Below are 448,158 nucleotides of genomic sequence, written 5' to 3' on the forward strand. Positions count from 1 at the left end.
CTGCGTGCGGCCGGCCCGGCCGGTCAGCAGACGGTCGCCGTCGCCCCCGGCGCCAACCGTCCGGTCTCCCCTTCCGCCCCGGTCGACCCCCGTACCGCGAGTGTGCGCCGTTACGAAGGCGGACAGCTGGTCTGGCGGGTGCAGTGCGGCGATCTCATCAGCCGTGAACGCGCCGTCACCGTGTTCGTCGAAGACAACCAGGTGGTTCTCGTCTCGCCGCCAGGAGAGACCGCGCGCCTGACGTCCGGCCAGCTCGGCCAGCTCAGGGCAGCGCTCAACGAAGCCGCCAAGATGGCGGAAAGGTAACGGTGAGTTCTCCGTGGATCAGGTCCTAGGGCAAGTTCTCCGCAACGCGGTTTGGGAACGCCTCGACATGCTCTCCGATCTCGCGACCCGGGCCGACGCGCAGTCGCTCGTCTCGGTCGCCCGCTCGGAGCTCCCCCGCCTGACCGAAGGCTGGCGCGCGATGCTCCTGGCGCACGAGCCCGACGAGCGCGGGGACTGCCCCACCTGCTCGACCCGCTGGCACAGGTGCAAGGCCCCCTGCTCGGTATGGCAGGTCGCGCACGAGCACCTGGTCGCCGGCGGTCTCGCCCCCCAGCAGACCGCGGCCTCCCAGGACCGCCGGCGCCGCGTTCCCGGGCAGAGCCGCGTGAGCCCTGCCGAAACCACCGGCAGGCACGCGCTGATCAACCCGCGTCGTCCCATCACAGCTTGAAAGACCGGCGAGTGAACGGCGGTCCGAGCGCCCCCTCGGCAACCACGCCACGATCTCGCCTTCGCCGGCGGCGGTTCGCGCGTACCCCCGAACGCGACGAGCCGCTCTCGGTAATCACTCCGGTCCCCACCGCGATTAATCGAAAATTATCGGCAGAACACCTAGCGAAGGTACTAATCGGTCGCTAGGTTGATGATCACAAACGCAGCGCGATACCTGCCCCGGGGCGCGCTGCCATCCCCGAACCCCGCGGGCCGGTGCCGTTGCACTCCCCTCCCCCGACCGGCACCGGTCCGCGGTCTCCAATTTTCCTGTCAGCTGACCGTTTTCACCCACGTGACCAGCACCGCGGCGATGACGGTGGACAGCGCCGAAGCCGCGAAGAGGCTCGAGTATCCGCCCAGGTAGGCCAGGATCGGCGCGGTCAGCATCGGCGCCACCACCTGCGGCAGCGAGTTCGCGATGTTGATGACCCCGAGGTCCTTCGCCCGGTCCTGCGCGGCGGGCAGCACCTGCGTGAGCATCGCGAGCGCGACGGCCATGTACGCGCCGAAACCGATGCCCAGCAACGGTGACGCCGCGAGGGCGGCCGTCCAGTTCTGCCAGACGACCAGCAGCAGCGCGGCCACGGCCATCACCGCGGACGCGGCGAAGACGTAAGGCTTGCGCCGCCCCGATTTGTCGGAGAAGTGCCCGGCGATGAGCGCGCCGACGATGAGCGCGGCACCGTAGAGGCCCATCATGATCAGCAGTCCGGTGTCCGGATCTTCGTAGTGCACCGCGTCCTTCAAGAAGAACAAGAGGTACAGCGTCCCGAACGCGTTGCCGAGGTTGATCATGAAATGACATCCCCACGCCCAGGCGAAGTCCGGATGCCTGCGTGGCGAGATCCACAGGTTCGCCAGCACGTCACGGGTCCGGGCGGACGGGCGGAACGCGACCGGGAGCCGCGCGTCCGGTGTGCGCAGGACGAACGCCGCCGCGCCCGCCAGCACGATGGCCGCGCACACCGCGTATCCCAGCGGGAGACCGGCGAGGTCGAGCATCACCACGACCACCACCGCGCCGAGCACGGTCCCGAGCATCTGGGCGATGCCGACGAGCCCGCCGACCTGCGCGCGCTGCGGTACGGGCACGCGGTCCGCGATGGCCGAGACCAGCATCGCGAGCATCCCGTTCAATCCTGCCTGGACCAGGCACCAGCCGAGCACCATGATCGCGACGTTCGGCGCGAACGCGAGAACGAGCAGCCCGGCCGCGGCGACCGCCGCACCGGCGGCCGTCCACGGATGACGGCGGCCGCGGGCGGAGCAGGTGCGGTCCGAGAGCAGGCCGATGGCCGGGTTGGCGATCAGCGCGACGACCGCGCCGATCCCGGTGACCAGGCTGAACACCGCTTCCTTGTTGGCCGCGTCCAGCAACTCGGCCTGCTTCGGCAGGAGGACCTGGATGGGCGCGTACACGCCGAGCCAGAGGGCGATGTTCGCGAAGAACAGCAGGCTCATCCAGCCCGCGCGGACCCTGGCGACCGGTTCCGCGAGCGCCTCGGGCAGCTCCCGGACCTCACTCATGGCGGATCAGGTCCCGGTACCAGCCGAAGGAGTCCTTCGGCGTGCGCTTCTGCGTCTCGTAGTCGATGTGCACCAGGCCGAAGCGCGGCTGGTAGCCCTTCGACCATTCGAAGTTGTCCATCAGCGACCAGACGAAGTACCCGCGGATGTCGACACCGGCGTCCATCGCCTCCCGCACCGCGACGAGGTGGCTGTCGAGGAAGTCGATGCGCTCCTGATCGTGGACTTGCCCGTCTTCGGTGACGACGTCGTCGAAACTGCACCCGTTTTCGGTGAGGTAGACCGGCGGAAGGTGCTCGCGGTAGCGCTCGTGGAAACCGACGAGCAGGTCGCGCAGCCCGTGCGGCACGATCGGGGAATCGTTGGTGGTCATGGGATATCCCTCGATCGCGCGAAGCTCGAAGGGCAGCGGGTTGCCTTCACCGGGCGCGGCGACGCCCTGCGGCTCGTAGTAATTCACCCCGTAGAAGTCGAGCGGCTGCGCGATGGTCGGGAGATCATCGGCGAAGCCCTCGGGCAGATGCTCGACGACTTGTTCGGGATATCGGCCGAGCAGCACCGGATCCGCGTAGGTGCGGTTGATGAGGGCGTCGATCCATTCGCCCGCGGCCTTGTCTTCCGGTGAATCGGAGGCGGGCCAGATCGGCGAATGATTGTTGGCCGTGCCGACGCTGCTCGCCCCGGCCGCGCGCAGCGCTTGGACCGCGAGACCGTGCGCGAGATTCTGGTAGTGCGCGGTGGGCAGGGCGTCGAGCAGGAGTGTCTTGCCGGGCGCGTACTCGCCGATCGCGTAGCCGAAGATCGACATGACCATGGGCTCGTTGAGCGGGATCCACATTTTCACCCGATCGGAGAACCGTTCGCCCACGATGGCGGCGTACTCCCCGAAGCGTTCGGCGGTATCACGGAAGAGCCAGCCGCCCTTGTCCTCGAGCGCTTGCGGGAGGTCCCAGTGGAACAGCGTCCCGGTCGGCGCGATGCCGGCGGCGCAGACTTCATCGAGCAATTTGTCATAGAAGGCAAGGCCTTCGGGGTTGGGTTTGCCGCTGCCGTCGGGCTGGATCCTTGGCCAGGCGAAGGACATGCGGTAGGCGCCGACGCCGAGTTCGGCCATCAGCGCGATGTCCTCGGAGTAGCGGTGGAAGTGATCGGCGGCTACCTTGGCGTGCTCAGCCCGCGCGATCTTTCCCTCCGTTTCGGTGAAAGTGTCCCAAATGGACTGTCCTCGGCCGCCCTCCCCGGTCGCCCCCTCGATCTGGAAGGCGGAGGTCGAAACACCCCACAGGAATTCGGACGGGAAGGTCGGATTCTCCACCGGCGGCACACCTTTCCTCTTCAGACTCGGCCGAACATGAAAAGTTCTCAGATACTATGCCTTCACTCGACCGGGGGGAACCCTGTCGGCACGATAAAGTCGCAGATCAGCGAAGGAGGAGCCCGAGTGTCCGACATCCAGGCCGCGAAACCGCAAGCGGAGACCACTCCGCTCCGGCGGCAACCCGTCCAGCAGCGCAGCGCCAAGCGGGTGGAGCAAATGCTCGACGCCAGCGCCCAGCTGATCGACGAGCTCGGTTACGACGCGTTGACGACCACGCTGATCGCGAAGCGCGCCGGCGTGGCCGTCGGTTCGCTGTACCAGTTCTTCCCCGACAAGCGGGCCGTAGTCCAGGCGCTGACGCAGCGGAACCTCGAACGGTTCGTCGCCGCGGTGTCGGAAACACTGAACGAGCTCGCGCCCGAACACTGGTGGGACGTCGTGGACTCGATCCTCGACATCTACCTCGCGATGCACCGCGAGGTTCCCGGTTTCTCGAAGGTCCACTTCGGTGACGTCGTCGACCGGCAGCTCCTGGACGAGACCCGCGACAACAACGCCGTCATCGTCGACGCGCTCACCGACGTGCTTTCGGCGCGGATCCAGTCGCCGCTCGACGACATCCGGTTCGCGCTGACGATCGCCAACGAGACCGCGGACGCTCTGCTGAAGCTGGCCTTCCGGCGGGACCCGCGAGGGGACGAGCGGATCGTGGCGGAGGCGAAGTCCGTGGTGAAGGGGTATCTGGCGAGCAAGTTCGGCGAGGCCTGAGAGTTTTTTCGGTCGCCCCGCCTTGGTGCTGAAGGACGCCTTCAGCCCACGTCAGTCCACTGTGGACGACCCTCATGACGTGAAGGTCCCCTTCCCTCAGCTCAGCCGAGGCAAGGGGGCCTTCACGCGCCCCACTGTGGTCGTTGGTGCTAGCTGTGACTCAGGAGGTCTTCGGGCCGGGACTCTGGATCCCTCAAGGAGGTCTTCACAGCCCTGCGAACCTGACCCCGCGCGGTTCACCCTTGATCCCGACGCCCGAGGATCCCACGTTCGTCCACTATGGACTTCCGGACGTCACGAAGACCCCCTTTGAGACGCTCGACGCCCCCAGGGGGCCTTCGCGTCACCGGTGGATCCCTCTTTGCTCCATTCGTGTCCACCGATGCCCGATTCCCCAGTCCCACCAGTCACACAACCCCCAGGAACCTCGCCGACACAGCCTCTGAACTGCCCTTATCAGTTATCCACATAACCTGTCCACACCCACCCACAGTTGTGGACAACCTCGCCCCTCACCCCTCGGAACCGCCATCCCCGACACCCCCTCCCGATACGCTGGTGCGGGGCGCGCCCCCCAGGGATGGGTGGGGGATGGGGTCGCGCGGATCAGCCGAAGTTCTGGGATTCGCCTCGGTAGGTGGGGACGGTCCGGTCGACGCGGTCGCCGACGACGACGTGGTAGTGCGTGAAGCGTTCGGCGAGTTCGCCCGCCTTCGCGTGGCGCAGCCAGACGCGGTCGCCCAGCCGTAGGTGACGGGCGGCTTCGCCGGAGACGGGGGTTTGGACTTCGCCGGCGCCTTCGAACCCGAGCAGCGAGAGTCCTTCGGGCAGGTAAGGCTTCGGGAGCCGCGAAGCCTCGGCGGGGCCCGAAGCGATGTAGCCGCCGGAGAAGAGCGTCGCGACTTTCGGTGCCGGGCGCCGGACGACGGGCAGCGCGAACATCGCGGCCGGGCGCGGCGAGAAGTGCGCGTAGCCGTCGAAGAGCGTCGGCCCGATGAGGCCCGAGCCCGCCGCGATTTCGGTGACGGCCGCTTCGGCGCCGGTCGATTCGACGCTGCCGCTGCCACCGCCGTTGACGAACTCCAGCTCGGCCAGGGCCCGCACCGCGCGGACCGCGGCCGCGCGGCGTTTCGCGATTTCCACCATGGACTTCCGCTGCATCCAGCCGACGAGCGAGTTCTTGACACCGCTGCCGGCCGCATCGCCGAGCCCGGCGATCTGACCTTCGTACGCCATCATCCCGACGAGCCGGAAACCCTTGCGGGACAGAATGGTCCGCGCCAGATCCGCGGCCTGCCTCGGGCTGAACACCGGCGACCGGCGGGTGCCGACGTGCACCCCTGGCAACGGTCGCCACGAAGCGTCGAGCTCCAGACAGACACGGATCTCGGGATGCCCCTGCCCCAGCGCCGCGTCGACAAGATCGAGATGTTCGGGCGAGTCGACCATGATCGAGATCGCCGCCCGCGCCCGGTCGTCCGCCGCCAGCCGGCGCAGCGCGCCGTGGTCGGCGGTCGGGTACGCCACCACGATGTCCTCGGACGTTCCCTGCTCGACATGCCAGACGGCTTCGGCGAGCGAGTAGCACATGAGGCCTTCGAAACCGGGCCGCGCGAGGACCCGTTCGAGCAGATAACGGCAGCGCACGGACTTGCTGACCACGCGGATCGGTTTGCCGTTAGCCCGCCGCAGCAGGTCGGCGCCGTTCGCGTCGAACGCATCCAAGTCGACAACCGCGAACGGAGGATCCAGGTCCTTCGTCGCCAAGTCGTACACCGTCGCACTGGTCACCCGAACTAAGGTACGACAGAAGGGCTTGAAACGCGAATACTATTCACTTACTGTTTCGGCACTCAAGCACCTCAAGGGCAGCAGCCTCTCGGAATAGGTGGGCGCATGACACGGTGGAGCAACTGGGCCGGCACCGCGACGGCATCGCCCCTGCGCGTGCATCGGCCGCGGGACACGGCCGCGATCGCCGACGCGATCAGCCGGTCCGCCGCGGACGGAAGGCGCCTGCGCCCCCTGGGCAGCGGCCACTCCTTCACGGCGATCGCCGCCGCGAACTCGGACGCCATGGACCTGACCGGTTGGACCGGGATCGCGTCGGCCGACGTCGCGAAAGGCCTGGTCACGGTCCGATCCGGCACCACGCTCAAGCAGCTCAACGCCGAACTCGACGCGCTGGGCCTGGCGATGACCAACCTCGGCGACATCGACGCGCAGACCGTCGCGGGCGCGATCTCCACCGGCACCCACGGCACCGGCGCCCGCCTCGGCGGCATCGCCACCCAGATCGCCGCGCTCGAACTCGTGCTCGCCGACGGCACCGTGGTCACCTGTTCGGCGGACGAGCGCCCCGATCTCTTCGCGGCTGCGAGGGTCGGGCTCGGCGCGCTCGGTGTCATCAGCACGGTCACCCTGCAGTGTGAACCTTCGTTCCTGCTCTCCGCCCAGGAGCGGCCCGAACCCCTCGAGCAGGTCCTCGAAGGGTTCGACCAGTTCGCGGACGAGAACGACCACTTCGAGTTCTACTGGTTCCCCTACGGCAAGAACGCCCTGGTCAAGCGCAACAACCGGCTTCCGGCGGGCAGCGAGCGCCGTCCGCTGACCAAGCTGAAGGAATTCGTCGACTACGAGGTGACGGAGAACGTCGCGTTCGGCGGCCTGTGCCGTCTAGGCCGCGCGGTGCCGAAACTCGTCCAGCCGCTCGGGCGGTTCGCCTCGAACATCCTCTCCGCCCGCGAGTACAGCGACACGTCGCATCGCGTTTTCGTGACCCACCGCGGCGTGCGGTTCGTCGAGTCGGAATTCGCGATCCCCCGCGAAGCGCTGCACGACGTCTTCTCCGAACTCCGCGCTTTCGTCCCGAGGCTGGAGAACCCGGTCGCGTTCCCGGTCGAGGTGCGGGTCGCCGCCGCGGACGACATCTGGCTTTCGACCGCGAACGGCCGCGACTCCGCCTACATCGCGATCCACCAGTTCGTCGGCATGCCCTACCGCGAGTACTTCGCCGGATTCGCGTCGATCGTCGGCGAGGTCGGCGGCCGCCCGCACTGGGGCAAGATGCACGACCTCGACGCCGCGACGCTGCGCTCGCGGTACCCGCGCTTCGACGACTTCCTGCGGGTCCGCAAGGAGGTGGACCCGGCCGGGATCTTCACGAACACCTATCTCGACCGGGTCCTCGGCACCGCTTAAGCCGTTTCGAACAAGGCGCTGACCGACTCGCCGTTGTGGATCCTCCGCATCGCCTCCGCCAGCGCGGGCGCGATCGACAGGACTCGCAGCTTCGGGCTCTGCTCCTCCGGCGGGATCGGCACCGTGTTCGTACAGACGACCTCCAGCACGTCGGGCTGGCTGCCGATCCGTTCGAGCGCGCCGCTGGAGAAGAGGCCGTGCGTGCAGGCGACGCGGATCGAACGCGGTTTCAGCTCACGCAGTTTGGTGAGCAGCTCGATCACCGTGCTGCCCTTGGCGATCTCGTCGTCGAGGACGATCACGTCGCGGCCGGTGATCTCGCCGATCACCGAGCTGATCTCGACCCTGTCGTCGGCGAAGCGCTGCTTCGCGCCGGCGGCGACCTGAACGCCGAGCAGCCGGGCGAAATGCGCGGCTTCCTTGGCGTTGCCGAGATCCGGCGAAACCACGGTGGTCGCGGAGAGGTCGTACTGGCGGAAGTGCTTCGCCAGTTCCTTCAACGCGTGCAGGTGATCGACCGGAACGCTGAAGAAGCCGTGCACCTGCGGCGAATGCAGCGTCATCGCGAGGACTCGATCGGCACCGGCGGTCGCCATCAGGTCGGCGACGAGACGGCCGCCGATCGAGATCCGCGGCGCGTCCTTCTTGTCCGAGCGGGCGTACGAGTAGTGCGGCATGACGACGGTGATCCGCTTGGCCGACGCGCCCCGTGCGGCGTCCAGCATCAGCAGCAGCTCGACGAGATGTTCCTGCACCGGCCGCACCAGCGGCTGGATCAGGAAGACGTCGCGCTCACGGCAGTTCGCTTCGAGCTGGACTTCGAGACAGTCGTTGGCGAACCGCTGCACCTTCACGGGATGCAGGGGAACGCCGAGATGGGCGCAGATCTCTTCGGCGAGCTCGGGATGTGCGCTGCCGCTGAAGACCGCGATGTCCTCGCGCAAGGACCTACTCCGTTCATTCAAAAGACGGATTACGTCCACACACTACGGTTTCACAGAGCGGAAAAGGCCTGAGAGATAGCAGTATCACCCGAGATCGCCTCAAGGACGCGGCCCGCTGTCGACGGGGTGTCGAGCAGGGCGATGAGGATCGCGGCGACGTCCTGCCGGGGAATGGGCCCGCGTCCGGTGGATTCGGCGATCCGGATCTCGCCGGTGCCCTCGTCGTCGGTGAGCTGTCCCGGCCGGAGGATCGTCCAGTCGAGATCGCGGGCGCGCAGATCGTCTTCGGCCGCTTTCTTGGCCTTGAGATAGATCCGGAAATCGTCCGGGACGTCCGCGGTCTCCCATTTGTCCGCGCCCATGGAGCCGACCTGGACATGCCGCCGGACGCCCGCCCGCTCGGAGGCGGCCGCGAAGAGTTCCGCGGCCGCTCTGTCCACAGTGTCCTTGCGAGCGGTGCCACTGCCCGGCCCGGCGCCCGCCGCGAAGATGGCGGCGTCGGCACCGTCGAGCACCTTGGCCACGGCGTCCACATCGGACTTTTCCAGATCGAGGACGACGGCTTCGGCACCGGCCGCTTCGAGGTCGGCGACATGATCGGGGTTGCGCACGATCCCGACCGCCTGATCACCGCGTGCGGAGAGAAGTTTCTCCAGTTTCAGCGCGATCTGTCCGTGTCCACCCGCAATGACTACTCGCATGGACCCGACCGTAGCGCGTTCAGTCCACTTCGGCAGGGAGCTCGGTTTCGCGCAGCAGCTGGTCGTAGACGATCTCGTTGACCAGGCGCGAAACCGGGTCCTCGTCGAGGATCATGCGCTCGCCGTGACCTTCGAGATCGAGGTCGGTGACCGCGTTGGGGTCGGCGCTGACGATCGCGAGCCCGTACGCGCGGGCACGCGGCAGGCAGTTGCCGACGTAGTCTTCCGTCAGTACGGCAGGCGATGGGAGAACCATCGCGGCCTCGCCGTAACGTGCGAACGGAACCGCGGAGGCCATCGCGGTGCGCCAGTGCCGGGCGACCGCGAGGACACCGATGATCTCGGCGGCCGGCGCGGGTGCGGTCGCGGCCAGCTCTGGCCATGTCCAGGTGTCGACGGTGGCGCGATCGACGACGGGACCCATGCCCATCGCGATGCGCTCGGCGTGCACGTCGGTACGGAGCCGGGCGACCACGCAGATCTTGCGGCCGAGCACGGTGGTCTCCGGCAACACGATGCCGTTCCAGCCGAGCAGGGCCGCCGCCTTGCGCGAAAGCTCCCCGACGCTCGCGGGCAGTTCGATCGGCGGCACCACCCGGCTCGTCAGTGACCGGCTGCGCTTCGCGCCACCGGCGACCGTCGAGCTCTCCATGTTCGGTGTAGCCGCCACGTTCCGCCTCCTTCGAACCTGGTTTCCCTAGGGCTCTTCATCCCGTGCCACCTCGGTGGAAGCGGCACATGAACTGTCTAACAGGGCGGAGAGGCGACGGCGCCGGACAACGGGAGTGGCTGCGATCGGCGGCGCCTTGTCATCGGTGACCGGTCGGTAGGCGGTCATCGGACTTCAGTCCGACGTGCCGCCAACCGAGTGAGGACGAGGTAAATGGTGTTACCCGGCGTCTCCGAACGGTCACGGACGACGAAGTGGGACGTTAGGCCATTCAGCCCAACGAATACTCGTTCCACTTTGGACTTTCGCAGGTCAGGTCACGAGACCGTCGCGGTGCGGAGGAGTTCTTCGACGCCGGGTGTCCGCCATTCGTCCATCACCACGATTTGCTTGTCCGCAACGAACCAGATCCGCTGGGTCACCTGCGCCTCGCCGCTTCCACCCGTCTGTCCACGAGGAACACACTGGATCGTCCACTCCTCGTAGGTCGCCGAGGTCCCGCCCACCGGTGCGGTGGCGGAAACCGTCCGCACCGCGTCACCCTCTTGGCGGAGGTCCTTTCGCCCGGCGGCATTGCAGGCCCGGCCGCCCGCGCTGCGCCGATAGAACTCGCCTGGCCGGTACGGCGGCTGCTCGGCGGACTGCAGGCTGTTGTCCGTGAGGAGAACGTACTGGCAGTTGAAGTACTTCTTGGGATCCGGGCAGCCGGGGGCGACGAGTACCTTCTCCAGCCCCTGCGAAACCACGGACCAGTCCTGCGGAAGATGCAGGGTGAGCGCGCCGGCCGAGACGTCGGTGACGCCTGGCTCGAACGGGGCGGACGACGTGCCTTTGACCACCTTCCCACCGGTCACGCCGTCGACGAGGGCAGGGTTCAGGAGACCGGCCAGCTTGTCGTAGGGCAGCGTGTAGTCCTGCACTCCGCAAGCGGTGGCGAAGCCGAGAAGGTTGAGGTCAACGGTGACCTCGACGGCCGCCGGGGTGAACGCGAGCCACACCTTCGGCTCTTCGGCGAGGTCTGCCGTCTTGAGGGGCTGATACGGGAAGGTGCTGCTGAGCGCACCGCACTGCTGTTTGTCCGGCCAGAGCAGTTCGGCGAGGGTCCGCAGTCCGTCGTCGGTGAACTTTCCGGGGGCGAACAGTTCGGCGGGCGTGAGCGCCTTGCCCTCCTTCAGGTCGATGGTCACCGCGGCACGACCGTTTCCCCAGGTCGAATGCGGTTTGTTCTCGAGGTCGTGCGTGTAGCGCACCGAGAGGTACCGCTCGTTCTGCGAGCGCACTTCGGCCTTCGTGAGGAGCTTGTACGGGCCGCGTTCCGGCTCCAGCTTGGCCGCGCCCGGACCGGTCTTGCGGTTCCACTCGTCGATCGGCGCCGCCAGGGCGTCGTTGACGCGCTTCAGCCAGGCTTGATCGGGCGACCCGGTCACCTCGGGGTGGTCCCCGCTGTAGGGGAGGGTCGTCCCGGGCACGGTCCCGGATCGGGTCTTCATGGCGACCTTGAGCGCGACGGCCTGCTGCGTGGTCGGCGGTGACGGCGGCGGTGTGCTCGCGTCGGAGAAGACGACCACCGAGCCGACCACGGCGGCCGTCGCCGCGACGACGCCGATGGCGATCTTCAATCCGGCCGCGATTCCGCCGGTCGACGCGGCCACCGCGCCCGTCCCGGCGGCGGCGACCCCGGGCGCGGCCGCCGTACCGGCACCGAGCAGGACCAACGGGGTCGCCGCGGCGAGTACGCCCGCCGCCTTCGCCAGCCGTGACCAGCCTTTGCGCTCCCATTCGTCGCCGTAACCCGCGCGGGCGACGCGTTCCAGTTCGCTGACGAACATGAGCGCGTCGACCGGTCGTTTCGAAGGGTCCTTCGCCATCCCCAGCGCGACGATCTCGTGCACCGGCTGGGGGACTTCGCCGAACGGGATGGGCGCGTGTTCGTGCAGCGTGCGGAGCACTTCGGTGTCGTCGGCCTGATACGGCCGGTGCCCGGCGACGCACTGGAAGAACACGCAGGTCGCGGCGTAGACGTCGGTCGCGGGCGTGGCCTGTCCACCCGACCACTGCTCGGGTGCCATGTACGCGGGTGTGCCGACGGACGGGCCCCGTTCCCCCGCCAGGACAGCCGTGCCGAAGTCGACGAGCTTGCTTTCACCGGTGTCGGCGACGAGCACGTTGGCCGGTTTGTAGTCCCGGTGGACGACGTGGGCGGAATGCGCCGCGGCCAGCCCGAGCAGCGAACCCTTCAGCACCGCGAGCGCGGCCTCGGGTTCGAGAGCGCCTTCGGCCTGGAGCACCGAGCGCAGGGAGACACCGTTGATCGCCTCCATGACGATCGCCGCGCCCTGCGGCGTCTCGAAGAACTCGTGCAGTTTCACGACGTGCGGGCTCGACACCCGGTGCAGCGCCAGTGCTTCCTGCCGGAACGCGGCGAGATGCGCGGGGTCCGCGGCGAAGCGGGAGAAGAGGTACTTGATCGCGATGACGTGGCCGGTGTTGTCCTGGCGTGCGAGCACCACGCGGCCGAAGGTGCCCGTGCCCAGCTGCTCCAGCTCGGTGAAGCCGGGCAGTCTCCACTCGTCACTTAGTTCCACTGTGCCTCTTCCAAAATCTTGTCGAGGCCTGGAGTGTTCCACTCGTCGACGATCACGAGCTGTGTTTTCGGCAGGAACCAGACCCGCTGGGTGACCGAACCGCCGCCGGAACACGTGATCCGCCACTCTTCGTAGGCGGCCCGCTTCGTACCGACCGGGCGAAGTTCCTTCCTCTGGAGGGTAGGCGCCCCCTGGGTCTCACCGGGTGCGCCGATGGAATGACACGGACGCGGACCGGTCGAGCGGTTGTACGGCTTGCCCGGTTCATACGCCCGCGTGGCCGGGTCGGTCCGCGAGTTGTCGCTGAAGACGACGCCCGCGCAGTGGAACGGCTGTGTCCCGCCGCCCGCGCACTGGTCGGCGGTCACCAGGTAGCGCTCGATGGGAGCTCCGGAGAGCAGCGACCACTTCTCCGGCGTGGTGATGGTGAAGGCGCCGACGTTGTCCACTTTGGTGCGTTGCCCCTGTGCGCCGCCGAGCAGGTTCATGACCGCCGGGCTCATCAGATGGCGGAGGTGGCGGTATTCGACCGTGACCTGGGTCGGGTCGCAGACACGGGGATAGCCGAGCACGGATCCGTAGACGTAGAACGTCATCCCGTTCGCGGTCGGTGCCGCCTGCAGCACGGTGTCGCCGGTGACCGACCACGGATCCGACATCGCGCCGACCGGCAGGTGCTCGCGTTCGCTCGGCGCGTCGGCGAGGCAGTCACCCGGCCTGGCGGCGTCGAAGAGCATGTCTTCGAGCATGCGCATCCGGTCGGCGGTGCCGTCGACGTTGTCGAACAGGTGCGCGTTGGGGATCTGTTCGCCCTTCGTCAGATCGATGACGATCGGGCGGATGCTGAAGCCGCCGTGGTTGCCGAACTGGACGGAGTCGATCGAGCGTTTGTAGACGACGGAGAGCAGCTTGTCATCCTGGCGCAGGATCTCGGCCTCGGACTTCATATGCGGGATGTCGCCGTCGGGCTCGCGCTGCGGCGGGTAGCCGTCGGGCCAGAAGCCCGCGAGCCAGCCGTCGATCGGCGCCATCAGCGCCTTGTTGACCCGCTCTTCGGCGGCCTTGTCCTTCAAACCGCTGATGCGGACGTACTTGCCGTCGTAGTCGAAGCCGTCGAGTTTCTCGGTGCGGGTGACGAGGTCGACCTTCATCGCGGCGACGGTCGTCGTCTGGGGTGGCGCTTCGTCGCTGTCGGCGTTGACCACGACGACCGTGCCGACGGCGGCCGTCCCGGCGCCGAGCAGGGCCAACGGCGACAGGGCGACCAGGACACCGGCGCCTTTAGCGAGCCAGTGCCAGCCATTGCGCTCCCAGTCCTCGCCGTACGCCTTCCTGGCGGACGCCTCCAGTTCGGTGACGAATTCGGCCGCACCCGACGGCCGCTGGGCGACGTCCTTCGCCATGCCGCGCGCGATGAGGTCGCGGACCGGTTCAGGCACCTCGCCGAACGGGATCGGGGCGTATTCGTGCAGCGTGCGGAGCACTTCGGCCTGCTCGGCCTCGTACGGCCGATGCCCGGCGACGCACTGGAAGAACACGCAGGTCGCGGCGTAGACGTCGGTTGCGGGGGTGGCGACGCCGCCCGCCCACTGCTCGGGCGCCATGTACGCGGGCGTGCCCGCTGCGACCCCGGTCTGCCCGGCGAGCACGGCGATGCCGAAGTCGACGAGCTTGCTCTGCCCCTCGCGGGTGACCAGGACGTTGGCCGGTTTGTAGTCGCGGTGGACGGTGCCCGCGGCGTGCGCGCCGGCGAGACCGAGCAGCGAGCCTTTGAGGATGGCCAGCGCGGCTTCGGGTTCGAGCTTCTCCTGGCGGCCGAGGATCTCTTTCAGGGAAATTCCGTGGACGGCTTCCATGATGATCGCGGCCCCTTGCGGGGTCTCGGCGAACTGGTGCAGACGGGCGATGTGCGGCCCCGAAACGCGGCTCAGGATCTGCGCCTCGTGGCGGAATTCCGCCAGCCGCCGCGGGTCTGCCGCGAACCGCGCGTACAGGTACTTGATGGCCACGACCTGCGCGGATTCGTCGTGGCGAGCCAGCACGACCCGGCCGAATCCCCCTTCGCCCAGCGACCCCATCTCGGTGAAACCCGGCAAGGCCCAGTCGTCCACAGAATCCTCCGCGATTCCCGATCGTGTCCCCTTGGAGGTGAGCTGCGCCGCAGCGGTTCCCCGCCTTCCGGGTTTAGGGTTACCCGTCGGTCACTTAGCCCGTTGCGATGGAGGAACGATGCGTTCGCCGAAGGATTTCTTCGCCCCGCTCGCGGTGGGAGCGCCGGAACCGCTCCGCCAGATCCCCGTACCTCCTTCGCGGATGATCCACTTCTTCGATCCCGGCAACGAGAAGATGGCCGCCAAGGTCCCGGACCTCGCCAAGAAGGTCGACGTCCTGCTTGGGAACCTTGAAGACGCCGTGCGCGCCGACCGCAAGGAGGCCGCGCGGAACGGGCTCGTCTCCATCGCGAAGTCGACCGACTTCGGCAAGACGCAGCTGTGGACCCGCGTCAACAGTCTCGACTCGCCGTGGGTGCTCGACGACCTCATCACGCTGGTCACCGAGATCGGCGACAAACTCGACGTGATCATGGTGCCGAAGGTCGAAGGCGCGCAGGACATCCACTACGTCGACAGGCTGCTCGCGCAGCTCGAAGCGCGGGCCGGGCTCACGAAACCGCTGCTGGTGCACGCGATCCTGGAGACCGCCAGCGGCGTCGCGAACGTCGAAGAGATCGCGGGCGCGAGCCCCCGCATGCAGGGCATCTCGCTCGGCCCGGCCGACCTCGCCGCGAGCCGCCGGATGAAGACCACCCGGGTGGGTGGCGGGCACCCGGGTTACCTGGTGCGCACGGATCCGACCGGCGAAGACCTGAACGAGGGGCGCACGACGTACCAGCAGGATCTGTGGCACTACACCGTCGCGCGAATGGTCGACGCCTGCGCGGCGAACGGGATCCTGCCGTACTACGGGCCGTTCGGCGACATCCGCGACGTCGTGGCCTGTGAGGACCAGTTCCGCAACGCGTTCCTGCTCGGCTGCGTGGGCGCTTGGAGCCTGCACCCGGTGCAGATCGACATCGCCAAGAAGGTGTTCTCGCCCTCGCCCGAGGACGTCGCGTGGGCGCGGCGCGTGATCGCCGAGATGGGTGACGGCACCGGTGCGGTGATGATCGACGGGAAGATGCAGGACGACGCCTCGGTGAAGCAGTGCCGGGTGGTCGCCGAACTCGCGGACGTTCTCGCCGCCGACGATCCTGAGCTCGCTGCCGCGTACGACGCGGCCATGAAGGAGGCTTCCGAATGAACCCCCGGCGTTCCGTCCTCTACATGCCCGGCGCGAACGAAAGAGCGCTGGAAAAGGCCAAGACGCTGGACGCGGACGGGCTGATCCTCGACCTCGAAGACGCCGTCGCGCCCGACGCGAAGGAAGCCGCACGTGAACGCGTTTGCGCGGCCGCGTCGTCGAAGGAGTACGGCAAGCGCGAGGTGACCATCCGCGTCAACGGCCTCGACACCGAATGGCACGACGCCGACCTCCGCGCCGCCGCGCAGGCGGGCCCGGCCGCGATCGTGGTGCCGAAGGTGAACTCCGCCGCCGAAGTGCACAACATCGAGCGCGCCCTGGAACTCGGCGGCGCGCCGGACCACACGAAGATTTGGGCGATGGTGGAGACACCGGTCGCGATGCTGCACGCCGAGGAGATCGCCTCGGCGTCCGAACGGCTGACCGTGCTGGTCATGGGCACGAACGACCTGGCGAAGGAACTGCACGCCGAGTTCGTCCCCGGCCGCGCGCCGCTGCTGGGCGGGCTTTCGCTCGCGCTGCTGGCCGCGCGGGCGACCGGCAAGGCGATCCTCGACGGCGTCTACAACGACGTGAAGGACCTCGAAGGCTTCGAAGCGGAATGCGTTCAGGGCCGTCAGTTCGGCTTTGACGGCAAGACGCTGATCCACCCGTCGCAGCTGGAGCCGTGCAACCGGATCTTCGCGCCGTCCGAGGAGGAGATCACGCGCTCGCGCAAGATCATCGCGGCGTTCGAGGAGGCGCAGGCGGCCGGGCAGGGCGTCGTGACCGTGGACGGGCGGATGATCGAGAACCTGCACGTGGACAACGCGCGGCGGATCCTGGCGCTGGCCGAGGCGATCGGCAACTAGAGCAACCACCTATCGATACCAATTGTCGAAACGGCCTAGAGTAGGCGCGTGGCTGATCAACGACCGTTGACGTCGATCGAGATCGAGGGCTTCACCTCGATCCGCTCGGCGCGCGTCGAGCTGGGCGCGATGAACGTGCTGATCGGCGCGAACGGCGCTGGCAAGAGCAACTTCGTCCAGTCCTTCGAGCTGCTGGGAAGGATCAGCGAAGACCTGCTGAACCTGTTCGTCGGCCGCAATGGCGGGGCGTCGGCGCTGATCAACGACACCGCCGACACGAGGCAGATCAGCTTCAAGCTGAGTGCGCCTCCGGACAGCTACCACGCCCAGCTCAGTGCGGCTCCTGGTGAAGAGCTGATCTTCGAATACGAATCTGTCTCTACCTACGACGAGAAAGAGCAGGATCTGCGGAGACTGTCGGCAGGCCGTGGTCATCGAGAGAGCAAACTGGGTAACTTCGCGGCCAGACCCGAAGCGGCTCAGGTGGCGGCGAGGATTATCGAGCTTCTTCAAGGTTGCCGCGTCTACCACTTCCACGACACCAGCGTCGACGCGCCGGTGAAGCGCCTTTCCCCGACCGCCGACGACCTGGCCCTGCGCGCGGACGCTGGGAACATCGCCGCGGTTCTCCTTCGGCTACGCGACAGCTCAGACCGGGCGGACAAGGTCGCGTATCGCCGGATCGTCGGTGCGATCCGGCTCGTTGCCCCTTTCTTCCGCGACTTCGTCCTCCAACCGGACAGCACCGACCGCATCCTCCTTCGCTGGCAGCGGCAGAATTCCGAGACCGTTTTCTCGGCGAATCAGATGTCCGACGGGACACTGCGTTTCGTTTGCCTCGTCACCCTGTTGCTGCAACCTGAGCTTCCGGCACTGGTCGTGCTCGACGAACCCGAACTCGGCCTGCACCCGATGGCCATCGTCCAGCTGGCGGACATGCTGCGCTCCGCCTCGACCCGCAGTCAGGTCCTGATAGCGACTCAGTCGGTGACGTTGATGAACCAGTTCTCCGCCGAAGATCTGATCGTCGTCCAGCAGCGGAACGGCGATTCGGCCTTCACCCGGCCCAACAAGGCCGCGCTGGCAGCCTGGCTCGACGAGTACTCGCTCGGCGAACTCTGGGAGAAGAACATCATCGGCGGGCAGCCGGGCTCGATGGGCAGCGTTCTCGATGCCTGACCCGAAACGTCTGCACTTGCTGGTGGAAGGCCAGACGGAGGCGAACGTTGTCCGGGATGTGCTGTCCGGGCACTTTCAACGGCGAGGCTGGTTCGTCACCTATTCGACGGTCCGCACGCATACATCCTCCGTGACCTATCGCGGTGGCGTCACGTCTTGGCCGAAGCTGCACAGGGAGATCAAGGAACTGCTCGCCAGCCCACGTCTCACCGTGCTGACGACCCTGTTCGACTATTACGGCTTCCCTGCTGACGCGCCGGGAATGGCTTCCCGTCCGACGGGAGCAGCCACCGCGAAAGTCGGGCACGTCGAGGAGGCGCTGCGAGCAGCCATCGACGATCACCGGTTCGTTCCTCATCTCGTGCAGCATGAACTGGAGTCGTGGGTCCTCGCCGCCGGCGACCAACTGGCGGATCTGCGCGACGATCCGGCGATAGCCGAGCGAATCAAGCAAGACTGCGCCGAAGCCGGTGGCCCGGAACTCGTCAACGATGATCCGAAGAACGCACCGTCCAAACGGCTTGCCAGATACTGCCCTGGTTACGTGAAAACACTCGAAGGCCCGCTGGCGATCGCGGACCTGGGCATCGAAGGTCTGAAGGCGCAATGTCCGCACTTCGCCGCGTGGCTTGCCGAACTCGGCTCCAGGGCCTGACGCGTTTCGTCCTCTAGTTGCGTCGGTGGTCAGGGCCAGGGGCGCGGAGTGGGGCGAAGGGTTTCGTAGGCGGCAGCGGCGCGAAGGACGTCGAGGTCGGCGAAGCGGCGGCCGCTGATCTGGAGGCCGATGGGCTGGTCGTCGCTCGTGTAGCCGCAGTTGATCGAGACCGCGGGCTGGCCGGACATGTTGTACGGCACGGTGAACGCGATGTGCTCGAACGGGCGGCGCGGGTCGTTGGTCGGCGAGGGCCACTCGGCGGGCGGGGCCGAGACCGGGCAGGTCGGTGACAGGACGACGTCGAAGCGTTCGGTCGCGCGCAGGGTCGCGACGGCGATGGTGTCGATCTGCGCGAAACCGCGGTAGGCGTCGACACCGCTGACGTCGGCGCCGCCGGCGGCCCAGTCGGCGATGTACGGCAGCACCTTCGCGCGGCGGTCTTCGGGGAGCGCGGACATGTCCGACCAGGCGCGAACGCGCCAGAAGGTGTCGAGCCCGTCGAGCATTTCTCGGCGCAGGAACGGCGAAACCGGCTCGACGACGGCGCCCGCGGCCTCGAAGACACGTGCGGCTTCGGTGACGGCGGCGATCGTCTCCGGCAACACCGGAAGCCCAACGCCAGGGTCGAGGTGGAGTCCGATCCGCAGGTCCTTGACCCCGACCGAAAGCGAAGACCAGTCGACAGCCGAGGGCGGCAGCGAGAGATGGTCGCGACCGTCCACACCGGACAGAACGCGCATCAGCAGCGCGGTATCGGCCACGGTCCGCGTCATCGGTCCGGCGACGCGGCCGAGGAATGGCGGATCCACCGGCACCCGCCCGAAACTCGGCTTCAGCCCGACCAGGCCGCACCAGCCGGCGGGCAGCCGGATCGAGCCGCCGATGTCGGTGCCGACATGCAGCGGGCCGTAACCGGCGGCGGCCGCCGAACCGGCACCGGCGCTGGAGCCGCCGGGCGTGCGCGTGGTGTCCCACGGATTCCGCGACGCGGTGTGGAAACTCGACAGCCCGGACGTCAGCATCCCGTAGTCCGGCATGGTCGTCTTGCCCAGCAGGAGCCCGCCGGACTCGCGCACGCGAGCGCCCGCCGGGGCGTCTTCGGGCGCGGGCGCCAACGAGGACGCGGCCGTGCCGAGCGGCACCGGTGTGCCGCGGGTCGCGATGTTCTCCTTGAGGGTCAAGGGAACGCCGTCGATCGGGCCGAGCGGTTCCCCGGCGTGCCAACGACTCTCGGACGCCTTCGCGTCTTCGCGCGCGCCGCTCGGGTCGTACGCGTAGAGCGCGTGCAGTTCGGGTTCGCGCGCCTCGATGCGAGCGAGGACGGCTTCGGTGACCTCCACCGGCGACAGCGTCCCGGCGCGGTACTGCGCGACCAGTTCGACAGCGGTCAGATCAGGCAATTCCGGCACGGCGGGCCTCCTCAAGTCGCGGGCGGTTCGAAGCGGCCGTCGACCGCGGTCCAGCCGCCGTCCACCGCCAGCACGGAGCCGGTGACGAACGACGAAGCGTCCGAGGCCAGGTAGACGACGACGCCCGCGAGCTCATCTGGCCGCGCCCATCGGCCGAGCGCGCCCTTGGTCGCGTACGCGTCGTACCAGGCCGGATTCGCTTTGATCTGCGCCGTCAGCGGAGTCTCGACGACACCCGGCGCGATCGCGTTGACCCGGACCCCGGCCGGGCCGAACTCCGCCGCGGCCGTGCGGAACAGTTGCACCAGCCCGGCTTTCGTCGCAGCGTACGGCCCTTGGCCCGGCTCGACGGTGGTGCCGCGGATCGACGAAAACCCGATGATGCTCCCCCGCTCCCGCTCGACCATCCCGGCGCCGAACGCGCGGACGACCTCGAAGGTCGCGCCGAGATTCAGCGCGATCACCCGGTCGAATTCCTCGCGTGTGTACTCCAGCAGCCGTTTGCGTACGTTGGTCGCGGCGGTCAGCACCACGATGTCGATCTCGCCGAGTTCCGCCGCCGCCCGCGCGGCCGCACCGTCCGCGAGCAGGTCTATCTCGTACGCCTCGCCCACGCCGGTTTCCTTGGCGGCGGCGACATCGCGGTCCGCGACGATCACCTCGGCGCCGTGCGCGGCCAGTGCCTTCGCGCCTTCGCGGCCGATCCCGCTGCCGCCACCGAGGACAACGGCTCGCTTTCCGTCCAGCCGGAACAGGTTCTCATAGCTCACGGGCGCAGCACCGCCATCCTCGTCACGGTCAGTTCTTCGACCGCGAACCGCGGCCCTTCCCGCCCGATCCCGGAGTCCTTCACGCCGCCGTACGGCATGGTGTCGGACCGGAAGCCGGGCACCTCGTTGACCACCACGCCGCCGACTTCGAGTTCGTCGAGCGCGCGGAACGCCGTCTTCAGGGACGTGCTGAACACCGAGGCGTGCAGCCCGTAGCGCGACGCGTTGACCTCGTCGAACGCTTCATCCACAGAGGACACGGTGCGGACGCAGACCACGGGGCCGAAGATCTCCTCGTCCCAGCATTCGAGGCCGTCGGGCACGTCGAGCAGCACGGTCGGCCGGATCACCGTGCCGTCGACACCGCCCCCGACCAGCCGCGCACCAGCGGAAGTCGCTTTGTCGACCCACTCCTGAACGCGCCTCGTCGACCCCGGGTCGATCAGTGCCGAGACCCGCGTCTTCTCGTCTCGCGGATCACCGGCGACGACCTCGCCAAGCCGCGCGAGCACCCGTTCGGTGAACTCCTCAGCGACGGCTTCGACGACCAGCACGCGTTGCACCGAAATGCACGCCTGCCCGGACGCGTAGAACCCGCCGCGCAGCACGGCGTCCGCGGCCGCGTCGAGATCAGCGTCCTCCGCGACCACCAGAGCGGCGTTGGAACCCAGCTCCAGCAACGTCTTCGTGGGCGCGGCGTCGCGGGCGATCCGGTGCCCGACCAGCGCGGAGCCGGTGAACGACACCGCCCCGACCCGCCGGTCCGTGACCAGCGCAGAGCCGACGGCCGCGTCGCCGGTCACCAGCTGGACCATCGCGGGCAGGTCGGTCAGCGAGCGCACCAGATGCACGAGCCACAACGTCGCGAGCGGTGTTTGCGGCGCGGGTTTCACCACCACCGGACAGCCCGCGGCGATGGCGGGCGCGATCTTGTGCGACGCCAGCAGCAGCGGATAGTTGAACCCGGCGATGCCGACGACGACACCGATCGGCTTGCGTTTCCAAAACCCGACCAGCCCATCGCCGGACGGCAGCAGGTCGAGCGGGACCGTCTCGCCGTGCAACCGCGAGACCTCCTCCGCGGCGGCCTGCCAGGTGACGATCGTGCGCGCGACCTCGACGCGGCAATCGACGAGCGGCTTGCCGGTCTCCAGGACCAGCAGCCGCTCGAAGTCCTCGCGGCGGGCTTCCAGAGCCACGGCGACGTCGTTCAAGAGCGTGCGCCGAGTACGCGACGGCAAGGCCGCGACCTGCTTGAACACCGCGACGGCCTCGTCGATCGCCCGTTTGGCCAGCTCCGGCGTCCCGACCGGCGTCCGGCCGATCTCGCTCCCGTTGTACGGGAACACGACGGGCGTGGTGTCCACAGTGGACAGCCAGCCGTCGCCGATCGGCAGTCCCTCCGGGTACTCAAGCATCATCGCCTCCCCGCAGCCTCGCCAGCTCGGCCCGCAGATTCGGCGCGGCCGCCAGCAGTTCCCTGGTGTACTCGTGTTCCGGCGCGTCGTAGACCTGGTCGACGTCGCCGATCTCGACGATCTCGCCGCGCCGCATCACCGCGACCCGGTCGCAGACGTGCCGCACCACGCCGAGGTCGTGCGAGACGAAGATCAGTGTCAGCGAGTACAGCTCGACCAGCGACGCGAGCAGGTCGAGGATCTGCTTCCGCACCGAGACGTCGAGCGCGCTCACCGGTTCGTCCGCGATGAGGACGCTCGGATTCGGCGCGAGCGCCCGCGCGATCGAGATGCGCTGCCGTTGCCCGCCGGAGAACTGGTGCGGATAGCGGCCGGCGGCGTCCTCGGGGAGGCCGACCGCCTTCAGCAACTCCGACACCCGAGCGGGGTTCCGGCGGCCCAACGGCTCGGAGATGATGTCACGCACCCGCATCCGCGGGTCGAGCGAACCCATCGGATCCTGGAAGACGATCTGCAACTCCGACCGCAAGAAGCCGAGCTTGCGCTCCGGCAGCGTGTCGACGCGCTTGCCCTGGAACGAGACGCTGCCCGCCGTCGGCTTGTCGAGCGCGGCCAGCAATCTGACCAAAGTGGACTTTCCCGAACCGGACTCGCCGACGATTCCGAAGCGCTGACCTGCTTCGACGTCGAACGAGACTCCGCGCAAGGCATGCACATCGCGACGCGTGTAGCGGCGCTCCAGGTCCCGTACAGAGATAATCATCGGCTCGCCTCCAGATCCGAAGCGGCCAAAAGCTTCTTCGTGTAGTCATGCTGTGGCGCGGTGAGCACCTCGCGGGTGGTGCCGGCTTCGACGATCTCGCCGTCCAGCATCACCAGCACCCGCTCGCACACCGACGCCACGACGGCGAGATCGTGCGTGATGAACAGCAGCGCGCTCTCCCGCTCCCGGACGCCGTCGAGGATCAGGTCCAGGATCTGCGCCTGCACGGTGACGTCGAGCGCCGTCGTCGGCTCGTCGCAGATCAGCAGCTTCGGATCGTTGGCCAGCGCGATCGCGAGGACGACGCGTTGCCGCTGCCCGCCGGACAGTTGGTGTGGATACGCGCGAGCGACGCCGGGCAATCCCACGGAAGCCAGCAAAGCCTCGGGATCCTTCCTGACGTTTCGGTGGATCCGCATCGGCTCGGCCACCTGCGCGCCGACGCGCATCGCCGGGTTCAGCGCGGTCATCGGTTCCTGGAACACCATCGACATCTCGTTGCCGCGCAGCCGCGACAGTTCCTTCTCCGGCGCGCCCAGCAGCTCACGGCCGTCGAGCTTCACCGATCCGGACGCGGCGAGTTCTTCGGGCAGCAGCCCCATGATCGACAGCGCCGTCAACGACTTCCCGGAGCCCGACTCACCGATCAGCCCGACGCGCTCGCCGCGCGCGATGCCGAACGAGACGTCGCGGACCAGGTCGCTGATCCCGAGACCGTCCACTTCGAGAGTCATAGCCGCGCCGCCAATCGAGGATCGAGACGATCGCGGAGGCCGTCACCGAGCAGGTTGAAGCCGAGGACGGCGATGGCGATCGCGACGCCGGGCACGAGCGCGAGCCGGGGGTGCAGGGTCAGGAACATCTGCGATTCCTGGAGCATCCGGCCCCACGACGGCGTCGGCGGCCGCGTCCCGAAGCCGAGGAACGACAGCGCCGCTTCCGCGAGCACGGCGATCGCGAACGACACCGACGCCTGCACGATCAGCAGCCCGGAGATGTTCGGCAGCACGTGCCGCGCCGCGATGTTCAGCCGCGAACGCCCGGCCGACCGCGCGGCCAGCACGAACTCGCTGCTCATCACCTGCAGCGTCCCCGACCGCGCGATCCGCGCGAACGACGGGATGGTCGCGATACCGATCGCCACCATGGCGGTCAGCGTGTCCGCCCCGAACACCGCGCCGAACATGATCGCCAGCAGCAGCGCGGGGAACGCGAGCACGAGATCGTTGGCGCGCATGACGAACTCGCCGAGCCAGCGCGACGACATCCCGGCGAGGATGCCCAGCGGCGTCCCGATCAGCGCGGCGATGCCGACCGCGACCACGCCGACGTACAGCGTCGTCCGCGCGCCGACCATGAGCTGGCTGAGCAGGTCACGGCCGAAGCTGTCCGTGCCCAGCAGGTTCGCGCCACTGAAGTCGTGCAGCCGGTTGGCCGCGTCCACCTTCACCGGGTCGAACGGCGTCCACACGAACGAAAGCAGCGCGGCGAGCACGATCAACGCGACGAGCACACCGCCGATCACCAGACTGCGGCTACGCATCAGGAACCCCGCAATCTCGGGTCGAGCACCGTGTAGAGGACGTCGACCACGAAGTTCACCAGCAGCACGCCGACCACCAGGACCAGCACGATCCCCTGTACGGACAACAGATCCCGCGACGCCACCGAGTCGAGCAGCATGCTGCCCAGCCCCGGCAGGACGAACACGCGCTCGACGACGACCGCGCCGATCAGCAGGGTCGAAAGTTGCAGGCCGAGCACCGTCACCACCGGCACGGCGGCGTTGCGCAGACCGTGGCGGAACAGCGCTTGGAACGGCCGCAGTCCTTTGGACCGCGCCGTGCGCAGATAGTCCTGGCCCAGCGTGTCGAGCACCGCGGACCGGACGTAGCGCGTGAGCACCGCGCCCTGCACGAGCCCCAGCGACAAGGCAGGCAGAACGAGACCGCGGAGGAATTCGCCCGGGTCCTGCACGGGCGGTGTCCAGCCGCCGGAGGGCAGCCAGCGCAACTGCACCGCGAAGATCTGCACCAGGATGATGCCGGCGAGGAACGCGGGGATCGCCACGCCGAGCTGCGACAGCCCGGAAACCGCGGTGCCGTCGGCGTTCCGATGCCGCACCGCGGCGAACGTCCCGGCCGGGACGGCGATCAGCAGCGCCACCAGCATCCCAGCCCCGACCAGCCACAACGTCACGCCGAGGCGGTCGGTCAGCGCCGGCCCGATCTCCTCGCGCGTGACGTATGAGCGGCCGAAGTCACCTTGCAGGACACCACCGATCCAGTCGAAGTACTGCGTCACCAACGGCCTGTCGATGCCGAACTCGGCGCGCGTCTTCGCGACCAGTTCCGGTGTCGCGTTGACGCCGAGCGCGACCTGCGCCGGATCACCCGGCAGGACGGCCATGAACAGGAAGACCACGATGGACGCCACCAGCACACTGGCTACGAGGATCCCCAGGCGGCGGAGCACCTTGACCGTCATCGCGGCGCCAATCCCGTGAGATCGAAGGACTCGCTGACCTGGTTGCGGACGAACCCGGTCACCTTGTTCTTCGCCACGATCACGTTGGGGAAGAGGAAGAGCCAGTCTGCGGCGGCGTATTCGGACAGCCGCCGGGCGACCTGGCGCATCGCGTCGACCTGTTCCTGAGGCGTGCCGGCATCGGCCTTCGCCAGGTTCTGCTGAACGGGCTTGCTGTCGTAACCCCAGTAGTACTTCGGCCTGCCGAAGGTGACGATGTCGCGCGCCTCGACGTGCTGGATGATCGACAGGTCGTAGTCGCGGTCGGTGAAGACCTGCTTGAGCCACACCGCCGGGAAGTCCAGCGGCTCGATCGTCACCGCCACCCCGACGTCCGCCAGCTGCGACGCCACCACCTGCGCTGCCGAGACGGCGTACGGCAGGTTGGGAATCCTCAGCCGCAGCGAGGGATTCGGTTGTCCTGCTTCGGCGAGCAGCGTTTTCGCCTTCGCGGGATCGAACGGGTACGCCTTCGAAAGGTCCTCGTACCAGGGATCCGTCGGCGGGACCATACTGCCGATAAGCGTGCCACGGCCGGCCCAAGCCGTGTCCAGCAAAGCCTTCCGGTCGATGGCGTACGACAACGCTCGCCGCACGCGGACATCGTTCAGCGGTGGGCGCGAGTTGTTGAACGCGAGCGTGACCTCGCTGTTGGTCGTGCCTTCGACGACGGTGAACCGGTCGTCGCTCTGGAACTGCGGGATCGAATCCGGCACGGTGATCGCGGAGATGACGTCGATCCCGTTGCTGAGCAAGGCGTTGTTGAGCGCCGTCGGATCCTTGATGTACTTGAGGACCACCGTCGAGTACGCCGGTTTCCGGCCCCAGTACGCGGGATTCTCCTTGAGCACGATGGAGTCGCCGCGCCGGCGTGAGGACACCGTGTACGGCCCGGTGCCGATCGGTTTGTTCGCCAGATCCGCGACACCGGTGCGGCTGAACATCGCGCCGAGACGGCTGGTGAGGCTGAACAACCAGCCGTTGCTGGGTTTCGTGAGCACGACCCGCGCGTGGTCCGGCGCCACGACGTCGACCCGGTCGACGACGTCCATTGTGGACTTGATCGACACGGTCCAGTCCGTCTTCACGCGCATCAGCGAGAACTTGACGTCCTCGGCGGTGAACGGCGCCCCGTCGCTGAACTTCGCGTTCTTCCGGAGCTTGAAGTCGTAGGTCCTGCGGTCCTCCGAGATCGTCCACGATTCGGCCAGCAGCGGCACGATCTTCGCGTCCGCGTCGAGTTTCACCAGACCCTCGTAGACGTTGTAGAGCAAGGCCTGCGGGATGGCGGCGCCATCCGTGCGGGTGAAGTCGAAGTTCGCGGGTTCCGCGGTGTAACCGATGGCGAGGGTGCCGGGATCCTTGGCCACCGTGGCGCTCGAACCGGCGGAACAGCCGGACGCCACCAGCAGCAACACCCACACTGCCGCGTGAATCCGGGCTTTCATCCTGCCCCCTGGCCGGTAGACTGGTCTGACCAGTAAACCAGACGAGACGGCAGGGTCAAGATGGAATTCGAGCCGGTCGCCCCTGTCCGCGCGTACCAGCGTGTCGTCGAACAGATCGAGGAAGCCGTGTTCAGCGGCCGGATCAAACCGGGCGACCGGCTGCCGAGCGAACGCGAACTCATGGTGCAGTTCGACGTCGGTCGCTCGACCGTGCGCGAGGCGCTGCGTGTGCTGCAGGCGGCAGAAATGATCCGCTCGCGCCCGGGCGACCCACGCGGGCCCGAGGTCCTGGCCGCCTCTCCCGCCGCGTTGCACCGGTCGATGCACCGGCTCGCGCGCGCCGACCACATCGGCCTTTCCGAGCTGTTGCAGTTCCGCATGGTCCTCGACGGTTCCGCACATCTGCTCGCCGCGCAGCTCAGAACCGAAGACCATCTCACCGAACTCGACGCGGCACTGGAGGCGATGCGCGAAGGCGTCTCGAAGGGATTCGCGGAGTTCTCCCACGCGGACGTCGCGTTCCACGAGGCCATCGCCCGCGCGACCCGGAATCCGCTGCTGGTGATCAGCGGCGAGGTCGTCCGCGGTGTCGTGCTGGAGCTCATCGAGGACAAGCTGGAACACGCCGACGACCGGACGGCGTTGATGCGTAACTGGCTGGCGCATCACGAAGAAGTGCTGGGCGCGATCCGGGACTCGGACGGCGAGTGCGCGTCAAGGCTGGCGAAGCAGGCCCTGTACGACAACTACGCCGAGTACGTCCCCGAAGAACAACGTCGCCTCTTGCGGCCACTGCTTGCCTGACCGCCTCTACACTCGCTCAGGTGGGGGATATCAAGAAGCCTTCGACAGCACGCCAAGGTGTCGGTCTCGCCCTGTCCGGCGGCGGCTACCGCGCGATGTTGTTCCACACCGGGGCGCTGTGGCGGCTCAACGAACTCGGCTGGCTGTCGAAGATCTCGACGTTTTCGAGCGTCTCCGGCGGCTCGATAGCCGCGGGCGTGCTCGCGCACACGTGGTCGGACCTGAAGTTCGAAGCCGGTGTCGCGGACAACTTCTACGACGAGGTCGTGGCGCCGATCCGGAACCTGGCCCGCACCCGGCTCGACATCCCGGTGACCTTGCTGGCCATGGCGATTCCCTGGCGGAGCGCCGGTGAGGAACTCGCGCGGGTGTACGCGAAACACCTGTTCGGCGACTGCTGCCTCAAGGACATCGACCCCGGCGGCCCGCAGTTCGTCTTCACCGCGACGAACCTCCAGGACGGCGCGCTGTGGTGGTTCTTCCGGCAGGACGGGCCGCACGGGAACATCCCGCTCGCGACCGCGGTGGCCGCGTCGTCGGCGTTCCCGCCGATGCTTTCGCCCGTCGTGATCCAGGACCCGCATTCGGCCGACCGGAAACGCAAGATCGTGCTCAGCGACGCCGGCGTCTACGACAACCTCGGCCTGGACCCGGTCGAAGGGCACGCGACGGTGCTGGTCAGCGACGCGGGGAAACGGATGAAGGTCAGGCAGAAGGTCAACCGCGACTGGGGACGGCAGCTGCTGCGCGTCCTCGACGTGATCGACAACCAGGTGCGCGAGCTGCGGCGGGGCGCGCTGCTGAAGTCCTATGTGGAGAAGGAGTTCAGTGGCGCCTACTGGGGTACCTACGTCGATCTCGAAAACTTCGAACTCAGGGATTCGCTGAAGGCGCCCGTGGATCTCACGCACAAGCTGGCGGAGACGCCGACGCGCCTCACGAAACTGCCGGAAGTGCTGCAGGAGCGGTTGATCAACTGGGGTTACGCCACCTGTGACGCGGGAATGCGGAAGTGGGTCGACACCGAGGCGGTGGCTCCCGACGGGTTCCCGTTCCCGGACGCGGGCCTGGGTTGAGCGCGTCCCCGGATGCAAGGAAAGGTCCTTTCCTCGCAAATTTCGCAAGGAAAGGACCTTTCATGGCGCTCGTCAGGCGACGAGGTTCGCGTAGACGATGACGTTGTCCTTGTAGCTGTGCTCTTCCTGGTCGAAGACACCGCCACAGGTGATCAGCCGCAGCTGCGGCTTGTCCGTGTTGCCGTAGACCGCTTCCTCGGGGAACTGGTCCTTGGGCACCTGGTCCTTCTTCTCGACCACGAACTTCAGGCTCTTGCCGTCGCTGCGGTCGACGAACACCTCGTCACCCGGGTTGACGTCCTTGAGCTTGTAGAAAATGCCCGGCTGTTTGTTGCCGTCGACGTGACCGAGCAGGATCGACGGGCCGACCTCGCCGGGCACCGGGGAAAGGCGGTACCAGGCGGCCTGCATCGGGTTCTTCGCCGACGGGACGGACATCTTGCCGTCCTTGCCGACCGCGACCGTGACCAGGCTCGATTCCGCGCCGATCTTGGGGATCTTCACGTTCGTCGGACGAGCCCCGTTGAACGGTTTGACGACCGGCGGGGTCGATTCCGCCGCCGGCTGCGCGGCGGGCGGGGCGGGTTCGTCGGTGCCGCATCCCGTCAGCGCGAGGGAGAGCACAAGGGCGGCCGCGACCAGGCGGCCGCCCTGCGTCAGGAGCTTCATCGATCAGGCCGCGGTGGCGCCGAAACCGGTCTCGATGCCGCCCTTGGGCTTCAGCTTGACCTGCTTCTTCGGCTTGGTCGGCTTTTCGGCGCCCGGTGCGGTCGCGCCGCCACCGATCTCCTCGAACTCGATGTCACCCTTGCCCGGCTTGCCATCGCAGGTCCAGGTGAAGGTGCTCGAGTTGCCCTTGAAGCCGGGCTTCGCCTCGATGATGTAGATCCACAGGTAGGCGTCGGCACCGTCCTGGAACGATTCGACGATGGTGAAGTCCGGCGCGGTCACGTCGGCGGGCTCCGAACCGCAGAGGATGGCCAGCGCACCCTCGTTGCCCTCGACGTACCCGGCACCGACGTTCAGCTCCGGCAAGGGCGGGGTGGTGGTGGTCGGCTTCTCCGAGGTGGAGGTCGGCGTCGGCTTGGCGGAAGTCGGCTTCTCCGAGGTGGAGGTCGGCGTCGGCTCCTGAGTGGACGACGAGGTCGGAGCGCTCGTCTCCGTCGTCACCTTGCCACCCGTGTTGACCGGCGGGGCCGGAGTCGAGGTCTCGCTCGACGGAGCCGGCGGCGTGGTGGTCGTTTCGGTCTGCGCCATCGCGACCGGCGTCACGGCCAGCGAGATGACGGCGCCGGCCAGCATCGCGCTCGCGAGGCGGCCCAACGTCTTCTTCAAAGTGATCTCCCAGTGGAAACATCGCAACACAGGGTGACCCCCACCCTGCCACCACCCGAAAGGATCCCACGTTCGGGTGACAGCGTGATCCTGCCGGAAAAGTACGGGCGGGCCGTAGCGGAAAAGTCGTGACAAGAACCACTGGGAAAACCGGTAACGCCGGAAAGTTCCTGCCCGATACAAGAGCCCGAAAGTCGCCCAGCAGAGGGAAAATCTCGCGGCGACGAAGGAATGTTAACACCCGGAGGGCCGAAACGGTTGCGGTGCGGAAGTATTTTTTCCCCGCCCGCCGGGCGGCCTGGAATCGCCGGTTTTCCAGGCCGGATCTCCGTTTTTCGAAGACTCTCCGCATTCGTACTACCGACGAGTTCACACGTTCGGACCATCTTTTGGTGAAGTCTTGACCATTCAAGGCCGGATACCGGTGCCCGGCTACCCGAAGGTCACGATCAGAACACCAGGAACAAAGACACGGCGAGGGAGGCCACGCCGAGGAGGCCCGCGCCGAACAGCCAGGGCTTCGGCGACGTCCGGTTCCGCACCGCCCGGCCGCCGCCCACCACCGCGATCAGGAGCCCGACGCCGAACCCGATCGCGGGCAGGAAGGTGGCGAAGGTCCGGTTTTCGGCGGTACAGGCCCAGATCGTGTCGCTCGGGCAGGGCGACGCCGCGACTTCGGCCAGCAGACCCGCCGCGAGGATCGCGAGGAAGCCGAGCACCAGGAGCCAGAACAGGCCCCACAGCAATCGACCGAGCCGCCGAGGCGGTTTCGTCTCTTCCACGTGCTCAAGCTAGCCGAGCGCCGAGGCCAGATCCGTCCAGAGATCTTCCGGATCTTCGAGCCCGACGCTGAACCGGACGAGTCCGGCGGGCACGTGGGCGTCGCCCGCCAGCGAGGCCCGGCGCTCGACCAGGCTCTCCACGCCGCCGAGGCTGGTGGCGGCGCGGATCAGCCGCAGCGAACCGATGACCTTGTCCGCGGTCTGGGCGTCCGGGAGTTCGAACGCGATCATCGTGCCGGAGCCGGGATAACGCACCCGGGTGACGGCGGGGTGGTCGACCAGGCGCGCCGCCAGCAACGCGGCTGTGCGCGTCTGCTCGGCGAGGCGGACCGGGAGCGTCCGCAGCCCGCGCAGGGCCAGCCACGCTTCGAGCGCGCCTGGTGTGGCCCCCAGCCTGGTGCGCGCGTCGCGCAGGTCCTTCGCGACGCCTTCGTCGGCAGCGATGGTCAGGCCGAGAAGCAGATCGCTGTGGCCGCCGATGAGTTTCGTCGCGCTGTGCACGACGATGTCGGCACCGAGGTCCAGCGGCCGCTGCCCGAGCGGGGTGGCGAACGTGTTGTCCACGGCGACCAGCCCGTTCGCGGCGGCGGCGATCGTCTCGATGTCGATGAGGTCGAGCGTCGGGTTGGTCGGCGATTCGAGCCAGAGCAGATCGGCGTCCGCGGCCGCGACCCAGGCGGCCGTGTCGTCCGGCGCGATCTCCGTCACCACCAGGCGTCCGGTGCGCTGCGCGTGCGCGAGCAAGCCGCGTGATCCCGCGTAGGAGAACGTCGGGACACAGACCTTCGCGCCGACCGGCAGGGTGTCGACGACGGCGCTGAGCGTCGCGATCCCCGAGGCGAACGCGGTCGCGTGCCCGCCTTCGAGCGCGCCGATCGCGGTTTCCAGGGCCTCCCAGGTCGGGGTGCCGTCCTCCCGCGAATACGCGCGGTCGGCGCCGGCGTCGAAGGTGCTCGCCGCGACGATCGGCACGTTCAGCGGTTCGCCGGGGCCCTCCGGGCGTCCGGCGGCGACGGCGAGGGTGCGGGGTGACCAGTCGTTCGTGTCCACCCCGCCACCGTAAACCGTGCCCGCTAGTGGGCATACACCTCGAACTCGTAGAGGGAGTAGCCGTACTTCGTGCCGCGCTGGACTCCGGCCATCCGGACATGACGGGCGTCCACGGCCTCGAAGGCGACGTTGTCCCGCCCGCCGTCTCCGTCCACTATGGACGCGACTTCCCGCCAGTTCGTCCCGTCCGACGAGACCTGCACCTGGTACGCCTTGCCGTACGCGGACTCCCAGTGCAGGACGACCCGGGAAACACGCTGCACCGAGCCCAGGTCCACGGTGATCGACTGGTCATCGCTCCAGTCGCTCGCCCAGCGCGTCGACAGGTCGGCGTCGATGGCCTTGGACGGCGGCGAGTTGTACCAGCCCGTCTCATGGCTGGTCGCGCTCACCGAGCGACCGGTGGCGAGGTTCGCGATGTTGTCGCCGCGTTTCGCCGGGAACTCCACGACCTGCTGGAAGGTCGGCCGGTTCTGCGTGCTCATCTTGTCCTGCGTGATGCCGCCGAGCGCGCGGTGGATGATCGTGTCGGCGCACCACTGATCGCCCGCGGCGCAGTCGCCGTCACCGGGGTACACGGTGTTGGCGGGCTGTGCGGCCGCCTGCGTCAGCGAGTCGAGCAGCACCTGACGGCAGGCGTTGACGTCGCCGCCACCGCAGTACTTGACGGCGAGCGGACCGGCGACGGGCTGGCCGAGCACCGACCGGATGTCCTTGTGGACGTAGCCCCACCAGCCGGATTGGTACGACGAACCGGCGTGTCCCTGCCCGACGTGCTTGCCGGGGACCTCGTTCTGCCAGCCCGACGGCGACTCGTTGATCTTCAGCACCCCGACCATGGCGCCGTAGGCATCGCCCATGCCCGGTTTGAACTGCGCGTTCACCAGCAGCGGCCACCAGGCGTCCATGATGCGGATCGCGTCGGCGTTGGCGTAGGCCTTGCTGCCCGGCGAGGTCTCCGAGCGCAGCCCGCCCGCGGCGAGCCAGGTCTTCAGCTTCGCCACCGCGTCCGCGGCCGGGCCGGTCACCGGCGCCTTGTCGATCACCTTGAACAGCTCCGGCAGCACCTTCTCCGCGCGGAGGTCGGCGAGCGCGGCCTCCTCCATGGCCTGCGTGAGGTTCACCCGCGTGACCTTGGTGCCGCTGGAGATCAGCTTCTTGACCCGCGTGCCGATCAGGTCGCCGCGGTGCACGGAACTCTTGTCCGCGCCGCTGGCCGCGTAGCCTCCTGCCTGCGCGTTGTTCCAGCTGATGTAGTAGTCCTGGTTGACCGACTGCGGATGCTGCGACGACGGCGTGTAGTTCGCGAGGTTGCCGTCGGGGTTCCAGCCCTGCCAGTCGAAGCCGGCGTCGCCCTTCACCGGCATGGCCGGGTCGACGTTCGGATTACGGACCGGGTTCGAGCCCGAGTTGAAGTACGCGACGTCACGCGAGTCGGCGTAGAACCAGTTGTAGGTCTGGTTGACGTCGGCCGCCGCGGCCTGGAAGTCCTGCGCGGACTTGATCGAGTCCGGGTCGTTGAACTTCTGGAAGCCGATGATCGTGTCGATCTCGTGCTGGAACGTCGACCGCAGCGACGCGTACGCGACCGGCTTGCCACCGACCAGCGCCCGGCTCGTCACCGGCCCGTACTTGGTGCGGAAGCTGCGCAGCGTGTACGAACCTGCCGCCGTGCCGTCGGCGACGGTGGGCTTCCAGGCGTTCTTGCGTTCGACGATCTCGAACGGCAGGCACTGGCCGCGGAACCGGTAGAAGCCGGAGTTCTTCGTCGGCGCGGAGCCGTTCTGCTCGCACAGTTCGACGGCGTAGGTGTCGACGATGTCCTGCGACGCCGAGGTCGCGCTCCACGAGTAGTCCTTGCCGCGGCCGAGCAGCACGTACATGCTGATCCCCGCGAACGAGGCACCGCGGGCGCTGATGCCGGGGCCCTGGATTTCTTGCAGCATCAGCAATTGCGGCGCGAAGTAGCCGGCCTGCGGGCCGAAGACGGCGACCGGGTGACCGCTCGCGGTCTTGGCGCCGGAGACCACCAGCGCGTTGGACATACCGTGCTTCTCCGACAGCATGTTGCCCGGCAGGACGCCGTCGTCGAAGATGCCGCGGACGGCCTTCTGGTCCTCGGGCGCGGGCACGTCCACCTTGGCGGGCGTCGCCGTCCCGGCGGAACCGGTCGGATCGAAGACCAGCTGCTGCCCGGTGACCGAACCCTTGTCCGGCATCGCGGCGCCCTGCGGATTCGACGGCGCCTTGCCGTAGTCGAAGGTCTGTCCATTGTGGAGAGTCTTGACGGTCTCGGGGTCGTCCTCGGACCGGAGGCTCTTCCAGACCTTGTCGCCCTGTTCGAGACCGTACTTCTCCTGCATCGCCAGCTTCGCGATGGCGTTCTGCACCTCACCGCCACCACCGGCGCCGAACTGCGCTCCGACGACGGCGGCGAGGACGACGAGGTCGGTGAGCTTGAACGGCTCGATCGTCCCGGCATTCGTGATCGCGTCGACGTGCCCGGTGAGCACGTATTCGCCGGGGAAGTAGCGGCCGCCGTGTGCGTCGGAGATGTACTTGTTGACGCCCTGGACGTACGCCTCCGCGTCGGCCTTGCCCTGCGCGCCGCGCGGGCCACTGGCCGCGGCGTTGTCGACCTGCTTCTGCAGTTCCTGTTCGGTGTACGGCGCCGACGAGAAGAAGCTCTGTTCGAGTTCGCGGTTGCCCTGGGCACCCCCGGCGAACGAGGTCAGCTGGCCGCGGCCGACGCGGCGCATGATGTCCATCAGCCACAGGCGGTCCTGCGCGGCCGCGTATCCGGCGCCGTACATCGTGCCCGGCCGGGTCGTGCCGACGATCCGGGGAACGCCGGTCGCCTTGTCACGGGTGATCGTCACGTCGGAACGCGGTTTGATGGTGCTCTCGACCTGCCCGGACGGAACCCCGAACGAGGCGTCGTTGAAGAACTGGTTGATCTTGTCGGTGGTCAGCGTCTTGTAGCCGTCGGCGAGCGAGGCGTACTTGCCGAGCTGATCGGCCGAATGCGCGGGCCGGGTGCCGAACGCCTTGTGCGCCAGGATCTCCGCGAGGGTGGCGTTCCCCTTGGTGCCGGGCGGGAGGATGTCACCGCACTGGCCGCCGCAGTAGTCGTCGAGCGCGGCCGCCACCACCGAGTCGGGTGGTGCTTCCGCGGCGTTCGCCTGAAGTGCCGGGACGGTGCCCGCCACCAGCGTCAGCCCCGCCAGCGTCGTCAAGACCCGTATGCCTCGTCGCATGAAAGACCTCCGTCGTCGGAGAGTGACGAGGCGCACACTACCCACGGGTATCCAAATTTGTGAAGACTATTCGTGTTCTTGTCACCGTTCGGCGGAACACTCGACCTGCGAACCCGGGACCAGCACAGGTATCTTCCAGGCATGTCTTCGCAGAAGCCCCAGATCGACCGCCCCGAGGGGCCCGCACCTTCCGAGCTGGAGACGACCGACATCTCCGTCGGCGACGGCCAGGAGGCCAAGACCGGCGACACCGTCACGGTGCACTACGTCGGCGTCTCGCACTCGACCGGCGAACAGTTCGACGCGTCGTGGGACCGCGGCGAGCCGCTTCGCTTCGGCCTCGGTGCCGGCCAGGTCATCCCCGGCTGGGACCAGGGCGTGGCCGGCATGAAGGTCGGCGGCCGCCGCAAGCTGACCATCCCGCCCCACCTCGCCTACGGTGAACGCGGCGCCGGCGGCGTCATCAAGCCGAACGAGACCCTGATCTTCGTCGTCGACCTCGTCGGCGTGAACTGACCACATCCAGACCCGGCCCCGGCGGGCCCGCCCCGCCGGGGATCCGGGGTGACCTACACGGCACCGCGAACTTCTGAACTCGACGTTCGCCGATGGGTAGCATCGCCCTTCGTGCCCACTGTCCCCCTCGCTCCACAGTGGAGGACGGTCGCCACCGAGCGGACGGTCCTCGCTGTCGTGCACAACGTCACTGCCGCCACCCGGCTGTTCGACGTTCTCGAACTCTTCGCGGGCGACCCCCGCGTCCAGATCGTCTTCACCTGCCCGGGCTCCAGCGCCTTCACCGACGGCACCGCCGAGTACCTCGCGGCGCGCGGCGTGACGAACTTGCCATGGAACCGCGCGGTCCGGACCCGTTTCGACTCGGCGATTTCGGCGAGCTACGGCGGCGACCTGCACGAAATCGACGCACCGCTCATCGTCATTCCCCATGGAATGGGTTACAATAAATTCTTGGAAACCGGAAACCGGAAACCGGAAACCGGAAACCGGAAACCGGAAACCGGAAACCGGAAACCGGAAACCGGAAACGTATTCGGACTTTCCGCCCCCTGGCTGATGCACGACGGCCAAGTCGTCGCCACCCATATCGTTCTGTCCCATGAGGAACAGCTGGAACGGCTGCGCGCGGCCTGCCCTGAGGCCGCCGAGCGCGCTGTCGTCGCCGGTGACCCCTGCCTCGACAGAATGCAGGCGAGCACACCACTTCGCGAGACGTACCGGCAGGCGTTCGGACTCGGGAAAGACCAACGACTCGTGGTCATTTCTTCGACCTGGGGTACTTCGTCGCTGCTCGGCGCGAACACGTCACTGGTCCTGGAGCTCGCTCACCGGCTTCCGCTGGATTCGTTTCGGATCGCCGTGGCCCTGCATCCCAATATCGTTCGCGGCCATTCTTCCTGGCAGACGAAAATGTGGCTCGACGAATGCACGCGGGCGGGTGTCCTCTTCCTCGAAGACGAGGACCTCTGGCGTCCTGCTCTCGTTGCCGCGGATCTCACGATCGGCGACCACGGTTCCGTCACGTTCTATTCAGCCTGTCTCGGCACCCCGATCATTCTGGGCGCCGCTCCGGAAGAGACCGTCCACCCGGATTCCCCGATCGCCCGACTCCTGCGAACGGCGCCCAGGCTGGAGCCACGGACACGACTCGGCGACGTCATCGACGCATATCGACCGGGCGAGTACGCGGAGATCACCGAACTCGCGACCTCCGTACCGGGCAAGGCCGCGGAACTGCTTCGGGACCTCTGGTACTCCACGATCGATCTGGCCCCGCCGGCCATCCCACCAGCGCTGAAGGCCCTTCCGGTCCCGGAGGTCACTGCTCCGAATCCGAGGGCGTGGACCGCCGAAGTGTCGTTCGCCGCCGACGGGACGGCCACGTTGTCGCGTTTCCCGGTCGACGGGCGGTCGAAGCGAACACTCGACAGGGCGGGCGCGCATCTGGTCGTCGGCACGGACGAGCCGGATATCGCGTTGCTGCGACTGGCGGAAATCGTGATGCGGCCCGACATCGCCCACGACCCGGATACCTGGACCGCCGCGACGCTGCGAGCGCTACCCGGCTGCCAAGCTGCGGCCATCCGAACGAGTGAAGACGAATGGCGGGTCGAAACCCACGACGGTCTCCGGTTCGGTATCGACACCACCGATCCCGCGTTCGTCTCCGTCCTTTATGCCTTGCTCGGTGCGGCCGTACCGCGAGAGCTCTGGCTGCGGCGGGGCCCGACGACCTACTCGGCGAAGGTCACTGTGCGAGCTTCGCGCTGACCCGGTCGCGATCCGGGGTGAAGCCGTAGAAGTAGTAAATCTCCTTCGCGGACTCCCAGAACGCACGCGCGTCCACAGGCCTGTCCGTCGCGAACGCCGAATCACCCAATGCTTCGCTGGCTTCGGCCCGTTCGCGGTTGAAAGACCGCTCGGTCGCCAGCTCGAGCGTCTCGATCAGAACGGCGGCCGCGTCCGCATGATTGCCGGCTTCAAGCAGCTTTTTGCCTCGCCACAAGGCGATCTTGACCTGGTTGAGGTGCTCGGCACCCAAGACCGTCTCGGCGGCGTCGAGCAGTTCGAGCGCCTCCGATGGCGGACGGACCTTCGCCAGATGAAAGCGGACGAGCGCGATCCGGCGTTCCTCTCCCAGCCGCATCGCCAAATCGAGCGCCCGCCGGAACAGGGCCTCTGCCTCCGCATGTTCTGTGAGGTCGAGTTTCGCCAGCCCCAATGACTCGATGGCCGTCGCCAGCGCGGTGGAAGAACCGGCCTTGCTCGCGAAGTCGATCGACTCCTGGAACCGGATCGCCGCGAAGCCCGCCTGAAAGGCCTGCCGGTAGGCGAAACCCAGCTGGAACATCATCACGGCGGCGGCGAGGTCATTGGCCCAGGCACGGGCGGCTTCGATCCCGCGATCGTTCACGCGGACCATCTCACCGGAGTGCTCACCCTTGAGGTGCACAGGCCACAGCACCAGGCAGAACTGACAGACCCACTGGTGCTTTCCCAGCCGATAGGCCAGCTCGGCCACGGCTTCCAGGTTCTCGCGCTCGACGTCGAGCCATTCTCTGGCGGCCTTGCCGTCCGACGGCTCGACCGCGAGCTGTGGCCAGATCTCCGCCATCCAGCCACGGTTGGGCAACGCGGCCTCGGCGGCGAGTCCCGCACCGCGATAAGCGGAGACGATCCTCAGGGCCAGTTCGTCACCGGCCTTCGTGGCGGCGTGATCCCGGACGACGCTGCCCGCGATCAGGTACCGGTCTTCCGCGACCTCGTGCGCGAGGTGTCGTTTCGTCAACTCGTGGAGCGCGTCGGAGACCTCGAACTCGTCCTTGCCGAGAACGGCCGCGACGGTGCGCGCGGCGACCGCCCCGTCTCCGGGATGGACCCCGAGCACCTGATAGCAGTCTCGGCACAGCGGAGAAAGCAGGTCATACGCGGCATCGAAGATCGGGGTGATCTCGAGTGCGTCGAGCACGCCGCCCTTGTGCTCGATCCGGCTGAGCGTCCGTGTGGCGGATTCCTCTTCGAGCATGCCGCCGAGCACGGTGAGCGCACCGGCCAGTCCGGCGCAGCGGCCGATCAGCTCGTCGATGGGCGTGGCTTCGGCGTCGAGCCGGTCCGTTCCGATCATCCGGCCCAGCAGCAGCCTGGCGGCTTCGTCGGTCAGCGGGTCGATCCGCACACTCTTGCCCGGGTGCTCGGTCCGGAGCCTGCGGGATTCACCGCTGGCGACCACGAGGACCGCGGCCGGCCCCACTCCGGGAATCAGCGGTGCGACCTCGGCCGGCAGCAGGGCGTTGTCGATGATGAGCGCGATCTTCTTGCCGTAACTCCAGCTGCGCCACATCGCCGACCGTGCTTCCAGACCGGACGGGATTTCGTCCGGCCGGTACCCGACCGCGTGCAACAGGTCTTCGAGAGCGTCCGGCGCGCGCTCGGCGGACAGCGCGAGCGCGACGTAGAAGGTGCCATCGGGGAAGGTGCCCTCACCCTGGCCGTTCACCCACTTACGGCAAAGCGTGCTACGGCCGCTGCCGGGCGGCCCGGTCACGTAGGCGATGACCGGCCCCTCGGCTCGATTCTCCGGGCGGAAGGCCTCGTCGAGCCGGCGGAGCTGATCCTCGTAGTTGGTGTAGTGCGGGGTCACCGCCGTGACCTGGTGTGGGACATCCCTCGAGCTGAAGGCTTGCCCACCGAAACGCGGCTCGTGCACGCCCACCCCTCCCCACGGTGAGCTGCCGACCTTACCGGAAGTGACCGCCCCGCCACCCGAACCCAGCTCGCCCGCCGACCGCCCCGCCAACCGCCACCGACCGCACCGTGGGGGTCCGGGGGGCTCGGCCCCCCGGGAACTGACGAGCGACGACCAAACGAAAGAGGCCCCCGTCGCGGAGCAAAGGGGGCCTCGAACAAGTGTGGGCGAGGAGGGAGTTGAACCCTCACGTCCTTTCGGACACACGGACCTGAACCGTGCGCGTCTGCCATTCCGCCACTCGCCCGAGTGTTTCGTTCTCTGACAGCTCGCAAAGCGTAGCAGGCTGATTTCGCGGGTTTCACCGGGGGCCGTGTCGGACTGGCCGTACCCGGATAGGATCGACGGGGAAGCACACGTGTGAGGAGGTTGCCCGGTGGGCCGCGTCGAACGCTTTGACAGACGGCTCGAGAACCTCGTGGGCAATACCTTCGCACGGATGTTCGGTGGCAACGTCGTCACGCAGGAAGTGGCGGTGGCGCTTGAGCGCGAGAGCGAGGAGAACGTTCGTGAGCTGGCCGGCGGTCGACAGCTCGCCCCCAATCACTACATCGTGTCGCTGGGGCAGGCTGATCACGAGCGCATGGCCGGAGACGAGCGTCGGGTCACCACGGTGCTGGCGGAGGCGGTCAAGGAACACCTCGCCGAGCACGGATGGGACACCTATGGTGACGTCGTAGTTTCGCTCGAGCGCAACGAGGCGCTGCATACTGGACAGTTCAAGACCCGTTCGTCCGTCGATCCCGACGTCAAGCCCAACGGCGCCGAAGGTTCGCCACGGTCGGCACGACCCAGCAACGCAGGAGACCCAGCAATGAGCCAGCCCCCCGGCTACGGCCAATACGACCAGGGTGACCCGTACGGCCAGCAGGGCCAGTACGGCTACGGACAGCAGGCTGGCCAGCAGCAGCCCGGGTACGACCAGGGTTATGGCGGCCAGCAGCAGGGCGGCTACGACCAGGGTTACGGCGGTGGAGCGCAGCAGCCCGGCTACGACCAATACGGCGGTGCCCAGCAGCAGCCCGGCTACGACCAGGGCTACGGCGGCGCACAGCAGCCCGGCTACGACCAGTACGGCGGCCAGCAGCAGCCCGGGTACGACCAGGGCTATGGCGGCGCACAGCAGCCGGGTTACGACCAGTACGGCGGCGCCCAGCAGCAGCCCGGGTATGACCAGGGTTACGGCGGCGCACAGCAGCCCGGCTACGACCAGTACGGCGGTCAGCCGCAGCAGGGCGGGTACGACCAGTACGGCGGTGGCCAGCAGCAGTACGGCCAGCCCGCCGCGGACCCGTACGCGCAGGGCGGCGGTTACGGCGGTCAGCCGGCGGCCGGTCGTCAGCTCGCCGCGAGCCTCCAGCTGGACGACGGCTCGAACCGTTCGTACTCGCTGAAGCAGGGCGGGAACGTCGTCGGCCGCGGCCAGGACGCCGACTTCCGGCTCCCGGACACCGGCGTCTCGCGCCGTCACCTGGAGATCACCTGGGACGGCCAGAGCGCGACGCTCGCGGACATCGGTTCGACCAACGGCACGACAGTCAACGGCACCCCGGTGCAGACCTGGCAGCTGGCCGACGGCGACGTGATCCGCGTGGGCCACTCGTCTCTCGTGTTCCGTACGCAGGGCTGACCGGCGGCGTCCGGAGGGGGTATCGCAGAATTGCGGTGCGGGGCCTGTGGTGGATCGGCACCTCGGGTCGTACGCGGAGGGCAGCGCTGTCCGGAGCCGACCATCCCGGACGGCACGGGCTCTCCGCGGGCGTACAGGAGAAACGGGAGCGGACACAACAAGTGCCAGAGCTGGTCGTTCAACTCACCAGGGTGGGCTTTCTCGTGCTGCTCTGGCTCTTCGTGTTCGCCGCGTTGCGTGTGGTCCGTTCGGACCTGTACGCGGCCTCCGGGCTGCGAGTCGCCGTGCCGACGTTCGGCCGCAAGAAGAAGGAACCCAAGAAGCCGCGCGGCGGGAAATCGCCGCAGCAGCTGCTCGTGACCCATGGTGCGCTGGCAGGAACCAGGATCGCCTTGGACGGCAGGCCGATCCTGATCGGCCGCGCCGACGACTCGACCCTGGTGCTGGACGACGACTACGCGTCGACCCGCCACGCCCGGATCGCCCTGCGCGGGGAGGATTGGTACGTGGAAGATCTGGGCTCGACGAACGGGACGTACCTCGACCGGGCTAAGGTCACGGCACCCCTCCGGGTCCCGCTCGGAGTCCCCATCCGGATCGGCAAAACGGTGATCGAGCTTCGCCCATGACTCTCGTCCTCCGCTACGCGGCTCGCAGCGACCGGGGCCTGGTGCGTTCCAGCAACCAGGACTCCGTGTACGCCGGTCCCCGCCTGCTCGCCCTCGCCGACGGCATGGGCGGTCACGCCGCGGGTGAGGTGGCCAGCAAGGTCGTCATCGCCTCCCTCGCCCCCCTCGACGACGACGATCCGAGCGACGATCTTCTCGCTCAGCTGCGTGAGGCCGTCCAGAACGGCAACGCGGCCATCGCCGAACTGGTCCAGCAGGACCCGGACCTCGACGGGATGGGCACCACCCTGACCGCCGTGCTGTTCGCCGGTTCGCGGATGGGTGTCGTGCACGTCGGCGACTCGCGGGCGTATCTGCTGCGCGGCGGTCAGTTCGCGCAGATCACGCGGGACGACAGCTTCGTCAACGAACTTCTCGAACAGGGCCGGATCACGCCGGAAGAGGCCGCGGTGCACCCGCAGCGGTCGCTGCTGCTGAAGGCGCTCACCGGGCACGAGGTCGAGCCGAGCCTGACCGTGCGCGAGGCCCGTGCCGGTGACCGGTACCTGATCTGTTCGGACGGCCTGTCGGGCATGGTCAGCGACGAGACGCTGGCCGAGGCGATCCAGATCCCGGATCCGCAGGCCTGCGCCGACCGGATGATCGAGCTGGCGCTCAAGGGCGGCGGCACGGACAACGTCACGGTGATCATCGCCGACGTCGTCGACGTCGACTTCGGTGAGGACGCGCCCATCGTGGGCGGCGCCGCCGGGGACGGCAGTGACGAGTTCCACCAGGGCGACTCCCCCGCCGCCCGTGCCCGCGCGCTGACCCAGCCCGCGCCGCAGCCGCGGCCCGAGGTCCAGCCCCAACAGGAGGACCCGAAGGTCAAGCGCCGGAGGCGATTTCGCTGGCTGGCGGGAGCGGTGGTCGTCCTGATCGTGCTGGCCGCGGCGGCGATCGCCACGCGGTATTTCGTGCTGAGCCAGTACTACGTCGGAGAGGGCGCCGGCGAGGAGGTCGTGATCTACCGCGGCGTCCCCGGCAGCGTCCTCGGCATCGACCTGCACGCCTTCGAGCAGGGCTCGTGCCCGCCGGGCGGTCTGTGCACCGACAAGCTCCTGGTGCCCGCCCTGCAGGAGGACGCGCGGATCGCGGTGAAGAACGGCGTCAAGAAGGACAATCTCGACGACGCCCGCAAGTACATCGACGACTTCCTGCGGCCGCACAAGCAGCTGGCCGACTGCAAACCGAACTCCAGCTCGACTTCCACGCCGCCCAGCGAACCGGCACCGCCGGCTTCGTCGTCGGCAGCCGCCCCTTCTACCCCCGCCTCGCCGAGTTCGGCGAATCAGCCAGCGGGGAGGGACTGCTCGACGCCGACCACGGCAGCACCAGGGGGCGGTAACTGATGAGCACGCCGCTCGCCGATCCGGCTTCGGCCCAGTTCGCCACGAACCCTCCGCGGGAGCTGCCCAAGCGGCGCGGCACCGAACTCGTCCTCCTCGCGTTCGCGACCTTCATCGTCACCGTCGCGCTCGTGCTGGTGGAGGCGAACCAGGAGCAGGAACTCACCAGCTCGATCATCTGGCTGGGGCTGTCGTACCTCGCTGTGCTGACGGCGGCGCATCTGGCTGTCCGTCGCTGGGCGCCGTACGCGGACCCGGTGATCCTGCCGTGCGTCGCGCTGCTGAACGGGCTCGGCCTGGTGATGATCCACCGGATCGACCTGGCGCTCGCGGAACGCGCGCTCCAGCAGGGCAAGGAGTACACGCCGGACGTCACCAAGCAGGTGCTGTTCACGGCGATCTCGCTGGTGCTGTTCGTGGTGGTGCTGGTCGTGATCAGCGATCACCGCACGCTGACCCGCTACGGCTACACGTGTGGCCTGGTCGGGATCGTGGCGCTCGCGCTGCCCGCGGTGCTGCCGTCGAGCCTGTCCGAGGTCAACGGCGCGAAGGTCTGGATCAAGCTGCCGTTCTTCTCGATCCAGCCGGGCGAGTTCGCGAAGATCCTGCTGATGATCTTCTTCGCCTCGTTCCTGGTGACGAAACGCGACCTGTTCATGGTCGCGGGCAAGCGGATCGTCGGCGTCGAGCTGCCACGTGCCCGTGACCTCGGCCCGATCCTCATCGCGGCGGCCGCCTGCCTCGGCGTGCTAATGTTCGAGAAGGACCTCGGCACATCGCTGCTGTTCTTCGGTGTCACGCTGGTGATGTTGTACGTCGCCACCGAACGGGTCATCTGGGTCGTGCTGGGGGTCGGCTTCTTCGCCGCCGGCGCGATCATCGCCTACAACCTGTTCACGCACGTCCAGCAGCGTGTCCGGAACTGGATCGACCCGCTGGCCACCTACGACGACCCCGGCGGCGGCTACCAGGTCGCGCAGGGGCTGTTCGGGCTCGGCACCGGCGGGGTCGGCGGCACCGGCCTCGGCGCCGGGCGGCCGGATATGGTCCCCGAGGCCAAGACGGACTTCATCACCACCGCGATCGGCGAGGAACTCGGCCTGATCGGGCTCACGGCGATGCTGATGCTGTACCTGATCCTGGCGATGCGCGGGATGCGCAGCGCCCTCGCCGTGCGCGACACCTTCGGCAAACTCCTCGGCGGCGGTCTGTCGTTCGCCCTGGTCATGCAGATCTTCGTCGTCGTCGGCGGCGTCACGAACCTGATCCCGAACACCGGGATCACCGCCCCGTTCCTCTCCCGCGGTGGTTCTTCACTGCTCGCGAACTACATCCTGGTGGCCCTCCTGCTTCGCATCTCCGACGCCGCCCGCAGACCCGCCGTGCGGCCGAAGCCGCAGCAGCCGCAAGCGCCGCTCGCCGAAGCGCACACGGTGATGGTCCAGCGGCCGCCCGCGACCGGTGAGGGGAGTGCCTCGTGAACACCCCGCTCCGCAAGGTGGGTGTCGCCATGCTCGTCATGGTGGTGCTGCTGATGGCGAACGCCACCTACATCCAGGTGGTCAAGGCCGACGACTACCGCACCGATTCGCGCAACGTGCGCGTGCTCTACGACGAGTACTCCCGCCAGCGAGGCCTGATCGTGACGCCCGACGGCGCCGCGCTCGCGAAGGTCGAACCGTCGAACGACAAGTACAAGTTCATCCGGACCTACGCCGACGGTCCGATGTACGCGCCGGTCACCGGCTACTACTCGATCAACTACGGCTCCGGCGGTCTGGAGCGCTCCGAGGACGACGTCCTCAACGGTTCCGACCCGCGCCTGTTCGTGCGGCGCCTTTCGGACATGGTCACCGGCCGCGACCCGCGCGGCGGGAACGTGCGCCTGACGATCAACCCGGCCGTGCAGAAGGCCGCGTACGACCTGATGACCCAGAAGGGTTACACCGGCGCGGTGGTCGCGCTGGAGCCCAAGACCGGACGCATCCTCGCGATGGTGTCGACGCCGTCGTTCGATCCGAACAAGCTGGCCTCGCACACCACCAAGGAGCAGGTCGCGGCCTGGTCACAGTGGCGCGACGATCCGAAGAAGCCGATGCTGAACCGCGCGATCTCGGAGACGTACCCGCCGGGTTCGACGGCCAAGCTGCTGGTGACCGCGGCCGCGCTCGAGGACGGCAAGACCGCGGACATGCCGGTCAACACCGCGCCCAACGTGAAGCTCCCCGGTACGCAGACGACGCTGGAGAACTACGGCGGCGCGGCCTGCAAGGGCAGCACGCTGAAGGAAGCGCTGCGGTACTCGTGCAACGTGCCCTTCGCCGAGATCGCGGGCGAGCTCGGCAAGGACAAGCTGAACGCGACGGCCAAGAACTTCGGTGTCGGCGAGGACCTGACCGTGCCGATGCGGGTCGCCGGGTCCTCCCTCGGCCCGCTGGAATCGAAGGCGGCCCTGTACCAGAGCGCCATCGGGCAGCGCGACGTGCGGCTGACCCCGATTCAGGACGCCCTCCTTTCGGCGACCATCGCGAACAACGGCATGGCGATGAAACCGCAGCTCGTGCAGTCGCTGCTGGCGCCGAACCTGTCGACCATCGAGGACTACAAACCGACCGAACTGACCGGTGACGCCGCGATGTCCAGCGCGAACGCCGCGATCCTGCGCGACATGATGCTGGCGTCGGAAGAGAACACGAAGGGCGCCGGCAAACGCGGCGACATCCAGATCGCCTCCAAGACCGGCACCGCCGAGCACGGCAACGACCCGAAGAACACCCCGCCGCACGCCTGGTACACCGGGTTCGCGCCGGCGATGGACCCGAAGATCGCCGTCGCGGTGATCGTCGAATCCGGGGGTAACCGCGGGCTCGAAGCGACCGGTGGCACCGTGGCCGCGGAGATCGGCCGCGCCGCCGTCAACGCCATGCTCGGGGGTGGATAGCGAATGCTGTCCTCGGGTCAGCTGCTGGCCGACCGGTACAAGCTGACGAACCGGATCGCCGTCGGCGGGATGGGCGAGGTCTGGCAGGCCAGTGACACGCGGCTGGACCGGACGGTCGCGGTCAAGATCCTCAAGGCCGAGCTGTCCGGCGACGCGGAGTTCCTGCACCGGTTCCGGACCGAGGCGCGGATGACGGCGTCGCTGAACCACCCCGGCATCGCCGCGGTGCACGACTACGGCGAGACGGTCGCGGACGAGCTGTCGATCGCGTATCTGGTGATGGAGCTGGTCGAAGGCGATCCGCTGGCCGCGATCATCACCCGCGAAGGTCGGCTGAACGCCGAGCGCACCCTGGACATCCTCGAACAGGCCGGCAACGCGCTGCAGGCCGCGCACGAAACGGGTCTCGTGCACCGGGACGTCAAACCGGGCAACATCATGGTGACCCCGGCCGGACAGGTGAAGATCACGGATTTCGGTGTCGCGAAGGCCGCCGACGCCGCCCCCGTGACCAGGTCCGGCATGGTGATGGGCACCGCCCACTACATCGCTCCCGAACAGGCGCTCGGGCACAACGCCGAACCGGCGAGCGACGTCTATTCGCTGGCCGTGTGCGGCTACGAATGCCTCACCGGGCACCGGCCGTTCCTTTCGGAGAACGCGGTGACCGTCGCGATGATGCACATCCGCGACCTCCCGCCGCCGCTGCCGCCGGACGTGCCACCGGGCGCCCGCGCGGTCATCGAAGCGACCCTGATCAAGGATCCGCGACAGCGGTACAACAGCGGTGGCGAGTTCGCCGCCGCGGTCGCCGCGGTCCGCGCCGGGCTTCCGCTGCCGACACCGTCGGGGCTGGTCAACGTGGCCTATTCGGCGGGTCAGCCGGTGCTGCCGCAGCAGGTCCCGCCCGGACCGCATTCGCCGCCGAACCCGATGGTGGCCATCGGGTCGGCGTCGCATCCGGCGATGCACCCGGTCAGCGGCCCGCCACCGATGGCGGTCCGCCGTCTGCCGGGCAGACGGCCACAATGGGGCTGGTGGGTGCTGCTCGCGGTGATCCTGATCGCAGTACTGGTGGCAGGAGCCTTCCTCATCGTGAGACTGGTCGGTTCGGGCAACGGACCGCAGTCGGGCGGCGTGGAAACTAGTGAACACGTGCCGGCTCCGGGTAAAGAGTCTGAAGGTCCTTCGCCGACATCCGCATACCCAGCGGTGCCGACGGAGGGCGGCACCGAGGAGCCGGCCGGACAGGCGAATCCGGGAATGATGAGCAGCAAACCTTGGACGGAATGGAACGGCACGCAGAGATGAGCACACCAAGACTGCTCAGCAACCGCTACGAGCTGGGCGAAACGCTCGGCTACGGAGGCATGTCGGAGGTCCACCACGGCCACGACGTGCGCCTGGGCCGGGAGGTGGCGATCAAGATCCTGCGTGCCGACCTGGCGCGGGATCCCCAGTTCCAAGAACGTTTCCGTCGCGAGGCACAGAACGCGGCGGCACTGAACCACCCGGCGATCGTCGCCGTGTACGACACCGGCGAGACGAACACCGAGTTCGGCCCGCTGCCCTACATCGTCATGGAGTACGTCGAAGGACGGACTCTGCGGGACATCGTGAAGACCGAAGGGCCGATGTCGCAGAAGCGGGCGATGGAGGTCATGGCCGACGTCTGCGCGGCACTGGACTTCTCGCACCGGCACGGCATCGTGCACCGCGACGTCAAACCGGCGAACGTGATGATCACGAAGAACGGCGCCGTCAAGGTGATGGACTTCGGTATCGCGCGCGCCATGCACGACGGGCAGTCCGCGATGACGCAGACCGCCGCGGTGATCGGCACGGCGCAGTACCTCTCGCCGGAGCAGGCGCGCGGTGAGTCCGTCGACGCGCGTTCCGACGTCTACGCCGCCGGTTGTGTGCTGTACGAACTCGTCACCGGCGAGCCGCCCTTCACCGGCGACTCGCCCGTGGCGGTGGCGTACCAGCACGTCCGGGAAGACCCGAACCCGCCTTCGTCGGTGAACCCCGCCGTGGCGCCCGAGCTCGACGCCGTCGTGCTCAAGGCGCTCGCGAAGGGCCCGGCGAACCGCTATCAGTCGTCGGCGGAGATGCGTTCGGACCTGGTCCGCACGCTGTCCGGCCAGCGTCCGGCCGCGCCGATGGTGATGTCGGAGGACGAGCGCACCCAGGTCATGGACTCCGACCGCCGGGTGCCGCAGCGCTACGACCAGTACGAGGACGAAGACGAGGACCCGGCCGCGAAGAAGAAGCGGCGTGCCTGGCTCATCGCCGGTCTCGTGGCCTCGCTGGCCGCCGTGGTGCTGCTGATCGTGTGGTTGTCGGGTGCCTTCAAGGACTCCGGCGCGGAGAGCAAGACGATTCCGAACGTCCTCAACCAGAGTGAGGCGTTCGCGACGGACACCCTGCGCAGCGCCGGTTTCAACTCGTTGGAAACCAAGAAGGTCCCCTGCACCGGGGAAGCCGTCAACGGCCTGCCCGCCTGCGGCGAGAACGACATCGGCAAGGTCATCGCGATCAACCCGAACGAAGGTCAGGTCACGCTGACCTCGAACAAGGTCACACTGACCGTCGGCGCGAAGCCGGAGAAGGTCAAAACCCCGGATCTGAAGGGCAAGACCGTGGCCGAAGCCACGACGGCGCTGACCGAAGCCGGTCTGAAACTCGGCGCGACCTCCGAGGAAGAGACCGAAAACACGAACGAGGCAGGCAAGGTCATCTCGCAGAACCCGGCTTCGCAGGCCGAGGTCGACCAGGGTTCGAAGGTCGACATCACGGTCGGCAAGTCCAAGGACCTGAAGACGGTCCCGAACTACAAGGGCAAGACGCAGGCCGAGGCCGAAGCCGGGTTGAAGGCGGCCGGTTTCACCCCGCAGGTCAACAACGTGGACTCCGACCAGCCCAAGGGCACGGTGATCGACCAGACCCCGAACGGCGGCAAGGTCGCCGTCGGCAGTGTGGTCAAGCTGTCCGTGTCGAACGGCAGCCAGGAGACCTTCGACATGCCGAATCTGAAGGGCATGACCGAGGAGCAGGCGACGCGGCAGCTGCAGCAGCTGGGCTGGTCCGGCAACCTGGACACGCAGGCCGACAAGAACGGCGACCGGGACCAGGCGGGCAAGGTCAGCAAGACCAACCCGCAGGCCGGTGCGAAGATCGCGAAGAACGCGCCGATCACGCTGTTCATCGTCGAAGGCGATGAGACGCCGACGTCGTCGAGTTCGCGAAACCTGCCGGGTTTCCCGGGCGGATAGTCAGACTGGGAATGGGCCCGCACGGGTTTTCGTGCGGGCCCATTCTTGTACCGGGACAAACAGGTCGCTACGAAGCGCTACACTAGGGGCATGGTCCGGCAGATCACTCAACGCGAGCTGCGCAACGACACACCGAACATCATGCGTGCCGTCGAAGAAGGCGACAGTTTTGTTCTCACGCGTAACGGGACGCCTGTCGCGGACATCGTGCCGCACAGCCAGAAGCCGACGTTCGTTCCGTTCGGCGAGCTGATCGAGCTCCTCGGCGATCTTCCGCCGGAAGATCCTGAGCGTTTCTTCGCAGATGTCGATCGCGCGGCGGACCCTGATCCTCACCGTGGCCCTGGAGAGCCGGAGCAGTGACCGAAAGGGTTCTGCTCGATACTTCGGCGGTCATCGCCCTTCCTCGTCCCGAGGAACTCGCGCTCGACGCACCCGCGGCCATCAGCTCGATCACCCTCGCCGAACTGGCAGCCGGGGTGCACGGCGCTGCCCGCCCCCGCGACAGAGCCTCCCGGCTGGTGCGCCTCCAACGTGTCGAGGCTCGGATCGTCTGTCTCCCGTTCACCCCGGAGGCGGCCCGCATGTACGGCCAGCTGTACGCCATGGTCCTCGACGGCGGCAGGCAGCCACGAGGACGGCGAATGGATCTCCTCATAGCGGCGGTCGCGGCGATCCATCGGATTCCTTTGGTCACCCGCAATGGCCCGGATTTCACCGATCTCACACCGCTTGTCAAAGTGATCGCTCTACCGGCTTTGTCGACTACCGATTAGGGCGCCAAGCTTTCGAGAAGTCCTTGGTAGGCCTGCTGAATAAGCCCCGCGCTGGTATGCACCACGACCACCTTCGGTCGCGTCGCAATGAGTGCCGAGCCTGTCGTACATGGCCGCGAGCCGTTCGGGGCCGCCCAGCATCTCGTGCGCCTTGACGTGTCTGGTGTCGAGGACGACGATCTCGTGGAACTCCGCGGCCTCCCCTGCGAGCGTTTCCAGTCGTTCGAGGAAACCTGCACGGCCGAGGAACTGCGGGATGATCACGTCGTCGACGTCGAGGTTCAAGGTCAACGGGTGCTCTTCGGCGTACCGCCGGGCGAGCGTCGACTTCCCGCAGGCGGGTGGTCCGTTGAGCACGCTGAGACGCGGCATCAGGCGTTGCGTCGCAGCAGATTTCCGACGGCCGTCGCGCTCAGCAGCAGGGCGGCGACCGCCGCCACCGCGGCCACCGTGAACGGGACGGCCAGTGGTTGTTGCGAGGTCAAGGCGCGCAGCAGCGGGTTGGCCAGCGGAAGCCACTTGACCAGGAGCACGGCCGCGAGCGCGAAGATCGCCGCCAATACCGACCAGCCGACGCGCGGGACCAGCAGCCGCGAACAGGGCAGCCCGATCGCGATCCCGAACAGCGCGCACAGCGCGTGCGCCGCGGCCCCGAGGGCGAGGGTGCCGATCGGGAAACCGCCGGAGCGGAGGCCCGACCAGGCCAGCGTCACGATGATCAGCACCGCGGCGCAGGCGAAGACGGCCAGCGTGGCGCCGCCGAGGACCGATCGCCAGCGCCGTGCGTGGCTGAAGGTCACCAGCCGCTGGACCGGGTCTTCGACGTCGAGCATCGCGATCGTCAGCCAGCACGAGACCACCAGCAGTGAACCCGCGCTGATCCCGTACTGCGGCAGCAGCGGCGACTTCGGGTCCGTGTAGAGCACGGTGTTCACCGCGAGATAGGCGAGGGTCGCGGGAAGGTAGCGCTGGGAATGGCCGAGCAGCGCGAGGTAGTAGCGGGTCATGGCGAGCACGGCGCCACCTCCCGGACCGAGAAGCCGCGGTTGAGCGCACGTAGCAGGACCGCGTCCGTGTGCCCGGCTTCGACCGTCAGGACGACTCTCCCGCCTTCGACCACGACTTGGCTGACGCCGGGTTCCGAGGACCAGTCGCTGGCGGGCCCGTGAAGGACGATCCTTGTCGCGCCTGGTTCGACACGGGTCAGCAGGCCGCCGTCCATCCGGTAGACGTCGTCGGCGTGGGCGTGCACGGCGGCCGCGCGGTGATCGGTGAAGACCACACTCGCGCCCCGGTCCCTGGTCTCGGCGACGAGTTCGCCGAGCACCGTGTGGGCTTCGACGTCGAGCCCGGACCAAGGCTCGTCGAGGATCAGCAGTTCCGGCTCGGCGAGCACGGCCTGCGCGAGGCCGACCTTCTGGGCGTTGCCCTTCGACAGGGTCCGCAAGGGCGCGTCCGGACCGCCGACCAGCGCCAGCCGGTCCAGCAGCGGATCGATTGCCGACAGGTCGACATGGCCGCCGATGCGGGCCATATGCCGCAGGTACGCCCGCGCGCTCATCCGCTGGCCTGCCGGGAACCGGTCCGGCAGGTAGCCGACACGCGGGCTGCCGATGACGCTTCCCGACGTTACCCGGGAGAGTGCCGCGAGGATCTTGAGCAGCGTCGACTTCCCCGAACCGTTCGAGCCGAGGACGCCGATCACACGACCGGCCGGGACGTCGAGGTCGACGTCGGCGAGCACGGGTTCACCGCGGCCGTAGCGCTTACCGACTCCTTCGAGCCGGATCAGCGAGGTCACGCAGCAGCGGCCTTCTGCAGCGCGCGGGTCTCCTGTTCGAGTTCGTTGACCCTGGCGTCGGGGACGGGGTGCCCGGCGGAAGCCATCCAGTTCGCCAACATCCGGTGCCCGCCCTGGGTGAGCACGGATTCGGGATGGAACTGGACACCTTCGAGCGGCAGCTCGCGGTGCCGCATGCCCATCACGACACCGGAGTCGGTGCGGCCTGTGATCTCGAACACGGCGTCGTCGATGGTTTCGGGCAGAACGGTCAGCGAGTGGTACCGCGTGGCGGTGAATTCCGCGGGCAGCCCGGCGAGCACTCCGTCGCCCGAATGGTGGACCTGACTGGTCTTGCCGTGCAGCAGTTCGGGGGCGCGGTCGACGGTCGCCCCGAAGACGACGCCGAGGGCCTGGTGGCCGAGGCAGACGCCGAGCATCGGGATGCGCTTCTCGGCGCATTCGCGGATGACGTCCATGCTCTGACCAGCGCGTTCCGGGGTTCCGGGGCCGGGAGAGACGAGCACCGCGTCGAACTCGCCGAGCTTGCCGACATCCACCACGTCGTTACGCCAGACGGTGCAGTCGGCGCCGAGCTGGGCCAGGTACTGGACCAGGTTGTAGACAAAACTGTCGTAGTTGTCGACGACGAGCACGCGCATGAAGCCAGCTTAGCGGCTCCCACCAGGTGGACCGTACGCCAGATCACAATGATTGTTAGGGCTGCCTAACTTACCGTGGTAGGAGTGAGCCGTTCTCTTCGTGTAGCCATCGTGGGTGCCGGTCCGGCCGGCATCTACGCCGCCGACATCCTCGACAAGTCCGACGCTGACGTGACGATCGACCTGTTCGAGCGCATGCCGGCGCCGTTCGGGCTGATCCGGTACGGCGTCGCGCCCGACCACCCCCGGATCAAGGGCATCGTCACCGCCCTGCACAAGGTCCTCGACAAGCCGAACATCCGGCTGCTGGGCAACGTCGACTACGGGACCGACCTGAAGCTCGACGACCTGCGCCAGTTCTACGACGCCGTGATCTTCTCGACCGGCGCCATGGCCGACCGCGCGCTCGACATCCCCGGGATCGACCTCGACGGCAGCTACGGCGCCGCCGACTTCGTCTCCTGGTACGACGGACACCCGGACGTGCCGCGCACCTGGCCGCTGAACGCGACCTCGGTCGCGGTCCTCGGGGTCGGGAACGTGGCACTCGACGTGGCGCGGATCCTCGCGAAGACCGCGGACGAGCTGCTCAGCACCGACATCCCGGACAACGTCTACCAGGGCCTGAAGGCCAGCCCGGTCACCGACGTGCACGTGTTCGGCCGCCGCGGCCCGGCTCAGGCGAAGTTCACGCCGCTGGAGCTGCGGGAGCTGGACCACTCGCCGAACGTCGAGGTCATCGTCTACCCCGAGGACATCGAGTTCGACGAGGGCAGCATCGCCGCGCTGCGGGCGTCGAAGCAGATCGACATGGTCGTGAAGACGCTGCAGGAGTGGGCGATCCGCGACCAGGGCGACCGGCCGAAGCGGCTGCACCTGCACTTCCTGCACTCGCCCTGCGAGGTCGTCGGCGAGGACGGCCGGGTCGTCGGCCTCCGGACCGAGCGCACCGAACTGACCGGTGACGGCAACGTGCGCGGCACCGGCGAGTTCCACGACTGGGACGTCCAGGCCGTCTACCGGGCGGTGGGCTACCTGTCGTCGCATCTGCCGGAGATCCCGTTCGACCACACCACCGGGACCGTGCCGAACCAGGCGGGCCGGGTGCTGGACATCGACGAGGAGCAGGTGCCGGGCGTCTACGTGACCGGCTGGATCAAACGCGGTCCGGTCGGCCTCATCGGCCACACCAAGGGTGACGCGGCCGAAACCATCGCGAGCCTGCTGGCCGACGCCGACGCCCTGGCGGCCCCGGCCGTGGACGACCCCGACGCGATCCTCGGTTTCCTGACCGAACGCGGCGTTCCCTTCACCACTTGGGAGGGCTGGGGCAAGCTCGACGCCCACGAGAAGTCCCTCGGCGTCCCGCACGGCCGGGACCGCGTCAAGGTCGTCGAGCGTGACGAGATGACTCGTATCTCCCGCTTCTGAAAACTGCGCGTGAAGGCCCCCTTCCCTCGGCTGAGTCGAGGGAAGGGGGCCTTCACGGTGTGCCCAAGTAAGCCAGAACCGCGAGGACCCGGCGGTTCGTGTCGTCCGAGGCGACGATGCCGAGTTTCGCGAAGATGTTCGCGGTGTGCTTCCCCACCGCGCCTTCGCTGAAGTGCAGCCGTCCGGCGATGGCGGCGTTGGAACAGCCCTCCGCCATCAAGCCGAGCACTTCGCGTTCGCGTGGGGTCAGCGCCGCGAGCGGGTCGGATGCGTTGCCCGCTACCAGTTTCGCGATCACCTCGGGGTCCATCGCGGTCCCGCCACCCGCTACCCGCCGTACCGCGTCGATGAACTGGTCGGCGTTGAAGACGCGGTCCTTCAGCAGGTAGCCGATCGCGCCCGCGCCGTCGGCGAGCAGCTCACGTGCGTAGAGCTGCTCGACGTGTTGTGACAGAACGAGAATCGGCAAGCCGGGGAGGTCACGCCGTACCGCCAGCGAGACCTGAAGCCCTTCGTCGGTGAGCGTCGGCGGCATGCGGACGTCGACGACCGAAACGTCGGGCCGGTGTGTGCGCAGCGCCCGGTCCAGTTCCGGCCCGGTGCCCACCGCCTCGACGACGTCGAAACCGTGCGCGGTCAGCAAATGCGTCAAGCCGTCTCGGAGGAGGTACTGGTCCTCGGCGACGACACATCGGGGTCGAGCTGGCACGGGAGCTCCATGATCGCCTTCGTCGGCCCGCCGGGCGGGCTGGTCAGCGCAAAAGTACCGTCGAACGTGCCCAGCCTGCGTTCGATCCCGCGAATCCCGCTACCCCTGGCCGCGTTCGCGCCGCCCTTGCCGTCGTCGGTCACCTCGATCCGCAACAGGCCGTCGTCGTAGCCCAGGTCGATCGACACTCGCCGCGCCTCGCCGTGCTTCGCCGCGTTGCCCAGCAGCTCGCTGACCGCGAAGTACGCGCACGCCTCCGCGAGCTGCTCTAGCCGAGGCAGGACGCCGTTCACCGAAGCCCGCAGCGGACTGTCGAGCGCCATCGCCCGCACGGCGTCACCGAGCCCGCGCTCGGACAACACCGGCGGGTGAATCCCGCGCACCAGCAGCCGCAACTCGGTCAGCGTTTCGGACGACGTCTGCCGGAGCTCGGCGGCCAGCCGTTTCGCCGCGGCCGGGTCGCTGTCGATCAGCGCTTCGACCGCACCCAGCTTCATACCCATCGCGACCAGCCGCGACTGGACACCGTCGTGCAGGTCCCGTTCGATGCGCCGCAGCTCGGCGGCCTGCGCGACCGACGCGTCCGTCCGTGTCTCCTTCAGCCGTTCGACACGCTGTGCCAGCCGCGAAGCCTCTGTCGGCCCCAGCAGCAGCTTCGCGAAGCGCGCTCCTTGGCGGGCGAGCCACGGCGTCGCGGCCAGTCCGGCGACGAAGGCCGCCACGGCGACCGGAGTCAGCGCGAGCGCTTGCCCGAACGGCCGCAAGACCCACAGCGCCACCGCGCCGCAGATACCGCCGAACACCAGCGCCGCCGTCGGCACCACCATCAGCAGCAGGACCACGGAGTTGACCACCGCGGCCGCCATGTCCCGCCAGGTCGCGCGGTCGAACATCGCCCAGCGGAAGCGCGCGAGCCGCGCCGGCCACCACGGCGTGTCGTACAGCTGCCGTCCGTGCTGGTACATCCCGTCCGCCCGGGGAACGGGGAACGGCGGCTCCGGCAGGTACGGGCGGTCGATCCGCACGCCGGTCCAGTTCTTGGCCTCGCGGCGCAGGGTGTCGGTCACCGAGCGACCGGCGACGACCATCGTCGGGAACAGCGACGACGGCCAGATCAGGCTGAGCAGCGTCGGGATCACCATCCCGAGCTGCGCGACCGAAAGCGCCAACAGCCCCATTTGGAAGCCCAGCGCCTTCATCCTCTTCTTGGCCCAGCCGTCTCCGTCGCGGGCCGGACGGGGTCCGAGCCACCAGCGCGTCCACTTCCCGTACAGCCGGAGCGCGCGCGGCCCGGTCAGCACAACCGCGGGTACCAGCAGCAGGCCCGCGAGTGGATTCCACAGCTGCCAGCCGAGATCGCGGCCGGTCGCCGGATCGTCGGCGATCCACTCGAACCGTTTGGTCCACTTGATCAACCATGGCCGCTTGAACAGGCTGTTCCCTTCGCGGTACCAGCCGTCGCGCTCGCGTTCCGGCTCCGGCGGCGCCGGCCGGTAGGGCGGTTCGACGTCGACACCGCACCAACGTCCGGACAGCCGCCGGGTGAGCGCGGCGCGCGGACGCGTCCCTTCGAGCGCCAGCGTGTAGGCGAAGACCAGGCCGACACAGAGCAGGCAGAAACCCACCAGTTCGAGCAGCAGGTCCAGCCAGCTCACCAGCGCCAAGGCCGCGAGCACGAAGCCCCGGCGCACTGAGGTGAGGTGGGTGCGGATCATACGGCGAAGTCTTCCCCACCGCCTCGGCCCGGCACAGTGACCACAGGCCCACGATCAGGGTGGGTCCAGCCCCACCCCAAGTGTGGGTTCAGCGCCATTCTGGCCAACTCCCTTGCGCCATAACGTTTTTCGCATGCCACTCATCGAAGTCAGCAACCTCCGCAAGACATACGGGGAGCACGTCGCGGTCGACGACGTTTCGTTCCACGTGGAACAGGGCGAGATCTTCGGGATCCTCGGGACCAACGGCGCCGGCAAGACCACCACCGTCGAATGCCTCCAGGGCCTGCGGACGCCGGACTCCGGCACCATGTCGGTCCTCGGCCTCGACCCCGGCAAGGACCACACCGCGCTGCGGCAGCGCCTCGGCTCGCAACTCCAGGAGAGCCGCCTGCCGGACAAGATCAAGGTCCACGAGGCGCTCGACCTCTACGCGTCCTTCTACGCGAACCCCGCCGACACCGGCGACCTGCTCGCGAAACTGGGACTCACCGAGCAGCGGGACAAGTACTTCGGCAAGCTTTCCGGCGGCCAGAAACAGCGCGTCTCGATCGCGCTCGCACTGGTCGGCCGCCCCGAGGTCGCCGTCCTCGACGAGCTGACCACCGGACTGGACCCGCACGCCCGCCGCGACACCTGGAAGCTCGTCGAGACCGTGCGCGACACCGGCGTCACCGTCCTCCTCGTCACGCACTTCATGGACGAGGCCGAACGCCTCTGCGACCGCCTGGCGATCTTCGACGCCGGCCGCGTGGTCGCCACCGGAACTCCGGCCGAACTTCGTGACCGCGCCGGAAAATCCACTTTGGACGAAGCCTTCGTGTCCCTGACCGGCCGCGACTGAGAGCAGGAGACGAAAATGAACACGCTGGCCAAGATCACCGTCACCGAAACGAAAATCGCCCTCCGCACGCCGGGCTTCGTCCTCGGCGGGCTTCTCCTGCCGACGGCCATCACGGCCGTGCTCGGGATGATCCCCGGCATCCGCGCGGAAAGCGGCACCGCGACGGGAATGCGCTTCCTCGACGCCTGGGTGCCGTCGATGATCGTGCTCACCATGGCCATGATGGGCCTGCAGGCGATTCCCGGGATCATCGCCTCCTACCGCGAGCAGGGCATCCTCCGCCGCTTCGCCACCACTCCGGTACACCCGGCCCAGCTGCTGGTGGCGCAGCTGATCATCAACGTCACCGTGACGATCGGCGGGGTCGGCATCCTCCTCGTGACGGCGGGCGTCGTCTTCGACGTCCCCAGCCCGCGTCACCCGCTCGGCTTCCTGCTGACGTTCGTCCTCGGGACGACCGCGATCTTCGGCCTCGGCCTGATCGCCGCGGCGGTCGCCAAGACCAGCCGCGCCGCGGGCGGGATCGCGATGATCGCCTACGTCCCGGTCATGTTCCTCGGTGGCGTCTGGCTGCCGCGTCCGCTGCTTCCGGAGGCCATCCGGGACATCGGCGCGTACATCCCGCCGGGTGTCAAAGCCCTCGAAGACGCCTGGACCGGCGCCGGCGCCCAGCCGCTGCAACTCGCCGTTCTGGCGGCTTTCGCGGTGGGCAGTTGTGTCGTGGCGGCCAAGCTCTTTCGCTGGGAGTGACGACGGCTTCCGCCAAAGTGGTGATGATCATCGTTTTCTCTTGTGGCTCGGGCCGAGGGTGAGTAGTCAGGTAGATGGCCCACGTTCACCGTGTCTCTCTCGGAGGTTCGATGTCTCTGGATGTATCGCCCGCGCTGCTGGAGAAGGCCGAGCGCGGGGAGGTCTCCGACGCCGAATTCGTCGCCTGTGTCCGGGAGTCCCTGCCCTACGCCTGGACCGTGATCACCGGTGTCATCGCGGAGGCCGAGGGCGCGGCCGACGGGTTCGCCGACAACGAGACGCCGCCGCCGAGCGAGGCCGAACGCGGCCAGCTGCTGCGGGCGCTCGCCTCCGACTCCATCCGCGGCGGGCTGGAACGGCACTTCGGCGTGAAGCTGGCGTTCCAGAACTGCCACCGCGTCGCCGCGTTCAAACCGTCCCAAGTGGACAGTGACCGGTACCGCGCGTTCGTCTCGGTGCGCGGCCAGCTGCTGAACCAGAGCCCGGAACTCCGCGACTGCTAACCCCGTCGCAGCGCGGGAAGGACCTCTTCCCCGATCCGCGCGATGTTCTCGAGCGTTCCCTCCGGCGTACCGGACGCTTCCACCATCATGATCACGTGGGAGACCCCGGTACGCCGGATGCTCGTTCCCAGCCGGTCGACGCAGTACTCCACGCCGCCGATCGGGTGCATCTCGCACAGCCGGTCGGTGTAGGAGACCGGGTCCTTGTCGAGCCCCCGCTTGCCGTCGAGGTACACGTGCCCGGCGAATCCCTCCTTGAGGGAGCCAGGCAACGCGGACCGCACGATGTCCAGCGCATCGTCCCCGACCTGGCACATCACCGTCGAGACGTGTCCGGCGGCGGAATCCCCGTACGCGGCAAGGGTTTCGATCTTGCCGTCGTCGTCGGTGTGCAGCCCGAGCAGCATCGGCAGCCCGCGATCGGCGGCGAGCCGGACCGCGCGGGAGCCGGCGTCCCCGCAGGCCACGACCATGCGCGGAGCCCGCTCCGGCCGCGGCACCATCGGCACCTCGCGAAAGGCGAAGTGCTCCCCTTCGGCGGAGACGGTCTTCGACGTCATCGCGGCCAGTAGCAGGTCGAGGCTCTCCTCGAACCCGCTTTCGTAGCGGGACGCGCCGGTGCCGAAGACCTCCAGGTCCTGCCACGGCCCACCCCGGCCGACGCCGATCCGCAGCCGTCCGCCGGAAACCGCGTCGAGCAGCGACCACTGTTCGGCGAGCGCCACCGGATGCGCGACCGACAGCACGCTCACCGCGGTGCCGACGGCGATCCGCTCGGTGCGGCCCAGCACGTGCGCGGCGAGGGTGATCGCGGACGGGCAGACGCCGTACGGCATGAAATGGTGCTCGGCGAACCACACGTCGTCGAACCCGGCCCGTTCCGCGGCGATGGCGGCGTCGACCGACCGGCGCAGGACCTCGGCGTCCTCCTGCCCGGGAAACCGGCCGGAAACGAGAAAGACTCCGAATCGCACGCCTACTGGACGCTCACTTCGTTGAACCAGAGCCGGGGTTCAAGCCACGGGAAGACGACCAGCATCAGCAGCGCCACGATGCCGAGCGCCAGCACGACCGCCGTCGCCAGCTTCACCGCGAAGGGGCCTGGCAGCTTGCGCCAGATCCAGCCGTACATCAGCGCGCCTCCGAGATCTTGGGCAGGAGTTCGGCGTAGGAGCCGACCTGGTTCTTCGGCACCTGCTGAGCCAGCACCGCGTGGATGATGAGCCGTTCCTTGGCCGAGAACTTCGGGTGACAGGTCGTCAGCGTCAGCAGCGAGACCTGCTCGGCCTTCGGCAGGATCTCCGGGTCCTTGTACGGCACCGGGTTCACGGTCTCGCCCTTGGTCGGGAACACGATGCGGCGGCCGTTGGTCTCGCCGTAGGCACCGCCGTCGACGGCGTTCGGGTCGCGCAGTGTCCCGACGTTCTTGCACTTCGGCTGCGCGCCCTTGCCCGCGGCCCAGCCTTCGACCTCGTCCTTGTACGGCAACACCTTGTAGACGTAGAAGTCGGTCTGCGTCTCGATGATGATCTGGTCGCACGAGCCGAGGTTGTCCAGGTCGTTGAACGGCGCGCCCTTGCCGACCCGGTGGCCGGCGATGGCGAAGTTGCCCGGCTCGCCCGGCAGCGCCGTGCCCTTGTAGTGGCCGGGGCCGACTTCGAGGGCGGCCTCGGTGGTGCCTTCCTGGATGGTGAAGTTGAAGTCGGCGCCGAACACCGGGATGTGGATCCTGGCGAACGCCTTCCCGTCGACCAGGTCGGGATGCAGCTGCCGGTCCTTGCCCCACTCGCCGTCCAGTTCCGAACTCGCCTCGGACTGCTTGCCCGCGGAGAAGAGGTCGGTCACGTAGACCTCGTAGACCATGAACAGCAGCACGACGAGGCCCGCGGTGATGAGCAGCTCGCCGACGGTCCGGATGGCGGCGCCGCCCTTGCCCAGTTCGCGCGGTGGCGGCCGTTCCTCGGTCGCGGTACCACCGCCGACCGGTTCGAAGATGACGGTCTCCTCGGTCGACCCCGGCGGCGGCGCGGGACGGCGGCGCGGCGGCGCGTCCGTCCGGCGGCGCGGCGGAGGCCCGTCGTACGCCCTGCCGTCCTGCGGCCTCCGTCGAGGCGTCGGCGCCTCGCCCGGGGCCCGACGCGGCGGAACCGCGTCCTCAGGCCTACGCCGGGGGGCCGGACGGCCTCCTCCGGGTGGTCGTTCGGAGTACCGCCGTCGGTCTCCGCCCGGCTCTTCCCGCTCAGCCACCACCCAAGCTCCTCAGTCTCGAACCAAGCCGCAGTGTCGAACCGGCACAGTGTGTCGAACCGTGTGTGACACCATTGTCACAGTGCGGGAAATCGACCGGTCCCGGACGGTGCCCAGCGGCGCTCGTTTACGTTAACGTGTGCACGTGGCGCTGGTTGCGCACCCGAAAGCGGGTCATCGCCACCAGGGAAGCCGAACAGTACGCGAGGAACACGATGCCGAAGTCCAAGGTCCGTAAGAAGACGGCGTACACCCCGCCGACCGACCGCCGCACGCCGGTGAAGGTCAAGGCCGCGGGCCCGTCGAACCTGTTCTACAAGATCGTGATGTTCGGCCTCATGCTGGTCGGCCTGATGTGGTTGGTCGTCAACTACATCGCGGGCGACAAGATCCCCTTTATGGCGGAGCTGGGCAACTTGAACTTCCTCATCGGTTTCGCGCTGATGATCGCCGGGTTGCTCATGACGATGCGGTGGCGGTGAGCATTACCCCGGATGGCGGCTTGACGCCTAATTACACCGGTGTGACTCATCCCCAGTGTGGATAACCCCTGTGGATAACTACCCCACCTCTTGGGCACCGCAGCAGAACGTTGTGGTAGTGGCCTGGCTGGTCACCCTGTTGTTGCTGGCAGGCGTGCTGTGGCTGGCCATCGGCGGTGACGTCGGCGGCACGCTGTTGACCGGGTTCGCGACGCTCTCGGTGGGCGCGCTCGCGCTGCACGGCACCCTGCTCCGTCCCCGGCTTGCCGCCGGTCCCGACGGAATCCTGGCCAGGACCGTCGGCGGCGCGCGCCACTACTCCTGGTCCGAAGCCCGGCTGCGGGTCCGCACGACGCGACGGCTCGGCCGGGACAGCCTGACCCTCGAGGTCGAATCCGGCGACCACCTGCTGGTGTTCGGCCGGATCGACCTCGGTGAGGACCCCAGGGACGTCCTGGACGTCCTCACCGCCCTCAAGGGTCAGGCGTTGTCGTAGTAGTGGACGTCGCCGTTGGGGCCGTGTGACCAGCCCGGAACGGCCGGTCCCACCGCGGGCGGCGCGTATTCCCCGAAGATCTCGTACGGCGAGGCCGGCGAGCAGATCGGGTTGATCTTCACGACGCAGGTCCGCAGCGATCCGCTGAACTTCGCTTTGACGTGCCGGGGCCGCTGATCCTCCACCACGGCCGGGCCCGCGGTGATCTCCCAGCCGGTGGCCGCACCCGGGCCGGTGGTGCCGACGGTCTGCGTCGCCACCGCCGAAGTGACGCCGGGATCGCCGAAGCAGATTTTCAACGCCGCGTCGACGTAGGCGACACGCAGTGTGATCGCGCTGCCGGAGCCGAGGAAATAGCGTTTGGTGTAGGTCTGGCAGGTCTCGGCGGCTTGCCCGGCCTGCGCGACCGACGGTGCCAAGGCCGACGCCATCAGGGCGACGGCGGTGAGAGCTGCTGCTTTCCGGATCTTCATCTCAACCCCCAAGTTGATGATGTCAATGATCAACTCGAAGATACCCGGACTTGTTGCTTCCCCACCGGGTAATCGCATAACCCACTCGGGGGAAGCGTGCTCACTACCCGTAGCAGGCGTAGATCACCTGACCTTGGAACCGCACGAACTCGCAGTACGCCGCCGTCACGGTCTGGGTGTCCTTCCAAACGATGAGCCCGATGATCGCCACGACGACGATCACGATCCCGCCGATCTGCCACTTGAGCCGGTCTTTCTCCGGCGCGTACAGCAGCGCGAAGGTCACCAGGAGACCGGCGGCGAATCCGCCGGCGTGCCCGAGGACGGAGATACCCGGCACCTGGAAGGTGATGAAGACGTTCAACCCCAGCATGACGAGCAGCCAGGTGGGATTGAGCTTGAGCTTGATGACGATGACCGCGTAGGCGCCCATGAGTCCGAAGATGGCACCGGACGCGCCGACCACCGGGCGCGCTCCGAGGTCCGAGAACACCAGGCAGGCGGCCGAGCCACCGAGCATCGACACGAAGTAGAGCGCCGTGAACGGGACGCGGCCGAGCGCGACCTCCAGCGGGCGGCCCACGAACCACAGCGAGAAGGCGTTGCTCGCGACGTGCAGCAGGCCGAAGTGCAGGAACCCCGAGGTGAAGATCCGCCACCATTCGTTGCCCGCGAGCGTCGGCGCGTTGGCCAGGTTGCCGAGCTGGAAGAACTCCGAGATGTTGTTGCTCGCGAGGCTGCCGGCCAGTGCGACGGTGAGGAAGAAGACGGCGACGTTGATCGCCAGGAGGACCGGCGTCACGACGGCCGTCCGAGGTTGCCGGGCGCCGGCGATGGTGGTGGCGCCGTAGCCCGCGTCGCGGTACTGCTTCTGCTGGACGCGATCCTGCTGGCGCCCCGCCTGGACGCAGTCCGTGCACTGGAAGCCCACGGCCGCTTCGCGCAGGCAATCCGGGCAGGCCGGACGCTCGCAGCGTGAACAGCTCAGCCCGGTCGGCCGGTTCGGGTGCCACCAGCAGCCGGGCATGGCGGCCTGCTGGTACTGGGGATTCGGTGGTTGGCTCACGATGCCACCAACCTACCGAAATCCCCCGTAACCGGCTCTACGGTCAGCCCTCGCGGCTGATGCTGACCTTCTCGATGACGATGTCCTGGAGCGGACGGTCGGCCGGACCGGTCGCCGTGCGGCCGATCGCGTCGACGACGTCGCGGGAAGCCTGGTCCGCGACCTCACCGAAGATGGTGTGCTTGAAGTTCAGGTGCGTCGTCGGCGCGACGGTGATGAAGAACTGCGAGCCGTTGGTGCCGGGTCCGGCGTTGGCCATGGCCAGCAGGTACGGCTTGGAGAACTGGAGCTCCGGGTGGAACTCGTCGCCGAACTTGTAGCCGGGGCCGCCGCGGCCGGTGCCGGTCGGGTCGCCGCCCTGCAGCATGAAACCGTCGATGACGCGGTGGAAGATCGACCCGTCGTAGAACGGGCCCGAGTTCGCGCCCTGCGCGTTGGGCTGGGTGTACTCCTTGCTGCCCTCGGCGAGCCCGACGAAGTTCGCGACCGTTTTCGGCGCGTGGTCGGGGAACAGGTTCAGGTTGATGTCACCCTGGTTGGTGTGCAGAGTGGCCTTCAGTGCGCCACCAATGAGGGATCCCTTGCTTTCAGTCACGAGCTTCATCGTGCCATCTGCGGCAAGATCTGGGGAAAAGGGGCACGATAGGTTACAAGCAACGAAGCAGAATCAAAACGATTGATGAGGTGAAGGCCATGACCCGGGCCGCAGATTCGGTGAGCGAGTCGGCGAAGGCCGGCGCGCTCGGCCTGCGCAAACGTGCCGTCGAGGCGGGTAAGGAAGCCACCGCCCACGCCGTAGAGGTAGCCGAGCAGAAGCTCTCCGAGAGCGCCGGTGAGATCGCTAAGACCAGCCGTCGCGCGCGCAAGAAGCTCGCGAAGAAGACGGAACTGACCCGGAAGGAGCTCAAGCGCAGCTCGAAGGCGGCTCGTAAGGAGGCGCTGGCCAGGATTTCCGAGATGCGGAAGCCGGGCCGCAAGGCGCGCAAGGCCGCCATCCTGGCCGCGAAGTCCGCAGGCGAGTCCAAGCGCCGGGGCAAGAAGGACTTCAAGGCGGCGAAGAAGGACTTCAGGGCCGCGATCGTCGAGGCGAAGTCTGCGGCCAAGGGGACGCGCAAGCGTCGTCGCTGGCCGTGGGTGATCGGTATCGCCGTCGTCGGTGCCGGTGCCGCCTACGCGTTGCGTTCCAAGCAGGAGCCGCCGGTGGCGCCCGCGCCGCCGAAGGCTCCGCCCGCTCCTCCGGCCAAGCCCGCGGCTCCGGCCGCGGCCGCGCCGAAACCCGCACCGGCGAAGCCTGCCGCGCCCGCGAAGCCCGCAGCTTCCGGTCCGGCTGGGGGTTCGGGTGCGGCTGGAGGTTCGGGTGCGGTGAAGCCCGCGGCTCCGAAGAACGGGCACCAGGCTTCGAACGCCAGTTCCGCCGACAAGAAGAACTGACGCCTCACCCTTTTCTGCTTGTCGCGAAGGGTCGCCCAGGATCCTCATCGGGTCTTGGGCGGCCCTTTCACGCTCCGGGGACGAATTCGTAGCCCGCTTCTTCGACAGCGGCGCGGATGACAGCGATGTCAAGGACCTCTTCGCTGGTGACGGTCACCGTCCCGGCCTCGACGTCCACGGCCACGCCGGTGACCCCCGCGATGGTCTCGATCTCCTCGGTGACGAAGCCCGCGCAGTACCCGCAGGCCATCCCGCGCACGACGTAGGTGCGCGCGCTCATGTCGCCGGCACGGTGCGGGTGAGCGTGTGTCCCCGGCGCATCCGGCCGTCGGCGGTGAACTCCCCGAAGAAGTAGACCTCCATCGTGAGGCCCTTGCCGCGATTCGTCACGTGCAGGGTGCTCCGCGCGGCGATCCGGTCCCCGTCCGCCACGGCTTCGTGTACTTCCATCCGCCCGGTCGGCCGGTTCTTGCGGACCGGGCGGGTGTGCGCGATGAGCTTGTCCCGGTCCATCCGGTGCCCGTCGGCGATCTGCACGATGTCCGGCGTGTGATAGCGGTCGACGATCACGTCCGCGTCTTCGTCGCTGTTCACCAGTTCGTCGTGGAAGGACTCGTGGAAGTCCGCGATGAACTTCTTCGGATCGGTGCCGTGAAAGGGCGTCATCGTGCTCCCCAAGCCGCCTCAGTTAACTCTTACACGATGTAAGATATCTGTGGAGCAGGAGCTCTGACAAGGGAATCACGAAGGGGCGCCGCCGCTCCCGACGTGATGTCGAGAGCGGACGGCGCCCCTTCGGTGTTTCGGCTCAGCGCAGGGCTGAACGGATCACGCGTTGGCGGCGTGCTTGTCGATCAGCTGGCCGAGGCGGGGAAGGGCCTCCTCGACGTTCTTCTTGCCGTTCGGGCGCAGCTTCGAGTAGACCTTCTTGATGCTGTCGCGGCTGCTCTTCTCGGCGCGCGAGTCGGTGACCGACAGGAGCGCGTCCGAAGCCTCGTCGCTGCGTCCGACCAGGTACGCGCCGAAGTCGTTGCCGCCCTTGGCCTTGTAGTCGCCGTAGAACGGCTCGAGCGCACCGGTGAAGTCGTCGAGCAGGGTGTCGACGGCGGCGGGGATGATGCCCGGCTTGATCTTCTTGACGGCGGCGAAGCCGGTCTTCACGACGGCACCCGAAACGCCGCCCTTGTCCGAGACCTCGGCGTCGACGAGACCTTCGAAGTCGCTCACGACCGCCGGGCGACGGCTGGAGTCGAGCAAGATTTCCTTGAGGGTGTCAGCCACGAAACCTGTCCTTTTGTCTTATGGGGAGAAATGATCTTTTGTGCCGCCGAGCCACACCGCAAGGCGGCCTCCGCCGGATCTGGCGCCCGCGCTGGTCCCGCGAAACCTCGCGCGTGCGGCACAGGGTAGTACAAGATCAACTTCACTCTGACGTGTGGATACCACTACCTAGAGCTTCAGCTCACCGATAGCCTCCTTCGCCACCGTACGTGCTTTGATGCTCTGCTTCTGGTTGGTGGTCACGACAACCGCGTTCCCACCCTTCGCGACGGCGTAAACGGCGCCTTCCCCGGAGGGCTGGTAGCCGCCCTTCCAGCCCGCCGGTTCGTCGGCCGGGTTCGAGGTGTCGATGGGCGCGGCCTGGTCCACCAGCGCCTTGGCCACGGCGGGCTCCCCGACGTACACGCGCACGGTGAGCTGCAGTTTCCCGCTCAGCGCGTAGAAGAAACACGTCGGATGCGGCTGGTCGGCCGAGGTCTTGACCTTGGAGACCTTCTGCCCGTTGGCGTCCGAGACGAAGTCGGTGCCGAGGTACGGGCACGGGCCTTTGCCGGTGGGTTCCGGGGCGGGCGGGATGCTGGGCGCCGCGGCACTCGACGGCGTGGGCGAACTCGCCGCGGGCGGCGGCTGTTCCGTCGGCCCGCAGGCCGCCAGCAGCGGCACGACGAGCGGCAAGATCAGAAGACGTCGCATAGTGGCGTCCAGTGAAGCAGATCGCCGTTTTCGTGCGACGATGGCGCTGCGCGAGGAGTCTTCGGGAGGGTCAGTGCTCAGCAAGGAGCAGTACCTGGGTGCGGTCGCAGAGCGCATCCAGCGCAGCGGGGGCAGGCTGAACACCGTCCAGATCGGCCCGAGTACGGCGGTCGTCGGGCTGTTCACCGAGTCCGTGATGATGTCGACGATGAACTACTGCGTGGTCGCCGCGGCGATCCCGGAGATCACCGCGCCCGCGTTGTACGACTTCACCGGGCTGGCGACGCAGCACGCGCGCGCGAACGTGATGGGCACCGTCGGCTGGACGGCCGCTTCGGTGGTCATCGCCGGGCTGATCGGCGACCGCGTGTACCCGGACGCCGCGCAGGCCGCGTCGGCGAAGTCCGGCAACCAGTTCGGCGGCGAGACCCGCATGGTGGCCGTCGACGTTTCCGCGGCGCAGATGTACGCGTTCGTCGGCGGGAAGCTGTGGGGCGCGGCGGTACAGGGTTCGGTCAACGCGAAGCTGACGTTCTGTTTCCCGCAGCCCGCCGAGGTCTATCAGCAGGTGCAGTGGGCGCAGTCGCAGGGCCAGCAGCCACCCATGCCGCCGGGGCCGCCGCCCGGTCCGCCGCCTGGCCAGCAGCCGCCTCCCGGCTGGCAGCCGCAGCAGCCACCGCCACCGCAGTACCCGGTCGGGCCGCCGCCCGCGCAGGGTCCGCCGCCGGGGCAGCATCCGCCGCACTATCCGCCGCCCGCGCCCGGTTATCCGCCGCAGCGCCCGCCGGGGTACTGATGAACTGCACGTTGCGCGGCCGCCCGTCGTTCCCCGAAGAACTTCCGGAGTTCGACACCGAGGCCGCACCGGCGATCCCGCGCGAGCTGTTCCTGGAATGGCTCGACGAAGCGGGCGAACACGTCCTGGCGCCGCACGCCGTCACCTTGTCCACAGTGGACTCCGATGGGGTGCCGGACGCGCGGGTCGTGATCCTCAAGGACGTCGACGGCGACACCTGGGCGGTCGCGACGAGTTCCGAAAGCCCGAAAGGTGTGCAGCTGGCGAAGAATCCGTTCGCCGCGCTGACCTTCTTCTGGCCGGGACGAGGCCGTCAGGTGCGCCTGCGGGGCCCGGTCTCGGTCGCCGATCCCGAGGTGTCCGCCGCCGATTTCACCGCCCGGCCGCCGGCGTCCCGGGTGGAGGCGTTCATCGGCAGGCAGTCCCAGGTGCTCGAAGATCCGGCCGATCTCGACCGCGCGGCCGCGGAAGCCGAGCGCTGGGTCCAGGAGAATCCCGGCGTGGCACCGGAAACCTGGACCCGCTACCTGGTGACGCCGTCCGAAGTGGAGTTCTGGCAGGCGAGCCACGACCGGCGGCACAGGCGGCTCCGCTACCGGCGCGAGAACGGAAGCTGGCACAAAGAACGCCTCTGGCCGTAACCGGTAACTGGGAACGACGATCGTCGGTTGTCGTGGATGATCCACTTCGGTGACGGTGAACGACACCTTGTCCCCAGATCGTTCGGAGGCGAAATGTCCACACGCCGTCGCATCGGGGGCGCCTTGGCCGCCACAGGGCTCGCCCTGCTGGCCGTCACGACGCCCGTCGCGAGCGCCCAGACCGGCGACCCGGCGAGAGGGCTGTACTCGGTGGAGGGCGCGTCCACGCCGGAAAAACGCACCGAGGTCACTCGTACCGGCGTCGACGTCGCGGGTTCGCGCGGCGGCGCGCTGACCGTCGTCGCCACGCCGGGGCAGGCCGCGGCCCTGCGCGCCAACGGCTTCGGTCTGAAGCCGCTCGGCGACTTCGACAGCATGCTCAAGCAGCGGAGCGAACGCGCGGGCACCGCGGCGGTCGCGGGCGACTTCCCGCCGGGCGACGAGGCGTACCACACCTACGCCGAAACGACCGCTGAGCTGCAGAAGGCCGCGAAGGACCACGGTGACATCGCGGCGCTGTCCAGCGTAGGCAAGTCCCACGAGGGCCGTGAGCTGAACCTGCTGAAGATCAGCGACAACGCGGGCACGGACGAGAACGAGCCCGAGGTCCTGTTCACCTGCAACCAGCACGCGCGCGAACACCTCACCACCGAGATGTGCCTGCGGATCGTGCAGCGGTTCACCAGCGGCTACGCGACCGACGCCGCCATCAAGAAGATGGTCGATGAGCACGAGATCCACGTGATCCCGAACGTCAACCCGGACGGCTCCGAGTACGACATCACCGGCGGCGAGTACCAGGGCTGGCGCAAGACGCGGAAGCCCGTGCCGGGCAGCAGCGCGATCGGCACCGACCCGAACCGCAACTGGGACTACAAGTGGAACTGCTGCGGCGGGTCGAGCAACAGCCCGTCCGCCGAGGACTACCACGGTCCCTCGGCCTTCTCCGAGCCGGAGACCAAGGCGGTCGCGGACTTCGTGGACTCCCGCGTGGTCGGCGGCGCGCAGCAGATCAAGACGCACATCGACTTCCACACCTTCTCGGAGCTGGTGCTCTGGCCGTACGGCTACACGAAGGCCGACACCGACACGGGCTTGAGCGAAGAGGACGCGAAACGCTTCGCGGACGTCGGCAAGCAGATGGCCGCCACCAACGGCTACACGCCGGAGCAGTCCAGCGACCTGTACGTCACCGACGGCGACGTCAACGACTGGGCGTGGGGCAAGCACAAGATCCTCAGCTACACCTTCGAGATGTACCCGAAGGACGGCGGGATCGACGGCTTCTATCCGCCCGCTTCGGTGATCCCGGAGCAGACCGCCCGCAACGACAAGGCGGTCGACATCCTGATCAACGAGGCGAAAGCCTGAGATCGGCCACTCGCGACGCCCGGCTCTTCGGCGTATCCAGGCTGAAGCTCCGGGCGTCGCCCAGTTGGTCACGGACGAATTCCCCGGTCCGCGTGATCGTCTCGCGCAGCGCGGCGTCCTCGTCGCCGAAGAACCGGTGGACGATCTCGCCCGTCTCGGTGTCGAACTCCCACAAGCCGGCGATGCGGCCCCTGTCGACGATGACGTGGCTCGGCGGATCGGCCTGCCCGCCCAGCGTCTCCCCCGCGCGCCCTCCGGGCACCGGGCGTTCGACGTCGGCGTCGGCGAGCAGCCGCGGCATCTCGCGGTGCAGGAGGTGGATGCCGTCGATCCCGGCGAGCAGCGCGTACGACGGCTCGGACGGCACGGTGAACGCGGCGAACTCGTCGACGATCTCCTTGGGCATCAAGAGATCGGTACCGTCGAGCGGCACGAGTTCCAGCTGTTCCGCGATCTTCTTCGCACTGGCCGCGGTGAAACCGGAGAACCAGCGGAAATGCTTCAGCGACGCCGGGGCCGCCCACGAGAAGTACCGCCGGGCGAGTTCGGTCCGTGCGGTGTCCATATCGGACAGTCCGCCGCGCGGGGACGGCGTCCAGCGGACGTAGCCGTAGCGCTGCTGGTCCAGCCGTCCGTTGACCGGGACCCGGCGGATGTCGCCGCGGGCCTGGAGCAGGCCGAGCGCGAGCGGCAACGTCGTGGTGGTGCCCCGTTTGCGGCCCGCTTCCCCGAGATTGCGCACCGCCGATCCGGCGGCGTCCTTGATCGCGGCCGGGGCGAGCGGTTCGGCGGCGCCGTCGAGCAGATCGACGACGGTGACGCACAACTGCTCGATCTCGGCCTGCGTGACGCCGAGGTATTTCTCCGCGGCCGCGAGTTCACCGGCGGGCGCCGCGGCGCCGACGGTCAGACCGAGTTCGAAATCCGCCGACGGCAGGACGTAGGTGCAGCCGCGCGCCGAAGGCAGTTCGTGGATGGCGAGCCGCGCGACGTCCGCGTCGACCGTCTCGCGATCGAGGCCGGCTCTGGCGAACAGCCCGAGGTAGGGCGCCGATCCGCCGACCGAGCGCATCCAGCCGGTCCGCTCCAGCACGTCCGCCGCCGAGGATCCGCGCAGCGTTCCGTCGAGCCCCTGCCGATGTGCCCACCACGCGCGCAGTTTGTCGGTCGCCATGACTCCACGGTATGGGTATCGGGCGGCACCCCGCAGCCTGGCACGATTACGCCATGCTGGTCGAACTGGCCATCGGCGACGCGTACGGAGGCTCCTTCGAGCACGCGTACCCGAGCTTCGTGGCCGAGCACAACAAGCTGACGGGTTACGTTCCGCATCCCGGCCAGCTCGGGGTCCCGGCAGGCCGCTACACCGACGACACGCAGATGACGATCGCGATCGCCGAAGTGCTCGTGTCGGGACGCCGATGGACGCCACTGCTGCTCGCCGAGCAGTTCGTGCGGGCGTATCACCGCGATCCTCACGACGGCTACGCGCCGCGGTTCCATCAGCTGCTCAGCGAGGTCCGGGACGGTGAAGAACTCCTACGGCGGCTTCAGCCGCAAAGCGACAAGAGCGGCGCGGCCATGCGCGCCGGGCCGATCGGGCTCCTGCCGACCGTCGACGACGTCCTCTACCACGCGAAACTGCAGGCCAGGATCACCCACGACACCCCGGCCGGGATCGCCGCGGCGCAGGCCGCCGCGCTGGCCGTGCACTACTGCCACCATCGGGTGGGCCCGCTTTCCGAGGTCGCGAGGTGGATCGACGGGATCCTTCCGGAAGACGTCGGGCACGGCGGGTGGGCGCGGCCGTGGTCGGGCAAGGTCGGGCCGCAGGGGTGGATGAGCGTGCGCGCCGCGCTGACCGCCCTCGCGACCGGCCGGAGCCTGAGCGGAATGCTCCACTCCGCCGTCGCGCTCACCGGCGACGTCGACACCGTCGCGACGATCGCGCTGGCCGCCGCGTCACGCTCGCCCGAAGTGGCACAGGATCTGCCGCCGGTGCTGTGGCGCGACCTGGAGAACGGCGAGTTCGGCCGCGACTATCTGGCGGCGCTCGACGAGCGGCTGCTGCACATCTGACGTAGGCGGGCTCCACGGAACGCGGACGCGCTCGACTGCCGGTTTCGGCAGACTGGGCGGGTGAAGTGGCTGATCAGGGGCGGAGCCATCGCCGGTTGGCTCGCGGTGAGCGCGCTGCTCGTCGTCGGCACGGCGAATCTCGAGCCCGGGCAGGGGGAACCCCCGGTCGACGCGTTCGGCTTCGCCGTCGTCGCGCTCGCTTGCCTCACGCTCGCCGTCGCGTGGCGGTTCCCGGTGGCCGCGGCCGGGACGGAAGCGTTTGCGCTGCTGCTCTACCTGGGGTTCGGCTATCCCGACGGTCCGGTGTTGTTCGCCGGTCTCGTGCCACTGTTCGTGCTCGGAACGCTGCGACCGAGGAGGCTCGCTTACGCCGTCGCGGGCGGTATGGCAGCGATAGTCGTCGGCGCGAACCTGGCCACCGGAGGGGCGGGCGTCAGCCTCCAGTCCGGCGGCGGATGATCTCCGCCGCCGGGCCAGCGTGCACGCTGAAGCACGCTTGAGGGCAAGCCGTCTACCAGGAGGGCCGGTAGCGCAGACCTTGCTCGTAGTACTGATCGTCGGATTCCGCCGGTTCGGGCAGTTCGTCCTCGGCGGGCCCGGACGGTTCTTCCGAACGGTCCTTGAGCACCACGTTCTCGGTACTCGCGGGCGGTCGGCGCGAGACCGGCGCGACAGTCTCCCCGGACTGTTGGAACGAAGGGGTGAACCCGAGCCGCCAGCGGAGCCGGTCGGTGAGGTAACCGGCGTTGCCGATCGGCGCCATCAGTTCCGCACTGCGTTTCGCGGATCCCTGCTGTGCTTCCTGGTACGTCCGCATGACGGTGTCCGCGATCTCGGCGGGCGACATCCGCGACGCGGCTTCCCCCACTCTGAGCCGCGTCATCACGCCGTCGGTGTTGACCGAAACGGAAACGGCACCGTCCGGCGAGGACGCGTCCACCGAGAGGGAGGCCAGCGCCTCGAGCATCGCTTTCCGGTCGTGACCCGGTTTCTTGGGTGCCGGTTTGTCGGCCACGCTCACTCCTTGAGGGGTGACAGCTCCCGCGGCGGTTCCTGGAACTTGCCGTCGTTCGAGATGTCGACGTTCTTGTCCCGGACCCGCTTTTCCGTTCCCTTGTCGGTGTTCTCCGTTTCGAAGTTGCCGGGATCGAAGGTCTCACCGGGGCTGACGTCCGGCGGCTCGGGAATGATCGGCAGGTTGTTGATCTCGGTGTTGATCTTCGAGACCAGCGACTCCGCCGCGCGGAACATGCTTTCCCTGATGTTGACCACACCGTCGTGGAAGCTGTTGTAGATCATTTCGGGGCTGTCCCCGACGATTTCGGCCTGCACGGTGGCCGCCGTGGCGAGCCCGGCCCCGGCCGCGGCGCCGGCGACCTGCACCCCGTTCGCGGTGGTGAAGAACGCCGCCGCGGTGAGACCACCCGCCGGTGGCACGGCCGCCACGAGCAGCGCGGTGACAGCGGCGGCGAAGGTCGCGGCCAGTGCCTTCTGCAAGGCGGATTCGTCCTGCCGTTCCTGGTCGTCCTGGTACTTCTCCGCGGCGGTCAGGAAGGAAGCGGCGAGCGTGCTCAGGTCGGCCCGTGCGGTCGCGATGGCGTCCCGCGCGGCCACGATGTCGGCTTCCAGCACGGTGAGTTTGGTGCCGACCCGAGCGTAGGTGTTCACGAGACCCTGGATGTAGCTCTTGGCGGTCTCGGCGCCTTCACCACGCCACTTGAGCAGCAGGACCAAAGACCGGTCGAGCGGCGCTTTCGTGTCCTGGAAAGCGTTCCAAAGGCCTTCGTAGGCCTCGATCATGGTCTGCAGGCTGTTCTCGCCGACGAGCTCCGCCTCGGAGAATTCGAGGAAGAAGTCGCGGACCTGTTCCTTGCGACCGCCGCTCAAGTCCACGTCACTGCCGATGAGCCAGTCCGTGAAAAGGAGATCCACCGCCGCGAAGGCCTTTTCGGCACCCGCGGTGAGATCGTGGGAGATCCCCTCGAGGAGTTCGCTGTTGCGGTCGCCTTCGGCGGTGGTCTCCGCGTCCAGTGCGTTGAAGTACCCGTCCACGCCGCTACCCCTGGTTCCCGTATGCCGCGCGGTTCATTCGCTGCTTGTTGTCCTCGTCCACGGATTCGTACAGTTCGGCGACCCGCTCCAAAGCGCGGGAGGCGTCCTGCGTGCTGCCGTGCAGCCTCGCGAGCATCTTCTCAACGGCCTGGCGGTGTTCCTCGTAGGCCGCCGAAACCCCGCGCATGCCCAGGCTTTTCCCGAACGCGGTGTCCGGCGCGAAAAGACCGGGGAGAAGGCCTCCCGTGACCGGGTCGGGCGCGGGCACGTCTTGCCCTCGCACACCGGTGTGGGCGGTACTGACTATGTCCGCCGCCTTCTGCAGTTCCTTACTCGACAACCTGAGATCGTCGAGGTCGGTTTCGAAACTGACCATGTTCACCTCGCTGTCCGGATTTCACCCCCATGTAAGCAGCGTTGACTTGGCTGGACGCGAGACTTTGTCATCCGCGTACGGTGACGAACATCACCAACGGCAACCAGAACGCAGAAGACCCACGCGACCGAACGCGAGAGGGGGTCCCGGGGGCGAAGCCCGCCGGGCGGGGTTCGGGGGTTGCAACCCCCGATGTGATCGCGGAACGTAAAAGGCCCGCGCCCTCCGCGGGCACGGGCCATCCATACGTGGAGCTGAGGGGAATCGAACCCCTGACCCCCGCCTTGCAAAGGCGGTGCTCTACCAATTGAGCTACAGCCCCGGATCGCAGGCGATCATAACCGCCTGCGCCGAAATCAGTTGTTGCGGGACGCGTCCGCGGCCTTGGCCGGAGCGCTTCCGTTCGTGGAGGCGGAGCCCAGCGGACGCTCGGTGGGAGCGGTGGCCTCACGCCAGAGGTCGGCCTCGGCCTTGGCGGCCTTGTTGCGCTTGACCACGAACAGCACGCCGCCCGCGATGACCGCGAGTGCCAACAGCTTCTTCATCAGAAGCCCCCTCTTTCCGCCGAGTTGCTCCGCTTACCCACCGATGCTACTGCACGCCGATCTCCGGACGCCTGGTGCCCGACGTTCCACGTGGAACCGAGGAGTACGGCCCGGGCAACAGAAAAGCCGACCCGCGAGAATCGCGAACCGGCTTTCGGAGTGGGCCCACCAGGACTTGAACCTGGGACCTCTTCGTTATCAGCGAAGCGCTCTAACCGCCTGAGCTATGGGCCCGAACGAGGAGAAGATTACAGGACGCCTTTCGGCGTCCTGCAACCGGGTCACTCTCGTTCGGAAAGGGTCACTTCCAGGCCTCCGGCGAGGTCGGCGGAGACGTTGTAGATGAAGGCGCTGACGGTCGCCAGCGCCGAGATCAGCACGATGTTGATGGCGCCGAGGATGGCCGCGATCCCGAAGACACGGCCGGCACTGATCAACGGGTCGGCCGGCGCGTCGGCCCCTTCGCCGCCGACGAGCGACGAGTAGGTCCCGTTGAGTTTGTCCCACACGCCCATGCCGTCGAGGACGGTGTACAGGACGCCGACGGCGACGAGCCACACGAAGAACAGCGCGACGCCGAGGACGAGGGACAGTTTCAGCACCGACCAGGGGTCGAAGCGTTTGATCTGCAGGCTGGCGCGACGCGGTCCGCGGCCGGGGCGGCGGAGAGCGGTGGGCGCGGCACGGGTGCGGGAGGCCGACGGGATGGCGGAGGAGGCGGGGTCGCCCTCTCCGCTGTCGCCGAAAAGCCTCTTCGCGGCCGTGCCGCTGACACCGTGATAGTCGGTCACGGTCGTCGCGTCCCGCTTCGGGTCCGAGTTGGCCACGTCTTCGGTGGCGACCGAAGACACCGAGACCGTCTGCTCGCTCGAGCCTTCGGGCTCCCCGGCGCCGCTGTCGCGCTGCCAGGGCGGGCTCGACGAACCCGCCTGCGCGCCGCCTGCTTCGGGCTTCTCGGATGGTGTCACGAGGTGTCAGTCCTTACCCAGTACGTGGGGCGTCGTCTACTCCTGCTCCGACGCCGGGGTTTCTTCTCCTTCAGTACTACCTGCAATGGCGACGTCTGAGGGCTCGTCCGCGTTGCGTGCGACCGCGAGAAGAGTGGTTCCTTCGTCGAGATTCATCAGCCGCACTCCCTTCGTCTGCCTGCCTGCCTTGCGCACCTGCCCGGCCGAAGTCCGGATCACCCCGCCGCTGGAGGTGATCGCGTAGAGCTCGTCTTCGGCGTCGACGATGACCGCGCCCACCAGCCTGCCACGTTTCTGGTCGTACTGAATGGTGAGCACGCCCTTGCCGCCGCGGCCCTGCACCGGATAGTCCTCGGTCGGGGTGCGCTTGGCGTAACCGCCGGCGGTGGCGACGAGGAGGAACCGGTCCGGCTGGACGACGTTGATGCCGAGCAGTTCGTCGCCGTCGTTGAACCGCATGCCCAGCACACCGGACGTCGCGCGGCCCATCGGACGCAGGGCTTCGTCGGTGGCGTGGAAACGGATCGACTGACCTTCCGCGGACACGAGGAGCAGGTCGTCCTCGGCGGCCGCGAGGACCGCGCCGACCAGTTCGTCGCCTTCGCGCAGGTTGACGGCGATCAGGCCGCCGGCGCGGTTGGAGTCGAAGTCGGTGAGCTTGGTCTTCTTCACCAGGCCGCGGCGGGTCGCGAGCACGAGGTACGGGGCGACCTCGTAGTTCGGGATCTCGATGACCTGGGCGATCTTCTCGTCGGGCTGGAAGGCGAGCAGGTTCGCGACGTGCTGGCCGCGCGCGTTGCGGTTGGCCTCGGGCAGGTCGTAGGCCTTGGCCCGATACACGCGGCCCTTGTTCGTGAAGAACAGGATCCAGTCGTGCGTCGAGCAGACGAAGAAGTGCTGGACGATGTCGTCCTGTTTGAGGGTCGCGCCCTGGACGCCCTTGCCGCCGCGTTTCTGCGAGCGGTACAAATCGGTTTTCGTCCGCTTGGCGTAACCCGTGCGGGTGATGGTGACGACGACGTCCTCGACCGCGATGAGGTCTTCGACCGAGACCTCGCCGTCGAACGGGATGATCTTGGTGCGCCGGTCGTCGCCGTACTTGTCGACGATCTCCTGCAGTTCCTCGGCGATGATCGAGCGCTGCCGCTCGGGCTTCTCGAGGATGTCCTTGAGGTCGGCGATCTCTAGCTCGATCTCGGCCAGGGTGTCGACGATCCGCTGCCGCTCCAGTGCCGCGAGGCGGCGGAGCTGCATGTCGAGGATCGCGGTCGCCTGGATCTCGTCGACGTCGAGCAGGCTCATCAGGGCGGGCCGGGCCTCTTCGGCCGAGGGCGAGCGCCGGATGAGGGCGATGACCTCGTCGAGCATGTCCAGCGCCTTGACCAGACCACGCAGGATGTGGGCGCGTTCCTCGGCCTTGCGCAACCGGTACCGGGTCCGGCGGACGATGACGTCGATCTGGTGCTTCACGTAGTGCCGGATCATCTGGTCCAGCCGCAGCGTGCGGGGCACGCCGTCGACCAGCGCCAGCATGTTGACACCGAAGTTCTGCTGCAGCTGGGTGTGCTTGAACAGGTTGTTCAACACGACCTTCGCGACCGCGTCACGTTTGATCGTGACGACGATCCGCATCCCGCTGCGGCTGTTGGACTCGTCGGCGATGTCGGAGATGCCGGTGAGCTTGCCGTCGCGGACGAGGTTCGCGATGTTCTCCACCAGGTTGTCCGGGTTGACCTGGTACGGCAGTTCGGAAACCACCAGGATCGTGCGGCCCTTGGCGTCCTCTTCGACCTCGACGACCGCGCGCATGCGCACGGAGCCGCGGCCGGTGCGGTACGCGTCCTCGATGCCGGAGTTGCCGAGGATCATCGCCCTGGTCGGGAAGTCCGGGCCCTTGATCCGGACCAGCAGCGCGGCGAGCAGCTCGTCGTCGCCGGCCTCGAAGTTCTCCAGCGCCCATTTGACGCCGTCGGCGACCTCGCGCAGGTTGTGCGGCGGGATGTTGGTCGCCATCCCGACCGCGATCCCGGAACCGCCGTTGACCAGCAGGTTCGGGAACCGCGACGGCAGAACGTCGGGCTCCTGGGTGCGGCCGTCGTAGTTGTCGGAGAAGTCGACGGTGTCTTCTTCGATGTCCTGCAGCATGTGCATCGCGAGATGCGCCAGCCGGGACTCGGTGTTGTGACTGACGAAGCCGTCGGCGATGAAGGCGTGGTCATCCGTGTCGACCCGGATGCTGTACACCGGCTGCACGCCGGCGTCGGTGATCGACTTGACCTCGGCGTAGTAGAACCGTCCGTCCACCAAGGGCTCGACGACCGTGAGTACCTCGGAATTGGTGATGTGCTCACTGATCTCGTCGCGGTGGGCCTCCCAGCGCGCGATCCTGTCGACGTTGTGACGCCGCAGCCAGTCCTTTTCGGTCCAGCGATCCGCGCCGTTCGCCCGGATGTAGTCGCCGACGAACGGAACGTGGTCCGAGGACATCGCCCGCGAATCCACGGGGATACCGTCCAAGATGGCTTCGAGCTTCTGCTGCTTGGCGCTGTGGAAACCGATCCGGGTGGCGAACAGCCGCGCGTCGCGCCGGTTGCCGAGGTAAACCTTGAACTCGCCGTTCTCGTAGCCGGTCAGCCGCGAAACGATGCCGAACTCGAGCAACAACTGCTGCACTTCGGCCGCGAGCTGCTTGCTGTAGGTGGAATACGAGATCTGCACCGTGTCGCGGGGCAGTACCGAGCAGGACCCGTCGCCGGTGAACAGGCCGACCAGGAAGGCCTGCTTGACGGTGCGGCCTGCCGCCCAGACGAACTCCGGCACGCGCTTGTCCGCACTCCGAAGGCCGACCATCTCACCGAGAACGCTGTCGCGCAGCTCGGCCAGATTCTGGACATCGAGTTCGTGCAGCACAGAACCCGACGCGATACGGCGATGCGAGACATGACGACGCCCGCCGACGACATGGTCATACGCGTCGCGGACGTAATTGAAGAACGCTTCGTCGACGTTGTTGAAGCCTGCGCGGTCTTCCGACACGAAGCCTTCGGCGACGAACGCACCGGCCAGCAGGCCTTCGACCCACTTGCGGACGTCGGTGACGCCGTCCGCGGGCGCGTCGGTGCGCTGCATGACCACTCGATCGCCCGGCTGGATCTCCTCGAGGAGCTTCCACATCAGCGTCGGCACGCCGAGCACGTTCATCAGGCAGAGCACCGGGTGGTTGTGCGTGCCGGTCAGCTCGTAACCCTCGCGGGTCGCGAGCTTCAACGTCGGGTGCTCGCCGGAATGGAACAGCATCTCGGCCCGCACTGGATCGCCATTGCGGTCCAGCACCTTGAGATCGATCGGGTTGTCGCTGTTCGGCTCGGCGTCCGGCACGATTTCGCCGATCCGGACCGTCGAGCCATCAGCGAGCTTGACCCGCGAGTCACCGACCAAGCAGTACCGCATGGCGGCGGCGGGGTCGTTGCCCGGGGAACCGAAGTTGCCCTGTCCGTCGATCAGCGGATACCGCAGCGCCCACGGCTGGGCGAGCCGCACCAGCGCGTCGTAGATCGCGGAGTCACCGTGCGGGTGGTAGTTGCCCATCACGTCGCCGACGACGCGGGAGCACTTGTTGTACCCGCGGTCGGGGCGGAAGCCCGAGTCGAACATCGAGTACAGCACGCGGCGGTGCACCGGCTTGAGGCCGTCCCGCACGTCCGGCAGCGCCCGCGACACGATGACGCTCATCGCGTAGTCGATGTAGGAGCGCTGCATCTCCTGCTGGATGTCGACCGGTTCGATCCGGTCGTGGTCCGGAGCCGGCGGCAAGGTTTCCGTCATGAGGTCCTTCTCGTGGGAGCAGTCCTAGGGGACAAAAGAGCGGGGGCGTCGCTAGACGTCGAGGAACCGCACGTCCTTGGCGTTACGCGTGATGAAGGAGCGGCGCGCTTCGACGTCCTCGCCCATCAGGACGGAGAACAGGTCGTCGGCCTGCGCGGCGTCGTCCAGGGTGACCTGGCCGAGCAGCCGGTTCGCCGGGTCCATCGTGGTCTCCCACAGCTCTTCGGCGTTCATCTCGCCGAGACCCTTGTAGCGCTGGATCGCGTCGTCCTTGGGCAGCTTCCGGCCGGCTTCGACACCCGCCTGGATGACGGCGTCGCGTTCCCTGTCGGAGTACGCGTATTCCGGCTCCTGCCGCGGCCACTTGATCTTGTACAGCGGCGGGCGCGAGAGGAACACGTGCCCGTGCTCGATCAGCGGGGGCATGAACCGGAACAGGAAGGTGAGCAGCAGCGTGGTGATGTGCTGGCCGTCCACGTCGGCGTCGGCCATCAGCACGATCTTGTGGTAGCGCAGCTTCTCGATGTCGAACTCTTCGTGGATCCCGGTGCCGAGCGCGGTGATCAGCGACTGGACCTCGTTGTTCTTGAGGACGCGGTCGATACGGGCCTTCTCGACGTTGATGATCTTGCCTCGGATCGGCAGGATCGCCTGGTACATCGAGTCGCGGCCTTCCTTGGCCGAACCGCCGGCCGAGTCACCCTCGACGATGTAGAGCTCGCATTCCGACGGGTTGGTCGAGCGGCAGTCCTTCAGCTTGCCGGGCAGCCCGCCGATCTCCAGCGCGCCCTTGCGGCGGACCAGGTCGCGTGCCTTGCGGGCGGCCATCCGCGCCTGCGCCGAGGAGATCGACTTGTTGATGATCGTCTTCGCCTCGGTGGGGTTGCGCTCGAACCAGTCGGCCAGCCATTCGTTCGACGTCTGCTGCACGAACGTCTTGGCCTCGCTGTTGCCCAGCTTGGTCTTGGTCTGGCCTTCGAACTGCGGCTCGGACAGCTTGATCGAGACGATCGCGGCGAGCCCCTCGCGCACGTCGTCACCGGAGAGGTTGGCGTCCTTCTCCTTGAGCAGCTTCTTCTCGCGCGCGTACGCGTTGACGACGCGGGTGAGCGCGGCGCGGAAGCCCTCTTCGTGCGTGCCGCCCTCGTGCGTGTTGATCGTGTTGGCGAAGGTGTACACCGACGGCGTGAAGCCGTTGTTCCACTGCATGGCGACCTCGACCTCGAGGCCGGTGCCCTTGGCCTCGAAGGAGATCACGGAGGAGTGGATCGGATCCTTGCTGCCGTTGATGTGCTTGACGAAGTCTTCGAGACCGCCGGGGTAGCAGTAGGTCTTTTCCTTGACCCGCGCCGCCTGGCCGGATGCGTCCTCTTCGGTCTCTTCGTCGGCGACGCGCTCGTCGCGCAGCGAAAGGGTCAGGCCCTTGTTGAGGAACGCCATCTCCTGAAGACGCCGGGAGATCGTTTCGAAGTTGTACGTCGTGGTCTCGAAGATGTCGCCGTCGGCCCAGAAGGTGATCGTCGTTCCGGTCTCGTCGGCCGGACCGAGGTCCTGCAGCTCACCGGGAAGCTGGTCCGTGTACTCCTGGCGCCAGCTGCGGCCGCCGTACTTGACCTCGGCGAGCAGCTTCTTCGACAGCGCGTTCACCACGGAGACGCCGACGCCGTGCAGACCACCGGAGACCGCGTAGGAGTCGCTGTCGAACTTGCCGCCCGCGTGGAGCACGGTGAGCACGACCTCGAGGGTCGGCTTCATCTCCTTGGGGTGCATGTCGACCGGGATACCGCGGCCGTCGTCGACGACCCGCACCCCGCCGTCGGCGAGCAGGGTGACCTCGACCTTGGTCGCGTGGCCGGCCATCGCCTCGTCGACGGAGTTGTCGACCACCTCTTGGACGAGGTGGTGGAGGCCGCGTTCACCGGTGGAACCGATGTACATACCGGGACGCTTGCGGACGGCTTCGAGGCCTTCGAGCACCGTGATCGACGACGCGTTGTACTCGCTCTTGTTCTCGGTCACAGGTGTTGATTCTCCTCGTCTCGCCCGAGCGGACGCTCGCTCGTCTCCAGTGTACTTGGCCGCGTCCGCTGACATGCGGCAAGGACACCCCTGATTTGCTCACAGGCGCGCTAATTCGTTCGAAGAAGAGTCTTGACGTTCGCGAAGCGCTCTGGGCGCGTTCTCGGGGCGCTGGTGGCACAGTCCCGGCGAAGCGCAACTCGGATCAGCCGTACGTGTCACGCGGGCCGCGTCCCGGCACGTGCCGTGGCCCTTTCCGCCAGCTCGGCGCCGTCGGCCCCTGGATCCGCATCTTCTTCACCACGCCGTGCCCGACGCCCTTCGCGATCTTCGCCAGCAGCTGCCCCTGAAGCAGGCGAAGCTGCGTCGCCCACGCCGTCGAGCTCGCGCGGACGGTCAGCTCGCCGTCCTTCAGGGCCACCGGCTGCGCGTGTTCGGCGACCTCTTCACCCACCAGCCGTGCCCAGTGGCCGAAGACCTGACCGTTGGCCAGCCGCGTGTTCCAGCCTCGGTCGACCGCGATCCGGGAGGCGAGCCTGCCGAGCGGTTGCGGGTCGCGGGCGTCGGCGCCCGGCCCTGACCAGCGACGACGTCGCGAGCTTTGCCCTCCCGAACCGGCTCCTCCTCCGGTGATACGGCCGCGACGCACGCCCGGTTCAACGCCGCGGGCCTTGGCCTTGGCCTTCGCGGCGTCCAGAGCGGCACGAGCGAGGTCACGACCCGTAGCCGGTTCCTTGCTTTCGGTATCGGTTGGGCCGTTCGGTACCGGGGTTCGCTCACGGTGCGTGTCGAACAAGGTTCCCTCACCCGGGTTACCGCCCGGACGGGGGGTGTCAAGCCGCTTATCAGGCCCTTTGGTCACGCGGGGCGATAACGCGTTCCCGGTGTTATCCACACTGTCCACAGGTTTGTCCCCAGATCGGTGGGCAACTGCTGTGGCGCCGATCACCCGGGGTGTCCGTCTCGGCGGTCACCCTCGGTTGATCTCACCATCCGCCACGAGGAACCGGTGCCCGGCCAGTTCGGCGGGCACGTCCTCGTCCACGGCGGCGGTCACCAGCACCTGCTCGGCGCCTGCCGCCACCTCCGCCAGCCGGGCCCGGCGACGCCGGTCCAGCTCGGCGAACACATCATCCAGCAGAAGCACCGGTTCCCCGGCCTCGCCACGCAGGAGCTCGTAGCTTCCCAGACGCAACGAGAGGGCGAACGACCAGGACTCCCCATGGCTCGCGTAGCCCTTCGCCGGTGCTTCGCCGAGGATGAGATCGAGCTCGTCCCGGTGCGGGCCGACCATGCTCACCCCGCGTTCCAGCTCCAGGTTCCGCGCCCGTTTCAGCGCCTCGACCAGCACTTCCTTGAGTACCGCCTCGTCCGCGCGAGGCCCGTCCGGATCCCCGTACCCCTCCGGCATCGCTTCGCCCAGGCTCGACTTGTACGCGATCTTCGCGGGCCTCGAGTCGGGCGCGACCCCCATGTACGCGGCGGCCGCGTGCGGCGCGAGGTCCGCGATCAGGTTCAGCCGGGCGGCCAGCAACGCGGCACCCGCCACCGACAGGTGGTCGTCCCAGACGTCGAGCGTCGACAACGCGTACGGGTCTTCGCGTCCCGTACGCCGCTTGCCCGCCGTCTTGAGCAGGGCGTTCCGCTGCTTCAGCACCTTCTCGTAGTCGGCGCGGACCCCGGCGTACCGGGGCGCGCGCAGCACGAGGAGCTCGTCCATGAAGCGGCGGCGCTCCCCGGGATCCCCGCGCACGAGCGCCAGGTCCTCCGGGGAGAACAGCACCGTGCGCAGGATCCCGAGCACGTCGCGGGGCTTGCCGACCGCGCCGCGGTTGACCCGCGCGCGGTTCGCCTTGCCGGGCGTGATCTCCAGCTCGACCGTCAGCTCGCGGTCCTCGTTGACCACCGCGACCCTGATCAGCGCGCGTTCGCACCCGTGCCGCACCAACGGCGCGTCGGTCGCGACGCGGTGCGAGCCCAGGGTCGCGATGTAGCCGATCGCCTCGAGGAGGTTCGTCTTGCCGCGGCCGTTCTGTCCGACGAGGACGGTCGGGCCGGGTTCGAGCGCGAGATCGGCTTGTGGCCAGGACCGGAAGTCGGTGACCTGGAGATGTCTGAGGTACACCCCCGCTACCTAGCCACCGATCTTCTTCACGGCGTGCCCGCCGAACTGGTTGCGCAGCGCGGCGACGGCCCGCATGGCGGCGGAGTCCTCCTGGCGCGAAGCGAACCGCGCGAACAGCGCGGCCGAGATGACCGGCGCCGGAACCGCGTTGTTGATCGCTTCTTCCAGCGTCCACCGGCCTTCGCCGGAATCCTCGACGTAGCCCTCGAGGTCGTCCAGCTCCGGGTCCTCGTCGAGCGCGCGGACGAGCAGGTCGAGCAGCCACGAGCGGACGACGGTCCCCCGCTGCCAGCCCTTGATCACCGCGGGCACGTTCTCGACGACCTTCGCGGCTTCGAGCAGCTCGAAGCCTTCGGCGAAGGCCTGCATCATGCCGTACTCGATGCCGTTGTGGATCATCTTCGCGTAGTGACCGGAGCCGACGGCGCCGGCGTGCGAGAAGCCCTCGTCTCGCGGGCCTTCGGGGCGAAGCGCGTCGAAGATCGGCATGGCCTTCTCGACGTCCGATGCCGCGCCGCCGACCATCAGGCCGTAGCCGTTGTCCTTGCCCCAGACGCCACCGGAAACCCCGCAGTCGAGGTAGCCGATCTTCTTCGTCGCGAGCAGGTCCGCGTTGATCCGGTCGTCGGTGTACTTCGAGTTGCCGCCGTCGATGACCAGGTCGCCCTCGGACAGCAGGTTGCCGAGCTCGGCGACGGTCTGCCGGGTGGGTTCACCGGCGGGCACCATGATCCAGACGATCCGGGGACCGTCCAGTTTGGACACCATGTCCTCGAGTGAGGTGGAGTCGGTGACGTCGGGGTTGCGGTCGTAGCCGACCACCTCGTGACCGGCCGCGCGCAACCGCTCACGCATGTTGAACCCCATTTTGCCGAGGCCGATGAGTCCCAGCTGAGCCATGAAGATCCCCTTTGGTGCGAACAGATGTGAAGGCCGGTCAGCCCGGGAGGCGAACCGGCATCAGGAGGTACAGGTAGCCGGGGACGACGTTGCCCTCCTCGTCGGCGGGCTTGATCAGCGCCGGCCGGTTCGGGGTGGTGAACGTCAGTTCCGCCCGGTTCGCGTTCAACGCGCCGAGCCCGTCGACGAGGTAACCGGGGTTGAACGCGATGGTCACCGGCTCACCCTCGTAGTCGACCTGGAGCTCTTCCTCGGCCGAGCCCTCGTCGTCGCCACCGGCGGAGAGCCGCAGCGAACCCTCGTTGAACTCCAGCCGCACCTGGGTGCCACGCTCGGCGACGAGCGAAACACGTTTGATGGACTCGGCGAGCGCGGAGACCTCGATGATCGCGCGCGACGTGTGCTGCGCCGGCAGCAGCTGCCGGTACGGCGGGAACTCCGCGTCGAGGAGGCGGGTTGTGGTGTAGCGGCCGGAGCCGGAGAGACCGAGGAGTCCTTCGCCGCTGGCGAGCGCGAGCCGGATCTTGGCCCCACTGGCGCCGAGCGTCTTCGCGGCCTCGGCGAGCGTGCGCGCCGGGACGAGCACCGCGGCGTCGGACAGCCCTTCGGCCGGCTCCCAGGTGAACTCGCGCATCGCGAGGCGGAAGCGGTCCGTGGCGACCATGGTCAGTGAGGAGCCGGAGATCTCCAGCCGCATGCCGGTCAGCATCGGGAGGGTGTCGTCCTTGCCCGCGGCGACGACGACCTGGGTGACGGCCTGGCCGAACGCGTCACCGGTGAGTTCACCGGCGAAGGCGGGCTGGGACGGGAGCTGCGGATAGTCCTCGACCGGCATGGTCGGCAGGGAGAAACGCGCGGAGCCGCAGGTGATGGTGGCGCGGGCGCCGTCGACGGAGATCTCGACCGGCTGCGCGGGCAGCGACTTGGTGATGTCGGCCAGCAGGCGGCCGGAGACCAGGAGACGGCCGCCGTCGGCGATGGTGGCCGGGACGCCGACCGTGGCGGAGACCTCGTAGTCGAATCCGGAGACGGTGAGGGCGTCACTCGTCCCGTCGGATCCCGCATCGAGCAGGACACCGCCCAGCACCGGGACCGGAGGCCGCGACGGGAGGCTTCTCGCCACCCACGCGACGGCGTCGGCCAGCCCGTCACGCTCGACGCGGATCTTCATGCGCGCTTCCTTTCGACAGCCGAGCCCCTGACGGCTCGAAGGCTCAACGGGTCACCTCGGCCGGAGAGCGCGATGGCCAGGTGCCTCGCAGGTGTTGTCCGGTCCGAGCGAGGACGCGAACGCACGTCGACACGCAGACCAGGTGCAGGGACCCACGTTAGGCCGTCCCCGGGGTCCGCGTCACCTCGGCCTCCCCTTGCTTTTGTCGACAAGACGACACGGCTCACCGGCTGTCCCCAGATTCGTCCTTCGCCTGTTTTTGTTTTGTTCTCTTCTAGAGAAGAAGAAAAGACAGCAGTAGTAATAGGCGTTGTGGATTGTGTGGACAAGCCTCGTTCTCGCAGGTCCGGGCACGTCTGAGGCTGTGGACTCCGGGTGTGTACGGACGGTGGACAATCGGGTGCGTCGGTGGATGGTTTCGGGCGGCCCCCGATCTGTCCACAGTCATCCACAGTTGTCCCCACGGTTATCCCCAGTTGTGCGCCGGTTTGTACCCAGGGTTGTGGGCGGCGTTCGTGACCGGAATCGCTCGGGAGAGTGATCCGAGCGGGCCGTTTCACCCTTGTGCACAAGATGTGGGTAACCTGGGGACAAGGTGTGGATCTTGGTGTGGAAATGCTGTGGATCGCCTGTGAGTGCGATGTGGACGGAAATCCGATCGCCGCAGGTCTTCCGCCTGCCGGAGTTGTGCACAAGCTACCCACAGCATGTGGATTCCCTTTGTACACAAGGAAAATCGCGAAGGGAACTTAGGCGCGCTTCGCGTCCTTCGCGTTCTTCGCTGCTTCTCCTCATGTACCCACCCTTCGCGTCTCTACACGCCCTTCTGACCTATGTGGACGGCGTCCCCGCCCGGACGAGGGCATGTAGAAGGGGCTCTCACCTGGACGGTGAGAGCCCCTGAAAGCCTTGTGTGCTAAGGGTTACTGCCTCGCGCGCTGCTTGATCCTCGAAGTCAGTTCCTGCACCTGGTCGTAGATGCGCCGTCGTTCGGCCATCTCCTTGCGGATCTTCTTGTCCGCGTGCATGACGGTGGTGTGGTCGCGGCCGCCGAAGGTCTGCCCGATCTTCGGCAGGGACATGTCGGTGAGTTCGCGGCAGAGGTACATCGCGATCTGGCGTGCGGTCGCGAGCGCCTTCGTCTTGCCGGGGCCGCAGAGGTCGTCGAGGGTCACGTCGAAGAACTCGGACGTGACGCCCATGATGGTCGGCGCGGTGATCTCCGGCGCGTGCGAATCCGGGATGAGGTCCCGGAGCACGATTTCGGCGAGTGCGACGTCGACGGGTTGCTGGTTCAGCGACGCGAAGGCGGTGACGCGGATGAGCGCGCCTTCGAGTTCCCGGATGTTCGCTTCGACGCGCGAAGCGATGAACTCCAGGACCTCGCCGGGAACCGCGAGCCGGTCCTGGGCGGCCTTCTTGCGAAGGATCGCGATCCGGGTTTCGAGTTCCGGCGGCTGGATGTCGGTGATGAGGCCCCACTCGAACCGCGTGCGCAGCCGGTCTTCCAGCGTTTCGAGGCGCTTCGGCGGGCGATCGGAGGAGACGACGATCTGCTTGTTCGCGTTGTGGAGGGTGTTGAAGGTGTGGAAGAACTCTTCCTGCGTACCTTCTTTTCCTTCCAGGAACTGGATGTCGTCGACGAGCAGGATGTCGATGTCGCGGTAGCGGCGCTGGAAGGCGACCTTGCGGTCGTCGCGCAGCGAGTTGATGAAGTCGTTGGTGAACTCTTCGGTCGACACGTACCGCACGCGCATGCCGGGGAACAGCCGCTGGGCGTAGTGCCCGACCGCGTGCAGGAGGTGGGTCTTCCCGAGTCCGGACTCTCCCCAGATGAACAACGGGTTGTACGCGCGCGCCGGCGCTTCGGCGACGGCGACCGCGGCCGCGTGCGCGAAGCGGTTCGACGCACCGATGACGAAGGTGTCGAACGTGTATTTCTCGTTGAGCTTCGTCTTCGACGTCTGCGGCTGCGCCGGCGCGGTGTAGGGCTGCCCCGCGATCGGCTGGCCGGAGAAGGTCGGCCAGATCTCGGTCACGGCGGCGAGGGCCTCGCCCTCTTCGTCGACTTCTTCATCGCTGTCATCGCCATCGTTGAGGCTGTTGTCCACCGGCTGCTGCCTCGGCGGCCTCGGTTTCGGAGGCTCGGGCCGGGGCCTGGTCGGGGACAGCATGCCGTCGCCTTCGGGCAGCGGAGGAGGCCCCGGCACCGGACCGGAACCGTTTTCCACCCGGCTGGGTGACGTCGGTTCGTAGCGGGGGCCGGGTGAGGGCGGCGGCGGGGGCATCGAGGGCTCGGTGCTGTCGACCTTCACCGCGAGCGAGACCGCGCGGCCGAGCCGGCGCGAAAGGGCTTCGGTGATGGCGCCGCGGAGGGCGCGCTCGATTGCTTCCTTCGCGAAATCGCTGGGGGCGGCGAGGAGCGCGGTGCCGTCGAGCAGGCCGATCGGCCGGGTCACCCGCATCCAGGCGCGCTGCTGCGGGGAGAGGGTGCCGTCCGACAGCTCGCGCACGACCTGTTCCCAGATGACGCCAAGATTGTGCTGGTGATCGGACACCTGCCTGACTCCCCTCCCCTCATCGGTGCGCTGCGGCGAGATCACTCAGCGGCCCGAAACGCCGGGTCGAGCGTCATCCTGGCCCGATCGACTCATGCGCACAGCAAATATCCACATAGTTGTCCACAGCTGTGCACTAATGTACGGCGGCCCGCGGTGACGTCACCTGCGGGCTCGACGTATGCCGACGGGACGCCTCCACATCCGGTGAGGACACCCGGGCGCCTGCACCGTTCCACCTCGGCGTAAACCCGGGAGGGGCACGCTAACAAGCCCCGCTCGTTGCCACAAGGCGTCCTCGCGGGCAAGCATTTCACGGGGTACGGCGCGTTGCCATTCGATGCCCTCGCGTCGTCGGTGAGCACTCTTCCCGTGCCGTCGCGGTGCGTGGTCGAGGGGGTGCCTGCCGGGCTCGGGCGGTGGGTGCGTACCCTCGTAAGGTCTCCCGTATACAGCGGGGGCGTTTCGCGTGCCCACGTTGTCGTCGCTCGACGTGACGAGGCCACACGTTGGTAGGAGACACCAGAGACTGCCGTGCGTCAGCACGACACGCCAGGAACGGGTCGAACCGTTCCCGGCGGCCGAGAAACAGGAGAAGTTAGTCGTGAGCAAGGGTAAGCGCACCTTCCAGCCGAACAACCGCCGCCGCGCCCGGGTCCACGGATTCCGGCTGCGCATGCGGACCCGCGCCGGCCGGGCCATCCTGGCGGCTCGTCGTCGCAAGGGCCGCGGCGCGCTGTCCGCCTGATCCGGCCGTCGTCGAGGGACGTCGTGCTGCCGGCCGCCGCGAGGTTGCGGCGCAGTGAGGATTTCCGTGCCGTGATGCGGCGTGGGGCCAAGGCAGGCAGGCGCCGCCTCGTCGTCCATGCGTTGACCACGGACCCGCCCGATGCCGCCGAAGCGGCGCGGGCGGGTTTTGTGGTGAGCAAGGCCGTGGGGAACTCGGTGGTCCGCCACCGCGTCACCCGCCGGTTGAGACATCTCGTTTCCGCCAGGCTCGGAACACTGCCGCCGGGTAGCTCGTTGGTGATACGGGCACTACCCCCGGCCGCGGACGCGTCCAGCGCGGAACTCGGTTCGGACCTCGACGCGTCGTTGCGGCGCCTCGGGCTGTCCGGGAAGTCCCGCCAGACGCGACCACCCGACAACGGATCAGCGGTGTAACGGCATGCGAGCCACCGAGAACGAGACCACCGAAGACGCCCGGCCCGGCCCGGTGGCATGGGTGCTGCTCCTGCCCATCAAGCTGTACCGCAAGGCGATCTCCCCCTTCTTTCCTCCGGCGTGCCGGTTCTACCCGAGCTGTAGCGCGTACGCCGTCGAGGCACTGACCCGGCACGGCGCCGGCCGCGGTAGCTATCTCGCGGTCCGGCGTCTGCTGCGCTGTGGCCCGTGGACCATGCCCGGGCGCGACCCGGTACCCGAGACGTTCTCGTGGCGCCACCGCCGACCTGAAACACCGATCGAGGAGTAGCTCAGTGCTCGACTTCATCTACTACCCCGTGTCCTTCATCTTGTGGTGTTGGCACAAGGTCTTCGGGCTCGTGTTCGGTGAGGCGAACGCGATCTCCTGGGTCCTCGCGATCATCTTCCTGACGGTGACCGTCCGCGGCATCATGTTCAAGCCGTTCGTGAACCAGGTCCGGTCGATGAAGAAGATGCAGGACTTCGCGCCGGAAATGAAGAAGATCCAGAAGAAGTACTCCAACGACCGGCAGCGCCAGGCGATGGAGATGCAGAAGCTCCAGAAGGAGCACGGCGTCAACCCGCTGGGCAGCTGCCTGCCGATGCTGCTTCAGATCCCGGTCTTCATCGGTCTGAACCACGTCCTGCGGATGTTCACCATCAACCCGTACGGCGGGCCGAAGACCGAGAACTACTTCTTCGATCAGGCCGGCGTCGAGTCCTACGTCCACGCGAAGCTGTTCGGCGTCAACCTCGGCGACGCGATCTACACCGGTGTCGACATGGTCAGCGGCGGGAACACGGCCGCCGGCTTCCACTGGGGCGTCGCGCCGGTCGCGATCCCGCTGATGATCATCGCGAGTATCGCGACGCACCTCACCGCGCGCCACTCGGTCCAGCGCCAGAACCCCGAGTCGGCCACTCCGCAGACCGCGATGATGAACAAGCTGACGATGTACGTCTTCCCGATCGGTGTGCTCGTCTTCGGTGCGCTGTTCCCGATCGGCCTGCTCATCTACTGGCTCGCCAACAACGGCTGGACCCTGATGCAGCAGCGCCTCGTCTACACGAAGATCGACAAGGAAGAAGAGGCCCGCAAGGAAGCCGAGAAGGAGAAGCGCGCGAACCTCGGCCCGAAGCCCGGCCAGAAGCCGACCGCCCCGCGACCCGGTCAGAAGCCGGTCCAGCAGAAGCGGAACAAGCAGTCCTCCGGCGGTCAGGTCAAGAAGGCGGGCTCGCCGCACGGCTTCGCCCAGACCGACTCCGCCGCCGCGGAGAAGAAGGACGCCACGAACGCATCAGCCGAGCCGTCGACCAACGGCTCGAAGGAGAACGGCGCGGAAGCGACCGGGCTCATCTCGGACTCGACTAAGAAATCGGGCCGGAAGCGTCGCTGACGCCGATCCGGGCCGGAGAGGAGACCAGTAATGGCGGAGACGATCGACACGATCGACGCCGAGGAGAACAGCGCGGCCGAGGTTGAGGGCGACGCTGAAGAGACCGCTCGCAAGGGAGGTGTCGACGACGACGTCCTCGTGAAGGAGGGCGACATCGCGGGCGACTACCTCGAGCGGCTGCTCGACCTTTTGGACTACGACGGCGACATCGATCTCGATGTCGAAGCGGGCCGCGCGATCGTCAGCATCGACGGCGGCGAAGACCTGGAGAAGCTCGTCGGCCCCCGTGGCACGATCCTCGAGGCTCTGCAGGAGCTGACGCGGCTGGCGGTGCAGCAGGAGACCGGTTCGCGGAGCCGTCTGATGCTGGACATCGCGGGCTGGCGCGCGGACCGTCGCGAGGAGCTCCGCGAGCTCGGTCGCTCGACCGCCGAGACGGTGGTCTCCTCCGGCGAGCGTGTCCGGTTGCAGCCGATGAGCCCGTTCGAGCGGAAGGTCGTGCACGACGCGGTCGCCGCCGTCGACGGAGTCAAGAGCGAGAGCGAAGGAGAGGACCCGAAGCGCCGGGTCGTCATCTTCCCCGCCTGAGGGTTTTCTCGAACGAAGCGGCCTGCCGGTCATCCGGCGGGCCGCTTCTTCGTTGTCCGGGTGAATTACACGCGTGGCGTTTCACGTGAAACCGGTGAGAGCGAGTGGAGTTGTCCACAACTTCGGACTGTCTCCCCGCTTTGCGGTCGGCGTGATGGACAATCAGTGGAGCGCGTTTCACGTGAAACGGCGTCGAGGGTTGAGGAGCGAGAGTGGGCTTGGACGGGGTCGCCGCATCGGTACGAAATACGGCGTCGGAAGTATTCGGAGACCGCGTCGAGCAAGCCGTCGGCTACGTCGAACTCCTGGAGCGGCACGGCGTCGAGCGCGGGCTCATCGGGCCCCGGGAGGTCGACCGGCTGTGGGAGCGCCACGTCCTCAACTCCGCCGTGATCGGCGAGCGGATCCCCGACGGCGCCCGCGTGGTCGACGTCGGCTCGGGTGCCGGGCTTCCGGGTGTACCGCTCGCGATCAGCCGACCGGACCTCGATATCGTTCTGCTCGAACCGATGGCCCGCCGGATCGACTGGCTGGCCGAGGTTGCCGAGAAGCTGGAACTCCCCATCACCGTTGTCCGCGGGCGCGCGGAGGAGCGGCAGGTACGTGAGGAGCTCGGTGGCGCGGATGTCGTCACCGCCCGGGCGGTCGCTCCGTTGGCCCGGCTCGCGAACTGGTGCCTCCCGCTCGTGCGTTCCGAAGGTGCGCTGGTCGCCCTCAAAGGAGCGAGCGCTGGAGAGGAAATCGAACGCGATCGCGCCGCCGTCCGGAAGGCCGGCGGCGGCGAACCGGAAGTCTTCGAGTGCGGCACCAAGGTGCTCGAGGTTCCGAGCACGGTCGTCGTGATCCATCGTCTGCCCCCGAAACCGTCTCGATCGCGCAGGCGTAGCTAGACCGGTTCCACGTGAAACAACGCAGAACGACTCCCACGTCCAATACAGAGGAGGCTCGAGACCGGTGACTCCCCCGCCGTCCGACCCTGCGAGCGTCGGCCAGGAACTCGGCTGGACGCCCATCGCCGAAGAAGCCGTCCGCGCCGCCAGCGTGCTGCACCCCAAGGAGGGTGCGCTCCCCCGGCCGAGCCGTCGGCGGGTGCTGACGGTCGCCAACCAGAAGGGCGGCGTCGGCAAGACGACGAGCACGGTGAACCTCGCCGCCGCCCTGGCCGTGCACGGGCTCAAGACGCTCGTGATCGACCTCGACCCTCAAGGCAACGCGAGCACCGCGCTCGACATCGACCACCGATCCGGTACGCCGTCGATCTACGAGGTACTGATCGGCGAGGTGTCGCTCGTCGAGGCGGCGGCTCAGAGCGAGCAGTCGCCCAACCTCTACTGCGTGCCCGCCACCATCGACCTCGCCGGTGCCGAGATCGAGCTCGTCTCGATGGCGTCTCGCGAGATGCGGCTCAAGGAGGCGTTGTCGGCCGAGATCCTCGACGAGATCGGCGTCGACTACGTCTTCATCGACTGCCCGCCGTCGCTCGGTCTGCTGACCGTCAACGCGATGGTCGCCGCGCAGGAGGTGCTGATCCCGATCCAGTGCGAGTACTACGCGCTCGAAGGTCTGGGTCAGCTGCTGAGCAACATCGAGCTCGTCCAGGCGCACCTGAACCGCGAACTCAGCGTCTCCACGATCCTGCTCACCATGTACGACGGCCGGACGAAGTTGGCCGATCAGGTGACGAACGAGGTCCGGAACCACTTCGGGGACACTGTGCTCAAGACGGTGATCCCGCGCAGCGTGAAGGTCTCCGAGGCCCCCGGATACGGGCAGACGGTCCTCGCATACGACCCGGGTTCCCGGGGTGCGATGAGCTACGTGGACGCGGCGAAGGAGATCGCCCAGCGCGGAGCGGAGATGAAGGAAAGGAGCGGTACGGCATGAGCGAGCGCAGAGGGGGGCTCGGGCGCGGGCTCGCCGCCCTGATCCCCACCGGCCCGCCGCCGGGTTCGGCGCCCCCGGCTGAGAACGGCTCACCTGTCCCGTCCGCGCCCGCGAGCAAGCCCACCGGGCCGGATGACAAGGGCTGGTTCGCGGCCAACGGCGCGGCCGATTCGCACGGCGGAACGGTCGCCGGCGCGGTCTACCGTGAGGTGCCGATCGGCCAGATCAAGCCGAACCCGAAGCAGCCGCGGCAGGTCTTCGACGAGGACGCGCTCAACGAGCTGGAGCACTCGATCCGCGAGTTCGGGCTCATGCAGCCCATCGTGGTCCGGGAACTCGGCACCGACGAGTACGAACTCGTCATGGGCGAACGGCGCCTGCGTGCCTCCCAGCTGGCGGAGCTGGAGGCGATCCCGGCGATCGTCCGCCAGACCGCCGACGAGGCGATGCTGCGCGACGCGTTGCTCGAGAACATCCACCGCGTTCAGCTCAACCCGCTCGAAGAGGCGGCCGCGTATCAGCAGCTGCTCGACGAGTTCGCGGTCACGCACGAGGAGCTGGCGGGGCGGATCGGGCGCAGCCGGCCGGTCATCACCAACACGATCCGCTTGCTCAAACTTCCCCTCGCGGTCCAGCGACGGGTCGCGGCCGGGGTGCTTTCAGCGGGCCACGCGCGGGCGCTGCTGTCGCTTGAGGATGCCGACAGTCAGGAAGAGTTGGCCGCGCGGATCGTCGCGGAAGGCATGTCGGTTCGTGCGACCGAAGAAGCCGTCACGCTCAAGAAGAGCGAAAAGCCGGCCAAGCCGAAGCCCGCTCCCCGCAAGCCGATCCAGGCACCCGGACTCCAGGAACTGGCGAACCGGCTTTCTGACCGGTTCGACACTCGCGTGAAGGTCGACTTGGGTCGCCGGAAGGGGCGGATCACGCTCGAATTCGGATCCGTTGACGATCTTGAACGCATCGTGGCGCTGATGGATCAAAATCAGGCAAATCGGACACGCGAAATCGATTAGGGATCACCCCAGGTCGTTTTGTCACGGTGACGATAGCTGAATGCTGATGATTCACTCACGCTGAGTGCTTGAACTGGGGGCGAGTACGAAGGGGCCCGTCAGTGGTCGAAATCCCCGCGCGGTCTGCCCTTCGGCCCGGAGGAGAAGGCATCGGTGATCGGCAGGACGCTCCCGGCCGCAGCCGAGATCGCGCACGAGTCGCCGACGTTGGTGATCGAAACGTTCGCGGCGGGCTTTCGGAGATGTTTCCCGTGAAACTGGCCGCCGATCTCGTGATCGGCTTGCTGTGCGACGAAGAGCGGCCGGCCTCGGCAGTGACCGGTCTCCCCTTCGTCCGCTTTCAGAGCCCGGCCCGCGATGTGCGTGGAAACTTCACCGGCGTCTTCGGCCTCGAACGGGCTCGCCCGAGCCGGACGCCTGACCGTCGAGCAGGAAGCCTTCCGCCGGGCGAACAACGACTGGTACGACGCGAATTTCATCAACCCGGCGCACGTCGATCCGAACGTCTACGACGCGGAGATCAATCCCGGGGCCGCTGCGTGGTTCAAGGCGACCGCTCGTGTCTTCATCGAGCGGGTCGACGGCTACCTGGCGATTCTGGAGATGCACGAGATCCCGTGCGTGACCGTCCGGTCGGCGAATCCGGGACGGATCGTCTACGAAGACGAATACCAGGTAGTCGTCGTCCAGAACTGAAGGTTTCAGCTCTTGCGGGAAATCGCCCGTCCGACGAGGCCGGCGAACACCGAGCCGAGGGTGGCGCCGGACGCCTCGATCGCCACCGGGACGATCGACGTCTCGGTCAGGCCCGGTGACAGGTTCACCGCGAGGAAGTAAACCGTGCCGTCTTCGGCGACCACGGCGTCGGTGCGCGAGATGTCACGAAGCCCGAGTTGCCGGTGCACGGCGACGGCCAGCTCGCCGACCGCCTTGGCTGCGTCGTCGGGGATCCGCGCGGGAGTGAAGAAGTCGGTCAGCCCGGCGGTGTAACGGGCGGTGTAGTCGTACACGCCGCTCTCCGGCACGATCTCCACCGCGGGCAGGGCCTCGGGGCCTTCCTCGCCTTCGATGACCGTCACGGCCACCTCGACGCCGGATACGAACTTCTCCGCGAGAACGGTGTCGCCGTAAGCGAAGCAACCGACCATCGCGCCGGGCATCTCGGTGGCGTCCTTGACGACCTGGGCGCCCAGCGCCGAACCGCCCTGGTCCGGCTTGAGGATCATGGGCAGGCCCAGCGTTTCGACCATCGAGTCGAGCACGGCCTGCGCGCCGAGTTCACGGAAGGTGCTGTGCGGCAGCACGACCCAGTCCGGCGTGGTGAAACCCGCGTCGGCGACGAGCGCCTTGGCCGTCGGCTTGTCCCATGCGCGGCGGCAGCCCCGCGAACTGGTGCCTACGTAAGGCACGTCGAGCATCTCCAGCACCGTCTGCACCGCGCCGTTCTCCCCCTCACCACCGTGAAGGGCGACAATGGCCGCGTCGGGCCGCTGGGTGCGAAGACGTTCGAGCAGACTCGCGTCGGTGTCCCACTCCTCGACGATGAGACCTTCCGCCCGCAACGCGACCGAGAGCCGGCGTCCGGAGCGGAGAGAGACATCGCGTTCGTGAGAAAGTCCGCCTGCGAGTACGGCAACGGTGCGGTCGACCACCGAGACTCCTTCGTGCTTGGGGACGTCCGGCCGATCAGACCGTGTCCGGAGAGGGGTTCTGCGGCCCCGAGATCGAGCGTGGGCTCGCGTTACCGAAGGTACGCGCAAGGTCCATTTCGGACTCGAGTACCGCGGCGAGCCGCCGTACGCCTTCACGGATCCGCTCGGGCGTCGGGTAGCAGTAGGAAAGTCGAAGCTGTCTGCTGCCGAAACCGTCGGCGTAGAAACCTGTTCCGGAGGCGTACGCGACGCGTGCCGTGACGGCTCGCGGCAGCATCGCCTTCGTATCCACGCCTTCGGGGACGGTCATCCAGACGTAGAAACCGCCATCGGGTTTGGTCCAGCTGCAGCCGGCGGGCATATGCTGATCGAGCGCGGTCAGGATCGCGTCCCGGCGCTCCCGGTAGTTCTCGCGGAACGTCTTGATCTGCCCCATCCAGTCGTGCGTCGCGAGGTATCGCGACACGATCAACTGGTTAAGCGTCGGCGGGCAAAGCGTCGCGGATTCGGCCGCGAGCACGAGTTTCTCCCGGACGGCATGCGGCGCGAGCACCCAGCCGACTCGCAGGCCGGAAGCGAACGTCTTCGAGAAAGAGCCCAGGTAAACGACGTTGTCGGGGTCGATCGAGCGGAGCGCGGGGTACGTCTGACCGCTGAAGCCGAGCAGCCCGTACGGGTTGTCCTCGACGATCAGGATGTCGTTCTCCCGGCAGATCTCCACGATCTCCGCGCGCCGCTCGACGGCCAGCGTGACGCCGCCGGGGTTGTGGAAGTTGGGGATCGTGTAGAGGAACTTGACCCGGCGGCCCGCTTTCCGCGTCTCCGCGAGCGCGGCCCGCAGACCCTCGGGGACGAGACCGTGATCGTCCATCGCGACGTGGACGACGTCCGCCTGGTACGCGGCGAATGAGCCGAGCGCGCCGACGTACGACGGGCCCTCGGCGATGATGACGTCACCCGGATCGCAGAACAGCCGGGTGACCATGTCGAGCCCCATCTGGGAGCCGACCGTCACCACGACGTCGTCCGGGTGGGCCTTGATGCCTTCGAGGGCCATGATTTCGCAGATCTGCTCACGCAGCGACGGAATCCCGTGCGCGGAGCCGTACTGGAGCGCGACCAAGCCTTCCTGGGCGATGAGCTCGCCGACCTGCGCGGACAGCGTGTCCAACGGCAGCGCGGCGAGGTTCGGCATCCCGCCGGCGAGCGACACCACTTCCGGGCGACTGGCCACCGCGAACAAGGCCCTGATCTCGGAAGCAGTCATCCCGGCCGTACGCGCGGCGTAGCGGTCGAGATGAGGGTCGAGGTTGTGTCGGCCGGGCTCCGGCCGGACAGGGCGGTTCTCGGTCATCAGGCGCTTCACCCGTGCTTCGAAGTGGACATAGTCGCTACCGTCTGGTAGTTCCATCGAGTGTAACCACCCTCCCTTGAGGGGCCCTGGCCTTCCGGTGTTCATCACATCGGCCTATCCTCGGTCTGGACCCCTTCGGTGAGCCCTGCTCGGGACAAGGCCGCGTCGGGTGTTCCTCATTCAGGGAGGTTTGTCGGTGTCGCGTCGCGTCGTGGGCGTAACCCTGGACAACCTCGAGCACCTGCCCAAGAGCTGCCGCCGCTGCGTGTACTGGGAGCTGGCGCCGCATATGAAGGCGCAGGCCGAGGAATACGGCGCGACCGAGGTCGAAAAGGAAGCCTGGGTCTCCAATGTGCTGCTGGAGTGGGGGTCCTGCGGCCGAATCGTCTACAGCGACACCCTGCCCGTCGGTTTCGTGCTCTACGCGCCGCCGAACGCCGTGCCGCGCTCCCTGGCCTTCCCGACTTCGCCTCCCGGCCCTGACGCGGTCCTGCTGACCGCCTTCCAGGTGCTTCCCGAATTCCAGGGCGGCGGGCTCGGCCGGATGCTGGTGCAGGCCGTCGCCAAGGACCTCACCAAACGCGGTGTCCGCGCGATCGAAGCCTTCGGGGACGCCAAGCCCGACGAGACCGATCCGGACGGCGGGCACAGTTGTGTACTGCCCGCCGCGTTCCTGCAGGGCGTCGGGTTCAAGACCGTGCGGCCGCACCCGCGGTGGCCGCGGCTGCGACTGGAACTGCGGTCGGCGATCTCGTGGAAGGAAGACGTGGAGGCAGCCCTCGAACGGCTGCTCGGCCAGGTCTCCATCACGACGGCCGAGCCGAGCATGGGCCGCGCCTGACCTTTCTTCGCCCGCTTTAGCAGAGTTTTCGAGCGCGCGCAGCGACCATCCCCCGGCCTGGGGACAGCTGTGGGTAACCCGCCGAGTTATCCACAGATCGCTGATAGGAGCGGTGGAAAATCTGTGGATGGGTAGGCTGGACCTGGGGACGCCCCCCGGGAAGGGCGGGGGCTGCGCGCGGGGTGGAGCTAGGGATGGCGTGCCCGGGCGAGGGGGCACACAACCGGTTGTGCCGAGGGCGTCGGCAGGCGGATGTGCGCCCGCGTGCGGGTGTGGAGGACTGGCTACTCCGCTTTGGCGAGTTCGTGGGCCAGGACGTCCGCGAAGGTGAACGTGCCGGTCGGCTGGTCCCCTTCACCGAGCAAGTACAGGCGCTTCACGGCGACAAGGATGCCTTCGGCGACGACGTCGCGGAAAGCGGGATCCGCCAGCTTGCGGCTGTCTTCCGGGTTGGTCAGGTAACCGATCTCGATCCGGACCGCCGGGCAGCGGGTGCGGGTGAAGATCTCCCAGGTCTTGTAGTGCGTGCGGCAGTCGCGCATGCCGGTGCGGGCGGCCAGCTCGCGCTGGATGAAACCCGCCAGCAGCTCACCGACGGTCGACGTGGTGCCGTTGCCGGTGCCGAAGTGGAAGCTCGCGACCCCCTGCGCCTTGGGCGAGGGGTTCTTGTCGTTGTGCAGCGAAAGGAACAGGTCGGCGCCCGCCTCGTTCGCGAACTTCGCCCGCTCACCCTCGCTCGGGCTCTGGTTCGGGCCGCGCGAGATCAGCGCCTCCATACCGGTGGCCTGCATCCGGCCTTCGAGCCGCCGAGCCAGATCCCAGGCGATGTCCGCTTCACGCAGACCGCTGGCGACGACACCGAGGTCCTCGCCGCCGTGGCCAGGGTCGATCACGATGCGCTTGCCCCGCAGCCGGGGGCCCGCCTGACGCACCTGCTCCTGCTCGCGCAGGAAAACGGGGCGGCCGCCGCGGGCGCGCGGCGAAGAGAGCCGGTGCAGTTCACGGATGGTGGCCGGGCCGCACATACCGTCGGCGACCAGGCGCATATCGCGCTGGAAGGTCTTGAGCGCGCGTTCGGTCTGGGGACCGAAGTGCCCGTCCGGGCGGCCGGCGTCGAAACCGAGCTCGGTCAGCCGCTCCTGGAGCGCGAAGACGTCGTCACCCTGCATGGGTGCGGAGAACATGTAGGTCAGCGGGCGGCTGCCGAGATGGAAGCCAGCGCCGCGAAGCGCCTGATAGGTGGCCGGACCCACCAGACCGTCGGTGATGAGCCCACGGCGCTGCTGGAACGCCCGCACGGCATGTTCCATCGCCGTGTCGTAGACCTCGTACTCCCCGGATTCGGTCACCGGCGGGAGCAGCTCCATCGCCGCCAGCGTGGACCTGATCTCGGCGACGTCCGGTCCGGCGTCACCGCGGCGGAGTACCCGCATGCACTCCTCGCTCTTCCCTTTGGGCACCGATCGAGCTCGATGCACGACTTTGAAAAACCTGCGGGGCGAACCCCGGTGCTCTATTGTGCCCTGTGAACTCTCGGTGAGCGCGGAGGCCCGGTCGGTGCGTCAAGCGCCCGTTCGTGAAACTCGTCCAGGCGTTCCCGTAACGGGAAGATTTACCCATTCCTCGTGACGACGAAACCCGGGGCCTGGGCAGGCCCCGGGTTTCGGCAGGTGAAACGCGAGTTCAGAGGACGTCGGCGAGGTCCGACAGCAGCGCGGCCTTCGGCTTGGCACCGACGATCTGCTTCACCGGCTTGCCGCCCTGGAACAGGATCAGCGTCGGGATCGACATCACCTGGTAGTCACGCGCAGTGTTCGGGTTGGCGTCGATGTCGAGCTTCGCGACGGTCAGCTTCTCGCCGTTCTCCGCCGCGATCTCCTCGAGCACCGGGGCGACCATCTTGCACGGACCGCACCAGGTCGCCCAGAAGTCGACCAGGACGGGCTTCTCGCTCGTCAGCACGTCGTCGACGAAGCTCTTGTCGGTCACCGTCACGGTGTTGGCCATGATGTCTCCTTCTGGGTGGTGGAACTCCGGTGTGGGAAAGGTCAGTTGGTGGTGGGGCCGTAACCGCCACCGACCAGCTCAGGGGTCTCCTGGGCGGCCTCGACACCGGCGTGCTCCGCCAGCCATCGTTCCGCGTCGATCGCCGCGGCGCAGCCCGAACCCGCGGCGGTGATCGCCTGCCGGTACGTGCGGTCGACCAGGTCGCCCGCGGCGAAAACGCCGGGAAGGTTCGTGTACGAGGTGCGGCCCTTGGTGAGCACGTAACCGTCCTCGTCGAGGTCCACCTGGCCGCGGACCAGCTCGCTGCGCGGGTCGTGACCGATCGCGACGAAGAACCCGGTCACGTCCAGCTTGGACTCCTCGCCGGTCACCGTGTCCTTGAGCTTCAGGCCCTCGACCTTGCCTTCACCCTCGACCTCGGTGATCTGCTTGTTGAGCGCCCACTTGATCTTCTCGTTCTCACGGGCGCGCTCCAGCATGATCTTGGAGGCGCGGAACTCCTCGCGGCGGTGGACGATCGTGACGGACTTGGCGAACTTCGTCAGGAAGGTCGCCTCCTCCATCGCCGAGTCGCCGCCGCCCGCGACCACGATGTCGTGGTCGCGGAAGAAGAAACCGTCGCAGGTGGCACAGGCGGAAACACCGCGGCCGAGCAGCTCCTGCTCGCCGGGCACGTTCAGATAGCGGGCCGCGGCGCCCATCGAGAGCACGACCGCGCGGGCCGCGTACCGCTTGCCGTTCGCGACGACGTACTTGACGTCACCGGTCAGCTCGACGGACTCGACGTCTTCCTGGCGCAGGTCGGCGCCGAAACGCTTGGCCTGCTCGCGCATCTCTTCCATGAGGTCGGGGCCCTGGATGCCCTCGCGGAAGCCGGGGAAGTTCTCGACCTCCGTCGTCGTCATCAGCGCACCGCCGAACTGAGTGCCCTCGAACACCAGCGGTTCGAGCTGCGCCCGTGCCGCGTAGACAGCGGCGGTGTATCCCGCAGGACCAGATCCAATGACGATCAGGTTCCTGATCTCCTCGGCAGCCACCCGTGACCTCCGCTCGTAGTGACCTGTTCACCAGGCTCAACACGATCGTAGGGGCCGGTGTTCCCGTGGTGACCGGCGCTACTTTCTCCCGTCGTGCGCCGAGACGGAGATCCGACCTCTAGCGCAGCTAGGAAAGCTAGCGCGGTAGCAAAGGTCCCTCGCTCCCCCCGGAATGGGGCTGGTGGGGAGCGAGGGACCAGTGAGGTTTCGGTCGGCTACTTCTGTCCGATGATTTTGTCGAACAGGACGGCCGGGTTGCCGGGGCCGCAGTCGGCACCGAAGGCGACGATGCGGAACTGGGCGAGTTTGCCTGTGGTGTAGATCACCATCACGCCGTCCTTGCCCGCGACGTTCACCGGCCGGATGCCCTCCGGCCGCACGTCGGCGTCCAATCCGGCAGCGGCGACGCAGGCGTCGAGGCGCTCTTCGGTCTTCAGCGAGCCGAAGTCGCGGACGCCGATCGCCTTACCGACGAGGGCATCGGCGCCACCGCCGTCTCCGCCGACCGAAGGTCCGGAAGGCGCCGACGGCGCGGGTTGGGCGATATTGCCCGAATCCGGCTCCCGGCTGGTCGGGACGACGATCGCCACGGCGGCGATCGCGGCCGCGGCCACGGTCGCTATCCCGGCGCCCCAGCCGATCCGCTTGTTCCGCCGCCGCCGTGCGGCCGCGAGGTCCACCACCGGGGCGACCTGCTCCTGCTGCCCTTCAGATGCGCCTTGAAACGCAGGCGTCGCGCGCATTTCGGCGGCCAGCGCGGCGTCGATCCGTGCCGCGTACTCCGCCGGCATCGGTGCGACCGGCTCGTTCGCGAGTTCCGCGAGATCGGCCGTGGTCGCTTCGAGTGCTTCGATGATCGCCAGTGCTTCGGGGTCGGCGTTCACCAGCGGCCACAGGTCGGCCGCTTCTCGCTCGTCCAGCACACCTGCGTGCAGGTCGGCGAGCACATCGACAGACCACGGCGGACCGACGGTCCCACCGATCCCCCTGCTCTCGTCTGTCATCGTCCCTCCCCGTCACCCGGCGTGCCCTGAGGACGCCTGGCACCCCGTTGCGGGGTAGCGCGCTCTCGTTTGCTTTCGTGAGTTGGGACGTTCGCAATCGCATCGGGGTTCCGTAGATGTCCGAGAACCTTCGCGAGCTTTCCGCGACCCCGGGCACACCGGCTCTTGACCGTGCCCTCGGCGATGCCGAGCATTTTCGCCGTCTCGGCGACGGAGTATCCCTCGACGTCGACCAACACGATCGGGGCACGCTGCTCTTCGGGGAGCTGGTCGAGGGCTTCCTTGACGACCAGGCTCGTCTCGCGTTCCGACATCGAGTCACGCGGTGAAGCGGGCTCGTTGAACTGCCCGGTCTCGGGCAGCGGAACGGTGGGTCTGGCCTTGCCCCGCCGGATGCGGTCGAGGCACGCGTTCACGACGATACGGTGCAGCCACGTCGTGACCTGCGATTCCGCTCTGAAGTTGCCCGCTGCTCGGAACGCGGAGATGAAGGCGTCCTGCAGGGCGTCCGCGGCTTCTTCCGGATCCCGCAAGGTGCGCAGGGCCACCGCCCACATGCGGTCTCGATGTCGCTGGACCAGTTCACTGAACGCGTGCGGGTCTCCGGCGGCATGCGCCGCTATGAGATCCGCGTCCGTGGGAGCTGCAGCTGTCACCCGGGAGAGCCTACTGACTCGGTGTCCGCCGTCACCCCGCAGGCAGGAAGGTCAGCTCTTTGAGTTCGGTGACGAACTTTCCACCCTCGTCTTCACCCAGCTGAGTGATCCAGATGATGAAGTACTGACCCTGCTGAGGCTGCTGCAACGCGATGGTCGACTCGCCCGCCGCGAGGTCTCCGGTCCCGACGACCTTCGTCTCGTCGAGCTTCGGGTTCTTCTTGTCGGCGGAGCGGATCTCGACCTTCGAGCCGGGGCTCGCCGCGTCGAGCTTGACCTGGGTGAGGTTGATCGGGTCCTGGAAGGTCACGACCAGCCCGACGCCGTCCTTGAGCACCGGGAACTGCTTGTCGTACTGGTCGGTCTTCCACGAGGTGACCGTGTCGCCGTCGGTGGCGTTCTTGGCCTTGCCGGGGCTGTCGCCCTTGCTGCCCGGGTTGAAGACGGCCACGGCCGACGGCTTCACCGCGGCACCCACGGCCGGGGACGGCTTCTGCTGGGCAGGCGGCGGTTGCTCGCCCGAGGGCGGCGGCGCGACCTGTGAAGAGGACGCGGCGACGTTGATCTTCGGGCCGCTGGACTTCGACTCGCCCTGGAACAGGTTGATCAGCATCATCCCGCCCCAGGCGAGGATGACCACGGTCGCGACGACCAGCACGGTCACGCCGAACGCCAGCTTCTTGCGCCGCGCGACGTCCTTGACCGGTTTCTTCGTCGTCCAGACGGTGCCGTCCGATTCGGCCGCGGGCTCTTCCTCGCCGACGGCCTTGATCAGCTGGGTGCGCTCTTCGGCCTCGGCGACTTGGCCCAGCACGCGCAGGATGGCCGCGCTGGTGCGGATGCCGCCGTGGCCGCCGTCCTCGATGGTGCGGACGGCGAGCGAGGACAGCTCGACCGGCACCGTCGGGACCAGCGAACGCGGCGGGATCACGCGGCCGGTCGGCGCGTGCGGCGCCGCCGGGATCGCGGCGGGACCGCCGGGGAGGGCCCAACGGCCGGCCAGCAGCAGGTACAGGACGGCGCCGAGTGCCTTGACGTCGTCACGAAGGGTCGCTTCGGGCAACGGGCCAGGAAAGGCGAGCTTCAGTGCGCCGTCCGGCGTGAGCCGGAGACGCTGCGGGTGGTCGAGGCCGAGGACGAGACCGTTCTGATGGGCGTGGTCGACGGCTTCCGCCAGCGCCTGCACCATCCGGGCCGCCGCGGCGGGCGCCACCGGGCGCTGCGCCACCAGGTCGACCAGGTCGCTGCCCTTGGTCCACTCCGCGACGACGACACCGAGCAGGCCTTCGCTCGAGGTGACGCCGCTGCCGAGACTAAGTACGTCGAGGACGCGCGCGACCCCGCCGTGGCCGAACTTCGAGGCGTGCGCGGCGCGTTCCAGCGTCCGGCGCGCGAGCCGGGCGGCTTCCGCGTCCGCGGGGTCGCCGACCAGCAGCGTCAGCGCCACGTCCCGCTTCAGCTGCCCGTCGCGGGCACGCCAAAGATGCGCGGCGGCCCGCTCGTCCACCCCGAACTGTGCGAGCAGGCGATACCGGCCGTCACCGACGACCCGGCCAGGGGCCAACGACCCGCCTTGGGCCCTGATGCCCATCTGGCCGGCCTCCCCTGCCTGTTCGCTCCGTCTCGTATCCACCGCACTCTCCCGCGTAGCTCCCGCCTCGAGAGTACCCAGAATACGACCCGTGAACGCGCGCCATCCGTAGGTGAATCGTTATCCGCGCTTGATCAACCGGGTGATCCTCGTCGTGGCGGGCCGCAATTCCTCGACCTTCAAGGCCATGAGCACGCCGAACGAGACCACGATCCCGACCACCGTCTGCAGCAGAAGTTTCACCCAGGCATGGAAAGTAGGCCCGAACGAGTCAGGGACGATCTGCCCGGCCAGCCAGGCCGCGCCGACCCCGAGCACACTCGCGACGACCGTGAAGAGGATCACCCCGAGAACCCGCTTGCTCCGGAGATTTCCGAGGGTCACCCACAGCCACACCTGACCGAGGATCGCGCCGACGACGAACGTGAGGCCGTTGACCATCATCACGCCGAGCACGATGTTGTCCGGTGACAGGAGCACCGGGCACAGGTACAGCAGCGGCACCTTCACCACGGTCATCACGATCATGATCAGCACCGGCGTCCGCGCGTCCTTCATCGCGTAGAACACCCGCATCTGCAGCATGACCAGCGCGTACGGCAGCAGCGCGAACGCGGAGATGGCCAGCGCCTCGCCCATCCGCGACGCGTTCTCGACCGTGCCCTTGCCCAGGGTGAACAGCGCGATGCCGACCGAACCGCCCACCACGGTCATCACCGCGGAGATCGGCAGGAGCGTCACCGTCGAGATGCGCGACGCATAGGACAGGTCGCCGATGAGCTTCTTGTGGTCGCCGTCCGCGGCCGCGCGGCTCATCCTCGGCATGATCGCGGTCAGCAGCGACACCCCGATGACGCCGTACGGGAGCTGGAAGAGCAGCCACGCGTTGCTGTACGCGGTCACACCGCCTTGTGAACCGCTGGTCAGCACGCGGGTCGTGATCGTGTAGCCGACCTGGCTGACCGCGACGTAGCCGACGGTCCAGAGCGCGAGCCCGCCGAACTCCTTCATGCGCTTGTCGATGCCCCAGCGCCACTTGAACTTGAATCCGGACCGCAGCAGCGGCGGGATCAACAGCACCGACTGCGCCACGATGCCGAAGGTCACGCCGAGACCCAGCGTCAGCAGTTTCGGGTCGGTGATCGACACCGGATCGGTCGAGATGTTCCCCGGCATGATCCACACCACGAGGATGGTGAAGATGACGACCAGGTTGTTGATCACCGGTGCCCACGCTGTCGGGCCGAAGATGTGCTTCGCGTTCAGCACCGCCGAGAGCAGCGCGAACACGCCGTAGAAGAAGATCTGCGGCAGCAGCAGGTACGCGAACGCGGTGACCAGCGCGGGATTGGCGTCACCGTTGTCGTCGACGTAGAGCTTGGTGATCAACGGCGCCGCCAAGACGGCGATCGTCGTCCCGATCACGAGCAGCGTGCCCGCCACCGTGACCAGCCGCTGCGTGTACGCCTCGCCGCCGTCCTTGTCGTCCTGCGAACGCACGAGCAGCGGGACCACGAGGCTGGACAGGACACCGCCCATCAGCAGCTCGAAGATGATGTTCGGCATCGTGTTGGCGACGTTGAACGAGTCGTTCTCCACCTGGGCGCCGATGGCCGCGACCAGCAGCAGCTTCCACGCGAAACCGGTGATGCGGCTGATCAGCGAGGCGATCGCCATCCGGCCGCTGGACTTCGCGATCGACGGCGCCTTCGCCGGGGCGGCGACGTCCTGCTCGCCCGTCTCCCCCGGCCGCGGTTTGACCAGCGGCGCGTCCTTGATCGCCGGCATGACCTGCGTGGCGAGCTGGTCGTACGGGCGGAGGACGTCGGGGTCGGCGACCGGCCACCGCGAGCCCATCGGGACGCCGGGGGTGCGCGGGATGAACCGCGTCGCGTCGGGTTCATCGCGCCGGTCGACCTGCCACGGGCGGACCGGTGGCGGCTGGCGGCGCCCGCGATGCGGCGGCGGCGGTGTCTGGTGGAGCGCCTGAGGTGGCGGCGTGGGTGCTGTGGGTGCGGCGGGACGCCGCGGTGGCGGGTTTGGGGACGGCTGCGGCAGCGGCGGGCCCTGCGGCGGCGGAACCGGCTGACGGTGACTCGGCGGGGGCGTCCCCTGGGCAGGGGGCACCTTCCGCGGCGGTGCCTGGTTCGGCGGCGGGGTCTGCGGTGGCCTCAGCCGCCGTGTCTCGTCGTCGGGGCGGCCTGCCACCCGCTGGCGGCGTCCGTCCACCGGCGGCGGAGGAGGCGGCACGGCCCTCCGCGGGCGCTCACCGCGTTCGGGCGGGGGCTGCTGCGGGGGCGGCTGACGACGCTCCGGACGGCGTGGGGGTCCATCGGTGCGGCGGGGCGGTGGCGGAGTGCCTTCGCGCCGGGGACGGCCTGCACGCTCGGGCGGTACACCCGGCTCTCTTTCCAACGCGTGCCCAATCCTCGGTGCTCGGCTACGTGATGCCCGGCGGCATCGTTCGACCCAGGGTAATCGGCAACGCCCGGAAACACTTAAACCTGTGCGTCCTCGGTCACACGCGGGGCGGTTTCGTTCGCCCGATCGGCTCGGGAGTCCTTGATCCTCCGGTAGATCCGCCGGGACGACAGGAGCAGCAGCGCACCCGCCGCGGTGATGGTGATGATGATGGTGATCGCGCCGTACTCCGTGGAGGTCAGCTCGAACCGCGCGGCCGAACCGAGCGGGGTCCCGTCGGGCGTGGTCAGCGAGACGTCGACGCTGAACCGGCCCGCCCGCAGCGCCTCGACCGGGAGCAGGCGGTTACGGGCGCTGTTGGCCGGGACCATCTGAGCCTGCAACTGGGTGTCGTCGGTCGGCCGCAGGCCCACGTTGTTCTTCAAGGCGACCTGGACGGCGACGCCGACCGGCAGGTTGTTCGTGATGAACACCGGCAGCGGCGCCGCGCCGGAAGCCAGCGCGATCGTCTGCTTCGGCCGCTCGACGGTGACCTGGCTGCGGATCGCCTCCAGATCACCGCGGGCGTTGCCGGTGACGATCGCCGCGTCCGCGCCGCGCCACGACGTCGACGCGGCCCGGATGAGGGCGAGCCGGACCGGGGCGATCACGTCGGCCGGGTTCACTCGTTTGGTGGCGTCCATCGTCATCGCGGACGAAAGGCCCAAGGTCTCGTTGTCGAGCTGGGACATCTTCGCGGTGACGTCGCCGCTGGTCGCGGCCGTCAGGTCCTGCGGGTCGTAGTTGACCGACGCCGTCCCGGCCGGGCTTTCGCCGAGCAGTTCGGGCAGCGGCGCCGACTTGAGAAGACCGGCGGTGTAGAAGTCGCCCATCCGCTCCAGGAACGTGGTGAGCTCGGTGCCGGTCGCGGCCCAGTGCCGCGGCGGCGCGATCAGCAGGCGCGAGCGCACCGGCCCCTCGTTCTGCCCGCCGAGCCCGGCGCGGAAGGCGATGGCGCCGAGCCCGTTCTGGGTCGACCCCGAACCGTTCAGCGCGGACGAGACCAGCGCGTCGATCGGCTGCGCGCGCAGGTCCGTCCCCTCGATCGACACCCCGCTCGAAAGCGGCGTCCGGGACTGGAGCTTGCCCGAATCGGTCAGCACGGTCTTGACGCCCGCCTTGCCGATCGCTTCGACGGTCTGCGAGTCGAGGGCGCCGCCGGGCCAGAGCACGCCGTCCTGCGGCTGGATGCCGAGCAGGTTCTTGATCGTTCCCGCGCCGCCGAGCGCGGTGGTCATGAGCGCGGTGTCGGTGGCGTCGCCGGCGCGGACCTTCGTCAGCGCGGTGAGGTCGGCGTCGGCGAACGGGAGGGTGACCACGCATCGGCCCGCGACCAGCGCCTTAAGCCTGCCGAGCCAGTTCTTCGCGGTCTCGACGCCCTTGCCGGGAGCGCCGCCCGCGACCTGATAGCCGCGGGTCATCGCGTCGACGGTCGCGACCAGATCGGGGTCGATGGCCAGGCACAACGACGACGAGACCTTCGTGTCGGCCTCGGCCGCGCGCGCCGCCTCGACCAGCGAGTCCAGCCGCCCACCGGCGGCCAGCTCGTCCGCCAGCCGTTCGTTCGCCAGCGTCAGCGGGCCGCCGAGCGGGGCGGACACGACGTGCACGGCGCTGTTGGCGATCGGCCACAACAGGCTCGTGGACGGTACCGATGGCACTGTCGGCGGGCGCGAGGCGGGCTTGCCGGGGACACCGAGCACCGGCATCAGCAGGGTGACCGCGGCCAGCCGTTCCGGACCGCCGAAATCCGGGGTGCCGTTGACGTTGACCAGCAGCGGGTACACGCCGGCCTTCGGGAACTGGAACTTGGCGGACAGGCCGAGCGGGACGACCAGGTTCAGCGCGGCGCTCTGGCCGGGCTCCAGCTCGTCCGGTTGAAGATCGACGAACTCCGTCGCCGCGAGATCCTTGAACTTGTCGCCGGCGAGGACGTCACCGATCTGCTGCTCGCTCTGCAGCCGCGTGCCCAGTTGCAGCCGGACACCCAGCTTGCTGATCCGCCGGTCGCCGATGTTGGTGACGCGGCCGGTCACGGTGAGCGAAGCCGTGGTCGACGCGATCACGCGGGGGTTCGGCTGGTCGAGATCCACACGCAGCCGGGGCTGCTCCTGAGCCTGCGCGCCCGCGACGGGCAACACGGTGAAGACCAGGAACAGGATCGACAGGACAGTGGCGGCGAGCCGCTTCACTCAGGTGCTCCCTCGGCGGTGTGCTGTTGCTGCGCGAAGAGTTCTTTGGCCTTCCGGACCAGCTTGCGCTCGTCGGAGTAGGCGAGTTTGGTCTCCAGGTCGGCGAGCGGTACCCAGGCGACCTCGGTCACTTCCACATCCTCGTCCGAAAGTTCGCCGCCGGTGGATTCCAGGATGAAATGGTGCACCGTCTTGTGCACCCGCCGTCGCTCGGCCACGAACCAGTAGTCGATGGTGCCGAGGGGCCGCAGGACCCGCGCGGAGATGCCGGTCTCCTCCTTCACCTCGCGCACAGCTGTCTGCTCATGCGTTTCACCGTCCTCGATGTGGCCCTTCGGCAGCGACCACAGCAGTCTGCCGTGCCGGTCGAGCCGCCCGATCAGCGCGGCGTTCGCCCGTTCGGCGTCGACGACGAGTCCGCCGGCCGAGGTTTCGTCGACCGTGGTCAGCCGCCTTCCCCGCCTGCGCCTCCGCCGGCGGCCCGGCTTCGAAGCGCCGGAGCGCCCGGCTGATCCAGACATGCTGCGATGCTAGAGCAAACGGCGGTACGGGTACGCTGGCTCTCCGTGCCCGTGTTGGGCCGAGCAAAAGTAAGTACATCCAAATCGTGGTGGGATTGTCGTGAACAAGGTGGTCGCCGGGCAGGCGATTGCGGGGAAGAGCACTGCGATGCAGAACGCCGTGACCGAGCTGATGCGCATCTCCCCGCTGGCGGACGAGCTCGCGAAGCTCTTCGCGAAGGCGGGGTACAGCCTGTACCTGGTCGGCGGCAGCGTCCGCGACATGATGCTCCGAAGGCTGTCGAGCGACCTCGACTTCACCACCGACGCCCGCCCGGACCAGGTGCTCAAGATCGTCAGCGCCTGGGGTGACGCGGTCTGGGACGTCGGGATCGCGTTCGGCACCGTCGGCGTGACCAAACAGGGTATGACCCTGGAGATCACCACGTTCCGCGCCGACAGCTACGACCGCGTCGGCCGCAACCCCGAGGTCACCTTCGGCGACAGCATCGAGGGAGATCTGCTCCGCCGCGACTTCACCGTCAACGCGATGGCGATCGACCTCGCGAACAAGACCTTCGTCGACCCGCACGACGGGCTCCAGGCACTGCACGACAAGGTGCTCGACACGCCCGCGACCCCGCAGGAGTCCTTCGCCGACGACCCGCTGCGCATGCTGCGGGCCGCGCGGTTCTCCGCGCAGCTCGGGTTCACCGCGGCGCCTCGGGTGGTCGACGCGATGTCGTCGATGGCCGAGGAGATCGACCGGATCACCGCCGAGCGCGTGCAGGCCGAGCTGTCGAAGCTGCTGCTGGCGGACGACCCCCGGCCCGGTATCGAGCTGCTGGTCGACACCCGCCTCGCCGACCGCGTGCTGCCCGAGGTGCCGGGGATGCGGCTGGCGATCGACGAGCACCACCAGCACAAGGACGTCTACCAGCACTCGCTGACCGTGCTCGCGCAGGCGATCGACCTGGAGAAGTCGCACGAACCGACGTCGGAACCGGATCTGATCCTGCGGCTCGCGGCGCTCCTGCACGACGTCGGCAAGCCCGCGACGCGCGAGTTCCAGCCCGGTGGCGGCGTGAGCTTCCACCACCACGAGGTCGTCGGCGCGAAAATGGCACGCAAGCGTTTGCGCGCGCTGAAGTTCTCGAAGGAGATCGTCCAGGACGTCAGTCAGCTCGTGTTCCTGCACCTGCGGTTCCACGGCTACGGCAAGGGCGAGTGGACGGATTCCGCGGTGCGGCGCTACGTCACCGACGCCGGTGACCTGCTGCCCCGGCTGCACAAGCTGGTGCGGGCCGACTGCACCACGCGCAACCGCAAGAAGGCGGCCGCGCTGCAGGCGACCTACGACGACCTCGAGCGGAGGATCGAAGCCATCCAGGCGCAGGAGGACCTCGACAAGGTCCGGCCGGACCTCAACGGCGAGGAGATCATGCGGATCCTCGGCCTCAAGCCCGGGCCGGACGTCGGCAAGGCGTGGAAGCACCTGAAGGAACTGCGGCTCGACCGCGGTCCGCTGGAGCACGACGAGGCGGTGGCCGAACTGCGGAAATGGGCCGCCGAGAACGGCATAGGCTGAGATAAACCCCGTTGGTCTCTGGATCCACGTGGCGTAACCCGAGATACTCCTGCTGCCGGTGCTCCGGGCAGGGGGAAGATCCATGGCGAAGCGGCCGCCCAGTTTTCTGGTGACGTTGCTGCGTCGTGGCGCGCCCGCGCTGGCGACGGCGACGAGCGAGCTGTCGGACGAGGTCGGCGACCCGACCCCGATGCGCGCGCTCCGGCGGATCCAGCACATGTCGGGTCCCATCGACACGGCCCATCGCGACAACCTGCTGCTCAGAGCCGCCCGCTACGTCGCTCTCGTCCCGCTGGTCTACCGGCTCTTCGCGGTGCCCGGCGTGTTCGGCGTCTACGTCTCCACGCACGGCATGATCGGGATCGGGCCGGTCGGGCTGGTGGCCCTCGGCTCGGTCGGGCTCTCGCTGTACGGCATCCGGTGGATGCTGCGCTCGGCGCCGTTCCGCCCGCAGCACGCGGTCCGGCTGCTGGCGGTCGACCTCGTGTTCACGCTGCTCGCGCCGCTCGCGGTCGGGGCGCTGGTGCCGGCTTCGGTCTTCACCGAGGCGATGGCGATCCCCGGCAAGCACCTGCTCGGCGAGGTCGCCCTGCTGGCGCTCGCGCTGGGCATGCCCGCGGCGGCGGCGCTCGCCGTCGGCAGCTTCCCGGTGCGGATGGTCGCGTCCCTGCTCGGCACCGGCCGGGCCGCGCCCGGCGACGCCATGGCCACCTTCCCGTCGATCCTCGGCGTCCTCTTCACCGCGAGCGGCGCCCTCGTCCTGATCGGGCTCGGCACGCGGCTCGCCCTCGCGTACGGCATCCGCAACGGCCGCATCGCCGAACGCGCCCGCCAGCACCGGATCCTGCACGACTCCGTACTGCAGACCCTCGAAGCGATCGCGCTGGCCAACAAGGGCGACCCGGTCGCGCGGCTCGCCGAGGTGCAACGGCTGGCGCGGGCGCAGTCGATGGAACTGCGCCGGACGATCGAGAGCGAGGCTTCGGAACGGTCGGAGGCCGGTTCACGGCCGCTGGGCGAGAAGCTCGCGTCGCTGGCGGCGGAGATGGCGCGAGACGGGCTGCGCGCCCAGCTGGTGATCGCCGAACTCGACGACGACACGCTTTCGGAGGTCCGGCAGATCGCCATCCGCGACGCCGTCCGCGAGTCCCTGCGCAACACCCTCAAACACGCCGGGACGGACAAGGTCGTCGTCCGGGTCGAGGAGCAGGACGGCGGCGTCGCGGTGATCACCCGCGATCACGGTGCCGGGTTCAGTCTCGATTCGAGGCCGGCCGGTTTCGGGATCAGCGAGTCCATCACCGCCCGGCTGAACGAGGTCGGCGGGACCGCCAGGGTGGAGTCGGCTCCGGGCAATGGCACCAGAGTCACCCTTTGGGTGCCGTTCTGACGGTAAACAGGAGAACATGAAGAAAACGGACCTCCTGGCCGAAGCGCTCACCGCGTACCGCGACGGTGACCGGGCCACGGCAGCGGACCTCGCCGAGCGTGCCGGATCCACGCTCGGCCGCGAACTGCACCGGTACCTGACCGAAGGCGGCGGCGGAGCTGTGTACGACCAGCCCGCCGCGTTCACGGCGTTCATCCGCGGCGGCGGGAACGTCAAGCTCTACCGGCAGCTCAGCGCCATGCTCGCCCGGCGCTACGGCAGCGTCGGTTCGCTGCTCGACCTCGGCTGTGGTGACGGGCTCGCCGTCGTCCCCGCCCTCGAACAGGCGGACCGGCAGCCCGGCAGGATCGACCTGGTCGAGCCGTCGAGCGCGCTGCTCGCGGAGACGCGGAAGCAGCTCGACGGCACCCACGGCCTGCACACCTGGGACGCGACCGCGCAGGAGTTCCTCGCCCGCGACGACGACCGGCAGTGGCAGCTGACGCAGTCGACCTTCGCGCTCCAGTCGATCCCGACCGGTGAGCGCACCGAGGTCCTGCGGGCGCTCCGGCCTCGCACGGCGTGCCTGGTGCTCGCGGAGTTCGACGTGCCCGAGCACGACGAAGACTCCCCCGAGTACCTGCTTTCCCTGGTCACCCGCTACGAACGCGGGATCTCGGAATACGGCAAGGAGGCGTCGCTGGTGGCGCAGGGGTTCCTGCTGCCGGTCCTGCTCGGCCTGGTCAAACCCGGCGCGGACCGCACGAACTGGGAGCAGCCCGCCACCGATTGGGCTTCGCAGCTGAAGGAAGCGGGCTTCACCGGCGTCCGGATCGAGCCGCTCGCGGACTACTGGTGGTCGCCCGCGGTGCTGATCACCGCTTCCTGAGCCGGATCTCGCGAGTTACGCCCTCAATCACGCGAGTTACGCCTCCAGACACGTGAGTTCCGGCTTCGACCACGGACGGCTCGCCGTGGAACCCCACCACCACACGTGATTGAAGGCGTAACTCGGGTGTCCGGGTGCGTTCGGCGAGGCGGGCTACTGGACGCGCGACAGCGCGCCTGCTTCGAGGTGCTGGGCGATCGGCCGGGGCAGCACGTAGGCCACGGCCCCGCCCGGGGTCCCGTTCCACGGCGCGGTGATGCCGGTGACCACGCGCAGCGGCCGCACGACGCGGTACAGCCGGCGCTCCCGTTCGCGGTCCGCGGCCAGCGACGTCTCGATGAACCGCGCCGATTCGGCGTGCACGAGGTTGCCGGTCTCGTTGCCGAACCGCTGCACCGTGGTGCCCGAGGGCAGGACGACGATCCGCTTGCGGCGGAAGAAGTTCAGCGGCGGTTCGCCCCGCAGCGGCAGGATCGGCCAGTCGGCCGGGTTGTCGGACTCCTCGTTCGCGCCCACCGCGGCTCGTGCCGGGTACAGCAGCAGGGTGCCGAGGAAGAAGCGCGCCGCCTCTTCGAGCTTGGCGAACGCCACCGGTTCGTCCGTCGGCGGACGCGACACCTCCCAGCCGCTCTCGGTGCGGCGCAGGGTCCAGAGCCCCGGCTCCGGCACCGCGTTCGCGCCGATCCGGTACGACGTCGGCGCCACTCCGTGCTCGGCCAGCCGCTGGTACAGGACGTCCAGCACCTCGACGGCCCGGATGTCGCGGGCGGGTTCGCCGTCGCGTTCGACGAGGGTGCGGGCGCTTTGGTCCGGCAGGTCCGCGGCGGTCTGCGGCGGCCGGGGCTTGCCGACGATCTCCGCCTCGGCGGTCGCCCGCACCAGCTCGCCGACCAGCGGCGGCCGGAAGCCGGCGGCCCGGATGTGCTCGATCAGCTCCGGCTCCGGCGGCACCCCGTACTTGCGCAGGTAGTGCGGGACCGCCGCGGGCCAGATCCACACGCCGTCGGTGTGGAAGGCGTTCGGCACGTCCGGCGGGCCGTTCGGGGTGAAGATGTCGGGCTGCGGACCGGGCCGGGTCAGCGCCACCGGCGAGCGGAAGAGGTAGTCCAGGACACCGCGCATCAGATCCGGCGGCACCGGCGGGCGGTTGACGACCTTCGCGTGCCGGAACACGATGTCCAGCGGCAGTCCCGCCTTGGCCGAAAGCCAGGCCGGGACGTGCTTGGTGTCGCGCGGGAAGACCGCGAGCTCGGTCGCGTACGCGCGCGGCGACGGCTTCCCGCCCTCGTTCGGCGCCAGCCGCCAGGTCGGTTCCTGCTCGGCGTCGAAGTCGAAGTCGAAATGCGATTCCGCGTCGAGGGTGAAAGTGCCCTGGAACCAGGTGCCGGTCTCGGGCTGGTGCATCGCCGCGCGCAGTCGCGCGAACAGCGAACCGAGCTCCGGCGGGCCCGCGATCGACACCGACACCGGGCCGTTGCCCTCGTCACCGACCGAGCGGACCTCGAGTTCGGAGTAGTCGCCGACCTGCCGGAACTGGGCGCCGACCCGCTGCCAGCCTGGCGGCAGCACCCGCAGCAGGGTCCGGCCGATGGCCCGCAGCAGCGCGCTTTGGTCGCCCGAACCGATCTCCGGCCGGGCTTCCGGCGTCTCGACGAAATCATGCCTGGTCTGCCACAACGCCGTCAGCCGCGACGGCGAGGCGGTGGTCGAGAAGTCCGTCAGGCCCAGTTCGGCCGCGCGGGCCGCGTCCTCGCCCGCCCAGCGCAAGGTCAGGTCGCCGCCGCCGATGTTCGGCGCGATCTGGAAGTGCTCGTCGTCGAACCGGCCGTACGACTGGAGGCTGAAGGTCGCGCCGACCTCGCCGTTCAGCACGACCCGGGCCGGGCGGCCGTTCCAGTCGCGATCGAAACCCTCGGGCGCCGCTTCCCCCGGCGGCGCGATGAGCAGCAGCGTGCCGTCTTCGGTCGACCGCTGGGCCGCGAAGACGGTGTCCCCCCAGACGGCGTACAGGCCATCCGGCCGCTCCGCCGCTTGAACCCGGTAACGCACTATGTGTCCCCTCCCCAAGTTCCCCAAACCGGGGGTAAATCTAGTGGGCCGGATAGCGGGCGTACCACCGGTCGTCACCCGGGGCGTTCCCGCCGAACTCCGCGAGCGCGTCGTCCGCCAGCTGTCCGATCACTTCGCTCAGTTCCAGCTCCACGAGCCAGCTCGTCTCGAGCTCTTCCTCGCCGTACATGGCGCCGACGAGGTTCCCGCAGACCGAACCCGTCGAGTCGCTGTCGCCGCTGTGGTTCACCGACGCGAGCAGCGCGACGTTCGGGTCCGTGGTGGTCAAGGCGACGTAAACCGACATGGAGAGCGCGGTTTCGCCGATGTTCCCCTGTCCGAGCGTTTCGAGCTTCTCCGGCGTCGGCGGCCCTTCCTCGGCCAGGGCGAGAGCCTGGTCCAGTGCGACGCTCTGCTCCTCGTGTCCCGGGTACTTCTCCAGTTCGGCACGGGCGGTCGTGACGGCGTCGAGCAACGGTTTCCCGCGCAGCAGTTCGTGCACGATCACCGCGAATGCGCCCGACGAGAGATACCCGCTCGGGTGACCGTGCGTCAGCGCCGCGCTCTCCGCGCCGAGCCGGAACACCTCGGCCAGGTCGTCGGACCACAACGCGACCGGCGCGGCGCGCATGATCCCGCCGCAGCCCTTCGAGTTGTTGACCGGCTTGTCCATGCCGGCGCGTACGCCGGTCTTGCCGTACGCCTCCAGCTCGCTGAAGCAGGTGAGGCCGGGCGCGCGACGGCTGAACAGCTCACGGTTCGTGATCAGCCAGCCGTCCGGTTCCGTGCTCGTGTTCTCCGGGCCACGCGCCCGCTCCCACGAAACGCCCTGGGTGTGCAGCCAGCGCTGGTAGGCCAGCTGCAAGGACTGCTCGACCTGCGGAGCGGTAGCAGCGGTAGCAAAGGTCCCCTGCTGCCTCCGGCCGGTAGCAAAGGTCCCCTGCTGCCTCCGGCCGGTAGTAAAGGTCCCTTGCTCCCGCCGGCCGCTGAAATGGGCTCTGATCAGGCCTTCCAGGGTGAACAGCGTCATCTGGGTGTCGTCGGTGATCCGCCCGAGCCCGCCGTACGCCGGGATCAGGCCGGTGATCCCGGCCGGTCCGGCGATCTCGCGGATGCGGTCGATCGAGTCGAACTCGGTCTTCGCGCCGAGCGCGTCGCCGAGCGCCCCGGCGTACAGGCTGCCGCGCAGCCGCGACCTGGTCGCCGGATCCTGAAGCCACTCGCGCATTTCTCTACTGATCTCCTCGTGGGTACCGGGTCGCTTCCCAGCGTCGCCGCTCTTCGGGCTCGCGGGGCAGGCCGAAGCGGTTGAAGTAGTAATACGCGTCGCCCGCCATGGCGTCGACGACGCCGAGGTCGGCGTACGCGGCGAGCCACGACTCCGGCAGACCGGGCACGGTGAGCCTGGCGCCCACCATCGCCCCGGTCAGCGCCGCCGTCACCGGGCCGCCGCGAACGGCCAGCGCCAGCGCCGCTTCGGCGTCGTAACCGCGTTTCGCGGCGGCGAACAGCGCCCGGCCGAGCACCGAAAGCGGCGTCCGGCCGTCTCCGATGCTGTCGAACTGTTCGACGTCTTTCGCGCCGATGTCGTTCCGGAGGTCGAGCACGGTCTTGACCAGCTCACCGACCTCGCCGCTGTACTCGTCGAAGCCTTCGAGGAAGTTCGCGACCGCCGGTTCGCCGTTCCGGGCGGCGAGCTGTGCGCGGAACACGTTCACCAGCAGTTCGGCGCCGTGGACGACCTCGTGCCCCGCCGCGGATCCGACCAGTTCGCGGACGACCTTCATCGCGTAGAAGGTGCTGTCGGCGGGGCCTTGCACCCCGCCGGTCACCGTCGCGGCGAGTGCGGTCGCCAGCATGGCCGAGAACTCCGCTGGGGGCGGGCCCGCGCCTTCGGTGGCTTTGGCGACCCAGCCGTCCGGGCGTCCGCCGGCGGGCAGCGACGCTGGGATCTCGGGTTTGTCCGGGGTCGGGTCCAGGCCGCGGATCACCGATTCGGTGTGGAACAGCAGTTGCCGGGTCAGCCCGCCGAGTGACAAACCGGCGGCGGGATCGGCGCCCGAGCCCAGTGCGTCTCCGAGCGCGAAGCCGACGTACGCGCCGAGTAGCCGCGGGTACGCGAAGCTGCCGACGGGGAGCGTCGGGTCGTAGAACTTCCCGAACGTCCAGGCACTCGGGCGCGGTTCGCCGTTGTCGTAGAAGTGCGTCACGAGGCCGTTCGCGAACAGGTCTTCGGGCAGTTCCGGCAGCGGACGGCCGTCGTACTTCGCCCGGGAACGCTCGAACGACAGCGTCGCGGCGCGGACGTAGCGGCTGAGCTCGTCGCTGCTCAGGGGGTAGCCGTTGTCCCTGGCCTGGTCGACGAGGCTCCGCAGGTTCGCGACGGCGGCGCCTTCGTACTCCCCGCTGAAGTACGCGGGGCGCCCGACGGACTCGGGGCGTTCGGTGCCTGCCGGGAGTTCGAGGTCGGCGACCTGCCGCAGTGTTTCCGGGTGGACGTTGAAGGTCTCCGGCCGTCCCGGGTTGACCAGCAGGCCGACTCCGGGGTTGTCCTTGGCCCGCCGCAGCAGCACGCGGGGCTGGACTCGCTGCCACATCGTGTACTCCGACGGCACCTGCGCCTCGGAGGTGTAGACGACGAAACGCGCGCCCGCGTCACCGAAGTCGCGGACCTGGAGGTGGCCGTCCTTGGCCGGGGCGAGGACGTCGAGGTCCAGCATCCAGTGGACGAACTCCTCCGGCGTGATCCACTCGACGCGGAGGTAGCCGAGCAGCGTCTCGACCGGGCTTTCCGGCGCCGGGCGGCCGGAGAACCGCGGCCCTGGCCGGTGCTCCGGGTTCACGCGGACCGCGCCGGTCGGCTCGCCGAAGAGCGTGTGCTGCTCCCAGCGCAGGATCGCCGCCTTCGGCACGGGCAGGCCGGGGACCGCGTCCGGGTCGAATTCGGGATCGACGACCTCGGCCCATCGGGTGAAGGCGTCACTGTCGCCACCGGCCGCCGAAACGGCCATCAGCTCCAGGTCGAGGCGGATTTCGCCGCCGTCGTCCGGCACGAAGGCGACCGGGCTGGGGAACAGACCGGCGCCGGGGTCGGTCCCGTCGAGCCAGCCGACGGTGTTGTAGGTGACGTTCCAGCCGTCGGTCGCGCGCACGACGTAGTCGCGGCGGATCCGCAACGCGCCGGTGCCCTCCCCGCCTCGGCCCGTCAGCCACTCCTCGACGCGGCTGACGGCTTCCTCTTCGTTCATCGTCCCCATTCCGATTGCCTGTCGGTGAACCCGCGCCTACGGCCGGAGTGGGTTCACGCCTTCGGTCGCTTTTCCAGGCTTCATCTCAGCTCCGCCCCCATTCCAGGATCTGTCACCAGCGCGGATACCGCTGGGCCCAGCCGTCGACCTCGTGCAGCGCCGAGTGGCGGTCGAAATGCCAGAACGCGTCCGTGGCGATGTTCTCCACCAGGTAGCGCAGTTCCAGCTGCTCGACCCACTTCTGCGGCAGACCGGGGATGCCGGTGCGGGCGCCGAGCAGGGCGCCGGCGATGGCGCCGGTGATCGCGCTGCGGCCCGAGTGGTTGACCGCCCGCAGCAGCGCCTGCTCCGGGTAGTTCTCGAAACCGGACAGTGCCGCGAACGCGCGGCCCAGCACCGAAAGCGTGCCCTTGCCGTCGCCGATCAGCTCCGGAACCCGCAGGTCGGGCAGGCCGTGCTTGCCGAAGAACGGCACCGATTCCGCGACCATCGCCTTGAGATCCGCCCAGACCGGCCCCCGCTGGTGCGGGTTCTGGTCGCTGAAGATCTCCCGGGAGGTGTTCCAGACCGGGTAGCTGAACGCCTCCGAGGTCAGCGCGGGTTCGAACAGCCAGGTCAGATAGGTGGCCGCTTCGACGTCGACCTCCCCCGGATGGGTCACCGCGACGAGGTCGCGCACCGCCTGGCGGACGCCGCCGCTCATCGCGGTCCCCGGACCGGCCGCGGTCATCGCCGCCGGCAATGCGGTGACCAGCGCGTCCGGGCCGCTCATCGGCATCGCGGTCGGCGAGATGGTCGCCAGCGCGTGGTAGGCGTTCAGTTCGGCGTCGTCGGGGGTGCGGCGGACGCGGAGTTCCGGCACCTTGACGAGCCAGCCGTCGGCGTTTTCCAGCGGCGCGCCCTGGGTGTGCAGCCAGCGCATCAGCGAGTTGCGCGCGACCGTCCCGAGCGTCTTTTCGGCGTCGCGGTTCTCCGGCTGCTCGCGATGCGGGCTGCGGATCACGGCCTCGGTGTAGAACAGCAGCCGCTGGGTGAGCGGCCCGATCCGGCCGGGCAGATCGAACGCGACCGGCAGATCGGTGACCCCGTCGGGGCCGTAGGTGTTGTGGATCTCGTCGAGCCGCATCCGGTCGACGGCCGCGCCGAGCGCCTCACCGAGCGCGAAGCCGACGTACGCGCCCGTGACGCGCTGCCAGCCGTAACGCGAGCTGGAGCGGTCTCGCTCGAAGTACTTGCCGAAGGTGTCCAGACGCGGCTGGATCTGCCCCTCGTTGTCGTAGGCGGGCGCCAGCCCGTTGGCCCGCAGGTCGTTCGGGCGGCCGCGAGGCGGTTCCGGCTGCCGGAGCCGCGCCAGCCACGACTGCCCGAGGACGGTCTTCTGGCATTCCTCGACGCTCAGCTCGAACCCACGACGGCGGGCCCGTTCGGCGGCGGCCAGCGGCGGCTTCACCGGTTCGGACAGGCCCATCTTCGCGGCGGTGTCGGCGGCGAGCGCCTCCAGCTCCGGGTCCGCCTCCGGACAGCGCTCGTTGACGTCGACGCCGGGGCCGCGGCGCGGGAACCGGAGCGCGGTCTCGGCGAGTTCGGCGCCGCCGACGTCCTCGAACGTCGCGGGACCGCCGTTGATCACCAGGTTCGGCGGGCTCTCGTAACTCGCGAGGGTGGCGATGTCGACCTTCCAGTACCCGTGCTCACGGGTCGGGAGGTTCCTGGAGGAGCTGAACACCCGCAGCTCGGCGCGTTCCTCGTTGAAGTAGAACCGTTCCGTCTTGCCCGACGCCAGGTCGAGCGGGACGTAGACCTCGCAGCGCAGCAGGCCGACGAGCAGCTGCTCCCTGGTCAGCCAGCCGACGCTGGCGAACGAGAGCAGCGTTTCGAGCTTGTTCTCCGGCTTCGGGTAGCCACGACGGACGGGGCCGGCCTTGTACTCGGGGTTCTCCCGTTCCTCCCCGGTCTGCACGCCTTCCGCGTTGACCTTGACCCAGCCCGCGACGACCGGCGGCGGGACACCGAGGTCACCGAGCCCGGCCTTGGCGTACTCGGGGTCGACGACCTCGCGCCAGGCCTCCTGGCCAGGGAACGCGACCGGGACGCTGAGCCCGCCGGGCTGCGGATGCGCCTGGCGCAGCTCGCCGTCCGGTTCGCGGACGATCACCGACGGCGGCGGGAAGATCTCCTTCTCGGCGTGACCCTCGTCGAGGAAGGCGATCGTGTTGTAGGGGACCGACCAGCCCTCGGGGATGCGCAGGACCTTCTCGTGGTTGACGCGCAGGCCGGCGCCGCCCGGTTCGGACACGTCCGGACCGTGGACCGCGCGCAGCCACTCTTCGACCTTGGCTACCGCTTCCGCCGATTCCACCTACTCGATCCTCTCCAGGCTGCCGTCGGACACGTGCTCGGCGATGGTCCTCGGGAGCACGTAGGCCACCGCCCCGCCGGGCATGTTCGCCCACGGGACGGTGACACCGATGATCACGTGGAGCGGACGGCGCAGCCGGTAGGTCCCACCGACGCGCTCCCGTTCCAGCGGCAGGGACGTCGTGGCGAACCGTACCCCTCCATGGTGAACCAGATTGCCGGTTTCCTCGCCGAACCGCAGTACGACCGTACCGGCGACCATCCGGCTCAGGCGCTTGTTGCGGAGCAAGGTGAGGGGAGGCTCACCCGGCGCCGCCTGCACCGGCCAGTCGGCGAGTTCCTTCGCCGTCTCCAGTGGCGTCTCGTGCCCGGCGGTCATCCTCGCCGGATGCAGGAGAAGCGCGCCGAGGAGCTGATGCGACGCGTCTTCGAGTTTGTCGAAGTACTTCGGTGACACGGGGACGCCGCCCGAGTAGGCCGCGACCTCCCAGCCCTTCTCGGTGAAGTTGAGGCACCAGGCGCCGTCCGCGCGGTCGCCGATGCGGTAGGCCTCCGGCCAGACGGCGTGCTCGCCGAGCCTGCTGACCAGCACGACCAGGAGTTCTTCGTCGGTCAGCGCCGGGTTCGGCGACGTCTCCAGTTCCGCGGCGATGTCGCCTTCGGTCTTCTTGACGTCGGAGCGGCCCGGCTTCGGCCGCGGTTTGCCGAGGAGATCCGCTTCCGCGGTCCGCCGCACGAGGTGCTCGACGTACGGCGGCTGGAACCGCTGGCTCCGGATGTGCCCGACCAGGTCCGGCTCCGGCGGGATCCCGTATTTCCGCAGGTAGTGCGGTACGGACGCGTGCCAGATCCAGGTGCCGTCGGTGTGGTAGCTCTCGGGGACGTCGCCGTCGGCTTCCGGATCGAAGATGTCCTTGCCGAGCCCGCTGCCGGAGAGGATCGCCGGTTCACGCTCGAGATACTGCGCGACCAGCGGAGCTTCGGACTCGTCGAGCTCCGGTCTCTCGACCACGGGTGGCTCGCCCTCGGTGTACGCGTCGACGATCCGGGCGTGCCGGAACTCGACGCGCAACGGCAGCTGCGCGCGCAGCCGCCACCAGTCCGGGACGTGCTCGTCCTCGCGCGGGAACGCGGCCAGCTCGTCCGGATACGCCGAAGTGCCCGGCGGCTCGGTCCACGACGGTTCGTCGTCGAGGGTGAAGTCGAAGTCGAAGGTGCCGTCGGGCTTGAGCGTGAACCGCGACTGCAACCAGGTTCCCCGGCCGGTCGCGTACATGCCGGTGCGAAGCCTGCCGAAGAGATCGTTCAGCTCGGGCGCGGGCGTGCAGTTGTGGCCCTCGAGTTCGATGTGCTCCCCGGCCTGCCGGAAATCGGCGACGGCCGGATGGGCCGCGTCGGCGGCACCCGAGCGGATGAGCTTGCCGATTTCGACCAGCAGCCCGCGTTGTTGTTCGGGAGTCAGTTGTTCCACGTGAATCATCGCGCCCGGTTCGGGAAACGTGGTTCCGCCCGGAAGGTCGGCGGCTCCCCGGCGGCGCGGCGGGCCAGCTCGTCCTCCCACATCTTGAAGGTGCGTTCGCGCAGCGACTGGATCAGCGCCGATTCCTGCGGTTCCAAGCGGCGGTTCTCCCGCTTCGCCTGCGCGTACAAGCCGTCGATGGTCTCGTAGAGCGCGAAGATCGGTCCGCCGCCCTTAAGTTCGTACGCACGGGCGCGCTCGGTCTCCTGGACGAATTTCTCTTCGGACACCTTGCTGATGTCCGAACTCGCCATCGCCCACATGACCTCACGCACGTGCTCCGGCTTTTCGTCGAACTCGCCGGTGCTCAGGTCGAGGAGGAAACCGGTCAGGCCCCCGTCGGGCGTCGGCTCGACGCGGTAGGTCTTCCCGAAGTACGTGTAGAAGGACGGCGTCTGGCTCACGTGTTCTCCTCAGGAGGCAGGCCCTTGCGGAGACCGGCCATGAACTTCTCCCGGACCCGGTCCATCAACGCGGCTTCCAGCAGGGCCTGTTCCGGGGACAACCTCTTCTTGTTGTTCTCGTCCAGTGTCCGGTTGTACGTCGGGAAGTCGCGGCGGACCTCGTACAAGGCGTGCTCGTAGGCCGACACGGTGTCGATGTGCTTCAGGTGCAGCCGCAGTTCGGCGACGTGCCCGTTCGGCAGCCGGACGTTCATCTGCAGATCGCGGTACCCGCTGTCCTGCGGAATCGCGAACCGGTCGTCGAAGCTGACGATCTCCAGGTCCGGATCGTCCATCACCGCGTTCAGCGCGTTGTAGACGTCGGCCAGCGTGTCGAACTGGATCTTCACGCCCACCAGGTCGGTCAGTTTCGACGCGTCACCGTCGTAGCCCGCGATCTTCGCCTTGGCGCGGTCGTCGTCCTTCGGACCGGGCCTGCCCGACGCGTCGCCGTTGTTCTCCTCCGCGATCCGTTCGGCGATCCGGTTGAGGTCGCCCTGGTTCTGCGGCCACGCCGCGCGCTCGGCGTCCAGGAACTCCTGGATCTTCGCGGCATCGCCCTTGTCCGCGCGATCGAAGCCGGCGTGGTACTGATCGCCGGGCGCCACGTCGGCGGCGATGTCCGCCGCCGCGTTCGCGAGGTCCCGCTGCTCCTGCGTCAGCGGGGTGTCGCCGGGGCCGTCCTCACGGACGTCGTCGATCATCTGGTAGCCGCGTTCCTCGACGTCGCGCAGGGCGTCTTCGAGGATCGGGATGGCTTCCGGGTGCAGCAGCAGGCTGCCGATGGTCATCGGGTTGTTCAGCAGCGAAGCGCGCAGGTACGCGTTGTCCGGGTGCTCCATCAGCCGGACGAGTTCCGGATGCGCGGGCAGCTGTTCGCGGATGAAGTCCCGCATCGGCCCGACGTCGTGCTTGACCCCGTTTTCGTCCTCGTGGACGGCCCGTTTCTTGTCCGGGTCCAGCCCGTCCACCGCGGCCGCGACCTCGGGATCGTTCAGGAACCGCTCGCCGTCGGCCCGGTTGTGCTGGGCCGGCTCGTCGTGGGCCATGCCGTAGCCCGCGTCCACGATCGGACGGCCGTCCGGTCCGATCCGCGACGGTGGCACGTCGGGGGTGTCGTCCCTGGCGAACGCGATCCGCGGGTCGGCGTGCTGCGCGGACGGGCCTTCCGGGACGCCGACGTGCATCAGTTTCACGCCCAGCGGCGGATGCGGCAGGTTCATCAGCGCACCCGACTGCGGGTCGAGGAACGCGACGCCGTCCCGCGTGTTCGCCACCATGGCGACGTGGCCGCGTTCGACGCCGTTCTCGTCGAGGTACTTCACCGCCACGATGGCGTGGTGATCGGTCGGCATCCCCCGCATCTCGCGGATGACGGTGTCGTAGTCGGCGCGGTCGGAGAACTCCCCACCGAACCGCTCTTCGACGTGCTCCAGCGTGCCGCGGCTGTTCATCTCGTGCACGAGCAGCGGGTCGGCGGTCGAGTCGATGCCGTTCAACCGGTCCATGTACGCGCCCGGCGTACGGGTGCAGTTGGAGCGGTAACCGTTCGCGAGTGCGTCGGGGTCGTTGAAATGCGGGTTGACCTCGCCGAGCCGCGGGTGCCGGTCGGCGACGTACGCGGCCTGCTGCGCGGGGCTCGCCGAACCGGCGTGGATCGCCGGTTCGCTCGGCGGATTCGTCGCGACCGCGAGCGACGAGTAGTCCCGCTCGGGCGTGGGCAGCTCGATCGTGTCGTCGGTGACGGGCTGCTCGCCGTACTCGGGTCCCTTGTCGGCGTCCGCGACGCTGTGCTGCGCCGGGTTCTCCGTGGTGACGTGCGGGGTCTGCGGCTCGTCGAAGCCGCCGAGGCGCGCCATCGACTGCGCCTGGGCGAGCCGTGCGAGTTCCGGTGCCTCCGCGGCGTGCCGGGCGCGCCGCTCGTCCATCTTCTGCTTGGCGGTTTCGGCGTCGAGGTAACGCGGGTCGGGAGGAACGACTTCTTCGGCGTGGATGACCCACTTCGGCCGGTCGACCAGCGGCGGAGTCTTGAACTCCTTGCTGTGCACGTAAAGCTGCGTGGCCGGCTTGTTGATGGCCTCGTTCTCGCGCGGGTTCTCGGCGAGCGACGAGACGTCCTTGCCCGTCTTCGAGACGATGTGGATTTCGACGTCTTCGCCGAACTTCGACTTCGTGTCCGGCGACGTCTTGATGGTCGAGCTGGTCATCGTCGGCTCGGGCACGGTCTGGCCGGGTTCGTAGTGCGCCGCCATGATCGCGGCGGCTCGCAGGTCGCCCTTGGTGTCGATGCCGCGGATGGCCTCGCCGTGGAAGTCCGGCAGTTCGTTGAGCGCGCCGACGATCGCCCGGGTGCTGCGCTGGGCGTTCTCGAAGTCGGGGTGCGCTTCGCCCCGGCGGTTCGCGTCGTTGATCGCGTACGCGTGTTCGCGCGAGTACGAGTAGATCGCTTCGGCGGCCTCGGGCGAGACGCGGTCCTTCAGCGGGCTGGCTTCGAGCCGCTTGAGCGCCTTCTCGCGGGCCTGCTCGGCGAGTTCGGTGCTGTCGTAGCGGTCCCGGAGGCTCTTGTGATCCTCCGGCGTGCCACGGAATCCGTCGTCGGAGAGGTAGCTCTCGTCGACTCGCGTGGGGGTTTCTTCCGGACCCTTGAGGCGTTCGGCGATGTCGAGTTCGGCCTTCGGCGGCTGCTCCTGGACCGGGGTTTCGGTTTCGGGGGCCCTGTCGACGTGTGGAGCGTCGCCGCCGCCCATCGGCATCGCCTTGATCGACGTCGGATCGTCGGGCAGCGTCGCGAGCCGCCCGGTCATCGGGTCGGCGAAGACCACGCCGTGCGGGGTGTTCACCGCGGCGACGATCCGGGTCTCGACCCGGTCCTTGGACCGCGGCGAGCCTTCCGGCGCGTTCGGATCGGCGGCGGCGTGATGCTCGAACGCCACCGCGGTCCGCGCGCCGACCGGGCGTTCGCCCAGCTCACGGGCGACGTCGGCGAAACCGTTCCGATCGGACCACTGCCCGCCGAGCCGGTCGCTGACGTGCTGCAGCGGTGAACCGCCCGCCGACGGCGTGGCGACCGAGTCGCCGCCGTTCATCCGGTCCTCGAACGCGACCAGCGCCTCGGCCGAGTTCGTCTGGTAGCCGTCCTTCCACGACTCGGGCGCGTAGTAGTTGCGCGTGTTGGCCTCGCCGATCGCGGGGATCTCGTCCATGACCAGCCGGACCTGCTGGTGCGGTGTCTCGGTCGAACCGGCGTGGATGACCGGCGTCCCGCCCTCTTCGAGCGGCTTCGCCAGCTCGGACCAGCCACCGTCGGGAACGTGTTCCCTCGGCGGCTTGGGAAGTTCCCGGGCCGGGGCGTCGGTGACGTCGGTCCAGCCGCCCTTGCCGTCGGCCAGCTTGGTTTCGAGCCCCGCGAGGCCCTGGCCCTGGAACAGCTCCGGGTGATCGCGGCGCAGCTGGGCTTCCTGGTCGGCGGCTTCCTGCGCCAGCCGCTCCTGCACGGCGTTGTTGTAGTCGCGCCGCTCGGCGACCTTCTGGTGGACCTCGTCCGGGCTCAGGTGGCCATCGTCACCGGCGACGACCTCTTCGCATTCGACGATCCACTTCGGCAGATCGTTGGGCGATCCGTCGTCGAGGCGCTTCTTGTAATCCGGGTGCTCGGGATGTCCCGGGCCCATCTTGACGTCGGTGACGCGCAGCTGCGTCGCCGACTTCATCAGGACCTCGCGTTCTTCCTTCTTCGAGGCGAGGTCTTCGATGTGGCGTCCGGTCTTCGACTGGATGCGCATCTCGACTTCGCCGGGGAAGGTGCTGCGCGGATGGTCGGCGGTGATCCGCGACGTGCTCAGCATCTGCGGGTCGACGATGACCTGACCCCTGGCGTGCGCCTCGAGGAAGGCCCGGATCGCGCTCTCGTTGCCGTTGAAGTTCACCCGCCGCGAGACGAGGCCCTCGTAGGCGGGCATCTCGTTGAGGCCGGAGGTGATCGCCTCGATATGCGGACGGAGCGCTTCCAGCTCCGCGCCACCGTGCCGCTGGGCGTGCGTGATCCGCTCGGCCATGTCGGTGCGCGTGTAGCTGTGCACCGCGTAGGCGCCCTGATCCGACATCTCCTTGACGCGCGGATCTTCGTGGGCGTCGCGTTTGGCGAGACCCTCGCGGCGGACCTGTTCGCTTCGCGCTTCCCCGGTGTCCTTGTCGAAACCGCGCTTGTCGATCTGCGTCTCGGCGAGGGCGCGGTAGGCGGCGGGATCGTCGGTGTGGAAGTCCGGGTCCGTCAGGTACGGCTCGTCGACGGTGGTCTTGTCGTCGGGCGTGACGTCCTGGGGCGCCTCGGCGTCCTTGGGGGTCTCGGTGTCTTTCGGAACCTCGGTGTCTTTCGGAGTGTCGGTGTCCTTGGGAGCTTCGACGTCCTTCGGAGCCGCGACGTCCTTGGGAGTCTCGGTGTCCTTCGGAGCGGCGGTGTCCTTCGGGACCTCGGCGTCCTTGGGCAGGTTGCTCTGGCCGCGGTCCTGAGGTGCCTGCTGCGGGGCGTGCTCCACCGGCCGCACCGGCGGCTGTTGCTGCGGCGGACGCTGCTGGGGGCCCGCGTTCGGGTCGTGGCCAGGACGCGGTGCCGGGACCTGCGGCGGACGCTGCGGACCACCGAACCGCGGCGGCTCAGCACCGGGCGGCATCGGCCTGCCGGGCTGCCCCGGACGCCCCGGCTGACCGGGGTGGTGACCGGGTGGCGGCGGCATGGGGCCGCGGTTGCCGGGGAACGGACCGTTGCCGGGCTGCTGGGGCCGCGGCGGATACCCGGCCGGACCGCGATTACCCGGAGGCGGACCGGGCGGAGGTGTCTGCGGACGCGGCGGGACCCCGCCGTTCGGGCCAGGTCCAGGCCTGCCCTGATAGCCCTGGGGCGGCCTCGGCGGACCCTGCGGACCAGGGGGCTGCGGCGGTTGCTGAGGACGCTGACGCGGCCCGCGGTCCTGCGGATACCCACCCTGACCGGGGTGCTGCTGCGGCGGGCGAGGGCCCATCGGACCGGGCTGACCCTGCGGTCCTCGGGGTGGCATGGGACCACCACCACCGGGAGGCGGCGGAGGCGGCGGCGCGAAACCACCCGGAGGCGGCGGCTGCATCGGCTGCTGGCCCTGGAAGGGCATCGGGGCCGGCGGCTGGTCGAACCGCGGCTGCTGGGGCCCGCCGTTGCCCGCGAAACCCGCGGCCTGGACGCCGTCGTTCGGCCGGACCGGCCGGGACGGATCGTGCCCGGGAGGCGGGAACCCACCGCCGGGAGTGGGCCCGTTGCCGCCGGGCGCCATGCCGTAGCCACCCGACGGAGCGGGCGAGCCCGAACCCGGGTTCGACGCCATGCCGTACCCGCCCGAACTCGACGGCGCGCCCGTGGAAGCGGCGGGCGGCATCGCGCTGGACTGCGAAGGATTCGGTGAAGGACTGTGCGACGGGCCCGGCGAAGGGCTGGACGCCGGGCTCGGTGCCGGCCCCTGGGACGGGCCCGGCGCGGGGCTCGAAGCGGGCGTCGGTGCGGAACTCGCCGCAGGAGTCTGCGCCGGACCGCCCGCCGATGTCTGGGCAGGGCTGGCCGCCGGTGTCTGCGCAGGACTCGCCGCAGGTGTCTGGGCCGGTGCCTGCGACTGCGCGCCGGGTGCCTGCTGCTGATTACCCGCCGCGGCCTGCTGCTGACCGGAACCGTTGTCGGCGGCGGCCGCCGGAGCGTTCTGGTGGGTCTGCGTCGCACGCTGACCGTCCCCGGCGTTCGCCGGGGCATCGGCCGGACGGTCCGGAGCCTGCGTCGACGACTGGTCGACCCGGTCGCTGTCCGCCGTCCGTTGCGGGCCGCTCTCGGAACGCGGCTGCGGATCGGCGGATCCGGACGAACTCCGCGGCGACGAATCACCGTCCGAAGTGGACCGAGGCGCCGGATCCGCCGAAGAGTCCGACCGCGAAGAGGAACCGGAATCCGAAGAAGAGCCCGGGTCCGAAGAAGAGCCGGAATCCGAAGACCCCGGAGTACGCGAAGGCGTCCCCGCATCCCCGGTATCCACATCCGGCGTGGACGGACCGTCGCCAGCCGAGGCGCCGGGCGTGTTCGCGGCCTTGATGTCGCCGATCTGGCTCTTCGCCCCGTCGACACCGCCGCCGACGGCCCCGCCGGACGCGCCCATCAGGACGTCCTTGGCCGAAAGCTTGTCCAGGTCACCGGTGACGGCGGCCTGCCCGACCGTGCTGGCGACCCCTTCGGCCGCGCCGCGCACGGCTCCCCGCGCCGCGCTGTCGACGATCTGGCCGCCGACGCTGTCGGAAAGTCCCTTGGTGGCGCCCTTGCCGATACTGCTGCTGCCCGCGCCGACCACGCCGTCGACGGCGCCGCTGATCGCGGAATCCTTGGTCTTGCTGAAGTCCCAGCTCTCGCGGTCGCCCTTGGCCATCTGGAGACCCTGGATGCCCGCGTCCATGGCGAGGTTCATCGCCGTGTTCTGCAGGACCTCCTTGCCGATCTTCTTCAGGCCCTCCTTGAGAAGTTTCTCCAGGAGTTCCTTCGCGACCTTCTTGAAGCCTTCCTGCGCGAGCTTCTGCATCAGCTGCCGGAAGATCATCTGGACGGTCATGCGGGTGGCGATCTGGGCGGGCGCGATGCCCGCCGTCGACCCGCCGAACGTCACCGCCGCGGCCGCGATCATCGCGACGATCTGCGCGGCCAGGATCACCAGCGAGATGATGATCATGTACTTCGTGTACTCGACGTCCAGCGCGGTCGCGTTGCACGAGTCGCCGAGCGCCTTCGAGGAATCGGCAAGCGACTTGAAGTACGCCTCGTCGCCCTCGACGAACTTCTTCCAGGCCTCGGCGAACTTCTCCGCGCCCTGGCCGCTCCAGCCGCCGAGGACCTCGGTGGCGCCCTTGGTCGCGGTGTCGGCGATCGGCTGAATCGCCTTCGAAGCGTTGTGCCAGGCGTCGCGCAGTTCGCGGAGCTTGTCCTCGTCGCCTTCGGGCCAGCTTTCTCCGACGACGATCGGCAAGAGCCATTTGACCGCGTCGGGCATCTCCATACCCACGGCGCTAGACCTTCTTGTCCAGCGTCGACTTGATCTCTTCCTCGGCGTTCGTGAACGCGGTCATCGACCGTTCGACGTTGTGCTGCATACCCCGCAGCGCCTCGACGACGTTCGCGAACCCTTCGGACGAGCCCTGCGCGCCGGGCTCGTAGTCCTTCGCGAACTCCTTGCCCGCGTCGTCGTTGCCCCAGCACTGGCCGAGCGAGTTCATCGCGGCCAGCAGTTCCTTGCCCGCCTCGTCCAACTGGTCCGCCGCGATCCCCAGTTTGGCCGCGGCCGTCTTCACCGCTTCCGGATCCGCGGTGAATCCGGCGCCACCCCCACCGTTCGGCATCAAACCCCCCTGGTCAGCCAGCTCGAGGGCGGCTCTTCCTCATCGTCGTCCTGCGGACGCACCCGTTTCGGAACCGGTTTCGGCGTCGGCGGCACGGGAGGGGCAGGCGGCGGAGGCGGCGTGGTGTCGTCCTTGATCATCAGCGGGGCGTCGAAGTCTTCGTCGGACTTCGCGGGCGCGGCCGTCTCCTCCTCTTCCGCGAGGAAGTCGGGGATCGCCGGCATCAGCCCCTGGAGTGAAGGCGCGCCTTCGATGAGGTCCGACAGGTCCGGCAGACCTTCGGTGATCGGGGCCATCAGCTCGGCGACCTGCTGCTTGACCTGCAGCGATCCCTGCCGGACCAGGGTCAGCACGGTGTTGGCCAGCTGCGCGGGATTGGTGCGCTCGAAGGCGTTCGGCTGGATCTCGAGCTTGGCGAGCGTGCCGGTCGCGTCGATGGTGGCGCGGACGAGGCCGTCCTGCGAGACCACCGTCGCCGACGTCTGCGAAGCGGCTTCCTGCGCGTCCCGGAGCTGGGCCGTCTGGCGCTCGAACTGTTCGAGCAGCGTGTCGACCTGGTCCTTCATGGCGGCATTGCGCGCTTCGAGGCGCGCGCTGTCGTCGCCGGCCGTCGTCACTTGAGCCCCCGCGAGTGCTTGATCCCGGGCATACGCCACCCGGTGTCGGTAGGCGTCACCCTAATGCCAACGCCCGCGCCATATCACCGGATCTGGTGTTTTCGCACGGTGAGCAGATGCCCGGCGGCTCCCGCCAGGTAGAGGACGGTCGCCGTGACGAGCAGCCCCGGCGAGCGGCCGTCGGCCGGGATCACCGTCGCGGCCAGCGAGACCGCGACGACCTGGGTGATGTTGAAAAGCGTGTCGTAGAGCGCGAAGACCCGCCCTCGCGTTTCGTCGGCGACGTCGAGCTGCGCCGAGGAATCGACGCAGAGTTTCAGCACCTGCCCGGCCCCGGTCACCAGGAACGCCGCGAGCAACGCGGTGGGAATCGCCATCGGCAGCCCGAGCGCGGACTGCGCGACCGCCGCCAGCACCAGCGCTCCCACCACGACGCGGACCCTGCCGAACAGCTTGATCAGCCGGGCGGTCAGCAGCCCGGCGACGAGGATCCCGGCTCCGGCGAACGCCGCCATCTGGCCCAGCCCCGTCATCCCGGCGGCGAAGTGGTTGCGCATCAGCAGCACGGTGACCAGCAGCGAGATGCCGTACGACGCGCGATGGGCGAACAGCGCGACGAACCCGGCCGTCACGCTGGGCGTCCGCCAGGCCGCCTTCGCCCCGTCCACCAGGCCTCGGGCGACGGCGAGCGCCGGGTTCGAGGGCTCGTCGACCGTCGACGGCCCGAGCAGCCCGCGCGCGAACCCCGAGGCCAGCACGGCGGCGCCGATCCCGCCCAGCGCGGCGACGGCGGTGACCCACGCGGAACCGGCGTCGTCGGCGCCGGTCAGCGCCCGGAGGCCGATCGCGCAGCCGCCACCGACGACGGCGAGCACCGAACCCCACGTCGCGGCGAAGGCGTTCGCGGCGACCACGGATTTCTCTTCGACGACGTGCGGCAGCGACGCGGACAGCCCCGAGCCGATGAACCGCGAGATGCCTTCGGACGCCAGAGCCAGGGAGAACAGTCCGATCCCGGCCGCTCCCGTGCCCACGGCGACGGCCGTCGCGAGGATGGTGAAGGACCGCAGAAGGCTCGCGAAGATCAGGACCTTCCGGCGGTCCCAGCGGTCGAGCAGCGCGCCCGCGAACGGTCCGACGAGGGAATACGGCAGCAGCAACGCCGCGAACCCGCCCGCCATGGCGAGCGCGTCGGCGGCGCGTTCGGGATTGAAGAGGACGGCTCCGGCCAGCCCGGCCTGGTACATACCGTTGCCCCAGTGCGCGGAGAACCGCGTGAACAGCAGACGGCGGAAGTCACGGTCGCGAACGAACGCCCTGGTGGGCGCCGTGGCGGTGGTCGTCACGGCACCAGCCTATAAAGGTGGCCGATGCGCTTTGAGGTCGCCTCTCGGCGGCTATGCGCAGTGTGGCTCCAGCCGGACGGTATTCCACAAAGGCGGTTCTTCAGTGAGCCCGGGGGACACGGAAAGCGCACCGACCGTTGTGTCCAACGGTGCTCGTGATGCTGTTGTTCCCGGAGCCGGACGATTTGTCCCCGCTCGAAGTGGGATCATGGCGGACGTGCCAGCGGACGCCGAGGTCGAACCGGGAACGCTCCTGGTCGCCGCCCCCACGATGTTCGATCCCAACTTCCGGCGGACCGTCGTGTTCGTCATCGATCACCGGGACGAGGGAACGCTCGGCGTCGTGCTCAACCGGCCGAGTGACGTTCCGGTGTACGACGTGCTCCCCAACTGGGGCGGGCACGTCGCCGAACCGCAGTCGGTGTTCGTCGGCGGTCCGGTGGAGAAGAAGACGGCGTTGTGCCTTGCCGCGCTGCGGACCGGTGAGACGGCGTCGAGCGTGCCCGGCGTGATCGCCGTCCGCGGTCCGGTCGCGCTGGTCGACCTCGACACCGATCCCGAGATCCTGGTGCCGAAGGTCCGCGGTGTGCGGGTCTTCGCGGGATACGCGGGCTGGGACTCCGGCCAGCTGGCGAACGAGATCGAACGCGAAGACTGGGTGATCGTCCCGGCGCTGCCCAGCGACGTCCTCGCTTCGCCGCACCACGACCTGTGGGGTCAGGTGCTGAGGCGTCAGGGCATTCCGCTGGCGCTGCTGGCCACCCATCCGGGAGACCTCCAGCGCAATTAGGCGGTGGCGGTGTCGGCCTTCTTGAAGACGCCGCAGGTGCCGCAGGCGCAGCCACTGCATCCGGCGGGCCGCTCCGGCTCGGGCTCCGGCACCGTCGTGGCCGCGCGGTTGCCGAGCACTCCCCCGGCCGCGACCAGCGCGATCATCCCGGCCACGCCCACGAACGAGGCGAGCAGCAGCCCGAACGTCGTCGGCATGACCAGCGCGGCGATCCCGGCGAGCACGGCGATCACGCCGCCCGCCAGTGTCGGGACCCCGGCGACCTTGTTACCGATCCGGAAGGCGTCCTCACTGCGCATCGTGGCGGCGGTGCGCACGCCGGCGCCGCGGTCACGCGGCAGCTTCTCGCGCAGGCCGAGGAACCCACCCCAGCCGACGAGGACACCCAGCACGATCGGGACCAGCGCTATGACGAACACTCCACGAGGATAAGCGTGACGTTCCGGCAACCTGCCGGATACCCTGATCGACTGTGCTACAGGCCATGTCACGCCGAGTTTTAGCCACTGCCCTGATCGGGGCCGTTCCCCTCACCCTGATGGCCGCACCGGCCGCCGAAGCGGGTCACCGTCCGCTTCGCCTGATCGGGGAACAGATCGTCCCGAACGCCCTGCCCTACGAGGGCACCGTCGTCGGCGGCCTGTCCAGCATCGATTTCGACCCCCGCACCGGCGAGTACGCGCTGATCTGCGACGACCGCTCCGCCCTCAACCCGGCGCGGTTCTACACGGCGAAGTTCTCCCTCGACGCCAAGGGACTCGGCCCGGTCACCTTCACCGGCACCAAGCCGCTCCTGCGTCCCGACGGCACGACGTACCCGCCGCTCGCGAAGAACGACCCCGCGCAGCCGCCGAACATGCAGACCATCGACCCCGAAGAGCTGCGTGTCGACCCCTGGACGGGCCGGTACGTCTGGTCCCAGGAGGGCGAGCGGTCGGCGGCGGCGCGGATCGACCCGTCGATCCGCGAGGCGAAGCGCGACGGCGCCTACGTCCGTGACCTGCCGATTCCCGCCAACGAGAAGATGTCCGAGACGACGGGGCCGCGGCAGAACCTCGCCCTCGAAGGCCTCACGTACGCGGGCTTCGGGTCGCTGGTCGCCAGCTCGGCCGAGGGGCCGCTGCTGCAGGACGGCCCGGAGGCGAACACCACGTCGGGTGCCCTTTCGCGCATCACCCTTCAGTCGAGGTTCGGGCCGGTCCTCGCGCAGTACGCGTACCCGCAGGAGAAGGTCTTCGCGGCGCCGAACCCGCCCGGCGCCTTCGCGACCACGGGTGTCTCGTCGCTGCTGGCCGTCGACCAGGCCGATCCGACGCGCTACCTGGTGATGGAGCGTTCGTTCGTCACCGGCGTCGGCAACAAGGTGCGCGTCTACGAGATCGACACCAAGGGCGCCACGAACATCCTGAACACGCCCTCGCTGGCCGACGCGAAGAAGGTCAAGCCGGTCAAGAAGCGCCTGCTCGCGGACCTGGCGGACTTCAAGCTGTCCACTGTGGACAACGTCGAGGGGATGACCTGGGGGCCGCGGCTCCCGAACGGCGAGCGCAGCCTGGTGCTGGTCAGCGACAACAACTTCTCCGCGACCCAGGTCACCCAGTTCATCGCTCTGGCGGTCCCCTCGGAACGGCTTTGACCAGCGCGTTAAACTGAACCCATGAACACGGCTCGGCTGCTCCTTAGCCTGCCGCGCTGAGCTCGGCCGAACGGCCGGGACCAGCGCGGCGACCCCTCATGCCCTCCGGGCTGAGGGGTCGAGTTGTTTCTGGAGTGGCTTGACGTGGATGAGCACGGAGGAATTCGGCGATGAACCAGGCGAGCGAAGGCGCCGACGCGGCACCTCAGCACCGTTACACCGCGGAGCTGGCGGGCCAGATCGAGCAGCGCTGGCAGGACTACTGGTCCGACCACGGCACCTACCACGCACCGAACCCGGTGGGCCCGCTCGCGGACGAGAGCGGAGAAGTCCCGTCGGACAAGCTGTTCGTCCAGGACATGTTCCCGTACCCGTCGGGCGCCGGCCTGCACGTCGGGCACCCGCTGGGCTTCATCGCGACCGACGTCTTCGCGCGGTATCACCGCATGATCGGCCGGAACGTGCTGCACACGATGGGCTTCGACGCCTTCGGTCTGCCCGCCGAGCAGTACGCGGTGCAGACGGGGCAGCACCCGCGCAAGACGACCGAAGAGAACATGGAGACCTACCTGCGCCAGATCCGGCGCCTGGGCCTGGGGCACGACGAGCGTCGCCGGATCTCGACGATCGACCCGGACTACTACAGGTGGACCCAGTGGATCTTCCTGCAGATCTACAACTCCTGGTACGACGAGAAGGCGGGCAAGGCCCGGCCGATCGTCGAGCTGGAGACCGAATACGCGCAGGACAAACGTCGTACGCCCGATGGTCGCAACTGGTGCGAGCTGACCCGCGCCGAGCAGCTGAAGATCATCGACTCGCATCGCCTGGTCTACCTGTCCGAGGCGCCGGTGAACTGGTGCCCCGGCCTGGGCACGGTGCTGTCGAACGAAGAGGTCACCTCCGACGGCCGCAGTGAGCGCGGCAACTTCCCGGTCTTCCGCCGCAACCTGCGCCAGTGGATGATGCGGATCACCGCGTACGCCGACCGGCTGGTCGACGACCTGGACCTGCTGGACTGGCCCGAGAAGGTCAAGTCCATGCAGCGCAACTGGATCGGCCGCTCGCACGGTGCGCGCGTGTCGTTCGAGGCGGGCGCGCGGAAGATCGAGGTCTTCACCACCCGCCCCGACACCCTGTTCGGTGCCACGTACCTGGTGGTCGCGCCCGAGCACGCGCTGGTCGACGAGCTGACCGCCGCCACCTGGCCGGAAGGCGTCGACGCCCGCTGGACCGGTGACGCGGCGACGCCCGCCGAGGCGATCGCCGCCTACCGTGCGGCGGCGGCGCGGAAGTCCGAATTGGACCGTCAGGAGAACAAGGAGAAGACCGGCGTCTTCACCGGCTCCTACGCGGTGAATCCGGCCGACGGCAAGGAGATCCCGGTCTTCGTCGCCGACTACGTCCTGATGGGCTACGGCACCGGCGCGATCATGGCGGTCCCCGGCCAGGACACCCGTGACTGGGAGTTCGCCGAGAAGTTCGGCCTGGAGATCATCCGCACGGTTCAGCCGACGGAAGGCTTCGACGGCAAGGCGTTCACCGGCGACGGGCCCGCGATCAATTCGGGGTTCCTGGACGGCATGGGTGTCGATGAGGCCAAGAAGACGATGATCGGCTGGCTGGAGGAGCACGGCCACGGCCGCGGCACCGTCCAGTACAAGCTGCGCGACTGGCTGTTCTCGCGCCAGCGCTACTGGGGCGAGCCGTTCCCGGTCGTCTACGACGAGGACGGCCAGGTCTACCCGCTGCCGGACAGCATGCTGCCGGTCGAACTGCCCGAGGTCGCCGACTACTCGCCGGTGACCTTCGACCCGGAGGACCGGGACAGCACGCCGTCCTCGCCGCTGGCGCGCGCCACCGACTGGGTCGAGGTCGAACTGGACCTGGGCGACGGCAAGAAGACCTACCGCCGCGACATCAACACCATGCCGAACTGGGCGGGTTCCTGCTGGTACCAGCTGCGGTATCTGGACCCGACCAATCCGGACGTGTTCGTCGCGCCGGAGAACGAGTCCTACTGGGTCGGTCCGCGTCCCGCCGAACACGGCGTCGACGACCCCGGCGGCACGGATCTGTACGTCGGCGGTGTCGAGCACGCGGTGCTGCACTTGCTGTACTCGCGGTTCTGGCACAAGGTGCTGTTCGACCTGGGCCACGTGTCGTCCAAGGAGCCGTACCGGAAGCTGTTCAACCAGGGCTACGTCCAGGCTTACGCCTACACGGACGCACGCGGCGTCTACGTCCAGGCCGACCAGGTCGAGGAGCGGGACGGCAAGTTCTTCTTCGGCGACGAAGAGGTCAAGCAGGAATACGGCAAGATGGGCAAGAGCCTGAAGAATGTCGTGACGCCTGACCAGATGTCCACCGACTACGGCGCCGACACCTTCCGCTTCTACGAGATGTCGATGGGCCCGCTGGACGTCTCGCGGCCTTGGGCCACCAAGGACGTCGTCGGCGCGCAGCGGTTCCTGCAGCGGCTGTGGCGCCTGGTCGTCGACGAGGAGACCGGCGAACTGCGCGTGTCCAATGTGGACGCCACGGATGAGGATCGCAAGCAGCTGCACAAGGCGATCGCCGGGGTTCGCGAGGACTACGCGGAACTGCGGTTCAACACGGCCGGCGCGAAGCTGATCGAGCTGAACAACTACGTCACCAAGACCTACGGCGGCACCGAGGCGACACCGCGCGAACTGGTGGAGCCGCTGGTGCTGATGCTGGCGCCGCTGGCCCCGCACCTGGCCGAGGAGCTGTGGAAGCGGCTGGGCCACGCGGATTCCCTGGTGCACGGGCCGTTCCCGGTGGTCGACGAGAAGTACCTGGTCGAGGACTCCGTGGAGTACCCGATCCAGGTCAACGGCAAGGTGCGCTCGCGGGTCACCGTGCCCGCCGACGCGGGCAAGGACGCCGTGCAGGCGGCCGCGCTGGCCGACGAGAAGGTCGCCGCGCTGGTCGGCGACGGCACGCCGCGCAAGGTGATCGTCGTGCCCGGACGGTTGGTCAACATCGTGCTGTAGTGCCGTGACCGATTGCCGCCAGCGTCGAGGGTCATGAGGCGATTCGATGGAGTTGTTCAAGGACAACGAAATCGAACGGAGAACACCCCATGACCCTCGACGGCAAGGTGGCTTTGGTGACCGGCGGCAGCCGCGGGATCGGTGCCGCCACGGCGATCCGGCTCGCCGAGGACGGCGCCGACGTCGCACTCACCTATCAGAACAACGCCGCGCTCGCGGCCGGTGTCGTGGACGAGGTCAAGGCGCTCGGTCGTCGTGCGCTGGCGATCCAGGCCGACAGCGCCGACGCCGCCGCTCTGGTCTCCGCGGTCGACACGGCGGTCGCCGAGTTCGGCAGGCTCGACGTGCTGGTCAACAACGCGGGCGTGGGCTTCGTCGGCCCGCTCGACCAGACGAGCCTGGACGACATCGACCGTGTGCTGTCGGTCAACGTCCGCGGCGTCTATGTGGCCACGCAGGCCGCGGCCCGGCACCTCGGCGACGGCGGGCGCGTGATCACCATCGGCAGCTGTGTCTCGGACCGCGTGCCCGGCCCCGGGATGTCGCTGTACGCGGTGAGCAAGACCGCGATGCTGGGCCTGACCAAGGGACTGGCCAGGGAACTGGGGCCGCGCGGTATCACCGTGAACATCGTCCACCCCGGCCCGACCGACACCGACATGAACCCGGCCGACGGCCCGTACGCGGCCGACCAGCGTGGCCTGACGGTGTTCGACCGCTACGGTTCGCCGTCGGAGGTCGCCGCGACCGTGTCGTTCCTGGCGCGGCCGGAAAGCAAGTACGTGACCGCGGCGACCGTTTCGGTCGACGGCGGGCACGCGGCCTAGCTCACTCGGTGGTGAGGCCGATCTCGCGCGCGAGATCGGCCAGCATCGCCTCGAAGAGAACGTCCGGTTTCGAGAACGGGATCGGATAGTTGCCGAAGACCTCGAGCGTGACGTGCCCGTAGAGCCGGGCCCAGAACTGGATCATCAGGTACGTCACGCCGAGGTCGAGCTTTTCGAGCGGGAACGTCGCCCCGGACTCTTTCAGCACGGTGAGCAGTTCCTCTTGGAAGGACGTGAGATCGTCGCGCAGCTCGACGGGGACCACGTCGTTCGACGGCGTCACCAGATCGTGCGTCGCGAGCACCTGCCCCGCCGCCGCGAGGAAGATCCGCCCGAACGGCTCGTCCAGCCTGCTCAACGTGTCGTCGCCCGCCGGCGACGCGAAGACCAGCGTGAACTCCTTCGTATGCGCGAGCGCCCAGCGCCGGAACCCCTTGCAGATGGCGAAAAGCCGCAGCGCGCCCTCGTCCGGCAGCTGCGCGATGTCCTCGGCGAGCCCGGCCGCCAGATCCGCGACGACGTCCGCGCGAAGATGCTCGACCAGATCGTCACGGGAACCGTAGTAGCGGTACAACGCCGGCGCCGTGATGCCGAGTTCGCGCGCGATCGCCCGCAGGGTGACGGCCTCCGGACCCTGCTCGACCAAGAGCGCCCGCGCCGTCCGGCGGATGTCCTGATCGGTCGCCGCCCGCTCGCGGCCCCTGCGGCTGGGGTTGGTCATCCGGGCATTCTAGGTGGTCAGTACGGGGATGACCCCAGAAGGCGAGCCTGAAGCCTCGTGAGTGGCCGGAGCGCGAGGAAGATCGGAACGGCCATCCCCGCGGCGATGAGGAAGTGCACGATCCACGCGCCCACCAGCGTCGGCCCACCCCACGTGCCCTCGGGGTCGCTCCCGGCCCAGAAGAGCCCGTAGGTCGCGATGCGCACGACGAGATAGAAGAGCAGCAACGCGAGCAGGAACGCGACCGCACTCGGACCGAAGGCCGCCACGAACCGCGGCCGAGCCCCGCCCTCCTGCCCGACCCAGCGCCGCGCGAGCCCGCGCTGGACCTTCGCGCCACCGAGGTACCCCGGCAGCACGAGAAGCGCGTAGACCGCGCGTTTCCAGTCCGAAATCGTCATATCCGACACGCTAGGGTGCCCTGACCTGCGGAAACATGGGGTAAGCCGTCGGATCGGGTAGGGAAAACCGGAGGTCGCTGTGGTGATCCACACGACCGGGCTGCGGATGTGCGCCAAACGTTCCCCGATGTCAGACGGGTATGCCACACTCGGTCGCCGAACGGCTACGACGTGAACAGGGGAGGTTCGCGTGTCGAACCCTGAGCAGCTCTTCGCTGATTTCGAGGCCAAACTGGCCGACGCCCAGCGGAAGGCGAATCAGATGCGCACCGAGATCGAAAGCGTCTCGGTGTCCGAACGCAGCAAGGACGGCCAGATCTCGGTCAAGGTCAACCACGCGGGGAACCTCGTCGGCCTGGAGATCGGCCCGTCCGTGCGGGACAACCCCGCGCTCGCGCAGGAGATCCTCCGCGTTGTCCAGAGCGCGCAGAGCAAACTCGCGGGCGCGATGCAGACCGGCGTGCCGTCCATCGCGGGCACCGAGACCATGAACGAACTGGTCAACCAGCTGCACAACGAATACCCGGAACCCGAACCGACCGGCTTTGTCGAGGGCGGCCACCAGGAGACGGACGAGGACGACCGCTTCGTCGCCGAAGACGAACTCGACGCTCCTCCGCCCCCTCCCGCTCCGAAGCCGCCCGCCCCTCCGGCTCCACCCGCGCCAGCGCGTGCCGCGCGCAGGCAGCAGACGGACCACGAGGACGACTACTTCACCGGCGGCGACTTCCTGCGCTGAGCGGGTTCTTGAGGGAGGGAAATCATGGGGCAGCCACAAGGTAAGCAGGGCTTCAATGTCGATCCGGTCCGGATCGACGAGCACGCCAAGCAGGTCGAGAAAACTCTGGAGCTGCTTCAGACCGCATTGAGCGCTGACCAGACGAGCCGGATCAAGTCCGAGGACTTCGGCCTGATCGGCGACCTCGTCCAGCTCGACGCATGGTGCAACACCGCCGCGGACAAGGCAGTCGAAGCTCTCAAGGCCGCTGTCGCTGCCGGAAATCACCACGTGGACACGGTCCGAGCATGGGCTCAGGCGCGCCGGGTCAACGATGAATCCGCCCAGGATCTGGTCAACCGTGCGGGACAGGTGAAGCATGGCTGAGCCGGGTTCGAACCAGATCATCCAGGACGCGACGAAGGAAACGGACTCGGAGAAGTACGTCGTCGACAGCGCCCTGGAAGGTGCGGGCGCGATTCAGGACACCATCGGCGGCATCGAGAAGCTCGTCCACGGTGACTGGACGGAAGGCCTGCTCAGTCTGGGTAGTGCGGGCGTCGACATCGGCATGATCGCCGCCGGCGGCAACCCGTTCGAGTCTCTTCTGAGCTGGGGATTCGGGTGGGTCATCGAACATGTCGACTTTCTGAAGGAACCGCTCGACTACGTCACCGGTGATCAGGACGCGCTGGATCTCGAAGCGCAGAAGTGGACCACCATCAGCAAAGACGTCCAGAAGATGGCGGAGGAACTCACGGACGAGGTCCGCAAGAACACCATGGACTGGACCGGGCAGGTGGCAGACCGGTACCGCGAGTACGTCCAGGAGCAGCTGGACACCTATCGTGCGCTTTCCGACGCCGCGAGCAACGCGGGCGCCGTCGTGGAGATCTGCAAGACGATCCTCGACGTCGTCCGCACACTCATCCGGGACCTCATCACCGATACCCTCGCCAAGATCATTTTCATTCTGCTCAGGTACCCGCCGCCCGGTTATCCCGGAGCACTTGCCGGTGAAGGCGTTCCGTTCGCCGTGAAGCAGGCACGGAAGGCGATGGGGCAGGTTCAGCGCCTGATGAAGGCCTTCTCGAATGCCAAGAGCATTCTCAGACTCCTGGGCGAGGCGCTGGAATCCATCGCGAAGGGGTTCGGCAAGTACGCGAAGGGCGTTGGTCAGGGGCTCAGCCACATGGCCAAGGAGGTCGTCCCGGATCTCGGTGGCGCGGCGATCAAGGAAGCCGTGAAAGGCGTTCTCGACGTCGGTGTCGGCAGTGACAACAACCAGAGCGACCTGGATAAACAGCGCGACAAGACGAACACCACCATCGAGCCCAAGGACAGTGGAGTGGTCGGCAGCGGTGGCGGAAGGACGGCTGCTTCGCCGGTTCGCAAGGACGGCGTCGAGCCGGTATTCGACCAGCCTGGTGAGCAGCGCATCTCCGGTTCGTTGTAATGAGGAAGGGAAGCCGGACAGAGGCGATCGGCGCGGGTGCGCTCGCCGCGGCGGTGGCGACCGCACTGGTAATCGGGCCTTTGCTCTTCTTCGTCTGCCTGACGATGTTCCGCTTGGCGGGTACGCCGGAGAACAACACCGGACCGACGGTGGTCGACAACGCTTCGGCAGTGATCAAGATCTGCGATCGCCGAGGTCCCGTTTCCTCTGAAGGCTTCGGCTACTTCTGGGAGTGTGATGCCGAGGTCACGGTGAACGGCCACTCGATCGGCGTCGTCAAGTTCGACCCCGACGAACTGACACCGGCCGATGGGACGAATGTGGTCGGCGTTCAGCGAAATGGTGACCACTGGCACCGCGACGTCGCACATCCCTATCGCCTGCTGCATGTGGCCGGACTGGTGATCCTGGTGGTCGACTTCCTCGCGGTACTGGCTGCCTTGATTCCACTGCTCGTCTCCGTCTTGTGGGTGTTCGCCCGGCTCCTGCGTCGAAAAGCACCCGAAACCGTTGCCTCGCGGGAGGAGGAGCAGCAGGTCAGCATCCGACTCAAGGCTCCTCCGAAGCCGAAGCGCCGCTCTCCCACCGGAGCCACCGTGCTGGGCTTCAGCGGCCTTTTCTCACTGTTGATCGGCGTGTGGATGTTCTACGTCCACGGCCGCCTGAGCGGCGATCTTTGGGGATTCGCCGCGGGCCTGTCGATCGTGCTGCTCGGAATCGGCTTTACCGCCGCTGCGGCTTGGTGGGCTTTCGCGCCGGACAAACCCGGCGATGTACAGACGATCGAACTCGCGGAAGCGGGGATCAGGCAGCAGGACGATTCGTCGGAAGCATTGGTGTTGCCGTGGGAGGACCTGCGTTCTGTCGTGTTCGACGAACGCGCACGTCCAGGACGGATCAGCGTCCACCTGGCCTTGGCCGACGAGGCGTCGAGGGAGAAGCTTCTCGACGAGTACAGACGGCCCTCGAAACATGGTGTCCTCCTGACTCCTGAAATCGCGAGGGAAGAGGCGGAGTCGGCGTCGGAAGCGATCGAAGGTTTCCGCCCTGGCTTGGTGCATTGGCGCTCGCGCGAACTTTCGCGCAGTGGTTTCGGGCCCGGCAGAAGTTCCGGGTCGCGTCTGGTGCGATGGAAGGACGGGGTATCCGCCACACAGAGGGTGGATACCGAAACCTTGCGAGCGGACGAGCCGGTCAGGATCCGGTCAGGCCGGATGCCAGGAGCGAGAATTCTTGGTTTCGCCGGGCTCTACGCGCTGATCGTCTTGCTGTTCGTCCTTCGGCAATCCGCTGATGCCGTGCCCCTCTGGGTGTCGCCTGTAGTCGTTCTCGCGACGGTGGCCTGGGGGGTCGTTCTCCACAAGACTCGATTCCGGGGAACGCCCGGTTTTCTCGAGGTGGACGAAGATTCTCTGACTTGGTTCGAGCGCGACACGCCTCCAAGACATGTCGTACCGCGTGAGATTCCACCGGTCGATGTGCTGCTTTCGAACCTCCAGCACATCCGGTTCGAGCGCGTTCCATCGGAGCGCTGCCGGAGGTACGTCAGGGTTTCGGTAAGGACCGATGGTGTCCGGTCGGTTCTCGCGGAGAAGATCACGACAGCCGCCGCAGCGCGGCTGAATGAGACGCTGAAAGCAAGATCCGCCTTCGCGGGCGATGTGTTGCTCGATTAACCAGGGCGAACGCCGGTCTGAAGCCGGGGCGCCGCCGGCGCCGATCACTCGGGGGGCTACGTGATCGACGCCGGCGACCCGATGCCCTCTTCCCGGCACCGGCCGGGATCGGGGCAACGTCACCGCTTGGAAGCGGCAACGCATCTCAAGAGCGGGCGTGATCGCCGAAGTGACGCCCGGGGGAAGGTTATCCCCCGAAAGAGTGACGGCGTTCCGCTGCTCGCCTGATTGTCGCACTACGCGCCGAGAAAGTTACAAAGTTCTTCACATCTTCGCCGGGAGAAGGGTCATGACCGGACAACTGCTGGTCATGGCATCGTTTCCTCCATGACTTCTCAGGTGCTGGTCATCGGGTCCGCCAATGCCGATCTCGTCGTCCCGGTCGACCGCCGGCCAGGTGGTGGCGAAACCGTACTGGGTGGCGACACGGTCTTGTCGCCGGGTGGCAAGGGCGCCAACACCGCGGTCGCCGCGGCCAGGCTCGGCGCCGACGTCGCGTTGCTCGGGGCGGTCGGCGACGATCCGTACGGCGAGCTGCTCAAGCGGTCGCTGGCCGAGTCCGGGGTGAACACGGACTCGCTGCGCACGAGCGAGCGTCCGACGGGGATCGCGTACATCACGGTCACGCCCGACGGCGAGAACTCGATCCTCGTTTCACCCGGCGCCAACTCTGCCCTGCGGCCCGAGGATGTCGACCTCGACGGTGCCGAGGTCGTGGTGTTGTCGCTGGAGATCCCGCTCGAAACCGTCGAGCACGCCGTCGCGAAAGCCGTCGAAAGCGGCGTGAAAACGCTGCTGAACCTGTCGCCGGCGGCCGAGCTTTCGGCGAAGACCCTGAAGGGCCTCGACGTGCTGTTGGTCAACGAGCACGAGGCGGCCTTCCTGCTCGGTGGCGAGGCGGACTTCCCCAAGCTGCTCGAACTCGGTCCGAAGGCCGCGGTCGTGACGCTCGGCGCGAAGGGCGCGGCGGTGGTGACCGCGGAAGGGGTGACGGAGGTGCCGTCGCCGAAGGTCGAGGCCGTCGACACGACGGGTGCCGGTGACGCTTTCGCCGGGGCGCTCGCCACCTCGCTCGCGAAAGGCGACGGGCTGGCCGACGCTGCGCGCAAGGCGGTGAAGGTGGCGGCGATCACCGTGACCCGCCAGGGTGCTCAGCCCTCGTATCCGACGGCGTCCGAACTGGAATGATGTCCTCTTCTGTGTTCTGCTGGTGGCTATGAGCCAGGTCACGACGCCTATGAGATATGGTCTAGACCATGCCGTCTGAGTCACTGTCCGGGGTCGCCGTCAGTCCCGGCCGCGCGAGCGGTCCTGTCGTCCGGGTCGCCGAGCCGCTCGGTGAACCGGCGAGCACGCCGGCACCGGCCGATCCCGCCGCCGAGGCCGGCCGGATCGCCCCGGCCGCGCAGATCGTGGCGGGCAGGCTCGAAAAGCTCGCCGAGACGGCGACTGGTGAGGCCGCGACGATCCTCATCACCACCGCGGCGATGGCGGCCGACCCGGCGCTCGTCTCCTCCGCGGAGCAACTGGTCAAGGACAAGGCTCTGCCCGCGCCGCGTGCGGTGCACCAGGCCGCGGGCAAGTTCGCCGACGCGCTCGCGGCCGCGGGCGGCTACATGGCCGAGCGGGCCCGCGACGTCCTCGACGTGCGCGACCGGCTCATCGCCGAACTGCTCGGCATCGCCCCTCCCGGCGTTCCCGACCTGGACTCGCCCAGCGTGCTCGTCGCCCGCGACCTCGCGCCCGCCGACACCGCGGGCCTCGACCCGGACAAGGTGCTCGCGCTCGTCACCGAAGAGGGCGGCCCCACCAGCCACACCGCGATCCTCGCCCGCGCGCTCGGCATTCCCGCCGTCGTCGCGGTCCGAGGCGTCCTCGCGCTCGACGCGCAAGCGCTTGCGGTGGACGGCGACACCGGCGTCGTCGAGGTCGCGGACCCGACCGCCGAGGTCGTCACGGCCGCCAAGACCGGCGCGATCGAGTGGGACGGCACCGGCGCGACCGCCGACGGTCACCGCGTGAAGGTGCTCGGCAACGTCGGTTCCGCCACCGACGCCCAGGCCACGGCCGAAGCGGGTGCGGAAGGTGTCGGCCTCTTCCGCACCGAGTTCTGCTATCTCGACGCGTCCGCCGAGCCGAGCGTCGAAGAGCAGCGCAAGGCCTACACCGCCGTGCTCACGCCGTTCCGCGGCAAGCCGGTCATTGTCCGCACGCTCGACGCGGGCGCCGACAAGCCTCTCGCGTTCCTGGATCCCGAAGACGAGCCGAACCCGGCGCTCGGCGTACGCGGGCTTCGCGTCGCTTTCGACCGCCCCGAGATCCTCGACCGCCAGCTCGAAGCCATCGCGGGTGCCGCGCAGGACTCCGGCGCCGAGGTTTCGGTGATGGCTCCGATGGTCGCCACCGCCGCCGAGGCCGCCTGGTTCGCCGAGCGCGCCCGCGCCGCCGGAATCGCCCGCGTGGGGGTGATGATCGAGATCCCGGCCGCCGCGCTGACCGCCCGCGAGATCCTCGACGCGGTCGACTTCGTCTCCGTCGGCACCAACGACCTCGCGCAGTACACCTTCGCCGCGGATCGCCAGCTCGGCGCGGTCGCCAAGCTCAACGACCCGTGGCAGCCCGGGCTGCTGCGGCTGCTGAAGGTCATCGGCCAGGCCGCGAAGGACTCCGGCAAGCCCGCCGGTGTCTGCGGTGAGGCAGCCGCCGACCCGAGGCTCGCGCTGGTGCTGGCCGGGCTGGGCTTGACCAGCCTTTCGATGAACGCGCCCGCCGTGCGCGCCGTCGGTGCGAGCTTGGCGGCGACGACGCTGGCCGAATGCGAGGCACTGGCCGACGCGGTCTTGGCCACGTCGGACCCGGTGTCCGCGAGGCAGGCCGCCGCCGAGCGGTAGCAAAGGTCCCCCGCTCCCCGAAAAGGATCAGGGGGCATGTCGAAATCCGGTCCACCGCTTCGACGCCTAGGTGAAAGACACCGAAGCGACGAAAGGACCGGACCATGACGACCACCATGACCCCCACGCGGGCGGGACGCCGGGAATGGGTCGGGCTGGCCGTGCTGGCCCTCCCCACCTTCCTGGTCTCCCTCGACGTCTTCGTGCTGATCCTCGCGCTGCCGAAGCTCAGCCTGAGCCTCGGCGCCGACAGCACTCAGCAGCTGTGGATCATGGACGTCTACGGCTTCATGATCGCCGGGTTCATGGTCACCATGGGCACCCTCGGCGGCCGCATCGGTCGCCGGAAACTGCTGCTCATCGGCGCTACAGCGTTCGGGCTGGCTTCCGTGCTGGCCGCGTTCTCGACCACGGCGCTGATGCTCATCGCCGCCCGCGCGCTGCTCGGGATCGCCGGTGCGACGCTCGCACCGTCGACGCTCGCCCTGATCAGCAACCTGTTCACCGACAGCCGCCAGCGGTCGCTCGCGATCGGCATCTGGGCGGGTTGCTTCACCGTCGGCGCGATCGTCGGACCGATGGTCGGTGGCGTGATGCTGGAGCACTTCTGGTGGGGTTCGGTGTTCCTGCTCGGCGTCCCGGCGATGGTCCTGCTGCTCGTCGTCGGCCCGAAGCTGCTGCCCGAGTACCGCAACGAGAACGCCGGCCGCGTCGACCTGCCGAGTGTCGCGCTTTCGCTGGTCACGATCCTTCCCGTGGTCTACGGCATCAAGGAACTCGCTCGTGACGGCGTCCACGTGATCCCGGTGGCCGCGCTCCTGATCGGTCTCGGCTTCGGCGTGGTGTTCGTGCGGCGCCAGCGAACCCTCCAGGACCCGCTGATCGACCTGACGCTGTTCCGCGCCCGCGCGTTCACGACGGCGATCGGCGGGATGTGCGCGTTCACCATGCTGGGTGGCACGACCATGCTCTTCGTCGCGCAGTTCTTCCAGATCGTGCTGGAGCTTTCGCCGGTCGGCGCCGCGCTGGCGTTGCTGCCGGGCATGCTCGCCTCGACCGTCAGCTTCCTCGGCGCGCCGATCCTGGCCCGCCGCGTCCGCCCCGCGACGCTGATCGCCACCGGCCTGGCGGGCGCGATCGCCGGATTCCTGCTGCTGACGCAGGTCGAGGCGGGCGCCGGTCCGGTGGTGCCGTCGATCGCCTTCGCCATCACCTGCCTGTGCGGCGGTCCGCTGATCACCCTCGGCACGGATCTGGTCGTCGGCTCCGTGCCGCCGGAGAAGGCCGGTTCGGCGGCCTCGCTTTCGCAGACCGGCAACGAGTTCGGCTACGCGCTGGGCATCGCGACCGTCGGGACGTTGGGCAACGCGGTCACCCGGTCACGGCTCGCCGACGCGGTCCCCGCGCACGACGCGTTCGCCAGCGGGATGCACGCGGTGTCCGGGCTGGCGGCGCTGGTGCTGGCCGCGGTGGCGTACTTCGTGCTCCGGCACCTGCGCCACATCTAGCCGAAGAAACCCCGCCGCGGGTACTTGATGATCAGCGACCCCCCGTGCACGCGCCCGGTGATGACGAACCGGGGCGTGCCGGGGCGGCCGTTCGACCGGGTCCGGTCGTCGAGGTTGCCGAACTTGATGTCGGTGATCGAGTTGGTGTCGACGGCGCCGTCCTCGGGAATGGTGATTTCCACCGGACCCCATTTGGCCTGCAGTTCGATGTGCACCACCGGGTACCGGATCTCGGCCTGGGAGAAGTCCAGTTTCGTGGCGCCGTACTTGTTCCGGATCACCATCGACTCGGGGACCAGCCAGTTGCCGTTGCGCTGCAACGCCGAGTACTTGCCGTTGAGCTCCATCACCTGTCCGGAAGACTGCGCGTACGCGTGCTGCCTGGGCGGCGCCCACGGGTTCTGCTGCTGACGCGGCACCATCCCCGCCTCGGGGTGCACCAGGCCGGGCAGATCGGTGAGCACCGCGTTCAGCTCACCGCGGGTCTTCGAGGCGAGGGCGCGGTCGGTCCGCTCGGTGAACTCGTCGAGGTTCAGCATCCCGAGGCCGATCGCCTTCTGGAGCACCTCGACGACGTGTTCGCGCTCCGCGTCGGAGACCCGGATGTCCCGTCCGGTCAACGGCTTGGTCTCGGTCGTCGACTGCTCTTCCTCGCCCATGCCAGGAATGGTAGAACCGATTCTCACGCGCGAGATCGGGGAAATACCCTGAACAGACCCGCATTTCTTCCCGGTGCCGCCCTGGTGGCGGCCGTCCTCCTGCTGGCCGGTTGCAGTTTCGGCGGCGAGGCGAAGCCGCCGACGGGCAATCCGGAGCCGACCACCACGCCACCGTCGAAAATCAACGGCGAGCCGGTGGACTACGCGGGGTTCCGCCTGATCATGACGACGTCGCCGCCGTCGATGCTCGATCCCGCCACCGGTGCCACGACCCCGCTTCCGGGCGCTCCGGCCGGAGACCGGGTCAACGACGTCCTCCGCGTCGGCAAGTTCCCGGTCGTGCTGTCGGCCGCCCGCTGCGGGCCGTCGTGCCTGGAGCCGTCCGAAGTGCTGGTCTACGGCGATCCCAAGAACCAGCCGTGGAAGCTGGGCAAGGCCCGCAGCGTCGCCCCGTCGGCCGACGAGAGCGGTGTCTGGTTGATCCGCGACGAAGGCAACGATCTGTGCCGCCTCCAATTCGTGTCCCTGCTCGGCATGGAGCGCGATCGCGGTCGTCCGGCGAGTTGCACGACAGCCGTGCGCCAAGAGGTACCGAAGGGGCTGTTGATCACGGTGAACAGCGGGACCGCCGGCGCCGAGGACGTGCTGATCGATCCCGCCACCGGTCGCGCCGTGCACCAGTTCCCCCGGGTGCTGGCGATCACCAAGGAGCGGATGCTGCTCGCCGAACTGACCGAGTTCTCCGTGCTCGATCTGCGCAACGACCAACGGACCCGGGTCCAGCGGCCGGTGGCCGACGGCGCGCCCGGCATGGTGGTGCCGAGCCGTGACGGTTACCAGGTCGCCGTGCTGTTCGGCGACCCGGCCTGGGCCGGGACCGCGACACAGACCGCGGACGTCTGGGTGCTCGCCCTCGACACGCTGACCTGGACGCGCGCGCCCGCGATGCCGATCGCGACCGAGCTCAAGCGGGTCGCGATCGAGTGGACCGAGACCGGCGACCTGGTGATCGCGACCGACGTCGTCGCGAACTGGCGCCTCGACCGGCCGAGCTGGACGGTCGTCAAGACGCCCTTGCCCGCCGAGCGGAACCAGCGGGTGGTGGCCGTCGCCCAGGGCTGACCAGTCGGTGCTATTCCACGTCCAGCCCGTGCTCGATGGCGTACCTGGCCAGTTCGACACGGTTGTGCAGCTGGAGTTTCCGCAGTGTCGACTGGACGTGGTTCTCCACGGTCCGGTGTGACAGCACGAGCTTCTCGGCGATCTGCCGCGCCGTCATCCCCTTCGCGACCAGGCGCAGGACGTCGGTCTCGCGTTCGGTCAGCCGCGGCGGCGCGGGCCCGTCGTCCGGCGCGTCGGCCATGCGGCGGTACTCGCCGAGGACGAGCCCGGCGAGTCCGGCGGTGAACACCGGGTCGCCCGCCGCGGTCCGCTTGACCGCGTCCACCAGTTCGCTCGCCGAAGCCGATTTCACCAGATAGCCGGACGCCCCGGCCTTGACCGCCTCGAGGACGTCGCTGTGCTCGCCGCTCGCCGAGAGCACCAGGACCTTGGTCGACGGCAGTTCCGAGGTGATCTCCCGGGTGGCGTCGACGCCGGAGGTCTCGCCGAGGTTGAGGTCCATCAGCACGACGTCGGGCCGGACCGTACGCGCGATCCGCACCGCGGCGGGCGCGTCCGGCGCGGTGGCCCGCACGTCGAAACCGTGCTCGGCCAGGTCGCGTGCGACCCCGTCCCGCCACATCGGATGATCGTCGACCACCATCACCGAGACCTGAGCCTCACCGGTCATCGCTTTCCCCTCGCCGCGACTGGAACCTTGACTTCCCATTCCGTGCCCTGGCCGGGCGCGGTGTCCAGGGCGGCACTTCCGCCCAGATCCCGCACGCGTCCCTTGATGGACTCCGCGATACCTAGATGTCCCTCGGCCGCCGCGCGTTCCAAAACGCCTGGAGCGATTCCCGGACCGTCGTCGCGAACACTGACGACGACCTCGGTGCCGAGGTCTTCCAGCAGCACCCAGGCGTGCGCGTCTTCGCCCGCGTGCTTCTCGACGTTCGACAGTGCCTCGCGCGCCACGGCCACCAGCTCCGCGGTCACGTGCTCGGGCAGCTGGACCTCGCCCGCGGGCGTCGAGACCTGCACCGACGGCGTCGCGAGCAGCTGCAGCGCGGCACGGAGATCGGTGGTCCCGTTCTCGCTCGGATGCGTCGGCTCGGTGGTGACCAGCGCGCGCAGCGCGATCTCCTGCTCACCGGCCAGTTTCGCCAGCTCGGCGGCCTCCCCGCCGAATTCGGCGCCGCGTTTGCGCACCCGCGCGAGCACCTGGAGGACGCTGTCGTGGATCGAGCGGGCGAGCCGCTCGCGTTCGGCCGTCGCGGCTTCCATGCGCAACGCCCTGGTCAGCGCGTCGGCCGACCGGCGGGCCATGGTCGCGGCGAGACCGATCACGAACCCGCTCGCGGTCAGCAGGAAGCCGTCCCGCGCGACGTCGACGTCGAACCGCCAGCGCACCAGCCCGGTGACCACCGAGACCACCAGCCCGGCGAGTACCCCGCCGACCGCGCCGAACCGCGTGCCGGCGGCCGCCGGCGGGACCGCCGCCCACACCGTCGTGATGAGCGGGATGTTGGCGTCGAACTGCGCTGTGGTCAGGATCCACGCCGACGTGAACATGAGGGCGACCGTGAGCGCCAGATCGACGCCCACCAGCCACGGCCAGCGGCTCGACGGCCGCGCGTAGAACACGCTGCTGACGACCGTCCACACCGTCATCAGGCCGAACGACGTCCACGCGAGCCACTTATTCGTGTAGCCGTCGTAATGGACGATGAACGAGCCGAGCGCGAAGAGCAGCGTCGTCACGCGGAGCACGATCACCCCGCGCCACAGCGGAGTGGCCGGGTCCCGCGAGCCGAGCGCCGAGACGGCGCGCCAGAGCGGGGTCTCGGTCATGACTTGGCTTCGGACTCTTCCCCGGAATCGCTCGGTTGTGCCGCCTGATCCCGCAGGACGTCGATTCCGTCCGGATCGGGATCGTGTTCGTGCAGCAGCGACCGGATCCCCGCGTTGAGCACCGCGAGCAGCGGCACCGAAAGCAACGCGCCGGCGATCCCGGCGGTGACCAGACCGGCGGTGATCGCGAGCACCACGGCGAGCGGGTGCAGTTTCACCGCGCGGCCGAGCAGGATCGGCTGCAGCACATGGCTCTCCAGCTGCATGACCCCGATGACGATGGCCAGCACGATCAGCGCGCCGACGATGCCCTTCGTCACCAGCGCGATCAGCACCGCGACCGCGCCCGCGATCACGGCGCCGATGATCGGGATGAAGGCGCCGAGGAACACCAGCGTCGCCAGCGGGATCACCAGCGGCACGCCGACGATCGCCAGCCCGATGCCGATACCGACCGCGTCGACCACGGCCACCGCCGCCGTCGCGCGCACGTAGCTGACCAGCGAGGCGAAGCCGCGCCGCCCGGCGGCGTCGACCCGGTTCCGCACGCGGCCCGGCACCCCGCGGACCAGGAACTTCCAGATCTGGTCGCCGCCGGAGAGGAAGAAGATGAGGATGAACAGCGTCAGGATGAAGCCGGTGACGATCTCGCCGACCGTGCCCGCGGTGGTGAGCGCGGTCGTGGTGATCGACGCCTGGTTGTTCTGCAGGAAGCTGATCGCCTGGTTGATGAACTCCTGGATCTGCTCCTGGCGCAGGTGCAGCGGCCCGTCGATGAGCCAGATCTTGATCTGGTTGAGGCTCTCCGTCAGCTGCTTCTGCAGTTCGGGCAGGCCCGAGGAGAACTGCGCGACGACGAACGTCAGCAGCCCGCCGAGGACGGCGAGGCCGGCGATCAGCACTATCCCGGCCGCGAGCCCGCGAGGGAATCTCAGCGTCATCAGCTTGGAGACCGCCGGCGCGAGCAGCGCCGCGAGCAGCAACGCGATCGACAACGGGATCACGACGACCGACAGATAGCCGATCAGGAACACGATGACGTAGAGCGCGGCGATCACCACGATGAAGCGCCACGACAACGCCGCACCGATCCGCAGGCCGCGGGGCACCAGGTTGGTGACGTCTTCGGTGGATTCGGAGAGGAACGGATTCGCCGGGTCGAATTCCGGCTGTTTGCGCTGTGGCTCGCTCACGCGCTCACCGTATCGGTCCGGGGCGACGTTTCCCGACCATTCCGGTGACGCGCACGGTCGAATTCGCCCGATGCGACGCTTGACACACCGCCTGCGGATCAACTCCGGAATAACCGGGTTCCGCCAGCCCTGATCACTGGTCGTGATTTCGGGCTACACCGTGTGTTCTTCACACGATCGTGCCATCAAGGTGGTTCGAAGTCGCGCAAGCGCTCCGTACTTTGCTTACCTCGGTCCCGCAGGCACCAACCGACGCGACAGGAGACCGAGTGACGAACGCGGCGAAGAACGAGGGGCGGGGCGCGGCGCGCTTCGGCCGTCTCGCTTCGCGTGCGCTGTTCGTGCTCGGCGGCGCCGTCGCCGGTTCCGCCGCCGCGTGGGCCGTTTCCGGCGCTTCCGCTTCGGCCGACGTCGCCCCGGTGGTCTCCGCTCCCGAAACCAGCGTCACCCCGGTCACCGACGCCACCGCGGCGGGCTTGACCGACGCCTCCCACGGCGCGTCGAAGTTCGCCGGCGATGTCGCCGGAGCGATGTGCGGCGACAGCCAGCAGGACGCCACCACGTGGTCGATGCCGGGCGACAAGGGGTCCGTTTCCGCGAAGCGCCACTGCGGCGACATCCGCGCCGATCGGCACGAGGTCTCGACGCGCGTCAGCGCCGCGGTCACCGACTTCACGGACGACTCGGTCGTCACCCCGGTCAAGCGGACCCTCGGCGCGGCCGAGCACATCGTGCGCAAGCCGCAGGACACCCGCCAGGTGCTGGACGAGACGTTCACCCCGTCGCCCGAGGCGCGGGACTTCGGCCGCAAGGTCTGGCAACTGCTCGACTCGCGCGGCCACGGCGACCTCGTTCCCGGCCTCCCGGTCGGCGGAACGCCGGTGAACCCCGATTCCTCGCTGGACACCATCGGCGCCGGTGACCAGGTCACCGACTTCGCGCAGCTGGCGACGACCCAGTTCCCCGCTGCCGTCGAAACCGTCCTCCCGATGCCGGCCCTCGTGCAGCAGCACGGTGCCTTCGATCAGGTCGAGGACACCCCGGCGCGTGACGGTCACCGCGGTGACTTCCCGCGTCCGATCACCCCGGCGCCGCTTCCCGTCGCGCCTTCCATCCCGACTGTCCCCGGCGGCTCCGCCCCCGGTGGTCACCTCGACGGCCTGACCCACGGCGTTCCCGCCTGGGTCGTCGCCGCCGTCGAGCGTTCCCTGACCGGCTACTCGCTGGCAGGCACGCGGTACATGCCGCTCACCCCGGGCTCGCAGCCCGGCGTCACTCCCGACTGAACACCTCCCTCCGCGGGGTAGCCGACGCGCCTCACGCCACCCGATTCCGGGTTCGGCTTCGCGTCCGCTTCTGATCCCCCCGCGAAACGGCGGTGCGCATTCTCGCGCCCGCGATCGCTCCACCCCTCTGGTGCCGCGTTGCGAAGGCACCTCCCTGAACCCGAAAGGGAACCCGAAATGAAGGAGAAAAACCCCATGCAATCCTGGGCAAAGCGCGGACTCCAGACCGCGTTGGTCACGGGTGGGTTGTTGATGCTGGGTACCGGCATCGCCTCGGCTGACGAACAGGTCAACCCCGACACCCCGGCCTCCCCGCTGGACGCGAACCTCACCGTTCCCGTCCAGATCGACAACAACGCCATTGGCACGCCCGCCGGCCAGGCCGATCTCCCCGGCTACGAGGGTGAGGTCTCCACCAAGGCCGTCACCGAGCCCGCCTCGAACGCGCTGGACTCGGCTTCCTCGCCCGGCGGCAGCACCGACGGCATCGGCGGGGGGCTCCCCAGCCTTTCCGGCAAGCACGCCGTCCCGGCGCCGCTGGCGGCCAAGAACTCGAGCCGTCAGATCAGCGGCGGGATGACCGGCGGTGGGTTCACCACCACGGACGACATCCTCAAGGGCAACAAGGTCGTCGGTGACGTCGTCGTCCCGATCCAGATCGTCGACAACGCCATCGGCGTGATCGGCGACGCCGAGGTCGAGGGCGGCTCGCACGACCAGACCTGGGTGCACAACCAGGACGTCGAGACCACCGGTGAGGACTCCAGCCTCGCCGGGAACGTCGTCGCCCTCGACTGGGCGCTGCCCGTGCAGATCGCCGGCAACGCCGGTGGGCTCGCCGGCGGCACCGGCCGCGTGGTCGGCGGTTCCGCCGAGCAGAGCACCACCGAGACCGGCAACATCACCACCGACGGCGAGGGCTCCGCCCTGTCCGGCAACGTGCTGGCCGGCCAGTTCGCCACCCCGGTCCAGGTCACCGGCAACGCCGCGTCCTGGATCATCGGCAACGCCAACAGCTCCGGCTACGAGGCCGAGACCGACGCCACCTCCGGCGGCTGGGTCGAGACCGACGGTGACGAGTCCGCCCTCGGCGGCAACGTCGGCGCGGTGCCGATCGCCCTGCCGGTGAAGTTCAACGACAACGCGGGCGCCGTGCACGGTTCGCTCGCGAACTCGAACAGCAGCTCGTCGGCGGACGCCACCGCCGGTGACACCACCCCGGGCTGGAGCAACGTCCCCAGCTACGTGCAGACCGAGGGCGAGGACTCGTTCCTCGCGGGTAACGCGGTCGTGCCGCAGACCGCGGACGTCGCGAACGTCGGCGGCGTGGCCGGCAGCTGGGTCGGCCTCGCGAACACGGGCACGGACGGCGGCACCAGCCAGTCGAGCGTCGTCGACGCCGGTGGCTTCGTCAGCTCCGAAGGCGAAGGCTCCGCCGGTGGCGGCAACATCGTCGACCCGGCGGTGGCCGCTCCCGCCGAGGTGACCTGCATCGCGGGCACCTACATCGGCAACGCCAACGTCGCCTCGTGCGAGAACACCGTCGACGCGAACGCCGGCAACGGCAGCCACACCACGGGTGACGACTCCACCCTCGCGGGCAACATCGTCAACACCCAGGCCGCGCTGGCTCCCGAGGTGTTCGGCGTCGCCGGCTCGCACATCGGACAGGCGACCGCCGAGGCGTCCGAGACGAAGACCGTGACCGCGGGTGCCTACGACGGCACCACCGGCAACGACTCGTCCGGCTCGGGCAACATCGTCCAGGTCCCGGCCGCCGTTCCGGCCGAGGTCTTCGGTGTCGGTGGCTCGTTCATCGGTCAGAGCACCGCCTCGGCCGAGGAGACCAAGGTCGTTTCCGGTGGCGGCGGCGGGAACACCGCCGACGACAACGGCTTCCTCAGCTCCAACCTGGGCACCGTGCCGGTTTCGCTGCCGGTGCAGGCGTTCGGGATCGGTGGCGCGTTCATCGGCCAGGGCCACGGTGGCGCCGACGGTGACACCACCTCCAACGCGGGTGGCGACGTCCACGCGACCGGTGACGGTGGCGCGGGTTCGGGCAACCTGGTCTACGGCCCGGTTTCGCTGCCGGTCCAGGCGCACAACTTCGCCGGGGTGCTCGGCGGAATCGCCTCGGGCGAGGGCACGAACCTCACCGACTCCAACGCGGGCGGCGACGCCACCGCGAACGGTGAAGAAGGCGCGCTGGCGGGCAACATCGTCCAGACGCCGATCGGCGGAGCCGTCCCGTTCACCGGGCACGGTGTCGCCGCCGCGGGCATCGCCGAGGGCGACAGCGTCAGCGACGTCCTGTCGGAGGCCGGCGGCGACGCCACCACCACGGGTGACGAAGGCGCGGTTTCGGGCAACATCATCGGCGTGCAGGCGCTGCCGATCGTGCCGATCACGCACGACGCGGTCGCGGCCGCCGGTCTCGCCGACGCTGAAGGCGCCAACACCGTCGACGCCCTTTCGGGTGGCGACGTGGAGACCTCGGGTCTCGACGGATCGCTCTCCGGCAACATCCTCGACATCCCGGCCGCGGTCGACCCCGAGGTGTTCGGCAACGCCATCGCGGCGGCGGGTGCGGTGTCCGAGACCGACGCGGACAGCATGATCACCGGCCAGGCCGGTGGCGACAGCATCACCGAAGGCAGCGGAGAGGCCCTCTCGGGCTTCAACTTCCACCACCCGCTGATGTTCGTGATCCCGCTGAACGAGTTCGAGATCCCGGTGCTGGCCATCGCGGACGAGGACTCGACCGACTCCACCGTGATCAACGAGCAGGACTTCACCCGCATCTTCACCGACCCGGTCGGTTCGGAGATGCCGATCGACGCGCTGCCCGCGCTGCCGTTCGGTGCCCTGCCGACCACCCCGGCGATCAGTGGCGCCCGCGCCAACGGTCCCCAGATGGCGACCCTCCCGGTGCAGATGGCCGGCCTGACCGCGCTGAAGCAGCTGCAGAGCATCCCGGCGCAGCTGCCGAAGTCGGACCTGCCCGAGCTGCCCGGCACCCCGGCCCTGCCCGGTGTCCCGGCCCTGCCGAAGACCCCGGGTCTGCCCGGTGACGCCGCTCGTGCGAACGCCCCCAAGCCGGCGCAGCTGCCGACCCTCCCGGCGCTGAACGAGCTGCCCACCGCGGGCACCCTGCCGGTCGCGGGCGAGCTGCCGACCACGGGCGGGCTGCCCACCCTGGGCGAGCTGCCGGTGCAGCTGCCGACTGCGGGCGGGCTGCCCACCCTGGGCGAGCTGCCGGTGCAGCTGCCGACTGCGGGCGGGCTGCCCACCCTGGGCGAGCTGCCGGTGCAGCTCCCGACCACGGGCGGGCTGCCCACCCTGGGCGAGCTGCCGGTGCAGCTCCCGACCACGGGCGGGCTGCCCACCCTGGGCGAGCTGCCGGTGCAGCTGCCCACCGCGGGCGGGCTGCCCACCCTGCGCAAGCTGCCGGTGCAGCTCCCGACCACGGGTGCGCTGCCCACCGCCGGCACCCTGCCGGCCGCGGGCGAACTGCCGGTGCAGCTGCCCACCACGGGCACCCTGCCCGTCGTGAACAGCACCCCGGCGCTGCCGACCGCGCAGGTCCCGGCTCTGGCGGGCGTCGACTCGGCACCGCTGAGCATGTTCCAGCGCTTCATCGGCACCCTGACCGGCAAGAAGTTCCACACCATGTGAACCTGCCGGTCGGCTAGCGCCACTGAATGAACCGAAGCGGGCCCGGAGTCACTGACTCCGGGCCCGCTTTGTGTGCTGTTCAACCCCCAGGGGTGAAGAGCGCGTCTTGAGCGGCGCCCATCGCGGTCAGCACCGCGCCTTCCAGCACCGCGCCTCCGCCGACCGTCCCCGCCCGGACCTCGGTCGGCAGCGGTGAGATCTCCGAGAGCCGACGGCTCACCCTGGCCGCCAGCGCGTCACCGCCCGCCCGGCCGACCTCCCCGCCCAGCACGAGACAACCCGGATCCAGGACCGCGGTGACCGCGGCGGCACCGATCGCGAACCGCTCCGCGACGATCTCCAGAAACTCCTCGGCGTTCGCGTCGATCGCGTATCCGACGGCCGCTTCGGCCGCCGCGGCGTCGTCGGCAGACGAAGCCGGGATGCCGTGCGCGCGGGCGAGTTCGCAGATCGCGGCGCTGCCCGCGAGGGTGTGGAAGCCGCCGTCGCAGTCGGTCGCCGTCGGCAGCCGTCCGGGGCCCAGCAACGGCAGAAACCCGATCTCCCCCGCGCCGCCCGACGCGCCCCGCCGCAGGGAACCGTCGAGGACGACGGCCGCGCCGACGCCGAAACCCAGCCACAGCAACACGAACGTGTCCCGGTCGCGAGCGGCGCCGAGCCGCTGTTCGGCGGCGGCCGCGAGGTTGACCTCGTTCTCCAGCAGCACCGGGACACCGAGCCGTCGCCGGAGTTCGTCGACGAGTTTTCCGTGCCACGCGGGCAATCCACCGGCGTGCCGCAGGCCACCGGTCGCCGGGTCGACCAGACCGGGAGCCCCGACGGCGATCGTGTGCAGCGCGGTCGCGCCCGCCTCGGCGGTGGTGGTCTTCAGCAGCGCGATCGCCCGCTCGACGGCAACGTCGGTATCGACGTCCAGGTCGAACGGCAGCGAGGCCGCCGCACGAGTCCGGCCCAGCAGGTCCGCGACCGAAACGGCCACGCCGTGGGTGCGGACGTCGAGGCCGGCGAGGTACGCGCGTTCGGCGACGATGCCGTACAGCTTCGCGTTCGGGCCGCGGCGTTCCGCGCCCGCCTCGCCGACGATCTCGATCAGCCCGGCGTCCTGGAGGCGTTCGACGAGGTCCGCGACCGTCGGCCGGGAAAGCCCGGTCAACGTCTTGAGCTGGGCGGCCGTCAGTGAGCCTTCGCGGTGAAGCAGGTCGAGAGCGAGGCGGTCGTTGATGGCACGCGCCGTGCTCGGGGAGGCGGACGGCATCCGGATGACACTCACCGGCAGATCCTCCCAGAATTAATTATCAGGTTCCCTTCCTGATAGTTTACGCTAACGCCCGTCGAGTCGTTTCATGGACCTTTGGGGGCCCAGTGACCAACACAGTGGAAACCGTCGGCGGGCCGACGCGGCGGGTGCGGCAGGCGCGGATCGCCACGGCCGCCGTCTTCGCCGTGCACGGCGCGGTGACCGGCAGTTTCGCCACCCGGATCCCGTGGATCCAGGAACACGCGGGGATCAGCGCGGGCCAACTCGGCCTCGCGCTCGCCTTCCCCGCGATCGGTGCCTCGCTCACCATGCCGCTCGCCGCGCGGATCGGGCACCGGCTCGGCAGCAGGCTCGGGCTCCGGCTGCTGCTCGCGTACTGGACGCTGGCGTTGATCCTCCCCGCCCTGGCGGGGAACCTCGTCACCCTGTGTCTCGCGTTGTTCGTCATGGGCACCGCGGCGGGTACCTCCGACGTGCTGATGAACGCCCTCGGCGTCGACGTCGAGGAGAGGATGGGCAAGTCGGTCATGTCGGGGCTGCACGGCTTGTGGACCACGGGTGCGCTCGTCGGCTCCGCCGCGGGCACGCTCGCCGCGCACGCCGGGCTGGACGCCCGGATCCACTTCGCGATCGCGTCGGCCGTGCTCACCGTCGCCGGCGCGCTCATCTGCCAGGGCGTCTTCGACGTCCGCAGCGCACCGGACGAGAATCCGCCCCCGAGGTTCGCGCTGCCGCCGAAGTCGGCCGTGATCATCGGCGCGGTCGCGTTCTGCGCCGTCTTCGCCGAAGGGGCGAGCCTCGACTGGTCCGCCGTCTACCTGCGTGACGTCCTCGGTACGTCGCCGGGGATCGCGGCGGCGTCGACCACCGCGTTCACCTGCACGATGGCGGTCGCCCGCCTCTCGGGCGACGCGCTGGTGCGGCGCTTCGGCTCGGTCAACACCGTCCGCGCGGGTGGCGCCTTCGCGACCATGGGCGGGTTGCTGGTCGTCTTCGCCGTCCATCCGGTGATGGCGATGGCCGGTTTCGCGCTGATCGGGCTCGGCGTCTCCGTCGTCGTGCCGCTCGCCTTCGCGGCGGCCGGACGCAGCGGGCCGACGCCGAGCCAGTCGATCGCGGGCGTCGCGACCATCACCTATTCGTCGGGTCTAGTGGCGCCGTCGCTGATCGGCGGGATCGCCGACCTGACGTCGCTGACGGTGTCGTTCGCGGTGGTCACGCTGCTGGCGCTCGGCCTGGTGGCGGGCGCCGGCGTCCTTCGAACCCGTTAGTCGAATTGGAGGGAACGCTTGGCGAGGCCGTACCAGTAGCCGTCGATGACAGTCCGAGGTACGTATTCCCGCCGAGGACTCATCGGCGCAGCCTCGCCATTTCTCGAAGAGCTCGCACCGAGCGAGACGAACAGGGGCGCGAAGTGTTCGATCCTGGGGTGCGCGATGGCCGCGGCGGGTGCTTTGTGCTGGAAGTCCAGCAACGCGTCGAGGTCACCTTCGCGCAGGGTTTCCGTACCCCAGTGGTCGAATTCGCTCGACCAGGACGGCGGTGCCCCGTCGGTGCCGTCGGTCTGGCCCAGTGCGCTCAGGTTGTGGGTGAAGAAGCCGCTGCCGATGATCAGCACGCCTTCGTCGCGCAGCGGCACGAGCTTCCGGCCGAGGTCGAACAGCTCCCGCGGGTCCAGCGACGGCATGGACACCTGCAGCACCGGGATGTCGGCGTCCGGGTACATCTCCACGAGCGGGACGTACGCGCCGTGGTCGAGGCCGCGATCGGGCGCGTCGTGCACCGGGGTCTGGGACGAGCGCAGGAGTTTGCGCACCTTGTCCGCCAGGTCGGGAGCGCCGGGTGCGGCGTATTTCACCTGGTAGTAGCGATCCGGGAAACCCCAGAAGTCGTAGACCAGCGGCACCGCGGTGGTGGCGCCGAGGGTCAGCGGCGCCTCCTCCCAGTGCGCCGAGACGACGAGGATTGCCTTCGGCTTCTCGAGGTCCGCCGACCAGCCGGCGAGCTGGCGGGTCCAGGTGGCGTCGTCGGCGAGCGGCGGCGCGCCGTGGCTGAGGTAGAGCACCGGCGTCATGTCAGCTCCAGGTGTTTGAACTTTCAACTACCAGGATAGACGACGCCGTCCGGTTCCGCGTTATTCCGCGGCGGGGATACTCGACTTGTGAACAGCGATGCCGTGGCCGACGTGGAACGCGCGATGATCGCCATCCGGCGGAGCCAGGCGAGGCGATCACTGTCGAAACTCGCCCGCGACCGCGCCGAAACGATGCCGGACCAGGCGATTCAGGGGCTACTCGACGCCGTCGAGGCGGCCGGGGAGAGCAGCGAACCGGGGACCGTCACCAGTCTCGCGGCGGCGCTGACCATCGACCAGCCGCGGGCGAGCCGTCTCGTCGCCCGCGCGGTCGAGGACGGTTTCCTCCGGCGCGAAGCCGATCAGCGCGACGGCCGCCGCGCCGTCCTCGTGCTCACCGAAGCCGGCCGCGCCGAAGTGACGCGTATGCACGAATTCCGCCGCTCGGTGTTCGCCGAGGCGATGGCGGACTGGACGGACGACGACCGCCGCGAGTTCGCGCGGCTCCTGACCGCGTTCGTCCGGAACTACGGGGCACTCGGCGTGAAGTAGTCGACCAGGAGCTCGCCGGGGTCGCGGACCAGCGGTTCGTCATCGAGCGGCCGGCCGAGCGGGCGCGCTGACCAGGTCTCGCTCACTTGCCGCAGAACACCGTCCGGACGAGCTTGGCCAGCGCCGCCGGGAACGACGGCAGCGGGTCCTTCTCGGAAGCGCCCGCGGTGACCGACGCGGTCAGCGTCTTGCTGCCGTCGGGCGAGCTGTACATCATCGCCCCGTAACCGTTGAGGCCGCCGTTGTGGTTGAGAACGGTGCCGCAGCCCGGGCCCAAGTCCTGGGTGAACTGCCCGAGACCGTAGAAACCGTAAAGGCTTTCGCTGCCGGGGTGCGTCTCGCGCATCTCGGCCATCAGCCGGGCCGGGAGGAGCTTTCCGCTCTGCAGCGCGGAAAAGTACGTCTGGAGATCCTTGGTCGTCGAGATCATGTCGCCGGCGCTGGAGATCCACGTCGGGTTCTGGTGGGTGATGTCGATCGTCTTCCACTGCCCGGCGTCCTCATAGCGGTAGTAGGCGTGGGCGTACGGCTTCGGCATCCCCGGCCACGCGCCCGGCGACAAGGTGTCCCGCAGTTTGAGCGGCCGCAGGATCCGCCGGTCCAGCTCGTCGGCGAAGGGACGGCCGGAGAGCTTTTCGACCAGCAGCCTGGCCACCACGTAGTTGGTGTTGGAGTAGCTCCAGCCACCGCCCGGCTCGAAGACCGGGGGTTTGGACACCGCCAGCCGGACCAGTTCCGCCGGCCGGTAGGTGTGGAACCGCTTGTCCACCCATTCCTTGCCCGCCCACGGGATTCCCGGCGTGACCGTCCCGTCCGGGTGGTACTGGCCGGTGTGGTTGAACAGCCCGCTGGTGTGCTGCAACAACATCCGCACGGTGATCCGCGAGTCCAGCCCGAGCTCGGGAAGGAAACCGGCGACCGGGGTGTCGAGCCCGATCCTGCCCTCGGCCACGAGCTGCAGCACCAGGGTCGCGGTGAAGTTCTTCGACGTGCTGCCGACGCGGAAGTGGCCGTTGGTCGGCGGTTTCGCGGTCCCGCCCAGCTCGCGCACCCCGGCGCTGCCGGTCCATTCGCCTCGCGCGTCGCGGACGCGAAGCTGCATCCCGCCGAACCCGGCGTCGACGAATTCCTGGGCGATCTGTCGCAGTTCCGGGCGGTCCTGGCCGGCGGAGGCCGTCGGCACGGCGACCCCGGTCAGCAGTGCGGCGGCCAGCGCGGTGAGGCCGATGTGGCGGAAGGTCTTCGGTGTCTTGTTCATGGCGACCACGTTCGCGGACCGCGCTGACACGGGACGGTCACGGCGCTGACACGCGGGCTCCGATGCCGTCGAGAAGGAAGTCGAGGCCGACCCGGAAGGTCTCGTCGGCGTCCAGGTGGACCGCGTCGCGCACCACCGTGGCCAGCGCGGGGAGGTTGCCGGAGGCGAAGGTCCGGGTGAGGTAGGGCCCGAGCGTGGCCTGCCAGCGCTTCTCGTCCATCCCGGTGGCCCGTTCCGCCCGGCGCTCGGCGATTTCCCGGCGGACCGCGCCGATCGTGTACGCGTTGACCGCCGAGACCACCGGCATCGCGGAGTCGATGCCGACGTCGCCCAGTGCCGCCAGCACAGCCTCCGAGGTGGCCAGCGCGTGCGGGCCGAGCTGGGGCCTGCCGCCGAGCAGGTCGGCGAGCCATTCGTGCCGGTGAACCGCCTGCCGCATGGCGTCGGCGAAGGACCGGAGCACCTCCCGCCAGCCTTCCCCGGTGGGCCGGATCTCGGCGTGGACGGCGTCGACCATCAGGTCGAGCAGCTCTTCTTTGCTCTCGATGTAGCCGTACAGCCGCATCGGGCCGACGTCCAGCGCTGTGGCGACCTTGCGCAGTGACACCGCGTCCAGGCCGTCCGCGTCAGCGAGCCGGATCGCCGCCCGCACGATCAGCTCCCGGCTCAGCGGGGCCAGCGCCGGACGACTCGGCGGCTCCGGCCGCTCCCACACCACCATGCGGTGACAATACATCGCATCGTTCGATACAGTGTATTGATCAATACGGTGTATCGAAGGAGTGGGATCATGACCATCGCCATCGTCGGAGCGGGTCTCGGCGGCCTGGCCCTCGCCCGTGTTCTGCACGTCAACGGCATCGACGCCGTCGTCTATGAGCGTGAAACGTCACGCGACGCCCGTGGGCAAGGCGGCATGCTCGACATCCACGCCGACACCGGTCAGCGGGCGCTGCGCGAAGCCGGGCTGTTCGACCGGTTCTCCGCAATCGCCCGCAACGAGGGCCAAGACATGCGGCTTCTGGAGCCGGACGGCACCCTGTTGCTGCAGGAGGACACGCCCGACGACGCGCCGTTCGAGCGCCCCGAGGTCGACCGCGCCGACCTGCGTGATCTGCTGCTGGACTCCCTCCCCGAAGACACCGTGCGCTGGGGGCATGCCTTCGAATCGGCCGAAGACGGCGTCCTGCATTTTTTCGATGGGCACAGTGCAGGTGGGCGCACCGCGACGTACGACCTGCTGGTCGGCGCCGACGGCGCGCATTCCCGGGTCCGCCCGCTGCTCACCGACGCCCGGCCGGCGCATCTCGGTCACAACTTCGTCGAGCTGCGCATTCCCGACGTCGACCGCACCCACCCCGACCTCGCCGCGAGGGTCGGGCGCGGCACCTACTGGGCGCTCGGCGACGGCAAGTCGCTGGCGGCCCAGCGCAACGGTGACGGCACCGTGCGCGTCGGCCTCAGCTTCTACGGCACCGGCGAGGACTGGTTCGCCACCGGCGGGATGCCGCTCGACGATCCGGCCGCCGCCCGTACGTGGCTGATCGAGGAGCTCAACGGCTGGGACGCGCGGTTCACCGAGCTGATCGCGGCCTGCGACGACGCGGTGGTGCCACGGTCGATCGCGGCTCTCCCGGTCGGCCTGACGTGGCCGTCGGCACCGGACGTCACCCTGGTCGGTGACGCCGCGCACCTGATGCCGCCGGTGGGGGAAGGTGCCAACATGGCCCTGCTCGACGGCGTCCTGCTCGGTCTCGCGCTGGCCGCGCGTCCGGGTGACTTCCCCGCCGCCGTCGAAGACTACGAACGCGAGATGTTCGACCGCGCCGAAACCGCGGCCCGGATGTCGGCGCGGGTCCACGAACTCCTGACCGCGCCGGACGCCGCCCGGAAAATGCTCGCGTTCTTCCAACCGACTGAGGCTAAGGTGCTGTGAACGAAAAACCTTTTCGTTCACAGCCGAACAGGAGCAGGAGTGCCGACTCCGTTCAGCGCCGAGGACCGCGCCCGGATCACCGAACGGCTCCTGGCCGCAGGGTGCGAACACTTCGCCGTACAGGGCCTGCGCAAGACCTCCTTGGACGACCTCGTCGGCCCCGCCGGGATCGCCAAAAGCAGCTTCTACGCCTTCTTCGACTCCAAGGAGGCGTTGTACCTGGAACTGATGCTGCGGCAGGCCCCGATACTGCACGAACGGCTGGCCGCGGTGGTGGACGAGGCCGACAGCGCCCGCGCCGCCGTCGGCGGTTTCCTGCGCGCCACCGTGCGGATCCTCGAGGAGAACCCGCTCTACCACCGGTTGATCACCCATCCCGAGGAGATGCGGGCGGTGGCCCGGCGGATGGGTCCCGGCGAGATGGCCAGGGCGGAGCAGGTGCTGCCGCTGTCCGGATTCCTGGAGGCGGCCAGGGGAAAGGGACGGCTCGTCGACACCGACGACGACGAGCTGATCGGCGTGCTCCGGGCCGTGCTGATCCTGCCCATGCATCGGCAGGACATCGGCGAGCGGCGCTATCCCGCCGTGCTCGACCGGCTGATCGACAGCATCGCGGCGGGACTGACCAAGGAGTGACCATGCGCGAAGGTGTACTGGCAGGTGGCGCCCCGTACCTCGAGTTCGGAACAGGAAGCCCGTTGGTGGTCTTCCGGACGGCGCTGCCGGACTCGACCAACCCGACCGGGTTCGCCCGCTGGGCGGAGGTACGGTCGCTCAAACCGCTGGCCGAACGGTTCACCGTGCTGACGGTCGGCAGGCGGCCGGGGCTCCGGCCCGGCGTCACCATGGCCGACCTCGCCGCGCACCACGCGGAGGGGTTGCGGCAGCGGTTCGACCGCCCGGTGGACGTGCTCGGCGTGTCCACGGCCGGCTGCCTCGCGCTGCAGTTCGCCGTCGACCATCCCGGCCTGGTGCGACGGCTCGTGGTCGGCGCCGCGGGCACCCGGCTCGGCACGGAAGGCCGTCACGTCCAGCGCCGGTACGCGGATCTGCTGGCCGCCGGACGGCACCGGGCCGCGGCCATGGCGCTGGCGCCCATCGTCGCGGACTCCTTGCCTGGCCGGGCTTTGCTGGCCGGCCTGCTGGGCCTGGCCTCCGGCCATCCGGCGGACCCGGACGGCATGGTCGCCATGGTGCGGGCCGAAAACGCGTTCGACATCGAGGACCGGCTCGGCGAGATCACCGCGCCCACGTTGGTGATCGCCGGTTCGGAGGACGCCCTCTACCCGCTCAAGCTCGCCGCGCGAGTGGCCGACAAGACCCGCCGCGGCGATCTCAAGGTCTATCGGGGACGGCGGCACCACACCGTGATGAGCGATCGCCGCTTCACCAAGGACGTCTTCGAGTTCCTTCTCTGACTCGCGGTGCTTCCTCGCTAGTCGTGAGACAGGTCGACGAAGCGGCTGTAGTGCAGCTGGTGCGCCACGGTGATCGTCGCCGTCGGCCCGGCACGGTGCTTCGCGATGATCAGGTCCGCCTCGCCGGCACGCGGATCGTCCCGCTCCCAGGCGTCGGGGCGGTTGACCAGGATGACGAGGTCCGCGTCCTGCTCCAGCGAGCCGGACTCACGAAGGTCGGACAGCATCGGGCGTTTGTCCGTCCGCTGCTCGGGACCACGGTTCAGCTGGCTGATCGCGATCACCGGGACCTCGATCTCCTTGGCCAGCAGCTTCATCTGCCGCGAGAACTCCGAGACCTCCTGCTGCCGCGACTCGACGCGTTTGCCCGAGGTCATCAGCTGGAGATAGTCGAGGACGACGAGTTTGAGGTCGTTGCGCTGCTTGAGCCGCCGGGCCTTCGCGCGGATCTCCATCATCGTCATGTTCGGCGAGTCGTCGACGAAGAGCGGCGCTTCGGAGACCTCGCTCATCCGGCGCGCGAGCCGCGTCCAATCGTCGTCGGACATCTTGCCACCGCGCATATCCGCCAGGCGGATCCGCGCCTCGGCCGAGAGCATGCGCATGACGATCTCGGTCCTGCTCATTTCCAGCGAGAAGATGACGCTGGTCAGACCGTGTTTGATGGACGCCGAACGCGCGAAATCGAGTCCCAGGGTCGATTTCCCGACACCGGGCCGCGCCGCGACGATGATCATCTGGCCGGGGTGCAGGCCGTTCGTCAGATCGTCGAAGTCGGCGAATCCGGTCGGGATGCCCTGCGACTGCCCGCCGCGCGACGCGATCGCGTCGATCTCGTCCATCGTCGGCTGGAGCAGTTCTTCCAGCGCGACGTAGTCCTCGCTGGTGCGCCGCTCCGTGACGTCGTAGATCGCGGCCTGCGCGCGGTCGACGACCTCGTCGATGTTCGCGCCGTCGGCCGCGGCCGCGCCGTAGCCGTACTGCACGATCCGCGTGCCCGCCTCGACCAGGCGCCGCAGCACCGCCTTCTCGGAGACGATCTCGGCGTAGTACCCGGCGTTGGCCGCCGTCGGCACCGTCGCGATCAGGGTGTGCAGATACGGGGCGCCGCCGACGCGCCCCAGCTCGCCGCGGCGTTCCAGTTCGGCGGAGACGGTGATCGGGTCGGCGGGTTCGCCGCGACCGTAGAGGTCGAGGACGACGTCGTAGATCGCCTGGTGCGCGGGGCGGTAGAAGTCGTCGGGACCGAGGGCTTCGATGACGTCGGCGACGGCGTCCTTCGACAGCAGCATGCCGCCGAGCACGGACTGCTCGGCCGCGATGTCCTGCGGGGGCTGGCGGTCGTACTCGCCGCCACGCGGACCGGGGTCGCCGGGACCCGGGTCGGACTCCGCGTACATCGGATTGCGGTCGTCGGTCAGCGCCACCGCTGCTGCCACCTCCTCAAGACATCGAACACGCGTTCGATTATGCCAGAATTTCCCCGGTCGGTCCGCCCGTGCCCGCCTGCCCCTCCCACGGCTTCCGGCGCTCCCCTGTGTTCCTCTTCCCGGCCGGACGACCACCACGGTGCGTACCGGCCCGGCGGGCACGGTAGGCCCCCCGAAAGGACGAGCGCAATTTCGCCTGGGGACCGCCCTGTGGATAACCTGGGGATGACCGGGGGCATCCCTTCACAGGTGGCCCGAAGCCTGTGTACAACTTGTGGGCAACGGTGGGATGGTCTGACAAAAGTGCTGGTCAGGACCTGTGGAGACACTGTGGAGAACTTTATTCAACTCGCGACGGCGTGTCGGGCAAAACTCGTCGTTCGGCGTGTCGCACGCGGGCGCACAGGAGTGCCCTGTGGATGAATGACACGGAGAGTAGAGGGGCCATCCACCCGGCTGACGGGGGCCGGATTCAGGACGCGAACAACCTGCCCTGTGCGCTCCGTAGTCGTTCTCCGAGAATCTGCTGGTCGGCGGGCGTGAAGGCGATCCTCGGTTCGCCACTCCCCGGTACCTCTTCGGTCAGCCACCGGCCCTCGGACGTATCGATGTAGTTCACCGGGCGTTCGATCCGCTGCCGTGCGCCGCTCCGGCCGCGAGCCGCGACGTAGAGGCTTCCGCTCCCCAAACGGCGCAACGCGAGGATGCGGCGAAGCTCGTCGGCCTCTTGGCTGCCGGCGCTCTGCCGTCCGCTGCGAAGCACCTCGAAGCCCTCTTCCTGCGCCGTCGACGACGAGCGCGACGCCTCGACCTGGCTCTTGGGGACGGCGATCGGCCGCCCGCGGCCCGGTGCGAGCTTCGGGATCTGGTCGAGGAACTCGGTGAGCAGCTCTTCCGGCCGCACCGACGCGAGCGCGACGCCGTCGTGCTCGCTGTGCCGGGCGAGGACGAAACCCTCTCCGCCGGCGCTCCCCGCGAGCAGGGTGAAACTCAGCGCCTTGCCCTCGAATCCGCCGTCGATCCAGCCGTAGTACTCCAGCGACGGCCTGGCGATCGCTTCGAGCGTCGCCTTGAACCCGGGATGCAGCCCCCGCGCGCCGAAGAGGCCCTGGCTCGCCAGCTCCTCGTTGGTCCGCTCGTCCTCGGCTCGCTGCGCGTCCTCGTCGTACCAGGTCGGCGTTTCCGACAGGATCGTGTGCGGGTCGCCGCCGCGGCGGCGGATCAGCGTGATGAGGGTGCCGGTCGTGATCGTGACCTGCTTGTCCAGCACCGGAACTGCCCCCTAGTCGTTCTTGTTCGTCCAGCCCGGAACAAGACAAGCCGGGCGCGCCCCAATCTTGGCACGCGCCCGGCCCGCTCGTGCCGACTACTCGCCGATCACCGGCGGTGCGGTGAGTTCGTCGGTTCCGAAGATCTCGTTGGGATCGTCGCCGACGAGGAATTTGGAGCTGCGCTCCTCGTCCTCGGCGCCCTTGCCCCTGGCGCCACCGGCTCCCATCCCGCCCATGCCGCCCATCATTCCGCCGGCGCCACGGCCCGCTCCGGCACCGGCACCGGCCGCGCCGCCGCCCATGCCCGCGCCGCCCATCGCGCCGGCGTTGCCGGGCAGGGCCGCGCCGCTCCCGCCACCGGGACCGAACCCGGGGCCGAAGCCACCGTCCGGGCCGAAGCCGCCCGCACCGGGGATGTCGGTGCCGCCGAAGCCGCCGCCGGCGCCCCCGCCGCCACCACCCGGGCCGAAGCCGCCGGCACCGGGGATCTTCGGCGGGGTGTAGCCGGACGCGTTCGTCCCGTCGTCCCAGGACGGCGGCTTGTAGTTGCTGCCGGGGATGTTCGGGTTGTACTGCCCACCGGGCAGGTTCGAGCCCGGCAGGTTCGACCCGGGAAGATTCGAGCCCGGCAGGTTGCTGCCCGGCAGGTTCGACCCTGGCAGGTTCGAGCCCGGCAGGTTCGAGCCCGGTGTGCCGATACCCGGCATGTTCGAACCGGGGACGCTCGGCATCCCGCCGGGCGGCATCGAACCGGGCGGCGTCGAGATGCCCGGCATGCCGTTGTGCCCGTTCCGGTCGCCCTGACCGTTCCCGTTGCCGTCCTTGTCCTTGCCATCGCCGCCGCCGCCGTTGACGTCGACGTTCGTGTTCTGGCCCTCCATCTTGGAGTAGGTGGGCAGCTTCTTGCCGTTCTCGGAACTGGCCTTGAAGTACTCGTTGAACGCGTCGACGTTCGCTTGACCCTTGTCGTTGTAGTCCCGGATCGCGCGGTCGGTGTCGGTGGTCCACGGGGTGATGGAGTTGAGCAGGTTGTTCTTCGGCGGGTCCTTCGGGACCTGCTGCACCTTCGCCTTCACCGTGGTGAAAGCGGTGTTCTGCTCACCGAGGTACTTGTCGGAGTCCACCAGCTTCTTGCCGGAGTCCTCCATCCACGCCCGCAGCGGATGCGCACCGGACTGTTGCGCGGCTTCGGCGCTCTTACCGGTCCAGGCGGCGTCCATCTCCTTCGACAGGTTGTCGATGGTGGTCAGCCTGTCCTGGTAACCGGCCTTGAGCCGGGTCGCCGCGCCTTGGCCCTCCTGGATCGACCCGGTGCCCGGACCGGTGACGATCTTCTCCCAGATGTTGTAGCAGTCGATCTTGCGATCGCCGCCCGACGCTTCGAAGTCGCCGGATTTCGTGGTCGCCAGGTTGTAGGCCGAGTACCCGGCGATGATCGGCAGCAGGAACACGCGTCAGCCCTCCTTCAACGTCTCGATCATCGCTTCCCCCACTTTGAGCGCGACGGGGCACGGAGCACTCGCGCCCGGCCCGTTGTCGTACTGCACCAGGATGTTCACGGCCAGCTGGTCGGTCACGCCGACGAAGAGGCCGCATTTGCCCTTGTCACGGGCGTCGAGCGACGCGGCGTACACCGCCGGGTAGCCGCCGACCTCGGTCGGCTCGAAGTAGTCGTTGTTGGCCTTCGTGTCGTAGACGTCGCTCAGGCCGTTCTTGTTCGCGAGCACCGGGCTGATGTCGATCTGGTTCAGCTTGTCGTCGGCGGCGAACAGCGTGCAGCCTTGGCCCACGCTGGTAGTCCCACGCTCACCTTCGCCGAGCCCGAGCTCGGATCGTTTCGCCGCGGAAAGCGCGGAGCAGGCGTCGCTCTCGATCGACGAGGTCCGCAGGGGACTCGACACCTTGGGCGCGGAGCCGGACGAGCCGTTCAGGGCACTCGTGGTGCTGGGGGAACCGGCCCCGGTCGTGAAGGGCGACTCGGACGAGGCCGTGCCGTTCTTGGTGCCCGAACAGCCGGCGACCAGCGCGCCCGCAGCCAGGAGGAGAACGAGGGAACGTCGCATCACACGGCCTTGTGCTTGTTGAGCGAAGCCTGCGTTTCGGCCTCGTTGGTGGCGATCTTCTGCTTCGCGGCGGTCAGCTGGTCGATGTAGTTCTTGACGTAGTCCTGCATCTTCTGGTTCTGCTCCAGGAACGCCTTGCCCGACGGGTTCGCCAGCTTCTCCCAGTCACCGCTCGCGAACTCCTTGCCGGGCGCCTTGACGTTCGCCATCAGGGTCGCGTCGCGGTAGTCCTTCTTGAGCTCGGCCTGCAGGTCCGTCCACTTCTTGATGATGCCGTCGATCTTGTCCTTGTCGAAGGTGAACCCACCCCCGCCCGACGCCGACGGTTTGTCGGGATTGGCCGGCGCGGACACCGTGACCCTCTGCTGCCGGTTCTCCTCGGCGTTGCTGTCGTAACCCATTGGTTCCAGATCCCCTTTTGAGTCCCCGTGCCTCGACGTCGAGTCAATCCTAAGACGTGATCCGGCCGAGTGGGGTTCCGCGTAAAGCAAAGGGCGGGACGTCTCCGTGCCGGAGACGTCCCGCCCTTTGCCGAAGCGGTGTTACTTGGCCTTGACCTCGAGCCGCACGTCGACGCGGACGTCGGGGTGCAGACGGGCGCCGACCGAGTGCTTGCCCACGGTCTTGATGTGGTCCTTCAGCTCGATGACGCGCTTGTCGAGCAGCGGGCCACCCGCGGCCTTGATCGCGTCCACGATCTCGGCGGTGGTGATCGAACCGAAGAGCTTCTTCGAGCCCTCGGCCGCCTTGCCGCTCAGCTGGACGGCGCCGAGGCCCTCCAGGGTCGCCTTGATCTCCTTGGCGTGGTCGAGGTCGCGGATGCGACGGCTCTCCTGCGCCCGCTTGATCGTGCGCACGTTCTTCTCCGCGCCCTTGGTGGCCACGATGGCGTAGCCGCGGGGGAGCAGGTAGTTGCGTGCGTAGCCGTCCTTGACCTCGACGATGTCGCCGGGCCCACCGAGGTTGGCGACGTCGGTGGTGAGAATGATCTTCGCCATTGACGTGCCTCCTTAGCGTGCGGTCGAGGTGTAGGGCAGCAGCGCCATTTCGCGGGAGTTCTTGACCGCGATGGCGATGTCACGCTGGTGCTGGCTGCAGTTGCCGGTCACACGACGGGCACGGATCTTCCCGCGGTCGGAGATGTACTTCCGAAGCAGGTTGGTGTCCTTGTAGTCGATGTTCTCCGGGCGGCCCTTCTTCTCGGCCTTGCAGAACACGCAGACCTTCTTCTTGGGCTTGCGGATGGGTGGCTTGGCCACGGTATTTCTCCTGGATTTCTACGTAGTGGTTGTCTCGAGACGTCTCGCGGAGCTTTCGCCCGCGGCGGAGCGCCTGATCAGAAGGGCGGCTCGTCGGAGAAGCCGCCGCCACCGCCGCCACCGGCGGGCGGGGCGGAACCCCACGGGTCGTCGGCGGGCGGGCCGGACTGGCCGCCACCGCCGCCGCCACCGAAGCCGCCGCCTCCACCGCCACCGGTGCCACGGCTGACCTTGTTCACCTTGGCGGTGGCGTAGCGCAGCGACGGGCCGATCTCATCGACCTCGAGCTCGACGACCGTGCGCTTCTCGCCTTCCTTGGTCTCGAAAGACCGCTGCTTGAGGCGCCCCTGCACGACGACACGCGCGCCACGCGTCAGCGACTCGGCGACGTTCTCGGCCGCCTGACGCCAGATGTTGCAACGCAGGAACAGGGCCTCGCCGTCCTTCCACTCACCGGACTGTTTGTCCAGCGTGCGCGGGGTGGACGCGACCGTGAAGTTCGCGACCGCCGCACCGGAAGGGGTGAAGCGAAGCTCCGGGTCGGACGTGAGATTGCCGATCACCGTGATGACGGTGTCTCCAGCCATCGGAAAAGTCCTTCGGCTCAGGCCTTGGCGGCGACGGGCTTGGCCGGCTTGATCTCGCGGCGCATGACCTTGGTGCGGAGCACGGTCTCCTGCAGCGAGAGCTGACGGTCCAGCTCCTTGACCGCTTCCGAAGTCGAGTTCAGGTCGAGGAGCGCGTAGATGCCCTCGGCGTGCTTCTTGATCTCGTAGGACAGCCGGCGACGGCCCCAGACGTCGACCTTCTCGACGCTTCCGCCCGAAGTGCGGATCACGTTGAGGAAGTTGTCCAGGGTCGGGGCCACCGTACGCTCGTCGAGCGTGGGGTCCAGGATGACCATTACCTCGTAATGGCGTGACACAACCACTCACCTCCTATGGGCTCGCGGCCACGGACTGTCCGTGGCAGGAGGGTTTGTCCAGGTAAGCGTACCTGGCGGTCAGGCGACGCGGCGCAGGACCCAGGTACGGACCAGCGCGGCGGTCACGCCGGCGAGCACGAGCACCGCGAGCAGCATCGGCAGCTGGACATCGCCGCCGGGCAGGCCGTCGGTCGCGAGCGCTTCGGCGTTGCCCGCGTTGCGGACGTCGGGGCCGCCTTGTCCGGTCTGGCCGTCGGTGCCGTACTGCGGAGCGCCTTCGCCGGGGAGCGGGCTGTTGGCCGGGTAGCGCACGCCCGGCGCCACCGCGACACCCGGCTGGGCGACCGGCAGGTTGCCGTAGTCGCGCGGCGGCGCGTGGCCGGTGCCGTTGCTGCCACCGGGGAGCAGGTTCGAGTTCGACGGAGCGCCGTTGGTGCCGCCGCCGGTACCGCCGGTGCCGCCCTGCTGCGGAGCCGTGGTGCCGGGGTTCGGCAGGGCCGGGGCGACGTAGTTCGTCGCGACCGTCGTCAGGCCGCAACTGCCGGCGACCTTGTGCTCGATGGAGTTCAGCGTCTTTTCGGGGTTGAGCCCGAGGCCCCAGGACTTGGTGTTCTTGACCGCCTGCTTGACGGCCGCGCCGATCACCTTGCCGTCGATCGAACCGCCCGCGGCGTTCGGGACCGCGCCGAGGTCGATCCTGTTGACGTTGGCGATGTCGTTCGCGGCGACGTCGTAGAGGGCCAGCGTGCCCGCTTCACGCGCGCCCGCCCGCACCAGTTCCTTGACCGACGTGCCGGTGATCGCGACGGTGTCGCCCATCCCGCCGTTCACGGTGCCGCTGCACGCGTTCGCCAGCGTGGTGCCCGCGGCCGAAGCGGTGCCCGCCGTCAGGAGCGCGCCACCGGTGACCATGGTCGCGAGTGCGGTGACGGTGAGCGCCTTGCGGGTGGTCTGCCAGATGGTGTTCTTCCGCACGGGGGCGATCCTCCGGGTCGGTGGGGGCGTGTGGCAGTGCGTCAGGAATCACTGCAACGGGGATAACGAGGGAGTGACCCGAAAGATACTAGGCGGTAGGCCTAACTTGTAGCGGCCATTCGGCGGAGGACCCAGGTGCGGACGAGGCCCGCGCTGACTCCGGAGAGTGCCAAAACGGCGATCAGCAGCGGAAGTTTCCCGTCCTGAGTGAATCCGTCGCTCACACTCGGTAGCGCTTCGGCCTGTCCCGCGGTCTGGACGTCCGGGTCGCCGCTCTGGTTTTCGGTCGTGACGCCGAACTGCGGCGCGTAACCCGGGATCTGCCCGCCGTACCGGAGGCCGGGCGACGGGCTGAAGAGACCGGCCGTCGCCATCGGGATGGAGCTGTAGTCGCGCATCGGCGCGTAGCCGGTGCTGATCCCCCACGGCAGGTTGCCGAAGTTCGGGGTGAAGGTGCCGGGCAGCAGCGGGCTGTTCGCCGCCGGGATGCCGCCCGCCGGACCGCCGCCCTGCGCGGGAGCGCCCGGTCCGCCCGTCTGCGGGCCGCCGCTGCCGGGCGTGCCGGGAGCGGGTTTCCCTGGCTGGGGCTGGGTTCCGGGAGCGGGCTTGCCGCCGCCGCCGGTCAGGGCTTCGTGGGTGCCGGAGACGGCGCCGTTCAGCGCCTCCGCGGCCGGTGCGCCGACGACCGGGACCGGCGCGACGACGGTGTTCACCACGGTCACCGTGACCCTGCAGACCGTGCCGAGCAGCGCGTTGATCGTGCCCGTCAGCACCCCGGAGACCGGACCGGCCTGGCCGAGGTTGAGCGGAAGGCCGAGCAACGGGGTCTTGCCGAGGATCGTGTCGCCGGGTTTCGCGGTCACCGATCCCCCGCAGGTCGCGGTCTTGGTCTCGGCGGCGGCGGCCGTGCCGGGCATGGCGAGGGCGGCCGAGCCCGCGAGAATGAAGGCCGACGCACCCAGGGCGGTCGCCCTCCGTGTCCGTTCGCGCATGCCTTCGACTCCTCCGTCGTCGGGGTCACCTACCTGCACAACGACGCTAACGGAGACGAGTGACGCCCGCCTACTCGAAGAAGTCAGGCATTCGAGTGGAAGCGGGCGTCACCATCGGTGAAATCAGGCGGGTTTACCCCGCAGCCAAGCACGGACCAGAGCCGCGGCGACGACGGCCAGCGCCAGCACCGCGAGCAGCAGCGGCAGCTTCGCCGGGGCGACCGGCGCCTGGATGGCCTGCGCGTTGCCGGTGTCCTTCTCGTCGACGGTCGGCGGCGGCACCTCGCCGGGGACGATCTCGGTGATCACCGGCGCCTGCACGAAGCTGCCGGGGAGCAGCGCCGCGTTGCTGATCACGCCGGCGATCGAGTCGCCGCCGATGCCGATGCCGATACCGGTGGCGGAACCCGGGCCGGTCTGGATCGGGAGTTCGCTGCCCGGACCACCGGGCTGACCCGGCCCCGGGGCGGGGCCCGGGCCCGGCGTCGGGGGCTTGGGTGGCTGGGGGTCTTCCGGCGGCCGCGGAGACGGCGGGGCCACGACCGGCGGCACGTCCTTCGTGACTTCTTGAGTCAAGGCGCCGAGCGCGTTCACCGTGCCCTGGGCGGGCTTGCAGACACCCTGCGCGGCGAGGTCGCCCACCGCGTTGTCGGTGAGGCCGGTGGTCTTGACCAGATCGCCGACCGGCAGCGAAAGCAGCGGCCTTCGTCCTTCGGCGGTCTTGGCCTTCGAGTCCAGGCCGACCGTCAGTACCTCGGGCGAATTCAGCGGAGCACCCGCGTCGAGAACGAGTCCGTCGGCGGACTTCCCGTTCTGCAACGTGGCGGCGCACTCGCCGGAAAGGGTCGGATTCGGTTCCCCGGCGGCCGTCGCGGTCATCGGGAACGCTAGTCCGGCCGTGACCGAAAGCGCGAATCCCCAAGCCGTGATCCGCCCGGCAGTCTTCCCCATCGAGTTCGTCCTCCGCCCCTCAGGACCCACGCGGTTTAACGGAACGCGCTCACGCTACCCCACGAGCGTGACGACCTGGCCCGCGCCGGGGAGAATTGCCCAAGGGTGGTTCCGCCCTCCTCCCCGCCACCGCCCTCAACGGAGGAGCTTCGCTCCGCGTAGATTCCTCCAACATGAAAATCGGTGCCCATGTCCGCGACGACGACCCGCTGACCGCGGTCGCCGGGCGCGAAGCCGAAGTCCTCCAATTCTTCCTTTCCGACCCGCAGGGCTGGAAGGCTCCCAAACCCCATCCGCACGGTGAGGCGATCAAGGAATCCCCGGTCGAGGTGTTCATCCACTCGCCGTACCTGATCAATGTGGCGTCGACGAACAACCGCATCCGCATCCCGTCGCGGAAGAACGTCACGCAGCACGCGAACGGCGCCGCCGCGATCGGCGCGAAAGGGCTCGTCGTGCACGGCGGCCACGTCGGTGCGGGCGAGGACGTCGAAGAAGGTCTCGTCAACTGGCGCAAGCTTTTCGAGCGTGAGCAGGAAAAGGGCGGCTTCGCCGTGCCGATCCTGATCGAGAACACCGCGGGCGGTGACAACGCGATGACCCGCGACCTCGACACGATCGCCCGGCTCTGGGACAAGGTCGGCGAATTCGGCGCGGGTTTCTGTTTCGACACCTGCCACGCGTACGCGGCGGGCTGGGACCTGACCGAGGCGGTCAAGAAGGTCAAGGCCATCACCGGCCGGATCGACCTGGTGCACCTCAACAACTCGCGCGACGAGTTCGGCTCCACCCGGGACCGGCACGCCAACGTCGTCGGCGGTGACGGCACGATCGATCCCGAGGTGCTGGTCGCGGTCGCGGCCGAGGCTGGCGCTCCGGTGGTCGTCGAGACCCCGGCCGACGGGCAGGCCGCGGACATCGCCTACCTCCGGGAGCGCGTCGCCTGACATCCCGCTCTCGAACCTGGGAGGGAGAGCGTTCCCTCTCCGGCGGGAGGGCCGGGCACGTCGATCGCGACAGGCTCGACCTCGACCGGGAAACACCCGGTGCCGGAGGGGAAGCCATGAACATCAAGTCGAAGATCGCCGCGGTCGCCGTGCTGGCCGTCGCGGCGGCAACACTGGGGGCGACGCAGGCGACGGCGGCTCCGTCGTCCGGCTCGGTCGTGATCGGATCGGCGGGCGGACCGCTGACGTTCCCCGCTTACGAAGGAGAGCCGGTCCGATTCGACTTCGCCGCGTTCGGGGAACCTGGGAAGTCGTCGGGCCGGTTCCACGTGAATCACCTGGCGAAGGACGGCAAGCTCGTCGCCGATTTCGAGGGCAAGGTCGACTGCGTCTCGCGTGATGGCGACCTCGCCGTCCTGACCGGCGTGATCGAACGCGCCGACATCCCCGGGTTTCCGGTGAACCTGGTCGGCCGCCGCGTCGGCTTCTCGGTGCGGGACGTGCCGCGCGGCCACGACCGGATCGGCTGGAGCTGGGGGTACGGCGGTTTCGAACAGGACGTTCTGCCCTGCACCGGGCCGGTGCCGTTCTTCGAGACGAGCACGGGCGGCTACCTCGTGCGCTGAATCGGCTTGACCCTCACGCCACGGGAGGGTCGAACCTGTGCCGCATGAAGAATCGGACCGTGTACCGGGCGGAGGACGGCGAGCACGTCGGCTACGTCGTCCCCGCGCCGGAAACCCGTTGGCAGGCACTGACCGTTTTCGGCTACCCGCTGGGCGGGCCCGCCGCCTTCGACGACTCCGTCGCGTTGCTGGAGGCCGAGGGGCTGGCCATCCTCGCCGAGCGCTGGTCGGTCAAGCAGGGCGACGACTGGGTCGGCTGCCGTCTGGTCGAAACCTCGCCCGAAGCCGTCGTGGTGCAGATCGACGACTTCGGGGCCGAGGACTTCGGCAAGCACCTCAGGCTGGAACGTCCTGGGCCCGAGGTGTTGAAGCGCGCTTAGCGTCCGGCGCGCCGTCGAGGAAACCGCCGATCGGATCGTCGTCCCCGGCGGCGCGGACAAGGTCTCTGCGCGGCTGGTGGATCTCCCGGATCACCAGCGCGCAGAGGCCGACCACCGCGAGGTCGCGGACGACGACGGTGCCGAGGAACCAGTCCGCGGGCAGGCCCTTGTTGTCGACGCCGAGGTAGTACATCATCCGCGGGGCCCAGACCAGCGCGTCGAGGATCATCCAGCCGAGCAGCAGCCGCCAGCGCGGGATCGCGAGCACCGCCAGCGGCACCAGCCACAGCGAATACTGCGGGCTCCACACTTTGTTGGTCAGCAGGAACGCGGCCACCACGAGGAAGGCCAGCTGGCCGAGCCGCGGGCGGCGCGGCGCCTTCATCGCGACGTACCCGATACCGGCGCAGGCGGCGAGGAACAGCACCGCGACGACGGTGTTGAGCACGACCGGTGTCTGACCCGTGGCGAGTTTCCCGTCGAAACCGGCCCAGCCGGAAAGGTGGGAGATCACGTTGTAGAGCGAGTCGGGATCCATCGGGCGCGCCGTGTTGAGCCGGAAGAACTCCCACCAGCCGGTCGGCGCGGCGAGCGCGAACGGGACGTTGACCACCACGAACGTCGCCGCGGCGAGCCCGGCGGTGAGCGCCCAGTGTTTGACCTTGCCCGCGCGCAGGCACAGGAAGAACAACGGGATGAGCAGCAGCAGCGGATACAGCTTCGCCGCCGCGCCCAGCCCGAGCAGGAAACCCGCGATCTCGGGACGCCGCCGGGCCCACGCGAGCAGCGCGGTCGCGGTGAACGCGGTCGCGATGGCGTCGAAGTTGGTGAACACGTGCACCAGCACCAACGGCGAGATCGCGACCAGCACGGCGTCCCACGGACGGCGTTTCAGCGATCGGCCGGTCGCCCACACCGTGACGAGCCAGGCCAGCGCGAGCCAGAGCGCCGAGAGGTTGAAGTACACGGCCACCGGGAGCGCGCCGGGCAGCCAGCCCGATTCCGCGACCGAAAGCCACGCTTCGGTGAGTTTCGCGTTGATCCACTGGAACAACCCGGTGGCGACCGGATACTCCATGTACCGCGTGGTCTCCTTCGCCGTTCCCGCGTCTTCGGTCCACGAAGTCACGTACGGGAAGGTGTCCGGATCGTTCAGGCGCTCGGAACTGTAGAGCGGGATGATGTCCGAGTAGCACATCGCGACGAACGGGCGGCCCGCCCGCCAGTCGAGCTGATGGGTTCCGGAGTCGTCGGTGTACTGCTGGATGCACGACGCCTTGCCGAACCACGAAAGCACCAGCGCGAGGCAGGCCAGCAGCAGCCCGACCCGCTGCGGCGACCAGAACCAGTGCCGCCCCACGGCCGCGTGCTCGCCGAGCGGGCCGCCGATCGGTCTCGTGGCCGCGGCCACGAGCGGTTCGTTCCAGCTCGGGATGACCCGCTCGCCGGGGGTGAGGGAGAGCGGAGCCTCGGGCTGGGTCGTCTGGTCGGACACGTGGCGGATGTTAGCGCCTGCCGCGTGTCGTCCGTCTGGACACGCGTGTCGTCCCTCTGATCACGCGTGTCGTCCACCTGATCACGCGTGTTGTCCCTCTGATCACGCTAGAACGATGTCGCCGCTGTCGTAGAACCCGGCCAGCACCTCCGCCGCCGCGCCGAACGCGACGACGTCGTCGCCCATCTCGTCGAGATCGACCTGGATCCGTTGCCAGTGTGGCAACGGCAGTAGTTCCCGCAGCCGCGCCGCGACGGTGTCGCGGTAGACCTCGGGTTCCGCGCGGACCGACCGCCCGGTCAGCACGACCCGTTCGAGGTCGAGGACCTGGACGAGGTCGGCGAGACCGATTCCCAGCAGGCCCGCCGCCTCTTCCGTGGTCGCCGCCGCGTTGTGCAGTACCTCGACGCAGCCGCGGCGGCCGCACGCACAACGCGGTCCATCGAACGCGAGCGTGGTGTGCCCGAATTCGCCCGCGTTGGTTCGCGGCCCCCGATACAGCCTGCCGTCGATCAGCAGGCCGACGCCGATTCCGGTGCCGACGAGCACCACGGCGGTCGCGGTCTGGTCGCCCTCCGGCCAGTGCTGGGCGAAGGCGGCGGCGTTGGTGTTCTTGTCTAGCCGCACGGGCAGTCCGGTGCGTTTCGCGAGCAGGTCGCGCAGGGGGACGTGGTGCCAGCCCGGCATGTTCGTGGCGTCCCGGACGACTCCTTCGCGGTGGTCGAGAGGGCCGACGCTGCCGACGCCGAGGCCGAGGACCTGTTCGCGTTCGACGCCGTCCAGTAGCGCTTCGGTCGCTTCCCCGAGGGCGGAAACGGCCTGGTCGGGGGTGAATCCGGGAGCCAACGGCCCGCCGCGTGACGCGATGATCTTCCCGGTCAGGTCGGTCCTGAGCACCCGGAACGAGTCCCGGTCGAGCTGGGCGCCGAGCGCGTGCCGGGCGTCGGCGCGCACGCGCAGCAGGGTGCGCGGCTTGCCGACGCCGGCCGCGGGTTGGCGTTCCTCGTCCAGCAGGCCGGCTTCGAGGAGTTCGGGGACGATCTTCGAGACGGCCTGCTGGGTGAGCCGGGTGCGGTCGGCGAGTTCGACGCGGCTGAGGCCGCCCGCGCGCAGGATGTGCGTGAGCAGCAGTGTCCGATTGTGCTGGCGCAGGCCGCGCAGATTGACCCCGGTCTCCGGCATAGCGCGCATCCTGCCATGACTGGCCGATTACGCAACACTGTTGTTTAATAGGTTCATGGCTGACTTGCGAGTGGGGATCTTCGGATACGGCACCGGCGGGCGCGTCTTCCACGCGCCGCTGGTCGACGCGACGCCGGGGCTGACCCCGGCCGCCATCGTCACCTCGAATCCGGACCGGGTCGGGCAGGCGAGGGCCGACTATCCGGCCGCCGACGTGCTGCCGGATGCGGACGCGTTGTTCGCGAAGGCCGGAGAGCTGGACTTGGTCGTCGTCAGCACGCCGAACCGCACCCACGTTCCGCTCGCGCTCCGGGCGATCGAGGCGGGCTTGCCCGTCGTCGTCAACAAGCCCTTCGCGCCCACAGCGGCCGAAGCGGCGAAGGTCGCCGAAGCGGCGAAGGCGAAGGGCGTCGGGCTGACGGTGTTCCAGAACCGCCGGTTCGACTCGGACTTCCTCACCGTTCGCAAGGTCCTCGAGACCGGCCGTCTCGGCGACGTCTTCCGCTTCGAATCCCGCTACGACCGCTGGGTGCCGAAACCGCGGGACAACTGGCGCGAGTTCGGCGACCCCGCCGAGGCGGGCGGCCTTCTCTACGACCTCGGCGCGCATATCGTCGACCAGGCGCTGCAGCTGTTTGGCCCGGTCGCCGAGGTCTACGCGGAGGTCGACCGGCGCCGCGCCGGGGTGTCCGTCGACGACGACGCCTTCGTCGCCCTCCACCACACGAACGGCGTGCGCTCGCACCTGTGGGCGTCCGCGCTCGCGGGCACCCGGAATCCGCGATTCCGGGTCCTCGGCGACAAGGCGACCTTCACGAAGTACGGCCTCGACGTCCAGGAGCCGCAGATCAAGGACGGGCTGCGGCCCGGCGAGCCCGGCTGGGCCGTCGAACCGCCGTCGGACGCGGGCGTGCTCGGCGTGAACGACGACGTCGAAACGGTGCCCACCGAGGTCGGCCGGTACGAGGAGTTCTACGCGCAGGTGCGCGACGCGCTGCTCGGCAAGGGCGACTTCCCGGTCGATCCCGCCTCCGCCGTCGAGGCACTCCGGGTCATCGAAGCCGCCCACCTTTCGGGTGCCGAGCGGCGCGTCGTCACCCTCTAGTTATCCGTTGTCGCCTCTGCCGCCCCGGCCGGGCCCGTTGCCGCCTTCTTCTTCGCCGCCGTTGTTCTCACTCGACGAAGGCGGGTTCCGCGAGCTGGACGTCTCTTCTTGGTTCCGCGAAGACGAGGATCCGGTGGACGGCCCGGTCGACGGCGTGCCGGTCTCGGTCGAACCTTCGTCCTCGCCCGGCGGGGTCTGCGTCGACGGGACGGTGTTGCTGTCGTCCCCGCCGATGATCTTGACCTTCTCGAACTGCTCCCCCGGCTTCCCGTTCAGGTACAGGGAAAGGAACTTCTGCCAGATCGGCCCGGCGATCGTCGAACCGAAGATCGACTTGCCGTTCTTGCCCTTCAGCGCCTTGTCACCGTCGCCACCGACCCACACCGCGGCCGAGATCGACGGCGTGTAGCCGACCATCCAGGTCTGCGAGTTGGCGTCCTTCGCCGACGCGGGCTCGCCCGGACGGTAGGTGTGCTGCTGGGTTCCGGTCTTGCCCGCGCATTCGTGATTGTTGGGGCACTTGAGCTTCGAGAACGGGATGACACCCTTGAGCGACTCGGTGACGTTCCCGGCGATCTGCTTGCTCTTGCCGGCGTCGTCGGCGAACGCCGGTTTCGCCTCCTCGGGAGCCGAGTACGCGGCCTCGTCCTGCGAGTTGGTCACCTTGACGACGAAGTGCTTGTCGCGCCGCTGGCCCCCGCCCGCGAAGGTCGCGTACGCGGCTGCCATGTCCTCCGGGCTGACGGCCGTCTTGCCACCGCCGAGCGCGATGTTGTTGTCGGCGAACAGTTCCGAGACGCCCTCGGGCGCGGGTTTGATCCCGGCGTCCTTGGCGGCCTGTGCCACCGGCCCGGGCTTGGTCACGTTCACGACCATGTCGTAGAACACCGTGTTCGCGGACCGCTGCATCGCTTCGGACACCGTGCACTGCGCCGAACACGAGCTGCCGGGACCGGCGTTCCGGATCGTCTGCTTCCCGAACTGCCGGTTGTTGGAGCCGTCGAACGTCGAGTTGATGCCGCCCTTGCCGAGCTGCATGTACGCGGTGAGGTCGAACGGCTTCATCGAGGACCCGGGGTTCTGCGGCGTGTTCGCCCAGTCCCGGCCCTTCTGGTCCTGGCCGTTGGGCCCCTTCACGATGGAAGGACCGCCGTAGTACGCCTTCACGCCGCCGGTCTTCGGGTCGATCGCGACGAGCGCGTTGAGCAGGTTCTCGTCGGTCTGGCCCTTCATCCCGTCGGCCACCGCCTGCTCGGCCGCGGCCTGCGCCTTCGGGTCGATGGTCGTGTAGACCTTGTAGCCGCCCCGGTAGTAGACGTCGTCGGTGATGCCGTTCGCGGCGAGCTCTTCCTTGACCTTGTCGCGGATGAACGGGTTGACCACCCCGGCCTGTTCCTTGTCGGTCTGCGGGATCGGCGTCGGGAACTGCAGGTTCGCGCGGTCGGCGGCGGAGAGGAAACCGTTCTGCACCATGCGGTTCAGCGCGACGGTCCAGCGTTCGTTCGCGACCTTCGGGTTCTCCGAGCGGCCCGGCTGCTGGATGAGGCCCGCGAGCAGCGCCGCCTCGGACGCGTTGAGCTCGCCGGCGGGCTTTCCGAAGAACGCCTGTGCGGCCGACTCGATCCCGTACGCGCCGCGCCCGAAGTAGATGATGTTCAGGTACGCCGAGATGATGTCCTTCTTCTCGTACGTCTGGTTCATCTTGAAGGATTTGGCGAGCTCGGTCCATTTACGGGCGAGCGACGATTCGTCGTCCCCGCTGGCGACCTTGATGTACTGCTGGGAGATGGTCGAACCACCGCCCTTGCCCGCGGTCACCTGGTTGTAGACCGCGCGCAGGATGCCGCCGATGTCGAACCCGGAGTTGGTCTCGAAGGAGGCGTCCTCGGTGGCGATGACGGCCTTCTTGACGATGTCCGGGATCTGCTCCGGCGTCAGGATCTGCCGGTTGCCGCCCTTGGGGACGTCCTTGCCCATCTCGGTGTTGTCGGCGTAGTAGTACGTCACCGCCTGGCCCTGCGTGGCCGCGACGGCCTGCGGTGACGGCACGTCCACCGCGAAGTAGGTGATCACGAACGCGATCGCCGGGATGACGACGAAGAGGCAGAACAGCGCGAGCAGGACCCGCCGGATCCGTCTCCACCTGCGCTTCTTGCGTTGCGCGGGGGTGAGGATCGGCTTCCCGTCCTCGTCGGTCTCCGGGCCGTACTGCTGCTCGTCCTCGTACGGCTCGTCGTAACCACGATCGACGGTGCCGTTGTGCTCGTGATGGGTGATGAGGTCCGGCTCGTGCTGCGGCGCGACCGGTGGCCGCTGCGAGCGCCGCGGTGGCGGCTGCTGAGGCGTGCCCTGCCGTTGCCACGGTGCCTGTCCCGGGCCCTGCTGGCCGGGACCCTGCCGCTGCCCGTACCCGGGGGGCGGTCCGGCGGGGCGGCGGGGCGGTCCGGCCGGGCGTTGCGGACGACGTGCGGGGTCAGGGTCCTGACCTGGCCATCCGCCGTGGGGATCGTCGTTCACTGGGACGTCCTCCGAACCTTCCGTGGTGAGCGCGGTCCTGCGGTCGCAGGTCTCCTTCCAGTAAAGACGTATCGGATCGGTTCAGGTTCACCGGTGCGAAGAAAAAGGTGTGCCGGGCGTTCGCCCGGCACACCTCTCGGCATCTGTTCAGCCCGATCGTCACGGATCTTCGGCGTTCGGGAACAATGGATCCGTGGTCCCCGGCCCCGGCCTTGTCGGCCTGGTGGGTTTGGTCGGCTTCGTCGGCCCGGTGGGCGTCGTCTCCGTCGGCGTGGTGGGCGTCGTCGGTGTCGGGGTGGTCGTCGGCGTCTCGGGCGGCGTGGTCGTCGTCGGCGGTTTCTGCGCCGTCGTCGTCGGCACGTACCGCGCGTCCTTGCCGATCGGCTTGACGTTGTCGAATTTCTCCGACGGCTTGCCGGTCATGTACCGGGACATGAAGTCTTCCCAGATCGGACCGGCGATCGTCCGGCCGTAGATCGGCTTGTTGTTCTTGTCGTGCAGCGGCTTGTTGCCGTCGCCGCCGACCCACACCGACGTCGAGATGCTCGGCGTGTAGCCCACCATCCAGGTCTGCGCGTTGCGGTCGCGGTAACTCGCCGGGTCGCTGTCCTTGAAGTCGTACTGCTGCGTCCCGGTCTTGCCCGCGCACTCGTGACCCTTCGGGCACTTGAGCTTCGAGTACGGGATGACCTCTTCGAGCGCGTCGGTGACGTTGCCCGCGATCTGCTTGCTCTTGTCGGCGTCGTCGTTGAAGGCGGGGGCGCCCTTGGGCGTCGTCTCGTCGAACTCGACCTCGTCCTGGGAGTTGGTCAGCTTCGCGACGAAGTGCTGCTTCTGCCGGACGCCTTCACCGGCGAACGTGGCGAAACCGGCCGCCATGTCCTCCGCGGTGGTGACCGTGCCGCCACCGCCGAGCGCGATGTTGATGTCGGGGCTCAGCTTCGCCTTGCCGCCGTCGGCCTCCACCATCACGCCGGCTTCCTTCGCGGCCTTCGCCACCGGGTCGACCTTCGTCTCGTTGCGGACCATGTCGTAGAACACGGTGTTCGCGGAGACCTTCATCGCCTCGGCGACCGTGCACTGCGTGCCGCAGTTGGAGCTTTCGCCCGCGTTCCGGATCGTGCGGCCGTCGAACTTCCGGTTGTTGGAGCCGTCGAAGGTCTCGCCGAGTCCCTTGCCCATCTTGAGGAACGCGGTCAGGTCGAAGGCCTTGAACGCCGAACCGGGGTTGTGCGGCACGTTCGCCCAGTCGATGGCCTGGACGTCCTGGCCCTTGTCGTTCTTCGTCCAGTCCGGACCGCCCCAGTAGGCGACCACGCCGCCCGTCTTGGGGTCGACCGCGACCAGCGCGTTCAGGATGTTCTCGTCCGTCTGGCCCTTCATCCCCTCGGCGACGGACTCCTCGGCCATCTTCTGGGCCTTGGGGTCGATCGTCGTGGTGATCTTGAAACCGCCCTGGTGCAGCCGGTCCTGGTCGTAGCCGCGGGCTTCGAGTTCGTCGATCACCCGGTTGCGGATGTGCAGGCTCAGCGTTCCGGCGTCGTCGGCCTTCGCCTGCGCCTTGGGGATCGGCTTCGGGAACTCCGAGGTGGCGCGCTGACCCGGGTCGAGCCACTTGTTCGCCACCATCTGGTCCATCACGAAGTTCCAGCGTCGCTGCGCGTACGCGTCGTTCTCGGACCGGCTCGGTCCCTGGATCAACCCGGCGAGCAGGGCCGCCTCGGACGCGCCGAGCTCCTTGGCAGGCTTTTTGAAGTAGGCCTGCGCGGCCGCTTCGATACCGTTCGCGCCGCGGCCGAAGTAGATGGTGTTGAGGTAGGCGGTGATGATCTCCTCTTTGGACATCTGGTTGTTCATCTTGAAGGATTTGGCCAGCTCGGTCCATTTACGGGTGAGCGTCGGCGCCTCGTTGGCCGTGGCCTTCTTGATGTACTGCTGGGAGATCGTCGAACCGCCGCCCTGGCCGCCGGTGACGTTGTTGTAGACCGCGCGCAGGATGCCGCCGACGTCGAAACCGGAGTTGGTCTCGAACGACGAGTCTTCGGCCGCGTACACGGCCTTCTTGACCACTTCCGGGACCTCCCCGGGCTGCAGCAGGTACCGGCTTCCGCCGCTGGCGGGCGCGATCTTGCCCATCGGGCTGCCGTCGGCGTACATCAGCGAGATCGGCTGGCTCTGCAGGCTCGCGACGCTTTCCTGCGACGGGACGTCCACCAGGAAGTAGGTGATGACGAACGCGATCGCGGGTACCACGACGAACAGGCCGAACATGGCGTAGAGCACCCGGCGGACGATCCGCCACCGGCGCTTCTTGCGCTGCTTCGGCGTGAGGAACTTCTTCTTGTCGTCCTCGTCGTCTTCGGCGGGCTCGTCGTACGCGTCTTCGCCCTCGGCGCCGAAGGCGGCGCTTTCGTGACGATCGTCATACGGGTCGTGGCCGTACGGGTCTTCGGTGCCGTTGTGCGCGTGGTGCGTGATGAGTTCCGGCTCGCGCTCGTACGGTTCCGGCTCGACCGGCCGGACCATCGCGGTCGCCTGATCGGCAGGGGCGGGAGGGCGTCGGTCGCCGGGCGGAGGCGGCGGCGGCGGGCGGTGGCCGGCGGCACCGTTGCGGGCACTCTGGTCACCGGCGGCGCGGCCACCGGGTGGCGGGGGCCCCTGCCTGCGCGGGGGCATGCCGTTGGGGCGGCGCGGGGCGACGGGACGGCGGGGTTCGTTGTCGGAGGGCCACTCGGGGCCGCCAACGTCGCCGCCCGGCCACTGCGGGTTGGCGGCGCGGGGCTGGGGAGGACGCGGGTTCGCCGAGCGGGGGACGCCGTTCGGGGGAGTCCGGCGCTGGGGGCGGCGCGGCGGTTCGTCGCTCGGCCAGCCGGGATCGTCGGATTCACCCGGCCATTGGGCACGGCGAGGTGCATCAGGCTCCTGGCCAGGCCAGGAGCGATTGCGGTCGTCGTTCACGAATGGGCCTCCCAGACCGGCGCTTCGGGGGACGCCGCTCTGTGGTCAACTGCGTTTTCGATACCTGTCACCGACCCGCTGTCCTCTGCGACCGGGTCCGTGGCCGGGTGGTTCCCGGATCTCCTGTTCCGAGGACGTAGGACCGCACCAGGTGGTTCCAGTGACAGCTCCCGCAGACCTCGACCTCGTAGACGGTGAACTCCGCGAAGAGCCCGTCCATCCGTGCCAGTTCGTCGGGCGTCTTGGCCGATCCGGCGGCGTGCTTGAGCTCGTCGCCGTACACCCACGACACCAGGGTCAGTTCCTCCCGATGGCAGACCGGGCAGTCCTGATCGCCTGGTCGGCCGTGGAATTTCGCGGCCCGGAGGAGGTACGGGCCCGCGTCGCAGACGTCGTATGTGCCGACCCGTCCGGAGTGGACGCCCTTGAGCAGCGCGCGCCGCTGTAAGGCGTAGTCCACGACCTGCCGCTGGTTTCGCACGCCAACAGAGTACGGGCTCTTGCTGTGTGGTCCACGCCCCGTTGGCGGCGGGACGGTCCGTATTCGGTCGGACACGCCGACGATTCGATAACTCTCCGATGAATTTCGCCGGGATTCCGGGCACTCGATCGGGGTTAGCTACACCACTTCGATGTATCGGCGCGATATAGTGGGCCGGTAGGTTGACCGAGCCGGTCACGGTGGCCAACGCGACCGGCCGCGGTTTGTTCCCGGAAGGGGGTGCGGTGTGCTCGAGCTCGCGATCTTGGGGCTGCTGCACGAGACCCCCATGCACGGTTACGTGCTGCGCAAACGTTTGCACGAGACGCTCGGGATGTTTCGGACGTTCTCGTACGGCTCGCTGTACCCGACCCTGCGTCGGCTGCTTCGCGCCGGTTACCTCGTCGAGGAGCTCGAAGAGGTGGAAGACCGGGCGTGGGCACGCCGGGGCAAGCGGGTGTACAAGCTCACCGCCGAAGGCAAGGAACGGTTCGCTGAACTGCTCGGCGACGCCGGGCCGCAGACGTGGGACGACGAAGGCTTCGGCGTCCACCTGGCGTTCTTTTCGAGGACACCGGCCGACGTCAGGATGCGAATCCTGGAAGGCCGCCGTCGTCGGGTCGAGGAACGCCGTGAAGGACTTCGGACGGCGATGGCGCGGGCCGAGGAGAAGATCGACCGCTACACCCGTGAGCTGCACCGGCTCGGGCTGGAGTCCAGTGAGCGGGAGGTGCGCTGGCTCAACGAGCTGATCGCGCACGAACAGGCCGAGCAGCGCGGGCCGGAGACCTGAGGCGCTCTCCGAGCGCGCTGCGCATTACCTGCAACTGTTGGACTAATGAAGGAGAAACCGGCATGGGCGAGAACCGCCGCGTTCGGGTGGCCATCGTGGGCGTCGGCAACTGTGCGGCCTCGCTGGTCCAGGGCGTTCAGTACTACCGTGACGCAGATGCCGGCACTCGCGTGCCCGGTTTGATGCACGTCGTGTTCGGCGAGTACCACGTCCGCGACATCGAGTTCGTCGCCGCGTTCGACGTGGACGCCAAGAAGGTCAGCCGTGACCTGTCCGAGGCGATCTTCGCCTCGGAGAACAACACGATCAAGATCGCCGACGTGCCGCCGCTGGGTGTCACCGTCCAGCGCGGGCACACCTACGACGGGCTCGGCCGCTTCTACCGCGAGACCATCGAGGAGTCCGACGAGACCCCGGTCGACGTCGTCGCCGCCCTGCGCGAGGCCGAGGTCGACGTGCTCGTCTCCTACCTGCCGGTGGGCTCCGAAGAGGCCGACAAGTTCTACGCGCAGGCCTGCATCGACGCCGGTGTGGCGTTCGTCAACGCGCTGCCGGTGTTCATCGCCTCCGACCCCGAGTGGGCGGAGAAGTTCCGCGCGGCCGGCGTCCCGATCGTCGGTGACGACATCAAGTCCCAGGTCGGCGCCACCATCACGCACCGCGTGCTGGCGAAGCTGTTCGAAGACCGCGGCGTCCAGCTCGACCGGACGATGCAGCTCAACGTGGGCGGGAACATGGACTTCCTGAACATGAAGGAGCTGGAGCGGCTCGAGTCGAAGAAGATCTCGAAGACCCAGTCGGTCACTTCGCAGGTCGACCGCGAGCTCGGCAAGGGCAACGTCCACATCGGGCCGTCCGACTACGTGCAGTGGCTCGACGACCGCAAGTGGGCCTACGTCCGGCTCGAGGGCCGTGCCTTCGGCGACGTGCCGCTGAACCTGGAGTACAAGCTCGAGGTGTGGGACTCGCCGAACTCGGCGGGCATCATCATCGACGCCGTGCGCGCCGCGAAGATCGCGAAGGACCGCGGCATCGGCGGCCCGATCCTGTCGGCTTCCTCGTACTTCATGAAGTCGCCGCCGGAGCAGTACGACGACGCCACCGCGCGCGACGAGGTCGAGAAGTTCATCGCCGGCGAGGCGTGACCCTCCCGTAACGCGCTATGAAAGGTCCTTTCCTTGCAAAATTTGCAAGGAAAGGACCTTTCATTGCATTCGGGGCATCCGCGTGAGGCTTCTGGTCCGGTCCCGACGGGAGCGTTGCGAAAGCCACTTTCGCAACGCTCCCCCGGCCCGGCTTCAGCCCGCCTGAAGCGCCGACGGCAGGTCCGTGATCTTCCCGACCACCGTCGTCTCCGCCAGCACCGCCGGATCCGGCGGGAAATGCGGGTTCGGCACCGCGTACACCGTCATCCCCGCGGCCAGCGCCGCGCGCAACCCGTTGGTCGTGTCCTCCACGGCCGCGCAGTTCTTCGGCTCCGCGCCCAGCAGCTCGGCCGCCTTCAGATACACGTCGGGTGCCGGTTTCCCGGCGCCGACCTGCTCCGACGAAACCGCCGTCGGCACCGGTAGCCGCGTGATATCGAGGAACGCTTTGATCAGCAACGGCGGCGACGAGCTCGCGATCGCCACCGGCCAGTGCTTCGCGACCTCGCGCACGACCCCCGGCGCGCCCGGGATGATCGGCGGTTTCTCCGCGTATCGCCGCGCCATCCGGTCGATCACCACCTGCGCGACGTCCGCGGGCCTCAGCTGGACGCCGAGGTCGTGCGCCAGGTAGGCCGCCCATTCCGGGGTGCTCATCCCCTGCATCGCCCTGGTCGATTCCTCCCGCCAGGTGCCGTGGAACTCGTGGACGACCGCCCGGCGGACCTCGTCCCACATCGTTTCCGAATCCACCAGGACACCGTCGAGATCGAAGATCACCGCTTCCACACCCTCAACCCTAGGCGCTGTCCGGCGAGTTCGTTCGCGGTCTCCGCGCCCAGGTGCTCCCGGGAAACCTGTGCGGCAGATTACTTAGCCATGCTCAGTAATTTTAGTTAGCATGGCTAAGTGACCACGAAAGTCGCCGACCTCGCCCACCGGCTGCGCCCGCTGGTGTTCCGGCTGTACTACCTCGTCCGCCGGGAGACTCCGCAGGTGCGGCTCACCCTCACACAGGGTTCGGTGCTGTCGGAGCTGCTCAACGGCGGTCCGCGCCGGATGAGCACGCTCGCCGACCTGGAACGGGTCCGGATGCCGACGATGACCGACGTCGTCCGCCGTCTCGAACGGCTGGGCCTGGTCAGCCGCCGCCGCGATCCCGCCGACGGCCGGGCGGTGCTCGTCGAGGTCACCGAGGTCGGGCAGCGCTTCCATCGCCAGTTGATCGTCGCGCGGGAGGAGTTCCTCCGCGAGCGGCTCTTCGAACTCGCCGAGACCGACCGCGCCGCGATCGAAGCCGCGCTCCCCGCTCTTACCAGGTTGCTGCACGAAAACACGAAGGAGGAACTGATCCGCGATGAGCGCTGAGCACCACTCGAGCCTGTTGGACGCTATCAAGGGACAGCCCAAACAGGTATGGATCACCGCGTTCGCCGCGGTCATCGCGTTCATGGGCATCGGGCTCGTCGACCCGATCCTGCTGTCCATCGCCGAAGGCTTGCAGGCGACGCCGTCCGAAGTGACCCTGCTGTTCTCCAGCTACCTCGGCGTCCAGGCGGTCGCCATGCTGGTGACCGGCGCGATGAGTGCCCGGTTCGGGGCCAAGCGGACCGTGGTCGTCGGGCTGACGCTGGTCGTCGTCGCCACCGCGCTGTGCGCCGCGTCCGGGTCGATCGAGCAGCTCATCGGGCTGCGCGCGGTTTGGGGACTCGGCAACGCCTTCTTCATCGCGACCGCGCTTTCGGTCATCGTCGGCGCCGCGACCGGCGGCCAGGCGGGCGCGATCCTGCTGTACGAGGCCGCGCTCGGCGTCGGTCTCGCGGTCGGCCCGCTGCTGGGCGCCCTGCTCGGCAGCATCTCGTGGCGCGGCCCGTTCCTCGGCACTTCGCTGCTCATGCTGTGCGGCCTCGTGCTGTGTTCGATCTTCCTGACCGCCGACGCGAAGGAGCAGCGGCCCAAGATCCGGCTGCTCGACCCGTTCCGCGCGCTCAAGCACGGTGGGCTGCTGCGCACGTCGATCGGGTCCGCGCTCTACACCGCCGCGTTCTTCGTGGTGCTGGCGTGGTCGCCGTTCGTGCTGGAGTGGAGCGCCGTCGCCGTCGGCCTGATCTTCTGCGGCTGGGGCCTTTCGGTCGCCGTCGCGGGTGTGGTGCTGGCGCCGAAGCTCGCCGCGAAGCTCGGTGAGCGGCACGCGACCGTGGTCGCCGTCTTCGGCTACGCGGTCCTGCTGCTGGTCATGGCGATCCCGAGCAAGCCGGTGCTGGTCGTCGGCATCGTCCTGTCCGGTCTGGTGTCGGGCCTGCTCAACACGCTCTTCACCGGTACGGCGATGTCGATCAGCGGCGCTCCGCGTCCGGTCGCGAGCGCCGGGTACAACTTCTGCCGCTGGCTCGGCGGCGCGGTCGCCGCGACCGTCGTCGGTCACTTGGCCGAGTGGTTCGGCGCCAAGCAGGCGCCGTTCGTGATCGCCGCGATCCTGTGCGTGCTGGCCGGTGCCCTGCTGACGGTCCGCGAGAAGACCGCCGACCCGCACACGATTCCGGCCGAGGCGGCCCTCGTGGGCGAAGAGATGTAAATCCGAACAGAGGGTGAACACCGGACCAACGAGGGGTTTCCTCTCGTCGGTCCGGTGCCTTAGCGTCGACCTCCCGAACTGCAGATGCGGAGGTCCGCGTGAAATTCCTTCCGTTGCTGACCGGTCACTCACCAAGCCGGGCGTCAGTGACCTGTACCTACCGCTGTGGCGACGCGTGCTTCCACGACGCGCCGAACACCTCGGACAACCCCACCTTCGCCGACGTGCTCGGCGCGGTGAGCCGCCGCGGCGCGTTGAAGGCGACCGCCGTCGTCGCGCTGGCCGCCGGTACGCCGCTCGCACTGGCCGCGCCTGCCTCCGCCACTCCCGAGGGCCGTCCGAAACCGCCACCCGGCACGAACTACCAGCGGGTCCGGCCGAACACGCTCGACGCCGTCGTGGTGCCCGAGGGCTACGAGCAGGGCATCGTGATCCGCTGGGGTGACGCGGTGCTGCCCGGCGCGCCGGAGTTCGACTTCGACCATCAGACCGCCGAGGCGCAGGCGAAGCAGTTCGGCTACAACTGCGACTTCGCCGCGCTGCTGCCGCTGGACCGCTGGGGCCACTCCTCGCTCCTGGTCACGAACCACGAGTACACCTCGGAAGAGTTCATGTTCCGCGGTTACGACCGGGACAACCCGACCGAGGAACAGGTCAAGATCGCCTGGGCGGCCCACGGGCTGACCGTCGTCCAGGTGACGCGCGGCCGCGACACCGGGCACCTGCGGCCGAAGATGTCCCGCTACAACCGGCGGATCACGCTGCACACGCCGTTCAAGGTGACGGGCCCCGCCGCGGGCAGCGATCTGCTCAAGACCGCCGCCGATCCCACCGGCTCGGTGGTGCTGGGGACGATGAACAACTGCGCGGGCGGCGTCACGCCGTGGGGCACGATCCTGTCCGGCGAGGAGAACATCAACCAGTACTTCGGCAACGCGGACACGGTGGCCGATCCGGTGCAGCGCAAGCGTTACGCGCGGTACGGCATCAGGGGCACCGCGACCACCCGCAAGTGGGAGCGGTTCGACGCGCGCTGGGACATCGCCAGGGAACCGAACGAGGCCCACCGCTTCGGCTGGGTGATCGAGCTGGACCCGAACGATCCGGACAGCACCCCGGTCAAGCACACGCATCTGGGCCGGTTCAAGCACGAGACGGCGAACATCCGCGTCGCCAGGGACGGCCGCGTGGTCGCCTACTCCGGTGACGACGAGCGTTTCGAGTACATCTACAAGTTCATCTCGAAGGGCCGCATGAAGCCCGGCGATAGCGCGCATGCCCGGCGGCACAACATGACCCTGCTCGACGACGGCACGCTCTACGTCGGCCGGTTCACCGGTGACAGCCCGCCCGCCGAGATCGACGGAACCGGGAAACTGCCCAGCGACGGCGAATTCGACGGCAGCGGCGAGTGGATCCCGCTGGCGTCGGGCACCAAGTCCTTTGTGGACGGAATGACCGCCGAAGAGGTGTACGTCTTCACCCGCGAGGCGGCCGACAAGGTGGGCGCCACCAAGATGGACCGCCCTGAGGACATCCAGGCACACCCGCGTACCGGCCGGATCTACTGCGCGCTCAGCAACAACGTCGAGCGCGGCAACCCCGGCAAGGAAGGCGCCACCGAGCCCAACCCGCGGCTGAACAACAAGCACGGTCAGGTGCTGGAGTTCGAGGAACGTCGCGGGGACGCGCTCGCGCTGACCTTCAGCTGGCGGCTGTTCCTCGTCTGCGGTGATCCGGCGTCGCCGGACACCTACTTCGCCGGTTTCCCCAAGGACCAGGTTTCCCCGATCTCCAGCCCGGACAACGTGGCCTTCGACGATCACGGCAACCTGTGGATCTCCACCGACTCGGCGGGTGCCCTCGGCATCAACGACGGCCTCTACTCGGTACCGCTGGAAGGCCGCAACCGCGGGGAGCTCAAGCTGTTCCTCACCGTGCCGCGCGGCGCGGAGACCTGCGGCCCGATCGTCGAGCGGAAGATCGTCACGGTCTGTGTCCAGCATCCGGGTGAAGTGGACGGCGCGAACGCCGAGAAACCGGCCTCCCATTGGCCGGACGGCGGGGAAACCCAGCCACGCCCGTCGGTGGTGGCGGTGTGGAAACCCGGCAGGCATGGCCTGGCGGACATCGGTTCTTAGTCGAAAAGCAACGATCTAGCAGTACTTTTGGTCGATGGCGCGCTGTCCGGCTCGGCAGCGCGCCATCGCTCGTTCGCGCGCTGTTCACCTTCTGGCCAGAGCTGGATCGTTTTGGTCGCTTAACGTCACGGCGTTCCCCCGACTGGACTACGTGTACCCACCGCGACCATGGAGGCCCTGTGTCCTTCGAGCCTCAGCGGCTGCTGCCGTTGATCACCTCCCACCCCGGTGGCCGCTCCGCGGTCACCTGCGAGTACCGCTGCGGCAACGCGTGCGCCCACCCCGAGCCGAACACGTCGGACAACGAATACTTCGGCGACGTCGTCAAGAACATGCTGTCCCGCCGTGGCGCGCTGAAGGCCGGCGCCGTGATGGCCGCGGCCGCCGGCGGTTTCGCCGCGCTGTCCGGCACGGCCGCCGCCGAAACCCCGGCTGAGGTATCCAGCGCCGCCGCCGCGGGCCACGGCAAGCCGGGCCGCCCCGGACGTCCGGTGCCCGGCACCGACTTCGAAGCGGTGCCGCCGAACACGCTCGACGCGATCACCATCCCCGAGGGTTACGAGCAGCGCGTCGTCATCCGCTGGGGCGACGCCGTCGAGTGGGGCGCGCCGAAGTTCGACTTCCGCAAGCAGACCGCGGCCGCGCAGGCGAAGCAGTTCGGCTACAACTGCGACTTCGTCGGCCTGATCCCGCAGGATCCGCTGGGCATCCGCAACCTGCTGGTGGTGAACCACGAGTACACCACCGAGGTCCACATGTTCCCGGCCGACCAGTACGACCCGAAGAACCCGACCGAGGAGCAGGTCAAGATCGCGTGGGCCGCGCACGGCCTTTCGGTCGTCCAGGCCTTCCGTGACCCGATCGGTGGCGCCCTGCGCGTGACGCCGAGCCCGTTCAACCGCCGTATCACGCTGAACACCGCCTTCGAGGTGCGCGGCCCGGCCGCCGGCTCGAAGTACCTCAAGACCTCCGCGGACCCGACCGGTCGCAAGGTCTTCGGCACGCAGAACAACTGCGCCGGCGGCGTGACCCCTTGGGGCACCGTGCTTTCCGGTGAGGAGAACGTCAACCAGTACTTCGCCAACGCGGCCAAGGTCACCGACCCGGTGGCGGCGGCACGCCTGAAGCGGTACGGCTTCTCCGGCACCGAAAGCACCCGCAAGTGGGAGCGGTTCGACAAGCGCTGGGACCTCGCGCAGGAGCCCAACGAGGCCAACCGCTTCGGCTGGGTCGTCGAAATCGACCCGAACGACCCGAACTCGACGCCGATCAAGCACACCGCGCTCGGCCGGTTCAAGCACGAGGCCGCGAACATCAAGATCACCAAGGACGGCCGCGTCGCCGTCTACTCGGGTGACGACGAGCGCTTCGAGTACATCTACAAGTTCGTCTCCAAGGGCAAGTACAAGCCGGGCAAGAGCGCGCACGCGCGTCGCCACAACTCGGCGCTGCTCGACGACGGCACGCTGTACGTCGGCCGCTTCACCGGCGACAGCCCGGCCGCCGAGATCGACGGCACCGGGAAGCTCCCGGCGGACGGCGAATTCGACGGCGTCGGTGAGTGGATCCCGCTGGCCGCGGGGAACAAGTCCTTTGTGGACGGTTTCACCGCCGAAGAGGTCTACGTCTTCACCCGCGACGCGGCCGACAAGGTCCAGCCGACCAAGATGGACCGGCCCGAGGACATCGAGCCGAACCCGGTCAACGGCCGGATCTACGCGGCGCTGACCAACAACAGCCAGCGCGGCCCCGCCGGCAAGGCGAACGTCGACGAGGCGAACCCGCGGCCGAACAACCGCAACGGGCACATCCTCGAATGGGAAGAGGACCGAGGCGACGCCGCGTCGACGAAGTTCTCCTGGCGGCTCCTGCTGGTCTGCGGTGACCCGAAGACGGCGGACACCTACTTCGGCGGCTTCCCGAAGGAGCAGGTCAGCCCGATCTCCTGCCCGGACAACGTCGCGTTCGACCGGCACGGCAACCTGTGGATCTCCACCGACGGCAACGCCCTCGGCGCCCACGACGGCCTGTTCTCGGTGCCGGTCGACGGCCCGGAACGCGGGCACGTCAAGCAGTTCCTGTCGGTCCCGGTCGGCGCGGAATGCTGCGGCCCGGTGGTGACCGACCACCTGGTGCTCGTCGCCGTGCAGCACCCGGGTGAGGACGCGGACAGCTCCGCGAACCCGACGTCGCACTGGCCGGACGGCGGCACTTCGCAGCCGCGGCCGTCGATCGTGTCGGTGTGGAAGAAGGGCCGCTGGGGCCAGGTCGGCCGCATCGGCGTCAAGTAGTGGCTCCGGCGCCCCGATCACTCTCGGCGAGACTGTTCTGCCTGATCGGGGCGCCGGACGACACCGTTCGGTGATGACGGAACCCCGCCGCGCTCATTAGCTTCAGCCCTGTGAAACGGGCAATGGTGGTGATGGTGGCGGGCGCGCTCGTCTCCGGCTTCGTCCCTTCGTACGCGCAGGCGGCGACCGTCCCGTCCGGCTGCACCGGCGGTGCCGTGCCGAACCCGAGCGTCGAGCAGGGCAGCCCGCCCACCGGCTACACGTTCAACCCGGCCGCGCCGGTGCCTCCCGGAACGCCGCGGAGCAAGCGGCCCCGGCTTTCGACGGCCGACGGTTATCAGTCCGACGGTGGCAAATACGCCCTGATCTCGACCCCGGACAAGATGGTCAGCACCGCCTACGCGGCGATGAAGTTCGTACCCGGCGCCGTCTACACCCTGACCGACTGGACCGGCACGAACGAGGGCAACCTCCGGCGCGCGGACGCCGTCCAGGAGACGGGGCTGCGGTTCTACAACGGGTCCGGCAAGGTCGTCCTCGAGAACAAGCTCAAGGTCGTGCACGCCGTCGAGGCCGACGGCGCACTGGCCCGGCAGGATTTCCCGCCGTCGATCGCCCCGCCGTCGGCCGCTTCGGTGAGGTTCTTCGCCGCCACCGACCGCAACTGGGTCATGTGGGACTGCGTCCACCTGCGGGTCGACTCGTTCTCGGCGAAGGCGGAGGTGCGGGATCCGGCGAGCGGCGCCTGGGGGTCCACGGCCACCATCGAGGCGGGCACCACCGCGAACTACCGGTTCACGGTCACCAACGACGGCACCACGACGCTGACCGCCATCAAGGTCGAAGACCCGTACTGCGACGTCAACCCGGCCCCGATCGCGACCCTCGAAGCCGGCAAGGCCGCGACCGTCACCTGCGTCCACAAGAACGTCACCGAAGCGGACAACGGCCACGTCAGCACCGTGACCGTCGCCAGCGGAAAACTGCCGAAGAAGACCGCGACCACGACCATCAAGGTCACCCCGCCGCCCGCGATCGACGAGATCGGCGAATTCGTCTGGAACGACGTCGACCGGAACGGCCTCCAGGACTCCGGGGAGCCGGGCGTTCAGGGCGTGAAGGTGACGTTGAAGGACGCGTCGGGCACGGCGCTCGGGACGCTCACCACCGGCGCCGACGGCAAGTACCGCTTCGGCAAGCTGAAAGACGGCATCTACCAGGTCTGTTTCGACATCGGCGGGCTTCCCTTCACGTACACGGCGAAGGACGCGGGCGACGACGCGAAGGATTCGGACGCCGACCCGGCGACCGGCTGCACCGCGACCACCACCGTCGGCCCTCGCAAACGGCAGGACCTGACGCTCGCGGCGGGGTTGACCGCGCCGACGAGCAGGGTGGGCGACTTCGTGTGGCTGGACAAGGACAGGGACGGTCTCCAGAGCCGCGACGAACTCGGCGTCCCGGACGTGAAGGTGACGTTGAAGGACGCTTCCGGCAAGGAGACGGCCGCGACCGTGACCGGGCCGGACGGGCGGTACGCCTTCGAACGGGTGGCGCCGGGCTCGTACCAGGTGTGCTTCGACGTCGGCTCGCGTCAGCTGACCAGGTCCGGCGCGGCGCACCACGACGGCACCGACTCGGTGGCCGACCCCGCGACCGGCTGCACGCCGGTGGTCTCGCCCGGCTCCCCGGAAGACCTGACCAGGGACGCCGGCCTGCTCGCCCCGTGATCGCCTCCCGATCACGCGAGTCGCGCCTTGACCACAAATTGTCGGTGGGTGCCGCTAACGTCGCCCACCGTGACTTCCCACCTCGACGCCACCCGCGAGTCCTACGACACCGTCGCCGAGGATTACGCGGCCCGGATCGGACCGCTCTTCGACCAGGAGCCGATCAGCCGCGCGATGCTCGCCGCGTTCGCCGAGCAGGTGCGCGGCCCGGTCGCCGACGTCGGCTGCGGTCCCGGCCACGTCACCGCGCACCTGGCGTCGCTCGGCCTCGACGTCACCGGTGTCGACCTGTCGCCGAAAATGGTCGAGATAGCTCGTCGCCAGTACCCTGACCAGGGGTTTTCGGTCGGCTCGATGGCCGGGCTGGATTTCCCGGACGGCGAGCTGGGCGGTCTCGTCGCCTGGTGGTCGATCTTCCACCTGCCGCCGGAGGAGCTCCCGGCGGTGTTCGCGGAGTTCCGCCGCACGCTTGCGCCGGGCGGGCGCCTGCTGCTCGGGTTCCACGTCGGCGACGAGCGCCTGAGCCCGGAGACGGCGTACGGCCACCCGGTCACTTACGACGCCTACCTGCTGAATCCCGGCCGGGTCGCCGATCTGCTGGTCCAGGCGGGCTTCGAGGTCACCGCGCGGTTGGCCATGGAAGGGAGGAAATGGCCACAGTCCTGCCTGTCCGGCCGTGCGGTTTGACTCGTGGGCCGCGGGCCTGATCTGCTGCGCACGCAACCGAGCCGGGCGGGGCCATGACGCAGACGAACACGACCACGGGTGAGCACACGCCCGCCTGGCCTTCGCGCGCCTGGTACCTGAGGCCGTCGGCCTGGACTTGGTTCGGGTTCGGCCTGGTGCTGATGGTCTACGCCCACCTGGCCTGGCGGCGCCGCTGGATGAGCGACGACGGGCTGATCGTGCTGCGGACGGTCCGGCAGATCCTCGCGGGCAACGGGCCGGTGTTCAACGTGGGTGAGCGGGTCGAGACCAACACCAGTCCTTTGTGGACAGTAATCCTGAGTGTGTTCGGGTTGATCCCCGGGGCACCGCTGGAATGGGTGTCCGTGATCACCGGGCTGGTCTTCTCGGTCGCCGGGTTGTTCTTCGGCCTGGACGGCGCTCGGCGGCTTTACCAGCCACTGGCGTTCCACGGGCTCGCGCCCGCCGGGGCGCTGGTGGTCTGCGCGCTGCCGCCGTTCCGTGACTTCGCGACGTCCGGGCTCGAGACCGGGCTGATCACCTTGTGGCTGGGTGGTACCTGGTGGCTGCTCGTCCGCCGTACGTCCACAATGGACGAACTGCGCACCTGGCCGGTCGCGCTGGTCGCCGGGCTGGGGCCGTTGGTGCGGCCCGACCTCGCGCTCTTTAGCGGCGTCGCCTTGGTGGCGTTGCTCGTCCTCGCGCGGCCGGGACGTCGCCGGGTGATGGGCCTGATGGCCTTGGCGGTCGCGCTCCCGCTGGCGTATCAGGTGTTCCGGATGGGCTACTACGGTCTGCTGACGCCCAACACCGCACTGGTCAAGGAGGCGTCGGAGGCGAACTGGGCCCGCGGCTGGGCGTACCTGGCCGACCTCGTCCAGCCGTACTGGCTGTGGCTCCCGCTGCTGCTGCTCGCTGCCGCGGTCATCACGATATCGTCCACTGTGGACAGAACCTTCGTGGTGCTCAGCGCGGTTCCGGTGGCCGGATCGGTGCTGCTCGCGTTGTACGTGATCCGGGTCGGCGGGGACTTCATGCACGGGCGCATGCTGCTCCCGGCGCTGTTCTGCCTGCTCCTGCCGGTGCTGGCCCTGCCGGTGACGAGGGTGACCGTGTCGATCCTGGTCGCCGTCGGGATCTGGGCGTTCGTGTCCGCCGCGTCGCTCCGTCCGGCGTACTCGGCTTCTCCGCGCGCGGTGGGTGTCACGGACGAGCGATCGTTCTGGTCGCGGTCGACCGGGCACGAACATCCGATCCTGGCGGAGGACTACGGCGGCCACCCGCTAATGCCGTCGACGCTGGCGGCCGTCCGTGACGTGGAAGGTCCGGCGGTGCTGATCCAGGACTACACGACCAGGCGCTGGTACGCGTACCCGTCGGACCGGCCGTACGTGACCGTCGCGGCGGACAGCATGGGCGCGCTCGGCCTGCTGATCCCGCTCGACATGCGGCTGCGCGACGGCTACGGCCTCGCCAACCCGTTCGCCGCGCATTCGACGTCGCTCCCCGGCGGCCGCCCCGGCCACCAGAAATGGCTGCCCCCGGTGTGGGAGCTGGCGAATTCGGCGCGGCTCCCGATCGCCGAAGGCGGCCCGGCCCGCTCCGCGGACGTCGCCGCCGCCCGAGCTGCGCTCGACTGCCCGGATCTCGTCGCGATCGACGCGTCGGTGCGGGATCCCCTGACGGCCGCCCGCTTCGCGGACAACCTCACCGGTTCCTTCACCCGCGGTGCCCTCCGGTTCCCGAGGGTGGCGACCCCTCCCGTCGTGTGCGCCCCCTGATCACGCGAGTTACGCCCCCAATCACGTGAGTTCGCCGTCTGATCACGGGTGTCGGCCACCCAATCACGGGTGTCGGCCGTCTGATCACGGGTGTCGGCCGTCTGGACACGCGCCGGCGGCCCAGAACCGAACCACTAGCGTGACGGTATGGCTGATCTTCCCCTCGCTCTCGTCACCGGGGCCACCCGCGGCATCGGTGCCGCGGCCGCCCGCGCGCTCGCCCCGACCCACCGGTTGCTGCTCGGCGGCCGCGACGCCGGCGCGCTCGGTGAACTGGCGGGCACCTTGCCCGAGGCGAAGCCATGGCCGATCGACCTGACCGACACGGAGGCACTGGAGACGGCGACCGCCGAACTCGGCGAGCTGGACGTGCTGGTGCACTCGGCGGGCGTGGCGCGGCTCGGCACGGTCGAGACCGCGACCGACGCCGACTGGCGGGCGAACTTCGAGGTCAACGTCCTCGGCGTCGTCACGCTGACCAGGCTGCTGCTGCCCGCGCTGCGTGCTTCGAAGGGGCACGTCGTCGTGATCAACTCGGGCGCCGGGCAGAGCGCGCGGCCGGGCTGGGGCCCGTACGCCGCGAGCAAGTTCGCCGTCCGTGCCTTCGCCGACTCGCTGCGCGAGGAGGAGTCCGCGCTCCGGGTGACGTCGATCTACCCGGGCCGCACGGACACCGAAATGCAGCAGGCGATCGTCGCCGACGAGGGACGCGCGTACGAACCGGAACGCTTCCTGCGCCCCGAATCCGTCGCGGCCGCCGTCCTCGGCGCGGTCTCCGCCAGCGGAGACGCGCATCCGACCGAGGTGATCCTCCGGCCGCGCGGCCTGGTCTGACCGCGGCGTCCGCCCGCTCGCGTGTTCCCGATGTCGCGTTCGAGACGCTCAGCGTCCCCAATGCCACATCGGTCCCGCGCGGACCAGTTGTCCACAGCCCCGCCCCGTTGTGGACAACCAGCCCCTGACCAGCTCTTTTTCACCGGCCCCCGCCCCCACCCCCGATAGACTGGCCTCGGGGCCGCCCCCGGGACGGGTGGGGGGCTGCGTAGGTGAGTTAAGAGCGTAGGCGTGCGGCGGTTTGGGCGACTTCGGTCTGTACTTTCGCGCGGTCCACCCGCAGGGATTCGCCGTCGCCGACGACCTGCTCGCCCGCCACCCACACGTCGCGGACGCGGCGTGAGCCCGCGGCCCACACCAGGTTCGCGAGCAGTTGCGTGTCCGGCACGTCGAGGCCGGTCGCGAAGGCAGGGTCGTCGAGATCGACGTGCACCATATCCGCCCACCGGCCGGTTTCCAGCGCGCCGATGTCGGTCCGGCCCAGCGCGTCCGCGCCGCCGCGGGTGCCGAGCAGGAACGCGTCGGCCGCGGTCAGCGCGGTCGAGTCGCCGGTCGCGAGCCGCGCGAACATCGCCGAGAGCTGCACTTCCTCCCACAGGTCGATGTCGTCGTTCGACGCCGGGCCGTCGGTGCCGAGCCCGACGGCGACACCGGCCTTCCGAAGTTCCGTCACCCGGGCGATGCCCGAGGCGAGTTTCGCGTTCGATCCGGGACAGTGCGCCATCCCGACGCCGCGCGCGGCGAACAGCGCGATGTCCTCGTCGGACAGGTGGATCGCGTGCGCGGCCAGCGTCCGGCCCCGCAGCATCCCGACCTTCTCCAGCAGCGCCGGCACCGAGCCGTGCGCTTCACGCTGCTTGACGTCTTCGAGCGCCGCCTCCGCCACGTGGATCTGCACCAGCGCGCCCCGCTCGGCCGCCGATTCCGCGGTCGCCCGCAGCGCGTCCTCGTTCAGCATGTACGCCGAGTGCGGCCCGTAGCCGACCTCGATCCGTTCGCCGGGCCCGAACCGGAGACCGTCGGTGTCGATCCAACGTTCGATGCTCTTCAGCATCGCGCGCCAGTCCATCCCCGGCAGTTCCATGATCGGCGGGGCCAGCACCAGCCTGCCACCGGTGGCGAGCACCGCGTCGGCGAGCTGCTCGCCTTCGAAGTACATCTCCGCACTGGTCGTGACACCGTGCCGCAGCATCTCGATCGAGCCCAGCGTCATCCCGGTGCGGATGTCGGCGGGCTCCAGCTTCGCTTCCGCGGGCCAGATGATCTCGGTCAGCCACGGCAGCAGCGGCAGGTCGCCACCTATGCCGCGCAGCAGCGTCATCGGGCTGTGCGCGTGCGCGTTGACCAGGCCGGGCAGGAGGATGCCGCTCAGCCGGGTCACGGGAGCGGACGTTTCGGGGGCCCCGGACAGGGGGCCGACATGGGTGACGCGGCCCGTCTCGTCCACATCGACCACGGCGTCACGCAGCAACGAGCAAGCGGGGTCGGCGGGGAGAACGACAGGAGCGTGGAAACGGCGTTGCATGAATGGAGCTTACGGTCAGTCCACGACGCCGCTGCGCCACGCCCAGGCCGCGATCTCCACCCGGTTCCGCGCACCGACCTTGCCCTGCACCGACGCCAGATGCGTCTTCACCGTGGACAGCGACAGGAACAGCTCGGCCCCGATCTCGGTGTTCGTCAGCCCCTTCGCGGCCGCCCTCACCACGTCCAGCTCCCGCGCCGTCAGCGGCTCCGAAGGCGGGGTGACGTCGCGCTTCACCGTCCCGCCGTCGAAATGCTTCAGCAGCCGGACGGTGATCTGCGGCGAGACCAGCGCGTCCCCGCGCGCGGCCGCGCGCACGGCTTCGATCAGCAGCGCGGGCCCGGCGTCCTTCAGCAGGAACCCGCTCGCGCCGTTCCGCAGCGCGGTGTGCACGTACTCGTCGAGGTCGAACGTCGTGACCACCACGACCTTCAGCGGATCGACGACGTCCGGGCCCGCCAGCTGCTTGGTGACCTCGAGCCCGTCGATCCCCGGCATGCGGATGTCCAGCAGGCAGACGTCCGGCCGCAGCTCGCGCGCCTTCGCGACCGCCGAGACGCCGTCCGGCACGTCGGCGACCACCTCGATGTCGTCCTGCGCGTCCAGGATCATCCGGAAGCCGATCCGCACCATGTCCTGGTCGTCGGCGATCAGTACCCGGATCACTCTTCTCCTTCAAGTGGTAGCCACGCTTCGACGCGCCATCCGCCGCCCGGTGCCCGTCCGGCGGAGAGCCGGCCGTGCAGCAGGGCGACCCGTTCGCGCATGCCGATCAGACCGTAGCCGCCCGAACCGCCGGCCGGACGGCCCTGGGGTTCGCGTCCGTCGTCGGTCACCTGGAGGTGCAGTTCGTTCTCCTTCACCTCGGCGACGACCAGCGCCTCCTTCGCGCCGGACGCGTGCTTGCCGACGTTCGTCAGCGACTCCTGCACCAGCCGCAACGCCGACCGCCCGACCTCGTGCGGCACGTTCGGCGGCAGTTCGAGCTTCATCGACGTCTTCACGCCGTGGTTCGAGCGTTCGATCAGCGTCCGCAGGTCGGCGGCGAGATCGGTGGTGGCCTGTTCGCTGAACTCGCTGCTCCCGGCGGGGGCGTCGCCGCGCATACTCCGCACGAGCCGCCGCATCGCCGCGAGCGCCTCCACCCCGGCGTCCTCGATCCGGCCCATCGCCTCGACCGCGACCTGCGGATTCTTCTCGCCCATCATTTTCGCCGCCTGCGCCTGCACGACGATCCCGGTCACGTGGTGGGCGACCACGTCGTGCAGTTCCCGCGCGAGCGCCATCCGCTCCGACGTCTGCGCGTCGGTGATCGCCGACTGGATGACCTGCGTGCGTTCCGAATCCCGGGACCGCAACGCCAGGCCGACCGCCACCGAGATGCCGAGCAGCAGCAGCGCGATGACGGCGAGGCCGGCAGCGTCGTCCGGGTCGGTCATCAGCCTGGGGGAAGGCCGGGTGGCGTTGAGGACGGAGGCCACGGCGACCACCGCCGACAGCGCGGTGATCCGGGACGCGGCCTTGCTCAGCCCGACCGCGCGGACCAGCGTGACGACCATGCCCATCCCCGCCACGACCTGCGTGCCCGGCACACCGCCGGGGGTCGGGTAGTCGTAGCGAAGCCGGAGGAACGGCGTCACCAGCGCCGACAGCAGCATGACCGCGGTGAGCGCGACCATCGCGTCGGCGGGCCGGCGCGGCGCGGCGACCGCGATGATCGCCGCGACGATCGAGCAGACCAGGATCGGGAAGCCGTGCGCCCCGCTCTCGTAGGCGAAGCTGAATTCCAGGATCAGCGCGACACCCAGCATGCCGATGAGCGGCCATTGGCCCATCACCAGCTTGTTGAGCTTCTGCAGCTTCTCGTGGTTCTTCGGATGCGCCACCCGGTCGCGGCCGGGGATCGCGAAGAGCAGCGTGACGCCCAGCAGGAGTCCGCCGAACAGCATCGCCTGCGCCATGGTGCCGTTCGGCTCGCTGCCGTAGTAGTACCGGCCGGACACCGCGGTCAGCGTGGCCAGCACCAGGCCGGTGATCACGGCGAACGCGACACCCGGCCGCGTCCGGCGCGCGGCGTAGAACAGGATCTCGACCCCCGCCACCACCTCGGCGATGGACAGGTGGGCGAGCACGCTCGAGTAGGTCGGGATGTTGAAATGCCGGACGACCAGTGTGTACGCCACCAGCACGACCGAGGCGGCGACGGCGGCGACGGCGGCTCGCTTCTGCGCCCAGAGCGCGCAGAACACCAGCGCGAAGATGCCGGGGAACAACAGGAGGTCGATGCCTCGGCGGCCCGTGTCGTCGAAGGCGGCGTCGGTCACGAAGACCAGGTCGAACGCGAGCGCGGCCAGCAGGACGACGGCGGGCATGCCGATACGTCGCGCGAGCGCATTCACCCGCGCGGGGAGCTTGTTCTGGGCCGGACCTGCTGTCACACCGTGACGGTAGAGGATCGGCCGCCGTCCGCACCTTGGCCGACCGGCCCGAGCCGGGTCGGCCGATCGGCCGATGCGCGGGTGATCAGCACTGGCCGTCTGCCCGAAGTGGACGAAGGCCGTTCACCGCGAAGCTCTTTCCCGAAGCAGAACACGAGTGACTGACTAGGGAGAATCACGGTGGTGGATCCACAGTGGACAGGGCAGCCGGTGCTTTCGGGCCGCGGGCTGGTGAAGCGGTACGGCACGCAGTACGCGCTGGCCGGGATCGACATCGACATCCAGGCGGGTGACGCGGTCGCCATCGTCGGGCCATCCGGTTCGGGCAAGACCTCCCTGCTGCACGTGCTCGCCGGCATCCTCCGCGCCGACTCCGGGCAGATCTTCCTTGCCGGGCAGCGGGTCGACCAGCTCAACGAGCGCAAGCGCAGCGAACTGCGGCGCACCGAGTTCGGCTTCGTGTTCCAGTCCGGGATGCTCGTCGCGGAACTGAGCGCCGAGGAGAACGTCGCGCTGCCGTCGCTCCTGGGTGGCAAGGGCCGCAAGGAATCCATCGAGGCCGGCCGCGAGTGGCTGGCGAAGCTCGGCCTCGAGGGCAAGGAGAAGCGCCGCCCCGGTGAGCTTTCCGGCGGTGAGGCGCAGCGCGTCGCGATCGCACGGGCGCTGACGCACCGGCCGAAGGTGATCTTCGCCGACGAGCCGACCGGCGCGCTCGACACCCGCACCGGCCGCGCCACCATGGACGCGCTGCTCGCCGCGGCCGCCGACAGCGGTGCCGCGGTGATCGTGGTGACCCACGACCGCGAGCTCGCGGAAGCCATGCCGCGCACCGTCTCCATCCGGGACGGCTTGATCGCGACGAGGCTGGCCGCCTGATGAACAGCTTCCAGCTGGCCATGCGGGTGCTCCGGGTCGACCGCCGGACCCGCACGTCGGCCATCCTCACCGCGGTCGGGGTCGCCGTCGCGACCAGTCTGGTGCTTCTGCTGGCCTCCCTCCCCGGCGCCACGCAGGCCCGCTCCCAGCGGGCGATCTGGCAGGACACCGTCAGCTACTACTCCCAGTCCGGGGAGCCCCAGCCCACGGGGCCGCTGCTGATGGCGGCGAACAAGGACTACTCGGGCGACCGCGAGATCATCCGCGTCGACATCGCCCAAACCGGCACTTCGCCGATGCTCAGCCTGCCTCCGGGCATCCCGCGGCTGCCCGCACCCGGCGAGTCGATCGTCTCCCCCGCCCTCGGGAAACTGATCCAGTCGACGCCGCAGCCGCAGCTCGGGGACCGGTTCGGCAAACTCGTCGACGCGCTCGGACCCGAAGCGCTGATGTATCCGGAGCAGCTGGTCGCCGTCGTCGGCCACACTCCCGAGTCCATGCCGCAGACGGCGATGGCCGCGGACGGCTTCCCGAACAAGGAAGCGCAGCCCGATCCGATGCTCGAACTGCTCGCCTGGGTCGGGGTGATCGTCCTGCTCGTGCCGAGCCTGGTGCTCGTCGCGTCGTCGGCGAGGCTCACCGCCGCCCGGCGGGAGCTGCGGATGGCGGCGCTCCGGCTGGCCGGGGCGACTCCCGGCCAGGTGACGAAGATCGTCGCCGCCGAGACGGCGTTGTCCGCCGTGGTCGGCGCGCTGCTCGGCATCCTCGTGGCACCGGCGCTCCAAGGTCTCTCGACGTTCGTCCCGTGGGGCGGCGGAACCTGGCTCGCGTCGGACTTCAGCCTGTCGGTCGGCTCGACCATCGCGGTCGCCGTGGTGATCCCGCTGCTGGTCGTCTTCGCCGGCGTCCTCGGTATCCGCCGAGTGCTGAAGACACCGCTGTTCGCGGCTTCGGCACACGCTCGCAAGCCGCTGCACTGGTGGCGGTTGCTCGCGGTCCCCGTGGCCGGTGCCTTCTTCCTGTTCGCGATCAGCCAGGACAACGCCAGCTTGCCGATGGTGATGCTCGGACTGTTCCTGCTGGTCGGGTCGGCGGCGATCATCGGACCGTGGGTCACCTCGGCGGTCGGCGGAACGTTCGTCCGAATCTGGCGCAAACCGGCATCGCTGCTGGCCGGGCGCAGGCTCCGCGACGACCCGAAGAGCGCCTACCGCGCCACCGCGGGTGTCGTGCTGGCCGTCTTCACCGGCTCGATGGCGCTCACCCTGCTGCCTTCGTTCGAATCGATGGCGGGCGGCGGCCGGACCTTCAAGGACAACGTCCTCTACGCCCAATCCGACGCGACCCAGGCGCGGCAGATCGCCGATCAGGCCAACGCGTCCCTCGCCCGCTACGGCATCACCGAGAAGGCCGTCTCGGTCGGACAGGTCTATCTGTCCACCGGTGAGCCGGGCACCCGCTCCCAGCGTATGAGCCGGGCCTTCGTGATGACCTGCGAGGACGCCACGAAACTGCTGCGGGTGAACATCGGGGGCTCCTGCCGGCCCGGTCCGGCGATCTACAGCGGGAACGGGATCAACCCGGCCGAGTACAGCGTGCTGTCGGAGTACGACAAGACCGGCCCGCCGCTGGATCCGAAGACTCCGGTGCACGTCTTCCCGCAAGGTGACGAGGACACGTCCAGCACGATCGTCATCGACCCGGCGTTGGTTCCGGCGGGCGTCACACCGGAGAACTTCGACGTGGTCGCGTCGACGACACCGGCGAACGGCGAGGTCGTGCGGACCGCGCTGGTCGGGGCGGCGGCGGGCCAGGAGGTCAGCAGCCGCGGCCTGCGCCTGATCGGTCAGCAGCAGGAGCTCGGCGACCTGCGCCGGGTCACCGTGATCGGCCTCATCGCCGCCGGCGTGCTCGCCGGGTGCAGCGCGGCCGTGGCGACCGCGGGCTCGGTGATGGACCGCCGCCGCACGTTCGGGGCGCTCATCGCGGCCGGGACACCGGTCCGGGTGCTGGCGAGGGCGCTGCGGATGGAAGCGGCCCTGCCCGCGATGGTGGCCACCATCGGCGCGGGGGTGGTCGGGATCGGGGTCGGCATGGGGCTCTACAGCATGGTCGAGAAGGAAGCGGTCGTGCTGAGCCCGTGGCTGCTGGCGCCCGTGGTGCTGGGAATCGGGGTGGCGTTGCTCGGGGCATCCGTCTCGACCCCGGCGCTCAAGCGGGTGCAATCGGAGCCGCTGGCCGACGAGTGAGAAAGATTCGCCCGAATGGCGTCATGGCGCCTGGGCGGGCAGGTCTCGTGGGTGGAGTCGGTGGTGATCCACCCACGGGCCGGGTGCCTGGTCGTCTCTCTGTCGGGGGAGGGACGAACGGGCACCGGGAACGCGCAGGGGGCGTTCCGAGGCGCGGGGTGTGCAGAAGGGCCGGTCAGGACGTGGGGACGTCCTGACCGGCCCTTTCTGTGTCTCTGAGCGGGAGGCTGGGCAGTTGTTCAGATCCGTTCGAAGATCAGGTCGTGCGAGACCCGGCCTTCGACGTCGGCACGGTTCTCGAACTTCGTGATCGGCCGCCACTCCGGCCGCGGCGCCCAGCCGCCGGGCTCGTCGGCGTGCCGGTTGCGCAGGAGCGGCTCGGCCGAACAGACCTCCATCATCTGCTCGGCGTAGTTCTCCCAGTCGGTCGCCAGGTGGAAGGTGCCGCCCGGCGCGAGCCGCGAGGCGACCAGCGAGACGAACTCCGGCTGTACGATCCGCCGCTTGTGGTGCCGCTTCTTCGGCCACGGGTCCGGAAAGAACAGCCGGACCCCGGCCAGCGCGCCCGGCTCCACGTGCGAGGTCAGCAGCACGACGGCGTCCCCGTGCATCAGCCGCAGGTTCTTCACGCCGAGCTTCTCGGCGCGCAGCATCAGCTGGCCGAGCCCCGGGTCGTAGACCTCGACCGCGACGTAGTTGAGTTCCGGCGCGGCGGCGGCGAGCTGGGACGTGGTCTCGCCCATGCCCGAACCGATCTCCACCATGACCGGCGCCCGCCTGCCGAACCAGTCGTCGAAGTCCACCGGTCCTTCGGGCAGTTCGCCGACGGTGCGGCCGAGCGACGGCCAGAGTTCGTTCCAGGCTCGCTGCTGCCCGACGGTCATCCGGCCGCCGCGTTTGACATAGCTGACCACGCTGCGCATCCGTGGCTGGTCCTCGTTTTCCACCAGCCCATTAAACGCGGGGCTAACGGCCGGCTTCGAACTCCCCCAGCCGCGAGCGCAGCCCGGCGAATCCGGCGACCGGAATCGGCGACGGCGTCGTACTGGAATGGGCGGGCAGGACGTCGATCCAGCCGTCGTGGCGGCTGGTGTTCAGCACCGTGGTCGGGATCGAATGCCCGGCCGCTCCGCGTTCGGAGGGCATGAACTCCCAGTAACCGGATTCTCCGTCCGCGGCCCACGGGACGAATTCCCAGCCGGGACGCCTGCCGAGCAGACCGGCGATCCGATCTTCGATGCGGAAACCGAGTTCCCGCGATTCGAGCCTGCCTTCCACGACGGCGCGAAGCCACCATGGGGCGGGAATTTCGCCGTGCATTCCACTGGACGCGCGGTACAACGCCACGACGAGATCTTCGGGAGCGCGATGCACCCAGGCGCGGCGGATATCCGACGGCCGGGTCGCGGACGCGACCGTGCGGGGTAGTTCGATCGCCTGTGACCATTCGAGATCGAGCATGGGCTCGAGGCGGGGCTGCATACTTTCCGTGCGGGCTTGCGGGATCATGCGTTCTACTCCCTGACCGGAATCCACCGTCAAGGATCACCTCCGGGGCCGAGAGCCGAAAAATAGGCTCATCCCGAGCATCGCCCGGTCTGGAACAGTATGTCCGCTCCATGTGAGAGAAGCCACATCCTCTTAACGTGGACTTAACTCCTTTGGCCGCGGTAAAAGCTCACGCATCCCTTCGATGGGTGATCATCAGCCCGGCCGCATAGACAATCACGCAGATGCAGCCGAAATACGCCAAATAACCCCACGGCCCCAGCGGCGGTTCGAGTTTCAACATCGACACCGTGAGATCCGGCCCGGAAAACTGATTCGCCGCGAAGAACGGCATCCACTGGTAGATGTCGCCGCCGACTTTCGGAATCAGCACGACGAGTCCCTCGAGCACCTGTGTCCAGACCAGCGCGAACCCGAGCGCGAACGCGGGGCTGCGGAACAGCAGGCCGAGGCCGACGCCGAGCAGACCGGTCAGGAAGAAGGTCACACCCTGACCCGCCACCGCACGCCAGTCGGCGCCCGAAGCCAGGCCCAGGTCGGCGGCAGGTTTGATCAGGTACGCGACCGCCCACGAGCCGAAGCCGACCAGCAGCCCGATCAGCCCGGAGAACACCCCGACGACGGCGCCCTTCGCCAGCAGGGCGGGCACGCGCGAGGGCACCGCCTGGAAGGTCAGCTTCATCGTGCCCCAGTTGAACTCCGTCGCCGCCGCGAGGATGGCGAGGACCAGCACGACGGTGCGGCCGAGCGCGCTGGCGACCTGCGTCGAGGCGACGCCTGTCTGGCCTTCGAGCGGTACGAAACCGAAGAAGAGGGCGGTGTAGGCCAGCGCGACCACCACCGCGATAGCCGCGCACCACCACGGAGCGCGCGTGCTCAGCAGCTTGATCCGCTCCGCGCGGAGCACGTTCGCCGCGGTCATCGGGCCACCTCCGGTACGCCGGCGCCGTACTCGACGGCTTCGGCGGTGAGTTGCATGTACGCCTGTTCGAGCGAGCCGGTGAGCGGGTTCAGCTCGTGGAGGGTCGCGCCGGCGGCGAAGGCGAGTTCGCCGATGGTGTCACTGTCCATTTCGGACACGACGAGCGCGCCGTCCTCCTCGCGGAACTCGGCGCCCTTGTCGGTGAGCGCGGTCCGCAGTTCGGCCAGATGCGGGCTGCGGACCCGCACGCCGAGACCCTTCGCCCGGCCGACGAACTCCTCCATCGTGCCCTGGTAGATCAGCTTCCCGCGGCCGATCACGACGAGGTCCTGCGCGGTCTGCGCCATCTCCGGCAGCAGGTGGCTGGACACGAACACGGTGCGTCCCTCGGCGGCGAGCGCGTGCATCAGCTTCCTGATCCACACGATGCCCTCGGGGTCGAGCCCGTTGACCGGCTCGTCGAACAGCAGCACCCGGGGGTCGCCCAGCAACGCCGTGGCGATCCCGAGGCGCTGCGACATCCCGAGCGAGAACTGCCCGGCCCGTTTGCGGGCGACCGAGTCGAGCCCGACCAGCCGGAGTACCTCGTCGACGCGTTTGTCCGGGAGGCCGTTCGTCGCGGCGATCCACCGGAGGTGCTCGCGGGCGGTGCGGCCGGGATGCCGCCAGGTGGCGTCCATCATGCCGCCGACCGTCCGAAGTGGATCACGAAGCTCGCGGTAGGCCTTGCCGTCGATCGTCACCGTGCCCGACGTCGGGTTGTCGAGCCCGAGCATCATCCGCATGGTGGTGGACTTCCCCGCCCCGTTGGGGCCGAGGAATCCCGTCACCCGGCCCGCTTCGGCGGTGAAGGAAAGTCCGTCGACGGCGAGCTTGTCGCCGTAGCGTTTCGTGAGTCCGGTGGCCTCGATCATCAAGCGCTCCCTCCCACCCATCAACCCTCCCCACAGTGGATTCCGACATTACGCGGGAAAGGACCGGGCTGCCCCCCGATCGGCGGCCCGGTCCTTGTTCCCCTTTTTCTCCCCGTCCGGATGCCTCACTCCCCCGAGCGAGGCATCCGGCCTTCTCCCCTGTGGAAGTCCTTACGCGTCGCGCTTGTTCGCGACGACCAGCGAGATGACCAGCAGCACCAGCGCGAAACCGGCGAAGTAGGCCAGCGATCCGGCCTGGCTCAACGGTGCTTCCGCCCTGGCGGGGCCCGAACCGGTGAGGAACCTGTCGGCGACCCGGAACGGCATCCACTCGTAGATGTCCTTGCCGATCTTCGGGATGAGCTGGATCAGGTTCTCCACCGCGAGGGCGTAGATCAGCACGAGCGAAATGGCCCCCGCGCTGTGCCGGATCAAGATGCCGACGGCGATCGCGATCACCGAGGCGAGTGCGAACACCACGCCCACCCCGGCGACACTGGTCCACTCCGCGGCGGTGTTCAGTGCGAGGTCTTCCGGCCGCATGACCGAGGCGAGGCCCCAGGCGCCGAACGCGGCGACCTCGCCGACCACGAGCGACAGGATCGCGACGACGCCGGTCTTGGCCAGCAGCGCCGCGGTGCGATTCGGTACGGCCTGGAAGGTGGTCCGGATGGTGCTGAAACGGTATTCGGTGGTCACCGAAAGCGCGGCGAGCACCATGATCACGGCCATGCCGAAGCCGTAACCGAACTGGGTCAGGCTGACGTCGGTGAGTTCCCCTTCGGGGGCGGCACCGGAGACGATGGCGGCGAAACCGATCACGACCGCGAGTGCGGCCAGCGCGCACCACCAGGGTGAGCGGGTGGTGAACAGCTTGATGCGTTCCACGGCGAGCAGAGTCATGGCTTTTCTTTCCTCAGAAGGTGAGCGGCTACTGGGCGGCTGTGACCACTTCGGCTGCCTCGGCTTCGAGACCTGTGTGGTACTCGACCGAGTCGCCGGTGATCTGCATGAAGGCCTGCTCCAGGGAGCCGGTCTGCGGGCTGAGCTCGTGCAGCACGATCTGGTTGGCCGCGGCGATCTCGCCGATCTTCGCACTGTCCAAACCGGACACGACGAGCGCTCGGTCGGCGTCGGTCACCTGCGCGCTCGCCTGCGACAGCGCGGCGCGCAGCGCGGGCAGTTGCGGCGACCGCACCTTGACCGTGTTCTCGGCGGCCCGTGCCACGAAGTCCTCGGTGGAGGACTGGGAGATCAGGCGCCCCTTGCCGATCACGACCAGGTGGCTCGCGGTCAGCGCCATCTCCGAGAGGAGGTGCGAGGAAACGAACACCGTGCGGCCTTCGTCGGCCAGCCGGTGCATGAACTTGCGGATCCAGAGGATGCCCTCGGGGTCGAGGCCGTTGACGGGCTCGTCGAAGAGGAGGACCTCCGGGTCGCCCAGCAGGGCCGCCGCGATCCCCAGTCGCTGCGACATGCCGAGGGAGAACCCGCCGGCGCGCTTTCCGGCGACACTGGTGAGCCCGACGGTCTCGAGCACCTCGTCGACCCGGCTTTCCGCGATCTTGTTGGACTTCGCCATCCACCGCAGATGCGCTCGCGCCGAGCGGTTGGGGTGCACCCATTTGGCGTCCAGCAGCGCGCCGACCGTCCGCAGTGGATCTTTCAGCTCGCGGTAGAGCTTGCCCCCGATACGCACCTGGCCCGCGGTCGGATTGTCCAGGCCGAGGATCATCCGCATGGTCGTCGACTTGCCCGCCCCGTTGGGGCCGAGGAATCCGGTGACCTCCCCCGACGCTACGGAGAAGGACAGGTCGTTCACCGCCAGTGTCTTGCCGTACCGCTTGGTGAGGCCCGCTGCCTCGATCATGTCTGCTCCCCTCGGCGACTGCGAGAACAATCGTCGTCCATGTGGGTGGTCGAGCGCGTCATCCTGAGGTGCCAACCTGGTACCCGACCTGAGACGTAGCTTGCCGTCTTCCAGCGGCGTACGCGATCGGTGATACCCCTGAGAGTGACCCTGATTCGCCAGGGTTAATGAACCATGATTCAATAATGACGTGGCGAGACCCCGCAGCATCACCGACGAACGACTGCTGACCGCGGCGGAGACCGTGATCGGCATGGTCGGCCCGGGTTTCACGCTGGCCCAGGTGGCGGCGGAGGCCGGCGTCGCGGTCGGCACCGTCGCCCAGCGGTTCGGTTCGAAAAACGGTCTCCTGCTGGCGTTGAGCCGGGCGAACACGCGATCGGTCGTGGGGCGGATGCGGGACTGCGGCGAGCTGGCCGATCCGGTGGAGGCGCTGCGCGCGGCGGTCGTCGTGGTCTACGAGGGCTTGGGCGACGCGGAGACGGCGGCGAACCATCTCGGGCAGCTGGGCGTGGACATCGGAGATCCGGAGCTGCGCGCTCTGCTCGGTGAACATTTCACCGCCGTGGAAGCGGAGTTGCGACGGCTGACGCGCGTCGCGGCGCGTGACCTCCCGGGTGCGCCGGGTGTCGTCCGTGCGGCGCGGGTGTTGCTGGGGGTGGCGAACGGGGCCGCGCTGGACTGGTCGATCCGGCCGAAGGGCCGGATCACCGAACGGCTGGGGCAAGACGTGGACGCGGTGCTGACCGCGTGGAAGGGAGTGTCCTGAATGGAACAGAAGGTGGCCGTGGTCGCGGGGGCGACGCGGGGATGTGGCCGGGCGATCGCGGTGGAACTGGGCAGGCTCGGCTGGACGGTGTTCGTCACCGGCCGTACGACCCGAGAGCACCAGTCGCCGATGAAGCGTTCGGAGACGATCGAAGACACCGCGGAACTCGTGGACGCGGCGGGCGGCCGGGGAATCGCCGTCCGGACCGACTTCACCGAGGTGTCCGATGTGGACGCCTTGCGAGCGCGGATCGAGTCCGAAGTGGACGGTCGGATCGACGTACTGGTCGACGACGTCTGGGGCGGCGACCAGTACGCGGACTTCGAGGGGGCGTACTGGGATTCCAGCCTCGACGACGCGCTCACGCTGGTGCACAACGCGATCGACACGCACCTGATCGCGTTGCACCGGCTGCTCCCGCTGGTCGTGCGGCAGGAAGGCGGTCTCGTCATCGAGGTCACCGACGGCGACCACGACGAGTACGTCGGCGCGGGGATCCCGTACTTCCTCGCGAAATGCGGTATCCGCGCGATCGGCAGGGCGCTCGGCGCCGAACTGAAGAAGTACGACTGCGTCGGCATGACCGTCACGCCGGGCTTCCTGCGTTCGGAAGCCATGCTCGACCACTTCGGCGTCACCGAGGAGACGTGGCGGGACGCGGTCGGCGAGTCCGCTCCGGTCGACTTCGCCATCTCGGAGACCCCGGCGCTGCTCGGGCGGGGTGTCGCGAAGCTGGCGACCGATCCGGAGGTCGCGCGGTTCGCGGGCAAGACGCTCGCGTCGTGGACGCTGATGAACGAGTACGGACTGACCGACGTCGACGGCTCACGTCCCGACTTCGGCAAGTGGATGGCCGAAGTCCGGGACACGGGCAAGGATCCGGAGACGGCGGAGCACGCCCTGTACCGCTGAAGCCCCCGTGCTGGCCGGGAGCTACTTCTTCCCGGCCAGCACGTCCAGGTAGTGCTGGTTGAACATGACGCCGAGGACGTTGCCGAACGGGTCGACGACGGCCGCGGTCACGAAGCCCGGTCCGCGCTCGATGATCGGCTCGTACTCCTTCGCGCCCTTCGCGAGCAGCTGTGCGAAGGCGTCCTCGACGTTGTCGACGGCCCAGTTCGCGATGGCGCCACCGGGGCCGGGCCGGGCCATCGGCGGCCGGAAGTCGCCGCGGACCAGGCCGAACTCGTGCTGGTAGTCGCCGATCCGGAACTCGATGTACGCCGGCGTCCCGTCGGGACCGTTGCGGACGAAGTACGGCTCGATCCCGAAAAGATCGGAGTACCACTCGATCGCGGCGGCCATGTCGTCGGCGTAGAACGTGGTGGTGGTGAGACCTCGCAGCATTTTCTTCTCCTCAGGTAGTGGCTCTGAGGACGAGCATCCGCCGCAAAGTGCTCACCGAATGACCACTTTTCCGAACGACTTCTCAGGTGACCCCGGGACGCGCCAACCCGGTCTCGTAGGCGAGCACCACGGCCTGTACCCGGTCACGCAGATCCAGCTTCGACAGGATCCGCCCGACGTGCGTCTTCACCGTCGCCTCGGACAGGAACAGCGTCTCGGCGATCTCCAGGTTCGAGAGGCCCTTCGCGATCAGCACGAGCACCTCCCGTTCCCGTTCGGTGAGGACGTCGAGTTCGGCCGCGTCGCGCAGGGGTTTCCCGCCGCCGCCCACGAACCGGTCGAGCAGCCGCCGGGTCACCGACGGCGAGACCACGGCGTCGCCCGAAGCGACCGCCCGCAGCGCCGACACCAGGTGATCCGGCTGGGTGTCCTTCAGCAGGAACCCGCTCGCCCCGCCCTGCAACGCCGAATAGACGTACTCGTCCAGGTCGAACGTCGTCATCACGAGCACCCGCGCCGTCCCGGCCTCGACGATCCGCTTCGTCGCCTCGACCCCGTCCAGCACCGGCATCCGGACGTCCATCAGCACGACGTCGGGCCGCAGTTCCTCCGCGAGGCGGATGGCCTGCGCGCCGTCACCCGCCTCGCCGACGACATCGATGTCGGCCTGCGCGCCCAGGACCATCCGGAACCCGACGCGCATCAATTCCTGGTCGTCGACGACCACCACCCGTATCACGTCGCCAACCTAACCGGGAGCCTCGCGTGCACCTGCCACCCTCCACCGGGGGCGGGCCCGACCTCCAGCGTGCCGCCGAAGACGTTCGCCCGTTCCCTCATTCCGATCAATCCGTTCCCACCGGGGACGGTGAGTCTTCGAGGCGGCGCGGCGTGCTTCGCCGCCGCGGGCACCAGCTGTTTCGCGCGGCCGGCGCCGTCGTCGGTGACCTTGACGTCGATCACGTCCGCCTCCCGCCGCACCGCCACCTCGGCCTGCGCGCCATGGCCGGCGTGTTTCAGCGTGTTCGTCAGCGACTCCTGCACGATCCGGTACACGCCGAGGGACACCCCGGCGGGCAGCCCGGCGAGCGCGTCCGAACCGATCGCCAGCGTCACCGGCACCCCCGCCTGGCGGATCCGGTCCGCGAGGTCGGTCAGGGCGCTGGCGTCCGGCTGCGGCACGCGCGGCTCGTCGTCGCCGTCGCTGCGGAGCACGTCCAGCAGCCGCCGCAGCTCGGCGAGCGCGCCGCGGCCGGTCTCCGAAATCGTCTGCAAGGCCCGTTTCGCCATCTCGGGATTTCCGTCGACCGCGTAGGACGCGCCGTCGGCCTGCACGACCATCACGCTCACCGCGTGCGCGACGACGTCGTGCAGCTCACGGGCGATACGGCCGCGTTCTTCACCGACGGCGATCCTGGTCGCCTGGTCCCGTTCCGTCTCAAGTAGATGCAACCTGGCTTCCACCTCCTCGTGATAGGCGCGCCTCGCGCCGGCGAACTCGCCGAGCGTCCAGCACAGTGCGCTGGAGAAGAGACCGATGATCGCCAGTACCCACACGTCCTCCGGCGGGTCGGCCCACAGCTGGATCGCCGAGGTGACCAGCGTGATCACCAGGTACAGCAAACCCTGTTTGCGCCCGACGTAGACCAGCACCGAGTAGATGCTGATCATCATCGCCAGCCCGCTCGCCGCGCCGAGTTCGAGCGCGCTGTGCGGGATGCCGATCAGCAGCACCAGGTACGCCGACCACAGCGTCGCCTTCCGCCGGAAGACCAGCGGGGCGACCATCGCGACGTCCAGCGGCACCGTCACGTACCAGGGCGGCATCGGGACTTCCGGCGTCTCGACCGCGGCCACGAAGAGCAGCAGGTCGATCAGCAGGAGGACGACGGCGATGAGACTGTCCCCCGCCATGGGGTGGGCACGCATCCACAGGCTCAACCGTCGCACCTGGTAACACTATGTCGGCCGGGGCCGTCCGCGCGTCGGTCGCCGGTACCACCTTCGGTGCGACCCGAGGATGAGCGGCATGGCACGATTCCCCTCGGTGTGCTCGACGACTGGGAGGGTGGGCACCGTGACCTCAGCGACGGAGCAGGGCCGTCTCGCCGGTCCGCTGTCGATGTCGGTGGCGAACCTCTGCCACCGCCTCCAGCCCCAGGTCTCCGCGCGGACCGCGGCCGGTTTCGCCGAGGTGCTGCGGCGGTTGGGCGGCCCGCTGCAGGTCGCCGTCGCGGGCCGGATCAAATCGGGGAAGTCCACCCTGGTCAACGCCCTGATCGGACGCCGGGTCGCGCCGACCGACGTCGGCGAATGCACCCGGCTGGTGACCAGGTTCCAGTACGGCACGGTCGACCGCGTCGAGATCGTCTTCGACGACGGCCGCAAACAGGTGCTGCCCTTCTCCGCCGACGGGATGATCCCCGCCGAACTGGGCATCGACATCGACAAGGTCTCGCATATCGAGGCGTACCTCACCAACGCGGTGCTGCAGGGCATGACCGTCATCGACACCCCGGGCCTCGGTTCGCTCGACGCCGCTTCGGTGTCGCGGACCGAGGAGCTGCTGGGCGCGGCGAAGCACCGTAAGCCCGAAGACGACGAAGACGACGAAGACACAGAAGGCTCCGACGAGCTGGACGACACCTCGCGCAACGCCGTCGCGGGCGCCGAAGCCGTGCTCTACGTGGTCACCCAGGGCGTGCGCGCCGACGACCAGCAGGCGCTCGCCGCGTTCACCGCCGCGACCGCGAGCCGCGAGGCGGGTCCGGTCAACGCGATCGCCGTGCTCAACAAGGCGGACACCATCGCGCCGGAGTCGGTCGAAGGTTCCGGCGGCGACGTGTGGAAGGCCGCGACGCTCCTGTCGGAGAAGCAGGCCGCGACGCTGAAGCCCCGCGTCGCGGACGTGCTGCCGGTGATCGGGCTGATCGCGGAGTCGGCCGAGTCCGGCGGGTTCACCTCGCCCGACGCCGAAGCGCTGCGCCAGCTCGCCGAGATGGACGACGACATCCTCGAGACCATGCTGATCTCGGCGGACATCTTCACCAGCTGGGAATGCGACGTCGCGGCGGGCACCCGGCTGCGGCTGCTGGAGAAACTGGACCTGTTCGGCGTCCGGTACGCCGTCGAGGCGATCCGCAAGGACCCCGAGATCACCGCGGGCTCGCTGCGGCGGAAGCTGCTCGACGCGTCCGGGCTCGAAGCCGTCCGCCAGCGGCTGAGCATCGTCTTCGCCGCCCGCGCCGACGGCATCAAGGCGGCCGCCGCGCTGGCCTCGGTCACCGCGCTGGCCCACGCGTCCGGCGACCCGGCCGAACGGCAGCGCGTCCACGACGCGATCGAGGTCCTGCTCGCCAAGCCCGAGGCACACCAGCTGCGGCTGCTCGAAGCGCTCACGCTGGTCGCGTCCGGTGCGGTCGACATGCCCGAGGACCTGTCCGAGGAGGTCCTGCGGGTCGGCAGCAACGCCGACATCGGCGCCCAGCTCGGCAAGCCGGGCGCTCCGCGAGCCGAGCTGGCGGCCCACGCCCTGGAGCGCGCCGGTTGGTGGCGCTCCTTCGCGTCCTTCGGCGCGACGCCCGCCCAGAGCCGCGTCGCGCATGTCGTGCACCGGGCGTACTTCCTCATCTGGCAGCAGATCCGGGACTGACCTCCGCGCATTTAGTCGACCAAACGCGCGGATTGATAAACCGAGCGCTCGGTCTAATAATGGGGAGCATGGACACGATCGTCGACGAGCCCCAGTGGCTGCGCACGGCCTCCTGGTTCGGCTGCCCGCTGGCCGGGGCCGCGCTCGGCTGGTTCCTTCAGTCGATTTCGGGCTGGGTGGCGTCCCTGAGCTGGATCCCGTTCAAGGGCCCCTTCAAGCTCGTCTCGGAGATCCCCCAGCCCTGGGGCACGGTCACCGGGATCGGCGTCGGCCTCGCCGCGGGTCTGCTCTTCGCCGCGGTCTGGGCGCACGAACGGTTGATCGTCAAGGTGACGCCGACCCGCATCACGCTGACCACCAAGGGCCGCAGCCGCGCGTACGAAGCGGAGCTCGAGGCTGTCTTCCTCGACGGCAAGGAGCTCGTCCTGCTCGCCGCGGACGGCCGGGAACTGGTGCGGCAGAAGGGCGACGTCGACCGCAAAGCCGTCGCCAAGGCCTTCCTCGACCACGGCTATCCGTGGCACGACGAGCCGCCGGCGGTGAAATGAGGACGGTCGACCCGGCCAAACACGAGGCGAAACGCCGCGCCATCCTCGACGCCGCCGCGGGCTGTTTCGCGATGAAGGGCTTCGAGAAGACGACGACGGCGGAGATCTGCCGCGCCGCGGGGATCAGCACCGGCAGCCTGTTCCACTACTTCCCGAACAAGCGCGCGGTGTTCGTCGGCATCTTCGAGCAGGACGCCGACGAGACCGCTGCCCTGCTCGCGGCCGCCGAACAGATCGAGGATCCGGCGGAAGCGATTCTCCAGGTCATCACCCATGTGTCGGAACAACTTCTGCACCCTGTCATCGCCAAGCTCGTCCTCGAGGTCGCCGCGCAGTGCTCCCGTGACGCCGATCTGGCCAGGGTCATCCAAGGCAACGACCGCGCACTGCGCGACGGTCTCGTCGGCCTGGTGACCCGGGCGGTGGACGCGGGCCGCATCGATCCCGGTTTCGCTCCGAAGACGGTGGCCAGCTGGCTCGTCGCCTTGGTCGACGCGCCGCTTTCCCGCGTGATTCTGGAGCCGGATCTCGATCCGGCGGCGGAACTCGCGGTGATGAAGGAGCTCATCGCCAGATTCCTCCGTCCCGTTCTGCCGATTTCGCCCCCGCCCGGCGGGCTCGTGGCCGACACTGGTGAAATCTCCCCGGGCTGATCGGTCGGCCCGGGACACCAGTTACGGGGGTCGATTCGGGTGGGTGCCTGGCTGCGCAAGAAGCCGGTCGATGACGTGAATCCGGACGACGTGCCGACCGGCCAGATTCCGGCGGCGATCATCGCCGAAGCGGATGGCGAGACTTCGCCGTCCGAGGGAACCGAGGCCGTCGATATCGCGTCGAAGACCGATGTGGAGTCCACGACCACGGGTCCGGCCGACCTCGAACAGGCTCTCGCGGACAGGCAGGCGCTGATCCAGCTGTGCCTGTACGCCCTCGATCGCGCCCGCAGCGGCGGCGTCGTCGAGCGGCTCGAACACGGGCTCGCCGGGATCGGCGTCCGTGCCCTGCGCCCGGACGGCGAGCGGTTCGACCCCGCCGTCCACGAGGCGGGTGGCGCGATCGCGACCGAGGATCCGGCGCTCGAAGGGCTCGTCGCGGAGACCGAGGTGGTCGGTTTCGCCGATCACGAGCGGGTCCTGCGCGCGCCGATCGTCATGGTCTACGCGAAGAAGGCCCTGTGACGGCTCCGAGCGCGGCGGCCAACCTCCCGGCGGTCGTGAAGAGCACGCGCGAACAACTGCTCACCGTCGTCCGCGAAGCCGATCCTCAGGCCGCGAAATGGGTCGAGGACATCCGGAAGGCGCGGCCGAAGAAGCCGTCGGTCGTGGTGGTCGGCGAGACCAACCGCGGCAAGAGCTCGCTGGTGAACGCGCTCCTGTCCATGCCGGGACTGTCCCCTGTGGACGCCGACGTCGCCACGGCGACCTATCTCGTCTTCGAGCACGGCGAGCAGTGGTCCGCGCAGGCCTGCTACCCGGGCCAGCTGGCGCCGGTGCCGATCAACCTCAACGAACTGATCCACTGGGTTTCGGCCGCGCACGAGCTGCCGGCCGGGCAGATCCCGCCGCGCTACGTCGAGGTCTCGGGTCCGGTCCCGCTGCTCGAACGAGTGTCCATTGTGGACACGCCGGGTGTCGGCGGGCTCGATTCGATGCACGGTGAACTGGCGAAGGAGGCCGCCGCCGGCGCCACCGCGCTGCTGTTCGTCGTGGACTCGTCGTCGCCGTTCACCGCGCAGGAGCTGCAATTCCTGCAGGACATGGGCGAACGCGTCGAGACCGTGCTGTTCGCGCTCACCAAGACCGACCAGTTCCGCGGCTGGCGCGAGGTTCTCGAAGCCGACCGGCGGCTGCTCGCCGAGCACGCCCCCCGGTTCGCCGACGCGGTGTTCCACCCGGTTTCCGCGCGTATGTTCGAGACGGCGGCCAAGGCCCCGAACGAGCAGATGGCCACGATGCTGCGCGAGAAGGCCGGGATCGCCGCGCTGCAGGGCGCGTTGCAGGAGATGCTGGTCGGCCGCTCGGCGATGCTGGGCGAGGCCAACACCCTGCGCGCGCTGTCGAGCGCGCTCGGCGAACTCAAGGCGAAGCTCCAGGCGGAAAGCCGCGCGCTGTCCGCCGGTGAGGCCGAGGCCGAGCAACTGCGCCAGCGCCGCGACGACCTGACCACCGAACGCCGGTCTTCGACGCGGGGCTGGCAGCTGAAACTGCGCGCGGAGATTCAGCGGACCCGGGTCGAGGTCGGGCACGAGACCAGCAGGCAGATGCGCGACGCGTCGACGCATTTCCGTCAGCTGATCGACGGCGCGAAACGGGACGCCCTCGCCGCGCTGCCCCAGCAGGTCGACATCGCGTTGCAGACGACGTCGCAGCGAATCTCGATGCTGCTCTCGCAGCGGCTCAACCAGGTCACCAACGTCGCGCTTTCGGAGTTGTTCTCGCCCGAAGAGCTCGCGATCATCCGCGGCCAGTTCGCCAGGGCGGGCGGGCCGCCGGTCGTGCTGCGCCCGCCGGACAAGAAACCGCCGACGGCCGAGGACAAACTGCTCATCTTCATGGGGGTTTCCGGTGGTCTGGGCGCCGGGAAGGTCGCCGCGCTGCCGCTGGCGGGCGTCGCGATCCTGAACCCGGTGATCCTGCCTGCCACGATCATCATCGGCCTCGGCGCCGGCTGGTGGATGGCGCGGACCCGCAAACACGCGTCGGACAAGCAGCATATGAAGCAGTGGCTGGTCGAGGCGATCGCCGACGCGCGGTCCACGCTGGACCAGCTCGTCGCGGAGCAGCTGATCGAGGCCGAACAGCAGCTGTCGATGGCACTCGACGAAGCACTCGGCCGCCGCATCGACGCGATCGAGGCGGAGCTGAAGGAAGTCGACAAGACGATCAAGATGGGCGCGCAGGAACGGGCGAAGAAGATCTCGGTCGTCGCGAAGCGCCTGAAGGACGTCTCGGACGGTCGCGATCGCGCCGAGGCACTGCTCGGTCGCATTCGGTCACTGCGCGACAATCAAGCGTGACCCGGGACCCGCGCAAAGTCCCTTCCCGCCACTGCCCCCGCAGAAGGGCGCCGTAGGAAGCTGATCCTCGGCGTCGTGCTCGGAATCGTCGGGCTGGTCTTCCTCATCGGGGTCGTACTCACGAAGTAGCCACCGGAACCGAACCGGCCTACGGTGAGTCATAAGCTTCGACACACCAGCAGGTCAACGAGGGGGTTATCCCATGTGGGTCGACGAGAGCGGCGGCACGGACACCGAGTCGGGCTCCACCGAAGCGGTCACCGTCCACGTCGACGGTGAGGAGTACCAGGCCGAGCTCAACTACGACCTCGACAAGGACGGCGTCAACGACGCCGCGGTCATCCAGCACGAGGACGGCACCGGCCAGGCGTTCGTCGACACCGACGGCGACGGCGAGGCCGACCAGTACGCGGTGCTCGACGAGAACGGCAAGGTCGTCCAGGAGGCGATCTACGACGAGGCCTCCGGCTCCTGGGTCGAAGCGGGTGGCGGCGGCAACGACGACGGTTCCGACGCGGGCACCAGCGGCACGATGCACGCCGACATGCCCGGCGGCGACGTCGAGGTCGGCCCGCCGACCATCGACACCGACGGTGACGGAACCCCCGACACCGCCGTCGTCCAGACGGAGGACGGCCGCACGATCGCCTTCACCGACAAGGACGGCGACGGCAGCGCCGACATCGCGGTGGAGACCGACGCCTCCGGCAACTCCAAGACCTACGAGCACACCGGGCCCGGCCAGTGGACCGAGGTCGGCAGCGGCGTGGTCAACAACGACATCGGCGCGGCCTTCGCGACCGTCCCGGCGACCGCAGGCGACGCGGCAGCCGACCCGGCGGGTGACGCGGCGTGGGGTGGCGCGGGCACCGAAACACTCGAAGGTGTGGCGAAGATCGATTCCGCCACCGGTCAGTGGATCAGCCCCAACTGATTCCCGAAATGGCCTGGACCAATACAAGAATGGTCCAGGCCAATTCAAAGCGGTGATTCCTGTAATCCTGGTCACAGAACAGCCCGGTACGGCACCTCGTACCGGGCTTTCCCATGTCCGATTCGCCCGGCCGCTGTGCCATCGGTCACCGGAAGAATTTCTGCGTATGGCCCATTCCGGTGATACTGAATCGATTCCCTTATCGTTCTTGTGAGAGAACCGACAGGTCAGCTCTCGGTTACCTGCCGGTCATCCGGCTACTCTCGGGGAATCCCAAAACCCGCACACCGGCCTTCCCGCCGGTGTGCGAAGCCATTCGGTCGCCGGCATCGAAGCCCGCATCGGAACAGCGTCGTTCCCGGTGTGGGCTTCTGCCGTCGGAAGTCAGGAGTAGAGATGACCGCAGTCGCCATCCCCGGACTGGAAAATGCGCCGACGACGCACAGTGGCGTGCTGTCCTGGGTCCGGGAGGTCGCCGAACTGACCACTCCGGACCGCGTGGTGTGGGTCGACGGGTCCGACGAAGAGGCCGCGCGCATCAACGCCGAGCTGGTCTCCGCCGGCACGTTCGTGCAGCTCGACGCGAAGCCCAACTCGTACTGGGCCGCTTCCGACCCGAATGACGTCGCCCGCGTCGAAGAGCGCACCTTCATCTGTTCGCAGGACGAATCCGACGCCGGTCCCACCAACAACTGGATGGACCCGGCCGAGATGAAGGCCACGATGACCGAGCTGTACCGCGGCTGCATGCGCGGTCGCACGATGTACGTCATCCCCTTCTGCATGGGCCCCCTCGGAGCCGAGGACCCCAAGCTCGGCATCGAGATCACCGACTTCGCCTACGTCGTCGCCTCCATGCGCGTGATGACCCGCGCCGGCAAGGCCGCGCTGGACAAGTTCGTCACCGAGGACGGCACCGAGCGCGAGTTCGTCCCCGCCCTGCACTCCGTCGGCGCGCCGCTGGAGCCGGGCCAGGAGGACGTCTCGTGGCCGTGCAACACCACCAAGTACATCTCGCACTTCCCCGAGACCCGCGAGATCTGGAGCTACGGCTCCGGCTACGGCGGCAACTCGCTGCTGGGCAAGAAGTGCTACTCGCTGCGCATCGGCTCGGTCATCGCCCGCGACGAGGGCTGGCTGGCCGAGCACATGCTGATCCTCAAGCTGATCTCGCCCGAGGACAAGGTCCACTACGTCGCGGCGGCGTTCCCGAGCGCCTGCGGCAAGACCAACCTCGCCATGCTGCAGCCGACCATCCCCGGCTGGCGCGCCGAGACCCTCGGTGACGACATCGCGTGGATGCGGTTCGGCGAGGACGGCCGCCTGTACGCGGTGAACCCCGAGTTCGGTTTCTTCGGCGTCGCGCCGGGCACCGACTGGCACACCAACCCCAACGCGATGCGCACCATCGAAAAGGGCAACACGGTCTACACGAACGTCGCGCTCACCGACGACGGCGACGTCTGGTGGGAGGGCATGGGCGAGAAGCCCGCGCACGCCACCTCCTGGAAGAAGCAGGACTGGACGCCGGAGTCGGAAGAGAAGGCCGCGCACCCGAACTCGCGCTACTGCACGCCGATGTCGCAGTGCCCGATCCTCGCGCCCGAGTGGGACGACCCGCAGGGCGTGCCGATCTCGGCGATCCTGTTCGGCGGCCGTCGCAAGACCACGGTCCCGCTGGTGAACGAGGCCCGCGACTGGCAGCACGGCGTGTTCATGGGCGCCACCATGTCGTCGGAGACCACCGCGGCCGCCGCCGGCGCGGTCGGCAACGTGCGCCGCGACCCGATGGCCATGCTGCCGTTCCTCGGCTACCACGCCGGTGACTACTTCAAGCACTGGCTGGACCTCGGCAAGAACGCCGACGCGGACAAGCTGCCGAAGATCTTCTACGTCAACTGGTTCCGCCGCGGCGACGACGGCCGCTTCCTGTGGCCGGGATTCGGCGAGAACTCGCGGATCCTGAAGTGGGTCATCGACCGCGTCGAGGGCAAGGGCAACGCGAACGAGACCCCGGTTGGTTTCGTGCCGAAGGCCGAGGACCTCGACACCGAGGGCCTCAAGGAGCCGCTGGCCGACATCCAGGCCGCGCTCGACGTCTCCGCCGAAGAGTGGCGCCAGGAACTGCCGCTCATCGAGGAGTGGTTCGAGAAGATCGGCGACAAGGTCCCGGCTTCCCTGCGTGACGAGCTCGACGCGTTGAAGCAGCGCCTCGGCTGATCGCCCGAACGCCGGAGAAGGCCTCATCCTCGGAGTCATTCCCGAGGATGAGGCCTTCTTCTTTCGGTCTCGGTACCGTGGCCGCATGGTCAAATTCGGCGTCAACATGGTGGTCCCGGAGACCCGTGCGGCGTGGGTCGAGAAGTGCCGCAAGGCCGAGGACCTCGGATTCGACGTGATCGGCGCGGCCGACCATCTCGGCATGGCGCCGCCGTTCCCGGCACTGGTGCTCGCCGCCGAGGTGACGAGCCGTCCGCGGCTCAACACCTTCGTCATCAACACCGCCTTCTACAACCCGGTGCTGCTGGCCCGCGACGTCACCGGCACGGACCAGTTCACCGAGGGCAGGCTGGAGCTCGGCCTGGGGGCCGGTTACGTGAAAGCCGAATTCGAGGCGGCGGGCATGGAGTTTCCCCGCGCCGGAAAGCGCGTCGATCATCTCGAAAACACCATCAAGGTGCTCAACCGGCTTTATGCCGACCTGAACCACAAACCGCCGGCGGTGCAGAAACCGGGCCCGCCGCTGATGATCGCCGGACGCGGAGACCGGTTGCTCACGCTCGCCGCCCAACACGCCGACATCATCGGATTCACCGGCACGGCGGCCGTTCCCGACGGCGGCGCGCTCGCCGTCGAAGACGCGGCCGGAATCGAAGAACGAGTGGACTTCGTCCGCGGAAAGCTGGCCGGACGCGAGGCCGAATTGAATATCCTCTCGCATTTCGTCGCGGTGGTCGAAGATCGGCGAGAGGGTTTGGAGAGTCTGCGAGAGCTGCTCGACGGCAAGCTCACCGTCGACCAGCTAGCCGAACTTCCGACGGCACTGGTCGGCACCCACGCGCAGATCGCCGAACAGATCCTGGCGCACCGCGAGCGGTTCGGTTTCACCTATTTCACCGTGCTGGAGCACAACATGGACGCGCTCGCGCCGGTGATCGAAGCGTTGCGCGGCCGATGATCGACGTACGCGGGCTCGGCATCCAAGCCGGGGAGCACTGGCTGTTCGACGGACTCGACTTCGAGGTCGAGGCGGGCGAATGCGCCGTCATCGTCGGCCCCAACGGGGTCGGGAAATCGACGCTGTTGCGGTGTCTGTACGGAATTCAGACGCCGCAGCGGGGCCGCGTCGTCGTCGCGGACGGTAAACCCGACGAACGCGAAGTTTCCTTCCGCCGCAAGGTTTCCGTGTTGTTCGACGATTCCGACTTCTTCGCCGAGCTGACCCCGCTCCAGCATCTCGAACTGCTGGAGGGCTCGTTCGGTGCCGATCTCGGCGATTTCGACGCGCTTCTGGCGGACGCGGGACTTTCCGAACGCGCGAAGGTCACCGCGGGCAAGTTCTCGGCCGGGCAACGCCGTCGTCTGCTGCTCCTCGGCGCGACCGCGCGGCCGCACGACGTCCTGCTGCTCGACGAGCCCGAACGGGCGCTCGATGCCGCCGGGAAGGAGTGGCTGACGTCGTTGATCAAGCGGTCGACCGACGCCGGGGCGGCCGTCGTCGTGGCCACGCATCATCCCCCGCTGCTCGAAGCGGCCGACTCCACTCTCGAGCTCTGCTGATGCCTTCTCGGCGGAAAGGAGTGCCTCGAAGGTGGTGACCACGAAGGCCCCCACGCACGTCCCGGGACGACAGCGATTCGGCGGCCTGTTCAACGGCGACTACCAGACCTTCCTGGCCCTGTTCGGTTTCGGCGCGCTGTTCACCGCGTTCCAGAACCTGCCGAAGCTCCGGGATTTCCTTTTTGGACAGTCCGTTGTGGACTTCCCGGCGGTCTTCGGGCTGCTGATCGTGCTGTGCGCGATGTTCTGGCGCGGCCTGCTGCGCCGCGGTTTCGTCTGGGCCGAGCCGGCGGCGCTGACGTGGATGGACTTCGCCCGCGTCGACAGGCGCCGAGTCGTCGTCAAGCGGATGTGGACGCTCTGGGTCGGCCTGGTCCTGGTGGTCGGCTACACCGGCGCGCTGGTCACCGCGATCGGCGACGGCACGAAGGACGTATGGATCGCGATGGCGGCGTTGACCGTCTCCGGGGCGATCCTGGCGGCGGTCACCGCGCGGCGGACGGCGATCCGCGGGGAAACGCTCGCGCCGGTCGTGCTCGCCGTGGCCGGTCTGGCGTTCGCCGCAGCGGGCTGGGGGCCGATCGCCGTCGAGGCGCTGGCCGGCGCGCTGTTCGTGTTGGCGGTCGCGGTGGCCTTCGGCGGCGAGCCGACGTCCGGGGTCGGCCGTCAGGAGCTCGTCGACGGCTGGAACGCGCGGCTCCTGCGGGCGATGGCCGCGGTCTTCATGGACCCCATGCTGCTGATCCCGGAATCGAAGCCGGTGCCGTGGCTGTCGCTGCGGCGTCCGACGACACTGCGGCTCGCGTGGGCCGGGGTGCTCGGCCGGATGCGCTACGCGGCGGCCAGTGTGGTGATCGCGTGCCTGGTCGGCATCGCGCACCTGGCCTTTCCGGCGATCCCGGCCGCGCCGCTCTTCACGCTCGGCGCGTACGCGGCGCTCGTGCCGTTCGTCGGCGGGCTCGGCGAACTGTGGCGCAACCCCGGCCGCCGGCGGTGGCTCGGCGCGTCCGACTGGGAGTTGCGGCTGGTCAACGGCCTGGTGATCGCGCTTCTCGGCCTCGTCTGGGGGACCCTGCTCGGCGTGGTGACGCTGGCGCTCGGGGTGGTCCCGGGCTGGCCGGTGTGGCTCGCGATCCCGCTCGCCGTCGTCGCCGCGGCGCGGACGGCGACCCGGCCGCCGATGAACTACTACGTCAGCGGCGGGGCCGCCGGGTTCCAGGCTCTGCGCGGCGTCGACGTGCTCGTCGTCGGGGCCGTCTTGCTCAGCGTGATCGCCTGAGATCACCCATTCCCGCGTTCGGATCGTTCGAAAACTCCGAACGCGGGTTACCCTCGATGCGACGAAAGGAGCACGAGTGGGCGGCGGGCACGCACCGGGAAAGGGGCGGCGGGCGACCAGCGAGTTCCCCGCGGGCTGGACCGACGAGCAGATCATCGCGGTGATCAAGGACGTCGCGAACGATCCGAGCGAACCCCGCGTCAGACAGCACAACGGCCGCTGGCGCTGCGCGGGCGAACGGTACGGCGTGCACCTGATCGTGCTGGTCGAGGACAACGGCAACGTCAAGACGGGTTATCCGGTGGCGGGCCCCGGCGTGGTCCGCAATCCCGACACCGCCGCCGACCCGGCGAACCCGACCGTCGCCGACCTGGCCGACGGCCGGATCAGCTTCTTCGGTGAAAGCCTGCTCGACCAGATCTCCGACCGCGTCGCGCCGGACGTTCTGGCGTTCTACCGCACCTTGCACTGGTCGGGTGAGTGGGAAGAACTGGCCGACGTCCTCATCGCGCACGCGATGAAGGAGAACCTGCATCTCGGCGTGGACGAATACGCCACGCTGGAGAGCCTGCTGAACAGCTTCGACCTGCCGATCGACGGCTTCCTCTACCTGAACGACCGGGCCCACGCCCTGGCCACCCTGCGCCGCTAACTCGCTTCCGCGACCCGCTCGGCGCCGCCCTCGGCGGCCGCGCGCAGCGCGTCCAGCGGCAGCCCGATGGCGTCCGCGATCGCCATCACCGTGAAGAAGGCGGGCGTCGGGATCCGCCCGGTCTCGATCTTCCGGAGCGTCTCGACCGAGATCCCGGCCTCCGCCGCGACCTCGACCATGCTTCGTGACGACGCCGCGCGCGCGTCCCGGAGCGCCAGCCCCAGCCGCTCGCCGCGTTCGCGTTCCTCGTCCGTCAACGGCACTCGCACCATGGCGCCAATACTAATACCGGCCCGGCCGGAACTCCCGAGTTACGCCCCCAATCACGCGAGAGACGCCTCCGATCACGCGAGTTCCATCCAGACGCCCGAGTTGTCCCCACCGAGTTACCCCCAGCCTGTGGACAACTCTGTGCACAGGTCGTGGACAACCCAAGAAAAGGGCCCCGCCGAGCCGAAGCTCGACGGGGCCACAATCCCTAGTGGCCTCAGGCGCCCGCGGGCACCGGAAGTGGGAGTCCGGGGAGACTCTGGTCGTTCGGCACCTTGCCGTCGACGAGGTAGTCCTCCACGACCTTGTCCACACCCGCGTTGCCGCCGGCGTAGATACCGTGGTCACCTTCACCGGTCACGGTGATCATCCGCGAGCCGGCGAACGCGCGGTGCGCACGGGTCGCGCCCTCGAGCGGGGTCGCCGGGTCGTGCACCGACTGGACGATCAGCACCGGCGGGACGCCGCGGCCGTCGAGCTTCGGCAGGTCGACCGGCTTGTTCTTCCAGAAGATGCACGGCTGGATCAGCCAGCCGGCACCGAGCAGCGGCAGATCGCGGTCGATCAGCTTCTGCGACTGGCGGATGACGCTCTGCCGGTTGCCGGTCCACTTGCCCTCGTTGCAGGGGATGGACCAGAAGCTGGCGTTGTAGGAGTCACCGTCGGTCGGGACGAACAGCGGCTGCGGGCCGATGACGCCGTCACCGTCCACCGTCTCGGCCTTGACCTTCTGCGCGGCCGCGGCCTTCTGCTGCTGCGTCGAGGTGCCCTCGGTCAGCGTCTTCAGGTTGACCAGGTAGTCGGCCAGCACGGTGAAGTTGCGCTTCGCGTAGAGGTACGACGCGATGGTCGAGTCGAGGGCGTTGGCCGAAACCGGGACGCCGTCCACCTCGACGGGGTTCTGCGTCAGCGCGAAACGGACCTTCTCGTAGGTCTGGCGCGCGGCTTCACCGGTCTTGCCGAAGCCGTAGACCTTGTCGTACTTGCCGATCCACGGCAGGAAGTCCTGACGCCAGCGGCGCTCGAAGCCGAGCGGCTGCCAGTCGAACGAGTTCTGCCAGGTGGTGGTGAACTCGGTCGCGGAGTCGAGCAGGAAGCGCCCGGTCCGGGTGGGGAACTGCTGCGCGTAGTGCGCGCCCATCCAGGTACCCGCCGAGTAGCCGACCCAGTTGATCTTGTCGCGGCCCAGCAGGACACGCAGCAGGTCGATGTCGCGGATGGTCTGCGCGGTGTTGATGAGCGGGCCCAGCTCGCCCGACTTCACCTGGCAGGAGTCCGCCGCGTACTTGGTGGCGTCCAGGATCAGGTTGAGGTTCGCCCGGCTGCGGTCGCGCGGGTCGAGGTCCGAGCCGGTGCCGATCGCGTTGCCGCAGGTGATGTTCGTGCTCTTGCCGGTGCCGCGCGGGTCTAGACCGATGATCTCCTGGTTCGCGCGCAGCTTCGTCTGGTTACGCAGACGGGCCGGGAAGTTACGGCCCGGAGCGCCGGGGCCACCCGGGTTCGTGATGACGCTGGCCGTCGCCTTGCCGCTGGTGGCGGCGAGGCGGCTGACGGCGATCGTCAGGTCGATGGCCTCGTTCGTCTTGTACCAGTTACGCGGCGCGCGGTAGGTCGCACACTCGATGTTCTCGGCCCCCGGAGGCGGCGCGGACGGCAGCTCACTGGCGGTGCACTTGTGCCAGTCCAGCTTCTGGTCCGCGTACTTCGCCGGAATGTTGGTGGAGTTCAGCGACTGCTGCCCGGCAGCCTCCGGACCTGCGAACGCAGGCGTGAACCCGGCCAGCATGGTGCCGGCGACAGCCGGGATCACCACCGCATAGCGGAGTTTCTTCATCCGATGCCCCTTTGATCTTGCGTGCGAAGTTCCTGTTCGCGACTTGCGGCTATTGATATCCGCCGGGGAGACCGACGGCAACCGCCCTTCGTCGTATGAGGCGCCGCTGATCAAATCGATATCGGGCACGCGTGACCCGGACGGGGGAGAGGTTCTAGGGTCATCGGGACCATCCGGGGGTACGGGAACGTTAGGTGAGGTCCGATGGCGTCAGGTAAGGCAGACGGGAAGGTGAGGGGCTTTCAGTTCAGCCCCTGGAACCTCCTGTTGATCATCCCGTTGCTGGTGCTGATCACGTCCTTGTTCAATTCGGACGGTCCCCGGCTGTTCGGGATGCCGTACTTCTACTGGTTCCAATTCGTGTTCGTCGCGGTCGGTGTCCTGTGCACCTGGATCGTCTTCGTGATGACGAAGGACAAGCCGACCAGTGAGCGTCCCGACCGGCTGTCCGTGGACGAGCTCGACGAGGGGGACGTCAAGTGACCAACATCCAATGGCCCGAGCTGATCATCTTCACGATCCTCTTCGCGGTGGTCACCGTGCTCGGCTTCGTCGCGTCGCGCTGGAAGGCCGGCAACACCCTCGACCACCTGGACGAATGGGGTCTCGGCGGCCGCAAGTTCGGCTCGTGGATCACCTGGTTCCTGCTCGGCGGCGACCTCTACACGGCTTACACGTTCGTGGCCGTCCCCGCGCTGATGTTCAGCGCCGGCGCGATGGGCCTGTTCGCGCTGCCGTACACGATCATCGTCTACCCCATCGTATTGATGCCCGCGCTGCGCATGTGGTCGGTCTCGCGTGTCCGCGGCTACGTCACACCCGCCGACTTCGTCCGCGGCCGCTTCGGTTCGCCGACGCTGGCGCTGCTGATCGCGATCACCGGCATCATCGCGACGATGCCGTACATCGCGCTGCAGCTCGTCGGGCTCGAAGCGGTGCTGCGGACCATGGGCATCAACGGCTCCGGCATCGTCGGTCACCTGCCGCTGCTGGTCGCCTTCGTCATCCTGGCGGTCTACACCTACCAGTCGGGTCTTCGCGCGCCCGCGCTGATCGCGTTCGTCAAGGACATCCTGATCTACCTCGTGATCATCGTCGCGATCATCTACCTGCCCTCGAAGCTCGGCGGCTGGTCGGAGATCTTCAGCGCGGCCGATGCGAAGTTCGACAAGTCGCCATCCCCGTCGGACGGCATCCTGCTCAACGCGAACAACCAGTTGCAGTACGCCACGCTGGCACTCGGTTCCGCGCTGGCGCTGTTCCTGTACCCACACTCGCTCACCAGCGTGCTCGCCTCGCGCGGCCGCAGTGTGATCAAGCGGAACATGGTCGCGCTCCCGGCGTACTCGCTGGTCCTTGGCCTGCTGGCGTTGCTCGGTTACGTCGCGATCAGCGCGTCGGTCTCGCCGATCACCAACAACGCGACCGGCAAGCCCGACACGAACACCGTCGTCCCGGTGCTGTTCGACACGCAGTTCTCGTCGTGGTTCGCCGGGATCGCGTTCGCCGCGATCGGCATCGGCGCGCTGGTGCCCGCGGCGATCATGTCGATCGCGGCGGCCAACCTGTGGACCCGCAACATCTACAAGGAGTACATCAAGAAGGACGCGACACCGGGCCAGGAGGCGAAGCAGGCCAAGCTCGCTTCGCTGATCGTGAAGTTCGGCGCGGTGGCGTTCATCCTGTTCATCGACCCGCAGTTCTCGATCGACCTGCAACTCATCGGCGGGGTGCTGATCCTGCAGACGCTGCCGGCGGTCGCGATCTCGCTGTACACGCGGTGGTTCCACCGCTGGGGCCTGATCGCCGGCTGGGTGGTCGGCATCGGCTGGGGCCTGATCATGCTCTACAACATCCCCAACCCGGCGACCGGCAAGGCGCACTTCGGTGGTTCGGCGCTGAAGCTCGGCGATTTGTCGATCTTCGGCTGGCACCCGCTCAGCGGCTCGCAGCTGCAGATCTACGTCGGCTTCGTGGCGCTGATCGCGAACCTGCTGATCGCCGTGATCTTCACGGTGATCGCGCGGCGGTTGAAGGTCTTCAACGGCACGGACGACACCGACGCCGCGGACTACCACGCCGACGAACACGACAAGGATCTCCGCGAAATCGGCGTCCACTAGCCGTTTTCGGTGGAAGGGGCCGCGTCCTGCCGGGACGCGGCCCCTTCTTTTGGAAGTTTCAGCATTACCGCGGTCGCCGCCAGGTAGAGGACGAGGCCGTTCAGCAGGTGCCACAAGAAGTGCGTCCCGGCGGGGAAGCTCCCGCAGACCGTGTGGTCGGCCGTGCGGAACGACAGGGACAGCCCGAAGACGCCGGCGGCCACGGCGAACCTGCGGCGGTCTGCACCCCGGAGAATGAGCGCGAAGATCACCAGCCCGATCAACGCCGAGAGGTACAGCCCGCCGCCCAGCGACGCGACGACGGCGGTGAAGGCGAGGAACACGGGGATACCAAGCCAGGCCAGCCTCCGGCCGACGCCGAAGAACACGTGAGGGAACACGGCGGCGTAGTACAGGACGAACACCAGGATGAAGCCGGTGTCGGCGGCCGCGGACCAGCGGGTGGCGAGCAGGTGGAACGCCGTGCTGCCAAGGAACACCAGCCCGATGAGGACGCCGAACACGCGGCCTTTCGGCTGCCGCCAGACGGCGATCGCCGCGATCAGGAACGCGAGATTACTGAGGCTGTTGAGCGGCTCGCCCCAGAGCCCGGGGGCGAGGCGTTCGCAGTAGCCGTCGACGTACGCCGTCCAGTTCACTCCCCCAGATAACCCTGCCCGCGTGAACTGCGGATGTCTTCGACTTCGCCGCCTCCGCTTTCGGGTCGCGGACGTGCGTTGCTGCTTCCGCTTTCGGGTCGCGGACGTGCGTTGCTGCTTCCGCTTTCGGGCCGCTGAAGCACGTTGCGAAAGCCACTTTCGCAACCTTCAACGTTGCGAAAGTGGCTTTCGCATCACCTCCCCTGCGCGCCCCTTGCCGAGCTGTCCACACCCACCCACCGTTGTGCACAACTCGCCCCCGAAACCCTCCGGTCCCCACCCCGCGACACCCCCTCCCGATACGCTGGTGCGGGGCGCGCCCCCTGGGAGTGGTGGGGGGTGGGGTACACGCGGAGATCGACAAAAGTGCTGGTCAGGGAGTTGTCGTGCAGGCCGTCAGGCGCCGGGTGAGGAAGCGCCGTTGCGGTTCCGAGCAGGGCAGCGCGAGCGCTCTCCGGTAGTGCTCCGCGGCTCGCGCCGGGTCTCCGGCCCGCAGCCACAGCGCGCCGAGGACGGCGGGCAGCAGGGTGTAGTCCGGCAGGTCGGCCTCGATGGCTTCGAGTTCGGCGATCGCCGAAGTCAAAGCACCGTCCACCATCGAAAGCGCGATCGCGCGGTTCAGCCGCGCCACCGGTGACGGCCGCAGCGCCAGCAGGTCGTCGTAAAGGCCGACGATCCGGCGCCAGTCCGGCGGTGAAGCCGTACTGTGGCACAGCGCGATCGCCGCCTCGACGTGATAGGCCGACATCTCCGGCCCGGTGCACGCCCGCTCGAACAGCCGCGTCCCCTCGGCGATCATGGCGTGGTCCCAGCGGTCGCGGTCCTGCTCGTCGAGCAGCAGCAGGTCACCGTCCCGGTCGACCCGCGCGGGCAGCCTGCTTCCCTGCAGCAACATCAGCGCGACCAGCGCCCGCACCCTCGGCAGATCCGTCTTCGGCTCGGCCAGCAGCAGCCGCCCCAGCCGGATCGCCTCCCCACACAGTTCGCCGCGCACCGCGACCTCTCCGGTCGTCGCGTCGTAGCCCTCGTTGAAGAGCAGATAAAGCACGGCCAGCACACTGTCCACTCTGGACTCCAGGGCGTCCGGCCCCGGCAGGGAAAGCGGCTTCCCCGAATCCCGCAACCACTTCTTCGCCCGCACGAGCCGCTGCGCCACCGTCGCCGGTTTCGTCAGCAGGGCCGCCGCGATCTCGTTCACCCCGAGCCCGCCGACGGTCTTCAGCGTCAGCGCCACCTGCGAGACCGTCGGCAGCGCGGGATGACAGCACAGCAGCATCAACACGAGTTCGTCGTCGGTCCCCCGGCCAGCTTCGTGACCGTCGAGTCCCACGAGCCGCGGCAGCAGGGTGCGCAGGGTCTGTTCGCGACGGACGACGTCCATCGCCCGGTTCCGCGCGGCCCGGAACAACCAGCCCTGCGGGTTGTCCGGAACTCCGGCCTGCGGCCAGGTGCGCAGCGCCTGTTCCAGCGCGTCGGCGACGGCCTCTTCGGCCAGGTCCAGCCGTTCGGGGCCGAGCGCCCTGGCCAGCGTGGCGACGATCCGCCCGGCACTGTGCCGGAACAGATGCTCCACCACGCCGGCCGGGCGGCTCATGACGGCGTCAGTCCTCGCAACCGCGTTCGCCGACCTTGCGCACCTCGATCGGCCCGAACGCCAGATGCGGATGCGTCGCGAAGATCTTCTCCGCCTGATCGAGGTCCGCGGCCTCGATCACCTGGTAGCCGCCGACGATCTCGGTGGCCTCGGTGTGCGGGCCGTCGGTCGCGCCGACCTCGCCGCCGGAACCGCGCAACACCCGGCCACTCCTCGACAGTCCGCCGCCGCCGACGAAGCGGCCCTCCTTGGTGCGTTCGTCAGCCCAGGCCATGTAGCTCTCGAGCACACGTTGCGCTTCGTCGGGGCCGAGGTGGTCGTGCGAGTCCGTCGTCGAACGGATGAATCCGATGTAGTGGGGCATGGCGTCCTCCTTGGGAATCGATGGCCCCTAGACGAACGAGCCCTCGGCAAATCGACATCAGTAGCGGAAGAGCCGGTCCTGCCGGACTTCGCGCACGCACGGCTGGTGGGGCGCGAAGGTTTTCCCGGTCAGGATCATGCCCGGCGTCAGGTCGTCGATGAAAGCGATCGAGCCGACCCCGACCACGGACCGGCGGTCGCAGGCGGGGCAGTAGACGACGAACACCTCACAGCTCCAGCCGCCAGGTCTGCCCGGTCAGCTGGTAACCGAAGCCCGTGATCGGCTCTTCGCCGACCAGCTGGAAGCCTGCCTTCCGGTAGATCGCCAGCGCCGCGTCCAGCAGCGAGACCGTCCAGAGTTCCATCGCCCGGTAGCCGGCTGCCCTCGCGAACTCGACACATTCGGCGACCAGGCGTTTCCCGACGCCACGCCCCCGCGCGGCCGGTTCCAGGAGCAGCATCCGCAGCCTCGCGGTGGTGTCGTCTTCGGCGGGCATGCAGAAGATGCTGCCGACGCGCTCCCCGTCGAGTTCGGCGATCCAGCCCGCTTGGCGTGGGTCTCCGCGCCTGTCGACGTACTCCGCGACAACGCGGGCGACGAGTGCTTCGAAGCGTTCGTCCCAGCCGTACTCGCGGGAGTAGAGGGCGCCGTGACGGTGGACCACCCAGCCGAAGTCGCCCGGCCGGGGCGGGCGCAGGACCAGCGCGGGGTTCGAGGCGCGCTCACCGACCAGCGACGAGATCGTGTCCATGGCGCCGAGCAGCCGCTCCTGGTCGTCTTCGCCGAATTTGCCGAGCAGCGAGCCGATCCGGCCCACCGACCGCTGGTCCAAGACGGCGAAGGCCTTGCGGCCGTTCTCGGTCAGCCGGACGATCTGACGGCGAGCGTCCTCGTCACTGCGCTCGCGGGTGAGGAGGCCTCGTTCCTCGAGCCTCGCGAGCAGCCTGCTCGCGTATCCGGCGTCGAGGTCGAGACGTTTGCGCAGGTCGGTGACCTGGGTCTGCTCCTGCTGCGCGAGTTCGAAGATGACCCTGGCTTCGCTCAGGGAGTACTCGGCGTCGGCCGGTCCTTCGTCGAGGACGCCGATCACGCCGGTGTACAGGCGGTTGAAGGCCCGGACGGTCGCCACCCGGTCCGCGGATCGATTCATTTGACCTCCGCAACAGATTCGTTGACTGAGTCAAGTGTTACTCCGCGAAGCGGTGAAGGCAAGAAATCTTTCGGGGATGGACATATGGAAACCCCGTGATGCTGCCAGGTCGGGGGTCCGCCAGCATCACGGGGTCGTAATGGGTATCGACGCCACGTTCAGCGGCGTTACACCTCACACACTATGTGTCGTAGGTCACTCGAATGGGCGACACCTACAACGGTTGTGGTCGGTCAGCGCATGTGCGTGTGACGCGCCTGAGAGATAGCGATGAGCTCCTGACGAACGGTCGCGGTGGCCGCGGTGTCGATCGCCCGGTTCAGGGCCCGGCGAGTGCGAGCCTCGGCGCGACGGGCACGGAGCTTGGCGGCGATGTTGTTCATCGGTTTTGTCATCCCCTTGGGAGTAGATCTTGCGTCTTCGTGGCTGTGCTTCTAGTATGCACCCTTTTTCACAAGGAAGCCAACGATTATCCGGTGACTTGGCACACTTGCCGATGAATCATCGGCAACTAGAGCGTAAAACCGGAGAGATTTGGTGGCGCCGGTCACTTCTTGATAACGCTGAAGGCGTGGCAAAGCGACGGTAGGGTTCTCTACCGCTTTCTAGCGTTGAGAAAATAAAGCCGAAGAGAGGCCTAGTCCCGGCCGAGCAGGTAGTGACCGAAGTGCGGGACGGTGAAGGCGATGTGGCCGCGTTCCGCGGAGTACACCAGGCCCTTCTTCATCAGGCTGTCCCGCGCCGGTGACAGTGACGAAGGCTTCCGCCCCAGGTAGACGGCTACATCGGCGGTACCGGCGGACTCGTCCCGGCCTTGGGTCAGCTCGGCCATCGCGAGCAGGTACTCGCGTTCGGCCGGCGTCGCGCGCTCGTAGCGGGAGCCGAAGAAGCCGACCGCGAGCTCCGCTTCGGCCTCCGGAGCGGCGACCTGGACGTCCTTCACGGTGATCGGATCCGCCGGCGCGGCATCCCAGGCGGCCTTGCTGTAGGCCTGGATGAAGTACGGATATCCGCCCGACGCGTCGAACAGGGCGTCCAGCGCCTCCGGTTCGATGCCCGCGTCCTCGCGTTCGATGGGCGCCATCACCGCGAGGTCGGCGTCGTCGCGCTCCAGCCGGTCGATACGCGCGTAGCGGAAGAGGCGTTCCGAGTACGACTTCGACGCCGAAAGGACGGCGGGCACGTGCGGGAGCCCCGCGCCGACCACGACCAGCGGCGCCCCGGACTGCGAGAGCTCGTGGCAGGCGGCGCAGAGCGCGGAAACGTCCTCCGGCAGCAGATCCTGGATCTCGTCGATCAGCAACGCGACCCCGGTGCCGACGTCGGCCGCCAGCTCCGCCACCTCGGTGAACAGCTCGACCAGGTCGATCTCGATGTCACCCGAATCGGCGCGGCCCTGCGCGGCGGGCACGTCGATGCCCGGCTGCCAGCGGTCACGGAGCTTCGCGTCCGGTTTGTTGGCACGCAGCGCGAACGCCTTGAGCACGCCGAGCACCTGCTCGACCCGGTCCGGCGCGCGATGGCGGACGGCGAGGTCGCGGATCGCGCGGTGCAGCGCGGCCGACAGCGGCCGCCTGAGTTCGGTGTCCGGGCGGGCCTCGATCTTGCCCGCGCCCCAGCCGTGCTTGATGGCCCGCGAGCGCAGCTCGCCCAGCAGTACGGTCTTCCCCACGCCACGCAGGCCGGTCAGCATCAGGCTGCGTTCGGGTCTTCCGCGGGCGACCCGTTCGAGCACGACCTCGAAGGCCTGAAGCTCGCGCACGCGGCCTGCCAGTTCGGGCGGCCGTTGACCGGCGCCGGGGGCGAAGGGGTTGCGGATGGGATCCACTCTCACACGCTATCGGCGTTTCTAGCGTGGACCCGATATTCCGCCATAGAGGGATAGGCGTGTCGCGACGGGTTACTCCGAGTGGACGGGTCTGCAGCCCCGTCCCCCTTTCTTAGTCGCTCAGGTTGCGCTCGGCGTAGATCGCCATCGCGTCGCGGATGTACTCCGCGGTGCCTTCGCCGTGCTTCTCGTCGTACTGCCCGTAGCGCGGGTCGTCGACGTACAGCTGCCCGAGACCGGCGAAGTAGCCCTTCGAGACGGCCCGCACGGCCGGCCGGAGCCACTCGTACAGCCGCTGCGTGATCGCCTGGGCCTCGTCGCCGTCGGCGGGCAGACCCTTGGCGCGGGCCTCACCGAAGGCGGCGGCGATGTCCTTCTGTTCCTGTTGGTGCGCCTTCTTGTCCTCGGCGCTCAGCGACTTCCACCACCGGTCACCCTGCTTGTAGGCGTCGGCGCCCCAGCGTTCGGTGACCTCCTTTTCGTACTTCGCGTGGTCGAAGCCGTCGAACACTTCCGTTGCCATCAGCTGTTCACCTCTCTCTGTCTTCTTCAAGGTCGTCCTGACCGATTCGATCTGCCGACCGAGCCGCTGGCGCTCCTGCTCCAGCCACTTCAGGTGCGTGCGCAGCGCCGCTGTCGTGTCCTGTTCCCCTTCGAGGACTTCGCCGATCGCGGGCAGGCTCAGCCCGAGTTCGCGAAGCAGCAGGATTCGTTGCAGCCGCACCAGCGCGTCCTGGTCGTAGTAGCGGTATCCGTTACTCCCCACCCGGCTCGGTTCGAGCAGCCCGATGTCGCCGTAGTGGCGCAGCGTCCGGCTCGTGGTCCCGGCCGAGCGGGCGATGTCCTGGATCGACCACTCCTTCTCGTTCGGCATGTCCACGAAGGTAGAGGTTGACGTTGCGTCAAAGTCAATCGAAGTTCACCCGTCCGTGGCATGGTGCACGAATGAAGACATTCGCGCTGGTCATCGCCGCTGCGCTGACCTTGACGACGGCCGGGGTCGCCGACGCGCATCCGCGTCGCGCCTTCGACATCCAGGCCCACCGCGGCGGGCTCGGCCTCACGGTCGAGAGCACCCTCGCGTCGTTCGGCAAGGCGATGGAGCTGGGGGTGACCACGCTCGAACTCGACCTCCAGATCACCAAGGACGGCCGCGAGGTGATCACCCACGACCGCAAGACGACAGCCGCGAAATGCCGCGACACCGCGCCCGCGACACCCGGCGACCCGGCGTATCCGTACGTCGGCAAATACGTGAAGGACCTGACGTTCGCGCAGGTCCGCACGCTGGACTGCGGTTCGCTCCGGCAGTCCGCGCATCCCGGCCAGACGCTCTCCCCCGGCGCCAAGATGCCGACGCTCGCCGAGCTCTTCCAGCTCGCCCGCGACCACCGTGCCTGGGGCATCGAGTTCAACATCGAGACCAAGGTCGAGGCCGCCGCGCCGCACGAGACGGCGCCGCGTGAGCAGTTCGTCCAGCGGGCGGTGCGCGAGATCGTGCGCGGCGGCTTCGCGCACAACGTCTCGATCCAGAGCTTCGACTGGGGCGCGCTGATGCGGTTTCGCCAGGTCGCGCCCTGGATCCCGACCGTCGCGCTGACCCAGCCCGAGTTCCTGCAGGTCGGTCAGCCGGGCAAATCACCGTGGCTCGGCGGGCTCGACATCGACGACTTCGGCGGCAGCCCCGTCCGCGCGGTGAAGTCGTTCGGCGCGAAGGCCCTCTCGCCGGTGCACGGCAACCCGCAGGGCGGCAAGGTCGGCGACCCGGACTACCGGCCGTTCACGACGAAAGCGCTGGTCACCGAGGCGCACCGGGCGGGGATCAAGGTCGTGCCCTGGACGATCGACGACCCGGCCACCATGCACAAGCTCATCGACGACGGTGTCGACGGCATCATCACCGACTACCCGGACCGGCTGCGGCAGGTCGCGGCCGACCGCGGGTTCAAGCTGCCCAAGGCGTATCGAGCCCGCTAGGAAAATCTAGGCCCGTCTAGTGTCAGAGAAATATTCTTGGATACACCGTTAGCGCGGTTGGGTGACGTGGCGGGCGGGAAGACTGGGGTTAGGTTTGTTTCCCGGGTCCGGATCAGAAAGGTTACGACCGTGATTCTCCGTCGCGTCGCACGACCGCTCCTCGCCGCGATCTTCATCTCCGGTGGGATCGGCGCGCTGAGGGACACCCAGGGGCACGCCAAAGCCGCGGAGCCGTTCCTCACCGAGTCCTTCGACAAGCTGGAAGGCGTGGTGCCGGCGTCGGTGCCGCGTGACCCTGCCACCCTCATCCGCATCGACGCCGCGGTGAAGGTCGGCGCCGGGGTCGCGCTCGCCGCGGGCAAGGCGCCGCGCCTGGCTTCGCTGCTGCTGCTCGGCAGCCTCGTCCCGACGACGCTGGCCGCGCACCGGTTCTGGGAGATCAAGGAACCGGCCGAGCGTCAGCAGCAGCAGATCCAGTTCATCAAGAACGCCGGCCTCGCCGGTGGCCTGCTGCTGGCCGCCGCCGACACCGCGGGCAAGCCATCGCTCGGCTGGCGCGCGAAGCGGGCTGCCTCCAAGACGGAGAAGCACGCCGAGAAGCTGGCGAAGAAGGCCGAGAAGGCCATCACGAAATAACGCCCGCATTTAGTCCTCTGGATGCGTCTCGCATCCAGAGGACTAAATGCGTGGGGTCATGAGGTGAAGGCCTCGATGTCCTCCGCCTCGACGACCGTGCGCACCTCGACCTCGATCTCGTCGAACAGCGCGGCGTAGGACTCGGCGAACGAGACGGCCTCGGCCAGATCCTTGGCGTTGATCAGCGCGAACCCGCCGATGACCTCCTTGGCCTCGGTGAACGGGCCGTCGGTCGCGGTGATCTTGCCGCCGCGCCCCTTGCGGACCTTCGCGCCCCGCTCGGACGGGTGCACCCCCTCCGCCGTGATCAAGATGCCCTTCTCGAACGAGTCCTCGATGAAGGCGCCCATCTTCTCGATGAACTCCTTGCTCGGGTTCCAGGCTTCCGGGGCGCTCTCGTCGAGCCGGTGCATCATCAGAAACCGCATCGCTGCTCCTCAGTGTCTTGGCGGGGCTGTTTCTACCCCGCCTTCACCGACGCGTCGAGCGGCTCGACGGCGGTTCGACATTTCGTTCAGAAAGATTCCCGGTGGCGTGATCAGACGGACGACACGTGTGATCAGACGGACGACACGTGTGATCAGACGGACGACACGTGTGAGGCGAGCAAGGAGCACGCGACCCTAGCGGCTCGCGACCTTCTTGTACTGGGCCGTCGCGAGCGGCGCGAAGATCGCGATTATGGCGACGCAGCACAGGATCGCGTACAACGACGCGTTCTCGGCGGGCCAGCCCGTCGGCGCCGCGCCGAAGCGGTTTCCGAACAGGTCGCGGGCCGAGTTGATCACCGCGGTGAACGGGTTCCAGTCGGCGATCGCCTTCAGCACGCCCGGCAGCTTGTCCGCCGGGACGAACGCCGTCGAGATGAAGCTCAGCGGGAACATCCACATCAGCCCGGCGCTCTGCGCCACCTCGACGCTGCGCGCGACGAGCCCGATCCACGCTCCGACCCAGGACAGCGCCCACGCGAACATCAGCATCACCAGGTAGCCGAGCACCGCGTCGAGGAAGCTGCCGCGGATCCGCCACCCGACGAGCAGCCCGCACAGCGACATGACGACCAGCGCGACCACGCTGATCACCAGATCCGACGTCGTCCGGCCGAAGATCACCGCGAGGCGGGAGATCGGCAGCGAACGGAACCTGTCGATGATGCCCTTCTGCAGGTCGTTCGCGAAGCCGATCACGGTGAACGCCGAGTTGAACGCGACCGTCTGCGCGAAGATGCCCGCGATCAGGAACTCGCGATACGCGAGGCCGCCCGCTTCCCCGCCGATCGCGTCGCCGAAGACGTACGCGAACAGCAGCACGAACATGATCGGCTGCAGGGTCGCCGCCATCAGCCAGTCCGGGTTGCGCTGGACGTTCTTGAGGTTCCGCCAGGTGATCACGCCACCGTCGGAAAAGGCCTTCGCGACCGCGCTCACTTCTTGTCCCCCTCGTCCGTGGCGTGCCCTGTCAGCGAAAGGAAGACGTCGTCGAGCGTCGGCCGGTGCAGCGCGACGTCCTGAATGGCGACGCCGTGGCCGTCCAGCCGCCGCAGCGCCTCGATCAACGCCTTTGGCCCGCCCTCGACCAGGACGTCGACCTTGCGGGTGTGCTCGTCGACCGACGGCGTCCCCGAGCCGACCTCGGTCAGCACCTGCGTGGTGAGGGCGAGGTCGCTCGTGTTCGCCACGACCAGTTCCAGCCGCTCGCCGCCGATCTCCTGCTTGAGTTCGTCGGCAGTGCCGCGCGCGATGACCTTCCCCTTGTCGATCACCACGATCGAGTCGGCGAGCTGATCGGCCTCCTCCAGGTACTGCGTGGTCAGCAGCACCGTGGTGCCGTCGGCCACGAGCTCCTTGATGACCTCCCAGGTGTCGATCCGGCCGCGAGGGTCGAGCCCGGTGGTCGGTTCGTCGAGGATCACCACGGTCGGCTCGGCGACCAGCGCGCCCGCGAGGTCGAGCCGTCGCCGCATACCACCGGAGTACGTCTTGGCGGGGCGGTCCGCCGCGTCCTCCAGCCGGAACCGGGCGAGCAGCTCACGCGCCCGGGACTTCGCCGCGGCCTTCTTGCTCCCGTACAGCCTGCCGACCATGTACAGGTTCTCGAACCCCGTGAGGTTCTCGTCCACGGCGGCGTACTGCCCGGACAGCCCGATGGACCGCCGGACGGCGTCGGGGTTGGCCAGCACGTCGTGCCCGGCCACCTCCGCCTCGCCGGAATCCGGGCGGAGCAGCGTGGTCAGGATGCGGACCGTCGTCGTCTTCCCGGCGCCGTTCGGCCCCAGGAGGCCCAGCACCTTGCCCGTCGGGATCGACAGGTCGACCCCGTCGAGCGCCCGGGTGGACCCGTAGGTTTTGACCAGCGCTTTCGCCTGAACTGCGAACATGCGGCCAACCTAGACCCGGGCACCGACAAAGGCACCCGGGTTTTTCCCCGATCCGCTGCGGGCGAACGCTACTTTTCGAGAATCGCCGTGACGCCCTGGCCGCCGGCGGCGCAGATCGAGATGAGTCCGCGGCCGGATCCCTTCTCGTTCAACAGCTTCGCGAGCGTGGCGACGATGCGGCCACCGGTCGCGGCGAACGGGTGCCCGGCCGCCAGCGAAGAACCGTTGACGTTCAGCTTCGCCCGATCGATGGAGCCGAGCGGCTCGTCGAGGCCCAGCTTCGACTTCGCGAACTGCGGGTCCTCCCACGCCTTGAGGGTGGCGAGCACCTGCGACGCGAAGGCCTCGTGGATCTCGTAGAAGTCGAAGTCCTGCAAGGTGAGCCCGGCGCGCGTGAGCATCTGCGGGACGGCGTACGCGGGCGCCATCAGCAGGCCTTCGTCGCCGTGGACGTAGTCGACGGCCGCGGTCTGCGAGAACGTCAGGTACGCGAGCACCGGCAGCTTCCGCGCCTTCGCCCACTGCTCGGTCGCGAGCAGGACCGTCGACGCGCCGTCGGACAGCGGCGTCGAGTTGCCCGCGGTCATCGTGCCGTCAGGACCACCGAAGGCGGGCTTGAGCTTCGCGAGCTTCTCGACGCTGGAGTCCGGCCGCAGGTTCTGGTCGCGGGCCAGCTTCAGGTACGGCGTCACCAGGTCGTCGAAGAAGCCCTTGTCGTACGCGGCGCCGAGGCGCTGGTGGCTGGTCGCGGCGAGTTCGTCCTGCGCCTCGCGCGTGATCTCCCAGACCTTCGCGGTCAGCGCGGCGTGCTCGCCCATGGACAGGCCGGTGCGCGGCTCGGAGTTGCGCGGGATCTCGGGGACGATGTGGCCGGGGCGCAGCTTCGCGGCGAGCTTCAGCCGTTCGGGGAGCGTCTTCGCGGCGTTGAGCTGCACGAGGATCTGGCGCAGGTCGTCGTTGACCGCCAGCGGCGCGTCGGACGTGGTGTCGACGCCGCCCGCGATGGCCGAGTCGATCTGGCCGAGGGCGATCTTGTTGGCGACGTTGACGATCGCCTGGAGGCCGGTGCCGCACGCCATCTGCACGTCGGAGGCGGGGGTGGCGGGGTTCAGCCTGCTGCCGAGGACGCTTTCGCGGGCGAGGTTGAAGTCGCGGGCGTGCTTGAGCACGGCGCCGGCGGCGACCTCGCCGATCACCTCGTCCTGCAGGGAGAAGCGGCTGACCAGGCCGTCGAGGGCGGCCGTGAACATGTCCTGGTTCGACGCTTGCGCGTACGGACCGTTCGAGCGGGCGAAGGGGATCCGGTTGCCGCCGATGATCGCGACCTTGCGCACGGGTGCCGTCCTTTTCGTGGCCATTTTTTCCACTCCTCCGTAGGCTCTCTCACACTGTAACCTACTAGCGAGTAGGTTAGAATGCGACGTGATGCAAACTGCACGGGAGGCATGCAATGGCTGACAGGTACCAGCAGTTCACGAAATCCCCGGTGGGGAAGTTCGTGGTGCCGAAGCTCGGCCTGCCGAATCCCGCCACGCTGCGCCGGTACAAGCCCGGCCAGCCCCCTCTCGAGGGTCCCGCACTTCTCGGTGCCGCGCCGGGCGGTCGCCTCGAAAAGGTGATCGAGGCGCAGCTGCACCGCGCGGGCATCGAGGTCCTCTCGACGGCCGCCGACAAGCACGCCGCGCTCGTCTTCGACGCGACAGGCGTGAAGGACCCGAAGCAGCTTCGCGAGGTCTACTCCTTCTTCCACCCGGTGATCCGGAGCGTCGGGTCGTCGGGCCGCGTCGTCGTCCTCGGAACCCCACCGGAGTTGGTCGAAGGACACGAGCGGATCGCCCAGCGCGCGCTCGAAGGCTTCGTGCGCTCCGTCGGTAAGGAACTGAAGCGCGGCGCGACCGCCCAGCTCGTGTACGTCGCCGAAGGCGCCGAAGAGGCCACTGAGTCCACGCTCCGGTTCCTGCTGTCGGCGAAGTCCGCCTTCGTGGACGCCCAGGTCATCCGCGTCGGCACCGAGACCAAGACCGCCTCCGCCCCGGCCGACTGGGCGAAGCCCCTCGAAGGCAAGGTCGCCCTGGTCACCGGCGCTTCCCGCGGTATCGGCGCCGCCATCGCCGAGGTGCTGGGCCGCGACGGCGCCCACGTCGTCGCGCTCGACATCCCCGCGCAGGGCGCGGATCTGTCCAAGGTGGCCAACAAGGTCGGCGGTTCGTCGCTGCAGCTGGACATCACCGCCGCCGACGCGCCGGACAAGCTCGCCGAGTACCTGACCACGCGCCACGGCGGCGTCGACATCGTCGTGCACAACGCGGGCATCACGCGGGACAAGACGCTCGGCAACATGACCGAAGGCGGCTGGGATTCGGTCATCGCGGTCAACCTCGCCTCGCAGCTCGCGGTGAACGAGAAGCTCGTGACCGACAAGGTGCTGCACGAGAACGGCCGCATCATCGGCGTCTCCTCGATCGCCGGTATCGCGGGCAACGTCGGCCAAACCAACTACGCCACCAGCAAGGCGGGCGTCATCGGCATGGTGAACGACGGCGCGCCGAAGCTCGCCAGGTACGAGGCACGTCCTCCCGCCGAGGGCCAATCGACGCAGTACGGCGGCACGATCAACGCCGTCGCGCCCGGTTTCATCGAGACCAAGATGACCGCCGCCGTCCCGCTGTTCATCCGGGAGGCCGGGCGGCGGTTGTCCAGCCTCGGCCAGGGCGGGCTCCCGGTCGACGTCGCCGAGACGATCGCCTGGTACGCGAACCCGGCTTCGGCCGCCGTCAACGGCAACGTGGTCCGCGTCTGCGGCCAGGCACTGCTGGGGGCATGAGCATGGCCGTCAAGGAACTCCACGAGTCGCCGAGCCTGTCTTCGCTGTACCCCAAGGCGTTGCTCGGGTCACTGCGCAAGAGCGGCGGGACCACGCTGCCGGGCACCGAGTTCGTCCGCGAGGGCGTCGTCGTCGACCCGGCGCACCTCGCCGCGTACAACCAGGTGTGCGGATTCCGGCTGGACGACGTGCTCCCGGCGACGTATCCGCACATCCTCGCGTTCCCGCTGCAGATGGCGCTGATGACCGAGGCCGACTTCCCGTTCCCGCTGCTGGGCATGGTGCACGTCGCGAACCGGATCACCCAGCACCGGCAGCTGCGGCTCGACGAATCGTTCACCCTCCGCGTGCGCGCCGAGGATCTGCGCCCGCACGAGAAGGGCAAGCAGTTCGACGTCGTCAGCGAGCTGCTCGTCGGCGACAGTCCTGTGTGGACGGACGTCAGCACGTACCTGCGCCGCGGTGGCGGCAGCGGCGAGAAGGCTTCGCGCGGGCAGCTCTCCCAGCCGACGGCCAAGGCGATCTGGCACGTGCCTGGCGACATCGGCCGCCGCTACGCCGAGGTCTCCGGCGACCGCAACCCGATCCACCTGCACCCGATCACCGCGAAGGCGTTCGGCTTCCCGGCCGCGATCGCGCACGGCATGTGGACGAAGGCGCACGCGCTCGCGGCGTTCGAGGGCAGGCTGCCGGAGGCGTTCACCGTCGACGTCAAGTTCAAGCAGCCGGTCCTGCTGCCCGCCAAGGCGGCCTTCACCACTTGGAGTGAAGGCGACGGATGGGCCTTCGAGCTGTGGAACGCGCGCAAGCCGAAGCCGCACCTGGAGGGCTCAGTCGTCGCTCTCTGACGGCTTCCAGATCTCGCCCTCGACGAGGTCGTTGAACCCAAGCCACACCAGGTTCATCAACCACGAGGCGAGCACGCCGTCGGAGACATCGGGGTGGTCGAGCGCCCAGTCGGCCAGCGACTCGGCCGCCCCGACCAGCGCGGCGGACAGCCCGGCGCCGGAGAATTCGGCCTGCTCGCCGAGGCCCTTGCGGGTGCCGGCGGAGACGACCAGCGCAGCGACCAGCTCGATCGCGCGGGTGCGCATGTCGGTGATCTCCGCGGCGAAGGCGCCACCGACGGTCATGGCCTGGCGGTGCAGCACCGTCCATGACTCGCGGTAGTCGGCGACGAAGCGGTAGAACGCGCGGAGCCCGTGCCAAAGCTGCATGTCGGGCGGCAGGTCGGGCTTGATCCCGTCCTGAACCGCCTCCAGCAGGCGGGTGGCTTCGCGGCGGATGCACGCGCCGAAGAGGTCTTCCTTCGAGCCGAGATAGGTGTAGATCATCGGCTTGGACACGCCGGCGACCTCGGAGATCTCGTCCATCGACGCGGAGTGATAGCCGTAGCGCGAGAACACCGAGACCGCTGCGTCCAGGATCTGGCGTTCCCGCACCGCTCTCGGCAGCCTTTTGGCGCGTTCGGCGGGACGCGGTACTTCCTCGGACACTCAGGACCTCCCCTTAGTTCGCGTGAGACGCTACCGGGCTGCCACCGGTGAGGGTGATTTCGGCACGCTTGCCCGCCTACCTACTGGCGGGTAGCCTTACGCCTGGGTAGGCGAGCTGGAGGGCAGATGACCGAGACCGTGGGGCTGACCGGCCGCGCGCTGGTCGACGCGCTGGAACGGATCGAGCCGGATTCGGCCGAAGCGCACTCTCTCGACGTCAACGAGGTCGCGGGTGCCATCGACCCGAAGGACCTCGGCAAGGACGACGTCCGGCGGCTGCTGACCGCGCTCGGACGGCTCGCCGAGTCCGCGCCCGCGTTCGACCTCCGCAAGGTCGACCCGGCCCGCTTCGCGAACCTCGTCGCGCGCGCCTCGCGTGCCCAACTCGAGAGCGTCGTCGCCGAACGGCCGCTCCGGGAGCGCGTGCTGCGCGAGATCTTCGACCGCATGGGCGCTCACATCCGGCAGGACCGCGCGAAGAGCCTGCACGCCGTGGTGCACTGGCGGCTGTCCGGCGGCACCGGCGACGGCGGATACGACCGCTACGAGACGGTGATCTCGCACGGCGAGTGCACGGTGGATCGGGACATGAGGGAGAAGCCGAGGGTGACGATCACGATCGCGCCCGTCGACTTCTTCCGGCTCATCACCCACCAGGCGACGCCCGCTGTGCTATTCGTCACCGGAAAGATCAAAGTAAAAGGTGACCTGGCGTTCGCGGCCGGTCTGATCGGTTTCTTCGACCTTCCGAAGCCGTCCTGAACCCGGCCGAGCAGATACACTTCCGTGCCGTGCCCCGAAATTCCCCGAACCGGCGCTGGCGGGACAAGGTGCGCCTTTCCCGTCCGCCGAGGACGCACAAAACGCGCACCGGTGGCGAGCACGTCGTCAACGCCTTCGCGGAGAAACTCGAACTCACCAAACTGACCCCTGAGCAGTTCACCCAAGTCCTGGAAACCCTGCACATGCTGGGTGAAACCGGCGCGGGCATCGAGCTGAGCTCCCTGGAGACCGAGGTACTCGTCGACGTCGTGCAACGCGCGTCGCGGGAGCAGCTCAAGGCCATCTCCGATCACCCGGAACTGCGTTCGGCTTTCCTCGACGAGATTTTCCGCAGAATGTCGGACCATTTCGTTCCCGAACGCGCGCGGCATGTCGACTTCGTCGTCGCGTGGCGTTTCACCGATGGTGACGGAGAAGACGGTTTCGATCGCTTTCAAACGGTCATCGAAGACGGCGTCTGCGTTTCCAGCACCGATCTCGCGCGCACTCCGGACACCACCATCACGCTGTCCGTCGACGACTTCATCCGGATGGCCACCGGCAACGCGGCGGTGGCGGCGATGTTCGTGACCGGCAAGGTGAAGGTCAAGGGCGAGTACGCGCCGGCCGTGCGGTTCAGCGGGTACTTCGACATCCCGAAGCCGAGCGGGACCTAGGCCGTGTCCGTTGAGTCTGTTCGATGGGCCGCCTGGGCGCGAAGACCGCGGACAAGACTTGCAGGACAGCGCCTAGCCACTCGTTTCGTCGAGGGTTCGTTGCCGCGTCCGGCGATAGCGGATATTCGGGTTGCGCAGATTCTTCTCTGTCGCTTCGATCAGTCCTTGACGGAGGAGGACGCCGATCCAGCGGGATACCGTCCGATCGGGAAGACCGGTCTCCGCGACAAGATCGGCGCGACTTGCTTCCCTTTCGTCGAGTGCCGAAAGAATTTCCTCACGGCGATCGGCGCGACGTTGTTCCCGCACCGTGCCGTCCGCGGGCACTGGAACGACATCGTCGGCAAGTGTGTAGTGCGCGTACCGCCTTCCGCCGGTCGGCACGAGCAGTCCGCGGGCGACCAGATCGCCGAGTTCTTCGGTGGCGACACGAGAGTCGAGGTTGTTGGCGTTGCGGTAAGCCTGATTGTTGAGCGTCTCGCCGTGGAACAACATCGCGAGGCCATGACACTGGCTGTCGGTCAACCCATGTTCGCGAAGCGACGCGATCCACTGCACGGCGCCGTCTCCCATCAGCGTGTGATTGGGGAAGGTGGCCGAGAAAGTGGAGATGTCATCGGCGAACCGCGGTGGACTGAGCTTGGCGTCTCTCATGGCCGCCAGCATCGCCGGGATTCCGGAGCCGCGGTTTTCGCAGATGGGGCGGTCCGAACCCGGCAGCGGGGTGTCTTCCAGGATCTTCAGCAAGGTCGCGTTCCGGGCTGAGGAAGTGCCCTCCACCCCGAGGTTCTCTTCGCGAACCGATCCGTAGAGGCCGCCGGGATTGCGGATGACGAGCCGGTCGGGATACATCTCGACCTGCACCTGAGTTCCGTGTGATGGGCCGGAGTAGTCGCGATGGACCAGGGCGTTGACCACGGCTTCGCGCAAAGCCGTTTCGGGGTATTCCCAAGTCTCGGCTCGTCCCGCGCCGCGAATCGTCGATCGGCGCTTCATGTTGCGACGGAGGGCGACAAGAGCTTCGTCGACGATCGCCGGAATCGGCCCTTCGGCCGCGACATTGTCGATGAACCTCGTACCGCTTCGGGGGTCTGGTCCCGACTGGGTCGGGTAGTGGACGAAGGTCAGCATGAGCTGAGGGAAGAACTCCTGCGGATACTCGCCCAACGACAGGAGCCCGGCCAACGACAACTCGTCTCCGACGAGAATTTTCGCGCGGCGCAGTGCCGAGGCGTCGTCGAGGTTCGCGAAGGCCCGGCCGCGGTGACGACGGAGGCGACTCAGGAAGGTCCCGGTCAGTGTTCCGTCGAGGTTCGCGACCGTGGTGCCGGGGACGGGCTGCTCGTCGTCTCGCGGTTGCCCACGGTTCGCCACCATCAACTGGACCTCGTAGGGACTCAGTTTCCGGTCACCGTCGGCGACTCTGATGAAGCTTCCCTGCGTCATGCCGGTGCCGCGGTTGTACGCGGGCTTACTGCCGGGGGGAAGTTCGGGGATCTCGGCCACTACCAGGTCAGCGCCTTCGAACCGGTGCGTCCCGATCAGCGGTCGGAGGGGTGGTTCCAGGTTCTCGGAACACATCGAGGCCAGATCGGCTTCCAGCTTCGCCGGATCCCGAACACCGGTCGCTTCGAACCGGCGGGTTTCGTCGAGGCCGAGGATCAGCACGCCCCCGTTGGTATTGGCGAAGGCCGAAAGCGTCTCGCGGACACTCTTGGGAAGTTTCGTCTCGGCGCGCTTGGCCTCCACGAACGCATGATCACCACCGAGCGCACGCAGATTTGCGATGATCTCGGTGAGTTCTTCGTTGAGCACGCCGCCGTCCTAGCTTCGCCACTAGCTTCGCCACTAGCAGTGTAGTGGCGAAGCTAGTGGCGAAGTCGAGTGGAGGCTGAAAGGCGCTCTTCAGCCCTCGATGATGCGACCTTCGATGACCTGCGGCTGCTTCTTGGCGGCCTCGGCGGGCGGCGTGTCCACGACGACCTCGCTGTCCACGACCATCACCGGCCCGCGTGTGCGGTTGGCGAACTTGACCGCCCGGCGCGCCATCCGCTTCTGCCAGACCTTCCGCGCGACACTCCGTGTCGGCGGCAGGATGAACAGCAGGCCGATGACGTCGCTGACGAAACCGGGCAGCAGGATCAGCAGGCCGCCGAGCCCGATCAGCATCCCGTCGGTGAGTTCCTTCTCCGCGTCGGCCGGACGGCCGAGCCGCGCGGACTCGGCGAACGCCCGGAAGGCGCGGCCGCCCTCGCGGCGCGCGAGCCACGAGCCGACGAACGCGCCGGCGAAGAGCAGCGCGATCGTGCCGAGGACGCCAACGGCCGAGCCCACCGCCCACACGGCGGCGATCTCGGCGACGACATAGAGCAGGAACGCGACAGCCATACTTGGACAACGTACGGCTTGCCCGTTTTGCTCCCAACCCCCGATACGGTGACCTGAGTCAACCGATCCGGCGCATCGTCAGGCCTCGTCGAGATACGCGGCGGCCTGCAACGTGAACAGCTCGGCATAGCCCGCCTTCGCCGCCATCAGCTCGTCGTGCGTCCCGTACTCGGCGACCTTTCCGTGCTCCAGCAACAGGATCCGCTCCGCCTGCCGGACGGTGGAGAACCGGTGCGAGATGTACAGCGTCGTGCGCCCCTCCGAAAGCTCCCGCAGCCGCGAGAAGAGGTCGTGCTCGGCCTGGGCGTCCAGCGCGGACGTCGGTTCGTCGAGGATCAGGATCGGCGCTTCCCGCAGGAACGCCCTGGCCAGCGCGATCTTCTGCCATTCGCCACCGGACAGGCTGACGCCCTGGTCGAACCAGCGGCCGAGCGGGGTGTCGTAGCCGCTGGGCAGGCGCTCGATCCGCTCGTCGGCGCCGGCCCGTTTCGCCGACGTCTCGATCCGTTCGCGGTCGACGAGGTGTGTCAGGTCGCCGAGCCCGATGTTCTCGGACGCGGTGCCCTGATACGTCACGTAGTCCTGGAACATGGCGCTGATCCGCCGCCGCAGTTCCACCGGGTCGTACTCGCGGATGTCGACGTCGTCGAGCAGGATCCGCCCGCCCGTCGGGTCGTACAGCCGGCACAGCAGCTTGAACAGCGTCGACTTCCCGGCGCCGTTGCGGCCGACGACGGCGACCGTCTCGCCCGGCCGGATCTCGAAGCTCACACCGTCGAGAGCGGGGTCGGCCGCCCCGGGATAGGTGAAGGATACTTCCTCGAACCGGATGTGTCCCTCCACAGTGGACGGAAGCGGGCGTGGCTCCGGCGGTGCGGCGATCTCGGGTTTCGTCCCGAGGAAGCGATACAGCGTGTCGAGGTAGAGATTGTTCTCGTACATCCCGGAAAACGCGGTGAACAACCCTTGGACGGACGTCTGCACCGACGCCGCGGCGGCCGTGTACAGCGCGAGATCGCCGAGGGTGAGTCTGCCGCCGACGGCCTCCAGTGCGATGTACAGCGCGATCGCGGACCCGGCGGCGGTGCTGAGCATCCCCCACGACGTCGAGCTGACGCTGCGCTTGCGGGTCAGTGTGCGCTGCCGGTCGTAGAAGACCTGGCCGAGCCGCTGGAACCGGTCGACGAAGTACGGGCCGAGCCCGAACAGCTTGGTCTCCTTGGCGTACGTGTCCGTGGTGACCAAAGAGGACAGATAGTCCATTCGCCGTTTCAGCGGGGACATCATCAATGTCAGCCAGAACGCGCGGGCGCCGTACTTCGACTGGGAGATGAACGCGGGGATCGGCGCCACGAGCGCGACGAGCGCCAGCAGCGGGCTGATCGAGACGAGCAGCGCGATCATGCTGCCGAAGGTGATCAACGTCCGGATCAAGCCCAGCGCCGAGTTCATCATCGACAGCGGCCGCGTCGGCGCCTCCTGCGCGGCCTGGCGCAGCATGTCGTAGGACGCGGAACCCTCGAAGTACGAAAGGTGCAGTTCGCTCGCGTGGTCCATCACCTGGTGGCGGATGGTCAGCGTCATCCGTTCCTGCAGCAGTGACTGGCCGTAGGTGGTCAGCGCCTGCGAAATCGCGGTGAGCACGAGGATGCCGAACTGGAAGAGGGCGACACCGACGATCGCGCTCTTCGTCCCGTGCCCCTGGATCGCCGCGACCACGGAATCGATCAGCAGCTTCGCGATGTACGCGGTCGCCGTCGGGAGGAGACCGGAAAGCAGGGTCACCAGGGTGATCACGATGGTCAGCACCGGGCTTGCCTGCCACGTCAGCTTCGCGACCTTCGGCAGGCCGCGGACCGTGCCCGCGATGTTGACCCACATGCGGTTGAGCCGGGACTTCAGATCTTTCGGGAGTGCCTCGGGCTCGGGCTCCGGGATGTCGACCGGGCCGGTCAGCCCGCTGTCGGGCACCGTCGACGGCGGACGGCGTCGCCTGCCGCCGCGCGCCATGAACAGTTCGAGTCCTCCACCGGGCGGGCCGATCACGCGGCCGCCAAGGCGCCGTTGAGGAACACGTCGACGAGCTCCATCGTGGTGGGTTCGTCACCGGTTTCGCTGAACCGGATCCGGCCGCTGAACAGCAACGACAGGAAAAGCGCCGCGGACTGCGTCGGCGGCAGGCGGAGCCGGTCCTTCTCCGGTTCGAACAGCTCGGCCATGGCGTCGCGCATGGCGCTCATCGACTCCTTTCGCCGGTCCCTGCGGTCGCCGTGGTGATGCTCCGGTCGCTTGCCGGAGCCGTGCATGACCGCCATGAGCGCGCCCATGCGCTGGAGGTGCGCGCTGAGCGCGTCGGCCGCCTCGATGAGCCTGTCATCGAGGGGCTGGTCGAGGTCGATGACCGCGATCGCGTCGAGTACCTGGTCGGGTTTCAGCGCCTCGGCGAAGCAGGTGGCGAACAGCTCGTCCTTGTCCTTGAACACGCGGAAGACCGTGCCCTCGCCGATGCCCGCGGCGCGCGCGATCTGGCTCGACGTGACACCGGCGCCGTGCTCCACCAGCAAGGGCAGCACGGACTGGACGATCATCCGGCGCCGCTCTTCGGCACTCATCCCCGGCGCTCTCCGCCGGGAGGTGGTTTCTGTCATGACTCCATTCTGCGGAGTGAGCGCTCACTCCGTCAAGCGATTAAGGCCGAAGCGCGTGAAGGCCCCCTTCCCTCGGCTCAGCCGAGGGAAGGGGGCCTTCACGCGCGAAACGTCAGTAGGTGATCGCGACCGCGGGGTCGGCCAGCAGGGCGCCGACGTCGGCCAGGAACTCCGAACCCTGCTGCCCGTCGACCACGCGGTGGTCGAAGCTCAGCGAAAGCTGGAGCACCTTGCGCACCTTGATCTCGCCGTCGACCACCCACGGGGTGTCCTTGATCGCGCCGAGGCACAGGATCGCGGACTCGCCGGGGTTGATGATCGGCGTCCCGGTGTCGACGCCGAAGACGCCGACGTTGGTGATGGTGATCGTGCCGCCGAGCATGGCCGCCGGGGTGGTCTTGCCCTCGCGGGCGACGTCGGTCAGCTCGGTGAGCGCGATCGCGAGTTCCTTCAGGGACATCGAATCCGCGTCGCGGACCTTGGGCACGACGAGCCCGCGCGGGGTGGCCGCGGCGATCCCGAGGTGCACGTAGTCCTTGTAGACGATCTCCTGCGCCGCCTCGTCCCACACCGCGTTGACGTCCGGAGTGCGCTTGGCCGCCAGGCAGACGGCCTTCGCCGCGAAGGTCAGCGGGGTGACCTTGACCCCGGCGAACTCGCGCGACTTCTTGAGCTTCTCCCGGAATTCCATCATCGGCGTGACATCGATGGTGAGGAATTCCGTGACGTGCGGGGCGGTGTAGGCGCTCTGCACCATCGCGGCGGCGGTGGCCTTGCGGACGCCCTTGATCGGCACCCGGCGTTCCCGCGTCGCGGGATCGTAGCCACTGTCCACACTGGACACAGCCGACACAGTGGCGGCCGGAGCGGCGGAACCGTTGGCGGCCGCCCGCACATCGTCACGGGTGATGACGCCGCCGTCGGCGGAGCCGGTGAGCGCGTGCAGGTCAACGCCGAGTTCCTTGGCGAGTTTGCGCACCGGCGGCTTCGCCAGGGGCACGTACCCGCCCTTCGGCTTAGAAGACACAGCAGCCACAGCAGCCACAACGGGCTCGGGCGCCACAGCCACCGGCGCGGCGGCCGGAGCCGCGCCCTTGCGCGCACGCCGCTGCGTGACGACGGCCTTGGAGCCGTAGCCGACCAGCGGCTTCATCTCCTCTTCCGCCGGCTCCTCCGCCACGGGCGCGGCGGTGGGTGCGGGGGCCGCCTTGCCGTCCGGGTCGACGTCGATGGTGAGGATCGGTGCGCCGACCTCCACCGTCTGGCCCGGTTCGACGAGCAGTTCGGTGACCACGCCCGCCCACGGGATGGGCAGTTCTACGGCGGCCTTCGCGGTCTCGACCTCGACGACGATCTGGTTGACCGTGACCTTGTCACCCGGCTTGACCTGCCAGGCGATGATGTCGGCCTCGGTCAGCCCCTCGGCCGTGTCGGCGAGGGGGAATTGTTTGTACTCGGGCATTTCAGGAACTTCCCCCTTACCAGGCGAGCGAACGGTCGACGGTGTGCAGCACCCGGTCCAGGTCGGGGAGGTAGTGCTCCTCGAGTTTGGCGGGCGGGTACGGCGTGTCGAATCCGGTCACCCGCAGCACGGGGGCTTCCAGCGAGTAGAAGCATTCCTGCTGCACGCGCGCGGCGATCTCCGAGGTCAGCGACGATTCCGACGGCGCCTCGCTCAGCGCGATGAGCCGCCCGGTCTTGCGCACCGACTCGAACACGGGCTCCAGGTCGAGCGGGGACAGCGTCCGCAGGTCGATGACCTCGAGCGATTTGCCCTCGTCCTCGGCGGCGGCCGCCGCGTCGAGTGCGACCTTCACCGACGGGCCGTACGCGACGACGGTGGCCGTGGTGCCCTCGCGGACGACGCGGGACTTGAACAGCTCGTCCGGCGTGGCATCGGTGTCGATCTCGGCCTTCAACGCGCCCGAGTGGTACAGCTTCTTCGGTTCGAAGAACAGGATCGGGTCGTCGGACTTGATCGCCTGCTGGATGCCCCAGTAGGCGTCGACGGCGTTCGAAACCGACACGACCTTGAGCCCGGGGATGTGCGCGAACAGCGATTCCGGCGACTCCGAGTGGTGCTCGACCGCGCCGATGCCGCCACCGAACGGCACCCGGATCACGATGGGCATCTTGATCTTGCCCTGGGTCCGGTAGTGCAGCTTCGCGACCTGGCTGGAGATCTGGTCGAAGCCGGGGAAGATGAAGCCCTCGAACTGGATCTCGCACACCGGACGGAAACCGCGGACGGCGAGGCCGACCGCGGTGCCGATGATGCCCGACTCGGCCAGCGGCGTGTCCAGGACGCGCTGCTCACCGAAGTCCTTCTGCAGGCCGTCGGTGATGCGGAAGACGCCGCCGAGCTTGCCGACGTCTTCACCCATGATCAGGACCTTCGGGTCCTCTTCCATGGCGCGCCGGAGGCCGAGGTTGATCGCCTTGCCGATGGTGAGTTTCTGGAGGTCGCTCATTTCAGTGTCCCTCCGCCCCGACGAAACCGTCCAAGTAGGACAGGAACTCTTCGCGCTGCGCGTCCAGCAGCGGCGTGGATTCCGCGTACACGTTGGAGAAGATCCGCTCGGGTGGCGGTTCGGGCATGTTGAAGCAGTACTCGCGCAGCTCCGCCGCGAACGCGTCCGAATCGGCCTGCACCTGGTCGAAGAACGCCTGGTCGGCGCCGCCACCGCGGGCGAGGTACGCCCGGACGCGCTCGATCGGGTCCTTCAGCTTCCACTCCTCCAGCTCGTCGGAGAGCCGGTAGCGGGTGGGGTCGTCGGTGGTGGTGTGCGCGTCCATCCGATAGGTGAACGCCTCGATCAGCACGGGGCCGTTGCCGTGGCGGCACTCCTCCAGCGCCCAGCGGGAGACCGCGAGGCAGGCGAGGACGTCGTTGCCGTCCACACGGATGCCGGGGAAGCCGTAGCCGCGGGCGCGCTGGTACAGCGGCAGGCGCGACTGGCGTTCGGTGGGCTCCGAGATCGCCCACTGGTTGTTCTGGCAGAAGAACACGAGCGGCGCGTCGTAGACGGCGGCCCAGACGAAGCCTTCGTGGACGTCGCCCTGCGAAGTCGCTCCGTCACCGAAGTAACAGATGGTCGCTTCGCTGTCGTCGTCGCCGACCTTGCCTTCGAACTTCTGGCCCATCGCGTAACCGGCGGCGTTGAGCACCTGGTTGCCGATCACGATGGTGTACGGGTGGAAGCCGTGGGCCTTGTAGTCCCAGCCGCTGTGGTCGGTGCAACGGAAGATCCCGAGCACCTCTTTGAGGTCGACGCCGCGGGCGTACGCGACACCGTGCTCGCGGTAGCTGGGGAACGCCATGTCCCCCTTCCGCAGCGCGCGGCCGGAGCCGATCTGCGCGGCCTCCTGCCCGAGCAGCGGGACCCAGATGCCGAGCTGGCCCTGGCGTTGCATCGCGTTGGCCTCGCGGTCCGCGCGGCGGACCAGGACCATGTCGCGGTACAGGCCCTTGAGGGCTTCGGTGTCGATGTCGTCGACGTAGCGGTCGAATTGCGGCGAGGCGACTCGTTCGCCTTCGGGGGTGAGCAGCTGAGTCAGCTCAGCGCCACCTTCGCTCGTTGCTCGCAAACCGGCGATCACCTGTTCGGGGGAAGGCTGCGCCGCTACGGCGGCGGGACCATCTCCAGGCTCCGGGTGCGTCCAGTGTTCGGACGGCATGCGCTGCTCTCCTTGATGTCGGCGCCTCTGGCGGCCACTTGTGGCGGCCACAGTGACTGCGCCGGCGGGGACCAGCGCGTCGGATCTGAAGCGCTGGGTCACCGTCGGCGTTGACGGTTCGTGCGCACATCCTGGCATGCCGGACGCCGTTTTGGTCAGTGGCGGATGCTGATTTGTTGCTGAGAAAGGGTGCCTGATCAGGGAAAATGCTAGGAAGCCCGAGTGTGGGGCCGCCGAAAGTAGGGGATTCACCCGCGGGCCGACCAGGGGGTGGCGGACCCGGACGGGTGTCATGGGTGGCTTGATCGATGACGATCCGTGCCCGCCGCTGTGATCCATCACACGCCCGCGGAGCCGTGGCAGGATGGCGGACGTGGAGCAGAAATCCGTACGCGAAACCGTGGTTTCGAACTGGACGAACGACGTCCTTCCCAGCCTGTCCGGCCTGGTGGCGATCCCCGCCTTGTCGCCGGCGTTCGACTCCGAGTGGGCGAAGACCGGCCATCTGGCCGCCGCCGTCGAGCATGTCCGGTCCTGGATCGCCGCACGGGAGATCCCCGGCGCGACGCTCGAGGTCGTGGAGCTCGAAGGCCGCAGCCCGCTGCTGGTCGTCGACATCCCGGCGACTTCCGAGGCGGCCGAAAAGGGCACCGTGCTCATGTACGGGCACCTCGACAAGCAGCCCCCGGTCGGCGGCTGGTCCGAGGGGCTCGACCCGTGGACGCCGGTGATCCGCGATGGGCGCCTGTACGGCCGCGGTGCGGTCGACGACGGCTACTCCGGCTACGCGGCGACGACGGCGATTGAGGCCGTGCGCGCCGCCGGCGGCGCGCACTCCCGCGCGGTCGTGCTGCTGGAGACGGGTGAGGAGTCCGGCAGCCCGGACCTGCCCGCCTACGTCGAGCACCTGAAGGAGAAGCTCGGCGAGGTCTCGCTGGTCGTCTGCCTCGACGCCGGCGGCACCGACTACAAGCGCCTGTGGCTGACCACCAGCCTGCGCGGCATGCTGCACGTCAACGTCACCGTGAAGGTGCTCGAGTCCGCGCAGCACTCCGGCATGGCCAGCGGCATCGTGGCGAGCTCGTTCCGCGTCCTGCGTGCCCTGCTCGACCGGATCGAGAACGTCGAGACCGGTGAGATCAAGCTCGCCGAGTTGAGCGTCGACATCCCGGAAAACCGCGTCGACGAGGCGCGCGGCGTCGTCGAGATCGCACCCGGCGCGGCGAAGACGCTCTTCCCGGTGGTCGGCCGGACGGTCTCCGACGACGATCTGGAACTGCTGCTCAACAACTCGTGGCGGCCGACGCTTTCGGTGATCGGCGCGGAGGGCTTCCCGCTCCCGGCCGACGCGGGCAACGTGCTGCGCGACAGCACCACGCTCACGCTCAGTTTCCGCCTCCCGCCGACGGCCGACGCGAAGGCCGCGATGGAGGCGGTCCGCCGTGTCCTCACCACCGACGTGCCGTACGACGCTTCGGTCGAGCTCGGCGATTTCCAGGCCGAGAACGGCTGGAACGCGCCGGACACCGCGCCGTGGCTCGACGAGGCCCTGCACCACGTGAGCGGCGAGGTCTTCGGCGCGCCGCACAAGAGCTACGGCATGGGCGGGTCGATCCCGTTCATGGGGCTGCTCGGCGAAAAGTACCCGGAGGCGCAGTTCGTGGTCACCGGCGCCTGCGGGCCGGACTCGAACATCCACGTGCCGGACGAGTGGCTGAACATCGATTTCGCGCAGCGGGTCACCGAGGCGGTCGCGCACATCCTGGACGCGCACGCCCGAAGCTGATTTCCCCGCTCACGCTGCAATGAAGGACTCCTTCATCGCAAAATTTGCAATGAAGGAGTCCTTCATCTCAGGCGCGGGGGGATCATGTTCGAAGGTTTCGAGCTCGAGAACGTCGACACGGGCGAGGTGTCCCTCAGGGTCCGCCACGGCGGATCGGGGCCGCCCCTCGTGCTTTTGCACGGACATCCCCGCACCCACACCACCTGGTACGACGTCGCGCCCCGGCTCGCGGACGCGTTCACCGTCGTCTGCCCGGACCTCCCCGGCTACGGCCAATCCTCGAAACCCGAGACCGCCGAAGACCACTCGGCGCACTCGAAACGCGCCATGGCCAGGCATATTGTCGCGCTCATGCGGCATCTCGGCCACGAACGGTTCGCCGTCGCCGGGCACGACCGCGGCAGCTACGTGGCGCATCGGCTGGCCATGGACCATCCGGAAGCGGTCACCAAGCTGGTCATCCTCGATGGCGTGCCGATCGGTGAGGCGCTCGCCCGCGCCGACGCGAACTTCGCCCGGAAATGGTGGCACTGGTTCTTCTTCGGCCAGCTCGCCAAACCCGCCGAGCGCGTGATCAACGCCGACCCGGACGCCTGGTACGGCGGCGATCCCGAGGCGATGGGCGCGGAGAACCACGCCGACTTCCTGCGCGCGATCCACGATCCCGAGACCGTCCACGCGATGCTCGAGGACTACCGCGCCGGGCTCGGGCCCGACCGCGAGGCCGACGACGCAGACAAAGCGGCCGGGCGGAAAGTCGGCTGCCCGATGCTCATGCTGTGGTCCAGCCGCGACGACATGGCCGAGCTGTACGGCGACCCGATCGCGGTATGGCGCGAATGGGCCGACGACGTGCGCGGCTTCGCCATCGAGTCCGGGCACCACATGGCCGAGGACAACCCGGCCGATCTCGCCGCCGCGCTACGGGAGTTCCTGGGCTGACCCACGCCTCACCGCCGCCTCGGGCTCCTAGGCGAACTTGTTCAGCGCCGCGGCGAGTTCCGTCAGCTGCGGCGTGAAACGCTGATACGAGAACGGCGTCTCGTTGTTCCACGGGATCAGCTTCCCGGCCTTCACCGCGGGCAGCTGAGCCCAGGTCGGCACGCCGCCGAGCCCGTCCGGGCCGAGCGAGAGCGAACCGCCGCGGTTGTCGTACATGATCACGTCGGCGGTGTACTTGCCGATGTTCTCCCAGCTGATCTGCTGGTAGTAACCGCCCGGCGAACATCGCCGCCCGTTCCTCCACAAAGGACAGGAAGGCGTGCGGACCGGCGCGGCGCGCGTACCGCTGCCTGTCCGGCACCGCGTTCCAGGTCGCGTTCAGGCATTCCCACAGCTCGGTCGAAACGACCTCGCGGGCGCCGCGGGTGTTCTCGCGGGCGGAGTTGATCGAACCGACGATCGACGCGGGATTGTCCTTGGCGTAGGCGACCAGCTCGGTCAGTTTCCACACGTCGAGCGAGTCCATGCCCTCCGGCGAGATGCCGAGGACGGCGAGCAGCTGGCGGCTCGCGTGGTCCGGGTCGACGCTCGCGTCTTCGAGCAGCTGGTGCACGGAGACGTTGAGGATCCGGGAGGTGTCGTCGGCGCGTTCGACGTAGCGGCCGATCCAGTACAGCGATTCCGCGTTACGGGCTAGCACGTCAACCTCCCTTTAGGCCTGTTGCTGCTGCTGTTGCTGGGTGGTGGTCAGTTCGGGCCCTGCTCGGCGATCAGACCGTCCATTTGGGACAGTTCGCCGAGCGCGGGCCGTTCCAGTTCCCGCTCCGCCGTCGAAGATCGCGGCGCCAGAACCCAGGTGTCCTTGGAGCCGCCGCCCTGCGACGAGTTGACCACCAGGCTGCCCTACGGGAGCGCGACCCTGGTCAGTCCGCCCGGCAGGACGAAGATCTCCTTGCCGTCGTTGACCGCGAACGGGCGGAGGTCGACGTGCCGCGGTGCCAGCCATTCGTCCACTTTGGACGGAACGGTGGACAGCTGGACCACCGGCTGCGCGATCCAGCCGCGTTTGTTCGCCCGGACCTTGCGTTTGAGCGCGCTCAGCTCGGCCTGCGTCGCGTCCGGGCCGAACACGATGCCGTAGCCGCCCGAACCTTCGACCGGTTTGATCACCAGCTCGTCCATATGCTGCATGACCTGGTCGAACTCGTCCGGCAGCCAGCATCGGAAGGTGTCGACGTTGGGCAGCAGCGGCTTCTCGTTGAGGTAGTACTTCACCATCTCGGGCACGTAGGTGTTGACGAGCTTGTCGTCGCCGACACCGTTGCCGACCGCGTTCGCGACCACCACGTTGCCCGCGCGCGCCGCGTTCAGGATCCCGGCCACGCCGAGCACGGAATCCGGCCGGTAGTGCACCGGATCGAGGAACTCGTCGTCGATCCGCCGGTAGATGACGTCGACCTGCTGCTCGCCCTCGGTGGTGCGCAGGTAGACGACGTTGTCACGGCAGAACATGTCGCGGCCTTCGACCAGTTCGACACCCATCAGCCGGGCCAGCAGCGAATGCTCGAAGTACGCGGAGTTGTGCACGCCGGGCGTGAGCACGACGACCATCGGGTCGGCGACGTTCGCGGCCGCCGCTCGCAGCGCGCGCAGCAGATGCGAGGCGTAATCCCCGACCGGACGAACCCGGTGCTGGGCGAACAGGTCCGGGAACACGCGCGCCATCGTGCGGCGGTTCTCCATCACGTACGAAACACCTGAGGGGTTGCGGAGATTGTCCTCCAGCACCCGGAAGTTGCCCTCCTCGTCCCGGACCAGGTCCACACCGGACACGTGGATGCGGACGCCGTTGGGCGGGTTGATCCCGAACGCCTCGCGCTGAAAATGCTCACACGAGGTGATCAGCCGTCGCGGGAGAACGCCATCGCGCAGGATCTGCCGATCGCCGTACACATCGGCGAGGAAGGCTTCGAGCGCACAAACCCGTTGCGCCACAACACGTTCGAGTTCGCGCCATTCGGCCGAAGTGATCACGCGCGGCACCAGGTCGAGCGGGAACGGGCGCTCCTGGCCGGAGAGCGAGAACGTGATGCCCTGATCCACCATGGCCCGGTCGAGCGCCGCCGACCGGGACGAGAGGTCGGCCGACGTCAGCGCGGAGATCGATTCGTACAGCGCCCGGTATGGCCGGCGGACCGTGCCGTCGGCGGTGAACATCTCGTCGTACGCACCCGCGTGCGGCCGGGACGGCGACAGGTAGCCGTCGAACTGCGCCCGGGTTTCGCCGCGCGTCGTGCCGACGTCGTCGTCCGCGGGCGGCGACCCGCAGGTGGGAGCCGCGGCGCCGGGTTGTTTTTCATGGGGTCATCGTGACCCATGGACCCCGTCCGGCGCGAGGTACCGGGGTTGGCTTGTTGGACTGCTTAACCTGATGCTAGCCTCCCCAGGCGTATTCAAACCTGACTGGGGAAGGTTGGATTCTGTTTGGCGTTTCGCCATGTGATAATTCGCGCGTTATCTGCTGGATAAGCAGACTCTGAATTTACATGCGATTTTCAAGGGGAATTGTGAAGAATCTTGTGAAGACGTTCATCGTGGCCGGTGCCGCAGTGGCGGCGTTGGCTGTTCCGGGTGTCGCAATGGCTGCTCAGGACGGTGTCGCGGCGCCGTCGGCCGGTGTCGGCGTAACGGATGTCAAGAGCCGTTGGTGCGGCCATAACTACAACAGCTGTGTCCGGGAGCGGAGCGAATTCGCCCGATACTACAACGTCGGACCGCTCCGGTACTTTCCTGTTGACCCCAGTTGTGCGGGTATCTGCTACAACGGCTACGTGTTCGATTATTGGAACAAGTAATCAATGCGGCGGTGGGGCGCTTCGGCGCCCCACCGTGTTTCACGTGCTGGGCCGGTCGAACCCCTGTCGGGACCTGCCGGGACCGAGGTCGGCTCCATCGCCTCGTCGAGATGATCTTCGGTGGAAACCGCGCTGTAACGTCGCAGTGCTGTGATTGCCGCCGGATGAGTGGCAATATGCGTGCTCTCGACACATGGGAACTACGAGGAGTGACGACGTGGCTCGATTCAAAGCGCTCGCCCTGATCCCGGCGCTCGCCCTGACCGCGGGTGCGCTGTCCGCGTGCGGCGAGGAAGGCGGAACCGCGGCCGGCGGCGTCCAGCTCGTCGCGTCCGGCAAGGTCACCACCTGCACGCACCTGCCCTACCAGCCGTTCCAGGTCAAGCAGGGCGACAAGATCGTCGGCTTCGACGTCGACCTGGTCGACCTGGTCGGCAAGAAACTGGGTGTCGAGCAGAGCATCGTGGACATCGCCTTCGAGAACATCGAATCCGGCGAATCGATGAACAGCGGGCAGTGCGACCTCGCCGCCGCGGGTATGACGATCACCGACGAGCGCAAGCAGAAGTTCGACTTCTCCGACCCGTACTTCGAGGCGACCCAGGCGCTGCTGGTCAAGACCGGTTCGCCGATCAAGGACCTGTCGAACGTCGCGGGCAAGAAGATCGGCGTCCAGTCGGCCACCACCGGCGCCAAGTACGCGGAGAAAGAGGCCAAGGGCGCCGAGATCGTCACCTTCGACGACCTCGCGCTGCTGGAGCAGGCCGTCAAGAACGGCACGATCGACGCGGGCGTCAACGACAACGGCGTCCTCTACGACTTCGCGAAGACGAACCCGGACACCACGGTCGTCACCGAGTTCAAGACGAACGAGTTCTACGGCATCGGTGTGAAGAAGGGCAACACCGCCCTGCTCGGCCAGATCAACGAGGTGCTCAAGGCGTCCGCGGCGGACGGCTCGTACACGCAGATCTACCAGAAGTGGTTCGGCAAGGCGCCGACCTGGCAGCCTGGTTCGGCGTCGAACTAGTTTGAAGCCGCCTCGTGGCCGGTGCCCAGCGCACCGGCCACAGGCTTGTCGCCACTTGTTTGAGGAGAAAAATGGCTTTGAGCCGCCGCCAGCGACGTTCGGCGTTCCGGACCGGGCAGTACGTCCTGCTGCTGGTGATCGTCATCGTGCTCGCTCTGCTCGCGGACTGGGGCAGGATCGGCAAGGCGTTCTTCGATCTCGAGGTCGCCGCCGACCAGTTCCCGGCCGTCATCACCGTCGCGCTGAAGAACACCATCGTCTTCACCGCGCTGGGTTTCGCGCTCGGTCTCGGGTTGGGCCTCCTGCTCGCCCTGATGAGACTTTCCTCGGTCGCCCCGTACCGCTGGGTGGCGCGCGGGTACATCGAGTTCTTCCGCGGTCTGCCCGCGCTGCTGATCTTCATCGCCGTCGGCATCGGTGTGCCGACGGCCTTCAACGCGAACCTGCCGCGCAACATCGCGATCATGCTGGCGCTGGGCATCGTGTCCTCGGCCTACATGGCCGAGACCATCCGCGCCGGTATCCAGGCGGTGCCGCGCGGACAGGTCGAAGCGGCGCGTTCGCTCGGCATGTCGCCCGCCCGCACGATGATCACCGTCGTGATCCCGCAGGCGTTCCGGATCATCCTGCCGCCGCTGGCCAACGAGCTGATCATGCTGACGAAGGACTCTTCGCTGGCCTTCCTCCTCGGCACCACGCCGTTGCAACAGGAACTGGCGCAGTTCAGCCGTCAGGCGCTGATCGAAGCCAGGGGACTGACGCCGGTCGTGGTCGCCGGTCTGTGTTATCTCGTCATCACGATTCCGCTGTCGATCCTGCAGCAGCGGCTCGAAAAGAAATACGGGGCCGGAGTGCCCGGCGGAGGAACGGTATGAGCACCCAGACGATCGTCGAGGTTTCGGGACTGCACAAGGCTTTCGGCGACCTCGAGGTGCTCAAGGGCATCGATCTGCACGTCGACCGGGGACAGGTCGTCTGCATCATCGGCCCGTCGGGTTCGGGCAAGTCGACGCTGTTGCGCTGCGTCAACCTCCTCGAGGAACCGCAGCAGGGCAAGATCGTCGTCAACGGCAGCGAGATCACCGACCCGGACGTCGACATCGACGCCGCCCGCACGAAGATCGGCATGGTCTTCCAGTCGTTCAACCTCTTCTCGCACCTGAGCGTGCTCGAGAACCTCACCGTCGCGCAGCGCAAGGTCCTGAAGCGCGGCAAGGAAGAGGCGGAGCGCATCGCGCGGGAAAACCTCGCGAAGGTCGGGCTGGCGGAGAAGGAGTCTTCGCTGCCGACGCAGCTTTCCGGCGGGCAGCAGCAGCGCGTCGCGATCGCCAGGGCACTGTCGATGAACCCCGACGTCATGCTGTTCGACGAACCGACCTCGGCACTGGACCCCGAACTGGTCGGTGACGTCCTCGCGGTCATGCGGCAGCTCGCGCAGGAGGGCATGACGATGCTCGTCGTCACGCACGAGATGCAGTTCGCCCGCGAAGTGGCCGACACCGTGCTGTTCATGGACGGCGGCGTCGTCGTCGAGCAGGGCGCGCCGGACCAGGTGATCGGGGACCCGCAGGAGGAACGCACGAAGACGTTCCTCTCACGGGTCCTGAACCCGAACCACCAGGGCTAACGTCCCCTGAGCTGCGACTCCAGCTGAACGACCTTCCCGACGATTTCGTGCGGTCCGGCGCCCATGAGGCTCACCCAGCCCTTGGCGTCCGGGCCGAACACGACTCGGCCCTGATCGGTGTCCATCCAGCCCGGTGGTCTCTCGACGCGTTTGCGGTTGCCGCCGCCGTCACGGATGGCGACGTAAAGCCTGCCGAAGAAGGTGTGCGGCGACCGGATCCACTGGAGGATCTTCTTGGCGTCACGGATGCTGGGGCCGCTGCCGGTCAGCATTTCGCCCTTCATCAGGACCTGCAGATCGTCTTCCGAGCAGTTCAAGGACGGTGTGCGCGCGGCGGGCGCCTCGGGAAGCAGGCCGGTGAAATCCTGCGCCAAGGTGTCCGGCCGCGTCGGCGTCAGGTAGACGACCTTGTCGACCAAGACCACCGTGACCGCTTCCCGGCCACTTCCCGCGGCGCGAACGGTCCGCTCACGCCCCTCGGACTTCACCCACGAGTAGTACTCGACCGCGGGCCGCTGCAGAAACCTCAGCGTGTCGAGGAACTCGTCGTCGATCCGGCCACGGGTGAGCAGGCCTTGTCCGTCCAATTCGGACTGTGCGGTGGCCGCGAGCTCGCGGCGTTCCTCGGGCAGGTACCACTGCGCGCCACGGACGAGCGTCGGGTGGATGTCGCCCAGATTGTGGTGGTCCAGCAGGGTTTCGTAGGTCTGGAGCGTCAGCTCGACGGGTTTCCGCAGCACGATTACGCGCCGATCACCGGCGGAACCGGCTTGTCCCCGTCGTAACCGCCGAAGAGCGAGTCGCCGTCCTCTTCCTGCAGCGTGATCTTGCGCTGGTGCTCTTCGTCCTCGCCGCCCTTGCCCTTGCCGGCACCGGGGCCCATCCCGCCGCCACCCATGCCGGGCGCGCCGGGGCGCCCCGCCGCCGCGGGGCCTCCCGCCGGTGCACCACGCATCGCACCTTCACCGGGCATGGCGGCGCCGACGCCGCGACCCGGCCCCATGCTCCCCGGCCCGCCGGTCGATCCACCCGGCCCGAACCCTCCGCCGGGCCCGAAACCGCCGCCGAACCCGCCCGTTCCCGGGCCGAAACCGCTGCCGCCACCAGGTCCACCTCCGCCGGGCGCACCCGGCCCGAAGTTGGGCGGCGGGAAGTTGCCTGGACGCCCCTGGACCCGGTGGTCCGAGCTGGACAGATCGGTCCCCTCGTTCGGCCGTCGAATCGGCTGCGGAACCTGCGGCATCCTCGGCGGCTGCGGAACCTGCGGCGGCCGTGGCGCCTGATACCCCTCGGCGCCCGGAGGCGCGCTGTACGAACTCGGCCCGCCGGTGTACCCACCGGGCCCGCCGACCCGGCCCGTTTCGCCACCCGAATGCCCGCCGGTGAACCCGCTGACCTTGGTCTGACCGGGATCGACCGGATCCGGCGTGATCGGCCCCGACGAGACATTCGGATCGTGCGCGGCCGGATAGGCCGGCGCGAGCGACTGCTGCCGCGGCTGAGTGCTCTGGTAATACGGCTCGTAGATCTCGACGTTGTGCTTGGTGTCCGCGTCGAACTTCGCCGCCGCGATCTCGTCGTCACTCGCGCCGATGGACAAGACGTCCTCAGGCCCGCTGTCCCCCGCGCGCTCCTTCTCGACCGGCCGGACATTACCGCGGGTGTAATGGAAAGAGGCGTTCTGGTCGAACATCGACTGGCGGGAGCGGTCCATGTTCTCACCCGCGATCTTGGAGGTCGCGATGAGCGGGGCGAGTCCGGCTACGCCGCTGTCGGCCGCTTTGCCCTTCCAGAAGGAACTGAGCGCGGTCTGGCTGTCGCCCATGGCCTTGCTGATGTCTTCGTGGATCACCAACAGCTTGTGGGACGCCACTTGCGCCGCGTCGAGCCGCTTCGTGGTGTTGGGATTGGCGTTGAGTTTCTCGAAGATCTCCCAGCCGCTGTAGGTCATTGGGCCGCCTTGAGATGCTGAACGGCGAACCCGCCGATCTTCGTGAGGAGACCGCAGGCATCGTTGTACTTGGGGCTGCCGCTGAAGAGTTGCGTGGTCAGGACATACATCATGTCGTCACGAACCCCGATCGCCAGGTTGCAGACCCCGGGGCCCTCCCCGCCGTTGGCGTAGATGACCGCCGGGTGGCCTCCGACGTCGGCCACCGGCTGAAACGTCGAGACACCACTTCCCTGCGCTTTGAGCGCATACAGGTGACTGAGACCGTCCGGCTGGCTGACATTGAGATTTCCGGTCACTGTGCCAGAGGTGTTCGCGAGGATCCACAGGCAGCCCTTGCCGCCCGCGATGTCCTGCGGTTCGGCTGTCTTCAGAGTGACGCCAGTGCTGTTGATCTCCGACTGGCTTGCCGCGCCACACGCGTTCGTTTCGAAAGCGGTCGTCTTCAACGGGGTCGCCACCTTGGGTGCACCTGCCCGGGGAAGGCCGGACTCCGCAGCGGACGATGTGCTCGGTTCGGCGGTCGGCTTGCCGGGATTCTCGCCGCTGCACCCGGCGATCACGGCGGTGGCGGAAACAGCGGCGGCAAGGACGGCCATGGACCGGGAGCGCATTCAGAGAGCCTTTCCGATGGAGCGGATCGCGTCGAGTGCGGCCTGGTCTTGGTTCTGATAGGCCGTCCTGATGTCTATCAGGGTTTGCATGTACGCCTGTGCGTAGGCGGCTGCTCCGTTGAGAAAGGACTGGTAGACCGCGCCTGACTCGTTGGCCTTGGCGACGTAGCCGTCACTCGCGACCTCGGCGCCCATGGCATCGATGCCAGTGAGGTTGCTGGCTTCGGCACGTGCGCGGCTGAAGTCACGTTCGATGCAGTCCTGGAGCGACTTGATCACGGCGTCCATGGCAGCGGGGTCGAACTCCCAGCCACCGTTCGCTGAAGCGGCCGCGAAGTCGGCCTTCGCCTGGCCGCTGCCCAGCTCGCCGTAATTTGGCGGGGGCGGTGAAGGTGGCGCTGCGGCGGCGCCCTGGATCAACCCCGAGTTCGGCGGTGGCGCCTGCGGCCCCGGCCCGTTGAGCTGGTCGTAGACCCCTTGAGGGCCGCGTCCCGGTCCTGTCATGTCGTGCCTCCCCGCACGGGCCGAGATAGGGCGCGACCTACCCGTAGTTCCCTACTGACTCCAACCGGTGACGATAGCAGCAGGTAAACCATTGATCAGCCACTTCGAGGAGATCACCGTCAAAAGGTGGGATGGTTGGCGTGCTTTGTCCTGAACAGCGGTTTTGCCTGATCAGGAACGCTTGAGGTGCTTGATCGCCGAGGTCGCCATGCCGCATGTGCCCAGCGGATCACGTGAGTTCCGCGTTGCCGTTCGTCGGCGGATTGCCACACGGTCAAGGGGCGAGACCTACCGTAGCCACCGTTGACTCCGGTGAGTGACCGTAGCTGTGAAACAGGACATCGACGGCAAACCCGGCCAAGGCCGCCGACGCAAACCCGAACGGCCTGGTCCGGAACCCGGGGCGGCCGTTCTGCCGTCGTACCTCCGTGGCAGTTTCCGGTCTGCTGTCCTGGGCCACTTGCGAATCCCGGGTGTGATCGGCTTCGCTGGTGGCCGGGAACGACGGGGGAGGGAAGCGAGACGATGCCGGGTTTTCGGCGCAACAACGGGCCGCGCGATCCGGGGGAAGGTGACCAGAACGGTGATACTTCGCTGCCGCCGCTGGACCCGTTCGATCCGAACCCCGACAAGCGGTACGAGGTTCCGGCGTCCGAGCTGATGAAGCCGGGCTCGACGGGGTTGCTCCGCTGGCGTCGCCAGGCGACCAACGCGCCGATCGTGCAGGTCGAGGACGCGTACATCACCGGGACGCTGGATCTGCGCGCGGCCGACATCAAGTATCTGTTCCGGTTCGAGCGGTGCCGGTTCGAGCATCCGCCGGACGTCCGCGAGGCGCATCTGCTCGGGCTCGTGTTCCGCAAATGCTGGCTGCCCGGGCTCAAGGCGCGCAACCTCCGCACCCGCAACGACGTCCGCCTCATCCGCAGTGTCGTCCACGTCGACGCCGAGCACGAGATCGAGGAGACCACGGTCCAGCGCGGCGACGATCGCGAGCGCGGGATGCCGAACGCGGCGGTCAACCTCACCGACGCGGTCATCGAGGGCTCCGTCGTGCTGACCCGTACGGTGATCACGCATCCGCGCGGCAAGGCGATCCAGGCCGACCGGGTCAACATCGTCGGCGCGTTGCTGGCGTATCGGTTGGTGGCCAACGGGGAAGTCCGTATCCCGGGCATGCGCGCCGGCGGTAACGTCAACTTCTCCGGCGCGACGCTGAACAACCGGGACGGCTTCGCGCTCAATGGAAACGGGATCCACATCGGCGGCAGCCTGTTGTGCGAGGTGGACAACTACGGGCCCGCCTCGCAGCGGAAACGCTTCTCCGCCAGTGGGATCATGTTCCTGCCGAGCGCCACTGTGGACAGTGACATCATTTTGCGCGAGGCAAGGCTTTCGGTGAACCAGTCCGGGCCGATCGTCGTCGACGCGTGGAAGTCGAACGATCCGTACATCGATCCGCGGCCGGCGCTGGTCGCGGATCGCTCGACGGTCAAAGGAAACCTCGAGCTGAGTGACGGGATGCAGGCGACCGGGACGCTGCGGATGGTCAACGCCCGGATCGGCGGTTCGCTGCGGCTCGCCGGCGCCGAGGTCCAGGTCGTCCGCGGGCAGACCATTCCCTACTACGACCGCGCGATCCATCTCGACGGGACCACCATCGGCGGCGATCTGGAGGCGACGAGCCTGCGGGTGCCGTCCGGGCAGTTGCGCATGGCCGACATCACCGTCGGTGGCAACGTGCTGGCGTGGAACTCGATGTTCCTCCACCCGCGCCGCGACGTCTTTTCCGCGCGGCGCGCGAAGATCGCGGGCAATTTCCAGCTCACCGACGCGACCGTTCAAGGCACGTTGCGGTTGCAGGGCGCCGAAATCGGCGGCAGCGTGAATCTCTTCGGCACGAGCCTGACCGAGCCCGGCGCCCGCACGCGCACCAGTTACTCGCTGGATGTCCGCACCGCGCGGATCGGCCGGGACCTGATCCTCACCGAGAACAAGGAACGCCCGTTCGTCGCGCAGGGCGGGGTCAACCTCGACGGCGCACAGGTCGCGCGGCGCGTCGACTTCCGCGGCGCGCGGCTGGGTTCCCTGCCGCAGCACGGGATCGCGCTCGACGGCAGTGACGTCTCCGCCGACGAATTCCTGCTCACGCCCGGCGCTCCGCCGGACGGCCGGATCGTGCTGCGGCGCGCGCATTGCGGGACGCTGGGCGACAACGAGGCGTTCTGGGCGTCGGCGAGCCGGGTCGAGCTGGAAGACTTCCGTTACGACGCACTGCAAGAGGACATCGCGCTCGACGACGACCGGGCGATCGACCATCGGATCGCGTTGTTGCGCAAGGCGATGGACGGCTACCGCCCTGGACCCTACGACCAGCTGGCCGCGACGCTGCGCGCGTCCGGTAATGAAGAGCACGCCTCCACGGTGCTGCTGAAGAAACAGCAGTTCCGGTACGAGGCGCTCGCGAAGGGCTTCAAGTTCTTCGGACCCGGTGTGCACGTGTGGAGCTGGTTGCAGCGGTCGATGGTCGGCTACGGCTTCCGGCCGGTGCGCGCGCTGGGCTGGCTGCTGACGCTGCTCGTGCTGGGGAGCCTGTGGTTCGGGCTCGGCGTCGACGACTGCATCACGAATCCGAAGCTCACGGTGAGCGGGCCGCGGTGCCTGGTCAACCAGGACGACACCGGGTTGCAGTGGAATCCGGTGCTGTACACGATCGACCTCCTGGTCCCGATCGTCGACTTCGGCAACAAGTCGCGCTGGTACATGCACGGCATGGACAACTGGGTCGCGGCCGGGTTCACCGCATCGGGCTGGGTGCTGGCGACGACGGTCGCGGCGGGCATAAGCCGGATGCTCCGCCGCGACAACTGAGGGTATTTCACATACCCTCAGTACGGAGGTATGTGATGACGCAGCGCAGCGCCACCGGCGAGATCGCGATCGCCGCCCCGCCCGAGAAGGTCTACGCCCTGGTCAGCGACCCGGGCGCCCTCGCGGACATGGCCGAGGAGTACGAAGGGCACCGATGGGTCGGTGCGGCGAAGGAGCCCGCCGTCGGCGCGAAGTTCCGCGGCCGCAACCGCCGCGGGATCCGTCGCTGGAGCACCCTCTCGACGATCACCGACGCCGACGAGGGCAAGCGGTTCGCGTTCGAGGTGACCACGTTCGCCGGTCTTCCCGTCGCGCGCTGGCAGTACGACATCGAGGCGACGGATGACGGCTGCGTGGCCGTCGAAAGCACGTGGGACCGGCGCCCGGGCTGGCTACGCGGGCCGACGTCGCTGTTTACCGGGGTCTGGAAGCGGGACGACGCCAACCGGGCGAACATCGCCGCGACGCTGGCCCGGTTGAAGACCGCCGCCGAAACCCGCGTTCAGTCCTCTGAATGCGGCGGTTCGCACTCCCGACTACCGCATTCAGAGGACTGAACGCGCGGGGAGGGCTGGGTCACTCCACGAACCGCGACCAGAACTCGACCGGACGCGGCCCGCCGGGCGGCGGCGGGCCCAGTGGCTGGCCGCAGAAGTCGTGCCGCAGGTATCCCCGCAGGTCGTAGCCGTAGTAGACGATGTCGGTCTGATACACCGACAGCACCGGATATCCCGTGCTCCCGGCGATCCCCGGCAGGTATCGGTGCCCGCAGACGGGCACCAGCTGAGGGGCGAGCGCCAGCTGCGAGCGCGCCCGCGAAAGCGCGTCGGCGAGGTCGATCGGTCGCATGCCCCAGTCCGGCAGCCAGAAGCCGTTGTGTTCGATGTCGTAAAGCACCCCGTCGACCGGCCAGTCCAGGCGTTTTCGCAGCTGGTCGGGGTTGCCGCAGCGCCAGTCCGGCCAGCGGTCGCCGATCGGCACCCCGGCGGACAGGAAGGTGCGGTGGTCGGCGGCGAACCGGAAGCCGAAGCGGGCTTCGACGTCGTCGAGCTCGGCCTCGCTCAACCCGGGACGCACGGGTTCGGCCAAGCTCGCCTGGAGGTCGTGTGCCTCCTCGATGGTGAAGGCGTGCTCAACAGTGGACATGTGTTCGAGCCTAAGTCGCCCAACGCGAAGGCGCCTTCTCTTTTAACACCACTCCCTCATCACCCACATGGGGCTCCTCCCCCGGGGTGAGCTCGCCCTCTCAACGCCTGGACCTCGGAACAGCACGGCCGCGCGTGTAGTTCACTCATGTCGTGACTACCCCACGACCGCAGTCCCGCGTCCGGGCGCCCGAGCTCGACGGCGACGGGTGGCTCAACACCGGCGGCGAGGCGATCACGCTCGCCGGGCTGCGCGGCCGCGTCGTCCTGCTGGACTTCTGGACCAGCGGCTGCGTCAACTGCCTGCACGTGCTGGACGAGCTGCGCCCGCTGGAGGCCGAGTTCGCCGACGTCCTGGTGACCATCGGCGTGCATTCGCCCAAGTTCCTGCACGAGGGCGAGGCGGCCGCGATCGAGGCCGCCGTGCGGCGCTACGAGGTCCACCACCCGGTCCTCAACGACCCGAAGATGGCCACCTGGTCCCAGTACGCCGTCAAGGCGTGGCCGACGCTGGTCGTCGTCGACCCCGAGGGGTACGTCGTCCACGTCGCCGCCGGCGAGGGCCACGCCGAGGCGTTGCGCCGGGTGATCGCCGATCTCGTCGCGACCCACGAGGCCAAGGGCACGCTGCGCCGCGGCGGCAGTCCGTACGTCCCGGCCGAGGAACAGCCCACCGAGCTGCGCTTCCCGAGCAAGGCCGTCACCACCGCCGAAGGCCGCATCCTGGTCGCCGACACCGGCAACCACTCGATCGTCGAGTTCGCGTCCGACGGCGAGACGATCATCCGGCGCTTCGGCAGCGGAGAGCGCGGCGCGCAGGACGGGCCGTTCGACCTGGCGAGTTTCACCGAGCCGTCCGGGATCACCCTGTTGCCGTACGAGGTCGCCGAGCGCGCGGGTTACCACGCCGTCGTCGCCGACACGGCCGGTCACCGGCTGCGCGGCATCGACCTGATCACCGGCGAGGTCTCCACGGTCGGCGGCACCGGCCGTCAGTGGCGCGACGGCGTCGACACCGGCAAGGCGCTCGACATCGACCTGACCAGCCCCTGGGACGTCGCGTGGTGGGGGCCCGCGGGCGGTGTCGTGGTCGCCATGGCGGGCAACCACACGCTGAGCGTGTTCGAGCCGGTCTCGGGCACCATCCGCCGCTTCGCCGGCACGACCGTCGAAGGTCTGCGTGACGGCGACGTCCACGAAGCGTTCTTCGCGCAGACGTCCGGTCTCACGCCCGACGGGCGGAAGCTGTGGCTCGCGGACGCGGAGACGTCGGCGCTGCGCTGGATCCAGCCCGAGGGCGAGACGTTCACCGTGTACACCGCGGTCGGCGTCGACCTGTTCTCCTTCGGGCACGTCGACGGGCCCGCCGACAAGGCGCTCCTGCAGCATCCTCTCGGCCTCGCCGTGCTGCCCGGCGACACCATCGCGATCGCCGACACCTACAACGGCGCGATCCGCCGCTACGACCCGCTCACCCGCCAGGTGACCACGCTCGCGACCGGTCTCGCGGAGCCGTCGGGCCTGCTGGTGCACGACGGCGAACTGCTGGTCGTCGAGTCCGCGGGAAGCCGCATCGGTCCGGTGCCGCTCGGGGAGCGGACGGTGGCGGGGGACGCGCACGCGGTCCGCCGTCCGCCGACCGTGCTGGCGCCGGGCGAGCTGGAGTTCTCCGTCGTCTTCACCCCGCCGCCGGGGGAGAAGCTCGACGACCGGTTCGGCCCGTCGACGCGGCTGGAGATCAGCGCGTCGCCGCCGGAACTGCTCGTCGACGGCGCCGGGGTGGGCACGGACCTGTTCCGCAAGCTTCGCTTCGCCGAGGGCGTCACCGGCGGGGTCCTGCAGGTCGTCGCACAGGCCGCCAGCTGCGATGACGGAGGCGAACACCCCGCGTGCCGCATCACCCGCCAGGACTGGGGCGTGCCGGTGCGGTTCGAAAAGGGCGGAGAAAGCGTGCTGAGCCTGGTCATGGCCGGGGATCCGGGTAAGTAGAGTCGTACTCGTGTCAGATCGGCCGAAACTCGAGATTCAGATGCTGCAGGACAGGGTGCTCGTGAAGCTGTCCCCCGAGGACGGAGAGCGCCGGAGTTCCGGCGGCATCGTCATCCCCGCCACCGCGCAGGTCGCGCGGCGCCTCGCGTGGGGTGATGTACTGGGCGTGGGCAACAGTGTGCGGAACGTCAAGACCGGTGATCGTGTGCTGTTCAATCCGGACGACCAGCACGAGGTCGAGATCCAGGGCGAGGGGCACCTGGTGATGCGGGAACGGGACATCCACGCCGTGGCGACGGAACGGACCGAACACGGCACGGGGTTGTACCTGTAGCCCTGGTGTCCGGTAAGGGGGTGGTGGGAGTTGGCACGCGAGGACCGAGACGACCTGTTCACCGACGACCTCCTCCCGGACTCCGACCAGGGCCTGGTGGACGAGCTCTTCGAGGGCGACAGGGTGGTGCATCCGCCACCCACGCCCGCGTCGAAGCTCCGCCGGGGACTCGGCAAGGGCCTCATGGTCACCGGGGTGCTCATGGGCCTCTTCGTGGTGGCGTACGCGGTCGATCTGATCGTCAGCGCCGGGGACGTCCCGCGCGGGGTCACGGTCGCGGGGATCGACGTCGGCGGCCTCACGCACAAGGAAGCCGAGTCGAAGCTTCGCCGTGAGCTGGAGCCCAGGCTGATCGAGCCGGTGCGGGTGCGGGCGGGCGACGTCCGGACGGTGCTGTACCCGACGTCGTCGGGTCTCGGCCTGGACTGGCCGCAGACGCTGGGGCGCGCCGGTCATCAGCCGCTGAGCCCGTACACGCGGCTGATGTCGTTCTTCAGCAGCCGCGAGGTCGGCGTCGTCACCTGGACCGACGCGCCGAAGCTCGAAAAGACCGTTTCGGATCTCGCCGCCGCGCAGCTGAACCGCCCGCCGGTCGAAGGGAACATCACGTTCCAGCCCGTCGCGGGCACCGACGGCGGCGTCGTCCCGGCCGCGGTGGAGCCGCGGAACGGGCAGGCGGTCGCCGACCTCAAGGAGGCGGTCTCCGCGGTCACCGACCGCTGGCTGAGCGACGAAGGTGTCGAGCTGAAGGTGAACGTCGCGCCCGTGAAGGCGACTTCGCCCGGTGTGCACGCGGCGCTCGTCAAGATCGTTGTCCCCGCGGTCGCGAAGCCGCTCGTCATCCGCGGCGAGGGTAAGGACGCGACACTGAAACCGAACACGATCGCGGAGTCCTTCCAGTTCGCCGCGCGCGACGACGGCAATCTCGAAGTCCGCATCGACCAGGGCAAACTGCGCGCCGCCGCGCAGCCTCAGCTCAAGGAGACCGAGACCGACGGGGCGGACGCGCAGATCGTCTTCGTCGGCGAGAGGCCGGCGGTGCAGCCGTCGAAGGACGCGAGGAAGGTCAACTGGGACCACACGTTCTCGTCGCTGACCTCGGTGCTCGCGAAGAGCGAGGAGCGGGAGCTGAAGGCGGTCTACGACGCCAGCAGCCCGGCCGTCAGCACCGACGCGGCGAACGTCCTCGGTATCGACGAGGTCATCGGCGAATTCACCACGTCGGGTCTGAACGGGCCGGCGATGACGAACGTGCAGGCGTTGGCGAACAGGGTTTCCGGCGCCATCGTGAGGCCGAACGAGACGTTCAGCCTCGGCGTTCGGTCCGGGGCGAGGACTGCGGACGCCGGCTACGTCCCCGCTCCGGTGAACGAAGACGGCACCGGACCGGTCGTGGTCGGCGGCGGCGTCTCACAGCTCGCGACGACGCTCTACAACGCCGCGTACCTGGCGGGTCTCGCCGACGGCGGCCATCTCGAACACGACCATTACCTCGACCGCTATCCGGTCGCACGTGACGTCAAGGCGATCAACGACGACGGCTCGCCGGTCGAGCTGCAGATCGTCAACGACGCCCCGACCGGGATCGCGATCCAGGTGATCCCCGCCAACGGTTCGGTGACCGTGCGGATCTGGGGCACGAAACGGTTTTCGGTGCAGAGCGTCGGCGGGGAGAGGCATTCCTACCTCCCCCAGCCGGTGCAGATCGGGTCGGGGCCCGGCTGCGTGCCGGACCCCGGAGCGGCCGGGTTCGGCACCTCGGACACCCGCGTGCTCGTCGACGTCGTCACCGGGACGGAGGTCCGCCGGGAGACCCGTAACGCGACCTACTCGCCGCGCGCCGCGATCATCTGCGCTTGAGGCTCACCGCAGCACCATGCAGCCGCGCGCTTCGAAGTCCGCGAGCCACGACGGCTCCCGCAACTCCTTGTTCCAGCGCAGATCCAGTTTGTCCAATTTGGACAACCGGCTGATGGACGACGGTAGCGAGGTGAGCTTGTTCTCGCGCAGGTCCAGCTGACGCAGCTCGCTCAGGTCGCCGAGGGCGGACGGCAGGGAGGTCAGCAGGTTCTTCCGCAGATGCAGCTCACGTAGCGCGGAAAGCGTGCCGATCGACTCGGGTAGTTCGGTCAACCCGTTGCCGTACAAGCGGAATTCGCGTAACGAGATCAGCCCGGACAGGTCCGCCGGAAGGGTGGAGATGCGATTGTCCGTGCAGCCCAGGTATTTCAGCCGTCCGAGCGAACAGAGCGCGACGGGGAACGCGGTGAGCCGGTTGTCGCTCACGTAGAGGTACTCCGTCAGCCCGGAGAGTTCACCGAGTTCGTCCGGCAGCGCCGGAAGCTCGTTGTGCCCCAGATCCAGGGTGTGCAGGTTCCGCAGGGCGCCGATGGACGGCGAGACGGTGGTCAGCCGGTTGGCGGCCAGATTCAGCACGCGGAGCCCGGACAGCGACCACAGCTCGTCGGGAACGGACGTCAGCCGGTTGTCGTACAGGTCCAGGTGCTCGAGCGAGGCCGGGAGGGAGGTGCCGGACAGGGAGGTCAGCCCCTGGCCACTGAAATCGAGTCGAGTGGTCACAGGGGCCGACCGTAGCCCAGCCCAGGTCAGGTCACGGCGCGGTGTCCGCCGCCCTTGACCTTCGCGTAGATGGCGGCCGCGGCGATGACGCCGACGACGGCCGCGCCGACCTGGAAGGCGTGCCGGATCCAATCGATGCCCGGGGTGTCACGGACACCGAAGACACCGGCCAGCCAGTTGCCGATGAAAGCGGCGATGATGCCGACCAGAATCGTCAGCCACATCGGGATCTTCTGATCGCCGGACGCCAGCATCCGGCCGATGACGCCGAGGATCAGCCCGACCACGATCGTGGTGATGATGCCCCAAAGGCCACCCAACATGGTTCCTCCTTTTCTGCAGATCGATGAGCCCACGGTGACACCGATTCGGGCTCATCGCGCCTCAAGACCCCTTACCGGGTGACACCCCGACGTCCGTAGAGGTTCGCGGCCAGGGCGACACCGACGGCCGCGACCACGATCTGGGTGATGAGTTCGAGCCAGTCGAAGCCCTTGGTGTCCGCGTAGCCGAGCCCACGGGCGATCCACGTACCGATGAAGGCGGCGACGATACCGACCGCGATCGTCAGCCAGATCGGGATGGACTGTTTGCCGGGGGCGAAGAACCTGCCGAGCACCCCGAGGATCAAACCGACCACGATCGCCGTGATGATGCCGGTGACTGTCATTGACGACTCCTTTGCCGAGGTCTCCGCCGATGGGCGGACTCAGCACGGAAATTCCCCCGGGCACTCCCCTCGAAACCAGAAAGGCCCTCTCCGCCGGGGGAGAGGGCCTTTCGTCACGAAACCGTTTAGAACGCGGCCTCGGAGATCTCCATGAGGCTGTTGTCCGCGGCCTCGACGATCGCGCGGCGCGCCGTCAGCTCCGGCAGCACGCTCTTCGCGAAGAACGACGCCACGGCGATCTTGCCCTCGTAGAACGGGGTGTCCTTCGCCGAGGCGCCCGCGTCGAGCTTGCCGATGGCGACCTCGGCGTGCTTGATGAGCTGCCAGCCGATGAGCAGGTCGCCGACCGACATCAGCAGGCGGACCGTGTGCTGGCCGACCTTGTTGATGTTCTGCGGGTCTTCCTGCGACGAGGTCAGGTAGCCGATCAGCGAGCCGAGCATGCCCTGGGTGTCTTCGAGCGCCTGCTTGAGCAGCCCGCGCTCGTTCTTGAGCCGCCCGTTGCCGATCTCCGACTCGATGGTCTTCGTGATCTCCCCGGCGACGTAGGCCAGCGAAGCGCCCTTGTCGCGGACGATCTTGCGGAAGAAGAAGTCCAGCGACTGGATGGCCGTGGTGCCTTCGTACAGCGAGTCGATCTTCGCGTCGCGGATGTACTGCTCGATCGGGTAGTCCTGCAGGAAGCCCGACCCGCCGAGGGTCTGCAGCGACTGCACGAGCTGCTCGGTCGCGCGCTCGGAGCCGACGCCCTTGACGATCGGCAGCAGCAGGTCGTTGACGCCGTGCGCGACCTTCTGCGAAGCCTCGTCGCCCTCGCCGGTCCACACCTGGTCCTGGAAGGTCGCGGTGTAGAGGTACACCGCGCGCAGGCCCTCGGCGTACGCCTTCTGCAGCATCAGCGAGCGGCGGACGTCCGGGTGGTGGGTGATGGTGACGCGCGGCGCCGCCTTGTTCAGCATGTTCGGCAGGTCGGCGCCCTGGACGCGCTCCTTGGCGTACTCGAGCGCGTTGAGGTAACCGGTCGACAGCGTCGCGATGGCCTTCGTGCCGACCATCATGCGGGCGTACTCGATGACCTGGAACATCTGCGCGATGCCGTCGTGGACCTCGCCGAGCAGCCAGCCCTTGGCGGGCGTGCCGTGCTGGCCGAAGGTCAGCTCGCAGGTGGTGGAGGCCTTGATGCCCATCTTGTGCTCGACGTTCGTGACGAAGGCGCCGTTGCGCTCGCCCAGCTCACCGGTCTCGCCGTCGAAGTGGAACTTCGGCACGAGGAAGAGCGAAAGGCCCTTGGTGCCGGCCCTGGTCTCGATGCCGGGGCCCTCGGGACGGGCCAGCACCAGGTGCATGATGTTCTCGACCATGTCGTTCTCGGCCGAGGTGATGAACCGCTTCACGCCGTCGATATGCCAGGAGCCGTCCTCCTGCTTGACGGCCTTGGCGCGGCCGGCGCCGACGTCGGAACCGGCGTCGGGCTCGGTGAGCACCATGGTGGCGCCCCAGCCGCGGTCGATCATGATCTGCGCCCAGCGCTTCTGCTCGTCGGTGCCGTTCTTGTCGACGATGCCGGCGAAGCTCGGGCCCGCCATGTACATGAACAGCGGCGCGTTGGCGCCGAGGATCAGCTCGGCCGCGGCCCACTGCACGGTCGGGGGCAGGCCGAAGCCGCCCAGCTCGTTCGGCAGGCCCAGCCGCCACCATTCGCCGTCCATCAGCGCCTGGTAGCTCTTCTTGAACGACTCGGGGATCTTCACCGAGAAGGTCTTCGGGTCGTACACCGGCGGGTTGCGGTCCGCGTCGGCGTACGAGTCGGCGAGGGGACCCGAAGCGAGCTTGTTCAGCTCGGTCAGCACGCCGCGGGCGGTCTCCTCGTCGGATTCCGCGAGGACGCCCTTGCCGAGGCGGTCCTGCACGCCGAGTACCTCGAAGAGGTTGAACTCCAGGTCTCGGACGTTGCTCTTGTAGTGGCCCATTTCGTCACTCCAATGTGTTCGGCTCCCCGGCCGGGCACACGTCCCCTACTCGCCGGTAACTTCAGGATATTACCTGTGGGTAACCGGCGGCAAGTGAATGGCCACTGTTGTGATGTGTAAATCAGCAATACGGGGGTCTCGGCGTCCGTCGAGGCGGGTTCAGTGCGACGACGGCGCGACCGAAGGGGCCGCGGGCGTCTCGGCCGGGGTGTGCCCGTCGTCCGGGTTCGCGACCAGGATGCCCGAACGGAACGCGATCGTCACCGCGTGCGTCCGGTCGCGGGCGGAAAGCTTGCGCAGGATGCTCTTGACGTGGGTCCGCACGGTTTCCACGGACAGGAACAGGATCTTCGCGATCCCGGAGTTCTCCAGCCCCTCCGCCACCAGTTGCAGGACCTGGTACTCGCGGCGGGACAGCGGCATCAGGCCGCGCGCGGTCGCCGGTTTGGGGGCGTCGCCCGGCTTGGGGAGCACGGGCTGGCGTTTCGGCCGCGCGGTCAGCGCCGCCAGCGTCGGGTCGATGTAGCGGCGGTCGCTGTGCGCGCGCCGGATCGCCTCGGTCAGGTGTCGGCCGTCGGTCGCCCGCGGCACGATCGCGTGCACGCCTGCGGCGATCGCCGCGGCGAGGTACTGCTGAGTGCGGTTCGTGTCCCTGATCATCGTGACGATGACCAGAGCCGGGTCGCCGCCGCTGAGCAGGCGCGACAGATGACAGTTCGGGTCGAGCGCCGAATCCAGCACGATGACGTCCGGTTTGAGCTGTTCGCACAGCTGGAGCGCCGCATGATGGCTGGTGGCGTGCCCGAGCCACTGCAGGCCCGGCGTGCGGTGGACCAGCGAGCTCAGGCCCTCGCAGAAGATCGGGATCGGATCGACGGCGGCCACGCCGAGTCCGCGGCCGCCTGGTGACAGTCCGCCAGGCCTGCCGGCCTGCGTTCGGTTCGGTTCGATGCTTCGCATCACGGACCCCTCCGTTTTCCTGCCCCGTCATCTCCGGACGAGAGGACCCGGAAGTCCATTCGGTGACCACCGCCCCCCGGCGTGGTCGCCCTCGTCAACCGGTCCCCCCTGCGGGACCGGACAGAGATGACACCTCGTAACTATTACGAGTCAGTAGGTCGGAGCACGTGACGCGATATCCCCCTCATAGATGTATCGCTCCGTCGCGGCAAACTCTGCGTATCAGCTGGTGGTGGATCTCTTGCTCGAATGAGCACGCCGACGGGAGAACTTAACATGTTCACTACTCAGAGTGGACTTCGGCGTGGAGGCGGCCGAACTCCTCCCCGAGTGCCGCGGGCGTCCAATGCGCGTTCAGCCCGCTGGGATTGGGCAGGACCCAGACCCGTGCCCCGCCGATCTGGCCGTCCTGCGGGCCGACCTTCGCCTTCGGCAACCCGAACGCCGTCCGGAAGGCCGTGATCCCCACCACGGCGAGCCAGTGTGGCCGGTATTCGGCGACCCTCGCCGCGAGGAGGCGCCCGCCTTCGCGGTATTCGTCCGGGGTCAGCTCGTCGGCCCGCGCCGTCGTCCGCGCCACGACGTTCGTGATGCCCAGGCCGAGGTTGAGCAATTCGTGCTGCTCGCTGGGATCGAGCAGGCGCGGGGTGAAGCCGCCGCGGTGCAGCGCGGGCCAGAACCGGTTCCCCGGCCTGGCGAAGTGCAGGCCGAGCGCGCCCGAGTAGAGCCCGGGGTTGATCCCGCAGAACAGCACGTCCAGCTCGGGCGCGATGACGTCGTCGATGGTCTTGCCGTAGGCGGCGGCCAGCTCGTCCTTGGTCGGTTTGGTCCTCACCCCGCCAGTTTCCGGCACGCTGGCGGTATGGCTCAGGGGGCGTTCACGGCGGACGGCTGTCCGGTCGAGGTGTACCGGCTGCTGCCGCCCGGCGACGAACCGGGGATCGTGCACGCGGCGATCCCGGAAGGCGCCTCGATCCTGGAGCTCGGCAGCGGCGTCGGACGGATCACGCACGCCCTGCTGGACCTGGGGCATCCGGTGGTCGCGGTGGACGACTCGCCGGAGATGCTCGCCCACGTCCGCGCGGACAAGGTGTGCTCGAAGATCGAGGAACTGAGACTAGACCGGGTCTTCGACGCCGTACTGCTCGGCAGCCACCTGATCAACACCGCCGCCGCGGCCGATCGGGCGGCCTTCCTGCTCGCCGCCGGCGCGCATGTCGCGCCCGGAGGCCGGGTGCTCGTCGAATGGCATCCGCCGGAGTGGTTCGACGCCGTCCGCGACGGCCAGGGCGGCGTGCTCGGCGAGGTCGGCGTCCGGCTCGACCGAGTCGTCCGTGACGGTGACCTGCTGTCGGCCGTCGTGCGGTACTCGGCGGATGGCCGGTCGTGGAGCCAGCCCTTCACCTGCCGCCGTCTGGATTCGGAGGCGCTGAACGCCGCCCTGACCAGGGCCGGCCTGGTCTTCGAGCGCTGGTGCACCGATGACCGGACCTGGTTCTCCGCGAAGCCCGCGTGACCTGGCACACCCACTTTCGTCTCAAGGGGTGGTCAACTCACCACGACATGCGTACTGTTTGTGATCTCGCACACAAGGCCGTAATCGAGGAGGCGTTTTGCAGCTCTCGCTCATCCTCGGCGTGGTCGCGTTGATCTTCGTGGTGGCCACCGTGCTGGTGATCGCGGAAGACCGGCGGGCCTCGCGGCGCGCGGCCCAGCGGCGGCAGGCGAGGCTAGCGGACCTGGGCGAGGTCGACCCGCTCGCCACGCAGCGGCTGCATCTCGACCGTTGAGGCCACGGGCTTCCGCACGAGGCTGAGCAGCAGCGCCCCGGCGATCCAGCCGAGCATCGCGCCACCGGTGTTGTTGAGCAGGTCGTCGACGTCGAAGATCCGGTAGACGTAGGGCGCGGTGCCGAAGTTCGCGGTCAGCTGCGTGATCTCGATCAGCAGCGATGCAGCGAGCCCGATCAGCGTCGTGCCGATGAGGCCGCGCTTCCAGAGCGTCCTGGCGAAGAAACCGAGCGGGACGAACAGCAGCACGTTCATGGTGGCCTGCTGGAAGGTCTGGGTGGTGAACCAGTCGGCCACCGGCTGCCCGTGCTTGAGCAGTTCGGTGTGGATGTCGGCGATCCACTGGAACGGGTGAAGCTGCACGGTCTGGCTCAGCCGGCCGAGGCCGGGGCCGGGCAGCGGCAGGAAGGTCACCGCCAGCGTCATGCTGGAGTAGAGCAGCACGGCGGCCATGGTCACGACGGGGCGAAGCCGCACCCGGCCGTGTCGCGCGTGCAGGACGATCAGCTGCGGGATCAGCACCGTCGCCCAGAGCGCGAAGAAGCCGATCAAGCCGTACTGCAGGGCGGTGACCTGTGCGTTCGTCATGACCACGACGTTATGGATCAAGCGGGTGCGGCCACTTCGGTCGAAGGGCCGCCGCCGCCGGAGCCGGATCGGCCGAGTGGCCGACCCCGATCTTGGCCGATCGGCGATATTCGTTCCGTGCTCCGCCGCCGGACGTGGGATTCTGCCCGGATGGTGCTCGTTCGACGGCTCATCCCCGCGGACCTCGACGTCTTTCGTGAGATCCGCCTGCGTGCCCTGACGGACACGCCGGAGAACTACGGCTCGATCGCCGCGGCCGAACGCGCGCAATCCGACGAGGAGTGGCTCGCGAAGCTGGCCGGGGACGCTTGGTTCGCCGCCTTCGACGACGGGCGTCCGGTGGGGCTCGTCGCCGGACGGGCGCGGGACGACGGTTGGATCCTCTACTCGATGTGGGTCGCGCCCGAAGCCCGAGGCCGGGGGCTGGGCACCAGGCTGATGGGCGAGGTGCGGTCGGCCGCCGAGGACGACGGCGCGCGCGAGGTCTGGCTGCACGTCGCGGAGGACAACGACCGGGCGCGGCGGCTGTACCTGAAGCTCGGATTCATCGCGACGGGTGAACTGGAGTCGATGCCGAACGACATCACCCGTCGGCGTGAACGTCTTTATTTACCTGTCGCCGCCGGTAGCAGTAAATAGCCTGACCTCGCGGGATGGACGAAGTCGTCTTCGACCGCATCCTCGCCCGCCCGAACCGCGCCGGATCGCGCCGGAGGCCGAGCTGCTGGTGCTGCGCGGATGCGGCCACGTGCCAGGTGACGGTTGCCTATCGTCCTCCTTTCTCCTCTGGTGAAGGTCTGACCCGCAGGGCAGACTCCTCCGCCGTGCGAATCGGAGGAAGAATGAAGATCTCCACCCGGCTGACCGCCGTCGCCGGTGCCGCGCTGATCGCGCTGGCCGCCGTCGCCGCGCCCGCCTCCGCCACGTCGGCGACCACCGACGTCCGGCTGATCACGTTCAACGACCTGCACGGCAACCTCGAACCGCCGTCCGGTTCGGGCGGCCATGTCACGCTGCCCAACGGCAATACCGTCAACGCGGGCGGTGCGGCCTACCTCGCGACGCACCTGAAGAAGCTTCGCGGTGAAGCGCGCAACTCGGTCGTCCTGTCTGCCGGTGACAGCATCGGCGCGTCGCCGGTGATCTCGGCGCTGTTCCACGACGAGCCGACGGTCGAGCTGCTGAACCAGCTCGGCGTCGAAGCCTCCGTGGTGGGCAACCACGAATTCGACGAGGGCCTCGGGGAACTCCGCCGGATGCGGCATGGCGGCTGCCATCCGACCGACGGCTGTCAGTTCCGTGAGTCCTTCAAGGGCGCGAACTTCCCCTTCCTCGGGTCCAATGTGTACTACGAGAACGGCGTTCCGGCGTTGCTGCCGTTCAGCATCGAGGTTTCCGGCGGCGTCCCGATCGGCGTCATCGGCGCGACGCTGAAGGATCTGCCGCAGGTCGTCACCCCCGAGGCGATCAAGGGCCTCGAGTTCGGTGACGAGGTGCAGGCCATCGACCGCACGGCCAAGCTGCTCGACCTGTTCGGTGTCAAGACGCAGGTCGTGCTGCTGCACCAGGGCGACAACTCCGAGACCGCCGGCCCGGACGAATGCAAGGTCAAGCCGGGTGCCGCGACCGCCATCGCGCGGAAGGTGACGTCCAAAGTGGACGCCATCTTCACCGGGCACAGCCACCAGCAGTACAACTGCGTGATCGACGACCCCGACGGCAAGCCGCGCCCGGTGATCCAGGGCGCGTCGTTCGGCCGTCTGCTGTCGGTCGTCGACCTGAAGATCGACCGCCGCACCCTCGACGTCGTCCGTGGCGAAACCAAGGCGCACAACCAGATCGTCACCCACGACGTCAAACCGGATCGCGACGTGCAGGACCTGATCGACGAGGCCAAGGCCAAGGCCGCGCCGATCGCGAACAAGGCGGTCGGCACCATCACCGCGGATCTGGTCGCCAAGGGCGCCGCCTCCGGCGAATCGCCGCTCGGCGACGTCATCGCGGACGCCCAGCTCGAAGCCACGAAGTCGAACGGCGCGCAGATCGCCATGACGAACCCGGGCGGGATCCGCACGGACTTCACCTTCCTGTCCTCGCCCGCCGGCGAGGGCAAGGGGGTCGTGACCTACGGCGAGGCGTTCGCCGTGCAGCCGTTCGCGAACATCATGCAGACCATCACGCTCACCGGCGCGGACCTGAAGAACGTGCTCGAACAGCAGTGGCAGGCCAACGGTGTCGTGCGGATCCTGCAGATCTCGAAGTCGCTGAAGTACTCGTACTCGGCGTCGGCGGCACAGGGGGCACGCGTCTCGAACCTGACGCTCGACGGCACGCCGATCGACCCGGCGGCGTCGTACCGCGTTTCGGTGAACAACTTCCTCGCCGCCGGCGGGGACGGCTTCACCGAGTTCACGAAGGGGACCGAGCTCTCGGGTGGTCCGGTGGACCTGGACGCGCTGCTCGCGTACTTCGGGGCGCACCCGGGGATCGCGCCGCCGCCCGCGGACCGGATCACCGCCCTTCCGTAACCCCTCCGGCGCGCGCCATGAAAGGTCCTTTCCTTGCGAAATTTGCGAGGAAAGGACCTTTCCTTGCGTTCACGGGGTGGTTTTGTCAGTGACCCAGGGCACAATGGCCGCCATGACGACCTGGCAAGAAGTCGTACAACTGGCGGGCAGGCTGCCCGAGGTCGAGGAGTCCACTTCGTACCGCACGCCGTCGCTCAAGGTCGCGGGCAAGAGCTTCGCCCGGTTGCGCACCGAGGCCGAGGGCGGCCTGATGCTGCTGTGCGAGCACGCGGAGAAGGAGGCGCTGCTGGCCTCCGGCGACCCCGCGTACTTCACCACGCCGCATTACGACGGCTACGGCGCGATCCTCGTCGACCTGGAGAAGGCCGACAAGACGCAGCTGCGCGAACTCATCGAGGAGGCCTGGCGGATGAAGGCACCCGCCAGGCTCACGAAAGGACTGAACGACTAGCGGAGTTCTCCTTCGAGCAGGCTCATCAGGTACTCGTCGTGCCACTCGCCGTTCTGGCCGCGGAACGACTGCCGATGCCTGCCGTCGATCTGGAACCCGAGCTTCTTGTAGACGTGGATCGCGGCCTCGTTGTCGACCACGACCCACAGCGCGATCATGTGCAGCCGCATCATGTCGAAGCCGTAGCGGCAGAGCGTGCGCATGGCGTCGGTGCCGTAGCCGCCGCCCCAGTGGTCCTTCTCGCCGAGATAGATGTCGAGCTCCGCGCGGCCTCCCTCGGGCGTGGCGTCACGCAGGGTGCAGGTGCCGATCAACGTGCCGACGGCGAGGCTCTCGATCGCGAAGCTCGCCTGGCTGAAGCTGTTCGGCTTCCGGTGGGCGAAGCGTTCGCGGATCTGGGCGAGGGATTCCGGGTGGTCGGCGATCAGCCAGCGCGTGACCTCCGGGTCGTTGTGCCAGCGCCACAGCGTGTCCGCGTCCTCGGGTTCCAGCGGGCGCAAGCGGATCAGTTCACCGGTCAGCATCGTCCATCCCAAGATCGGTATCGGACTTTCCAGACTATTGGGCGACACCCGCGAGCAGCCACCGCTTAACGGGGACTTCCAGCAGCACCCTGGCACCGAACGGCTCGATCTCCTCGCCCGCCGCCCAGCCGTCGTACTTGGCCGCCAGCGCTTCGAGGACGTCCGCGCGCAGTGTTCCGCGATGGACGCGGACCAGGCCTTCGGCGACAACCGGCGCGTCGCCGCCTTCCAGCGCGAGACTGACGCGCGGATCGCCGCCGACGTTGCGCACCTTCACGTTCCGCTCGCCGCTGCCGATCCAGAAGACGCCGTCGAGGTACACGAACCACACCGGCGTGACATGCGGCGATCCGTCCGCTCGGAGCGTGCACAACCAGGCGTTACGCTCCCGCGTGAGCCGTTCGATAAGCGATTGATCACGTTTCACCTGGTCAGCCTGCCCGAAAGCTAGGGTGCCGGGCGTATGAAGGTCCACCAGTACTGCTACTTCGCCTTGAAGAGCGAAACCGTGTCCGCCGGGGAGATCACCGCGCGGCTCGGCATGGAGCCCGACGAGGTCCTGGTACTGGGTTCGCGGTCGGCCGAACACCGGTTGCCGCGGATGCACGCCTGGAAGGTGACGCATCGCGGTTCGGAACCGGTCGACGACCAGATCGAAAGCGTGATCGGCAGGCTCGCCCCGGTCCGCCCGGAAATCCGGAAGCTGGTGGACGAAGGCGCCAGCGCGGTGCTGCAGGTGGTGCGCTACTTCCATCACCGTGACGGCGGCGAGGAATTCGGCTGGCACCTCTCGCCCGCCGTGCTCGCGTTCCTCACCGAAGCCGCCGCCGCGCTCGACGTCGACGAGTACGACCTCAGCGAATGAGCTTCCGCCGGTCCGGTGCGCGGCGGGAACGCCGAAGATGGTGGGATGGTGCCCCACAGCCGGACAACCCCGTTGGGAGCCCAGCATGTCGAGCGAGAACTGGCCGCTGAGTCAGGATCCCGAGTCGCCGGTGATCATCTCCCGGTCGCTGGTGGACGACCCGTCGAACCTCGCGTTCGTCGTCCTCGACGACGACGGTGACTGGTTCATCAGCGACGGCAACGAGTTCTCCGAGGACATGGAGGAGAACAAGGACGCGTTCGGCGCGCTGCCGCTGCGGGAAGCGGTGGAACTCATCCCCGAACTCACCGTGCTCGCCGGCCTCCCCACCGGCATGGCCGCCGACTGGGATCCGGAGCGGCGTTCGTGGCTGCTGAGTTCGGTCGCCGACTCGGACGACGACGAGGAAGATCTCCTGGTGCGTGCCGCCCGCCTCGCCGCGTGGACGCATCCGGGTTCGCCGCTCGAAGAAGTGCAGGTGAGCACCGAACTCGCCGAGATCTCCACCGACCCCGCCGCCCCGGCCCGCGCCGTGCGCCAGGTCGTCCGCGAGGCCGATGGCAGCTGGCTGCTCGTCGGCTTCCAGGTGCCGGAGAACGAGGACTTCGAGGTCGAAGCCCTCGAAATGGAGCACGCCGTCACGCTGTACCCGGACGTCGCCCTGGTGCTGAGCGCCGCGCCCGGCCAGGTCTACGACCGGCCGAGCGCCGACGCCCCCTGGGAACTCGTCGAAGGCTGACCCTCAGCCGAAGTCGCAGTACATGACGTGCAGCCCGATGCGCCCCAGCGTCGGGTGCTCGAACGCGCCCGGCACCGTGCCGACGAGCTTGAACCCGAGCCGTTCGTAGACCCGGATCCCGGCGACGTTCGACTCGGCGACCGCGTTGAACTGCATTCCCGCGAACCCCTGCTCCCTGGCCCATCCCAGGGCGTTCGCGCACAGCTCGCCGCCGATCCCCCTGCCGCGCAAGTCTTTGGCCACCATGAAACTCGCCGTTGCCACATGCGACCCGGGCCCGCCGTGATTCGGCCCCATCTTGGCCGTACCGAGCACGCGGCCGTCCTCGACCGCGACCACGGTCCGGCCCGGCGGCGTCTGGATCCAGCTCGCGCGCGCCGCTTCTTCGGTGAGGTTCGGGTCGTAGGTGTAGGTGTCCGCGGCCCGCACGACTTCGCGCACGATCGGCCAGACCTGCGGCCAGTCCTCTTCGGTGAACTCCCGGATCTCCATACCCGGCAAGGTAATCACAAACCCGCCCGGCGGTTCTGGTGCCACCGCCAAGCGAAGCCGGACGCCAAGATCAGCCCGACGGCCGTCAAGGTCGCGCCGATCCAGATCATCGTCGAGCCCGATTCCCGCTCGACCCGCGCTCCCGGCGGCAAACCGGCCGCGATCCCGTCGATCCGGGCCTGGACCGAACGATGATCGAAGACGCTCAGACCGCCGTCCTCCGCCAACGTCGCCAGCCAGTGGCGAACGTCGTCGTTCTGCTCGCGGGAGAAACCGGGGAATTCGAGCGAGGACGTCCGGAGCACTCCAGGGCCCATGCACCTCAGCGGCTCCCCTGTGGACGCTTCGAGGTACTGCCCCTTCGCCCCGCATTCGTCACCCACCGCGGCGAAAACGATGGTGTACGGCCCCGGGGCGCTGCCCGTGTTGACGCCGACGGCGAGGAAGATCCCGCCGACCAGGAGGAGGGGAAGGATCAGCGACCCCACCAGGACGATCAGCAACGCGACCGCCGTACTGTCGCTCGATTTCCTCCGCACGGTGCGGAAGGTAGCTGTCGCGTGAGGGGACAGGTCCCTACGACGGGCGCGGGACTTCTTCTGGGTGCGGATCGCCCTCGCTCGGGGCGCTCCCGCACGCATTGTGTCGAAGGGGCTCACGCTCGATTGTGGTTAAGGTGGGGCCATGACGACTGCCGAAAGCCCTGACTCGGTCGCGCCCCGTGAGGAGGGGCTCAGGCAGCTGGCTGAAGCACCGTCCGACACAGAGCCGCCGCGCCGTCGCTTTCGCACGGTAGGTGTGTTCGACGGTGAGCGTGACCTCGGACGACGGTCCAAGGAGCTGGCGCGTCACTTCTCGGTGGTCAAGCCAAGGCATATTCCCGCGTTCACCTTGCTGCCCTGAACATCAGCCCGAAGGCGCGGCCGGCTTTCGGGGCTGAGACCGGTCAGATCAACCTTTCTCGAAAGCCTGCTGCCACCAACCGTTCATATGCTCTGGCTACCCGGGCCGGAACGTCTTGATGGATGGCGAAACCGCGCTCGGCGTAGACGGTGATTCGTTGCGTGTCACCGACGAGCATGGTGATGACGCGGTCCACATCGCCGATGCTCTCGACGTAGTCATCCAGCGGCAATGGCCGGGAAGCGCAGATGACGTCGACCTCGGGCCAGAGCTTCTTGCAGGTCGCGTATGCGCGCCGTTGCTGATAGGGCCGTGAGATGAGAACGACCGACCCGACCTCGCGAGACTCCAGCAGCCGACGCGTGAGTGCGATGTTGTCCCCGGTGTTCCGCGCCTCGGGCTCGACCAGGATCGCCTCATCCGGCACACCCGACTTCACCGCGTGTTCGCGATAGTGCACCGCCTCACCACGCGGGAAGCGTTCGATGGTCGTCGGGGCATTGGCCCCGGTGAAGACGAGGAGCGGGAACATCCCGGCGTGGAACAGCTCCGCGGCGTGGGTGGCGACGCCGAGGTCATGGCTGCCGAGTCCGATTCCGACGTCCGCGGGCCGGAGTTCGTGGCGCATGTCGTGGTAGTCCCAGAGCGTCTGGACGTCGGCGCGAAGATCGTCCGGCAGGGTCTCGGTCATCGGGGACTCCGAAGCAAAGCGAAAGCCCCAGGTCTAAAGTGGACATCCACTGACCTGGGGCTTTCGTGTGAGAGCGGATGACGGGAATCGAACCCGCGTATTCAGCTTGGGAAGCTGATGTTCTACCATTGAACTACATCCGCAGTGCGTGGCCAGCATACATGGTCCGGATCTCCCCTCGCCAAGCCCTACCCCATCCTTGACGTCGCCCGCGAAAGTGACAACACTTGTTGTCGACCTCGGAGGTGAACCGGATGGGCGAGCGGCTGCCTGACCCCGAACTGTTCCGTCAAGGCGGGTTCCGGGTCGCGTCGAGATTGTTCATCGAGGGCGACATCAGGGGCGACGAGCGGCAGGTGGCCCGGTTGCGCCGGTTCGCGCAGCGGGAGGATCCGGCGGCCGACGTGCTGGTGCCGCTGTTGCGCGAAGGTGCCCAAGGTCAGTTCGAACAGGCGCTGCGGCAAGGCATCGACAGCGTCGAGGGCCCGCCGGAGGCGCTCGAAGCCTTCTTCCGCGATGTCGAGGCGACGCCGTACTGGGTCGATCCGGACCGGTTGGATCGCGGAGCGCGGGCGATCACGCGTGCCGGGCTGCTCGGGCTCTTCCCGCTCGGCGACGTTTCGCTGATGGGCGGCTATCTCGCGTCGCGTGCCACGAAGGCGCTTGTCGGCACCGGCGAGATCGAGTACAAGGCGGCGCGGCGTCTCGTCGAGACGGCGACGTGGTGGATCCACGTCACGACGCCGGGCGCGCTGGTGCCCGGCGGCCGCGGCTACGAGTCCGCGTTGCGGGTGCGGATCGTGCACGCGCACGTCCGCGCGGCCATGAACCGCCGCAAGGACTGGGATTACGCCGCTTGGGACAAGCCGGTCAACCAGGTCCAGACCGCGGGCACGCTCCTGCTGTTCTCGCTCGTCTACGTCTTCGGCACGCAGCTGCTCGGCCTCCGCTACAGCGCCCGCGAGCGCGCCGACATCCTGCACCTTTGGCGTTACGTCGGCTGGCTGATGGGCGTCGACGAGGAACTCCTGCCCGCCGGCGAGGACGACGCCTGGCGTCTGCTGTGGCTGCTCGCCACCACCGAGTTCATCCCCGACGACGATTCCAAGCGGCTCGCCGCGGCGCTGATGAAATCCCACGCCGGGATCGGCGAGGGCCGGGGCGCGCTCGGCAAGGTCCTCGCGCACGTGTCGGTCGCGGGGCACGGGGCGATCAGCAGGCTCCTGCTGGGCAAGACCAACGCCGACTTCCTGGAGCTGCCCGACGATCCGGTCGCGCAGGCGGCCGTGGTCGCGGTGGCGGGCGTCAACTTCGCCGCCGAGACGGTCCGGCGGGTGGTGCCCGGCGCGACGGCGCTCCAGGAGCTGATCGGGGCGGCCGGCCGTCGCCATTATCTCCGGCAGGTCACCAAGGTGTTCGGGCTCGACCCGACCTACGGCAGGCACATGAAGGCCGCTTGACTACGCTGATCGCGTGCTCCTCAGCGACCGTGACCTCCGTAAAGAGCTCGACGCCGGCCGTCTCGGCGTCGACCCGTTCGACCCGACGATGGTCCAGCCGTCGAGCATCGACGTGCGACTCGACCGCTACTTCCGCGTGTTCGACAACAGCAAGTACACGCATATCGACCCGCAGCTCCAGCAGGACGAGCTGACCTCGCTGGTCGAGAAGGAGGGCGAGGACCCCTTCGTCCTTCACCCCGGCGAGTTCGTCCTCGGCTCCACCTACGAGACCGTCACGCTCGCCGACGACCTCGCCGGCCGCCTGGAGGGCAAGTCCTCCCTCGGCCGCCTCGGTCTTCTCACGCACTCCACCGCGGGCTTCATCGACCCCGGCTTCTCCGGGCACATCACGCTGGAGCTGTCGAACGTCGCGAACCTGCCGATCACGCTCTGGCCGGGGATGAAGATCGGCCAGCTCTGCATCTTCCGCCTGTCCAGCGCGGCGGAGTTCCCGTACGGCTCGAACGAGGCCGGTTCGCGCTACCAGGGGCAGCGGGGACCGACCCCGAGCCGCGCGTACAAGAACTTCCACCGCGTCGACACCTGGCGGTGACGTTGGTCGAGCGCTGACGGAAACCCGCCGAAGGGGCGACTCCACATACTTGGCTCAGTCGGGTGCGAAGCGCCCCCTTCATCGTGTTCCGTGGGCCTCCGGCCCAAGAGCGGGCGCTCGACGGTTAAGTCTCCGTCGGGCGCTGAGCGCCCTTGGGAGACATCAGCCCTAGCTCACTGGGGCTTCCCAGTCGATCCGGTGCCGCCACATGAAGGCGTTCGGATCCTCCTCCGGCGGGTTCTTGAACGCGCGCGTGAGGAAGAAGTCCCGGATCACCCGTCCGACGGGGCCGACCGCTTTCGCGTCGCCGTTGCGCTTGCCGCGCTCGACGACGGCTTCGACGCGCTCGCGTCGCAGTCCTTCGTAGACGGCGAGCGCCTGGGGAATCGAGGGCACGTCACGCAGGCATCGCGCCAGCGTGACGGCGTCTTCGATGGCCATCGCGGCGCCTTGCCCCGCCGCCGGTGAGGTCGCGTGGGCGGCGTCGCCGATGATGACCATCCGGTCCGTCCGCCACGTCGGCACGCTCGGGAAGTCGTACGTCGCCCACGGCCGGTAGATCTCCCGCGTGGCGCGCACGATGCGCGCGGCCGGGGTGCGGTCCACCGCCAGCTGCCGGATCAGGTCGTCTCGCCAGGTGGTCGTCGCGGCGAGGTCGGCCGGAGACGGCTCATGCTTCCGGGGGACGTTCGCAAACCACCAGACGCCGCCGTCCGGGTGGACGATGTGGGCGAAGAACAGCCGCTTGCCGAACGTCATGTGCATGACGCCGGGTTCGTCGTCCAGCCGCAGGTCTTCGGCCAGCCCGCCGGTGTTCAGCAGGGGCACGTAGCGCGGCGACGGCGCCCGCGGATCGATGATCGTCCGCACCCGCGAGCGGAGCCCGTCCGCGCCGACCAGCAGGTCGCCCTCGGCCGACGAGCCGTCCTCGAAGGTCGCGAGCACGCCCGAAGCGGTCTCGCGCGCGTCGGCCAGCCGCTTGCCGTAGCGGATCTCGATGCCGCGTCTGACGGCTTCGTCGCGAAGCCCGATGTACAGGTCGGAGCGCCGCACGGTCTGGCTCACGGTGCCGTCCTCAAGCTGCCCGCCGAGCGCGAGGTCGGCAAGTTCACGGCCGTCGCCCAGTCGCATCTTGATCCGCGGTGTGTCGAAACCCAGTTCGTTGACCAGGCTTTTCAGTCCCAGCGGTGCCAGCGCGTCGAGACCGTTCACCGCGAGGGTCAGGAACGCGCCGACCCCCTCCGCGGTCCGGTCGTACGCCTCGTGGATCACCGGCTCGTGGCCCGTCTCGTGCAGTGCGATCGCCGTGATCGTGCCCGCGATACCCCCGCCGGCGATCAGTACCTTCGCCATGTCGTTCACCCCATCGAATATCTTACAAACTAATTCGTTCTGTCGAACTAAAGACTCCGCTAGGCTGGCCGACGTGTCAAGCGAGCGAGCGGAACTGATCGAACGGGTCCTCGGCGGATCGCGGGCCCTGTCGACGGAGACGGTCATGTTCCACACCGCGATCGCCGAGCAGCGCGGCCTTTCGGCCGTCGAGAGCAAGGTGACCGACTACCTCGCCCGCTTCGGGCCGCAGACACCGAAGGCGCTCTCGCGGCTCGCGGGGCTCGCGCCCGCGTCGATCACCGCGCTCATCGACAGGCTCGAGAGCAAGGGGGTCGTCGCGCGGAAGCCGCATCCCGAGGACCGGCGCAAGGTGCTGATCGAGATCGACGGGGCGGCGATGGCCTCGGCCGCGCCGCTCTGGGACCACCTGGTGAAGTCGGTCAGAGAGGCCTGCGAGAAGTACTCGGACGGTGAGCTGGAGACCGTGATCAGGTTCCTCGCCGACGCGACGACGATCACACACGACTCCACGGGTCGTCTCAGCCGCTGACCGGTATTACTACTTTCGGGGGTATTGCCGTAACCGGTTCGTGATAAATTTCGGCCTCGTGTCCCCCAATAGAACACGAAGCCGGTTACTGCTGGTCACGCTCAGCGTCCTGCTGGGCGGAGTGATCGCCAGTGCGAGCTACCTGATGGTGACCGATCGGTTCCAAGGTACTGCGCTGAGTAATCTGTCGCTGAGTGTTCCCGACACCAAGGGCAGCCTCGGCGACGCGCTCGCCAAGCCTCCCGCCTACTTCGGCCAGACGTCCGCTCCGGCCCCTGGCGGCCCCGCACCCGGCTCGCCCGCGCCGACGTCGTCTTCGGCCTCCCCCACGTCTTCCTCCGCGCCGCCCAGCTCGTCCTCCGCCGCGGCCGAGCCGCCCGCTCAGCCCTCCGAGGCCCCCAAGCCCACTCCGAGCAAGGCGCCGGAACCGCCCCGGTCGCAGGACAGCTCGCTCGCCGGGCAGGTCATCGACCTCGTCAACGCCGAGCGCGCCGACGCCGGTTGCTCGCCGGTGAGCAACGAGTCGCGTCTCGCCGCCGCGGCGCAGGGCCACAGCGACGACATGTCGGCCCGCAACTACTTCTCGCACACGACACCGGAAGGCGTCACGTTCGACCAGCGGATCCGCGCCGCCGGCTACGACAAGCCCGGCGCCGAGAACATCGCCAAGGGCCAGTCGAACGCCGCCAAGGTGATGGACGCCTGGATGAACTCCGAGGGCCACCGCGCGAACATCCTCAACTGCAAGCTGAAGAAGATCGGCGTCGGCATCAACACCAAGGGCATGTACTGGACGCAGAACTTCGGCTACTGACCCTTGCCCCAGTCGCCGTAGCGTGCCAGCACGGCCGCGCGCAGTTCGGCGTCCGTGCGCGGGACGGGTTCGATGAACACTTCGGTGACGTCGCCGAAGGTCCGCGTCAGTTCCGTCGCCAGCCGGACGCAGGCGCGTTCGACCTCCGCCGCGCCGAGTGAATCGTCGAAGTCGACGCGGGCGCACACCAGCACCTGATCGGTACCCATCAGCATGGTCTGCAGGTCGACGACGGCCTCGATCTCGGGCGTGCCCGTCAAGTGGTCGCGCACCCCGCGCACCAGCCTGGGATCGGCCTGCCTGCCGATCAGCAGACCGCGGTTGGTGCGCCCGAGCACGTAGGCGACCAGCGCTAGCAGGACACCGATCGCGATCGACGCCGCGCCGTCCCAGACGTGCGATCCGGTGAGCTGGTGCAGCCCGATCCCGGCGAACGCGAGCAGCAGGCCGATCAGCGCCGCCGAGTCCTCGAACAGCACGGTCTTCGGCGCCGGGTCGTCGATCATCCGCAGATAGACCGAGACCTTCTGGCCCGATTCCGCGGCGTCGCGTCGCACCTGCCGCACGGCCTGGAACCACGAGACGGTCTCGAGGGCGAACGCGATCGCGAGGACGACGTAGCCGACGATCGGATCGGTCTGCTCGGTCGCTTCGCCGAACACCGTCGAGAAGCCTTCGTAGAGCGCGAACATCGCGCCGGAGGCGAAGATCGACACCGCCGCGAGCAGCGACCAGAAGTACCGCTCCTTGCCGTAGCCGAAGGGGTGGACGCGGTCCGCGGGCCGGTCCGACCGTTTCAGCGCGGTCAGCAGGAGAACCTCGGTGATCGTGTCGGCCACCGAGTGCGCGGCTTCCGACAGCATCGCGCCGGAGCCGGTGATGATCCCGGCGATCAGTTTCAGCACGGCGATGGCGAGGTTGACCCCACCCGCCAGCACCACGGTCAGCGTGCTCTCGTCACCGGATTCTTCACTCACCTCGCGTAGCGTAGTGCGAGTGCGGTGATCTCACAGGCGACGCAAACCCTGCAGGACGCGTTCCATCAAGGCGAGTGCCGGATGACCGTCGAATTCAGCCTGTGTTTCATGAACGGTGACCAAACCGAGTTCGGCCATATCACCCAAAAGGACCTTTGCAACGCCGAGTGGAACGCATAGTGACGCCGCTACTTCGGCGACGGAAGTCGGCCGACGGCAGAGATTTCTCACGGAATGGAATTCGACGCTGAACCCCGGCGCGTTCCACGGCGCGTCGTTCCGGACGGAAATCATCGCTTCGATCGCGAAGTTCCGTTTGGACTGGGTGCGTCCGCCCGTGCGGACGTACGGGCGGACGCGCGTGCGACGACGTTCCTGCCGCGGCGGCCGCCGGGCGGCCGGGATGCTGGGGATGGTCGCTTCCTGTGCCATCCTGGCGAATGCCGCGGGCGAAGGGACGCGGGCGGGCGGGCGAACGGTCGGCGATCCCGGCATCGCGAGCCGGTGTTCCTTGACCGAACGGAGTTCGTGCCGATTGCCCATCGATTTCCTCGCCCCTTTTTCTCCGATCCGCTGCAGCCTATCGCCACGGTGTACCGCCGAACGGGTAACGGGACCGAATGGCCCGGCCGCCATAAAACAAGAAGGAACATTCTCTCGCATTATGTGCGAGAGAATGTCCCCTCCGGTTGTGACGTTCTACTTGTCTTCCTCCGGCAGCGGGGTTCCGGTGGCCGTTTCGTCGGTGGGCACGTCGGCCTTTCCGTCGAGTTCGGCGTCCGAGACGGCGTCCAAAGAGGGCGCTCCCGCGGGGACCAGTTGCGGCTCCGGCTTCCGTTTGACGGCGGTCAGCAGCAGCTGGGCGACATCGACGACCTCGACCTTCTCGCTCGCCTGTCCGTCGCTCTGGCGCGCCGTGACGCCGTCGGTGAGCATCACGCGGCAGAACGGGCAACCGGTCGCGATCTTCGACGGGGCGGTGCCGAGCGCTTCGTCGACGCGCTCGACGTTGATCCGCTTGCCGATCTTCTCTTCCATCCACATCCGCGCGCCACCGGCACCACAGCACATCGAGCGGTCGCCGTGCCGCGGCATTTCGCGCAGCTGCGCGCCCGAAGCGCCGACGAGCTCACGAGGAGCGTCGTAGACCTTGTTGTGACGGCCCAGGTAGCACGGGTCGTGGTAGGTGACGTCCTCGGCGACGGGGGCCACCGGGGTCAGGTGCTTCTCGCGTACCAGGCGGTTGAGCAGCTGCGTGTGGTGCACGACGTCGAACTGGCCGCCCAGCTCCGGGTACTCGTTCGCGAGGGTGTTGAAGCAGTGGGCACAGGTGACGACCACCTTGCGCGCCTTGCGTTCGCGGCCCTCGAACACCGTGTTCAGGATCTCGACGTTCTGCTGCGCCAGCATCTGGAACAGGAACTCGTTGCCCGCGCGGCGGGCCGGGTCGCCGGTGCAGGACTCCTCCGAGCCGAGCACGGTGTACTTGACGCCCGCGATGTGCAGCAGCTCCGCGACGGCGCGTGTGGTCTTCTTCGCGCGGTCCTCGAACGCGCCGGCACAGCCCACCCAGAAGAGGTACTCGGTGTCGCCGAGGTCACCGTCGAACACCGGCACCTCGAAGTCCAGGTCCTCGGTCCAGGCGAGCCGGTCCTTGGCGTTCTGGCCCCACGGGTTGCCCTTGTTCTCCAGGTTCTTGAACATGCCGTTGAGCTCGCTGGGGAACGCGGACTCGATCATCACCTGGTAGCGGCGCATGTCGACGATGTGGTCGACGTGCTCGATGTCCACCGGGCACTGCTCGACACAGGCGCCGCAGGAAGTGCAGGACCACAGCACCTCGGGGTCGATCACGCCACCGTCATCACCGATGAGGGCCTTCTGCGACTCGGCGATCGCGAGGACGTCGATACCCGCATACATGTCGTCGCCGGACAAACCCACTTCGTCGCCGGCCATGTCGCGCTTGCCGCCCGCGAGCAGGTACGGCGCCTTCGCGTAGGCGTGGTCGCGAAGCTGCGTGATGAGCAGCTTCGGCGAAAGCGGCTTGCCGGTGTTCCATGCGGGGCATTGCGACTGGCAGCGGCCGCACTCGGTGCAGGTGGAGAAGTCCAGCCAGCCCTTCCAGCTGAAGTCCTCGATCTTGCCGACGCCGAAGGTGTCTTCGTCCGGGTCCGCCTCTTCGAGGTCGAGCACCTTGCCGTTGCTCATCATCGGCTTGAGCGCGCCCAGCGCGACGCCGCCGTCGTCCTCGCGCTTGAAGTAGATGTTGAAGAAGGCGCTGAACCGGTGCCAGGCGATGCCCATCGTCATCGTGCGCGCGATGACGATCAGCCAGATCGTGGCGCTCATCAGCTTGACGAACGCGAACACCGACACCAGGTTCGGGCTGGCGGGCAGCAGCTCGCCGATCGGGTGCGAGACGAACGCGGCCCAGATCGGGGTTTCGTGGACGTTCATCGCCGACTTCGCGGCGCGGACGCCGATGATGCCGATGCCCTCGATGAGCACGACGGCCTCGATGAAGTACGCCCACTTGAAGTTGGAGCCCTGGAAGCGGGACTGCCGGTCGGCGCGGCGCGGGTGGTTCTTCTGGCGGATGCCGATCAGCACCAGGGCGCCGACGATGGTGCCGACCCCGAGCACCTCCATGAGCAGCTGGAACAGCGACCAGTCGTCGAGGATGGGCCAGCCCCAGGTGGGGACGAAGACTTCGCCGTATGCCTCGAACAGGGCGAGCGACCCGAGCAGGAAGCCCCACATGACCAGCCAGTGCGCGGCGCCGACGCTGCGGATCTTGTTCATCCGGGTGTGCGCCGCGAATTCCTTGATCAAGGTCTTCATGCGCGGCATGAACGGGCCGTTGCGGGTCGAGTCCGGCTGACCGAGGCGGATCACCCGCACGAAGCGGGCGATGGTCGCGAAGAACATTCCCCAGGCGACGACGCCGAGCAGGACCGAGATCCCGCCGAGCGTCAGCTGTACAGCGCCCATCGTCGGGTGCCTTTCGTCCGAGTGAAGCTGTGGTGGTTCGGGCAGACTAATGCTTCTTACTGATGGGTAACCCACTGGCCGCGCCCAAGTCCCACCGATGTGGTGTACGCCTCTCTTTGTTTTAAGACGATCGTCCAGGTAGTTTTTGTGACATGGGTGCGTACCTTCTCCTCGCTTTGGCCATCGCCGCAGAGGTATCCGCGACGGTGTCGTTGAAACTTTCCGAGGGCTTCAGCAGGGTGGGACCGTCGATCGTCGTGGTCGCCGGATACGCCATCGCGTTCGTCGCGCTCGCGTACGTTCTGAAGGCGGGCGTACCGGTGAGCGTCGCCTACGCGATCTGGGCCGCGGCCGGCGTCGCGCTGGTGGCCGCGATCGGCATGGTGTTCTTCTCCGAACCCGTCAACTTCTCCGTGATCGCCGGGCTGGTGCTGGTGATCGGCGGTGTCGTGCTGATCGAGGCAGGGAGCGCGCACTAAGTGAAGATCCAGGTCGACGGCCGGAAGGCCAGGGGCGAGAAGCGGCGCGAGGAGATCATCGCGGCCGCGTTGCGGGTGATCGAACGGGACGGCGTCGCCGGTGTCACCCACCGGACGGTCGCCGCCGAGGCGGGCGTGCCGACGGCTTCGACCACCTACCACTTCTCGAGCCTCGACGACCTGCTGATCGCCACCCTCATCTCGTGCGCGAGGGATATGGCGACCGAGGTCTACTGGATGATCGACCGCGCCCGCTCCCGGGGCAGCCGCGGCGCGGAAGAGGTCGCGGGCCTGCTCGCGGAGGCGCTGGGCCCACGCCGTGGGCGGACGATGGCGGAGTACGAGCTGTACCTGCTGGCCGCGCGCAAACCCGAGCTGCGGCCCGCCGCCCGGCGCTGGCTGGACGTGCTCACCTCGATGGTCCGGCACGACGACGAGGTCGCGTTCCGGGTGTTCCTCGCCGGGATCGACGGGCTGCTGATCCAGGGCCTCATCGACGACGAGCCGCCGTCCGCCGAGGAGCTGCGGCCGGTGGTGGACTACCTGCTGAAACCTCGTTGACCTGCTGGGTAGCGTTCGGATCATGAGGACTGTCGGCGCATACGAATTGGACGACGACCCGGCACGGATGGACCTCGACGTGGTGTGGAAATGCCTGTCGACCGAGGTCTACTGGGGCAAGTGGCGAGACCGCGAGCAGGTCGAGAAGGTCTTCCGGAACGCGTGGCGGGTCGTCGGCGCGTACGAGACTTCGAGCGGTCGGCTGGTCGGGTTCGCGCGGGCGTTCTCGGACACCATCGGCAGCGCGTACCTCGCGGACGTCTTCGTCGTCGACGAGGCGCGCGGCGCGGGGCTCGGCAAGGAGCTGGTCCGGGAGATGATCGACAACGGGCCGGGTGCGGAGTTCCGGTGGATGCTGCACACCGCCGACGCGCACGGCCTGTACCGGCGGTTCGGCTTCGGCGACCCGCCCGAGGGGCAGTACATGGAGCGGAACCGGGCGAACGGGCAGGTCTAGCGGCCCGGTCCGTGAAGGCTCCTTCCCTACCCTGAGGGTCAGGATCCCGGCAAAGTCGTCTATCGGCTGGCGGTGCCACTCTTGATGATTCGATCTGGAGCTCCGACAGGGCGGATCGATGTCCGTTTGATGCTTATCTGTACGGTTTAGAGTTGGGGGCGTGAGTGGTAAGGGTCGTTCTAACGCTCCTTATCACTCACGACCCCTTTGCAAAACGCCCGAATCGGACACAGTCGCCCCGAAAGTGTCCCGGCGACGGGTCGCGTAGGTGTCTCGCCACCGTGACGAGCCCACCGCCACCCACTTCACCAGCGGTTATGCGACTTTGCCGGGACTCTTAAAAGAGGCCTTCATGGAAAGCCGGCTCAGCTCTTGTTCTCGTGCAGGGCCGTGAGCGACGCCCGGGCGATGGCGTGGCTGAAGAGGTTGAAGCCAAGGAAGGCAGGCGTCGCGTCTTCGCCGACTTCCAGCTTTTCGACGTCGACGGCGTGCACCGTGAAGATGTACCGGTGCGGCCCGTGTCCGGGCGGCGGTGCGGCGCCGAGGAACTGCTTCACGCCTCCGTCCCCCTTCAGGGTGACAGCGCCCGCCGGAAGGCCGGAGCCCGCCTCGTCGCCCGCGTTCGCGGCCAGCGCGGTCACCGACGCCGGGATGTCGAACACCGCCCAGTGCCAGAACCCGCTCGCCGTCGGGGCGTCGGGGTCGTAGCAGGTCACGGCGAAGCTCTTGGTCTCCTCGGGGAAGCCCTCCCACGACAGTTGCGGGGAACGGTCTTCGCCGCCCGCGCCGAAGATCCCGGAAAGCTGGGGTGTCGGCAGGAAGCCGCCTTCCTCGATGTCGGTGCTGCTCAAGGTGAAGGCAGGCAGATCGGGCAGGAATTCGTACGGATCGGGTGCCTGCGGCATGCGTCCTCCTGATCGTCGAACAGATGACGGAGCCAGGTTATGACCCCGAGAGCCCTGGCGCGGGATCAGGGACGAATCCGGGGGTTACCCCTATGTCCAACGCGCCCCGCTGCCCTTAGCGTCGAGCTACACGAAAACCTGCTCCGGAGGGACTCAAGACCATGGCGCGCCCACTCCTCGCGATCGGAGGCATCGCGCTGATCGGCGTCGGTGTCCTCACCGGCCTCGGCTGGTGGTGGCCGTCCGACGCGGAGGCCACCTCGGAGGTCACCCAGCCGATCCGCAGCGTGCGGATCGACAACGACGAGGGCCGGGTCAAGATCCGCACCGGCGAGGGTCCGGTCCGGATCCACCAGGAGTTCGAGTACCGCTGGGACAAGCCGGGCGACTCGTTCCGCGTGGAAGGCGACACCCTGGTCCTCGCCGACTGCGGCACCACCTGCGAGGTCCGCTACGACGTGGTGATCCCGGCCGGCATCCCGGTGTCCGGCAAGCTCGACTCCGGGGCGATCGACGTCGCCGGGGTGTCCACTGTGGACATCACGGTCGACTCCGGCGCCGTGTCCATCTCGGACGTGCCGGGCACCGTGAAGGTGCGGTCCGACGCGGGCCGCGTCGAACTGGCGGACATCGGCCAGGCCGTCACGGTGCAGGCGGCTTCCGGCGCCATCAAGGGGGAACGTCTCGGCGGCAACGTCGAGGCCCGCACCGACAGCGGCCGCATCGAACTCGAACTCCTCAAGGGTGCCGACGTCACCGCGCAGACCGACAGCGGTTCGGTCGAGGTCACCGTCCCGGCGGGCGAGTACAACGTCACCGGCGGCTCCGGCAGCGGCAACCGAGACATCGACGTGAACCAGTCCGGTTCGGCACAGCACAAGCTCGATCTCAACACCGACAGCGGAAGCGTCAAGGTCAAAGCGGCCTGACGGACTTTATCGGGGGAACACTTTCTCATGGGGAACAAGGAGAAGCGCGTCCTCGGCGCGCTCGCTCTCGGCGCGCTGACCGCCTTCGGGATCGTCGGCTGCACAGGGGAAAACCAGCAGAAGCTGAGTGACGGCGCGCCCGTCACCGAGCAGGTCACCGCGATCCGGGTGGACGTCCCGGTCGGTGCGGTCACCCTGCGGGTCGAGGACGGCGCGCCCGTCTCGCTGCGCCGCGAAGTGACTTATAACGGTAAGAATCCCGGCAAGACCTACAGCGTCGAGAACGGCACGCTGGTCCTCGGCGGCTGTCAGCAGTGCGGCGTGGACTACGACGTCGTGGTGCCGCGCGAGCTGGCGATCTCCGGGACCATCGGCACCGGCAAGATCACGCTCGCCAGGGCGGCCGCGGTCGATCTGAAGGGTGACGTCGGTGACCTCAAGGTGCTGAGCACGTCCGGGCCGGTCAACCTGCGCACCGGCACCGGCGACATCGAGGTCGGTCTCGCGAAGCCCGGCGCGGTCACCGCGAACGCGGAGGTCGGCAAGGTCGTCGTGTCCGTCCCCAACGGCGCGTACCAGGTCCGCGCGAAGGCGGAGGTCGGCAAGGTCGAGACCGGCGGTGTCCGGCAGGACCAGGCTTCGGCGAACGTCCTGGACCTCCAGTCCGGCACCGGCTCGATCACGGTGAAGCCCGTATGAAGACGCTCGCCGCGATCACCGCGCTGACCCTGCTGCCGCTTTCCGCGCTGCCCGCGTCCGCCGCGTCCGGGATCGGCTGGAAGCCGTGCGCGACCGAGTACGCGCCGACGCTGGAATGCGCGAACCTCCCGGTGAGCGACGGTTTTTCGATCGCGCTGGCGAAACTGCCCGCGACCGATCCCGCGCGCCGCGTCGGTTCGCTGCTGACGAATCCGGGCGGGCCGGGCGGTGCCGGGGTCACCGTGCTGAAGTACGGCGGCCGCGGTTTCGCGCTGGACCGGCCGGAAATGGCCGAAGTGCGGCAGCGGTTCGACGTCATCGGTTTCGACCCGCGCGGCGTCGGTGACAGCAGGCCCGCGATCACCTGCGGGCCGGGGCTGCACGATCCGGCGATCAGCCGCTTTCCGCGGAGCCGCGCCGACTACGACAAGCTTCTCGCGCACAACCGCGTTTCGGGCGGCGAATGTCTGAAGCGGACCGGGCCGGGATTATCCTCTGTGGACACTTGGCGGGCCGCCGACGACGTCGAAGTGATCCGGGCCGCCCTCGGCGAGCCGAAGGTGAACTGGCTCGGCGTCTCCTACGGTTCCGAACTCGGTGCCGTGTATGCGGAGAAGTACCCGAAGCGCGTCCGGACGATGGTGCTCGACGGTGCCGTCGACCATTCGCGGCCTACCAGGCAGGCAATCCTCGAAGAGGCCGTCGCGACCGAAAGCGCCCTGAAGGACTTCGCGCGGTGGTGCACGACGTCGGCTGCCTGCGCGCTTCGCGGCAAGGACGTCCTCGCCGCTTACGACGCGCTGATGCGGACGCCCGGGGGTGTGCCGTCGCGGCAGCTCAGGCGGAACGTGAATGCCGAAGAGATGGCGGCCGGCGTCTACGGCAGCCTCATCCTCCCCGCGTTCTGGCCGGACCTCGCGAAGGCGATCGAGACCGCGACGGCGGGGAACGCGGACGGACTGCTGCCGTACTCCCAGCTCGACCCGTCCTACGGCGCGTATCGCGCGATCGGCTGCCACGACTTCGGCTCGCCGTTCACCTCCTACGCCGACATGCGGGCGATGCAGGGACTGGTGAAGGCCCTCTCGCCGCACGGCTGGCGGTATTCGGAGTTCTGGGACATGGCGAGCGGGTGCGCGGGCTGGCCGGTGCCTTCGGCGTACCTGCCGCGGCTGCAACGGGTCCAGGGCACGGCGCCGATCCTCGTGGTCGGCGGCGAACACGATCCGGCGACACCGCTGGTGTGGGCGAAGGGGCTCGCGCGGAACATCGAGAACTCGACGTTGCTGGTCGACGCCGGGTACGGGCACACGGGGCTGCTCAACTCGGCCTGCGTGCGCATCGAAGAGGTGAAGTACCTGGTGAGCGGTGTCACACCGGCTCCTGGCACGGTCTGCCGGTAGTCCGGGAACAAGACGATCGTGCCGCTCGTTGAGCCGGATACAAGGTTGAGTGAGGGTGACTCAAGTACGGCTTGACGGAAGCCCACCATCCCCGATACAACTTGCGTTGAGCCCACTCAAGGTGGGCCGAAACGTGCAGGTCACGAACTAGCAGGAGGATCACACCATGGCGCGAGCGGTCGGCATCGACCTCGGCACGACCAACTCGGTCGTCGCTGTCCTTGAGGGCGGCGAGCCGACGGTCATCGCCAACTCGGAAGGTTCCCGCACCACCCCGTCCATCGTCGCCTTCGCCAAGAACGGCGAAGTGCTGACCGGCCAGCCGGCGAAGAACCAGGCCGTGACGAACGTCGACCGGACCATCCGGTCGGTGAAGCGGCACGTCGGTACCGACTGGAAGACCGAGATCGACGGCAAGGCCTACACCTCGCAGGAGATCAGCGCCCGCGTGCTGATGAAGCTCAAGCGCGACGCCGAGGCGTACCTGGGCGAGACCATCACCGACGCGGTCATCACCGTCCCCGCCTACTTCGAGGACGCGCAGCGGCAGGCCACCAAGGAAGCCGGGCAGATCGCCGGCCTGAACGTGCTCCGCATCGTCAACGAGCCCACCGCGGCGGCGCTGGCGTACGGCCTCGACAAGGGCGAGAAGGAACAGACCATCCTGGTCTTCGACCTCGGTGGCGGTACGTTCGACGTCTCGCTGCTGGAGATCGGCGAAGGTGTCGTCGAGGTCCGCGCGACCTCCGGTGACAACCACCTCGGCGGTGACGACTGGGACGAGCGCATCGTCACCTGGCTGGTCGACAAGTTCAAGTCGTCCAACGGCATCGACCTCACCAAGGACAAGATGGCGCTCCAGCGCATCCGTGAGGCCGCCGAGAAGGCGAAGATCGAGCTCTCCAGCTCGAACTCGGCCGGTATCAACCTGCCGTACATCACGGTGGACGCGGACAAGAACCCGCTCTTCCTCGACGAGCAGCTCTCCCGCGCCGAGTTCCAGAAGATCACCTCGGACCTGCTCGAGCGCACCCGCAAGCCGTTCAACAACGTCATCCGTGACGCGGGTGTCGCCGTCGGCGACATCGACCACGTCGTGCTCGTGGGTGGTTCCACCCGCATGCCCGCCGTGTCGGATCTGGTCAAGGAGCTGACCGGCGGCCGCGAGCCGAACAAGGGCGTCAACCCGGACGAGGTCGTCGCGGTCGGCGCGGCGCTGCAGGCCGGTGTGCTCAAGGGCGAGGTCAAGGACGTCCTGCTGCTCGACGTGACCCCGCTTTCGCTGGGCATCGAGACCAAGGGCGGCGTGTTCACCAAGCTCATCGAGCGCAACACCACGATCCCGACCAAGCGTTCGGAGATCTTCTCCACCGCGGACGACAACCAGCCCTCGGTGCAGATCCAGGTGTTCCAGGGTGAGCGCGAGATCGCGGCGCACAACAAGAAGCTCGGCATGTTCGAGCTGACCGGTCTCCCGCCCGCCCCGCGTGGCGTGCCGCAGATCGAGGTCACCTTCGACATCGACGCCAACGGCATCGTGCACGTCCTCGCGAAGGACCTCGGCACGAACAAGGAGCAGTCGATGACGATCACCGGTGGCTCCGCGCTGCCGAAGGACGACATCGAGCGCATGGTCAAGGACGCCGAGGCGCACGCCGAGGAGGACAAGCAGCGCCGCGAGGAAGCGGAGACCCGCAACCAGGCGGAGACGCTGGTCTACCAGACCGAGAAGTTCGTCAAGGACAACGAGGACAAGCTGCCCGACGAGCTCAAGGGCAAGGTGAAGTCCGCGATCGACGAGGCCAACGAGGCGCTCAAGGGCACCGACTCGGCGAAGATCCGCGAGTCCATCGAGAAGCTGAACACCGCTTCGCAGGAGCTGGGCACCGCGCTCTACGCCAACGCGGCGGGCAACGCCGCCGATGACGCCGCCGCCGGTGAAGGCGCCGCCGGGACCGCGGGTGCGGGCACCGGTTCGCAGGCCAAGGCCGACGACGTCGTCGACGCCGAGATCGTCGAAGAGGACGAGAAGGACAAGAAGTGACCGGACGCTACGACGAAACCGAGGGCCAGGGCCCGGAGGAACCGGTGGTCGTGCGGGACCGTAGGCGGATCGATCCGCTGACCGGTGAGGTCCGCCCGGCCGCCCCGGAGGCCGAACCCAAGGACGGCCCAAAGCACGCCGCTCCCACCGAGGAACCGGTAGAGCCGTTGCAGCCGGTAGAGCCGGAGCCCACGGCACACGCGGGCCCCGGCCTCGGGGATTCCATTGTGGACGATTCGGTGTCGGTGGCCACCGGGCTGGAGAAGGAGTTGACGGAGCGCACCGCCGACCTCCAGCGCCTCCAGGCGGAGTACGCCAACTACCGGAAGCGTGTGGACCGCGACCGCGAGCAGGTCGTCGCCGGCGCGAAGGCGTCGGTCGTCAACGATCTGCTCCCGCTGCTCGACGACCTCGAGCGAGCGGAGCAGCACGGTGATCTGACGGGTGCCTTCAAGGCGGTCGGCGAGAAGCTGGTCGGGAGCCTGCAGCGGTCGGGGCTCGAGGCGTTCGGCGCGGAGGGCGAGCCCTTCGACCCGAGCGTGCACGAGGCGGTCCAGCACAGCACGTCGCCGGACGTCACCGGGCCGACGGTCACCACGGTCATGCGCCGCGGTTACCGCTTCGGTGAACGCGTGCTGCGCGCGGCGCTGGTCGGGGTCACCGATCACGAGCCTGGCGGCTCCACGACCGAACCGATAGACCAGCCCGTCGGCGGCGAGCTGCCGCTCGAGGGCGAACTTTTCGATGAGAACAACCGCTGATCGGCGATACGGCGTGAAAGGAGGAGACGTTCGGTGAGTGCACGGGAATGGATCGGTAAGGACTTCTACCGTGAGCTGGGCGTCTCCTCCGACGCCACCGCGGACGAGATCAAGAAGGCCTATCGCAAGCTGGCCAAGGAGAACCACCCCGACGCCAACGCGGGCAACGCGGAGGCCGAGAAGAAGTTCAAGGCGGTCTCCGAGGCGTACGGCGTTCTTTCCGACACGTCCAAGCGCAAGGAGTACGACGAGGCTCGCCGCCTCTTCGGCTCCGGCGGTCCCGGCGGCTTCGGCTTCCCGGGTGCCGGCGGTGGCAGCGGCGGTTTCGACGTCGGCGACATCTTCGGCCAGGCGGGTCAGCAGCAGGGCGGCTTCGGTGGTCTCGGCGACATCCTCGGCGGTCTCTTCGGCCGCCGCGGCGCCGCGGGTGCCACGGCGAACCGGCCGCAGCGCGGCTCGGACGTGGAGACCGACGTCCGGATCGACTTCGTCGAGGCGGTCAAGGGCGCGACCCTGCCGTTGCGGCTGTCGAGCCCGGCGACCTGTTCCACCTGCGGCGGCAACGGCGCGAAACCGGGGACTTCCCCGAGGACGTGTGCGACCTGCCAGGGCAGCGGGCTGGTCAGCCGGAGCCAGGGCGCGTTCGCGTTCTCGGAGCCGTGCCGTGACTGCCGCGGCCGCGGCACGATCATCGACGACCCCTGCCCGGAATGCGCGGGCGAGGGCATCAGCACCCGCACCCGCACGCTGACCGTGCGGATCCCGCCGGGCGTCGCCGACGACCAGCGGATCCGGCTGGCGGGTCAGGGCGAACCGGGCCGTGGCGGCGCGCAGCCGGGCGATCTGTACGTCCGCGTGCACGTCGCTCCGCACGCGGTGTTCGGGCGCAAGGACCTCGACCTGGCGATCACCGTGCCGGTGTCCTTCACGGAACTGGCCCTCGGCGGCACGATCACCGTGCCGACGCTCGAGGGCAAGGTCTCGCTGAAGGTGCCGGAGGGCACGGCGAGCGGTCGCGTGCTCCGGGTGCGCGGCAAGGGAATCGCGAAACGCGACGGCTCGCAGGGCGATCTGCTGGTCACCCTGCAGGCGGCCATCCCGGCCAAACTGGACGACAAGGACCGTGAAGCGCTGGAGGCCTACGCGGAGGCCATGGCCGATCACGATCCGCGACCGGAGATCACCGAACTTCTCGAAGGCAGGTGAGCACGATGTTCGGCGGGCTGCCGCACGGTGCGGACGAGGACACCCCCGTGTTCGTCATTTCGGTGGCGGCGCAGCTTTCCGGCCTGCACGCACAGACCCTGCGGTCCTACGACCGGCAGGGTCTCGTGTCGCCCGGCCGGACCTCCGGTGGCGGACGGCGTTACTCGATGCGGGACATCGCGTTGCTGCGCGAAGTGCAGCGACTGTCCCAATCCGACGGTGTCAACCTCGCGGGCATCAAGCGGATCATCGAGCTGGAGAACCAGGTCGACGCCCTCCGCGCGCGGATCGCCGAACTGACCGAGGAGCTCACGGCGGCGTACGTCGCCGCCGAACAGACGGCCGCGGCCGTGCACGCCTCCTACCGCAAGGATCTCGTTCCGTTGCGGCAGCAGACGGCTCTCGTGGTCTGGAAGCCCAAACGCCGCACCTAGTCCTCTAAATGCGAGTCGACGCAAGGTGGCGGGTTGCGAAAGCCACTTTCGCAACCTTCAACGTTGCGAAAGTGGCTTTCGCAACGTCGACGGAGGCAGGAGTGAGCGGTCGGCCCACGTGGTCACCGCCCCCTGTCCCGAGGGATCCCGCGCTACGCCACCGCCCTGCCCTTCGTGACTGAACGCATTTAGAGGACGAATTGCGTCATTGGCCGGGCACCAGGGTCCGGATCTGCTGTACCTCGCCGGTGCGCGAGTCCATGATCCGCTGGGCCAGCGCCTTCGCCTCCGGGTTCTTGCCGTCCTTCAGTTCGGTCCTCGCCAGCGCGACGCCGTTGTGCTGGTGCGCGACGAAGATGTCGGCGAAGTCGAGGCTGAACTCCGGACCGTCCTTTTTGGACAGTGCTTCGAGCAGTCCCTTGTCGGTGAGCCCGTCGCCACCGTGATGGTGGTGCGCGTGCGGGTCCGCCGAGCCCGTATCGGGTTTGCCCCAGGCCTTCAGCCAGTTCCGCATGTCGGTGGTCTCGGTCTGCTGTGTCGCCTCGATGGCGGCCGCGAGATTCGCCAGCTCCTGCCTCTGCCCCTGCTTGGCCTTCACCAGTTTGACGATCTCCACGCCCTGGTCGTTGTGGGCGATCATCATCTGCAGGAACATCACGTCGGCGTCGTTGTACCCCGCGGACGCCCCCGCCGACTGGGGGACCGGGGAGATCGGCGCGCCGGCATTGGGGGGTGAGCCGTCGCCGGACCCGCAGCCCGCGAGGGCCACGAGACCGGCGACGAGTACGAGGGCCAGTTTCACTGCCGTGTCCACAGTGCGGGGGTGTTCGGCGGCTCCCAGCCTTGGATCGCCGTATGCGCCAGCTGGCACCGGTAGGTGGTGCCGCCGTAGGTCACCGTGCTGCCGACCGTGTAGGCCGTCCCGGCCGCCCAGGTGCCGCCGGTGGGCGGGTTGGTGGTGCTGGACGGCGGGTTCGACGTCGTGGGCGGGTTGCTCGTGGTCGGCGGGTTGCTGGTGGTCGGCGGGTTGCCGCCGCCGATCTGCAGGTCGATGCAGCTGTAGAAGGCCATCGGCGTATCCGCGATGTTCCAGATGGCCAGCACCTTCTGGCGGCCACTGAAGCCGTTCAGGCTCACCGTGTGCGACGTCGGGTCCTTCGGCGCGGAGTTGTTCCCGCTGATGTCGGCGATCTTGGTACCGCCGATGTAGTACTCGTAGTTCGTGGTCCGGTGGTAGGCGGTGAACCTCCAGTTGAAGGTCACGCTGTTGCCGACCGACGCGGCGGGCCACGGCTTCGATTCGTCGTTGAGCTCGGCGAATCCGGGAAGACCACCGTTGCAGCTGCGGAGCCCCTTGGGGCCTTCGACGCTCTGGGGTTCGTAAACGATGGCACCGCAGCCCGACACCTTGCCCTGGGCGCAGTTCGCCTGGCGGCTGGGCGGGGACAGCACGTAGCCGTGGGCGCTGGCCACCTGCGGGATGGCCACGATGGCGATCGGGGCGAGGATCGCACCGGCGGCGGCTGCCACGAGCTTGCGTTTGACGGTCATGCCGGCTCCTGGGGGATGGAACGACGGTGTTCCCGTGAGGGGGAGCAATGTGGTCTAGACCATAAATCCGCCGGTGACCGCGGTCAATGATTCACTGACCTACTGCTGCGTCGAGCCCAGGTGGAACAGCCGATCGGCCTAATACGAACGACGTGTCGGCTCAGTCCAGGGTGAAGGGGTCGTACTTGATCCGCGCCAGGTCCGTGCCCGCGGCGAGCAGTTTCGCGATCGTCGCCCGGATCATCGACGGCGACCCGGCGACGTACACGTCGTGCTCCTTCCAGGCACCGCGCTGGGTGACCGCCGTGGCCAGTGTGCCGCGGTCGCCACCGGCGATGGTGCCTTCCTCGGTCACCGGGGTCACCGTCAGCCAGGGGGAGGTGACGGTGAGCCCGCGGAGCTCGTCGAGGGCGTAAAGGTCTTCCGGGCGGCGGCCGCCGAAGAACAGGTGCACCGGCGGGTTGTTCTTCCAGCGCGACATGTCGTCGAGCAGGGCGAGCAGCGGCGCGATGCCGGTGCCGCCGCCGATCATCAGCAGCGGACGGCTTTCCGTGTGGTGCACCGAAAGCGCGCCGAGCGACGGGCCGAGCCGCCAGACGTCGCCGGAGCGGGTGTGGTGGACGATCGCGCGGGAGACCCAGCCGCCGCGCACGGCGTGCACGTGGAACTCCATCGTCCCGTCGTCGTGCGGCGCGGTGGCGGGCGAGAAGTATCGCCACATCCGCGGCCGCTGCGGGACTTCGACGCTGACGTAACCGCCCGCCCGGTACGGGAGCGGCTGATCGGTGCACACCTTGATCACGGCGACGTCGCGGGTGGCGAGACGGTGCTCGACGACGGTCGCCTTCCACCACGCGGGCCCGACCTCCTTGCCGGCGGCCTCGCGCATGTTCTTCGCGATGACGCCGTACGCGGTGACCCAGGCGTCTTCCAGTTCCGGCGTCCAGTCGTCTTTCAGGAACCTTTTGAGCGCGGCGATCAACGCGACACCGACGGCGTCGTAATGGCGGCCGAGGACGTCGAATTTCCGGTGGTCACGGCCGAGCTGACCGAGGAAGGTGGCCAGTTCGTCGGGCCGGTCCACCATCTGGACGACGTAGACGAGTGCGCGCAGCAAACGATTTCGCTGCGTGGCCATGTTGATCGGGAACAACGCCCTGGCATCCGGCGAAACGGAGAAGAGCACACCGTAGAAGTACTGGGACAGCTCCTCGGCCTTCGTTTCGATGGCGGCGAAACTCTCCCTGATGAGCTTGGCCATCTCCACGGTCTTGTCCGCCGCCGGTGTTTCGACCAGGGGCGGGACGGGAATCGGTGAAGATCTCGACGAACTCGGTGGATGCTCGTACTTCACTGTTTCGGCAGTCATGGGTGAACGATTTTCTCCAGTTGGATCGGGCATATTCTCCAGACCCGATGTCATCGTGCTCGTGTTCCCCCGAGGGTTCCCGACTGTATGCCCGAACGTCGCGAAAGGATCCATGAATGGTTGTTTCCCGCTCGAACGGAGCAAACGATATACGCGCCGTCAACCCCGTCTGTCACTAAGTGAAGGTGATCAAGCGGGGCTGAATTTCCCTTGCTCACCAGTGGTTTTCGCCACCGTGGCTGGAAAGCGTGATCCGCCGATCGGGTGGGTTTTCTCCGTGATTACCGCGTCACGTAACGCGGCTGAACACCATTGCGGAATCGAATTCCTAGTCGATGGTGAAGGGGTCGTACGCGATCTGGTCGAGTGCGCTGCCCGCGACCAGCATCCGGGACACCGTCGCGCGGATCATCGCGGGCGAACCGGCGACGAGGATCCGGTGCCCTGGCCAGGATCCTTGCTGTGTAACGGCTTCCGCGAGCGTGCCCTGCACGCAGCCAGGGGCCTCTTCGCCGTGTTCGACCACCGGCGTCACGGTGAGCCACGGGTTCGTGGCCGCGAGGGCGCGCAGTTCGTCGAGGTCGTAAAGGTCCTCACGCGACGGTCCGCCGTAGAACAGCTGGACCTTCGGGTTCTCGCCCCACTGCGCGAGGTCGTCCAGGATGGCGCGCAGCGGCGCGATACCGGTGCCGCCGGCGATCATGAGGACGTCGCGGCCGTCGGTCCGGTCGACCGAAAGCCTGCCGAGCGGCGGTCCCAGCCGCCAGACGTCACCGGGCTGCGTATGGCTGACGATGGCGCGGGACACCCAGCCGCCGTCGACGGCGCGCACGTGGAACTCGATGCCGCCGTCCTCGCGCGGCGCGTTCGCCGGCGACAGGTAGCGCCAGAGCCTCGGCCGCTGCGGGACTTCGACGCTCATGTACTGACCGGGCTGGTACGGCACCGGGAATTCGGGCTGGACGCGGACCAGGGCGAGATCCCAGGTGAGCCGCCGGTGTTCGAGGACGGTGGCCGACCACGACGCCGGGTTGACGTCGGCCGCGGCGGCCTCCTGCATCGCGCGGGCGACGATGGTGAACGCCTCCGCCCAGGCGCGTTCGACCTCCGGTGTCCAGTCCGGACCGAGATGGTTCTTGAGCGAGGCGAGCAGTGCGGTGCCGACGGCTTCGTAATGCCGCGGGATGACGCCGAACTTGCGGTGGTCGCGGCCGAGCTGGGTCAGGAACGGCACGAGGTCGTCGGGCCGGTCGACCATCTGCACGATGTGGACCAGCGCGCGCACCAGCCTGCCGCGCTGGACCTCCATGTTGATCGGGAAGAAGTCGCGGGTCGCCGGCGCGAGGGTGAACAGCATCCCGTAGAAGAACTGGGAGATCTCCGGGATGAAGGGCTCCGACTTCGCCCAGGTGTCCCGGATGAGCCGCACCATCGCGGTGACCGCGGGCGGGGCTTCTCTCGGCGCCGAGGACCGCGGCACCGGACTGACCGCGTCGGCGGTCACGGGCTGAGGGTCGCTGATCGGGTGGCGCATGCCGGAAGACGGTTCCCCGGATTCACGGACGAGGATCCGCCGGAGAAGAATTCACGGATCATTCACCTCTCCGGTCAGTGGCTGTCGAGCCGGTCGGCTGGTTCCGGCTCGTTCGCGAGACTAGCTGCCGAGAGACCTTTTGCCCGCATCGTTGCTCCGGACGGGTGTACTCGAAACCGGTCGGCAGTGGGCGATCTCACGAGGTAAATAGTTGTCTTACGCAAGTGTCGCCGAATAAAGTTGTACTGTACAAGTAGCCGGGAGGCATCGATGAGCTCCGCCGACGACGCCAGGGTCGAACTGATGCGTGAGTTGAAGGCCGCCTCCCAGCTGCAGCACGCCTGGACGATGCAGGCCTGGCAGGACGACCCCGGTCTGCACCCGGCGGCCGCGATGCTGCTGTCCGACTTGGCGAAGCACGGCGAAGCGCGCCCATCCGAATTGGCCAAACGACGCTTTGTGGACCTTTCGGTCATAAGCCGTCAAATCTCCCAGCTGTCCGCGGCGGGCATGGTGGACCGCCGTCCCGCGCCCGAGGACGGCCGCGCGTCGATCATCAGCATCTCCGAGCGCGGGCGTGAGGAACTGGGCCGCAGGCGAGCCGGATATCTGGAGTTCATGGAGCGCGCGCTCGGTGACTGGGACGACGAAAAGGTCCTCGAACTGACCACCCGGCTGGCGGAGATGAACACGGACATCCGAGCGGCCCTGTCGGTCCGGACCTGTGACGTTTGACGGCGGCCGTTCCTACCCGCCGGTCTTGACTGAACGGACCTTTCGCGACGCTGTCACGTCGGTAGCGTCGAAGGTGTGCGAAGCCGGGTCGCGTTGCTGGTCGCGTTGGGTATCGACAACTTCGGCTCGGGACTCTTCCTTCCGCTGGGCCTCGTCTTCGTCATCCGTGTGGTGGGTCTGCCGCTCGCTCAGGCGGGGGGTGCGGTCACTCTCGGTGCGTTCGCCGGTCTGCTCGTTCCCGCGCTCGCCGGGCGCCTCGTCGACCTGATCGGCCCGCGGACGGTGATGATCTGCTCCCACGTCCTGCAGGCCGCCGGAGCGAGCGCTTTCCTGCTGGCGGACGGTTTCGCCGGCGTCGTCGGCGCGACCGTCATGCTCGCGGCCGGGCAGCAGCTGTTCTACAGCTCGCAGTTCTCGCTCATCGCCGACGTCGCGGGCGAAGGGCCGAAGGACCGGCCGTTCGCCGAAGCCGCGATGGTCCGTTCCGCGGGCTTCGGTCTGGGCGGGCTCGCGGCGGCCGGTCTGCTGGTGTGGATCGGGCCCGACGGTCTGTACGTCGCCGTGATGATCGACGTCGCGACCTTCGTCATCGCCGCGGCCATCCTGTCGACCCTGGTCGCCCCCGCACCGCGGCACCTGCCGCGCCGCTCGGGGCCCGCGCGGGTCTGGCGGAACCGCCCGTACCTGGCGCTCATCGTGTTCAGCGGGCTGTTCGCGCTCACGATGGACTTCTTCCTCATCGGGATACCGGTGTACGTCCTCAACTCCTTGCAAGGCCCTCGGTGGCTTCCCGGCGCGATCATCGCGCTGCTCACCGTCGTCACCAGTCTGGGTGGAGTCGTCGCGTTGCGGCTCACCCGGAAGCTGACCCGGATCGCCGCCATGCGCGCGGGTTCGGCGTTGTTCGCGGTGTGGTGCCTGGCGTGCCTCCTGGTGGTGTTCGTGCCGAAGGTCTTCCAGCCGGTTTACCTGCTCGGCGCGACCCTCGTGCTGGCCGCGGGCGATCTCGCGTTCGGCCCCCGGTCCGGCGCGCTGGCCGAAGCCGCGGCCCCGCCGGAGGCGCGAGGCCGGTATCTGGCGGCCTTCCAATACGCGTTCACGCTCGCGGCGGTGATCGCTCCGGCCGTCGTGGCGTTGTTCTCCGTGGCAGTCTGGATCCCGTGGGTGCTCGTGGCCGCGTGCGCCTGCACGGCCGTCGTCGGCCTCGGCCGGGTGGGCCCACGCCTGCCCGTGGAGGCCGTCTCCCCGACCGGGGGCTGAACTTTCTGAAGTTGAGCGGAACAGACTCAACTTTGCTGACGTTGTACCTGTCGACGAACTTTTGCACGACCTAGTACGAGGTGAGGGATGGACGCTTTCAACCCGACCACGAAGACCCAGCAGGCGATCTCGTCGGCGGCGCAGGCGGCCACGATGGCGGGAAACCCGCACGTGGCGGCCGCGCACCTGCTCGGCGCGCTGCTGGCGCAGGGTGAGGGGCTCACCGCACCGCTGCTGACCGCGGTCGGGGCCGATCCGGCGCAGGTGAACAAGGAGCTGGAGCCGCTGATCGCGGCGCTGCCGTCGGCGACGGGCGCCACCGTGTCGAGCCCGCAGTTCGACACGAACGCCGTCAAGGCGCTGACGCACGCGCAGAAGCTGGCGACCGAACTCGGCGACGAGTACGTCTCGACGGAGCACCTCCTCGTCGGCCTCGCCACCGAAGGCGGTCCGGTGGCCGAGCTGCTCAAGCGGCACGGCGCCACCCCGGACGCGCTGCGCGAGGCGTTCGCCAAGGTGCGCGGCTCCGCGCGGATCACCAGCGCGGATCCCGAAAGCACCTTCAAGGCACTGGAGAAGTACGGCGTCGACCTGACCGAACGCGCCCGCGCCGGCGAGCTGGACCCGGTGATCGGCCGCGACACCGAGATCCGCCGCGTGGTGCAGGTGCTCTCGCGCCGCACCAAGAACAACCCGGTGCTGATCGGTGAACCCGGCGTCGGCAAGACGGCCATCGTCGAAGGGCTCGCCCAGCGCATCGTCGCCGGTGACGTGCCGGAGTCGCTGCGCGGCAAGCGCGTGGTGGCGCTCGACCTCGGCTCGATGGTCGCCGGCGCCAAGTTCCGCGGCGAGTTCGAGGAGCGGCTGAAGGCCGTGCTCAAGGAGATCACCGACTCCGCGGGCGAGGTCGTCACGTTCATCGACGAGCTGCACACCATCGTCGGCGCCGGCGCGACCGGTGAAGGCGCGATGGACGCGGGCAACATGATCAAGCCGATGCTCGCCCGAGGTGAGCTGCGGATGGTCGGCGCGACCACGCTCGACGAGTACCGTCAGCACATCGAGAAGGACGCCGCGCTGGAACGGCGCTTCCAGCAGGTGCTGGTCGGCGAACCGTCCACTGAGGACACCATCGGTATCCTGCGCGGGCTCAAGGAGCGGTACGAGGTGCACCACGGTGTGCGCATCACCGACGCCGCGCTGGTCGCCGCCGCGACCCTGTCCGACCGCTACATCACCGCCCGGTTCCTGCCGGACAAGGCGATCGACCTGGTCGACGAGGCCGCCTCGAAGCTCCGCATGGAGATCGACTCGCGGCCGGTCGAGATCGACGAGGTCGAGCGCGCCGTGCGGCGGATGGAGATCGAGGAGATGGCACTGTCCAAAGAGGACGACGCCGCCTCCAAGGAACGCCTTGCCATCCTGCGTTCGGAACTCGCCGAGAAGCGGGAGACGCTGACGGCGCTGACCGCGCGCTGGCAGAACGAGAAGGGCTCGATCGAACGCGTCCGTAACCTCAAGGAGCAGCTGGAGCAGCTGCGCGGCGAGTCCGAACGCGCCGAACGCGACGGCGACCTCGGCAAGGCCGCCGAACTCCGCTACGGCCGGATTCCCGCGCTGGAGAAGGAGTTCGAGGCCGCGATCGCGGCCAGCGAGGTCAGCCAGCAGAACGTCATGCTCAAGGAGGAGGTCAGCGCGGACGACGTCGCCGACGTGGTCAGCGCGTGGACCGGCATCCCGGCCGGACGGCTGCTGGAGGGCGAGACGGGCAAGCTGCTCCGGATGGAGGAGGAGCTCGGCAGGCGGGTCATCGGGCAGCGGGAGGCCGTGCAGGTCGTCTCGGACGCGGTGCGCCGCACCAGGGCCGGCGTCGCCGACCCCGACCGGCCGACCGGTTCGTTCCTGTTCCTCGGCCCGACCGGCGTCGGCAAGACCGAGCTGGCGAAGGCGCTGGCGGAGTTCCTGTTCGACGACGAGCGCGCGATGCTGCGGATCGACATGAGCGAGTACGCCGAGAAGCACTCGGTGGCGCGCCTGGTCGGGGCGCCTCCGGGCTACGTCGGCTACGACCAGGGCGGTCAGCTGACCGAGTCGGTGCGCAGGCGGCCGTATTCGGTGGTGCTGCTGGACGAGGTCGAGAAGGCGCACCCGGACGTGTTCGACGTGCTCCTGCAGGTGCTCGACGACGGACGCCTCACCGACGGCCAGGGCCGCACGGTCGACTTCCGCAACACGATCCTGGTGCTGACGTCGAACCTCGGCTCGCAGGCCATCGCCGACCCGTCGCTCGACGAGCGTCAGCGCAACGACGCGGTGATGTCGGTGGTGCAGCGGCAGTTCAAACCGGAGTTCCTGAACCGGCTGGACGACATCGTGGTCTTCCACGCGCTGGGCACCGACGAGCTGACGTCCATTGTGGACATCCAGATCGAGCGGCTCGCCACGCGGCTGTCGCGGCGCCGCCTGACGCTGGAGGTCACCGCCGGGGCACGCGAGTGGCTCGCGTTGAACGGCTTCGACCCGATCTACGGCGCGCGGCCGCTGCGGCGGCTGGTGCAGTCGGCGATCGGCGACAAGCTGGCGAAACAGCTGCTGGCCGGTGAGATCCGGGACGGTGACACGGTGCGGGTGGACATCCCGGCCGAGGAGGCGTCCGCGGCGCTGACGGTCACCCGGGTGGACTGAGCCCGGCCGCCGAATGAGATGAAGGGGCCTTTCATCGCAAAATTTGCAATGAAAGGCCCCTTCATAGCGTTGGCGACACAGCGATTTGTCGACCTTTCACCGCGTCTTTCGTGGTCTTTCCCGGGCACGGCACCGAAAGGGGTGGCGCGACACGGCGCCCGGCGGTCACATCCGGTGAGGGCAGGGGGATACCCTGACCGTCGTGGGTATTCCGGCGTGGATCTGGTTCGTCATCGCCGCCGTCGCCTTGGTGGCGGGGCTGGCGCTGCTCGCGGCCGACCGGGCGAAGGAGGGCTCGCGCAATCGCGAGCGCATGCGCTGGGCCGAGCTGCGCGGCTGGCAGTTCGTCGAAGAGGACGAACGGTTGCCGCGGCAGTGGTCCAACGGCGCGATCGGGTACTTCGGTGCCCAGCTGGCGGTCAACGTCGTCGCCGGGTCCACCTTCACCTCCGACGGGCGGCGTCCCGTCTTCATCTTCGACATCGAGACCGAGGGCCAGATCCCGGCGGTCGTGGTCGCCGTGCGGTGCAACCGCGTGCACGAGGTGCCGCTGGAGATGTGGCTGTCGAGCGTGCCGTTCCAGCGCCAGGACATGCCCGAGATGCTCGGCCCGATCGGTCAGCGCTACGCCTTCGCGGACGACTCCGAGGGTGCCCGCAAGGTGATCACGCAGGATCTCGTCGACGCGGCGGACTCGCTCGGCGGCGACGTCGGCGTGGCGTGGCTGGAGAACGAGTGGGTGCTCGCGAGCGTCGCCCCGAACGCCGGGCCGTCGCGGCTCGAGCGGCTGCTGCGCGACCTCGGCGAGATCGCCGACATCGTGGACCCGTTCGACGAGGAGTACGACAACGCCTCGACCCCGGGCCGTCACTGGCAGGCCGAGGCCGCCGACGACATCGAGCCCCAGGCCTGATCAGAACCGCTTGAACTCCAGCGGGAGCGCCCCGGCGACGAAGCCGGTGTGCGTCGGCTGGCCGAGGAGGGCCAGGTCGAGCGTCCCGGACTGCGTCACCCGCCCGGCCTGAGCCGGATCGGTGGTGGGCAGGACCCCGCGCACGGACGACGTCGAGGTGCCGCGGACGGACGCCACGTCGCCGATGCCGAGGTCGCCGCTGATCGTGTGCGAACCGGATCCGGTGAGCCCGCCGCCGTGCTGCGCCAGATCCACGTCCTGACCGGTGGTGACCAGCCCGGTCGACGGTCCGATGGTGCCGCCGAGAGCGTGCTCCTGGCCGTAACCCGCACCTGAGCCGACGCCGAGCGGCAGGACACCGCTGAACCGGCCGTCGCCGTGCTGTGCCGAGGTCGACCCGACGGCGGCGAAATCGCCGACGTCGACCGCGTGCCCGGACGACCGCCCGGACTCCAGCACGCCGCCGAGGTCGCCGGAGAAACCGCCGTCGAGCCGCATGGCCCGCGCGAGGCCGCCACCGAGCTGCTGGTCCGTCTCGTTGATGACGCCGACCCTGGGCAGCGGGCGGACGGCGTGATAGGTCCCCTCGGCCACGCGCAGGGCGCGCTCGTCCTCGGAGGCGAAGGTGGGGACGCCGGTGCGCGGGTCGAGCGAGACCTCGGTCAGCCGCGCGCCGGTCCGTTCGAGTTTGGTCTCGTTCCCGGCGACGACGCTGCCGTACCGCTCGACCTTCACCGCTTCCCGCTGGCCCTGCTTGACGGCCTCGGAGGTCTTCGCCGCGGCGAGCGCGCCGACCTTGTCCGGACGGGCCGTGACGCCGTCGCGGGTCTCGATGGTCTCGCTCACCGAGCGGCGCACGTCCGCGATGGTCCTGACGTCACCGACGTCCTTGCTGAAGACGTTCCGTTCGGTGTTGGTCAGGAAACCGCGAAAGACGGTCGTGTCGCCTTCGCTGGTGAAGCCGACTCCGCGATCGAGGCTGCCTTCTCGCTGGTGGTCGAGGGGAAGCGGGATCGACGGGTCGGTCTGGGTCGCGAGTGCGGAGGCCGGGCCGGTGAGCAACAGCGCCAGCGGCGCCGCGCCGACCGCGACCTTGGGCAGGTAGCTCGGCTTGCGCCTGCTGTGCTTCCCCATGGGGCCGCACAATACTTCCCGACTCCGGCCGTTGCACGTCAAATCCCCACGGTGGGTGACCCCCACGCCTGTCCCATCCGAGTACCTTCCCGGAACCCGACCGAGGAGTAGGTTCCCGATATGACACAGACCGCCCTGATCACCGGCGCCACCGCCGGCATCGGCGCGCAGTTCGCGCGCAGGCTCGCCGACGAGGGGTACGACCTCGTGCTCGTCGCCCGCGACGTCGACAGGCTGGAGACCTTCGCCGCGGAACTGGTCGAGGCGCACGGCGTCGACGTCGTGGTCCTGCCCGCCGATCTGTCCGAAGTGGACGGACGCGCACTGGTCGAGGACCGCCTGGCCCAAGCGCCGGTGGAGCTCCTGGTGAACAACGCGGGCTTCGGGCTCAACGGCGATTTCTGGACCATCCCGCCGGACGCGCTGCAGCGTCAGCTGGACGTCAACGTCACCGCCGTCCTGCGGCTGACCCGCGCGGCGCTGCCGGGGATGATCGACCGCGGCGAGGGCGCGATCATCAACGTCAGCTCGGTCGCCGGCTTCTTCAGCGGCCGCGGCTCGACGTACACCGCCAGCAAGAACTGGGTCACCTCATTCACCGAGGGCATCGCCGCCTCGCTGCCGGAGAACGTCCGCATGATGGCGCTCTGCCCAGGGTTCACCACCACGGAGTTCCACGAGCGGGCCGGGCTGGACAAGCCCGGTCCGAAGGCCTTCTGGCTCGGTGTCGAGCAGGTCGTCGACGAGGCGCTCGCGGATCTGCGCCGCGGCAAGGTGATCTCGGTGCCGAGCCTGCAGTACAAGGCGCTCGTCGCGATCGGCGGGCTGCTGCCGAGGGCGGTGCTGCGGAAACTCGGCGGCGGTTTCGGCGGCAAGGGCCGCACTTAGCCGCACTTGTCGAGGAGTAAGTCGGACGTGGCGTGTTGCGAAAGCCACTTTCGCAACGTTGAACGTTGGGAAAGTGGCTTTCGCAACGTCAGCGGCCTGCCCGCCCGCCAGACACGGTCGCCTTACTGCTCACGATGGTCTGGGTCCGCAGTCCGGCGCTCTTGCCCCTGAGCTGCCGTTCCAGCCCGATCGCCGCCGACAGCGCGAACGCCGTCGTCAGCTCACCGATCTGGAGCCGGCCCTGTCCGTTCGAGACCAGCACCCCACAGTGCCATCACCCCACAGTGCCATCGGCCCTGCCGAGGGGTTCGAGCCCGTGCCGGGCGGGTACGCGTGGATCATGAAGTCATCACTTCTTGTCGTCGCGGTGGCACTGACGATGGCCGCCTGTTCCACCGAAGAGGCGCCCGCCCCCGCGGCACCGGGGCCGGTCGAAGCCCAGCCGGTGAAGGCGATCCAAGCGGCGGCGGGCGCTTTGCCCGACGGGCGGGTGTTCGACGTGGAGCCCGCGGCCGACGGATGGGAGATCAAGGTCGCGTCGCACGGGCAGGAGCACAAGGTGCGCGTGAGCCCGGACGGCGGTCAGGTCCTCGGCAAGCAGCAGACCGCCAAGCCCAGCGACGACTTGGCGAAGGTCGAACAGGCGGGTGTCGACGCGGTCAAGGCACTCCAGGCCGCGCAGCAACGCCAGCCGGGTGAACTCGACGAGATGGAGGTCGACTACGCCGCCGACGGCACCCTGGTCTGGGAGGTCGAGCTACGCGACGGCAAGGGGATCGAGCACGACGTCGACGTCGATGCCAGGACCGGCGCGGTCAGGTAGGGCCCGCCCTACCAACGAGACGCACGCGCGCCCCAGGGTGCTTCCGACCTCGGATTCCTAGTGTTTTCCCCATGAACACTGGGTGGAACGGTGACGCGGTCCGGCTCGACGGCGTCCGCAAGGAATACGGCAAGGGCGTCGTCGCCCTGGACGGGGTGACGCTGGCGTTCCCGCGCGGCGGTTTCACCGCGGTGATGGGCCCGTCGGGTTCGGGCAAGAGCACCTTCCTGCACTGCGCGGCCGGGCTGGACCGGCCGACGTCGGGGTCCGTCGTGCTCGACGGGCAGGAGCTGGCCGGGATGAGCGAGACGAAGCTGACGAAGCTGCGCCGCGACCGGGTCGGCTTCATCTTCCAGGCCTTCAACCTGCTTCCGGCGCTGACCGTCGAGCAGAACGTCACGCTCCCGCAGCAGCTCGCCGGCGCCAAGCCGGACCGCCGCGTGGTCGAGGAGATGCTCGCCCGCGTAGGGCTTTCCGGCCGCCGCAAGCACCTTCCCGGCGAACTGTCCGGCGGGCAGGCGCAGCGCGTCGCGATCGCGCGGGCGCTGGTCACCCGGCCCGCGGTGGTCTTCGCCGACGAGCCGACCGGCGCGCTCGACACCCGCACCGCCGCCGAGGTTCTCGCGCTGCTGCGCGATTCCGTCCGGACGACCGGCCAGACGGTGATCATGGTGACCCACGACCCGATGGCCGCCTCGTACGCGGACCGCGTCATCTTCCTCGCCGACGGCCGGATCGCGGACGAGCTGCACGCGCCGACCGCGGACGTCGTCGCCGAACGCATGACCCACCTGGGTGCCTGGGGCAGCTCGGTCGGGGCGGGTGCGTGATGCTGCGACTCGCCTTCCGGACCTTGCGCCTGCGCAAGGGCGGTTTCATCGGCACCTTCATCGCCGTCTTCTTCGGCGCGCTGATCGTCGCCTCCTGTGGTGGCCTGATGGAGACCGGGATCCGCAGCAACGCGGAGCCGCAGCGGCTCGCCGCCGCGCCGATCGTCGTCACCGGCGGCCAGACCTTCGAGCTGCCCAAGGCGGACCCCGCCTCTCTCGAACCCGATGACAAGCGCAAGTTCGAGGACGCGCGGCTCCCCGAGCGCGTCCGGCTCGACGACGGTCTGGTCTCCCGGCTTCGGTCCGTTCCCGGCGTCTCGAACGTCGTCGGCGAAGTGAGCTTCCCGCTCGCGGCGGGCGGGAAGCCCGCCCTCGGCCACGCTTGGGACTCCGCCGTCCTGACCCCGTACGCGCTGGCCGCGGGTGCCGCGCCCGCTACGGGCGAGGTGGTCGTCGAGTCCACGTCGGGAGCGAAGCCCGGTGACCTCGTCGAGGTCGCCGCGCGCGGCAAGATCGAATCGTTCCGCGTCGCCGGTGTGGCCGGTGCGCCGCGTTCGATCACGCAAGCCGCCGTGTTCTTCTCCGCCGCCGACGCCGCCCGGCTCTCCGGGCACCCCGGCAAGGCCGACGCGATCGGCGTCTTCACCACTCCGGGCGCGGACGTCGAAGCGGTGCGGGCGAAGGTCGCCGAGGTCGCTACCGGGGCGAACGTCCTGACCGGGATCGAGCGCGGCGTCGCGGAATTCCCCGAAGCCGAGTCGAGCGGCTCCAACCTGATCGTCATCGCCGCGGTGTCCGGCGGGCTCTCGGTGATGGTCGCGATGTTCGTCGTCGCCAGCACGCTGAGCCTGTCCACCCAGCAGCGTTCGCGCGAACTCGCGTTGATGCGGGCGATCGGCACGACCCCGCGCCAGTTGCGGCGCATGGTGCTCGGCGAAGCGCTGGCCGTCGGCCTGCTCGCCACCGCGCTCGCCGCGGTACTCGGCCCGTACCTGGGCGAGTGGCTGTTCGGGCAGCTCGTCGAGAACGGCGTGGTACCCGCGGTGCTGCGGTTCTACCAGGGCTGGCTGCCCGCCGTCGTCGGCGCGGGGGCCGCGATGCTCGCGGTGTTCATCGCCGCCTTCTTCGCCGGCCGCCGCGCCGGGAAGATCCGGCCGACCGAGGCGCTCGCCGAAGCCGCGGTGACCCGCCGCTGGCTGACCCCGACCCGCGTCGTCGTCGCCGCGCTCTGCTTCGGCGGCGGCACCGCGCTGGCCATCGTGACCGTCGCGGTGATGACCGGCCCGATCGCGGCCAGCACCGCCGGACCCGCGGTGATCCTCTGGGCGCTCGGCGTCGCGATGATCACCCCCGGTGTCGCCAAGGTGATGACGGCGATCCTGCAGTGGCCGATGCGCCTGCTCGGCGGCATCGACGCCCGGCTCGCCGTGCTCAACACCCGGGCGGGCATCGTCCGGGCGGCGGGCGCGGTCACCCCGATCATGCTCGCCGTCGGGATCGCGACCGCGAACATCTACCTGCAGACCACCCAGCAGGAGCTGGCGAACCAGGCGTTCACCGAAGACGTCCGCGCCGACGCCGTGATCGCCTCCGCGGCCGGCGGGCTGTCCCCGGACCTCGTCCAGCGGATCCAGGCCGTGCCCGGCGTCGCCGGAGCGTCCGAGTACGTCACCAGCAGCGTGTTCCTCGAGAACCCGTACGACTCCTCCGACGAGGGCCTCCCGGCGGTCGGCCTCACGGCCACCGGCGCGGGTGCGACGACCGACACCAAGGTGGTCCAGGGCGAGCTGAAGGCGTTGACCGGCATGACCGTCGCGCTCCCCGAGGTCTTCGCGAAAGACTTCGGCCGCGGCGTCGGTGACACACTGGGCCTGCGGCTCGGCGACGGCACGCCGGTCGACGTCAAGATCGTCGCGGTGACCAGCCAGCGCCCCGGTTTCGAGAGCCTGCTGTTCCCGGCCGGTCTCCTGGCTCCGCACACCACCGCCGGACTCGCCCCGCAGCTGCTGGTCCGCGCCGCTCCGGACGTCGATCCGGCGACGCTCACCGAACGGCTTCGCGAGGCGACGGCCGGGCTGCCGGTGTCCGTCGGCGACCGGGCGGCGCTCGTCGCGGCGCACGACAAGGACCAGGCCGTCGGCGCGTGGGTGAACTACCTGCTGGTCGGGATGATCATCGCCTACACGGTGATTTCGGTCGCGAACACGCTCGTGATGGCGACCGTCCGGCGGCGCCGCGAGTTCGGCCTCCAGCGGCTCACCGGCTCGACCAGGGCGCAGGTGCTGCGGATGGCCGGTTTCGAAGGCGGGCTCGTCGCGCTGGTCGGGATCGTGCTGGGCACCATCGTCGCGGCGGGCTCGATCGTCCCGTTCTGCCTGGTGGCGGCCGATTCCCTGCTGCCGATGGGCTCCCCGCTGATCTACCTGACCATCATCGGGCTCGCCGCGGCGCTCGCGCTGGCGGCGACCCTGGTCCCGGCCTGGGCGGCGACCCGGGGCCAGGCCGTCGACGCGGCGACGGCCGGCAATGACTAGAGCTACCGTCGAAGGACCCGGTGGGCCGTGTGTAAGACTCTCGGCCGTGGCGTACCCCGGTGTTGATCAAGCGGCGAAACTCGAACTGGCGAGACTGGTCGGCGAACTCGCCGTCGTGCACGGCAAGGTGACCTTGTCCTCTGGCAAGGAAGCCGACTACTACATCGACCTGCGGCGGGCGACGCTGCATCACGCGGCCGCTCCGCTCATCGGGAAGCTGCTCCGCCAGCTCACGCACGACTGGGACTACGTCGCCGCCGGCGGCCTGACCCTCGGCGCGGACCCGGTGGCGCTGGCGATGCTGCACTCCGCGGCGACCGACGGCGTCGTGCTCGACGCGTTCGTCGTCCGGAAGGCCGTCAAGGAACACGGCATGCAGCGCCGGATCGAAGGCGTCGAGGTGCTGGGACAGCGCGTGCTGGCCGTCGAGGACACCTCGACCACCGGCGGCAGCGTGCTCACCGCCGTCGAGGCGCTGCGCGAGGCCGGAGCCAACGTGGTCGGCGTCGCGACCGTCGTCGACAGGGACACCGGAGCGCGCGAGGCCATCGAGAAAGAAGGCCTCGAATACCGTTACATTCTGAACAAGGACGATCTCGGTCTGTCCTGAGTAACCGGGTCCCGAACGGGGCATCCTCCGAGCGAACGGAGGATGCCCCGTTTTTTCGTGAGCGTTTCTCGATACGAGAGGGGTAACGTCCCTGGTAGGGGTGTGAAAGGGGGCTTGAAGTGGCGGGTTTCCTGGCGAACGTGACAGTCGCGGTGCACATTTTCGCGCTGGTGTTCATCGGATTCGGTGGTTTCCTCGCGTGGCGGTGGCCGAAGGCGATCTTCGTGCATGTGTTCTTCGCCGCATGGGGGGTACTCGTCAACGTCTTCCCGTGGCCCTGCCCGCTGACGGCCGCCGAGAACTACTTCCGGCACCAGCAGGGCCTCGGCGACCTGCCCGGCGGCTTCAACGCGTACTACCTGTACGACACCGTGTTCCCGCGCTCGTCGCTGCCGATCGTCGTCGTGATCGCGATGGCGACGGTGATCATCTCCTACATCGGCGCGTACCAGCGTTGGCGTCACCGCCACCACGACGGGGACGCACCGGCGCACCGCGTCAGCCTGGGCTGAGTGACAATCCTCGGGTGAACTCGGAAGAAGCCGGTCCCACCGAATGGGTGGCGAAGGAAGAGGTCGGCGTCGGTCCGTGGGAGGGCGAGTGGCCCTCGGACGAGCGCTACGACCCTGAACTCCTGGCCAACGGAGACCGCCGCAACGTCGTCGACCCGTACCGGTACTGGCGGCGCGAGGCCATCGTGTCCGATGTGGACAGCCGTCGGCACCCGTTCCACGTGGCGATCGAGAACTTCCAGCACGACCACAACATCGGCACCGTGGTCCGGACGGCGAACGCCTTCGCCGCCGCCGCGGTGCACATCGTCGGGCGGCGGCGCTGGAACCGGCGTGGCGCCATGGTGACCGACCGCTACCAGCACCTTCTCCACCACGAGGACGTCGACGGGCTGCTGACCTTCGCCGCGACGGAGGGGCTCGCCGTGGTGGCCGTCGACAACACTCCCGGCTCGCAGCCCGTCGAGACCGCCGAGCTGCCGCGTGAGTGTGTCCTGCTGTTCGGCCAGGAAGGGCCGGGTCTGTCGGCCGAGGCGCAGAAGACGGCGGCGCTGGTCGTGTCGATCGCGCAGTTCGGCACGACCCGCTCGATCAACGCCGGCGTGGCCGCCGGGATCGTCATGCACGCCTGGGTCCGGCAGCACGCCGACCTCACCCAGGCCTGGTGACCCCCGCATTCAGAGGACGAAATGCGGTTAGGCGGGGGTCACCTCCACCGGGATGCCGTTCAGCACGGCGTTCCCGGACGGGACGTCGAGCAGGGTTTCGTCGGCGACCAGGTTCGAGTTGACCCCGGCGTGCGCGGCGGCGACCCGCGTGCGCGTGCCGTGGAGGTCGTGACCCCAGCCGTGCGGCATGCTCACCACGCCGGGCCGGACGTCGGCCGTGACCTCCACCGGCGCTTCGAGCTTCCCCGCCCGCGACGTCACCGCCGCGAGCCCGCCGTCGGCCAGCCCCAGCCGGGCGGCGTCGTCCGGGTGCACCTGGACGGTGCACCGGTTCCCGCCGCGGACCAGCGGCGTCAGGTTGTGCATCCACGAGTTGTTCGAGCTCAGGTGCCGCCGTCCGATCAGCAGCAGCCCGCCGTCCGGCGTCTTGTCCAGCTCCGCGCGCAGCCGGGGGACGTCCTTCGTGATCGCGTCCGGCGCCAGCTCGACCTTCCCGCTCGCGGTGGCGAGCGCCTCCGGCAGCCGGGGTTTCAACGCCCCGAGGTCGATGCCGTGCGGTGCGGCTTCGAGATCGGCCAGGCTGAGCCCGTACGGTCCGCCGCGCAGCATCAGGTCGATCATCCGCGCCGGCCCTGTGCGGCCTTCGGCGAGCGCCAGGTCGACGCCGGTGCGCCGTGCCGTTTCGCCCGCGACCATCGTGTCGAAGGCGGCGACGTCGACGTCCGGACCCTGGCCGGCGGCGATCCCGGCCAGCCGCAGCAGGGTCACCCATTCCTGCGGCAGGTCGGTTTCCAGCGTCCGCGGTGTCCAGTTCGCGACGTTGCGCACGGCGAGCGCGTACAACGCGACGTCGTAATGCGGCCGCTCCAGCGGTGACGGCCCGGGCAGGATGACGTCGGCGTGCCGCGTGGTCTCGTTGAGGTACACGTCGAGGGAGACCATGAAGTCCAGTTGCCGCAACGCTTCCGTGAGCCGCGCGGAGTTGGGCGTGCTCAACGCCGGGTTGCCGCTGATGGTCACCAGCGCCCGCACCTGACCTTCGCCGGGCGTCTCGATCTCGTCCGCGAGCGTGGCGACCGGCAGCTCGCCGAGCACCTCGGGATACCCGCGCACCCGGCTCGTCCAGCGGCCGCTGGTGAACGGCGACGACCGGCGCGGTCGCCAGAGGGCGGGCAGCGGGAACATCACGCCGCCTTCGCGGTCGAGGTTGCCGGTGAGCGTGTTGACGACGTCGACCAGCCAGCTCGCGACGGTGCCGAACGACTGCGTCGTCGTGCCCATCCGGCCGTACACCGCGGCGCGCCCGGCGTCCGCGAGTTCGAGCGCGATGCGGCGGATCTCGGCGGCATCGATCCCGGTCGCGGGCGCGACCGCCTCCGGAGTGAACGGCTCCGCGAGCACGCGGACCTCGTCGACACCGGCGACGTGCTCTCCCGGCTTGACGCGGTTCTCCGCGAAGAGGACGTTGACCAGCGCGAACAGGAACAGGGCGTCGGTGCCTGGCCGGATCGCGTGGTGCTCGTCGGCGAGTCGCGCGGTCCGGGTGCGGCGCGGATCGAGCACGACGATCTTGCCGCCGCGCTTCTGGATCCCGCGCAGCTTCCCGCGGGTGTCCGGGGCGGTCATCAGGCTTCCGTTGGACACCAACGGATTCGCGCCAAGGATGAGCAGGTGTTCGGTGCGGTCGAGGTCGGCGACGGGAATGGTCTGCGGGTCACCGAAGAGGTAGCCGGAGGAGAAGTGCTTCGGCATCTGGTCGACCGTGGTCGCGGTGTAGAAGTTCCTGGTGCCCAAGGCTTTGAAGAACACGCGGCCGTAGAGCGCCAGCGCCGCGTTGTGCACCGTCGGATTGCCGGAGTAGACGGCGACGGCGTTCTTGCCGTGCTCGTCGATGATCGGCCGGAGCCGCCGGTCGATTTCGGCGAACGCCTCGTCCCAGGTGACCTCGACGAACTCGCCGTCGCGTTTCACCAGCGGCGCGGTGAGCCTGTCCGGGTCGTGGTGCAGCGCGCCGAGCGAAGCGCCCTTCGGGCAGATGTAGCCCTGCGAGAAGACGTCCTCACGGTCGCCCTGCACGCGGGTGACCAGGCTCTTCTCGTCGATCGTCACCTCCAGCCCACAGGTGGCTTCGCAGAGCGGGCAGGTCACATGCGCCGTGGTCATGAAGCACCTCGCGGGTTCGGGAGTTCCCTCAACATACTGAGCGGTATGTCACCGGGCAAGGGATGATGGCGCGATGACTGCTCTCGCCGACCGGGCCGCGATCGCCGAGCGCGCGATCCGCGACCGGCATCTGCGCCGCGTGTGGGGGCTGCCCGGGACCGTGCTCGGCCGGAGCGGCTGGCCGCCGTCGGCGGGACAGCGCGTCCACTGGCACTGGAACTACTGGTGGCAGGCGCATCTGCTGGACACGCTCGTCGACGCCCAGTTGCGGGACCCTTCACCGGATCGGCTGAAGCTGATCGACCGGTTCGTGGTGTCCGTGCGGTTGCGCAACTTCGGCAAATGGATCAACGACTACTACGACGACATCGCCTGGCTCGGCCTCGCGCTGCAGCGCGTCGGGCACCTCGGGCTGGACGTCCGCGGCGGGCTGGAGGCGATCAGCTCGCGGCTGCGCGAAGGCTGGACCGACGACGCGGGCGGCGGGATCTGGTGGCGCGCCGGCGACGATTTCAAGAACGCCCCCGCGAACGGCCCGGCCGCGATCTTCCACGCCCGCGAAGGTGCCACGCAGCACGCTCGTGGTTTGACCGGCTGGATGACCGAGCGGCTCGTCGACCCGGATTCCGGACTGGTGTGGGACGGCCTGCGGGTCGGTAGTGGCGAACTGGTCAAGCATATTTTCACGTACTGCCAAGGGGTTTACCTCGGCGCCTGTCTCGAACTGTCCGAACTGGACAGAGTGGGGCGCACGATCGAGGCCGTCGCGGAACACGTCGCGCCGAACGGGGTGATCCGGGGGCAGGAAGGCGGTGACGGCGGCCTGTTCGGCGGGATTCTCGCCCGGTACCTGGCGCTCGCGGCGCCGCTGCTGCCGAGCGGGATGGCGCGCGACCTGGTCCTGCGTTCGGCCGAAGCGTGCTGGTCGGGTGCCGTCGAGACACCGCATGGCCCGCTTTTCAGCGCAGACTGGGCGACTCCGGCGCCTTCGCTACCCCTCGCGAGTGATGCCCCGGAACGCGACTTGTCCGTCCAGGTGAGCGCGTGGATGCTCCTGGAAGCCGCGGCGACCCTCGACCCCCGCGTTCAGTCGGCTGAATGCGATGGGAAGCCGAGGTGACACGGTCGCCCAACGACCGCGTGCTCCGCATTCAGTCCTCTAAATGCGTGGGTGAGGCGAAGGTGGCGGGTTGCGAAAGCCACTTTCGCAACCTTCAACGTTGCGAAAGTGGCTTTCGCAACGTCGGCGGCGGCGCCCACGGCCACGAGGCGACCGACCGCATTCAGTCGGCTGAATGCGGTCTGGCACCGCCCGTAACTACCGCATTCAGAGGACTAGGCGCGTCACCAGACGTCGCCCGAGCGCCAGTCGCAGGTGATCTCCCCGTCCAGGTCCAGGGTGACCCCGACCGGCAGTACGTGGATCGACCCGTCGTCCTCCTTCGTCGCCTCGATACCCGAAGGCGTCATGGCCGACGAATTACCGCGCCACAGCAGCCACCCGCGCGACGCGTAGAACTCCAGAGCGTCTTCGGACGCCGAAAGCGCCCCGAGGTCGTACGCCTTCCGCAGGACCCGCTCCAGCGCGTCCATCATCGCGGCACCGTGCCCGCGCCGCCGGTGATCCGAGCGGACGGCGACCGCCTCGACATAACCCGTCCGGAGGGCCCGCCCGCCGTGCACGAGCCGCCGCTGAACCAGTGACGCGTGCCCGACCAGCTCGCCGCTCTCCCACACCAGCGTGTGCATGCCGCCGAGGGCGTTCTCCCAGTCGTGGTCGCTGAAATCGCCGTCGAAGGCGTCGTCCAGCAGAGCGCGTGCCGCGCTCAGCACGCCTGCTTCGAGGTCGGCGGTGTGCACGGTCCACAGGTCGGTCATTCCGCCATCTTCACCCGGCGGCGGGGTTCTGACCAGCGAGATCCGAAGCACTCTTTACCGCTGAGGATCCAATCGGCGCTGTAGTGACTCAGCAGCCGCACGACTGACGGTGTATGAAGCGCGGTGCGAGCCGTACGGATTCGGGTCGTCGCTCAGGGTCGGTGATCCGGGCCAACAGGAGTTCGACGGCCTTGCGCCCGATCTCCTCGATCGGCTGCGCCATCGTGGTGACCGCCGGGGTCACCTGCCCCGCCCACTCCATGTCGCCGTAGCCGACGATCGCGAGGTCCCGCCCGATCCGGATGCCGAGCCGGTGCGCCTCGTACTGGACGCCGATCATCATCGCCTCGCTCGCCACCACGAGCGCGGTCGGCGACGGCCAGCTGTCGAGCAGTTTCGCCGTCGCGGCGGCCGCCCCGCCGGGGGTCGACTGCCCGCACGCGACCAGCTGCGACGTCCACCGGAGCCCGGAGCGACCGAGGCCGAGCCGGTAGCCCAGCGCCCGCTCCTCGTAGGTGGTCATGTCCTCTTCGCCCGAGATGAAGCCGATCTTGCGGTGCCGCAGCCCGGCGAGGTGCCGCACGAGCGCGCACACGGCCTGGATGTTCTCGGAGCCGACCTGGTCGACGTCGTTGCGGCCGGCCATCCGGTCGACGAGCACGGTCGGCACGCCCATCCGGACCAGTCCGTTGATCACCGCTTCGTCGCCGGCCGCCGGGACGAGCAGCACACCGTCGACGCGATCCGCCCGCAGCGCGCGGATGACCGCGGCTTCTTCGGCGACGCTGTCGCCGGTGTCGGCGAGGGTGATTTCGCAACCGTGACGGCGTGCGGCGCGGCGGATGGCGCGGACGAGTTCACCCGAATACGGGTTCGCGTGCATCGCCATGGCCACCCCGAACCGGTGGGTGACAGGGGTGTCCTCCCACAGGGGTAACGCCGGGGACAGTGCGGTCATCGCTCCACGCCTTCATTCGAGCTTGAATGACGGTAACGGCTGACCGAGCGTCACCCGGCGGCGAGACCGGAAAGTCTCCCAACAATCATCAATGTGAGTGAACGAGAGCGCATCCGCAGGACGCGCGATGGCGGAGCGTAGGCGGAATCCGCATCGTCTGGGCCTTGCGTGCCGGATCGTTGATCCGGGCCAGGAGCAGGCGCACCGCCTGTGTGCCTATCTCCTCGATCGGCTGTGCCATCGTGGTCAGCGGCGGATCGACCAGATCGGCCCATTCGACGTCGTCGTAGACCACGACCGGCAGGTCGACGCCTGCCCGCAGCCCGCGGCGCCGCAACTCGTGCAGCACCCCGACCATCATGGTGTCGTTGGCGACCACCAGCGCCGTCGGCGCCTCCGGCAGCGCGAGCAGCGTGCTCAGCGCGAGCGCCCCGCCCGCCTGTGAGGACTGCCCGCACGCGACCAGGTCCTCCGACCAGGTCAAACCCGAGCGGCCGAGCCCCAGGCGATAGCCGAGGATGCGCTCTTCGCTGGTGCTCAGCCCGGCCGTACCGCTGATCATGCCGATCCGCTGATGCCCGAGCGACGCCAGATGCGCGGTCAGCGCGGACGTCGATTGGATGTTCTCCGCACCGACCTGGTCGACGTCGGTGCGGGTGGAGAGCCGGTCGATGAGCACGGTCGGGACGTCGAGCGAGACGAGTTCGCCGATCACTGATCCGTCGCCCGGCGACGGCGTGATCAGCAGCCCGTCGACCCGGCGCGAACGCAGGGTCCGCACGGTCTCACGTTCGGTGTCGACGGTGTCGTGGGTGTCCGCGAGCAACACCGTGTACCCGGCCAGGGCGGCTTCGCGCTCGATCGCCTGGATCAGGACGGCGAAATACGGGTTCGCGATCAGGGAGATCGCGACGCCGATCGACCTCGTCCCGCCGGTCACCAGCGAGCGGGCGATGGCGTCACCGGTGTAGCCGGTCTGCTCGATCGCGCGGAGGACCGCCAGTTTGGTCTCCTCGGCCACCGCCCTCGTCCCGTTGACCACGTGGGAAACGGTGGTGATCGAGACTCCCGCGAGCTCGGCGATGTCGCGTTGGGTGGGACGGGACGAGCGAGACGGCGGCATTACCAATCCTCATTGAGTCAGCTGGCAAGCGTTTGCGCAAACGCTTGCGAGTGAGCATAACCCTGTCTACCTTCCGGTCCATCACGGACAGCCTTGATCGGAGGGCATCCCCCATGAGACAGCGACGTCTTGGGAAGAAAAGCCTCGCCGCACTGGCCATGGCCGCCGCACTCGCGGTGACCTCGGCCGGGTGCACCGTCGAACGCCACTGGGGTGGCGGTTCGAACGCGGGCGGCGGTGGCAAGGCCAAGGTCGGCCTGGTCACCAAGACCGACACCAACCCCTACTTCGTGGAACTGAGAGCGGCCGCCAAAGCCGCCGCCGAGGCGAACGGCGCGGAGTTCAGCGCGCTCGCCGGCCAGTTCGACGGCGACAACGACGGCCAGGTCAGGGCCATCGAGAACCTCATGCAGCAGGGTGCGAACACCATCCTGATCACGCCGAGTTCCTCGACCGGCGTCCTCGACGCCATCGACCGCGCCCGCAAGGCCGGGGTGCTGGTCATCGCGCTCGACACGGCGACCGAACCGGACACCGCCGTCGACGCCACCTTCGCCACGGACAACTTCGAGGCCGGACGTCAGCAAGGCGCGTACGTCAAGGCCGCGCTGGCGGGCAAGCCGCCGAAGCTGTTCATGGTGGACGGCACCGCGGGATCCACAGTGGACACTCAGCGGCACACCGGCTTCCTCAAGGGCATCGGGCTGACCGACGCGTCGCCGGAGATCAAGGGCAAGACGCCCGCGAACGGCGACCAGAGCCTCGCGCAGCAGGGCGTCGAGAACCTTCTGCAGCGCACCACCGACATCAACGCCGTCTACACGATGAACGAGCCGATGGGCCGCGGCACGTACGCCGCACTCCAGGCCCGCGGTCTGGTGGACCGGATCGTGATGGGCTCGATCGACGGCGGCTGCGAAGGCGTGAAGAACGTGCGCGACGGCCAGTACGCCGCCACGGTCATGCAGTTCCCCAAGAAGATGGCCGAGCAGGGCGTCCTCGCCGCCGTCGAATACGCCAAGACCGGCAAGAAGCCGAGCGGGTTCGTCGACACCGGTTCCGCGGTGATCACGGACAAGCCGATCCCGGGCGTGGAAAGCCAGGACACCAAGTGGGGCCTCGAGAACTGCTGGGGGACGAAGTGACTACCGCAACCCTCAAGAACAACGAGCGCCCGTCGATCGGTGAGTTCTTCCTGCGCGCGCCCGCCGTCGGGCCCGCGCTGGCTCTGCTCGTCGCGATCGTGGTGTTCTCGCTGTCGACGGACACCTTCCTCGACCTCGACAACCTTTCCCTTGTGGTGCAACAGTCCCTGGTGGTCGGCACGCTCGCCCTCGGGCAGACGCTGATCATCCTGACCGCCGGTATCGACCTGGCCAACGCGGCCGCGATGGTGCTCGCGACGCTGATCATGGCGAAACTCGTGGTCGGCGGCGTCTCCGGGATCTGGGCGCTGCTGCTGGGAATCGTGGCGACGGTGGTGATCGGGATGGTCACCGGTTCGCTGGTCACCCGGATCAAACTGCCGCCGTTCATCGTCACGCTCGGTCTGCTGACCGTGCTCACCGCGGCCGCGAAGCTGTTCGCGAGCGGCCAGGCCGTCCCGGTCGCCGACGAACTGCTCAAATGGCTCGGCACCCGCCGGTACCTGTTCGGCGGCATCCCGATCACCTACGGGATGACGCTCGCTTTGCTGATGTACCTGGGACTTTGGTACGCGCTCACGCGAACTCCGTGGGGCAAGCACGTCTACGCGGTCGGCAACGCGCCGGAATCCGCGCGGCTGTCCGGGATCAAGGTCAACCGCACGATCCTTTCGGTGTACATCGTCGCCGGGGTGATCGTCGGGATCGCCGCGTGGCAGGCGCTCGGCCGCGTGCCGAACGCCGACCCGAACGCCTTCCAGCTCGGCAACCTCGACTCCATCACCGCGGTGGTGCTCGGCGGCGCGAGCCTGTTCGGCGGCCGGGGTTCGGTCCTCGGCACGATGATGGGCGCGCTGGTCGTCGCGGTCCTGCGGTCCGGGCTGACCCAGCTCGGCGTCGACGCGCTCTACCAGGACGTCGCCACCGGTGCCCTGCTCATCGGCGCGGTCTGCGTCGACCGTTTCGCGAGGAGGCGGCAGTCATGACGACACCCACATTGTCCGCGCAAGGCCTGGTCAAACGCTATGGCCGGGTCACCGCCATCGACGGTGCCGACTTCGAACTGTTCCCCGGCGAGGTGCTCGCCGTCGTCGGCGACAATGGCGCTGGGAAGTCCAGCCTCATCAAAGCCCTTTCGGGAGCGGTGATCCCGGATTCCGGCGAGATCAAAGTGGACGGTCAGACCGTCCACTTCAAATCCCCTTTGGACGCTCGCCACTACGGGATCGAGACGGTGTACCAGGATCTCGCCGTCGCCCCCGCGCTCGACATCGCGTCGAACATGTTCCTCGGCCGGGAAAAGCGGCGTAAGGATCTCTTCGGACAGCTGTTCAGGAAACTGGACACGGCGACAATGCGGGCCGACGCGCAGCGGATCCTCGACGAGCTCGGTATCAACATCAAATCCATCACGCAGCCGGTGGAGACGTTGTCCGGCGGGCAGCGCCAGGGTGTCGCGGTCGCGCGGGCGGCCGCGTTCGGCACCAAGGCGGTGATCATGGACGAGCCCACCGCCGCGCTCGGTGTCGCCGAATCCGGCAAGGTCCTCGATCTGATCAACCGCATCCGCGAACGCGGCCTGCCGGTGGTGCTGATCAGCCACAACATGCCGCACGTGTTCGACATCGCCGACCGCATCCACGTGCACCGCCTCGGCAAACGGGTCGCGGTCGTCTCGCCGAAGACGCACACCATGAACCAGGTCGTCGGCCTGCTCACGGGTGCGCTGAAGATCGGTGAGAACGGCGAGGTCGAAGAGGTCGCTTCGGCCGTCCACACGGGCCTGTAATGCGAGTGCTGCTGGCGGGCCTGTGCACCGTCGACCAGGTTCAGCGCGTCGCCGAAATCCCGGCGCCGGGCGAGAAGGTGCGTTCGTTGTCGATGGACGTCGCCGCCGGGGGGCCGGCGGCGAACGCGGCGGTGACCGTGGCCGCGCTCGGCGCCGGGGCGACGCTCCTGACGGTCGCCGGTGCGCACCCGCTGGCGGCACTCGCCCGTGCGGACCTCGAAACGCACGGCGTCGACCTGGTCGACCTCGATCCCGAACGGGCCGATCCGCCCGCGATCAGCGCCATCGTCGTCCGTGATTCCGACGGGGAACGCACGGTCGTCTCGCGTAACGCCCACGCTTCCTCGCGTTTCGTCCTCTCGATGCGGTCCTTGCACGCGCGACTACCGCATTCAGAGGACGAAATGCCTGGGTGCGTGCTCCTCGACGGGCACCATCCGGAGGTCGCGCTGGAGGTCGCGCGCTGGGCGAAGGAGCACGCGATACCGGTGGTGCTCGACGCCGGGAGCTGGAAGCCGGTCTTCCCCGAACTCCTGCCGCTGGTCGGCATCGCCGCGTGCTCGTCGCTGTACCGCGGGGAGGATCCGCGCGAGTACGGCGTGCCCGTGGTGATCACGACCGCGGGCCCCGATCCGGTGCGCTGGTCGACGGCGGACGGATCCGGTGCCGTTCCCGTCCCCGTCACCCGGGCGCGTGACACGCTGGGCGCGGGCGACGTGTGGCACGGGGCTTTCGCGTACGCGGTCGCCCGGGACCGAGGGAATGTCCCGGGCTGGATCGAGTTCGCCAACGAGGTGGCCGCCGAACGGGTGCGGCATGAAGGACCGAGGTCGTGGACGGCCGCGGTCGCGAAGATGGGAGAAGTACTGCCATGACAGCCATGCCTCCGGTGTTCGAGGACCTGTTGAGCAGGGCTCAGACGCTGGCGAAACCGGGACAGCGCAGCGTGCTCGGCATCGTCGGCGCCCCCGCGTCCGGCAAGACGACGCTGGCCTGGGGCCTGGCGAAGGCGCTGGGCACGAGGGCCGCGGTGGTCGGGATGGACGGCTTCCACCTGGCGCAGGTGGAACTCCAGCGGCTCGGGCGGGTGGAGCGCAAGGGCGCGCCGGACACCTTCGATGCCGCCGGGTACGTGCATCTGCTGCGCAGGCTCGCCGAAGGCCGCGAGACGGTCTACGCGCCCGAATTCCGCCGGGAGATCGAGGAGCCGATCGCGGGCGCCGTCGCGGTCACGCCGGACGTCCCACTGGTCATCACCGAGGGCAACTACCTGCTCATGCAGGACGACCCGTGGAGCGGTGTGAAGCCGATCCTCGCCGAGTCGTGGTTCCTCGCGCCGGACGAACCCGAGCGCATCGAGCGGCTCGTCTCCCGGCACCGCCGCTACGGCCGTTCGCTGGTCGAAGCGCGTCGCCGCGCGCTCGGTTCCGACCAGCGCAACGCCGATCTGATCGCGTCCACCAGCAGCCGGGCCGACCTGGTCCTCGAGAACCTTCCGCTGGTTAACTTCGCCATATGAGTGGTGTTCTCGTCGTCACCGGCGGCAGCAAGGGCATCGGCGCGGCGGTCTGCGAACTGGCCGCCGCGCGCGGTTACGACGTCGTCGTCAACTACGCGGGTGACGCCGAAGCGGCCGAAGACGTCGCTTCGCGCGTCCGGAAGCACGGCGTCCGGGCGATCACCCGGCGCGGTGACGTCGCGTCCGAAGACGACGTGGTGGCACTGTTCGACGCCGCCGTCGAGCTCGGCCCGCTCGCCGGGGTGGTCGCGAACGCGGCCATCACCGGCAACACCCCCGGCCGGTTCGACGAATACGACGTCGACGTCGTCCGTCGTGTCGTAGATGTCAACATCACGGGTGTCTTCCTGTGCGTTCGCGAGGGCATCCGCCGGATGTCCACCCGGTACGGCGGTGACGGCGGCGCGATCGTGACGCTCTCCTCCACCGCCGCGCGGACCGGTTCGCCGGGGGAATGGGTGCATTACGCGGGCACCAAGGCGGCCGTCGAAACGATGGCCTACGGCGTGGCGCAAGAAGTCGCAAAAGAATCCGTCCGGGTGAACGCCGTCGCACCAGGCATGATCCACACCGGACTGCACGCCGCGGCGGGGTTGCCGGACCGCATGGAGCGGATCGCGCCGACCATTCCGATGGGACGGGCGGGCGAACCCGGCGAAGTCGCGGAAGCCGTGCTGTGGTTGCTTTCCCCCGCCGCGTCATACACCACCGGGACGGTGCTGACCGTCGGCGGCGGGCGTTGACCCCCGGGGCCACGGAGCGGTCACGAGGCGATATCGGCTCCGCGTGCGGTTCAGCCACTTTTTAACACTGTTTCCCGGCGGATATCACGATTCATGTGGGAAGTCGGCGGATCACCTCGGCGCCCGAGGCGCCTGTGTCACCCTGGTGGCGCCCCCAAGCTCTTGATCAGGACGGTCATCCCCGATGTCCAAGCTCATGTCTGTGCACCACCTGGCACTCACCGTGACCGATGTGGACCGGAGCGTGCCCTGGTACGCCCGAGTGCTCGAACTCGAGGAGTTCACGCGTCGTGAGGACCCCGAAACGGGTCTGCGGAAGGTCGTGCTCAGGTCGCCGAGCGAGGGTTTCGCGGTGGTGCTGGTCGAGCACCAGGACACCGAGCGGCCGCGGTTCGACGAACGACGCACAGGTCTGGACCACGTGGCGTTCAAGGTCTCTTCGCGCTCGGAGCTGGCCGAATGGGAAGCGCGGCTCTCGGAATACGGCGTCGTTTACTCGCCGTCGAAGGGCTCTCGGACCCTGGAAGGCTCGTCGGTCATCGTGTTCCGTGACCCCGACGGCATCCAGCTCGAAATCTGGGCCGACCCTGAAGTCTAGGCGTGGGAGCGCAGCTCCTCCGTTGAGGGTGGCGGCGGGGGCATGGATGGACTAGGCAGTGCTCTCTTCGGTCTCTTCGGCGGGGCGCCGCATCTCCTGGCGGTAGCGGATCACGCCGTAGGCCGTGCCGACCACGAAGAACGCGACGCTCACCCAAAGCGCGACCGTCTTCACCCACGGAAGCTGGTCCAGCAGGCCGGCGCCGTAGTAGCCGAGCAGCACCAGCGTCGGCACCCAGAGCAGCCCGCCGAGCGCGGTCGCGAGCGCGAACCGGCGCGGATCCATCCGCGCGGTCCCCGCGATGAGCGGCGCCAGCGTGCGGATCCACGGGATCCAGCGCGCGGCGACGATGGCGAAGAAACCCTTGCGATCCAGGAAGGCCCTGGCGCGGTCCAGGTTGTGCCGGTTCAGCACCTTGCCGCCGCGGCGCGCGATCAGTTTCGTGCCCGTCGACCGGCCGATGTAGTACCCCACCTGGTTGCCGAGGATCGCGACCAGCAGCGCGGCAGCAGACAACAGCCACGCGTTCAGATCGGAGCCGTGCTGCGCGAGGACGACCCCGGCCGCGAACAGCAGGGAGTCGCCGGGCAGGAAAAGGCCGATGATCAGCGCGCACTCCACGAAGATGAAGCTCAGCACGATCACCCAGACGAGTACCGGCCCGGCGGTGTCGAGCCAGCTCACGCCGATGCCCGCGGCCTCGGTGTACACCTCAGTCACGACGCGAGCCTACGTGTACTTCGCCGACCGCATGTGGCCGAACCGTGGAATCGGGGTGTCCGAAAGGTCCGGTCATGCGCCCCGCGAGTGCTATGAAAGGTCCTTTCCTTGCGAAATTTGCAAGGAAAGGACCTTTCATAGCGCTTGTGACTAGTGCTCGACAAGCTCGTCGAGCGCCTGGTCGTAGCTCAGCCGGACATCGTGTTCGGCCTGGTCACCGCCCAGCAGTTCCACCCGGCTGGTCGCGGGCGGATACCCGCTGGCGATCACCGTGTAGGTCCCGGCGGGCAGGTCGCTGACCGTGTAGTTGCCCTCCGCGTCGGTCCTCGCCACGGCGGCGACGCCGCCCGAGGAGTCGAGCACGGTGATCCGCGCGTCCGGCACCACCCGGTCGCCGTCGGTGTGGGCGACCCCGCTCAGCAGGATCGTGCTGACCAGCTCGAAGTCGTGGCGCAGCACCCCGGCCCCGGTGGCGGTCAGCGTCGCCGCGACCGGCCGGAACCAGCGGCCGCTGGCGACGAGCGTGTACCGCCCGCCCACGATGCCGGCGAACGAGTAGACGCCGTTCTCGTTCGTGTGCGTCCTGGCCACCTGATTGCCGTTGTGGTCGATCAGGGTCAGCGCCGCACCCGCGACGTTCGTGGCGTCGTCCCGGCGGACATGCCCGCTGATCTGCGCGGATCCCGCCCGGTAGGCACCGTTCCCGTTGGTCATCGCGTGCTTCCCGGCCTCGACGGGCGCGGTCACGACCGTCTTCTCGGAGGCCGTTTCGACAGGCGCTTCGTCCTCTTCGAGGAGTGCTTCGCCGCCTTCGAGAGCCGAAGCCGCCGAAGGAGCCGAGCCGCCGAGAAGCGGGATCTCCTTCATGAACATCAGGACCAGCGTCGCCAGCAGCGCGACCGCGCCCGCCACGTAGAACACCGTGGTAATCGAGTCGGTGAAGCCGATCAGCACCGGGGTCTTGATGGCCTCGGGCAGATTCGCGATACCGCTCGTGTTGGTGGTGAGGTCGCCCAGCGCCGCGGCGCCTTCCCCGGTCGGCGCGTTACCGCCGAACGCCTTGGTGATGTTGCCCGGCAGGACGTTGAACAGGATCGTCAGGAACACCGCGACACCCGCGGTACCACCGATCTGCCGGAAGAACGTCGCCGAAGCGGTCGAGACGCCCATGTCGCTGCGCGGGCCCGCGTTCTGCACCGCGATGATCAGCGTCTGCATGCAGGCACCGAGCCCGAGCCCGATGATCGCGGCCGCGACCAGCGGGTGCCACAGCGCGCTGTTGTACTCGACCTGCGCGAAGAAGAACGCGCCGCCCGCGATCAGCAGCGTGCCGACCACCGGGAACACCTTGTAGCGTCCGGTCTTGCTGGTGATCTGGCCCGAGATGATCGAACCGCTCATGATGCCCGCCATCAGCGGGATCATCAGCAGCCCGGACTCGGTCGGCGAGTAACCCTGAACCACCTGCATGTACTGCGGGATCATCATGATCGCGCCGAACATCGCGACACCGACGATGACGCCGCCGATGATCGCGACCGTGAAGGTCGAGTTCTTGAACAACCGCAGCGGGATCAGCGCCGCGTCCTTCATCAGCTTCTCGATGAAGATGAAGGAGACCACGCCGATGGCGCCGATGACGTAGCAGATGATCGCGTTCTGCGAGCCCCAGCCCCACTTGTTGCCCTGCTCGGCGACGATCAGGAACGGGACGACGGCGACGACGAGCGCGAGCCCGCCCCACCAGTCGATCTTGTGGTCGTGGCGCTGGTGCGGCACGTTGAGCACGCGGGCGACGACGAACAGCGCGACGATCGCGATCGGCACGTTGATCAGGAACACCCAGCGCCAGCCGTCGATCTGGTAACCGAAGACGGTGCCGAGCGTGTCGAAGTCGGCGAAGAACCCGCCGAGCACCGGGCCGAGCACGGTGGAGATGCCGAACACGGCGAGGAAGTAACCCTGGTAGCGGGCACGTTCCCGCGGCGGCACGATGTCGCCCATGATCGTCATCGCCAGCGACATCAGACCGCCGGCGCCGAGGCCCTGGATCGCGCGGAACGCGGCGAGTTCGTACATCGACGTCGCGAACGCCGAGGCGACCGAGCCGATCAGGAAGATCGAGATCGCGGCGATGTAGAACGGCTTGCGCCCGTAGATGTCGGACAGCTTGCCGTAGATCGGCGTGACGATCGTCGAGGTGATCAGGTAGGCCGTGGTGATCCAGGCCTGCAGGTCGAACCCGTTGAGATCGTTGGCGATCCGGACGATCGAGGTACCCACGATCGTCTGGTCGAGCGCGGCGAGGAACATGCCCGACATCAGGCCGATCAGGATCGTGACGATCTGCCGGTGACTGAGCCGGGGCCCGTCTTCTTCAACGGATGGTGGACTTTCTACGGCGGAACTCATTGCTTCAGGCCCCCTTGGCCTTCGACGCCGACGCGGGATCGGCGAACTGTGGAGATGTTTTTTCGATGTCGTCGTTCAGCCGGTGGAACAGCGAGTTGAGGGTCTTCCGGTCGTCGTCGGACCAGTCGCCGAGCACCTCGGCGAGCCATTGGTTCCGCTGCTTGCGGTTCTCCTCGAAGACCCGGAGTCCTTCGGCGGTCGGTGCGAGCAGGCAGGCGCGGCCGTCTTCGGGGTCGGCCAGGCGCTCGACCAGCCCGTGCTGGACGAGAGAGCTCGACTGCCTGCTGATGGTCGAGATCTCGGAGTGCAGGAACTCGGCGAGTTTGCTGGTCCGCTGGGGGCCGACGTGGATGAGGCAGAAGAGGATCGCGTACGCGGCCCGCTCGATACCGTCCGGCCCCTGCTTGGACACCTGGGACTTCGCCCGGTTGACCAGGCGCACGAGCCGCACGAGCTCGTGCCCGAGGGTGTCGGCCAGATCGAGGTCGGCCTTCGACCTGGTGCCGGGTGTCGTGGGTGTCATGGTGGTCTCTCTCGCCGGTTGCTTGGTCACTGCAACTAGTTGCCTAGAGCAAGGATGTTCCTCCCAAGGATGCTTCGCAAGGAGAAAGTGACGTTGTGTGTCCGATGACACTTTAGTTGCCGCATGCAAGCACATTTATTCGTGCATGTTTGTCCGGTTCGCCCTGAGCTGCACTTTTGCTTTGATGGAGGCATGACCGACTCCGCGCTCTACGCGATCCTCGCCGCCCGCAACTTCGGCACCCTCGCCACCATCAAGCGGGACGGCAGGCCTCAGCTGTCGACCGTCAACTATCTCTACGACGCGGACGCCGGCGCGATCCTGATCTCGATCACCGCGCCGCGCGCCAAGACCAAGAACCTCCAGCGCGACCCGCGGGCGACGTTCCATGTGTCGACGGAGAGCGGCGACGGTTACGTGGTCGTCGAAGGACCGGCGGTGCTCACGCCGACCGCCGCTTCACGCGACGACGCGACCGTCGACGCGCTGGTGGACCACTACCGGCAGGCGCGGGGCGAGCATCCGGACTGGGACGAGTTCCGCGACGCCATGGTCGCCGACCGGCGGGTTCTGCTCACCATCCCGATCGAGCGCGTCTACGGGATCCAGATGTAGGTCGCGTGAGGGGGGTCAGCGCTGGACGCGGGCCTTGATCTCGTCGATCCGATCGAGCAGGGGGCTCGCGTCGCCCCGGCCGAGCGCCGCCCGCAGGTAGAGGCCATCACCCACCAGGATGATCAATTCGGCGGCCAGCGGGTCGTCGACGTGCTCGCTGATCAGGTCGTGGATCTTCTGGTTGTAGACCTGGACGACCTCGGCGACCCGCGGTTCGTTGAGCATGATCCGGATCGTCGCCATGGTCGTGCGGTGCAGCGCCTTGCGCTGGGTGACGTCGGTGATGGCGGTCCGCAGATACCAGGAAACGACGCCTTCGGGCGCCTTCCGTGCCTCTTCGATATCCGCTTCCGACAAGGTGGCGAGACGCTCCATCAGGCCGTCCACCAGGGCTTCCTTCGAGCCGAAGTGGTAGAGCAGGCCACCCTTCGACACCCCGGCGTGCGCGGCGACGGCGTCGAGGGTGACCCCGCCGGGGCCTTGCTCGATGAGGATCTCCTCGTACGAGTCGAGGATGCGTTCCTTCGCGGTGGGCTTCGCCATATCAGTTGACTATACCGTCTGGACGGTTTACCTTCGAACAAGGCGGTAACTGTACCGTCCAGACGGTTTAGCTTAAGGAGAGTGCGCCATGGCGAGGCGCAAGCAGTGGTGGGCGTTGGCGGTACTGGTACTTCCGGTGCTGCTGATCAGCGTGGACATGACGGTGCTCGGGTTCGCGCTGCCGTTCCTGTCCGAGGATCTGGCACCCACCGGTGCGGAGCAGTTGTGGATCGTCGACATCTACTCGTTCATGCTGGCCGGTCTGCTGGTTCTGATGGGCACGCTCGGTGACCGCATCGGCCGTCGCAAGCTGCTGCTCATGGGTGCCGCGGCGTTCGGTGCCGCGTCGGTGCTCGCGGCGTTCTCGACCAGCGCGTTCATGCTGATCATCGCCCGGGCGCTGCTCGGCGTGGGCGGCGCGACGTTGATGCCGTCGACGCTGTCGCTGATCCGCAGCATCTTCACCGACCCCAAGCAGCGCCGGACCGCGATCGCGGTGTGGAGCGCCGGGTTCTCCGGCGGGATGGCGCTCGGGCCCGTGCTCGGCGGCTGGTTGCTGGAGCACTTCTGGTGGGGTTCGGTCTTCCTCATCAACGTCCCGGTGATGCTGGTCCTGCTGGTCGTCGGCCCGTTCCTGCTGCCGGAGGCGCGTGACCCGAAGCCGGGCCGTTTCGACCCGCTGTCGGCGCTGCTGTCGCTGGCCGCGATGCTGCCGGTGGTCTACGGCATCAAGCTGGTCGCCGAACACGGCTTCACGTGGAAGGCCGTTGTCAGTGTGCTGATCGGTCTCGCGCTTGGTGTCGTGTTCGTCCGCAGGCAGAACAGCCTCGACGAGCCGATGCTCGACCTGAAGCTGTTCTCGAACCGGGCCTTCAGCGGCTCCGTCGTGACGAACATGCTCGGCGTGTTCGCCATGGTCGGCCTGCTGTTCCTGGTGCCGCAGTACCTGCAGCTGGTGCTCGGGCTGACCCCGCTCGTCGCCGCGCTGTGGATGCTCCCGGCGACGGTCGCCGGAGTCACCGGTGCGCTCCTCGCGGCGTGGCTCGCGAAGCGGATCCGGGTCTCGGTGCTGGTCAGCGCCGGCCTCCTGGTCGCGGCGGTCGGCTTCCTGGCGCTGACCCAGGTGTCGTCCGGCGGTGGGCTCGCGTACGTCGTGGTGTCGTTCACGCTGCTCGGCGGCGGTGTCGCCCTGTCGGAGACGCTGACGAACGACCTGGTCATCTCGGCCGCTCCGGCCGAACGCGCGGGGGCCGCTTCGGCGATCTCCGAGACCGGGTTCGAGCTGGGCGGTGCGCTCGGCACGGCCATCCTCGGCAGTGTCGCGACCGCAGTCTACCGGTCCGGCCTGCCGGAGGGGACGGCCGAATCCGCCCGGGACACGCTCGGCGGCGCGGTCGCGACGGCGCAGCAGCTCGACCCCGCGGCAGGGCAGGCACTCCTGGCGTCGGCTCGCGAAGCCTTCACCCAGGGGGTGCACGTCACCGCCTGGGCGGGCGTGGCCGTGCTCGTCTATACAGGTGTTCAGGCCTACATCCTGCTTGATCGGAAAAAAACTTCCGCAGTGCGGACGTAACGGCGCCTACGATGAGGGCATGAACAACCATGCCCTGCTCACCCGGCTCCGCGAGCATCTCGGCGACGCCGCGGTGCTCACCGACACCGACGTCACGGACGCCTACTCGCGCGACATGATGCCGCTGGCCGACAGCGGCAAACCCCTCGCGGTGGTGCTGCCGTCCGACGTGGAGGGTGTGCAGGCCGTGGTCAAGGCCTGCGCGGAGTTCGAGGTGCCGATCGTGCCCCGCGGCGCCGGCAGTGGTCTGTCCGGCGCCGCGAACGCGATCGACGGCTGTGTCGTGCTGGTGCTGACCAAACTCGACCAGATCGTCGAGATCGACGAAGGCAACCGGCTCGCCGTCGTGCAGCCCGGCGTGGTGAACCTCGATTTCCGCAACGCGGTGGAGAAGCACGGCCTGTTCTATCCGCCGGATCCGTCCAGCTACGACTGGTGCACCATCGGCGGTAACCTGTCCACCAACGCCGGTGGACTGTGCTGTGTGAAGTACGGCGTCACCACGGATTCCGTGCTGGGACTGGAAGTCGTGCTCGCCGACGGCTCGGTGCTGAAGACCGGGCGCCGCACGGTGAAGGGCGTCGCGGGCTACGACCTCGCGCGGCTCTTCGTCGGCAGCGAGGGCACGCTCGGCGTGATCACGCAGGCGACCGTCGCGCTGAAACCGTTGCCACAGCTGCCGGCCACCCTCGTCGCCGCCTTCAACAGCACGGAGGCCGCGGGCGAGGCCGTCGCGCGAGTCGTGCGTGAGGGGCTGGTGCCATCGCTGATGGAGATCATGGACGCGACCTCCATCAAGGCGGCCGAGGCCTACCTCAAAACCGATCTCGGCACGAGCTCGGACTGCAAAGCCTTGCTGCTCGCACAATCCGACGCCGGCGGCGAGGTCGCCCGCCGGGAACTCGCCGCGCTGGAACAGATCTGTGTCGACTGCGGCGCGGATCTGGCCTACGCCACCGAAGATCTCGAAGAAGGCAAGATGCTGCTGCAGGCGCGGCGGGTCGTGCTCACCGCGCTGGAGATGTACGGCGTCTGGCTGACCGATGACGTCTGCGTGCCGCGTACGCGCATCGCCGAACTGATCGCCGGCTGCGAGCGGATCAGCGAGGAGGTCGGGTTGCGGATCGCCGTCGTCGGGCACGCCGGTGACGGCAACATGCACCCGACGATCGTCTACGCGCCCGACTCCGAGGAGGAGTTCGCCCGCGCACGGACGGCGTTCGACGCGATCCTCGACGTCAGCCTGTCGCTGGGCGGGACGGTCACCGGCGAGCACGGTATCGGCCGGATCAAACGCGAGTGGCTCGAGAAGGAGATCGGCGAGGTCGGGATCCGCGTGCACCGGCAGATCAAGCGGGCGCTGGACCCGGGGAACCTCTTCAACCCGGGCTCGATGTTCTCCCTCTGAACGCCGGGCGGGTCCGCGTGACTCGCGTGATCAGGGACGTGACTCGCGTGATTGGGCGCGTAACTCACGTGATTGAAGACGGAACTCGGGTGTGCGGCGTCTGCTCACGCGAGTTCGCTGTTTCGTTTCGCCCGACGCCCCGAACGCCATGAAAGGTCCTTTCCTTGCCAAATTTGCAAGGAAAGGACCTTTCATGGCACGGGCGGAAGGTCGTGAGCGGGTGGGTCAGTCGCGCACGCGCGGGATCTGCTGCGTGATGTCCTCGGCGGTGTCGGCGACGAGGCCGGTCGCGGTGTTCGCGTGCTTCTTCTCGCGGCGCGCCTTCAGGTACTCGATCACGATCGGCACCACCGACACCAGCACGATCAGGATGAAGATCGCGTCCACGTTGTCGCGGATGAACGCGACGCCGCCGAGCAGGTGGCCGAGCGCGGTGATCCCGGCGGCCCACAGGATGCCGCCGATGACGGTGTAGACGAAGTACTTCTTCGGGTCCATCTTGCCGATGCCGGCGATCCAGGTGATGAACGTCCGCACGAACGGCACGAACCGCGCGAGCACGACCGCCTTCGGTCCGTGCTTCTCCAGGAAGGCGTGGGTCTGGTCCACGTACTTCTGGTTGAAGAACTTCGAATCCGGCTTGCGGAACAGCCAGGGCCCGACCTTCCAGCCGAGGCCGTACCCGACCGCGTTGCCGATCAGCGCGGCGACGGTGACCAGGACGCACACCAGCCACAGCGGCGCCTCGATCGAGCCGTTCGCGATGAACAGGCCCGCGGTGAACAGGAGCGAGTCACCGGGCAGCACCGGGAAGATGCTGCTCTCGATGAAGATGATCAAGCAGAGGATGGTGACGACCGGAACGGTCAGTCCGCTGAGCAGGTGCTGCGGGTCCAGCCACTCCGGCAGGAGGCCCATCGTCGTCACGGTGTTCTGCGCCAGGATCACACCAAAACGGTACAGGGTGACGCTGAGTGCCTTGACCCGGCGGGAGCGGGCGGCTCAGATCAGCGTGAGCAGCCCGATCACCGAGCCGGCGGCGAGCCCCAGCAGGACAGCCAGCAGCAACACCCAGTACGCGGGCAGAGGCGGGCTGCTCGGCAAAGGTGCCGGAGGCGGCTGAGTCGGCATCGGACGCTCCGCCATCCTGGCCGTTTCGGCGTCCTCCAGCGCGACGCGCTCCCGTTCGAGCGAGCCGGCGCCGGCGCCGGACAGCAGCCCGTACTGAAGGGGCAGCTCGTGTTCTCCGGGAGACACGGAGTTACTCTCGGTGTCCGTTTCGGCCGGTTTGTCCGCGGTCGTCTCGGAGGCCCGCTCCGCCGAAGGGGCGAAGACGGCTTGAGCGCGCAAGGCGTCGGCTAGGAGCTTCTCCGGGTCCTTGGGCTCGCTCATCCGGGACTCCTTTCGCCGCTACCCGTCGCTGACCGACACGCCGCCTTCGACCGCCCCGCTCAGCGGAGCCGTGGCGCTCAATGTAGCCGCAGCGTCGTCCTTGACCCATTCGCCCTGACGAAGCACCTTGACCGGTCGCAGGTCGCGGTCGAGCACGACGACGTCGGCCGCGAGCCCGGCACGCAGCGAGCCGGTCCGGTCGGCGATGCCGAGCAGTTCGGCGGGGCGTCCGGAGGTCGCGCGGACGGCGTCGAGCAGGTCGATACCCGCCCCGCGGACCAGGTTGCGGAAAGCCGCGTCCATGGTCAGCGTGCTGCCCGCCAGCGAACCGTTGCCCGCGAGGGTGGCGACACCGTCACGGACGTCGACCTCGAGGCGGCCGAGGATGTAGCTGCCGTCGGCGGCGTCGGTGGCCGACATGGCGTCGGTGATGAGCACCGTCCGGCCCCTGCCCGCGTGGTGCGCGGCGAGCCGCAGCACGGTCGGGTGCACGTGGACGAGGTCGCAGATCAGTTCGACGGTGATGCGCTCGTCGTCGAGGAGCGCGCCGATCGGGCCGGGTTCGCGGTGGTGGAGAGGCCGCATGGCGTTGAAGAGGTGGGTCGCGACGGAGGCGCCCGCGTCGATCGCGGGGATGATCTGGTCCTCGACGCCGTCGGTGTGCCCGATGGCGGCGATGACGCCCGATTCGGCCAGTTGCCGGACCGCCTTGATCCCGCCGTGCAGTTCGGGAGCGAGGGTGACCATCCGGATGTCGCCGCGGCCGGCGCCGAGCAATGCGTTGACCGTCGCCGTGTCCGGCTCGATCAGCGTCGCCGGGTCGTGCGCTCCGCACCGCGCCTTCGAGATGAAGGGTCCTTCAAGGTGAATTCCGGCAAGTTCACCCTCTTGGACCAGCTCACGCAGGGCCGCGATCTGGTCCCTCAGCACCGGAATGGGGTCCGAGACCAGACTGCCGAGCATCGTCGTGGTCCCGTGCCGCCGATGCGCGCGGACCGCGCGGAACAGCTCCTCGGGGTTCGCGCTGGAGAACGACCCGCCCCCGCCGCCGTGGCAATGGGTGTCGACGAAGCCGGGCACGACCAGGCAACCCTCGACGTCGACGTAGTCGGCACTGCCGATGTCCGGGGGTGCCCCGGAACCGATTTGGACGATCTTGCCGCCGGCGATAGCCAGCCAGCCGTCGTCGAGTACACGGTCCGGGGCGACGACCCGGCCGCCCACGATCACGAAATCTCCGGCGCCTCTCACGCCCCCCAGCATATATTGGTCTGGACCAAGCATGGCGGCACAACCCAGCGCTCGAGATTGAGGCCGGGTGTCAGTTCGGCGACTGCATCGCTTTCTGCAGTGCCTCCAGCGCCCGGCTGGCGGTTGACTTAACGGTACCTTTCGAAATCCCGGCGGCCTCCGAGATTTCGGCCTCACTCAGCCCACCGTAGTAACGGAGGACCAGAACCTCGCGCTGGCGAGGGGGCAGTTTGGACAAAGCGCTCACCACGGCCTGATGTTCACTCGACAGCATGGCGAGGCTTTCGGCCGAACGCGCGTTGACGGCGTGCGGTGCGACGTACTCGCGCGCGGTCTTGCGGCGGCGCAGCACGCTGCGTGATCCGTTGACCACGGCGGTGCGCAGATATCCGACGGCCGCGGCGGCGTCGCGCAGGCGCCCCCAGTTGCGGTGCAGCCCGGTGAAGGCCTCCTGGACGACGTCCTCGGCGGTCGCCGGTTCGTCCACGAGCAGGATGGCCAGCCGGACGAGCCGCATCCGGTGCTGGCGATAGAGATCCTCAAGGGTCAGCGGTGCCGCAGGCGGCGGCGGCGTGACCGGTCCGTCCATGGTGCGCAGGTGGCCGAGGGTCGCCTCGACACTGCGTTCCGCATTGCCCTCGAGCATGTACCCCTACCTGTTCATTTACCCCTTTGAAGCACAACCTGTGCGTGGCGCTCGGTCAGCGTATCGGGTGGGGTGGGAGTCCTGCCTGATCGGTTCCTGAGAAGCTGGGGCGTCTGTCGGAACGACCTTGGAGATGTCGATGGCCTGGTTCCTGGTGGAGATCACGTACGTGCAGGAGAAGCTGGCGGACGTGCGTCCCCGGCACCGGGAATTCCTTTCCCGCCTCGCGGGCCAGGGCGTCGTCGCGCTCGGTGGCCCGCTGGGCGACGGCTCCGGCGGTATCTCGATGTACCAGGCGGCGGACGAGGCGGCGCTGCTGGAGATCATCGACCAGGATCCGTACCACCTCGAAGGCGTCGTCGCGGAGCGGACGGTGCGCGAGTTCAAGCCGGTGATCGGCTCCTGGATCCCGAAGGAAGCCTGACGCTCAGAGATCGAGGGTGACCGGCTCGCGTTCGACGCAGACCCGGACGCGGTCGCCGGTCACCGTCGGCAGTTCGCACGTGCCGCAGAACCCCTGGCGGCACGAATACGCGATACCGGGCACGGTTTCACGCAGGACGTCGAGCGTCGTCCGGTCGGCGGGCACGTCCAGAATCCTGCCGCTGCGGGCCAGTTCGACGCGGAACGGCTTGCCGCCGACGATCGGCGGCGTCGAGAACCGTTCGAAGAACACCGGTCCCGATGCGCGCAGTGCCGCGTCCGTGCGGACGCCGGCGATCATCGGAACCGGGCCGCAGCAGTAGATCGGCGCGCCTTCCGGTGCCCCTTCGAGAAGCTCGGCGCCCGAAGCGGGGATCCCGTAGTCCGTGTCCGGACGAATCCAGACACGATCGGAGAATTCGGACAGTTCCGCCAGGAACGGCATCGAGGCCTCGTCGCGGCCGGTGTAGACCAGCCGCCAGTCCGCGCCCGCCGCGGCGGCTTGCCGCACCATCGGCAGGATCGGCGTGATCCCGATACCGCCCGCGATGAACAGGTACGCCGGGCTCGCGACGAAGGGGAACGCGTTGCGCGGGCCGCGCGCCGTGATCCTGGTGCCCTTCTTCAACGCGTGCACCGCCGTCGATCCCTCGCCGAGCAAGCGGACGCCGACGCGGTAGGCCGAGCGGTCGTCCGGGTCGCCGCACAGGGAGTACTGACGGACCAGCCCCGGCCGTGGCGAAAGATCGATGTGCGCGCCGGGCCGCCATAGTGGCAAGGGTTCGCCGTGTTCGTGCACCAGCCGCAGGCCGGCGACCCCGTCGGCTTCGGTACGGACCTCGTCGACGACCAGCGGGAGATCACGGTCGACGGCGGCCACCGGCGCACGACGGCGGCCGCTCACTCCGCTGAGCCTGCGGTACACCGCGACGACACCGGTCAGCGACGCCATCGCGCGGTCGGTCCGTCCGCTGCCGTCGAGCCGCAGCGGCCGCGGCGGTGCCTTCATCGTGGTTCGTCGGCGGCCAATGCGGCCGGAGAACTCGCGAGGTACGCGACGGCCTGGTCGGTGTCGCCGGTTTCCGTCGGGTGATAGGACTTCCGGAAGTACGGCCGGATCTCACGCCGCAACTGCTTGCCCGAGGGCAGGAGCCCGAGCTTCGCGACGCGCAGATAGGTCCGGAAACTCGTCTTGCCCGGCCGCGCCGGGTCGTTCTTCATGAGGAACCTGGTGCCCCGCAGGAAAACCCAGGCGAGCACCGGCGTCACCACGAGCATGCTGCGCACGCGGCGGGTGTAGCGGCCGTCGAGATGCATGAACAGATCGAAGGCGACCGAGCGGTGCTCGACCTCTTCGGCACCGTGCCAGCGCAGGAGATCCAGCATCGTCGGGTCGGCGCCCGCCTTGTCGAGCGCTTCGGCGTCGAGGATCCACTGGCCGAGGAAAGCGGTGTAGTGCTCGATCGCGGCGATGATGGCGAGCCGTTCGATCAGCCATTCCTCCCGCCGCTTGGCGGAAAGCTCGCGATCGCCGAGCAGGCGGCGGAACATCCACTCCATCTGCGCGATGTACGGCCGGACGTGGACGCCCGCCGCTTCGAGGTGTTCGGCGGCGCCGTCGTGCGCCTCGGCGTGCATGGCCTCCTGGCCGATGAAGCCGAGGACGTCCTCCTTGAGGCGCTCGTCGCGGATCAGCGGGATGGCCTGCTTGAACACCTCGACGAACCAGCGTTCGCCCTCCGGCAGCGCCAGATGCAGCACGTTGATCGTATGCGTCGCCTGCGGTTCGCCCGGGATCCAGTGCATCGGCAGCGACGTCCAGTCGAACTCGACGTCGCGCGCGTGCAGGACGATCTGCTCGTGGTCCGTCACGACGACCTCCCGCTGAGTTCGTAGTCGCTCGGGTCGACCTTGCGGGTTTCGAGCCAATAGCGCCAGGTGAAGCCCGGCCAGATCGTGCGGTTGACGCCCTTCGCGTCGAGGTACCAGCTCTTGCAGCCGCCCTGGGTCCACACGCCCTTGACGAGTTTGTCCTGGACCTCGCGCTGGAACTTCTCCTGCACACCGGCGCGGACGTCGAGCGCGGCGGCGCCACGCGAGTCGGCGAGCTTGATGGCGTCGACGACGTACCGCGCCTGCGACTCGATCATGAAGACCACGGAGTTGTGGCCCAGCGCCGTGTTCGGGCCGAGCAGGAAGAACAGGTTGGGGAAGCCGGAAACGGTGATGCCCTTGTGCGTGTGCATCCCCTCGGTGGCCCATTCCTTGGCGAGATCACGGCCGTCGATGCCGGTGATGTCCAGGTATTCCAAGGCATCCGTGACCTTGAACCCGGTGCCGTAGATGATCGCGTCGACCTCGTGCTCGACGCCGTTCCCGTCGACGACGCTGTGCGCCTTGACCTCCCGCACGCCTTCGGTGTTGACGTCCACATTGGACCGGTTGATCGCCGGGTAGTAGTCGTTGGAGATCAGCACCCGCTTGCAGCCCATGGTGTAGTCGGGGGTGACCTTCTTGCGCAGCTTCGAATCCTTGATGGCCTTGCCGATGTGGCGTTTCGCGATCACCTCGCCGGCCTTCATGATCGCGGGGTGGCCGTTGAACCCGACGGCGCGCACTTCGAGGAACCAGTACAGCGCGTTGCGGTAAAGCCGTTGCACGCCGGGAATCCGGCGGAACGCGGTCTTGGCCCAGCCCGGCATGGCGTGGTCGGGCTTCGGCATGATCCACGGCGGCGTGCGCTGGAACAGCGTCAGCTCGTCGACCTCGGGAGCGATCTTCGGGACGAACTGGATCGCGCTGGCGCCGGTGCCGACCACGGCGACCTTCTTGCCGCGAAGGTCGTACTCGTGATTCCACCGCGCGGAATGCCAGGTCTGACCCTTGAACTCGTCGATCCCTGCCAGCGGGGGTACCTGCGGGATGTGCAGGCCGCCGACGCCCGAGACCAGGAACTGGGCTTCGAACTCACCCGATTTGGTGTGCACGTGCCAGCGGCGCTCGGTGTCGTCCCAGGTCGCGCCGGTGAGCTCGACGCCGAAGCGGATCTTGCGCCGCAGCCGGTACTTGTCGGTGACGTCCTTGAGGTACTGGAAGATCTCTGGGGCGGGCGAGAACGACCGCGACCAGTCCGGGTTCTGCTCGTAGGAGAACGAGTACATATGGGACTGCACGTCGCAGGCGCAGCCGGGGTACGAGTTGTCGCGCCACGTACCGCCGACTTCGTCCGCCTTCTCCAGGATCACGTAGTCGGAGATCCCGGCCTTTTCGAGCTGGATGGCCTGGCCGAGCCCGGAAAAACCGGTGCCCACGATCACGACCTTGAATCGCTCGGTCATCTGTGCCCTCCACGTCGAGGCGTTCTTGCGCAGATGACGTTACCTCAAGTAACAGTTACTTGCTAGTACTACCTACCCGTCAGTATGTGCCGCCGAGTTTCGTGTGGTCCCAGCTCACGATCTTGGTCGGCCGGAAGATCAGCCCGATCCGCTTCGGGGCCTGCTTGCCGATGAACCCCGACAGCTCGTCGGGCACGGGGTCTCCGGGCTTCGCACCCGCGTAGCGCTGCATGAGGCTGATACCCATCTGGGTGACGAGTGCCGTGTCCGTGATGACCTCGACGTCGGCTTCGAGTGAGACCCCGCGCAGCTTCTCGTAGCTTTCGCCGTCCTCGATGAGCACGGTCGCGCGCGGGTCGCGCTCCAGGTTCTTCGCCTTCTGTGACGAGCCATAAGTCCAGGTCGCGACGCCGGACTCGTGCGGGTAGTACCAGAGCGGCGCCAGGTGGGGGCGGCCGTTCGGTCCGATCGTCGCGACGTTGATGACCTTCTGCTCGTCGAGGAACGCGGCGAGTTCGTCAGGTGACATGCGGATCTGGTCGCGACGGGACATGCGTCAGCCCTTCCGTGTGGCGGCCCGGCCTGCCTGGCCGGTCACTGAAGATTCGTACGCGCCGCGCTCCTTGATGTCCATGAGCGCGGCGGCATCGGCCTTCTTGATCCGGCCTTTCGCGCCGATCTCGATGATCGGCGGCAGGAACGCGCGGATCAGCTTCAGGCCGCCGACCCAGCGCGGCACGTGCACGGTGCGGGCGCGCTTGTTGACCCCGGCCTGGAGGTGGTCCAGCGCGACGGACAGCGGGTAGGTCTTGCCGAGCAGGCCGGGCATGCCGGCGCGGAGCTTGCCGAAGACCGGGTGCTGGTCGGCGCTCTCGACGAGGTCGGTGCGGATCCAGGTCGGGTGCGCGACGCCGACCTTCACGCCCAGGTGCGCGACTTCGGCGCGGAAGCTGTTGCAGAACGCCTCGACGCCCGCCTTCGCGGCGGCGTAGTTGGCCATGCCCGGCGCGTGCGTGATCGCGGCCAGCGAGGAGATCGCGAGCAGGTAACCCTTGCGGTCGATGACATGCGGAAGGGTGACGCGGAAGGTGCGCCAGACGCCGAGCAGGTCGACCTCGATGACCTTCTCGAAGGCGGCCGGATCCACCGATCGGACGAAGCCGGAGGTCGCGATGCCGGCGTTCGCGATGACGATGTCGATACCGCCGAAGTGCTCGACGACGCCCGCGGTGGCGCGCTCGAGGTCGTCCCAGCTGGTGACGTCGGCCTCCCAGGCGTGCGCGCTGGGGCCGATCTTGTCGGCGACCGCCTGCTGTTCCTTGGCTTCGATGCCGACCAGTGCGACCTTCGCGCCTTGCGCGGCCAGGCGCTCGGCGAGCCCCGCGCCGATGCCCCTCGCGGCGCCGGTGATCAGGACGACCTTGCCGTTCACGCTGTTCTTGGCCACATTGCCTCCTCGTCCGAGCCCTAAGGCTTTCGGACGGTACCCCAACCTACCCGGAGTAAGCTACCCGCAAGTAAGTCCGCGTTTCGTCCTCTGGATGCGGTAGTTCGTGGTACCGACTACCGCATCCAGAGGACGAAATGCGGGGGGGTGGTCAGCGTGAGGCGGAGCTGAGGGCGTCGAGCTCGTCCGCGGTGAGGGCGAGGTCGGCGGCGGGCAGGAGGTCGTTCAGCTGCTCGACCGAGCGGGCGCTCGCGATGGGCGCGGTGACGGTCGGCTGCGCGAACAGCCAGGCGAGGGAAACGGCGGCGACCGGGACGCCGTGGGACGCCGCGACCTCGTCGAGCGCCGCGAGCACCCGTTCACCCCGTTCGTCCAAATAGGACGAAGCGCGGGCGGCGCGCGGGCTGTCGCCGACGTTGTCCTTCGACCGGTACTTCCCGGCGAGAAAACCCTTGGCCAGCGAGAAATACGGCAGGACGGTCAGCCCTTCGCGGGCGACCGTCGGTGCCAGGGTCTGTTCGTAGTCCCGTTCGACGAGGTTGTAGTGCGGTTGCAGCGCGACGAACTTCGCCAGGCCCTCGCGGTCCGAAATGGACAGTGCTTCGCTCAGCCGTTCGGCCGAGTAGTTCGACGCCGCGACGTGACGGACCTTGCCCGCGCGCACGAGCGCGTCGAAGGCCCGCAGCGTCTCCTCGATCGGGGTGTCCGGGTCGTCGATGTGCGCGTAGTAGAGGTCGATGTGATCGGTCCGCAGCCGCCGGAGCGAGTCCTCGGCCGCCGCCGCGATGTTCGCCGCCGACAGCCCCTTCCGCTCCTCCCACATACCGGTCTTGGTCGCGATGACGACGTCGTCGCGGCGACCGCGTTTGGTCAGCCACTCGCCGATGATCGTCTCGGAACCGCCCGCCGAATAGAGGTCGGCCGTGTCGATGAAGTTGCCGCCCGCCGCCGTGTAGGCGTCGAGGACGGCGAAGGACTGCTCCTGGTCCGCGGTCCAGCCGAAGACGTTCCCGCCGAGGTTGATCCCACGGACGTCGAGGTCGGTGTTCCCGATTTTCGCCATACCCCGAACTTAAGGGAAGACATCGGCCGCCCGCGGTGTTGCCTCGGTACATGGGAATCGAACTCGGCAGGATCGGTATCTGGCAACTCGAAGGCGTGCTCACCCCGGAGCTCGCGCGCGAGGTGGAGGAACTCGGCTACGGCGCCATCTGGATCGGTGGCTCACCGGCGGGCGACCTCGTCAAGGCGGAGGAACTCCTCGACGCGACGAAGACGATCAAGGTGGCCACCGGCATCGTCAACATCTGGAAGGACGACGCGGCCACGGTCGCCGAGTCGTACAAGCGCATCGAGGCGAAACACCCGGGCCGCTTCCTCCTCGGCGTCGGCGCCGGGCACCGCGAGCACACCGCGGAGTTCAAGAAGCCGTACGCGGCGCTGGTCGAGTACCTCGACGCTCTCGACGCCGCCGGAGTGCCCGTCGAAGGCCGCGCGCTCGCCGCGCTCGGCCCGAAGGTGATCAAACTCGCAGGAGACCGCACGGCGGGCGCCCACCCGTACCTGATGACGCCCGAGCACACGCGTCAGGCGCGCGAGATCCTCGGCGAAGGACCTCTGCTCGCACCCGAGCAGAAGGTCGTCCTCGAGACCGACCCGGCGAAGGCCCGCGAGATCGGGCGGGGCACCGTCAAGTTCTACCTCGGCCTCGTCAACTACACGAACTCCCTGCGGAAACTCGGTTTCACCGACGAGGACCTGGCGGGCGAGGGCAGTGACAAGCTGGTCGACGCGCTGGCCGTGCACGGCGACGCCGAGACCGTCGCCCGCGGCGTCACCGCGCATATCGAGGCCGGGGCGGACCACGTCAACATCCAGGTACTGAACCAAGACCCTCTGCCGGTCTACCGGGCGCTCGCCGCGGTCCTCCTCTGACGCGACGGCTGTAGGCACCTCCCGGCCGACCTCGTACGATGCGGCCGAGAGGTGCACCAGCCTGCTTCGAGGAGGAGTAAACGATGCCCATCGCCACCCCCGAGGTCTACGCGGAGATGCTCGACCGGGCGAAGGCGAACGAATTCGCCTACCCGGCCATCAACGTGACCTCGTCGGAGACCCTGAACGCCGCCATCCGCGGGTTCGCCGAGGCGGAGAGCGACGGGATCATCCAGTTCTCCACCGGCGGCGCCGAGTTCGCGTCCGGCCAGAAGGTCAAGGACATGGTGACCGGTTCGGTCGCGCTCGCCGAGTTCGCCCAGGTCGTCGCCGCCAAGTACGACGTCAACGTCGCGCTGCACACCGACCACTGCCCGAAGGACAAGCTCGACGGCTTCGTCCGCCCGCTGATCGAGATCTCGGCGGAGCGCGTCAAGAACGGTCAACACCCGCTGTTCCAGAGCCACATGTGGGACGGCTCCGCGATCGACCTCGACGAGAACCTCGAGATCGCGCAGGAACTGCTCGCCAAGGCCGCGGCCGCGAACATCATCCTCGAGGTCGAGATCGGCGTAGTCGGCGGCGAGGAAGACGGCGTCGAAGCCGAGATCAACGAGAAGCTGTACACCGCCGAGGGCGACTTCCTGAAGACGATCGACGCGCTCGGCTCCGGCGAGAACGGCCGCTACCTGCTGGCCGCGACCTTCGGCAACGTGCACGGCGTCTACAAGCCCGGCAACGTGAAGCTGCGCCCGGACGTGCTCAAGGGCGGCCAGGAGGCGGCCTCGAAGAAGCTCGGCCTCCCGGCCGGTTCGAAGCCGTTCGAGCTGGTGTTCCACGGCGGTTCCGGCTCGCTGCCGGAGGAGATCCGCGAGGCGGTGTCGTACGGCGTCGTGAAGATGAACGTCGACACCGACACGCAGTACGCCTTCACCCGGCCCATCGCGGACCACTTCTTCAAGAACTACGACGGCGTCCTGAAGATCGACGGCGAGGTCGGCAACAAGAAGGTCTACGACCCGCGTAGCTACCTGAAGGCCGCCGAGGCCGGCATGGCCGCGCGCATCGTCGAGGCCGCTCAGTCGCTGGGCTCCGCGGGCAAGAAGCTCTGACCAGTACGCATTTAGTCCTCTGAATGCGGAAGTACGTGAAGGCCCCCTTCACTGCGCTAGACGCAGTGAAGGGGGCCTTCACGTACTCGGAGCCTCAGGCGGCCGGGAGCGCCGTCTTCTCGCGGCGTCTCTCCAGCAGCGAGTTCACCGCCCGCGTCCCCGGACCGGCGGCGGCCCACAGCACGCCGACCCCGGCCAGGCAGACCGCGGCCGTCCAGTAGGCCACCGGCGGCGCCGACTCCGTCTGCGCGTCGCCGAGGATCCACGGCCGGAACTGCGACTGCACCCACAGCATCCCGTAGCCGAACGCCGTCACCAGCAGCGCGCCCGCGCCCGCCGTCAGCAGCGGATGACCCCGGCCGATGCGGAACGCCAGGTCGACGGCGAGGCCGACGGCCAGCAGGTAGAACGGCACGGTCGAGATCGGGAATCCCATCCCGAGCAGCAGCGGCCACATCACCAACCGGTACGCGAGGTAGGCGGCGGCGACCGTCGTCCCGGCCCAGCGGAAGCCGGTGGTGTGCCGCGCCAGCGCGAAGATCAGCGCCATCACGCCGATACCCCACAGCGGATAGACCCAGTCGTCGATCGGCATCGTGAAGTACTCGACGGCCACCCGGTCGACCGGATGCCCGATCTGGTTGGCGGCGAAGTTCAGCAGCTCGGGTTCGGCCTCGGGCGTACCGCGTTCCCAGGCGCGCAGGCCGAGGATGCCGTACTCCTGCTGACCGTTCGGGAAGAACGTGTTCTCCAGGAAGAACGCCCACAGTCCGATCAGGACACCGGTGCGCAGGCGGCCGGGCTTGGCGTGCTTCAGCCAGCCCATGATCACGCCTGCCTGCATGATGCCCGTTCCGATGTAGAGCATCATGTGCGACGGGCTCCACGCGGTCAGGTCGAGACCGTTGACGCGGTGGTTGATGACGTCCAGCGGCGCCGCGATGAGGAACACCACGAGCCCGATCTGCATCAGCCGCAGGGACCGCCGGTCGGCGCCCATCCCGGTGTAGCTGTGGATCGCCACCAGCACCATGATGATCACCGTGCCGACGGTGTTGATCAGGTGCGGCGGGGCGAGGTCGTCGCGCAGCCACATGAAATGCCACGACATGTCCCACGACGAGCCGACCAGCTTGAAGGCGAACGCCGCCAGCCACATCGAGTAGCAGAAGTTCAGCACCCAGTCCGGCGTCGCCTGTCCCGGCGCGCCGCGGTGCCAGTGGAGCTGGAAGAACAGCCTCGTCTTCGCGATCGGGCTGCGGGGGATGACACCCGGCGAAAGGTCCCCGGTCACTTCTGTCGCCTTTGTCATGCGGGCCATCTTCCCTGCTCCAGATCACGGGATGGGCATTTGGGGTCGAAAATCGGGGTTCACCCGTAGGGGTGGCGGATTTGCGGTCGGCGTGCGAAGCAGGGCAGGGTGTGCCGCCATGATGCCGAAACGACTTGTCGCGGCGGTCCTCGTCGCCGCTCTGGTGCTGGCCGGTGCGGGCATTCTCGGGAGCCTGTTCTTCTAGTCACAGCGCCGCTGATCGCGCTGACGAAAGCTCGCCGAAGGGGCGCCGTTCCAGACGGTGGCCGCGTGATCTCAGCTGCGCCCCTTCATCGAGCTTTCGTGGCCTCCGGCCGACAGAGGGCGCGCGATGTGAAGTCTCCGTCGGGCGCGGGGCGCCCCTTGGGAGACGGGTGGGCACAATGGCCGTATGACGAACCTCCTCGGCCCCCAGCCGACGCATCTCCCCGAGCACACCGCCGCGCAGGCGGCGCTGGACGCCGGGACCGATCCGGCCGCCGTCGCCGCCGAGCACCCCGAGTACAGCGAGGCGTGGGCCGCTCTCGCCGAGAAGGCGTTCGATGCCGGCGAGACCGTCGCCGCGTACGCCTACGCCCGCACCGGTTACCACCGCGGCCTCGACCAGCTTCGCCGCGCGGGCTGGAAGGGACACGGTCCGGTGCCGTGGGCGCACCGCCCGAACCAGGGTTTCCTGCGTTCCCTCGCGGTCCTCGGCAAGGCCGCCGGCAAGATCGGCGAGACCGAGGAGTACGACCGCTGCCGGACCTTCCTGGCCGACTCGGACCCCGCCGCCGCGGAAGCCACCGGCCTCAAGTAGCGCGCTATGAAGGACGCTTTCCTTGCAAAATTTGCAAGGAAAGCGTCCTTCATGGCACTTGGTGACCCCTAGAACAGCCCGCAGTTCCCCACGGCAGGCAGCCCCGCGAAGCGTCCCTCAAGCCAGGCGAAAGCCTCCGGGTAAGCCCGGATCGCCCCACCGACGTGCGTCGGAACCAGCGAAGTCGAGAACTGCACCTTCGCGCCCTTCGCGCACCACGAGCGCGCCATGGTCCGCCCCTGCGCGTAGGGGACGATGTCGTCGAGTGCACTGTGGACGACCAGCGTCGGCGCGCCCGGCTTCCGTGCCCCGATGAGCTGCTCGCCGACTCGTGTCTTGTACGGCTCTTCGTCGAGGTACGCGGTCAGCGGCCTTCCGTCCTTCGTAAGGTCCTTCGACTGGGTGAACGCGTGCGCGAAGATCGCATCCGCGGTGCACTCCTGCTTGACCTTCTCGAACGCTTCGACACCCTTCGCGTTCAGCAGAGCCGGGATGTTCAGTTCCGGGTACGCCGCGTCCATGCTGACCAGCGTGAATCCGAGGAACCCGAAGGCGTAGTGCCCGTCGATGTTCTTGCCGACCTCGGCCAGGTCGGCCGGGACGGCGCCCGCGTACGAGCCCTTCAGCTTGAGTTCGGGCGCGTACGACGGCTGCAGTTCGGCGGCCGACGCCGACGCCCCGCCACCCTGGGAGTAGCCCGCGGTCGCGACCGGCCCGTTGTCCGGCAGGTTCGCTTCGGACAGGCGCTGTGCCGCGCGGATCGAGTCGAGGACGGCGTTGCCCTCGGCGACGCGGTTGACGTACGTGTGGACGCCCGGGGTGCCGAGGCCTTCGTAGTCGGTGACGACGACGCCGTAGCCGCGAAGGAGCAGCCCGGCGATGAAGGGACCTTCGTACTCCATGCCCGCCGCGAGGGCTTTCGACGGCGCGCACTGGTCGCCGACGCCCTGGGTCCCGGCGGCGTAGCCGATGACCGGCCGTTCGCCCGCGCCGGTCCACGCCTTCTTCGGGGTGAGGACCGTGCCGGTCACGGCGTTGGCCTTGCCGTGGGTGTCGGTGCTGCGGTACATGATCCGCCGCACATCCGCGTCGGCCTTGATGAGTTTCACGGGATCGACGTAGAAGGTGGACGGTTCGTGCCGGATGATGTCGCCGGGAGAACCCGCGGGCAGGGGCGACGGGGGATCGTAGAAGGACGGGGCGGCGCCGGCCTGCTGTGCCCCGAAGGTCAGCAGGGCCGCGATGGTGGCCGCTGAGACGGCGGCGGACACACCGCGCCGGGAAGCTGGACGCATGCTTGCTCCTCGTTGAGCACAAACATTTTCGACAGAGGTGTCGAAAAAGAGAGTCAGTGAGGTGGCGCACAATGTCAAGCCCATCGCCGCGAGGGAGACCCCGCAAACTCCCGATCGGCGAGCAACGCGCGCGGGTGCTGGGTTCGGCGGCCGGGGTCTTCGCGGTGCACGGCGCGCAGGCCGCGACCATCGAGCAGATCGCCCGTCGCGCGGGGGTCTCCCGCCAGGCCGTCTACGAGCAGTTCGGCGATCGCACGACGTTGTTCGCCCAGGTCGTGGCGGACATCGAGGAGCGCGCCTTCGAGGCGATCGGCGCGCCCGCCCTCGACCTCTCGCAGCCCGAACTCCGGTCCTGGGCTCGCGCCAACTACGCCAACATGTTCGCCTTCGTCGCGGCGAATCCCGACGCCTTCCCCGTGCTGCGCGAAGCGGAGCGCATGGGCGACCCGGCCCTCACCCGGCTGCGGGAACGGCTGGCGGACGTCTACACCGAAGCGAGCCGTCAGCGCTGGGCGCGCCACGGCGTCGACTCCGGCCGCGCGGACAAAGCGCTGGTCACCCTGTTCTTCGCGATGACCGAGGCACTCGTGCAGGCGAGCTGGGACGGTGAGCCGCCCGACGCGGACGCGCTCATCGACCTGCTCACCGAATTCACCGTCGGCGGCGTCGTCCGCCTGCGGACCGCGGCCGCCGACGTGATGGAAAGACTGCGTTAAGCCGCGACGGCCTCCAGCGGCATCCCGGCCACTTCGGCGACCGACGCCAGATCCGGTGACGAGACGACGCGGTTGCGGCCGTTGCGTTTCGCCGCGTAGACCGACGCGTCGGCCGAGGCCATGACCTCGTCGATCGTCCGGCCGTCGAGCGGGAACGTCGCGACGCCGACCGACGCCGTTCGCTGCTCGATCACCACGGCGTTGCCCTCGTTGTCCTGGGTCTTGATGACCATTTCGCTGATCCGCTGCCGGATGCGCTCGGCGACCGCGACGGACTCCTGCTTCGAAGACGACGTCAGGAGGACGACGAACTCCTCACCGCCGAAGCGGCCGGCGAGGTCCTGCGTCCGCGTTTCGGACTTGACCAGCGCCGCGACGCCCTTGAGCACGTCGTCGCCCGCCAGGTGGCCGTAGGTGTCGTTGATGCTCTTGAAATGGTCGAGGTCGATCATCAGCGCGCCGAACTGGCCGTTTTCGCGCTCGGCGCGGGCGACCTCGCGGACGGCGCCCTGCTGCCAGGTCGTGGCGTTGAGAAGCTGGGTCTTCTGGTCGGTGGTGGCGAGCTCTTCCAGCTGCTTGATCAGCACCGAACGCTGCAACACGTACAGCGGCAGGAAGACCAGCAGGACGAGCGCGGGCTGGTGGGTCAGCGCGGCGGTGACCAGTCCGCCAAGACAGAGTGTCGAAAGTTCGAGGATGTTGTCGTCCCAGGTGCCGATGCAGGCCGGCGCGGACGCCTTGTCGGGCGCGGCCAGGTAGAGGCCGATTCCAGTGAGGACGGTGTTGACCACAAAGAACGCGAAGGCGGCGACACAGATCGAAGTCACGCTCGCGGAGCCGTCCCCGGCGAGCTGCAGGACGGCCCAAGCGGCGAACGACGACAGGGTCATCGTTGTGGCGTTCGCCACAGTCCTATGCGGATTCACGTGGCGAATTCCCGACCAGCTACGGAAACCGAGGTGCAAGTAGATCACCGCGACCAGCAGCGCGGCGAGCTGCGGCGGGAGCAGGAACGCTCCGGGAAGGACCCAGACCGACGTCATGTTGACGTGCGGGGTGATGCTCAGCCGGCGTCGCTGGTGCTCGATCCGCCTGGTCGCCTCGGACTGCGCGATGGCGAGTCCGGCGAGCAGCGCACACGTGATGACCTGCGAAGAGTCGACGGCGATGGATGCGGCGAAAACCCCCGTGAACGCCAGCATCGCGATAATGGTCGAGCAGGTGTACACGATCCAGTGCAGCGGCCTTTTCCACAGCTCCCACGTCATTACCGTGAGAGCCGAACGATGTCCAGCGCGTTCCTCCGATGTGATCATCTTTCCCCCTGTCGCTTGCGTCATTCTCCGAAACCCCCTACTTACCGACAGCTTCCACCGGCTTGCGGGCTGTCGACAAGGCCTGGAGGTGTGTACTTTCTTCCTGAGATCGAGGGAAAGGTGTCCGCGATGGCCGGCAAGGACCAGTGATCAAGGGCGCGAGTCGGACGGCTGCGCAGCGTTAGCCACGCGTAGAGCACGTCAGTGTTCTGCGCGTGCGCCGTCATGCTCTCTCCACCTGTCCGGGGTGTCCCTCAAGGACTTCGCCCAGGCCACCGCCAGCGGAATGGTCAGCGCCAATCCGGCAAGTCCGAAGAAGCCGACCGTCGACCGCGCGCCGACCTGGTCGGCGAGGACACCGCCGATCAGCGGGCTCACGCCCATGGTCGTGGTGAGCCCGGTGTTGGACAGGCCCATCACCTGAGCGCGGCTTTCGTCGGGAACCGCGAGGGTCAGCGACGCCGTCGCCTGCATGAGCGCGACCGTGCCCAGTCCACCGGACACGATGAACAGCGCGATCGACGCCCACGGCCCCGGCTGCAGGAAGCACAGCAGCAGCGGGACAGCCGTCAGCGCGGAAAGCGGCCCGATCAGTTTCGGTCTGACGTGTGCCGGCACCCAGCGCGAGTAGATGAACGCGCCGATCACGCTGCCGATCGGGTCGGCGGCCAGCAGCAGGCCGATGACCTCGGGGCCGCCGCCGGACGAGGCCACGTAAGGCGCCGCGATGCCCTCGTACACCGGCAGCAGGCCCATCAGCCAGGTGAACAGCAGCAGCGAACGCAATCCCGAGCTGGCGAAGACGATCCTCCCGCCCGAGCCGATCGAGGCGAAGAACGACTTGCGCTTCTCGCCGGACGCCGCGGCCGGGCGCGACGCCAGTCCGAATCGGACGAACAGCGCCGAGACCACGAAGGTGATCGCGTCCAGCGCGAGGGCGAGGTGGGGTTCCAGCGCGGTCAGCAGGAGACCGCCGCCGGCGAAGCCGGCCAGCTGTGCCGATTGGACGGTCATGCTGCGGATCGCCATGCCGACGACGAACCGGTCGCCTTCGAGGATCTGTGGCAGCAGCGCCAGCTGGGCCGCCTTGAACGGCGGATTCAGCAGCGAGACGGCGCCGACGAGGACACACAGGACCCAGAACGGCAGTACCGGGACCGCGACCAGCGCGATCAGCAGTGCCCGTAACAGGTCGACGGTCACCATCACCGTCCGCCGGGGGAAGCGGTCCGCGAACCCGGTGAGGAAGATGCCGCCGAGCAGCGAGGGGGCGTAGGTCAACGCGTAGGTGAGACCGGTCAGGGTCGCGGAACGGGTTTCGGTGAAGACGAGGACGGAGAGGGCGACCCTGGCGAGTTGATCACCGAAGATCGAGAACAGCTCGGCGAACCAGAGCGAACGGAACTCGGCTACCCCGAACACCTCTCGGTAAGTGACCCGTCCGGCCGAAGCCATGCTGCCCCCAATAGGGTCCTTATTACGCGACAAACTCGTGACCGAGAGTAACGCGGTCACGAGCTCGTCACGAAGCGTCATTCGTTCACGTAAGTGTCTCCTGACTGTTGGTGATTGGCTAGGTTCTTTCGCCGGGTTTCTGGAGTTGGAGATCTTTTTCGTGGATGACCGGCCGTTCGCGAAGATGTCCCGGTGACCGGTCCCTCGGCCCGGACCTGCGACTTTCGGCTGTTTTGTGCTTTTCGCCGGGAAAAACCGCGTAGGACCGCGTCACCCGGCGCGGGGATACGACGCGCCGCGCGTCCTTCGTGCCGCTGGTGTTCGCAGGGGGTGCGAACGCGTTTCGGCTCCGCTCCGCGACCGGGTGGGCCGTCAGGCGATGCCGACACCGTCAGCCGAATGGATGATCGATGCGCCATTCGTTGGAGTGACGGCTCAGCCGTCCACCGCGAGCACCTCGCGGGCCGAAGCCGCGTCGCGTTTGGCGACCTCCTCGCGCACGATCGGGATTACGTGACGGCCGAAGTCGATCGTGTCGCCGAGCATGTCGTAGCCGCGCGCGGAAAGGATGTCGACGCCGAGGTCGTAATAGTCGAGCAGGGCCTGCGCGACGGTTTCGGGCGTGCCGACCAGTGCGTTGGAGTTCCCGGCGCCGCCGGTCGCGGCCGCGGTGGGGGTCCACAGCGCCCGGTCGAACCGTTCCCCTTCGGCGGCGACCGCGAGGAGCCGCTGCGAGCCGGTGTTCTCCGGGTTCGTGAGCGAATGCCGTCGCCTCAGCTGCTTGCCTCCGCTCGTCCGCGCCTTGATGGCGTCGACCGTGCGATGCGCCTTCTCCCAGGCGAGTTCCTCGGTCGGCGCGATGATCGGGCGGAAGGCGACCTGGATCCGCGGGACGTCGGTCCGCCCGGCGGCCTTCGCGGCGGCCTTGACGGAGGCGATCTGCTCCGCGGTCTGTGCGAGAGGTTCGCCCCAGAGGCAGAAGATGTCCGCTTCCGCTCCGCCCGCCGCGTACGCCGCCGGGGACGAGCCGCCGAACGAAACGCCGGGGCGTGGCTGTTGAACCGGACGGACGTCAAGAACGAAGTCGGCGAAGCGGTAATGCTCGCCTTCGTGGTCGAAGGGCTCTTCGGATGTCCAAGCCCTCTTCACGATCTGGATGTACTCGCGGGTGCGCGAGTAGCGCTCGTCCTTGGTGAGGTAGTCGCCTTCGCGCTGCTGTTCGTGGTCACTGCCGCCGGTGATGAAGTGGACCGTGAGCCGCCCGTCCGAAAGCCGGTCCAGCGTGGCGAACGTCTTCGCCGCGAAAGTCGGGTACGAGACGTTCGGCCGGTGCGCCAACAGGATCTGGAGCTTGTCGAGCTTCGACGCGACGTACGCGGCGGCCTGCGCCGGGTCCGGCCCGCTGGAGCCGTACGCGAACAGCACCCGGTCCCAGCCGAAGTCCTCGTGCGCCCGTGCGAGGCGCAGCGTGTAGTCCTTGTCGAAGACGCCGCCCGATCGCGGACGGGTCTCCGAACCGTCGTTGGTGCCTCCGATACCCAGGAATTCGACCGGCATCGCGCGTTCCTCTCGTCCGTGTTCCCCTCTTCGACGAGTACGCGCCGGTTCTTCGCCGTGGCAACGGGTTCCGCTCCGTGAGAACTCGCACGCGGCCCGGAATCCCGGCGTAGCTTCGGCTTCGTGAGTGTCACAGACCCTCCCTACGTGCTCGCGGTGGTCGGCGCCGGGCCACGAGGGGTGGGCGTGCTCGAACGGCTCGGCGCCAACGCCGCCGAACTGCTCGGCGGACGGCGGCTGGTGGTGCATCTCGTCGACCCCTTTCCTGCCGGGGCGGGCCGAGTCTGGCGCTTCGAGCAGTCGCCGTTGCTGCGCATGAACTCCATGCCCGAGGACGTCACGGTGTTCACCGACGACACCATGCGGATCGACGGCCCGATCAGGCCGGGCCCGTCACTGATCGAGTGGGCGCGGCTGGTGCGCTCGGGCGGGCTCGACACCGGAATCGACGACAGCCTGCGCGTCGAACTCGAGGCACTGCAAAGCGATCACTTCCCCACAAGACGGTTGCAGAGCGCGTACCTCGCCTGGTTCCACCGCAAGGTGCGTGCCGAACTCCCGGCCGGGATCCAGGTCGTCGAGCACCGGACCCGTGCGGTGCGGCTCGAAGACGGCGAGCCGCAGTCGCTCTGGCTGGCAGACCGCGCCGAACCCCTCGCGGTGGACGCGGTCCTGTTCACCGTCGGGCACCTCGACGCCGAACCGGACGAACGGGAAGCCGCGCTCGCGGATTTCGCCGCGCGTCACGACCTCGCCTATTATCCGGCAGGCTACACCGCCGACGTCGACTATTCGGCGATCGAACCGGGGGAAACCGTGCTGGTGCGCGGATTCGGCCTCGCGTTCGTCGATCTGATGCTGCTGCTGACCGAAGGCCGCGGTGGCCGGTTCGAAGAGCAGGCGTGCGGCGGGCTGAAATACCACCCCAGCGGCGCCGAGCCCGTGGTGCACGTCGGTTCGCGGCGTGGGGTGCCGTATCACGCGAAGATCGGCTATCGGTTGCGCGGGAAACCCTTGCGGTTGCCCAAGTTCTTCGACGCCCATGCCATTGAAAGGCTTTGCGCCGCGCCCGGGCGGATCGACTTCCGGCGTGACGTCTGGCCGCTGATCTCGAAGGAGATCGCGTGGAGCTACTACAGCGAACTGTTCACCGCTCATCCGGAGCGGGTGCGCATGGATTTCGACGTCTTCGCCGACACTTTCGCGGACACCGCGCCCGGCGAACTCGACGCGCTGGTGGCGCGCGCGGTCCCGGCGCCGGACGACCGGCTGGACCTGGATCATCTCGACCGGCCGATGGCGGGCAAGGACTTCGGCACCGCCGAGGAGTACGGCAAGGAACTGCGCGACTACGTCGAAGCGGACTTGAGCCGGCGCGCGGACCCTGAGTACAGCGCGGATCTCGGCGCGTTCACGGCACTGCTGTCGGTGATGGGCCAGCTTCCCGCGCTGGTGCAGACCGGACGGCTCGACGCGGTTTCCCAACTGTCCGATTTGGACGGCTGGTTCCTCGGTTTCTTTTCCTACTTCGCCAGTGGACCTCCTCCGCGACGGCTCGAAGAACTGCTCGCGCTCCAGGAAGCAGGTCTCGTTTCCTTCCTGGGCAGCGACATGCGGGTGTCGGCGGACGAGGAACGCCGCGTCTTCGTCGCTTCCGGCGCGAGTTTTCCCGGCGAGACCGAGGCGCAGACACTCGTCGAGGCGCGGTTGCCCGAGCCGAGCGTCACCAGGGCGTCCGATGGCCTTCTGCGACAGTTGCATGCCGATGGCGCGCTCGGCGAGGAGTCGGTGCTCGACCCGGTGACGGGCGAGAGGCTGCTCGCCGGGCGTATCCACACCCGTGTCTCCGACGGCCGGATGCTCGACGGCGAGGGCCGCCCACATCCGCGCCGGTTCGCGCTCGGGCCGCATACGTCCGCGCGGTCGGCCGGGGCGTTCACCCGGCCGCGGACGAACGCGCTCCCGTTCCGGCAGAACGACGTCGTGGCGCGGGAGATCCTGAAGCTGATCCCTTAACGCGCGGCGAACTCCTCCAGCCGCCCGACGACCTCCGACGGCGCGGGCATGGCGGCGATCTCGTGCCGGGCCTTCGCCGCCACTTCGCGCACGCGGCCGTCGTCGAGGAGGGTCTTGGCCCTCTCCTCGACGGCGTCCGCGGTGACCTGGTCCCCGGTCAGTGCCCGGCCTGCGTTGGCCGTCTCCAGCATCTCGGCGTTGACGAACTGGTCCGCGCCCTGCGGCAGCACCAGTTGCGGCAGGCCCGCGGAGAGCGCGCCGAGCACGGTCCCGGTTCCGCCGTGGTGGACCACGAGATCCGCGCGCGGAAGGATTTCGGACTGCGGGACGAACCCGGCGACGTGGACGTTCGGCGGCATTTCGCCGAGCTCGCCGGGGTCACCAGGGCCACGCGCGACCAGGACGTCCACCGGCAACCGGGAGAGGCCGTCGATCGCCGCGCGCAGCACACCGGTGGCACCGAACGCGACGGTGCCCAGCGTCAGGTAGACGAGCGGCCGGTCGCGTCCGTCGAGCCACGACGGCACCGGGCCCGGTTCGTTCCACGGCACCGGCCGGAGCCGGAAGACCGTCGGCAGCGCGCTCACTTCCGGGTCGCGGACGATATCCGGCCACAGGTCGACCCCGGCGTCACCGAGCATCAGGTTGGCAGGCGGCTTCCCGTCCCATACCGGGGCGAACCGGTCCGCGGCGGCGGCCATCAGCTCGGCGGGCATCGACCGCCCGATCACATGGGACACCACGGGGACCCCGGCACGGCGGGCGACGGCGGCCGCGCCGATGTCGCTCATCTCGTAGACGACCAGATCCGGCCGGAGCACAGGGAGCAGCGGGGTCAGATCGGCGATCGTGGCGCTCGGCAGGAGTTCGGCGAAGGTGGCGAGGATGGTCTCCAGCGCGTCGCCCTCGGCCTGATCGAGGGCGTCCTGGATCGAGATCCCGACCTTGTGCGCGTCGAAACCGAGCACGCGGACCTTGTCCAGGAAGGCCTCTCCGGTCCCGAAGAGCACCTCGTGCCCGGCGTCGCGGGCAGCGATCGCCAACGGCATCAGCGGGTACAGGTGGCCATAGGCGGGGCGGCACGTGAAAAGGATGCGCACCTCCCCGAACGTACTAGCTTTCCCAGACCCGCGAGGGCAGTTCCTTCCGCACGATCGGGACGACGTCGGCGGCGAAGAGCTCCAGGACTTCCCGTGCCTCCCCGGATCTCAGGCCGTCGACCGACACCGCCTGCACCTCGTGCCCGAACGACGCGTGGTAGTCGCCGATCTTGTCGATCACCTGTTCCGGGCTTCCGACCAGCGCGGAACCGTTGGCGATCTTGTCCTCCAAAGTGGTGAACTCCGACTTGTTGTGCTGATACGCGGGTGTCTTCGTCAGCGCCTCGAAGTACGGCCGGTAGCCGTCCAAGGCCTCCTGCGAGGTCTTGGCGACGTACAGTCCACCCGCGCCCGAACCGACGAGCGCGTCCGCCGGATCGTGCCCGTACTCGGCCCACCGCCGCCGGTAGTGGTCGATCAGCTCGGCGTACTTCTTATTGGGATGGAAGCCGTTCGCGGTGAACAGCGGGTCGCCGAACTTCGCCGCCAGCTCGGTCGACTCGGTGCTCGACGCGCTCCCGTGCCAGATCCGCGGCCGCGCGTGGAACGGCCGCGGCTGCGTCGTGACGTCGGTCAGCGGTGAGCGGAACTCGCCATCCCACGTCACGCCCTCCTCCAGGAACAACCTGCGCAGCAGGGCGAACTTCTCCGCCTGGTACTCCCATTGCCGGTCCTCTTCGAGGCCGAAGAGCGGGAAGTGCCGGGGATCGTTGCCCTTCCCGATCATGAGTTCCAGCCGCCCGCCGGAAAGCTGGTCGAGCGTCGCGTAGTCCTCCGCGACGCGCACCGGGTCGAGCACGCTGATCACGGTCAGCGTGGTCAGCAGCCGGACGCGGCGGGTGCGTTCGGCCACCGCGGCCAGGATCACCGGCGGCGCCGAGGAGAGAAACGGCTCGCCGTGCCGTTCACCGACGCCGTACGCGTCGAATCCCAGCTCCTCGGCGAAGATCGCTTCGTCGACGACTCGGCGCAGGCGCTCGTGCTGGGTCGGTGTCACCCCGGTCGCCGGATCGGGATGATTGGCGACCAGGGAGAAGAGCCCGAACTTCATCGTGTCTCCAAGGGTTTCCGGCCGGGGATGGCGGCGAGCAGCTCACGGGTGTAGTCGGCGCCCGGCCGTTCGAGGACGTCCTGAGCGGGGCCGAGTTCGACGAGTTCGCCGCTACGCAGCACGCCGACGGTGTCCGCGATCTGCCGGACCACGGCGAGATCGTGCGAGATGAACAGGTAGGTCAGGCCGAGTTCGTCCTGGAGATCGGCGAGCAGCCGCAGGATCTGCGCCTGCACCGAGACGTCCAGCGCGGACACGGGTTCGTCGGCGACGATCAGCTCCGGGCGCAGCGCGAGCGCCCGCGCGATGGCCGCCCGTTGCCGTTGCCCGCCGGACAGTTCGGCGGGTTTGCGCTTCAGCACCGAAGACGGCAGCGCGACCTGGTCGACCAGCTCCGCCGCGCGCGCCCGGCGTTCCGCCTTCGTGCCGACGCCGAAGGCCCGCAGCGGCTCGGAGATGACGTCCTCGATGCTGAATTTCGGGTTCAGCGACGCGTACGGGTTCTGGTACACGAGCTGGAACCGGCGCCGCAGTCGTCGCAGCTCTTCACCGCGCAGCGAGGTGATGTCCTCGCCGTCGAACTCGACGACGCCGTCGGTCGGCGTCTCCAGCCGCAGGATCATCCGCGCGGTGGTCGACTTGCCCGAGCCGGACTCGCCGACCAGCGCGAGCGTCCGGCCGCGGGCGATGTCGAACGAAACGCCGTCCACGGCGCGGACGGTCCCGAAGGTCTTGCCGAGATCGCGGACCGAAACCAGGACGCCGGACGACGGCGATTTCGGCTCCCTCAGCGGGGTATCGGACAGGCTCGGCGCGGCGGCGAGGAGGTCTTGTGTGTACTTCTGGGTGGGCGCGGCGAGGATCTCACCGGTCGTCCCTTCCTCGACCACGGTCCCCTGGGACAGCACCACGATCCGCGACGCCCGGTCGGACGCGACGCCGAGGTCGTGGGTGATCAACAGGATGGCCGTGCCCGCGTCGGCGGCGAGTTCTTCGAGATGGTCGAGGATCTGCCGTTGCACGGTGACGTCGAGCGCGCTCGTCGGCTCGTCGGCGATGATGAGTTTCGGCCGTCCGGCCAGCGCGGCGGCGATCAGCGCGCGCTGACGCAGCCCGCCGGACAACTCGTGCGGATACTGCCGTGCCCGCGCTTCCGCGTCGGCGATCCCGGCCTTGCGCAGCAGTTCCACCGCCTCCGCGCCGGCGGTGCGTTTGTCCGCCAGGCCGTGGATGAGCAGCACTTCCGCGACCTGATCGCCGATCCGGTGCACGGGGTTGAGCGACACCGTCGGATCCTGGGGGACCAGCGCGATCTCGCGGCCGCGCACCGAACGCCAAGCGCGGTCGGAGAGCTTCGTGAGGTCACGGCCGTCGAAGGTGATCTCGCCGCGGTCGATCCGCCCGCCACGCGGCAGGAGCCCGATGGCCGCGTGCGCCGTCGTGCTCTTGCCCGAGCCGGACTCGCCGACCACGGCGACTATCTGTCCCTTGTGGACAGACAGTGAGACGCCGTCCACGGCGGGCACGGATTTGTAGGAAACCGCGAGATCGCGGATGGTCAGCAGTTCGCTCACCGCACGTCTCCTTCGATCGCTCTGGACAGCCGGTTCGCGGACAGCACCACGGCCGCGACGGTGAGCCCGGGGAAGGTCGTCATCCACCAGGCGGTGGCGAGGAAGCCGCGGCCGCCCGCCACCAGCGATCCCCACTCCGGGGTCGGCGGGGTGGCGCCGTAGCCGAGGAAGCTCAGCGCGGACACCTCCAGCACCGCCGTGCCGAAGGTGAGCGTCGCGAGCGCGAGCACCGGGCCGAGCGCGTTGGGCAGCACATGCCGCCCGAGCACCCCGGTCCAGCGCACGCCTCCCGCGCGAGCGGCCTCGACGTACACGCCACTGCGGACTCGCAGCACTTCGGCGCGCATGAGCCGGGCGAACTGCGCGAGATTCGCGACCCCGACCGCGATCGCGACGTTGGTCGTGCCGAACCCGAGCGCGGTGACCAGCGCCAGCGACAGCAGGATCGACGGGATCGCCAGCAGGACGTCGACGCAGCGCATGATCGCCGAATCGAGCGCGCCGCCCCGGAACCCGGCGAGCAGGCCGAGCGCGGAACCGGCGGCGAGCGCGACGACGACGGCGATGACGGTCGCCTGTAACGAAAGCGCGGCACCGTGCACCACCCGCGCGAAGATGTCCCGTCCGGTTTCGTCGGTGCCGAAGAGGTGTCCGAGCGACGGCCCCTGCATCTTCTCCGCGGGGACGCCGGCGAGCGGGTTCTGTCCGGTGAAAAGGCCTGGGACGAGCGCCGCCAGCAGGGCGAACGCCAGGACGGCGATCGCGAGGAGCAGGCCCGGCCGTTTGGTGTGCACGAGGACGTCAGGCATCGGCCGTCTCCCGGTGTCGGATCCGCGGGTCCAGCAAGGGATAGAGGAGGTCGACGAGCAGGTTGACCACCACGAACACCAGTGCGGCGAGCACGATCACCGCCTGCACCACCGGGATGTCCTGCGCGGTGACCGCCGACGACGTCACGCGCCCGAGGCCGTCACGAGAGAACACCGTCTCGGTGATCACCGAACCCGCGATCAGGTTCCCGGCGACCACTCCCGCGATGGTGAGTGTCGGCACCGCGGCGTTGCGCAGTAGGTGTCCGAAGTGGACTCTGGACCGGCTCGCCCCTTTCGCCAGCGCGATCTCGGCGTACGGCTCGGCGAGTTGCGTGCGGAGGCTCTTCGCCAGCACCTGCCCGATGATCGCGCCGGTCGGGATGGCGAGGGTGACGGCGGGCAGGATCAGCGACTCGAAGCCGTTCGAACCCAGCGCGGGCAACAACTTGAGCTGAAACGAGAAGAACTGGATGAGCAGCAGCCCGACCCAGAACGGCGGCAGCGAGATCCCCAGCGGCGGCAAGGCGAGCAGGAGATTGCCCAGCCAGCGATGCCGGGTGACGGTGCCGGCGACCGCGATCCCGCCGCCGAACAGGATCGCCAGTACCAGGGCGAATCCGGTCACCGCGAGGGTCGGTGGCAGTGCCGAGACGACCATGTCCGTGGCGTCGTCCCCGGTGGCGATCGAGCGACCGAAGTCGCCCTGCGCCGCCGCGACCAGCCGCTTTCCGTACTGCAGCGGCAAGGGATCGTCGAGGCCGTACTCCGCCTTCGCGGCGGCCAGTTGTTCCGGCGTGACCGAAAGACCGGCCTCACCGCCGCCGAGCTTCGCGCTGACCGCGTCACCCGGAAGGAGGTAGAGGATCACGAAGGAGACGGTGAACGCGGCCCACAGGACGAAGACCGCCTGGAGGATTCGACGGAACAGATACCGCCTCACGAGCCGGACACCCAGGCGTCGAACAACTGAAGCCGGGACGACGCTTCGAATCCGACGCCGTGCGCGTCCGGCCCGTGCGCCAGCACCTGGGTCAGCTCGAACACCGGCGCCGAATAGCCGTGCTCGATGATCGCGCGCTGCGCCTCCTCGGCGGCGGGCCTCCGTTTCGCCGGGTCCACAGTGGACGACTGAGCGTCGAGCGGCGCGTCGACCGGATTGTCCGGAGGCAGTTTGCTGCGGTTGTTCGCCTTGGTGGAGAACAGGTTGCGCAGGATGTCCGGATCGGCGCGGGTGGTGTTGTACCAGAGGTACTCGTAATTCCCGCTTTGCGTGATCTGCACGCTCTCGGCCGTCGTGCGCTGTTCGATCCGCAGGTCGAAGCCGATCTTGCGCAACTGCTGCTGCACGAGTTCGAGCACGCTCTTGTTCTGGTTGAACACCAGGGAGAAGACGACCTTCGCGGTCAGCCGCTGCCCGTTCTTGGTGCGGATCCCGTCGGGGCCGGGCGACCAGCCCGCGCTTTCCAGCAGCGCGGTCGCGCCTGCGGGGTCGTAGGCGAGCAGCGGCGACAGGTCGGTGTAGAACGGCGTCGCCGAGCCGAGAATGCTGGTGGCGGGCTTGTAGTTCGGCGTCAGCACGGTGTTCGTGACCTCGGGCCGGTTGATTCCCTTGACCACCGCCTGCCGGACCCTCTCGTCGGTGAGCACGCCCTTGGTGACGTTGGCGTGCAGGTTGAACACGACCCCGGGATTCGGGCGGGTGGGCTCGGTGAAGCCGTTGCCGGTGAACTGCGGTTCGTCGACCGGCTGGACGTCGGTGATGGCGTCGAGCTGCGCGGAAGCGAGGCTTCCGGTGCGCACACCGGGTTCCGGCACGATCTTGTAGGCGATCTTGTCGAGGTATGCCTCACCCTGGTGCTTGAACAGCGACGAACCCCAGTGGTAGCCCTTGCGTTTGGCGAGGACGATTTCCTGATTCTGCTTCAGGCTCTCGAAAACGAACGGGCCGGAGCCGATCAGGCCGTCACCCTGGCAGCGTTGGTCGGCGGTCTTCCTGTACGCGGCAGGTGCGAGTATGCCGAGCGACATCGTCGAGCTGGCCTGCAGGAACTGGGCGCTGGGAACGGAGAACTCGATCTTGACCGTCTTCGGGTCGACGACGGTCGTTCCCTTGTACACGGCCAGGTAGCCGGAGCCGAGTTGCGACTTCGGGCCGAGCGCCTTGATCGCGTCGAAGCTCGTCTTGACCGCGGCCGCGTCGACAGGGCTGCCGTCGGAGAAGGTCGCGCCGTCACGCAGCTGGAAGGTGAACGCGGTCGAATCCGCGTTGCTCTCCCATTTTTCGGCCAGCCACGGCTTGATCTCGCCGGTGGCCGGATCCTGGTCGGTCAGTGAATCGACCAGCTGACGGCCGACGTTGAGCGAAGCGTTGGTGCCGACCTGTTGCGGGTCCACGCAGTCCGGGCTCGACGAGATCCCGAGACGCAGCGTGCCACCGGGTTTGGGCGGTCCGGCGTCGGCACCCGTCGAGCCGCCCGCGGAGGAGCAGGCGGTGACAACGAGCGCGGTGAGCGCGAGTAAGGAAGTGGCGGCGGTACGGGACACCGGGTGGCCTCCAGCGGGAACGTGGCGCGCTTTTGCTTGCGCTGACCCGATTCACGCTAATCACGCCCTTGAGGCCCGCCCACATACTGAGCCCGGCTCCCAGCCCGCGAAACGTCCCACCTTTCCGCTTGACAGCCCCGAAAGTCCGTGAAGGCCCCCTTCATGTACCTAGGCGCAAGGAAGGGGGCCTTCATGTACTTGTGGCTAGCAGCGGTTGAGCATGTCCGTCAGCGCGGTCTTCTCCGCCGACTTGATGCTCAGCTTGTACTTGTGCTTCACCGTGGTCCACATCTTCGCGTAGGTGCACCAGTAGCCGACGGTCGGCGGCTTCCAGGCGTCCGGCGACTTGTCGCCCTTCTCCTGGTTGACGTTGTCGGTGACGGCGATCAGCTGCGGCACGCTGAGGTCGTTCGCGAACGCCTGCCGCTGCGCGGTGGTCCACGACGACGCCCCGGTGCGCCAGGCGGCGGCCAGCGGGACGACGTGGTCGATGTCCACATCGGACGCCGCGGTCCAGGTGGCGCCGTCGTACGGGCTGAACCAGCTGCCGGAGACGGCGGCGCAACCGCTGTCCTGCTGCACGTTCGTACCGTCCCGCTTCAACACGACCTCACGGGTGTTGCAGCTGTTGCCCTGGTCGGACCAGTGCGGGAACTTGTCGCGGCTGTACCCGGTCGACGAACCGTCCGGCTTGACGGTCAGCGCGGCGAGCTGGGTCTTGGCGGTCGTGGTCGACGGGATGCCCGGGGGCGTCGCCTCGGCGACGCCGACCACGCCCGCCGAGAAGATCGCGGAAACGGCGAGGACGGTGAAGGAGCGACGAACAGCAAGCGCAGTTGGCATATTGCTGCCTCCGTGTCAGGTTTGGGGACCTGGTCACCTTGCGGTACCGATATGGCCCACGCAACACCATCGGATGACACTCTGCTGGCTATCCGTGAACGGAGGGTGTCACGAGCAGGTAGGACAGGGTGTACGCGCCCGGAAAATCTCCGGAAAGTCCAGCTGATGGTCCTGAGCCGAACGGCCTAGCGCGTGTTTCACAAGTCTGTTCGATGGGCTTCGTGATCCAGGTGGTTCCTGGCGGCGCGGGCGGATCGGCCTCGTACCGGGTCGTACTCGCCGCATCCGCCCGTGCCGTCAGGGGCCGCCTGGGCGCGAAGACCGCGAACTTGACTTGTGAAACACGCGCTAGTCCAGCCCGCGGACCAGCCGGAGATCCTCGGTGTGCCGGTACCAGGTCCACCGGCTCATCGCGCGCGGGTGGGCGACGCCGTCGATGCTCGGCCGCGTCGGGATGCAGCCGAGCTGGAACGCCCGCGCGTAATGCGTCGAAGGCCGCTTGAACAGCGTCCCCTTGGTCACCCGGACCATCATTCCGGGACCGCTCGTGTCCGGCTCGACCTCGATCGAGCGCGCCGGCCCGCGCAGCACGGTGTGCTCGTCGCAGTAGGCCACCCCGCGGATCATCCCGATCACCCCGCGGCCGACCAGCACCCCGCCGGTGTCGTCGCGGATCAGCGGCACCGGGTCCACCTCGCCACGCAGGGCGAGCGAGAGGGCACGCAGCGGCTGCGTCGGCAGGCTCCAGATGCGGGCGACGTCGGAGTCCGGCGACGACGGCACGAAGCCGAGCGACACGCCCGAGAGCTGTTCTTTTCGTAACAGCCGCAGCACGACCGCCGCGAGGTCCGCGTCGGTGCCCGCGACCACCAGGTGATCGTGTTCCCCCAGCAAGGGGTCGATATCCGCCTTGCCGGGACGGCTCGGGACGTGCACCATTTCGACGTCGTCGATCGCCGGGAGGGTGGGCTCGCCCTCGGGACAGACCACCACTATTCCGCGCACCCGAAGGCCCTCCGTTACGCTCATGCACCGGCATTTACCAGCGCCAAACCACAAGTCGCCGAACACCTGGAGTGTCACATGCCGGCCATCGTGCTGATCGGGGCCCAATGGGGGGACGAGGGCAAGGGCAAGGCCACCGACCTGCTCGGCGACCGCGTCCAGTGGATCGTGCGTTACCAAGGCGGTAACAACGCGGGCCACACCGTAGTCCTTCCCGACGGGCAGAACTTCGCCCTCCACCTCATCCCGTCCGGGATCCTCACGCCGGGCGTCACCAACGTCATCGGCAACGGCGTCGTCATCGACCCGGGCGTGCTCCTCGACGAGCTCGCCGGGCTGGAGGAACGCGACGTCGACACCGGCAAGCTGCTGATCTCCGCCGACGCGCATTTGATCATGCCGTACCACGTGGAGATCGATAAGGTCACCGAGCGTTACCTCGGCAGCCGCAAGATCGGCACCACCGGCCGCGGTATCGGCCCCTGCTACCAGGACAAGATCGCCCGCGTCGGTGTCCGCGTGCAGGACCTGCTCGACGAGAAGATCTTCCGGCAGAAGGTCGAGTCGGCACTGGAGTTCAAGAACCAGGTGCTGGTCAAGGTCTACAACCGCAAGGCACTGGACGCGGACCAGGTCGCCGACGAGGTGCTGGCCGCGGGCGAGAAGTTCGCGCACCGCATCGCCGACACGCGCCTGCAGCTCAACCAGGCCCTCGAACGCGGCGAGACCGTGCTGCTCGAAGGCTCGCAGGGCACCCTGCTCGACGTCGACCACGGCACCTACCCGTTCGTGACGTCGTCGAACCCGACCTCCGGCGGCGCGAGCGCGGGTTCGGGCATCGGCCCCGGCAAGATCGACACCGTGCTGGGCATCCTCAAGGCGTACACCACGCGTGTCGGCTCCGGCCCGTTCCCGACCGAGCTGGACGACGAGTCCGGCGAGTACCTGCGCAAACAGGGCGGCGAGTTCGGCGTCACCACCGGCCGCTCGCGGCGCACCGGCTGGTTCGACGCGGTCATCGCGCGCTACGCGGTGCGGGTCAACGGCATCACCGACTACTTCCTCACCAAACTGGACGTGCTGTCCGGCCTGGAGAAGGTGCCGGTGTGCGTCGGCTACGAGGTCGACGGGTTCCGGACGTACGACATGCCGATGACGCAGACCGACGTGCACCACGCGCTGCCGATCTACGAAGAGCTGCCGGGCTGGTTCGAGGACATCTCGGGCTGCCGCACCTTCGAAGAGCTTCCGGCGAACGCGCGGGCCTACGTCGAGCGGCTCGAAGAGCTTTCGGGCGCGCGGATCTCGGCGATCGGCGTCGGACCGGGCCGGGAGCAGACGATCGTGCGGCACGAGTTCGTCTGACCCCCTTACGCGCGCTATGAAAGGCCCCTTCATTGCGAAATTTGCAATGAAGGGGCCTTTCATGGCGTCTCAGGCGAGCGAGTCTTCCCGCGAGCGGCACCTCCGCCAGCGTTGCGAAAGCCACTTTCGCAACCTTCAACGTTGCGAAAGTGGCTTTCGCAACGGCGCCCGCCGGATCGCGTCTCAGGCGAGCGAAGTTCTCGACGCCTTCGAGCGGCACGCCGCCCATGGCGGGCCGACACCGGCAAACCGCGCGCGTGATCCCAGTCCGTGAAAAGTGAAATATCCTTTCGGCAGCACCGTTGGCGTTGAACATGACCATCGGAGTGGCACTCCCGTCCGGGGACACCGCGGACGCCGCCAACATCGTCGACGAACTCATCACCCAGACCAGGCAGGCCGCCGACGCCGGCCTGACGTCCGTCTGGTTCTCCCAGCAGATGGAGCACGACGCGATCACCGTCGCCGCTCTCGCGGGGCGCGCCGTCCCGGGGATCACCGTCGGGACCGGCGTCGTCCCGATCTACCCGCGGCATCCCTTGCTGATCACCGGTCTCGCGCAGACGGCGCAGGCCGCCACCGGGGGCCGGTTCGTCCTCGGTCTCGGAACCGGCGCGAAGAATTGGCTCGAACCGGCGTACGGCATCGAGTACCCGTCGCCGATCAAGCACCTTCGCGAGTACCTCACGATCCTCCGGCAGGTGCTCGACGGCGGCGAAGTCGATTTCCGCGGCGAGACGGTCCAGGCACACGCCGAGGGCTTCGCGACTTCGCTGTCCGTCGCGGGGTCTTCGGACGTCCCGGTGATCATCGCGGCGATGGGACGGCAGGCGCTGCGCGTCACCGGCGAACTCGCCGACGGCACGATCCCGTACCTCGCCGGGCCGAAGGCCCTTTCCGGGCTGATCGTCCCGGAACTCACCAAGGCCGCCGCCGGCCGCCCGGCGCCGCGGATCATCGCGATGGTCCCGGTCGTCGTGACCGGCGATCCCGGCGCCGTCCGTGCCCAGGTCGATCGGCAGTACGCGTTCTTCCGTGACATCCCCTCCTATCGCGCGGTCTTCGACGCCCAGGGCGTGGACTCCGCCGGTGACCTGGTGATCGCCGGGGACGAGGAGACCGTCGCGGCCGAAATCCGGCGGTACTTCGACGCCGGGGCGACCGAGGTCGTCGCGACGCAGAGCGGCATCCGGAACACGGAAGAGCGGCTTCGCACCTGGAGCGTTCTCGGGGACCTCGTCAAGCGCTGAACCCACGTGGCATGAAAGGGGTGTTCAGGACATTTATCGTCCCGAACACCCCTTTCATGACATTCACCGGCACAGTGGCCTTGCTCACAGCGTTCGTATTGTGCATACTCGTGCGCATAGCGAACACAGCTGGAGGTCCCCAATGTCCCCTGCCGCGGCCCGTTCGTGGGTGGTTCCACTCGCCTGGACGGCGGTATTGCTCGACGGATTCGACCTGGTCGTCCTGGGCACGGTGCTGCCCGCGCTGCTCCGTGACCAGGTCTGGGGCCTGACACCGGGCACGGCGTCGGTGATCTCGACGTTCGGCCTGCTCGGCATGATGGTCGGCGCGATGGCGATCGGCACGATCACCGACGTCATCGGCCGCCGCAAGGCGCTGATCATCGCGGTCACGGCCTTCTCCGCGTTCACCGCGCTCTGCGCGATCTCCCCGTCGGCGTTCGTCTTCGGTCTGCTGCGCTTCCTCGCCGGGCTGGGCCTCGGCGGCTGTCTGCCGACGGCGATCGCGCTGGTCACCGAGTACGCCCGCAAGGGGAAGGGCGGCAGCGCGACCACCACGGTGATGACCGGCTATCACGTCGGCGCGGTGCTCACCGCCCTGCTCGGTATCTGGCTGATCCAGCCGCTCGGCTGGCGCGCGATGTTCGTCGCGGGCGCGCTGCCCGCGCTCGTGCTGGTACCGCTGATGATCAAGTACCTGCCGGAATCCGAGTCCTTCGAGCGGGCGCGGGAGACGCAGGAGAAGTCGGCGACCCAAGTGGTCGGCGGGCTGTTCCGCGGCGGGCTCCTGCGCGCCACCATCGCGTTCTGGGTGACGTCGTTCATGGGGCTGCTGCTGGTCTACGGCCTCAACACCTGGCTGCCGGAGATCATGCGCCAGGCCGGGTATCCGCTGGGTGCGGCGCTCGGGCTGCTGCTCACGCTGAACCTCGGCGGCGTCGTCGGCCTGCTCGTCGCGGGCCGGGTGGCGGACAAGGTCGGCGTGCGCCCGGCGGTGATCTTCTGGTTCCTCGGGGCGGCGGTCTTCCTGGCCCTGCTGAGCGTGAAGCTGCCCGCGGTCGGCCTGTACGCGGCCGTGTTCCTCACCGGCGGTTTCGTGTTCAGCGCGCAGGTGCTCGTGTACGCCTACATCGGCAAGACGTATCCGGATGCCATGCGCGCCACGGGAATCGGCTGGGCGGCCGGTGTCGGCCGCATCGGCGCGATCAGCGGCCCGATCCTCGGCGGCGCGCTGCTGACCGCCGGGATCGCGTACCCGTGGGGTTTCTACGCCTTCGCCGCAGTCGGGGCGTTGGGAGCGGCCGCGGTGACCGGAGTCCGCGTCGGCCGCTCCCGAGAGGAGACCGCCGCTACCCCAGTTCCTTGAGTTCCCTTTCCACCGCGGCGAGTTCCTCCTCGGAACCCTGCACCTTCGGGCCCGTGAACCACTTGCGTGCCGAGACGAACCACCACACCGCCGCACCACCGAGTACGACGAGGAAGGCGATAGGCGTGTAGTTGAAACTGTCGATGGTGACCGGTGATCCCTGCGGGAGCATGAACAGCACGAAGATGAAGCACACCCAGACCGTCGCGACGGTCCCGATGAGCTTCCCCCAGCGGCCGAGGTTCCACGGTCCGGGTTCGAAGTCGTCGCCCTTGCGCACCCGCAGGAACACCGGGATCACGTAGGCCACGTAAAGGCCGACGACGGCGATCGAGGTCACCGCCGCGTAGGCGGTCGCGCTCCACAGGTACGGCAGGGCGAGCAGGAGCGCGCCGCCCGCGGCCAGCCACACCGCGTTGGTCGGCGTCTGGGTGCGCTTGTTGATGCGGTGCCAGAACTTCGAACCCGGGATCGCGCCGTCGCGAGCGAAGGCGTAGATCATCCGCGAGTTCGCGGTCACCGACGCCATCCCGCAGAACAGCTGCGCGCCGATGCAGATCAGCAACAGGAACTTGCCGGTCGTCGCGCCGGTCGCGTCGATGAAGATCTGCGCGGGCGGCACCCCGGTTTCGGAGCCGGCGGCGCCCTCGTAGTCCTGGATGGCGAAGGTGAGGCCGATCAGCAGGATCCAGCCGGCGACCAGGGAGACGAGGATCGAGTTGATGATCCCGCGCGGTCCGGCCTTCGCCGCGTTCTTGGTCTCCTCGGTCATATGGGCCGAGGCGTCGTAGCCGGTGAGTGTGTATTGCGCGAGCAGGAGGCCCAGTAAGAAGACGTAGACAGGCGATGCCCAGCCGGTGTTGTTCACGAACTCGCCGAAGACGAACGACGCGTCCTGATGCTTCTCGGGAACGATGACCAGCACCCCGACGATCACCAGCACGCCGGCCAGATGCCACCACACGCTGATGCTGTTCAGCAGCGCGACGATCTTGACGCCGAAGGTGTTCAGCAGTCCGTGGATCACCAGGATGATCGCCAGCAGCAGGATCGTGTTGCCCGGCGTCGCCTCGAAGCCGAACTGCAGGTCGAGGAAGGCGTTGAGGAACAGTGCCGCGCCGAAGTCGATCCCGGCGGTGACGGCGATCTGGCCGATGAGGTTGAACCAGCCGGTGAACCACGACCACGCCGCGCCGTTGCGCGGGGCGAGCTTCGCCGCCCAGTAGTAGAGGCCGCCCGCGGTCGGGTAGCTGGAGCAGACCTCTGCCATGCCGAGCCCGACCAGGATGACGAAGAGGCCGACCAGCGGCCAGCCCCAGATCATCGCGGCGGGCCCACCGGTCTTCATGCCGAACCCGTAGAGGGTCAGGCAGCCGGAGAGGATCGAAATGATCGTGAAGGAGACGGCGAAGTTGGAGAAGGCCGACATCGTGCGACGGAGTTCCTGCGCGTAGCCGAGTTGGTGGAGCCGGGCACTGTCTTCGTCGGCGGGTTCTGCGGCCTGCTTGTCAGAGACATCCATCGGGCACCCACTTAAAAGGTATGCGGACAGACCATTGAGTTCCGCCGAAATTAGGCCCGCCGACCTGCGGATGTCAAGGTCCCGTCAAGAAACCCGCCCGCAGCTGTCCTGAAAGGGTCGTTCAGGACAGCGCCCATTCAACGCCCGAAATCCACGCGGTCGGCGTCACGCAGGGCGGCATAAACCCCCTCGATAGCCCGAATCGCCACACGCGACCAACCGAACCGACCCCTGAGTACATGAAGGCCCCCTTCCTTGCGTCAGGTGCAAGGAAGGAGGCCTCATGCACTTCAGGTCGTGCCTTCAGCTGCCTCGACGAAGCGTCAGCGCCCCCGGAATGCCTTCACGGCCTCCAGCGCGGTGTCCGGGTGGTCCGCGAAGTACCCGTCGACACCCGCCTTGAGGAACGCCTCCTGCTCGGCGAACGTATTGCCGTACTCGGCGAGGTTCGCCGACGAGCGCAGGCTCTGCGGCAGGAAGTTGTTCTCGTTGCGGAACGTGTACGGCCCGACCTTCAGCCCGGCCTGGTGCGCGTCGGCGACCAGCTTGGTCGGCTGGCCCAGCGCGCCGTTCACCACGGGGATGACCTGCGCCTTCTCCGGTCCGAGGTAATCCGCGTACCTCGAGATCTCCTTCAGGCCCGCCGGCGTCACGAGGTCGGCGTACGTCCGCGGGTCGCCCTTCGCGACGAAGTCGGCCGGAGCACCCGTGGCCGAGGTCAGCTGCAGCAGCGGCACCCGCACCTGGCGCGAGAGCGCGATCAGGTTCGACACCTCGAACGACTGGATGATCACCGGCGCCTTCGGGTGGTTGAGCCCGTTGCGCTTGATCAGCTCGACCAGCTTCGGCTCGGTCGGGTTCTTGATCGAGGAGAAGTAGGTCGAGTGCTTGATCTCGGGGTACGTCCCCAGTTCACGGCGCAGTTCGCGGCCCAGCCGGCGCGTCAGGTCGAGCACCTCCTGGTAGGTGGCGATCTGGTAGCGGCCGTCGTAGATCCGGTTGTTCGGCCGCAGCTGCGGGATCCGCTCGGTCGCGCGCAGGGTCTTCAGCTCGGCGAGCGTGAAGTCCTCGGTGAACCAGCCGGTGAACGACGTGCCGTCGATGACCTTCGTCGTCTTCCGGTTCGCGAACTCGGGGTGCTTCGCGACGTCGGTGGTGCCGCCGATCTCGTTCTCGTGCCGGGCGACGAGCTGGCCGTCCTTGGTGGGCACGAGGTCGACGTCGACCCAGTCGACGCCCTGGCGGTAGGCGAGCTCATACGAGGCGAGCGTGTGCTCCGGCCGGTAGCCGGGGGCGCCGCGGTGTCCGACGATCACCGGACCATCGTGACCCTTCGCCAGCGCCGACACATCTCGGGTGCCCGGCTCGGCAGCGCCCGCCAGCCCGGTGACGCTGAGTACGGCGAGTCCGGACAGGGCGAGCACGCCCAGGCGCTTTCGCATGGTGGGTAACCTCTTTCGCTTGAACTCGGGGTACCGCGCAACCCTTGACGCAGGAGGCGTCCGGGCGGCGAAGACGGACCGGCGGAGCGCTGACCGCCGGGTGAACGCCGGATGGAACCACCCGCTCGAGGACGGCGACGTGTTCGGGGCTGTGTCGATCGGTGACCCGCGACCGCGATCGCGTCGCCGGGGCAGGTCGGTGTTTTCGCAGGTCAGACGTCATGAGGCCCCGCCGCCACGATAGCGGGGCCTCCGGCCGGGGCGGGTTTCACGTGGCTCCGCCGACAGGTCGTCACCGGCCCGGTTACCCTGTGCGTCGTGCGCGTACTGGTAATCGGGTCCGGCGCCCGTGAGCATGCACTTGTCCTCGCGGTCGCGGAAGACCCTTCCGTCACCGCACTGGCCTGTGCCCCGGGTAACGCCGGCACCGCCGCGGTGGCCGAGCAACTCGGCGTGGACGCGGCGGACCCCGAGTCCGTCTCCGCCCTCGCCAAGCAGTGGCAGGCGGATCTGGTGGTGGTCGGCCCCGAGGTCCCGTTGGTGGCCGGTGTCGCCGACGCGGTCCGGAAGACGGGCATCGCCTGCTTCGGCCCGTCCGCGTCCGCGGCCAGGATCGAGGGCTCGAAGGCGTTCGCGAAGGACGTCATGGCGGCCGCGAAGGTGCCGACGGCGCACTGCGAGATCGTCGACAACCCGGCCCGCCTCGACGCCGCCCTCGGCCGCTTCGGCCCCACCTGGGTGGTCAAGGACGACGGCCTCGCCGCGGGCAAGGGCGTCGTGGTCACCACGGACGTCGACGTCGCGCGCAAGCACGCCCTGATGCTGCTCGACGGTGGGCACCCGGTGCTCCTGGAGTCCTTCCTCGACGGCCCGGAGGCCTCTCTCTTCTGCTTCGTCGACGGCCGCACGGTCGTCCCGTTGCTGCCCGCGCAGGACTTCAAGCGCGTCGGCGACGGCGACGCGGGCCCGAACACCGGCGGCATGGGCGCGTACGCCCCGTTGCCGTGGGCGCCGAAGGACCTGGTCGACGACGTCGTCGCCCGCATCGTGCAGCCCGTTGTCGACGAACTCGACAACCGCGGCGCCACCTTCTCCGGCCTGCTCTACGCCGGTCTCGCGCTGACTTCCGAGGGCCCGCAGGTCATCGAGTTCAACTGCCGGTTCGGCGACCCGGAGACCCAGGTCGTCCTGGCGCTGCTGCGCAGCCCGCTCGGCAAGGTCCTGCACGCGACGGCGGCCGGCAAGCTGGCCGACCTGCCGCCGCTGGAGTGGGACTCCGGCGCGGCGGTCACCGTCGTGCTCGCCGCCGACGGTTACCCCGGCAAGCCGAGGACCGGCGACGTCATCACCGGTGGCGAGCTCGAAGGCGTGCTCCACGCCGGCACCCGCCGCCGTGACGACGGTGCCGTGGTCTCCTCCGGCGGCCGCGTGCTGTCGGTCGTCGGCACCGGCAAGAACCTGAAGGCCGCCCGCAAGGACGCCTACGCGACGGTCGAGAAGGTTCACCTGGCCGGCTCCCACCACCGCACCGACATCGCCCTGCTCGCCGCCAAGGGAGAGATCGCCACCCCGGTCTCGTGAATTCCCGGCGGAACCGCTCGGGCGACCGCTGCGTCTAACCCGGTATTTCCTGAGAAGCTTAGGCGCTCGATACATCGGCGTTGGTAGCCTCGACAGGGCGAACGGTCACCGTGCGTGTTTCCAAGGGGTGGGGAATGGCAGCATCGAGCAAGATCCAGGACCTCACGTCGGCGGTTCCGACGCCACCGTCGGTGGCCGACATCAGAGTCGATCCGTCGAAGCTGCTCGAAGTCGCGAAGATCGTCGAAGAGCAGGTCGACGCGTTGCAGGACAAGCTCATGACGCGGCTCGACCAGCTGCGGATCGACACTCCGGCCAACGACACCGTGAGCGTGCACGCGACCAGCGTCTGGAACGAGCTCGTGGCCGACGGCGACCAGTCGTACGCCGCGCAGGTCCGGGCGTACGTGGCCGGTCTGCGGGGCCTGGTCAACCAGCTCCGCACGGCGGCCAAGGAGTACAAGACCAGTGATGCGGACAAGGCCGCCGCGTTCGGGGACCGTGGTGTACACCGGGCGTAGGCCTCGCGTGCTGGTGACCGGTGGGGTGCTCGCCTTCGCGCTGGCCGGATGCACCGCGGACACGGGCGGGCAGGCGTTCCCCGACGAACCGGCGCTGGCCTCGGTCACGCAGGGCGCCAAAGCGTCGGCGCTGCCCGCCAGGCCCGCCGAACTGAACCTCCAGGGCGTCGATCCGTGTGCCCTGCTCACCGATCCGCAGCTCGACCAGCTCAAGATCAACAGCAAACCGCGCGCGGCCGCGGAACCGATCGACGGCCCGACCTGTGTCCTCGACGCGGACGCCGCGCAGCCCTTCCACAGCTATTACGTCCGCACGATCACCGCGGACGTCGAAGAATGGTTCACCGGCAAGCGCCGCAAGAACAGCATGACGACCGAACCGACGGCGGTCGGCGGGTTCCCGGCTATCAAGAACCACCGTGACGCCGGGACACCGGCCGATTGCGAAACGCTCGTCGGTGTCGCTCGAGGACAGACGCTGGCGGTGCGGGCGGTCGCCGTCACCGCCGGCGCGTTCACCATGCCGCAGCTGTGCGAGATGTCCGCGCAGGCGGCCGATTCGGCTTTGCAGACCTTGAAAGCACGCAACTAGGGAGGGCGGCGTGAACGTTTCCGACCTCGCGGGCAGGCTCCGCGATCTTCGGTTCGACGGCTACACCGACACCGGGATCGCGACCGAGATCGAACGCTTCCGCGGCGGTGACGGCACCGGCAGCATCGGTATCGCCGTCGACGCGTTGAAATCCGTCGCGGGCGCGCTCGCGGACACCGACAAGACGCTCCGTGACGAGCTGGGCAAGCTCGGCGTGGAATGGCAGAGCGAGGCCGGCGGTGCCGCCGGTCAGGTGTTCACCGAGCAGGCTGGCTTCTCCCAGGACGCGAACTCGAAGGTCTCCCATTCCGCGGAGATGATCTTCGCGCAGGGAGAGGCCTTCAACCGGACGCTGCACAAGCTCCCGGATCCGGAAGTGGTCCGGAAGGGCGCCGGCGGCCTGACCATCGGTGACGTCGTCCTGAGCCTCATCGGGTTCGAGACCGACCACGCCAAGAGCGTCAGCGCGGCGAACAACGCGCGGGCGCAGGCGCAGGAGGCGTTGAACGACTACGCCAAGACGAGCGGCGAGAACCTGCTGTCGACCGACACGCTGGCCGACCCGCAGGCGATGAACCTGACCCAGACCACGACGGCCGCCGGAGTGGGCGGCGGTTCCGGCCCGCTCGACCTGGCGGGCACGGCCACCGACCTGACCCCGGACGGCAGCGTGCGGCCCGCGTCGGCCGCCGTCGAGTCGAAGTACGTGCCGCCGGTCGCGCAGCCCGTCGGTAACCCGAAGGCGCCGTCCTACGACGCGCCGACCCCGGCCTACGGCGTCGCCATGGGCGGCGGGACGGCACGCAAGACAGGTGCGTCGGCGCCGAACGCCGGGGCCACGGCTCCCGCGGCCGCCGCGCCAACGGTGCCGTCCAAAGCTCCCTCGCCGGGCGCCGGCTGGGTGACACCGAACCGGCCGTCCCCGCAGCCCGAACAGGGCAGGCCTTCGTACCCGGTCACCGGCTCGCCGACCTCACCGCCGTTCGTTCCGCCGGGTGCGCCGAACACTCCGAACGTCCCGCCGGGCCAGGCAGGCGGCAGCGCGCCGCCCAACAGCACCACGTCGGCGCAGCCGGTCGGCAAGTCTTTCGGCACCGGCCCCGGTCTCGACAGCGCTGTCGGCAAGGGCCCGGGCTCCAGCTCCGGCCCCGGTGTCTTCGGCAACGTCGGCGGTGGTGGCGCCGGTGGCGACCAGGCGCTCGGCAAGGGCCGCTCCGTCGGCACCGGACCGCAGGCGCCGATGGTCCCTGGCAACGAATCCGGCCGCGGTTTCCCCGCCGTCCCGAAGATCGCCGGGCCGGCCGCGGGCGACCTGGGCGCCGGTGCCGCGGCGCTCGGCGCCGGTGTCGCCGGTGGCGCGCTGAGCGGCGACAAGGAACGCGACCGCCGTCCCCGTCAGGAAGGCGGCGGCGTGAAGCCGACCCGCCAGCTCCCGATCGGTGAGCTTCCCGAAGAGGAGGCCATGCGGCGCTCGGAGAAGATCGGCGCGAAGCAGCCGAAGCCCGAGTCGAAGTTCATGGAGCGCGCGGCCACCCAGGACGTCGAGGAGGACGCGGAGCACATCAGGCGTTACGGCGTCGACGACAAGGACCTGTTCACCGACGAGCGGCTGGTGTCGCCGGACGTGATCGGTGACCACGGCAACTCCGAAGCGCGCTGAACCTGTGCCGAACGACAACGGCAGCCTGGTGCTGTCCGCACTCGAGTTCGAAATGCTCTGGGAGGCCGAACGGCTGCCCGGCCGCCATGCCGCACTCGACGTGCCGAGCCCCGGAACGACCCATACGGAGCGGGCGGCGCTGATCGAAGAGGCCTGGGAATCCCTGCGCGCGCGAGGTCTCGCGCGGGGACACCAGGCGTCGGGCGAGCTGGTCGACATGCTGAACCTGTTCGCGCACCCCCGGTTCGCGATCGACGTCTGGGTGTGGACCGACCGCGAGATCAAGGGCCAGGCGGTGAGCGTCGGCAACCAGGCCTTGCTCGGCGTGATCGACTCCGGCCAGGTGTGGCTGATCCCCGCCAGGGAGAGCTCCCTCGCCGAAGCCGCGGTCTCGGTCGCGGGTGATCTCGGTCCCGGTGTCGGCCAGTCGATCAGCCTCCCGCACGACGTCCTCGTCCACGCCGACGCCGCCGCCCGCGGCGACGCGAAAGCACTGGTCACCGCACTGGAAGACCTGGACGTGCCCCTCTGGCAGGCCCAGGAGGTGGCGGGCATGCTGCTCGGACAGGAGGCGCGCGGCCAGTTCGGTGTCGAACGCGCGGGCCGCGACGGCCGCCCCCGGCGCGCGGACAGCGTGGTCGCCTTCTACGACACGGACGCGGGCCGGTACCTGTTCCAGGTCGCGCGGAACCGGGACGGGCGGGATTGGGCGACCATCACCCCGGCGGACAACCAGTTGCTGGCGACCCGGATCCGGGAAGTCGCCGATTTCTGATTCGCCCGATTATCGGCGGGGGGAAGTTGGCGTGGATACGCACACGGCCAACTACGGAGGTCTTAAAGTATGCGCGGGAACCGTCCTGATCGGCCGTGCGTCTGATCGGGCGGATACGAGTTTTTCCGTGAAGGGGATGACGAACCGTGCCTGTGTACGACCCGGAATCCATGGGGATCGCCGCCGGTCAGGTGGAGAAGCTCAAGGACGAGTTCGAGAAGACCAAAAAAGGCGTCACCGGGATGGATGACGAGAAGGAAAGCCCCTTCGGCGGAGTGGACGAGCACGGCGACGCCAAGGGCGCGGTCGGCAAGTTCAAGCAGGGCGTCCACAACGAATTCGATTCGGCCGGTCAGCTGATGGAGGCCACGGCCTTCGTGCTGCGAAAGGCGGCGGGGCTGATCAAGGAGACCGAAGCGGTCCACGTGGACAACCTGAAGGTGCACGGGGAACTGTGACGACTCGCCAGGCCTGTGGGCCGAAGACAAGGGGGCTTGAGCAGTGGCTTTGAACGGGGTCGGCGCCGGCACGCCGGACGGCTGGGACGGACTGGTCCAGAAGGCCGAGCAGATCGGCAAGGTCAACCTCGCCGCCATTCAGAACGCTTCGAGGCAGTTCAAGACGGCAGCCGACAACGCGGGTGACCACAGCGCGGCGTTGTCGACGTCGACCGAAGCGTTGAACGGCGGCGTCTGGGCCGGGCCCGCCGCGGAGGCCTTCTTCGAGTACGTCAAGTCGATCACCAAGGCCGGGAAGAACGTCGAAGAGCAGCTGGGCAAGGTCGTCGACGACCTCGATCGCGTCCACACCGATCTCGGCAACATCAAGATGCAGGTGAAGGGCGTCTACGAAGACGCCGAAGCGGCGGTCAACAAAAGGAACACCCAGGCGGAGACGGACAAGAACGCCGCGATCCAGGCCGCTACGCAGGCCGAGAAGGATCACAAGCCGGCGCCGAGCCCTTCGGTCGCCGAGATCATCCAGAAGGCCAAGACCGACATCAACGGCATCGCCAAGGACGCCGACGGCCGGGTCAAGGGACTGCTCGACCAGGCCAACCAGATGATCCAGAAGTCCCAAGAACTGATGAAGAAGGACATCCAGGGCGGCTACTCCACCATCCCGATGCCCGGCAAGGACGGCTCCGTCCCCAAGCGCACCGGCGGTCTCCACGCCGGTGGCGGTGGCGGTGGAGGCGGCGGTGGAGGAGGCGGTGGGGGTGGCGGTCTCGGCCCGAGCGGTGGCCCGCCGTCGACGACCCCGCCGGGCAACGTCCAGCAGTGGATCCAGGAGGCCATCAAGATCCTGCAGGCCAACGGGATCCCGGTGACCGAGGCGGATATCCAGAAGATCTGGACGATCATCGAGAAGGAGTCCGGTGGCAACCCCAACGCCATCAACGACTGGGATTCCAACGCGGCGAAGGGCACGCCGTCCAAGGGTTTGATGCAGTGCATCGACCCGACCTTCAACGCGCACAAGCTTCCCGGGCACGACGACATCTACAACCCGGTGGACAACATCATCGCGGGCGTGCGGTACACGTTCTCGCGGTACGGCGGCTTCGAGGGACATCCGGGGCTGAAGTCCATGGCCGGTGGCGGTGGGTACCAGGGCTACTAACGGTCGTGATGGACGGTTCTCGAGGGCACGGAAAACGTGGCGTGTCCCGAAGTTCGGAGCACGGTGGTCGCAAGACTTGGCGCAGCCCACGACCGTCCACAAGGAACCAAAGGCAGGCCCAGCCGCCCGATTTGCTGGGGTCGTGAGTGGTAAAGAGCGTTAGAACGACCATTGCCACTCACGACCCCCGCGCAGCGCCCAAATCGATCATATGGGGGACTCATGGTGTCCTTTATGGACGTTCGGCTGTTGACGGGAACAGCCTGAGGCCGGACTTGCACCCCGACTCGTTCGCCTTACCTCGCAGCAGAACCGCCTTGCCGCTCACGAGCCCTGCGCCGGCTCGCGTGGCCGGACGACGCACGTGATCCGATGGACGACACGCGTGACTGGATGGACGACGCGTGTGATCCGACGGACGACACGCGTGACTGGATGGACGACACGTGTGATCCGACGGACGACACGCGTGATTGGGCGGACGACGCGTGTGATTGGGCGGACGACGCGTGTGATCCGACGGACGACACGCTCGCGGCCGGGTTGCGTCGCGTGTCGTCCGTCTGGACACGTGTGTCGTCCCTCCAGTCACGTGTGTCGTCCGTCCAATCACGTGTGTCGTCCGTCCAGTCACGCGAGTCGGCCAACCGATCACGCGAGTCCCTGGCCGGCGTGTTGCGAAAGCCACTTTCGCAACCTTCAACGTTGCGAAAGTGGCTTTCGCAACATGCCGCGGCTTCCGGGACCCGCCACTCGAAAGCGGTCAGTAATCCTTGAGCACCAGCCCATTCGCCGCCTTCGTCAGCGGCCGCATGGCCGCCTTCATGATCCGGCCCCGGAACGGCAGACAAGGCAGCAGCCGCATCGACTGGATCTGCTTCCACTGCCGAAATCGCGTCTGCTTCTTCTGGTTCATCGAAGCCAGCGCCTGATTCCGGAGGATGAACGGCCGCATTTCCGTTTCGTAGGAAGCCAAAGCGGCGCGATGGTCACCAGAAGCGGCCAGTGAGCCGGCGAGCACATAGGCTCCGACGAGCGCCAAACTGGTTCCCTGTCCCGAAAGTGGCGAAGGACCGTAGCCCGCGTCGCCGACCAGCGCGACGCGTCCGTCGGTGAACCGGTCCATCCGGATCTGGGTCATGGAGTCGAAGTACAGCTCGCTTGACTCCATTTCCCGCAGCAGTCGCGGGATTTCCCAGCCCTGCCCCCGGAATCGGTCGGCGATCAGCTTTCGTTGCTGCTCGGCGTCATAGCGGTCGTAGTCGAGTTCCGGCGACTGGAAACCGAGCATCGCCCGCGCCTCGCTGTTCTTTCGGGCGCTGTACAGCCCGGCCAGCTTTCCCGGGGTCATGTGGAAGGTCTGCCAGCGGTCCAGATCGAGGAAGTTCGGCACGGTGAACACCGCGAGATAGGTGTCCAGATAGTGCGAAAACTGTTTCTCCGCCCCGAAAACGAGCGATCGCACGGCCGAGTGCTGGCCGTCCGCGCCGACGACGAGATCGAAGTCCCGTGCTTCGCCGCGAGCGAAGGTGACCCGGACGCCGTCGGTCCGCTGCGCGATCCCGGTGATCCGGTCGCCGTAGACGTATTCGACGCCTTCCTGGGCGACCGAGGCCAGCGTGTCGGTGAGGTCGTCCCGCAGGATCTCGACGTCTTCGCTGTCGGTGAGCCCGCCGGTCAGGGTGTGGTCGGTGACCTTCACGAGGGTCTTCCCCGCGCCGTTCACGAACGACATCCCGCGCATGTCGGTGCTCAGCTCCCGGAGGCGCTCGAGCACCCCCATCCGGTCGACAACGCCGAGCGCCGTACCCCGGATGTCGACCGCGTGCCCGCCGACACGGGGCGCCGGAGCCCGCTCGACGACCGTCGGCGCGAAACCGTGCCGCCGCAGCCAGTACGCCAGCGTCGTACCGGCGATTCCCGCCCCCGAAATCAGGACCTTCCGCATGTCCACTCCTTGTGTACGGTGTTGTGAAGCACTGCGTACAACGTATGGACGCCGAACCTGGGACCCAGGAAAAAGCGCAGAAAATCTCCACTGCACTAGTACGATCCCGCTAGTGCGGCAGGCAAGACGGGGTCAGGTGCACTATGGCAGGGGAGCCGACCATGACCGATCCGCCCTATCTGCGGATCGCCGCCGAGATCCGCCGCCGGATCACCTCCGGTGAGCTGCACGAGGGCGACAAGGTCCCGTCGACGCGCCGGATCATCGCCGAGTGGGGCGTCGCGATGGCGACCGCGACGAAGGTGCTCGCCACGCTGAAACGGGACGGCCTGGTCGTCGCCAAACCCGGCGCGGGCACGGTCGTCGCGAGCCGCGGCCGGAAGCCCGCCCCGAGAACCGAGGCGGAGCTGTCACGCGAGCGGGTGGTGAAGGCCGCGATCCGGATCGCCGACGCCGAGGGCATCCGCGCCCTCTCCATGCGCCGTATCGCCTCCGGCCTCGGCGTCGCGACGATGGCGCTTTATCGCCATGTCACCGCGAAGGAGGAGCTGATCCTCGAGATGGCGGACCTTGCCCTCGGCGAGATCCGTTTCCCGCCCGAACCGCCCTCCGGCTGGCGGGCCCAGCTGGAGCTGATGGCGAGGGCGCAATGGGCCCTGTTCCGGCGGCATCCCTGGCTCGCGCAGGCGCTCTCGATCACCCGCCCGCAGCCGCTGCCGAACCTGCTTGCCCACGCGGACTGGGCGACCCGCGCACTCGACGGCCACGGCCTCCCGGCGTCGACGATCATGTACGCGCACATCACGATCTTCAACCACGTACGCGGCATCGCCCTCAGCTTCGAGGCCGAAGCCGACACCGAATCCGGGACAGCGGTCTCGGCCGACGCCTGGCTGGCGGAACACGAGCCGATCCTCTGGGATCTGGTCTCCGGTGGTCGTTTCCCGAACTTCGCCGGCGTCGTCTCGCGTGCCCCGTTCGACTACGACCTCGACACGCTCTTCGAGTTCGGCCTCCAACGACTCCTCGACGGGTTCTCGGTTCTCCTCGCGAAGGCAAGTTAGCCTCACCCGCATGTCCTTCCCCGGCCCCGCCGCACGTTCCGCCGTCCCGCCGTTCCACGTCATGGACGTCCTTTCGGCCGCGCAGGCGCGGCAGCGCAGTCACGGGGACCTGGTCCCGCTGCTCGCGGGGCAACCGTCCGCGCCGGCGCCGCGTCCCGTGCTCGAAGCGGCGCAGCGGGCGCTGAAGGACCACAACCTCGGCTACACCGAGCAACTCGGCATCCCGGAACTGCGCGAGGCCGTCGCGGAGCACTACAACCGCACGTACCCGGTCGAGGTGAGCCCGCAGGACGTCATCATGACGACCGGTTCCTCCGGCGGCTTCCTGCTCTCGTTCCTCAGCGCCTTCGAGGCGGGCGACCGGGTCGCGATGGCGCGTCCCGGCTATCCGGCTTACCGCAACCTGTTGAAGGTGCTCGGTTGCGAGGTCGTCGAGTTCGCCACCGGGGCCGAGACGAACTTCCAGCCGACCGTCGCGCTGCTCGACGAGCTGGGGCCGATCAAGGGACTCATCGTGGCCAGCCCGAGCAATCCCACCGGCACCGTCCTGTCACCGGGTGAACTGGCGGCGATCAGCGGCTGGTGCGCGTCACGCGGTGTGCAGCTGATCAGCGACGAGATCTACCACGGGATCTCCTACGGCGCCGGGCTCGACTGTGCTTGGCAGTACGGCGAGGAGGCGCTCGTCCTCGGCTCGTTCTCCAAGTACTTCGCCATGACCGGCTGGCGGCTCGGCTGGATGCTCGCACCGCAGCGGCTGCATCGCGCGATCGACGTCCTGACCGGCAACTTCACCATCTGCCCGCCCGCGGTCTCCCAGCACGCCGCGGTCGCCGCGTTCACCCCGGAGGCGTACGCGGAGGCCGACGGCCACGTCGAGCGCTACCGGGCCAACCGCGACGTGCTCTTCACCGGCCTCAAGAGCATCGGCATCGACAAGCTCGCGCCGGCCGAAGGCGCCTTCTACGCCTACGCCGACGTCTCCGCGTTCACGAACGACAGCCTCAGCTGGTGCCAGCGGCTCCTCGCCGACACCGGTGTCGCGATCGCTCCAGGGATCGACTTCGACCCGGTCGACGGCGGTCGCTTCGTGCGGTTCTCCTTCGCGGGCTCGCGCGAGCACATCGACGAAGGGGTCCGCCGGCTCGGCGACTGGCTCGACGGCTCTCAGGGGGAACCCGGAATTCACCCTGAACGTTAGGCAGAACGAAGGCGCTTTCGAGTTCCGCCTGACAACCTGGACTCACCGGGCCCGCATGGGCGCGGTGAGGCAATCGGAGGATGCCATGTTCTGGAAGATCGTCGGCGGGCTGATCCTGGCTTGGGTGGCCTTCATGGTGCTCGGATCCGTGCTCGGTTTCCTCGTGAAGGCCGTCTTTTGGATCGCCGTCATCGGCGGTGCGGTCTTCCTCGGCACGGCCGCGTACGGCGCCATCAAGGGCAAGGGCACCCCGAAGCAGCTCCGCCGCTGATCCGGCGAAGCTAGGGCTTACGCGCCACCCCGCCGAGCGACGTGAAGTTCACGGGCGAAAGCGGGGTGAAGCGCGGGCCGTCCGGCCACCACAGGTGCGGATACGTCAGGCCGGGTTCCATGAGATCGAGTCCCTCGAAGAAGGACTCGATCTCCTCGCGCGTCCGGTACAGCGTGTCCAGCCCTGTGCCGTTGAAGCGCTTCTCGAGTGACGTCGCGACGTCGGCCGCTTCGGAGCCGTCGGCGGGGTTGTGCTGGTGCAGCAGCGCGACGAACGAGCCCGGCGCCAGCGCGTCGACGTAGGCGCGGACGATCTTCCGTGCCTCGTCGAGATCCTGGATGTGGTGGACGATCGCGCACAGGATCAGCCCGACCGGCCGGTCGAACTCCAGCCGGTGGGTGCGGGCGAGCCCCTCGATGACCTCGGCCGGTTCGGTCAGGTCGGCGGCCGCCATATGCGCGAAGTCGTTCGCCGCGAGCAGCGCGCGGCCGTGTGCCTGGACCACCGGATCGTGGTCGACGTAGACGACCTGGGCCTCGGGGTTGTACCGCTGCGCGACCTGGTGCGTGTTGTCCATGGTCGGGAAGCCGGAGCCGAGGTCGAGGAACTGGTCGATGCCTTCCCGGTCGGTCAGGTAGCGCACGGTCCGGACCAGCCAGTGCCGGACCTCCTTGGCCATGGCCCGCGCATCCGGCGAGATCTCCAGGATCTGGCGCAGCGCCACGCGGTCGGCCTCGTAGTTGTCCTGGCCGCTCATCAGTGCGTCGAAGACCCGCGCGATGCTCGGCCGGTCGAAATCGACGGGCACGAACGGGCGTTGGTCCGCGGACATGGGCACCTACCGGGGTCAATCGGTTTGGACGGGTTCAGCGTAGGTCATCCGGTTCACCGCGCGTAAGCGGATGAGCGACGAGGGTGAATTATTCCTCCGAAGAGCCGAAGCCGGATTTCGCTGTGGTCACGCCGACCCAGCGTTCCGCCCGCATCCCGACCGCCCGTGCACCGTCCACATTGGACTGTCGATCGTCGAAGAACAGACAGTCGGCCGGTTCGGCGCCCAGTTCGGCGAGCAGGATCCGATAGATCTTCGCGTCGGGCTTCATACAGCCGAGGTCACCCGAAAAGAGCTTCACGCGGAAGAGCTTCGCCCATTCCTGCTCGCGCACCCAGCGGCCGAAGGTGGACGACGCGTTCGAGAGCAGGGCGAGCGCCGCGCCCGCTTCGTGCAGCCCCTCCAGCAGTTCGAGGACGTCGGGCTCGACGTGCGTCCAGCCGGTGACGTCGATGGAGGTCAGCTCGTCGGAGAACGCCTTGTCGACCGGGACGTCCAGCGCGCGGCCGATGCTCTGCCAGTACTCGAGGTCCGTGCCGCCGGAGTCGTACCGGACCCGTTCGGCCCAGTAGTGCGGCTCGAATTCGGCGACTTCGAGATCGAAGGCCTTGGCCAGGGTCGGCAGCGCGTCGGAATGCGCGCTGATGACGTCGCCGTAGTCGAAGACGATCCAGTTCATGTTCAGCCCCCGGTCTTGATGCGGTCAAGGGTTTCCTCGATGTCGGCCGCGGAAAGGTCCCGGTGCGCCACGAACCGGATCCGGCCGGAGCTGGGCAGCGTCCGGATCCCGAGCCCGGCCAGCCACGCCAGCCTGCCTTCGAGGTCGGGGACGGTCACCTGCACGATGTTCGTTTCGGGCGCGTTGACCTCCCAGCCGTGCTCCGCGAGCCCGGTCGCGAGCCGTGTCGCGTTCTCGTGCGTCTCGGCGAGGTCGCCGATGCGGTCCAGCGCGACCATGCAGGCCGCGGCCAGCACACCGCCCTGCCGGATGCCGCCGCCGAGCATCTGGCGCATCCGCCGGGCCTTCTCGACGAACTCCGTGCTCCCGGCCACCACCGAGCCGACGGGCGCCCCGAGCCCCTTGGAGAAGCAGGCGGAAACGGTGTCGACGCCGACCGTGAGCGCCGCGGGCGGGATCCCCAGCGCGACCGACGCGTGCCAGATGCGGGCGCCGTCGAGGTGCACGGTCAGGCCGGCCTCCTTCGCCACCGCGACCAGCTGGGCGTGCTCCTCGGGCGGGGTGACCGTGCCACCGGCCGTGTTGTGCGTGTTCTCCAGGCACAGCAGCGGCGTGCGCATCGCGTAGTACGGGCCCCGGGGGACGCCGATCGCGGTCGAAAGCGTTTCCGGCGTCGGCCGCCCCGGCCCGGCGTCGTGCTCCAGCGGCTCCGGCATGCCGCCCGCGAGCCAGGCGGCGGACCCGAGTTCGTCGGTGATCACGTGCGAGCCGCGTGGCGCGAGGAACCGGTCGCCGCGCTGGAGATGGATGCTCAGCGCGATGAGATTCGCCATGGTCCCGGACGGCGTCCAGAGCGCGGCGGGCATGCCGAGCAGCTTCGCGGCGCGTTGTTCCAGCGCGCCGACGGTCGGATCACCGTCGAGGACGTTGTCGCCGACCTCGGCCTTCGCCATGGCCTGGCGCATGACGTCGTCCGGCCGGGTCACGGTGTCGGAGCGGAAATCGATCTGCGGAAGCGAGCGCGAGGTCACGGTACGATCACATCACATCGACGGGCCCGCGGTGAATCTCCTCCCCGGCTGGTCCGGCACGCCCGCTCATGCAACCGTGGACGCCCCCGGTTCCGTCCTACCCACCGACGAGGCAAGAGCGGAGACAAAAACCGCGTGAACCAGCGCGACGAACAAGAGTTCGCGGAGTACTTCGCCGCGAAGCGGGACTCCGTGCGCAGGACCGCGTACATGCTCTGCGGTGACTGGCATCGTGCGGACGACCTCGCCCAGACGGCGTTCGTCGCGCTGCACCGGAGGTGGAAGAAGATCAGAGAACGGGCGGCGACCGACGCCTACGTGCGGAAGACGCTGGTCAGGGCGGCCATCGACGAGTCGAGGCGGCCGTGGCGGCGGGAGTGGCAGACCGAGGAGCTGCCCGAACCGCCGCAGGACGGCTTCGACCTCGGCGAACAGGTCGTCACCAGGGAAGACCTGCTGGCCGCGTTACGCGAAGTGCCCCCGAAGCAGCGGGCCGTGCTGGTGCTCAGGTTCTTCGAAGGGCTGGACGTCGGCGCGGCGGCGAAGGCGCTCGGCTGCAGCGAAGGAAATGTGAAGAGCCAGACCGCGCGCGGGCTGGCGAACCTCAGGCAGGTCATGGAGAAGGAGGAGGTGGCACGGGATGGACGAGAATGACCTGAAGGCGTTGTTCCGTGACGCCCCCGGCGACGCGCCGTCGCCGACCTTCGGCACCGCCGACGTGGTCCGCGCCTCGAAACGCGCCACTGCTCGACGCCGAAACGGAATCGCGGTGGCCTGTAGTGCGGTGGTTTTGGCCTTGGCCGGAGCGGGCATGTTCGGCGTGCTCGGCGGCACCGAGTTCCAGATGGGGAGCGCGGCCAAATCCGAGAACGAAGCGGCCTCCGCCGGGCAACCCGACGCGGCGTCCGCACGTCCTCTTGACAGCGGGGACCCCTCGAACTTCTCGAACCCGCCGCCTCAGCAGGGGGGCGACGGGCCAGAGAGGACCGGCCAGATGACGGCCGAAGGCACCTACGGGTGCGACCAGGTGGACCGGGAGCTCGCCACCGCCCTCGCTGGCGAGCTCCCGGTCCCCGTGGATGTCGCCAAGTCGACGCCCGGCGACCTCTGTACGACGGGAGCGAGGTCCGCGGGGTTCCAGGTGCCGGGCGGCACGGTCTCCGTCGCGGTCTTCCCGGCCGGTTCGGCCGTCCCGTCGCTGCCGACAGGAGCGTCCAGTGCCCAGCGGACCACCGCCAAGGGGTCACTGGTGGTCGCGGTGAGTCTCGGCGACGGCTCGGGCAGGCCCGCGCTCCCCGAGCCCGACGTCGACAGGCTGGTCGGCGTGCTCGCCGCCCGCTACTAGCCGAGCTGGCAAAATAGCCCGCCATGACCGCAGCAGCCACCACACCGAAGGGTGAGCGACGCCGGGCCGAGCTCATCGAGGCCGCCGCGTCATTGCTGGCCGAGGGCGGTTTCGACGCCGTGCGGCATCGTGCGGTCGCCGAACGCGCGGGGCTGCCGCTGGCCTCGACGACGTACTACTTCGATTCGCTCGAAGAGCTGGTCACCGCCGCGGTGGAACATCACGCGAAGGTGGAATTGGAGACCGGGCGGCGGCGCCTCGACGAGCTGGCGACCCGTAACCGCGGTGTCGAGGCCACCGTCGACCTGGTGCTGGACATGCTGCTCGGCCCGCTCCGCCCGGATCGCGAGGCCGACGCCGAAGCGGTCCTCCTGCGCTACGAACGCCTCGTCGGGACCGGCCGCCGCCCGTATCTTCGGCCGCTGATGCGGACGCTGTCCGCGCAGCTGTACGAACTGCTCCACGAGATCTTCGCGCGCTCCGGCACGCCTGTGGACGGCACCGAACTCGAGCGCCTGGTCGCCCTGGTCGACGGCGCCGTGGTCAACGCGCTGATCGAGGTCGACCCCGAGCCGCGTGCCGCCGCCGCCCGGATGCTCCAGGCCGCCCTCGCCTGACCCCCGCGTTTCGTCCTCTGAACGCGGTGGTTCGTGACGCCAACTACCGCATTCAGAGGACGAAACGCGGCGGGGGTTAGTCTGGCCGCGTGACGGACAAGCCCCGCATCCCCAACGTGCTCGCCGGCCGCTACGCCTCGCCTGAGCTGGTCGAACTGTGGTCCCCGGAACGCAAGGTCGTGCTGGAGCGCGAGCTCTGGCTCGCCGTGCTCCGCGCGCAGGCCGACCTCGGCGTCGAGGTGCCGGACGGTGTCGTCGCCGACTACGAGCGCGTGCTGGAGCAGGTCGACCTCGACTCGATCGCCGCGCGGGAGCGGGTCACCCGGCACGACGTGAAGGCCCGCATCGAGGAGTTCAACGCGCTCGCCGGGCACGAGCACGTCCACAAGGGCATGACGTCACGGGACCTCACCGAGAACGTCGAGCAGCTGCAGGTGCTGCGTTCCCTGGAGCTGGTGCGCGGCCGCGTCGGCGCGGTGCTGGCCCGGCTCACCGCGATCGCGGTCGAACACGCCGACACGGTGATGGCAGGCCGTTCGCACAACGTCGCCGCGCAGGCGACGACGCTGGGCAAGCGCTTCGCCACCGCCGCGGACGAACTGCTGGTCGCCTTCGACCGGCTCGAAAACCTCATCGGCCGTTATCCGCTGCGCGGGATCAAGGGCCCGGTCGGCACCGCGCAGGACATGCTCGACCTGCTGGGTGACGAGTCCACTTTGGACGAACTGGAGACGCGGGTCGCCGCGCATCTCGGCTTCGAGAACGTGTTCACCAGCGTCGGCCAGGTGTACCCGCGCTCGCTCGACTTCGACGTGCTGTCCACCGTCGTCCAGCTCGCGGCCGCACCGTCGAGCCTGGCGAAGACGATCCGCCTGATGGCGGGCCACGAGCTGGTCACCGAGGGCTTCAAGCCCGGGCAGGTCGGCTCGTCGGCCATGCCGCACAAGATGAACACCCGTTCGTGTGAGCGCGTCAACGGGCTCGCCGTGGTCCTGCGCGGCTACCTGTCGATGATCGGCGAGCTCGCCGGCGACCAGTGGAACGAAGGCGACGTGTCCGACTCCGTCGTCCGCCGGGTCGCGCTGCCCGACGCGTTCTTCGCGCTCGACGGCCTGCTGGAGACCTTCCTCACGGTGCTGGCCGAGTTCGGCGCCTTCCCGGCGGTCATCGGACGTGAGCTCGATCGCTATCTGCCGTTCCTCGCGACCACCAAGGTGCTCATGGCCTCGGTCCGCGCGGGCGTCGGGCGTGAAACCGCTCACGAGGCGATCAAGGAGAACGCCGTCGGTGTCGCGCTCGCGATGCGGGAGCAGGGGCTGGCGGAGAACGACCTCCTCGACCGGCTCGCCGCAGACGAGCGCATCCCGCTCGACCGCGGTGAGCTGGACAAACTCCTCGCGGACCGCATCTCGTTCACCGGTGTCGCGCCCCGTCAGGTGGCGGCGATCGCGTCCCGCGTCCAGGGCATCCTGGAGCGTTTCCCGGAGGCAGTGAACTACTCGCCCGCACCGATCCTCTGACCGCGCGTTGTGAGCAGCCCCACCGCGGGGCGTTCACAGAGTGAGACGAAGTTACTCGATCGGGCGAAATGCCTAATCTCGATCGCTGAACCCGGAGCGCCAGGCCGCCCATGAGGCGGCCTGGCGTGTTTGTATCGCGCCTTGCGCGCAAGAACCCACGGAAGAAGCGATGAGATCCACGCTGTCGAAATTCGTCGCCCTCGTCACGGCCGGAGCGGCCACCCTCGCCCTCGCCGCCTGCGGCTCCGGTGACGCGAGCGACCGGAAGCTGCGGGTCGGCACCTTGACCGACGCGCCGCCGTCCATCTACCTGGAGAACGGCACCTTCACCGGCTACGACAACGAACTGCTGCGCGACATCGCGAAGCGTGAAGGTTTCGAGGTCGAGTTCGTCGGCACCGAGTTCGCCGGGCTGCTCGCCGCCGTCGCCACCAACAAGTTCGACATCGGCAGCTCCACGATCTCCACCACCGAAGCCCGCAAGAAGACCGTCGCGTTCAGCAACGGCTACAGCACCGGGTTCACCACGATCCTCACGAAGAAGGGCGCGTCCCTCAAGGACGTCGGCGCCTTCACCGGCAAGCGGCTCGGCGTCGTCCAGGCGTCGGTGCAGGACGACTTCGCCAGCGGCAAGGTCCCTGGCGCCAACGTCGTCCGTTTCCCCGACTACAACGCCGGTTTCGCGCAGCTGAAGGCCGGCAGCCTCGACGGCTGGGTCGTGCCGAAGGACATCGGGCAGAAGTACATCGACCAGAACCCGGACGTGCCGCTGGAGTTCGGCTACACCGTCGAGACCAAGGACACGCCGTCCGCGTTCGCCGTCCGCAAGGACAACAAGGAACTGCTGAAGAAGATCAACGACGGCCTCGCGAAGGCCGTGGCGGACGGCACCGTCGCCCGCCTGCACGCTCGGTTCTTCAAAACCGAGCCGCTGCCCAAGGAACTCGAACAGGGCGGCCCCGGCCTGCCCGTCCAGAACGCGGGGGTCTGAAAACGATGAAGACGACACCAAGGATTCGGAACATCGGCGGACGGCCTATGAGGCAGTCCCTGCTTGTCGCACTGACCGCCGGTCTCGTCGCCGTGCTCGCCGCCTGCGGTGGTGGCGAGTCCGCCACCGAGAAGACCCTGCGCGTCGGAACGCTGAGCGACGCGCCGCCGAACATCTACGTCGAGAACGGCAACTACACCGGCTTCGACAACGAGCTGCTGAAGGCCATCGCCACCAAGCAGAACCTGAAGCTCGAGTTCGCCTCGACCGACTTCTCCTCGCTGCTGGGCCAGGTCGCGAACAACCAGTTCGACATCGGCAGCTCGGCCATCGCGCAGACCGACGAGCGCAAGAAGAACGTCGACTTCTCCAGCCCGTACAACTTCGAGGTCATGAGCATCCAGACCAAGGACGGCTCGCCGATCACCGAGGAGAAGGGCCTGTCCGGCAAGCGGGTCGCGGTCATCCAGGCGACCGTCGGCGACAAGTGGCTCACCTCGACGGTGCCCGACGCGCAGGCCGTGCGCTTCCCGGGTTACGCCCCGGCGCTGGCCGCGCTCAAGAGCGGCGCCGTCGACGCCTACATTCTCGACCAGGCGATCGCCGAGACGAACGTCAAGGAGAGCACCGACGCGAAGCTCAAGGTCGTCAAGTCCTTCACCACCGACGTGCCCCACGGTTTCGCGGTGAAGAAGGGCAACGCCGAGTTGCTCACCAAGATCAACGAGGGCCTGAAGCAGGTCATCGCCGACGGCACGTGGGTCAAGCTGCACGAGAAGTTCCTGCCGACGGCCCCGGTTCCGGACCAGTTCAAGGCGTGAGGATCACGATGAAAAGGAAGTCACTCGCCACCGTCGTTGGTGCTCTCACCGCAGCCTCTCTCGTGGCGGTGCTGGCGGCGTGCGGCGGCGGTGAGAGCGCCACCGCCGGCACCTTGCGTGTCGGCACGCTCAGCGACTCGAAACCCAACGCCTATCAGGAAAACGGCGTGTTCACCGGGTTCGACAACGAGCTGCTGAAGGCCATCGCCGCGCACCAGAACCTGAAACTCGAGTTCGTCTCCACGGAGTTCTCGACCCTGCTGAGCCAGGTCGCGAACGGCAAGTTCGACATCGGCAGCTCGGGGATCTCGCAGACCGACGAACGCCGCAAGACCGTCGACTTCTCGGCGCCGTACAACTACCAGTCGCTCGGTATCGAGGCCCGCGAGGGCACCGGTATCACCGACGAGAACTCCTTGGCGGGCAAGCGAATCGGCGTCGTGCAGGGCACGGTGTCGGACAGCTGGCTGGCGGCGAACGCGCCCACCGCGCAGGCCGTCAAGTTCCCGCAGGACGCCGCGACCCTCGCCGCGCTCAAATCGGGCGCGATCGACGGCGCGATCTTCGACCAGGCGACCGCCGAGGACTACGCCGCGAAGAACCCGGACGCGAAGCTCAAGGTGGTCAAGGCGATCACCACGACCATTCCGCACGGCTTCGCGGTCAAGAAGGGCAACACCGAGCTGGCCGGCAAGATCAACGCCGGGCTCAAGGCGGTCATCGCCGACGGGACATGGGAAAAGGTGCACCAGCGCTTCGAGCCGAACGCGCCGGTGCCCGCGGAGTTCAAGGCCGGGCAGAAGTAAGTGGACGACTTCCTCAACACCTTCCTGAACTGGGAGTACATCTGGGAGGTCTTCCCGGACCTCCTCGGGACCGGCCTGCTGAACACGCTGATCCTGTCGGTGTTCTCGGCGCTGATCGGCACCGTGCTCGGCATGCTGCTGGCCACGATGGGCCTGTCCAGCAAGGCGTGGCTGCGCTGGCCCGCCCGCGTGTACACCGACATCTTCCGCGGCCTGCCCGCGATCCTGACCATCCTGGTGATCGGGCAGGGCGGCGGGATCCTGATCCCGTCGCTGTCCCGGAATCCGTACCCGCTGGGCATTCTCGCGCTGAGCCTGATCGCGGCCGCGTACATCGGCGAGATCTTCCGGGCCGGTATCCAGAGTGTCGAAAAAGGACAGATGGAGGCCAGTCGCGCGCTGGGCATGAGCTACACCAAGGCGATGACGCTCGTCGTCATCCCGCAGGGTGTGCGGCGCGTGCTGCCCGCGCTGGTGAACCAGTTCATCGCGCTGGTCAAGGACTCGAGCCTGGTGTACTTCCTCGGCTTCCTCGCCGAGCAGCGCGACCTGTTCCGCATCGGGCAGGACCTCGCGGCGAACACCGGGAACCTGTCGCCGCTGGTCGCGGCGGGCGCGGTGTACCTGGTGATCACCGTGCCGCTGACGCATCTGGTCAACTACATCGACAAGAAGCTGCGCACCGGCAGGAAGGTCCGCGTCGACGACGACGGCGGCGAAACGGAACTGCTGAACGCCGGAAAGGTGCCGATGTCATGACCGCCGCCGTACGTTCGTCGAGCGTCGAACTCCGCGACATCCACGTCTCCTTCGGCACCCTCGAAGTGCTGAAGGGGGTGAACCTCAAGGTCGAGAAGGGCCGCACGACCTGCATCATCGGCCCGTCCGGCTCCGGCAAATCGACGTTGCTGCGCTGTGTGAACCGCCTTCAGGAGCCCGACGCGGGCGACCTGCTGCTGGGGGGCGAGAGCGTCATCTCGTCCGACCCGGACGCGCTGCGCCAGCGGGTCGGGATGGTGTTCCAGCACTTCAACCTGTTCGGGCACCGCAGCGTGCTGGACAACATCACCCTGCCGCTGCGTAGCGTCCGGAAGCTCGGCAAGGCGGAGGCCGCGGAGATCGCGCACGCCCGGCTCGCCGAGGTCGGCCTCGCCGACAAGGCGCCGTACCGGCCGAGCGCGCTCTCGGGCGGGCAGCAGCAGCGGGTCGCGATCGCGCGGGCGCTCGCCATGGAGCCCGAGGTCATGCTGTTCGACGAGGCGACCAGCGCGCTGGACCCGGAGCTGGTCAAGGGCGTCCTCACCCTGATGGCTGGGCTGGCCGAGCGCGGGCTGACCCTGCTCGTGGTCACCCACGAGATGGGTTTCGCGCGCGGCGTCGCCGACGAGGTCGCGTTCATGGACGACGGGAAGATCGTCGAACAGGGCGCTCCGGAGGCGATCTTCGACGCTCCGCGGAGCGAGCGTTTGCAGCGGTTCCTGTCGCAAGTGCTCTGAGGACCCACGCTGAGCTGCAGTGTCCTCACCACCGGTGGCAGGTTGCGAAAGCCACTTTCGCAACCTTCAACGTTGCGAAAGTGGCTTTCGCAACGTCACCGGTGTGCACGGCCGCAACCGCACTCGCCACCAGCGCCCGCGCTCACTCGGCGGTGGCGTCCGTGAAGGCCTCCTTCCCTACCCTGAAGGTAGGAAGGGCGGCCTTCGCTACGTCAACCGTCCTTGCCATCGCTAACCTGCGGTCATGGCGAGAGTGGCGAAGCTGGTCTATTACCCGGTCAAGGGCTGTGCCGGGACGGCGGTCGAAACGGCCGACGTCACCCCGGCGGGGCTGCGGTTCGACCGGGCCTGGATGGTCGTCTCCCCGGAGGGTGAGTTCCGCAGCCAGCGCAAGCATCCGGTGATGGCCTCGATCCGGGCCGAGGTGCTCGACGACGGCGCCCGCCTGCGGCTCGCCGCTCCCGGCGTCGAAGATCTCCTGGTCGAGACGGTCACGGACGGGCCGCGCCAGCCCGCCGCGACGTTCACCTGGCAGGGCAACGGCGTCCACCAGGGCGACGAGGCCGCCGAGTGGTTCTCCGCCGTCCTCGGGCTGCCGTCGGTGTTCGTCGGGCTCGCACCCGAGCACGAACGCGTCACCAACGGCGAGATCCCGGGCACCGCGGCCTTCGCCGACGCGCACGCGATCCTGCTGACCTCCGAGTCCTCTTTGGACGGTCTGAACGAGAGGATCGCGTCACGCGGTGCCGAGGCCGTGCCGATGGATCGCTTCCGGCCCAACATCGTCGTCTCGGGCTGGCCGGAGCCGCACCGCGAGGACGACGTCCGCTCGCTCACCGCCGGCGGTCTCGAACTGGGGTACGCCAAGGTCTGCATCCGCTGCACCGTGCCGATGGTCGATCAGGAGACCGGCAAGAAGGCGGGGCCGGAGCCGATCCGGTCGCTCGCCGACTACCGCCGCGAACCCGAGGGCGGCGTCTCGTTCGGGATCAAGATGGCGGTGACCGGCCCGGGTCAGGTGTCCGTCGGCGACGAGGTGATCGTGCACTCCTGGGCAGGCCCCAGCCCGAGCACGGCCGACGCCGAACCGCCGTTCACGGCGACCGCGAGCCGTCCCGCGGAATCGGTGTAGAGCACGTTCCGGCCCGGCGGCACCGTGCCGAAGGTGTCGCCGACCAGCGCTTTCACCAGGACGTGTTCGCTGCTGACGGAGACCGTGCCGGACAGCCCGGCCAGTTCGAGGTCGGCGGGGCTCGCGGCGAGCTGGACGTTGCCGAAGTGGTCGACCGTGAGCACCTCGGCCACCAGTTTGCCGGGGAACACCGCCACGAACGGGTCCGGCAGGCGCACGAGGTCGTCGACGCGCGGCCCGAACTCCTCGGGGGCGACGCCGAGCGCGAGATGCGCCGCCGCGGGGGCGAAGACGTCGCGTCCGTGGAACGTCGACGAAGTCACCGGAAGGCGGTACTCCGGAGCCGCGAGTTCGTACGCCGCTATCACCCCGCTGAGTGTTTCGGCGGCGGGAATGAGAAGTCCGTTGTCGGGGCCGACGAGCATTCCGCGCCCGGTGACCACCACGACACCGCGCCGCGCCGTGCCGACGCCGGGGTCCACGACGGCGAGATGGACCGACTCCGGCAGATACGGCGCGGTCTGGGCGAGTACCTCCGCGCCGGTCCTGACCTGCTGTGGAGGGATCTCGTGGCTCACGTCGATCACCCGTACGGACGGCGCGATCCGCGCGATCACGCCGTGGCACGCGGCCACGAAACCGTCTCTCAGCCCGTAGTCGGTCGTGAACGAAACGCAGTGGATCGGCATGATCAGCCATCATCCTTGATCGCTAGGGTGCAGCCGTGACGACGCTCGAATACCCGAAGATCGCCGCCGGCAAGGTCCGTGAGCTCTACGCCGTCGATGACGAGCATCTGCTGCTCGTCACTTCGGATCGGATCTCCGCCTGCGACGTCGTCTTCGACACGCCCATCCCGGACAAGGGGCGGGTGCTCACCGCGATGAGCGTGTTCTGGTTCTCCCTGCTCTCCGATGTCCTCCCCAACCACCTGGTCTCCTACGAAGACGAACGCATCCCCGCCGAGGTCCGCGGCCGCGCGCTGCTGGTGCGGCGGCTGGCGATGCTGCCGCTCGAAGCCGTCGCCCGCGGTTATCTCACCGGTACCGGTCTCGCCGATTATCGCGCGTGCGGCCGGGTGTGCGGGGTCGAACTTCCCCCTGGCCTGACCGAGTCGTCCCGGCTCCCCGAACCGATCTTCACGCCCGCGACGAAGGCCGACCGCGGCTCGCACGACGAGAACATCGCCTTCTCCGACGTCGTCGGGCAACTCGGCCGCGAACGGGCCGAGGAGGTCCGCGAGGCGACGCTCGCGGTGTACCGCCGCGGCGCGGAATTCGCCGCCGAACGCGGCATCCTGCTCGCGGACACGAAGCTCGAATTCGGCATCGACCGCGAGGGGAACCTCGTGCTCGCCGACGAGGTCCTGACCCCGGATTCCTCGCGTTACTGGCTCGCCGGTGGTTACGTGCCGGACGGCCCGCAGCCGTCGTTCGACAAGCAGCCCCTGCGGGATTGGCTCACCAGTCCCGCGTCCGGCTGGCACCGCCGGGACAGACCGGGGTCACCGCCCCTGCCCGAGGACATCGTCGCCGCCACGCGGGCGAGGTACATCGAGTCATACGAACGCATCACCGGCCGGTCGCTGCAGGATTGGCCCGCCTGACCTGCGGAGTTCACTCCGACGTCAGGCGAGCGAAAGCCCGGGCTGGCTCACTGGTGGGGTGGATGCACGTTTGCTGGTTTCCCTGTCCGGCGTGACCACCCGGACGTTGCACCGCTGTGCCGATCTCGCGGCCGAACTCGACCGGCGCAGGGTCCCGTTGTCCGTGCTCTACGCCGCTCGCACCGGCGAGGGCCCGGTGACCGAGTGGGTCAGGACGCGCCGCACCCAGGGCGACTCCGTCCTCCTGCACGGTTACGACCATCAGGTACCACCCACCCATCGCGCCGTCTACCTGGGCAAACGCGCGGAGTTCGCGGCTCTTCCCGCGCACGAGGCGCGGCTGCGGCTCATCGCGGCGAAGGCGGCGCTCGACGGCAACGGCATGGCCGTCGACGGGTTCGCGCCGCCGCGCTGGATCGCGTCGGAAGGCACCCTGCTGGCCCTGCGCGAGCACGGGTTCAGGCTGTGCGCGGACCTGGCCTCGGTGCGGGACCTGGTGTCCGGTGAGGTCCGGCGTGCCAGGGTGCAGGAGTTCGGCGGGCCGTCGCACCGGACGGAGACCGTCCGGTGTTTCGCGCTGGTGCTGGCCGCCGCCAGGGCCGCTCGCCGCGGCGGGCTCGTCCGGCTCGGCATCGACGCCGCGGACCTCGCCCGGCCGGGGCTGCGGCAGGCGTTCCTCGACGCCGTCGACGTCTCGCTGGAGAACCGCGCTTTCGGAGCCACCTACGGCTCGCTCTCGCGAACGCGGGCTAAATTGTCGGGATGACCGACGAGGGGCACGCACCGGCGACGCTGATGCGGCTCTGGCGACGAGCGGAGCGTCCAGTACGCGGCAGGCCGTCCGTGCTCGACGTCGACAGCGTCGTGGCGGCCGCGGTGGACCTCGCCGATCGCGAAGGCGTCGCGAACGTGACGCTGGCGAGCGTGGCGAAGGAGCTGGGCGTCACGAAGATGTCCCTGTACCGCCACATCGGTTCGAAGGCGGAGCTGCTGGAGCTGATGGCCGACTTCGCCATCGGTGATCCGCCGCGGGTGGAGTCCACCGGCGATTGGCGGGCCGAGCTGACCACGTTGGCCGAGGCCAACCGCGATGTCCTGATGAAGCACCCGTGGCTGGTCGAGCTGCCGCTCACCGGCCCTCCGGCCGGGCCGCACGCGGTCGCGTGGATGGACGCGATCCTGCGCACGCTGCGCGACACCGGTCTCGACTGGGGTACCAAGGGCGGAATCCTGGTGCTGGTCGGCGGCTACGTCCGCCTCGCGTGCGCGCAGGCGATCCAGCTCGCCGAGGGCCGGAAGGGCAGCGGGCTGAGCCAGGACCAGGCCGAACAGGCCTACGGCAAGGGTCTCGCCGAGCTGATCGACCCCGAGCGTTTCCCCGACGCCGCGGGCTTCCTGACCTCAGGACTCGGTGGCTCCGGACAGGACTCCGACTTCGACTTCGGTCTCCAAGTCGTTCTCGACGGCATCGCCGCTCTCGTCGACGCCGGCTGACAAGCACCCCGCTCAGCCTTTAGTATCCGCCGGACATTAATTAGTGTACGTTGGATACTAAAGGGGGATCCATGACATCGACACCGACCGGCGAGCGCGTGCTCGCACCGGATCTGGCCAGGGGTTTCGCGCTGCTGCTGGTCGCGCTGGCGCATACCGCGAGCATCTTCCTCGGGAACACGCCGGGCGTGGACCAGACGCCACAGGGCCTGGAACGGCCGTACTTCGTGCTGCTGTTCGTGCTCGTCCACGCGTGCGCGCTGCCGCTGTTCGGCATGATGCTCGGCTACGGGATGGTGCAGTTCGCCGACCGCCAGGAAGCGCTCGGGCAGTCGTGGCCGCGAACGCGCGGAGTCTTGCTACGCCGCCACGCGTGGCTGCTGGTGTTCGGCGCCGTTGACGGGGTGCTGTTCTTCTCCGGCGACGTGCTCGGCGCGTACGGCGTGATCGGCGTGGTGTTCGCTCTGCTGCTTTTGAGGCGCGGCATGGGTTTCTATCGGCTTCCGGCGCTGTACCTGGGTTTCGGCGTCTGCTACCTCGCCGTGCTGATGTATCTGGTGCTCAGCGGGAACTCCGGGAGCGCGCCGGTCCCGTCCGTCGAGGATCCGTCCTCCCTGGCACCGACCTACGGCGACGCCGTGCGCGAGCGGCTCACCGAATGGCCGATGACCACGGCGATTCTGCTGTCGTCGATCCTCTTCGTCTGGGTGGGTGCCTGGGCCGCGAAGAAGCGCCTCCTGGAGGAGCCGAATCGAAAGGTTCTCCTCTTCGGCCTGTTCGGCGGTTTCGGCGTCGCGATCGCGGGCGCGCTGCCGATGGGCCTTTTCGCCGGCGACTACGTCGGCTTCGACGAGGAAACCGCCGGGCTCGCCAAGCTGATGTACGAAGGAGCCGGCCTGTTCGGCGCGATCGGGTACATCAGCCTGTTCGGCCTCATCGGCATGGCGGTCGGCAAGAGGCGCCGCGGCGTCGTGGTCACCGCGATCTCCGCCCTCGGCCAGCGCACGTTGAGCGCGTACCTGTTGCAGTCGGTGGCGTGGCTGATCCTGGCGCCGCCGTTCATGCTGGGGCTCGGCGGTGAGACGTTCGTGGCGGCCGCGTGCGGGCTCGGCGTGTGGCTGCTGACGGTCGTCGTCGCGTACCTGATGCACCGGCGGTCGTATCGGGGACCGGCGGAGATCCTGGTGCGGAAACTCGCTTACCGCTAGACCTTCACCGGCTCCCCGACATCGAGCACCTTCACCTCGGTGCCTTCCGGCGCGAGATTCGCGAACAGGCCGTAGTGCATTTGCGGCCGCGCGAGGACGGCTTCGTGGATCGGGACGGCGAGGCGCGGCGACACCGCACGCAGGTAGTCGACCGCCTCGCCGACCTTGAGCCACGGAGCACCGGTGGGCAGGCCGAGGACGTCGATCTTCTGTTCCGGCACGAAGAACGAGTCGCCGGGGTGGTAGAACGCGCCGTGGTCGACGATATAGCCGACGTTCGGGATCACCGGGATCTCCTCGTGGATCACCGCGTGCTCGCCACCGACGACGTTGACGGCACTGCTGCCGCTGGACCCGATTTCGAAGGCATCGCCGGGGTTCGCGATCTGGAACTCGGTGCCGATCTTCCCCACCGCTTCGGCGGAACCCGGATCGACGATCAGCCGCACACCGGGATTCGCCGCCAGCAGGTCGGGCAGCCTGTCCAGGTCGAGGTGGTCGAAATGCTGGTGGGTGATCAGGATGGCGTCCAGCTCACGCTCGCCTTCGAAGCCTACCGAGAAGGTGCCGGGGTCGATCAGGATCCGTGCGCCCTCGGTCTCCAGAAGGGTGCAAGCGTGTCCAAAGTGGACAATACGCATCGGTGTTCTCCTTCGCGGTAGCTCGATTCCAGCCTATGCCCGAAGCAGCGCGTCGCCAAGTTCGGTGCGCCGGTAACGCACTTCGCGGCCGCGCCGCCGGGTTTCGAGCAGGCCCGCGGCGCGCATGGCGGTCAGATGCTGCGAGACCGTCGGCGCCGAGAAACCCAGCCTGCGCGCGAGTTCGCTCGTGCTCGCGGGTTCGTTGAGCGTGGTGAGCAGCGCGGCCTTCGTCCGGCCGACTACTCCGGCGAGCGCGCCGGGCGGTCGTTCGGGGTCCGACCAGAGTTCGGCCACCCCGCGAGCCGGGTACAGCAGCGAAGGCTGCCACGGCTCCATCGTGATCACCCCGACCGAGGGCCACGCGAACACGCCGGGGATCAGCAGCAATCCGCGTCGGTCGAGGTGGACGCGGCCGCGTTGCTTCATCTCGATCACCAGGACGTCGTCGACGAGCCGCACCCGAGGGTGGATGTCCTCGAGTACCAGAGCGATACCGCCGGCGGCCAGGCGTCGCGAGCGTTCCTCGATGTCGGCGACCAGAAATCGCCGCATTCGGGGCCAATGCGGTTCGACCAGTTCGGTCCAGGCGATCTCCATCTGGCTCGCCAGCAGATCCCTCGCCTCGGTGGGATCGTCCGGCAGGCCGCTCAGGTCGGCGTCCACTTTGGACAGTTCGTGGGCGACCTGCTCCGGCGCCGTACGGCGGATTTCGGCGAGCTGCGCGGACGCGGTGGTCTCCGGGCCGCTCGGCGGCGGGCTGAGGAAGTCGGTGATGTAGTGCCGCGCGCTCATCACCCTGGCGAAGCCGTCGATGGGCAGGTCCGGCAGTTTCGCGGCGGCCTCACGCAGCCAGGGCAGATGACTCGGATGCCCGCGCCGCCCGAGCAGGGTCTGCATCGCGCCCATGGTCTCGTCGAGCGGGGAGATGCCGAAGCGGACGCGGTTGGCGCTCTCGGCGGTCAGGACGAGCTCGATCATCGGATTAGGTTATTCCCTAATCAATGTTCTCGCCAGGCCCGGTTCGGCAGTGTTCGTGGCATGACCTTGTTACGAAATTCCGGGTATTGGCGCTGGTCGGCGGGGGTCCAGCTGAACCGGCTGCCCGGCATGATGGCGCCGCTGGCCTTCACGGTGCTGACCACCGCGACGACGGGTTCGTACCGGCTCGGCGGGATCATGATGGCCGTTTTCGTCGCCGCCGAGATGGTCGGCGCCGTGCCGACGGGACGGCTGCTCGACCGCGTCGGCCCCGCGCGCGGTCTCGTCGTGCTGCTCCCGCTGGTCGCCGCCGGACTGTTCCTGCTGGCCGCGGTCGCTTCGGCCGGAGTTCCGGACTGGGTGCTGCTCGCGCTGGCGATCCCGCCGGGGCTGGTCGCGGGCGGGTTGAACGGCGGTTTCCGGACGCTGCTCGCCGGGACGGTGACCGAAGACGAACTGCCGAGGGCCGTTTCGGTCGACGCGATGATCCTCGAAGGCGTGATCGTCGGCGGACCGCTGCTGGTGGCGCTCCTGGCGACGTCCGGTCCGGTCGTCCCGATTCTCGCGATGGCCGTCGTCGCCCTGCTCGCGGCCCTGCTCGTGCCGAGGCGAAGCATCCCCAGGGATCCACAAAGGACGGTCGAGCGGCAGCCGATCCCGGTCGCCGCCTGCGTGCCCTGGCTGGCGGGACTGTTCACCGTGGGGCTCCTGCTGTCGACCATCGAGGTCGGGTTGCTGCCGCTCGTCCAGCGTCTCGGTGCCCCCGATTCGGCGACGGCGATCGTCATCGTGGTGCTGTGCGGCGCCAGCCTCTGCGGGAGCGCGCTGTACGCGGCGCGGGGGAAGGCGGGCGATCCGCGGCTGTTCCTTGCCGGTTTCGTGCTCGGCGGGATCGTGGTTTCGGCGGGCTTCGGCTGGGCCGGGCTGCTCGGCGGGGTCGCGCTGATCGGGCTCTGCACCGGCCCGCTGATGGCCGTCTCGTCGGTCAATCTGCAGAAGCTGCTGCCGGAACGCCGCCGGTCGGAGGGGTTCTCGCTGGCCTTCACCGTGCAGGCGTCGGGGTTCGGGCTGGGTTCGCTGGCGATCGGGGTACTGCCGGTGTGGCTGTGCCCGCTTCTCGGTGTCCTTGCGGCCCTCGTCTCCTGTGCGATGCTGGTGGCACGCCCCAGGCGAGCTATTGGCACGCCGTCAGTAACGTCGTAGCCTGGGCTTTGAGCCGAGACACGGGAGAAGTAGATGACCGCAGTCCAGCCGAAGCCGACCGCGCACAGCGTGGGGGAGACCTTCGATTCCCTCAGCCCGGCGACCGACGAGGTCGTCGGCACCTACCCGGTGCACACCACCGACGACGTCCGCGCCGCCATCGCCCGCGCGAAGGACGCCGCCGAATGGTGGGCCGGGCTCGGTTACGACGGCCGCGCCGAACGCCTGCGCCGTTGGAAGGGCGTCATCACCCGCAGGCTGCCGCAGCTGTGCCAGGTCGTGCGCGACGAGACCGGGAAGCCGATCGCCGACGCGCAGCTGGAGAGCGTCCTCGCCATCGAGCACATCGCGTGGGCGGGCAAGCACGCGCGCAAGATCCTCGGCAAGCAGCGCCGCGCGGCCGGGCTGATGATGTCGAACCAGGCGGCGACGGTCGAGTACCAGCCGCTCGGCGTCGTGGGCGTGATCGGCCCGTGGAACTACCCCGTCTTCACGCCGCTCGGCTCCATCGCGTACGCCCTCGCCGCCGGCAACACCGTCGTCTTCAAGCCGAGCGAGTACACGCCCGGCGTCGGAAAATGGCTGGTCGACGCCTTCAACGAGGTCGTCCCGGAGTGGCCGGTGCTGCAGCTGATCACCGGTTTCGGCGAGACCGGCGCTTCGCTCGTCACGGGAGGCGTCGACAAGATCGCCTTCACCGGTTCGACCGGCACGGGCAAGAAGATCATGGCCGCGGCCGCCGAGACGCTGACCCCGGTCATCATCGAGGCGGGCGGCAAGGACGCCGTCCTGGTCGACGCGGACGCCGACCTCGAAGCCGCCGCCGACGCGACCGTCTGGGGCGCGTTCTCCAACTCGGGGCAGACCTGTATCGGCGTCGAGCGCGTGTACGTCCACGAGCGCGTGCACGACGAGTTCGTCGCGAAGGTCGTCGAGAAGTCGAAGGACGTGCGGGCGGGTTCGGACGCGGCCGCGCAGTACGGCCCGGTGACGATGCCTTCGCAGCTCGCGGTGATCAAGCGGCACATCGCGGACGCCATCGAACGCGGCGGGAAGGCGCTCGTCGGCGGCGTCGACGCGGTCGGCGACCGCTATGTGCAGCCGACGGTGCTCGTCGACGTGCCGGAGGACTCCGCCGCGGTCCAGGAGGAGACGTTCGGCCCGACCGTCACCATCGCCAAGGTCCGCGACATGGACGAGGCCGTCGAGAAGGCCAACGACACGAAGTACGGCCTCGGCTCGACGGTGTTCTCGAAGTCGCGCGGCCTCGAACTCGCCGGACGGCTGCGCACCGGCATGACGTCGATCAACGCGCCGCTTTCCTTCGCCGGTATCGCTTCGCTGCCCTTCGGCGGCGTCGGCGACTCGGGCTTCGGCCGGATCCACGGCCCGGAAGGCCTGCGCGAGTTCGCTCGCCCGAAGGCCGTCGCGCGGCAGCGCTTCACCGCGCCGATCGTGCTGACGTCGTTCTCCCGCAAGGAAAAGACCGACGCCCTGGTCGCGAAGCTGATCACCGTCCTGCACGGCAAACGCTGACGCGCCGCCTGTCAACCCCCGCGTGCAATGAAGGGGCCTTTCATAGCAAATTTTGCTATGAAAGGCCCCTTCATTGCGCTTGCGGAAGCGTGAAAGGGCCGGTCAAGCGCCCCGGATGAGGTCCGCGGCCTTCTCCGCCACCATGATCGTCGGCGCGTTCGTGTTCCCGCGCGGCACCACGGGCATCACCGACGCGTCCACCACTCGCAGCCCGTCCACTCCGCGCACCTTCAGCGACGGATCGACGACGGCGTTCTCGCCCGTCCCCATCGAGCAGGTCCCGACGGGGTGGTACAGCGTCTGCGTCTTCTCGCGCACGTAGTCGGCCAGTTCGCTGTCGGTCAGGTCGTGGCGCTCCGGCAGGAACGGCTTGTCCAGATACCGCGCCAGCGGACCGGACTTCCCGATCTCCACCAGGGCGCGCATCCCGGCGAGCATTTTCTCCATGTCCACGGACTCGGCGTAGTAGGCCGGGTCGATTTCCGGCTTCCACAACGGATTCGACGACTTCAGCCGCAGGCGGCCCCGGCTCGCGACGTCCACCAGGGTCGCCGCCGACGTGAAGCCCGGCACCGTCGGCTCGCGCATTCCGTTGTCGTAGAACAACGTCGGCGCGACGTGGATCTGCATGTCCGGCGGCGAGACGCCGTCCGCGGCAGGGAAGAACGCGCCCGCCTCGCCGATGTTCGAGGCCAGCGGACCGCGTTTGGTGAGCTGGTAACGCACCAGGCCGCCCGGCGTCGCCGCGTCCACGAGGTCGGTGGTGCCGCGGGTCGACCAGATGATTCCGCAGGCGGGGTGGTCGTGCAGGTTGTCGCCGACACCGGGAAGCGCCGCGACGACGTCGATCCCGTGCTCGCGCAGGTGTTCCGCCGGGCCGACCCCGGAAAGCATCAGCAGTTGCGGCGAGTTCACCGCGCCGCCGCTCAGCAGGACCTCCGTCGACGCGCGCACCGTCGTCTCGACGCCTTGGTCCAAATAGGACACTCCGACGGCGCGGGTGCCTTCGAAGACCACGCGGGTGGCCTGCGCGTCGGTCCGCACGGTGAGGTTCGGGCGCGACAACGCCGGCCGCAGATACGCGTCGGCCGTCGACCAGCGGCGGCCCTTCTTGCACGTCACCTGATAGACGCCGGCGCCTTCCTGCGCTTCGCCGTTGAAGTCGTCGGTGCGTTTGAGGCCCCAGGCGACCGCGGAATCCACCCAGGCGAGCGACAACTCGTGGGTGAAGCGACGGTCTTCGACGTTCAAGGGGCCGTCGGTGCCGTGCAGCGGCCCGCCGAGCCGCTGGTTCCCCTCGGCCCGTTTGAAGTACGGCAGGACGTCGTCGAAACCCCAGCCCTCGGCGCCGTGCCCGTCACGCCAGCCGTCGTAGTCCGCGCGGTTGCCGCGGATGTAGATCATCGCGTTGATCGACGAACAGCCGCCGAGCGTCTTCCCGCGCGGCCAGTACAGCGTCTTGCCGGTGTGCTTCTGCTCGACCGTCTCGTAGTTCCAGTCCCATTTGGTCTTGAACAGGCCGGGGAACGCGGCGGGGATGTGGATCTCGTCGGCGTCGTCCTCGCCGCCCGCTTCGAGCAGGAGCACCCGCGCCGACGGATCCTCGCTCAGCCGGTTCGCCAGTACGCATCCCGCGCTGCCCGCGCCGACGATCACGTAGTCGAAGGAGTCCTGATCGGCCACGGTGCCTCCTGCTGCTCGCCCGGTGTTGACGCCCCGCCAATGGGCTCATCTTGGCCCAGCGCCGCGCTCCGAGCATCCCCCAGACGAAGGATCGGTGCGAGCTCAGTCGGAGTCGGGTGAAAAAGAAGCCACGCAGGGGCCGCCCTCGGCGTCGTCCTCGGTCTCGATCCGGCCGGGGTTCCGGACGCCGTCGACCTCGCCGCTGAGGTGCAGGATCGTCTGCTTCGCGGTGGTCAGCACGTCGGCGGTGTCGACGGTGTACCTGCCCTCACCGTGGATGATCTGCTGCACGCCGTCGCGGGTCGTGTCGGGCACCTTCTCGCACAGCACGGACAACGCCGCCGGGATGTCACGCGCGTTGATCGCGTCGACGAACTTGTTCCCCGCCTCTTCCCCGGTCTTGACGTCGGGCCGCGGCGACGGCTTCGTCTCGATGCCCGGCAGCGGCTCGGGCTCGCCGCCGACCTTGGCGTCGCGCACGCACCAGCCGCCCTCGCCGGGGATCATCGCGATCCCGACCGGCTGGCCGCCGACGGTGAGCGCGGCCGAATACTCCTGTGGCGCACGCTGACGCGCGGGTGTGCTGAGCTGTGCGCCGTCGGAGACGGCCATGACCTGCTCGGAGGTGTAGGACCGCTTCGAGCGGATCGGGCACCAGAGCGAGCTGAGGCGGCCTTCGCCGACGCCGTTCACGAACGACTGGCTCAGCTGCTCCGGCGTCGCGCGCGAGGTGGTGTCGGGCTTGGCCTTGAAGAACCCCGGCGTCACGAAACCGGTGAACGCGACACCGCCCGCGATCAGGACGAAGACCAGCGCCAGCGTGATCCAGAGCCAGGCTTTCGACTTCTTCGGCGGTGTGTACTGCCCGTAGGTCATGCGGCAACCGTAGTGAAGTACGCTCTGGCGGTACCCACGACCTGCGTGAATAAGGAGCAGCCTGCCGTGGCCCGAGTCGTCGTCGACGTCATGCCCAAGCCCGAAATCCTCGACCCGCAGGGCCAAGCCGCGCTCGGCGCGGCCGGTCGTCTCGGCTTCACCGGGATCACCGAGATCCGTCAGGGCAAGCACTTCGAGATCGAGGTCGACGACTCCGTCGACGACGCGACGCTCGAAAAGATCGCCGAGGGTTTCCTCGCGAACCCGGTCATCGAGCAGTGGACCATCAAGCGGGTGGAGTCGTGAGCGCCCGCATCGGGGTCATCACCTTCCCCGGCACGCTCGACGACGGTGACGCGGCCCGCGCGGTCCGCTACGCCGACGCCGAAGCCGTGCCGCTGTGGCACGCGGACGAGGACCTGAAGAGCGTCGACGCCGTCGTCGTCCCCGGTGGCTTCTCGTACGGCGACTACCTGCGCGCCGGCGTCATCGCCCGGTTCGCGCCGGTGATGTCGTCGGTGATCGAAGCCGCCCACCAGGGCATGCCGGTGCTGGGCATCTGCAACGGTTTCCAGATCCTGTGCGAGGCCGGGCTGCTGCCTGGCGCGATGATCCGCAACGCGGGCCTGCACTTCATCTGCCGTGACCAGTGGCTGCGCGTGGAGAACAACGACACCGCGTGGACCACCCGGTACGACAAGGACGCCGAGATCCTCATCCCGATGAAGAACATCGACGGCTGCTTCGTCGCCGAGCAGGCCACCCTCGACGAGCTGGAGGGTGAGGGCCGCGTGGTGTTCCGCTACGTCGGCGGCAACCCGAACGGCTCGCGCAACGACATCGCCGGGATCCGCAGCGAGAACGGCCGCGTCGTCGGGCTCATGCCGCATCCGGAGCACGCCATCGACGCCCTCACCGGGCCCTCCGACGACGGGCTCGGCATGTTCTACAGCGCCGTGGACGCCCTCGTCTCCGCCTGACCAAGCGCTATGAAAGGCCCCTTCATTGCAAAATTTGCAATGAAGGGGCCTTTCATGTCACTTCAGGAGGCGGCGGCGACCAGGGCGGCGTAGGGGCCTCCGGCGGCCAGCAGCTCCGCGTGCGAGCCCAGCTCGGTCACCCGGCCGCCCTCGATGACGGCGACCCGGTCCGCCGCGGCCGCGGTGTGCAGCCGGTGCGCGATCGCGATCACCGTGCGCCCTTCGAGCACCGCGCTCAGCGACCGCTCCAGCTCCCGCGCCGAACCCGTGTCCAGCAGCGACGTCGCCTCGTCCAGCACCAGCGTGTGCGGGTCGGCCAGCACCACCCGCGCCAGCGCGAGCTGCTGCGCCATCGCCGCCGGGACGGCGACCGCCCCGGCCCCGACCTTCGTGTTCAGCCCGTCCGGCAGGCTCGCCACCCACTCCGTGGCGCCGACCGAGGCCAGCGCGGAAAGCAGCCGGTCGTCGGTCCAGTCCCCGGCGGGCAGGGTGAGGTTGTCCCGCAGCGTCCCCGCGAAGACGTGCTGCTCTTGCGTCAGCAGCAGGACCTCGCCGCGCAGGACGTCGTCCGGCAACGTCGACACCTCGGCGCCGCCGATCCGCACCGAACCCGACGTCGGCGCCGACATCCCGGCCAGCAGCCGTCCCAGGGTCGACTTGCCGGCACCGGACGGGCCGACGATCGCCAGCCGTTCACCGGCGGGCACCCGCAGGTCGATCCCGTGCAGCACTTCGCGGTCCGCGTTGTAGCCGAAGCGCACGTCGCGAACCTCGATGTCCTGGCCGCGCGGAGTCTCCGAGGCCGTGTCCGAAGCAGGAGCGGGCCGCACGCCCAGCAGCCGTCGCAGCGAGGCACCGGCGACCTGGATGTCCGCGAGCCAGAACAGCGCCTCGTTCAGCGGACCGGTCATGACCTGCGAGTACAGCAGCATCGCGGTGATCGTGCCGAGCCCTTCCCAGCCGTTCGAGTAGGCGAGCAGACCCAGCCCGAGCATCACCGGCACCGGCAGCACGTAGCTGATCTCCAGCGACGGGATCCACCGCATCTGCAGCGCCCGGATCTTGCGCTCGCCCAGCATCGACGCGTCGAGGCCGTCGTGCCCGGTCCGGATCCGGCGGCCGGTCAGGCTCAGCGCCTCCGCCGTCCGCGCGCCCTCCGCGGTCTCGTGCGTGGTGGACTGCAACTCGGACCACTTGTCGAGCATCCGCCGCATCACGTCCGGGATCCGCCGCTGGTACCAGACGTTCACCGGCACCAGCAGCGGCAGCGCGACCAGCAGGCCCAGCGCGAGGAACGGCGACGTGATCACCATCGCCACCACCGTGAACACCACCGTGACGGCGGCGATCAGGATCTCGGGCGCGCCGTGGCGCACCGCGTGGTCGATACGGCTGACGTCGGTGGTCGCCCGGCTGAGCAGATCACCGGTGCCCGCCGCTTCGACCGTTCCGAGCGGCAGGTCCAGCGCGTTCCCGACGAACTCCTCGCGGTTCTTCGCCAGGATCCGCTCACCGAACACCCGCGCGCGAAGCCGGGCCAGACCCTTGAACCAGGCCTGTGCGCCCAGCACGACCACGAACGCCACCGCGAGCCAGGTGATCGTGGTGATCGTCGTGCCGTCGACGACCTCGTCCACCAGCGCGCCCAGCAGCCTCGGCCCGGCCAGCCCGATCGCGGTCGCGACGCAGAACAGGCCGAGCATCACGGAGAACTCGCGCTTGTTGGCGCGCGCGGTCTCCTTGATCCATCGTCGAACGTCTTTCTTGTCTGCCAGCGGCAGCTTCTTCATGCTGTCATTTCCTTACCCCCGAGGTGGTGGGCGCGAAACGGCCGGCGGCCCGACAACGGATTCGCGAGGCCTTCCGCCCGGATCAGGCGCGCTCCGGCACCGTCTTCAGGCGACCACTTTCGTGCTCACGACCACATCGGCCACGTTCGTCCACAATGGACTCTGACTGAACACGACGGTGGTCTTGCCGCGCCGCAGCTTCGCGACGCGTTCGGTTATGCGGGCTTCGGTGTGCGCGTCGACGGCCGAGGTCGGCTCGTCGAGCAGCAGGACGTCGGCGTCGGTCGCCAGCGCGCGGGCCAGGTTCAGCCGCTGCCGCTGGCCGCCGGAGACCTCACGTCCGCGTTCGCCGATCACCTCGTCGACGCCGTTGGGCAGCGCGTCCACGATGTCCTCGGCGTCCGCCGCGTACAGCGCTTCGGTGATGCCGACTTCGCCGGGCTCGGCGGGGGTGACCTGTTCGCGCAGCACACCGGAGAACCAGATGTCCTGGTTGTGCGCGAACACGACCCGCCGCCGCAGCTCGTCGAGGGCGACCCGGTCCACCGGAATCCCGCCGACCAGCGCGGGTTCACTCGGATCGGTGTACCGCGCCATCCGCGAAGCCACCGCGTCGGCGTCGGCTCCGACGTCGATGACGGTCAGCTTCCCGGCCTCGGCCTTGATCCCGGACGCCTCGTCGTACAGGTCCAGCGGGCCTTCCGGCAGCGGCACCGGGTGCTCCGGCTCGCCGAGCGTGCGCTCGGTGGACAGCAGTTTGCACACCTTCCGCGCCGAAACCAGCGCGGCGCTCAGCACCCCCGCGAACTCGGTCGCCGTCGTCACCGGGATCACCAGGAACACCGAGACGCCGTAGAAAGTGATCAGCTCACCGACGCCGATGGTGCCGTTGATCGCCAGCTGCGCGCCCAGCCAGGTGATGACCACCGTGACCAGTCCCGGCAGCGCGACCTCGGCCGCCGCGAGCCACGCTTCGCTGCGTCCGACCTGGACACCGGCAGCGCGCACCCGCTGGCTGGAGCGGCGGAAGCGGTCGAGGAACTGCTTCTCGCCGCCGACACCGCGAAGGATCCGCAGGCCGGAGACGATGTCCGCGGCCAGCGCGTTGACGTCGGTCTTCTCCTCGCGCTGCTTCGTCTGGCGCTTCTCCAGCGGCTTCAGCAGCGGCCCGATGCCCACCACCGCCAGCGGGACACCGATCAGCGCGACCACGCCGAGCAGCGGGGACGTCGACAGCAGCGCCGTCGCGCACACGATGAACGCGATCAGCGAACCGAAGGCCCGCCCGAGCACCTCGAAGGAGACACCGATCGGGTTGATGTCGCTGGTGGTGATCGCGACCACGTCACCCGTGGTGGTCGTGTCCCGCAGGTTCGCGCCCAGCTTCGCCGCGTGTTCGGTGGCGAGGCGCTGCGTCACCCCGGCGCCGTGGATCCAGCAGCCGTAGGACGCGAAGTGCTGCACCGTGCCCGCGATCGTCTGCGCGATCCCGAGGCCGGCGGCCGCGAGACCCCACAGCCAGACGGAATCGCCGTCGCCGCGGCCGATCGCGTCGATGCCCCGGCCGATGGCGACCGGCAGCAGGGCGATCGGCAGCGACCACAGCGCACCGCTGATCGCCGAGACGGCGAGCAGTCCGGGGCGCGCGAGCATCATCCTGACCAGGTACCGCCAGGCGGTCGGCTTGGCGGGCAGGCGTAGTCGCGGAAGCGGGTATGTGGCGGAAAGCACGATTACCGACGTTAAGCGGATCACCGTCGCGGGCGCGACCGATTTATGCCCGGGCGACCGCGAGCCGCCCTGGACGCTCACCTACTCTTAAGGCCGTGGCGAACCCTGATGCGGACACCGTGACCAGCACCGTTGACACCACTCAACGCGCCGAGGCGACCCCCGAACTGACCCAGCCGTACGTCGAGCTCGGCCTCGCCGACGACGAGTACGCCCGGATCCGGGAGATCCTCGGCCGCCGTCCGACCGACGCCGAACTGGCGATGTATTCGGTGATGTGGAGCGAGCACTGCTCGTACAAGTCCTCGAAGAAGCACCTGCGCTACTTCGGCGAGACCGCCACCCCCGAGATGAAGGAGAAGATGCTCGCCGGCATCGGCGAGAACGCGGGCGTCGTCGACATCGGCGAGGGCTGGGCGGTCACCTTCAAGGTCGAGAGCCACAACCACCCGTCCTATGTGGAGCCGTACCAGGGCGCCGCGACCGGTGTCGGCGGCATCGTGCGCGACATCATGGCGATGGGCGCGCGCCCGCTCGCGGTGGCGGACGCGCTGCGCTTCGGCCCGGCGGACGCCCCCGACACCCGTCGCGTGCTGCCCGGTGTGGTCGCCGGCGTCGGCGGCTACGGCAACTGCCTCGGTCTGCCGAACATCGGCGGCGAGCTGGTGTTCGACCCGAGCTATTCCGGCAACCCGCTGGTCAACGCCCTGTGCGTCGGCGCGATGCGCGTCGAAGACCTGCACCTGGCGTTCGCCTCGGGCAAGGGCAACAAGATCATCCTGTTCGGCGCGCGCACCGGCCTCGACGGCATCGGCGGCGTGTCCGTCCTGGCCAGCGACACGTTCTCGGGTGACGAAAGCTCGGGTGGCCGCAAGAAGCTCCCGAGCGTCCAGGTCGGCGACCCGTTCACCGAGAAGGTGCTCATCGAGTGCTGTCTCGAACTGTTCGCCCAGAAGCTCGTCGTCGGCATCCAGGACCTCGGCGGCGCCGGGCTCTCCTGCGCGACGTCGGAGCTCGCGGCCGCCGGTGACGGCGGGATGCACATCTACCTCGACCGGGTTCCGTTGCGCGCCACCGGGATGACCCCGGCGGAGGTGCTCTCCAGCGAGTCGCAGGAACGGATGTGCGCGGTCGTCTCGCCGGAGAACGTCGAGGCGTTCATGAAGGTCTGCGAGAAGTGGGACGTCATCGCCACCGACATCGGCGAGGTCACCGACGGCGAGCACCTGGTCATCACCTGGAACGACGAGGTCGTCGTCGACGTGCCGGCGCACACCGTGGCGCACCAGGGCCCGGTGTACGACCGTCCGATCCAGCGTCCGTCCACACAGGACGCTCTGCAGGCCGACACCTCGGCCAAGCTTCCCCGTCCCTCCACTTCGGACGAACTGCGGGCCGACATCCTCAAGCTGATCTCGTCGCCGAACCAGGCGTCGAAGGAATGGGTGACCTCCCAGTACGACCGCTACGTGCGCGGCAACACCGTGTCCGCGCAGCCGTCGGACTCGGGCGTCATCCGGATCGACGAGTCGACCGGCCGCGGGGTCGCCGTCTCGACCGACTGCAACAGCAAGTTCGTCTACCTCGACCCGTACGAGGGCGCGAAGCTCGCGCTGGCCGAGGCGTACCGCAACGTCGCCACCAGTGGCGCGAAGCCGGTCGCGGTGTCGGACTGCCTGAACTTCGGCGCGCCGACCGACCCGGGCGTGATGTGGCAGTTCGAGCGGGCCGTGCACGGTCTCGCCGACGGCTGTGTCGAACTCGGCATCCCGGTCACCGGCGGCAACGTCAGCTTCTTCAACCAGACCGGTGACACGGCCATCCTGCCGACCCCGGTGGTCGGCGTGCTCGGCGTGATCGACGACGTCACCCGCCGCATCCCCACCGGTATCGGCGCCGAGGCCGGGGAAGCCCTGCTGCTGCTGGGCGAGACCCACGACGAGCTGGACGGTTCCGCCTGGGCGCGCGAACTGCACGGCCACCTCGGCGGACGCCCGCCTCGCGTGGACCTGGCGCGCGAGAAGCTGCTCGCCGACATCCTCATCGCCGGTTCCCGCGACGGCATGATCTCCGCCGCGCACGACATCTCCGACGGCGGCCTGATCCAGACCCTCGTCGAGACCGTCCTCATCGGACAGTGCGGTGCCCGCGTCTTCCTCGACGCGGAGCAGGACCCGTTCGTGCAGCTGTTCTCCGAGTCCGCGGGCCGGGTGCTGGTCGCCGTGCCGCGCACCGAGGAACTGCGGTTCACCGAGATGCTGACCGCGCGCGGCCTGCCGTGGCGTAAGACCGGTGTGGTGGACCCGGAGTCGGGCTCGCTCGAACTCCAGGACATCACGGAGTTCACGCTGGACGAGCTTCGGGAGACCTGGGAGCGCACGCTCCCGGCCCTGTTCGACTGAGCGGACGGACCGCGTTCGCCCTCCGGAAGTACGTGAAGGCCCCCTTCCTTGCGCCAGGCGCAAGGAAGGGGGCCTTCATGTACTGGGAATGGGGCCTCTGTGCGCCCGCAGCCAGAGGTCTGCGTCGGGTTCACCTGTCGCGAAAGTGGTCTTCGCGACAGGGGCCGATGGGGTCGTGAGTGGTCAGCCCTCACTGGCAGGCGGAACCGAACCCGCCGGAAACTGCGCGCCCTCCACCGAAGGCGCCTCCGCAAAGGTCGCCACGCTCAAATCGACAGGCGCCTCGACGACCAGGCCGTTCAGTGACACCTTCCGTTCGAAGCTCGCCCTCGTGACCTCGAACCTGCCGTGAATGGTCGCGTTCTCGAGCAGGAACTTCCCGGACAGCTGAGCGTCGGTGAGATCGAGATAGGACAGCACCTCGCACCGATCCGCGCCGAACCAGCCGACCCGCCTGCCGAGCAGCCCCAGCTTGTCGAGCCGGGCGTCGCTGAGATTGAGCGAAAGCGTCGGCCCGGTGGTCCCGGAGTGGGGAAGGATGTCGCGGATCAGCCGCTCGGCCGCACGCCGGACCAGCCTTTCCCGCTCCGCCGCCGCCCGCTTTTCGTTGTCGTCCCAGTCGTCGAGGTCCGGATCGAAACTCGGATGCTCGAACGGCCGTCGCAGGTAGGCGCACAACACGTCGAGCACGGTCTGCCGGTACTCCGGACGCGTCCTGGCGAGCCCGGCGAGTGAATGCATCGCCCCGACCCGGACCTGATCGGCTTCGTTGCCCAGCAGTTCGATCGACTTGGCGAAGCGCTCGTCGGAGATCCGGCTGCGCTCGATCTCGTGCCGGTCCTCTTCGGTACGCCTTCGCCGGTCGTTGAGCCAAAGTCCGTAGAGCGCGGCGATCGCCCCGCCCGCCAAAGCGCCGGTCTTGAGCGCGTCACCGCGGCTGGTCGCGCGATCCATGAGCAGCCAGGCGGTGACCCCGACGAGCACCGCGACCGAGGACAGCAACGTCCACAGCAGCGGCGAGGAGAGCAGGCGCCTCATCAGTCCTTCACCGTGAGCCGGGCGCGGCCGTCCGGCAGGGTCTCGACGGCCCAGCCCGCCGGGAGTTCGTGGTCCCTCGCCGGCTCCACCGCGGTGTTGTAGAGCGACACCGTGCCGGGCGGCTCGCGGAAGCTCAGGTTCCCGAAGCCCTCGAACCGCGCGCGACGCAGATCGAGCGTCCCCTTGAACCCGGCGTCCGCGAAGACGGCGTCCTTCGCGAAAACGCTGTCCTTGAAGGAGGTTTCGCCGGCGAACACGGTGCCGCGGAACTCGGCGTCTTCGCTGAACCGCACCCCGCTGAACCACGCCCGCTGCTCGAACTTGGCTTCATTGCACCGGAAGAAGCCGATCTTCTTCGCGTCGGCCGTTCCCGCGCCCGTCAGGTAGACCGGTCCGAGGAACACGCAACCGGACAGATTGGTGCTGCTGTACAGACCGGCGTAGCGGAGCAGCAGCTTGCCGATCTTCCGCTGAGAAAGATCGAAGTACTCCAGTACCGCGCCGGTCAGGTCGAGGTCGTATCCCGGCGTGCCTTCGGAATCCGCGGCCGGGAGCAGTTCCCCGATCAGCCGTTGCGCGGTCTGCCGCACCTGGAGTTCTTGGTCCTGCTCCGCGGACCCCTTTTCCGGCGCGGTGTTCCCGGCGCGTTTCGCCGTGTCCTTGTACCGCGGATGCTCGAACGGCCGCCGCAGGTACGAGCACAGGATGTCGAGCACGGTCTGCCGGTAGATCTCGCGGCCGCGAGCCAGCCCCGCCAGCGCGTGCAGGGCCCCCACCCGCACCTGGTCGGCCTCGTGCCCGAGCAGTTCGACGGCCTTCGCGAACCGTTCGTCCGAGATCCGGTCCCGGTCCTGGTCGGCCCGCCGCAGCTCGAGCTCCTGCCGCTGCCGTTCGACCTCCTGCCGTCGCTCCTCGACCCGGCGCCGCCGGTCGTTGAGCCACAACGCGTACAGCGCGACGATGGCGCCCCCGGCGATGCCGCCTGTCTTCAGCGCCTCACTGCGGCTGGTCGCCGGATCCGTCAGCAACCAGCCGCCGACCGCGAGCAGCAGGACGAGCGAGACGACGAAGGTCCAGAGCAGCGGGGAGCGGAGAAACCGCTTCATCCGCTCAGAATACGAAGAAGTTGCGGACGCAGAAGGACTTGTCCGGGTTGTCGTCCGAGGAGATCCCCGATCCGCTCACCTTCTTGCCCTTGACCGTGCCCTCGATGTCACCGGTGATGAACCCGTCGCCGATGCCCGAGGTCGACGTGACCTCCAGCTGCGACGGCGCCGGGGCCATGATGTCGATCGAGTCGCCCATGGTCGCCTTCATGTCCTGGCACACCAGCGCCAGCGCGCCGGCCTTGTCCCCGGCGCTCACCTTGGCCAGGAAGTCCTTCAGGTTCTGGATGCCCTTCGGGTTGCCTTCGGAGCCCGTGCCACCGCTTTCGGTGCTCCGCGGGCTGCTCCTGGGCGAGCTCGACTTCGGGCTGCTCTTCGGCGCGGAGCTCGGCGCCTGCTCGGACGACGACGCGGGCGGCGGCGCGGCCGTGTTGTTCCCCTCGTCCTTGCTCAGCAGGAAGCCCGGCGCGACGAACCCGGTGACACCGAACGCGATCAGCACGACGAGGCCGATCACGATCCCGATGATCAGGCCGGTCTTGCTCTTCGGCGGCGGCGCGGGCGGGCCGCCGAAGCCCTGCTGGTAGCCCTGGTTGTTCGGGTCCCAGCCCTGCTGGGGCTGCTGCGGGTACTGCTGGGTCTGGTCCCAGCCCTGCTGCGGCTGCTGGTACTGCTGCGTCTGGTCCCAGCCTTGCTGCTGTCCGTACTGCTGCGGCTGACCGTATTGCTGGGTCTGGTCCCAGCCACCCTGGTACGGCTGCTGTCCCTGGGGGTCCTGGCCGTAGGGCTGGCCTGGCTGGGGTGGGTAGGTCATCGGTCTCGCCTTCCGTACTGGGGCCTGAGGCTTCAGATCAGACGACCGGCGGTCAGCGCTGGTTCCGGATCGGCCCGTGCCAGGGGTTTCAGGGGCATTCTGCTCGGAAGGTACCTCGCACGCGAAAGCGGCTCCCGGCCGAGGCCGAGAGCCGCTTCTTCACGGAATGCGCAGCTCAGCCGTTGGCCAGCGCCTGCAAGCGGTCGTAAGCGCCGTTGAAGGTGTTCTGGTCGAGCGGGCTGGAGGTGTACTGCCACACGGTGTAGAAGCCCCAGCCGTAGGGCAGCGTGCCCACGGTGGACGCGTACCGCGCGATCCACAGCGGGACCGTGCCGCCGAAGTTCTGCGACGTGCCGACGCAGGTGCTCCACCAGCTCGTCGAGGTGTAGATGACGGGCCAGCGGCCGGTGCGTGCCTGGTAGCGGTCGTGGAACGCCCGGATCCACGCCCCCATGGCGGACTGGCTCAGGCCGTAGCAGGTGGCGCCGTACGGGTTGTACTCCATGTCCAGCGCGCCCGGCAGGGTCTTGCCGTCCTTGGACCAGCCGCCGCCGTTGTTGATGAAGAAGTCGGCCTGCGCCGCGCCGCCCGAGACGTTCGGCAGGGCGAAGTGGTACGCGCCGCGGATGAAGCCCTGGCTGTAGGAACCGTTGTACTGCTGGGCGAAGTACGGGTTCTTGTAGCTCGTGCCTTCGGTGGCCTTCGTCCACACGAAACGCTTGCCCTGACCCCACCAGTAGGCCCAGTCGACGTTCTTCTGGTAGCTGGCCACGTCCATCCCCGCGACCGTCGCGAGCACCCCGGCCTCTGGCTGCGGCTGCGCGGCCTTGGCCTTGGATTCCGGGGTGGAGGTGTCGCCTTCCACGCGCCGGATCTGGGATCCGATCGTGTGGTCGTTCTGCTGGAGATCCTGTTCGATCGACATGATCTCGGGGGACGGGGCGGCCGACGCCTGGACCGTGCTGCCGAGCAGGAGCAGCGCGGAGCCGACGGCGATGGTGATTCTTCGGGAAGTGCGCATCACGACAATCCCTTCACGGATAACCCTCGCTGAGGACGGCGACCTTGCAGGTGGTAGCCGTCCGGGCACGATTGTTGACGACGAGTGCCGGGTTTGTCACTAACTTCCGTGAAATTGGTACTACACGTGGGTGATTTTCATTTCCAATTAGGTCGAGTTATGTGATCTTGTAACGTCCACTCGGGGGAGCGCTCAGCCGAGGGACAGCGCGCTCACGCGATCGGCCGTGCCGTTGAACCAGTTCTGGTCTCCGGGCAGGCTGCCCTTGTCCGCGAACTGCCAGATGGTGTGGGTCTTCCAGCTCGCGGGCAGCTCGCCGATCGCCGTGTTGTAGCGCGCGAGCCACAGCGGGTTCTGCCAGAACGCGTTGCTGTTGCCGGTACAGCGCTTCCACCAGCTCGTCGACGTGTAGATGGTCGGATGCCGCCCGGTGCGCTGCAGATAGGTCGTCGCGAACGACGTCACCCACGCGACCATCTGCGCCGGCGTCTTGCCGTAACACGTTTCGCCGTACGGGTTGTACTCGACGTCGAGCGCGCCCGGCAGCGTCTTGCCGTCCTTGGACCAGCCGCCGCCGTGGTCGACGAAGTAGTGCGCCTGCGCGGCGCCGTCCGAGATGTCGGGGCGGGCGAAGTGATACGCACCGCGGATCAGGCCCACGCCGTAGGAACCGTTGTACTGCTGGACGAACCGGGGATTGACGAAGCCGGTGCCCTCGGTCGCCTTCACGTAGACGAACTTCGCGCCGGTACTGGCGGCGGTGGGCCAGTCGACCTCGCCCTGATGACCGCTGACGTCGTGGCCGAGCGTCTGCGCTTCGCCGCCGTAAAGCGGCCCCGCCGGCACATTGACGCCTTCGTGCAGCGCGATCTGTGAACCGGCGTAGTGCCCCTCCGCCCCGTCGTATCGCGGCCCGCTTTCCCGTGCGATGGCGGGGGTCTGCGCGAGCAGCAGAACCCCCGCCGTGAGGACGGCCCCCCAGCCTTTTGAACACACTCTGCGACTCATCACGTCGCCACGATCCCCCGCGGAAAGGGAATCAGCGACTCGAACATCACTCGAAAGAGTGGCGTTCGCCCTGAATAAATTGGGCCGAGTGGGTTAGTCGAACCCTAACGACGCTCGTCCGAAAGGGCTTTGTCGAGGTGCTCCGAGGGGATGATCGCGGTGAGCCGGTCGTGTGGGTTGATCGTCACGGGGTGGCCGGCGAGCAGCGGGACCATGTCCCGGCCAAGCACCGCCCTGGCGTGCGGCCATTCCCGCGGCACCAGCGACTTGGCCGTGTACGCGGGAACGAGCACCTTGCCGTCGGTGTTGTGGAAGCCGATCACCGTGCGCTGCACCGGCGAAAGGGCGTAGACGAACAGCGTCGAGTCGAGGATGACTCGCGGCAGGTCGGCGGCCGGGCGGTGGTTCGTGCGCACCAGCTGGAGCAGCTGCTCGAGTTCGTTGCGCGGCTCGGGAAAACCGAGCGCCTTCGGCGAAGGCCGGTAGCGGTCGTTGGCGTGGAAGTCCTCGACGATCTCGCCTCCGCCGTTCACCGGGTACGCGCCGACGACCGCCCAGGACGGCACCGGACCTCCCGCGTCGAAGGCCTCGTCGATGACATAAAGCCAGCTGTTGGGGTTGGCCTTGGCGTTGGCGCGCATCTCTTCGGTGATCTTCGGCTTGGCCTGTTTCCGCTTGCCCGCCGGGCTCGACGCCAATCGATCCGCCTCGTCCCGCTGCGCCATCGCCATCCCCACGTTCCGGGTGCCTGAAGGTTTGTTCGCGCTCACTCTACTGTTCTCCCATGGCCTCTTCGCGTTCGGTCGACCCCGCTGAGTTACGAGCCGCGATCGCGGCGATTTCCCCCTGGTTGAGCGGATCCGGTCCGGAACCGGCCCGTCCCGAGCTGGCCGCGGCGGTGCGCCTGAGCCTGCGGACGCTGGCCGGGGACGCCCCGGGGAAGAGTGTCGAAGTGCGGGTGCCGCCGTTCGCGGCCGTGCAGTGTGTCGAAGGATTGCGCCACACCCGCGGGACGCCGCCGAACGTCGTCGAAACGGATCCGCGCACGTGGCTGGAACTGGCGACCGGGCTGCTCGGCTGGGCCGACGCCGTCGAGTCGGGGCGGGTCACCGCCTCCGGGAGCAGGGCCGAACTGGCCCGCTGGCTGCCGCTGGTCCGCCTCTGAACCCGCCCCGGCACGTGCGATGAAAGGCCCCTTCATTGCAAAATTTGCAATGAAGGGGCCTTTCATCTCAGCCGGAAGGCGGTCTCAAGCCTTGCGGCCGATGCCGCCCGAGATCGTGCGCTGAGCCGTGTTCAGCTCCTTGATCCGCGGGCCGTCCGGCCACCAGTCGGCGCACAGCCGGACACCGGGCTCGACCATCTCGAGGTCGTGGAACAGCTCCTCGATCTCGGCCTTGGTGCGGAAGGTGCCCGAGCCCATCGGGCTGTGGATGAAGAAATCCTCCATCTTGCGAGCGACCTCGGACAGCTCGTCCTCCGGGTCCGAGAAGTGCGAGATCGCCACGTACGAACCCGACGGCAGCGCGTCGATGTACTTCTTCATGATCTTGGCGGGCTCGTCGTGCGGCCCGTTGTAGTGGTGCAGCGTCCCGAGCTGCAGCAACGCGATCGGCTGCGAGAAGTCGATGTGCCGCCGGATGTCCGGGTTCTCCATGATCCGCTCCGGCTCGAAGATGTCGTCCGAGACGAAGTGCGTGTTCTCGTTCTCCTCGAGCAGCGCGCGCCCGTGGGCCAGCACGACCGGGTCGTTGTCGACGTAGACGACCTTGATCTCCGGGTTGATCCGCTGCACGACCTGGTGCGTGTTCTCGGCCGTCGGCAGGCCGGATCCCAGGTCGAGGAACTGGGTGATGCCCGTCTGGCTGGCGAGGAACCGGCACGCGCGGATCAGGAAGCCGCGGTTCTCGGTCGCCAGGTCCTGCGCCTCGGGGGCCGCCTGCTGAACCTTGCGCAGCACCTCCCGGTCGATCTCGTAGTTGTCCTTGCCGAGCAGGAAGGCGTCGTACACCCGGGCGATGCTGGCCCGGGTCGGGTCGACACCCACGGGCACTCGTTCCGTCCGGGTCGGGGCGTCGGGCATCTTGAACCTCACAAAACTGTGTCGGAAGTCTCGGGCTCTACGTAGAGTAGAACCACGTACGCGACGGGTAAACCGAGCCATCCCTGTCGTGTCGAGGTCCAAACGTGTACTTTCAGTAATCGGCTAGTTCCCTGAGTGTCGTCGTGCGAAAGGTCCCCGGTCGATGAACGCGGTCACCCCGCCTGGCGGTGAGCAGTCCCTGGGTCCCACCGCGCGGCGGATGATCCTCGGCTCTCAGCTCCGCCGGATGCGCGAGGACGCGGGCATCACGCGCCAGGAGGCCGGCTACAGCATCCGGGGTTCCGAGTCGAAGATCAGCCGTCTCGAGCTGGGCCGCGTCGGCTTCAAGGAACGCGACGTCGCCGATCTGCTGACCATGTACGGGATGACCGACCCCGGCGAACGGCAGCAGTTCCTCGACATGGTCAAGGAGTCGAACGAGCCGGGCTGGTGGCGCCGCTACGGCGACCTGATGCCGAGCTGGTTCAACGACCTCGTCGGGCTCGAAGAGGCCGCGGCCCGCATCCAGGTGTGGGAGCCGCTGTACGTCACGGGCCTGTTGCAGACCGAGGCCTACGCGCGGGCGATCATGAGCCACGGCCGCAAGGACATGGTCAACGAACAGGTCGACCGCCGGGTCGCGCTGCGGATGCGGCGGCAGAAGATGCTGTCGAGGCCGGACGCGCCGCGGTTGTGGCTGGTGCTCGACGAGTCGGTGCTCTACCGGCCGATCGGCGACCGCGAGGTGCTGAAGGGCCAGATCGACCATCTGCTGGAGATGATCCAGCAGCCGAACATCTCGGTGCAGGTCCTCCCGTACGACCGGAGTGGCTACTCCGCGGACAGCGCGTTCTCGCTGCTCAGGTTCGCGGAGGAGGAATTGCCGAACATCGCCTACACCGAGTACCTGACCGGCGCGCACTACATCGACAAGCGCGACGAGATCGAGCGGTACAGCCGGGCGCTGGACATGCTCGCGGTCGACGCGGAGACGCCGGACCGCAGCCGTCAGATGCTGCTGAAGCGCCGCGCCGAAATCTGAGCCGCTCACCTTTGTGGTGCTGCCGGCCATCTTGCGAGGCGACCGGGTTTCCTCGCATGTCCTCGAAAAAAGTGGCCACGAGTGGTAGTTGTTCACCCATTGGGGGCTGCGCTCGTAACCCTTTAGTGGGGTGGCCGCGGACCTGAGTCATCACTGCACGCGAGTTCTGCAAAAACTTCTGCACGTGCATTTACCGCTGCAGCCACACGTGCTAACTTTGCGATCACAGGCAAATGCACATGCAGATGCATCGCCCGAGTCTTCTGTCGGGGAAGGTGGGGACCATGGCTGAACAGTTCGACAACGGCATCCCGGCCGATCGTCTTACCGGCGCCCAATGGCGCAAAGCCAGCTACAGCAACGCGATCGGCAACTGTGTCGAGGTGGCGCCGCTCGCTTCCGGCGAGATCGCGATGCGCAACTCGCGCTTTCCGACCGGGCCGGCCCTGATCTACACCCAGGCCGAGATGGCCGCGTTCCTCGCGGGCGCCAAGGACGGCGAATTCGATGACGTTCTCGGGTGACACCATCATCGCGGAGATCACCGATATCGAAAGCGGCCTGCAGGAGCTGATCCACCGCGGCTACCAGTTCGTGCACCCGTGCGACGCGAACGGCGAGGTACTGGCCGTGGTCGGCGTGCGAGTCCACGACAACGTGGTCGACGTGGTCCGGCTCAACGCCGAGGACGATGTCGTCGCCACCCGCATGCCCGGGACCGAGGAGGACATCCTCGAGCCCGAGGTCTGGCTGTGGCGGTTCACCGGCGACGCGGCGACGGTGCTGACGGCACTGCTCGCGCTCCCGGACGAGCGGACTCCCGGCTCGCTGTACGTCCCGGAGACCGCGGCCAAGGGCTGCTGGGTGCCCGGCCGCGGTGGCACCTCGAAGTGGCTCGCCGCGGGCTGACCGCCTCCTAAGCACAGTCGACCGCCTCTGTCGAGGGGGAGCGGTCGGCTGGTCGGGGGTCGTGAGTGCCGGGCCTTGACACCCGCTCGTCACTCACGGTCACAGTGGAGCCCGCCTTGTCTTCGAGATCTTCGCGGGTTCACTCAGAGTCACGGCTTGAAGCGTGTCCAGTGCCACTTCGCGCGGCGCGTTGATCTCGTGCCCACCGTTTACACTGGTGGTGGCCTGCCCTCTTTCTCCTTGGGAGCACCTCGGTGGTTTCCGACCCGTCCCTCATCGGACAGCCCGTGACCGACCAGCCCGATCCGGAACCCCGCGAGGAATGCGGCGTCTTCGGTGTCTGGGCGCCCGGAGAAGAGGTCGCGAAGCTGACCTACTACGGGCTCTACGCACTTCAGCACCGCGGCCAGGAAGCGGCCGGCATCTCGGTCTCCGACGGTTCGCAGATCGTCGTCTTCAAGGATCTCGGCCTGGTCAGCCAGGTGTTCGACGAGCAGGTCCTGCAGTCGCTGCAAGGACATATCGCCGTCGGCCACTGCCGCTACTCGACCACCGGCGCGACCATCTGGGAGAACGCGCAGCCGATCTTCCGGACCACCGCCACCGGCAGCGGGTTGTCCTTCGCGCACAACGGGAACCTCGTCAACACCGCCGAGCTGCGGGATCGCACGGTCGAAGCCGGGCTCAAACCGCACGCGGGCCTGACCGGTTCGTCCAGCGATTCCGACCTCGTGTGCGGGCTGCTCGCGGCCAACGCCGCCGACAAGGGCATCGAAGCCGCCGCGCTGGAACTGCTGCCCACCCTCAAGGGCGCCTTCTGCCTGGTCTTCGCCGACGAGTCCACCCTCTACGCCGCGCGAGACCCGCACGGTGTGCACCCGCTGGTGCTCGGCAGGCTCGAACGCGGCTGGGTGGTCGCGAGCGAGACGGCCGCGCTCGACATCTGCGGCGCGTCCTTCGTCCGCGAGGTCGAGCCCGGTGAGCTCATCGCGATCGACGCCGAGGGCCTGCGCTCCTCGCGGTTCGCGAACCCCGAGCCCAAGGGCTGCGTCTTCGAGTACGTGTACCTCGCCCGCCCCGACACCTCGATCGCCGGCCGCAGCGTGCACGCCACCCGCGTCGAGATCGGCCGCAAGCTCGCCGCCGAACATCCGGCCGACGCCGACCTGGTCATGCCGGTGCCCGAATCCGGCACCCCGGCCGCCATCGGCTACGCGCAGGGCTCCGGCATCCCTTACGGCACCGGCCTGGTGAAGAACGCCTACGTCGGCCGCACCTTCATCCAGCCGTCGCAGACCATCCGCCAGCTGGGCATCCGCCTCAAGCTGAACCCGTTGCGCGACGTCATCCGCGGCAAACGGCTCGTCGTCGTCGACGACTCCATCGTCCGCGGCAACACCCAGCGCGCCCTGGTCCGCATGCTGCGGGAGGCGGGCGCGCTCGAGGTGCACGTCCGGATCGCGTCGCCGCCGGTGCGCTGGCCGTGTTTCTACGGGATCGACTTCGCCTCGCGCGCCGAACTGGTGGCCAACGGCGTCGACCTCGACGGCATCCGCCGCTCCATCGGCGCGGACACCCTGGGCTACATCTCCCTGGACGGGCTGGTCGCGTCCTCGGAACAGCCGAAGTCGCGGTTGTGCACCGCGTGCTTCTCCGGCGAGTACCCGATCGCGCTGCCCGAAGACGCGTTGATCGGGAAGCACCTGCTGGAGAGCCTGGACTCGGTCAATGGCGCGGCGAAGCCCATCAGCCCTGCCGGGTACGGTGCTGAGGACGCCATCCGGCGTCCCTAGACCTCACTTCCAGAGTTGGAGTCCGCTTCCGTGAGCGAGTCCACGAGCGCCACGTACGCCGCCGCCGGCGTCAGCATCGACGCCGGTGACAAAGCCGTCGAGCTGCTCAAACCGCACGCCGAGAGGGCCACGAGGCCCGAGGTGATGGGCGGGGTCGGCGGTTTCGCCGGACTGTTCTCCCTGAAGCTGGACAAGTGGAAAGAGCCGGTGCTGGCCTCGTCGACCGACGGGGTCGGCACCAAGATCGCCGTCGCGCAGGCGCTCGACAAGCACGACACGGTCGGCATCGACCTGGTCGCGATGGTCGTCGACGATCTGGTCGTCACCGGTGCCGAGCCGCTGTTCATGCAGGACTACATCGCCGTCGGCAAGGTCGTGCCGGAGAAGATCGCGGCGCTGGTCGGCGGGATCGCCGAGGGCTGCGTCCAGGCGGGTTGCGCGCTGCTCGGCGGCGAGACCGCGGAGCACCCCGGCCTGATGGGCGAGCACGACTACGACCTTTCGGGCACCGGTATCGGCGTCGTCGAGGCGTCGAAGGTGCTCGGCCCGGAGCGGGTCCGCCCCGGCGACGTCGTCCTCGCGCTCGGCTCGTCCGGCCTGCACTCCAACGGTTACTCGCTCGCCCGGCACGTGCTGCTGGACATCGCGCGTATGCCGCTCGACGGGCACGTCGAGGAGTTCGGCCGCTCGCTCGGCGAGGAGATGCTGGAGCCGACCAGGATCTACGCAAAGGACTGCCTCGCGCTGGCGGCCGAGGCCGACGTCCGCACGTTCGCGCATATCACCGGCGGCGGCCTGGAACAGAACCTCGCCCGCGTCATGCCGCGCGGACTGGTCGCCCGGCTCGAACGCGGCACCTGGACCCCGGCGCCGGTGTTCGCGCTGATCGGCCATCGCGGCAGGGTCGAACGGGCCGAACTGGAGAAGACGTTCAACATGGGCGTCGGCATGGTCGCGATCGTCGGCGCCGACGACGTCGACCGGGCGCTGGCGATGCTGACCGCACGGCACGTGCCGGCGTGGATCCTCGGCGACGTGCAGCCCGCGGAAGACCCGGACGGCCCGCGCGCCGTGCTCTCGGGCGACCACCCGCGCTTCTGAGTGTCCGCTGGTGAACCCGCACCGCGATAGCGGGGCCTTAGGCCAGGGCGGGTTCACGCCTCATATCCGGTTTACGAGTCCAGCCTCAGCTCTCGCCAACAGGCATTGAATATTCTCTTGGCCCTGGTGGAACACTGGGTCCGTGGCTGATGACGTGGTGGTCGGCACCCGGTTCGTGATCCCGGGTGCCGAATTGAGCGAACGGTTCTCCCGGTCGTCGGGTCCGGGTGGGCAGGGCGTGAACACCACGGACTCGCGGGTCGAGCTGTCCTTCGACGTGGCCGGTTCGGCGTCCGTCCCGGAGCATCTCCGGGCTCGGATGCTGGACCGGCTTTCGTCGCGGCTGGTCGACGGCGTCGTCACGATCACCGCTTCCGAACACCGCTCCCAGCTGATGAACCGGGAAGCCGCGCGGGCGCGGCTGGTGATGTTGCTGCTGGACGCGTCGGCGCCCCCGGCCGCCAAGCGGCGTCCCACCAAACCTTCGCGAGGTTCGAAGGAACGCCGCCTGGCGTCGAAGAAGCGCCGCGGCGAGGTCAAGAAATCCCGCCGCGGCGGCTACTCAGATGATTGACAGGTGCACGCATTCGGCCGCGGTCTCGAAGCCGACCCGGCCGTAGACGCGTTCCGCCTGCCCGGCGCCCGGCGTCAGGAACACCGACCGGCCACCGCGCGCGTGGGCTTCACGCGTCAGGTACTCCGTCATCGCCGCGGCGATCCCGCGGCTCCGGTACCCCTCGATCACCCCGATCCCGGCGATCTCGGTCGCGCCGTCGAGGATCGCGGTCGCGACCCCGCCGCCGACGACCTCGCCGGTCTCGGCCACGGCCATCACCGACAGGGTCTCGCCGCTCAGCTGATCCGGTGACGGGTCGAGGTGCTGCTCGGGATCGTCCTCCCCGAACGCCACGTTCTGCGCCCGGATCATCTGCCGGAGTTCGCCGTCGGTTTTCGGGGTGACCAGGCTGATCCCGGCCGGTTCCGGTTGCCCGACGACCTGGCCCGGGGAACAGATCATCAGCGGAACCCGCCGCTCCAGCGTGTAACCGCACTCGACGAGCACGGCCTCGGCGCCCGGAACCGCTTCGGTCAGGAATTCCAGACGCGGCACGAGCCCGCGCTTGCGGAACGCCTCGGTGAGCGCGGCGACATCGTCCTGTGTGGGGACGGCGCCGTCATCGGGGATCGCGTAGTTGAGGAAGGGGCTGTCGGCCTCGAGGTAGTACGTGGCCAGGAACGGACCGATCCGCTCGGTCTCCCGGAACTTCGCCGCGGTGAGGCGAATAGAGGACTGCAAAGCACGAATCGTCTCGGAAAGCACTGGTGGAAAGCCTTTCGGGCAGAAGAAAGAGACGCACGGGAGGATCCGCGTGCGTGGTGGAGCAGGCGTGTGCGCCGGCTAGCTCGTGCCGACGCCACCGAAGGCGTCAGGCATGAGGCATCCCTCTTTCTCCGTCGTAAGGGCTTTCGCGATCACCATCGCATGATGGTCAACCGGTTTACCTCCGCTGCGGCTGCGCGAGACCCGAAGCCGGACGGGGGCGTCGCACACCCGCCGGACCTGCTGTCCGGAGCCGGCACGTCTTCGCCGTCGATACGCCCGCGAGGAGCGGCCAGCCGAGCAACGCGTAGGGAACCGTGATGATCGTCAACGGGATCATCACGCCCAAGAGCACCTTCGCGCCGCAAGATCGACTCGGCATGGCGGAGCCAACGCACCAGAAGATGATCTTTTCCAGTGGCGGAAGAGGTTTTCCCATGCTGGTGACCGTCCACAAAGGAACCTGTGGACAACCCTGTGGATGACTGCGAAGTCTTCGAAAGAAGGCCTTATCGGGTAAGGAAAAGCCTTGTGGGTGACCTGTGTACTACTTGCCGTGTCCGGCGAGCTCCCGCGCGTGTTCGAGCAGCCTCTGCAGGTGCAGACCGCGACGCACGTCACACGGATGCGAGGTCGTCCCGCTCGCGGCCATCGCGGCGAAATCGTCCAGGAGCGCGGTGTACGACTCGCCCGCCGAGCCCGGCTTGCGGCCCAAAGTGCGGTAGCCGTGCTCGCCGTAAACGGCCACTTCGACCACCGTCGGCTGGATCGGCAGCCGCAGCGACAGGGTCGCCGTACTGGTCGCGCCACCCTCGTGGGCTAACAGCAGTTGCCACAGATCGTCATCGGTCCGGTTCGCGGCGAGCACCTCGGTGATCTCACCGAGAGCGGCGTCCAGCAGATCGAGGGCGTGCGGGCCGATGTCGGCGAGCGCGCCGGAGTCGTGCCGCCACGCCGAGGACTGGTACTGGCCACCGAGCAGCGCACCCGAAAGCCATCGCGCCCCGCCGCCGCGCCAGCCGCCGGCTTCCTTGATGCCGTCGAGCCATGCGCGCGTCATCGGCGAAAACCGCAGGATGAGGACCACGAGGGCCGCGACCCCGGCGGCCTCCACCGCGTCCGCGAGCCGGCGCGCGCCGTCGAGATCGGCGGCGATCGGCTTCTCCAGGATCAGATGCTTGCCCGCTTCGGCCGCCTTGACCGCCAGCTCCGCCTGGACGGCGGGCGGCACCGCGAACGCGACCGCGTCCACCTGGTCGAGCAACTCGTCGAAACTGTCGACGGCTTGGGCGCCGTGTGTCTCGGCAAGCTCCTTCGCGGCCTCAGGGCGCCTGGCCCAGACCGCGCGCAACGTCATTCCGGGGTGATCGGCGAGACCTGGCGCGTGCACCGTCTTCGCCCACGGCCCGGCACCGACCAGACCCGCGCGCAGCTGTCCTTGTCCCACGCCCCCGAGTCTAGGTGTGCCGCCACGCAAGCTGAACGCACCATCGAGTTGCGTTTATTGCGTTTATTGCGAATAATTCGTTGAGAGCCGATACTGGAACCACGCTGGACACGGGAGCAGTGATGACTGCGTTGACCATCGACCAGATCGTCCCGGGACGCCACGACATCGACGTGGCACTCGAGGCACTTCCGCACGTCGAGGCCTATCTGGCCAGGAGCCATACCCGGGATACCGTGCGCGTCGTCGTCGATGAGAACGAGGAGTCCGTTGTCGTTCCCCGGGGAGTCGTCGATCTGATGGCCAGGGTGCTGGCCTTGGTGGCGGCAGGCGAAAGTGTCTCCATCGTCCCGTCGCACGCCGAGCTGACCACGCAGCAGGCGGCCGACCTGCTCAACGTTTCCCGGCCGTTCCTCATCGGGCTGCTCGAAGCGGGGCGGATCGAATACCGGACGGTCGGCAAGCATCGCCGCGTGAAAGCCGGCTCCCTCCACGACTACCTGCGTGAAGACGACCGACGCCGCCGCGAGGCCGCGGACGAGCTTTCCGCCCTGGATCAGGAGATGGGGCTGACCTAGCTGCGTGATCTCTTGCTCCGGATCGCGCAGAGCGGGTTCGTGCAGGCGAAGTGGACGGACGAAATCCTCGACGAGGCCTTCCGGAACCTCCGGAAGAACCGGCCCGATCTCGACCAGCGCAAGCTCGACAGGACTCGAAACCTGATGAACGACGCTGTCCGGGACTGCCTGGTCACCGGCTACGAACCGCTCGTCACCACGCTCGAACTGCCGGACCTGGACGATCGGCACGTGCTCGCGGCGGCGATCAAGGCACAGGCGCGGGTCATCGTGACCGAAAACCTGCGGGATTTCCCCGAACGGCTGCTCGGCCGCTGGAACGTCGAGGCCCAGAGCGCCGACGACTTCGTCCTCGACCGGGTCGAGCTCAGTGAGAGTGTGGTCGTGGAAGCGGTGCGGCGCATAGCCGACGCGCGCCGCGCTCCGCCAACCAGCGTCGCCGAGGTTCTCGATGCTTTGGAGCGCTGCGGCCTACGCAAGTCGGTCGCAGCGCTCCGTCGCTGTGTCGAGTCCGGTCAGGAGTAGCTGTAGAAGCCGCGGCCGGTCTTCTTGCCGAGCAGGCCGGCGTCGACCATGCGCAGCAGCAGCGGCGGCGAGGAGTACAGGGGCTCCTTGAACTCGGCGTACATCGAGTCCGCGATCGCCTTGATGGTGTCCAGGCCGATCAGGTCCGACAGCCGCAGCGGGCCCATCGGGTGCGCGGTGCCCAGCTCCATGCCGCGGTCGATGTCCTCCGCGGACGCGAAACCCGACTCGATCATCCGGATCGCCGAAAGCAGATACGGCACGAGCAGCGAGTTCACGATGAACCCGGCGCGGTCCTGCGACCGGATCACCGTCTTGCTCAACGCCGTCGTCGCGTGCTCCTCGGCGCGGCGGGCGGTGTCGTCGCTGGTCAGCAGCGAGGGCACCAGCTCGACGAGCGGCAGTACCGGGACCGGGTTGAAGAAGTGGATGCCGACCACCTGCTGCGGACGGTCGGTGGCCATCCCGAGCTTCATGATCGGGATCGAGGAGGTGTTGGACGCGAACAGCGCGTCTTCGCGCTCGACGATCTTGTCCAGCGACCGGAACACCTCGACCTTGGCCTGCTCCTGTTCCAGGATGGCCTCGATGACGAGGTCGCGGTCGGCGAACTCGCCGATCTCGGTGGTGAAGCGGAGCCGTCCGAGCGCCGCGTCGGCGTCTTCCTGCGAGAGCTTCCCGTTCTTGACGCCGCGTTGCAGCGACTTCTCGATCCGCGCCCGCCCGGAGTCCAGCGCCGGCTGGTTGACCTCGGTGACGATCACGTCCAGCCCGGCCCGCGCGTGCACCTCGGCGATGCCCGAACCCATGAGCCCGGCCCCGACGACACCTACTCGCGCTACGTCAGACATGGCACCTCCTCGTATTTTGGGCAGCACGCGACACGCGAGGGCGGTTACCGGGGCAAGCCCGGATCCACCCTCGCGTGTCACGCGTTGCTCAGCGGCGGTATTCGTCGTACCCGTCGTACGGGTCGTCGTCATACCGCTTGTCGTCCTCGTGCCTGTCTTCCGAGGAACTACTGGACAGCTCGCGCTGCAAAGCATCGAAGTCGGTTTCGTGCGAGCTGTACTTGAGCTCGCGCGCCACCTTCGTCTGCTTGGCCTTAGCCCGGCCGCGCCCCATGGCTCGACCCCCTCGCACAGGGGCGGGGCGGCCGGGGGAATCGGCGGCCCCGCATCGTCTCGACAATTCTTTCCTGCTGACACCGTACCGTGTCCGGGGGGTTGGATGCGACGTGGCACGGTGTGCCGGTGACGACAGTGTTCACCGAACGCCGGTTACCGGCCGGTCGGTGGCGATAGTCGCAGGTCGGCGTGCCACGATGCTCGTGTGCCCCGTCCGTTCGCGGCTTATCTCCGCGTCTATGAGCCCCTGCTCGCGCTGGGGGATCCACCGGACGAACGCCTGCTCGAGGCCGTCGAAGCGGCCCGGCTCGATCGTTCGGCCGCGGGGACGCGCGAGCAGGCACTGTGGCTCAAGTCACAGCATGTGGGGCGGTTGCTGCCCGCCGAACTCGCGGACGGCCGGGCCGCGCCCAGTCTCATCACCGACGTCCTCGTCCTGGATCCGGAAGACGTGCCGGAGGGTGAGCACGGCGACGCCGGCCCAGGGCCGCTGATCTGTCCGATGGAGATCCGCGCGCGCTCGGCCGCGGCATTGGTGACCTTCCTCGGCGACGCGCATCCCGCGCTGAAGAACGCGGTGCTCGAGGCGGGCGGCGCTTCACTCGACACGATCCGCTCGCGGGCGAAGTCCGCCATCGGCGACCTGTCCGCCTCGGCTTCGCACACGCTGTCGACGACGTGGACCGTGCCGCTTCCGTGGTTCGTGCTGTTCGATCCCGGGATGCGCCGGGTCAAACTCGGCAAGGGCCGCGACGACCCCGAACGCGAGGTGTCGTGGCGGGTCTCCATCGCCGACGCGCGGCATCGCGCCCGCGAGGTCGGGGATCTGCTCGAAGCGACCTTCGGCGACTCGGGGCCGGGACGGGTGCTGCTCGAGACCCGCCGCTGGCTCGACAGCTTCCACCCCGGCTCCGCGGTCGAACTCGACTACGGCGGTCTCGTACAACTCTTCGCCGACTCGATCCTCCAGGCCGACACGACCGCCGAAGAGGTGCATGACATCCTCGACGCGCTCCGCACCGGCAATGTCGACGAGCTGGCCGAACTGTTCGCCGATTTGCGGGACTTCTGGGGCGACCTGGCCGCGCGGGAACGCGCGAACTAGTCGTAGATGCCTTCGGCGACCCTCAGTCCGCCGACCGGTTTCCCGCCGCCCAGTACCGCGTCGCGCGCGAGGGCGTCGGCTTCGTCGCCCGGGTCGATGCCGAGGTGGCGCAGCGTCGCGAGCAGCAGCGGGATACGGGCCCTGGCCGCGCCGTCGTCGATCTTCACCGCCAGCGCCGTGCCGTCCGGGAGGGCGAACGCGTGCACTCCCTCGGCGCCGCCCTTCGAAAGCAGGCCGTCGATGTTCCGCATCAGCACGGTGTCCTCGCGGCCGGTGCCCGCGACCTGCCACGGATGCGCGCGGACCGCGTCGGCGACCCGGCGCTCCGGCCCGCCCATGGCCGTGACCAGCCTGCCGAAGGAGCGGGCGAGACCGGTGAGGGAGAACGCGAACAGCGGCGCGCCGCAGCCGTCGACGCCGACCGTCTCGATCGTCTCGCTGGTGAGGTCGGCGACGGTGGCCTGGACGATTTTCTGCAGCGGATGGATCTCGGACTCGTAATCCTTGGTCGGCCAGCCGAGCTGTGCGCAGGTCATGAGCATCGCGGCGTGTTTGCCGGAGCAGTTCATGGCGGCGCGGCGTTTTCCGGCCGAGGCCACGGCCAGCATGCTGGGCTCGTGCAGCGGAAAGGCGGGCGGGCAGGCCAGCGCGTCCTCGGTCAGCCCCACGCGGGAGAGCATCGCCAAGGCGCCCTCGACGTGGCCGGGCTCGCCGTTGTGCGACCCGCAGCCCAGCGCGAGTTCTTCGTCGCTGATCGTGAGACCCGCGCGGAGCATCCCGACGGCTTGCAGGGGTTTGTTGGACGAACGCGGGTACACCGGCCGCTCGATGTCGCCCGTGGAGAACCGCACCGAGCCGTCCGGGGCGGTGACCACGAGCGCGCCGCGGTGCACGCTCTCCACGAAACCGGATCGGACGACCTCGACCAGGACCGGGTTCGTCACTCGGATCCGCCGCGTTCGGTGTCGAGCAGGTCGTCGACCGACGCCGTGCCCTTGCGGTAGCGGGTCGCGATCTCGGCGTTGATGGTGTCCATGACGCTCTGGACCTCGCGACGGTACGAGGAGACCGAGACCTCTTCGTCGGCGTACCGGTTGAGGGCGTTGACCAGCTTTTCGTCCGACAGTGTGCTGACGTCGGAAAGGTCCGTGTCGCCGATGAGCGCCTCGGCGAACCGGCGGTGCTCACCCGCGCGCGACGGCTCCAGCCGCTGATGCCTGCCCGAACCCGTCGCCGGGCCGATCGCGTTGTCCGCCAGGATCGCGGCCAGCCGCTCGACGACGCTGCTCTCGCCGCCCGAACTCCTGCGCTCCTGCTCGGCCCGCACGATGTCGATCCGCGCGTGCAACAGGCGCCGCAGATAGGACAGGTCGGTCTCCTCCTGCGCGGCCTCGTCACGGCGCTCGCGCAGCACGGAAAGGGTCAGCTCGCCGAGGTCGCTGAGATACCCAGGGCCGAGCACGCGGTCGATACGACGGCGACCACCGGGCCGGACTTCGATCACCCGCGTAGCTTATCGCGCTCCAGCGGAAATGTTCCGCAGGGAGCGATACCACAAAGATCTCCGCCCCTCGCGACATCCTCCACCGCACTGCCGCTCTTTCGGTTCCTTCCAGAGCCCGCCCCCCACCCGTCCCGGGGGCGGCCCCTGGTCCAGTCTACCTGGGGTGAGATGGGAAAAGGGCTGGTCGGCGGAGTTGTCCACAGGTGGGCAACGTTGTGGACAACTTGTGGATGGGCTATGGGGCGAGTACATGAAGGGGGCCTTCCTTGCGATAGGCGCGAGGAAGGGGTCCTTCATGTACTTGGAGCGTGAGTGAAGGGCGATTTCACGGGCAGCCTGAGGTCGCCAGATGACACCCGCAGGTAGTGAAGGCCTCCTTGAGGGACCCAGAGTCCCTCAAGGAGGCCTTCACGGACCAGCCGGCAACCCCGCGCCTACCCCCGCAGCCGCTGAGCCGCTTCCCGCCCAGGAGCCGGAGCCTCACCGGGCACCGAGTCCGGGTCGATGGCCGCCTGCACGACGCGATCCTCGGCGCCCACCAGCAGTTCCGCACCAGGCTGCGTCGAGCGTTTGACCAGCGCCAGCGCGATCGGTCCCAGTTCGTGGTGCTGCACCACGCTGCCGACGCGGCCGACCGTCCGCTCGCCCAGCACCACCGGATCGCCGGTTTCCGGCGTGATCTCCGGCGAGCCGTCCAAGTGCAGCAGCGCCATGTACCGCGGCGGCCGCCCGACGTTGTGGACCTTCGCGACGGTCTCCTGACCGCGGTAACAGCCCTTCGCCACGTGCGCGGCCGAGTCGACCCAGTTCACCTCGTGCGGGATCGTGCGCTCGTCGGTGTCGAGGCCCAGCCGCGGCCGCAGCGACTCGACCCGCAGCGCGTCGAACGTCCAGCTGCCCGCGGGGCGCGCGCCCGCGTCGGTCAGGCGCCGCCACCAGTCGGCGAGTTCGGCGCGGGGGACGGCGAGGTCGACGCTGTATCGCCCCGGCCAAGGCATCCGCCGCGCGAAACCGCCGGGGATCGCCACGACCGAGTACGGGTCCGAGCCGACGGAGACGCCCACGGCGTCCAGCACGCGATCCGCCTCGGGGCCGAGGACGGTCAGCAGCGCCAGCTCGTCCGAGACATCGCGAATGTCCACTTTGGACCAGAACTTCATCGCTTCGAGGTACTCGCGCAAAGTCTGCTTGCCACCGGACGGCAGCG

General features: G+C 68.5%; 427 protein-coding genes, 4 tRNA genes and 3 pseudogenes (2 of these 434 cut by a window edge). 205 read left to right on the forward strand and 229 right to left on the reverse strand.

Annotated elements, in window-relative coordinates; genetic code table 11:
- Together ACLJQ7_RS06575 and ACLJQ7_RS06580 are read left to right on the forward strand one after the other, a co-directional pair.
- Window positions 1-306, forward strand: partial view of a hypothetical protein gene (locus ACLJQ7_RS06575; RefSeq protein ID WP_016330535.1) — the 3' portion only. It extends 69 nt beyond the left edge of the window; only the last 306 of its 375 coding nucleotides appear in the window; its start codon lies off the left edge, out of view; it ends in the stop codon at window positions 304-306.
- 13 nt (window positions 307-319) lie between these two features.
- A complete protein-coding gene (locus ACLJQ7_RS06580; protein WP_410647244.1) occupies window positions 320-718 on the forward strand; it encodes a hypothetical protein in 399 nt (132 codons plus the stop codon).
- Between the two features lie 314 nt (window positions 719-1,032).
- Here the strand turns inward: ACLJQ7_RS06580 and ACLJQ7_RS06585 are convergent, their stop codons facing one another.
- Both ACLJQ7_RS06585 and ACLJQ7_RS06590 read right to left on the reverse strand, forming a co-directional pair.
- Window positions 1,033-2,289 carry an MFS transporter gene (locus tag ACLJQ7_RS06585; RefSeq protein WP_410647245.1) on the reverse strand — a complete coding sequence of 419 codons (1,257 nt, stop codon included), beginning with the start codon at window positions 2,287-2,289 and terminating at the stop codon, window positions 1,033-1,035.
- On the reverse strand, window positions 2,282-3,604 hold the full coding sequence (locus ACLJQ7_RS06590) for a GH1 family beta-glucosidase (protein WP_410647246.1): 1,323 nt from the start codon (window positions 3,602-3,604) through the stop codon (window positions 2,282-2,284). Before ACLJQ7_RS06590 ends, ACLJQ7_RS06585 begins: the two co-directional genes overlap by 8 nt.
- Window positions 3,605-3,730: 126 nt before the next feature.
- On the opposite strand from ACLJQ7_RS06590, the gene ACLJQ7_RS06595 reads away from it, so the two are divergent.
- Entirely contained in the window at window positions 3,731-4,375 is a 645-nt protein-coding gene (locus ACLJQ7_RS06595; protein ID WP_410647247.1) for a TetR family transcriptional regulator, read from the forward strand.
- 606 nt (window positions 4,376-4,981) lie between these two features.
- Here the strand turns inward: ACLJQ7_RS06595 and ACLJQ7_RS06600 are convergent.
- Complete coding sequence (locus ACLJQ7_RS06600) at window positions 4,982-6,166, reverse strand: amino acid deaminase/aldolase (RefSeq protein WP_410647248.1); 1,185 nt, start codon at window positions 6,164-6,166, stop codon at window positions 4,982-4,984.
- A gap of 105 nt (window positions 6,167-6,271) precedes the next feature.
- Between ACLJQ7_RS06600 and ACLJQ7_RS06605 the strand changes: the two genes are divergently transcribed.
- Window positions 6,272-7,576, forward strand: a complete 1,305-nt coding sequence (locus tag ACLJQ7_RS06605; protein WP_410647249.1) for a D-arabinono-1,4-lactone oxidase — start codon at window positions 6,272-6,274, stop codon at window positions 7,574-7,576.
- Here the strand turns inward: ACLJQ7_RS06605 and ACLJQ7_RS06610 are convergent.
- The 5 genes from ACLJQ7_RS06610 to ACLJQ7_RS06630 all read right to left on the reverse strand — a co-directional run bounded on the left by ACLJQ7_RS06610 (window position 7,573) and on the right by ACLJQ7_RS06630 (window position 14,587).
- The gene (locus ACLJQ7_RS06610) at window positions 7,573-8,520 is read right to left on the reverse strand and encodes a ribose-phosphate diphosphokinase (RefSeq protein WP_410647250.1); all 948 of its coding nucleotides are present in this window, start codon (window positions 8,518-8,520) and stop codon (window positions 7,573-7,575) included. The genes ACLJQ7_RS06605 and ACLJQ7_RS06610 overlap by 4 nt on opposite strands.
- A gap of 50 nt (window positions 8,521-8,570) precedes the next feature.
- Window positions 8,571-9,221, reverse strand: coding sequence for an NAD(P)H-binding protein (locus ACLJQ7_RS06615; RefSeq protein ID WP_410647251.1), 651 nt, complete (start codon window positions 9,219-9,221; stop codon window positions 8,571-8,573).
- Window positions 9,222-9,240: 19 nt separating this feature from the next.
- Complete coding sequence (locus ACLJQ7_RS06620) at window positions 9,241-9,891, reverse strand: hypothetical protein (protein ID WP_410647252.1); 651 nt, start codon at window positions 9,889-9,891, stop codon at window positions 9,241-9,243.
- 317 nt (window positions 9,892-10,208) lie between these two features.
- Entirely contained in the window at window positions 10,209-12,476 is a 2,268-nt protein-coding gene (locus tag ACLJQ7_RS06625) for a serine/threonine-protein kinase (RefSeq protein ID WP_410647253.1), read from the reverse strand.
- Window positions 12,467-14,587: a protein kinase domain-containing protein gene (locus tag ACLJQ7_RS06630; RefSeq protein WP_410647254.1), complete on the reverse strand. Its 2,121-nt coding sequence runs from the start codon at window positions 14,585-14,587 to the stop codon at window positions 12,467-12,469. Before ACLJQ7_RS06630 ends, ACLJQ7_RS06625 begins: the two co-directional genes overlap by 10 nt.
- 118 nt (window positions 14,588-14,705) lie before the next feature.
- On the opposite strand from ACLJQ7_RS06630, the gene ACLJQ7_RS06635 reads away from it, so the two are divergent.
- The 4 genes from ACLJQ7_RS06635 to ACLJQ7_RS06650 are packed head-to-tail and all read left to right on the forward strand — an operon-like array spanning window position 14,706 to window position 18,461.
- Window positions 14,706-15,776: an HpcH/HpaI aldolase/citrate lyase family protein gene (locus tag ACLJQ7_RS06635; RefSeq protein ID WP_410647255.1), complete on the forward strand. Its 1,071-nt coding sequence runs from the start codon at window positions 14,706-14,708 to the stop codon at window positions 15,774-15,776.
- The gene (locus tag ACLJQ7_RS06640; protein WP_410647256.1) at window positions 15,773-16,627 is read left to right on the forward strand and encodes an HpcH/HpaI aldolase/citrate lyase family protein; all 855 of its coding nucleotides are present in this window, start codon (window positions 15,773-15,775) and stop codon (window positions 16,625-16,627) included. The genes ACLJQ7_RS06635 and ACLJQ7_RS06640 overlap by 4 nt, the downstream gene beginning before the upstream one ends.
- Before the next feature lie 48 nt (window positions 16,628-16,675).
- On the forward strand, window positions 16,676-17,806 hold the full coding sequence (locus tag ACLJQ7_RS06645) for an AAA family ATPase (protein WP_410647257.1): 1,131 nt from the start codon (window positions 16,676-16,678) through the stop codon (window positions 17,804-17,806).
- Entirely contained in the window at window positions 17,799-18,461 is a 663-nt protein-coding gene (locus ACLJQ7_RS06650) for a DUF4276 family protein (RefSeq protein WP_410647258.1), read from the forward strand. The genes ACLJQ7_RS06645 and ACLJQ7_RS06650 overlap by 8 nt, the downstream gene beginning before the upstream one ends.
- A 29-nt stretch (window positions 18,462-18,490) precedes the next feature.
- Here ACLJQ7_RS06650 and ACLJQ7_RS06655 read toward each other — a convergent pair whose 3' ends face one another.
- The 8 genes from ACLJQ7_RS06655 to ACLJQ7_RS06690 are packed head-to-tail and all read right to left on the reverse strand — an operon-like array spanning window position 18,491 to window position 26,795.
- Window positions 18,491-19,870 carry an amidase gene (locus ACLJQ7_RS06655; RefSeq protein WP_410647259.1) on the reverse strand — a complete coding sequence of 460 codons (1,380 nt, stop codon included), beginning with the start codon at window positions 19,868-19,870 and terminating at the stop codon, window positions 18,491-18,493.
- Window positions 19,871-19,881: 11 nt separating this feature from the next.
- Window positions 19,882-20,640: an SDR family NAD(P)-dependent oxidoreductase gene (locus ACLJQ7_RS06660; protein ID WP_410647260.1), complete on the reverse strand. Its 759-nt coding sequence runs from the start codon at window positions 20,638-20,640 to the stop codon at window positions 19,882-19,884.
- The gene (locus ACLJQ7_RS06665; RefSeq protein WP_410647261.1) at window positions 20,637-22,058 is read right to left on the reverse strand and encodes an aldehyde dehydrogenase family protein; all 1,422 of its coding nucleotides are present in this window, start codon (window positions 22,056-22,058) and stop codon (window positions 20,637-20,639) included. The genes ACLJQ7_RS06660 and ACLJQ7_RS06665 overlap by 4 nt, the downstream gene beginning before the upstream one ends.
- Window positions 22,051-22,821 carry an ABC transporter ATP-binding protein gene (locus ACLJQ7_RS06670; protein WP_410647262.1) on the reverse strand — a complete coding sequence of 257 codons (771 nt, stop codon included), beginning with the start codon at window positions 22,819-22,821 and terminating at the stop codon, window positions 22,051-22,053. Before ACLJQ7_RS06670 ends, ACLJQ7_RS06665 begins: the two co-directional genes overlap by 8 nt.
- The gene (locus tag ACLJQ7_RS06675) at window positions 22,818-23,555 is read right to left on the reverse strand and encodes an ATP-binding cassette domain-containing protein (RefSeq protein ID WP_410647263.1); all 738 of its coding nucleotides are present in this window, start codon (window positions 23,553-23,555) and stop codon (window positions 22,818-22,820) included. Before ACLJQ7_RS06675 ends, ACLJQ7_RS06670 begins: the two co-directional genes overlap by 4 nt.
- Window positions 23,552-24,364: an ABC transporter permease gene (locus ACLJQ7_RS06680; RefSeq protein WP_410647264.1), complete on the reverse strand. Its 813-nt coding sequence runs from the start codon at window positions 24,362-24,364 to the stop codon at window positions 23,552-23,554. Before ACLJQ7_RS06680 ends, ACLJQ7_RS06675 begins: the two co-directional genes overlap by 4 nt.
- Entirely contained in the window at window positions 24,364-25,308 is a 945-nt protein-coding gene (locus tag ACLJQ7_RS06685) for an ABC transporter permease (RefSeq protein WP_410647265.1), read from the reverse strand. Before ACLJQ7_RS06685 ends, ACLJQ7_RS06680 begins: the two co-directional genes overlap by 1 nt.
- On the reverse strand, window positions 25,305-26,795 hold the full coding sequence (locus tag ACLJQ7_RS06690) for an ABC transporter substrate-binding protein (protein ID WP_410647266.1): 1,491 nt from the start codon (window positions 26,793-26,795) through the stop codon (window positions 25,305-25,307). Before ACLJQ7_RS06690 ends, ACLJQ7_RS06685 begins: the two co-directional genes overlap by 4 nt.
- A 60-nt stretch (window positions 26,796-26,855) precedes the next feature.
- On the opposite strand from ACLJQ7_RS06690, the gene ACLJQ7_RS06695 reads away from it, so the two are divergent.
- Window positions 26,856-27,599, forward strand: a complete 744-nt coding sequence (locus ACLJQ7_RS06695; RefSeq protein WP_410647267.1) for a FadR/GntR family transcriptional regulator — start codon at window positions 26,856-26,858, stop codon at window positions 27,597-27,599.
- A gap of 20 nt (window positions 27,600-27,619) precedes the next feature.
- Window positions 27,620-28,675: a patatin-like phospholipase family protein gene (locus ACLJQ7_RS06700; RefSeq protein ID WP_410647268.1), complete on the forward strand. Its 1,056-nt coding sequence runs from the start codon at window positions 27,620-27,622 to the stop codon at window positions 28,673-28,675.
- Window positions 28,676-28,747: 72 nt separating this feature from the next.
- Here the strand turns inward: ACLJQ7_RS06700 and ACLJQ7_RS06705 are convergent, their stop codons facing one another.
- The 5 genes from ACLJQ7_RS06705 to ACLJQ7_RS06725 form a co-directional block, all read right to left on the reverse strand.
- On the reverse strand, window positions 28,748-29,344 hold the full coding sequence (locus ACLJQ7_RS06705; protein ID WP_410647269.1) for a class F sortase: 597 nt from the start codon (window positions 29,342-29,344) through the stop codon (window positions 28,748-28,750).
- A gap of 3 nt (window positions 29,345-29,347) precedes the next feature.
- The gene (locus ACLJQ7_RS06710; protein ID WP_410647270.1) at window positions 29,348-30,010 is read right to left on the reverse strand and encodes a hypothetical protein; all 663 of its coding nucleotides are present in this window, start codon (window positions 30,008-30,010) and stop codon (window positions 29,348-29,350) included.
- A gap of 449 nt (window positions 30,011-30,459) precedes the next feature.
- A complete protein-coding gene (locus ACLJQ7_RS06715) occupies window positions 30,460-30,792 on the reverse strand; it encodes a hypothetical protein (RefSeq protein WP_410647271.1) in 333 nt (110 codons plus the stop codon).
- Between the two features lie 9 nt (window positions 30,793-30,801).
- On the reverse strand, window positions 30,802-31,842 hold the full coding sequence (locus tag ACLJQ7_RS06720) for a trans-sulfuration enzyme family protein (RefSeq protein WP_410647272.1): 1,041 nt from the start codon (window positions 31,840-31,842) through the stop codon (window positions 30,802-30,804).
- Window positions 31,843-31,865: 23 nt separating this feature from the next.
- Window positions 31,866-35,099, reverse strand: coding sequence for a penicillin acylase family protein (locus tag ACLJQ7_RS06725; RefSeq protein WP_410647273.1), 3,234 nt, complete (start codon window positions 35,097-35,099; stop codon window positions 31,866-31,868).
- Window positions 35,100-35,240: 141 nt separating this feature from the next.
- Here ACLJQ7_RS06725 and ACLJQ7_RS06730 point away from each other — a divergent pair, with 141 nt between their 5' ends.
- Window positions 35,241-35,615, forward strand: coding sequence for an FKBP-type peptidyl-prolyl cis-trans isomerase (locus ACLJQ7_RS06730; protein WP_410647274.1), 375 nt, complete (start codon window positions 35,241-35,243; stop codon window positions 35,613-35,615).
- A 111-nt stretch (window positions 35,616-35,726) separates the two neighbouring features.
- On the forward strand, window positions 35,727-37,388 hold the full coding sequence (locus ACLJQ7_RS06735) for a hypothetical protein (RefSeq protein ID WP_410647275.1): 1,662 nt from the start codon (window positions 35,727-35,729) through the stop codon (window positions 37,386-37,388).
- Here ACLJQ7_RS06735 and ACLJQ7_RS06740 read toward each other — a convergent pair.
- Both ACLJQ7_RS06740 and ACLJQ7_RS06745 read right to left on the reverse strand, forming a co-directional pair.
- Window positions 37,366-39,258, reverse strand: coding sequence for an AAA family ATPase (locus tag ACLJQ7_RS06740; RefSeq protein WP_410647276.1), 1,893 nt, complete (start codon window positions 39,256-39,258; stop codon window positions 37,366-37,368). The two genes, ACLJQ7_RS06735 and ACLJQ7_RS06740, sit on opposite strands and share 23 nt — an antisense overlap.
- A gap of 269 nt (window positions 39,259-39,527) precedes the next feature.
- Window positions 39,528-39,610 (reverse strand) — tRNA-Leu (locus tag ACLJQ7_RS06745).
- Between the two features lie 129 nt (window positions 39,611-39,739).
- Between ACLJQ7_RS06745 and ACLJQ7_RS06750 the strand changes: the two genes are divergently transcribed.
- From ACLJQ7_RS06750 to ACLJQ7_RS06790, 9 genes are all read left to right on the forward strand, one after another.
- Window positions 39,740-40,993 carry a DUF3662 and FHA domain-containing protein gene (locus ACLJQ7_RS06750; RefSeq protein WP_410647277.1) on the forward strand — a complete coding sequence of 418 codons (1,254 nt, stop codon included), beginning with the start codon at window positions 39,740-39,742 and terminating at the stop codon, window positions 40,991-40,993.
- A 161-nt stretch (window positions 40,994-41,154) separates the two neighbouring features.
- Window positions 41,155-41,622, forward strand: coding sequence for an FHA domain-containing protein FhaB (locus tag ACLJQ7_RS06755; protein WP_276365536.1), 468 nt, complete (start codon window positions 41,155-41,157; stop codon window positions 41,620-41,622).
- Window positions 41,619-43,013 (forward strand): PP2C family protein-serine/threonine phosphatase, encoded by a 1,395-nt coding sequence (locus ACLJQ7_RS06760; protein ID WP_410647278.1) that lies wholly within the window; start codon window positions 41,619-41,621, stop codon window positions 43,011-43,013. The genes ACLJQ7_RS06755 and ACLJQ7_RS06760 overlap by 4 nt, the downstream gene beginning before the upstream one ends.
- Entirely contained in the window at window positions 43,013-44,491 is a 1,479-nt protein-coding gene (locus ACLJQ7_RS06765) for an FtsW/RodA/SpoVE family cell cycle protein (protein WP_410647279.1), read from the forward strand. The genes ACLJQ7_RS06760 and ACLJQ7_RS06765 overlap by 1 nt, the downstream gene beginning before the upstream one ends.
- A complete protein-coding gene (locus ACLJQ7_RS06770; RefSeq protein WP_410647280.1) occupies window positions 44,488-45,951 on the forward strand; it encodes a peptidoglycan D,D-transpeptidase FtsI family protein in 1,464 nt (487 codons plus the stop codon). Before ACLJQ7_RS06765 ends, ACLJQ7_RS06770 begins: the two co-directional genes overlap by 4 nt.
- Window positions 45,952-45,954: 3 nt before the next feature.
- A complete protein-coding gene (locus ACLJQ7_RS06775; RefSeq protein ID WP_410647281.1) occupies window positions 45,955-47,262 on the forward strand; it encodes a protein kinase domain-containing protein in 1,308 nt (435 codons plus the stop codon).
- Entirely contained in the window at window positions 47,259-49,226 is a 1,968-nt protein-coding gene (gene pknB / locus ACLJQ7_RS06780) for a Stk1 family PASTA domain-containing Ser/Thr kinase (RefSeq protein ID WP_410647854.1), read from the forward strand. The genes ACLJQ7_RS06775 and pknB overlap by 4 nt, the downstream gene beginning before the upstream one ends.
- A 90-nt stretch (window positions 49,227-49,316) precedes the next feature.
- Window positions 49,317-49,589 (forward strand): type II toxin-antitoxin system Phd/YefM family antitoxin, encoded by a 273-nt coding sequence (locus ACLJQ7_RS06785; protein ID WP_410647282.1) that lies wholly within the window; start codon window positions 49,317-49,319, stop codon window positions 49,587-49,589.
- Window positions 49,586-50,002, forward strand: a complete 417-nt coding sequence (locus ACLJQ7_RS06790) for a type II toxin-antitoxin system VapC family toxin (RefSeq protein WP_410647283.1) — start codon at window positions 49,586-49,588, stop codon at window positions 50,000-50,002. Before ACLJQ7_RS06785 ends, ACLJQ7_RS06790 begins: the two co-directional genes overlap by 4 nt.
- On the opposite strand, the gene ACLJQ7_RS06795 is transcribed toward ACLJQ7_RS06790, so the two are convergent.
- From ACLJQ7_RS06795 to ACLJQ7_RS06810, 4 genes are read right to left on the reverse strand one after another with little or no spacing between them, the layout of a single operon-like run.
- Window positions 49,976-50,374, reverse strand: coding sequence for a hypothetical protein (locus ACLJQ7_RS06795; RefSeq protein WP_410647284.1), 399 nt, complete (start codon window positions 50,372-50,374; stop codon window positions 49,976-49,978). The genes ACLJQ7_RS06790 and ACLJQ7_RS06795 overlap by 27 nt on opposite strands.
- Window positions 50,374-51,018: a hypothetical protein gene (locus ACLJQ7_RS06800; RefSeq protein WP_410647285.1), complete on the reverse strand. Its 645-nt coding sequence runs from the start codon at window positions 51,016-51,018 to the stop codon at window positions 50,374-50,376. The genes ACLJQ7_RS06795 and ACLJQ7_RS06800 overlap by 1 nt, the downstream gene beginning before the upstream one ends.
- Entirely contained in the window at window positions 51,006-51,803 is a 798-nt protein-coding gene (locus tag ACLJQ7_RS06805; protein ID WP_410647286.1) for an ATP-binding cassette domain-containing protein, read from the reverse strand. The genes ACLJQ7_RS06800 and ACLJQ7_RS06805 overlap by 13 nt, the downstream gene beginning before the upstream one ends.
- Entirely contained in the window at window positions 51,800-52,444 is a 645-nt protein-coding gene (locus ACLJQ7_RS06810) for an aminodeoxychorismate/anthranilate synthase component II (protein ID WP_410647287.1), read from the reverse strand. The genes ACLJQ7_RS06805 and ACLJQ7_RS06810 overlap by 4 nt, the downstream gene beginning before the upstream one ends.
- Before the next feature lie 111 nt (window positions 52,445-52,555).
- Here ACLJQ7_RS06810 and ACLJQ7_RS06815 point away from each other — a divergent pair, with 111 nt between their 5' ends.
- Window positions 52,556-53,875, forward strand: coding sequence for an FAD-dependent oxidoreductase (locus ACLJQ7_RS06815; protein ID WP_410647855.1), 1,320 nt, complete (start codon window positions 52,556-52,558; stop codon window positions 53,873-53,875).
- 52 nt (window positions 53,876-53,927) lie between these two features.
- Here the strand turns inward: ACLJQ7_RS06815 and ACLJQ7_RS06820 are convergent, their stop codons facing one another.
- On the reverse strand, window positions 53,928-54,584 hold the full coding sequence (locus ACLJQ7_RS06820; RefSeq protein WP_410647288.1) for a response regulator: 657 nt from the start codon (window positions 54,582-54,584) through the stop codon (window positions 53,928-53,930).
- Window positions 54,524-56,299, reverse strand: a complete 1,776-nt coding sequence (locus ACLJQ7_RS06825; RefSeq protein ID WP_410647289.1) for a histidine kinase — start codon at window positions 56,297-56,299, stop codon at window positions 54,524-54,526. Before ACLJQ7_RS06825 ends, ACLJQ7_RS06820 begins: the two co-directional genes overlap by 61 nt.
- Before the next feature lie 133 nt (window positions 56,300-56,432).
- Between ACLJQ7_RS06825 and ACLJQ7_RS06830 the strand changes: the two genes are divergently transcribed.
- The 3 genes from ACLJQ7_RS06830 to ACLJQ7_RS06840 all read left to right on the forward strand — a co-directional run bounded on the left by ACLJQ7_RS06830 (window position 56,433) and on the right by ACLJQ7_RS06840 (window position 58,396).
- The gene (locus ACLJQ7_RS06830) at window positions 56,433-57,143 is read left to right on the forward strand and encodes an ABC transporter ATP-binding protein (protein ID WP_410647290.1); all 711 of its coding nucleotides are present in this window, start codon (window positions 56,433-56,435) and stop codon (window positions 57,141-57,143) included.
- Window positions 57,144-57,158: 15 nt separating this feature from the next.
- A complete protein-coding gene (locus ACLJQ7_RS06835) occupies window positions 57,159-57,893 on the forward strand; it encodes an ABC transporter permease (RefSeq protein ID WP_410647291.1) in 735 nt (244 codons plus the stop codon).
- A 110-nt stretch (window positions 57,894-58,003) separates the two neighbouring features.
- Entirely contained in the window at window positions 58,004-58,396 is a 393-nt protein-coding gene (locus ACLJQ7_RS06840) for an SCO5389 family protein (RefSeq protein ID WP_063276715.1), read from the forward strand.
- Here the strand turns inward: ACLJQ7_RS06840 and ACLJQ7_RS06845 are convergent.
- Genes ACLJQ7_RS06845 through ACLJQ7_RS06855 form a run of 3 tightly spaced genes read right to left on the reverse strand, consistent with a single transcriptional unit; the run spans window position 58,393 to window position 60,643 of the window.
- Window positions 58,393-59,370 carry an LLM class flavin-dependent oxidoreductase gene (locus tag ACLJQ7_RS06845; protein WP_410647292.1) on the reverse strand — a complete coding sequence of 326 codons (978 nt, stop codon included), beginning with the start codon at window positions 59,368-59,370 and terminating at the stop codon, window positions 58,393-58,395. The genes ACLJQ7_RS06840 and ACLJQ7_RS06845 overlap by 4 nt on opposite strands.
- Window positions 59,371-59,372: 2 nt before the next feature.
- Window positions 59,373-59,528, reverse strand: coding sequence for a hypothetical protein (locus tag ACLJQ7_RS06850; RefSeq protein WP_410647293.1), 156 nt, complete (start codon window positions 59,526-59,528; stop codon window positions 59,373-59,375).
- Window positions 59,528-60,643: a class E sortase gene (locus tag ACLJQ7_RS06855; protein ID WP_410647294.1), complete on the reverse strand. Its 1,116-nt coding sequence runs from the start codon at window positions 60,641-60,643 to the stop codon at window positions 59,528-59,530. The genes ACLJQ7_RS06850 and ACLJQ7_RS06855 overlap by 1 nt, the downstream gene beginning before the upstream one ends.
- 215 nt (window positions 60,644-60,858) lie before the next feature.
- Here ACLJQ7_RS06855 and crgA point away from each other — a divergent pair, with 215 nt between their 5' ends.
- Together crgA and ACLJQ7_RS06865 are read left to right on the forward strand one after the other, a co-directional pair.
- Entirely contained in the window at window positions 60,859-61,125 is a 267-nt protein-coding gene (gene crgA / locus ACLJQ7_RS06860; protein ID WP_410647856.1) for a cell division protein CrgA, read from the forward strand.
- 118 nt (window positions 61,126-61,243) lie between these two features.
- On the forward strand, window positions 61,244-61,621 hold the full coding sequence (locus ACLJQ7_RS06865; protein ID WP_410647295.1) for a PH domain-containing protein: 378 nt from the start codon (window positions 61,244-61,246) through the stop codon (window positions 61,619-61,621).
- On the opposite strand, the gene ACLJQ7_RS06870 is transcribed toward ACLJQ7_RS06865, so the two are convergent.
- The 3 genes from ACLJQ7_RS06870 to ACLJQ7_RS06880 all read right to left on the reverse strand — a co-directional run bounded on the left by ACLJQ7_RS06870 (window position 61,606) and on the right by ACLJQ7_RS06880 (window position 63,764).
- A complete protein-coding gene (locus ACLJQ7_RS06870) occupies window positions 61,606-62,094 on the reverse strand; it encodes a hypothetical protein (RefSeq protein ID WP_410647296.1) in 489 nt (162 codons plus the stop codon). The genes ACLJQ7_RS06865 and ACLJQ7_RS06870 overlap by 16 nt on opposite strands.
- Before the next feature lie 103 nt (window positions 62,095-62,197).
- Window positions 62,198-63,160, reverse strand: coding sequence for a rhomboid family intramembrane serine protease (locus tag ACLJQ7_RS06875; RefSeq protein ID WP_410647297.1), 963 nt, complete (start codon window positions 63,158-63,160; stop codon window positions 62,198-62,200).
- Window positions 63,161-63,203: 43 nt separating this feature from the next.
- A complete protein-coding gene (locus ACLJQ7_RS06880; RefSeq protein WP_396554395.1) occupies window positions 63,204-63,764 on the reverse strand; it encodes a peptidylprolyl isomerase in 561 nt (186 codons plus the stop codon).
- Between the two features lie 89 nt (window positions 63,765-63,853).
- On the opposite strand from ACLJQ7_RS06880, the gene ACLJQ7_RS06885 reads away from it, so the two are divergent.
- Window positions 63,854-64,591: a hypothetical protein gene (locus tag ACLJQ7_RS06885; protein ID WP_410647298.1), complete on the forward strand. Its 738-nt coding sequence runs from the start codon at window positions 63,854-63,856 to the stop codon at window positions 64,589-64,591.
- A 67-nt stretch (window positions 64,592-64,658) separates the two neighbouring features.
- Here the strand turns inward: ACLJQ7_RS06885 and ACLJQ7_RS06890 are convergent, their stop codons facing one another.
- The 4 genes from ACLJQ7_RS06890 to ACLJQ7_RS06905 form a co-directional block, all read right to left on the reverse strand.
- Window positions 64,659-64,871, reverse strand: coding sequence for a heavy-metal-associated domain-containing protein (locus tag ACLJQ7_RS06890; protein WP_410647299.1), 213 nt, complete (start codon window positions 64,869-64,871; stop codon window positions 64,659-64,661).
- A complete protein-coding gene (locus tag ACLJQ7_RS06895; RefSeq protein ID WP_410647300.1) occupies window positions 64,868-65,257 on the reverse strand; it encodes a nuclear transport factor 2 family protein in 390 nt (129 codons plus the stop codon). Before ACLJQ7_RS06895 ends, ACLJQ7_RS06890 begins: the two co-directional genes overlap by 4 nt.
- Window positions 65,258-65,419: 162 nt before the next feature.
- Window positions 65,420-65,872, reverse strand: coding sequence for a DUF6918 family protein (locus tag ACLJQ7_RS06900; RefSeq protein ID WP_125679324.1), 453 nt, complete (start codon window positions 65,870-65,872; stop codon window positions 65,420-65,422).
- Between the two features lie 168 nt (window positions 65,873-66,040).
- On the reverse strand, window positions 66,041-66,565 hold the full coding sequence (locus ACLJQ7_RS06905) for a DUF2020 domain-containing protein (RefSeq protein WP_410647301.1): 525 nt from the start codon (window positions 66,563-66,565) through the stop codon (window positions 66,041-66,043).
- Window positions 66,566-66,638: 73 nt separating this feature from the next.
- Here ACLJQ7_RS06905 and ACLJQ7_RS06910 point away from each other — a divergent pair, with 73 nt between their 5' ends.
- The 3 genes from ACLJQ7_RS06910 to ACLJQ7_RS06920 all read left to right on the forward strand — a co-directional run bounded on the left by ACLJQ7_RS06910 (window position 66,639) and on the right by ACLJQ7_RS06920 (window position 69,373).
- Window positions 66,639-67,361: a hypothetical protein gene (locus tag ACLJQ7_RS06910; protein WP_410647302.1), complete on the forward strand. Its 723-nt coding sequence runs from the start codon at window positions 66,639-66,641 to the stop codon at window positions 67,359-67,361.
- Window positions 67,361-68,002 carry a pyridoxal 5'-phosphate synthase gene (locus ACLJQ7_RS06915; RefSeq protein WP_410647303.1) on the forward strand — a complete coding sequence of 214 codons (642 nt, stop codon included), beginning with the start codon at window positions 67,361-67,363 and terminating at the stop codon, window positions 68,000-68,002. The genes ACLJQ7_RS06910 and ACLJQ7_RS06915 overlap by 1 nt, the downstream gene beginning before the upstream one ends.
- Window positions 68,003-68,095: 93 nt before the next feature.
- Window positions 68,096-69,373, forward strand: coding sequence for a M14 family metallopeptidase (locus tag ACLJQ7_RS06920; RefSeq protein ID WP_410647304.1), 1,278 nt, complete (start codon window positions 68,096-68,098; stop codon window positions 69,371-69,373).
- Here ACLJQ7_RS06920 and ACLJQ7_RS06925 read toward each other — a convergent pair.
- The gene (locus ACLJQ7_RS06925; protein ID WP_410647305.1) at window positions 69,354-70,547 is read right to left on the reverse strand and encodes a DNA glycosylase AlkZ-like family protein; all 1,194 of its coding nucleotides are present in this window, start codon (window positions 70,545-70,547) and stop codon (window positions 69,354-69,356) included. The genes ACLJQ7_RS06920 and ACLJQ7_RS06925 overlap by 20 nt on opposite strands.
- Window positions 70,548-70,600: 53 nt before the next feature.
- Between ACLJQ7_RS06925 and ACLJQ7_RS06930 the strand changes: the two genes are divergently transcribed.
- Both ACLJQ7_RS06930 and ACLJQ7_RS06935 read left to right on the forward strand, forming a co-directional pair.
- Window positions 70,601-71,452, forward strand: coding sequence for an ADP-ribosylglycohydrolase family protein (locus ACLJQ7_RS06930; RefSeq protein ID WP_410647306.1), 852 nt, complete (start codon window positions 70,601-70,603; stop codon window positions 71,450-71,452).
- Between the two features lie 60 nt (window positions 71,453-71,512).
- Window positions 71,513-71,911, forward strand: a complete 399-nt coding sequence (locus tag ACLJQ7_RS06935) for a hypothetical protein (protein ID WP_410647307.1) — start codon at window positions 71,513-71,515, stop codon at window positions 71,909-71,911.
- 52 nt (window positions 71,912-71,963) lie between these two features.
- Here ACLJQ7_RS06935 and ACLJQ7_RS06940 read toward each other — a convergent pair whose 3' ends face one another.
- The 14 genes from ACLJQ7_RS06940 to dnaA all read right to left on the reverse strand — a co-directional run bounded on the left by ACLJQ7_RS06940 (window position 71,964) and on the right by dnaA (window position 87,991).
- Window positions 71,964-72,467: a YbaB/EbfC family nucleoid-associated protein gene (locus tag ACLJQ7_RS06940; RefSeq protein ID WP_410647308.1), complete on the reverse strand. Its 504-nt coding sequence runs from the start codon at window positions 72,465-72,467 to the stop codon at window positions 71,964-71,966.
- Window positions 72,468-72,469: 2 nt separating this feature from the next.
- Window positions 72,470-73,504 carry a hypothetical protein gene (locus ACLJQ7_RS06945; RefSeq protein ID WP_410647309.1) on the reverse strand — a complete coding sequence of 345 codons (1,035 nt, stop codon included), beginning with the start codon at window positions 73,502-73,504 and terminating at the stop codon, window positions 72,470-72,472.
- A 4-nt stretch (window positions 73,505-73,508) separates the two neighbouring features.
- A complete protein-coding gene (locus tag ACLJQ7_RS06950) occupies window positions 73,509-73,880 on the reverse strand; it encodes a hypothetical protein (RefSeq protein ID WP_410647310.1) in 372 nt (123 codons plus the stop codon).
- Window positions 73,881-74,129: 249 nt separating this feature from the next.
- Window positions 74,130-74,202: transfer RNA gene (locus ACLJQ7_RS06955), tRNA-Ala, on the reverse strand.
- Between the two features lie 34 nt (window positions 74,203-74,236).
- Entirely contained in the window at window positions 74,237-74,425 is a 189-nt protein-coding gene (locus tag ACLJQ7_RS06960) for a DLW-39 family protein (RefSeq protein ID WP_410647311.1), read from the reverse strand.
- Window positions 74,426-74,585: 160 nt separating this feature from the next.
- Window positions 74,586-74,659, reverse strand: a tRNA-Ile gene (locus tag ACLJQ7_RS06965).
- A 47-nt stretch (window positions 74,660-74,706) separates the two neighbouring features.
- Entirely contained in the window at window positions 74,707-75,393 is a 687-nt protein-coding gene (locus tag ACLJQ7_RS06970; RefSeq protein WP_410647312.1) for a DUF3566 domain-containing protein, read from the reverse strand.
- A 36-nt stretch (window positions 75,394-75,429) separates the two neighbouring features.
- Entirely contained in the window at window positions 75,430-79,218 is a 3,789-nt protein-coding gene (gyrA, locus tag ACLJQ7_RS06975) for an intein-containing DNA gyrase subunit A (RefSeq protein WP_410647313.1), read from the reverse strand.
- A 51-nt stretch (window positions 79,219-79,269) separates the two neighbouring features.
- Window positions 79,270-81,237: a DNA topoisomerase (ATP-hydrolyzing) subunit B gene (gene gyrB, locus ACLJQ7_RS06980; protein WP_410647314.1), complete on the reverse strand. Its 1,968-nt coding sequence runs from the start codon at window positions 81,235-81,237 to the stop codon at window positions 79,270-79,272.
- Between the two features lie 205 nt (window positions 81,238-81,442).
- On the reverse strand, window positions 81,443-81,934 hold the full coding sequence (locus ACLJQ7_RS06985) for a DciA family protein (protein ID WP_410647857.1): 492 nt from the start codon (window positions 81,932-81,934) through the stop codon (window positions 81,443-81,445).
- A 273-nt stretch (window positions 81,935-82,207) separates the two neighbouring features.
- Window positions 82,208-83,362 carry a DNA replication/repair protein RecF gene (gene recF, locus ACLJQ7_RS06990; protein WP_410647315.1) on the reverse strand — a complete coding sequence of 385 codons (1,155 nt, stop codon included), beginning with the start codon at window positions 83,360-83,362 and terminating at the stop codon, window positions 82,208-82,210.
- Window positions 83,363-83,371: 9 nt separating this feature from the next.
- Window positions 83,372-84,262, reverse strand: a complete 891-nt coding sequence (gnd, locus tag ACLJQ7_RS06995) for a phosphogluconate dehydrogenase (NAD(+)-dependent, decarboxylating) (protein ID WP_410647316.1) — start codon at window positions 84,260-84,262, stop codon at window positions 83,372-83,374.
- Between the two features lie 37 nt (window positions 84,263-84,299).
- Window positions 84,300-85,433, reverse strand: a complete 1,134-nt coding sequence (gene dnaN, locus ACLJQ7_RS07000; protein ID WP_410647317.1) for a DNA polymerase III subunit beta — start codon at window positions 85,431-85,433, stop codon at window positions 84,300-84,302.
- 923 nt (window positions 85,434-86,356) lie between these two features.
- Window positions 86,357-87,991 (reverse strand): chromosomal replication initiator protein DnaA, encoded by a 1,635-nt coding sequence (gene dnaA, locus ACLJQ7_RS07005; protein ID WP_034321912.1) that lies wholly within the window; start codon window positions 87,989-87,991, stop codon window positions 86,357-86,359.
- A 604-nt stretch (window positions 87,992-88,595) separates the two neighbouring features.
- Here dnaA and rpmH point away from each other — a divergent pair.
- The 9 genes from rpmH (at window position 88,596) to ACLJQ7_RS07050 (ending at window position 94,754) form a co-directional block, all read left to right on the forward strand.
- Window positions 88,596-88,739 (forward strand): 50S ribosomal protein L34, encoded by a 144-nt coding sequence (rpmH, locus tag ACLJQ7_RS07010; protein WP_005154511.1) that lies wholly within the window; start codon window positions 88,596-88,598, stop codon window positions 88,737-88,739.
- A gap of 23 nt (window positions 88,740-88,762) precedes the next feature.
- Complete coding sequence (gene rnpA / locus ACLJQ7_RS07015) at window positions 88,763-89,155, forward strand: ribonuclease P protein component (protein WP_126734759.1); 393 nt, start codon at window positions 88,763-88,765, stop codon at window positions 89,153-89,155.
- A gap of 4 nt (window positions 89,156-89,159) precedes the next feature.
- Window positions 89,160-89,465: a membrane protein insertion efficiency factor YidD gene (yidD, locus tag ACLJQ7_RS07020; protein ID WP_034321908.1), complete on the forward strand. Its 306-nt coding sequence runs from the start codon at window positions 89,160-89,162 to the stop codon at window positions 89,463-89,465.
- 4 nt (window positions 89,466-89,469) lie between these two features.
- On the forward strand, window positions 89,470-90,573 hold the full coding sequence (gene yidC / locus ACLJQ7_RS07025; protein ID WP_410647318.1) for a membrane protein insertase YidC: 1,104 nt from the start codon (window positions 89,470-89,472) through the stop codon (window positions 90,571-90,573).
- Between the two features lie 30 nt (window positions 90,574-90,603).
- Window positions 90,604-91,161, forward strand: a complete 558-nt coding sequence (locus ACLJQ7_RS07030; RefSeq protein WP_410647319.1) for a protein jag — start codon at window positions 90,604-90,606, stop codon at window positions 91,159-91,161.
- Between the two features lie 212 nt (window positions 91,162-91,373).
- Window positions 91,374-92,051, forward strand: coding sequence for a 16S rRNA (guanine(527)-N(7))-methyltransferase RsmG (gene rsmG, locus ACLJQ7_RS07035; RefSeq protein ID WP_410647320.1), 678 nt, complete (start codon window positions 91,374-91,376; stop codon window positions 92,049-92,051).
- 64 nt (window positions 92,052-92,115) lie between these two features.
- Entirely contained in the window at window positions 92,116-93,045 is a 930-nt protein-coding gene (locus tag ACLJQ7_RS07040; RefSeq protein ID WP_410647321.1) for a ParA family protein, read from the forward strand.
- Window positions 93,042-94,058: a ParB/RepB/Spo0J family partition protein gene (locus tag ACLJQ7_RS07045; RefSeq protein WP_410647322.1), complete on the forward strand. Its 1,017-nt coding sequence runs from the start codon at window positions 93,042-93,044 to the stop codon at window positions 94,056-94,058. Before ACLJQ7_RS07040 ends, ACLJQ7_RS07045 begins: the two co-directional genes overlap by 4 nt.
- Before the next feature lie 363 nt (window positions 94,059-94,421).
- A complete protein-coding gene (locus ACLJQ7_RS07050; RefSeq protein WP_410647323.1) occupies window positions 94,422-94,754 on the forward strand; it encodes a hypothetical protein in 333 nt (110 codons plus the stop codon).
- 5 nt (window positions 94,755-94,759) lie between these two features.
- On the opposite strand, the gene ACLJQ7_RS07055 is transcribed toward ACLJQ7_RS07050, so the two are convergent.
- Window positions 94,760-95,710 carry a D-alanine--D-alanine ligase gene (locus ACLJQ7_RS07055; RefSeq protein WP_410647324.1) on the reverse strand — a complete coding sequence of 317 codons (951 nt, stop codon included), beginning with the start codon at window positions 95,708-95,710 and terminating at the stop codon, window positions 94,760-94,762.
- A gap of 34 nt (window positions 95,711-95,744) precedes the next feature.
- Window positions 95,745-97,064 (reverse strand): PLP-dependent aminotransferase family protein, encoded by a 1,320-nt coding sequence (locus ACLJQ7_RS07060; protein ID WP_410647325.1) that lies wholly within the window; start codon window positions 97,062-97,064, stop codon window positions 95,745-95,747.
- Between the two features lie 196 nt (window positions 97,065-97,260).
- On the opposite strand from ACLJQ7_RS07060, the gene ACLJQ7_RS07065 reads away from it, so the two are divergent.
- A complete protein-coding gene (locus ACLJQ7_RS07065) occupies window positions 97,261-97,905 on the forward strand; it encodes a GNAT family N-acetyltransferase (protein ID WP_410647326.1) in 645 nt (214 codons plus the stop codon).
- Between the two features lie 284 nt (window positions 97,906-98,189).
- On the opposite strand, the gene ACLJQ7_RS07070 is transcribed toward ACLJQ7_RS07065, so the two are convergent.
- The 9 genes from ACLJQ7_RS07070 to ACLJQ7_RS07110 form a co-directional block, all read right to left on the reverse strand.
- Window positions 98,190-99,338 carry an N-acetylmuramoyl-L-alanine amidase gene (locus ACLJQ7_RS07070; protein WP_410647327.1) on the reverse strand — a complete coding sequence of 383 codons (1,149 nt, stop codon included), beginning with the start codon at window positions 99,336-99,338 and terminating at the stop codon, window positions 98,190-98,192.
- A gap of 250 nt (window positions 99,339-99,588) precedes the next feature.
- Complete coding sequence (gene trxA / locus ACLJQ7_RS07075; protein WP_034321876.1) at window positions 99,589-99,912, reverse strand: thioredoxin; 324 nt, start codon at window positions 99,910-99,912, stop codon at window positions 99,589-99,591.
- Between the two features lie 41 nt (window positions 99,913-99,953).
- Window positions 99,954-100,949, reverse strand: coding sequence for a thioredoxin-disulfide reductase (gene trxB, locus ACLJQ7_RS07080; RefSeq protein ID WP_410647328.1), 996 nt, complete (start codon window positions 100,947-100,949; stop codon window positions 99,954-99,956).
- Window positions 100,950-101,164: 215 nt separating this feature from the next.
- Entirely contained in the window at window positions 101,165-101,953 is a 789-nt protein-coding gene (locus ACLJQ7_RS07085) for a hypothetical protein (RefSeq protein WP_410647329.1), read from the reverse strand.
- Window positions 101,950-102,609, reverse strand: a complete 660-nt coding sequence (gene sigM, locus ACLJQ7_RS07090; protein WP_037333997.1) for an RNA polymerase sigma factor SigM — start codon at window positions 102,607-102,609, stop codon at window positions 101,950-101,952. Before sigM ends, ACLJQ7_RS07085 begins: the two co-directional genes overlap by 4 nt.
- A gap of 31 nt (window positions 102,610-102,640) precedes the next feature.
- The gene (locus ACLJQ7_RS07095) at window positions 102,641-104,200 is read right to left on the reverse strand and encodes a protein kinase family protein (RefSeq protein ID WP_410647858.1); all 1,560 of its coding nucleotides are present in this window, start codon (window positions 104,198-104,200) and stop codon (window positions 102,641-102,643) included.
- Window positions 104,201-104,320: 120 nt separating this feature from the next.
- Window positions 104,321-106,429, reverse strand: a complete 2,109-nt coding sequence (gene murJ, locus ACLJQ7_RS07100) for a murein biosynthesis integral membrane protein MurJ (RefSeq protein ID WP_410647859.1) — start codon at window positions 106,427-106,429, stop codon at window positions 104,321-104,323.
- Window positions 106,430-106,698: 269 nt separating this feature from the next.
- Window positions 106,699-108,852 carry a DUF6049 family protein gene (locus ACLJQ7_RS07105; protein ID WP_410647330.1) on the reverse strand — a complete coding sequence of 718 codons (2,154 nt, stop codon included), beginning with the start codon at window positions 108,850-108,852 and terminating at the stop codon, window positions 106,699-106,701.
- Window positions 108,849-109,373 carry an NUDIX hydrolase gene (locus ACLJQ7_RS07110; RefSeq protein WP_410647331.1) on the reverse strand — a complete coding sequence of 175 codons (525 nt, stop codon included), beginning with the start codon at window positions 109,371-109,373 and terminating at the stop codon, window positions 108,849-108,851. Before ACLJQ7_RS07110 ends, ACLJQ7_RS07105 begins: the two co-directional genes overlap by 4 nt.
- A 148-nt stretch (window positions 109,374-109,521) precedes the next feature.
- Between ACLJQ7_RS07110 and ACLJQ7_RS07115 the strand changes: the two genes are divergently transcribed.
- The 3 genes from ACLJQ7_RS07115 to ACLJQ7_RS07125 all read left to right on the forward strand — a co-directional run bounded on the left by ACLJQ7_RS07115 (window position 109,522) and on the right by ACLJQ7_RS07125 (window position 113,198).
- Window positions 109,522-110,940, forward strand: coding sequence for a CCA tRNA nucleotidyltransferase (locus tag ACLJQ7_RS07115; RefSeq protein WP_410647860.1), 1,419 nt, complete (start codon window positions 109,522-109,524; stop codon window positions 110,938-110,940).
- Between the two features lie 82 nt (window positions 110,941-111,022).
- A complete protein-coding gene (locus ACLJQ7_RS07120) occupies window positions 111,023-112,330 on the forward strand; it encodes a sensor histidine kinase (RefSeq protein ID WP_410647332.1) in 1,308 nt (435 codons plus the stop codon).
- 16 nt (window positions 112,331-112,346) lie between these two features.
- Window positions 112,347-113,198 (forward strand): class I SAM-dependent methyltransferase, encoded by an 852-nt coding sequence (locus ACLJQ7_RS07125; RefSeq protein WP_410647333.1) that lies wholly within the window; start codon window positions 112,347-112,349, stop codon window positions 113,196-113,198.
- 153 nt (window positions 113,199-113,351) lie between these two features.
- Here ACLJQ7_RS07125 and ACLJQ7_RS07130 read toward each other — a convergent pair whose 3' ends face one another.
- From ACLJQ7_RS07130 to ACLJQ7_RS07175, 10 genes are all read right to left on the reverse strand, one after another.
- Complete coding sequence (locus tag ACLJQ7_RS07130; RefSeq protein ID WP_410647334.1) at window positions 113,352-115,247, reverse strand: TNT domain-containing protein; 1,896 nt, start codon at window positions 115,245-115,247, stop codon at window positions 113,352-113,354.
- Window positions 115,248-115,287: 40 nt separating this feature from the next.
- Entirely contained in the window at window positions 115,288-116,475 is a 1,188-nt protein-coding gene (locus ACLJQ7_RS07135) for an ADP-ribosylglycohydrolase family protein (RefSeq protein ID WP_410647335.1), read from the reverse strand.
- A gap of 4 nt (window positions 116,476-116,479) precedes the next feature.
- Window positions 116,480-118,495: a YrhB domain-containing protein gene (locus tag ACLJQ7_RS07140; RefSeq protein ID WP_410647336.1), complete on the reverse strand. Its 2,016-nt coding sequence runs from the start codon at window positions 118,493-118,495 to the stop codon at window positions 116,480-116,482.
- Window positions 118,496-118,607: 112 nt separating this feature from the next.
- Window positions 118,608-120,854 (reverse strand): ADP-ribosylglycohydrolase family protein, encoded by a 2,247-nt coding sequence (locus ACLJQ7_RS07145; RefSeq protein WP_410647337.1) that lies wholly within the window; start codon window positions 120,852-120,854, stop codon window positions 118,608-118,610.
- Window positions 120,855-122,324 (reverse strand): TNT domain-containing protein, encoded by a 1,470-nt coding sequence (locus ACLJQ7_RS07150; protein ID WP_410647338.1) that lies wholly within the window; start codon window positions 122,322-122,324, stop codon window positions 120,855-120,857.
- 5 nt (window positions 122,325-122,329) lie between these two features.
- Window positions 122,330-122,776 carry a hypothetical protein gene (locus ACLJQ7_RS07155; RefSeq protein ID WP_410647339.1) on the reverse strand — a complete coding sequence of 149 codons (447 nt, stop codon included), beginning with the start codon at window positions 122,774-122,776 and terminating at the stop codon, window positions 122,330-122,332.
- Window positions 122,773-129,867 (reverse strand): toxin glutamine deamidase domain-containing protein, encoded by a 7,095-nt coding sequence (locus tag ACLJQ7_RS07160; RefSeq protein ID WP_410647861.1) that lies wholly within the window; start codon window positions 129,865-129,867, stop codon window positions 122,773-122,775. The genes ACLJQ7_RS07155 and ACLJQ7_RS07160 overlap by 4 nt, the downstream gene beginning before the upstream one ends.
- Window positions 129,868-129,877: 10 nt before the next feature.
- Window positions 129,878-130,207 (reverse strand): WXG100 family type VII secretion target, encoded by a 330-nt coding sequence (locus ACLJQ7_RS07165; protein WP_340685748.1) that lies wholly within the window; start codon window positions 130,205-130,207, stop codon window positions 129,878-129,880.
- Window positions 130,207-130,824 carry a YbaB/EbfC family nucleoid-associated protein gene (locus ACLJQ7_RS07170; RefSeq protein ID WP_410647340.1) on the reverse strand — a complete coding sequence of 206 codons (618 nt, stop codon included), beginning with the start codon at window positions 130,822-130,824 and terminating at the stop codon, window positions 130,207-130,209. The genes ACLJQ7_RS07165 and ACLJQ7_RS07170 overlap by 1 nt, the downstream gene beginning before the upstream one ends.
- A gap of 83 nt (window positions 130,825-130,907) precedes the next feature.
- A complete protein-coding gene (locus ACLJQ7_RS07175; protein ID WP_410647341.1) occupies window positions 130,908-132,170 on the reverse strand; it encodes an MFS transporter in 1,263 nt (420 codons plus the stop codon).
- Between the two features lie 208 nt (window positions 132,171-132,378).
- Here ACLJQ7_RS07175 and ACLJQ7_RS07180 point away from each other — a divergent pair, with 208 nt between their 5' ends.
- Window positions 132,379-132,960: a YqgE/AlgH family protein gene (locus tag ACLJQ7_RS07180; protein ID WP_034323973.1), complete on the forward strand. Its 582-nt coding sequence runs from the start codon at window positions 132,379-132,381 to the stop codon at window positions 132,958-132,960.
- Here ACLJQ7_RS07180 and ACLJQ7_RS07185 read toward each other — a convergent pair.
- Window positions 132,957-133,379 carry an SdpI family protein gene (locus ACLJQ7_RS07185; RefSeq protein ID WP_410647342.1) on the reverse strand — a complete coding sequence of 141 codons (423 nt, stop codon included), beginning with the start codon at window positions 133,377-133,379 and terminating at the stop codon, window positions 132,957-132,959. The two genes, ACLJQ7_RS07180 and ACLJQ7_RS07185, sit on opposite strands and share 4 nt — an antisense overlap.
- Window positions 133,380-133,444: 65 nt before the next feature.
- Here ACLJQ7_RS07185 and ACLJQ7_RS07190 point away from each other — a divergent pair, with 65 nt between their 5' ends.
- From ACLJQ7_RS07190 to ACLJQ7_RS07200, 3 genes are all read left to right on the forward strand, one after another.
- On the forward strand, window positions 133,445-134,596 hold the full coding sequence (locus ACLJQ7_RS07190; protein WP_410647343.1) for an esterase-like activity of phytase family protein: 1,152 nt from the start codon (window positions 133,445-133,447) through the stop codon (window positions 134,594-134,596).
- Between the two features lie 170 nt (window positions 134,597-134,766).
- Complete coding sequence (gene leuS / locus ACLJQ7_RS07195) at window positions 134,767-137,613, forward strand: leucine--tRNA ligase (protein WP_410647344.1); 2,847 nt, start codon at window positions 134,767-134,769, stop codon at window positions 137,611-137,613.
- Between the two features lie 89 nt (window positions 137,614-137,702).
- Window positions 137,703-138,440, forward strand: a complete 738-nt coding sequence (locus ACLJQ7_RS07200; protein ID WP_410647345.1) for a 3-oxoacyl-ACP reductase family protein — start codon at window positions 137,703-137,705, stop codon at window positions 138,438-138,440.
- A 1-nt stretch (window position 138,441) separates the two neighbouring features.
- Here ACLJQ7_RS07200 and ACLJQ7_RS07205 read toward each other — a convergent pair whose 3' ends face one another.
- Together ACLJQ7_RS07205 and ACLJQ7_RS07210 are read right to left on the reverse strand one after the other, a co-directional pair.
- Entirely contained in the window at window positions 138,442-139,161 is a 720-nt protein-coding gene (locus tag ACLJQ7_RS07205; RefSeq protein WP_410647346.1) for a TetR/AcrR family transcriptional regulator, read from the reverse strand.
- Window positions 139,162-139,178: 17 nt separating this feature from the next.
- Window positions 139,179-139,562, reverse strand: coding sequence for a hypothetical protein (locus ACLJQ7_RS07210; protein ID WP_410647347.1), 384 nt, complete (start codon window positions 139,560-139,562; stop codon window positions 139,179-139,181).
- Between the two features lie 190 nt (window positions 139,563-139,752).
- Between ACLJQ7_RS07210 and ACLJQ7_RS07215 the strand changes: the two genes are divergently transcribed.
- The 7 genes from ACLJQ7_RS07215 to ACLJQ7_RS07245 all read left to right on the forward strand — a co-directional run bounded on the left by ACLJQ7_RS07215 (window position 139,753) and on the right by ACLJQ7_RS07245 (window position 147,811).
- Window positions 139,753-140,301, forward strand: a complete 549-nt coding sequence (locus tag ACLJQ7_RS07215) for a YbaB/EbfC family nucleoid-associated protein (RefSeq protein WP_410647348.1) — start codon at window positions 139,753-139,755, stop codon at window positions 140,299-140,301.
- A gap of 24 nt (window positions 140,302-140,325) precedes the next feature.
- Window positions 140,326-140,667: a hypothetical protein gene (locus tag ACLJQ7_RS07220; RefSeq protein WP_410647349.1), complete on the forward strand. Its 342-nt coding sequence runs from the start codon at window positions 140,326-140,328 to the stop codon at window positions 140,665-140,667.
- On the forward strand, window positions 140,660-141,736 hold the full coding sequence (locus ACLJQ7_RS07225; protein ID WP_410647350.1) for a WXG100 family type VII secretion target: 1,077 nt from the start codon (window positions 140,660-140,662) through the stop codon (window positions 141,734-141,736). Before ACLJQ7_RS07220 ends, ACLJQ7_RS07225 begins: the two co-directional genes overlap by 8 nt.
- Complete coding sequence (locus ACLJQ7_RS07230) at window positions 141,736-143,412, forward strand: DUF6346 domain-containing protein (RefSeq protein ID WP_410647351.1); 1,677 nt, start codon at window positions 141,736-141,738, stop codon at window positions 143,410-143,412. The genes ACLJQ7_RS07225 and ACLJQ7_RS07230 overlap by 1 nt, the downstream gene beginning before the upstream one ends.
- A gap of 327 nt (window positions 143,413-143,739) precedes the next feature.
- Window positions 143,740-144,600: a ribokinase gene (locus ACLJQ7_RS07235; protein ID WP_410647352.1), complete on the forward strand. Its 861-nt coding sequence runs from the start codon at window positions 143,740-143,742 to the stop codon at window positions 144,598-144,600.
- A gap of 68 nt (window positions 144,601-144,668) precedes the next feature.
- The gene (gene ptsP / locus ACLJQ7_RS07240; protein WP_410647353.1) at window positions 144,669-146,303 is read left to right on the forward strand and encodes a phosphoenolpyruvate--protein phosphotransferase; all 1,635 of its coding nucleotides are present in this window, start codon (window positions 144,669-144,671) and stop codon (window positions 146,301-146,303) included.
- A 104-nt stretch (window positions 146,304-146,407) separates the two neighbouring features.
- Complete coding sequence (locus tag ACLJQ7_RS07245) at window positions 146,408-147,811, forward strand: MFS transporter (protein WP_410647354.1); 1,404 nt, start codon at window positions 146,408-146,410, stop codon at window positions 147,809-147,811.
- Here the strand turns inward: ACLJQ7_RS07245 and ACLJQ7_RS07250 are convergent.
- Window positions 147,808-148,470 carry a DUF1707 domain-containing protein gene (locus tag ACLJQ7_RS07250; protein WP_410647355.1) on the reverse strand — a complete coding sequence of 221 codons (663 nt, stop codon included), beginning with the start codon at window positions 148,468-148,470 and terminating at the stop codon, window positions 147,808-147,810. The genes ACLJQ7_RS07245 and ACLJQ7_RS07250 overlap by 4 nt on opposite strands.
- 84 nt (window positions 148,471-148,554) lie before the next feature.
- Here ACLJQ7_RS07250 and ACLJQ7_RS07255 point away from each other — a divergent pair, with 84 nt between their 5' ends.
- Window positions 148,555-149,592, forward strand: coding sequence for a hypothetical protein (locus tag ACLJQ7_RS07255; RefSeq protein ID WP_410647356.1), 1,038 nt, complete (start codon window positions 148,555-148,557; stop codon window positions 149,590-149,592).
- Window positions 149,593-149,602: 10 nt separating this feature from the next.
- Here the strand turns inward: ACLJQ7_RS07255 and ACLJQ7_RS07260 are convergent, their stop codons facing one another.
- Genes ACLJQ7_RS07260 through ACLJQ7_RS07270 form a run of 3 tightly spaced genes read right to left on the reverse strand, consistent with a single transcriptional unit; the run spans window position 149,603 to window position 152,618 of the window.
- Window positions 149,603-150,262 carry a response regulator gene (locus ACLJQ7_RS07260; RefSeq protein ID WP_410647357.1) on the reverse strand — a complete coding sequence of 220 codons (660 nt, stop codon included), beginning with the start codon at window positions 150,260-150,262 and terminating at the stop codon, window positions 149,603-149,605.
- Window positions 150,259-151,425, reverse strand: a complete 1,167-nt coding sequence (macS, locus tag ACLJQ7_RS07265; RefSeq protein ID WP_410647358.1) for a MacS family sensor histidine kinase — start codon at window positions 151,423-151,425, stop codon at window positions 150,259-150,261. The genes ACLJQ7_RS07260 and macS overlap by 4 nt, the downstream gene beginning before the upstream one ends.
- The gene (locus tag ACLJQ7_RS07270) at window positions 151,422-152,618 is read right to left on the reverse strand and encodes an AI-2E family transporter (protein WP_410647359.1); all 1,197 of its coding nucleotides are present in this window, start codon (window positions 152,616-152,618) and stop codon (window positions 151,422-151,424) included. Before ACLJQ7_RS07270 ends, macS begins: the two co-directional genes overlap by 4 nt.
- Window positions 152,619-152,887: 269 nt before the next feature.
- On the opposite strand from ACLJQ7_RS07270, the gene ACLJQ7_RS07275 reads away from it, so the two are divergent.
- Complete coding sequence (locus ACLJQ7_RS07275; protein WP_410647360.1) at window positions 152,888-153,904, forward strand: hypothetical protein; 1,017 nt, start codon at window positions 152,888-152,890, stop codon at window positions 153,902-153,904.
- Window positions 153,905-154,099: 195 nt separating this feature from the next.
- Window positions 154,100-157,579: a PE-PGRS family protein gene (locus ACLJQ7_RS07280; protein WP_410647361.1), complete on the forward strand. Its 3,480-nt coding sequence runs from the start codon at window positions 154,100-154,102 to the stop codon at window positions 157,577-157,579.
- 79 nt (window positions 157,580-157,658) lie between these two features.
- Here ACLJQ7_RS07280 and ACLJQ7_RS07285 read toward each other — a convergent pair whose 3' ends face one another.
- Window positions 157,659-158,849: an ROK family transcriptional regulator gene (locus tag ACLJQ7_RS07285; RefSeq protein WP_410647362.1), complete on the reverse strand. Its 1,191-nt coding sequence runs from the start codon at window positions 158,847-158,849 to the stop codon at window positions 157,659-157,661.
- A 92-nt stretch (window positions 158,850-158,941) separates the two neighbouring features.
- Between ACLJQ7_RS07285 and ACLJQ7_RS07290 the strand changes: the two genes are divergently transcribed.
- Window positions 158,942-160,108, forward strand: a complete 1,167-nt coding sequence (locus tag ACLJQ7_RS07290) for an MFS transporter (protein ID WP_410647363.1) — start codon at window positions 158,942-158,944, stop codon at window positions 160,106-160,108.
- On the opposite strand, the gene ACLJQ7_RS07295 is transcribed toward ACLJQ7_RS07290, so the two are convergent.
- Complete coding sequence (locus ACLJQ7_RS07295) at window positions 160,105-160,911, reverse strand: dioxygenase (protein ID WP_410647364.1); 807 nt, start codon at window positions 160,909-160,911, stop codon at window positions 160,105-160,107. The two genes, ACLJQ7_RS07290 and ACLJQ7_RS07295, sit on opposite strands and share 4 nt — an antisense overlap.
- A gap of 123 nt (window positions 160,912-161,034) precedes the next feature.
- On the opposite strand from ACLJQ7_RS07295, the gene ACLJQ7_RS07300 reads away from it, so the two are divergent.
- Window positions 161,035-161,463 (forward strand): MarR family winged helix-turn-helix transcriptional regulator, encoded by a 429-nt coding sequence (locus ACLJQ7_RS07300; protein WP_410647862.1) that lies wholly within the window; start codon window positions 161,035-161,037, stop codon window positions 161,461-161,463.
- Between the two features lie 82 nt (window positions 161,464-161,545).
- On the opposite strand, the gene ACLJQ7_RS07305 is transcribed toward ACLJQ7_RS07300, so the two are convergent.
- Together ACLJQ7_RS07305 and ACLJQ7_RS07310 are read right to left on the reverse strand one after the other, a co-directional pair.
- Window positions 161,546-162,721: a serine hydrolase domain-containing protein gene (locus ACLJQ7_RS07305; protein WP_410647365.1), complete on the reverse strand. Its 1,176-nt coding sequence runs from the start codon at window positions 162,719-162,721 to the stop codon at window positions 161,546-161,548.
- 37 nt (window positions 162,722-162,758) lie between these two features.
- A complete protein-coding gene (locus ACLJQ7_RS07310) occupies window positions 162,759-163,442 on the reverse strand; it encodes a TetR/AcrR family transcriptional regulator (protein WP_410647366.1) in 684 nt (227 codons plus the stop codon).
- A 69-nt stretch (window positions 163,443-163,511) separates the two neighbouring features.
- Between ACLJQ7_RS07310 and ACLJQ7_RS07315 the strand changes: the two genes are divergently transcribed.
- The 3 genes from ACLJQ7_RS07315 to ACLJQ7_RS07325 are packed head-to-tail and all read left to right on the forward strand — an operon-like array spanning window position 163,512 to window position 166,075.
- The gene (locus ACLJQ7_RS07315) at window positions 163,512-164,657 is read left to right on the forward strand and encodes an FAD-dependent oxidoreductase (RefSeq protein WP_410647367.1); all 1,146 of its coding nucleotides are present in this window, start codon (window positions 163,512-163,514) and stop codon (window positions 164,655-164,657) included.
- Window positions 164,658-164,696: 39 nt separating this feature from the next.
- Window positions 164,697-165,293 carry a TetR/AcrR family transcriptional regulator gene (locus ACLJQ7_RS07320; RefSeq protein ID WP_410647368.1) on the forward strand — a complete coding sequence of 199 codons (597 nt, stop codon included), beginning with the start codon at window positions 164,697-164,699 and terminating at the stop codon, window positions 165,291-165,293.
- Window positions 165,294-165,295: 2 nt separating this feature from the next.
- A complete protein-coding gene (locus tag ACLJQ7_RS07325) occupies window positions 165,296-166,075 on the forward strand; it encodes an alpha/beta fold hydrolase (RefSeq protein ID WP_410647369.1) in 780 nt (259 codons plus the stop codon).
- A gap of 17 nt (window positions 166,076-166,092) precedes the next feature.
- Here the strand turns inward: ACLJQ7_RS07325 and dnaB are convergent, their stop codons facing one another.
- The 12 genes from dnaB to ACLJQ7_RS07385 form a co-directional block, all read right to left on the reverse strand.
- Window positions 166,093-167,502: a replicative DNA helicase gene (dnaB, locus tag ACLJQ7_RS07330; RefSeq protein WP_125780090.1), complete on the reverse strand. Its 1,410-nt coding sequence runs from the start codon at window positions 167,500-167,502 to the stop codon at window positions 166,093-166,095.
- A 475-nt stretch (window positions 167,503-167,977) separates the two neighbouring features.
- Window positions 167,978-168,775, reverse strand: a complete 798-nt coding sequence (locus tag ACLJQ7_RS07335; RefSeq protein WP_410647370.1) for an ESX secretion-associated protein EspG — start codon at window positions 168,773-168,775, stop codon at window positions 167,978-167,980.
- A 96-nt stretch (window positions 168,776-168,871) separates the two neighbouring features.
- Entirely contained in the window at window positions 168,872-170,227 is a 1,356-nt protein-coding gene (locus ACLJQ7_RS07340; RefSeq protein ID WP_410647371.1) for a pentapeptide repeat-containing protein, read from the reverse strand.
- A 3-nt stretch (window positions 170,228-170,230) separates the two neighbouring features.
- Window positions 170,231-170,839, reverse strand: coding sequence for a DUF3558 domain-containing protein (locus ACLJQ7_RS07345; protein ID WP_410647372.1), 609 nt, complete (start codon window positions 170,837-170,839; stop codon window positions 170,231-170,233).
- Window positions 170,839-171,240, reverse strand: coding sequence for a hypothetical protein (locus ACLJQ7_RS07350; RefSeq protein WP_410647373.1), 402 nt, complete (start codon window positions 171,238-171,240; stop codon window positions 170,839-170,841). Before ACLJQ7_RS07350 ends, ACLJQ7_RS07345 begins: the two co-directional genes overlap by 1 nt.
- A 141-nt stretch (window positions 171,241-171,381) precedes the next feature.
- Entirely contained in the window at window positions 171,382-171,837 is a 456-nt protein-coding gene (rplI, locus tag ACLJQ7_RS07355) for a 50S ribosomal protein L9 (RefSeq protein ID WP_276365379.1), read from the reverse strand.
- Window positions 171,838-171,849: 12 nt separating this feature from the next.
- A complete protein-coding gene (gene rpsR, locus ACLJQ7_RS07360) occupies window positions 171,850-172,098 on the reverse strand; it encodes a 30S ribosomal protein S18 (protein WP_005168122.1) in 249 nt (82 codons plus the stop codon).
- A 77-nt stretch (window positions 172,099-172,175) separates the two neighbouring features.
- On the reverse strand, window positions 172,176-172,685 hold the full coding sequence (locus ACLJQ7_RS07365; protein WP_125679406.1) for a single-stranded DNA-binding protein: 510 nt from the start codon (window positions 172,683-172,685) through the stop codon (window positions 172,176-172,178).
- 17 nt (window positions 172,686-172,702) lie between these two features.
- Window positions 172,703-173,023 carry a 30S ribosomal protein S6 gene (rpsF, locus tag ACLJQ7_RS07370; protein ID WP_173426372.1) on the reverse strand — a complete coding sequence of 107 codons (321 nt, stop codon included), beginning with the start codon at window positions 173,021-173,023 and terminating at the stop codon, window positions 172,703-172,705.
- Window positions 173,024-173,101: 78 nt separating this feature from the next.
- Window positions 173,102-173,998 (reverse strand): hypothetical protein, encoded by an 897-nt coding sequence (locus ACLJQ7_RS07375; protein ID WP_410647374.1) that lies wholly within the window; start codon window positions 173,996-173,998, stop codon window positions 173,102-173,104.
- Window positions 173,999-174,099: 101 nt separating this feature from the next.
- Complete coding sequence (locus ACLJQ7_RS07380) at window positions 174,100-174,990, reverse strand: hypothetical protein (protein ID WP_410647375.1); 891 nt, start codon at window positions 174,988-174,990, stop codon at window positions 174,100-174,102.
- A gap of 123 nt (window positions 174,991-175,113) precedes the next feature.
- Window positions 175,114-175,941, reverse strand: coding sequence for a hypothetical protein (locus ACLJQ7_RS07385; protein ID WP_410647376.1), 828 nt, complete (start codon window positions 175,939-175,941; stop codon window positions 175,114-175,116).
- Window positions 175,942-176,114: 173 nt separating this feature from the next.
- Here ACLJQ7_RS07385 and ACLJQ7_RS07390 point away from each other — a divergent pair, with 173 nt between their 5' ends.
- The 3 genes from ACLJQ7_RS07390 (at window position 176,115) to ACLJQ7_RS07400 (ending at window position 177,894) form a co-directional block, all read left to right on the forward strand.
- Window positions 176,115-176,888, forward strand: coding sequence for a deoxyribonuclease IV (locus tag ACLJQ7_RS07390; RefSeq protein ID WP_410647377.1), 774 nt, complete (start codon window positions 176,115-176,117; stop codon window positions 176,886-176,888).
- 116 nt (window positions 176,889-177,004) lie between these two features.
- Window positions 177,005-177,514 carry a hypothetical protein gene (locus tag ACLJQ7_RS07395; RefSeq protein WP_410647378.1) on the forward strand — a complete coding sequence of 170 codons (510 nt, stop codon included), beginning with the start codon at window positions 177,005-177,007 and terminating at the stop codon, window positions 177,512-177,514.
- A 44-nt stretch (window positions 177,515-177,558) separates the two neighbouring features.
- Window positions 177,559-177,894 carry a hypothetical protein gene (locus ACLJQ7_RS07400; RefSeq protein ID WP_410647379.1) on the forward strand — a complete coding sequence of 112 codons (336 nt, stop codon included), beginning with the start codon at window positions 177,559-177,561 and terminating at the stop codon, window positions 177,892-177,894.
- Here ACLJQ7_RS07400 and ACLJQ7_RS07405 read toward each other — a convergent pair.
- The gene (locus tag ACLJQ7_RS07405) at window positions 177,851-179,389 is read right to left on the reverse strand and encodes a glycosyltransferase family 87 protein (RefSeq protein ID WP_410647380.1); all 1,539 of its coding nucleotides are present in this window, start codon (window positions 179,387-179,389) and stop codon (window positions 177,851-177,853) included. The two genes, ACLJQ7_RS07400 and ACLJQ7_RS07405, sit on opposite strands and share 44 nt — an antisense overlap.
- Before the next feature lie 102 nt (window positions 179,390-179,491).
- Window positions 179,492-180,571, reverse strand: a complete 1,080-nt coding sequence (locus ACLJQ7_RS07410; RefSeq protein WP_410647381.1) for an ROK family transcriptional regulator — start codon at window positions 180,569-180,571, stop codon at window positions 179,492-179,494.
- 55 nt (window positions 180,572-180,626) lie between these two features.
- Here ACLJQ7_RS07410 and ACLJQ7_RS07415 point away from each other — a divergent pair, with 55 nt between their 5' ends.
- Window positions 180,627-181,676, forward strand: coding sequence for a Gfo/Idh/MocA family oxidoreductase (locus tag ACLJQ7_RS07415; RefSeq protein ID WP_410647382.1), 1,050 nt, complete (start codon window positions 180,627-180,629; stop codon window positions 181,674-181,676).
- On the opposite strand, the gene ACLJQ7_RS07420 is transcribed toward ACLJQ7_RS07415, so the two are convergent.
- The 3 genes from ACLJQ7_RS07420 to ACLJQ7_RS07430 form a co-directional block, all read right to left on the reverse strand.
- Window positions 181,677-184,193 (reverse strand): transglycosylase domain-containing protein, encoded by a 2,517-nt coding sequence (locus ACLJQ7_RS07420; RefSeq protein WP_410647383.1) that lies wholly within the window; start codon window positions 184,191-184,193, stop codon window positions 181,677-181,679.
- 159 nt (window positions 184,194-184,352) lie between these two features.
- Window positions 184,353-186,719 carry a transglycosylase domain-containing protein gene (locus ACLJQ7_RS07425; RefSeq protein WP_410647863.1) on the reverse strand — a complete coding sequence of 789 codons (2,367 nt, stop codon included), beginning with the start codon at window positions 186,717-186,719 and terminating at the stop codon, window positions 184,353-184,355.
- Between the two features lie 499 nt (window positions 186,720-187,218).
- Window positions 187,219-187,632: a DUF5318 domain-containing protein gene (locus ACLJQ7_RS07430; protein ID WP_410647384.1), complete on the reverse strand. Its 414-nt coding sequence runs from the start codon at window positions 187,630-187,632 to the stop codon at window positions 187,219-187,221.
- A 247-nt stretch (window positions 187,633-187,879) separates the two neighbouring features.
- Between ACLJQ7_RS07430 and ACLJQ7_RS07435 the strand changes: the two genes are divergently transcribed.
- Together ACLJQ7_RS07435 and ACLJQ7_RS07440 are read left to right on the forward strand one after the other, a co-directional pair.
- Window positions 187,880-188,425: a PadR family transcriptional regulator gene (locus tag ACLJQ7_RS07435; protein ID WP_005168208.1), complete on the forward strand. Its 546-nt coding sequence runs from the start codon at window positions 187,880-187,882 to the stop codon at window positions 188,423-188,425.
- 62 nt (window positions 188,426-188,487) lie between these two features.
- Window positions 188,488-189,570, forward strand: coding sequence for an inositol-3-phosphate synthase (locus ACLJQ7_RS07440; protein ID WP_034314293.1), 1,083 nt, complete (start codon window positions 188,488-188,490; stop codon window positions 189,568-189,570).
- 153 nt (window positions 189,571-189,723) lie between these two features.
- Here the strand turns inward: ACLJQ7_RS07440 and ACLJQ7_RS07445 are convergent, their stop codons facing one another.
- Entirely contained in the window at window positions 189,724-190,359 is a 636-nt protein-coding gene (locus tag ACLJQ7_RS07445) for an HAD family hydrolase (protein ID WP_410647385.1), read from the reverse strand.
- 120 nt (window positions 190,360-190,479) lie between these two features.
- Between ACLJQ7_RS07445 and ACLJQ7_RS07450 the strand changes: the two genes are divergently transcribed.
- The 8 genes from ACLJQ7_RS07450 (at window position 190,480) to ACLJQ7_RS07485 (ending at window position 201,609) form a co-directional block, all read left to right on the forward strand.
- On the forward strand, window positions 190,480-190,938 hold the full coding sequence (locus tag ACLJQ7_RS07450) for a MarR family winged helix-turn-helix transcriptional regulator (protein WP_410647386.1): 459 nt from the start codon (window positions 190,480-190,482) through the stop codon (window positions 190,936-190,938).
- Complete coding sequence (locus ACLJQ7_RS07455; RefSeq protein WP_410647387.1) at window positions 190,928-192,145, forward strand: MFS transporter; 1,218 nt, start codon at window positions 190,928-190,930, stop codon at window positions 192,143-192,145. The genes ACLJQ7_RS07450 and ACLJQ7_RS07455 overlap by 11 nt, the downstream gene beginning before the upstream one ends.
- A gap of 98 nt (window positions 192,146-192,243) precedes the next feature.
- Complete coding sequence (locus tag ACLJQ7_RS07460) at window positions 192,244-194,286, forward strand: PhoX family protein (RefSeq protein WP_410647388.1); 2,043 nt, start codon at window positions 192,244-192,246, stop codon at window positions 194,284-194,286.
- 179 nt (window positions 194,287-194,465) lie between these two features.
- Window positions 194,466-196,577 carry a PhoX family protein gene (locus ACLJQ7_RS07465; protein WP_410647389.1) on the forward strand — a complete coding sequence of 704 codons (2,112 nt, stop codon included), beginning with the start codon at window positions 194,466-194,468 and terminating at the stop codon, window positions 196,575-196,577.
- Between the two features lie 110 nt (window positions 196,578-196,687).
- Complete coding sequence (locus ACLJQ7_RS07470; RefSeq protein ID WP_410647390.1) at window positions 196,688-198,307, forward strand: SdrD B-like domain-containing protein; 1,620 nt, start codon at window positions 196,688-196,690, stop codon at window positions 198,305-198,307.
- Window positions 198,308-198,376: 69 nt separating this feature from the next.
- Complete coding sequence (locus tag ACLJQ7_RS07475) at window positions 198,377-198,994, forward strand: class I SAM-dependent DNA methyltransferase (RefSeq protein ID WP_410647391.1); 618 nt, start codon at window positions 198,377-198,379, stop codon at window positions 198,992-198,994.
- A 53-nt stretch (window positions 198,995-199,047) separates the two neighbouring features.
- Window positions 199,048-200,775 carry a hypothetical protein gene (locus tag ACLJQ7_RS07480; RefSeq protein WP_410647392.1) on the forward strand — a complete coding sequence of 576 codons (1,728 nt, stop codon included), beginning with the start codon at window positions 199,048-199,050 and terminating at the stop codon, window positions 200,773-200,775.
- A gap of 147 nt (window positions 200,776-200,922) precedes the next feature.
- Window positions 200,923-201,609: an SDR family oxidoreductase gene (locus ACLJQ7_RS07485; RefSeq protein ID WP_410647393.1), complete on the forward strand. Its 687-nt coding sequence runs from the start codon at window positions 200,923-200,925 to the stop codon at window positions 201,607-201,609.
- A 217-nt stretch (window positions 201,610-201,826) separates the two neighbouring features.
- On the opposite strand, the gene ACLJQ7_RS07490 is transcribed toward ACLJQ7_RS07485, so the two are convergent.
- Genes ACLJQ7_RS07490 through ACLJQ7_RS07500 form a run of 3 tightly spaced genes read right to left on the reverse strand, consistent with a single transcriptional unit; the run spans window position 201,827 to window position 205,572 of the window.
- Window positions 201,827-203,134 carry an amidohydrolase family protein gene (locus ACLJQ7_RS07490; RefSeq protein WP_410647394.1) on the reverse strand — a complete coding sequence of 436 codons (1,308 nt, stop codon included), beginning with the start codon at window positions 203,132-203,134 and terminating at the stop codon, window positions 201,827-201,829.
- A gap of 15 nt (window positions 203,135-203,149) precedes the next feature.
- Window positions 203,150-203,800 (reverse strand): response regulator, encoded by a 651-nt coding sequence (locus tag ACLJQ7_RS07495; RefSeq protein ID WP_410647395.1) that lies wholly within the window; start codon window positions 203,798-203,800, stop codon window positions 203,150-203,152.
- Window positions 203,797-205,572, reverse strand: coding sequence for a sensor histidine kinase (locus tag ACLJQ7_RS07500; protein ID WP_410647396.1), 1,776 nt, complete (start codon window positions 205,570-205,572; stop codon window positions 203,797-203,799). The genes ACLJQ7_RS07495 and ACLJQ7_RS07500 overlap by 4 nt, the downstream gene beginning before the upstream one ends.
- Window positions 205,573-205,752: 180 nt before the next feature.
- Between ACLJQ7_RS07500 and ACLJQ7_RS07505 the strand changes: the two genes are divergently transcribed.
- Window positions 205,753-206,448 (forward strand): ABC transporter ATP-binding protein, encoded by a 696-nt coding sequence (locus ACLJQ7_RS07505; protein ID WP_410647397.1) that lies wholly within the window; start codon window positions 205,753-205,755, stop codon window positions 206,446-206,448.
- Complete coding sequence (locus ACLJQ7_RS07510; protein WP_410647398.1) at window positions 206,448-208,697, forward strand: FtsX-like permease family protein; 2,250 nt, start codon at window positions 206,448-206,450, stop codon at window positions 208,695-208,697. The genes ACLJQ7_RS07505 and ACLJQ7_RS07510 overlap by 1 nt, the downstream gene beginning before the upstream one ends.
- A gap of 239 nt (window positions 208,698-208,936) precedes the next feature.
- Here ACLJQ7_RS07510 and trmB read toward each other — a convergent pair whose 3' ends face one another.
- The 6 genes from trmB to ACLJQ7_RS07540 all read right to left on the reverse strand — a co-directional run bounded on the left by trmB (window position 208,937) and on the right by ACLJQ7_RS07540 (window position 213,912).
- Window positions 208,937-209,620 (reverse strand): tRNA (guanosine(46)-N7)-methyltransferase TrmB, encoded by a 684-nt coding sequence (gene trmB / locus ACLJQ7_RS07515; protein ID WP_410647864.1) that lies wholly within the window; start codon window positions 209,618-209,620, stop codon window positions 208,937-208,939.
- 43 nt (window positions 209,621-209,663) lie between these two features.
- Window positions 209,664-210,206 (reverse strand): hypothetical protein, encoded by a 543-nt coding sequence (locus ACLJQ7_RS07520; RefSeq protein ID WP_410647399.1) that lies wholly within the window; start codon window positions 210,204-210,206, stop codon window positions 209,664-209,666.
- A 169-nt stretch (window positions 210,207-210,375) separates the two neighbouring features.
- Window positions 210,376-211,128: a hypothetical protein gene (locus ACLJQ7_RS07525; protein ID WP_410647400.1), complete on the reverse strand. Its 753-nt coding sequence runs from the start codon at window positions 211,126-211,128 to the stop codon at window positions 210,376-210,378.
- A complete protein-coding gene (locus ACLJQ7_RS07530) occupies window positions 211,125-212,042 on the reverse strand; it encodes an ABC transporter ATP-binding protein (RefSeq protein WP_410647401.1) in 918 nt (305 codons plus the stop codon). The genes ACLJQ7_RS07525 and ACLJQ7_RS07530 overlap by 4 nt, the downstream gene beginning before the upstream one ends.
- Window positions 212,043-212,213: 171 nt before the next feature.
- Entirely contained in the window at window positions 212,214-212,945 is a 732-nt protein-coding gene (locus ACLJQ7_RS07535; RefSeq protein ID WP_410647402.1) for an ABC transporter permease, read from the reverse strand.
- 28 nt (window positions 212,946-212,973) lie between these two features.
- Window positions 212,974-213,912, reverse strand: a complete 939-nt coding sequence (locus tag ACLJQ7_RS07540; RefSeq protein WP_410647403.1) for an ABC transporter ATP-binding protein — start codon at window positions 213,910-213,912, stop codon at window positions 212,974-212,976.
- Between the two features lie 190 nt (window positions 213,913-214,102).
- Here ACLJQ7_RS07540 and ACLJQ7_RS07545 point away from each other — a divergent pair, with 190 nt between their 5' ends.
- Window positions 214,103-214,681, forward strand: a complete 579-nt coding sequence (locus tag ACLJQ7_RS07545) for a TetR/AcrR family transcriptional regulator (protein WP_410647404.1) — start codon at window positions 214,103-214,105, stop codon at window positions 214,679-214,681.
- A complete protein-coding gene (locus ACLJQ7_RS07550) occupies window positions 214,682-215,593 on the forward strand; it encodes an SDR family NAD(P)-dependent oxidoreductase (RefSeq protein ID WP_410647405.1) in 912 nt (303 codons plus the stop codon).
- Window positions 215,594-215,614: 21 nt separating this feature from the next.
- Here the strand turns inward: ACLJQ7_RS07550 and ACLJQ7_RS07555 are convergent, their stop codons facing one another.
- The 3 genes from ACLJQ7_RS07555 to ACLJQ7_RS07565 form a co-directional block, all read right to left on the reverse strand.
- Window positions 215,615-216,028: a VOC family protein gene (locus tag ACLJQ7_RS07555; RefSeq protein ID WP_410647406.1), complete on the reverse strand. Its 414-nt coding sequence runs from the start codon at window positions 216,026-216,028 to the stop codon at window positions 215,615-215,617.
- A gap of 82 nt (window positions 216,029-216,110) precedes the next feature.
- Window positions 216,111-216,767, reverse strand: coding sequence for a response regulator (locus tag ACLJQ7_RS07560; RefSeq protein ID WP_034314242.1), 657 nt, complete (start codon window positions 216,765-216,767; stop codon window positions 216,111-216,113).
- A complete protein-coding gene (locus tag ACLJQ7_RS07565) occupies window positions 216,764-217,942 on the reverse strand; it encodes a sensor histidine kinase (protein WP_410647865.1) in 1,179 nt (392 codons plus the stop codon). Before ACLJQ7_RS07565 ends, ACLJQ7_RS07560 begins: the two co-directional genes overlap by 4 nt.
- Window positions 217,943-218,057: 115 nt before the next feature.
- Here ACLJQ7_RS07565 and ACLJQ7_RS07570 point away from each other — a divergent pair, with 115 nt between their 5' ends.
- The 11 genes from ACLJQ7_RS07570 (at window position 218,058) to ACLJQ7_RS07620 (ending at window position 229,889) form a co-directional block, all read left to right on the forward strand.
- Entirely contained in the window at window positions 218,058-219,680 is a 1,623-nt protein-coding gene (locus tag ACLJQ7_RS07570; RefSeq protein ID WP_410647407.1) for a dynamin family protein, read from the forward strand.
- A 68-nt stretch (window positions 219,681-219,748) separates the two neighbouring features.
- Entirely contained in the window at window positions 219,749-220,228 is a 480-nt protein-coding gene (locus ACLJQ7_RS07575; RefSeq protein WP_410647408.1) for a hypothetical protein, read from the forward strand.
- On the forward strand, window positions 220,225-220,881 hold the full coding sequence (locus tag ACLJQ7_RS07580) for a TetR/AcrR family transcriptional regulator (RefSeq protein WP_410647409.1): 657 nt from the start codon (window positions 220,225-220,227) through the stop codon (window positions 220,879-220,881). The genes ACLJQ7_RS07575 and ACLJQ7_RS07580 overlap by 4 nt, the downstream gene beginning before the upstream one ends.
- 39 nt (window positions 220,882-220,920) lie before the next feature.
- Window positions 220,921-221,406 carry a nucleotide exchange factor GrpE gene (gene grpE, locus ACLJQ7_RS07585; RefSeq protein ID WP_410647410.1) on the forward strand — a complete coding sequence of 162 codons (486 nt, stop codon included), beginning with the start codon at window positions 220,921-220,923 and terminating at the stop codon, window positions 221,404-221,406.
- Window positions 221,403-223,244: a dynamin family protein gene (locus ACLJQ7_RS07590; protein ID WP_410647411.1), complete on the forward strand. Its 1,842-nt coding sequence runs from the start codon at window positions 221,403-221,405 to the stop codon at window positions 223,242-223,244. The genes grpE (ACLJQ7_RS07585) and ACLJQ7_RS07590 overlap by 4 nt, the downstream gene beginning before the upstream one ends.
- 202 nt (window positions 223,245-223,446) lie before the next feature.
- Window positions 223,447-224,178, forward strand: a complete 732-nt coding sequence (locus ACLJQ7_RS07595) for a DUF6802 family protein (RefSeq protein WP_410647412.1) — start codon at window positions 223,447-223,449, stop codon at window positions 224,176-224,178.
- 396 nt (window positions 224,179-224,574) lie between these two features.
- Window positions 224,575-226,398 (forward strand): phosphoenolpyruvate carboxykinase (GTP), encoded by a 1,824-nt coding sequence (locus tag ACLJQ7_RS07600; protein ID WP_410647413.1) that lies wholly within the window; start codon window positions 224,575-224,577, stop codon window positions 226,396-226,398.
- An 85-nt stretch (window positions 226,399-226,483) separates the two neighbouring features.
- Window positions 226,484-227,356: an LLM class F420-dependent oxidoreductase gene (locus ACLJQ7_RS07605; protein ID WP_410647414.1), complete on the forward strand. Its 873-nt coding sequence runs from the start codon at window positions 226,484-226,486 to the stop codon at window positions 227,354-227,356.
- Entirely contained in the window at window positions 227,353-227,958 is a 606-nt protein-coding gene (locus ACLJQ7_RS07610; RefSeq protein ID WP_410647415.1) for an ATP-binding cassette domain-containing protein, read from the forward strand. Before ACLJQ7_RS07605 ends, ACLJQ7_RS07610 begins: the two co-directional genes overlap by 4 nt.
- Window positions 227,959-227,989: 31 nt before the next feature.
- Window positions 227,990-229,237, forward strand: coding sequence for a hypothetical protein (locus tag ACLJQ7_RS07615; protein ID WP_410647416.1), 1,248 nt, complete (start codon window positions 227,990-227,992; stop codon window positions 229,235-229,237).
- A gap of 76 nt (window positions 229,238-229,313) precedes the next feature.
- Window positions 229,314-229,889 carry an EndoU domain-containing protein gene (locus tag ACLJQ7_RS07620; protein ID WP_410647417.1) on the forward strand — a complete coding sequence of 192 codons (576 nt, stop codon included), beginning with the start codon at window positions 229,314-229,316 and terminating at the stop codon, window positions 229,887-229,889.
- Here the strand turns inward: ACLJQ7_RS07620 and ACLJQ7_RS07625 are convergent.
- Entirely contained in the window at window positions 229,886-230,161 is a 276-nt protein-coding gene (locus ACLJQ7_RS07625) for a helix-turn-helix domain-containing protein (RefSeq protein WP_410647418.1), read from the reverse strand. The two genes, ACLJQ7_RS07620 and ACLJQ7_RS07625, sit on opposite strands and share 4 nt — an antisense overlap.
- Before the next feature lie 215 nt (window positions 230,162-230,376).
- The gene (locus ACLJQ7_RS07630; RefSeq protein WP_410647419.1) at window positions 230,377-231,993 is read right to left on the reverse strand and encodes an alpha/beta hydrolase; all 1,617 of its coding nucleotides are present in this window, start codon (window positions 231,991-231,993) and stop codon (window positions 230,377-230,379) included.
- A gap of 204 nt (window positions 231,994-232,197) precedes the next feature.
- Here ACLJQ7_RS07630 and ACLJQ7_RS07635 point away from each other — a divergent pair, with 204 nt between their 5' ends.
- Window positions 232,198-232,476 carry a DUF3311 domain-containing protein gene (locus tag ACLJQ7_RS07635; protein ID WP_410647420.1) on the forward strand — a complete coding sequence of 93 codons (279 nt, stop codon included), beginning with the start codon at window positions 232,198-232,200 and terminating at the stop codon, window positions 232,474-232,476.
- On the forward strand, window positions 232,473-234,116 hold the full coding sequence (gene mctP / locus ACLJQ7_RS07640) for a monocarboxylate uptake permease MctP (protein WP_410647421.1): 1,644 nt from the start codon (window positions 232,473-232,475) through the stop codon (window positions 234,114-234,116). Before ACLJQ7_RS07635 ends, mctP begins: the two co-directional genes overlap by 4 nt.
- Here mctP and ACLJQ7_RS07645 read toward each other — a convergent pair.
- From ACLJQ7_RS07645 to ACLJQ7_RS07680, 8 genes are all read right to left on the reverse strand, one after another.
- On the reverse strand, window positions 234,113-234,754 hold the full coding sequence (locus ACLJQ7_RS07645; RefSeq protein ID WP_410647422.1) for a hypothetical protein: 642 nt from the start codon (window positions 234,752-234,754) through the stop codon (window positions 234,113-234,115). The genes mctP and ACLJQ7_RS07645 overlap by 4 nt on opposite strands.
- Window positions 234,755-235,127: 373 nt before the next feature.
- Window positions 235,128-236,348, reverse strand: a complete 1,221-nt coding sequence (locus ACLJQ7_RS07650; protein ID WP_410647423.1) for an RNA polymerase sigma factor — start codon at window positions 236,346-236,348, stop codon at window positions 235,128-235,130.
- Window positions 236,349-236,355: 7 nt separating this feature from the next.
- Entirely contained in the window at window positions 236,356-236,712 is a 357-nt protein-coding gene (locus tag ACLJQ7_RS07655; RefSeq protein WP_410647424.1) for a YciI family protein, read from the reverse strand.
- A 57-nt stretch (window positions 236,713-236,769) separates the two neighbouring features.
- The gene (locus tag ACLJQ7_RS07660; protein WP_410647425.1) at window positions 236,770-236,937 is read right to left on the reverse strand and encodes a hypothetical protein; all 168 of its coding nucleotides are present in this window, start codon (window positions 236,935-236,937) and stop codon (window positions 236,770-236,772) included.
- Between the two features lies 1 nt (window position 236,938).
- Entirely contained in the window at window positions 236,939-237,862 is a 924-nt protein-coding gene (locus ACLJQ7_RS07665; RefSeq protein WP_410647426.1) for a GNAT family N-acetyltransferase, read from the reverse strand.
- Between the two features lie 233 nt (window positions 237,863-238,095).
- The gene (locus ACLJQ7_RS07670; protein WP_007032374.1) at window positions 238,096-238,245 is read right to left on the reverse strand and encodes a hypothetical protein; all 150 of its coding nucleotides are present in this window, start codon (window positions 238,243-238,245) and stop codon (window positions 238,096-238,098) included.
- 254 nt (window positions 238,246-238,499) lie between these two features.
- Window positions 238,500-239,690 (reverse strand): AAA family ATPase, encoded by a 1,191-nt coding sequence (locus ACLJQ7_RS07675; RefSeq protein ID WP_410647427.1) that lies wholly within the window; start codon window positions 239,688-239,690, stop codon window positions 238,500-238,502.
- Window positions 239,691-239,802: 112 nt separating this feature from the next.
- Entirely contained in the window at window positions 239,803-240,564 is a 762-nt protein-coding gene (locus ACLJQ7_RS07680) for a MerR family transcriptional regulator (RefSeq protein ID WP_410647428.1), read from the reverse strand.
- Between the two features lie 71 nt (window positions 240,565-240,635).
- On the opposite strand from ACLJQ7_RS07680, the gene ACLJQ7_RS07685 reads away from it, so the two are divergent.
- Window positions 240,636-241,667 (forward strand): glycerophosphodiester phosphodiesterase family protein, encoded by a 1,032-nt coding sequence (locus ACLJQ7_RS07685; RefSeq protein WP_410647429.1) that lies wholly within the window; start codon window positions 240,636-240,638, stop codon window positions 241,665-241,667.
- Window positions 241,668-241,796: 129 nt separating this feature from the next.
- Window positions 241,797-242,303, forward strand: coding sequence for a DoxX family membrane protein (locus ACLJQ7_RS07690; RefSeq protein ID WP_410647430.1), 507 nt, complete (start codon window positions 241,797-241,799; stop codon window positions 242,301-242,303).
- Window positions 242,304-242,359: 56 nt separating this feature from the next.
- Here ACLJQ7_RS07690 and ACLJQ7_RS07695 read toward each other — a convergent pair whose 3' ends face one another.
- The 4 genes from ACLJQ7_RS07695 to ACLJQ7_RS07710 form a co-directional block, all read right to left on the reverse strand.
- Window positions 242,360-242,731 (reverse strand): YciI family protein, encoded by a 372-nt coding sequence (locus ACLJQ7_RS07695; protein ID WP_410647431.1) that lies wholly within the window; start codon window positions 242,729-242,731, stop codon window positions 242,360-242,362.
- Between the two features lie 195 nt (window positions 242,732-242,926).
- Window positions 242,927-243,730, reverse strand: coding sequence for an ABC transporter permease (locus tag ACLJQ7_RS07700; RefSeq protein WP_125779924.1), 804 nt, complete (start codon window positions 243,728-243,730; stop codon window positions 242,927-242,929).
- A complete protein-coding gene (locus tag ACLJQ7_RS07705; RefSeq protein WP_410647432.1) occupies window positions 243,727-244,680 on the reverse strand; it encodes an ATP-binding cassette domain-containing protein in 954 nt (317 codons plus the stop codon). Before ACLJQ7_RS07705 ends, ACLJQ7_RS07700 begins: the two co-directional genes overlap by 4 nt.
- 68 nt (window positions 244,681-244,748) lie before the next feature.
- Window positions 244,749-246,038, reverse strand: a complete 1,290-nt coding sequence (locus ACLJQ7_RS07710; RefSeq protein ID WP_410647433.1) for an acetyl-CoA C-acetyltransferase — start codon at window positions 246,036-246,038, stop codon at window positions 244,749-244,751.
- Window positions 246,039-246,130: 92 nt separating this feature from the next.
- Here ACLJQ7_RS07710 and ACLJQ7_RS07715 point away from each other — a divergent pair, with 92 nt between their 5' ends.
- Both ACLJQ7_RS07715 and ACLJQ7_RS07720 read left to right on the forward strand, forming a co-directional pair.
- On the forward strand, window positions 246,131-247,504 hold the full coding sequence (locus ACLJQ7_RS07715; protein ID WP_410647434.1) for a 3-oxoacyl-ACP reductase: 1,374 nt from the start codon (window positions 246,131-246,133) through the stop codon (window positions 247,502-247,504).
- A gap of 2 nt (window positions 247,505-247,506) precedes the next feature.
- On the forward strand, window positions 247,507-248,352 hold the full coding sequence (locus ACLJQ7_RS07720; protein ID WP_410647866.1) for a MaoC family dehydratase: 846 nt from the start codon (window positions 247,507-247,509) through the stop codon (window positions 248,350-248,352).
- Here ACLJQ7_RS07720 and ACLJQ7_RS07725 read toward each other — a convergent pair.
- Window positions 248,335-249,000 (reverse strand): TetR/AcrR family transcriptional regulator, encoded by a 666-nt coding sequence (locus ACLJQ7_RS07725; RefSeq protein ID WP_007032385.1) that lies wholly within the window; start codon window positions 248,998-249,000, stop codon window positions 248,335-248,337. The two genes, ACLJQ7_RS07720 and ACLJQ7_RS07725, sit on opposite strands and share 18 nt — an antisense overlap.
- A gap of 126 nt (window positions 249,001-249,126) precedes the next feature.
- Here ACLJQ7_RS07725 and ACLJQ7_RS07730 point away from each other — a divergent pair, with 126 nt between their 5' ends.
- Window positions 249,127-249,762 carry an SCP2 sterol-binding domain-containing protein gene (locus ACLJQ7_RS07730; RefSeq protein WP_410647435.1) on the forward strand — a complete coding sequence of 212 codons (636 nt, stop codon included), beginning with the start codon at window positions 249,127-249,129 and terminating at the stop codon, window positions 249,760-249,762.
- A 68-nt stretch (window positions 249,763-249,830) separates the two neighbouring features.
- Entirely contained in the window at window positions 249,831-250,439 is a 609-nt protein-coding gene (locus ACLJQ7_RS07735) for an SCP2 sterol-binding domain-containing protein (protein ID WP_410647867.1), read from the forward strand.
- Window positions 250,440-250,511: 72 nt separating this feature from the next.
- On the opposite strand, the gene ACLJQ7_RS07740 is transcribed toward ACLJQ7_RS07735, so the two are convergent.
- The 8 genes and pseudogenes from ACLJQ7_RS07740 to pdhA form a co-directional block, all read right to left on the reverse strand.
- The gene (locus ACLJQ7_RS07740; protein ID WP_410647868.1) at window positions 250,512-251,570 is read right to left on the reverse strand and encodes an ATP-binding protein; all 1,059 of its coding nucleotides are present in this window, start codon (window positions 251,568-251,570) and stop codon (window positions 250,512-250,514) included.
- A gap of 327 nt (window positions 251,571-251,897) precedes the next feature.
- Window positions 251,898-252,254, reverse strand: a pseudogene (locus ACLJQ7_RS07745) (helix-turn-helix domain-containing protein); the annotation flags it as partial.
- A gap of 90 nt (window positions 252,255-252,344) precedes the next feature.
- The gene (locus ACLJQ7_RS07750) at window positions 252,345-252,827 is read right to left on the reverse strand and encodes an FxsA family protein (protein WP_410647436.1); all 483 of its coding nucleotides are present in this window, start codon (window positions 252,825-252,827) and stop codon (window positions 252,345-252,347) included.
- A gap of 78 nt (window positions 252,828-252,905) precedes the next feature.
- Window positions 252,906-254,837, reverse strand: coding sequence for an ABC transporter ATP-binding protein (locus tag ACLJQ7_RS07755; RefSeq protein WP_410647869.1), 1,932 nt, complete (start codon window positions 254,835-254,837; stop codon window positions 252,906-252,908).
- 32 nt (window positions 254,838-254,869) lie between these two features.
- Window positions 254,870-255,439: a TetR/AcrR family transcriptional regulator gene (locus ACLJQ7_RS07760; protein ID WP_410647870.1), complete on the reverse strand. Its 570-nt coding sequence runs from the start codon at window positions 255,437-255,439 to the stop codon at window positions 254,870-254,872.
- Between the two features lie 148 nt (window positions 255,440-255,587).
- Window positions 255,588-256,937 carry a dihydrolipoamide acetyltransferase family protein gene (locus ACLJQ7_RS07765; protein WP_410647437.1) on the reverse strand — a complete coding sequence of 450 codons (1,350 nt, stop codon included), beginning with the start codon at window positions 256,935-256,937 and terminating at the stop codon, window positions 255,588-255,590.
- Window positions 256,938-256,953: 16 nt separating this feature from the next.
- Entirely contained in the window at window positions 256,954-257,946 is a 993-nt protein-coding gene (locus ACLJQ7_RS07770) for an alpha-ketoacid dehydrogenase subunit beta (protein ID WP_410647438.1), read from the reverse strand.
- 1 nt (window position 257,947) lies between these two features.
- Window positions 257,948-259,153 carry a pyruvate dehydrogenase (acetyl-transferring) E1 component subunit alpha gene (pdhA, locus tag ACLJQ7_RS07775; RefSeq protein ID WP_410647439.1) on the reverse strand — a complete coding sequence of 402 codons (1,206 nt, stop codon included), beginning with the start codon at window positions 259,151-259,153 and terminating at the stop codon, window positions 257,948-257,950.
- Between the two features lie 373 nt (window positions 259,154-259,526).
- Between pdhA and ACLJQ7_RS07780 the strand changes: the two genes are divergently transcribed.
- Both ACLJQ7_RS07780 and ACLJQ7_RS07785 read left to right on the forward strand, forming a co-directional pair.
- The gene (locus ACLJQ7_RS07780; protein ID WP_410647440.1) at window positions 259,527-260,939 is read left to right on the forward strand and encodes a M20/M25/M40 family metallo-hydrolase; all 1,413 of its coding nucleotides are present in this window, start codon (window positions 259,527-259,529) and stop codon (window positions 260,937-260,939) included.
- An 84-nt stretch (window positions 260,940-261,023) separates the two neighbouring features.
- A complete protein-coding gene (locus ACLJQ7_RS07785; protein ID WP_410647441.1) occupies window positions 261,024-261,881 on the forward strand; it encodes an alpha/beta fold hydrolase in 858 nt (285 codons plus the stop codon).
- A gap of 27 nt (window positions 261,882-261,908) precedes the next feature.
- Here ACLJQ7_RS07785 and ACLJQ7_RS07790 read toward each other — a convergent pair whose 3' ends face one another.
- The 3 genes and pseudogenes from ACLJQ7_RS07790 to ACLJQ7_RS07800 form a co-directional block, all read right to left on the reverse strand.
- Window positions 261,909-262,097, reverse strand: a complete 189-nt coding sequence (locus ACLJQ7_RS07790; RefSeq protein ID WP_410647871.1) for a hypothetical protein — start codon at window positions 262,095-262,097, stop codon at window positions 261,909-261,911.
- Between the two features lie 58 nt (window positions 262,098-262,155).
- Window positions 262,156-262,581, reverse strand: a pseudogene (locus ACLJQ7_RS07795) (alpha-E domain-containing protein); the annotation flags it as partial.
- 12 nt (window positions 262,582-262,593) lie between these two features.
- Window positions 262,594-264,241, reverse strand: a pseudogene (locus ACLJQ7_RS07800) (circularly permuted type 2 ATP-grasp protein).
- A 207-nt stretch (window positions 264,242-264,448) separates the two neighbouring features.
- On the opposite strand from ACLJQ7_RS07800, the gene ACLJQ7_RS07805 reads away from it, so the two are divergent.
- From ACLJQ7_RS07805 to ACLJQ7_RS07820, 4 genes are all read left to right on the forward strand, one after another.
- The gene (locus ACLJQ7_RS07805) at window positions 264,449-264,736 is read left to right on the forward strand and encodes a hypothetical protein (protein ID WP_410647442.1); all 288 of its coding nucleotides are present in this window, start codon (window positions 264,449-264,451) and stop codon (window positions 264,734-264,736) included.
- Window positions 264,737-264,953: 217 nt separating this feature from the next.
- The gene (locus tag ACLJQ7_RS07810; protein ID WP_410647443.1) at window positions 264,954-265,766 is read left to right on the forward strand and encodes a basic amino acid ABC transporter substrate-binding protein; all 813 of its coding nucleotides are present in this window, start codon (window positions 264,954-264,956) and stop codon (window positions 265,764-265,766) included.
- A 71-nt stretch (window positions 265,767-265,837) separates the two neighbouring features.
- On the forward strand, window positions 265,838-266,641 hold the full coding sequence (locus ACLJQ7_RS07815) for an amino acid ABC transporter permease (RefSeq protein WP_410647444.1): 804 nt from the start codon (window positions 265,838-265,840) through the stop codon (window positions 266,639-266,641).
- Window positions 266,638-267,393 carry an amino acid ABC transporter ATP-binding protein gene (locus ACLJQ7_RS07820; RefSeq protein WP_410647445.1) on the forward strand — a complete coding sequence of 252 codons (756 nt, stop codon included), beginning with the start codon at window positions 266,638-266,640 and terminating at the stop codon, window positions 267,391-267,393. The genes ACLJQ7_RS07815 and ACLJQ7_RS07820 overlap by 4 nt, the downstream gene beginning before the upstream one ends.
- On the opposite strand, the gene ACLJQ7_RS07825 is transcribed toward ACLJQ7_RS07820, so the two are convergent.
- The 4 genes from ACLJQ7_RS07825 to ACLJQ7_RS07840 are packed head-to-tail and all read right to left on the reverse strand — an operon-like array spanning window position 267,390 to window position 270,462.
- Window positions 267,390-268,133 (reverse strand): ESX secretion-associated protein EspG, encoded by a 744-nt coding sequence (locus ACLJQ7_RS07825; protein WP_410647446.1) that lies wholly within the window; start codon window positions 268,131-268,133, stop codon window positions 267,390-267,392. The two genes, ACLJQ7_RS07820 and ACLJQ7_RS07825, sit on opposite strands and share 4 nt — an antisense overlap.
- Before the next feature lie 2 nt (window positions 268,134-268,135).
- Complete coding sequence (locus ACLJQ7_RS07830) at window positions 268,136-269,344, reverse strand: hypothetical protein (protein ID WP_410647447.1); 1,209 nt, start codon at window positions 269,342-269,344, stop codon at window positions 268,136-268,138.
- Window positions 269,341-269,943 carry a DUF3558 domain-containing protein gene (locus tag ACLJQ7_RS07835; protein WP_410647448.1) on the reverse strand — a complete coding sequence of 201 codons (603 nt, stop codon included), beginning with the start codon at window positions 269,941-269,943 and terminating at the stop codon, window positions 269,341-269,343. Before ACLJQ7_RS07835 ends, ACLJQ7_RS07830 begins: the two co-directional genes overlap by 4 nt.
- Before the next feature lie 15 nt (window positions 269,944-269,958).
- Complete coding sequence (locus tag ACLJQ7_RS07840) at window positions 269,959-270,462, reverse strand: hypothetical protein (RefSeq protein WP_410647449.1); 504 nt, start codon at window positions 270,460-270,462, stop codon at window positions 269,959-269,961.
- 525 nt (window positions 270,463-270,987) lie between these two features.
- Between ACLJQ7_RS07840 and ACLJQ7_RS07845 the strand changes: the two genes are divergently transcribed.
- Window positions 270,988-273,333: an oxidoreductase gene (locus ACLJQ7_RS07845; RefSeq protein WP_410647450.1), complete on the forward strand. Its 2,346-nt coding sequence runs from the start codon at window positions 270,988-270,990 to the stop codon at window positions 273,331-273,333.
- 35 nt (window positions 273,334-273,368) lie between these two features.
- Window positions 273,369-273,890, forward strand: a complete 522-nt coding sequence (locus ACLJQ7_RS07850) for an SRPBCC family protein (protein ID WP_410647451.1) — start codon at window positions 273,369-273,371, stop codon at window positions 273,888-273,890.
- A gap of 19 nt (window positions 273,891-273,909) precedes the next feature.
- Here ACLJQ7_RS07850 and ACLJQ7_RS07855 read toward each other — a convergent pair whose 3' ends face one another.
- On the reverse strand, window positions 273,910-274,479 hold the full coding sequence (locus ACLJQ7_RS07855; RefSeq protein WP_410647452.1) for a hypothetical protein: 570 nt from the start codon (window positions 274,477-274,479) through the stop codon (window positions 273,910-273,912).
- A 152-nt stretch (window positions 274,480-274,631) separates the two neighbouring features.
- On the opposite strand from ACLJQ7_RS07855, the gene ACLJQ7_RS07860 reads away from it, so the two are divergent.
- From ACLJQ7_RS07860 to ACLJQ7_RS07870, 3 genes are read left to right on the forward strand one after another with little or no spacing between them, the layout of a single operon-like run.
- Entirely contained in the window at window positions 274,632-276,467 is a 1,836-nt protein-coding gene (locus ACLJQ7_RS07860) for an NHL domain-containing thioredoxin family protein (RefSeq protein WP_410647453.1), read from the forward strand.
- Between the two features lie 40 nt (window positions 276,468-276,507).
- Window positions 276,508-276,801 carry a GroES family chaperonin gene (locus tag ACLJQ7_RS07865; protein ID WP_007032412.1) on the forward strand — a complete coding sequence of 98 codons (294 nt, stop codon included), beginning with the start codon at window positions 276,508-276,510 and terminating at the stop codon, window positions 276,799-276,801.
- Window positions 276,802-276,831: 30 nt separating this feature from the next.
- Window positions 276,832-278,661 (forward strand): VanW family protein, encoded by a 1,830-nt coding sequence (locus tag ACLJQ7_RS07870; RefSeq protein WP_410647454.1) that lies wholly within the window; start codon window positions 276,832-276,834, stop codon window positions 278,659-278,661.
- A 3-nt stretch (window positions 278,662-278,664) separates the two neighbouring features.
- Here ACLJQ7_RS07870 and ACLJQ7_RS07875 read toward each other — a convergent pair whose 3' ends face one another.
- The 6 genes from ACLJQ7_RS07875 to mug all read right to left on the reverse strand — a co-directional run bounded on the left by ACLJQ7_RS07875 (window position 278,665) and on the right by mug (window position 283,816).
- Complete coding sequence (locus ACLJQ7_RS07875) at window positions 278,665-279,381, reverse strand: leucine-rich repeat domain-containing protein (protein ID WP_410647455.1); 717 nt, start codon at window positions 279,379-279,381, stop codon at window positions 278,665-278,667.
- 26 nt (window positions 279,382-279,407) lie between these two features.
- Complete coding sequence (locus tag ACLJQ7_RS07880; protein WP_410647456.1) at window positions 279,408-279,704, reverse strand: GlsB/YeaQ/YmgE family stress response membrane protein; 297 nt, start codon at window positions 279,702-279,704, stop codon at window positions 279,408-279,410.
- 71 nt (window positions 279,705-279,775) lie between these two features.
- A complete protein-coding gene (locus ACLJQ7_RS07885; protein WP_410647457.1) occupies window positions 279,776-280,051 on the reverse strand; it encodes a GlsB/YeaQ/YmgE family stress response membrane protein in 276 nt (91 codons plus the stop codon).
- 125 nt (window positions 280,052-280,176) lie between these two features.
- The gene (locus ACLJQ7_RS07890) at window positions 280,177-282,021 is read right to left on the reverse strand and encodes an acyl-CoA dehydrogenase (RefSeq protein WP_410647458.1); all 1,845 of its coding nucleotides are present in this window, start codon (window positions 282,019-282,021) and stop codon (window positions 280,177-280,179) included.
- Window positions 282,022-282,180: 159 nt separating this feature from the next.
- On the reverse strand, window positions 282,181-282,981 hold the full coding sequence (locus ACLJQ7_RS07895) for a response regulator transcription factor (RefSeq protein WP_410647459.1): 801 nt from the start codon (window positions 282,979-282,981) through the stop codon (window positions 282,181-282,183).
- Window positions 282,982-283,264: 283 nt separating this feature from the next.
- Window positions 283,265-283,816, reverse strand: a complete 552-nt coding sequence (mug, locus tag ACLJQ7_RS07900; RefSeq protein ID WP_410647460.1) for a G/U mismatch-specific DNA glycosylase — start codon at window positions 283,814-283,816, stop codon at window positions 283,265-283,267.
- Between the two features lie 27 nt (window positions 283,817-283,843).
- On the opposite strand from mug, the gene ACLJQ7_RS07905 reads away from it, so the two are divergent.
- Together ACLJQ7_RS07905 and ACLJQ7_RS07910 are read left to right on the forward strand one after the other, a co-directional pair.
- Window positions 283,844-284,497, forward strand: a complete 654-nt coding sequence (locus ACLJQ7_RS07905) for a class I SAM-dependent methyltransferase (protein ID WP_410647461.1) — start codon at window positions 283,844-283,846, stop codon at window positions 284,495-284,497.
- Between the two features lie 97 nt (window positions 284,498-284,594).
- Entirely contained in the window at window positions 284,595-284,771 is a 177-nt protein-coding gene (locus ACLJQ7_RS07910; RefSeq protein ID WP_410647462.1) for a hypothetical protein, read from the forward strand.
- Here the strand turns inward: ACLJQ7_RS07910 and ACLJQ7_RS07915 are convergent.
- The gene (locus tag ACLJQ7_RS07915; protein WP_410647463.1) at window positions 284,712-285,359 is read right to left on the reverse strand and encodes a VanZ family protein; all 648 of its coding nucleotides are present in this window, start codon (window positions 285,357-285,359) and stop codon (window positions 284,712-284,714) included. The two genes, ACLJQ7_RS07910 and ACLJQ7_RS07915, sit on opposite strands and share 60 nt — an antisense overlap.
- A 150-nt stretch (window positions 285,360-285,509) precedes the next feature.
- Between ACLJQ7_RS07915 and ACLJQ7_RS07920 the strand changes: the two genes are divergently transcribed.
- The 3 genes from ACLJQ7_RS07920 (at window position 285,510) to ACLJQ7_RS07930 (ending at window position 288,338) form a co-directional block, all read left to right on the forward strand.
- Window positions 285,510-285,998, forward strand: coding sequence for a GNAT family N-acetyltransferase (locus tag ACLJQ7_RS07920; RefSeq protein ID WP_410647464.1), 489 nt, complete (start codon window positions 285,510-285,512; stop codon window positions 285,996-285,998).
- A gap of 203 nt (window positions 285,999-286,201) precedes the next feature.
- Window positions 286,202-287,887: a bifunctional metallophosphatase/5'-nucleotidase gene (locus ACLJQ7_RS07925; RefSeq protein WP_410647465.1), complete on the forward strand. Its 1,686-nt coding sequence runs from the start codon at window positions 286,202-286,204 to the stop codon at window positions 287,885-287,887.
- A gap of 112 nt (window positions 287,888-287,999) precedes the next feature.
- A complete protein-coding gene (locus tag ACLJQ7_RS07930) occupies window positions 288,000-288,338 on the forward strand; it encodes an MmcQ/YjbR family DNA-binding protein (protein WP_410647466.1) in 339 nt (112 codons plus the stop codon).
- Here ACLJQ7_RS07930 and ACLJQ7_RS07935 read toward each other — a convergent pair.
- On the reverse strand, window positions 288,335-288,862 hold the full coding sequence (locus tag ACLJQ7_RS07935) for a GNAT family N-acetyltransferase (protein ID WP_410647467.1): 528 nt from the start codon (window positions 288,860-288,862) through the stop codon (window positions 288,335-288,337). The genes ACLJQ7_RS07930 and ACLJQ7_RS07935 overlap by 4 nt on opposite strands.
- Before the next feature lie 34 nt (window positions 288,863-288,896).
- On the reverse strand, window positions 288,897-289,289 hold the full coding sequence (locus tag ACLJQ7_RS07940; protein ID WP_410647468.1) for a pyridoxamine 5'-phosphate oxidase family protein: 393 nt from the start codon (window positions 289,287-289,289) through the stop codon (window positions 288,897-288,899).
- 36 nt (window positions 289,290-289,325) lie between these two features.
- Here ACLJQ7_RS07940 and ACLJQ7_RS07945 point away from each other — a divergent pair, with 36 nt between their 5' ends.
- Both ACLJQ7_RS07945 and ACLJQ7_RS07950 read left to right on the forward strand, forming a co-directional pair.
- A complete protein-coding gene (locus tag ACLJQ7_RS07945; protein WP_192747167.1) occupies window positions 289,326-289,727 on the forward strand; it encodes a DUF4279 domain-containing protein in 402 nt (133 codons plus the stop codon).
- 85 nt (window positions 289,728-289,812) lie between these two features.
- Window positions 289,813-290,466 (forward strand): hypothetical protein, encoded by a 654-nt coding sequence (locus ACLJQ7_RS07950; protein WP_410647469.1) that lies wholly within the window; start codon window positions 289,813-289,815, stop codon window positions 290,464-290,466.
- A gap of 3 nt (window positions 290,467-290,469) precedes the next feature.
- Here the strand turns inward: ACLJQ7_RS07950 and ACLJQ7_RS07955 are convergent, their stop codons facing one another.
- Together ACLJQ7_RS07955 and ACLJQ7_RS07960 are read right to left on the reverse strand one after the other, a co-directional pair.
- On the reverse strand, window positions 290,470-290,958 hold the full coding sequence (locus tag ACLJQ7_RS07955) for a GNAT family N-acetyltransferase (protein WP_410647470.1): 489 nt from the start codon (window positions 290,956-290,958) through the stop codon (window positions 290,470-290,472).
- A gap of 14 nt (window positions 290,959-290,972) precedes the next feature.
- Complete coding sequence (locus tag ACLJQ7_RS07960; protein ID WP_410647471.1) at window positions 290,973-291,497, reverse strand: hypothetical protein; 525 nt, start codon at window positions 291,495-291,497, stop codon at window positions 290,973-290,975.
- 145 nt (window positions 291,498-291,642) lie between these two features.
- Between ACLJQ7_RS07960 and ACLJQ7_RS07965 the strand changes: the two genes are divergently transcribed.
- Window positions 291,643-291,861 carry a hypothetical protein gene (locus ACLJQ7_RS07965; protein ID WP_410647472.1) on the forward strand — a complete coding sequence of 73 codons (219 nt, stop codon included), beginning with the start codon at window positions 291,643-291,645 and terminating at the stop codon, window positions 291,859-291,861.
- 43 nt (window positions 291,862-291,904) lie between these two features.
- Here ACLJQ7_RS07965 and ACLJQ7_RS07970 read toward each other — a convergent pair whose 3' ends face one another.
- On the reverse strand, window positions 291,905-292,552 hold the full coding sequence (locus tag ACLJQ7_RS07970; RefSeq protein WP_410647473.1) for a YdcF family protein: 648 nt from the start codon (window positions 292,550-292,552) through the stop codon (window positions 291,905-291,907).
- A 72-nt stretch (window positions 292,553-292,624) separates the two neighbouring features.
- Window positions 292,625-292,695: transfer RNA gene (locus ACLJQ7_RS07975), tRNA-Gly, on the reverse strand.
- A gap of 111 nt (window positions 292,696-292,806) precedes the next feature.
- Between ACLJQ7_RS07975 and ACLJQ7_RS07980 the strand changes: the two genes are divergently transcribed.
- Together ACLJQ7_RS07980 and dcd are read left to right on the forward strand one after the other, a co-directional pair.
- On the forward strand, window positions 292,807-294,012 hold the full coding sequence (locus ACLJQ7_RS07980; RefSeq protein WP_410647474.1) for an oxygenase MpaB family protein: 1,206 nt from the start codon (window positions 292,807-292,809) through the stop codon (window positions 294,010-294,012).
- A 13-nt stretch (window positions 294,013-294,025) separates the two neighbouring features.
- A complete protein-coding gene (gene dcd, locus ACLJQ7_RS07985) occupies window positions 294,026-294,607 on the forward strand; it encodes a dCTP deaminase (protein ID WP_125679521.1) in 582 nt (193 codons plus the stop codon).
- 168 nt (window positions 294,608-294,775) lie between these two features.
- On the opposite strand, the gene ACLJQ7_RS07990 is transcribed toward dcd, so the two are convergent.
- On the reverse strand, window positions 294,776-295,960 hold the full coding sequence (locus tag ACLJQ7_RS07990; RefSeq protein WP_410647475.1) for an FAD-dependent oxidoreductase: 1,185 nt from the start codon (window positions 295,958-295,960) through the stop codon (window positions 294,776-294,778).
- A 73-nt stretch (window positions 295,961-296,033) separates the two neighbouring features.
- Between ACLJQ7_RS07990 and ACLJQ7_RS07995 the strand changes: the two genes are divergently transcribed.
- Together ACLJQ7_RS07995 and ACLJQ7_RS08000 are read left to right on the forward strand one after the other, a co-directional pair.
- Window positions 296,034-296,492: a MarR family winged helix-turn-helix transcriptional regulator gene (locus tag ACLJQ7_RS07995; protein WP_410647476.1), complete on the forward strand. Its 459-nt coding sequence runs from the start codon at window positions 296,034-296,036 to the stop codon at window positions 296,490-296,492.
- A gap of 121 nt (window positions 296,493-296,613) precedes the next feature.
- Window positions 296,614-297,306, forward strand: coding sequence for a CAP domain-containing protein (locus ACLJQ7_RS08000; protein WP_410647872.1), 693 nt, complete (start codon window positions 296,614-296,616; stop codon window positions 297,304-297,306).
- On the opposite strand, the gene ACLJQ7_RS08005 is transcribed toward ACLJQ7_RS08000, so the two are convergent.
- From ACLJQ7_RS08005 to ACLJQ7_RS08015, 3 genes are all read right to left on the reverse strand, one after another.
- Window positions 297,300-298,283: a cation diffusion facilitator family transporter gene (locus tag ACLJQ7_RS08005; protein ID WP_410647477.1), complete on the reverse strand. Its 984-nt coding sequence runs from the start codon at window positions 298,281-298,283 to the stop codon at window positions 297,300-297,302. The genes ACLJQ7_RS08000 and ACLJQ7_RS08005 overlap by 7 nt on opposite strands.
- Before the next feature lie 30 nt (window positions 298,284-298,313).
- Window positions 298,314-298,826 (reverse strand): DUF742 domain-containing protein, encoded by a 513-nt coding sequence (locus tag ACLJQ7_RS08010; RefSeq protein WP_410647873.1) that lies wholly within the window; start codon window positions 298,824-298,826, stop codon window positions 298,314-298,316.
- A gap of 156 nt (window positions 298,827-298,982) precedes the next feature.
- A complete protein-coding gene (locus ACLJQ7_RS08015; RefSeq protein WP_410647478.1) occupies window positions 298,983-301,277 on the reverse strand; it encodes a (Fe-S)-binding protein in 2,295 nt (764 codons plus the stop codon).
- 152 nt (window positions 301,278-301,429) lie between these two features.
- Here ACLJQ7_RS08015 and ACLJQ7_RS08020 point away from each other — a divergent pair, with 152 nt between their 5' ends.
- Genes ACLJQ7_RS08020 through ACLJQ7_RS08030 form a run of 3 tightly spaced genes read left to right on the forward strand, consistent with a single transcriptional unit; the run spans window position 301,430 to window position 302,774 of the window.
- Window positions 301,430-301,756, forward strand: a complete 327-nt coding sequence (locus ACLJQ7_RS08020) for a DMT family transporter (protein WP_410647479.1) — start codon at window positions 301,430-301,432, stop codon at window positions 301,754-301,756.
- Window positions 301,757-302,317, forward strand: a complete 561-nt coding sequence (locus ACLJQ7_RS08025; protein ID WP_016338154.1) for a TetR/AcrR family transcriptional regulator — start codon at window positions 301,757-301,759, stop codon at window positions 302,315-302,317.
- 22 nt (window positions 302,318-302,339) lie between these two features.
- Window positions 302,340-302,774: a GNAT family N-acetyltransferase gene (locus ACLJQ7_RS08030; RefSeq protein WP_410647480.1), complete on the forward strand. Its 435-nt coding sequence runs from the start codon at window positions 302,340-302,342 to the stop codon at window positions 302,772-302,774.
- Window positions 302,775-303,139: 365 nt separating this feature from the next.
- Here ACLJQ7_RS08030 and ACLJQ7_RS08035 read toward each other — a convergent pair whose 3' ends face one another.
- Entirely contained in the window at window positions 303,140-303,679 is a 540-nt protein-coding gene (locus ACLJQ7_RS08035; protein ID WP_410647481.1) for a YbhB/YbcL family Raf kinase inhibitor-like protein, read from the reverse strand.
- 161 nt (window positions 303,680-303,840) lie between these two features.
- Between ACLJQ7_RS08035 and ACLJQ7_RS08040 the strand changes: the two genes are divergently transcribed.
- From ACLJQ7_RS08040 to ACLJQ7_RS08070, 7 genes are all read left to right on the forward strand, one after another.
- Window positions 303,841-304,608 (forward strand): DUF4097 family beta strand repeat-containing protein, encoded by a 768-nt coding sequence (locus ACLJQ7_RS08040; RefSeq protein WP_410647482.1) that lies wholly within the window; start codon window positions 303,841-303,843, stop codon window positions 304,606-304,608.
- Window positions 304,609-304,635: 27 nt separating this feature from the next.
- Window positions 304,636-305,307 carry a DUF4097 family beta strand repeat-containing protein gene (locus ACLJQ7_RS08045; RefSeq protein WP_410647483.1) on the forward strand — a complete coding sequence of 224 codons (672 nt, stop codon included), beginning with the start codon at window positions 304,636-304,638 and terminating at the stop codon, window positions 305,305-305,307.
- Window positions 305,304-306,710 carry an alpha/beta hydrolase gene (locus tag ACLJQ7_RS08050; protein ID WP_410647484.1) on the forward strand — a complete coding sequence of 469 codons (1,407 nt, stop codon included), beginning with the start codon at window positions 305,304-305,306 and terminating at the stop codon, window positions 306,708-306,710. The genes ACLJQ7_RS08045 and ACLJQ7_RS08050 overlap by 4 nt, the downstream gene beginning before the upstream one ends.
- A 166-nt stretch (window positions 306,711-306,876) precedes the next feature.
- Window positions 306,877-308,754 (forward strand): molecular chaperone DnaK, encoded by a 1,878-nt coding sequence (gene dnaK / locus ACLJQ7_RS08055; protein ID WP_410647485.1) that lies wholly within the window; start codon window positions 306,877-306,879, stop codon window positions 308,752-308,754.
- Window positions 308,751-309,515 (forward strand): nucleotide exchange factor GrpE, encoded by a 765-nt coding sequence (gene grpE, locus ACLJQ7_RS08060; protein WP_410647486.1) that lies wholly within the window; start codon window positions 308,751-308,753, stop codon window positions 309,513-309,515. Before dnaK ends, grpE (ACLJQ7_RS08060) begins: the two co-directional genes overlap by 4 nt.
- A 33-nt stretch (window positions 309,516-309,548) precedes the next feature.
- Window positions 309,549-310,721: a molecular chaperone DnaJ gene (gene dnaJ / locus ACLJQ7_RS08065; RefSeq protein ID WP_410647487.1), complete on the forward strand. Its 1,173-nt coding sequence runs from the start codon at window positions 309,549-309,551 to the stop codon at window positions 310,719-310,721.
- Window positions 310,722-310,726: 5 nt separating this feature from the next.
- Window positions 310,727-311,155 carry a heat shock protein transcriptional repressor HspR gene (locus tag ACLJQ7_RS08070; RefSeq protein WP_410647874.1) on the forward strand — a complete coding sequence of 143 codons (429 nt, stop codon included), beginning with the start codon at window positions 310,727-310,729 and terminating at the stop codon, window positions 311,153-311,155.
- 205 nt (window positions 311,156-311,360) lie between these two features.
- Here the strand turns inward: ACLJQ7_RS08070 and ACLJQ7_RS08075 are convergent, their stop codons facing one another.
- The 4 genes from ACLJQ7_RS08075 to ACLJQ7_RS08090 all read right to left on the reverse strand — a co-directional run bounded on the left by ACLJQ7_RS08075 (window position 311,361) and on the right by ACLJQ7_RS08090 (window position 315,609).
- Complete coding sequence (locus ACLJQ7_RS08075; RefSeq protein WP_410647488.1) at window positions 311,361-311,957, reverse strand: DUF305 domain-containing protein; 597 nt, start codon at window positions 311,955-311,957, stop codon at window positions 311,361-311,363.
- Window positions 311,954-312,706, reverse strand: coding sequence for a lytic polysaccharide monooxygenase (locus tag ACLJQ7_RS08080; protein ID WP_410647489.1), 753 nt, complete (start codon window positions 312,704-312,706; stop codon window positions 311,954-311,956). Before ACLJQ7_RS08080 ends, ACLJQ7_RS08075 begins: the two co-directional genes overlap by 4 nt.
- A 160-nt stretch (window positions 312,707-312,866) precedes the next feature.
- Entirely contained in the window at window positions 312,867-313,967 is a 1,101-nt protein-coding gene (locus ACLJQ7_RS08085; RefSeq protein ID WP_410647875.1) for a globin domain-containing protein, read from the reverse strand.
- A 436-nt stretch (window positions 313,968-314,403) separates the two neighbouring features.
- Entirely contained in the window at window positions 314,404-315,609 is a 1,206-nt protein-coding gene (locus ACLJQ7_RS08090) for a globin domain-containing protein (protein WP_410647490.1), read from the reverse strand.
- A gap of 270 nt (window positions 315,610-315,879) precedes the next feature.
- Between ACLJQ7_RS08090 and ACLJQ7_RS08095 the strand changes: the two genes are divergently transcribed.
- The 4 genes from ACLJQ7_RS08095 to ACLJQ7_RS08110 all read left to right on the forward strand — a co-directional run bounded on the left by ACLJQ7_RS08095 (window position 315,880) and on the right by ACLJQ7_RS08110 (window position 321,202).
- Window positions 315,880-316,344 (forward strand): MarR family winged helix-turn-helix transcriptional regulator, encoded by a 465-nt coding sequence (locus ACLJQ7_RS08095; RefSeq protein ID WP_410647491.1) that lies wholly within the window; start codon window positions 315,880-315,882, stop codon window positions 316,342-316,344.
- A gap of 75 nt (window positions 316,345-316,419) precedes the next feature.
- On the forward strand, window positions 316,420-317,604 hold the full coding sequence (locus tag ACLJQ7_RS08100) for an MFS transporter (protein WP_410647492.1): 1,185 nt from the start codon (window positions 316,420-316,422) through the stop codon (window positions 317,602-317,604).
- A gap of 87 nt (window positions 317,605-317,691) precedes the next feature.
- Window positions 317,692-320,289, forward strand: a complete 2,598-nt coding sequence (gene clpB, locus ACLJQ7_RS08105) for an ATP-dependent chaperone ClpB (protein WP_410647493.1) — start codon at window positions 317,692-317,694, stop codon at window positions 320,287-320,289.
- A gap of 202 nt (window positions 320,290-320,491) precedes the next feature.
- Window positions 320,492-321,202, forward strand: a complete 711-nt coding sequence (locus tag ACLJQ7_RS08110; protein WP_125679540.1) for a hypothetical protein — start codon at window positions 320,492-320,494, stop codon at window positions 321,200-321,202.
- On the opposite strand, the gene ACLJQ7_RS08115 is transcribed toward ACLJQ7_RS08110, so the two are convergent.
- Window positions 321,203-322,336: a hypothetical protein gene (locus ACLJQ7_RS08115; RefSeq protein WP_410647494.1), complete on the reverse strand. Its 1,134-nt coding sequence runs from the start codon at window positions 322,334-322,336 to the stop codon at window positions 321,203-321,205.
- A 120-nt stretch (window positions 322,337-322,456) separates the two neighbouring features.
- On the opposite strand from ACLJQ7_RS08115, the gene ACLJQ7_RS08120 reads away from it, so the two are divergent.
- On the forward strand, window positions 322,457-323,224 hold the full coding sequence (locus tag ACLJQ7_RS08120) for an SDR family NAD(P)-dependent oxidoreductase (RefSeq protein ID WP_410647495.1): 768 nt from the start codon (window positions 322,457-322,459) through the stop codon (window positions 323,222-323,224).
- A gap of 88 nt (window positions 323,225-323,312) precedes the next feature.
- On the opposite strand, the gene ACLJQ7_RS08125 is transcribed toward ACLJQ7_RS08120, so the two are convergent.
- Entirely contained in the window at window positions 323,313-323,486 is a 174-nt protein-coding gene (locus ACLJQ7_RS08125) for an MgtC/SapB family protein (RefSeq protein ID WP_410647496.1), read from the reverse strand.
- Between the two features lie 78 nt (window positions 323,487-323,564).
- Between ACLJQ7_RS08125 and ACLJQ7_RS08130 the strand changes: the two genes are divergently transcribed.
- From ACLJQ7_RS08130 to ACLJQ7_RS08155, 6 genes are all read left to right on the forward strand, one after another.
- Window positions 323,565-324,047 carry a PepSY domain-containing protein gene (locus ACLJQ7_RS08130; RefSeq protein ID WP_410647497.1) on the forward strand — a complete coding sequence of 161 codons (483 nt, stop codon included), beginning with the start codon at window positions 323,565-323,567 and terminating at the stop codon, window positions 324,045-324,047.
- A 71-nt stretch (window positions 324,048-324,118) separates the two neighbouring features.
- The gene (locus ACLJQ7_RS08135; protein ID WP_410647498.1) at window positions 324,119-324,877 is read left to right on the forward strand and encodes an ABC transporter ATP-binding protein; all 759 of its coding nucleotides are present in this window, start codon (window positions 324,119-324,121) and stop codon (window positions 324,875-324,877) included.
- Window positions 324,877-327,411, forward strand: coding sequence for an FtsX-like permease family protein (locus ACLJQ7_RS08140; RefSeq protein ID WP_410647499.1), 2,535 nt, complete (start codon window positions 324,877-324,879; stop codon window positions 327,409-327,411). Before ACLJQ7_RS08135 ends, ACLJQ7_RS08140 begins: the two co-directional genes overlap by 1 nt.
- A 46-nt stretch (window positions 327,412-327,457) precedes the next feature.
- Window positions 327,458-328,021: an orotate phosphoribosyltransferase gene (pyrE, locus tag ACLJQ7_RS08145; RefSeq protein WP_016338130.1), complete on the forward strand. Its 564-nt coding sequence runs from the start codon at window positions 327,458-327,460 to the stop codon at window positions 328,019-328,021.
- A 119-nt stretch (window positions 328,022-328,140) separates the two neighbouring features.
- Window positions 328,141-328,533: a DUF2784 domain-containing protein gene (locus tag ACLJQ7_RS08150; RefSeq protein WP_410647500.1), complete on the forward strand. Its 393-nt coding sequence runs from the start codon at window positions 328,141-328,143 to the stop codon at window positions 328,531-328,533.
- Between the two features lie 14 nt (window positions 328,534-328,547).
- Window positions 328,548-329,201: a TrmH family RNA methyltransferase gene (locus ACLJQ7_RS08155; protein ID WP_410647501.1), complete on the forward strand. Its 654-nt coding sequence runs from the start codon at window positions 328,548-328,550 to the stop codon at window positions 329,199-329,201.
- A 27-nt stretch (window positions 329,202-329,228) separates the two neighbouring features.
- Here the strand turns inward: ACLJQ7_RS08155 and ACLJQ7_RS08160 are convergent, their stop codons facing one another.
- Window positions 329,229-331,364, reverse strand: coding sequence for a molybdopterin-dependent oxidoreductase (locus ACLJQ7_RS08160; protein WP_410647502.1), 2,136 nt, complete (start codon window positions 331,362-331,364; stop codon window positions 329,229-329,231).
- 73 nt (window positions 331,365-331,437) lie between these two features.
- Between ACLJQ7_RS08160 and ACLJQ7_RS08165 the strand changes: the two genes are divergently transcribed.
- Complete coding sequence (locus ACLJQ7_RS08165; protein ID WP_410647503.1) at window positions 331,438-332,484, forward strand: glycoside hydrolase family 76 protein; 1,047 nt, start codon at window positions 331,438-331,440, stop codon at window positions 332,482-332,484.
- Between the two features lie 224 nt (window positions 332,485-332,708).
- On the opposite strand, the gene ACLJQ7_RS08170 is transcribed toward ACLJQ7_RS08165, so the two are convergent.
- The 3 genes from ACLJQ7_RS08170 to ACLJQ7_RS08180 all read right to left on the reverse strand — a co-directional run bounded on the left by ACLJQ7_RS08170 (window position 332,709) and on the right by ACLJQ7_RS08180 (window position 335,323).
- The gene (locus tag ACLJQ7_RS08170; protein WP_410647504.1) at window positions 332,709-333,242 is read right to left on the reverse strand and encodes a GNAT family N-acetyltransferase; all 534 of its coding nucleotides are present in this window, start codon (window positions 333,240-333,242) and stop codon (window positions 332,709-332,711) included.
- An 88-nt stretch (window positions 333,243-333,330) separates the two neighbouring features.
- On the reverse strand, window positions 333,331-334,200 hold the full coding sequence (locus ACLJQ7_RS08175; protein ID WP_034312391.1) for a LacI family DNA-binding transcriptional regulator: 870 nt from the start codon (window positions 334,198-334,200) through the stop codon (window positions 333,331-333,333).
- Window positions 334,201-334,288: 88 nt separating this feature from the next.
- On the reverse strand, window positions 334,289-335,323 hold the full coding sequence (locus ACLJQ7_RS08180) for a LacI family DNA-binding transcriptional regulator (RefSeq protein ID WP_410647505.1): 1,035 nt from the start codon (window positions 335,321-335,323) through the stop codon (window positions 334,289-334,291).
- A 113-nt stretch (window positions 335,324-335,436) separates the two neighbouring features.
- Between ACLJQ7_RS08180 and ACLJQ7_RS08185 the strand changes: the two genes are divergently transcribed.
- The 7 genes from ACLJQ7_RS08185 to ACLJQ7_RS08215 all read left to right on the forward strand — a co-directional run bounded on the left by ACLJQ7_RS08185 (window position 335,437) and on the right by ACLJQ7_RS08215 (window position 341,117).
- Complete coding sequence (locus ACLJQ7_RS08185; protein WP_410647506.1) at window positions 335,437-336,468, forward strand: substrate-binding domain-containing protein; 1,032 nt, start codon at window positions 335,437-335,439, stop codon at window positions 336,466-336,468.
- Entirely contained in the window at window positions 336,465-337,454 is a 990-nt protein-coding gene (locus ACLJQ7_RS08190) for an ABC transporter permease (RefSeq protein WP_219147153.1), read from the forward strand. The genes ACLJQ7_RS08185 and ACLJQ7_RS08190 overlap by 4 nt, the downstream gene beginning before the upstream one ends.
- Complete coding sequence (locus ACLJQ7_RS08195) at window positions 337,451-338,257, forward strand: ATP-binding cassette domain-containing protein (RefSeq protein WP_410647507.1); 807 nt, start codon at window positions 337,451-337,453, stop codon at window positions 338,255-338,257. The genes ACLJQ7_RS08190 and ACLJQ7_RS08195 overlap by 4 nt, the downstream gene beginning before the upstream one ends.
- Entirely contained in the window at window positions 338,257-339,132 is an 876-nt protein-coding gene (locus ACLJQ7_RS08200) for a PfkB family carbohydrate kinase (protein ID WP_410647508.1), read from the forward strand. The genes ACLJQ7_RS08195 and ACLJQ7_RS08200 overlap by 1 nt, the downstream gene beginning before the upstream one ends.
- Window positions 339,129-339,776 carry a nucleoside/nucleotide kinase family protein gene (locus ACLJQ7_RS08205; protein WP_125679555.1) on the forward strand — a complete coding sequence of 216 codons (648 nt, stop codon included), beginning with the start codon at window positions 339,129-339,131 and terminating at the stop codon, window positions 339,774-339,776. Before ACLJQ7_RS08200 ends, ACLJQ7_RS08205 begins: the two co-directional genes overlap by 4 nt.
- Window positions 339,773-340,519, forward strand: a complete 747-nt coding sequence (locus ACLJQ7_RS08210; RefSeq protein ID WP_410647509.1) for an SDR family oxidoreductase — start codon at window positions 339,773-339,775, stop codon at window positions 340,517-340,519. Before ACLJQ7_RS08205 ends, ACLJQ7_RS08210 begins: the two co-directional genes overlap by 4 nt.
- A 184-nt stretch (window positions 340,520-340,703) precedes the next feature.
- Window positions 340,704-341,117: a VOC family protein gene (locus tag ACLJQ7_RS08215; RefSeq protein WP_005160702.1), complete on the forward strand. Its 414-nt coding sequence runs from the start codon at window positions 340,704-340,706 to the stop codon at window positions 341,115-341,117.
- A gap of 51 nt (window positions 341,118-341,168) precedes the next feature.
- Here ACLJQ7_RS08215 and ACLJQ7_RS08220 read toward each other — a convergent pair whose 3' ends face one another.
- From ACLJQ7_RS08220 to ACLJQ7_RS08230, 3 genes are all read right to left on the reverse strand, one after another.
- Window positions 341,169-341,837 carry a DedA family protein gene (locus tag ACLJQ7_RS08220; protein ID WP_034312411.1) on the reverse strand — a complete coding sequence of 223 codons (669 nt, stop codon included), beginning with the start codon at window positions 341,835-341,837 and terminating at the stop codon, window positions 341,169-341,171.
- Between the two features lie 150 nt (window positions 341,838-341,987).
- Entirely contained in the window at window positions 341,988-344,249 is a 2,262-nt protein-coding gene (locus ACLJQ7_RS08225; RefSeq protein WP_410647510.1) for an MFS transporter, read from the reverse strand.
- Between the two features lie 4 nt (window positions 344,250-344,253).
- Window positions 344,254-344,772 (reverse strand): MarR family winged helix-turn-helix transcriptional regulator, encoded by a 519-nt coding sequence (locus ACLJQ7_RS08230; protein ID WP_219147159.1) that lies wholly within the window; start codon window positions 344,770-344,772, stop codon window positions 344,254-344,256.
- A 192-nt stretch (window positions 344,773-344,964) separates the two neighbouring features.
- Between ACLJQ7_RS08230 and ACLJQ7_RS08235 the strand changes: the two genes are divergently transcribed.
- Entirely contained in the window at window positions 344,965-345,387 is a 423-nt protein-coding gene (locus tag ACLJQ7_RS08235; RefSeq protein WP_410647511.1) for a PPOX class F420-dependent oxidoreductase, read from the forward strand.
- A gap of 15 nt (window positions 345,388-345,402) precedes the next feature.
- Here ACLJQ7_RS08235 and ACLJQ7_RS08240 read toward each other — a convergent pair whose 3' ends face one another.
- Window positions 345,403-345,930 (reverse strand): TetR/AcrR family transcriptional regulator, encoded by a 528-nt coding sequence (locus ACLJQ7_RS08240; RefSeq protein WP_410647512.1) that lies wholly within the window; start codon window positions 345,928-345,930, stop codon window positions 345,403-345,405.
- A gap of 88 nt (window positions 345,931-346,018) precedes the next feature.
- Between ACLJQ7_RS08240 and ACLJQ7_RS08245 the strand changes: the two genes are divergently transcribed.
- Both ACLJQ7_RS08245 and ACLJQ7_RS08250 read left to right on the forward strand, forming a co-directional pair.
- The gene (locus ACLJQ7_RS08245; protein WP_410647513.1) at window positions 346,019-347,503 is read left to right on the forward strand and encodes an MFS transporter; all 1,485 of its coding nucleotides are present in this window, start codon (window positions 346,019-346,021) and stop codon (window positions 347,501-347,503) included.
- A gap of 19 nt (window positions 347,504-347,522) precedes the next feature.
- Window positions 347,523-348,911, forward strand: a complete 1,389-nt coding sequence (locus tag ACLJQ7_RS08250) for an FAD-binding oxidoreductase (protein WP_410647514.1) — start codon at window positions 347,523-347,525, stop codon at window positions 348,909-348,911.
- Window positions 348,912-349,136: 225 nt separating this feature from the next.
- Here the strand turns inward: ACLJQ7_RS08250 and ACLJQ7_RS08255 are convergent, their stop codons facing one another.
- The 4 genes from ACLJQ7_RS08255 to ACLJQ7_RS08270 all read right to left on the reverse strand — a co-directional run bounded on the left by ACLJQ7_RS08255 (window position 349,137) and on the right by ACLJQ7_RS08270 (window position 352,200).
- Window positions 349,137-349,859, reverse strand: a complete 723-nt coding sequence (locus tag ACLJQ7_RS08255; protein ID WP_410647515.1) for a DedA family protein — start codon at window positions 349,857-349,859, stop codon at window positions 349,137-349,139.
- A 54-nt stretch (window positions 349,860-349,913) separates the two neighbouring features.
- Window positions 349,914-350,303, reverse strand: a complete 390-nt coding sequence (locus ACLJQ7_RS08260) for a hypothetical protein (RefSeq protein ID WP_410647516.1) — start codon at window positions 350,301-350,303, stop codon at window positions 349,914-349,916.
- Between the two features lie 18 nt (window positions 350,304-350,321).
- Window positions 350,322-351,533, reverse strand: a complete 1,212-nt coding sequence (nagA, locus tag ACLJQ7_RS08265) for an N-acetylglucosamine-6-phosphate deacetylase (RefSeq protein ID WP_410647876.1) — start codon at window positions 351,531-351,533, stop codon at window positions 350,322-350,324.
- Window positions 351,534-351,624: 91 nt separating this feature from the next.
- The gene (locus ACLJQ7_RS08270; RefSeq protein ID WP_007032484.1) at window positions 351,625-352,200 is read right to left on the reverse strand and encodes a SigE family RNA polymerase sigma factor; all 576 of its coding nucleotides are present in this window, start codon (window positions 352,198-352,200) and stop codon (window positions 351,625-351,627) included.
- 139 nt (window positions 352,201-352,339) lie between these two features.
- On the opposite strand from ACLJQ7_RS08270, the gene ACLJQ7_RS08275 reads away from it, so the two are divergent.
- Complete coding sequence (locus ACLJQ7_RS08275) at window positions 352,340-352,624, forward strand: YciI family protein (protein WP_410647517.1); 285 nt, start codon at window positions 352,340-352,342, stop codon at window positions 352,622-352,624.
- Between the two features lie 3 nt (window positions 352,625-352,627).
- On the opposite strand, the gene ACLJQ7_RS08280 is transcribed toward ACLJQ7_RS08275, so the two are convergent.
- The 6 genes from ACLJQ7_RS08280 to ACLJQ7_RS08305 all read right to left on the reverse strand — a co-directional run bounded on the left by ACLJQ7_RS08280 (window position 352,628) and on the right by ACLJQ7_RS08305 (window position 358,471).
- Complete coding sequence (locus ACLJQ7_RS08280; protein ID WP_410647518.1) at window positions 352,628-353,632, reverse strand: PDR/VanB family oxidoreductase; 1,005 nt, start codon at window positions 353,630-353,632, stop codon at window positions 352,628-352,630.
- The gene (locus ACLJQ7_RS08285) at window positions 353,629-354,495 is read right to left on the reverse strand and encodes a metal-dependent hydrolase (protein WP_410647519.1); all 867 of its coding nucleotides are present in this window, start codon (window positions 354,493-354,495) and stop codon (window positions 353,629-353,631) included. The genes ACLJQ7_RS08280 and ACLJQ7_RS08285 overlap by 4 nt, the downstream gene beginning before the upstream one ends.
- Window positions 354,492-355,961, reverse strand: a complete 1,470-nt coding sequence (locus ACLJQ7_RS08290) for a flavin-containing monooxygenase (protein ID WP_410647520.1) — start codon at window positions 355,959-355,961, stop codon at window positions 354,492-354,494. Before ACLJQ7_RS08290 ends, ACLJQ7_RS08285 begins: the two co-directional genes overlap by 4 nt.
- A 79-nt stretch (window positions 355,962-356,040) precedes the next feature.
- Window positions 356,041-356,514, reverse strand: coding sequence for a pyridoxamine 5'-phosphate oxidase family protein (locus ACLJQ7_RS08295; RefSeq protein WP_410647521.1), 474 nt, complete (start codon window positions 356,512-356,514; stop codon window positions 356,041-356,043).
- A 3-nt stretch (window positions 356,515-356,517) separates the two neighbouring features.
- On the reverse strand, window positions 356,518-357,408 hold the full coding sequence (locus ACLJQ7_RS08300) for an SDR family oxidoreductase (protein ID WP_037334573.1): 891 nt from the start codon (window positions 357,406-357,408) through the stop codon (window positions 356,518-356,520).
- Window positions 357,409-357,559: 151 nt separating this feature from the next.
- A complete protein-coding gene (locus ACLJQ7_RS08305) occupies window positions 357,560-358,471 on the reverse strand; it encodes an aldo/keto reductase (RefSeq protein ID WP_410647522.1) in 912 nt (303 codons plus the stop codon).
- 50 nt (window positions 358,472-358,521) lie between these two features.
- Between ACLJQ7_RS08305 and ACLJQ7_RS08310 the strand changes: the two genes are divergently transcribed.
- Both ACLJQ7_RS08310 and fbaA read left to right on the forward strand, forming a co-directional pair.
- Window positions 358,522-359,343 carry an LLM class F420-dependent oxidoreductase gene (locus ACLJQ7_RS08310; protein WP_410647523.1) on the forward strand — a complete coding sequence of 274 codons (822 nt, stop codon included), beginning with the start codon at window positions 358,522-358,524 and terminating at the stop codon, window positions 359,341-359,343.
- Window positions 359,344-359,426: 83 nt separating this feature from the next.
- Complete coding sequence (fbaA, locus tag ACLJQ7_RS08315) at window positions 359,427-360,455, forward strand: class II fructose-bisphosphate aldolase (protein ID WP_125790898.1); 1,029 nt, start codon at window positions 359,427-359,429, stop codon at window positions 360,453-360,455.
- A gap of 94 nt (window positions 360,456-360,549) precedes the next feature.
- On the opposite strand, the gene ACLJQ7_RS08320 is transcribed toward fbaA, so the two are convergent.
- Window positions 360,550-361,767, reverse strand: a complete 1,218-nt coding sequence (locus ACLJQ7_RS08320) for a hypothetical protein (protein ID WP_410647524.1) — start codon at window positions 361,765-361,767, stop codon at window positions 360,550-360,552.
- A 391-nt stretch (window positions 361,768-362,158) separates the two neighbouring features.
- Here ACLJQ7_RS08320 and ACLJQ7_RS08325 point away from each other — a divergent pair, with 391 nt between their 5' ends.
- Window positions 362,159-362,566, forward strand: a complete 408-nt coding sequence (locus ACLJQ7_RS08325; protein WP_410647525.1) for a DUF3151 domain-containing protein — start codon at window positions 362,159-362,161, stop codon at window positions 362,564-362,566.
- 68 nt (window positions 362,567-362,634) lie between these two features.
- Here ACLJQ7_RS08325 and ACLJQ7_RS08330 read toward each other — a convergent pair whose 3' ends face one another.
- The gene (locus ACLJQ7_RS08330; RefSeq protein WP_410647526.1) at window positions 362,635-363,861 is read right to left on the reverse strand and encodes a lipase family protein; all 1,227 of its coding nucleotides are present in this window, start codon (window positions 363,859-363,861) and stop codon (window positions 362,635-362,637) included.
- Window positions 363,862-363,995: 134 nt separating this feature from the next.
- On the opposite strand from ACLJQ7_RS08330, the gene ACLJQ7_RS08335 reads away from it, so the two are divergent.
- Complete coding sequence (locus ACLJQ7_RS08335) at window positions 363,996-364,577, forward strand: TetR/AcrR family transcriptional regulator (RefSeq protein ID WP_410647877.1); 582 nt, start codon at window positions 363,996-363,998, stop codon at window positions 364,575-364,577.
- On the opposite strand, the gene ACLJQ7_RS08340 is transcribed toward ACLJQ7_RS08335, so the two are convergent.
- The 3 genes from ACLJQ7_RS08340 to ACLJQ7_RS08350 form a co-directional block, all read right to left on the reverse strand.
- Window positions 364,574-365,893, reverse strand: coding sequence for a GGDEF domain-containing protein (locus ACLJQ7_RS08340; protein WP_410647527.1), 1,320 nt, complete (start codon window positions 365,891-365,893; stop codon window positions 364,574-364,576). The genes ACLJQ7_RS08335 and ACLJQ7_RS08340 overlap by 4 nt on opposite strands.
- A gap of 201 nt (window positions 365,894-366,094) precedes the next feature.
- On the reverse strand, window positions 366,095-367,348 hold the full coding sequence (locus tag ACLJQ7_RS08345) for an MFS transporter (protein ID WP_410647528.1): 1,254 nt from the start codon (window positions 367,346-367,348) through the stop codon (window positions 366,095-366,097).
- A gap of 435 nt (window positions 367,349-367,783) precedes the next feature.
- Window positions 367,784-368,905 (reverse strand): LLM class flavin-dependent oxidoreductase, encoded by a 1,122-nt coding sequence (locus ACLJQ7_RS08350; protein ID WP_410647529.1) that lies wholly within the window; start codon window positions 368,903-368,905, stop codon window positions 367,784-367,786.
- A gap of 123 nt (window positions 368,906-369,028) precedes the next feature.
- On the opposite strand from ACLJQ7_RS08350, the gene ACLJQ7_RS08355 reads away from it, so the two are divergent.
- On the forward strand, window positions 369,029-370,921 hold the full coding sequence (locus tag ACLJQ7_RS08355; protein WP_410647530.1) for an FAD/NAD(P)-binding protein: 1,893 nt from the start codon (window positions 369,029-369,031) through the stop codon (window positions 370,919-370,921).
- Here the strand turns inward: ACLJQ7_RS08355 and ACLJQ7_RS08360 are convergent.
- The 8 genes from ACLJQ7_RS08360 to ACLJQ7_RS08395 form a co-directional block, all read right to left on the reverse strand.
- The gene (locus ACLJQ7_RS08360; protein WP_410647531.1) at window positions 370,918-372,021 is read right to left on the reverse strand and encodes a glycosyltransferase; all 1,104 of its coding nucleotides are present in this window, start codon (window positions 372,019-372,021) and stop codon (window positions 370,918-370,920) included. The genes ACLJQ7_RS08355 and ACLJQ7_RS08360 overlap by 4 nt on opposite strands.
- Window positions 372,022-372,034: 13 nt before the next feature.
- Complete coding sequence (locus ACLJQ7_RS08365; protein ID WP_410647532.1) at window positions 372,035-373,072, reverse strand: LLM class flavin-dependent oxidoreductase; 1,038 nt, start codon at window positions 373,070-373,072, stop codon at window positions 372,035-372,037.
- Window positions 373,069-374,646 carry a dipeptide ABC transporter ATP-binding protein gene (locus ACLJQ7_RS08370; protein WP_410647533.1) on the reverse strand — a complete coding sequence of 526 codons (1,578 nt, stop codon included), beginning with the start codon at window positions 374,644-374,646 and terminating at the stop codon, window positions 373,069-373,071. Before ACLJQ7_RS08370 ends, ACLJQ7_RS08365 begins: the two co-directional genes overlap by 4 nt.
- Window positions 374,643-375,455, reverse strand: a complete 813-nt coding sequence (locus ACLJQ7_RS08375; RefSeq protein ID WP_410647534.1) for an ABC transporter permease — start codon at window positions 375,453-375,455, stop codon at window positions 374,643-374,645. The genes ACLJQ7_RS08370 and ACLJQ7_RS08375 overlap by 4 nt, the downstream gene beginning before the upstream one ends.
- The gene (locus ACLJQ7_RS08380; RefSeq protein WP_410647535.1) at window positions 375,448-376,398 is read right to left on the reverse strand and encodes an ABC transporter permease; all 951 of its coding nucleotides are present in this window, start codon (window positions 376,396-376,398) and stop codon (window positions 375,448-375,450) included. The genes ACLJQ7_RS08375 and ACLJQ7_RS08380 overlap by 8 nt, the downstream gene beginning before the upstream one ends.
- Window positions 376,395-378,002, reverse strand: a complete 1,608-nt coding sequence (locus ACLJQ7_RS08385) for an ABC transporter substrate-binding protein (RefSeq protein WP_410647536.1) — start codon at window positions 378,000-378,002, stop codon at window positions 376,395-376,397. Before ACLJQ7_RS08385 ends, ACLJQ7_RS08380 begins: the two co-directional genes overlap by 4 nt.
- A 204-nt stretch (window positions 378,003-378,206) precedes the next feature.
- Window positions 378,207-378,845 carry a DUF1524 domain-containing protein gene (locus tag ACLJQ7_RS08390; RefSeq protein ID WP_410647537.1) on the reverse strand — a complete coding sequence of 213 codons (639 nt, stop codon included), beginning with the start codon at window positions 378,843-378,845 and terminating at the stop codon, window positions 378,207-378,209.
- Between the two features lie 348 nt (window positions 378,846-379,193).
- Complete coding sequence (locus ACLJQ7_RS08395) at window positions 379,194-379,874, reverse strand: hypothetical protein (protein WP_410647538.1); 681 nt, start codon at window positions 379,872-379,874, stop codon at window positions 379,194-379,196.
- A gap of 54 nt (window positions 379,875-379,928) precedes the next feature.
- Between ACLJQ7_RS08395 and ACLJQ7_RS08400 the strand changes: the two genes are divergently transcribed.
- The 3 genes from ACLJQ7_RS08400 (at window position 379,929) to ACLJQ7_RS08410 (ending at window position 383,831) form a co-directional block, all read left to right on the forward strand.
- Window positions 379,929-381,215: an adenylosuccinate synthase gene (locus ACLJQ7_RS08400; RefSeq protein ID WP_410647539.1), complete on the forward strand. Its 1,287-nt coding sequence runs from the start codon at window positions 379,929-379,931 to the stop codon at window positions 381,213-381,215.
- A gap of 314 nt (window positions 381,216-381,529) precedes the next feature.
- Window positions 381,530-382,465, forward strand: coding sequence for an LLM class F420-dependent oxidoreductase (locus tag ACLJQ7_RS08405; protein ID WP_410647540.1), 936 nt, complete (start codon window positions 381,530-381,532; stop codon window positions 382,463-382,465).
- Window positions 382,466-382,607: 142 nt separating this feature from the next.
- Window positions 382,608-383,831 carry an MFS transporter gene (locus ACLJQ7_RS08410; RefSeq protein ID WP_410647541.1) on the forward strand — a complete coding sequence of 408 codons (1,224 nt, stop codon included), beginning with the start codon at window positions 382,608-382,610 and terminating at the stop codon, window positions 383,829-383,831.
- Here the strand turns inward: ACLJQ7_RS08410 and ACLJQ7_RS08415 are convergent.
- Together ACLJQ7_RS08415 and ACLJQ7_RS08420 are read right to left on the reverse strand one after the other, a co-directional pair.
- The gene (locus ACLJQ7_RS08415; RefSeq protein WP_410647542.1) at window positions 383,815-385,353 is read right to left on the reverse strand and encodes an amino acid permease; all 1,539 of its coding nucleotides are present in this window, start codon (window positions 385,351-385,353) and stop codon (window positions 383,815-383,817) included. The two genes, ACLJQ7_RS08410 and ACLJQ7_RS08415, sit on opposite strands and share 17 nt — an antisense overlap.
- Before the next feature lie 323 nt (window positions 385,354-385,676).
- A complete protein-coding gene (locus tag ACLJQ7_RS08420; protein ID WP_410647543.1) occupies window positions 385,677-386,795 on the reverse strand; it encodes a glycerophosphodiester phosphodiesterase in 1,119 nt (372 codons plus the stop codon).
- Window positions 386,796-387,113: 318 nt separating this feature from the next.
- Between ACLJQ7_RS08420 and purD the strand changes: the two genes are divergently transcribed.
- The 7 genes from purD to ACLJQ7_RS08455 all read left to right on the forward strand — a co-directional run bounded on the left by purD (window position 387,114) and on the right by ACLJQ7_RS08455 (window position 393,547).
- Window positions 387,114-388,376, forward strand: coding sequence for a phosphoribosylamine--glycine ligase (gene purD / locus ACLJQ7_RS08425; RefSeq protein WP_410647544.1), 1,263 nt, complete (start codon window positions 387,114-387,116; stop codon window positions 388,374-388,376).
- Between the two features lie 134 nt (window positions 388,377-388,510).
- Window positions 388,511-388,897 (forward strand): PE domain-containing protein, encoded by a 387-nt coding sequence (locus ACLJQ7_RS08430; protein WP_219147219.1) that lies wholly within the window; start codon window positions 388,511-388,513, stop codon window positions 388,895-388,897.
- Window positions 388,848-389,489, forward strand: a complete 642-nt coding sequence (locus ACLJQ7_RS08435; protein ID WP_410647545.1) for a DUF3558 domain-containing protein — start codon at window positions 388,848-388,850, stop codon at window positions 389,487-389,489. Before ACLJQ7_RS08430 ends, ACLJQ7_RS08435 begins: the two co-directional genes overlap by 50 nt.
- Before the next feature lie 10 nt (window positions 389,490-389,499).
- Entirely contained in the window at window positions 389,500-391,149 is a 1,650-nt protein-coding gene (locus ACLJQ7_RS08440) for a hypothetical protein (RefSeq protein WP_410647546.1), read from the forward strand.
- Between the two features lie 4 nt (window positions 391,150-391,153).
- Window positions 391,154-391,924 (forward strand): ESX secretion-associated protein EspG, encoded by a 771-nt coding sequence (locus ACLJQ7_RS08445; RefSeq protein ID WP_410647547.1) that lies wholly within the window; start codon window positions 391,154-391,156, stop codon window positions 391,922-391,924.
- Between the two features lie 146 nt (window positions 391,925-392,070).
- Entirely contained in the window at window positions 392,071-392,382 is a 312-nt protein-coding gene (locus tag ACLJQ7_RS08450) for a hypothetical protein (RefSeq protein WP_410647548.1), read from the forward strand.
- Between the two features lie 43 nt (window positions 392,383-392,425).
- Window positions 392,426-393,547, forward strand: a complete 1,122-nt coding sequence (locus tag ACLJQ7_RS08455; RefSeq protein WP_410647549.1) for a transglycosylase SLT domain-containing protein — start codon at window positions 392,426-392,428, stop codon at window positions 393,545-393,547.
- Window positions 393,548-394,310: 763 nt separating this feature from the next.
- Here the strand turns inward: ACLJQ7_RS08455 and ACLJQ7_RS08460 are convergent.
- A complete protein-coding gene (locus ACLJQ7_RS08460; protein WP_410647550.1) occupies window positions 394,311-395,495 on the reverse strand; it encodes an FAD-dependent monooxygenase in 1,185 nt (394 codons plus the stop codon).
- A 161-nt stretch (window positions 395,496-395,656) separates the two neighbouring features.
- Between ACLJQ7_RS08460 and ACLJQ7_RS08465 the strand changes: the two genes are divergently transcribed.
- From ACLJQ7_RS08465 to ACLJQ7_RS08475, 3 genes are all read left to right on the forward strand, one after another.
- Window positions 395,657-396,559, forward strand: a complete 903-nt coding sequence (locus tag ACLJQ7_RS08465; protein ID WP_410647551.1) for a TetR/AcrR family transcriptional regulator C-terminal domain-containing protein — start codon at window positions 395,657-395,659, stop codon at window positions 396,557-396,559.
- A 10-nt stretch (window positions 396,560-396,569) separates the two neighbouring features.
- The gene (locus ACLJQ7_RS08470) at window positions 396,570-397,760 is read left to right on the forward strand and encodes a pyridoxal phosphate-dependent aminotransferase (RefSeq protein ID WP_410647552.1); all 1,191 of its coding nucleotides are present in this window, start codon (window positions 396,570-396,572) and stop codon (window positions 397,758-397,760) included.
- Between the two features lie 85 nt (window positions 397,761-397,845).
- A complete protein-coding gene (locus ACLJQ7_RS08475) occupies window positions 397,846-398,031 on the forward strand; it encodes a hypothetical protein (RefSeq protein ID WP_007032516.1) in 186 nt (61 codons plus the stop codon).
- A 10-nt stretch (window positions 398,032-398,041) separates the two neighbouring features.
- Here ACLJQ7_RS08475 and ACLJQ7_RS08480 read toward each other — a convergent pair whose 3' ends face one another.
- The 3 genes from ACLJQ7_RS08480 to ACLJQ7_RS08490 form a co-directional block, all read right to left on the reverse strand.
- Window positions 398,042-398,863, reverse strand: a complete 822-nt coding sequence (locus ACLJQ7_RS08480; RefSeq protein ID WP_410647553.1) for an SAM-dependent methyltransferase — start codon at window positions 398,861-398,863, stop codon at window positions 398,042-398,044.
- Window positions 398,864-398,951: 88 nt separating this feature from the next.
- Window positions 398,952-399,542 (reverse strand): HAD family hydrolase, encoded by a 591-nt coding sequence (locus tag ACLJQ7_RS08485; RefSeq protein WP_410647554.1) that lies wholly within the window; start codon window positions 399,540-399,542, stop codon window positions 398,952-398,954.
- 2 nt (window positions 399,543-399,544) lie between these two features.
- The gene (locus tag ACLJQ7_RS08490) at window positions 399,545-400,573 is read right to left on the reverse strand and encodes a threonine aldolase family protein (RefSeq protein WP_410647555.1); all 1,029 of its coding nucleotides are present in this window, start codon (window positions 400,571-400,573) and stop codon (window positions 399,545-399,547) included.
- Window positions 400,574-400,708: 135 nt separating this feature from the next.
- Between ACLJQ7_RS08490 and ACLJQ7_RS08495 the strand changes: the two genes are divergently transcribed.
- The 10 genes from ACLJQ7_RS08495 (at window position 400,709) to ACLJQ7_RS08540 (ending at window position 409,301) form a co-directional block, all read left to right on the forward strand.
- On the forward strand, window positions 400,709-401,227 hold the full coding sequence (locus ACLJQ7_RS08495; protein WP_005152531.1) for a SigE family RNA polymerase sigma factor: 519 nt from the start codon (window positions 400,709-400,711) through the stop codon (window positions 401,225-401,227).
- Window positions 401,214-401,918 carry a hypothetical protein gene (locus tag ACLJQ7_RS08500; protein ID WP_410647556.1) on the forward strand — a complete coding sequence of 235 codons (705 nt, stop codon included), beginning with the start codon at window positions 401,214-401,216 and terminating at the stop codon, window positions 401,916-401,918. The genes ACLJQ7_RS08495 and ACLJQ7_RS08500 overlap by 14 nt, the downstream gene beginning before the upstream one ends.
- A 23-nt stretch (window positions 401,919-401,941) precedes the next feature.
- Entirely contained in the window at window positions 401,942-402,535 is a 594-nt protein-coding gene (locus ACLJQ7_RS08505; protein ID WP_192742527.1) for a TetR/AcrR family transcriptional regulator, read from the forward strand.
- An 89-nt stretch (window positions 402,536-402,624) separates the two neighbouring features.
- Entirely contained in the window at window positions 402,625-404,055 is a 1,431-nt protein-coding gene (gene purB, locus ACLJQ7_RS08510; protein WP_410647557.1) for an adenylosuccinate lyase, read from the forward strand.
- A 169-nt stretch (window positions 404,056-404,224) separates the two neighbouring features.
- Entirely contained in the window at window positions 404,225-405,046 is an 822-nt protein-coding gene (locus ACLJQ7_RS08515) for a substrate-binding periplasmic protein (protein WP_410647558.1), read from the forward strand.
- Between the two features lie 47 nt (window positions 405,047-405,093).
- Window positions 405,094-405,867, forward strand: coding sequence for an ABC transporter substrate-binding protein (locus ACLJQ7_RS08520; RefSeq protein WP_410647559.1), 774 nt, complete (start codon window positions 405,094-405,096; stop codon window positions 405,865-405,867).
- Window positions 405,868-405,875: 8 nt separating this feature from the next.
- A complete protein-coding gene (locus tag ACLJQ7_RS08525) occupies window positions 405,876-406,673 on the forward strand; it encodes an ABC transporter substrate-binding protein (protein ID WP_410647560.1) in 798 nt (265 codons plus the stop codon).
- Window positions 406,674-407,432 carry an amino acid ABC transporter permease gene (locus ACLJQ7_RS08530; protein ID WP_410647561.1) on the forward strand — a complete coding sequence of 253 codons (759 nt, stop codon included), beginning with the start codon at window positions 406,674-406,676 and terminating at the stop codon, window positions 407,430-407,432. It begins immediately after the preceding gene.
- Entirely contained in the window at window positions 407,429-408,169 is a 741-nt protein-coding gene (locus ACLJQ7_RS08535) for an amino acid ABC transporter ATP-binding protein (protein WP_410647562.1), read from the forward strand. Before ACLJQ7_RS08530 ends, ACLJQ7_RS08535 begins: the two co-directional genes overlap by 4 nt.
- A 244-nt stretch (window positions 408,170-408,413) precedes the next feature.
- Window positions 408,414-409,301, forward strand: a complete 888-nt coding sequence (locus tag ACLJQ7_RS08540; protein WP_410647563.1) for an MOSC domain-containing protein — start codon at window positions 408,414-408,416, stop codon at window positions 409,299-409,301.
- Here the strand turns inward: ACLJQ7_RS08540 and ACLJQ7_RS08545 are convergent.
- A complete protein-coding gene (locus tag ACLJQ7_RS08545) occupies window positions 409,184-409,990 on the reverse strand; it encodes an S-adenosyl-l-methionine hydroxide adenosyltransferase family protein (RefSeq protein ID WP_410647564.1) in 807 nt (268 codons plus the stop codon). The genes ACLJQ7_RS08540 and ACLJQ7_RS08545 overlap by 118 nt on opposite strands.
- Before the next feature lie 35 nt (window positions 409,991-410,025).
- Between ACLJQ7_RS08545 and ACLJQ7_RS08550 the strand changes: the two genes are divergently transcribed.
- The 4 genes from ACLJQ7_RS08550 to ACLJQ7_RS08565 all read left to right on the forward strand — a co-directional run bounded on the left by ACLJQ7_RS08550 (window position 410,026) and on the right by ACLJQ7_RS08565 (window position 413,609).
- Window positions 410,026-410,907 carry a phosphoribosylaminoimidazolesuccinocarboxamide synthase gene (locus tag ACLJQ7_RS08550; RefSeq protein WP_410647565.1) on the forward strand — a complete coding sequence of 294 codons (882 nt, stop codon included), beginning with the start codon at window positions 410,026-410,028 and terminating at the stop codon, window positions 410,905-410,907.
- A 58-nt stretch (window positions 410,908-410,965) separates the two neighbouring features.
- Entirely contained in the window at window positions 410,966-411,673 is a 708-nt protein-coding gene (locus ACLJQ7_RS08555; protein WP_410647566.1) for a DUF2334 domain-containing protein, read from the forward strand.
- Window positions 411,670-412,401, forward strand: a complete 732-nt coding sequence (locus ACLJQ7_RS08560; RefSeq protein ID WP_410647567.1) for a TetR/AcrR family transcriptional regulator — start codon at window positions 411,670-411,672, stop codon at window positions 412,399-412,401. The genes ACLJQ7_RS08555 and ACLJQ7_RS08560 overlap by 4 nt, the downstream gene beginning before the upstream one ends.
- A 71-nt stretch (window positions 412,402-412,472) precedes the next feature.
- On the forward strand, window positions 412,473-413,609 hold the full coding sequence (locus ACLJQ7_RS08565; protein ID WP_410647568.1) for a DUF418 domain-containing protein: 1,137 nt from the start codon (window positions 412,473-412,475) through the stop codon (window positions 413,607-413,609).
- Here ACLJQ7_RS08565 and ACLJQ7_RS08570 read toward each other — a convergent pair.
- Both ACLJQ7_RS08570 and ACLJQ7_RS08575 read right to left on the reverse strand, forming a co-directional pair.
- Window positions 413,606-414,250 (reverse strand): MBL fold metallo-hydrolase, encoded by a 645-nt coding sequence (locus ACLJQ7_RS08570; protein ID WP_410647569.1) that lies wholly within the window; start codon window positions 414,248-414,250, stop codon window positions 413,606-413,608. The two genes, ACLJQ7_RS08565 and ACLJQ7_RS08570, sit on opposite strands and share 4 nt — an antisense overlap.
- Before the next feature lie 33 nt (window positions 414,251-414,283).
- Window positions 414,284-415,228 (reverse strand): DUF5937 family protein, encoded by a 945-nt coding sequence (locus tag ACLJQ7_RS08575; RefSeq protein WP_410647570.1) that lies wholly within the window; start codon window positions 415,226-415,228, stop codon window positions 414,284-414,286.
- A 60-nt stretch (window positions 415,229-415,288) separates the two neighbouring features.
- On the opposite strand from ACLJQ7_RS08575, the gene ACLJQ7_RS08580 reads away from it, so the two are divergent.
- Both ACLJQ7_RS08580 and ACLJQ7_RS08585 read left to right on the forward strand, forming a co-directional pair.
- Complete coding sequence (locus ACLJQ7_RS08580) at window positions 415,289-416,431, forward strand: MFS transporter (RefSeq protein ID WP_410647571.1); 1,143 nt, start codon at window positions 415,289-415,291, stop codon at window positions 416,429-416,431.
- A 33-nt stretch (window positions 416,432-416,464) separates the two neighbouring features.
- Window positions 416,465-417,967, forward strand: a complete 1,503-nt coding sequence (locus tag ACLJQ7_RS08585; protein ID WP_410647572.1) for an aldehyde dehydrogenase family protein — start codon at window positions 416,465-416,467, stop codon at window positions 417,965-417,967.
- A 102-nt stretch (window positions 417,968-418,069) separates the two neighbouring features.
- Here ACLJQ7_RS08585 and ACLJQ7_RS08590 read toward each other — a convergent pair whose 3' ends face one another.
- Both ACLJQ7_RS08590 and ACLJQ7_RS08595 read right to left on the reverse strand, forming a co-directional pair.
- Window positions 418,070-419,650, reverse strand: a complete 1,581-nt coding sequence (locus ACLJQ7_RS08590) for a GMC family oxidoreductase (RefSeq protein WP_410647573.1) — start codon at window positions 419,648-419,650, stop codon at window positions 418,070-418,072.
- Between the two features lie 102 nt (window positions 419,651-419,752).
- Complete coding sequence (locus tag ACLJQ7_RS08595) at window positions 419,753-420,526, reverse strand: hypothetical protein (RefSeq protein ID WP_410647574.1); 774 nt, start codon at window positions 420,524-420,526, stop codon at window positions 419,753-419,755.
- Between the two features lie 66 nt (window positions 420,527-420,592).
- Here ACLJQ7_RS08595 and purS point away from each other — a divergent pair, with 66 nt between their 5' ends.
- Window positions 420,593-420,832, forward strand: coding sequence for a phosphoribosylformylglycinamidine synthase subunit PurS (purS, locus tag ACLJQ7_RS08600; protein WP_410647575.1), 240 nt, complete (start codon window positions 420,593-420,595; stop codon window positions 420,830-420,832).
- Window positions 420,829-421,506, forward strand: coding sequence for a phosphoribosylformylglycinamidine synthase subunit PurQ (gene purQ, locus ACLJQ7_RS08605; protein ID WP_410647576.1), 678 nt, complete (start codon window positions 420,829-420,831; stop codon window positions 421,504-421,506). The genes purS and purQ overlap by 4 nt, the downstream gene beginning before the upstream one ends.
- Window positions 421,507-421,568: 62 nt before the next feature.
- On the opposite strand, the gene ACLJQ7_RS08610 is transcribed toward purQ, so the two are convergent.
- Entirely contained in the window at window positions 421,569-423,296 is a 1,728-nt protein-coding gene (locus tag ACLJQ7_RS08610) for an ABC transporter ATP-binding protein (protein ID WP_410647577.1), read from the reverse strand.
- Window positions 423,297-423,401: 105 nt separating this feature from the next.
- Window positions 423,402-425,027, reverse strand: a complete 1,626-nt coding sequence (locus ACLJQ7_RS08615) for an ABC transporter ATP-binding protein (protein WP_410647578.1) — start codon at window positions 425,025-425,027, stop codon at window positions 423,402-423,404.
- Between the two features lie 119 nt (window positions 425,028-425,146).
- Here ACLJQ7_RS08615 and purL point away from each other — a divergent pair, with 119 nt between their 5' ends.
- Window positions 425,147-427,429 (forward strand): phosphoribosylformylglycinamidine synthase subunit PurL, encoded by a 2,283-nt coding sequence (gene purL / locus ACLJQ7_RS08620; RefSeq protein ID WP_410647878.1) that lies wholly within the window; start codon window positions 425,147-425,149, stop codon window positions 427,427-427,429.
- 183 nt (window positions 427,430-427,612) lie between these two features.
- Here purL and ACLJQ7_RS08625 read toward each other — a convergent pair whose 3' ends face one another.
- From ACLJQ7_RS08625 to ACLJQ7_RS08650, 6 genes are all read right to left on the reverse strand, one after another.
- Window positions 427,613-428,467 carry a hypothetical protein gene (locus ACLJQ7_RS08625; protein ID WP_410647579.1) on the reverse strand — a complete coding sequence of 285 codons (855 nt, stop codon included), beginning with the start codon at window positions 428,465-428,467 and terminating at the stop codon, window positions 427,613-427,615.
- Window positions 428,467-429,573, reverse strand: coding sequence for a pentapeptide repeat-containing protein (locus tag ACLJQ7_RS08630; protein ID WP_410647580.1), 1,107 nt, complete (start codon window positions 429,571-429,573; stop codon window positions 428,467-428,469). Before ACLJQ7_RS08630 ends, ACLJQ7_RS08625 begins: the two co-directional genes overlap by 1 nt.
- Before the next feature lie 4 nt (window positions 429,574-429,577).
- Window positions 429,578-430,387, reverse strand: coding sequence for a Twin-arginine translocation protein TatA (locus ACLJQ7_RS08635; RefSeq protein WP_410647581.1), 810 nt, complete (start codon window positions 430,385-430,387; stop codon window positions 429,578-429,580).
- 175 nt (window positions 430,388-430,562) lie between these two features.
- Window positions 430,563-431,408, reverse strand: coding sequence for a lysozyme (locus tag ACLJQ7_RS08640; protein ID WP_410647582.1), 846 nt, complete (start codon window positions 431,406-431,408; stop codon window positions 430,563-430,565).
- A gap of 192 nt (window positions 431,409-431,600) precedes the next feature.
- Window positions 431,601-432,416, reverse strand: coding sequence for a lysozyme (locus tag ACLJQ7_RS08645; protein WP_410647879.1), 816 nt, complete (start codon window positions 432,414-432,416; stop codon window positions 431,601-431,603).
- A 104-nt stretch (window positions 432,417-432,520) separates the two neighbouring features.
- On the reverse strand, window positions 432,521-433,147 hold the full coding sequence (locus ACLJQ7_RS08650; protein WP_410647880.1) for a type VII secretion system-associated protein: 627 nt from the start codon (window positions 433,145-433,147) through the stop codon (window positions 432,521-432,523).
- A gap of 53 nt (window positions 433,148-433,200) precedes the next feature.
- Here ACLJQ7_RS08650 and ACLJQ7_RS08655 point away from each other — a divergent pair, with 53 nt between their 5' ends.
- Complete coding sequence (locus ACLJQ7_RS08655; protein ID WP_410647583.1) at window positions 433,201-433,581, forward strand: sterol carrier family protein; 381 nt, start codon at window positions 433,201-433,203, stop codon at window positions 433,579-433,581.
- Between the two features lie 84 nt (window positions 433,582-433,665).
- On the opposite strand, the gene ACLJQ7_RS08660 is transcribed toward ACLJQ7_RS08655, so the two are convergent.
- Window positions 433,666-434,463, reverse strand: coding sequence for an SAM-dependent methyltransferase (locus ACLJQ7_RS08660; RefSeq protein WP_410647881.1), 798 nt, complete (start codon window positions 434,461-434,463; stop codon window positions 433,666-433,668).
- Window positions 434,464-434,662: 199 nt separating this feature from the next.
- Between ACLJQ7_RS08660 and ACLJQ7_RS08665 the strand changes: the two genes are divergently transcribed.
- The 6 genes from ACLJQ7_RS08665 to arfB all read left to right on the forward strand — a co-directional run bounded on the left by ACLJQ7_RS08665 (window position 434,663) and on the right by arfB (window position 439,918).
- Window positions 434,663-435,541, forward strand: a complete 879-nt coding sequence (locus tag ACLJQ7_RS08665; protein ID WP_125679634.1) for a helix-turn-helix domain-containing protein — start codon at window positions 434,663-434,665, stop codon at window positions 435,539-435,541.
- Between the two features lie 284 nt (window positions 435,542-435,825).
- On the forward strand, window positions 435,826-436,065 hold the full coding sequence (locus ACLJQ7_RS08670; RefSeq protein WP_005152616.1) for a DUF397 domain-containing protein: 240 nt from the start codon (window positions 435,826-435,828) through the stop codon (window positions 436,063-436,065).
- Window positions 436,049-436,450: a hypothetical protein gene (locus tag ACLJQ7_RS08675; protein WP_410647584.1), complete on the forward strand. Its 402-nt coding sequence runs from the start codon at window positions 436,049-436,051 to the stop codon at window positions 436,448-436,450. The genes ACLJQ7_RS08670 and ACLJQ7_RS08675 overlap by 17 nt, the downstream gene beginning before the upstream one ends.
- A gap of 254 nt (window positions 436,451-436,704) precedes the next feature.
- Complete coding sequence (purF, locus tag ACLJQ7_RS08680; RefSeq protein WP_410647585.1) at window positions 436,705-438,243, forward strand: amidophosphoribosyltransferase; 1,539 nt, start codon at window positions 436,705-436,707, stop codon at window positions 438,241-438,243.
- A 30-nt stretch (window positions 438,244-438,273) separates the two neighbouring features.
- Window positions 438,274-439,344 carry a phosphoribosylformylglycinamidine cyclo-ligase gene (gene purM, locus ACLJQ7_RS08685; protein WP_410647586.1) on the forward strand — a complete coding sequence of 357 codons (1,071 nt, stop codon included), beginning with the start codon at window positions 438,274-438,276 and terminating at the stop codon, window positions 439,342-439,344.
- 142 nt (window positions 439,345-439,486) lie between these two features.
- The gene (gene arfB, locus ACLJQ7_RS08690) at window positions 439,487-439,918 is read left to right on the forward strand and encodes an alternative ribosome rescue aminoacyl-tRNA hydrolase ArfB (protein ID WP_233621656.1); all 432 of its coding nucleotides are present in this window, start codon (window positions 439,487-439,489) and stop codon (window positions 439,916-439,918) included.
- Here arfB and ACLJQ7_RS08695 read toward each other — a convergent pair.
- The gene (locus tag ACLJQ7_RS08695; RefSeq protein WP_410647587.1) at window positions 439,907-440,665 is read right to left on the reverse strand and encodes a GNAT family N-acetyltransferase; all 759 of its coding nucleotides are present in this window, start codon (window positions 440,663-440,665) and stop codon (window positions 439,907-439,909) included. The genes arfB and ACLJQ7_RS08695 overlap by 12 nt on opposite strands.
- Before the next feature lie 547 nt (window positions 440,666-441,212).
- On the reverse strand, window positions 441,213-442,112 hold the full coding sequence (locus ACLJQ7_RS08700; RefSeq protein WP_410647588.1) for a Gfo/Idh/MocA family protein: 900 nt from the start codon (window positions 442,110-442,112) through the stop codon (window positions 441,213-441,215).
- A gap of 122 nt (window positions 442,113-442,234) precedes the next feature.
- On the opposite strand from ACLJQ7_RS08700, the gene ACLJQ7_RS08705 reads away from it, so the two are divergent.
- The gene (locus ACLJQ7_RS08705; RefSeq protein ID WP_410647589.1) at window positions 442,235-442,690 is read left to right on the forward strand and encodes a helix-turn-helix domain-containing protein; all 456 of its coding nucleotides are present in this window, start codon (window positions 442,235-442,237) and stop codon (window positions 442,688-442,690) included.
- 12 nt (window positions 442,691-442,702) lie between these two features.
- Window positions 442,703-443,215 (forward strand): PIN domain-containing protein, encoded by a 513-nt coding sequence (locus ACLJQ7_RS08710; protein ID WP_410647590.1) that lies wholly within the window; start codon window positions 442,703-442,705, stop codon window positions 443,213-443,215.
- On the opposite strand, the gene ACLJQ7_RS08715 is transcribed toward ACLJQ7_RS08710, so the two are convergent.
- Both ACLJQ7_RS08715 and ACLJQ7_RS08720 read right to left on the reverse strand, forming a co-directional pair.
- The gene (locus tag ACLJQ7_RS08715) at window positions 443,206-444,066 is read right to left on the reverse strand and encodes a 3-hydroxybutyryl-CoA dehydrogenase (RefSeq protein ID WP_410647591.1); all 861 of its coding nucleotides are present in this window, start codon (window positions 444,064-444,066) and stop codon (window positions 443,206-443,208) included. The two genes, ACLJQ7_RS08710 and ACLJQ7_RS08715, sit on opposite strands and share 10 nt — an antisense overlap.
- Window positions 444,067-444,154: 88 nt before the next feature.
- Window positions 444,155-444,340 (reverse strand): DUF3073 domain-containing protein, encoded by a 186-nt coding sequence (locus ACLJQ7_RS08720; RefSeq protein ID WP_007032561.1) that lies wholly within the window; start codon window positions 444,338-444,340, stop codon window positions 444,155-444,157.
- A gap of 207 nt (window positions 444,341-444,547) precedes the next feature.
- Here ACLJQ7_RS08720 and ACLJQ7_RS08725 point away from each other — a divergent pair, with 207 nt between their 5' ends.
- Window positions 444,548-445,447: a hypothetical protein gene (locus ACLJQ7_RS08725; RefSeq protein WP_410647592.1), complete on the forward strand. Its 900-nt coding sequence runs from the start codon at window positions 444,548-444,550 to the stop codon at window positions 445,445-445,447.
- Here ACLJQ7_RS08725 and ACLJQ7_RS08730 read toward each other — a convergent pair.
- From ACLJQ7_RS08730 to ACLJQ7_RS08740, 3 genes are all read right to left on the reverse strand, one after another.
- Complete coding sequence (locus ACLJQ7_RS08730) at window positions 445,444-446,391, reverse strand: asparaginase (protein WP_410647593.1); 948 nt, start codon at window positions 446,389-446,391, stop codon at window positions 445,444-445,446. The genes ACLJQ7_RS08725 and ACLJQ7_RS08730 overlap by 4 nt on opposite strands.
- Complete coding sequence (locus tag ACLJQ7_RS08735; RefSeq protein ID WP_007032564.1) at window positions 446,388-446,951, reverse strand: hypothetical protein; 564 nt, start codon at window positions 446,949-446,951, stop codon at window positions 446,388-446,390. Before ACLJQ7_RS08735 ends, ACLJQ7_RS08730 begins: the two co-directional genes overlap by 4 nt.
- A gap of 434 nt (window positions 446,952-447,385) precedes the next feature.
- Window positions 447,386-448,158 carry the 3' portion of a YgfZ/GcvT domain-containing protein gene (locus ACLJQ7_RS08740; RefSeq protein ID WP_410647594.1) on the reverse strand. Its footprint extends 355 nt past the window's final position, so 773 of the gene's 1,128 nt are visible here — the last part of the coding sequence; its start codon lies beyond the right edge, outside the window; its stop codon occupies window positions 447,386-447,388.

Origin of the sequence: Amycolatopsis sp. cmx-4-54 (assembly GCF_046548895.1) — a bacterium.
In the GTDB taxonomy this organism is placed as follows: domain Bacteria; phylum Actinomycetota; class Actinomycetes; order Mycobacteriales; family Pseudonocardiaceae; genus Amycolatopsis.

What these genes read in the sequence shown, in the direction of transcription:
- ACLJQ7_RS06775 (WP_410647281.1), top strand. Translation starts at nt 45,955, where the DNA reads ATGCTGTCCTCGGGTCAGCTGCTGGCCGACCGGTACAAGCTGACGAAC.
- ACLJQ7_RS07385 (WP_410647376.1), bottom strand. Translation starts at nt 175,941, where the DNA reads ATGGGGAAGACTGCCGGGCGGATCACGGCTTGGGGATTCGCGCTTTCG.
- ACLJQ7_RS08250 (WP_410647514.1), top strand. Translation starts at nt 347,523, where the DNA reads ATGAACAACCATGCCCTGCTCACCCGGCTCCGCGAGCATCTCGGCGAC.
- ACLJQ7_RS08340 (WP_410647527.1), bottom strand. Translation starts at nt 365,893, where the DNA reads ATGATCACATCGGAGGAACGCGCTGGACATCGTTCGGCTCTCACGGTA.
- ACLJQ7_RS08225 (WP_410647510.1), bottom strand. Translation starts at nt 344,249, where the DNA reads ATGAGTTCCGCCGTAGAAAGTCCACCATCCGTTGAAGAAGACGGGCCC.
- ACLJQ7_RS08410 (WP_410647541.1), top strand. Translation starts at nt 382,608, where the DNA reads ATGTCCCCTGCCGCGGCCCGTTCGTGGGTGGTTCCACTCGCCTGGACG.
- ACLJQ7_RS06730 (WP_410647274.1), top strand. Translation starts at nt 35,241, where the DNA reads ATGTCTTCGCAGAAGCCCCAGATCGACCGCCCCGAGGGGCCCGCACCT.
- ACLJQ7_RS08635 (WP_410647581.1), bottom strand. Translation starts at nt 430,387, where the DNA reads ATGACCTACCCACCCCAGCCAGGCCAGCCCTACGGCCAGGACCCCCAG.
- ACLJQ7_RS08595 (WP_410647574.1), bottom strand. Translation starts at nt 420,526, where the DNA reads ATGACCTACGGGCAGTACACACCGCCGAAGAAGTCGAAAGCCTGGCTC.
- ACLJQ7_RS06925 (WP_410647305.1), bottom strand. Translation starts at nt 70,547, where the DNA reads ATGGCGACCGACAAACTGCGCGCGTGGTGGGCACATCGGCAGGGGCTC.
- fbaA (WP_125790898.1), top strand. Translation starts at nt 359,427, where the DNA reads ATGCCCATCGCCACCCCCGAGGTCTACGCGGAGATGCTCGACCGGGCG.
- ACLJQ7_RS08365 (WP_410647532.1), bottom strand. Translation starts at nt 373,072, where the DNA reads ATGAAGTTCGGGCTCTTCTCCCTGGTCGCCAATCATCCCGATCCGGCG.
- ACLJQ7_RS08140 (WP_410647499.1), top strand. Translation starts at nt 324,877, where the DNA reads ATGCTGCGACTCGCCTTCCGGACCTTGCGCCTGCGCAAGGGCGGTTTC.
- ACLJQ7_RS08560 (WP_410647567.1), top strand. Translation starts at nt 411,670, where the DNA reads ATGACCGACGAGGGGCACGCACCGGCGACGCTGATGCGGCTCTGGCGA.
- ACLJQ7_RS07610 (WP_410647415.1), top strand. Translation starts at nt 227,353, where the DNA reads ATGATCGACGTACGCGGGCTCGGCATCCAAGCCGGGGAGCACTGGCTG.
- ACLJQ7_RS06725 (WP_410647273.1), bottom strand. Translation starts at nt 35,099, where the DNA reads ATGCGACGAGGCATACGGGTCTTGACGACGCTGGCGGGGCTGACGCTG.
- ACLJQ7_RS06765 (WP_410647279.1), top strand. Translation starts at nt 43,013, where the DNA reads ATGAGCACGCCGCTCGCCGATCCGGCTTCGGCCCAGTTCGCCACGAAC.
- ACLJQ7_RS08180 (WP_410647505.1), bottom strand. Translation starts at nt 335,323, where the DNA reads ATGCCGCCGTCTCGCTCGTCCCGTCCCACCCAACGCGACATCGCCGAG.
- ACLJQ7_RS08400 (WP_410647539.1), top strand. Translation starts at nt 379,929, where the DNA reads ATGCCGGCCATCGTGCTGATCGGGGCCCAATGGGGGGACGAGGGCAAG.
- ACLJQ7_RS06665 (WP_410647261.1), bottom strand. Translation starts at nt 22,058, where the DNA reads ATGCTTGAGTACCCGGAGGGACTGCCGATCGGCGACGGCTGGCTGTCC.
- ACLJQ7_RS07980 (WP_410647474.1), top strand. Translation starts at nt 292,807, where the DNA reads ATGGGCGAGCGGCTGCCTGACCCCGAACTGTTCCGTCAAGGCGGGTTC.
- ACLJQ7_RS08095 (WP_410647491.1), top strand. Translation starts at nt 315,880, where the DNA reads ATGAGCTCCGCCGACGACGCCAGGGTCGAACTGATGCGTGAGTTGAAG.
- ACLJQ7_RS08235 (WP_410647511.1), top strand. Translation starts at nt 344,965, where the DNA reads ATGACCGACTCCGCGCTCTACGCGATCCTCGCCGCCCGCAACTTCGGC.
- ACLJQ7_RS07625 (WP_410647418.1), bottom strand. Translation starts at nt 230,161, where the DNA reads ATGGTGCGAGTGCCGTTGACGGACGAGGAACGCGAACGCGGCGAGCGG.
- ACLJQ7_RS07085 (WP_410647329.1), bottom strand. Translation starts at nt 101,953, where the DNA reads ATGACAGACGAGAGCAGGGGGATCGGTGGGACCGTCGGTCCGCCGTGG.
- ACLJQ7_RS08165 (WP_410647503.1), top strand. Translation starts at nt 331,438, where the DNA reads ATGACTGCTCTCGCCGACCGGGCCGCGATCGCCGAGCGCGCGATCCGC.
- ACLJQ7_RS07200 (WP_410647345.1), top strand. Translation starts at nt 137,703, where the DNA reads ATGACCCTCGACGGCAAGGTGGCTTTGGTGACCGGCGGCAGCCGCGGG.
- ptsP (WP_410647353.1), top strand. Translation starts at nt 144,669, where the DNA reads ATGCCGTCTGAGTCACTGTCCGGGGTCGCCGTCAGTCCCGGCCGCGCG.
- ACLJQ7_RS07235 (WP_410647352.1), top strand. Translation starts at nt 143,740, where the DNA reads ATGACTTCTCAGGTGCTGGTCATCGGGTCCGCCAATGCCGATCTCGTC.
- ACLJQ7_RS08295 (WP_410647521.1), bottom strand. Translation starts at nt 356,514, where the DNA reads ATGTCCCGTCGCGACCAGATCCGCATGTCACCTGACGAACTCGCCGCG.
- ACLJQ7_RS08520 (WP_410647559.1), top strand. Translation starts at nt 405,094, where the DNA reads ATGAGGCAGTCCCTGCTTGTCGCACTGACCGCCGGTCTCGTCGCCGTG.
- ACLJQ7_RS08430 (WP_219147219.1), top strand. Translation starts at nt 388,511, where the DNA reads ATGGCAGCATCGAGCAAGATCCAGGACCTCACGTCGGCGGTTCCGACG.
- ACLJQ7_RS08715 (WP_410647591.1), bottom strand. Translation starts at nt 444,066, where the DNA reads ATGTCTGACGTAGCGCGAGTAGGTGTCGTCGGGGCCGGGCTCATGGGT.
- ACLJQ7_RS08465 (WP_410647551.1), top strand. Translation starts at nt 395,657, where the DNA reads ATGACCGATCCGCCCTATCTGCGGATCGCCGCCGAGATCCGCCGCCGG.
- ACLJQ7_RS07595 (WP_410647412.1), top strand. Translation starts at nt 223,447, where the DNA reads ATGTGGGTCGACGAGAGCGGCGGCACGGACACCGAGTCGGGCTCCACC.
- ACLJQ7_RS08070 (WP_410647874.1), top strand. Translation starts at nt 310,727, where the DNA reads ATGTTCGGCGGGCTGCCGCACGGTGCGGACGAGGACACCCCCGTGTTC.
- ACLJQ7_RS07730 (WP_410647435.1), top strand. Translation starts at nt 249,127, where the DNA reads ATGACCGAGACCGTGGGGCTGACCGGCCGCGCGCTGGTCGACGCGCTG.
- ACLJQ7_RS08720 (WP_007032561.1), bottom strand. Translation starts at nt 444,340, where the DNA reads ATGGGGCGCGGCCGGGCTAAGGCCAAGCAGACGAAGGTGGCGCGCGAG.
- ACLJQ7_RS06850 (WP_410647293.1), bottom strand. Translation starts at nt 59,528, where the DNA reads ATGTACGGCTGGATCTGGCGCAAGCTGCCAGGCCCCTTCGCGGTGAAG.
- ACLJQ7_RS07845 (WP_410647450.1), top strand. Translation starts at nt 270,988, where the DNA reads ATGCCGGGTTTTCGGCGCAACAACGGGCCGCGCGATCCGGGGGAAGGT.
- ACLJQ7_RS06870 (WP_410647296.1), bottom strand. Translation starts at nt 62,094, where the DNA reads ATGAAGATCCGGAAAGCAGCAGCTCTCACCGCCGTCGCCCTGATGGCG.
- ACLJQ7_RS08640 (WP_410647582.1), bottom strand. Translation starts at nt 431,408, where the DNA reads ATGCGCACTTCCCGAAGAATCACCATCGCCGTCGGCTCCGCGCTGCTC.
- ACLJQ7_RS07835 (WP_410647448.1), bottom strand. Translation starts at nt 269,943, where the DNA reads ATGGCCGTCCTTGCCGCCGCTGTTTCCGCCACCGCCGTGATCGCCGGG.
- ACLJQ7_RS07070 (WP_410647327.1), bottom strand. Translation starts at nt 99,338, where the DNA reads ATGCGGGTACTCCGCCGCGGTGACGCCGGACCGGACGTCGCCGAGATC.
- ACLJQ7_RS06690 (WP_410647266.1), bottom strand. Translation starts at nt 26,795, where the DNA reads ATGAAAGCCCGGATTCACGCGGCAGTGTGGGTGTTGCTGCTGGTGGCG.
- ACLJQ7_RS06920 (WP_410647304.1), top strand. Translation starts at nt 68,096, where the DNA reads ATGTCCACACGCCGTCGCATCGGGGGCGCCTTGGCCGCCACAGGGCTC.
- ACLJQ7_RS08090 (WP_410647490.1), bottom strand. Translation starts at nt 315,609, where the DNA reads ATGCGCCACCCGATCAGCGACCCTCAGCCCGTGACCGCCGACGCGGTC.
- ACLJQ7_RS07305 (WP_410647365.1), bottom strand. Translation starts at nt 162,721, where the DNA reads ATGAACAAGACACCGAAGACCTTCCGCCACATCGGCCTCACCGCGCTG.
- ACLJQ7_RS06890 (WP_410647299.1), bottom strand. Translation starts at nt 64,871, where the DNA reads ATGAGCGCGCGCACCTACGTCGTGCGCGGGATGGCCTGCGGGTACTGC.
- ACLJQ7_RS06960 (WP_410647311.1), bottom strand. Translation starts at nt 74,425, where the DNA reads ATGAAGAAGCTGTTGGCACTCGCGGTCATCGCGGGCGGCGTGCTGTTC.
- ACLJQ7_RS08130 (WP_410647497.1), top strand. Translation starts at nt 323,565, where the DNA reads ATGAAGTCATCACTTCTTGTCGTCGCGGTGGCACTGACGATGGCCGCC.
- ACLJQ7_RS08175 (WP_034312391.1), bottom strand. Translation starts at nt 334,200, where the DNA reads ATGACCGCACTGTCCCCGGCGTTACCCCTGTGGGAGGACACCCCTGTC.
- ACLJQ7_RS08280 (WP_410647518.1), bottom strand. Translation starts at nt 353,632, where the DNA reads ATGAAGGCACCGCCGCGGCCGCTGCGGCTCGACGGCAGCGGACGGACC.
- ACLJQ7_RS06840 (WP_063276715.1), top strand. Translation starts at nt 58,004, where the DNA reads ATGTCTCTGGATGTATCGCCCGCGCTGCTGGAGAAGGCCGAGCGCGGG.
- ACLJQ7_RS08575 (WP_410647570.1), bottom strand. Translation starts at nt 415,228, where the DNA reads ATGATCGAGCTCGTCCTGACCGCCGAGAGCGCCAACCGCGTCCGCTTC.
- ACLJQ7_RS06650 (WP_410647258.1), top strand. Translation starts at nt 17,799, where the DNA reads ATGCCTGACCCGAAACGTCTGCACTTGCTGGTGGAAGGCCAGACGGAG.
- ACLJQ7_RS07365 (WP_125679406.1), bottom strand. Translation starts at nt 172,685, where the DNA reads ATGGCTGGAGACACCGTCATCACGGTGATCGGCAATCTCACGTCCGAC.
- ACLJQ7_RS08405 (WP_410647540.1), top strand. Translation starts at nt 381,530, where the DNA reads ATGACCATCGGAGTGGCACTCCCGTCCGGGGACACCGCGGACGCCGCC.
- ACLJQ7_RS07230 (WP_410647351.1), top strand. Translation starts at nt 141,736, where the DNA reads ATGAGGAAGGGAAGCCGGACAGAGGCGATCGGCGCGGGTGCGCTCGCC.
- ACLJQ7_RS08045 (WP_410647483.1), top strand. Translation starts at nt 304,636, where the DNA reads ATGGGGAACAAGGAGAAGCGCGTCCTCGGCGCGCTCGCTCTCGGCGCG.
- ACLJQ7_RS06915 (WP_410647303.1), top strand. Translation starts at nt 67,361, where the DNA reads ATGAACTGCACGTTGCGCGGCCGCCCGTCGTTCCCCGAAGAACTTCCG.
- ACLJQ7_RS07250 (WP_410647355.1), bottom strand. Translation starts at nt 148,470, where the DNA reads ATGGGCGAGGAAGAGCAGTCGACGACCGAGACCAAGCCGTTGACCGGA.
- ACLJQ7_RS08330 (WP_410647526.1), bottom strand. Translation starts at nt 363,861, where the DNA reads ATGCGTCCAGCTTCCCGGCGCGGTGTGTCCGCCGCCGTCTCAGCGGCC.
- ACLJQ7_RS07865 (WP_007032412.1), top strand. Translation starts at nt 276,508, where the DNA reads ATGCTGCAGGACAGGGTGCTCGTGAAGCTGTCCCCCGAGGACGGAGAG.
- ACLJQ7_RS07120 (WP_410647332.1), top strand. Translation starts at nt 111,023, where the DNA reads ATGGCGAAGCGGCCGCCCAGTTTTCTGGTGACGTTGCTGCGTCGTGGC.
- dnaK (WP_410647485.1), top strand. Translation starts at nt 306,877, where the DNA reads ATGGCGCGAGCGGTCGGCATCGACCTCGGCACGACCAACTCGGTCGTC.
- ACLJQ7_RS08205 (WP_125679555.1), top strand. Translation starts at nt 339,129, where the DNA reads ATGACAGCCATGCCTCCGGTGTTCGAGGACCTGTTGAGCAGGGCTCAG.
- ACLJQ7_RS07750 (WP_410647436.1), bottom strand. Translation starts at nt 252,827, where the DNA reads ATGGCTGTCGCGTTCCTGCTCTATGTCGTCGCCGAGATCGCCGCCGTG.
- ACLJQ7_RS07990 (WP_410647475.1), bottom strand. Translation starts at nt 295,960, where the DNA reads ATGGCGAAGGTACTGATCGCCGGCGGGGGTATCGCGGGCACGATCACG.
- ACLJQ7_RS08415 (WP_410647542.1), bottom strand. Translation starts at nt 385,353, where the DNA reads ATGGATGTCTCTGACAAGCAGGCCGCAGAACCCGCCGACGAAGACAGT.
- ACLJQ7_RS07415 (WP_410647382.1), top strand. Translation starts at nt 180,627, where the DNA reads ATGGCTGACTTGCGAGTGGGGATCTTCGGATACGGCACCGGCGGGCGC.
- ACLJQ7_RS07260 (WP_410647357.1), bottom strand. Translation starts at nt 150,262, where the DNA reads ATGACCGGTGAGGCTCAGGTCTCGGTGATGGTGGTCGACGATCATCCG.
- ACLJQ7_RS06785 (WP_410647282.1), top strand. Translation starts at nt 49,317, where the DNA reads ATGGTCCGGCAGATCACTCAACGCGAGCTGCGCAACGACACACCGAAC.
- ACLJQ7_RS06670 (WP_410647262.1), bottom strand. Translation starts at nt 22,821, where the DNA reads ATGATTATCTCTGTACGGGACCTGGAGCGCCGCTACACGCGTCGCGAT.
- ACLJQ7_RS07400 (WP_410647379.1), top strand. Translation starts at nt 177,559, where the DNA reads ATGAAGAATCGGACCGTGTACCGGGCGGAGGACGGCGAGCACGTCGGC.
- ACLJQ7_RS07205 (WP_410647346.1), bottom strand. Translation starts at nt 139,161, where the DNA reads ATGACCAACCCCAGCCGCAGGGGCCGCGAGCGGGCGGCGACCGATCAG.
- ACLJQ7_RS08260 (WP_410647516.1), bottom strand. Translation starts at nt 350,303, where the DNA reads ATGAGCGAGCCCAAGGACCCGGAGAAGCTCCTAGCCGACGCCTTGCGC.
- ACLJQ7_RS07510 (WP_410647398.1), top strand. Translation starts at nt 206,448, where the DNA reads ATGAACAGCTTCCAGCTGGCCATGCGGGTGCTCCGGGTCGACCGCCGG.
- ACLJQ7_RS07390 (WP_410647377.1), top strand. Translation starts at nt 176,115, where the DNA reads ATGAAAATCGGTGCCCATGTCCGCGACGACGACCCGCTGACCGCGGTC.
- ACLJQ7_RS06880 (WP_396554395.1), bottom strand. Translation starts at nt 63,764, where the DNA reads ATGAAGCTCGTGACTGAAAGCAAGGGATCCCTCATTGGTGGCGCACTG.
- ACLJQ7_RS06695 (WP_410647267.1), top strand. Translation starts at nt 26,856, where the DNA reads ATGGAATTCGAGCCGGTCGCCCCTGTCCGCGCGTACCAGCGTGTCGTC.
- ACLJQ7_RS07945 (WP_192747167.1), top strand. Translation starts at nt 289,326, where the DNA reads ATGAAGGTCCACCAGTACTGCTACTTCGCCTTGAAGAGCGAAACCGTG.
- ACLJQ7_RS07425 (WP_410647863.1), bottom strand. Translation starts at nt 186,719, where the DNA reads ATGGTCCGGCCGGTCGAGCCGGAACCGTACGAGCGCGAGCCGGAACTC.
- ACLJQ7_RS07410 (WP_410647381.1), bottom strand. Translation starts at nt 180,571, where the DNA reads ATGCCGGAGACCGGGGTCAATCTGCGCGGCCTGCGCCAGCACAATCGG.
- ACLJQ7_RS08350 (WP_410647529.1), bottom strand. Translation starts at nt 368,905, where the DNA reads ATGCCGGTCGAATTCCTGGGTATCGGAGGCACCAACGACGGTTCGGAG.
- ACLJQ7_RS08375 (WP_410647534.1), bottom strand. Translation starts at nt 375,455, where the DNA reads ATGCCTGACGTCCTCGTGCACACCAAACGGCCGGGCCTGCTCCTCGCG.
- ACLJQ7_RS07165 (WP_340685748.1), bottom strand. Translation starts at nt 130,207, where the DNA reads ATGCCGAACGGTGGGGGTGGCGCCGGATTCACCGCGGATCCGGAAGCG.
- ACLJQ7_RS07440 (WP_034314293.1), top strand. Translation starts at nt 188,488, where the DNA reads ATGGGCGAGAACCGCCGCGTTCGGGTGGCCATCGTGGGCGTCGGCAAC.
- ACLJQ7_RS07555 (WP_410647406.1), bottom strand. Translation starts at nt 216,028, where the DNA reads ATGCTGCGAGGTCTCACCACCACCACGTTCTACGCCGACGACATGGCC.
- dnaN (WP_410647317.1), bottom strand. Translation starts at nt 85,433, where the DNA reads ATGAAGATCCGCGTCGAGCGTGACGGGCTGGCCGACGCCGTCGCGTGG.
- ACLJQ7_RS08480 (WP_410647553.1), bottom strand. Translation starts at nt 398,863, where the DNA reads ATGTCCGCGGACCAACGCCCGTTCGTGCCCGTCGATTTCGACCGGCCG.
- ACLJQ7_RS08500 (WP_410647556.1), top strand. Translation starts at nt 401,214, where the DNA reads ATGGACGAGAATGACCTGAAGGCGTTGTTCCGTGACGCCCCCGGCGAC.
- ACLJQ7_RS08390 (WP_410647537.1), bottom strand. Translation starts at nt 378,845, where the DNA reads ATGCCAACTGCGCTTGCTGTTCGTCGCTCCTTCACCGTCCTCGCCGTT.
- ACLJQ7_RS07705 (WP_410647432.1), bottom strand. Translation starts at nt 244,680, where the DNA reads ATGTTCGCAGTTCAGGCGAAAGCGCTGGTCAAAACCTACGGGTCCACC.
- ACLJQ7_RS07575 (WP_410647408.1), top strand. Translation starts at nt 219,749, where the DNA reads ATGGACACGATCGTCGACGAGCCCCAGTGGCTGCGCACGGCCTCCTGG.
- ACLJQ7_RS07880 (WP_410647456.1), bottom strand. Translation starts at nt 279,704, where the DNA reads ATGTTGGGTGGCCTTTGGGGCATCATCACCACGATCGTGGTCGGGCTG.
- ACLJQ7_RS08570 (WP_410647569.1), bottom strand. Translation starts at nt 414,250, where the DNA reads ATGCGTATTGTCCACTTTGGACACGCTTGCACCCTTCTGGAGACCGAG.
- ACLJQ7_RS07925 (WP_410647465.1), top strand. Translation starts at nt 286,202, where the DNA reads ATGAAGATCTCCACCCGGCTGACCGCCGTCGCCGGTGCCGCGCTGATC.
- ACLJQ7_RS07655 (WP_410647424.1), bottom strand. Translation starts at nt 236,712, where the DNA reads ATGCCCCACTACATCGGATTCATCCGTTCGACGACGGACTCGCACGAC.
- ACLJQ7_RS08275 (WP_410647517.1), top strand. Translation starts at nt 352,340, where the DNA reads ATGGCCTGGTTCCTGGTGGAGATCACGTACGTGCAGGAGAAGCTGGCG.
- ACLJQ7_RS06895 (WP_410647300.1), bottom strand. Translation starts at nt 65,257, where the DNA reads ATGACGCCCTTTCACGGCACCGATCCGAAGAAGTTCATCGCGGACTTC.
- ACLJQ7_RS07955 (WP_410647470.1), bottom strand. Translation starts at nt 290,958, where the DNA reads ATGGAGATCCGGGAGTTCACCGAAGAGGACTGGCCGCAGGTCTGGCCG.
- ACLJQ7_RS07895 (WP_410647459.1), bottom strand. Translation starts at nt 282,981, where the DNA reads ATGCGAAGCATCGAACCGAACCGAACGCAGGCCGGCAGGCCTGGCGGA.
- ACLJQ7_RS07715 (WP_410647434.1), top strand. Translation starts at nt 246,131, where the DNA reads ATGGCTGACAGGTACCAGCAGTTCACGAAATCCCCGGTGGGGAAGTTC.
- ACLJQ7_RS07630 (WP_410647419.1), bottom strand. Translation starts at nt 231,993, where the DNA reads ATGAAGAAACTCCGCTATGCGGTGGTGATCCCGGCTGTCGCCGGCACC.
- ACLJQ7_RS08345 (WP_410647528.1), bottom strand. Translation starts at nt 367,348, where the DNA reads ATGGCTTCGGCCGGACGGGTCACTTACCGAGAGGTGTTCGGGGTAGCC.
- ACLJQ7_RS08655 (WP_410647583.1), top strand. Translation starts at nt 433,201, where the DNA reads ATGGCCTCTTCGCGTTCGGTCGACCCCGCTGAGTTACGAGCCGCGATC.
- ACLJQ7_RS08270 (WP_007032484.1), bottom strand. Translation starts at nt 352,200, where the DNA reads ATGCTCGAGGGCAATGCGGAACGCAGTGTCGAGGCGACCCTCGGCCAC.
- ACLJQ7_RS07525 (WP_410647400.1), bottom strand. Translation starts at nt 211,128, where the DNA reads ATGACCGCGGCGAACGTGCTCCGCGCGGAGCGGATCAAGCTGCTGAGC.
- ACLJQ7_RS07300 (WP_410647862.1), top strand. Translation starts at nt 161,035, where the DNA reads ATGATCGCCATCCGGCGGAGCCAGGCGAGGCGATCACTGTCGAAACTC.
- rplI (WP_276365379.1), bottom strand. Translation starts at nt 171,837, where the DNA reads ATGGCGAAGATCATTCTCACCACCGACGTCGCCAACCTCGGTGGGCCC.
- ACLJQ7_RS07540 (WP_410647403.1), bottom strand. Translation starts at nt 213,912, where the DNA reads ATGATCGAGGCAGCGGGCCTCACCAAGCGGTACGGCAAGACACTGGCG.
- ACLJQ7_RS08395 (WP_410647538.1), bottom strand. Translation starts at nt 379,874, where the DNA reads ATGAGCGTAACGGAGGGCCTTCGGGTGCGCGGAATAGTGGTGGTCTGT.
- ACLJQ7_RS08050 (WP_410647484.1), top strand. Translation starts at nt 305,304, where the DNA reads ATGAAGACGCTCGCCGCGATCACCGCGCTGACCCTGCTGCCGCTTTCC.
- ACLJQ7_RS08120 (WP_410647495.1), top strand. Translation starts at nt 322,457, where the DNA reads ATGACACAGACCGCCCTGATCACCGGCGCCACCGCCGGCATCGGCGCG.
- ACLJQ7_RS08525 (WP_410647560.1), top strand. Translation starts at nt 405,876, where the DNA reads ATGAAAAGGAAGTCACTCGCCACCGTCGTTGGTGCTCTCACCGCAGCC.
- ACLJQ7_RS07315 (WP_410647367.1), top strand. Translation starts at nt 163,512, where the DNA reads ATGACCATCGCCATCGTCGGAGCGGGTCTCGGCGGCCTGGCCCTCGCC.
- ACLJQ7_RS07115 (WP_410647860.1), top strand. Translation starts at nt 109,522, where the DNA reads ATGCAGAACGCCGTGACCGAGCTGATGCGCATCTCCCCGCTGGCGGAC.
- ACLJQ7_RS07790 (WP_410647871.1), bottom strand. Translation starts at nt 262,097, where the DNA reads ATGTACGACAACCGCGGCGGTTCGCTCTCGCTCGGCCCGGACGGGCTC.
- ACLJQ7_RS06680 (WP_410647264.1), bottom strand. Translation starts at nt 24,364, where the DNA reads ATGCGTAGCCGCAGTCTGGTGATCGGCGGTGTGCTCGTCGCGTTGATC.
- pknB (WP_410647854.1), top strand. Translation starts at nt 47,259, where the DNA reads ATGAGCACACCAAGACTGCTCAGCAACCGCTACGAGCTGGGCGAAACG.
- ACLJQ7_RS07190 (WP_410647343.1), top strand. Translation starts at nt 133,445, where the DNA reads ATGTCACGCCGAGTTTTAGCCACTGCCCTGATCGGGGCCGTTCCCCTC.
- ACLJQ7_RS08505 (WP_192742527.1), top strand. Translation starts at nt 401,942, where the DNA reads ATGACCGCAGCAGCCACCACACCGAAGGGTGAGCGACGCCGGGCCGAG.
- ACLJQ7_RS07030 (WP_410647319.1), top strand. Translation starts at nt 90,604, where the DNA reads ATGGCGGAGACGATCGACACGATCGACGCCGAGGAGAACAGCGCGGCC.
- ACLJQ7_RS07890 (WP_410647458.1), bottom strand. Translation starts at nt 282,021, where the DNA reads ATGGGCCACTACAAGAGCAACGTCCGAGACCTGGAGTTCAACCTCTTC.
- ACLJQ7_RS08645 (WP_410647879.1), bottom strand. Translation starts at nt 432,416, where the DNA reads ATGAGTCGCAGAGTGTGTTCAAAAGGCTGGGGGGCCGTCCTCACGGCG.
- ACLJQ7_RS08200 (WP_410647508.1), top strand. Translation starts at nt 338,257, where the DNA reads ATGCGAGTGCTGCTGGCGGGCCTGTGCACCGTCGACCAGGTTCAGCGC.
- ACLJQ7_RS07760 (WP_410647870.1), bottom strand. Translation starts at nt 255,439, where the DNA reads ATGAGTGCCGAAGAGCGGCGCCGGATGATCGTCCAGTCCGTGCTGCCC.
- clpB (WP_410647493.1), top strand. Translation starts at nt 317,692, where the DNA reads ATGGACGCTTTCAACCCGACCACGAAGACCCAGCAGGCGATCTCGTCG.
- ACLJQ7_RS07140 (WP_410647336.1), bottom strand. Translation starts at nt 118,495, where the DNA reads ATGAACGAAGAGGAAGCCGTCAGCCGCGTCGAGGAGTGGCTGACGGGC.
- ACLJQ7_RS07530 (WP_410647401.1), bottom strand. Translation starts at nt 212,042, where the DNA reads ATGATCGAGGCCACCGGACTCACGAAACGCTACGGCGACAAGCTCGCC.
- ACLJQ7_RS08215 (WP_005160702.1), top strand. Translation starts at nt 340,704, where the DNA reads ATGTCCAAGCTCATGTCTGTGCACCACCTGGCACTCACCGTGACCGAT.
- ACLJQ7_RS07520 (WP_410647399.1), bottom strand. Translation starts at nt 210,206, where the DNA reads ATGATCCCGCAAGCCCGCACGGAAAGTATGCAGCCCCGCCTCGAGCCC.
- ACLJQ7_RS06795 (WP_410647284.1), bottom strand. Translation starts at nt 50,374, where the DNA reads ATGCCGCGTCTCAGCGTGCTCAACGGACCACCCGCCTGCGGGAAGTCG.
- ACLJQ7_RS08030 (WP_410647480.1), top strand. Translation starts at nt 302,340, where the DNA reads ATGAGGACTGTCGGCGCATACGAATTGGACGACGACCCGGCACGGATG.
- ACLJQ7_RS06825 (WP_410647289.1), bottom strand. Translation starts at nt 56,299, where the DNA reads ATGATCCGCACCCACCTCACCTCAGTGCGCCGGGGCTTCGTGCTCGCG.
- ACLJQ7_RS08585 (WP_410647572.1), top strand. Translation starts at nt 416,465, where the DNA reads ATGACCGCAGTCCAGCCGAAGCCGACCGCGCACAGCGTGGGGGAGACC.
- ACLJQ7_RS07885 (WP_410647457.1), bottom strand. Translation starts at nt 280,051, where the DNA reads ATGACAGTCACCGGCATCATCACGGCGATCGTGGTCGGTTTGATCCTC.
- ACLJQ7_RS06585 (WP_410647245.1), bottom strand. Translation starts at nt 2,289, where the DNA reads ATGAGTGAGGTCCGGGAGCTGCCCGAGGCGCTCGCGGAACCGGTCGCC.
- ACLJQ7_RS08485 (WP_410647554.1), bottom strand. Translation starts at nt 399,542, where the DNA reads ATGAACTGGATCGTCTTCGACTACGGCGACGTCATCAGCGCGCATTCC.
- ACLJQ7_RS08675 (WP_410647584.1), top strand. Translation starts at nt 436,049, where the DNA reads ATGACGTTCTCGGGTGACACCATCATCGCGGAGATCACCGATATCGAA.
- ACLJQ7_RS06705 (WP_410647269.1), bottom strand. Translation starts at nt 29,344, where the DNA reads ATGAAGCTCCTGACGCAGGGCGGCCGCCTGGTCGCGGCCGCCCTTGTG.
- ACLJQ7_RS07965 (WP_410647472.1), top strand. Translation starts at nt 291,643, where the DNA reads ATGACGACTGCCGAAAGCCCTGACTCGGTCGCGCCCCGTGAGGAGGGG.
- ACLJQ7_RS07920 (WP_410647464.1), top strand. Translation starts at nt 285,510, where the DNA reads ATGGTGCTCGTTCGACGGCTCATCCCCGCGGACCTCGACGTCTTTCGT.
- ACLJQ7_RS08240 (WP_410647512.1), bottom strand. Translation starts at nt 345,930, where the DNA reads ATGGCGAAGCCCACCGCGAAGGAACGCATCCTCGACTCGTACGAGGAG.
- ACLJQ7_RS07785 (WP_410647441.1), top strand. Translation starts at nt 261,024, where the DNA reads ATGTTCGAAGGTTTCGAGCTCGAGAACGTCGACACGGGCGAGGTGTCC.
- ACLJQ7_RS07345 (WP_410647372.1), bottom strand. Translation starts at nt 170,839, where the DNA reads ATGCGACGTTCCCTCGTTCTCCTCCTGGCTGCGGGCGCGCTGGTCGCC.
- ACLJQ7_RS07535 (WP_410647402.1), bottom strand. Translation starts at nt 212,945, where the DNA reads ATGACTCTGCTCGCCGTGGAACGCATCAAGCTGTTCACCACCCGCTCA.
- ACLJQ7_RS07045 (WP_410647322.1), top strand. Translation starts at nt 93,042, where the DNA reads ATGAGCGAGCGCAGAGGGGGGCTCGGGCGCGGGCTCGCCGCCCTGATC.
- ACLJQ7_RS07110 (WP_410647331.1), bottom strand. Translation starts at nt 109,373, where the DNA reads ATGTCTGGATCAGCCGGGCGCTCCGGCGCTTCGAAGCCGGGCCGCCGG.
- ACLJQ7_RS08420 (WP_410647543.1), bottom strand. Translation starts at nt 386,795, where the DNA reads ATGCGAAAGCGCCTGGGCGTGCTCGCCCTGTCCGGACTCGCCGTACTC.
- ACLJQ7_RS07135 (WP_410647335.1), bottom strand. Translation starts at nt 116,475, where the DNA reads ATGCGCGAGTGGCTTCAGGATCCGGCGACCAGGTCGCGGCTGCGCGGC.
- ACLJQ7_RS07455 (WP_410647387.1), top strand. Translation starts at nt 190,928, where the DNA reads ATGAGCGCTGAGCACCACTCGAGCCTGTTGGACGCTATCAAGGGACAG.
- ACLJQ7_RS08035 (WP_410647481.1), bottom strand. Translation starts at nt 303,679, where the DNA reads ATGCCGCAGGCACCCGATCCGTACGAATTCCTGCCCGATCTGCCTGCC.
- ACLJQ7_RS08325 (WP_410647525.1), top strand. Translation starts at nt 362,159, where the DNA reads ATGACGAACCTCCTCGGCCCCCAGCCGACGCATCTCCCCGAGCACACC.
- ACLJQ7_RS06760 (WP_410647278.1), top strand. Translation starts at nt 41,619, where the DNA reads ATGACTCTCGTCCTCCGCTACGCGGCTCGCAGCGACCGGGGCCTGGTG.
- ACLJQ7_RS07095 (WP_410647858.1), bottom strand. Translation starts at nt 104,200, where the DNA reads ATGGGCATCAGGGCCCAAGGCGGGTCGTTGGCCCCTGGCCGGGTCGTC.
- macS (WP_410647358.1), bottom strand. Translation starts at nt 151,425, where the DNA reads ATGACCGAGACCCCGCTCTGGCGCGCCGTCTCGGCGCTCGGCTCGCGG.
- ACLJQ7_RS07210 (WP_410647347.1), bottom strand. Translation starts at nt 139,562, where the DNA reads ATGACGATTTCGGACTGGAAACGCGCGGTCTACGCGCTTCTCGTGCTG.
- gnd (WP_410647316.1), bottom strand. Translation starts at nt 84,262, where the DNA reads ATGGCTCAGCTGGGACTCATCGGCCTCGGCAAAATGGGGTTCAACATG.
- ACLJQ7_RS07820 (WP_410647445.1), top strand. Translation starts at nt 266,638, where the DNA reads ATGAGCACCCAGACGATCGTCGAGGTTTCGGGACTGCACAAGGCTTTC.
- ACLJQ7_RS08580 (WP_410647571.1), top strand. Translation starts at nt 415,289, where the DNA reads ATGACCTTGTTACGAAATTCCGGGTATTGGCGCTGGTCGGCGGGGGTC.
- ACLJQ7_RS06830 (WP_410647290.1), top strand. Translation starts at nt 56,433, where the DNA reads ATGCCACTCATCGAAGTCAGCAACCTCCGCAAGACATACGGGGAGCAC.
- ACLJQ7_RS08705 (WP_410647589.1), top strand. Translation starts at nt 442,235, where the DNA reads ATGACTGCGTTGACCATCGACCAGATCGTCCCGGGACGCCACGACATC.
- ACLJQ7_RS07710 (WP_410647433.1), bottom strand. Translation starts at nt 246,038, where the DNA reads ATGGCCACGAAAAGGACGGCACCCGTGCGCAAGGTCGCGATCATCGGC.
- ACLJQ7_RS07160 (WP_410647861.1), bottom strand. Translation starts at nt 129,867, where the DNA reads ATGGAGATGCCCGACGCGGTCAAATGGCTCTTGCCGATCGTCGTCGGA.
- ACLJQ7_RS07060 (WP_410647325.1), bottom strand. Translation starts at nt 97,064, where the DNA reads ATGACCGAGAACCGCCCTGTCCGGCCGGAGCCCGGCCGACACAACCTC.
- ACLJQ7_RS08540 (WP_410647563.1), top strand. Translation starts at nt 408,414, where the DNA reads ATGGCGAGAGTGGCGAAGCTGGTCTATTACCCGGTCAAGGGCTGTGCC.
- ACLJQ7_RS07935 (WP_410647467.1), bottom strand. Translation starts at nt 288,862, where the DNA reads ATGCTGACCGGTGAACTGATCCGCTTGCGCCCGCTGGAACCCGAGGAC.
- ACLJQ7_RS08460 (WP_410647550.1), bottom strand. Translation starts at nt 395,495, where the DNA reads ATGCGGAAGGTCCTGATTTCGGGGGCGGGAATCGCCGGTACGACGCTG.
- ACLJQ7_RS08515 (WP_410647558.1), top strand. Translation starts at nt 404,225, where the DNA reads ATGAGATCCACGCTGTCGAAATTCGTCGCCCTCGTCACGGCCGGAGCG.
- ACLJQ7_RS08020 (WP_410647479.1), top strand. Translation starts at nt 301,430, where the DNA reads ATGGGTGCGTACCTTCTCCTCGCTTTGGCCATCGCCGCAGAGGTATCC.
- ACLJQ7_RS07245 (WP_410647354.1), top strand. Translation starts at nt 146,408, where the DNA reads ATGACGACCACCATGACCCCCACGCGGGCGGGACGCCGGGAATGGGTC.
- ACLJQ7_RS07125 (WP_410647333.1), top strand. Translation starts at nt 112,347, where the DNA reads ATGAAGAAAACGGACCTCCTGGCCGAAGCGCTCACCGCGTACCGCGAC.
- ACLJQ7_RS07580 (WP_410647409.1), top strand. Translation starts at nt 220,225, where the DNA reads ATGAGGACGGTCGACCCGGCCAAACACGAGGCGAAACGCCGCGCCATC.
- ACLJQ7_RS07930 (WP_410647466.1), top strand. Translation starts at nt 288,000, where the DNA reads ATGACGACCTGGCAAGAAGTCGTACAACTGGCGGGCAGGCTGCCCGAG.
- ACLJQ7_RS07600 (WP_410647413.1), top strand. Translation starts at nt 224,575, where the DNA reads ATGACCGCAGTCGCCATCCCCGGACTGGAAAATGCGCCGACGACGCAC.
- crgA (WP_410647856.1), top strand. Translation starts at nt 60,859, where the DNA reads ATGCCGAAGTCCAAGGTCCGTAAGAAGACGGCGTACACCCCGCCGACC.
- ACLJQ7_RS08010 (WP_410647873.1), bottom strand. Translation starts at nt 298,826, where the DNA reads ATGGGCAATCGGCACGAACTCCGTTCGGTCAAGGAACACCGGCTCGCG.
- ACLJQ7_RS07905 (WP_410647461.1), top strand. Translation starts at nt 283,844, where the DNA reads ATGGCTCAGGGGGCGTTCACGGCGGACGGCTGTCCGGTCGAGGTGTAC.
- ACLJQ7_RS08040 (WP_410647482.1), top strand. Translation starts at nt 303,841, where the DNA reads ATGGCGCGCCCACTCCTCGCGATCGGAGGCATCGCGCTGATCGGCGTC.
- ACLJQ7_RS07480 (WP_410647392.1), top strand. Translation starts at nt 199,048, where the DNA reads ATGACGCAGACGAACACGACCACGGGTGAGCACACGCCCGCCTGGCCT.
- ACLJQ7_RS08080 (WP_410647489.1), bottom strand. Translation starts at nt 312,706, where the DNA reads ATGACCGTCAAACGCAAGCTCGTGGCAGCCGCCGCCGGTGCGATCCTC.
- ACLJQ7_RS08015 (WP_410647478.1), bottom strand. Translation starts at nt 301,277, where the DNA reads ATGGGCGCTGTACAGCTGACGCTCGGCGGGATCTCGGTCCTGCTCGGC.
- ACLJQ7_RS07755 (WP_410647869.1), bottom strand. Translation starts at nt 254,837, where the DNA reads ATGGCGCGCGGCGGCAGGCGACGCCGTCCGCCGTCGACGGTGCCCGAC.
- ACLJQ7_RS07970 (WP_410647473.1), bottom strand. Translation starts at nt 292,552, where the DNA reads ATGACCGAGACCCTGCCGGACGATCTTCGCGCCGACGTCCAGACGCTC.
- trxA (WP_034321876.1), bottom strand. Translation starts at nt 99,912, where the DNA reads ATGGCCAACACCGTGACGGTGACCGACAAGAGCTTCGTCGACGACGTG.
- ACLJQ7_RS07280 (WP_410647361.1), top strand. Translation starts at nt 154,100, where the DNA reads ATGCAATCCTGGGCAAAGCGCGGACTCCAGACCGCGTTGGTCACGGGT.
- ACLJQ7_RS07950 (WP_410647469.1), top strand. Translation starts at nt 289,813, where the DNA reads ATGTCGAGCGAGAACTGGCCGCTGAGTCAGGATCCCGAGTCGCCGGTG.
- ACLJQ7_RS07220 (WP_410647349.1), top strand. Translation starts at nt 140,326, where the DNA reads ATGGGGCAGCCACAAGGTAAGCAGGGCTTCAATGTCGATCCGGTCCGG.
- ACLJQ7_RS08160 (WP_410647502.1), bottom strand. Translation starts at nt 331,364, where the DNA reads ATGACCACGGCGCATGTGACCTGCCCGCTCTGCGAAGCCACCTGTGGG.
- ACLJQ7_RS07815 (WP_410647444.1), top strand. Translation starts at nt 265,838, where the DNA reads ATGGCTTTGAGCCGCCGCCAGCGACGTTCGGCGTTCCGGACCGGGCAG.
- ACLJQ7_RS07380 (WP_410647375.1), bottom strand. Translation starts at nt 174,990, where the DNA reads ATGCGCGAACGGACACGGAGGGCGACCGCCCTGGGTGCGTCGGCCTTC.
- ACLJQ7_RS07225 (WP_410647350.1), top strand. Translation starts at nt 140,660, where the DNA reads ATGGCTGAGCCGGGTTCGAACCAGATCATCCAGGACGCGACGAAGGAA.
- ACLJQ7_RS08475 (WP_007032516.1), top strand. Translation starts at nt 397,846, where the DNA reads ATGTTCTGGAAGATCGTCGGCGGGCTGATCCTGGCTTGGGTGGCCTTC.
- ACLJQ7_RS08630 (WP_410647580.1), bottom strand. Translation starts at nt 429,573, where the DNA reads ATGAAGCGGTTTCTCCGCTCCCCGCTGCTCTGGACCTTCGTCGTCTCG.
- ACLJQ7_RS08085 (WP_410647875.1), bottom strand. Translation starts at nt 313,967, where the DNA reads ATGGCCAAGCTCATCAGGGAGAGTTTCGCCGCCATCGAAACGAAGGCC.
- ACLJQ7_RS06605 (WP_410647249.1), top strand. Translation starts at nt 6,272, where the DNA reads ATGACACGGTGGAGCAACTGGGCCGGCACCGCGACGGCATCGCCCCTG.
- ACLJQ7_RS07670 (WP_007032374.1), bottom strand. Translation starts at nt 238,245, where the DNA reads ATGAACAACATCGCCGCCAAGCTCCGTGCCCGTCGCGCCGAGGCTCGC.
- pdhA (WP_410647439.1), bottom strand. Translation starts at nt 259,153, where the DNA reads ATGCCGTCCGAACACTGGACGCACCCGGAGCCTGGAGATGGTCCCGCC.
- ACLJQ7_RS07695 (WP_410647431.1), bottom strand. Translation starts at nt 242,731, where the DNA reads ATGCGGTTTCTGATGATGCACCGGCTCGACGAGAGCGCCCCGGAAGCC.
- ACLJQ7_RS07565 (WP_410647865.1), bottom strand. Translation starts at nt 217,942, where the DNA reads ATGGCGGGGGACAGTCTCATCGCCGTCGTCCTCCTGCTGATCGACCTG.
- ACLJQ7_RS07720 (WP_410647866.1), top strand. Translation starts at nt 247,507, where the DNA reads ATGGCCGTCAAGGAACTCCACGAGTCGCCGAGCCTGTCTTCGCTGTAC.
- ACLJQ7_RS08320 (WP_410647524.1), bottom strand. Translation starts at nt 361,767, where the DNA reads ATGACAAAGGCGACAGAAGTGACCGGGGACCTTTCGCCGGGTGTCATC.
- ACLJQ7_RS06835 (WP_410647291.1), top strand. Translation starts at nt 57,159, where the DNA reads ATGAACACGCTGGCCAAGATCACCGTCACCGAAACGAAAATCGCCCTC.
- ACLJQ7_RS08230 (WP_219147159.1), bottom strand. Translation starts at nt 344,772, where the DNA reads ATGACACCCACGACACCCGGCACCAGGTCGAAGGCCGACCTCGATCTG.
- ACLJQ7_RS07490 (WP_410647394.1), bottom strand. Translation starts at nt 203,134, where the DNA reads ATGCAACGCCGTTTCCACGCTCCTGTCGTTCTCCCCGCCGACCCCGCT.
- ACLJQ7_RS06615 (WP_410647251.1), bottom strand. Translation starts at nt 9,221, where the DNA reads ATGCGAGTAGTCATTGCGGGTGGACACGGACAGATCGCGCTGAAACTG.
- ACLJQ7_RS08195 (WP_410647507.1), top strand. Translation starts at nt 337,451, where the DNA reads ATGACGACACCCACATTGTCCGCGCAAGGCCTGGTCAAACGCTATGGC.
- yidD (WP_034321908.1), top strand. Translation starts at nt 89,160, where the DNA reads ATGCGAGCCACCGAGAACGAGACCACCGAAGACGCCCGGCCCGGCCCG.
- ACLJQ7_RS07605 (WP_410647414.1), top strand. Translation starts at nt 226,484, where the DNA reads ATGGTCAAATTCGGCGTCAACATGGTGGTCCCGGAGACCCGTGCGGCG.
- ACLJQ7_RS07570 (WP_410647407.1), top strand. Translation starts at nt 218,058, where the DNA reads ATGGCACGATTCCCCTCGGTGTGCTCGACGACTGGGAGGGTGGGCACC.
- ACLJQ7_RS08545 (WP_410647564.1), bottom strand. Translation starts at nt 409,990, where the DNA reads ATGCCGATCCACTGCGTTTCGTTCACGACCGACTACGGGCTGAGAGAC.
- ACLJQ7_RS08435 (WP_410647545.1), top strand. Translation starts at nt 388,848, where the DNA reads ATGCGGACAAGGCCGCCGCGTTCGGGGACCGTGGTGTACACCGGGCGT.
- ACLJQ7_RS08535 (WP_410647562.1), top strand. Translation starts at nt 407,429, where the DNA reads ATGACCGCCGCCGTACGTTCGTCGAGCGTCGAACTCCGCGACATCCAC.
- ACLJQ7_RS07350 (WP_410647373.1), bottom strand. Translation starts at nt 171,240, where the DNA reads ATGGGTTACGACAGCAACGCCGAGGAGAACCGGCAGCAGAGGGTCACG.
- ACLJQ7_RS06810 (WP_410647287.1), bottom strand. Translation starts at nt 52,444, where the DNA reads ATGCGCGTGCTCGTCGTCGACAACTACGACAGTTTTGTCTACAACCTG.
- ACLJQ7_RS06675 (WP_410647263.1), bottom strand. Translation starts at nt 23,555, where the DNA reads ATGACTCTCGAAGTGGACGGTCTCGGGATCAGCGACCTGGTCCGCGAC.
- ACLJQ7_RS07325 (WP_410647369.1), top strand. Translation starts at nt 165,296, where the DNA reads ATGCGCGAAGGTGTACTGGCAGGTGGCGCCCCGTACCTCGAGTTCGGA.
- ACLJQ7_RS08170 (WP_410647504.1), bottom strand. Translation starts at nt 333,242, where the DNA reads ATGACCGACCTGTGGACCGTGCACACCGCCGACCTCGAAGCAGGCGTG.
- gyrA (WP_410647313.1), bottom strand. Translation starts at nt 79,218, where the DNA reads ATGACGGAAACCTTGCCGCCGGCTCCGGACCACGACCGGATCGAACCG.
- ACLJQ7_RS08670 (WP_005152616.1), top strand. Translation starts at nt 435,826, where the DNA reads ATGGCTGAACAGTTCGACAACGGCATCCCGGCCGATCGTCTTACCGGC.
- ACLJQ7_RS08470 (WP_410647552.1), top strand. Translation starts at nt 396,570, where the DNA reads ATGTCCTTCCCCGGCCCCGCCGCACGTTCCGCCGTCCCGCCGTTCCAC.
- ACLJQ7_RS07850 (WP_410647451.1), top strand. Translation starts at nt 273,369, where the DNA reads ATGACGCAGCGCAGCGCCACCGGCGAGATCGCGATCGCCGCCCCGCCC.
- ACLJQ7_RS08650 (WP_410647880.1), bottom strand. Translation starts at nt 433,147, where the DNA reads ATGGCGATGGCGCAGCGGGACGAGGCGGATCGATTGGCGTCGAGCCCG.
- ACLJQ7_RS07770 (WP_410647438.1), bottom strand. Translation starts at nt 257,946, where the DNA reads ATGAGCGACCTCCAGAAACTCACCATCGGCAAGGCGATCAACCTCGGC.
- ACLJQ7_RS08665 (WP_125679634.1), top strand. Translation starts at nt 434,663, where the DNA reads ATGAACGCGGTCACCCCGCCTGGCGGTGAGCAGTCCCTGGGTCCCACC.
- ACLJQ7_RS08245 (WP_410647513.1), top strand. Translation starts at nt 346,019, where the DNA reads ATGGCGAGGCGCAAGCAGTGGTGGGCGTTGGCGGTACTGGTACTTCCG.
- ACLJQ7_RS07310 (WP_410647366.1), bottom strand. Translation starts at nt 163,442, where the DNA reads ATGGTGGTGTGGGAGCGGCCGGAGCCGCCGAGTCGTCCGGCGCTGGCC.
- ACLJQ7_RS06950 (WP_410647310.1), bottom strand. Translation starts at nt 73,880, where the DNA reads ATGGTCAGTTTCGAAACCGACCTCGACGATCTCAGGTTGTCGAGTAAG.
- ACLJQ7_RS08565 (WP_410647568.1), top strand. Translation starts at nt 412,473, where the DNA reads ATGACATCGACACCGACCGGCGAGCGCGTGCTCGCACCGGATCTGGCC.
- ACLJQ7_RS07180 (WP_034323973.1), top strand. Translation starts at nt 132,379, where the DNA reads ATGGCGGACGTGCCAGCGGACGCCGAGGTCGAACCGGGAACGCTCCTG.
- ACLJQ7_RS06885 (WP_410647298.1), top strand. Translation starts at nt 63,854, where the DNA reads ATGACCCGGGCCGCAGATTCGGTGAGCGAGTCGGCGAAGGCCGGCGCG.
- trmB (WP_410647864.1), bottom strand. Translation starts at nt 209,620, where the DNA reads ATGCGCAGCGTGGTCAGCTATGTCAAACGCGGCGGCCGGATGACCGTC.
- ACLJQ7_RS06635 (WP_410647255.1), top strand. Translation starts at nt 14,706, where the DNA reads ATGCGTTCGCCGAAGGATTTCTTCGCCCCGCTCGCGGTGGGAGCGCCG.
- ACLJQ7_RS07830 (WP_410647447.1), bottom strand. Translation starts at nt 269,344, where the DNA reads ATGACCTACAGCGGCTGGGAGATCTTCGAGAAACTCAACGCCAATCCC.
- ACLJQ7_RS08305 (WP_410647522.1), bottom strand. Translation starts at nt 358,471, where the DNA reads ATGGCGAAAATCGGGAACACCGACCTCGACGTCCGTGGGATCAACCTC.
- ACLJQ7_RS06905 (WP_410647301.1), bottom strand. Translation starts at nt 66,565, where the DNA reads ATGCGACGTCTTCTGATCTTGCCGCTCGTCGTGCCGCTGCTGGCGGCC.
- ACLJQ7_RS07740 (WP_410647868.1), bottom strand. Translation starts at nt 251,570, where the DNA reads ATGCTGACCTTCGTCCACTACCCGACCCAGTCGGGACCAGACCCCCGA.
- ACLJQ7_RS08185 (WP_410647506.1), top strand. Translation starts at nt 335,437, where the DNA reads ATGAGACAGCGACGTCTTGGGAAGAAAAGCCTCGCCGCACTGGCCATG.
- ACLJQ7_RS08135 (WP_410647498.1), top strand. Translation starts at nt 324,119, where the DNA reads ATGAACACTGGGTGGAACGGTGACGCGGTCCGGCTCGACGGCGTCCGC.
- ACLJQ7_RS06685 (WP_410647265.1), bottom strand. Translation starts at nt 25,308, where the DNA reads ATGACGGTCAAGGTGCTCCGCCGCCTGGGGATCCTCGTAGCCAGTGTG.
- ACLJQ7_RS07855 (WP_410647452.1), bottom strand. Translation starts at nt 274,479, where the DNA reads ATGTCCACTGTTGAGCACGCCTTCACCATCGAGGAGGCACACGACCTC.
- ACLJQ7_RS08290 (WP_410647520.1), bottom strand. Translation starts at nt 355,961, where the DNA reads ATGACCGAGCGATTCAAGGTCGTGATCGTGGGCACCGGTTTTTCCGGG.
- ACLJQ7_RS07680 (WP_410647428.1), bottom strand. Translation starts at nt 240,564, where the DNA reads ATGCCGAACGAGAAGGAGTGGTCGATCCAGGACATCGCCCGCTCGGCC.
- ACLJQ7_RS07485 (WP_410647393.1), top strand. Translation starts at nt 200,923, where the DNA reads ATGGCTGATCTTCCCCTCGCTCTCGTCACCGGGGCCACCCGCGGCATC.
- leuS (WP_410647344.1), top strand. Translation starts at nt 134,767, where the DNA reads ATGAACCAGGCGAGCGAAGGCGCCGACGCGGCACCTCAGCACCGTTAC.
- ACLJQ7_RS07550 (WP_410647405.1), top strand. Translation starts at nt 214,682, where the DNA reads ATGGAACAGAAGGTGGCCGTGGTCGCGGGGGCGACGCGGGGATGTGGC.
- ACLJQ7_RS07650 (WP_410647423.1), bottom strand. Translation starts at nt 236,348, where the DNA reads ATGAGCCGCCCGGCCGGCGTGGTGGAGCATCTGTTCCGGCACAGTGCC.
- ACLJQ7_RS07665 (WP_410647426.1), bottom strand. Translation starts at nt 237,862, where the DNA reads ATGAATCGATCCGCGGACCGGGTGGCGACCGTCCGGGCCTTCAACCGC.
- ACLJQ7_RS08115 (WP_410647494.1), bottom strand. Translation starts at nt 322,336, where the DNA reads ATGGGGAAGCACAGCAGGCGCAAGCCGAGCTACCTGCCCAAGGTCGCG.
- ACLJQ7_RS08610 (WP_410647577.1), bottom strand. Translation starts at nt 423,296, where the DNA reads ATGAAGAAGCTGCCGCTGGCAGACAAGAAAGACGTTCGACGATGGATC.
- ACLJQ7_RS07840 (WP_410647449.1), bottom strand. Translation starts at nt 270,462, where the DNA reads ATGACAGGACCGGGACGCGGCCCTCAAGGGGTCTACGACCAGCTCAAC.
- ACLJQ7_RS07635 (WP_410647420.1), top strand. Translation starts at nt 232,198, where the DNA reads ATGGCGTCAGGTAAGGCAGACGGGAAGGTGAGGGGCTTTCAGTTCAGC.
- ACLJQ7_RS07395 (WP_410647378.1), top strand. Translation starts at nt 177,005, where the DNA reads ATGAACATCAAGTCGAAGATCGCCGCGGTCGCCGTGCTGGCCGTCGCG.
- ACLJQ7_RS06930 (WP_410647306.1), top strand. Translation starts at nt 70,601, where the DNA reads ATGCTGGTCGAACTGGCCATCGGCGACGCGTACGGAGGCTCCTTCGAG.
- ACLJQ7_RS07685 (WP_410647429.1), top strand. Translation starts at nt 240,636, where the DNA reads ATGAAGACATTCGCGCTGGTCATCGCCGCTGCGCTGACCTTGACGACG.
- ACLJQ7_RS08210 (WP_410647509.1), top strand. Translation starts at nt 339,773, where the DNA reads ATGAGTGGTGTTCTCGTCGTCACCGGCGGCAGCAAGGGCATCGGCGCG.
- ACLJQ7_RS08625 (WP_410647579.1), bottom strand. Translation starts at nt 428,467, where the DNA reads ATGAGGCGCCTGCTCTCCTCGCCGCTGCTGTGGACGTTGCTGTCCTCG.
- ACLJQ7_RS08310 (WP_410647523.1), top strand. Translation starts at nt 358,522, where the DNA reads ATGGGAATCGAACTCGGCAGGATCGGTATCTGGCAACTCGAAGGCGTG.
- ACLJQ7_RS07765 (WP_410647437.1), bottom strand. Translation starts at nt 256,937, where the DNA reads ATGCCCGAGTACAAACAATTCCCCCTCGCCGACACGGCCGAGGGGCTG.
- ACLJQ7_RS07295 (WP_410647364.1), bottom strand. Translation starts at nt 160,911, where the DNA reads ATGACGCCGGTGCTCTACCTCAGCCACGGCGCGCCGCCGCTCGCCGAC.
- ACLJQ7_RS07915 (WP_410647463.1), bottom strand. Translation starts at nt 285,359, where the DNA reads ATGACGAACGCACAGGTCACCGCCCTGCAGTACGGCTTGATCGGCTTC.
- ACLJQ7_RS06640 (WP_410647256.1), top strand. Translation starts at nt 15,773, where the DNA reads ATGAACCCCCGGCGTTCCGTCCTCTACATGCCCGGCGCGAACGAAAGA.